The following is a 461,373-nucleotide window of genomic DNA, read 5'->3' as shown; positions in this document are numbered from 1 at the left end:
GGGACAGCGTGTGCTTGATCATTGACACCCAGTGCGTCGGGACTTTCTCGGTGCCCGTGGTGGACGGTCCGGCAGCACCTGCGCTGTCCGACACCGTGTTCCCATAGAAGCGTGGCGCCACCTGAGTTTCCAGGAGTTCGTACAGCGCCGCCGCCTCGATGTCGTCCCGCTCTTCGGGGGACGCGTCGTTGTTGGCGGTGGGGATCGCCCAGCCGTTCTCGCCGTCGTACATTTCATCCCACCAGCCGTCCATCACCGAAAGGTTCAGCGAACCGTTGATGGCGGCCTTCATGCCCGATGTACCGCACGCCTCCAGGGGGCGGAGCGGGTTGTTGAGCCACACGTCGCAGCCCGGGAACAGCGTCCTTGCCATCGCGATGTCGTAGTTCGGCAGGAAAGCGATGCGGTGGCGGACCTCGGGGTCGTCGGTGAAGCGGACCAGATCCTGGATCATCTTCTTCCCGGCGTCATCTGCCGGGTGGGACTTTCCGGCGATCACCAGTTGGATCGGGTGCTCCGGATGCAGCAGCAGCGCCTTGAGCCGGTCCGGCTCGCGAAGCATCAGCGTCAGGCGCTTGTAGGTGGGGACGCGCCGGGCGAAGCCGATGGTCAGCACGTCGGAGTCCAGGACACTGTCGGTCCAGCCCAGCTCGGCGTCGGCGGCGCCGCGCTTCTTCCACGCAGCCCGGAGCCGGCGGCGTACGTCCTCCACCAGGGCCGTGCGCATTTCACGGCGCAGCGCCCACACATCAGCATCGCTGACGTTGTAGGCAAGGTCCCAGCGGCCCAGGGCTTCGGCCTCGGTGCCGAACTGTTCCCGCGCGAGCCGGGAAATGCGGCCGTCGACCCAGGTGGGCACGTGGACGCCGTTGGTAACGGACGTGATGGGCACCTCGGAGTGGTCGAACCCCGGCCACAGGGCCGAGAACATCCCGCGGGATACCTCGCCATGGAGCTTGGCGACGCCGTTGGCCCGCTGTGCCAGCCGGAGCCCCATCACCGCCATGTTAAAGACTGACGGATTGCCGTCGGCGTAGTTTTCCCGGCCCAGCTCCAGGATCCGGTCCACGGGTACCGCGGGCGCCAGCCCGGCCTGGAAGAAGTGGTGGATCTGGGAAATCTCGAAACGGTCGATGCCGGCCGGAACGGGAGTGTGGGTGGTGAAGACGGTGGACGCCCGGCCGGCGGCGAGGGCTTCGTCGAAGCTGAGGGCGGCGTCGCCGGCCATCAGTTCCTGGATGCGCTCAACCCCCAGGAAGCCGGCATGGCCCTCATTGGTGTGGAACACCTCGGGCGCCGCGGTTCCGGTCAGCTGCTGGTACGCGCGCAGCGCCTTGACTCCGCCCATGCCCAGCAGGAGCTCCTGCTGGAGCCGGTGGTCTCCGCCGCCGCCGTAGAGGCGGTCGGTGATGCCGCGGGCGGCGTCGTCGTTACCGGGAACGTTGGAGTCCAGCAGCAAGAGGGGAACGCGTCCGACGTCGGCACGCCAGATGTGTGCCAGCAGCCGGCGCCCGTTGGGGAGCGGGAGTGAGATCTGCAGGGGGCGGCCGTTGCCGTCGGCGGACGGCTCGCGAAGCAGGGTGAGGGGGAGGCCGTCAGGGTCGAGCACCGGGTACGTTTCCTGCTGCCAGGCGTCGCGGGAGAGTGACTGCTTGAAGTAGCCGGCCTGGTACAGCAGGCCAACCCCGATCAGGGGCACACCCAGGTCCGAGGCGGCCTTGAGGTGGTCGCCGGCCAGGATACCCAGGCCGCCGGAGTACTGCGGCAGGACTTCGGTGATGCCAAATTCGGGGGAGAAGTACGCGATGGCGGCCGGGGCATCCTCGCCCAGGCCCTGGTACCAGCGGGGTTGCTCAAGGTACCGGTCAAGGTCCTCGGCTGCGGCGCGGACCTGGTCTACGACCGACTGGTCGGCGGCGAGGCGCTGGAACTCTTCGCGGCTGACCCGGCCCAGGAAACTGATGGGATCCTGGTCGGATTCCTCCCAGATGCGGGGGTTCAGGCCAGCGAAAAGTTCACGGGTGGGCCGGTGCCAGGACCAGCGCAGGTTGGTGGCCAACCGGGCCAGCGGCCTGATGGGTTCCGGGAGGACTGTTCTGACGGTAAATCTGCGGATTGCCTTCACCTGCGCCACACTAACCGACAACATCAACGTCTGGAACCGCTTTGGCTTTCTTTTAGGTAAATGACAGTTGGCGTGGCGGATAAGTCGAATCGCCGCGACAAAAAGCAGCGCAGGCTTAGCAATCTGGGCCATTTCTCGCTAACGTCGAGCCTGTGACGACTAACTCAGTAACCCCTGCCGCCTTAAAGAAAAAGCCGAAAGGCAAAATCACCGATGGGCTAAGATTTGGCCGTTTTCCGATCACCGCCGTGCAGCCTGTGGTGGAGGGTGGAAAGTATCCTGCCAAGGCCTTGCCGGGGGAGGGAATTGTGGTGGGCGCCACCGCTTTCCGGGAGGGGCATGACCAGCTGGGTGTCAGCGCGGTCCTCCTGGATCCCCGCGGGAAGGAACGCCAGCGCGTCAGGCTGGCGCCGCCGAAGGGGGAACGCGGCCTCGGTACCGACCGCTGGGAGGGCATCCTCACGCCGTCGGCCGTTGGAAATTGGACCTTTTTCATCGAGGCCTGGCACGACCGCTACGGAACCTGGCACCACAACGCCGAGGTGAAGGTGGCGGCAGGCATCGACGTCGAACTGATGCTCGCCGAAGGCTCTGCGCTGCTCTCAGACGCGGCCGACGACTCCTCCCGCAACGCATCGGACCGGCGCACCCTCCGCATGGCGTCTTCCATTCTGGGCAACGGGTCACTCACCGATGAGGAGCGTCTGGCAGCCGGCTTCGGCGCGGACGTCGCCGCTGTGGCGGACCGCCAGCCGATTCGCGAACTGATCACCGTTTCCGAGCAGTTCCCGCTGCTGGTGGAGCGCGATCTCGCAGGCCGCGGAGCCTGGTACGAATTCTTCCCCCGATCCGAAGGCGCCGTCAGGGACGCCACCACCGGAGCGTGGACGTCCGGGAATTTCCGGACCGCGGCGAAGCGGCTGGACGCGGTGGCGGAAATGGGCTTCGACGTTCTCTATATGCCGCCGATCCACCCCATCGGTATCCAGCACCGCAAGGGCCCCAACAACACCCTGATTGCCGGCCCGCATGATCCCGGCTCGCCCTGGGCCATCGGCGCCAAGGAGGGCGGCCACGACGCCATCCACCCGGAACTGGGCACGTTCGAGGACTTCGACGCCTTTGTTGCCCGCGCCAACGAACTGGGCCTGGAAGTCGCCCTGGACCTGGCGCTGCAGGCCGCGCCGGACCATCCCTGGGTGCAGTCCAACCCGGAATGGTTCACTACCCGGGTTGACGGGAGCATCGCGTACGCGGAAAACCCGCCCAAGAAATACCAGGACATTTTCCCGCTCAATTTCGACAATGATCCGGAAGGGCTTGCGAAGGAAATCCTGCGGGTCGTGTTGCTGTGGGTCAGCCATGGCGTGAAGATCTTCCGGGTGGATAATCCGCACACCAAACCGGTGTGGTTCTGGGAATGGCTCATTGGCCAGGTCAACAAAAAGACCCCTGGCGTCGTGTTCCTCGCGGAAGCGTTCACGCGCCCTGCCATGATGCACGCCCTGGGCCGGGCGGGCTTCCAGCAGTCCTACACCTACTTCACGTGGCGGAACACCAAAAAGGAACTCGAAACCTACTTCACGGAGGTCAGCCACGAGTCGCCGGCCTACTTCCGGCCCAACTTCTTTGTCAACACGCCGGACATCCTCACGGAATACCTGCAGTTCGGCGGTCCGGCGGCGTTCAAGATCCGTGCGGCGTTGGCCGCCACCGCCAGCCCCCTGTGGGGCGTTTATGCCGGCTACGAACTGTATGAGCATGTTGCCCGCCCCGGCGCGGAAGAGTACATCGACAACGAGAAATTCGAATACAAAGCCCGTGGCTGGGACGCTGCTGCTGCCTCAGGCCGGACCCTGGCGCCGTACCTGACCAGGCTCAACGCGATCAGGCACAACCACCCGGCGCTGCTGGACCTGCAGAATCTCACGGTCCACCACAGCACCGACGACGCCACGGTGGTGTACTCCAAGCACAAGACCCTGCCGGACGGCACCAAGGACACCATCATTGTGGTGGTCAACGTTGACCCGCACGGCATCAGGGAGAGCACCATTTCGCTGGATCTGGCTGCGCTGGAACTGGACCCCGAGGATCTGTCGCCCAACGGCGGGTTCCGGGTGGATGACCTCATTTCCGGCGAATCCTGGGAATGGGGCGAATACAACTACGTCCGCCTGGACGCGCACGTTGAACCCGCCCACATCCTGAGCGTGAGGAGATTGCATCAGTGAGCTTTAACCCGCAGAGTTCCAGCCAGCATTTCACTCCCAAGAGCACGTTTGAGCTGAACGCCCCTGGCCTGGCCCACGATCCGCTCTGGTATCGGAAAGCTGTGTTCTATGAGGTGCTGGTGCGGGCCTTCGCGGATGCGAACGGCGACGGTTCGGGCGACTTTTCCGGCCTGATCGACCGGCTGGACTACCTGCAGTGGCTTGGTGTGGACTGCCTGTGGCTGCCGCCGTTCTTCCAGTCGCCGCTGCGTGACGGCGGCTATGACATTTCGGACTACAACTCCGTCCTGGATGAGTTCGGCACCATCAGCGACTTCAAGCGGCTGGTGGCCGAGTCCCATGCCCGCGGCGTCCGGGTCATCATTGACCTGCCGCTGAACCACACCTCGGACCAGCACCCCTGGTTCCAGGAATCGCGCAAGGACCCGGACGGCCCCTTCGGCGACTTTTATGTGTGGAGTGATACGGACGAGAAGTACCAGGACGCCCGCATCATCTTCGTGGACACGGAGGAGTCCAACTGGACCTTCGACCCCATTCGCCGGCAGTTCTTCTGGCACCGCTTCTTCAGCCACCAGCCTGACCTGAACTTTGAGAACCCCAAGGTCATCGAAGCGCTCTTTGACGTGGTCCGTTTCTGGCTGGACCAGGGCATCGATGGTTTCCGGGCGGACGCCATCCCGTACCTCTTCGAGGAGGAGGGGACCAACTGCGAAAACCTGCCGGCCACCCATGACTTCCTGCGCAAGCTGCGGGCCATGGTGGATGAAGGCTACCCGGGCCGCGTCATCATCGCCGAGGCCAACCAGCCGCCCAACGAGGTGGTGGAGTACTTCGGAACAGCGGAAGAGCCCGAATGCCACATGGCCTTCCACTTCCCCATCATGCCGCGCCTTTACTACGCCCTGCGGGACCAGAAGGCCGCTCCGATCATCGAGACCATGCATGACACCCCGGAGATCCCCGAAGGGGCGCAGTGGGGAACGTTCCTGCGCAACCACGATGAACTGACGCTGGAGATGGTCACGGCCGACGAGCGTGCGGCAATGCTGGGCTGGTACGCGCCGGACCCCCGGATGCGCGCCAACATCGGGATCCGGCGCCGGCTTGCACCGTTGCTGGATAACTCGCGGGCCGAGATCGAACTGATCAATGCCCTGCTGCTGTCGCTGCCTGGTAGCCCGTTCCTGTACTACGGGGACGAGATCGGCATGGGGGACAACATCTGGCTCGATGACCGCGATGCTGTGCGCACCCCCATGCAGTGGAACCCGGACCGGAACGCAGGATTCTCCAACGCTGATCCCGGCAAGCTCTACCTGCCGGTCATCCAGTCGCTGGTGTACAGCTACGGCATGGCCAATGTGGAAGCCGAGGCCGCCCACTCCGGTTCCCTGCTCCGCTGGACCCGGCAGATCCTCAGCGTCCGCAAGAACCACCCTGCCTTCGGGCTGGGCGCGTTCAAACATGTCGAAGCCGACCACGACGCCGTGGTGGCGTATCTCCGGGAACTTTCGGAGGACAACACTGCGGGGCTGCCCGGCGAAACCATTCTGTGCGCCTTTAACCTTTCGCAGCACCCCGTCGCGGCAAAACTGCGAATTCCCCAGTTTGCCGGCCGCGGGCTGCGCGATGTGTTCGGGGGTCAGCCGTTCCCCGGGATCGACGACGACGGATCACTGACGCTGACCCTGGGAAGCCATGATTTCTTCTGGCTGCGGGTCCGCTCGGCGACGTCCAATCCAGCCTCCCCGTACACGCAGGCACTGCCCATCCTGTCCATCGAGAACTGACATGGCCCAGCCCACCCTCACAGCCCCACTAAGCGCTGTCCTTCGCGAATGGCTTCCGCGCCAGCGGTGGTTCCCCGTGAAGACAGCCGATTTTTCGCTGGAACAGGCAGGCAGCCTAAGCCTTGAAGATGCCGCCGGGCAGGCCCGGCTGGAGATCTTCCTGCTGGCTGTTTCCTCCCGGACGGCCGACGGCGGACTCCGCACTGACGTGGTCCAGGTCCCGCTGAGTTACCGGGCAAGTCCGCTTGCCGGAGCGGAGCGGGCCCTGGTGGGCCAGGCTCCCGGGGCCGGCATGGCCTGGATCTACGACGCCGTGCACGATCCTTCCTTTGTGTCCTCCTGGCTGGAGCTGATCCGGTCCGAAGCGGGCTCGAGCACGGGTTCGGCAACGGGCCACCGCACCCGGTCGGAGCACCGCCTGCCTACTGCCCACGGAATGGTCAAAGTCCTGTCCGGCGAACAGTCCAACAGCTCTGTCATTGTTGACGACGGCGAGTCCGCGGCGATCGTGAAATTCTTCCGCGTCCTCTCCGAAGGGATCAACCCTGAGGTCGAGGTAGGGGCGGCACTGACGGCCCAGGGCACCTTCGAGGTTCCGGCCACGCTGGGGTGGGTCCGCGGGGAATGGAAAGCGCCGGCGTCATCGGGGCTCCCGGCACAGGAGCCATCGCAGGGCGAGCTTGCCGTAGCCCACGAATTCCTCGCCGGCGGCCGCGATGCCTGGCGCCTTGCCGTGGATGCCGCGCGCACCGGTGCCGATTTCACCGCCGAGGCGCATGCCCTGGGCGCGGCCACAGCCACAGTCCACCGGCGGCTGGCCGAAGCACTCGGCACAGCGGTTGAACCGGCCCCGGGTCAGCTCATTGCGCCCGTCGTAGCCCAGCGGGTCCGGCAGGCATGGGCGGAAGCCAGTGCCGCCGTCGGGCCTTACGACGACGCGCTAGGGGCTCTGCTTGGCGAGCTCGACGGCGTGCCCGCAGGGCCGCTGCAGCGGATCCACGGCGATCTCCACCTCGGCCAGATCCTGCAGGTCCCCGGCCACGGCGGCCAGCCCGGCCGGTGGGCCATCCTTGATTTTGAAGGTGAGCCACTGCGGCCCATCGCCGAACGCAACTTCCCCGATGTTCCGCTCCGGGACGTGGTGGGAATGCTGCGTTCCTTCGACTACGCGGCAGGCGCGGCAGAACGCGAATATCAGGGTGCCCGCGTTCCGGCATCCTGGGTCGATGATTGCGCGGACGCGTTCCTTGCCGGGTATGCCGCAGTCACACCCGGCACCATCGACCGGACTTCACCGCTCTTTGTGGCATTGTGGCTGGACAAGGCCCTTTATGAAGTCGTGTATGAATTGCGGAACAGACCTGACTGGCTGGCCATTCCAACGAATGCGTCCAGGCGGCTCCTCAGCGTTAAAGGCTCCGGCGATCAGGCCGGAGCAGCATCGGAAGGTATGAAAATGACAGGCTCAGCACGTACAGACCGGCCCCGGGTGCCTCTTCACGTGGACTCGGACACGTTGGCCCGCGTGGCGAACGGCGAACACCACGCGCCGCACTCAGTGCTCGGCGCCCACCTGGACGACCACGGCCATGTGACGGTCCGGACGCTTAAGCACCTCGCGGAGGCAGTGAGCGTGGTGACTGCCGTGGGTTCACAGCCCATGACCCACGAAAACAATGGGGTATGGGTGGCAGTCCTCGAACCGCTGCAGGCCGGCCACGTCCCCGACTACCGGCTGGAAGTCACCTACGCCGGTGCCGCGCCCCTGACGGTGGATGAGCCGTACCGATACCTGCCCACCGTAGGTGAAGTGGACCTGCACCTGATCGGCGAGGGCCGGCACGAGAAACTCTGGGAAGTCCTGGGCGCGCACGTCCAGCACTACAAGTCCTCGCTCGGTGATGTTGACGGCGTCTCCTTTGCCGTCTGGGCACCGAACGCGCAGGCGGTCCGCGTCAAGGGCGATTTCAATGCCTGGGACGGCCGCGAAAATTCGCTCCGCTCGCTGGGGTCATCAGGCGTGTGGGAAGTCTTCCTTCCCGGCGTTTTAGCAGGGGCGTGCTACAAATTCGAGATCAAGTCCAAGAGCGGGCACTGGGTCGAAAAGGCGGACCCCCTGGCGTTCGGCACCGAAGTCCCGCCGCTGACGGCGTCCCGCGTAGTGGAACCGTCCTACGTCTTCAAGGACGCCGAATGGATGGCGGCACGCGCCCAGCGTGACCCGCACAATTCGCCGATGAGCGCCTACGAAGTCCACCTGGGATCCTGGCGCCTTGGCCTGGGCTACCGCGAGCTCGCCAAGGAGCTGGTGGAGTACGTCAAATGGCTCGGCTTCACGCACGTTGAGTTCATGCCTGTGGCCGAACATCCCTTCGGCGGCTCCTGGGGCTACCAGGTGACGTCCTACTTTGCGCCGACGTCCCGCTTCGGCCATCCGGACGAATTCCGGTTCCTGGTGGATTCCCTGCACCAGGCCGGGATCGGCGTGCTACTGGACTGGGTTCCGGCGCACTTCCCCAAGGATGCCTGGGCACTGGCCCAGTTCGACGGCGAACCCCTTTACGAGCACGCCGACCCGAACCTGGGCGAGCACCCCGACTGGGGAACGCTGATCTTCGACTTTGGCCGCACCGAGGTGCGGAACTTCCTGGTGTCCAACGCGCTGTACTGGCTTGATGAGTTCCACATCGACGGACTCCGCGTTGATGCCGTGGCCTCGATGCTGTACCTGGACTATTCGCGTGAAGACGGGCAGTGGTCGCCCAACCGCTTTGGCGGACGCGAGAACCTGGAGGCAATTTCCTTCCTCCAGGAAGTCAACGCCACCGTTTACAAGACCCACCCCGGCGCGGTGATGATCGCCGAAGAGTCCACGGCTTTCCCCGGTGTCACCGCCCCCACAAGCCACGGCGGCCTCGGCTTCGGGCTCAAGTGGAACATGGGCTGGATGCACGACTCCCTCAAGTACGCCTCCGAGGACCCCGTCAACCGGAAGTGGCACCACGGTACATTGACGTTCTCCATGGTCTACGCGTTCACCGAGAACTTCCTGCTCCCCATCAGCCACGACGAAGTAGTGCACGGCAAGGGCTCCATGCTCCGGAAGATGCCGGGGGACCGCTGGCAGCAGCTGGCCAACCTGCGCGCCTTCTTTGCCTACCAGTGGGCGCACCCGGGCAAGCAGCTCATTTTTATGGGCACCGAATTCGGCCAGGAGGCTGAATGGTCCGAGCAGCACGGACTGGACTGGTACCTGGCCGACATTCCGGCGCACCGCGGATTACAGCTCCTCACCAAGGACCTCAACGAGCTCTACAGCTCGACGCCGGCCCTCTACGCGCGGGACAACGAGCCCGGTGGCTTCCAGTGGATCAACGGTGGGGACGCCGACCGCAATGTCCTGACGTTTGTCCGCTGGGACAAGGACGGCAATCCGTTGGTGTGCGCCGTCAACTTCTCCGGCGGGCCGCATGTGGGCTATGTCCTCGGCGTTCCCGCTGCCGGGGCCTGGACCGAAGTGCTCAACACTGACGCTGCGGCCTATGGCGGTTCAGGTGTTTTGAATGGCGGCGAGCTGATTGCCCTGGACGAAGGGCTTGATGGCCAGCCGGCATCGTTGACCGTGACGCTGCCGCCCCTGGGTGCGGCGTACTTCAAGCCCGTTCCCTTGGCGGCCAGCGGACCGAAAAGTGTGAACCCGCTCTCTTAAGTGCGCGGCGAAAAGCCCGGAATTCCTTGAGATTCCGGGCTTTTTGCTGCCCTCAGGGTGGGGGTGCAGGGGGCTGTTCGGGGCTTGGTTGGCCATCCCGGCAAAGTGGTGGTAGAGTTTATTTCCGCGCTGCTCCACGGAGTCAGACCGAAAAAACCGACACGAAAGCCTCAGGCTGAGAACGTCGCGGACGCCGGTTTGACAAGAGTGAGACCAGCGGGTAAGTTTGAAAAGTTGCTCCGGAGCGATCCACGGCCGATTGTATGGTTGTGGTGGTGCCGGGTGTGTCTGTTGTTTGAGAACTCAATAGTGTGCCAAGTTTGTTGATACCAATTTATTGTATTGAATTGGTTGAATTGACTGGATTATGCCACCCCGTGGTGTGGTCTGGTTTTTACAGCTGGTTTCAAATTTTGTGCAGCCATTTTATCCTGTTATTTCCGGGGTTGGTGGTTGTGTCTGTTTTACTTCAACGGAGAGTTTGATCCTGGCTCAGGATGAACGCTGGCGGCGTGCTTAACACATGCAAGTCGAACGATGAACCTCACTTGTGGGGGATTAGTGGCGAACGGGTGAGTAACACGTGAGTAACCTGCCCTTAACTCTGGGATAAGCCTGGGAAACTGGGTCTAATACCGGATATGACTCCTCATCGCATGGTGGGGGGTGGAAAGCTTTATTGTGGTTTTGGATGGACTCGCGGCCTATCAGCTTGTTGGTGAGGTAATGGCTCACCAAGGCGACGACGGGTAGCCGGCCTGAGAGGGTGACCGGCCACACTGGGACTGAGACACGGCCCAGACTCCTACGGGAGGCAGCAGTGGGGAATATTGCACAATGGGCGAAAGCCTGATGCAGCGACGCCGCGTGAGGGATGACGGCCTTCGGGTTGTAAACCTCTTTCAGTAGGGAAGAAGCGAAAGTGACGGTACCTGCAGAAGAAGCGCCGGCTAACTACGTGCCAGCAGCCGCGGTAATACGTAGGGCGCAAGCGTTATCCGGAATTATTGGGCGTAAAGAGCTCGTAGGCGGTTTGTCGCGTCTGCCGTGAAAGTCCGGGGCTCAACTCCGGATCTGCGGTGGGTACGGGCAGACTAGAGTGATGTAGGGGAGACTGGAATTCCTGGTGTAGCGGTGAAATGCGCAGATATCAGGAGGAACACCGATGGCGAAGGCAGGTCTCTGGGCATTAACTGACGCTGAGGAGCGAAAGCATGGGGAGCGAACAGGATTAGATACCCTGGTAGTCCATGCCGTAAACGTTGGGCACTAGGTGTGGGGGACATTCCACGTTTTCCGCGCCGTAGCTAACGCATTAAGTGCCCCGCCTGGGGAGTACGGCCGCAAGGCTAAAACTCAAAGGAATTGACGGGGGCCCGCACAAGCGGCGGAGCATGCGGATTAATTCGATGCAACGCGAAGAACCTTACCAAGGCTTGACATGAACCGGAAATACCTGGAAACAGGTGCCCCGCTTGCGGTCGGTTTACAGGTGGTGCATGGTTGTCGTCAGCTCGTGTCGTGAGATGTTGGGTTAAGTCCCGCAACGAGCGCAACCCTCGTTCTATGTTGCCAGCGCGTTATGGCGGGGACTCATAGGAGACTGCCGGGGTCAACTCGGAGGAAGGTGGGGACGACGTCAAATCATCATGCCCCTTATGTCTTGGGCTTCACGCATGCTACAATGGCCGGTACAAAGGGTTGCGATACTGTGAGGTGGAGCTAATCCCAAAAAGCCGGTCTCAGTTCGGATTGGGGTCTGCAACTCGACCCCATGAAGTCGGAGTCGCTAGTAATCGCAGATCAGCAACGCTGCGGTGAATACGTTCCCGGGCCTTGTACACACCGCCCGTCAAGTCACGAAAGTTGGTAACACCCGAAGCCGGTGGCCTAACCCCTTGTGGGAGGGAGCTGTCGAAGGTGGGACTGGCGATTGGGACTAAGTCGTAACAAGGTAGCCGTACCGGAAGGTGCGGCTGGATCACCTCCTTTCTAAGGAGCACCTACAGATTGTTCATGCCATGTATGTGGTGTGGGGGTTTGTCAGGAGTATATGCCCGTTGCGCAGACGTTTGTTCTGCGGCGGGTGCTCAAGGGTGGAATATCAACGAATAGCGGCCGCTTGTTTCTTTCCTTGCCCAGTACGGATTCCCTCTTGGGGGTGTCCTGGAACGGTGTGGGTTGGGGGTGGGTGGTTTAGTGTTTGGCACACTGTTGGGTCCTGAGGCAACAGGGCCGGGGGATGGGGTTGCAGCTTACGGGTTGCGGTGTCGTCTGTCGGGTTTGTTTGTTTCTGGTTTCCTGGCTGCATCGATCACACGGTTGACCCTTTTGGGGTTGTGTGTGGGGTGTGTGGTACGGGGTTGTTGTTTGAGAACTACATAGTGGACGCGAGCATCTTTTATAAGAAGCAATTTCCAAGAATTATGAACCTGGATCTGTCCGCACTCTTTTGGGGTGTGGGTGGTTTTCATGGTTCTCTCGAAAATTAGCGTTTTTGATCTTTTGTGGTCAAGTTTTTAAGAGCACACGGTGGATGCCTTGGCATTAGGAGCCGAAGAAGGACGTAGGAATCTGCGATAAGCCTGGGGGAGTCGATAACCGGACTGTGATCCCAGGGTGTCCGAATGGGGAAACCCCGCCAGGGGCGCGAGCTGCCTGGTGACCCGCATCTGAACACATAGGGTGCGTGGAGGGAACGCGGGGAAGTGAAACATCTCAGTACCCGCAGGAAGAGAAAACAATAGTGATTCCGTCAGTAGTGGCGAGCGAACGCGGATCAGGCTAAACCGTTCCATGTGTGATAGCCGGCGGGCGTTGCATGGTCGGGGTTGTGGGACTTTCCATACCAGTTCTGCCGGACTGGTGAGGTGTGATGTGCAGGCATAGGTGAACGGTCTTGAAAGGCCGGCCAGAGAGGGTGTGAGCCCCGTAACCGAAATGTTTTGTGCCGCCTGGAGAGTATCCCAAGTAGCACGGGGCCCGAGAAATCCCGTGTGAATCTGTCAGGACCACCTGATAAGCCTAAATACTCCCTAATGACCGATAGCGGACCAGTACCGTGAGGGAAAGGTGAAAAGTACCCCGGGAGGGGAGTGAAACAGTACCTGAAACCGTGTGCTTACAATCCGTCGGAGCAACCTTGTAGTTGTGACGGCGTGCCTTTTGAAGAATGAGCCTGCGAGTTAGTGTTACGTCGCGAGGTTAACCCGTGTGGGGAAGCCGTAGCGAAAGCGAGTCTGAATAGGGCGTTGCAGTGGCGTGATCTAGACCCGAAGCGAAGTGATCTACCCATGGCCAGGTTGAAGCGACGGTAAGACGTCGTGGAGGACCGAACCCACTTCAGTTGAAAATGGAGGGGATGAGCTGTGGGTAGGGGTGAAAGGCCAATCAAACTTCGTGATAGCTGGTTCTCCCCGAAATGCATTTAGGTGCAGCGTTGCGTGTTTCTTGCTGGAGGTAGAGCTACTGGATGGCTAATGGGCCCTACAAGGTTACTGACGTCAGCCAAACTCCGAATGCCGGTAAGTGAGAGCGCAGCAGTGAGACTGTGGGGGATAAGCTTCATAGTCGAGAGGGAAACAGCCCAGACCACCAACTAAGGCCCCTAAGCGTGTGCTAAGTGGGAAAGGATGTGGAGTTGCGAAGACAACCAGGAGGTTGGCTTAGAAGCAGCCATCCTTAAAAGAGTGCGTAATAGCTCACTGGTCAAGTGATTCCGCGCCGACAATGTAGCGGGGCTCAAGTACACCGCCGAAGTTGTGGATTTCAGATATTAGCTAAGCCGCCCCTTGTGGGTTGGTTCAGGCGTCTGGAGTGGTAGGGGAGCGTCGTGTGGGCAGTGAAGTCGCGGTGTAAACCAGCGGTGGAGCCTACACGAGTGAGAATGCAGGCATGAGTAGCGAAAGACGGGTGAGAAACCCGTCCGCCGAATGATCAAGGGTTCCAGGGTCAAGCTAATCTGCCCTGGGTAAGTCGGGACCTAAGGCGAGGCCGACAGGCGTAGTCGATGGACAACGGGTTGATATTCCCGTACCGGCGAAAAACCGTCCATGTTGAACAGGGGATACTAACCGCCCGATACCTGCCCGCCCACCCTTCGGGGTGATGTGGGTTTTGGTGGAGCGCGGGACCTGATCCTGGGAGGCAAGCGTATTAACAGGTGTGACGCAGGAAGGTAGCCAAGCCGGGCGATGGTTGTCCCGGTCTAAGGATGTAGGGCGAACGGTAGGCAAATCCGCCGTTCATGATGCCTGAGATCTGATGGGACCCCCTCACGGGGGGATTTGGTGATCCTATGCTGCCGAGAAAAGCATCGACGCGAGGTTTTAGCCGCCCGTACCCCAAACCGACACAGGTGATCAGGTAGAGAATACTAAGGCGATCGAGAGAATTATGGTTAAGGAACTCGGCAAAATGCCCCCGTAACTTCGGGAGAAGGGGGGCCCCAACCTTGAACACCACTTGCTGGTGGGAGGGGATCGGGGCCGCAGAGACCAGGGGGAAGCGACTGTTTACTAAAAACACAGGTCCGTGCGAAGTCGCAAGACGATGTATACGGACTGACTCCTGCCCGGTGCTGGAAGGTTAAGAGGACCGGTTAGCCTTACGGCGAAGCTGAGAATTCAAGCCCCAGTAAACGGCGGTGGTAACTATAACCATCCTAAGGTAGCGAAATTCCTTGTCGGGTAAGTTCCGACCTGCACGAATGGAGTAACGACTTCCCCGCTGTCTCAACCATAAACTCGGCGAAATTGCAGTACGAGTAAAGATGCTCGTTACGCGCAGCAGGACGGAAAGACCCCGAGACCTTTACTATAGTTTGGTATTGGTGTTCGGAGTGGCTTGTGTAGGATAGGTGGGAGACGTTGAAGCCCGGACGCCAGTTCGGGTGGAGTCATCGTTGAAATACCACTCTGGTCACTTTGGACATCTAACTTCGGCCCGTAATCCGGGTCAGGGACAGTGCCTGATGGGTAGTTTAACTGGGGCGGTTGCCTCCTAAAAAGTAACGGAGGCGCCCAAAGGTTCCCTCAGCCTGGTTGGCAATCAGGTGTCGAGTGTAAGTGCACAAGGGAGCTTGACTGTGAGAGAGACATCTCGAGCAGGGACGAAAGTCGGGACTAGTGATCCGGCGGTACATTGTGGAATGGCCGTCGCTCAACGGATAAAAGGTACCTCGGGGATAACAGGCTGATCTTGCCCAAGAGTCCATATCGACGGCATGGTTTGGCACCTCGATGTCGGCTCGTCGCATCCTGGGGCTGGAGTAGGTCCCAAGGGTTGGGCTGTTCGCCCATTAAAGCGGTACGCGAGCTGGGTTTAGAACGTCGTGAGACAGTTCGGTCCCTATCCGCTGCGCGCGCAGGAAATTTGAGAAGGGCTGTCCTTAGTACGAGAGGACCGGGACGGACGAACCTCTGGTGTGTCAGTTGTACTGCCAAGTGCACCGCTGATTAGCTACGTTCGGATGGGATAACCGCTGAAAGCATCTAAGCGGGAAGCTCGCTTCGAGATGAGATTTCCATACACCTTGTGTGTGAGAGGCCCCCAGCCAGACCACTGGGTTGATAGGCCGGATGTGGAAGCGAGGACTAACGACTCGTGAAGCTGACCGGTACTAATAGGCCGATAACTTACACCACACACCACTGCGTGAACGGATTTCAAAAGACGTTCACACCAAGCACTGGTAAAAAGATAACAAGACTGCTTGCGTCCACTATGTGGTTCCCAAACAACAAACCCGACACGGGCACGTTGCAGGGAACAAAAAACACAACACAATAACAACACCACACCTGCAACCAAAAGTTGCAGAAAGCATGTTGTAACCAGATTTCCCACACACCCCCTTTCGGGTGTGACGGGTCGAAGGGTTACGGCGGTCATAGCGTGGGGGAAACGCCCGGTCCCATTCCGAACCCGGAAGCTAAGACCCACAGCGCCGATGGTACTGCACCCGGGAGGGTGTGGGAGAGTAGGTCACCGCCGGAACATCATTAAAACGGTCGAGAGCCCCCCAACCACCAGGTTGGGGGGCTCTCCCACTTTAACCACCCACACCAAAACACCCCAGCCCGGCACACACTCTCACTTAATCCAGCGAAAACCCGGCACCCACCAGCCCGGGACGCTCCCTCACTTAATGCAGTGAATTTGGACACCCCCACCCACCACCCGCAGCAGCCTGCGCACTGCACGATCCAGCACGCGAAGTGGCAGAGCATCCGCCGGAAACCCGCAGAAACTGCGAGAGCGTCCGCCGGAAACCTGCAGAAAGTGAGAGAGCGTCGACTGTGGCGGATGCTGGAGCCGCGTAGAGTTGGCGTCCATGGAGAACCTTTTCAGCCACGCGGACGACGCCCTCCCCGCTTCAGTTGAGCCCGCAGAGAACCTTGAACCTGTCATCTGCACTGTCACAGTGCCGGGGCCGGTGGCGCAGGCGTTCGCAGGCTTCACGGATCACACGCACTTGTGGTGGCCACTGGATTCACACGGTGTGTACGGCGCAGGATCTTACGTTGAGTTTGAAGAGAACCTCATCGTGGAGACAGCTGACGACGGCAGGACCGCCGTCTGGGGTTCCATAGATGACTGGCAGCCGCCGCTTTCCTTCCACGCGTCCTGGCATCCCGGGACCACCGCTATCTGGTCCACCGAGCTGCGAGTCGCGTTCAGGGCCGTGGAATCCGGGACCGAGCTGCGCCTGGTCCACAACGGCTGGGAAGGTGCGGAGGATCCTGCCGCAGCCCGCGCCGACTATGCTGCCGGCTGGCCGAAGGTGCTGGACCGTTTCGTGAGGTTCATGGGCGGGGAAGCTTAGGCCTGACGGCCGGCCCTGAATAGCAGCTTGGGACGGACCCAGCTCAGAATGGACTGAGGGGCACGGTCAGGCCGCCGGGACGGCCGTGCTGTTCCGGACGAGGAACTCCGTAGGATACTCCCGGTCGGTGGCCGCTGCTGACGGTGGCGTGCCCTTGTCAGGCCGCTTCGCGCCGGCGTCGAGCGTTTCCAACAGCATGCGGGCCGCCAGGGCGCCCTGGCCGCGCGCATCCTGGTTGATGGTGGTCAGCCCAAAGACCTCGCCCAGTTCGTGCCCGTCCATGCCGATCACGGAGAGATCCTGCGGCACCCGCAGGCCGAAATCGCGCGCGGCCAGGATGGCGCCGATGGCCATCTCATCGGAAGCGGCAAAAACAGCAGTGGGTCTCCCGGCCGCGGAGGCCAGGAGTTTGCGGGCACTCGCGTAGGCGCCTTGGATGGTGAAGTCCGCTGACACTACCCATTCGGGGCGGACAGTATGCCCCGCAGCCTGCATTGCCGCCTCAAAGCCGGCGCGGCGTATCCCTGGGAGTTTGAAGTCCTGGTTCAGTTCGGCATCGCCGGTGATGTGTGCGATCCGGGTGTGGCCCAGCCCGAGGAGGTGCTCGGTTGCTGTCCTGGCGAGGCGGGCGTCATCAATCCTGAGTGTGGACGCACCGGCCAGGGCACCGCCGATGCCGACGATCGGGCGGTGGATTGCCAGGAGCTGTTTGATTTCTGACTCGCTCAGGACCAGCGCCACAGCGATGACCGCATCCAGCCGCTTGCGGAGCAGGAAGTCGTTCAGGACGCTGTGGCGGCGTTCCGGCCGGTCGCCCACGTTGTACAGGGTGAGATCGTAGCCGGCGTCGAGCAAGGTGCCGGACACGCCCTCCACCACGGACGAGAAGTACCAGCGGTGGATGGACGGGACCACCAGCCCCACGTTGTGGTTACGGCCTGAAGCCAGGCTGGACGCGTGGTAGGACGGGACGAAGCCCAGTTCGTCGGCTGCCGCCTTTGCCAGCTGCCGGCTCTTGGCCGACACGTTCGCCTTGCCGCTGAGCGCCCGCGACACAGTGGCGATCGACAGCCCGGCGCGGTCGGCAACGTCCTTGATGCCCGCAAGTCCCACTATGCCGCGTCGCCTCCGCCAACCCGCAGCCACGCGGTTTCTCCGGATGCCAGGAAGCGGGTTGCGTCCGAGCCAGAGTCAGAGCCGGCGCTGCGGACGAGGACACTGCCTGCCGGCATCTCCAGCGGTTCATGGTTGAGGTTCATGAGCACCAGCGTATCGCCGTTCAGGTACGCCAGGGACGAACCGCTGCACCAGTCCTCGGCCCAAGCCAGTGACCCGCGGCCCAAACCCAGTTCGCGGCGCAGCGCCAGCATGTTCCGGTACAGGGAAAGATGCGACGACGGCGATGCGGCCTGTGCGTCCCGTGCCAGGTCTGCGAAGCTCGCCGGCAAGGGAAGCCAGGGATCCTGGCCGGAGCCAAAGCCCAGGTGCCGTTCTGTGCTGCGCCACGGGAGGGGAACCCGGCAGCCGTCGCGGCCCAGCCGGGCCCCTCCGGTGCGCGCGAACGTGGGATCCTGCCGCAGGTGCTCCGGAATATCGACGCCGTCCGGCAGCCCAAGCTCCTCACCCTGGTACAGGTAGGCGGCGCCGGGCAGTCCCAGCATAAACAGGGAGGCGGCGGCTGCACGCCGACGGCCCAGGGCTGCGTCCGGCTGCGGATCGGCCGCACCGATGCCGTCGCCATCGCGCGGACCGGGCCCGTTGTAACCAAAGCGGCTGGAATGCCGGACCACGTCGTGGTTGGACAGTACCCATGTACTGGGGGCTCCTACTGCATCCAAGGCGGTCAGCGAGTCCGTGATAACACTGCGCAGCCGGTAAACGTCCAGCCCGGCCTGCAGGTAGGGGAAGTTGAAGGCTTGGTGCATTTCATCGGACCGGACCCAGTCGGCGAGGCGGGGGAGCGGGTCCACGTTGGCTTCAGCGCACAGAATGCGGTCCGGCCCGTACCCGTCCAGGATCAGGCGCCAGGCCCGGAAGATATCGTGCAGGGCGGGCTGGCCGAACATCGGTGCCTCGTGGCCGGGGAAGCCGTCCGAGCTGCCGCCGTCGGCACGGCCGCCCCAGGCAGGCAGTCCCGGGGCTTTGACCAAAGCGTGGGCGACGTCCACCCGGAAGCCGGAGACCCCGCGGTCCAGCCAGAAACGGAGCACCCGCTCAAATTCGGCGTGCACGGCCGGGTTGTCCCAGTTGAAGTCCGGCTGGGAGGAGTCAAACAGGTGCAAGTACCACTGGTCCGGTTGGCCGTCAGGACCGGTGACCCGGGTCCAGGCCGGACCGCCGAAGTGGGACTGCCAGTTGTTGGGCGGTTCGTGGCCGTCAGGCCCCGCCCCGTCCCGAAAGATGAACATGTCGCGCTCCGGGCTCCCTGCTGGGGAGGCGAGGGCTGCCTGGAAAGCCGCGTGCTGGTCCGAGCAGTGGTTGGGAACCAGGTCCACGATGACCCGCATCCCCAGACGGTTGGCCTCGGCAATCATGACGTCGAAGTCACCCAGGGTGCCGAAGATCGGATCCACGTCGCAGTAATCGCTGACGTCATAGCCGGCGTCGCGCTGCGGGGATTTGTAGAAGGGGGACAGCCAGACGGCGTCCACATCCAGCTCGGCCAGTTGCGGCAGTTCCGCCGTAATCCCAGCGAGATCACCGATGCCGTCGCCGTTGAGGTCCCGGAAGGACCGCGGGTACACCTGGTAGATGACGGCCGAGCGCCACCAGCCGGGGGCGTTGTCGGCATCGTGGATAAGGGACAGCCGGCCCATCAGTGGGGCGGTGGCGGTAAACGCTGTATCTACAGACATGGAGGACAGCTTAGACCCTAACCGACGAGAAACTGCAAACGTTTCCACCACAAAATTAGTATGCCCACTGATAAGTATGTTGCTGAGAATCCGCCCTTATTGGAAGCGTTTACAGCCGGTAGCGGGAGGCAAGCCGCTGGGGACCACGGCCCTAGACTGGGGGGAGAATGGCAACAACGACAAGGAACGGGAGGCTGCGTGGGCAGCTTGGTTGAAGAGCTGGCGGGCGCCCTCGGGTCAGGGCAGGTCAGTACCGAAGCGGAACTGCTCGCGAGATATGCAGTGGACCAGGCTCCTGTCCTGGATTTCCAGCTCCCCGAAGCGGTGGTCTTTGCCAGGTCAGTTGCGGACGTACAGGCCGTAGTGAGGCTCTGTGCCGCACATAACGTCGCCGTGGTGGCCCGCGGAGCGGGAACGGGCGTTTCCGGAGGGGCGCACGCGAGCAGGAACTGCGTAGTCCTGTCCCTGGAACGGATGAACCGCATTCTTGACCTCAACCCGGACGACGAGACCGCCGTCGTCGAACCCGGCGTGGTCAACGCCGCCCTCAACGAGGCCGCCGCAGAGCACGGCCTGATGTACGCGCCGGATCCGGCGAGCTTCCGTTCCTCGACGATCGGCGGCAACGTTGCCACGAATGCCGGGGGACTGCGCTGCGCCAAGTACGGCGTCACCCGCGACTCGGTATTGGCGTTGGATGTCGTCCTGGCCGACGGGTCCCTCATCCACACCGGCCACCAGACATTCAAAGGCGTTGCGGGCTACGACCTGACGGGACTGTTTGTGGGCTCTGAGGGCACTCTGGGGATCGTGGTGGGGGCGACCGTCCGGCTGAAGTACCTGCCCCGTGACGTGCACACCATCGCCGCGTTCTACGCGGACTTCAGGCAGGCCGCTGCCGGCGTCCTGGCGGTGGGCCGGGCCCGCGTGCAGCCGGCCATCATGGAACTGCTCGACGGCGGGACGCTGGCCCAGCTGGACGACCTCCACGGCTCCGACCTGAGCTCCCGTGGCCGTTCGCTGCTCCTGATTCAGACCGACGGGTTCGGGGCAGCGGCGGAGGCCGACGTCGTGCGTTCCGTTCTCGCGGCCGGCGGGGCAACGGTGAGCACGGAATCCACGGCGGAAGCCGAGCAGCTCGTGGAACTCCGCCGGAACAGCCGGGGCGTGGAAGTGGATGACGAATACCGTGTGGGCGAGGACGTGGCCGTGCCGCGCTCACGGCTGGTGGATTACGTGGCGGCGCTGGAAGACCTCGCGGCAACGCACGGCGTGAGCCTGAAGGTGGTGGCGCACGCGGGAGATGGCAACCTGCACCCTACGTTCTGGATCGACCGCCAGGACAGCGCCGTGGACGCTGACGCCATGGCCCGGCTGAACCTTGCCCTGGACGCCTCCATCGAGGCTGCGCTGGAAATGGGCGGCACCATCACCGGCGAGCACGGGATCGGGCAGTACAAGCTGCGCTGGCTGGGCCTGGAGCAGGCGGAACCCGTCAGGGAGCTCCAGCGCAGGATCAAGGAACTCTTTGACCCGGCCGGCATCCTGAACCCGGGCAAGGCCATCTAGAGGCCGCCACCTGCTACCTAGTTGGGGTGTGTTAACACAGTTGTGCTGCCACCGCTGCCGGCCCATGGTCCGCGTCAGTCGTCGACGTCAGGGTACTCTTCGATGGATTCGTCGGCGCCATAGCGGGAGGACTCCTCGGTTTCCACTTCGAGGATCTTCAGCATCCCCGTGTCCGGGTTCAGCATGATGGCGGCTTCGTCCCGGCGGTGCCGCAGGACGGAATCGATGTAGGACTGCACAGCCTCCGCGAGTGGTATGTGGCGGGCCTGGTCCTCGGACATATACCAGCGGTGCTCCAGCACCTCGTGGACTGCCTCCGCCGGCTCAAGTTTGCGGGACAGATCGCGGGGGATTGAGCGCACTATCGGCTCGAAGACCTGACTGACCCAGAGGTGGGCGCTGTATTCCTCGTCCATCTCCGGGTTGTTGTCCGCCCGGAAGGAGTCCATGTCATTGAGCAGGCGCCGGGCCTGGTTTTCCTGGGCGTCCAGTCCGGTCAGGCGCAGCAGCCGGCGCATGTGGTGGCCGGCGTCCACCACCTTGGGCTGGAGCTGGATGGTGGAGCCGTTCTGGGTGGTCTTGATGGCGTACTCTTCGACGTCGAAACCCAGTTCGTTGAGGCGGCGGATGCGGGCGCCCACGCGCCACCGTTCGCCGAGTTCGAAGGATTCCTTCTCGGTCAGCTCCGCCCACAGGCGCCGGTAGCTCTCCATGATGAGTTCGCTGGTTGCCACTGGGTCCACCTTCTCCTCGATCAGGCCGCCGTCCAGGAGGTCCATCAGCTCGCCGGCGATGTTGACCCGGGCAATCTCGAGATCATACTCGCGCTGGCCGGTGGAAAGATCGGGATAAAGCTCGCCGGTTTCGGCGTCCACCAGATAAGCCGCGAACGCGCCCGCGTCACGGCGGAACAGCGTATTGGAGAGTGAGACGTCGCCCCAGTAGAAGCCGATGAGGTGCAGCCGGACCATCAGCAGCGCCTGGGCATCGATGAGCCTGGTCAGGGTGTCCTTGCGCAGCATCTGCGAGAACAGGGCACGGTACGGCATGGAGAACTTCAGGTGGCGGGTGACCAGTACGGGGTTCAGTGGCCGCCCGTCCGGGGTGGTCCGGCCGGTGATGACTGCTACCGGGACAACGCACGGGACGTCCAGGCGGGCCAGCTTGCGGAGCATGTGGTACTCGTGGCGGGCCACGTGTTCGGACGTTTCCTTGATGGCGATGACGGAGCCGCCCAGGTGCGCGAACCGCACGATGTGCCGCGAGATGCCGCGGGGGAGCGCTGCCAGGTTCTCGGCTGGCCAATCCTCCAGGGCGATGTGCCAGGGCAGGTCCAGGAGTTCGGGATCCGCGGATGCCGCGGTGATGTTCAGCGAGCTGGAAACGGCAAGGACCTTGTCATCCTTGGCGCTCGCTGCCTCGAACCGCGGCAGTTTGCCGACCTGCGCGTAGTCCGTGGGCTCGTCGTGCCACTGTGCGCTGTTTTCATCGGTCATGGGTCAATTCTTTCGTACAGAGGGGCGGCTGGGGGCAAACTGCCCAAAACGAACGACGGCGGCCCTCCCGCTTGGGGGAGGGCCGCCGTCGTTTAGTGGATCTCGACAGGCTCGATCACCGGGGGCGGTCGATTGCCTGGATCAGGTCAAGCGCCCAGGCGCAGACCGGTCTTGGTGTCGAACAGGTGCACGTGACCCGACTGCGGACGGACGAAGATGGTGTCGCCCTTCAGCGGGGGGCGACGGCCGTCGACGCGTGCCACGATGTCGTGGTCCTTGCCGTCCAGCGTGGTGTGGCCGTAGACGTAGGCGTCGGCACCGAGTTCTTCAACGACGTCGACCTCGACCTGGAGACCTTCACCCTGTGCGGCCTGCTCGAGGTCCTCGGGGCGGCTGCCCAAGGTGACGGTGCTGCCGTGGGCCTCTTCGAGGATGTTGCGCGGTACGGGGTAAACCGTTCCGCCGAACTGGACGCCGCCGTCGACCACGGGCAGTTCGAGCAGGTTCATGGCGGGGGAGCCGATGAAGCCAGCAACAAAGACGTTCTTGGGCTTGTCGTAGAGGTTGCGCGGGGTGTCGACCTGCATCAGCAGGCCGTCCTTCAGCACAGCCACGCGGTCACCCATGGTCATGGCCTCGACCTGGTCGTGGGTGACGTAGACGGTGGTGACGCCGAGGCGACGGGTCAGGGATGCGATCTGCGTACGGGTCTGGACACGGAGCTTGGCGTCCAAGTTGGAAAGCGGCTCATCCATGAGGAACACCTGCGGGTTACGCACGATGGCGCGGCCCATGGCAACACGCTGGCGCTGGCCACCGGAAAGTGCCTTCGGCTTGCGGTCCAGGTACGGCTCGAGGTCAAGAAGCTTGGCGGCTTCACGGACACGCTCGGCGCGCTCTTCCTTGGAGACGCCGGCGATCTTCAGCGCGAAGCCCATGTTGTCTGCAACCGTCATGTGCGGGTACAGCGCGTAGTTCTGGAAAACCATCGCGATGTCGCGGTCCTTCGGCGGAACATCGGTGACATCGCGGTCGCCAATAAGAATCCGGCCGGCGTTGACGTCCTCAAGGCCTGCGAGCATGCGCAGGGAGGTGGACTTACCGCAACCGGAGGGTCCTACGAGGACCAGAAATTCGCCATCGGCGATTTCGATGTTGAGCTTGTCAACAGCGGGCTTCTCTGTGCCCGGGTACAGACGCGTAGCGTTATCAAAAGTAACTGTAGCCACAGTTATCAATCCCTTCACCGGCAGGTACGTGCCGGACGATCCGTTGTGAATGGTTCATGTAATTCAGTTATCCACGGCATTGCAGCCGTGTACTCCCCGGCCGAAGCCGAGGAGTATCACGTGACGCCGCACGGTTCCTGTGCGCCACATCACAACCAAGAGTATGTCAGACGATTGGCGAATTGCTGCAAATGTTACGGAGGTCACATGTGAGGTTGGACATGTCGCCGATGTTCAGTCAGTGCCGGGCTCTTCTTCGGCCACCACCAGGCTCCGTTCCTGCAGGAGCGCTTCGAGCAGTTCTGCCACGTGGGCCGGGGCTTCCACCCGGAACTCGGCCTGGGTGAAGTCCAGGCCCACCTTGACGCCCACATCGCCGGATTCCAGGCGCGCCAGGGCGTCCTCGTCCGTGACGTCGTCGCCGGCGAAGAGGACCGCAGTGGCCCCGGTGATCTGGCGCAGGAACGTCAGGCCCTCGCCCTTGGAGGCGTTGACTACCGATGTTTCCAGGACGCGTTTGCCGTTCTTCAGGAAAACGCCCTTGCGGTCCTGGAGAACGGAACGGGCCGCAGCCACCGCGTCCTCGGCAACATCGTCCGTGGCCAGCCGGGTATGCAGGACTACGCCTGCGGGCTTGTCTTCGAGGAGCGTGCCCGGTGCCTGCTCAACGATTTCTTCGAGGACACCGCGGACTTCGGCCAGCAGCAGGCGCTGAGCTTCATCGAGTGTCAGCTCCGCGGAGCCGGGGCCCAGCCACGCCTCGGCGCCATGGCTGCCGATCAGCAGCGTGTCCACCGGGGGCGAGGCGACCGCGCGCAGGCTGGCGAGGGCCCTGCCTGAGAGGAGTGCCGTCGTCGTGCGTGGAAGGGCGGCGAGCCCGGCGAAAGCGGCGGCCGAGCGCGGAAGGGGACGGGCGTCGTCGGCACGGTCGACAATCGGGGAGATGGTGCCGTCGAAGTCCAGCGCCACGAGCAGGTGTTCCGTCTGGGCGATGCGCCGGGCGGCCTGCCGGAGTTCGGGGGACAAGGCCAGCGGGCCTTTGGCGGGGCGGGCGTCAGGAGTCATCGCGCACAACTTTCTCATTCAGGGCGGCCAGGAAGTCAGCTGACCAGTGGTCGACGTCGTGCTCCAGGATCTGCTTCCGCATGGACCGCATGCGGCGCGCGGCGTCTTTGGGAGGCAGATCGACGGCCCGCATGATGGTGTCCTTGAGGCCGTCGATGTCGTGCGGGTTCATCAGCAGCGCCTGCTTGAGCTGGTCTGCGGCGCCGGCGAACTCGCTGAGGACCAGGGCGCCGTCGTTGTCCTTGCGGGCGGTGACGTATTCCTTGGCCACGAGGTTCATGCCGTCCCGCAGTGCGGTCACCAGCATGACGTCGGCGGCGAGGTAGAGCGCCACCATCTCTTCCACGGGGTAGCTGTGGTGCAGGTAGCGGACGGCGGTGTTCTGGATGGTGTCGTAGGTGCCGTTGATGTGGCCGACGGTGCCTTCGATTTCCTCGCGCAGCAGGCGGTACTGCTCGACCCGTTCACGGCTGGGGCTGGCAACCTGGATCAGCGTTGCGTCGCCGACCGTCAGCTTGCCTTCGTTCAGGAGTTCCTCAAAAGCCTTGAGCCGGTGCCGGATGCCCTTGGTGTAATCGAGCCGGTCCACGCCCAGGAGGATGGTCTTGGGGTTGCCGAGGTCCTGGCGGATCTGGCGTGCACGCTCGATGATCTCAGGGTTGTGGGCCAGTTCGCTGATCTGGGCCACGTCGATGGAGATGGGGAAGGCCTGGGCCCTGGCGATGTGCGTGATCTCGCCGTACTTACCCTTCACGTGCACCTGCTGCTGCTTGACGCTGGCGCCCAAGAAGCGGCGGGCGGAGCGCATGAAGTTACCGGCGTCGCTGGGGCGCTGGAAGCCCACCAGGTCTGCGCCCATCAGGCCATCGATGATGGCCTGCCGCCACGGCAGCTGCGCGAAGATTTCCGGCGGGGGGAAGGGGATGTGGTTGAAGAACCCGATCCGCAGGTCCGGCCGCGCTTGGCGCAGCAGCCGCGGCACCAGCTGCAGCTGGTAGTCCTGGACCCACACCGTGGCGCCCTGGCCGGCATGGCGTACGACGGCGTCGGCGAACCTTTGGTTGACCCTGCGGTAGGCGTCCCACCAGGTTCTGTGGAACTCCGGCGGGGCGATGACGTCGTGGTAGAGGGGCCACAGGGTGGCGTTGGAGAAACCCTCGTAGTAGAGCTCAACGTCGTCGTTGCTCAGCTGGACGGGCACGAGGTCCATGCCGCCGTGGCTGAAAGGCTCGACGGTTTCGTCAGGGGCGCCGTGCCAACCCACCCACGCGCCGTCGGTCTTGGTCATCATGGGTGCGAGGGCAGTCACCAGGCCGCCGGGGGAGCGGCGCCAGCCGGAGCCGTCGTCGCCGCTCTCACCTGGCGCGCAGCGGTCAACGGGCAGCCTGTTGGAGACAACCATGAAATCGTACGTGGCGGCCGTGCTGTGGCTGCTCGCGGCGGCGCCGGTTGCAGGTACAGCTGTTGGTTTTTCTTGGACGGGTGTTTGCATTGCGGCCCCCTGGGGTTGCTTGTGCCTTTAAGCCACCTTAATAGGATGGAATCTTCGCGGCTATTCGTCCGTTGGTTATTCGGGCTGAATACTTGAAAGCGCAAGCTCTCAGGTTTGTCCCCTAAAATGGTGGAGTCGCCACAGAGTGGTCCCCCTATGTCGATCGACCCAAGGAACACATGAGCCCCGCAAATGAAATACGTAAGTCCAAGGCTGAGCGAACCTCGGAGGCGCGCGAGAAGGCACGCCTGATCCGTGAGGCGCAGCTGACGAAGGACAAGCGCAACAAGCTGCTGATCGGCTGGGGCATTGTGGTGGCCGTGGTGGCCATCCTTGTGGTGGTGGGGCTGGTGGTGACCACAACGATGCGGCAGAACGCCCCGATCGCTGACCAGGGGCCGGCGCCGGCCAACGGCAACGTCAACGGTGGCATCACCTTGCTGGCCAATACCGACGTCGCGAAGCTGGAAGCAGCCACCGTTGACGCAGCCTCCGTGGGGGAGCCCCCGAAAACCGCGCCGGCTGAAGTAGTTGCCCCCGGTGCCGAAGCTGAGGCCGGAAAGCCGGTCAAGGTGGTCCTGTACGTTGACTTCATCTGCCCGGTTTGCAAGAACTTCGAGGCACAGTACAACGAGCAGTTGACGGCGCTCCGCAACGAGGGCAAGATCTCGGTGGAATACCGGGCGCTCGGGTTCCTGGACAACCGGTCCTCCACGAACTACTCCTCCCGTGCAGCCAACGCCGCCGCGTGTGTTGTGAATGGGTCTCCGGAGAAGTACGCGGAGTTTGTGGACTCGCTGTTCGCCAACCAGCCTGCCGAAGGTACTGCCGGTCTTTCCGACGACAGGCTCAAGACCATGGCCACGGACATCGGCGCCAAGAACATTGACACCTGCATCGACGAGAAGACCTACCGTCCGTACGTGAAGTTCACAACCAAGCAGGCCGCGGCGATCGGCGTCACCGGCACGCCTACGGTGTTTGTGGACGGCCAGCAGTGGGGCAAGGGTGCCAGTGCGCAGACCCCGTTCCCTGACTTCCTACAGGCAGCGATCACCGCGAAGGGCTAAAGTCCTTCCACTCAGAGGACCTGCTTCCGGATCGATTCCGGAAGCAGGTCCTTTGTTTTGGCTCCGGTTCGCCCTTGCCGGCGTTTTTACGAGCGGGCGGACTTGGGCTAACCTTATCTAGCGCCTTGCGGCGCACGCCCCTCGGGGGCGCGCCTCCTTAGCTCAGTTGGCCAGAGCACCGCTCTTGTAAAGCGGGGGTCGTCGGTTCGAATCCGACAGGAGGCTCAAGCTTGTGGCTTTGACCTGCGGTTTTACTCTGGGGCCCATGACGCGCAGGACCAGATCCTGTAGAGGAATCTGGAACGTTTACTCGGTTCCAACCCGTCCGCTGGGTTAGAAAAGGGTCCTGACCTGCGGCTTAAATGCGAATGCCGCTCACGCAGAGCGGGCGGAAAAATTAACATGTAAGGGGCGGATCTTCGGTTGGAATCCTCTGGCGGGTCAAATCGGGCGCTGACCTGCAGGATTACTACCGTTGGCGGCCCGGAAGAGGCCAGATCCGCTCAGTACTCACCTCTTACTCACCCTAATCAGCGTCGACGGCGCAGCTGAAGGCATCATCCATGTGCTATCCATAGGCCTCACGACACCACCCCTACGGGTGGGGGCGTGAACCCAAACAATTCCGCGCGAACTTGGCACCTAAGTAGGTCGGATCCGCTGCAATTTTCGCGCCCCTAGTTTTGGTGCCGACTTTTCGACACCGATAGCCAGCCATATGTCGCCCTGCAGATGCGGGGGGTGGCGAAGCGGCTGCGCTTGGGTTCGTCGATGAATATGTCGCGCTACCGCTGAGGGCCGCCGGTAGTGTCAGGCTGGGATCTATGAGCTGCTCCAACCTTTGTCAGGAAAAGATGAAGTCGACGCTGTTCTGACGGCGTTGATGTGATCTGCCTGACGTCAGATTGAGTTGTACCGCAGCAAGGCGGCCCTTGACGGGAACCGTTATGAGTAGCCAATACGATCAAAAGCAGGGGTGACTTAGTCCCCTCTGCTTTATGGCACCGCCGCGTCGCAATCAGCGACGGGAGCCTACCCGCCCTTGAGTCGCAGTGACATCAGCGCTGATGAAAAAACGCGTTGCATAGATTTCCGCCTGCTCGGTGACCCAGCGGTCTCGCACGACGATGATCCAAAAACCCATGGCTAGGAGGTCAAGGACTGCGATGCTGCCTCCAATCAGCAACGCCCCTTTCGCGGCCATTAGATAAAGGTTCGCAAGTCCTGCCACGGCGAGAATCACTAGCGCGATCGCTTTGAGAGCACGGGTGTTCCGGCGAAAGCCGTACGATACGTTCTCCGAATTAAGTCGTTCAATGTCGACGCCGCCCTCGCGCATCAGAGCAATGGCAGCGTACACCGCGTGTTCATAACGCTCGTCCGCAGCGTTTGGCTTTGAGCGTTCCTCCGATTTCGTTGGAAGGGTATGCCCGCTGACCATCTCGACATGCCGCCGACGTTGTTTTCGAAGCTGTTGATGCGTCCCATTAGCGAAACGCAAAGCTTGCGTGGTCGGAAATCCGCCCCAGCCCTCAATTAGCCGTTCCTGGGTCCTTCGTCCTAGCGGGCGGACACACTCCGCCAAAGCAATCGTCAGTCCGAAGGAGACAGCAAGTGATACTCCTGTACCAACCCAAACAAAACTTGGAACCCAATAAGCCGAGAGGATAACCGCGGGGATGATTGCGATCCCGGCGGGACCCCATAGCGCCTTTCGGGCATAGGGATCCCAGCCGGAAAACACATTCTTGCTCATTAGGCATCGTCTTCGACAAGAGGGCTAAGCACGGTCGCGGAAGACCAGCCAGACCTGGCGGGAGCGTTGTGGCTGTGGCCGATGATTTTTCCTTCAGTCACATACACCCGCCCGCCACGCCGTCCGAACGCATTGGTCACGCGGGGGGAAGGATGCTTTTCAGAGAGGCGTGCACTTGAGATGAATATTGTGGGCGCTCCGAACCCTTGTTCTTTTGGTCCGAGCAGGCGATCCAGCACGGTCGGACCCACGTTGTGATGGCTGCCATGATGAGGGGCTTGAATGAATGAAAGAGGTGACGCGCCTAGGGCACCGTAAGTGTTCTCGTAGGCATCAGCGGCGTTGTTAAGTCCGCGAATGCCGGCGTCGCCGGTAAGAAGGTGGCGCCTGCCGTCGACGTCAAGGAGCGTGATTACGGACGCCTGGTTTCGAGGAGACGTGTCGTCAGTGTCGGTCAGCGTCTCGACCGGAAACAGTGCAAGAGCCCGCTCCAACGTCTTCTTGAGCGTAGCGAGTGGACCGGCTGACGCAAACAATGAGCTAAAAGAGGCGTTACCTTCTGCATAATGTGAAAGTTCTTCATTCAAACTTTCGCGGTACAAGTCCACGGTGGGGCCAAGGATCTGGAGGGCACCACCGCCCCGGGTGATTCCCTCGAACGGCTCGGTGATAGTGACCCCGGACTTCTTGGCTTTGAGGTACAGTTCTGCGATCTTCTCGTAGTTGCTCAACTCACCGGCGTTGCTGGTATGCAGCCATGGCAGATGCATCAGCAGTTCACCCACCGTGCAGCGATCGAGCAGGGTGATCAGGCCATTAATGTGGTCAGCATCGGGGTGGGTGGACACTACGTAATCAATGTGCGTCGTGTTGTAGTGCTGTTCGATGTGGTTGGCCAGGCTATCGCCGATGTCGGTGAACCCCGCATCGAAGACCACAACAACGGGAGTAGAACTGCCGGGAGGGGTGAACCTGGCGGCAATCGCATCACCGCTGCGTGTAGAGGATTCGTCCGGGTTCTCGACAGGAAGGAAATCAATCTCGATCAAAAATAGCTCCAGAATTAGGTGGGCGAAGACGCCATCGCATGTTGGGAAAGGCGCCGCTCCGGACAGGAACCCGGGTTTATTTCAGCGGTGGGAGGCCGTAGAGTCTGGAACGTCCTGCGAAGACATCGGACCCCGGCCCTCCGAAGCGTTTCCCCGAAACGTTTTGAGCCCGGGGTCTTCTTCATGTACCAGCGCCCGCTTTTGAGCAGCACTGGAAGCCTTAACCTCAGGATGGATGGCCCTGAGGCTTTTGTGCCTAACTTCTAGCACGTCTAAAACACTACATGTAGTGCAGACGCCTCTGCGGACCCCAAGATGATGTATTACAACTTTGTCATTTTATGCATTCTTAATCCACAGGCGGGAGCCTTCAAAATGTCCGGAATTCCGGCATTTTGGTGGCGGGAATCCACATCCTGTGGAGTACTTAGGCTCATTTAACGGTCAGCGTGTCGTCAGCGTGACGGCGTGTTGAATATGCATCGAAAGAGTTATTACTTGAAGATTCAAGCCATTTACTTTGCGTAAGGTCCATCCATTATCGGCGTTTCAAAATGCCGAAAAATGCGGGGGATAAGGGCTGGAGGCGGCCGTTTTGGCGGCCGGCGGTGTGATGACCGGAGGCCGGGCGGAACATCAAGTGCGGAACAAGGCTGGTGCACAATGCCCAGGGCAAGCCCGCGAACGGCCCGGCGCAGACCGGGTTTGGCCAGACCAGCCATTTGACCAGACCAAAAACCCCGCCAACCAAAACGGTTAGCGGGGTCCTCTTGGCTGGCTGGGTTACGGCTTGCCAGCGCCGTTCATAGTGGGATCAAGAGGAACGTATGACCGGCCCAAGTTGACGGGTCGGCGGAACGGTCTTGCCGCGCCCGGCGGTACGTTCCTCACCTGCGCCCTCAGCTGCGCGCACCGGTGAGTGCATGGTTGCTCTTGAGGTCTGCGGCTTCTTCGATGTCCTGCAGGGTCATCTTGGCGGTTTCCCCGGCGGTGGAGGCGGCGATGGCAGCGATGACGCAGGCAATGAGCGTCATGGCCGCGACCGGGACCCAACCACTTATGCCCGGCCCGGCGATGGCGGCGGCGATGCTGGGGGCGAAACCGGCGATGGCGAATCCGATCTGGGTGCCGATGGCCATGCCGGAGAGGCGGACTCGGGTGGGGAACATTTCGGAGTAGAAGGCCGGGAAGATGCCGTTCTGGGCTTGGTAGACGATGCCGGACATCAGGATTGCGACGATGAAGATCAGGAAGTAGTTCCCGCCGGAGAGCACGGCGAGGTAGAGGAACATCAGCATGCCGCTGCCCAGGACACCGAAGATGTAGACGGGCTTGCGGCCGAAGCGGTCGGCGAGCATGGCCCAGAGCGGGATGGAGGCCAGGGCTACGAGGTTGGTGGCGACGCCGACCCACAGCATCGTTGACCTGTCCAGATGTACGGTGTTTACCGCGAAGGACAGGGCGTAAACACCGAAGATGGTGCTGACGGTGGATACCAGGGCCGAGAGGGCGACCCGAAGGACGCTGAAGGGCGTAAACGTCATGCAGGCCTTCGCCGCTTCCAATCCCGACGTGGACGCCATCTACAGCGCCTGCGGACCGCCCGTCCTGGGAGCCATCGAAGCTCGCAAAAAGTCTGATCCGTTCAAGCCGGGCCTGCTGCTCGTGGGATTCGACGCCCTCCCGGACGAGGCCAATGCCATCCTGGCTGGCACAGAAACAGCAAGCATCGCCCAGTTCCCGAAAAAATGGGCACCACCGCGGTGACCACGGCCGCCGCAGCCGCGCGCGGAGACAAGTTTGAGCCCCGGATCGATACCGGCACTGAAGTCGTCACCAAAGACACTGCCCAGAAATTCACGACCTTTCAGTAAATCCGGAAACGGAGCACGCACAGTGCCGGGCACTCGATGTGAGCGGCCCGGCACTGCGTGTCAGCAGGCGGCATCCGGAGCAAGTCGCAGAGCTGTAGCCAAGATTAGGGTTTTTCAGTTTGACGTTGACTCCGCCGCACACATTTCCTGCCGGCGGCGCTGGGGATTTGGTGCGTTCCGAAGCCACCCGACCATCGCCGTCTCCGCCATTGGCGCCCGGTTCCACGGGATATCAAGCATCCACAGTACACTCAACCAGGTCAGACTCGCAGAGCAGTAGGACGGCAGCCCGCGAGGGCTATGGTCCGCGGCGGCAGGATACTTCATCCACGAACCCACGACCCCACGACCCCACGACTTCGATAGCATCACCACGTGGATCGCGGAGACTACCACGTAGCGCTCGTAGTTTCCCGGCGTATGTGTGGCCGGTAGCAGCAAATAGGCCCGGCAAACCTTGAACCATGCCCGATGAGGATGCAGTTCATTACTGGAACCGGTTCCCTTGCGGCCTCGAGCGTACGTCAGCGAGTACCAGCTGCTTCGCACAAGAGTGCTCTCCGCGCTGAACCTCTGATCCATTCGCTCGTGGGACGTCCGTTGAAGGATCGGCTAACGGACTGCCGGGGGCGACATATATCGCTGCTAAAACGCCGCCATTTATCGCTGTCATTCACACCTGACGGTGCTTCAGCGGCTGCCAGACGGCAGGTTTGGGTGTAGTTCAACTGGAGTCTAAGGGAGCGTAGCAACAGCTGAGGCTGGGATGCGAGTGCCTCCAATGCGTAGAAACATCGCGTCCAAAATGGCAGGACGGACGGGCTCATGTGTGATTCGATGAGTCCTTCCAGTTTTCGAGTGCCCAGACGTCGGCCCAACTGGGCTGAAGGGCCGACGGGGGAGTGGTGACCGCACCTGCTCGTACTACTCGTCGAGGCGGGAAGTCAGGACTCGTGGGCGAGGTCCGGGTTGCGTTCGGATAGGGTGCGCCATTCGCCCTTACGGGCTAGGATCCTTTGCCAGATCTCGTCGGTCTCGTCAATCCCCAAGGGGTCTATCGCGTCTTCATATGGTAGAGCGGCATGGATTTGCCGCTCCAGCTCGTCGAGACTGTACTCCAGGATGGCGCGGCCGTATTCCGTGCTTGCCTCGGCGGCGTCTTCCCCTTGGGCGAATCGGCCCAGCGGGCTTGTGTCGATGTCTCCTACGCGGGTGAGGTCCACGAGATCGGGCCTGATGAAGAGTAGCTGGGAGATCTCGTACCGGCCGGCGTGGTCTCCGTCGAAGGCGCCCCTGGCGAGCTCCGGATCGCTGACGGTCACTATTCGGATCGGTCGGACCTGCATGACCTCTTCGGCGACGATGCGCAGGTCCGCCTGGTTGCCGTGGTGTCCAGTGAGGATGACGGCGACTCGGAAGCCGGCGTTGACGAATGCCCGGAGCTGGAGGAGGAGCATGCGGAGCAGGACGTCGGGTGGGACGCTGCCGAGATTCGGATTGGTTTCGCCGATGACTTCCTTTAGCCATGGTCGGTGGTACCCGGTCTCGTGAATCTGGTAGCCCTGGGTGGGGGCTACGATCCCTCCCAAGCGACTGGCTGCTTGTTCGCACAGCCATACCGCTTTAAATGTGTCGAGGCCGAAAGCCGCAACATGGCCGTGCGGTTCGCACAGGCCAAGGGGTAGGTACACAATGGGTGTCTGCTCCTGGCGTGCCCTGAATTCGCGGGGAAGCAGCTCTTCCCAGCGGACTTTTTTGGAATCCACCTCGTGACCCGGCATGACCTCCGCCGCTACTCGGCAGCTCTCCATCAGGACGTGCCCTTCGGGGAAACCCGGGAACGGTCAATCGTTTGAAGCAACTGGCCAACCAACCAGTGCAGCTCCCAGCCAGCGACACGATATAACTGCCGCTATCGGCCGATTCACGGAGTTTGGCCAAAGACACAGGTTCCTGGTCATCGTCTTACTGACTCCCTCCCAGCAAACCCTAAGGTTCAGCTAGGCATAATGAAACGAAGCTTCGGTCAACCGCTATTTGACCGAAGCTTCGCCAAATTGCGATGCGTACGTCCACAAACCTGTGGACGATGCACTCCCTGCCGCTAGTTCCAGCGAGAGAACGGCCCCGCCACCCAGCTCCTTCCGGGCGTCAGCTTGTCACGGGGAAGTGGTGCCGACACCCGCACTCGTCGAGGCGGGAAGTCAAACCTCGCCGGCGAGATCCGGGTTGCGTTCTGCCTCTTTGGCCGGGATCGCCGTCAACTTACCCGTCTCTGCTTGCTTTTCGGTGTCAGATTCCGGCAGGCGGTATTGCGGCCATGGCCGTTACTTCAACTTTCATGCCCGTTCGGGCCAAGGAGGAGACTTCGACTGCGCATCGGGATGGATATGGTCGCGGGAAGAACTCTTCGTAGACTTCGTTGAAGCCGGTTCTTTCGGACATGTCGGTCAGATAAATGGTCAGTTGGAGCACATTCGAAAGGCTGGTTCCTGCCCGGGCCAATGCCGTTTGAAGGTTCTCCAGGACCTGGCGGGACTGCTCACGGATGTCGCCGAGCTCAACTGAACCGTCTGGTTTGCGTGGGATCTGGGTGCTGACGGCGATGGAGTTGAAAATGGTGACGGCGGAGGCCAGGCTCGTGGCGGGGTCGTGGCTTGCGGGGAGGTGGTTCACGGCTGTTGTGGTCATTGGGTTCTTTCTGGGACGTAGTACTTTTCTGGATGGGCTGCTGCCGCGTGCTGCTTGGTGGATGGCAGGGCTGCCGGCAGGCGTGGCCCCGCTGGACGCTGCCCGGATGCCGTTGACGTCGGGGTGTCGGCCACAGCCGGGACAAGCAAGTGGCCTACTACACGCCGGGGTATTGGGCCTTCGTTTCCGTCCGTTGCCCGGGAGTTATTGGTCCCCGGGTGTTCGTGCGGCTGTAACGGGATGGTTTGTGGTCGTCGCGGCTCGGAAACGTGAAGGGCGGAAGGGAGTTAAAGTCTGGACAACGTCTCCTGAGATCTCTGCGGCCGCAAATCTGGCCAGCAACGGAGCAAGCGTTACAGCGCTGTGTGTTGCGATCACATACAAAGACTCGTTGGAATCCGTGAATCCTGCGATGGTGAGGCCGTCTTTGGTCAGCGGGCGGTATCCAACGTTTACCCGGTCCACGGAGATCGGGAAGCCGGTATTGAAAGTGCTCGAAAGGCGCCGCTCAAACTCCTTCGCTATGGTGCTTCGGGGCGGGTACTGCCGGGCGATGTCGGCCTGCGCGTCGAGGGGCAGGGATTGCAGCATGAGACGTCCGTGTCCGTCCGGGCGAAAGCCCAGATCGCTCGTCGTTACCACCGAACGCAGGGACACGGCGGTTGGCTCGGTAACGGCCAGGAAGCCGACATTTGCTGACCCGGGTGTGTGATCGTCATGCATCGGGATGTTGATGCCGCAGCCCTGCGTCACTTCCTGTGTCCACCGGCCTACGGCAATGACGGCCCGGTCGAATGATTTGCTGGGTCCGTGGCGGTGGTGCACCGTCACGCCGGAAGGGCTGGTTTCAATGTTGAGGACTTCGCTGAGAATGAACCTTCCGCCGTTGCGCCGTCCTGTGTCGAGGCACTCGGCGATGAAGGCTGGAATATTGCAGTAGCCTTCCTGCGGGAAGAATGCATTGAACCCCCGGATAGTAGCGGGTGCGAGCTCCGGCAGCGCCAACTGAGCGGCCTCAGGGGTAAGGACTTCGACGTCGTAACCCCAGTCAGCCAGTCGTTGGACTTTGTTTTGAAGACGTTCAATGTGTTTTTGTTCGGTGGCCAGTTCGTAATAGCCGGTCTGGTGGAAGGCGCGGCTTCCATTGTGCTGCCTCTCAATGTGTTCACGAAGCGCTGCCCTGTTGAGTTCAAAGTAGGGTTTCGGGGTCTTGTTGTTCGAGTTGATCCAGGCGAAAGAGACGGCTGACGATCCGGATCCTGGTGCTCCTTTGTCGTAGATGGTTACGTCGTTACCTGCCTCTGAAAGGCTCGCGAAAACGGCTGACCCGATAACTCCGGCGCCTACGACGGCAACGCGTTGTTTCACAGTTTGGTTCTCCTAGTCGGAGTCGGCTACGGCGGCGCCGGTCCGGCGGAGGCGTCCCGAGGCGATGAGCGAGATAATGGCGAGGGCGAAGAATGCGATGAAGATCGGTCGTTCCATGAAGAATGTTGCAGACATCGCCATCGACTGCCGGAGCGCCAGCTCGAGCATGGGACCAAGAATGAATCCCATGACCAGCGGGGCGACCGGCAGGTTCCACTTGGCCATGCCCCAGCCGATGAGTCCGAAGGCGATGCATACCCAGACGTCGAGGAAGCTGTTACGTGTCAGGTATGCGCCCAGGATGCAGAAGCTGGCGATAATCGGGGCCAGAATGGCGTAAGGGACACGGGCCAACCGGACCCATACGCCTACCATGGGCAGGTTCAGGATGATCAGGATGACGTTGGCTACGAGGAAGCTGGCTATGATCGTGGCCGTTAGTGGTGCTTGGGTGGTGAACATTTGCGGGCCGGGAACGACGCCATAGACAAGCAGCGCGGCGAGGATGAGGGCCATGGTGGGCCCGGTCGGGATGCCCAGGCTGAATAGTGGGACGAATCCGGCCATGGCTGCGGCGTTGTTGGAGGCCTCGGGTCCTGCCACCCCTTCGATGGCGCCGTTACCGAATTCCTTGCCACCTTTTCGCTCGGAGCGACGGCGCTCGGAAGCATAGCTGAGGAATGCGGTAACCGAAGGCAACATGCCCGGCAGCAGACCCAGCGAGAAGCCGCTGGCGGTCCCTCGAACGCCTGCCATTGTGCCCCGTGAGAATTCGGACCGGCTGGGAATAAGGCTGCCAATTTTTCCGGATTCCATGCTCGGGGCTGGCCGGGTAAGGGTAAGGATGACTTCTGCCAGGCCAAAGAGTCCCATCATGACGGGAACGATATCGAGTCCCTGCAGCAGTTCCGAGGAGCCGAATGTCAGCCTTTCCGTTCCGCTGGACTGGTCCAGCCCGACTGAAGCCAGGATCATACCGAGTGCCCCCATGGCCAGGGCTTTGCTGACTTTGGCGCCGGAAACGCCGATGATAGCGGTCAAGGCGAACGCGATCAGACCCAGGCGTTCCGGGGGGCCGAACTCCAGGGCTAAGCCGGCCAGTGATGGGCCGATGATCATTATTCCGATGGTGCCGGCGATCCCGGCGATGAAGGAGGTGATGGCGGCCATGGAAAGGGCTGCCCCGGCTTTGCCCTTTAGCTTGAGTTTGTACCCTTCCATGGCTGCCGGCACCGACGAGACCTCGCCGGGGATGTTGAGCAGAATGGCGCTGGTGGATCCGCCATACATTGCCCCGTAGTAGATCGAGGCGAGGACGATGATCCCGGTCGCCGGGTCCAGGTAGGTCGTGAGTGGGAAGAGGATGGCGACGGCCGAGACCGGCCCCAGCCCTGGAAGCATTCCGACCATTGTTCCGATGAGGCAGCCCAGGAATGCCAAAAGTAGTGTCATGGGTTGCAGTACGGCTAAGAAGCCGGTGCCTAATACGTTGATGTCCATGTTGTGTTGTTCCTCTGCTAAATCCCGAATATTCCCTGTGGAAGAACAACACCCAGTGCTGAGAATCCGAAGGCAGTTCCGGCGCCGATGACTGCGCCAAGCAGCACGGAGCTGAGGACCTTCCTGCGGCCCACAAGGATCATGAAGGCGATGAGAAAGAGTCCGTTGCTGATGGCGAAACCGATCCAGGGAAGCGCGAGGGCCCACACGATGATGAGCGCTACGGCAATCAGGACCTGCTTCATGTATCCGGCTCGTTGTTCCTCAGCCTGAGGATCGGTATGCGAAACGAGCGGCATCTCGCCGCCGGCCAAGGGGAAAGGTCCTTCGGGAAGGACCTCGGCCCGAGGATCGGTCTGCGAAATGGGCACCATCTCTTCGCCGGCCAGGGGGGAAGGTCCCTGGGGAGGGCGACGGGTACGCGCCAGCGGGCTGCCGATGATGATGAAGAGGGCAAAACAGAGGCCTATGGCAAGGATGAAGAATCCGGATTGGTTGTCCTGCCCGCTCGTGACGATTCGCAGACCGTCAGCGATGGTCAGGAGGGCAATAGCCAGCAGGACGATGGGAACGCCCAGTTGACGGATAAGTCTTGCGACAGTTCCCCCTGATTCAGTTTCCAGATGGATTTTCATCTCAGCCAAGTTCAGCTGCTAGTGCTTTGAAGGTTTCCGCCTCAGCCTTGACGTCATTGGCGAATTCCTCGCCGGTGGCGATGTCGACGGTCATGGCCACGCCGTCGGCCTTCTTCTTGAAGTCCTCATTTTCAGAGATCTTCGTCAGGCTGGCTGCGAGTTTTTCGGCGACGGTGTCCGGCAGTTTGGGTGCGCCTGAAACGCCAACCCAGTAGAGGATGTTTACATCGGGCTGGCCCAGTTCAGTGGTGGTTTTGACGTCGGGCAGTTTTGTTTCGCGGACTTTGCCGGTGGATGCCAGCACATTCAGGTCCCCTGAGCTGTGCAGGGAGAAGGCGGCGCTTGCACCTCCGACGGCGATGTCCACGTCGTTTGCGGCTGCGGCTATCATTCCCTCGCCGGAGCTGCGGAACGGGACGCGCTGGATGGCGCTGACGTCAACTTCATTGGCGACCAGCAGTTGCAGGAGTGCGAAGTCGCTGGTGCTGCTGCCGCCAAGCCAGGCAACCTTGAAACCTCCGGGATTGGCCTTGGCCTTGGTCATCAGTTCGTCGAGAGTCTTGGAGGGGGAATCCTTGCCCACTGCATAGACGTGCGATCCGCTGAGGATTCGTGCCACGAACTTCCTGTCCTCCCATTTGTAGGGCAGGTTGGGCGCGAGGGCCTGCAGCGAGCTGGATCCAGCGCCGTCGGCCAGCAGGGTATACCCGTCAGGGGCTGCCCGGTTGACGGAGTCGACGGCGGTGACTTGGTTTGCCCCCGGTTTGTTGACCACATTGACGGGTACGCCGAGGTCATCGGAAGCGGCCTCTGAAATGACCCGGGCTGCAATGTCCGTGGCTCCGCCGGCGTTGAATGGAACCACCATTTCAATGGCCTTTGTGGGGTAATTTGCCGCTGTGTTGGCCGGGGCGCAGGCCGTAGCGAGCATCGCGAGCGGGATAAGAGCTAAAGCGAGAGTTCTGACCTTCATTTGAATCACCTGTTCTGTTGGCGTGTCCGCCATGGGGGGTGTGAAGCTTGTTGCCTGATTCGGTGGTGAGCCGCCGAAAATTAGGCGTCAGTGTCCATAGTCTTTTTCGGCCGCCTCCGCTGATATCCGGTGTTCGCGGATATCTGTATCGATTTTTCCGCGATCTCTGTTCTGCGGGAGGCCGAAGCCGCCGGAACCAGGGCTTTCAATGCGGAGTATGTCGTCGCGGTACAGTTTGATGCCCGAGACGCGGCCGCTGCTTAGGATTTCTTCCTGAGGAGTTCCGGGGCGAAGGATGAACCTGCCCGGGGTGCCGTCGAGTCCGCCTTCGAATCCGCGCGGGGGGTAGGTTTGCCGGTCCGCGTGGGCGGAGAACTCGGCTTCGTCGCCCATGATGCGGATATCGCGTCGGACGCCCAGCCCTCCGCGGAACTCGCCGGCACCACCTGAATCGGGAATCAGTTCGTAGCTCTCCACCATCAGGGGGTATTCGAGTTCAAGTGCTTCAATCGGCAGATTCGATGAGTTGGTGACGTGCACCTGGACTGCGTCCATTCCGTCTTTGTTCGGACGGGCCCCAAATCCGCCCGCAACGACCTCCGGATAGACGAAAAAGTCCTCTTTACCGCCGGAGAAGGTAACGAACGTTATGGAACTGTGTGAGCCGGCCGGTATGCGTGTGGGGATTGCTTGCGCCAAGGCGCCCATGATGACGTCCGCGACCCGTTGGCAGGCATCTGTGCGTGCTGCGACCGGGGCCGGGGCCTTGGGATTCAGTAGCGATCCCAAGGGTGCCAGGATCTTAATGGAGTCGAAGAAGCCACCGTTGGCCGGAATGTCGGGATCCAGCGCCGCTTTCAGGGAGTAATAGACTGTCGCCTCAAGCGCTGACCGAACGACGTTGACGGCCACTTTCGCCTCCCGGCCGGTGCCCTCGAAATCCAGTTCAATGTTATCGCCGGCCACTCTTACGGTCACTGCCACGGGAATCGGGTCTTCCCCGGCGACGTCGCTGTCGAGCCAGTCGCTGTATGAGTAATTGCCGTCAGGCAATGCAGCGACGGCGGCGGCCAGCCGTCGTTTGCCATATTCGAGCAGTTCCTCCTGGGCTGATTCCATCGTTTCAGTGCCGTATTTATCGTGAAGTTCCACCAGACGCGTCGCACCGATCCCGACGGCGGAAGATTGCGCCAACAGGTCACCACGTCGTTCTTCAGGAAGTCTGGAATTGAGGGTCACGAAGGCAAGGATGTCTTCGTTGACGCCTAGAGCATCCGTGAAACGGACCAAGGGGATGCGCAGGCCCTCCTGGAAAATGCTCGTGGAGTCTCCCGAGTTGCTGCCCGCGACGTGCCCACCGACATCTGAATGGTGTGCGATGTTGGCGCTGAATCCGATCAGTTCTCCTTCGCGGAAAACCGGGGCCACCATCGTGATGTCCGGAAGGTGGGTTCCCCCGCCGGAGTAGGGGTCGTTGGTGATGTAGACGTCCCCAGGTTTCAGCGAGTCGAAGCCGCGGGCCCGCTGCAGTTCGTCGACGGCGCCCTTCATCGAACCCATGTGGATGGGAATGTGTTCAGCCTGGGCCACGAGCCGGCCGTTCTTGTTGAAGACAGCCGTCGAGCAGTCGGAACGTTCTTTGATGTTGGTGGAGTAACTGGCCTGCTTCAGCACGGAGCCGACCTCGTCCGCTATGGAGAGCAATGCATTGCCGATGACCTGGACGGTAACAGAGTCAACCTTGTTGGTAATTTTCATGCCGGTTCCACCTCGATGAGCAGGTTTCCAAAGCGGTCCACTTCGACAGTTGCTGTCGGTGGAATGACGGTTGTTGTATCGGGTTGTTCGATGATGGCGGGGCCGTTGAAACGGTTGCCGGCCTGCAGCGCAGCGCGGTCCATCACGGGGGTGCTGACGGGGCCCGAGTCCGCGCCGAAGTCGACGTCGCGGTAGTCGATCACTGCCGCGGTCGCGACCGTTTCCGCGCCTGCGGAGATCGTGGGCAAGGGATATTTGCGCACATGTCCGTGCGCCACCACACGGACGTTGACGATCTGGGGCACGCTGTCCGGGTGACAGAACCCGTAGGCTCGCTGATGTGCCTCGTGGAAGTCCGCAATGGTCTCCGCCAGGGTTTCGTTGTCCATGTGCAAAGCAGGCAGCCTTACGGCCAGTTCGAAGTTCTGGCGTGGATAGCGGACGTCAGCAGTGGCATAGACCTCCTGTGATATCGCAATGGCAGCTTCCTCTTCAAGCCACCGGTGCGCGTGATCCACAAGCTGGGCAAGGTGCTGGTTCAGCACTTCAAGGTTCTCCTGGCTCGCGGCGGCCAGGAAGGACTTGGCCATCTCTGTTTTGACGTCGCTCACCAGTAGGCCGAGCGCGCACAGTGTCCCGGGGAATGGGGGGATAAGAACTTTCCGCATGCCTACTTCGGCAGCAACCTCGACGGCGTGCAGAGGTCCGGCGCCGCCGTACGCCACGAGGGTGAACTCCCGAGGGTCTTCACCGGCGTCGATGGAAACCTTGCGTACCGCACGTCCCATGTTGGAGTTTGCCAGGCGGTGTACACCGCGGGCAGCTTCGAGAACACCCATGTCGAGCTCTTTGCTGAGGCGTTCCAACGAGGCCTGCGCCGCTTCGGAATCGATCGGCATTTTGCCGCCCAAAGCATACTTAGGATTCTGGCGGCGACGCACCACGTTGGCGTCCGTCGTTGTCGGAAGCTGCCCTCCGTGGCCGTAAGCGGCGGGGCCGGGGTATGAGCCGGCACTTTCCGGGCCGACCTTGAGCCCGCCTGCGGCATCGACGGACGCAATGCTTCCACCGCCGGCACCAACGGTGTGAACATTCACCGACGGTATGCGCACGGGGTATCCGGCCACCTCCCTTTCACTCGCTGTGGAGGCACTGCCACCCCGGATGAGGCAGACATCGGTACTGGTGCCACCCATGTCGAATGTGATCAGCTGCTCCACACCGGCAGCCTGGGCCGTATAGATCGCCGCGATGACTCCGGCGCTGGGGCCGGACAGAAGCGTGGTCACAGGCTTCTCCGCCACACCCCGGGGGGAAGTGAGCCCCCCATTTGACTGGATGACTTTCAGACCCACCTGCACTCCGGCTGCACGGGTGCGGTCCTCCAGCCGGGTGACGTAGAGGTTCATTTCCGGTCCGACAAAGGAGTTGATGACCGTTGTGGAGAACCGCTCATACTCCCGGAATTCGGGTGCTACTGCACTGGACCGGGAAATGTACAGGTTCGGGATCTCGCTGCGGAGCGCTTCTTCCAGAGCTTCTTCATGCTGGGAGTTCCGGTAGGAGTGCAGCAGGCAGATCGCCACGGCCTGGACGTCGAGTGCCTTGACCTGCTTGACGACTCTCGCGACCTCGGCTTCGGTCAGTGGAACTCGGGCGCTGCCGTCCGAGTACAGACGCTCATCAACTTCCACGGTGAGACTGTTCGGCACGAGGGTCCGCGGCTTGTCGGCAAAGAGATCATAGAGGGAGGGCCGTTTTTGACGGGCGATCTCCAGTACGTTGGCGAAGCCTTTGGTCGTCAGGAGAGCGGTCTTGGCACCGCGCAGTTCCAGTAGCGCGTTGGTGGCTGCGGTCGTGCCGTGCCCCAGGTAGCTGACGTCTGCCGGAGACTTTCCGATTCCTTCCAGAACGCCGAGAATCCCCTCGGTCACCGCCTTGGACTGATCCTCTACCGTCGTCGGAAGCTTCAGTACATGAAAAGTCTCTGCCTCCGTGTCCAGGGCCGTGACATCCGTAAATGTTCCTCCAACATCAACACCAATGCGAATCATTCGCTGTTCCTTTCGAGAAGATCTTCTATGTCGTCTATTTGCCTGTTGAAGGCCATGTGTGAAATATCAATGGTTGTCCGCTGGAATCTCACGTGTTCGGCTACTGCTTCCCCGATGGCCGGCGCTATCTTGAACCCGTGGCCGGAGAACCCGGAAAGTACCGTGAGATTGTCGTTGCCGGGAACATCTCCAAAGAACGGATGATTGTCGGGGCTGTAGCCGTCGAGGTATCCCTGGGCGCGAACCCTGTCCGGGTCCAATCCCTGGACCAGCCCGATGATTTGATCCCGTACGAAAGCGGAATATTCCTCGTCGATCGTGCCGTCGAACGCGTCCGGGTCAGATACGGCAGTTTTGTCAATATGCAGATTGCATTTGATTTCGGATCCGTCCAGAGTCGGAAAGAACGAAAAGTTGCCATCCGATCCGCTTCTGCGGATCCCTACCGGAAACCGTCCGGGCACAAAAAGGGCAGGGTCTTGGGTGCCAAACCAATGGAGGACTGAGCGCCGGATTTCAAACCGGCCGGACCTGCCCGGTAGCAGCTTCTTGGACCAGACACCTGCCGCTACGACCGCGCGCCTGGCCCGGATAGTGCCATTCGTTGTAGCGATCGCTACTCCGGTGGCGTCGGCATCGATGTCGAGGACCTCTGTCTGCTCCAGTACAGTAGCCCCGTGATTCTTCGCTGCCCCGACGGCAGCCTCGACGGCTTGCTGCGGGATCAGGAGGCCTCCGGCAGGGTCGAAGATCCCCACTTCCCCCTCATGGAGGCGATGCTGCGGATAGATGCTGGCCATCTCAGAGATACTGAGGACACGATGATCTAGGTTGAATCGCTCGATGCTTTTGAAGACTTGAGCTAGATCAGGATGCTCGGGCCGGCCGATGGTGAGCGCCCCACAAGGATGGAAGATAGGCGTTGGGGAACGAGAGTTCAGCTCGAGCCAGAGCTCACGGCTGCGAAGCAGAAGCGGAACATACTCCGGCCCTTCCTTATAGGCAAGACGGAAAATTCTTGATTCGCCGCCCGCGCCGCCGCGGTCGTGCCCGACACGGAATTGTTCAACCCCGACCGCGTCGACGCCCGCCTTGGCCAACTGCCAGAGGGCCATGCTTCCCATGGTTCCGAGACCGATCACTGCAACGTCGTACTGTTTCCGGTTCAATACCATTACTACCCGATTCGTTGTAACCTGTGTTAGTAATCACAGTAGTACGCACTACAAGATAGGTCAATAGTGAAATGACTATTTCAGCAGAGTTGATGGGCGCAAGTCTCCAGGAGCGGGTGGCGGCGCTGGGGAGTGGCTTGTCGCCAGCGGAAGGAAGGCTGGCGGTGTGGATGCTCCGGAACCAGGACGACGTAGTCGTGTCGTCAGCTTCTGAGCTGGCTGCACTGGCAAAGTCCAGTGATGCCACGGTGGTGAGGACAGCAAAATCGCTGGGGTACACGGGGTTTCCGGAACTAAAGAAGTCCCTAATCGGATCACTTTCTCGTCGGCGGAACCTGGCTGAGGTACTTGACGACAGAATGGCCAACTATCAGTCGACGGATAAAGGGCTGGGAAAGGCCCTGGATGACACCATTTCGCTGGCGGAACAGCTCAGGGAAGGCATCTCCCTCGAGGACTGGTCGCAAACTGTAGATTTCCTGAACTCGGCCTCCCGTGTTTTCAACTTCGGGCTTGGACCTGCAAGCTCCATTGCCGAGTACATAACCCTGTCCCTGTGCCGCATAGGAATGGATGCACGTACCATCTCCATGAGCGGGTTCCGGCTGGCCGATGACCTCATCACCTTTCGAGAGGGCGATGTCCTGCTGATCCTCGCGCCAATTCGGCTGTTCCGGGAAATTGACGTCGCAATCGACTGCGCCCGAGCGGCCGGCGCCAAAGTCATCGTTGTCACGGAAGCCTTAAGGGTTACCTTGGCCGACCGGGTCGATGCGATCCTGACGACACCACAAACGACAACCAGCTCCGCCAGCGAACTCGCTGCCGGACTGATACTCGGGCACGCCCTGGTCCTGGCAATTGCCGCCGATAATCGGGAGAGGTCGCTACAGAGCCTAAGCAGGCTAAATCAGCTGCGGACTCAAGTGACAGGCACTGAATTGGATATTCATCCACATTCGGACTAGGCCAGCAGGTCCAGGGCGTAGAAGATGACCTGTTCTGAGGACCTAAGTTTTGGGAGAAAAGGGCCAAGTTTGATGCCCCGCACAGCCCCTTTTTGCCAGGCACTCCCCAGCCAAATCCGTTCGCCGATAATGCACCTTTCGTCAGGTAGAAGCGAATCGCCCTGTTCGGGGGACGTCGTAGCGAAATGGCCGCCTCTGTCCCGTGTCCTGTCTCGTCCAAGTTGAGGCAGTCTCACTACAGGTGATGCATTGGTGGTTTTGTCTCACACGACCGGCCTTCTTGCCGAGTCCTGGTGCGAACGCGACAATCTGATGTCGTTGTCCGGCGCCTGGCTGTTCATCGTGATCGGCATCCTGTTCGTTGCCGGCGACCGTGTTCGGGTTCCTCGGCACTGACGCGTTCCTCACCATCAAATCCGCCGACAAGGATTCGGCGTGGATCCGGGAGCAGTGCTCGGCTCGCGGTCATGGAGTTGTAGCCCCCGACGGACTGGAACTACCGCTTATGCGCGAGGCCCGGGTCGATCGGCGCAGGGACAGCATGCTGACATGCCCCATGCCAAGCGCGCCATCAGGCGCTCCTGGACGAACAATCAGCGGGAGATTGCTTCTTCTTCGCTGTGCGCGACGAAACGAATCGGTTGGTCGGGCGGGTCAATCTGGTCGATGTCAGGCATGGTTCCGACTCACTCGGGTACCGCGTAGCGTGGGAAGCGGCCGGCATTTCCGGCGCCGGATGCAGGGCTTTTCCTACCCCAAATTTTCTGTGAAGGGTAGCCATTGCTGGCGTCGAAAGGTGAGAACATCCCCAGGTCCGCCTTAACGATCACTTTCCGCGTGTCACTTCCGCTGGTCACTTTCCGCTGGTCACAGCGCGGGTGATGGCCGCCACCAGTTCATTGCTTCCGGGCGTATCGGCCGCGCCACTAGCGGTGTCGGTAAGGATGGAGAGGACCAATGGTTCGCCGGCGGGGTTCCTGACAACTCCGACGTCGTTGACGGTCCCGAACAGGCCGGCGCCAGTCTTGTCCGCAGAGGTCCATCCGTCCGGCAGGCCCGCCCACATCCGCTGGCCGGAGGTGCCATTGGCCAGCATCCAACCCGTCATCTGTGCCTGCACTAACGGGCTGAGGGCGTCGCCCAGCAGCAGCTTCCGGTACCCGTGCGCGAGGGCCCGCGGCGTGGACGTGTCCCGCGGATCGCCGCGCTCGGCGTTGTTGAGTTCGGGCTCCCACCGGTCCAGCCGGGATTCGGTGTCGCCAAGAGATCTGGCGTAAGTGCCGATCGCTGCCGGACCGCCCAGTTCCCTCAGCAGTTGGTTGCCCGCGCTGTTATCGCTGTGCGTCAGCGCCACCTTGCAGAACCATTTCAGCGGCAGCGTGCTCCCGGCGAAGTCGGCGCATTCCAGTGAATTCACCACCACGTCGGCAGGATCGATGCGGATGCCCCGGCTGAGGTCCGCGAGACCCTCGGACGCGCGTTGAAGCACGGCTGCCGCGGCGTAGACCTTGAATGTTGAGCACATGGCAAACCGTTCGTCGGCCCTGTGCCCGAACTTCGCGCCCGTGGGTCCGTCGACCGCAAACAGCCCCACTCTCGCCGAGAATTCACGCTCCAACACCTCCATCCGCCGCGTCAGCCAATTCCTCCGCTGCAGGAGCACGCTTGCCGGACCGTGGGAGCTTGCTGCCACCGGTGGCCCCGCGAGGGCAATGGTTCCGGCTACGGGCACCGCCACCGCTCCGGACAGCAGCGTCCGCCGCGAAAGGTTTGATTGACGTTCGGCCATGGCTGCTCCCCAGTTAGTTTGGCTCTGTTCCCCCGCCGTCACGCACGGCGTCTTGCAACTCGCCGCTGGCGCGTTGACGGCGTGCGCGCGATGTCCAGTCAACCGATGCCGCGATATTTTGTCAATCACTTTTACAGAGCTGTCATCCGGAGGTGGCTGAGATTCGGCAGCCACCTTTGCGGCGGCAATCCAGGACGCGCGCGATGCACGGTTTAGGTCTAATGCCAGGCCGGATTCGACGATTTGGGTCACCGGTAGTGAGACAAGTTGGGCAAGTTCATCTCACTACAGGTGACCCAACTCGCGAGATTCCGGGCTTTTCGTGGGTCAACTTAAATGAGACAGGACAGCCTCTGTGACCGCGGAACGGGCGGCATGGGACAGGGGCGGTCTGGCTCCTGAAAGAGTCTGCCTTCGGTCATGCGCTTGGCGCGAACATCTGTCAATGAAGGACAAGAGGGTCACAATCTCTGATTGAGAGGAGGACTTTTCGCAAAGGGCAGGGGACGCCGCTACAGCCGCCAGCAATTGCAACCGACTCACCTTTTACTCACCCCAATCAACGACAAAGGACAAGTATTCATCAGTCGTCGTGGATCGCAGAAACCTCTAGATTTCGGGCAAAGCGCCACCGTCCCGGCTTGCAGACAGGCGTCAAGGTCTAAAGCGGGGGTCGTCGGTTCGAATCCGACAGGAGGCTCCGATTGTGGCACTGCCCGCAGGATCAGGTTTGAGGGCGCGTATCCAGCGGTGCGCTGCCGCCGACCGATACTACCCGGAACTCGACGTCGAGCCCGTGTATGAAGCCCAGGTGGTGGACGCCGGCGATATCGCCTGCACGCCCTACGACATCACCCGGGCTGTACGCGAAATCGAGGAGCAGGCGCGGCCCCTGATCAGCGAGGACAAGAGACTCATCGCCATTGGTGGGGACCACACCATCGCCCTGCCTATGCTGCGGGCGCTGAACCAAGTCCACGGGCCGGTTGCCCTGCTCCACTTCGATGCTCACCTGCAGGGCCTTCGAGGAAGGGCTGCTTATAGAGGACAAGTCCATGCACGTGGGTATCCGCGGGCCGGTCTATGACCGTGACGATTTTCTGCGCGACCACGAGTTCGGGTTCCAGATCATCAGGTGTTCGGACTTGGACGTCATTGGTGTCCCCGCCGCAATCCAGAGGGTTAAGGAGCGTCTGGGCGATACGCCCGTCTACGTTTCCATCGACATTGATGTCCTGGACCCGTCCTACGCTCCGGGCACCGGAACGCCGGAGATGGGCGGCCTGCACTCCCGTGAGCTGCTTGCCCTCTTGAGGGGCCTCAACGGTATCAACATCGTGGGGGCTGATGTCGTCGAGGTAGCCCCCGCGTACGACCACGCAGACATCACCACTCTCGCGGCCGCAACCTTGGTCTTTGACCTTCTCGGGCTGATGGTGAACCGCTCCAAAGGAGCGACCATCAGAGGCGCCGACGCGCTGGAAGCCGCGGCGGTTTAGGCGCCATGCTCTTGCTGGCCCGCGGACCCCGTGGGCCAGCAAGGGCGCCGGAACGGCCCCTCGAATACAAGCCCGCGAGCGGCTTCGTTGCCATTGCCGGATGTTGGCTGGAAGGTGGGTACAACCGACCGTTGCCACTTGCCGGGGGGAGGCCTAGACTCGGGCCACAACCCCCATCGGGGAGAACTCCAGAACCCTTCACTCATCCCCTGTTCTGGGCGTGCGGATAGGTTCGTGTTCTGGGCACAGCAGAACAGGAATCGGCCATGACTAAGTATCTTTTCCAAGCAAATTATGTGGGCCAGGGCATCAAAGGCCTGATGCAGGAGGGTGGGTCCAAGCGTCGGGACGCGGTTGTAAAGGCCTTGGAGTCGGTTGGGGGATCACTGGAATGCATCTACTACGCGTTCGGCGAGACGGATGTCCTGGGGGTCTTCGACGTTCCCGATCAGCCGAGTGCTGTTGCCCTTTCCCTGATGATCAATTCGACCGGCGCCGTGGACCTTCATCTCACGCCGCTCATGACACCCGAGGATATTGACGCAGCTGTGGGCAAGACACCTGCCTACCGGGCCCCCGGTCAGTAACGGCTTCGGCTGGGCTGCCTCGTGCAGCGCCAGTCGAACCTTCGGTCACCAGAAGGGACGGCCGGCAGGACCCACCAGAGAGCCGCGAGTTCCTTTCAAAGATTTCGAAAAAATCCGGTCTGGTTTCGGCGTCCCACCCTTAGGATCAGGAAAGTGCCGGTAGGCACCACCTGACCGGCGGATTTCCAACCGCCTTGCCGATTGCGGGGGACCGATCGCCATGCTCCGAACTTTGAAATCTATCGCGGCAGTGGTTGGCCTGGGTCTGGCTTTGGGACTGATGCCGGCCCAGGCCGCCCAGGCAGCGCCTGCCACAGGCCGGATCTCCCTCAGCCCGGCCACCGGACCGGCAGGATCCGCCGTCACAGTCAGCGGAACGGGGTTCAAGGCCTCCACCACGGGGACGGTGATCGCCGGTGCCACGACTTTTCCCTTCAAAACGGCGGCCTCGGGTGCCTTCAGCACCTCGATCAGCATCCCTTCCGCAGCCACGGGATCGTTGACCATCACGGCCAAGACCTCGTCCATCCAGGCCTCGTCCGTGTTCACAGTGACCGCGCCGGCCCCGACGCTCCCTCCGGTCAGCACCGCCGCGCTTCGCTTCGGGGTCGCCACGGCCGGCGGCTCCCTGGCCGGCGGCGAACTCGATGAAGTGGCGCTACTGGCCGGCGAAAGCCCGTCCACGATTCTGTTCTACAAGGACTTCCTCCAGGCGCCCCCCATCGCCGAGATGGACTCCGTCCGGGCACGCGGCGCCGTCCCGCTCATAACCTGGGAACCTTGGGCCTGGGGCGGCGGAATGGAACAGCCCGCCTACTCCCTGGACCGAATTGCCGCCGGCGACTTTGACGCCCACATCACGCAGTGGGGCCAGACACTTGCGGCCTGGGGCCAGCCGGTCCAGCTCAGATTCGCCCACGAGATGAACGGCAACTGGTACCCGTGGGCCGAAGGCGTCAACGGCAACCAGCCCGGCGACTATGTAGAAGCCTGGCGCCATGTTCACGACATCGTTGCTGCCACCGGAGCCAGCAATGTGTCCTGGGTTTGGAGCCCGAATGTTCCCTACTACGGTTCCACCGATCTCGCCGGCCTCTTTCCCGGCGCCGGGTACGTGGATGTTGTAGCCCTCGACGGGTACAACTGGGGCACTTCAGCCTCCTGGAGCGGCTGGATATCGCCGCAGGATCTCTTCGCTCCGGGGATAGCCCAGTTGCGTACTCTGGCACCCGGAGTTCCCATCCTGATCAGCGAGACGGCTTCCAGCGAAGCAGGGGGTAACAAGGCTGCCTGGAACACTGAGCTCGTGTCGTATCTGGCGGCCCAGCCTGATGTTATGGGCTTCGTGTGGTTCCACCTCCAGAAAGAAACCGACTGGCGGATCAACAGCAGCGGCACCTCCGCCTCAGCATTCAAGTCCGCATTGCAGGCGCGCCGGACTCCCTGACACGGTCTTCAGGGACGCGCCTTGTTGTCCCGGCGGACCAGCCCCAGCAGGGCAACACCAATGAGCATCACGCCAAGCGCGGTCAGCAGGGCAGCCATGGCGTCCAGGCCCGTGTAGGCCAGTCCGGTAGCGCCCAGAGCGGCTCCGGAAGCGGGTAGGGCGGCGTTCATTCCGTACATTTGTTAGTTGATTTCCTCTGCTGTGTATTGCGCTTCCCAGCGGTCTATCCGCCGCCGGGTGATCTTTGCCGTCAGGACAGCGCACCAGGAGGCCAGAAACCAACCGGACCGCAGCCACATGAACAATTCCTGCGGGAAAAACGTGGCTGCCATCAGGACGTCCTTCCAGTCGCGGTGCGGAATCCGCAGGGCCCGTTTGATGTCCAGGGCCACGAACAGGATTGGCACCAGCCACCAGAACAGGACGACGCGAAACACTCCCAACGAGAGTGAGAGGGCAATGACGCCGATCCACAGCAGCTTCAGGAACACACCCAGCAGACCCATGGCCTGCTGACCCCAGTCCCGCAGGGTCAGCCGGTTGATTCCAAGGTCCAGCAGGTCTTCCACGGTGCCGACCTGCCATTTCATCCGCTGGCCCCACAGCGCTTTGAGTGTCTTCATCGAGTCGGTGTAGGCGCGGACATCGGGGGAGACCTGGCAGATAAAGCCCAGTTCCCGGATGCGGTACGTCAGTTCGAAGTCCTCGACCTGTGACGTGTAGACCCACGGCCCTTCCCGGTCGTCCCGGGCCGCGATCTGACGGAGGACGGCGTTATTGATGGCGCAGCCGGTTCCTGCCAGAACGCTGGTCCGGCCCCTCCTCAGGGCGGTATCGGTCCACGTGGCGAACTCAGCCTTCTGCAGCCTGCTCAGAAATCCGGGGTCCTGCATTGTAAATTTCGACGACGAGCCACCGAGGAGCGCGCCCGTTTCCGCGCTGAATTCCCGGGACCAGGCTTCGACGGCGTTCGGGGGCAGGACCGTATCCGCGTCGAGGCAGATGACCACGTCGGCGTCGGATGCGTACTTCGCCCAGGCCCGGTTCAGGGCTTCGGATTTGCGGTGTTGCAATCGGGGAAGCTCCATGGTGGTCACCGGGTACTTCCGCGCTTCCCAGGCCGTTGAATCGGTGCAGCCGTTGGGGATGACCACGATGAGGTCCGCGGGACGGGACTGGAGCATCAGGCCATCGAGGGTTGCCCCGATCGAGCCGGCCTCGTTGTAAGCGGGCACCAGCACGACTATGTGCAGGCCCACCGAAGCTGCGGTAGCCACGGCGGCCTCCTCGGTGGGTTTTGCAGGCCCCAGCGGCCTGCGAATCCATCCTGACGGCGCCTTCTCAGATTTCGCCCCCGGATGCCCTCAAGATTGCATCAATTACCCCGTCTGCAGACGGCGAAGCAACGAAAACTGTCTGGTTGGCCACACTGTTGCCCAAGTAGCGGCATAATGACCTAAACTGCTTCACTGAGGTGCCTGAAATGGTGCCGTGCAGCGACGAAAGTGAACATGCCATGGCTACCGATTACGACGCTCCACGCAAGACTGACGACGAGGCCTCTGCCGAGTCGCTGGAGGCGCTGCAGGCCTCCCGCAGCGGCAGCGCCCAGACCGCAGTCATCGACGTCGACGAAACCGACACCGCCGAAGGCATCGACCTTCCCGGAGCCGATCTCTCCGGCGAAGAACTGACCGTCATTGTGGTTCCCGAACAGTCCGATGAGTTCACCTGCTCATCCTGCTTCCTGGTCCGGCACCGGTCCCAGGTTGCACGCGAAAAGAACGGCCTGAAGTACTGCATCGAGTGCGAAGGCTGAACGGCCGACGGCGGCAGTCCGGTGAGGTGCGCCGGCGTCGTTATTATGCATAACGGCAGGGTGCAGAAACGGTGTTAATAGCGTTTCGATGGCCCCGCAAAGTGCTTCAGAATTACGCCCGCGTGACCGGAACCAAGGCCGACTAACGGTTCCGTGCCGAAGCGGCAACAACCCTTTTGAGTGGCCTTGGAGACTCCTACGCTTGAGCTACCTAATCACTCGAAGGGTGGCCCACAATGAAAAAGATTCATACGTGGCTGACAGTCATTTTGATGGCTGTTGGATTGGGTTTCCTGGCTCCGGGGCCCGCCTCGGCAACCACATCGTATTGCGGGCTCGTATGGGGATCGCTGGCTGAATCAGACCCGGCCATGAGCACCGCATCCGTCACCAACGTCCGGACAGGGCAGCACTACTGCTTTGACCGGATGGTGGTTGATCTCAACGGCCCTGTTGCCGGCTACACCGTCCGGTACGTACCCATGGCGGTACAGGACGGTTCAGGTTTTGGCATCCCGCTGCGGGGTGGCGCGTTCCTCCAAGTCACTGTGAACGCACCGTCCCACGACAGCAACTACAAGGAGACGTACAAGCCGGCGAGCAAGGCCGAACTTACTAACGTTTCGGGATACCAGACCTTCCGGCAGCTGGCCTACGCAGGCAGCTTTGAGGGCTACACCAGCATCGGCCTGGGCGTTCGTGCCCGGCTCCCGTTCCGGGTGTTCACCCTGGACGGTCCCGGATCCGGATCGCGCATGGTGGTGGATGTAGCGCACTTCTGGTGACGGCGGTTCGATGTTGTACCGCAGTTGAGACAAGATCAGGAAAACCAAAGAACGGCGCCCTGCTCCGGAGACTTTCCGGGCAGGGCGCCGTGCTGTGTGCTGTGGGTAGGGCAACTACTCGGGCACCACCAGTGCGGGGGTGTCCCGGCGGATGGTCTCGCCGCGGAAGAACCCCGGGCGGAGGCGTGCCATGATCACCATGAGCACAGCCCCGAGCGCCAGGATCCCGATGCCTAGGACAAACACCAGCCCAACCCCGAAGACCTCCGAACCGCTGCCGAACTCCGGCGCCCAGCTGTCGATGGCTGTCTGCAGGAAAACCACAAACAATCCGACGCCGCCCGCTACCGGGCAGAGCAGCCGCAGCATGAAGTTGCGGACGCTGCTGAACACGCTGTTCCGGAAGTACCAGGCGCAGGCGATGGCGGTCAGGCCGTAGTAGAAGCAGATCATCAGGCCGAGGGCCAGAATGGTGTCGTTCAGGACGTTTTCGCTGATCACATGCATCACCGCGTAGAACCCAGCGGACAGGATGCCCGCCGCCACTGTTGCGAAGCCCGGCGTCGAGAAGCGCTTGCTGATGTGGCTGAACGGCGCAGGCAGCGCACCGTAGTGGGCCATGGCCAGCAGGCTGCGCGACGGCGACGTGAACGTGGACTGCAGGGACGCGGCCGAACTGGACAGCACCGCGAGCGACATCAGGATGGCGAACGGCCCCATGATCGGCGAGGCCAGCGCCGTGAAGAGGTTCTCGTGGTTCTCAGTGTTGTTCAGGCCAATCCCGGTATCGCCGACGCCGGCGAACATCATGGTGGCGATGCTCACCAACAGGTAGATCCCCAGGACAACGACGGCGGTGAGCGTGCCGGCGAGGCCCGCGGTCTTTTTGCCGTTGGCGGTTTCCTCGTTCACCGTCAGGCACACGTCCCAGCCCCAGTAGACAAAGATCGACAGCGAGATGCCGGCAGCGATCTGCCCGAACGTCTCGATCCTGGTGACGTCGAACCACTCCCAGCTGAAGGGGATGGCCGTTTCCGACGTGGACCAGTTCGCGAACGCCATGCCCACAAAAAGTCCCAGGACCAGCAGCTGGAATCCGACGAGTCCGTACTGGACCAGCTTGGTGGTGTGCAGGCCGCGGTAGCTCACCCACACGGCGAGGGCCACGAACACGAAGCACGTCAGGACGTTCAACGGCTTATTGGCCGCGAGGTCCGCGAGTTCAGGTGCACCCGTCAGCTGTGACAGGAAGAGATAGAAGAAGTCGACGGCCACGCCTGCCAGGTTGGACAGGACGATGATGTTGGCGGCGAGCAGTCCCCAGCCGCCCATCCAGCCCACCCAGGGGCCAAACGCTTTGGTGACCCAGGTGAACGTGGTGCCGCTGTCCGGGGAATCGGCGTTGAGTTCCCGGTAGGCGAGTGACACCAGGATCATGGGGATGAACCCGATCAGGAAAATGACGGGCAACTGGAGCCCCGCCTCATTAACGGTGGGGCCCAGGGCGCTGGTCAGCGTGTAGGCCGGTGCGATGGTGGAAATGCCGAGAACGACGACGGCGAGGAGGCCCAGCTGCCCGCCCTTCAGTCCTTTTGCGGTGATGCCGTGCGCCGAGCCGGCCGGGTCGGTCCCGGATGGCTGGCTTGCGGGGGTGCTCGTGCGGGTGGTTTGAGTCATTGTCCAGCTCTTTCTACGAGGCAGCAGGCTGCTGTTGGGTGATGCAGTGGATGCCGCCGCCGCGGGCGAAGAGCTCACGGGCGTCAATGCCGACCACACGCCGGCCGGGGTAGGCCTCCGCCAGGATCTGCAGCGCCTTGTCATCGTTCGGGTCCCCGAAGGTACAGGCGATGACGCCGCCGTTGACCACGACGTGGTTGATGTAGCTGTAGTCGACAAAGCCTTCGTCATCCCAGAGCACTTCAGGGGCGGGGACTTCGATGATGGACCACTCCCGTCCGGCCGCGTCCCTCGTGGTGCGCAGGTGCTCGATGATGTCGCGGCTTACCTGGAAGTCCGGGTGGCGGGGGTCCTGCTGGGAATGCACCAGCAGTGTGCCGGGGGAGGGGATGGCGGCCACGATGTCCACATGACCGCGCGTCCCGAACCGTTCCGAGTCGCGGGCCAGTCCGCGCGGGAGCCAGACCACCTGCGTGGCGCCGATGGTCCGGGCGAGCTCGGCTTCGACGTCGGCCCGGCTGAGTCCCGGGTTGCGGCCCGGATCCAGCTGCACGGTTTCGGTCACGAGCACGGTTCCCTGGCCGTCCACCTGGATGCCGCCTCCTTCGTTGACCAGCGCGGACACGATGTGCGTGGCGCCGGATCGGCCCGAGACTTCGCCGGCGATCAGCGCGTCCTTGTCCCAGCGCGCCCAGTCCTGGGCGCCCCAGCCGTTGAAGATCCAGTCGACGGCGCCGAGGCTCCCGTCCTGGTCCAGCACAAACGTGGGGCCGATGTCCCGCATCCACGCATCGTTGAGCGGGGCGGCAAGTACCTCGACGTTCCGGTTCAGATAGCGGGCGGCGATACCGACGTCGTCGGGGTCCACCACCACGGTGACCGGCTCAAATTCGACGGCGGCGTTGGCCACCGCTGCCCAGGTGGACCGGGCAGCGTGGGCATCTTCCTCCGTGTCGCCCAGCGTGTAGCCGCCGGTGGGAAAGGCCATCCACAGCCGCTCCTGCGGAGCGGTTTCGGCGGGCATGCGCCACGTGCTCATGCGGTCACTTCCTGACCGGTGATTGAGCCTGGGGCCACGACCGCAGGGTTCCCTGACCGAGCTTGCGAGGTTAGGGGGCGGGTGGGGAGCGAAATCCCCGACTCTTCGCCGCCGAGCGGCTGGTCACGGCGTACGGGTTCCGTAAGCCGGCCGTAGGTATCGGGGCGGCGCGTGGACAGGAAGGGGAAGAGCGTCAGCCAGTCCCGCCGCTGGTCCAGGTCGAGGTCTGCCACCAGCACTGCGGAGGCGTCACGCGGGGCCTGCACGAGGACGCGGCCGTAGGGGTCGGAGATGAAGGAGGAGCCGTAGAAGTTCAGCGTTCCTTCACTGCCCCAGCGGTTGGGGGCGATCATAAACAGGCCGTTGGCGATGCCGTTGCCCACAATGACCTGCTGCCACAGCGGCTGGGTGTCGAAGTCCGGGTGGTCCGGTTCGGAACCGATGGCGGTGGGGTAGACCAGGATCTCGGCGCCGCCGAGGGAGTAGAGCCGGGCCACCTCTGGGAACCATTCGTCCCAGCAGGTGGGCATGCCCAGCCGGGCGCCGCCCAGTTCTGCCGGCGCGTGGACCTCGTAGGCGTCCGCGGCCGCCGGCCCCTGGCGGAAGAACTTGTCTTCGTAGTAGCCGGCGGTGACCGGGATGTGGAGCTTGTGCGTGCGGGCGAGCAGTTCGCCCTCGGACGACACCAGGATGGCGGTGTTCAGCCCCAGGCCGTCGTCGCTGCCGTCCGGGTTCGGTGCCTGCTGGTAGAGCGAGGCATGGACAGCCACGCCGTGGCGGCGGGCCGACTCGGCAGCAAACCGGAAGGTGGGTCCGGTGAGCAGGTCCTCAGCGATGTCCGCCGGCCGGGGCCGCGCCGCTCCAGGGCGCGTGGTGTCATTTTCGGGGCAGGTGTCTGCAGGGTAGCGGGAAAGCGTGAGTTCGGGCAGGAACACCACCGACGCGCCGAGCCGGGCGGCGCGGCCGATTCCTTCATCGAGTTCCGCCTGCAGGACGGCGGTGTCTGCGTGCCAGCGGTGCTGCACAACGCCCACCCGAAGGGCAGGGCGGACGGACGGCGTTGTCCGGGCCAGGGACATGGGTGAGTCGAGGCAGGAAATTTCAATCATGTGCTTACTTCCAGTGAGACGACCGTCACTAAATGAATGACGTTCATTTAGTATGGAGGGTGCACGGCTTTCGCGCAATGGTTTAAATGAATCCCATTCTTTTGTCTCGCTCCGTGAGATTAGTAAGCTCACTGAGAAATTTGCTTCCGGCCTGCCGCGATCGATCCCGCGGCTGATAGCGTCGGGACTACTGGACCAATCGAGGAGGATTCATGAAAGCTTCACCGACCCTGACCAATAACCTGCAGGCCGTACTTGCGGACCTGATTGAGCTGCACATCCAGGGCAAGCAGGCCCACTGGAACATTGTGGGGACCAACTTCCGGGACCTTCACCTGCAGCTGGACGAAATCGTGGATGCCGCCCGGCAGTTCGCGGACGATATGGCCGAGCGGATGCGCGCCCTGCATGCCCTGCCGGACGGCCGCAGTGCCACCGTGGCCAAGTCCACCAGCCTCGCGCAGTTCCCCGAAGGCCTCATTAACACAAAGGACGCCATCGAGCGGATCGTTGCCGCGCTTGAGGCTGCCGTGGGCACCATGCGCAAGGTCCATGACGAAGTGGACGACGAGGATCCCACCACCGCGGACCTGCTCCACGAATTCATCGCCAAGCTGGAGCAGTACGCGTGGATGGTGAACGCCGAGACCATGAAGGCCTCCGCCAGCGTCACCGCCCCTGACGCCAAGTAAGAGCCGGCCCCTAATGAGGCCACAAGCGCCCGGCGCCGGAATGACTTCCCGCGCCGGGCGCTTTTGTGCGCTCGCCGGCTTGCCGGAGACGAGCGCCTAGTCCGCCGTCGGAACTTTCCGGAGTACGACGGCGGCGAGGGCTGCCGCGCTCGCCATCAGTACCAGCGCGATTGCCGCAGTGGTGTGGACGCCCGAATCAAACGCCAGGCGTGCTGCGCCGCGGAGCGCTTCGGCCAGCGGAGCAGGCAGGCCGGCGGCCAGCTCCACGGCGCCCGCCAGAGTTTCACCCGCCTGGTGTACTGCAGTGCCCGACGCCGTTTCCTCCACCCCGGCCGGAAGCCGGAGATTGCGCTGGTAGGAAGCGGTCAGGATGGAGCCCAGCACCGCCGTCCCCAGCAGGGACCCCACCTCATAGCCCGTTTCGGAGATGGCGGCCGCCGCTCCTGACTTCTCCACTGGAACGGAGCCCAGGATGAGGTCATTGGAAATGGTTTCCGCTGTGCCCACGCCCAGGGCGAGGATCAGCAGCGCGGCCAGCAGGAGGGCCGGGCCGGAGCCGTGGTCACCGAAGACCACGATTCCGTAGCCGGTGGCGCTCAGGGCCAGGCCACCCGCCACCACAAAGCCCGGACGCACCTTCCGGACCATCGGCACCACTGCCAGCCCGGCCAGCACTGTGGCCACCAGGGCCGGGATCATGGCAATTCCGGCGGCCGACGGCGTCATTCCGTCCAGGAGCTGCAGGTGCTGGGCGAGGAACAAGATGAAGCCGTTGAAGGAGAACAGGGCCAGCACGTTTGCCGTGATGGCAGTGCTGAAGACCCGGTTGCCGAACAGGGACATGTCCAGCAGGGGGCTGGCCAGCCGCTGCTGGCGGCGGACAAAGACGACGCCCATGGCCAGGCCAAAGGCAATAAGACCCACGGGAGCGGCCCCGAAACCATCGGTCGCCAGCTCCTTGATGCCATACACAACGGGCACCATTACCAGCAGGGACAGGACGATGCTGGGCACGTCCACCCGGCCGGGGCGCGGATCTTTTGATTCCGGGATGAACGCAGGGCCGAACGCCAGCAGGGGCAGCATGATGGGCACGGCGACCAGCAGGATGGCGCCCCACCAGAACTGCTCCAGCAGCCACCCGCCGAAGATGGGACCCAGGGCGGCGCCGCCGGAGAAGCCGGCAGCCCAGATGGCAACGGCCAGCCGACGCCGGTTTGGGTCCGGAAAAATGTTGCGGATCAGGGACAGGGTTGAGGGCATCAACATGGCCCCGAAGAACCCCAGCATGGCCCGTCCCGCTATCAGCCACTCCGCGCTGGGAGCAAAGGCTGTTGCTGCTGATACCGCGGCGAAGCCAACACTGCCGGTCAGCAGCAGCCGGCGGCGCCCGATCCGGTCGCCCAGGCTGCCCATGGCGACCAGCAATCCGGCAAGCACCAGGGGATAGGCGTCCACAATCCACAGCAGCTGGACTCCGGTTGTCTCCAGGCTGCTCGCGATGGCCGGAAGCGCGAACGTCAACGCAGTGTTGTCCACCGCAACCAGGAGCACCGGAAACATCAGCAGGGCCAGCGCGTGCCAATCGCGCCAGGGCGCCTTGGCGGGCCCCGACGGCCTGAAATCGGCAGCCGTGGTGGATGTGCTTCGGGTGTTCTGGTTGGACTGTGCGGACAATGTCATGTTCTTAACTATACCGTCCAGACGGTACAGTTAAGAAACGCGACCCGGAGCGTGCATGATTGAAGCCATGGCCAGAAATCCCGTCGCACGCGACGCAGTCCTCGACGCTTTTGAAGAACTCCTGATCGACGTGGGGGAGCGGGCTGCCACTTTGGATGCGGTGGCCAAGCGGGCAGGTGTGTCCAAGGGCGGGTTGCTCTATCACTTCCCCAACAAGGAAGCGCTGATCGCTGCGGTGCTGGAGCGGCTGGACCGGCTGGCCGTCGAGGACCTCGCGCTGATGGCCGAAGCAGCCGAAGGTGCGGCGGCCTACTTCATCCGTTCCTCGCTCTGGTCCGACTCGCCCATGGACCGATCCTTCGTGGCCGCCACGCGCCTGGCTGAAGTGGCCCATGAAGAGGCCCGGCGCCGTTTTGCCGCCATCCAGCAGCAATGGTTGGACCTGATCGCGGCCGATGTCGGCACGGCCATGGCGAAAGCCGTGCTGTATATGGGGGACGGGCTGTATTTCAACGCCATGTGGGAAAGCGGCACCACCGGGGACGGCAGGGGCAGGCATGGAGACATTGAGGAGCTCCTCGCTGCCGTGGAGCGGCTGCGGGACTGAACCCCGCCGACCTCATCCCGAGGAATCATGTCAAGATGCGCGCGTGGCCGTCTTCGTGGAATCATTCGGAAGTGCGCGCGTGGCGGGCTTGGGTTTGGCGGCTTGTTTGCTGGTCGTGAGCGTCAGTAGCTCGGCGGTGAGTGCCTGGATCTGGCGTTGAATGGCTGCCGGGTTCAGGGGCTGGTTTTCTCGGCCGAGTCGGGTTTTGTCCGTTTTGCGGACCGTGCCCTTGTCGGCCAGAACTCGCTGGTATGGCGTGGCAGGTAGGTCGTACTTCTTCGTGGTCTTCGCGCCGTTGCGCTCCTTGAAGACGAGTTTTTGCTGGGGGCCGAAGTGGTTGGTCAGCAGCCGCTGCAGCTCCCAGATCCGGTTCAGCAGATCCAGTTCGCCGGGGGTGTCGTACCGGTGGTAACCCACGGTCTGACGGACGATGTGCCAGTTCTTCTGCTCCACGTGGGCGCCGTCGTTCTTGTTCCCTGACCGGGACCGGGTGAAGGTCAGTTTCTCCTGCTCGCACCAGCGAAAAAGCCCCCAGTTGATGAACTCGGACCCGTTGTCCGAATCGATGCCCAGGACGGGAAAGGGGAACTTCGCGGTCGCCTCTTTGATCGCGGCGAACACCCACTTCTGCGCCTTGTTCCGCACCGATACGGTCTCCGTCCAGCCCGTCGCGATGTCAGTGATATCCAGGGTGAAACAGAACTCGCCCTGGGAATTGCCGCCCTCGTGACCGACCAGGTCGATCTCCACGAAACCGGGTCTAGCATCATCCCATTCGGCCCAGGTCCGCATCGGGATGGAGTCCTTCAGCAGCGTTCCCGGCTTTGTATGGGACCGGCCCCGCGGATCCAGTTTGGCCCGGTCCGCCTTGAGCCGGCGGTCAATGGTCGCCGGCGCTATCCGCAACAGCAGCGCCGCCGTCCCGTCCTCGATCTGAAGCTCCTCGAACCGGCGCAGACGCGGAACCAGATCAGGCAGGGCCGCCGCCAGCAGCCGCCCGCACGGCGTGCCCTGCACCGCCCAACAGAACCGCAGGGCGTCGATCACAGAGCTGTCATAGACCAGCGGCCTCGGCGGGCGGGGACGGACAACCCTGATCCTCAGGACCAGACCCAGCGCCTTGCGAGCATGACTGCGGTGCCAGCCCGTCACCGCGCAGATCTGATCCAGGATCTCGCCCTTCCTGGCCTTGGAAGCACGGCGGTATTCCGTGGCCAGAACCTTCGTGACAGCCCTGCGTTCGCTCATCGTCAGCTCCATAGCAGCAGCCCTACCCCCGCCAGCGAACCGGCAGCCGCAGACACCCCGCTACGCGCGCATTACCAAATGATTCTTCGATACCCACTACGCGCGCATCTTCTACGAGTCAACGCGCTCATTTGCCCGGTGGCCCGGGGCGTAGGAGAATTGGACCGCGTGGCGACCATCTGCGGCCGCCACAAAATCTGAATATGCCTTTGATCTGCGGCGGGAGAGTTCTGTTAGTAGGTACAACAGGCGCCGTAGGAGCAAATCCTCCCCAGGAATCTCTCAGGCCCACGTACCGCCGCGGCCAGGCAACTCTGGAAAGTGGCAGGCCGTCCGCCTGAAGCGTCCCGGATCACTCCGGAATGTCGGGACCGCTGTGCCCACCGACGGTGCAAGCGCAGCCTAGCGGAAGCAGGCTGCGCGGAAACTCTCAGGTCCCAGACAGAGCGGGGAGGAACCCGAGTCGATGTGGCGCACCCTGCGCCGCCTTAGTAATGGAGTTCCTTGTGAGTGTTAATTCGGCCTCGGCCACTTTCGTTGACCGGCATATTGGCGCCCGCCGCCAGGCCGATATCGACTCCATGCTCAAGGCCGTCGGCTACGGCACTGTGGACGCGCTGGTGGATACTGCCGTCCCCAACGGCATCCGGCAGGATGTGGCACTCCGCCTCAAGGACGCCCTGAGTGAGGTTGAGGTCCTTGCCGAGCTGCGGAAGCTCGCGGCCAAGAACAAGACTGCTGTGCAGATGATCGGCCAGGGCTACTACGACACCGTCACCCCGGCCGTGATCCGCCGGAACATCCTCGAAGCCCCGGCCTGGTACACCGCGTACACCCCGTACCAGCCCGAGATCTCCCAGGGCCGGCTGGAGGCGTTGCTGAACTTCCAGACCATGGTCCAGGACCTGGTGGGCCTGCCGATCGCGAACGCGTCGCTGCTGGATGAAGCCACCGCCGTGGCCGAGGCTGTGCTGATGATGCGCCGCGCGAACAAGAACAAGGCCGCGCACGACGGTAAGACCGTCCTGGATGCTGACTGCCTGCCGCAGACCATCGCCATCGTCAAGGGCCGCGCCGAAGCCCTCGGCTTCGAGGTGGAGGTCGCTGACCTTTCCCAGGGCCTGCCCGACGGCGTTATCAACGGCGTCGTCCTGCAGCAGCCGGGCGTCTCCGGCCGGGTCTTCAACCACGCCGCAGTGATCGCGGCCGCCAAGGAGCGCGGCGCCCTGGTCACGGTCGCTGCCGACCTGTTGGCGCTGACGCTGATCACCCCGCCGGGGGAGCAGGGCGCGGACATCGCCGTCGGCTCCACCCAGCGTTTCGGTGTGCCGTTGTTCTTCGGCGGCCCGCACGCGGCGTACATGGCTGTGGCGAAGGGCCTGGAGCGGTCCATGCCGGGCCGCCTGGTCGGGGTGTCCAAGGACGACGCCGGTGTCCCCGCGTACCGTCTGGCGCTGCAGACCCGTGAGCAGCACATCCGCCGTGAGAAGGCCACGTCCAACATCTGCACCGCGCAGGCACTGCTGGCCATCGTCTCTTCCTTCTACGCCGTGTACCACGGCCCGGACGGCCTCAAGGCGATCGCCGAGACCACCCACAGCCACGCTGCTACCATCGCCGCGTCCTTGAAGGCGGCCGGCCTGGACGTTCTGCACACGAGCTTCTTTGATACCGTCACTGTTTCCGTGCCGGGCAAGGCTGCGGCCATTATTGCCGCAGCGGAGGCCAAGGGCATCAACCTGCGCCACATCGACGGCGACACCGTCGGCGTTTCCGCCGATGAAACCACCACCCAGGCCATCGTTGCCGGTGTTCTGGAAGCCTTCGGTGCTGCGGCGGTGGACGCGGCCGCCGGCACTGACACTGAGTTCGCGCTGGATGCCGCCGTCGAGCGTTCCTCCGGTTACCTGCAGCACCCGGTGTTCAACACGCACCGTTCCGAAACGCAGCTGCTGCGCTACATCCGCCGGCTGAGTGACCGCGACCTCGCCCTGGACCGCACGATGATCCCGCTGGGTTCGTGCACGATGAAGCTGAACGCCACCGCGGAGATGGAAGCCATTTCCTGGCCGGAGTTCGCCTCGATCCACCCGTTCGCCCCGGATTCCCAGACCGTGGGCTGGCGCGAACTCATCACCGATCTCGAAGACCAGCTGACCGAGATCACGGGCTACGACCAGGTCTCGCTCCAGCCGAACGCCGGGTCCCAGGGCGAGCTCGCGGGCCTGCTGGCCATCCGCGGCTACCACCTCTCCCGCGGCGATGACCAGCGCACGGTCTGCCTGATCCCGGCCTCGGCGCACGGCACCAACGCCGCCTCCGCTGTCCTGGCGGGCATGAAGGTTGTCGTTGTGGCAACGGCGCCTGACGGCAGCATCGACCACGATGACCTGAATGCCAAGATCGAGGCGAACAAGGACGTCCTTTCGGCGATCATGATCACCTACCCCTCCACACATGGTGTGTACGACGCCGACGTCCGCGAGGTGTGCGATTCCGTGCACTCCGCCGGTGGCCAGGTTTATGTGGACGGCGCCAACCTCAACGCGCTTGTGGGTCTCGCGCAGCCGGGCAAGTTCGGCGGCGACGTCTCGCACCTGAACCTGCACAAGACCTTCTGCATCCCGCACGGCGGCGGCGGCCCCGGCGTTGGCCCGGTCGCAGCGAAGGCGCACCTGGCACCGTTTATGCCGGGTAACGCGGCTACCTGGACCGAAGGCAATGACGTCCCGATCTCCGCCTCACGGTTCGGTTCCGCCGGTGTCCTGCCGATCTCCTGGGCCTACGTGAAGCTGATGGGCGCCGAGGGCCTGACCGAAGCCACGAAGTCGGCGCTGCTCGCGGCCAACTACGTCGCGGCCCGCCTGAACGAGTACTTCCCGGTCCTCTACACCGGTGAAGGCGGACTCGTGGCGCACGAATGCATCCTGGACCTCCGCGGGCTGACGGCGAAGACCGGCGTCACCGCAGAGGACGTTGCCAAGCGCCTCATCGACTACGGCTTCCACGCCCCCACCCTCGCGTTCCCGGTTGCGGGCACACTCATGGTGGAGCCCACCGAGTCCGAGGACCTGGTGGAGATCGACCGGTTCATCGACGCGATGATCACCATCCGCAAGGAAATCGACCAGGTGGCCAACGGCGACTTCAGCGTGGAGAACAGCCCGCTGCGCCACGCACCCCACACCGCGTCCGCCGTCGTATCTTCCGACTGGACCCGTCAGTACCCGCGTGAGCAGGCCGCCTTCCCGGTCCACCACCTCAAGCAGGACAAGTACTTCCCGCCCGTCGGCCGCATCGACGGCGCAGCCGGGGACCGCAACCTGATCTGCTCCTGCCCGCCGCTGTCTGAGTTCGAGGACTAGAGTCCGGGCCCGGTAGACCGGAGTTTTCACGCGTGCTGCTCGTACCTCGCTCTGACGCACGCTTTCGAAAACCCCGGCCAGCCGGCCCCTCGGGGGTTGAGACTGTCGCGGTCGGTGGTTGAGCTAGTCGAAACCCCTCGGGGGTCAGCGGTATCCGGCAGCATGCGTCAGAGCGACGAAGGAGCAGCATGCAGAGGATATCGGGGACCCCCGAACCACGAACGAGCAGCATGCAGAGGATGCCGGGGACCTGCCGCCCCAACCGGAGGCTTTAGACTTGTGGCTACATGTCCGCACGTAACTACGAGTACAGAACCGCGCACAAACCCCTGAGATTGGACACGGCCCCCTTGCGAGAATTCACCGCCCGCTTTGCCACAGCGGAGGAAATTGAGAACTGGGACAAGCACGTCACGGCCAACCCGAACGGCGGCAACATGCTGCAGTCCGCCGCCTACGCGTCCGTGAAGAACGGCAGCGGCTGGACCGCCCGCTTCCTGGTCCTGGAGTCTGCCGGGACCGCCAGCTATAACCTGGTGCTGGAGAAGAAATTCCCGGTGCTGGGCCGCCTGTGGTACCTGATCAAAGGTCCTGACCTGGGTGCCGTCGAGGACCTGAAGCCGGTCTTGGACGCGTGCGCTGCATTCGCCCGGAGCCGGAAGCTGAATGTCTTCACCATCAAGATTGAACCTGACGTTGTGTCCACCCCGGAAGCCCGGGCACAGTTCGCCGCCGCCGGCCTGGTGAAGGCCCCGAACATCCAGTCCAATGACTCCACGGCGCTCCTGGACATCGCGGCACCGGAGAACCAAGTGTTCCGGTCCATCTCCTCCCGCGCCCGCAACGCGATCCGCCGGGCAGAACGCGAAGGCTGCGCCGTGGTGCAGCAGGAGCCAGGCCCGGAAACGTATCGGGCGCTGTATGACCTGATGGCCGACACGGTGAACGCCAAGGGTTCCATGCCGTTGCGCAGCCTCGAGTACTACACGCGGTTCTGGGACGAATTCTGCACCCGCGGCCAGGGCAGCTTCTTCTTCGTTTATGAGGACGGCAAACCCAGTGTGGGCGCCTTTGTGATCAACTACGGATCCAAGGCAACCTACAAGGACGGCGGCTCCACCCAGAACAGGAAGCAGTACGGCGATTCGCACCTGGTCCAGTGGCAGGCCATCCGAAGAATGCAGGAACTCGGCTGCATCGAGTACGACTTCTGCGGCACGCCGCCCTCTGGCCTGATCAAGGACAAGTCCCACCACCTGTACGGCATGGGCATGTTCAAAACGAGCTTTACCAAGACGGTGACGGACTTCGTCGGCTGCTACGACTACGTGCTGTCGCCCGTCAGGCACACGCTGTGGGTCAAGGCCGCGGAACGGGTCTTCCGCCGGCTTGAAACCGCACGCACCGGCCAGCAGTTCTACTGACCGCCCACCAGCCACTCTCACCATCCACACCACGAAGGCCAGCGCCTGCCCCAGTCGGCAGCCCAGCCATAGATGAGGTTATTTCTGTGAATCCAACCAAGGCCGGAGCCGGACTCGAGCTCAGCGTCCTCAGCGATGCCGAGTTTGAGTCCTTCTCCCTCAAGCATCCGCAAAACAACTTCATCCAGTCCGCCGACTTCACCCGTTTCCAGCGTGCCCGCGGCCAGTCAGTGGAACTGTTCGGTGTCAGGCGCGACGGCGACCTGGTCGCTGCCGGGAAACTGAACTTCACCACCAACCGCTGGGGCTACAAGGTGTGCGAGTGCGCCAAGGGCCCCCTCCTGGACTACACGGACGCCGCACTGGTGCGTGACGTCGTCGGACTCCTTAAGGAACGCGCCGCGGAACGCAAGGCTGCCGAACTCCGGATTTCTCCGAACCTGACGTACATCGCCCGCGATGCCGACGGCGCCGAACACCCCGAGATCGTGGACAACAGGCCGCTCGTGGCGGAACTGGCTGGACTGGGTCTTGAGCACCAGGGCTCCGACATGAACTTCGCCAACGTCAACTGGATGTTCATCAAGCAGCTCGGCGGCGTCACGGACGCCGAGGAGCTCATCATGGGTACCAGCTACCGGACACGGAAGGCCATCCGGAAGGCTGAAAAGAACGGTGTGTTCCTGGAGCAGGCCACGTTGGAGACCCTTGACGAGTTCTATGACGCGCTGAGCACAGCCGGGGACGAGAAGGGCTTCTTCTACCGCGAACGCGAATACTACGACCAGCTCCTGCGGACCACCTCGGCCGAGTTCACCAAACTTATGATGGCCAAGATCGACATCCCCGCGTACCGGAAGTCCATCACCGAACGCCTGGAAGCGGAAGCCGCGTCCGCAGCCGAACTCCGCCGTGAAGTCGAAGAGACCGGCAGCAAAAAGAAAGCCAACCGGCTCAAAGTTGTCCAGGACCTCGTGGACAGCTACGAGCGCAGCCTCAAGGACATCGAGCGGTTCCCGGATTCGGTGGGTGTGGCTACAGTGGCCGCCATCCACTTCGTCTGCTTCGGCGACGAGGTGGTCTGCGTTATCGGCGGCACCAAGCAGGACTACATCTACTTCAACGGCGCCACGTCCCTGTACTGGGGAATGATGCTGCACGGGCTGGACAAGGGCTACTCGCGCTACAACTTCTACGGCACCTTCGGCATCCAGGGACAGGACGAAGAAGGCCACGGCGGCTACGAGTTCAAGAAGGGCTTCGGCGGCGACGTGGTCCAGCTGCTGGGTGACTTCGTGATGCCCGTGCGGCCGGTAGCCTTCCAGGCCAACCGCCTGGTCCGCGCGGCCATCGTGGCGGCCCGCACCCTGCTGGGCAAACTGCCACTGAAGCGCCAGGCCTAACACCAAACCACGAACTGCCAGAAAGGGAGGAGCACCAAGGTGAACGATCGACCTGAAAACCCAAGGCGCAGGCCTCCCACCGACGGTCTGCCCAAAACAGAGCCGCTCACCCCCTCCCAGCTCCGCCAGGATGCCGCGGCCAAGCGGATGCTGCGGCGCCTGGTGCGGGGGGAGAACCCGCCGACGGCGCCACTGAGCATTGTGGACAGGCTCGCCGGAAGCCCCTACGCCAACCCCATGATCCAGGTGGGAGGCGTGGACACCTCCGCACGCAAGACCCTGGACTTTTCCCTGCACCTGGCCGAGACCATGTTCCGGTACGGGGCAGGCGCCTTGGAAGTGGAGACGAGCATTATTGCCGTCACCGCGGCGCTGGGGCTGAAAAACATCGAAGTGGACATCACCAACCAGTCGGTGGCCATTAACTATGCCCCCAAGGACCAGACGCCCATCTCGCTGCTTCGGGTTGTGCGGTCCTGGACCAACAACTATGCCGGGCTGGCCAAAGTACACCGGCTGGTGACGGACATCGTGGCCGGGGGAGTGGGCCGCGATGAAGCCATCCGCCGGCTGGACGAGGCCATCACCAGCCCCAAACCGTTCCCGCGCTGGATGGTCACCATAGCGTTCGGCGTGTTCGCCGCAGTTTTTGTGGGTGTGCTCGGCGGCGGGCCGGTGTCCTCGGGCATTGCCTTCGTGGCCAACATCGGTGTCAGCCTGCTTGCCCGCCAGCTGGGCCGGTGGCGGGTTCCGGACTTCTTTACGACGGCGGCGTGCTCCTTCGGCGTTACGCTCACCGCGCTGCTGTTGTGGCGCTTTGACCTCACCAATGCACCGGCGATTGTGGTGGTGGGAGGCATCCTCCTGCTCCTGCCCACGGGACGCCTCGTCTCCTCTGTCCAGGACGCCATCAACGGCTTCCCCGTGACCGCCGCGGGCCGGTTCCTGTCCACGTTGCTGACCTTCGGCGCGATTGTGGCCGGGATCGCGGTGGCCTTTGTGATGGGCGCGATGACCGGAATGCAGCCCATTAGTGTCACCCAAACGTTCCCGCCTGCATATGACCTCTGGGTCCTGGTGATCTTTATCGCCGTCGCAGTGATGGCCATCGGCATAACGGAGCAGACTTCGTGGGAGCTGCTGCTGCCTACCGCGGGCGTGGGCGTGGTGGGCTATTTTGTGCTGCTTGGTGCCGCGACCCTCGGCGTCGGTGACCGGTTCTCCCCGGCGCTGGCCGCCGTTGTGATTGGCCTGCTGGCGCGGGTGGTGGCTCTGAAAATGGGCGCTCCCCAGCTGGTGGTGGCCGTCCCGGCGGCCCTGATCCTGCTGCCCGGGCTGACGATCTTCCGCTCGATGTATGTCCTGACCATCGAGGAGTCCGAAATCCTCCTCGGCGCTGGCGGCATGCTCAACGCAGGCGCTATAGTCCTGGGCACAGCGGCCGGCATTGTCCTCGGCGACACCCTCGCCCGGCCGCTGACACGCAGCCTGGCCAGCAACGAACGCCGCCGCGCCCGCCGCCGCTAGGTACAGCTCAGATCTTCCCTGCTTAGATCTTCCCCACGGGCAGTTTCTTCTCGGCCTGGAAGTCGTCCTCCACCCGGCCCTGGGCCCAGTAGCCGGACAGTGAAACCTGGCTCCGTTCCAGGCCGCGCTGGACGTAAAACACGTCCCGCAGGCTCTTCATGTAGCCGCGCTCGCCATGGGCAAAAACGTCAACGCGGCCCGTGGGCCATTTGGCGTCGGCCACCGCTGAAACGAGGAGGTCCCCGGCGCCTGCCGGCGCGCCGTGGCGGCGTAGCCAGGTCACCTTAACGCCCGCCGGGGACGCGAGGGGCTGGATGTCTGCGTCGCTGTCCACCTCGATATACGCCAGGCCGGTCGCTTCTGCCGGCAACGATTCGATGGCGGCGGCGATCGCAGGAAGTGCGGCTTCATCGCCGGCAAAGAGGTACCAGTCAGCGTCAGGCGCCGGGTTGTAGGCACCGCCCGGGCCGGTGAAGGTGAAGGCGTCGCCGGGCTTGGCGGCAGCCGCCCAAGGGCCGGCCAGCCCTTCGTCACCGTGGATCACAAAGTCGATGGCGAGTTCCTTGGCCTCGGTGTCCACCCAGCGGACCGTGTAGGTGCGGGTGAAGGGCCACTGCTCGCGGGGCATGGATTCGCGGATGGTCCACAGGTCCAGGGGCTGGGCATAGTCAACGCCGGGCTGCGGAAAAACGATTTTGATGTAGCGGTCCACGAAGGTGTTGTTCACGTAGGCGGCAAAACCTTCGCCGCCGGCCACGATCCTGACCATGTGGGGCGAGAGTTCTTCGCGTCGAATGACCGTGAGATCGATCTGCGGACGTGTTTTTTTCGTGGCATTGGTGGTGGCCGGAAGAGTGCTCATAAGGCAAGCCTAAGCTAAGGGACCGGAGGGAGTTCCCAGGTTACGCCAGGGCATCCCTGGTCCTGCAGCAGTTGGTTGATGGTGCTGAAGGGCCGGGAGCCGAAGAATCCGCGCGACGCCGACAACGGGCTGGGGTGGGCGCTGGACACGACCGCCGCGCCGGGCAGGAGGGGCCGGACGCTCTCCGCGTCCTTGCCCCACAGCACCGCCACCAGCGGCGACGGCCCGCCGTCGGAAGTGCGCCGGCTGGCCACCGCGGTGACTGCCGCCGTCGTGATGGCCTCCCAGCCTTTGCCCCGGTGGGAGCCGGCTGCCCCGGCGCGGACGCTCATGACCCGGTTAAGCAGCAGGACCCCCTGGCTGGCCCAGGCGGACAGGTCGCCGTGGACGCGCGCCGGAAGGCCGAGGTCGGACTCCAGCTCACGGTAGATATTCGCCAGGCTCCGCGGGATGGGGCGGGTCCGCCCGTCAACGGCAAAGGACAGGCCGATCGCGTGGCCCGGCGTGGGGTAGGGGTCCTGGCCCACTACCAGGACCTTCACGCCAGCCAGCGGCTGCCGGAAGGCGCGCAGAACGTTCGACGGCGCTGGCAGCACCCGGTGCCCCGCGGCAACTTCGGCGGCCAGGAAGCCCAGGACGCCGCGCAGCTCACTCTCTACTGGGCCCAGCGCCTCCGCCCAGTCGGCAGCCATCAGCTCACTGAGCGGCAAGGCGGCCATCTCGGCAAAGCCAACGGCCTCCGCCGGGTCCGCCGTCAGTTCGAACAGCGCGTCAGATTCAAACACGCTCCCATTCTCGCAGGGTTGCCGGACGCTGCGGCCGGGGCGCAAATGACAACCGTGTTATTCACGCCGTAACATGGGGAGGAGATTTTGTAACTTAACCGGTGATTCAGCGAGACCAGCGAAGGGGTGTGCCGTGGCGGAACCTGCTCGGGAACATATGCCGGAGCCGGAGGAGCGCGGTTCTTTGCTGGCTGACTTTACCCTCCGCGACTCCCCATTGAGCGAGCGCGACCAGCAGATGCTGGCACTGGAGCGGCAGTGGTGGAAGTACGCGGGGGCCAAGGAACAGGCCATCAGGGAGCTTTTCGATCTGTCCGCGACCCACTACTACCAGCTGCTCAACGCCCTCATCGACACCGAGGCTGCACTGGCCCACGACCCCATGCTGGTCAAGAGATTGCGTAGACTACGTACGTCGCGTCACCGGGCACGCACTGCACGACGCCTGGGTTCCGACGCCTGACCACGCTCGTGCTGAGCCATCAGCAGCAATCAACAAGGACGTCTCCCCACCATGACCAAATACGCTCGGGATGAATTCGACAAGGTTCCGGAGTCCGCCTCGCGGCAGGGCGTCCACCGTGCGGCCTCGGCGCCTGCCCGGCGGAAGCTGTGGCCCATCCTTGCTGTGGGGATTGTGGCATTGGCCATCGGAGTGGTGTCCTTCCTGATCCTCCCCAAGCTCGGGTTCACCCAGGCCGGCAGTGAAGCCTCCACCAGCCTGGAATCAACCGCTGCCCCCGAGGCAAGCGCGGCACCGTCAGCCACCGCTGAAGCCTCCACGGACCCGGAGCCCTCTAAGAGCCCCGACGCCGAGCCCAGCGCTTCGCCCAGCAACATTCCCTCCGCGGTTGTGCTGGACAAGACCCAGGGCGTGGCCATCTACAACGCCGCCGGGAAGGCCGGGCTCGCCGGACGCATCAGCTCGATGGTCCAGGCCGATGGCTGGACGCTGGGTCAGGTGGGGAACTGGGGCGGCGCTCCGCAGCAGACATCCGCAATCTTCTATTCAGGACCGGCGCAGAAAGCCAACGCCGAAGCAGTCTCCGAACTCCTGAACATCCCTACCCTGGTGGAGAGCCAGGACTTCCAGGTGCCGTTGGTTGTTGTCCTGGGGCCGGGCTACCAGTAGCGTCTCGCCGTCACGCCTGAATAACTTTTGGGCACCGGAGCGGCCGTGTGGTTCGGCCCGCCGGATGGCTTGTCGCTAGAGTGATTTCAGGCTTCGGTCCGTAACAAGCGGCACACTTCCGACGGGGACCGACGGCACGACGGAAAAGAGTGGACATCATGGCATTGGGAACGGTTAAGTGGTTCAACGCCGAAAAGGGCTACGGCTTTATTACGGTGGACGGCTCCGCGGACGATGTCTTTGTGCACTGGTCGGCCATTGAGGGCGAAGGTTACCGCGCCCTGGATGAGGGACAGCGCGTCGAGCTTGAAGTCGGCGAAGGCGAGAAAGGCCCGCAGGCAGAAAACGTCCGGCCCGCGCAGTGATCTCCCGCAGCTTGCGTTCAACAATCGTCCGCACAACCACAGGGGCGGCCCTCCTGCTGGCCCTGGCCGGCTGTGCCGGAGCTGGCGGCAACGCCCGCGTTGACTCCGCTGAAGCATCCGGTGACGGCACGCTGCGGATCGGGCTGATCCAGGACAGCACAGGGGAGCAGGCCTTCCTCAACGACTCGCAGCTCGCCGCGGCCCAACTGGCAATCAAGGAAATCAATGCGGCCGGCGGCCACAAGGGCAGGCCTGTAGATCTGGTGGTAGGCGCCGGTGATGGCGCCGACGCCCAGGCCAGGAATCTGGCCTCAGCCAAGGTTGATGCGGTGATCGGCCCCACGGATTCGAGTCACGCCGCCGCCGCCATCGACGTCCTCTCGGCCGCGCGCGTCCCGCTCGTCTCGCCGGCCAACTCCGCTGCCGGGCTGTCCCGCTACAAGAGCGGCGGCTATTACTTCAGGACGGCCGCGGCGGACGTTGCCCAGGCCTCGGTGCTGGTGAAGCTGGCCAAGGACGGCGGCGCCAAGAGCCTTGCCGTGGTCCACCAGGACAGTGCCTACGGCAAGGACGTTTCGGCCGCGGTGACCGGTGCCGCCAAGAACGCCGGCCTGGAAACTGTCTCAACGACCGCCTTCAAGCCCGGCGACGCCGGTAACGCCGCAGCTGCTGCCAAGGCCGCCACTCCTGACGCTGTAGTGCTGATCGCCAGGGACGACGCCCAGGGCGCCATCGCAGAGCTCAATAACGCGGGACTTTCGGGCAAGAGCATCATCCTGAGCGACGGTGCCTTCGCCCAGTACGGTTCGGGACTTGGATCCAAGGCGCTCGAAGGCGCCCGTGCAGTGGTGCCGGGCCTGTTGCCGTCTGCGGACTTCCAGGCCCGTCTTGTGTCGGTCAACCCTGCCCTGAAAGACCTTTCGTTCGCCGCAGAGACCTACGACGCCGTGAACCTGGCGGTCCTGGCGGCAGCGAAGGCTGACGACGATGCCGGCCGCTCCATCGCCGCCAACCTGATCGCCGTCTCCGGCGGGACAGCAGGCGGGCAGCCCGCCGCGCAGGCCTCGGGCCCGGCCACCAAGCCGTGCCTGTCCTACACCGACTGCCTCGCGGTCCTGAAGACCGGGGCAGGCATTAATTACGACGGCGAATCGGGGCCGGTTGCCTTCGACGCCAACGGTGACATCACCACGGCCAACTACATGGTGTTCACCTACGGCGCAGACAACAGGGCAGTGCTCAGCGGCCGTGAGGCGGCAGGACGGGCCGCAGGCTGATCGCCGGTGGCGAACGGGCCGCCCTGACAGGGCGATTTGCGGGACCTTTCGCTTGCACTCTCACCTAGGGAGTGCTAATTATTGAGTTAGCACTCCTACGTACCGACTGCTAAAGCAACGTCCGGTTTGTCCGGCTTCGGGGCTTGGCGGCGGTCGTGGAGCGAGAGAAATACCTAGCTGGAGTGAGATCCCCAGCCGCGGCATACAGAGGCCGCCGGTGAAGGATCGTCCGTCGCGGGCACTGCAGTGAGGTTCATTCTTAACGACTGTCCCGAAAGGACTACTGCCGTTATGGCCAAGATCATTGCATTTGATGAAGAGGCACGCCGCGGTCTTGAGCGGGGCCTGAACATCCTCGCCGACGCCGTCAAGGTCACCCTCGGCCCGCGTGGACGCAACGTCGTCCTCGAAAAGAAGTGGGGCGCCCCCACGATCACCAACGATGGTGTTTCCATCGCCAAGGAGATCGAGCTGGACGACCCTTACGAAAAGATCGGCGCCGAGCTGGTCAAGGAAGTTGCCAAGAAGACGGACGACGTCGCTGGCGACGGCACCACCACGGCTACCGTGCTGGCGCAGGCCCTGGTCAAGGAAGGCCTGCGCAACGTCGCGGCCGGCGCTGACCCGCTGTCCCTCAAGCGTGGTATCGAGAAGGCTGTAGCGGCCGTCACGGTTGAGCTGCTGGCCTCCGCCAAGGAAATCGAAACCAAGGAAGAGATTGCGGCTACTGCCTCCATCTCCGCCGGTGACGATGAAATTGGCGCCCTGATCGCTGAAGCCCTGGACAAGGTGGGCAAAGAAGGCGTCATCACCGTCGAGGAGTCCAACACTTTCGGCCTGGAGCTCGAGCTCACCGAAGGCATGCGCTTCGACAAGGGTTACATCTCCGCTTACTTCGTTACCGATACCGAGCGCCAGGAAACGGTCCTTGAGGACCCGTACATCCTGATCGTCAACTCCAAGATCTCCAACGTCAAGGAACTGGTTGCTGTCCTGGAAAAGGTCATGCAGTCCAACAAGCCGCTGCTGATCATTGCCGAGGACATCGAGGGCGAGGCCCTGGCCACCCTGATCGTCAACAAGATCCGTGGCACCTTCAAGTCCGTAGCCGTCAAGGCTCCGGGCTTCGGCGACCGGCGCAAGGCCCAGCTGGCCGACATCGCTGTACTCACCGGTGGCCAGGTCATCGCCGAGGAAGTCGGACTCAAGCTGGAGACCGCCGGACTGGAACTCCTGGGACGCGCCCGCAAGGTTGTTGTCACCAAGGACGAGACCACCATCGTTGAAGGTGCCGGCGACGCCGACCAGATCGCTGGCCGCGTTTCCCAGATCCGTGCCGAGATCGAAAACTCTGATTCGGACTACGACCGCGAGAAGCTGCAGGAACGCCTGGCCAAGCTGGCCGGCGGCGTTGCAGTCATCAAGGCCGGTGCCGCAACCGAGGTTGAGCTCAAGGAACGCAAGCACCGCATTGAGGACGCTGTCCGCAACGCGAAGGCTGCTGTTGAAGAAGGCATCGTCGCCGGTGGCGGCGTTGCGCTGATCCAGGCCGGCGCCAAGGCGTTCGCGAACCTGAACCTGACCGGTGACGAAGCAACGGGTGCGAACATCGTCCGCGTTGCCATCGACGCCCCGCTGAAGCAGATCGCCTTCAACGCCGGCCTCGAGCCTGGCGTTGTTGTCGACAAGGTCCGCGGCCTGCCTGCAGGCCACGGCCTGAACGCAGCAACCGGCGAGTACGTCGACCTGCTGGCTGCCGGCATCAACGACCCCGTCAAGGTAACCCGCTCTGCCCTGCAGAACGCGGCTTCCATTGCCGGTCTGTTCCTCACCACTGAGGCCGTTGTGGCCGACAAGCCGGAGAAGAACGCTCCGGCCATGGGTGGCGGCGACGACATGGGCGGCATGGGCGGCTTCTAGTCCCCAGCGCCCGGACTACGTTCCGCGCAAACCATAATGCGGCCCCCTCCACTGGAGGGGGCCGCATTTGTTTGTCGCTACTTGCGGGCCGTGGCCAGCATCCCTTCGACTTCCTTCTTGAACGCGTCGGCGGCCGCCTGCGGAGTCATCCGGTCGTACAGGACTTCGTCAGTGAACCGCTTGATGACGTTCTGGACGCTGCCGGCACCCACCGGCGGGACGGGAGGCGCATCGGCAATGTCCGGCGCAATGTCCTTCAGGAAGGCCACCACAGTGGTGTCTGCGGGCTTGAGGGCCGGTGTGATGCCCTCGACGATCTCAGAGTTGCTGGGGACTCCGCGGTCTGTCATAAGGATGGCGCCTGCCGCGGGGCTGTTGGCCAGGTAATTGATAAAGGTTGCAGCTGCTTCCGGGTGCTTGGACCGTGAGGACGCGGACCAGAACATGGTGGGCTTGTAGTACATGCCGTTGTCCGCAGACTTCCCGTCGGTGCTGGGGGCGCGGAGCATCTTGATGCTGCTGCCCGTGGTGGTTTCCAGCGATCCCAGCTGGTTAGTCCACCACCAGGCCATGCCTACCCGGTTGGTGCCGAACAGGCTCTCCTCAAGGCCTGCGCCGGAGTCCTCGGTGGCCACCGTGGCCGGCGGGCTTGCCTGGGAATCGCGCTGTTCCTTCAGCCGTTCCCAGAACGAAGCGGCCGTAGCGGTGTCGAAGTCCAGTTTTCCGTCCTGGGAGTAGAGGTTCTCGCCGTGCTGCCGAAGCCAGAGGATGAGGTCCGCCTCGTTGCTGCCATAGGCTGCGCCGTAGCTCATCCCGTCACCGGCCGCGCTGAGTTTCGCGGCGGTGTCCATAAAGTCGTCCCACGTCCAGGTGGTGTCGTCGGGGACAGGCACGCTTGCTGCCTCAAAGACTTTCGTGTTTGCCATGATGACGTAAGCGTTCTTCCCGGTGCTCAACCCGTACTGTGCGTTGTCGTATTGGCCGGACGCCAGTGATTCCTTGTCCAGCTTGGAGGTGTCGATCCCGCTCTGTTTGGCCAGGTCCAGCAGCGCCCCGCGGCCACCGTACTCGGCGATGTATTTCTGGTCCATCTGGATGACATCCGGTGCGTCATTGGCAGCGGTGGTGGTGGCCAGTTTGTCCCAGTAGCTGGCCCATTCGCCCGGCTCGGATTCGATCTTGATGTTGGGATGTTCCGCCTCGAACGCGTCGATGACTCTCTCCGTTTGCGCGTTGAGGTACTCATTGCCCCACCAGGCGAACCGCAGCGTCACTGCGTCATTTTCGCTGGAGCCTGCGGGGGCGCCGCAGCCAGTGGCAAGCAGTGAGACAGCGACGGCGACTGCGCCGAATTGGAACTTCCTGCGGCTGATGGCCCGAATCTTCATTGATGTGCCTTCCTCAAAAGGGTGGAGGTCCACCCCGGAGCGTGTCCCGTGACGGCGTAGGTGCCGGTGGGGAAGCTTCGACTGAGAAAGCGCTTTCCCGGTCAGGATTCCGATTCTGCCGCGCTTCGACTTCGGCGTCAAGGCTTTTCGGTAAGCGGTTTCCCAAGGGCTGGCTGAACCGGTTGTCGGCGCTGTCTGGCAGGATGGTTAAGTGACAATTACTGCAGCGGCCGACGGTTCGGCTTTAGGAAATCCCGGCCCGGCCGGTTGGGCCTGGTATGTGAACGACGACTGCTGGCGTGCCGGGGGATGGCCGCACGGCACCAACAACCAGGGCGAGCTGATGGCCGTCCTGGATCTGTTCCGTGCCACCGCCCACGTCCCGGAGGAGGACCTGAGGGTCCTGTGCGACAGCCAGTACGTGATCAACTCCATCACAAAGTGGATGCCGGGCTGGAAACGCAAGGGGTGGCGGAAGGCCGACGGCAAACCCGTCCTGAACGTGGAGCTGCTCAAGGAACTTGACCGGGAAATCGCCGGCCGGAAATACACCTTCGAATGGGTCAAGGGCCACGCCGGCCACGACCTCAATGAGGCAGCCGATGTCCGCGCGCGTGCAGCGGCCACCGCGTACCAGCAGGGTGTGGCAGCCCGTTCAGGCCCGGGCTTCGCGGGAGCCCCGGCAGCGGTTGGCCCAGCAGTTGATAGCCGGGTTGCCGTCAGCTCTGGGGCAGTCACCGCACTGACCAGCCCCGACGCCGCCACTCCTGCCAGCCTTCAGGCCGCCACCACAGCCGGCGGTGCTGGCTCCGACGGTCAGGGCTCGTACGGCCAGGACCTCTTCAACCAAAGCCCCTACGACGAGCCGGACCTCTTCAGCGAGCTGGAGAGCGACTCCTTCATCCCGTCGGAGTCCGCCGGGGCCGAGATGAGCCCCGAAGCGATCGTCGAGGCCCTCGAACGCGAGTTGTCGGGCCCCGACATCCGTGGCGACATCGGCCGCACCGGCGTCCTCCTGCACCCTGATTTTATGGAGATCGGAACCTCGGGCAGGGTATGGACCCGTGACGCCACGATGATGGCACTGGAAGAGGAACCAGGGCAGCACACTGAACTGGAGTTCCTGGGTGCGGACCGCATCGGCACCAGCGCGATCCTGCTGACGTGCCGAAGCTACTCGCGCTCAGGCACGGCTCTCCATAGCTCACTGTGGGTCTTGGACGGCAACAGATGGCGGCTCCGATTCCGCCAGGGGACGCCGGAGGCGTAGAAGCCATTTCGGCTGCGGACTCAGCTGAAGCGCTGGGTGTTGCCCTGCTCGGCCTGGGCGTAGGTGGACGCTGCTGATGCCAGGGCCATGTTGATGGATGCCAGCGATGCCTCCACCTTGCCCTGGGTGAGTGTCCACTCGGTCACCAGGGCCTGGAAGTTGTTGGCAGCCGAGCCCCGCCAGGTGGACTGCAGTTCGTCCAGGCCGCGCTTCATGGTCTGGACGTCCGAGCTGATCCGATCCACGGTTGCTTTGACGTTGGCCGACTTGAGCTGAAGGAGTTCGGTGTCCACGGAAATGATGCTCATGGCTTGCTGCCTCTCGAAGTAGTGGGACAGCATCTGCTGCCCGCCCGGCTGCTCCGGGCCACTACAGCGAGCCTACGGACGGGCACTGCCCGCACGCCACGCTCCATGGCTATATGTGGATAACCTTGCCATCTCCGTGGCCTCCGTCCACAGGATCGCCATCCTGCGTGGCCGTTGCGCCCGGGTGGGCTTCCCCCACGTGGTCATCGCCGGCGTGAGCCTCGTCGGTGGCGTCGTCCCGGACCGGCAGGCTGACCACCAGCGTGGCCCCGCCGCCGTCGGTCTTTTCCACCCTGACGGACCCGCCGTGCGATCCCACGATGGCCGCGACAATCGCGAGCCCCAGGCCGCTGCCGCCGGTCTCACGCGTCCGGGACGTGTCCGCGCGGTAGAAACGCTCGAACACCTTGGACGCGTCCTCTTCTGAGATGCCAGGGCCGTGGTCCCGGACCTCGATCACCGCGAACGGCTGCCCGCCGTCGGAGGTCCGGACCCCGACGGCTAGTTCGATCGGGCTGCCGTCCGGGGTGTAGCGCAGGGCATTCCCCACGAGGTTCCCCACCACCTGCCGCAGTTTTGCTTCGTCACCGAGCACCGGCGCGGGGGCGGCCGGATCGTCACCAAGGCCGGTCAGGGAGATGGGGCGCGAGCGGTCGCTTGCCTGCGTGTCCACCACCGCATCGTGGGCAATCAGCTGCAGGTCCACGGGCTTTTGCTGGAGCGGGCGCTGTTCGTCCAGGCGCGCCAGCAGGAGGAGGTCCTCCACCATAGAGCCCATCCGTTTGGCTTCGCTTTCGATCCGCCCCATGGCCGTGGCCACGTCCTCGTCGGTGGCCAGCGCGCCATGGCGGTAGAGCTCGGAGAAACCCCGGATGGTCACGAGCGGGGTACGCAGTTCGTGGGAGGCGTCGGCGGCGAACCGGCGCATTCTGCCTTCGGAGGCTGTCCGGGCGGCGAAGGCCGTCTCGATATGCGCCAGCATGGCGTTCAGCGAGCTCCCGAGCCGCCCCACTTCAGTGCCGGGATTTTCGACGTCCACACGCCTGGAAAGGTCGCCCGCGGCGATGGCGGCTGCGGTCTTTTCCACCTTGGCCAGCGGACGGAATGACCGGGACACGGTCCAGCTGGCGATCAGGGAGGCCAGCAGCAGGGTGAGCAGGCCGACGCCGGTGACCACCAGGGTGGCGTGCTTGAGGACATCATCCACGCTTTGCAGCGGCAAGCCGATGACAACGACGGCGGGACGGCCGATATAGAGCACGGTCACCGCGACCACCCGCCAGTTCTGGCCGTCGGTGCCCCTGACCTGGTACGGGCGGGTTCCCCGGTTCTGGGCGTCCTCAACGGAGATGGTTGCGATGTCGGGGTGGTCATCCGGATCGCCGCCCAACAGCTGGGGGTCCTCACCAGGGGTGTACAGGATCAGCGAGTAGTCAGTGGGGACCATCGGGTTGGTGGGTGCCTGCAGCTGGGTGAACGAGCGCTGCTTGCTGGCGAGGTCGACGGCGGCGTACAGCTTGTCATCCACCTGCGCCTGGAGGTAGCTGTGCAGCAGCGTGAGGGTGCCGGCGCCGGTTGAGGTCAGCGCAACAATCAGCAGTGCCATGATCATGGCCACCAGCTGGGACCTCAACGAGGCCGATTTCCACCGCTGCAGCAAGGTCAGCGCTTCTCTGCCGTCCGGAGCACGTAGCCGACTCCGCGTTTGGTCTGGATCAGTGCCGGTGCGTCCGGATCAATGTCCACCTTGCGCCGGAGGTAGGAGATGTAGGACTCCACGATCGAGGCGTCGCCGTTGAAGTTGTACTCCCAGACGTGGTCAAGGATCTGGGATTTCGACAGCACCCGGTTGGGGTTCAGCATGAGGTACCGGAGGAGCTTGAATTCCGTGGGGGACAGTTCGATCACGGTGCCGCCGCGGCGCACTTCGTGGGCGTCGTCGTCGAGCTCCAGGTCGTCCACCCGGATCACGGCGTCGTCGTCGAGCAGGGGCTGCGTGCGGCGCAGGACGGCACGGATGCGGGCCACTACCTCGTCCAGGCTGAACGGCTTGGTGACGTAGTCATCCCCGCCTACTGTGAGGCCGGTGACCTTGTCCTCCGTGTCGTCCTTCGCCGTGAGGAACAGGACCGGAAAGTGCTTACCCGAAGCCCGCAGCTTGCGGGTGACGGTGAAGCCATCCATGTCCGGCAGCATCACGTCCAGCACCGCCAGATCGGGCGCGTGGAGCTCGGCGGCGGCCAGCGCGTCACGGCCGTTGGCGGCAGAGACCACCTCGAAGCCTGCGAAGCGGAGCGAGGTGGACAGCAGCTCGCGGATGTTGGGTTCGTCATCAACAACTAGCAGCTTGGCTTCTGGGCCGGTCTTCTTCATGCTCCCATCATGCTCCCAGAAACTGTGAGTTTTCTGGATGGATGGTGGGTGTTCCATGGGGAGCCCGCCGTGGCATGGCCATCCCCATCGCCGGACAGGAACACCGGGTGGCCGTTAGACGGCGCCGACATCCTTGGCGTCCATGATCCGGTAGGCATAGCCCTGCTCTGCCAGGAAGCGCTGCCGCTTGGCCGCGAAATCCTGGTCCAGGGTGTCCCGGGCCACCAGCGAGTAGAAGCGGGCCGCCCGGCCGTCCTTCTTGGGGCGGAGCAACCGGCCCAGCCGCTGGGCTTCCTCCTGCCGCGACCCAAAGGAACCGGAGACCTGGATGGCCACCGAGGCCTCGGGCAGGTCGATGGAGAAGTTGGCCACTTTGGAAACCACCAGCGTGTTCACGTCGCCGGCCCGGAATGCAGCGAAGAGCTTCTGCCGTTCCTTGACGGACGTATCGCCCTTGATGACGGGAGCCTGCAGGCGCTCGCCGATCTCGTCCAGCTGGTCAATGTATTGCCCGATCACCAGCAGCTGCTCGCCCTGGTGCCGGGCCACCAGCTGTTCCACGATCAGGGTCTTGGACTCGGACGTAGCGCACAGCCGGTACTTGTCCGCGTCCTCGGCCATGGCATAGGCCACACGTTCGTCCCGGGGCAGGTCAATGCGGACCTCCACACAGTCCGCGGGGGCGATGTAGCCCTGGGCTTCGATGTCCTTCCAGGGCGCGTCGTACCGTTTGGGCCCGATGAGGCTGAAGACCTCGCCTTCGCGGCCGTCCTCGCGGACCAGGGTGGCGGTGAGGCCCAGCCGGCGGCGGGCCTGCAGGTCCGCGGTCATCCGGAAGATCGGCGCCGGCAGGAGGTGCACTTCGTCATAGATGATCAGGCCCCAGTCGTGGCCGTCCACGAGCTCCAGGTGCGGGTACAGGCCGCCGCGTTTGGTGGTGAGGACCTGGTACGTGGCGATGGTGACCGGGCGGACCTCTTTGACCGCGCCCGAGTACTCGCCGATTTCGTCCTCCGTCAGGGACGTCCGCTTGAGCAGCTCGTCCTTCCACTGCCGGGCTGCCACCGTGTTGGTGACCAGGATGAGCGTTGTGGTGGAGCTCGTGGCCATGGCCGCGGCACCCACCAGCGTCTTCCCGGCTCCGCAGGGCAGCACCACCACGCCGCTGCCGCCGGCCCAGAAATTCTCGGTGGCGAGCTGCTGGTACGGGCGGAGCTTCCAGCCGTCCTCGTTCAGGGCGATCAGGTGGGGTGTGCCGTCCACGTAGCCGGCCAGGTCCTCCGCCGGCCAACCGATTTTCAGGAGCAGCTGCTTGAGCTGGCCGCGCTGCGAGGAATGGACCACAATGGTTTCGCCGTCGATCCGCGGCCCCAGCAGGGGCTGGATCTTTTTGGCCCGGATGACCTCCTCCAACACCGGGTAGTCGTCCGTGCGCATCACCAGGCCGTGCTGCGGGTCCTTCTCCAGCCGCAGCCGCCCGTACCGCGACATGGTCTCTTCGACGTCGATCAGCAGCGAATGCGGCACGGGGAACCGCGAGTATTTGAGCAGCGTGTCCAGGACCTTCTCCGCGTCCAGGCCGGCGGCGCGTGCGTTCCACAGGCCCAGGGGCGTCAGGCGGTAGCTGTGCATGTGCTCCGGGGCGCGTTCGAGCTCGGCGAAGGGGGCGATGGCGTGGCGCGCCTCGGTGGCCAGTTCGTGGTCCACTTCCAGCAGGATGGTTTTGTCACTTTGGACGATCAGCGGGCCGTCGTTCACGCGGGGCAGTCCTTCACTGGCGCAGTTCTTCTGCGGCCTCAATGTCGATAATGCGGTGGATGGAGAGCACGCGCTCGGTTTCCTTGGCAGGATCAAAGACCCTGACGCGTCCGCCGTTTACGGAGAGGGGAACAACTGTCTCCAGGCAGGAATTCCCCTGGCTGTCCACCACGTTCATGCTCACGCGCTGCTTGAGCCGGATAGCCCGTTGCAGCGTCTCCAGCCCAAGCTGGGTCGCAGCTTCGCCGGAGCCAGCCACGGGGCCTGCGTGGTTTCCGGAGGCCTCAGCCCGCCTGTTCCGCAGGACGGCCAGCTGCGCGGCGACGTCGTCCTCGGCGGGTGCGGTCCGCGGCGCCGTGTAGATGGGGCGGGCGCCGCCGGGAACATTGTTAGTGCGGCGGAGCCGGACCACTCCGGGCTCGGCCTGGTCCACCGACGGCGAGAGGCCCAGTCCGCGCAGGACCTGGGCTGTTTCCCGCGGCGGAGCGGTGGAGATCAGTACCGTCGGCGCAATCCGGGCCAGCCCCAGGCCGGCCGCTTTGGACTCCGCCGCCAGCTCCAGCACCGTTGCCTCATCATCGCTTTGGATAAAGCTGGCGGCCGTTCCCACCCGGAGCCGGCCGTGCCGGGACGCCGTGTCCTCCACCAGGTATTCCAAGGGCTGGGGCACGGCCGTGGCCGAATGCTCACGCAGGAACTCCAGCAGGCTCGAGGCGTCATGCCCGGCGTCCAGCGCCCGCCGGACCGAGTTAGCGGAGAACCGGTAGATAGTGGCGGGCCCGTGCCCCTCGGCGTCGGCCATCACCAGTAGCTTTTCGGCCAGCTCCGGAGCCAGGTAGCCCGGGGCAACTGCGGTCAGGTCCGCCTGAAGCAGGACGTGGTTCAGTGCCGCAGGCAGATGCTCGCCCAGGATGCCCAAGGCTTCGTCCGGGTTGTCTTCGGCAATGGCGCTGCCCAGCTGGCTCAACGCACCGGAGCCGATCAGTCCGAGCAGCTCCGCTTCCGCGAGCACACCCCTGATCAGGGAACTGAACCGGCGGGCCATCCGCGGCTGCGTCCATTCAGCCCGCTGGAGGACGGCCGCAGCATCCAGGACCGGTGCCGTGCCGTCCGCAGCGGCAGCCTCCTGGGTGAGTTCCTCCAGGATTTCCAGGATCCGCTTCCTGACCACGGGGGCGTCCGGCCGCTGCGCCTCTGCCGAAAGGGCATTAACGGTGTTCCCGGCCAGGGCGCGGTGCGCGGCGGGAACGCCGCCGGGGCCGTTAGCGGGCTGACCCACCAGTGAAGGCACACGCTCGCTCGCGAGCCAGGCATTGACCAGCCACAGCCACTGCTCCTGGCGGGGGAGGGCCAGCCACTCCAGCTGCGGGGGCTGCACCCACGAGGACGAGTCCACATCAAGGCGCAACAGGCCGGCGAGGGCGCTGACCTCCAGCAGCAGGCCCGCCCGGTGCTGGTCGATGCGAAGCGTCTCGGCCAGCCGCTTCATTTCCCGGACACCGACGCCGCCACTGCGCAGCGTGGCCAGCGGCTGTTCGCGGACGGCGTGGAGGAGGTCACCCACCAGCCGAAGGGTTTCGGCGATGGCGCCCAGCGCCGCGTTCCGGCGAAGCGCAGCGGTGGTGCTGCCCAGCTCCGGAACCGGCGGGGACAGGGAGAAGTCATTGATGATGGCGCCGCCACGCAGCGACAATCCCACGCTATGCGGCAATTCCACGTGCGCGGCGTCCAGGGGGACCAGCAGGCCCCGGGCCAGGAGCCAGTCAACGGGCCCGACGTCGGCGCCCTGGTTCGAGACCGACGCCTTCCGTTGCGCCTGGGGGACGGCACCCATGGCCCAGTTGCGGAATTTGGCGAGCAACGCCGTCGTGCGTTCCGGGGCTCCGGCCAAAGCCTCGCCGAGTGCCTCGGGCGAGGATGTCCAATGCTGCAGCGCGAGGGCTGCCTCCATGGGGGTGGTGGCGTTCTGGATGGAGACGCCGCTGCGGTGCAGCTCGGCAACGAGCTGGACTGCCCGCTGGGCAAACGCGGGCTGGAGCCTGACCAGCTCGGTGTAGCTGCGCCCCAGCCCCGCAGGATAGATTCCCACCACGTCCTTGAGGCTTCCCACCGGCAGGTAGTAGCGCTGGCGGTGGCCCGAAACCGGCGTTCCATGCGGCGGCTCTGCCCGGTGCACCAGAGCCAGTTCCTGGAGCGAGGCCAGGATGCGTTCCAGCGCCGCCACCGTGGACCCTGCAATGAGTTTCCGGACGCCCGCCGCCGAGGCGCTGTGTTCGGTGTCCGTGTTGGTACACAGATGCAGCGTTTCCAGCACCTGCATCTGTGGCCTGTTAAGCCGCTCGAGCGCGCGCTGGACGCTGACCCGCGCGCTTGCCCGCGCGGCCAGGGCGGAAAAGTCAGGAACGGCGGGGGACATAAGGTCCGGCCGCGCTGCAAAGAGCGCCCGCAACGAGTCATCGCTGCGTGCTTCCAGTTCTTTGCTGAGCGCGCGAATAAGGGACATCAGTCCAACGTTACCGCCCGCCGGACTTTCCTGCCCGGCGCCGGCCCGCCACGCTGTCCAGCACCAGGAAAAGCATCAGCAGGAACGCCACAGGCAACCCGTACAGGGCAGTGGCAGTGACCCAGGCCGGAGCAGCGGAGCCTGCGAAGGCCAGTGCCATGACGGCTCCCACCGCCACGAGGGAAAGCATGGCAACAACCGCTGCGCAGATCATCAGTGGGCGCCGGTATCGCGAGGGTGTCATGCAGGCAACGCTAACAGCCGGGCGGCCGGTGGTGGCGCCACAGGCGGCCGTGAGCGGCGGGCACACAGCCGCAGGCAGGCGGCAGGACGAAGGGTGCATGAAAGCAGGATTCCGGCCCCCGGCAGGATAACCTTGAAGAACAGACCAACACGGTCCGTCGCTGTCATACCCTGAACCCGCACATCAGTGCGGATGCGGTGACTGCCGGCCGTGTCAGAAGACGTCAGAACGAAGAAGGTTGATTACGTGCCTACCGGCAAGGTCAAGTGGTATGACAAGGAAAAAGGTTTCGGATTCCTCGCAGGCGAGGACGGCCAGGAAGTCTTCCTGCCCAAATCATCGCTGCCCGAAGGCATCACGGAGCTGAAGGCCGGCACCCGGGTTGAGTTCGGCGTTGCCGACGGCCGCAAGGGTGCACAGGCCCTGGGCCTGCGCGTCCTGGACAAGACGCCGTCCATCGCCAAGGCCAAGCGGCCCAGCGCCCGGGACCTCGCACCGCTGGTCCAGGACCTGGTCAGCGTGCTGGACAACCTCTCCGGAACCCTGTCCGCGGGCAAGTACCCGGAAGGCAACAAGGGCAAGGCCATCGCGGCTGCCCTGCGTAAGGTTGCCGACGAGCTGGACGTTTAGGTCTTGGCCATGAACGCGGAAGCTGAACAGCCGAACACCACAACAGCGGAGAAAGCGGGCGCCAAAGCCGAGGCCAAGCGCCGCGCCGGCGTGCCCGTGTGGCGTACCGGAAAGCCGGATGCCTTCCTCGCCACTGCCGTTGGCGAGGCGCGAACCGCCCTCGAAGGCATCACGGCGGCGTCGGACATCGGTGCGCACCTGGCTGCCAAAAGTGAGGGCGACCGCCTGGTCACCCACCTCTTCGAATCAAGAATGGCCGGCTACCACGGCTGGCAGTGGTACGCGGTCCTGACCAGGAACTCCCGCTCCAAGGTGGTCACGGTCAGCGAGCTTGGCCTCCTGCCGTCGGAGGACTCCACCCTCTCCCCGGAGTGGGTGCCGTGGGCCGAGCGCGTCCGCCCCGAGGACGCACAGGCGGCAGAGGAAGAGGAGCCACGCGCTGCGGAGGCTTCCGCTTCGAAGCCGGACACTTCGCAGGCCGAGGCTGACACTTCCGGGTCCGAAGACCGGGACGAAGAATCCGAAGAATCCGAAGACGACGACCCCGCCGGCGAGGCTGACTAAGCAGTTGCCAATGCGCAGGGTTGAGAACCAAGAAGGCCGGCACTGATGTCCACCTTCAAATCCCTGCACATCCTCAACTACCGGATCTGGTTCCTCGGCGCGCTGGTTTCCAACATCGGAACCTGGATGCAGCGGACGGCCCAGGACTGGCTGGTGTTTGACCACCTCACCGATCACGACGCCGGGGCCATGGGCATCACCATGGCGCTGCAGCTGGGGCCGCAGCTCTTCCTGGCGCCGGTCGCCGGCCTCGTGGCGGACCGGTACAGCCGCCGGCAGCTGCTCATCATCACCCAGTCAATGATGGCCCTCCTGAGCACCGGCCTGGGCATCCTCGTGGTACTCGGCGCCGGCCAGCTGTGGCACGTCTACAGCTTCGCCCTGCTGCTGGGCATGGTCTCCGCCCTCGATGCCCCGGTGCGGCAGACCTTTGTTTCTGAACTGGTGCGGGACGACTACCTGCCCAACGCCGTGGCCCTGAACAGCGCCTCGTTCAATGTCGCCCGGATGATCGGGCCCGCCGTGGCCGGCGTCCTCACCGTAGCGGTAGGTCCCGGCTGGGTGTTCCTGATCAACACCTTCACGTTCCTGGCCATGCTCCTGAGCCTGTGGAAGATCCCCGCCGCGTCACTGCGCCAGCTTCCCCGGGCGGCTCCGGGCAAGGGCCGGATCCGGGAGGGGCTGCGCTATGTGCGGTTCCGGCCGGACATTGTGGTGGTCCTGGTGGCCGTGTTCATCGTGGGAACACTCGGCCTTAACTTCGTGCTGTTCATCGCCGCGATGGTGGGCACGGAATTCGGGCTGGACGCCAGCGCGTTCGGGCTCATGAATTCCATCATGGCCATCGGTTCCGTGGCAGGCGCGCTGCTCTCCGCCGGCCGCGGCAAGCCCCGCTTGCGGATGATCTTCGGCGCGGCGGCTGCCTTTGGGGTGACCTCGGGACTGGCCGCTCTTGCCCCGGACTACTTCTGGTTCGGCGTGGCGCTGGTGCCGGTGGGCCTGTTCGCAATCACCATGATGACCAGTGCCAACGGCTACGTCCAGACCACCACCGATCCCGTGATGCGGGGCAGGGTCATGGCCCTGTACATGGCCATCTTTATGGGCGGCACACCCATCGGCGCCCCGTTGGTGGGATGGGTGGCCAACGTCGCCGGCCCCCGGTGGTCGCTTTCCGTTGCGGCCGCCTCCGGGATCATCGCCGCCGTGATCGGAATGATCTGGATCATCCGCGCTCAGCGGCTCCGGCTCACCTTCAACCGGCGCGCCCGCGGCCTGCGCTACTTCGGCGTCGTCTCCCACCTGGGCGTCCAGCAACAGGGGGACAACACAAACGGCGCCGCCCGGGACGAAAACCCGGACGACGCCGTCGGACGCTGACAACTGGCCTCACCACAAAAACAGCGCGAACGGACACTTGGGGCCCGGTTCCTGGGCCCCAAGTGTCCGTTCGGGCGGGTGCGCTACTTGCGCAGCTCGCCCACCACGTAGTCGATGCTTGCCAGCAGCGCGGAGACGTCAGCTGGCTCGATGGCAACAAACGTGGCGATCCGGAGCTGGTTGCGGCCCAGCTTGCGGTACGGCTCGGTGTCCACGATCCCGTTGGCGCGGAGCACCTTGGCGATCGCGGCGGCGTCGATCGAGTCGTCGAAGTCGATGGTGGCGATGACGTTGGAACGGTCCTCCGCCTTGGCCACGAACGGGGTGGCGTACTCGGAGGCCTCGGCCCAGGAGTAGATCCGGCCGGCGGAGTCAGCGGTGCGGGCGGACGCGAAGTCCAGGCCGCCGTTGGCGTTCAGCCACTGCACCTGCGCGTCGAGGGTCACCAGGGTGGAGAGCGACGGCGTGTTGTACGTCTGGTTCAGCTTGGAGTTGTCGATGGCGGTCTGGAGGTCCAGGAAATCGGGGATCCAGCGACCACTGGCCTTGACCCGGGCGGCGCGTTCCAGCGCGGCGGGGGAGAAGAGACCCAGCCACAGGCCGCCGTCGGAGGCGAAGTTCTTCTGCGGGGCGAAGTAGTAGACATCGGCCTCGGAGACGTCCACGTCCAGGCCGCCGGCTGCGGAAGTGGCGTCCACCAGGACCAGGGAACCGGCGTCGGCGCCCGCGACGCGCTTGACCGGAGCCGCGACACCCGTGGAGGTTTCGTTCTGCGGCCAGGCGTAGACATCCACGCCAGCCTCGGCGGCCGATACCGGACGGGTGCCGGGCTCGGACTTGATGATGGAGGAGGCGTCCAGGAACGGGGCCTTGTTGGTGGCTGAGGCGAATTTGGAGCCGAACTCGCCGAAGGACAGGTGCTGGGCCTTCTTTTCCACCAGGCCGAAGCTGGCGACGTCCCAGAAAGCGGTGGAGCCGCCGACGCCGAGGACCACTTCGTAGCCTTCGGGGGCGCGGAAGAACTGGCTGAGGCCTTCACGGACGGAGCCCACGAGGTTCTTGACCGGAGCCTGGCGGTGGGAGGTGCCCAGTATGGTCTTGGACGCCGCTGAGAGCGCTTCGAGCTGCTCCGGCCTGACCTTGGAGGGTCCTGCGCCGAACCGTCCATCCTTTGGCAGGAGGTCGGCGGGAATAGTGATGCTGGTTTCGCTCACGGGGGCTCCAATTTCGGCATGGACGTGGCTCACGTCCGGGCGGTGGGGTGGCCGGTAGTCGGCGGTGACTGCATAAGGACCTCCTTTATTCTGCCTGAACCCTCGATTGGGCGGGGAACCGGGGCCGTCATAGTCCGGCCAATGAGACTGTTTGTCCCCGCCCGGGCATTATCCAGACAAATTCAAAATAGGCTAAGCTTTTTAGCGGACCTCGCCGCTGAGCGGGACGCGATACGGTGGGACAACGCAAGGTACTGCGCTCGAGGAGCTGAGCTGGATGACGGATCTGATCGATACTACGGAGATGTATCTTCGGACCATTTTGGAGCTTGAAGAAGAGAACATCGTTGCTCTTCGCGCACGCATCGCCGAACGGCTGCGGCATTCCGGACCCACGGTGTCCCAAACCATCGGCCGGATGGAACGCGACGGACTGGTCGTAGTCTCCGGAGACCGCCATCTGGAGCTCACGGAAGCCGGGCGGAAACGCGCTACGGAAGTGATGCGCAAGCACAGGCTCGCGGAACGGCTCCTGGCGGATGTGATTGGCCTGGACTGGGCCTATGTCCACGATGAAGCGTGCCGCTGGGAGCATGTGATGAGCGAACGCGTAGAGCAGCGCATCTACGAACTGCTCAACCACCCCACCGAGTCTCCGTACGGCAACCCCATCCCCGGGCTGGCCGCCCTGGGCGGGCCGGCGCCCGCGCTCCCAGACGCCGGTGTGATTAATCTCCTTGATGCGATGCAGGGCTACGGGCCGGCGTCGAACGTGACAGTCAGCCGGCTGGCTGAGCCCATCCAGGTGGAACCTGAGCTGCTGGTCCAGCTGGATGAAGGCGGGATCAGGCCCGGTGCCACGGTGTCCCTGGAGCGCGTAGGGGAGTACATTTCCGTGCGCGTGCCGGGAATCGAAGGGGCGCTCGAGTTGCCCCCGGAAGTGGCATCCCACGTCTTCGTTTCCGTCAGCTGACGGGAAGACGGTCCGCCGCGTGGGGCCGCGCGTGGGGTCGTGCCATAGCGCAGCGGCGCAACGTTCCGCAAAGATAACGGAATTGTTACTGTCCAAGTTAATCACCTATAGTTGAAACTCAGCGTCGATACAAAAGCGTTACCTGATCCGGAGCCGAGCTCTGCCAGCGGATCAGGTGCATCAGTCACCAACTGGCAGAGGCGGGGGAACCACAACCGGCAGTCGTAAGACTGCCTTGGGGTTAAGTCCGTCAGCAGCAAGCCTCTTCCAGCGAAGGATCCTCACGGGATATCTCTGCGCCAAGTGCTTGTCACGGCGGACCGGGTCTTTGAACTCTCTGACCCGAATCCGACAGCTAACTTCGCAGGCTACCCAGAGAGGAACATTCTTGACCACGCAATACTCGAGGGGCCGCCGTCGCGCGGTGGGTCCCGCCTCGGCGCCCAGAGTGGCCGAGGATTTCAGCGCGGAGAGGCCCCGCGACCCACAGCGGGAAGCCCGCCGCCGCCGGGGACCCTTCCGGCAGATGACGGATTTCGCCGCCGCCAGTGGCCTCGGCCAGAAGGCCGGCATCGCCTTGGCAGCAACAGGCCTGGCTCTCACCGTGACGGTTCCTGTGACCGGCCCCGTGATGGCCACTCCGGCACCCGGCCAGGCTGCGTCGGCCGTTTCCGCTGCTCCGCAGCCCGAAGTTACCGCCGAAGCCGCCGCCCAAATTGATTTCAGCCGCTCGTCCGTGGTGACCCAGGGTGATCCCGACGGCAAACTGAAGCAGCTCCTGAGTGCCCAGTCCGCGGGATCCATTACCCGCGCTGCCTCTGCCGGAAGCCTCGGCTCGCCGCTCGCCCAGCTGGCTACGGCCTCACCCTTCGGATTCCGAGTCAGCCCGATTACCGGCGGCTCCGGCGACTTCCACCGTGGCCAGGACTTCGTGGCACAGTGCGGAACCTCTGTCCTGGCTGCTGCCAGCGGTACCGTCACCTTCGTTGGCTGGCACCAGTACGGCGGCGGCAACCGCGTGGTGGTGGATCACGGCAATGGCCTTGAAACCACTTACAACCACCTCTCCTCCGCCAGCGTCAAGGTAGGCCAGACAGTCAGCCGCGGCGACGTTGTTGCCCTCAGCGGCACCACGGGCGCGTCCACGGGCTGCCACCTCCACTTCGAGGTCCAGGTCAATGGCGAAGTCGTTGACCCCACCGGCTGGCTCTGACCCAAATGATGGCCAACTCTCGAATCGCAGCGACGTGCCGTGACCTGAATGTGACATTGGCTCGGAACTCCTGTAACGTCTAAAGCGCGTCAACTTTTCCGAAGTTGACGTTCTTGAGTGGATTGCCTAGCTCTGCCACCGCTCAAGGTCCGTTCGCATGACATCGTCTGGCAGGGGCGGGGGAACCAATTTTGGTCTTCGATTCTGAAGGCCTTGGGGTTAAGTCGCAAAGCTTCCACTGTGAAGCAGCGCGGCCGGGTGACTCCCATCCGAATCCGACAGCTCACCTCGCAGGCATTGGGAGAGGCTACCTTCGTGTCTTCACGCCATACTTCTGCGCGTCACCGCGCACAACCGGTCCGCACTAACCCCTTGGGCTCCGTGTCCAAGGCCGTCAGTGCCAATGCCGGGACCGTAGGTCGCCAGGCTGCTGTTATCGCAGCTGCATCAGGTCTGATCCTGAGCATGGGGCTTCCGGCCAACGCCGCGGATTCCACCGCCGGCGTTTCCGCCTCTACCGAGTCCGGTTCCGCGCAGACGGCACTTGCCGTAACTGCCGCGCCCACGGCTACCGTTTCCTTCGAACGCCCCGTCATCAAGACGACGCCGGCGCCGAAGGTTGAGACGGTCCGTGCGCAGTCCACGGCCTCCGAAACCGGGGCTCAGCGTGCTGCCGCAACCGAGGCCGCGGCCTCCAAGCTCGCTGACACTGTCTCCTCCGCTGCCGCTTCGGGTCTGGCAGCACTTGCTTACACCGGTATCGGTCACCCCTACCTCTGGGGCGGCACCACTCCCAACGGCTGGGACTGCTCCGGCTTCACCCAGTGGGTCTACGCCCAGGCCGGCATCAGCATTCCCCGCACCAATGCCTGGACGGCCATGCGGCCCACCGCCACACCGGTCCCCGGTGACCTGGTCATGCAGAATGGCGGCGCCCACGTTGGCATTTACGTCGGCAACGGCATGATGATCAGCGCACTGAACCCGTCGCAGGGCACGCTGCTCCACTCGGTGGCATCCACGGGCGGCGGATCCTTCTTCACGCTGGCCCCGTAGTTCCTGCAATCCAGTAGTTCCCGCAGCCCCGTGCTGCCGGAGCCGTTCTTCGCTGGAACCTTTTCGCTAAATCCCCGTTCGGGGCGTGCCGGCGTACCCCCAAGATGCCGGCGCGTCCAAAGCCCTCAGGCTGCCCACGCGGTCCTGAGGAAAACGAAAGAGAGAAAATTAATGACTACACGTGCAACTGTTGCACGGCACCGCGCCGAGGTCGCCAAGACCAACTCGCTGGCTGTCATTGCCAAGGCTGTCGGCGACAACGCCGGCGGCATGGGCCGTCAGGCTGCGGTTATCGCTGCTGCTTCCGGCCTTGTCCTGACCAGTGGTATCGCTGCGAACGCGGCTGACACCGGCGTCCAGCGTGAAGCTGCGTCCGCTTCGAACCTTGAGGCTGAGGTTTCCGCCCCGGCCATCATTTCGGCTGCTTCCACCATTGCCATCTCCTACGAGAAGCCCGCAGTGACCACCACGCCGGCTCCCGTTGAGGCTCCCGCGCCTGTTGTTGAAGCTCCGGCTCCGGCCAAGGCCGCGGCCACCCTCACGGTAGCGTCGGCAACTCCGGCCGCTCCGAAGGCGCCGGTCTCCGCCAGCGGCAAGGGCCAGGCCATCCTGTCGGCAGCCTATGCACAGCTCGGCGTCAGCCAGGACTGCACCATGCTGGTCACCAACGCCCTGGCCGCCGTGGGCATCAACTACCACGGCTGGCCCGCGGGGTACCTGTCCCTGGGTCAGACCGTCAGTGCCGCCGAGGCCCAGCCCGGCGACCTGATCTATTACGCCGACGGCGGCGCGGGCATGGCCCACATTGCCGTATACGCCGGCAACGGCCAGGCAGTGCACGGCGGCTACAACGGCAACCAGACCGTTGTTTTCAGCGCCAACGTTGGCTCGGGACCGGTCTTCATCCGCGTGTCCTAGCAGCTGATTCAGCCTTCAAGGGACCCCCGCCACACGGCGGGGGTCCTTTGCTGTCTGCTGCCTGCTGCCCTGCTCCGGTGAGGTGCACGAATCCGACACGTGACGGCGGCCGCTTCTGCGATTAGCTGATCCCGGGATTCTTTGTTTACTCTTGTGGTGTCGATCCATAGCCCGGACATGCCGGGGGCAGCCGGCCCTCGTGCCCCTGACGGGTGCGGCCACAAAGAGGTACGTGCATGCGCACTCTCGTTCTGAATGCTGGATATGAACCGCTGGCGGTAGTCACCTTCCGCCGGGCGCTGGTGCTTGTGCTCACGGGCAAGGCCAGTGTCATTGCCGAGGGCGATGATCCTGTGGTGGGACCGCAGGAGATCCTGGGCCGACCGTCCGTGATTCTCCTGAACCGCTACATCCGCCCCAGATACAACCAGGGCACCGCAGTCAGCCGCCGCGGAGTCCTGCGGCGGGACGGCCACCGCTGCGCGTATTGCGGCAAAGGTGCCCACACCATCGACCATGTGCAGCCCAAATCACGTGGCGGCGCCGACTCCTGGGAGAACCTGGTGGCCGCGTGCCTCCGGTGCAACAACACCAAGGGTGACCACACGCCGGCTGAAATGGGCTGGAAGCTGAGGTTTGATCCGGAACCGCCGCATGGCACTATCTGGCAGATCAAAGAACTTGAGAAGCCCACTCCGGCCTGGGATCCGTTCCTGCTGCCCGAACGGGCCGCCTGAGCGGGCCGCCTTGTTCCGGTCCGCACGGTAGTTCCAGCCCGGCGCAGTATTCCAGCCCGCGCGGTTAAGCTGGGAGGGTGGACGCTGACCCCCTCGACTTCGATGCCGTCATCCTCGCCGGCGGCCGTTCGTCGCGGCTCGGTGGCGTGCCCAAGCAGAGTCTGACGTACGACGGCGACTCCCTGTTGCGCCGCTCCGCCGCCGCTGCGAGGGGAGCCCGGGCCGCCGTCGTGGTTGGTCCGGACACCGGGGAGGTGCCGGCCGGCGAAATCCCTGCCGGATTTCTCCGCTGCCGCGAAGAACCCCCCTTTAGCGGACCGGGGGCCGCCATCGCGGCCGGGCTCGCGGCCCTGGCCGCTGCGGGTGGCAGCCGCCCCGGGCTGACGCTGGTGCTGGCCTGCGACATGCCCAACGTAGGGCAGGCGGTGGCGGTGCTGAAGGCTACTTTGCGTGCGCGAGGACCCTCCGCCGGAGCGCCCGCGGGCTTGGGACCGGACGGCGTGGTGGCCGTCTCGGAGGATGGCCGCCGTCAGCCGTTGGTCGGTTTTTATAGCACGGCCGCGCTACAACGTTCCGTGGCGGAACTGGAAAGCACAGGACGCTTAATCAACGGTTCGGTGAGGGCACTCCTTGCTAGTCTGGACGTGCAGCTTGTCGCCGTTCCGGCCGGCTCCACGGCAGACGTGGACACCTGGGACGATGCCGCCGCACTTGGAGTGGCCGGTCCGGATCCCATAACCGGGCTCCGGGGCAACACTGCCGCAGACGATTTGGGAGGCAGAGCGTGAAGAGCCAGGAAGAGACGCTGGAAGAATGGTGCAGGTCCTTGCTCCAGGCGTATGAACTGGAGGACGTCCAGATCGACGTCAACACAATCCTGTCGCTGGCCGGCGTGGCAGCCCACTCAGTGGTCCGCCCCGCCGCCCCGCTCACCACCTTTATTGCCGGCTTCGCCGCCGGCCTGGCTGCCGGAGCAGGGCAGGCCACCAACGCCGCCGCCATGACCGCTGCCATGGACCGTGCCCGCACCCTGGCTGCTGACTATGACTCGGAATCCGCCGGGACCCCCGTCGAATGACTCCCGTTCAGTGACCGCCGCCCCCGGCGACGTATCCGAAAATCCCGAGCAGCAGACAGCCCCGGCAAAGCACCTTGCCCACACCTGGGACGAGGCGCGCAAGGCCGCCTTTGACATCGCCACGCCGATTCCGCCGGGCCGGGTTCCCCTTAACCAGGCGCTGGGCAGGGTCCTGGCCGAAGACATCACCGCTTTGCACGACATGCCGCACTACGCGTCGTCTGCGATGGACGGATGGGCCGTCAACGGCAGCGGTCCGTGGATCGTTGCGGAAGCCGGCCAGCGGCTGGCACCCCACCAGGGCAGCCCCATTGTCACCGGCGGACTGATCCCGCAAGGCGCCAAAGCGGTCCTGCGCAGCGAAAGTGCCGTGCTTGGAACGGACGACGACGGCCTGCCGCTCCTGATGACCGGCGGCACCGCCCGCCCCGGCGAACCCGGGAACGGCCAGCACATCCGCAGCGCCGGCGAGGAAGCGGCAGCGGGGGAGGTGCTGGTCAAGGCCGGTGTAACGCTGAACCCGGCCCATCTGGCGGTAGCGGCGCTTGCCGGGCACGATGACCTGCTCGTCCAGGGAAAGCCCGTCGTCAAACTACTGCTGACCGGCTCCGAAGTTGTGTCCCAGGGGCTGCCGGTTCCGGGACAGGTCCGGGACACCTTCGGTCCGCAGCTCGCGGCCGTTGTGGAAATGCTCGGCGGTATTAACGGCGGCCAGGAGCGGATCGGCGATTCCTACGCTGAGTGGCTGGACGGCTTGGCCGACCTCCCGCCTGAGGTGCCGGACCCCTCCGCGCTGCCTGCCGACGTCGTGATCACCACCGGCGGTACTGGCGTCTCGGACACCGACCACCTCCGCCGGGCTGTGGCGGAACTGGGCGGGCGGCTGGTTATCGACGGCATCGCCATGCGCCCCGGCCATCCGGCTGTCCTGGCCGAGCTCCCCGACGGTCGCTTTGTCCTGGGGCTCCCCGGAAACCCGCTGGCCGCCATGATGGCACTGTCCACGGTGGGCGAACCGCTGCTGGCGGCGCTGGGCCACGGCACCATGCCGCCGGTGCAGGAGGTCCCGTGCGGGACCACCATCGAGCCTGAGCCGGGCCGGACCAGGCTGATGCCCTTCCGGCTTCTGTACGGGATGGCTTCACCGGCCAAGCACACTGGTCCCGGGATGATGCGCGGACTGGCGTCGGCGCACGGTGTGATGGTTGTTCCGCCGCATGGCGTGCAGCTGGGCGAACCAGTCCCGGCGTTCGCTTTGCCGTGGGGGCCGCCGGTGCCCGCGCCCGCGCAGCCGGGTACCAAGCCCAAGGGCCGGCCCGCCGCTAAGCCGGCCACCCGGGCAGCTGGCAAGGACGCTGCGAAGCCCGCCGGTCCGGTGGACTGGAGTGCCCTGCTGGGGTAGGCGCCGTGCTGCGGAACCACGTACGCCACAGCCCGGCCAGTGGTGCAATGATGGACCTATGAACAGCGCCAGCCGGCAGGTCCGGAACGTCCACGGGGCCCTTCAAGACAGTCTGGCGGTTCGCTGATGGGGCGCGTGACGCAGCGCCGCAAGGTGCACAAGTATGTTTTGGATGGCTCGCCCAATGCCCTTGAGTTCCCGGTCCGCCACCGCGAGGACGTCCTCGCCGTCGAAGAGCCGCTGGAAATCCGGATCGGTGCACTGTCATTCTCGGTGACCATGCGGACGCCCGGGGACGACTTTGACCTGGTGGCCGGCTTCCTGGTGTCCGAGGGGATCATCTGGGCTCCGGAGCAGCTGGTGTCGTTGCGGTTCTGCGCCGGCGAGGACGAAGACGGCGTCCAGACGTTCAATGTGGTGGAAGCCCAGCTGCGGCCCGACGTCGAACTCCCTGCCAAGGGTCGGAACGTCTTCACGTCCAGCTCCTGCGGTATCTGCGGCACGGACTCGATCGAGGCAGTGCGCAAGTCCTCCCATTTCAGCCCGGCGGCGGATCCATTGACCGTGCCCGCCCACGTGCTGGCATCCCTGCCCGGGCGGCTCCGCGAAGCGCAGGACGTTTTTGACGTCACCGGCGGAGTGCACGCCGCGGGCCTCTTCCGTATAACGGACGACGGCGGCGTGCAGCTTTTGTGCCTGCGCGAGGATGTGGGGCGCCACAACGCCGTGGACAAGGTAGTGGGCTGGGCCCTGCGGGAGCGGTTGCTTCCGCTAACCGGGCTGGTCCTGCAGGTCTCGGGCCGCGCATCGTTTGAACTCGTCCAGAAGGCAGCGTTGGCGGGCATTCCCGTACTGGCGGCGGTGAGTGCGCCCTCGAGCCTTGCTGTGGAACTGGCGGAGGCCAGCGGCATGACCCTGGCAGGATTCAGCCGGGGCACCAGCCTGAATATTTACGCCGGACAGGGCAGGATTACGCTGCCCGCCGCGGAGGTTCCCGCGCCGGTTCCTGAGCCGGTTCCCGGGGAGGACGCGGCCGAGTTAAGCGCGAACGCGCCGGGATAAAACGGCGCCAGCACCTTCGGCGAACATTTCCGGTGACGCTTGGCTATTGAGCTACCAGCCGGTAGATTTTATCCATCGATTGGACGCGTTTGGTCCGGATTCGAGTACTCCAGTTCAAGCACCTAAGAGGGTTTACATTGCATGACGACCGCCGGATCACCGAAGTCCGCCTGGACCGGTTTGTCCGCGAGCGGATCATTCCCGCTGTTTACGCCCGCACTGTTCCGCTGAACCTGAGCAGCTGGGATGCGCCCGGCGAGCCTGTGTCAGTGATGGAAGCCCTGCGGAATCACTTCACGCCGCAGGAACACGGTGCTGCCTGGGGCCAGCCGTGGGGCACCAAGTGGCTGCGCCTGCAGGGCGACGTCCCGGAGGCCTGGGGCACGGGGCCGGACACCGCGGTGGAAATCGTGGTGGACCTTGGCTTCATCAACGAAGCCCCCGGATTCCAGTGCGAGGGAATCGCCTGGCGCCCGGACGGCACTATCATCAAGGCCATTTCGCCCCGCAACCAGTACATTCCCCTGAAGCTCCTGGGCAGCGGCATATCCGTTGACTTCTATGTTGAAGCGGCCGCCAACCCGGACATGGCGCAGGGCTGGACCTTCGCCGCCACACCCTACGGGGACAAGGAAACGGCAGGCACGGCGCCGCAGTACCGGCTGGGCAGGATCGCCATCGCCGAACTCAACCAGACTGTCTGGGAACTCCAGCAGGACATCTGGACCCTCGCCGGGCTGATGCACGAGCTCCCCCCGGAGCAGCCGCGGCGCCATGAGATCCTCCGCGCGCTGGAGCGCATGATGGACCAGATGGATCCCGACGACGTCCCGGGCACCGCCGCAGCCGGGCGGGCAACCCTGGCCGAGGCCCTGTCCAGGCCCGCCTACGCTTCCGCCCACCAGCTGGTGGCTACGGGCCACGCCCACATCGATTCCGCCTGGCTCTGGCCGGTGCGCGAGACCATCCGCAAATGTGCCCGGACGTTCTCCAACGTGGTGGCGCTGATGGATGAGGATCCGGGCTTTGTGTTCTCCTGCTCCTCAGCCCAGCAGCTGGCCTGGATGAAGGAGTTCTACCCCGAGCTTTTCGGCCGGATCCGGGAGAAGGTCAAGGCCGGGCAGTTCGTTCCGGTGGGCGGCATGTGGGTCGAGTCGGACACGAACATGCCCGGCGGCGAGGCGATGGCCCGGCAGTTCATTGAGGGCAAGAACTTCTTCCTCGACGAGTTCGGCGTCGAATGCCGCGAAGCCTGGCTCCCGGATTCCTTCGGCTACTCCGCGGCCCTGCCGCAGATCGTCAAGGCGGCGGGCAGCCGCTGGTTCCTCACGCAGAAGATCTCGTGGAACCAGGTCAACCGCATGCCGCACCATACCTTCAACTGGGAGGGCATCGACGGAACCCGGCTGTTCACGCACTTCCCGCCCGTTGACACTTACAACGCCGAGCTCAGCGGACGCGAACTGGCGCACGCCGAGCGGAACTTCCGCGACCACGGGCGCGGGAACACCTCGCTCGTGCCGTTCGGCTACGGCGACGGCGGGGGAGGGCCTACACGGGAAATGCTGGCTGCCGCCAGCCGCACCGCCGACCTCGAAGGCTCGCCCAAGGTCAGGGTGGGCTCGGCGGAGAGTTTCTTCGCGCAGGCGGAGCGCGAGTATTCCTCCCTGCCGGTCTGGGTGGGCGAGATGTACCTGGAACTCCACCGCGGCACCTACACCAGCCAGGCCCAGACCAAACGCGGCAACCGGCGCAGCGAACACCTGCTCCGCGAGGCCGAACTCTGGTGTGCCACCGCTGCTGTCCGCGGCGCCGGTTCCTTCGAGTACCCGGCAGCAGAGCTGAAGCGGCTCTGGCGGCTGGTGCTGCTGCAGCAGTTCCACGACATCCTGCCCGGCAGCTCCATCGCCTGGGTCCACCAGGACGCGGAACGAAACTACGCCGCCATCAGCGTCAGCCTCGAAACCCTCATTGGGCAGGCAGCGGCCGTGCTCCTCGGCGAGGGGTCGCGGACGTTCCTGCTCAACGCCGCACCGCACACGCGCAACGGCGTTCCTGCCTTGGCTGCCGCAGAGCTTTCGCCGACCGGCCAGCCGGTTCAGGCAACCGCTCTGGATGGCGGTTACGTGCTGGACAACGGCATCATCCGGGCTGTCCTGGATGCCGATGGCCTGATTGCCTCCCTCACCGACTACGCCACGGGACGGGAAGCCATCGCTCCCGGAGCCCGCGGCAACCTGCTGGAACTGCACCGGGACACGCCCAACGAGTGGGACGCGTGGGACATCGATGAGTTCTACCGCCGCAACGTCACCGCCCTCACGGCGGCGCAGGCCATCCGGGTGGAGCACGCCGGAACCAGTGCCGTTGTGGTGGTGGAGCGGGTCGCCGGCACGTCACCGCTCACCCAGCGGATCACGCTGGATGCCGGAAGCGGCTCCCTCACCATCACCACCACCGTTGAGTGGCAGGAGAGCGAGAAACTGCTCAAGCTGGGCTTTCCGCTGGACGTCAGGGCGGACCGCTCCGCCTCGGAGACCCAGTTCGGCCATGTCTTCCGCCCCACGCATGTCAACACCTCGTGGGAGGCCGCCAAGTTCGAGATCTGCGCGCACCGCTGGATCCACGTGGCCGAGCCCGGCTACGGCGTCGCGATTTCCAACGGCGCCACTTACGGGCACGATGTCACCAGGAGCGTGCGCGATTCCGACGGCGGGACCACCACCTCGGTGCGTCTCTCCCTGTTGCGGGCACCCAAGTTCCCGGACCCGACGGCGGACCGGGGCCACCAGGAACTGACCGTTACCATCCGCCCCGGAGCCGGGATCGCCGACGCCGTGGAGGAGGGGTACCGCACCAACCTTGCACCCCGGCTGGTGAAGGGCGCCCGCGGCGTGGAGCCGCTGTTCTTCGTGGACAACCCGGCCCTGGTCATCGAGGCGGTCAAGCTTGCCGAAGACGGATCGGGCGATGTTGTGGTCCGCCTTTATGAGTCCCTGGGGCAGCGGTCCGCCGGTGTGCTCACGGCCAACTTCCCGGTCACGGCCATCCTGGCCACGGACCTGCTGGAGCGCGCAACCGACGCGCCGGGCGTCAACACTGCCGCAGCAGAGCAGTCGGTGGAGCTTTCGCTGCGCCCGTTCCAGCTGGTGACCCTGAGGTTCGCGCGCTAGGTGCGGCATGGATGCCAGCTGTCCGGTCAGCACGCGGGTGGGTCAGCACGCGGGCGGGGCCGAAATGGGACCTGGCCGTTAAATGGCTGAGTGGGGGCGGTCCCCAACGGCCCGCCACCACTCATCCCCCCAAAGAATGCAAAGACTCAACGGGCCCAGCGTCCAGGAATCTATCCCCGTTCGCGAACACCGGCACCCAACTTCACACATTCATGATTGTGCCATGTCTAATGATTTTGTGAAAGTCTGAAGGCTACTTTGCAGTAGAAGTCTTTTGTCTCGGCTCATTCTGCCCGGACCGCAGCTTGGCTACCCAGATCAGCGCCAGGCCGATGACAAAACATAGGACGGCTGTGTAGTTGATGACAAACTCCACTGAATTCAACGCCGGTGGGAGCGCCGGGAACAACAGGCTCGCGCCAATGGCAACCGCTCCGAGGGCAAGCAGGAATGCCGCTACCCGGACCAAGAGCGGAAAAGTGCTCCGGCAGGCCCGCACCATGGCAGGCAGCAGGACCAGCGAAACGTACGCAGGGTAGGCGCGGCCTGCGGCACCGTAGTACTCAGCCAGCAGTCCGTGCCGGGCGTCCTTGGCTGACACCGAGCCCATGCCCGCGGAGGACCCCGCCGTGTCCATCATCAGGAACACAACCACCACCATCAGCGAGGTCAGGCCCAGCACAGCCATTCCGATCCGTCCGGCTAGCAGCCGGTAGGCGTCGTCGGCCCCAAAGCCCCGGGTGACGCGGATGCCCACGAAGAAAATAGCGGCGAAGATGACAAAGCGGAGCAGGAGGTTGGCCACATTAACACCGCCGAGCGCCTGGTCGATGGCAAGGTACGGTGCCTGGATGCTGAGCAGGATGGCGAGCGTCATCAGCGCAAAGATGTAGAAGAGTGTCCGGTTCCTCCCCCTCACGGCACTGGGAACCCTCGCGACGGCCACCAGGCCGCAGACAGTCAGCGTGGACCACTGGAGGATTTCGATCATCCCAGGTTCTCCCAGATCTTTTCGGTTTTCTCGTGGTCATGTTCCTGCCGGCGGAGGGCCCTGCCGAGAGTCTGCAGCCGGTCACCGGCCAAGGTGGTCAGCTCGCCGTCGGACAGGCTGTCCAGGGCGGCCTGCCGGGCTCCGGGAGGCCAGCCGGCCTCCGCCTCCGTGACCAGCCCGGTGGCCACGAGGCCGCTGGCCGGGGCGACGCCGGCGGCAAGGGAGGTGGCAACCGCCAGCTCCGGAGCCAGCCGGTTTGCGCTCAGTTGTGCCGAATAGTTCTGCGGAGCGATTCCGGTGGCGGCGGAGACCCGGTGCCGCAGCTCGCCGTCGTCGATGGCCTCCACCCAGTTCTTGACCGAGGTGGCGTGCGGGGCCGGCTCCAACACGGACGAACCGGCCGGCGCGGCAGCCGCCGGCACGCCGCCTGGGTCCGCGGCGGAACGGGCCAAAACTGCCCGCAGGAGGTCCGGGGTGGAGATCTGGCTGACCAGTTCGGACCTGCTGGGCGGGCGCGTGTCCGTGAGCTGGCTGTAGGCGTCGAACGCCGCCAGCGCCGAAACGGGATTGACGTTGTACGCCCGGCTGATGCTCACCACCGTAGTCTCTGCCACCTTGCCCCGGACAAGCTGCTGGGCAAGGGTGGTCCGCTTGATGCCGGAGACGCGGCAGATATCGGACGTGCTCGTGTTGGGGGCGATGCCGTGCAGCCAGCGCTGGAACGCTTTGGCAGGAATTGGCATATCGGCTCTCTGCTGAACGGATGATTGCCTTTTGATTTTAGCCTGACCTTTCGGAGGCAGTTTGGTGCGGCGTGCTGAGTCGACTATGCTTGATGGTCGAGCCCGTTGGTCCGTACACCCCCCAAGTCCGGACCGGCGGGCTCTTTAGTGCCCCGGCACTTTTCGGGGCGGCACATTGCGGATTCACCGCAGTTTCGGGCCGATTCAGGCGGGCTCCTCCGGCCGGGCGGCGGCGAGAGGATGGACCAACCTATGACTGCAACCCTTGTTGCCAAAGATCTTTCCGGCGGCCACGACCACCGGACGCTGTTCGACAAACTTTCCCTCACGGTGGCCCCCGGCGACGTGGTAGGTGTGGTGGGCGCCAACGGCGCCGGCAAGTCCACCCTGCTGCGCCTCCTGGCCGGTGTGGACCAGCCCCAAGGCGGCAGCGTCAGCCTCGCCCCCTCCGATGCCTTTGTAGGTTGGCTGCCTCAGGAACACGAGCGCGTGGCCGGGGAGACTGTGGCCGGCTACATCGCCCGCCGGACCGGCTGCGCCCAAGCCACCATGGAGATGGAGTCCACCGCCGAGGCGTTGGGCTCCGGCGCACCGGGCGCCGATGACGCCTACTCGCTGGCCTTTGACCGCTGGATGGCTTCAGGCGCGGCAGACCTCGACGAACGCATCCCGCCCGTTCTTGCCGACCTCGGGCTGGACACCGGCGCGGACGCCCCTATGACCGGGCTCTCCGGCGGCCAGGCCGCCCGCGTGGCCCTCGCGGCGCTCCTGCTCAGCCGGTTCGACGTTGTGCTGCTGGACGAGCCCACCAACGACCTTGACCTGGCCGGCCTGGCCAAACTGGAAGCGTTTGTGCAGGGACTGCGCGGCGGTGTGGTGCTGGTGTCCCATGACCGCGAGTTCCTGGCCCGCTGCGTGACCACCATCGTGGAACTGGATCTGGCGCAGAATTCCGTGGCGGTCTACGACGGCGGCTATGAGGCCTTCCTGGAGGAGCGCGCGGTGGCGCGGCGCCACGCGAGGGAAAAGTTCGAGGAGTTCGCGTCCACCAAGGCAGACCTGGTCTCCCGTGCCCGGACCCAGCGCGAGTGGAGCTCCCAGGGCGTGCGGAACGCCATGAAGAAAAGCCCGGACAATGACAAGATCCGCCGGGCCGCCAGCACCGAGTCATCGGAAAAGCAGGCCCAGAAGGTCCGGCAGATGGAATCCCGGATTGCCCGGCTGGACGTGGTGGAGGAGCCGCGGAAGGAATGGCAGCTGCAGTTCACCATTGGCCAGGCGCCCCGGTCCAGTGCGGTGGTGGCCACCTTGCGTGACGCCGTCGTGAAGCAGGGAAGCTTCACGCTGGGCCCGGTGAACCTGCAGCTCAACGCGGGGGAGCGGATCGGCATCACCGGCCCCAACGGAGCCGGCAAGTCGACGCTGCTGCGCCTGCTCCTGGGCGTACAGGCGCCCGACGCCGGCAACGCCGCCATGGGCGCCTCGGTGGCCATCGGCGAAATTGACCAGGCCCGCGGACTGCTGGCCGGCCACCTCAACCTTGCCGACGCCGTCGAAGCCGTCCTCACGGACCTGACGGCCGCGGAGGTCCGCACGCTGCTGGCCAAGTTCGGGCTGAAGGCGGACCACACCACCCGCCCCGTTGATTCCCTGTCGCCGGGCGAACGCACCCGCGCCGCGCTGGCGCTGCTGCAGGCCCGCGGGGTGAATCTGCTGGTCCTGGACGAACCCACCAACCACCTGGACCTGCCCGCCATCGAGCAGCTGGAAGAGGCGCTGGGAAGTTATGAGGGCGCTTTGCTGTTAGTAACCCATGACAGGAGGCTGCTCGAGAACGTGCGGCTGGATGTCCGGTGGAATGTGGACAACGGAACGGTAACTGAACTGATGGCAGACGCAACGGAGCAACAGCGATGAGCATGGATGGCGTCGCCTGGCACTCCCTGTACAACATCTCCCGGGCCAAGAACGGCTCCCAGCCCTTCTCCAAGGCCACCCTGAAACGGGTCCTGGGCTTCGCCCGCCCGCACCGGACAAAGCTGATCGCGTTTGTGGCGCTGTCCATTGTGATGGCGTTCCTGGCCGTGGCCACGCCCGTGCTGGCCGGCCAGGTGGTTGATGCCATCGTGGCCAAGGCGGGTACAGACGAAGTGATCCGGCTGGCGCTGCTGATCGCCGTGGTGGCCGTTGCCGAAGCCGGCCTGGGACTGGTGAGCCGCTGGCTTTCGTCCAACATCGGCGAAGGCGTGATCGTGGACCTGCGCACCAGGGTCTTTGACCATGTGCAGAAGATGCCCATCGCGTTCTTCACCCGCACCCGCACCGGCGCACTGGTCAGCCGCCTGAACAACGACGTCATCGGCGCGCAGTCCGCCTTCGCCGGCACGCTGTCCGGCGTGGTCAGCAACGTGGTGGCACTGATCCTGACGCTGATCGTGATGCTCGGGACGTCCTGGCAGGTCACCGTGCTCGCCATGATCCTGCTGCCGATCTTCCTGATCCCTGCCCGCCGGATGGGCTCCAAGCTTGCGGACCTGCGCCGTGAGGCGGCAAACCACAACGCGGCCATGGGCACCCAGATGACCGAGCGCTTCTCCGCTCCGGGCGCCACGCTCGTCAAGCTCTTCGGCCGCCCGGACGAGGAATCCCGCGAGTTCGCTGTCCGGGCCGGCCGCGTCCGGGACATCGGCGTCCGAACGGCCATGCTGCAGTTCACCTTCGTCACCGCGCTGACGCTGGTGTCCGCACTCGCCTTGGCCCTGGTCTACGGCCTGGGCGGCTGGCTGGCCATTGGCGGGCAGCTCGCCGCGGGTGACGTGGTGGTGCTGGCACTGCTGCTGACCCGCCTTTACGCCCCGCTCACCGCCCTGTCCAATGCCCGCGTGGAAATCATGAGTGCCCTGGTCAGCTTCGAGCGGGTTTTCGAGATCCTGGACCTCAAGCCCCTGATCCAGCAGAAGCCCGACGCCGTGGCCATCCCGCCGGGAAACGTTTCGGTGGAGTTTGACGACGTTCGCTTCGCCTACCCCTCGGCGGACAAGGTCTCGCTGGCCTCGCTCGAGGAAGTGTCCACGCTGGACACCCGCGGCGGCGAAGAGGTGCTGCATGGCATCAGTTTCCGGGTGGAACCCGGGCAGACCGTCGCCCTGGTGGGTTCCTCCGGTGCCGGAAAGTCCACCATCGCGCAGCTGCTTTCCCGGCTGTACGACGTCGATTCCGGCGCCGTGCGGCTCGGCGGCACCCTACCCGGCTCGGGGCTGGACGTCCGGGACGCCACCTTCGATTCCCTGCGGGACACACTGGGGATGGTCACCCAGGACGGACACCTCTTCCACGAATCCATCGCTTCCAACCTCCGGCTTGCCCGGCCGGACGCCACCGAAGAGGACATGTGGGACGCCATCCGGCAGGCCCGCCTGGAAACCATGATCCGGTCCCTGCCAGACGGCCTGGACACTGTAGTGGGGGAGCGCGGTTACCGGCTCTCAGGCGGTGAACGCCAGCGCCTCACCATCGCCCGGCTGCTGATTTCCCAGCCCCGGGTGGTCATCCTCGACGAGGCCACCGCCGCCCTCGACTCCACGAACGAAGCCGCCGTGCAGGCGGCCCTGGGCGCCGCGCTCGAGGGGCGCACCGCCGTCGTGATTGCCCACCGGCTGTCCACCATCCGTGCCGCCGACGTCATCCTGGTGGTGGAGGACGGGCGGATCGTGGAGCGCGGGAACCACACGGAACTGCTGGCCGCCGACGGCCGGTACGCCGAGCTCTACCAGACGCAGTTCGCCGAGGCCTCGGCCGTAGCAGCGGAAGCCGTTCCGGAGTACTAGACCCACCCCTCAGCGGCGCAGCGCGGCCAGTTCCGGCAGGATGTGGTCCGTCAGCAGCGGGGCGAGGTCCGCGGGCGGCGGCGCGCCGCGGTCCAGCGCAGCCAGGTCCAGCCAGCGGATTTCGGCGATTTCAGCTGACGGGTGCGCCGTCCAGGTTCCCGGTGCCGTAAACACGGTGGCTTCAATGTCCGTGGCCGCCTCGTTGGCGGCGTCGGCGATCCAGACGCCCATCAGCTCCAGCTCGCGCGGATCCACCACGATCCCCACTTCCTCCTGAAGTTCCCGCGCAGCGGCGTGGACGGCGGTTTCACCGGCTTCTGGCTTGCCGCCGGGGTGCATAAACATGCTGGTGCCGCGCTTGCGGAAGGTCAGGAGCCGGCCGGCGTCGTCGAAGACACAGACGGCGGAGACAACAATGCGGGCTTTCACGGTACCGAGCCTAGCCTGTTCAGACCAGCCGCTTCAGACCTGACGCTTCAGGGCGGACGTCAGCAGCAGGTCCTTGCGCGGGCCGGTCACATCCCACGTGTAACTGAACGTGTCAGGGCCTTCGTAGTTGTAGGCCACGCGGTACGTATCGGGATCGCACCAGTGCCGGTCCTGGCTGGCCTCCGGCGTGAAACTCATCCGGTGGAAGGGCCGCCCGTCGGCAAAAAATACGTCCAGGGCGTCGGGCCGGTCAGCGGGTTTCAGGACGTATTCACGCGAGGCAGGGCCGGTAAAGGTGGGCCAGCGCATGGTGCCTTCTTCACGGAAGGCCAGGCCGCCGTCGTCCGTAGGGGAAAAACGTACGACGCCGGCAAAGGTTCCGTGGGTGCCCGTTGACCGGTCCAGCAGCTGCCGTTCAACGGCCCAGCTTCCCTGAATGGAGAGGTTCCTGGCCGGCGAGGGGCCGAGCAGGTAGGCGCGGAGGTCAAACTCCGGTGACGGAAGATTCAAGTGCCCTCGATTGGAATCGAACCAACGACACCGGCTTTAGGAGAGCCGTGCTCTATCCACTGAGCTACGAGGGCGCATGTCCGCTGGTCCGGCAGGGCCGGTCCGTCCGGACACGGATACAAGCATACAAGGTGGGAGGCCGTACTACGCTCTTGGCATGAGATCAGCCCCGACATCCGCTCCCGCCGTGGCCTACCTCCCGGACACCGCCTCCACTCGCCAGTACATCGGCGCCTGGTCCGTGCTGAGTGTCCTGCAGTATTTTGTGGCGGAAACGGCCGTGATCGGGGCGTGGGCGGGTCCGCTGCCCTATGACCGCCGGACCGGCTACATCAGCGACCTGGGCGCCGTTAATTGCGGGATCTACGACGGGCGGGACGTGTGTTCGCCGCTACATTGGCTGATGAACGCCTCGTTTGTGGTCCAGGGGCTGGGGATGCTGCTCGGTGCGCTGCTGCTGGGATCGGGGCTGCTGTGTGTCGCCGCCAGGGCAGGGGCCCGGGTCCAGCCTGGGCGCCGGAAGCCTTGGCTGGCTGCGGTCTGCGTTCGGATCCTGACCGGCGCCGCCGGTGCCGGGACCATGGTGGTTGGCCTGGTGCCGGAGGATGCCGGCTCGGCCTTCCACTTCATCGGCGCGGTGGTGTATTTCCTCGCCGGCGCGGCGGCCCTCGTGGTGCTGGGCATCCTGTGGCTGCGGCAGACGCCCCTGGGTTGGCTCGTCCTGGTCTGCGGGCTGGTGTCGCTCGCTGCGCTGGCGACCGGCGGTCTCACGGGGATGGACGTTCCGGAACCGGGCACCCTGGAACGGCTGATGGGCTACCCCGTCACTGTGGGTGTGGCTGCCTCAGGTCTGGTGATCGCACAGCGGGTCCACCGGCACCGGAAGGAAGTACGCTCGGTCGCGTCTGCGGGTAGCCGCTGACCTCCCGCCGGTTGGCTAATTGACGAAGAATTCGCGGAAGTTGCTCAGCGATTTCCCCCCGGAGTAGCCGAGTGCGTCGGCCCCGGCGGACACGGCGTCGTCCGGTGAGAAGATGCTGATGGCGAAGGAGCCTGACTCAAGGTCTTCGGTTTTCTCCAGCATCGGCGGGAGGGCCTCGCCGAGCACCTCCGCGAGGGCGGCCTCGTCATTGCTGGTCCCCACCAACTTCACGTTGATGAAGTTTCCGGACGTGTTCATGTTGACGTTGACCTGGGCCGATTCAACTCCAGGAACCGACATCGCGGCGTCCTGCATATCCTTTTTCAGGCGGTCAGCCGGCGAAGCGCCTGACACGACGCAGGCTGAGAGGCCAAGGACGGCCATCGCCAAGGTGAGCGCTCCGGCAACGGTTTTGAGTCGGTGCATTGTTACTGCTTTCGGGAGATGTTAGACACTGTCGAGGTGACTTGGCTGGCGTCCGAGGTCAGGAACCTTTGGGTTGATTGCTGTTGACTGTACTGGGCAATCGGTCCTCCGGCCTCCTGCTGGCTGACTGAATCCACGTAACGGTTGGCGTGGTGATACTCGATCCCGGCAAACCCCGGGTCGACGTCAGGGTTGGGCAGGGTGACGATCGTGGCGCCGTTGTCGTGGCTGGCGGAGATGGTGCCGTCCGGCCACGCGGTCGCGTCTCCCAGGTCCACCTGCGGAACGGGGTCGCCATCGTGCTGCAGTGCCAGGACATCGATGGACGGCGGGATGGGCGTGGAATCCACGGGTGAACCGAACGTGACCACATTGGTGACATTGAAGCGGTCTGTGAAACCGCTGTCCGAAGCCAGGGCCGCGGCGATCATTCCACCTTGGGAGTGCCCGGAGAGCATCACCGGTGCGCCTTCGGGAATGCCTGCCTGTTCCATGGCCAGCCGAACGGCCTCCGCGGCGGTGGACAGGTTGCCGCCGGCCAGCTCAAGGTTGCCCGTCAGGTCCGTTGGATTTGCGGCTCCGTCCGGCTCCCACCGGGTGGTGCCCGGAATGCTGATGATATACGCGGGCGGCTGGCCTGGCTTCTCAACTGTGGTGATCCGGACGCCTGTATCGGGCGTACCGGGCATGCCGGGGTCGCTGTAGGCCGCGTCTGTGGTTGACAGGATGGCGCTGACGGTGGCCGGGACCGGCGTCTGCGTCCGTCCGTTGTCGTCTGTGTCCTCCGGGTTACCCACTCCGACGGGAATGGGATCCCCTGCGACGGGCCGGCCGTCGTCGAACAGGTGCGGGTTGGAAAAGCCCAGGGTGAAAGTGGCCTGTCTGAGGTTCTCCAAGGAAGCTGCCAGCATCACGCTGTTGGAGACAAGCTCTGTGATGGATGGCGGTTCGCCCGACGTCAGCCATCGCCAGCCCATCTCCGCGACGTTGCCGGCTTGGCTGAAGACATTTCCCTGCGCATCCATGATGTTCCTGATGGGAAGCGGAGCGATGTCCTGGACGTAGTGCCACGTGTTGCTGACTGTGTCCCCGACAGCCTCCGTAACTTCTCCGGCGGTGTCCCACAGGTCCTCTGTGGCGTCGGCTACGGAGTCCATTAGCTGGTCAAAGATTGAGGGACCGCCGGTAGTTTGGGGTGCCGCGCTTGCCTCCAAGCGGCGGCTGGCCGCCACTTGTTCCTCAACATTCTGTTTGACGGCCTTGGAAGCGGCCGCGAGTGCATGGGCAGTCCCGATCAGCTGCCGCCGGTGTCCAATCCACTCATCCGTGAACCGCTTTCCGTCGTCACCATTCCAGGGCGCACCGGTGATCAGCGGAGTCAGGCTGCCGCTCAGGGCCAGCAGTCGGTCACTGGTGCGGGCAAACTCTTCGCTGAGGCGCCGCCCGCTCTCCACGTCCATTCCGTACAGGGCCATGGTCACGCCGCCTTTTCCGCAGCGCTGGCAAGGTACTCGCGGGCTCCGAGCACACGCCACGCAAACTCGCGGCTGAGGTCAGCAATGGAATAGCTACGCTCCGCCAGAGCCCAGGCGTCTCTACTGAGATGTCCCGAGTGATGTCCCTGGTCCGCAGCGGGCACCGCAGCGGACACCTCAAGATGGAACGCATGGGTGGCGACAGGACCGGTTTCCTCGATGACGGTATCCGGTGCCGCCAGCCGTTCCGCGGCCGCGGGCAAATGGCGCCGGATGGCAGCCCAGGCATCTTCCTCGCGGAAGAAGGAAACTTCGACCGCGTTGCGGACTTCCGTCACGGCCACACCGTCCACACCGTGCCGGATCCTGCGGTAATAGGTGATTCCAACGCCCCGCCCGCCGGCGAGTCCTATCTCGGTGTGGACGGACAGCTCCTGTGTTTGGACCACCGCCGCGGCCTTCACGGGAGCAGACGCCGCAATCCACACTGCGAGCACCCACTGCCGGGTGATGGCGCCCTGCCCGTCGACAATTCCTGCCCGGCGCAGCTCGGCTTCCATGGCCTGGGGGTCTTCAGCATCCAGTTGGCGGCTGGCCTCGGCCTGGGCCGACTCCCGGTACGCGGAAAGGTCGCCATCCGCCTCGTTCGCCAGTACTTCCGCCGCCTTGTGGACAGTTGACGCCCAGGCCAGTCCGCTGATCTCAAAGATATTGAGAGCAGGATCCGTCCGTGATTCCCCCATGGATTCCCCCGATGTTTAAGATCCCCGGCATCGGATGCCGGCACTGGACACACTATCGGGGTGTCCGGCAGGAACGGTATGGGGAGAACTCTCCGGAGGTACGGGCGGGAACCTACTGCTGGCGCGGCCGTTTGCCCAGGAACACTGCTGCTGCCCCGGCCAGCAGGCTGAGGACGAACAGCACCCACCCGGCAACGGTGAGCCCGGACGCCAAGGCGACTTGGCCGGCGTCGGCCGTTTCCGATCCCAGCGCGGCATCGACGGCGACATTGCCCCACAACCGGACCACCACAAACAGCAGCGGCACCGCCCAGAGGGCCCAGCGGAGCGTCTTCCTGGCGACGTTGGTTCCGATCAGGAGCAGCCACGTGAAGCCGAAGATCAGCGGGAGCAGTGTGCCGGCAGTCTTGTGGACGTAGTTGAGCTGGCCGCGGGCGTCGTCGTCCATGGCGGCGTTCAATTGGCCAACATAGCCGGCGTCAAAACCGCCCACCAGGGAATCCGGCATGGCCAGGCCGCCGGAGAGCTGGGTGAGCTGCTGGAGCGTGAGCAGGTGGACGTACCAGAACAGGAAAAGGCTGACCACGACTCCCGCGATGAGGATCAGGTTGGTGTTGCTCTGGGCCTTCTGCGGCGAACGTCTGGTGGAGGGGTTGATGACCGGCGGGAGGCTGTGCTGCGGAACAGCCGCCTTGGAGCCGTGCTTCTTGATCCGCTGCGCTGGGGTTTTGGCCATGGCACCATTATCCCGCCACCTAAACTGGGTCCATGACCACTGGCCGGCACAGCGCCCTTGAACTTGACCCCGCCCTGGACGACTATCAGCTGGCCTCCGCGCTGGTGCGCGAAGCCGGGCAACTGGCGCTCCTGATGCGCATGGCCGGGCTGCAGTCCCAGCAGAAAACCTCCATCTCCGACGTGGTGACCGCTGCGGACCACGCTGCGGAAGCCTACGTGCTGGGGCAGCTGCAGCGCTGCCGGCCGGAGGACGGCATCCTGGGGGAGGAAGGCGCTTCGGTGGCCGGCACCAGCGGCCGTACCTGGGTGATCGACCCCGTGGATGGCACCTATAACTTCCTGCACGGATCCACGTACTGGTGCTCGGCCCTCGCACTGAAGGACTCGTCCGATGTGCTGCTCGGCGCGATATTCCAGCCCGAGGAGGACAAACTCTGGCTCGGCGGCACGGCCCACACGGCCACGCTGAATGGAGAGGTGATGACCGCCTACCGGGACGCGGGGGCCGGCCAGGACGGCACCGCGCGCAATGCGACCGCGCTCGCCGAACTCGGCGCAGCCACCTACATCCACCCCACCTGGCTGATGGATCCGCTCTGCGCCATGCCGTGGCATGCTGCCGCCACTTCCGCCGCGGCGCTGCGGATGTTCGGCTCCGGGTCCTGCGACCTGGGCCGGGTGGCCGATGGCCAGCTGGGATGCTGGTTCCAGCACAGCTGCCCGGAATGGGACTGGCTGCCCGGCAAGGCAATCGTCCGGGCCGCCGGCGGTGCCACGGACACGGTCCGGATCAACGGCCTGGACTGGTTTATGGCGGGAGGCACGACGGCGGTACGGGAGCTGCGTGCCGCCCTCGAGTCGGGCTCCGTGGCCTGAGTCCGGGCCGCTTTTGCGCGTTTCCGAGGTTGGGCTCACGGTGTTATCCACAGGGTTGGACCTGACTGTCAGCCCCACCGCCTAGACTTGTAGGCACCATGGATATGTTGTTTGACCCGTACTCTGACGGACCGTTCAAGGCCGCCACGCCAGCCTCCGCCCGCACCAGGTCGCGCCCGGAAGGCCTCGCCGCGGCCGCCGAATTCGGTGGCGGCGGGCCTGGCAGCGGGTCCGAACACGCAGCAGAACAGGGCGCCCAGCGCACGGGCGGCTGGGCCAACCAGCAGCCCTCTCATGACGGCAACGGCGAGCCGGCCCACCACCGGCCCAACGCCGAGGAACTCCTGCAGGGGCTTAACCCGCAGCAGGAGGAGGCCGTCAAGCACGCTGGCGGCGCCCTGCTTATTGTGGCCGGCGCCGGCTCGGGAAAGACCCGCGTCCTCAGTAACCGGATCGCGTACCTCATTGCCACCCACCGCGCGCATCACGGTGAGATCCTGGCCATCACGTTCACCAACAAGGCCGCCGCCGAGATGCGGGAGCGTATCGCTGCGCTGGTGGGTGGACGCGCCAAGATCATGTGGATCTCCACGTTCCACTCGTCCTGCGTGCGTATCCTGCGCCAGGAGGCCGCCAACGTCGGCCGGAAGTCGAACTTCTCCATCTACGACTCCGCGGACTCGCTGCGGCTGGTCATCCAGGTCTCCAAGAGTCTGGACCTGGATCCCAAGAAGTTCGCGCCCAAGGCCATCCAGCACAAGATCTCCGCGCTCAAGAACGAGCTCATCGATGCCGATTCCTTCTCGTCCTCCGCGAACCACAACGATCCCTTCGAGTCCGCCGTGGCTGACGTGTTCAAGGGCTACACTCAGCGGCTGCGCCAGGCCAACGCCATGGACTTCGATGACCTCATCGCCGAGACCGTCTACATGTTCCGCGCCTTCCCGGCGCTCGCCGATTCCTACCGGCGGCGGTTCCGGCACGTCCTCGTGGACGAGTACCAGGACACCAACCACGCCCAGTACGCCCTGGTCCGCGAGATAGTGGGTGAGGGCCCCGGTGCGTCCGAGCTCACCGTCGTGGGCGACTCCGACCAATCCATCTACGCCTTCCGCGGCGCCGACATCCGCAACATCGTGGAGTTCGAAAAGGACTACCCGGACGCCCGCACCATCAAACTGGAGCAGAACTACCGCTCCACGCAGAACATCCTCAGCGCGGCCAACTCCGTGATCTCACGCAACCCCAACCGCCCCGACAAGCGGCTGTGGACCGCCGAGGGCGAGGGCCACAAGATCATCGGCTATGTGGGCGAGAACGAGCACGCCGAGGCCCAGTTCATTGCCAAGGAGATTGACCGGCTCCAGGACGAGGACAACCTCCGCCCCGGTGATGTTGCCATTTTCTACCGCACCAACGCGCAGTCCCGTTCCATTGAGGATGTGCTGGTCCGGGTAGGCCTGCCGTACAAGGTGGTGGGCGGCACCCGCTTCTACGACCGCAAGGAAATCAAGGACGCCCTCGCGTACCTCCGCGTTCTGGTGAACCCGGACGACGACGTCAACCTGCGCCGGGTGCTCAACGAACCCAAGCGCGGCATTGGTGACCGCGCCGAAGGTGCCGTGGCCGCACTGGCCGAGCGCGAACGGATGTCGTTCATGGCCGCCGCCCGGCGGGCTGAAGAAGCTCCCGGCATGGCCACCCGTTCCGTCAACGCCGTCCTCGGGTTTGTGAAACTGCTGGACGATCTCGCAGAGGTTGCCTCCGGTTCGGGTGCCGCCGCTGCGCTGGAGGCTGTCCTGGAACAGACCGGCTACCTTGCCGGGCTGCGTTCCAGCACTGATCCACAGGATGAGTCCCGCGTGGAGAACCTGGCGGAACTCGTCGCCGTCGTACGTGAATACGAACAGGAGAACCCGGAAGGTTCCCTGGGTGCGTTCCTGGAACAGGTGTCGCTGGTGGCAGACGCGGACCAGATCCCGGACGCCCCCGGCGCGGACATCGACGCCGCCGTGGCCGAAGCCAAACGCCTGGGCGTGGTCACGCTGATGACCCTCCACACCGCCAAGGGGCTCGAATTCCCGGTGGTGTTCCTGACCGGCATGGAACACGGGCTGTTCCCGCACCAGCGCTCGGCCACGGACCCCAAGGAACTCGCCGAGGAACGCCGGCTGGCCTACGTGGGCCTGACCCGCGCGCGCAAGCGCCTCTACGTCACCCGGTCAGAAGTCCGCAGCATGTGGGGCCAAAGCCAGTACAACCCGGCCAGCCAGTTCCTCGAGGAAATTCCCGCCGAGCTGCTGGACTGGAAACGCGAAGGCACCAGCCGGCAGTCCGGCGGCTGGGGGAGCAGCAGCGCGTCGATCGGTTCCAGCCGTTACGGCGGATCCTTCTGGGGCGCCGGCACGTCCCGCGGCGCGGCCGCCGATACCTCGGCGGGCTTCAACGCGGACGTTCCCGCGGCCATCGCCAAGAACCGGGTCCAGCCGCAGAAGGAGATTGTGGCCGTCAGTGTGGGCGACAAGGTCAACCACACCAGCTTCGGCAACGGCACGGTGCTGGCGCTGGAAGGCGCGGGGGACAAGACGGTGGCCAAGGTGAAGTTCAGCGTCGGCGAGAAGCGACTGCTGCTCCGCTACGCGCCACTTACGAAGCTCGACGCCTGACCACGCTTGCCCTTGTCCGGGCACCCCGGCTGGCTTACAGTTCAGGAACGCGCGGTACCCGGGAAACATCCGGTAGCCGGGGAACGGTGAAGCGCATGCCACTTGAGCACAGCAGAACTTGAGCACAGCAGATTCGGGGGCACCACTGTGAAGATCCTGTTCGCCAGCCAGGCCATTGACGGCCATTTCAACCCCATGACGGGCGTGGCGATGCGGCTCAAGGACCGCGGCCACGAGGTGGCCTGGTACACGGGTCCGGTCTATGCGGACAGGCTCGGCGGCATGGGAATCCAGCACTTCCCCTTCCGCAGGGCCATCGAGCACCGCGCGGACAACCTCAATGAGCTCTATCCGGAGCGGGCCAAGCTCAAGGGCCCACGGGCCATCGGCTTCGACGGCGAGAAGATTTTCGCCAGCAACGTCAGCCACTTCTTCGAGGACATCCGCGAGGTGGCGCAGCAGAATCCCTTCGACGTTCTTGTGGCGGACAGTTCCATGTTCATTCACCGGCTCGTCTCCCACTTGATGGGCAAGCCGGTGGTGAATTTTGTTGCGATCCCCAACATGGAAAGCGACCCGCAGGTGCCGCCGCTTTTCTTCGGGTTCCGGCCGCCCCGCAATCCTGTGGAGAAGGCGGTCCAAGGCTTGGCAGGCCTGCTGTCCGACAAGGTCATCCTTCGGCCGGCCAGTCAAAGCTACCGCCGGCAGCATGCCGCCTACGGCCAGGCTGTTCCGCGGGAAGGCAGGCTGACGGACGAACCCTATCGGTGCTCGGACGCCATCATCCAGACCGGCCCGGAATCCCTCGATTTCCCGCGGCGCCGAGTCAACCCCAAAGTGCACTACGTCGGTGCGCTCCTGCCATACCGGTCGCCAGGCCCGGCCGCCCCCGGTTTCTCCGGGTCCGACGGGGACGGCGGGTTTCCCCGGTCCTATCCCGCAACACTCGTTGTCACCCAGGGAACTGTGGACAACCTGGACCAGGACAAACTCATCGTTCCGTCGCTTGAGGCGGTCAAGGATATGGATGCGTTGGTCATCGTGGCAACCGGCGGGCACGGCACCGAAGAGTTGAAAGCCCGGTACGCGCAACCCAACGTGGTGGTCCGGGACTACGTGGACTTCGCGGAGGTCTTTGACTTCACGGATGTCTTCATCACCAACGGTGGATTTGGCGGTGTGCAGCTGAGCCTGTCCAAGGGGGTTCCCTTGGTGGTTTCGGGGATCAACGAGGGCAAAAGTGATGTTAACGCCCGGGTGGAAAATGCCGGCGTCGGCATTAACCTCAGGACGGAGTCACCCAAGTCCGCCGACATAGCCGCTGCAGTTCGAAAGGTCCTGGAGGATCCCGGCTGGAAATCCCGCGCCCGGACGATGCAGGAGCAGTTCGACCGTGAGGATCCCGCCGAAGCTGCTGCCGCCGTCGTCGAGGCCGCCGGGACGCGCCCGACGGCCTGAGACCGTTGCCGGGGCATAATGGAGGCCATGCGACGGACTGTATTGGGGATCCTGGCCGCCTTCTTCCTGCTGGCAGGCACTGCGTGCAGCATCACCACCGAGGACCCGGGCTATGTGGCTCCGCCGCCGCTGCCGGCCATGGAACAACTGGAACAGGCAGCGCTGGCCGACCCCGCCGCGTTCAAGGCCAGCGGGGATGTCCTGTCCTTCATCACGGAGGACCGGAACATTGTGTGCTCCCTGACATCGGCCCGTGGGGAACACCTCAACCTCCCGTATGAGTCGAACAGCTTCAGTGATGCGGCCAACAACAAGCTCGCCACCGTCCCGGTGGCGCATTGCGAGCTTGCCGGTTACCCCAAGCCTGCCGCGGGCGACATCAAGGACGACTGCGCCGGCACCGGCCTGGGCTATCTGGGCGGAGCGGCGCTGCTCAGCCCGGACAAGGCAACGTATGGGGAGTGCCGTTCCGGCGTCACACAAATGGAGGCAGCCTACGGACCCAAAGGAAATAAAAGCGGCCCGCTGACCGAACTGGCGGTCCTCGCCGAGGGCCAGAACCTGGAACGGAACGGGCTGCGCTGTTCGGCCCATAACGGCGGCGTGGCGTGCGGAAACGTCTCGGCCGGCGTCGGATTCTTTGTGGCCCGGGACCGCTACGAACTTATTTCCAAGGCAGCTGCAACTGCCTCCCCGGCACCCGCGGAGGCCTCAAAAACCCCGTAATCTAGGCGTTTTTCTACGCTCCATAGAATAGTGTCGTTACTCACATAAGCGGTAGTGTGGAACGGGCCGGTCCTCTGAGAGGGCTAGAGTTCCGAATGGAGCATTGCGCTGTGGGGCCCGTTTCCGGACTGGTCGCAGGTGCAGGCAATCCGCAGCCCGGTCATCGTCTTCGGCGGTGCCCGACTGTACAGAAACTACTTCGACGTAGAAGGACACTAAACCGTGGACCTGTTTGAATACCAGGCGCGCGATATGTTCGAGGCGCACGGTGTACCCGTGCTTGCCGGCATCGTGGCGTACACCCCAGAAGAAGCAAAGGCAGCTGCCGAGAAAATCGGCGGCGTAACTGTCGTTAAGGCCCAGGTTAAGGCCGGTGGCCGCGGTAAGGCTGGCGGCGTCAAGGTTGCCAAAACCGCCGATGAGGCGTTTGAGCACTCCACCAACATCCTGGGCATGGACATCAAGGGCCACACCGTCAACAAGGTGATGATTGCCCAGGGTGCCGACATTGCTGAGGAGTACTACTTCTCCGTGCTGCTGGACCGGGCCAACCGCAACTACCTGGCCATGTGCTCGGTAGAAGGCGGCATGGAAATCGAACAGCTCGCCGTCGAACGCCCTGAGGCGCTCGCCAAGATCGCCATCGACCCCGCTGTGGGCATCGACCAGGCCAAGGCTGACGAAATCGTTGCAGCTGCAGGCTTCGATGAGGAACTGCGCGGCAAAGTCGCCGCCGTGATCCTCAAGCTCTGGGACGTCTTCAAGAAGGAAGACGCCACCCTCGTTGAGGTCAATCCGCTGGTCAAGACCGGCGCGGGCGACATCGTGGCACTGGACGGCAAGGTCTCGCTCGACGAGAACGCCGACTTCCGCCACGCCAAGCACGCCCTCCTTGAAGACAAGGACGCTGCAGATCCGCTCGAGGCCAAGGCCAAGGCGCAGGACCTGAACTACGTCAAGCTGGACGGTGAAGTGGGCATCATCGGCAACGGTGCAGGCCTGGTCATGTCCACCCTGGACGTTGTTGCCTACGCCGGTGAAAACCACGGCAACGTCAAGCCCGCCAACTTCCTGGACATCGGCGGTGGAGCTTCCGCCGAGGTCATGGCCGCCGGCCTCGACGTCATCCTGGGTGACCCGCAGGTCAAGTCCGTGTTCGTGAACGTCTTCGGTGGCATCACCGCGTGTGACGCCGTCGCCAAGGGCATCGTTGGTGCGCTGGCCGAGCTGGGCCACTCCGCGAACAAGCCGCTGGTAGTCCGCCTCGACGGCAACAACGTTGAGGAAGGCCGCCGCATCCTGGCCGAGGCCAACCACCCGCTGGTTACCCTGGCCGCCACCATGGACGAGGGCGCCGACAAGGCCGCCGAGCTCGCCAACGCAGCTAAGTAAGGGACGCACCATGTCTATCTATCTGAACAAGGACTCCAAGGTCATCGTCCAGGGCATCACCGGCGGCGAAGGCACCAAGCACACCGCCCTGATGCTGAAGGCCGGCACCAACATTGTTGGTGGCGTCAACGCCCGTAAGGCCGGCACCACGGTCCTGCACGGCGACACCGAGATCACCGTTTTTGGCACCGTCAAGGAAGCCATGGCCGAAACCGGCGCCGACGTCTCAATCGTCTTCGTCCCGCCGGCATTCACCAAGAACGCCGTGGTTGAGGCCATCGAGGCAGGCATCGGCCTGGTCGTTGTCATCACCGAAGGCGTGCCGGTCCAGGATTCCGCCGAGTTCTGGGCACTGGCCCAGTCCACGGTTGACGCCGACGGCAAGCAGGTCACCCGCATCATCGGCCCGAACTGCCCCGGCATCATCACGCCGGGCGAAGCGCTGGTTGGCATCACGCCGGCCAACATCACGGGCAAGGGCCCCATCGGCCTGGTTTCCAAGTCCGGAACCCTGACCTACCAGATGATGTACGAGCTGCGCGACCTCGGCTTCTCCACCGCCATCGGCATCGGCGGCGACCCCGTCATCGGCACCACGCACATCGACGCCCTGGCCGCGTTCGAGGCTGACCCCGAGACCAAGGCGATCGTGATGATCGGCGAAATCGGTGGCGACGCTGAAGAGCGTGCTGCCGACTACATCAAGGCACACGTCACCAAGCCGGTTGTTGGCTACGTTGCCGGCTTCACCGCTCCCGAAGGCAAGACCATGGGCCACGCCGGCGCCATCGTCTCCGGTTCCGCCGGAACCGCTCAGGCCAAGAAGGAAGCCCTCGAGGCTGCAGGCGTGAAGGTCGGCAAGACGCCGTCCGAGACCGCCAAGCTGCTGCGCGAAGTGTTCGCAACGCTCTAGTAGTTCTGTAAGAGCAACGCGGGGTCACTCCCTGCCCGTTCCAGAGGTTGGATCGGGCACGGAGTGACCCCGCGTTCTTGGTTAAGTAGCTGCCCGCCCCCGGCAGTGGCCCAGAGCTTGTACCGCCGGGTTCACGGGCCGTTCACTGCGGATATTCCTGGCTGCTATGAGACGCGCCTAGCGTCTTTCGGGTGAACATACATCAACGGAGACGCACCGGCCTGGTCGCAGCAGCGCTGCTGGCCGCCGTCCTGCTGCCCTTGCCCGCTGCCCACGCATCCGCCCCACAAGTTTCTCCTGGCACAGTGTTGCCCGCAGCTGAACCGGAGCCCGCCTACAGCCAGGACTTTTCCGGCCCGGGGCTCCCCGAGGGATTCACCGCCGTGGACGGCGCGTGGAAGGTGGAAAACGGGCGCCTGTATGGAACCAGCACATCGTCCAGCCAGCTCTCACGGGTGACCTTCGGCCCCCACCTGCCCAACTACCGGTTCGAAGCGACCGTCCGGTTTGAAAACGTCCTCAACGCGGCCCGCTGGTCTGCCCTCGCCCTGGACATGAGGCCCGACGGCGGTGTCCCGTTCTGGATTGCGACCATGCGCTCCGGCACCAAGGCAACAAACGGCCTGGAGTTTGCCGAACGGACGGCCGCTAACGGCTGGAACGTGACCGAGACTGGCTCCGCGCCGTCGGACGCAGGAACCGGAAACGATGTGCGGGTGGCGGTCGAGGTTCGCGGCAGGAACGCCGTCTGGTACTTCAACGGTCAGGAAATGATGGAGACCAACCGACTGATCAGAACGGACAACGGCATTCTTGGCCTGGTGGCCAACGGAGCCACCGTCTCATATGACGATATTAAGGTCACCGAACTTCCCGCCACGGAATCCCTCCTGGTCAAGCCAGGGCAGCAGCCCGCCGTGATCGCCCACCGCGGCCTCTCCTCGGTCATTCCGGAGAATACGCTGCAGGCGCTCCTCTCCGGCGGCCGGGCTGGCGCCGACTGGATCGAAATGGACGTCAACACGTCCAAAGACGGGGTGCCGGTAGTCATCCACGACAACACGGTTGACCGCGTCACTGCCGGAACGGGCGACGTCTCCACCCTCACCGCCGACTACATCGCCGGACTTGAGGCAGGCTCCTGGTTTGCACCCGCCTACGCCGGGGCCAAGGTGCCCACCTTGGCGGAATTCCTGGACCAGACTGACACCGAAGGAACGGGCCTGCTCCTGGAGGTGAAGGGCCCGGAGACGCGCGAGGAAGTGCAGCGGACCGTCGAGATGCTGAAGGAACGGGGCATGCTGAACCAGACCATCCTGCAGAGCTTTGACACAAACGTTCTGCAGTACGCACGCGACTACGAACCTTCGCTGCGGCTGGGACTGCTCCGCGGCGCCTTGGACACGGACGTTGCGGCGGCGGCCAAGCAGTTCGGAGCCGTGACTTACAACCCCAGCTGGTCCGCGCTTGCTGCCCGTCCGGCGGCTATCAAGGAACTCCACGATGCGGGCATCGCCGTGATGCCTTACACCGTGGACAATCCCCGGCAGTGGAAGGACATGACCGACGCCGGCGTTGACGGCATCATCACCAACCGGGCCGGGGCCCTGGTGGGCTTCCAAAGCGCTATTGGCACAGCACCCACACCGGCCGCGCCCACCGTACGCTTCGCCGGGAACCTGGACGGCGGCGTGCTTGGCCGCGCGGACACTGTGGCTCCCGCCGTCGAAACCTCGAATGCGGACCACGTGTCCATCCAGCTGGACGGCCAGCCCATTGCTGAGGGCGACCAGAAAAGGGTCACCAGCCTGGCCCTGGGGGAGCACACCCTGACTGCCAAGGCCACGGGCCCCGGCGGCGAGGCCACGGCATCCCTGACGTTCACCGTGCAGGCGAGCAAGGCCGGGCTGTATACACTGCTGGTCACTGACGGCGTCGACAGTAACGTGCGGGACCACTTGATGAAGAACGTGGACCGTGATCGCTGGCAGGATGTGGCCGCCTATGCCAGCGCCTCCGCCGGCAAGGGTTTGCCGCCGGAGCTGGCAGCCATCATTGCGGGGGACGCCGCAGCCCTTTAGCCAAGGCGGTTTTGTGAGCTGTCCGACGACGGACGGTCACCTTCCCCGGGAAGGTGACCGTCCGTCGTCGTACTTGTAGCCACCCCCTGGATGGGCTGTGGCTAGGCGTTCGCGTGGAGCCGGGGGAGTGCGTCCACCAGCGCGGCCAGCTCGGGAATCTCCTGGGCCTCCGCCAGCGCGCGCTCCAGCGTGGCGTCATGGACGGGCCGGGTTTCCTCCAGCAGTGCGATGCCGCTGGGCGTGAGCTCGGTGTAGATGCCGCGGCGGTCGTCCGCGCAGAGGATGCGGGTCAGCAGGGCGCGGTCCTCAAGCCTGTTGACCAGGCGGGTGGTGGCGCTGGCGCTGAGCGCGGTGGCGCGGGCGAGCTGCTGCATGCGCATGTGCCAGCCGTCCTGCCGGCTGAGCGCGTCCAGCACGGTGTACTCCACCACTGAAAGCTGTGATTCGGCCTGGAGGGAGCGTTCCAGCTCCCCCTCGATCAGGCCGTGCAGCGCCGCGAGCGTGCGCCAACCCTGTGCCCGGACCTCCACGGCGTCGTCCTTGATGCCCATCTGTCTTTCCTCTCGCGGGTGCTCCGGACGCCTGGCGGCGTGAGGCGGAGCACAATCGATAATAGTTGCTTGCGCGGTGTATCTGCTTGTGCAACAATAAATAACGCGTCTGCAACTACTAGCTTACGCGTCCTATCTCATTCCGTACAGTTTTCAAAGGAGCATCCCCATGCCCATTGGCCTGATAGCCCTCGCCCTCGGCGGGTTCGGCATCGGACTCACCGAGTTCGTGATCATGGGCCTGCTGCCCGAGGTTGCCGCCGACTTCCAGGTCAGCGAGGCCACGGCAGGCTGGCTGATCTCCGGCTACGCCCTCGCCGTCGTGGTCGGCGCATTGGTGCTGACGGCGGCGGTGACCCGCTTCGAACGCAAGCCCGTCCTCGCCGTCCTGCTGGTGCTGTTCATCGCCGGCAACCTGGTCTCCGCCATCGCTCCCGATTACGGGATGATGATGGTCGGCCGGATCATCGCCGCCCTGGCGCACGGTGCCTTCTTCGGGATCGGAGCCGTGGTGGCCGCGGACATGGTTGCCCCCACCAAAAAGGCCGGCGCCATCGCCATCATGTTCACCGGGCTCACCGCAGCCAACGTCCTGGGCGTGCCGTTCGGCACCATGCTGGGGCAGGCCGCAGGCTGGCGCTCGACGTTCTGGGCCATCACCGTTATCGGAGTCATCGCCCTGGCGGGAATCCTGGCGCTCGTTCCGAAGACCGGCCATGGCGACACCACGCCCGGAACCCTGCGCAGCGAACTGCGCGCCTTCCGCTCCGGCCAGGTGTGGCTCTCCATCCTGGTCACCATCCTCGGCTACGGCGGGATGTTCGGCGCCTTCACCTACATCGCCTTCACGCTCACCGAGGTCTCCGGCTTCGCGGCCTCCACCGTCCCGTGGCTGCTGATCGTCTTCGGTGTAGGCCTCTTTATCGGCAACACCATCGGCGGCAAGGCGGCGGATCGCAACGTGGACCGCACGCTCGTTGTGGTGCTCTCCGTGCTGGTGGTGGTGCTCGTCGGCTTTGCCCTGACCGCCGGCAACCAGGTGCTCACCGTTGCCTCCATCGTCCTGATGGGCGGCTTCGGCTTCGCCACCGTGCCGGGACTGCAGATGCGCGTGATGAAGTACGCCTCCAGCGCCCCGACCCTCGCCTCCGGCGCCAACATCGGTGCCTTCAACGTGGGCAACGCCCTCGGCGCCTGGCTCGGGGGAGTGACCATCACCGCCGGACTCGGCTACACCTCGCCCATCTGGGCCGGCGCCGGCATCACCCTGCTGGGGCTCGTGGTGATGATCATCGCCGCCGCCGGAGCCAAGCGGGCCGTCCGGCAGGCATCCGCCGACGCCGACGGACGAGTGGCCGCCGAACCCGTAGCCGTCCTTCACTAGCCTTCAATACCCACTTCAACCCGCAACAGGAGAAGCCATGACTTCCACCCCCATCACCACGTCCATCCCCGAGATCACCCTCAACAACGGCGTGCGGATGCCGCAGCTGGGGTTCGGCGTCTTCCAGGTGTCCGACGGCGACACCACCGCCGCGGTCAGCCACGCCCTTGCAGCCGGCTACCGGAGCATCGACACCGCCGCCATCTACGGCAATGAGGCGGGTACCGGACGTGCCATCGCCGAGTCCGGCATCGACCGCGAAGAGCTGTTCATTACGTCCAAACTGTGGGTGGCCGACCTCGGCTACGACGCCACGCTGGCCGCGTTCGATGCCAGCCTGGACAAGCTGGGACTGGACTACCTGGACCTCTACCTCATCCACTGGCCGGCGCCGGCAACCGGCTTGTACCTCGAGTCCTGGCGGGCGCTGGAGCACCTGCTGGCCAGCGGAAAGGCCAGGGCCATCGGCGTCTCCAACTTCCTCCCCGAGCACCTGCAGAAGGTCATCGATCTGGGCGGCACGGTCCCGGCCATCAATCAGATTGAACTGCACCCGGCCCTGCAGCAGCGGGACATTGCAGACTTCAATGCCGCACACGGGATCGCCACGGAGGCTTGGAGCCCGCTCGCGCAGGGTGCCGTGCTGGCGGATCCGGCCGTGGTGGACATCGCGGCACGGCATGGTGTGAGTCCCGCGCAGGCCATTCTGCGCTGGCACCTGCAGCGGGGCCGGATCATCATCCCCAAGTCCGTCACCCCGCAGCGGATCCGGGAGAACCTGGACGTGTTCGGCCTCGACCTGACGGCCGACGAACTCTCTGTCATCGACGGCCTGGAGCGCGACGGCCGCACCGGTCCGCACCCGGCGGAGTTCAACGGCTAGGAAAGTCCACGCTCGGGTCTCGACAGGCTCGACCACCGGCGCAGCGACGGGTCTCGACGGGCTCGACCACCAGTACGACGGCGGCCGGTTACCTTCTCCGGGAAAGGTAACCGGCCGCCGTCGTACTTGTTTAAGGCTGTTCTAGACCTTGGCGCCGCTGAGCAGTTCGTCGAGCCGCTCGTAGCCCTCGGACATGCCGCCCTCCATGCCGGACTGCGCCATGCCGTCGCGGGCCTCCTGGGTGGGGTAGACGGAGTGGCCCCGGACGCGGGACCGGCCGTCGCCGAGATCCTCGAAGGTGAGGAACTCGATGCTGACCACGTCGGGGTAGCCGCCGAATTCGAAGGTCTGGATGGCGAATTCGTTCTCGCGGACGGTGTGATAGACGCCGCTGAATTCGTAGGCGACGCCGTCTGGCCCGGTGTGCAGGTAGCTGTAGCTGCCGCCGGTCCGGAAATCGAAGTGGTTGATTTCCATCTTCATGCCACGCGGGCCGAGCCACTGGACGATGAGGTCCGGGTCCTTGTGCGCGCGGAAGACGTCCGCCACCGGGAAGTCGAATTCGCGGTCGTAGTCGATGAAGGGGAGTCCTTCAGGAATGGTGAGGTTCAGTGGATTGCTCATGATGATTCCTTTAGGTGGTTGCCGCCGTTCGCGGCATTGGATCTGAGCACGGCGTCCAGGCTGCGGAACTGCTCTTCGCGGACCAGCCGGTACTGGTCGATCCACGCTGTGAGAGCCTCCAGCCGTGCGGGATTCAGGTGGACGGGCCGGCGCTGGGCATCCCTGCTGCGGGTGACGAGCCCTGCCTGCTCGAGGACCTGGATGTGCTTCGAGACCGCCTGTTTGGTGATCGCGAAGGGTTCCGCCAATTCGTTAACTGTGGCCTGCCCGCGGCTGAGCCGGGCAATGATCCGCCGCCGGACGGGGTCGGCCAGGGCCATAAAGGCCGAGTCCAGGGTGCCGTCGTCGGGGTTCATCGTGGTGCAGTCCTTTCTGGATCATTAATCAACTAAATCATTGATCAACTATATGGTTGTTTAACCATACCCCCGGCCTCGCCGGGGCGGAAGGGCTACCTGGGATTTTCCTTGCCGATCCTCTCGGAAGTTTGTTAGTATGTCAGGACAAACTTCAGGGAGATGAAAAATGCCGCTGGTACGAATCGATGTTAATCAAGGGCGCAGCGCCGAACAGTTGCAGCGCTTGAGCCGGGGCATCCATGATGCCATCCTCGCAGAGTATGCCATCCCGGAGCGCGACTACTTCCACGTTCTCACGGAGCACCCGCAGGGCCAGATTTTCGCCCAGGATGCAGGGCTCGGCTTCGAGCGCACCCCCGATGTGGTGATGATCCAGATCTTTACCCAGGGCGGCCGGAGCCAGGCGGCCAAGCAATCCCTCTTTGCGGCGATCGCCGACCGGCTGGCGGAACTTGATATTGCCGGTGAGGACGTGTTTATCGGATATGTCGAGAATGCGGCCGGTGACTGGTCGTTCGGCTTCGGGCGGGCGCAGTATGTCACGGGCGAGCTGGCGGTCCCCCGGAAGTAATCGGGAGGGCGTCAATTTGGCGTCTAATGCAGGTTGTAAATATGTCAGTACAAACCTTTGACAGGACAATGATTCTAGGGCAAGGTAGTGGTTGTGGCCCCGCTCACGGGGGCCCGGCCAGGAACCCGAGCTCTAGCTCTTGCCGTACAGGGTATGGAGCTCAAACCAGAAAGGTCCGCGATTACCGTGACCCACGAACTGCTCACGATCGGGCGCATCAGTGTTGATATCTACCCGAACGACATCGGGGTGGATCTGGAGGATGTCACGTCCTTCGGAAAGTACCTCGGAGGTTCCCCATCCAATGTGGCCGTGGCCGCGGCGCGGCATGGCCGCAATGCAGGCGTGATCACGCGCACCGGCGACGACGCCTTCGGGAAATACCTCCACCGTGAACTGCGCAAGTTCAACGTGGACGATACATTCGTTACGCCGGTGAAGGAATGGCCCACCGCGGTGACGTTCTGCGCCATCATGCCGCCGGATGATTTTCCGCTCTACTTCTATGGGCGTTTCCCCACGGCGCCTGACCTGCAGATCAAGGCCGCGGAGCTGGACCTGGTAGCCATCCGCGAGGCCGGGATCTTCTGGTCGACGGTGACTGGTTTGTGCCAGGAGCCCAGCCGCGAGGCTCACCTGGCCGCCCATGCTGCCCGTCCCCGGACCGGTCTCAAGGAAGGCCAGTACACCATCCTGGACCTGGACTACCGGCCCATGTTCTGGGCTTCCGAAGAGGAAGCCCGGGCCGAGGTTGCAAAGATCCTGCCGCACGTCACGGTGGCTATCGGCAACGACAAGGAATGCGCCGTCGCCGTGGGCGAAGGAACCCCTGACGAACAGGCCGACCGGCTGCTGGCCGCCGGCGTCGAGATCGCCGTCGTCAAGCTTGGGCCGGAAGGCGTGATGGCAAAGACCCGCACCGAACGCGTTGTCTCCGCGCCGGTCCCGGTGGAAACCCTCAACGGCCTCGGTGCCGGCGACTCGTTTGGTGGAGCCTTCTGCCACGGACTGCTGTCCGGCTGGCCGCTGGCCCAGGTCCTCGATTACGCCAACGCCGCCGGCGCCATTGTGGCCTCCCGTCTTTCCTGCGCCGACGCCATGCCCACGCCGGAGGAAGTCACCTCGCTGCTGGCCGAACGCGGCCGCCTGGTACCCGCCCTGGCCGGTGCCGCCGCCTCACGCCCGTCCCACACCACAGTTTCCGAAGGAGCAGCGTCTTGAGCGCCAACGATGATCCCCGCCGCTACCAGCACCTGAGCGCCCTCCGGCTCGAAGACCCCGATGCCGTTGCCCGCGCGGCAACCACGCGTCGCCGCCACCCGGGGTTGAAGTATGGTGTGCAGAACTTCATCGTTGCCGCCGACCACCCGGCCCGCGGAGCCCTCTCCGTGGGAAACGATCCGGTGGCCATGGCGGACCGCCGCGATTTGTTGGACCGCTTGCAGATCGCCTTGGCAAATCCCGCCGTGGACGGTGTCCTGGCGTCCCCGGACATTATGGATGACCTGCTCCTGCTGGGGGCCCTGGAAGGCAAGCTGGTCTTCGGCTCGATGAACCGCGGTGGCCTGGCCGGGCTCGTCAACGAAATCGATGACCGTTTCACCGGCCATACGGCTGCAGCCCTGGAAGCCCTGGGCGCCGACGGCGGGAAGATGCTGACCCGCATCTGCCTCGGCGACCCGGACACCGCCTCCGCACTGGAAGCCACGGCTCGGGCCGTCGACTCCCTCGCCGCACGCAAGCTGATCGCCATGGTGGAACCGTTCCTCTCGGTCTGGCAGAACGGCAAGGTCCGCAACGACCTCAGCCCGGACGGGGTCATCAAGTCCATCGCGATCGCCCAGGGCCTGGGCTCCACGAGCGCCTACACCTGGATGAAGCTGCCCGTGGTGGCCGAGATGGAACGCGTCATGGCGGCCACCACGCTGCCCACCGTGCTCCTCGGCGGGGACCCGGAAGGCACCCAGGACGAGGTCTTCGCCAGCTGGCAGGCGGCCCTGGCCCTGCCCGGCGTCCAGGGCCTCACCGTGGGGCGGACGTTGCTGTACCCGGCCGACGGCGATGTGGCCGGGGCCGTCGCCACCGCCGCCTCGCTGCTCAAGACGCCGGTGCTGCAGTCATCAGCGAAAGTATCGGAGTAACGTCTCAATGAGTACAGGAACAGCAACACGCAGAATGACAGTCGCGCAGGCCGTCGTCGAGTACCTTTCCAAGCAGTACACGGTGGACCGCATCGGCACCGAGGACTACCGGGAGCGGCTGATTCCGGGGACGTTCGGCATCTTCGGGCACGGGAACGTTGCCGGCGTCGGACAGGCCCTGAAGCAGTACCAGGCCGCGGACCCGTCCATCATGCCGTACTACCAGGGCCGCAACGAGCAGGCCCAGGTGCACCAGGCCGTGGGCTACGCCCGGCACACACGCCGCCGCCAGACGTTTGCCATCAGCACCTCCATCGGTCCGGGATCCTCGAACCTCCTCACCGGAGCCGCATTGGCCACCACCAACCGGCTGCCCGTGCTGCTGCTGCCCAGCGACACCTTTGCCACCCGCGCCGCGGACCCGGTCCTGCAGCAGCTCGAGCAGCCCTACGCCTACGACATCACCGTCAACGACGCGTTCCGGCCGCTGTCCAAGTTCTTTGACCGGGTCTCCCGCCCGGAGCAGCTGTTCTCGGCGTTCCACCACGGCCTGCGCGTCCTGACGGATCCGGCCGAGACCGGTGCCGTCACCATCTCGCTGCCGCAGGATGTCCAGGCCGAGGCCTTCGACGTGCCTGAGGAGTTCCTGGCCGAACGCGAGTGGCGCATCCGCCGCCCCGAGGCCGACGACGAGGACATCCGCCGCGCCGCCGAGGCCATCCGTGCCGCGAAGCGCCCGCTGATCATCGCCGGTGGCGGTGTCCTGTACGCCTACGCCAACGAGGAACTCGCAGCATTTGCTGAGTTGACGGGCATCCCGGTGGGCAACACCCAGGCCGGAGTCGGCGTCCTGCCGTGGGACCACAAGTTCTCGCTCGGTGCGATCGGCTCCACAGGGACGACGGCGGCGAACGCCATCGCTGCCGAGGCGGACGTGATCATCGGCATCGGTACCCGCTATGAGGACTTCACCACCGCCTCGCGGACCGCGTTCCAGAACCCGGACGTGCGGTTCATCAACATCAACGTCGCCCCCATCGACGCGTACAAGCACGGCACCTCCCTGCCGATCGTCGCCGATGCCCGCAAGGCCCTGGTCAAGCTGAACCAGGCCATGGGCGGCTACCGTATCGGCGCGGATCTCGAAGCGACGATCGCCGCTGAGAAGAAGCGCTGGGACGCCACCGTCGACGAAGCCTTCGACACCCGCTTCACCCCGCTGCCGGCCCAGAACGAGATCATCGGCGCCACGTCCCGGGCCATGGACGCGGCCGACGTCGTCATCTGCGCCGCGGGTTCCCTGCCCGGGGACCTGCACAAGATGTGGCGCGTCCGGGACCCCTTCGGCTACCACGTGGAATACGCGTACTCCTGCATGGGCTACGAAATCCCCGGCGGGCTAGGCGTCAAGCGTGCAGCGCTGGCAGAGGCCGCGCGCGGCGGGGCGCAGCGCGACGTTGTGGTCATGGTGGGGGACGGTTCCTACCTGATGATGCACACCGAACTGGTGACCGCCGTCGCCGAACGGATCAAGCTGATTGTGGTCCTGATCCAGAACCACGGCTACGCCTCCATTGGATCCCTGTCCGAGATGCTGGGTTCGCAGCGGTTCGGCACCCAGTACCGGGCGCTGAACGAGGAGCAGCACAGCTTCGACGAAGGCGAGACCCTGCCGGTGGACTTGGCCCTGAACGCCGAAAGCCTCGGCGTGAAGGTGATCCGGATCGAACCGGGGGAGAAGGTCATCGCCGAACTCGAGCAGGCCATCCGGGACGCCAAGGCCGCGCCTGAACGCAGCGGGCCCATCCTGATCCACGTCGAATCCGATCCGCTGCTGGACGCGCCCAGCTCCGAGTCCTGGTGGGACGTTCCCGTCTCCCAGGTCTCGGACCTCGACTCCACGCAGCAGGCCTTCAAGACCTATACCGACCACAAGAACCGCCAGCGCAAACTGCTCGGTTAGACCCCCACAGACCAAAGGAAGTCCAACACCATGTCAACGACGACCGTCACCACCACCATCAACCACTTCATCAACGGGGCAGAGACCGCCGGCGTTGGCACCCGCACCCAGCCGGTCTACAACCCGGCCACGGGCGCCGTCTCCGGCGAGCTGCGGTTGGCCAACCGGGCGGACCTCGATGCCACTGTTGCCGCTGCCCGTGCCGCCGCCGACAGCTGGGGTGACATCTCCCTGGCCAAGCGCACCGCCGTCTTGTTCAAGTTCCGCGAGCTCGTCGCGTCCCATGTTGGCGAGCTCGCCGAGCTGATCACCGCCGAACACGGCAAGGTCCTCTCCGACGCCAAGGGCGAGATCGGCCGCGGCCTGGAGGTCATCGAGTTCGCCTGCGGCATCCCGCAACTGCTCAAGGGCGACTACTCCGACCAGGTCTCCACCGGCATCGACGTCTTCTCGTTCCGCGAGCCCCTGGGCGTCGTCGCCGGCATCACCCCGTTCAACTTCCCGGTCATGGTGCCGCTGTGGATGGCGCCGATGGCCATCGCCACCGGCAATGCCTTCATCCTCAAGCCCTCCGAGCGGGACCCCTCCGCGTCGATGCTGCTGGCCAAGCTGTGGAAGCAGGCAGGCCTGCCCGACGGCGTGTTCCAGGTCCTGCACGGCGACAAGGAAACCGTGGAGGGGCTCCTGACCCACCCGGACGTGGACGGCATCTCCTTCGTGGGTTCCACCCCGATCGCCCAGTACGTCCACGAGACCGCCATCAAGCACGGCAAGCGCGTTCAGGCCCTGGGCGGCGCGAAGAACCACGCCATCGTGATGCCTGACGCCGACCTCGACAACGCAGCTGACCACCTCGCCGCCGCCGCCTTCGGTTCCGCCGGGGAACGCTGCATGGCCATCTCCGTCGCCGTCGCCGTCGGTGACGCCGCAGACCTGATCGTGAAAAAGGTCGAGGAGCGCGCGCTCGCCGTCAAGGTCAACAACGGCACCGCTCCCGACGCCGAAATGGGCCCGGTCATCACCCCGGCCTCCAAGGAACGCATCGTCCGGATCGTCACCGAAGCCGAAGCCGCGGGAGCGGCGATGGTGGTGGACGGCCGCGACCTGGTGGTCCCCGGCCACGAGGAAGGCTTCTGGGTCGGCCCCACCGTCCTGGACCACGTCAAGACCGAAATGACCGCCTACACGGAGGAAATCTTCGGACCGGTCCTCGTCGTGGTCCGGGTGGAGGACCTGGACGCAGGCATCGCCCTGATCAACGCCAACCCCTACGGCAACGGCACCGCCATCTTCACCTCCTCCGGCGCCAACGCCCGCAAATTCCAGCGCTCCGTCACCGTCGGCATGATCGGCATCAACGTGCCCCTGCCCGTACCGGTCGCCTACCACTCCTTCGGCGGCTGGAAAGCCTCACTCTTCGGCGACAAGCACATCTACGGCCCCGAAGGCGTCTCCTTCTACACCCGCGGCAAAGTCATCACGTCACGCTGGCCTGAAGCCAGCCACGCCTCCGGCGCCTCCTACAACTTTCCCTCCCACGCCGACGACAGCCACCAAGTCCGGCACGATGGAATCGCGGAGGGACTCCCTGACGAGCTGGCCGTAGGAGAGGACGCCGTCCCTGGACGGGCCGACGATGCTTCCGAAGGGCGCGGACGGCGGGACTGACCCACGCCCGACCCTACCGGCCCGACAACACAGAAAAGACAACGCTGTCATGACAGACAAAGAGAACAAACTCATCATCGGCACCGCGCCGGACTCCTGGGGCGTCTGGTTCGCCGACGACCCCAAGCAGACCCCGTGGGAACGGTTCCTCGACGAAGTGGCCGAATCCGGCTACAAGTGGATCGAACTGGGCCCCTACGGCTACCTGCCGAACGATCCCACGCGGCTGGCCGAGGAGCTCAAGGCCCGCGATCTGAAGGTCACCGCAGGGACGGTCTTCACGGCATTCCACCGCGGCGCCAAGCAATACGACGAAGCCTGGGAGCCGGCCCGCAAGGTGGCCGAACTGACGGCAGCCATGGGCGGCGAGCACATTGTGGTCATTCCCGCCATGTGGCGCGACGATGTCACCGGTGAGGCAGTGGAGAGCGGCGAGCTCTCACAGGAACAGTGGGCTGACCTCTTCGCCGGCCACAACCGCATGGGCAAAGTCCTGCTGGAGGACTTCGGCCTGAAGCAGCAGTTCCACTCACACGCCGATTCGCACGTTGGCGCGCAGCAGGACATCGAGACCCTGCTGGCCTCAACGGACCCCGAATACCTGAATCTGTGCCTGGACACCGGCCACGCCGAGTACTGCGGAGCGTCCAGCCTTGAGCTGATCAAGAACTACCCGGACCGCATCGGCTACCTGCACCTGAAGCAGATCAACCCGGACATCCTGAAGAAGGTCAACGACGAAAACATGACTTGGGCAGCCGCAAACCTGGCCGGCGTTATGACAGAGCCGCCGAACGGTCTCCCGGACCTGCGCGCCGTCATCGAGGCGGTGGAGGGGCTCAACCGGCCGATCTTCGGCATCGTCGAACAGGACATGTACCCGGTGTCCTTCGACGTGCCGATGCCCATCGCCAAGCGAACCCGCAACTACCTGCTGTCCTGCGGCTCCCGCACCACTGTCAGCTGACCCCCGATACCTAGCACCCGATACTAAGGACAGAACAATGACTGACATTCTCCGCGTTGCCGTCATCGGCGCAGGCCGCATGGGTGCGGACCACATCAAGCGCCTCAGCACGCGCATCCACGGCGCCGAAGTGGCCGCCGTCGTCGACGTTGACCTCTCCCGTGCCCAGGCCGCCATCGAAGGCATCGACGGTGCCGTGGCGCTTGCCAGCGCCGACGAGGCGCTCAACAACGGGGACGTCAACGCCGTGCTGATTGCCACGCCGGGCTTCCTCCACGAGGAAATCCTGTACAAGGCGCTCGAGAAGGGTTTCCCGATCCTCTGCGAAAAGCCGCTCACCCCTGACGCCGAAAGTGCGTGGAAAGTTGTCCAGGCCGAAACGGCGCTGGGACACAAGCGCATCCAGGTGGGCTTTATGCGCCGCTTCGACGCCGAATACGCCGCCCTGAGCTCAGTCATCCGCGACGGCGAGCTGGGGGAGCTGCTGATGCTCCACCACCAGCACCGCAACCCCACTACGCCCACCGGCTTCACCAACGAGATGCTCATCAACGACTCCGTGGTGCACGAGTTCGACGCCATCCGTTTCTTCACCGGCGAAGAAATCACCAGTGTCCAGGTCCGCTTGGGCAAGGCCACGAAGAACGCACCGGCTGGCCAGCACGATCCGCAGCACGTACTGCTCGAAACCGAATCCGGCGTCCTGGCCGACGTCGAGATCTACGTCAACGCCAAGTTCGGCTACCAAGTCGCCACGCAGGCATCCTTCGAAGAAGGCATCGTGAGCATCGGGGGTGATAAGGGCCCGTACACCCGCAGCGCCGGGCGTTGGGGCGGCAACGTCACCCCAGGTTTCGAAGAACGTTTCGGCGCAGCCTACGATGTCGAAATCCAGTCCTGGGTGGACGCTGCGCTCCGCGGCGAAATCGGCGGACCCACCGCCTGGGATGGCTACGCCACCGCAGCCTGCTGCGAGGCAGGCGTCGAGGCCCAGAAGTCGGGCGAAAAGGTCAAGGTCCAGCTGAACGCCAAGCCGGACCTCTACACCTAACAGCCCATCCGGCTCCCGTAGTTTTTGTCCAGATAATGCGGCTTTGAGACCGTTCTCGGCGCATTATCTGGACAAAAACTCTAGATCAATGACTTATTCACAAAGGAGTGACCATGAAAATCGCCCTGGACCCCACCCCGTTCCACCACAGCCACAGCCTGCTGGAATTTCCGCGCGTGGCCGCCGATCTCGGTTACAAGTACCTGCAGCTGACTCCGCATGCGGACATGATCCCGTTTTACAACCACCCCAAAGCCGACGATGAGCTTGTGGCCCAGATGAACAAGGCCTGCAAGGATGCCGGCGTCGAAATCGCGTCGGTGCTTCCCGTGCTGCGCTGGTCGGGTCCGGACGAGGATGCCCGCGAGGCAGCGGTCCGCTACTGGAAGCGCGCCATCCAAATTGCCGTGGACCTTGGCGTCAGCACCATGAACACCGAATTCAGCGGCCGCCCCGAAAAGGCCGAAGAATCCGAGCGCGCCTTCTACCGCTCCATGGAAGAGCTGCTGCCGATCATCGAGCGTGAAGGCCTGGATGTCCTGATCGACCCCCACCCGGACGACTTCGTCGAAGACGGCCTGGCCGCCATCCGCGTCATCCGTGGCATCAACTCGCCCAACATCGGCATGGTCTACGTTGCCTCGCACTCGTTCCACATGGGCAACAAGCCCCTTGAAATCATGCGGGCAGCGGGGGACAAGCTGCGCCTGGTCCACGTCTCGGACACCATGGACCACCACGCCTCCCACGGCCTGCGCTACATCACGAATCCGCCCGGAAACGCCGTGCGGGTGCACCAGCACCTGAAGATCGGCGACGGCGACGTGAACTGGGACGAGTTCTTCGGCGGGCTCAAGGAAATCGGCTTCCTGGACAAGGACAACACCGTCATGGTGTCCAGTGTCTTCGCCGAAGACGACAACGCCGAGGACGTGTCCCGCTACCAGCTGGAGACAATGCGCAACTACGTCGCTCAGGCCAAGTAGTGGTGGGGAAGACGGACCAAAGCAACGGAACCATGACGAATCCCGGCACAGTCCAATCCGACGCGCCCGGCACCACCAAGCCGAACAACCCGGCCAAACCGGCAAATCCGAAGAAGTTCATGCGGAAGGTGGCGCTCTTCTCCACGTTCGGCGGGCTCCTGTTCGGCTACGACACCGGCGTCATCAACGGCGCCTTGCCGTTTATGCAGCGGGACCTCGGACTGACGCCGCTCACCGAAGGGCTGGTCACGTCCACGCTCCTGTTCGGCGCGGCCTTCGGCGCCATCAGCGCAGGCCGGCTCTCGGACCGCTTCGGCCGGCGTAAGACCATCATGGGACTGGCCCTGATCTTCGTCATGGCCACCATCGCCTGCACCGTCTCGCCGAACACGGAGATGCTCATCGCGGCCCGGACATTCCTGGGCCTGGCCGTGGGCGGCGCCTCCGTGATTGTCCCCGTGTACCTCGCGGAAATGTCCCCGGCGGCCCAACGCGGCCGCATCGTCACCCAAAACGAGCTGATGATCGTCACCGGCCAGTTCCTGGCCTTCACCTTCAATGCAGTACTCGGCAACGCTTTCCCCGAAGAAACGCACGTGTGGCGCTGGATGCTGGTTATCGCCACGCTCCCGGCCGTGGTCCTGTGGTTCGGCATGCTGGTCCTGCCGGAGAGCCCGCGCTGGCTGGCGTCGGCCGGCCGCTTCGGGGCCGTCCTTGAGGTGCTGCGCTCCACCCGCGCCGCCGGCGACGTCTCCGCGGAGTTCGACGAGGTGCGGCAGGCAGCCCGGGAGGATTACCAGGCCAGGATGGGCACGTTCAAGGATCTCACCGTTCCGTGGATCCGCAGGATCTTCGTGGTGGGCCTGGGCATGGCGATCATCAACCAGATCAGCGGCGTCAACGCCATCATGTACTACGGGACGTCCATCCTTTCCTCGTCCGGATTCGGCGACCAGGGCGCCTTGATCGCCAACGTCCTCAACGGCGTCACGTCGGTGGCGGCCGTCGTCGTTGGCATGTATCTGATGACGCGGGTGCCCCGCAAGCCCATGCTGATCGTGGGACTGTGCGGCACGGCGTCGTCCCTGACGGCCATCGCGCTCGTCTCCATGCTCCTGCCGGAGAGCACGTTGCGCGGCTACCTAGTGCTGCTGTTCATGGTGACATTCCTGGCTTCCATGCAGGGCTGCATCGGCACTGTCACCTGGCTCACCATGTCCGAGATCTTCCCCATGCACGTCCGCGGCATCGCGATGGGCATCTGCGTCTTTGTGCTTTGGATGATCAACTTCCTGATCGGGTTCTTCTTCCCGCAGATGGTCTCGTGGATCGGGGTTTCGGCGACGTTCTTCATCTTCGTGGCACTGCAGCTGTGTGCCATTGTCTGGGTCAAGCGCGTCGTTCCGGAGACCAAGGATAAATCCCTGGAGGAGCTCGAGCACCTGTTCAAGCAGCGCTCAGGCGTGTCTGTCTAAGGTGACGCCGCACCCCAAGGTGACACAAAAACGCCCGACGCCGGCCGGCGTCGGGCGTTCTTGCGTCCAGCGAGTGCGGGGCCATGGACGCTCCCTCACTTCCTGCAGGAAAATCCGGAGAGGCCCTCTCTCACCAGGTGAGAGAGGGATCCGGGAAAACGCGCAGGAAGTGAGAGAGGGTGCTAGAGCGCGATCACCGCGTTCTCCAGCGCACTGCGGCGGGCCGCATCCAGCACCTCCAGCGTCCGGATTCCTTCCGTCGCCGGTACGGGTTCAGGGCCGTCGCCGCGGACCGCGCGGGCGAACCCTGTATAGAAGCCGGCATAGTTCCCCTGTGCCGAGGCAATGGCCTCGCGGCCGTCCTTTGTGGCCAGGGTGCCCCAGTTTTCGTCCGCGTCGATGCCCCACGTTGCCGGTTCCTCAACCGGACGGCGGCCCGACATCAGGGCGTTGGCCTGAACGTCGGCGCCGGAGGCGATGTAGCTGCCCCTGCTGCCGTAGGCCCGCAGCTCCCTCGTGGTGGAATGGTTGAGTTTGCTGGCGGACACCGTGGAGACGGTTCCCGACGAATGCGTCATGGTGACAACAAAGCCGCAGTCCGTCCGTTCGCCGAAACGGTCCGTCCAGTCCAGGGTCGCGTGCACGTGGCTCGCCGGTCCGAGCAGCCACAGCATCTGGTCAACCAGGTGGCTGCCCAGGTCCCGCAGGAGTCCACCGCTGGCACCGAGCTCAAGGCTGTCGGCGTTGTCCTGGTCCATGGTCGAATGCACCCGCCACGTCTCGCCCAGTTCCCCTGAGGCCAGCACGTTGGCGAACGTAAGGATATCCGCGTCGCGGCGCCGGTTGTGGTAGACGTTCAGGACAACGCCGGCCCGGGAGGCGGCCTCGGCGAGTTCACGCGCAGCCTCCGCATTCGGGGCGAAGGGTTTGTCGGCCACAACGTGCACGCCCGCTGTGATGGCTTCCATAACCAGGTCACGGCGCGTGTGGGGCGGCGTGGTGATGGTCACCGCGTCCACGCCGGCGTCGAGCAGCTCGGCCAGACTCCCATAAACAGGCAGGCCCGGGAAGTCCGCTTCCGCCTGCGCCCGTTTCGCTTCCGAACGGGCCACAATGCCCACCAGCTCGACTCCCTCGGCCGCTTCAATGAACGGGGCATGGAAGTACCTGCCGCCTGCTCCGTATCCGACAATGCCAATACGCATGTTCGTTTCCTTCTCTTTTAGGGATGGCCTGCCTCCGGTCACAGCAAGGGGGCGACGCATATGCGCCGCCCCCTTGCTGTTCACAGGCCTTTGCCTGACGAATTGGTTGGCTAAGCCGTCAGGTTCAGCGAAGACCTGAGCGCGGCGTCAGCATCCCGCAGCACCTTGGCCGCCACCTGCAGGCCCTCGATCCGGCCCAGTGAGACGTCCTCGTGCTCGATGTTGACCAGCATCTCCGGGTCTACCTCGTGCAGGGCCCGGAGGAACTCTGTCCAATAGGCGGTGTTATGCCCGCGGCCCAGAGCCACGAAGTCCCAGGCAGAGTTCTTGGGCCACTCGTTGGCCCACTCGTCGCCGCCGAGGTTGGTGCGGTTTTCCTCCGGCGCGAGCCGGCGGAAGCTGTTGTCCAGCACGCCGTACAGCGCAGCGTTTTCGGTGTTAACACGGACATCTTTCGCCGCCGCCTGAAAGACGAGCGGTCCGAGTTCGCGCACAACGGCAACCGGGTCCATCTGCTGCCAGAACAGGTGGGAGGCATCCAGTTCGACGCCGACATGCGTTGCGTTGGTCAGCTCGATCAGCTTGTGGACGTCGGCGGTGTTGAAGACGAGGTTCTGCGGGTGCAGTTCGAGAGCCACCTTGACGCCGTGGTCAGCGGCCAGGCGGTCGGTTTCCTTCCAAAACGCTGCGGCCACGCCCCACTGGTAGTCCAAGACGTCCAATGCTGCCGAGTTCCAGGCGTTGACCACCCAGTTGACGGTGGTGGCTCCGGGCTCTCCGCCGGGCAGGCCGGACATCGTAACTACCCGGTCCTGGCCGAGGCGGCTGGCCAGACGGATGGAGCGACGAATATCTTCGGCGTGCTTCTCGCCGATCTCACGGTTGGGGTGCAGCGGGTTGCCGTTGCAGTTGAGTCCTGCGATGGAAACTCCGGTGCCCTCGAAAAGGGCCAGGTAGTCGTCGCGGGCGGCGTCGCTTTCCAGGATCTGGTCCATGGTGGGGACGTGCACGGCGGGGAGAAAGCCGCCAGTGTTGATCTCGATACCGGTGAGGCCAAGCTCGGCAATGACCTTCAGTGCTTCGGGAAGTGGCCGGTCATGCAGGACTGCGTTGTAGACACCGAGCCTCATAGCGTGATCTTCTTTCCGTTGTTGAGGGCGGATTCGGCCACTGCGCCGAGCAGTTCCATGTTGCGCACGCCTTCGTCGAACGTGGCGCAGCGGGGGAGGGACTCTTCTTCGCTGAAACCGGCGACCTCTTCGAGGAACGCGCGGGCCTGGTAGCCGAAGGCGTCGTTCTGGCCGAAGCCGACTTCGGGGGCGTCCATGGCAAGACCCCCGGCGATGTAGGGGTGCCCCGGGCCGAGGATGACCTGGCGGTAACCGTTCTCGTTGCCGGAACCGTCGTTGAGGAACAGCTGGATCTCGGCCGGGCGGCGCTGGTCAAATTTGGCGGCACCGTTCTCGCAGAACACCTCGAACTGCAGGCTGTTGGCGTGCCCGGCCGCAACCCGGGAGACCTCAAAACTGCCGGCGCCGGTTCCGAACTCCGCGTTGAAGGCTGCGTAGTCGTCGTTCTCGACGGCTTCGAAGGTGTCGCTGACGGCAGCATGGTCGTGGCCCATAACGGCCGCGAGCGGCAGGGGCCGCTTATCGATCACGGTGCTGAGGCTGCCGCCGGTGATCGACTTGATGTCGCCACAGAGGAACTCGGAAATGTACGTCAGGTGGCTTCCAACATCGGCGAGCGCACCGGAGCCGGGGCCGCCCTTGTAGCGCCAGCTCATGGGAGCGGAGGGGCTGAAGCCGTAATCGGTCCAGTAGCGGCCGCTGAAGTGCAGGACATTACCGAGGACGCCGTTGCGGATCAGGTCCCGGATGTAGGCGATGCCGGGGGTGCGGCGGAACGTGAAGCCAATACGGGCGATCGTTCCGCCGGCCTCGGCCGCGCGGGCTGCCTCGGCCATGGCGCGGGCGTCTGCCAGGGAGTCGCTCAGCGGCTTTTCGCACAGCACGTGCTTGCCGGCCGCGAGCAGGCCCTCCACCACTTCGCGGTGGAGCGAGTTGGCGATGACCACGCTGACGACGTCGATGTCATCGGCTTCGGCGATTGCCTGCCACGACGTGTCGTTGCGTTCGTATCCGAAACGGCGGGCGGCCAACGAGCCGAATTCGGCGTTGACGTCGCCGATCGAGACCAGGCGCACCGGGGGAAGTACCGGGCTGTAGAGGGCAGACGCGGTGCGGTATGCAGCAGCGTGGGCCTTGCCGGCCATGCCTGCACCGATGACGGCGACGCCTAGGCTTTCAGCCATTGATTTCTCCTTTGAAATTCAGCCGCGGCGGGAAGGTCCAACGGCATTTTGTAGCGCTACAATTTAGTGCACTGGATCTGAGCGTATCCATGTATGTATGTCCTGTCAATCACCTGGCGGATATCCTCAAGGGCAGACACGAAAGGCACCTCCGATGACGTTGCACAGCCCCAAGGCACGACGCCCGACGATCTATGACGTGGCGAAGCAGGCGGGCGTCTCGCCGTCGCTGGTTTCACTCGTACTGCAGAATCCCGCGAGGGTGAGCGACAAGCGCCGCGAAGCCGTCCAGGCGGCCATCTCGGACCTCGGGTACCGCCCCAGCCGCGCCGCCACTACGCTTGCCAGCAGTCGCACGAAGAGCATTGGGCTGGTGATTGACGACTACCGGAACCTGTGGTTCGTCGATCTGCTGCGGGGGATGGAGTCTGCGCTGACGGAACATGGCTACCAGGTCATGCTGGCTGATTCCCGGCCCGGGGAGAACCGCATCCAGGAAGCTGCCGACGGTTTGCTTGCCATGCACGTTGACGGGCTGGTGATAGCGGCGGAGCCAAGCGCGTCAATGTTGGCTGGGGCGGGGGTTCCGACGGTCGTGGCTGGGTGGCGCGATGGTGTGCCGGCCGGCGCTGATCTGATTACCAACGACGACGACGGTGGCGGCGGCATGGCGGCCAGCCACCTTCTGGGGCTCGGCCACATCCGGATAGGCCACCTTTCCGGATCCGGCGGTGCCGCTGCGCACCGGCGCGCGGGCTTCCTCAGCCGGCTCCGGGAGTCCGGCGCCGAACTTCGGATTGCGGGGGAGTCGGGCGGCACGTCCGAGGAGGATGGCTACGCCTCGACGTGCTGGCTGCTGGACCACTATCCGGACACCACTGCCATCTTCGCCGCCAATGACACCATGGCCTTGGGTGCCTTGGGTGCCATCAAGGCGCGCGGGCTTGCGGTCCCGGCGGACATCTCCGTGATCGGATACGACAATTCAACCCTGGCAAAGTCGCGGTATCTGGAGCTGACCTCAGTAGACAACCGAAGCGATCTGGTGGGCGTGGATGTGGCCAAGGCGCTGCTTGCACGCATTCGCGACGCCGCGGTTGGCCCGCAACGCAAGCTGATTGAGCCGGCCCTGGTTGTTCGCGGGACCACGGCGCGGCCGGCATTTTAGGGCGGCCGCAGTAGGCTCCCTTACGTAAAAACATCCTAATGTCAGGACAAACTATTGACATTCGTGAGTTGAATCACCATGATCGAGGTAGACAGTGCTCCGGCGGTTGCAGAGTGGCAGCCCGGACCCTGAGATCAAAGGAGATTAACGTGGCTAATTTTTCTTGGCGCAAGGCGGCTCTCGTGGCGGCAGTTGTTCCCATGATGGCACTCAGCGCCTGCTCCAGCACGGGCGGGAAGCCGGTTGAGGGCGGCGGCGCCGCCGGCGGCGGTCAGGTGGCCACCACAGACCGCATGAAGGTGGCTCTCATCACCCACGCCGCGGCAGGCGACACCTTCTGGGACATAGTCCGCAAGGGTGCCGAGGAGGCCTCAGCGAAAGACAACGTGGAACTGCTCTACACCAGTGACCCGGAGGCCGGACGCCAGGCCCAGCTCGTCCAGCAGGCCATCGATCAGAAAGTCGACGGCATCGCCGTTACCCTCGCAACCCCGGAGGCCCTGAAGGACGTCCTGAAGAAGGCCACCGATGCCGGCATTCCGGTGGTCAGCCTCAACGCCGGCGAGTCCGTGTCGGCGCAGCTCGGCGCATTTACGCACTTCGGCTCGAATGAGCAGCTTGCCGGCCAGGCGGTGGGCACCAAGCTCGCCGAACAGGGCTTCAAGCACCCGGTCTGCGTCATTCAGCAGCAGGGCCACGTTGGCCTTGAAGCACGGTGCGCAGGCGTCAAGGCCAAGGTTCCGGGTGCGGAGATTCTCTACGTCGACGGCAAGGACATGACCGGCGTCCAGTCCACCGCCACCGCGAAGCTCCAGGCAGCCAAGGATGCAGACGTCATCATTGGCCTCGGCGCACCGATCACCCTCACGCTGCTCAAGTCCGTCGCGGACGCCGGCAGCTCTGCGAAGGTTGCCAGCTTCGACCTGAACGCAGAGCTCGCCCAGAAGATCGTGGATGGTGACGTGATCTTCACCGTGGACCAGCAGCCGTGGGCCCAGGGCTACATGTCGGTCGACTCGCTGTGGCAGGCCAAGCGTGGCGGCTTCAAGCTTGGCGGCGGCCAGCCGGTCTTGACCGGTCCCACCATCGTTGACCAGTCCAACGCTTCCGACGTTCTCAAATTCGCCCAGCAGGGCGTCCGCTAGATCCGGGACTCAGGCCGTGCGGCGGGCAACCGCCGCACGGCCTGACCAACAAGGAGTTCTTCCTATGGCAAAAACAGCAACCCTGCCCCCGGCACCGGCTTCAGCAGCCGGGCCACGTGGCGATGAGAGAATTGGGCGGCGGAACCCGCTCCAGACGCTCCTGGGCCGTCCCGAAGTCGGCGCGCTCGTAGGAGCGGTGGTCCTGTTCGTCTTCTTCGCGTTGGTTTCCCCGACGTTTACCCAGCCCAATGCCTTGGCGACCATTCTGTACGGCAGTTCCACGATCGGCATCATGGCGGTGGGGGTTTCCTTGCTGATGATCGGCGGGGAGTTCGATCTTTCCACCGGTGTCGCGGTGATCTCATCGGCACTGACGGCGTCGATGTTCAGCTGGTACTTCAGCACGAATATCTGGGTCGGGGTTCTCCTGGCCCTGGTGGTCTCCGTGGGCATCGGTTATATCAATGGCTGGATTTTGATGAAGACCAAGCTGCCCAGCTTTATCGTCACCCTGGCCACGTTCCTTATGCTGACCGGCCTGAACCTGGGCCTGACCCGGCTGATCGGCGGCTCCGTGTCGTCGCCGTCGATCTCCAGCATGGACGGCTTCGCCTCCGCCCGCGCGGTGTTCGCGTCCTCGGTCTCCATTGGCGGCATCGATGTCAAGATCACGGTGTTCATCTGGATCGCGCTGGTCGCCGTGGCCACCTGGGTGCTGATGCGGACCCGGGTGGGGAACTGGATCTTCGCCGTCGGCGGGGACGAGAATGCGGCCCGCGCCGTGGGTGTGCCGGTCAAGGCCACGAAGATCGGATTGTTCATGGGCGTGGGCTTCTGCGGCTGGATCCTGGGCATGCACAACCTCTTCGCTTTCGATACGGTGCAGTCCGGTGAGGGTGTGGGCAACGAGTTCCTGTACATCATCGCCGCGGTGATCGGCGGGTGCCTCCTGACCGGCGGCTATGGTTCGGCGGTGGGCGGCGCGATCGGCGCGTTCATCTTCGGCATGGCCAACAAGGGCATCGTCTATGCCCAGTGGAACCCCGACTGGTTCAAGTTCTTCCTGGGCCTGATGCTGCTGCTGGCCACCATCATCAACCTCATCGTCAAGCGCCGCGCGGAACTCAAGTAAAGGGGCCGGAGAAATGAACGCCAAAGAGATCGACCAACAGACCCTGCTCAAGGATGAAAAAGATCCCCTCACCCACACCCCCGTCCACTTGCTCTCCCTCGACGGAGTAGGCAAGCACTACGGCAACATCATCGCCCTCTCCGATGTGACCATGGCCGTGGACAACGGCCGTGTCACCTGCGTACTGGGCGATAACGGTGCGGGCAAGTCCACCCTGATCAAGATCATCGCCGGACTGCACCAGCACGACGCCGGGGTGCTGAACATCATGGGCGAGGAACGGAAGTTTGGTTCGCCCCGTGACGCCCTTGACGTGGGCATCGCCACCGTCTACCAGGACCTCGCGGTGGTGCCCCTGATGCCCATCTGGCGGAACTTCTTCCTCGGTTCGGAGCTGACCAGCGGTTTCGGCCCGTTCAAAAGCATGGACGTCGAGAAGATGAAGGCCATCACGCTCAAGGAACTTGCCGAGATGGGCATCGACCTCCGCGACGTGGAACAGCCCATCGGCCAGCTGTCCGGCGGTGAGCGCCAGTGTGTCGCGATCGCCCGCGCCGTGTACTTCGGCGCAAAGGTCCTGATCCTGGACGAACCGACGGCGGCGCTGGGCGTCAAGCAGTCCGGCGTCGTGCTCCGCTACATCCTGCAGGCTCGCGACCGGGGACTCGGCGTCATCTTCATCACGCACAACCCGCACCACGCCTTCCCTGTCGGGGACCGGTTCCTCCTGCTCAAGCGCGGCAAGTCGATCGGCTACTACGACAAGAAGGACATCACCCTGGACGAGCTCACCGCCCAGATGGCCGGCGGTGCGGAACTGGCGGAACTCGCCCACGAGCTCGAGCAGCTCGGCGGACACGGCGACGTGGTCAAGGAAGTGCAGGCAGAGGTCGCTGACGTTACTCACAACCGAGAGACGTCAACGGAAAGCAGCCCCCGGCACGTGTAACAGGACCGAGGCGGGGCCCGCCGGAAAACCGGACGGGCCCCGCCCGCCGTGCCACGGCGCGAAGGTCACGGCAAAGATAGCGAAAAGTAGACGGGAAGACAACATGCCGATCCGGGTAGGCGTCATTGGCGCCGGAATCATGGGCGCCGACCACATCAGGAACCTCGCCACCACCATCGGCGGTGCCGAGGTCACTTTTGTGGCAGACCTCGACGCCGGCCGTGCCGCGGCCGCTGCGCCTCCGGCCGCCCGCATCACCACCGATCCCTCCGAGCTGATCAACTCCAGCGAGGTGGACGCCGTCGTGGTTTCCTCCCACGACTCCACGCACGCCGGGCTGGTGCTGGAATGCTTTGAGGCGATGACCCCGGTGCTGTGCGAGAAGCCGCTGGCCCCCACGCTGCTGGAAAGCCTCGAGGTGGTAGCGGCGGACGCCGACATCGTGGCTGCCACCGGGGCTTCGCTGCTGTCGCTGGGCTTCATGCGGCGCTTCGACCCCGGCTACATGGCCCTGCGCCAGTCTGTGCAGGACCGCACCCAGGGCGAACCGCTCGTGGTCCACTGCACCAGCCGGAACGCCGGTGCGGGCACGGGCACCACGTCCGAATCGGCCATCACCAATTCGGCCATCCACGAGCTGGACATCATTCCCTGGCTGTTGGACTCGCCCATAACGGAAGTGTCATGGCAGGCCGGGCGGAGCTCACGCCATGCCGAGGGCGGGTTGCAGGACCCGGCCTTTATGATGCTCCGAACCGCCGACGGCACGCTGACCACACTGGAGCTGTTCCTTAACGCCCAATATGGCTATACCACCAGCTGTGAGGTTGTCTCGGAACTCGGCACCACCGGTCTGAAGGAATCCGCACTGCTGGGCGTCCAGCAGGCGGGCCTCAGCCGGACGGGAATCCCCGCGGACTGGCGCCCGCGCTTTGCCGACGCGTACCGCCTGCAGCTGCAGGCCTGGATCTCAGCCCTGGCCAAGGGAGAACAGCCGCCCCTGGCCGGGGCGCAGGACGGCCTCAATGCCTCGCTCGTGGCCCAGGCCATGATCCAGTCCCTGCACGGCGACGGCGCCTACACGAAAGTGAGCTACTCGTGAGCAACTCTGCCCTGCCGGTCTCCCGCGTGCCCGGTTCGCGGGATGCCCCCGTGCTGCGCTGGGGGATCATGGGACCCGGCTGGATCGCCGAACGCTTCACCGAATCCGTCCAGGCGCACACGGACCAGGTGATCGCTGCCGTCGCGTCCCGTTCGCCCAGCCGGTCCAAGGCATTCGCGGACGCTTTCGGCGTGCCCGCGGCCTACGGCAGCTACGAGGAGCTGGCCGCCGCCCCGGACATCGACATCGTCTACGTCTGCACGCCACACAACTTCCACCACCAGGCCGCCGTGCTCGCCCTCGACGCCGGCAAACACGTTCTGGTCGAGAAGCCGATCGGCCTCAACGCGGCGCAGGCCCAGGACATCGCCAAACGGGCCGAAGCCGCCGGGGTGTTCGCCGCCGAGGCCATGTGGACTTTCTTCCTGCCCAAGTTCGACGTGATCCGGCAGATCCTCGACGCCGGGACCTTGGGCACCGTCACCACGGTTTTTGCCGAATACGGCGAACACTTCGAACGCGGCCACAGGATCTTCGATCCCGCACTGGCCGGCGGCCCGCTGCTGGACCTCGGCACGTACCCGTTGGCCCTGGTCACCGAGGTCCTGGGCCTGCCGGAAGAGTTGCATGCCATCGGCCAGCCCCACGAATCCGGGGTCAACGCCCAGCTGTCCGCGATCATGCAGTTCGCCGGCGGCGCGCAGGCCGTGGTGAACACCCACCTGCACAACTTCACGCCCACTTCGGCCACGATCGTCGGTTCGAGGGCCACGCTGACTTTCGACGGTCCCTTCAACATGCCCGGTGGCTTCGAGGTCCGCTTCCCGGACGGGGCCCGGCTGCGCCATGAGGAACCGCCCGGCGGCCACTTCGAGGGACTGCACTACGAAGCGGCGGCCGTGGCCCGTGCCGTGGCCGCCGGGCAGACACAGGCCGGCCAGCGGACGCTGGCAGCATCCATCCGCACCTTGGACGTGGCCGACGAGATCCGCCGCCAGCTGGGAGTGGTGTTCCCAGACGAAGAGACGTTGGCGGACAAGGACGCTGCACGGCTCTGATTCATTTTTGTTTTGACAATCGAAAGGACTGGCCAATGGCCTACATCGAACAGCACTCCGCAGGACTCTCCGCACCCGTGAAGGTCGGGCTCATCGGCTCCGGCTGGATGGGGGCGTTCCATGCCGAAAGCATCGCCCGCCGCGTCCCGGGCGCCGTCCTTGCGGCCATCGCCGACCCCAATGTGGAATCCGCCCAGGCCCTGGCCCAATCGCTGGGCACGGCAAAGGTCACGGCCGACGCCGCGGATATCCTGGCCGATCCGGAGATCGACGCCGTGGTGATCGCGAGCCCGGCCCGTTTCCACTCCGCCCTGATCACCCAGGCTGCCGCAGCGGGGAAGCACGTCTTCTGCGAGAAGCCCGCGGGCCAAGGGCTCGACGAACTCGACGCCGCACTGGCCGCCGTTGAAAAAGCCGGGGTGCATTTCCAGATCGGCTTCAACCGGCGCTACGCGGACGACTTCCAGGCCGCCAAGAAAGACCTTGCGGCCGGCATCGCCGGGCAGCCGCAGCTCCTGCGCTCGCTGACCCGCGATCCGGGCAACGGCAGCATCCCGAACGCGGCCAGGGTCCCCGCGTGGACGGTCTTCCTGGAAACCTTGATTCACGATTTCGACACCCTGAACTGGTTCAATGAAGGCGCCGAGCCGGTGGAGGTCTATGCCGTGGCCGACGCCCTCGTGGAACCGAAACTCCGCGATCAGGGCTTCCTGGACACCGCGGTGGTGACCATCCGCTACAGCAACGGCGCCATCGCCGTGGCGGAAGCAAACTTCAGTGCTCTCTATGGCTACGACATCCGCGGCGAGGTCTTCGGTTCCAAGGGCATGGTCCAGGCCGGCCGGGCCACCGAGACGGCGGCCCGGCGTTATACGGCGGAAGGACTGTCCGCGGACACGCCGCGCCTCAACGTGGAACTCTTCCGGCAGGCTTACACGGACGAACTCGCCGATTTCGCCGCCACGGTTCGTGCACAGCGGGACGGCACCCCGCCGCCGTCGGGCGCATTCACCCTCACCCCCGGCGCCGCAGACGCCCGCCGCGCGCTGGCCATGGCGCTGGCGTGCATCGAATCGGTCAAACAGGGCGGTCCGGTGGCTGTGGCTGCTGCCCCGGTGGCGCTCCGCGACGACGCCCGGGCCGGCGTCTGATGCGGCTGGCCGTTTGTGCGGAAATGGTCTTCACGGACCTGCCGTTTGTGGAACGGGTGCAGCGGCTACACGACGCCGGATTCGACGTCGAGATGTGGGATTCGCGGACCAAGGACATTCCGGCCCTCAAGGCAACCGGCGCGGCGTTCTCCTCCATGACCGGGTACACCTCCGGAAGCCTCGTGGACCCCGACACGGCCGACGACGTGGTGCGGACGGCCGAGTCTCTGATTCCCACAGCCCTGGAGCTCGGCGTGAGCCGCATGGTGGTGCACCCAGCGGAGCTCATCGATGGCCAGGCGGCCCGCCCCCTCTACCGGTCCACCGGCCGCATGTGGAGCACCGGCGCGCGGACCCTGGAACGGCTCGGCAACTTGGGGGAGAAGTATGGGGTGACGTTCTGCCTGGAAAACCTCAACACGGTCCTGGACCACCCCGGCATCCCGCTCGCCCGCGCCAAGGACACCCTGGCGTTGGTGGAAGCAGCCGGGCACCCCAACGTGAAGCTCATGCTGGACCTGTACCACGCACAACTGGGCGAGGGGAACCTCATCGAGCTCGTGCGGACCGCGCTGCCGCACATCGGCGAAGTCCAGGTTGCCGACGTACCGGGCCGCTGCGAACCCGGAACCGGGGAGATCAACTACCGGGCCGTGGCCAAGGCGCTCGCGGACGCAGGCTACGAGGGGACGGTGGGTATGGAAGCCTGGGCCAGCGGTGACGACGAGGAAGCCCTTGCGGCCTTCCGGGCGGCGTTCACGGTGCAGGACGCCAGCGTCCAGATCGCCTCGACATAGGCGTGCCGTTCAGGGGTGAGGGGCGGCGGTGCTGCCCCTCACTTCCAGCGTCGGCACCAACAGTTCGTCTGGGGGCAGCGTGCTGCCCGGCTCCAGTCGTGCGATCAGGAGTTCGGCCGCCCGCTGCCCGGCGGCAAAACTGGCCGTGTCCACTGAAGTCAGGCTGATCCGGCGCAACCGCGCCAGCGGGGTATTGTCGTAGCCGGCCACCGAAAGATCGGCAGGTACGGCGAGCCCGCATTCCTCGGCGGCCGAGAGGACCCCCAGCGCCGCCATGTCGTTGACAGCGAACACCGCTGTGGGCCGGTCGACAACTGACAGCAGCTCGAGTGCGGCACGGTGGCCGCCCTCTTCGCTCAGGTCTCCCGGCACGGTCCGGATGAACTCCGCCAGGCCGGCGGCCCTCATCTCCGCTTCATACCCCCGACGGCGGGCAATCCCGACGGCGGTGGCGGGTGCCCCTACATGGGCGATGCGGCGGTGCCCCAGCGCGATCAGATGAGCCACCGCGAGGCGGGCCCCGGCGTCGTCGTCGTTGGTCACGACGGTGACGTTGGCACCTGGGCCGCTGGGCGCCCCCAGCGCGATGGTTGGCACCTGCAAGGCTGCTGCCGTCAAACCGGGGCTCTCCGGCATGGTCCCCACCAGCACCAGGGCCTCGATGTTCATCTCCAGCAGTTTCTTCAGCAGGGATTCGCCGCTGCGGCTGTCCAGGCGGAAGTCGCCCATCAGCATTTGCAGGCCGAGCTCGTTGAGGGTGCTGTTGAGCCCTTCCACCGCGCTGACGAACCAGGGGTTCCGCATGTCGTTGAGTACCACGCCCACGGTGCGGCTCCGCGATTCGCCGAGGGCCCGGGCAGCCGCGTTCGGACGGTAGCCGAGTTCCAGCACGGCATGTTCGACGGCGGTGCGCTTGGCCGCGCTGACGTAGCCCGTGCCGCGCAGCACGAGGGACACCACCGACTTGGAAACACCCGCGGCGGCGGCCACGTCCAGGATGGTGGCGGCGCGTTTCCGTTCGGGGGCAGTCACAGTGACCTCCTGTTTGTTAATACAAAGTCTTGACTCGGCATGCGGATTCACCTACTCTAGCAAGACAATGTTGGAACGTTCCCACATTGTTGTCTGCCCGGGATTCCGGGCCCGGTACTGCTTGCGAAGGAACACTATGAAGGACGTCATTCTCGGTCTGGTCGGAGTGGGACGCATAGGCGTCATGCACGCCAACAACATCTCCGCGCTCAATGGAGTCCTCAATCCGCAAGGCATCAACGTCAGGCTTCTGCTCACCGACGTCGCCGAGGACCACGCCAAGGGCGTTGCTGCCGGCCTCGGTGCCGGCTTCCTGCCTTCGGTGGAGGACCTCATCGCCGCCGGCGTGGACGGACTCGTCATCGCAACGGGGACCGGAACCCACCCCGAACTGATTCGCGTGGGCGTGGACGCCGGAATCCCGGTCTTCTGCGAAAAGCCGGTGGCCATGAACGTGGCGGACGCCCTGCCGGTGCTGGACTACATCCGCGACAACAACGGTGTGGTGCAGATCGGCCACCAGCGCCGCTTTGACCACGGCTATCTTGAGGCCAAGCGTGCCTACCAAGCGGGCGAGCTGGGTTGGATCCACTCCCTGCGCGCCGTCACCTGTGACATGGCGCCGCCGCCCGTGGAGTTCCTCGCCAGTTCCGGCGGACTGTTCCGCGACTGCTCCGTCCACGACTTCGACATCCTCCGTTGGCTGACCGGCCGCGAGATCGTGGAGGTCTACGCAAAGGGCTCCAACAATGGCGATCCGGCCATCGGCGCCGTGGGCGACGTGGACACGGCGCTGGCACTGGTCACGTTCGACGACGGCACAGTGGGTACCGTGTCAGCCACCCGCTACAACGGGGCCGGCCACGACGTCCGCCTGGAAATCCAGGGCTCCAGCCGTTCGCTGATGGTTGGGCTCGATGAGCAGACGGCCATGGCGTCGGCTGAAGCCGGGATCGCCTTTCCCTCCGGGCAATCCCACAGGACCTTTGCCGAACGCTTCGACCAGGCGTACCGATCGGAAATGGCTGCGTTTGTGGAGCTGATCCTGGGCCGCCGGGAGAATCCCTGCACCCCGGAGGACGCCGTGGCCGCTTCCCGCGTGGCTGACGCCGCCCAGGAATCACTGGCCACCGGCGTCCCGGTCAAAGTGGCCATCAGCGTAGCCAGGTGAGCGTACCGCTGCAATGAAAAATGCCCCTCCGGAATCCGTTCCGGCGGGGCATTTTCTTGATCTCTAGCGCTTGATCTCTAAGCGCCGAACGGCAGCCGGGGATCGATGTCCTGGCCGTCCCAGCTTTGGCGGACCCAGCCGTGGTGCGGGTCGTCGCTGATGAGCCATTCGCGGACGGGGCCGGGGCCGGCCATCACGTTCAGGTAATACAGGTCGTAGCCCGGGGCCGCCATGGCGGGGCCGTGCCAACCGTAGGGGACCAGCACAACGTCGCCCGTGCGGACCTCGGCCGCCACGTCGATGGGACGTTCATCCGAGGCGTAGACGCGCTGGTAGCCGATGGCGTCGGCGTCGGCGGGTGCGCCGGAGCCCGCAGCCACCTGCGTCTCGAAGTAATAGATCTCCTCGAGGTTCGTTTCGCCGTCCTTTTCCTCATCGTGCTTGTGCGGAGGGTAGGAGGACCAGTTCCCGGCGGGGGTGAGGACTTCACACACGATGAAACGGTCAGCCTCGAGGGCCGCAGGCGTGCCGAAGTTATGGACCTGGCGGGAGCAGTTGCCGGCCCCGCGCAGTTCCACGGGTGTCTCCGCCGCCGTGACCAGGCGCGTGGGATAGGAGGCCTTTGCCGGTGCGGTGGCGACCGCCACCCGTCCGCCGTCGGACGAGCTGATGGTGACGGTCCGGCCCGTGCCCGAGTACAGCACGTCGCTGGGGCCGTGGAACACGGACGCCCGGCCCGCCAGGACATAGTCTTCACCGTCGACGGAGACGGTGAAGGAGCCGTTGAGGGGAACCACAATCCGCTCCTCGTCCGCTGCCGGGAGAACGACGTCGGCCCCTGCAGTTAAGGTGGCCACCTTCAGGCCCGTATGGGCCCAGCCGTCCACGGCCAGGGTTGAATCGGAGGTTCCGAGCGAGATGTCCCAGCCGCCGTCGGCGGCGCTGCCCAGGGGATAGACCCAGTTAGTCATTGATGTATTCCTTGCGTTATCGCTGTACGAGTGTCATTTCAAAGCTGTACGAATCCGCCCGGTACACATGGTGTCCGGTTTCCACGCGGCGGCCAGCGTCGTCCGTTGCGGTGCGCTCCATGGTGACCAGGGCGGAGTTGACCTCGGCCTCCAGCAGGCGCGCCTGGTAGTCGTTGGCGATCATCGCGCCGATCCGTTGCGAGGCCAGGCGGAAGTTGACTCCGCCGCGGCGGAGAATGGCGTAGAGGCCCTCAGAGGCCAGCATGGCTTCGTCCATGGTGGCGATGTCGTCCCGGACCCAGTTCTCCATCAGGGCAAGGGGCTTGCCGCCCACTTTGCGCAGGCGGGTGAAGTGGTACACCTTGGAGCCGGCCGGCAGTTCGAGGGTGGCGAGCGTCGCAGCGTCGGCCTCCATGTGGGAGAAGGTCAGCACCTGGGTGGTGGGCTTCTTGCCGTTGTTGGAGAGGTCATCAAACAGGCTGGAGAGCTCCAGGGGGCGGCGGACCTGGCTGGAGACCACCTGAGTACCCACGCCGCGCTTGCGGACCAGCAGCCCCGAGCGGACCAGTTCGTCCATGGCTTTGCGCATGGTGGGCCGGGAGAGGTTCAGCTGGGCCGCGAGATCGATTTCGTTCTCCAGCCGGCTGCCGGGTTCCAGGATTCCGCTGTGGATGGCGGCCTCGATGCCCTGTACCACCTGGTGGTACAGGGGTACGGGCGAGGAGCGGTCGATGATGAGACCAAGTTGATTCGCCACTGGATATTCCTCGTTCCATGCCGGAAGCTGGTGCCCGCCCGAGGCCCGGGAGGGAATCCATGTCCTACTATGTTCGCTTGATAGGACATACTGCCTTTGTTGATAATATCAGCCGAACTTTGGCGGTCAAGGCTACGGCCATGCTGTGGCGCCACGCGTCCCGTGCGGAACCGGACCGCCGCGGCCGCACTGGCCGGCTCGCTGCCAATGGTGCCCGTGGTCCTAGGCTGGGGGGATGAACAACCGATACCTCGTGTCCCGCGAACGCTTCATCGCTGCCCCGCCCGAAGTGATCTTTGAAGTCCTGGCCACTCCGGCGCTGCACAGTGCGATTGACTGTTCCGGCACCGTGAAGGGCGCCCAGCCGCGCGGCCCGGAACGGCTGAGCCTCGGAGCCCGCTTTGGCATGGAAATGAACATGGCCGTGGACTACAGAATCCTGAACACGGTCTCCGAATTCGAGGAAGGCAGGCGCATGGCCTGGCGCCATTTCTACGGCCACATCTGGCGCTATATCCTGGAACCGGCCACCGGCGCCGACGGTACTGCCGGCACGCGCGTGACCGAACAATGGGACGCCACTGCGGTCCGTGGGAAGTTTTTCCTTCGGCTGGCAGGTTACCTGCGCCGCCACCCCGTCAGCATCGAAAAGACACTAACCAATCTTGAGGCCTACCTTGCGGCCTCCGGTCGGCGCGAGGCCGGCAATACAGGGATTTCCTGAGACGCCGTTTCTTTCCTGAGACGCCGCTTCAACGGGCGGTGAGGCTGGCGGGCGTCCCGGTCCGTACGGCGGCTTCTGTAATGTGGATGGCACCCGGAGTACGGGCTAAGACTAAAGGTGGGAAGCACGATGGGCCGCAGGACACTTGTTGACGACCTTGTCGACGGCCTGCTCGAAGACATCCTGGACGGCAAACTGCAGCCCCACGCAGCCTTACCGCCCGAAGCCGACATCGCCAAAGCCTACGACGTCAGCCGCCTCACTGTGCGCGAGGCACTCAAGGCCCTGCGGGCACAGAACATCCTCTACGTTAAAGCCGGCCGCGGGACCTTCGTCAACCCGACCGACAACTGGACCGGTCTGGATGCGATCTTCAAGGCCGCTTCGCACGACAATGGGGCGGAGCAGGTCGCAGTGGGGTTGATCGAGATGCGGCGCATGGTGGAAACCGGGGCCGCTGCGCTCGCGGCCAAACGCCATACACCCGAGCATGCCCAGCAGATGCGCGAGTGCATTGCGGACATGAAGCGCTTCCATGATTCCGGCGACCTCGATGCCTTCGTGGCGGCAGACATCGCCTTCCACGACGCAGTGTTGAAGGCTTCCGGCAATCCATTTGTCCGGGCGCTGTTCGCGCAGCTGGGTCAGCTCCTTTACGTAAAACGGCGTGAAACGTCCGCCGTCGAAGAGATCCAACTGCACGCCATTGACTACCACCAAAAGGTCATGGAAAGCATCCTCAGCGGCGAGGCCGAGCTGGCCCGCCGCACCATGGACGAGCATATGGACCAGACATACCGGGACTACGAACGCTACGTGCACCACGCGGCATCCTGACGTCGCAGCCCGCACCAAACAGGTCTTGACGTAATCCGCATCACTAACCTAAGCTTTTTCTCAGTTGGTCGATCAGATGTCTGACATCTGACTGAAATCGCATCGGATCCCGTCCCCATTGGACAGGGCCCTCCAAGATATCCGCACAGATTCCCGCCACCACCGCCGGTGCCGGACTCCGTTAGACAGAAGGTCGAAGATGACTTCACTCTCCTTAAAATCCGCAGGGCTCGGCGAGCTCGGCGAGCGTACGCTCCGCAAGGTCCGCCGCCGCGTTATGCCACTGATCGTCCTGCTCTATTTCGTTGCCTACCTTGACCGCAACAACGTGGGCTTCGCCAAGCTCACCATGAGCGAGGACATCGGCCTGAATGCCGCAGCTTACGGGCTCGGCGCCGGCATCTTCTTCCTCGGCTACGCGCTCCTCGAGGTGCCCAGCAACGCAGGTATGTACCGGTTCGGCGCACGCAAGTGGCTGGCCCGGATCCTTATTACGTGGGGCATCTTCGCCACGGCCATGTGCTTGGTGAACGGTGAAACGACCTACTACATCATCCGGTTCCTGCTGGGGGCGGCAGAGGCTGGATTCTTCCCGGCCATCCTTTTCTACCTGACGCTGTGGTTCCCTGCCGCTCAACGCGTCACGGTACTGGGCATCTTCATCCTCGCCCAGCCCATCTCCAACGCCCTGGGCGCCCCGGTCTCCGGACTGCTGCTCCAGATGGACGGCATCATGGGTCTTCATGGATGGCAGTGGCTGTACATCATCGAAGGTATCCCGGCCATCATCCTGGGCTTACTCACCCCCATCCTCATGACCGACCGCCCGCGGGATGCCAAGTGGCTCAACCCGGACGAGCGCGAATGGCTTGCCACCACCATGGACAAAGAGTTGGCCGTCAAGTCCAGTTCCGGCAGCCACAACTTCCTGTCCGGCCTCAAGGACAAGCGGACCCTGACCTACTCGGCCCTGTACTTCGGCCTGGTCTGCGGCATCTACGGACTGGGTCTCTGGATGCCCACCATCGTCGCCGCCTTGGGCAAGTTCTCCACCGCCCAGGTCGGGTTCATCGTCCTCATTCCCTACTCCGTGGCCGCAGTCTTTGTGTTCTTCTGGAGCAAGCGTGCGGACAAGACCGGAAAGCGGGCCTGGCACAGTGCGGTCAGCATGGTCCTTGCCGGCATGGGCCTCCTGGCTGCAGGCTACCTGCTCCCGGTCAACCCCGTACTGGCCCTCATTGCCCTGACCGCCGCGGCCATGGGTATCTACGGCGCCATCGCGCCGTTCCTGTCCATGCCGTCCGCGGCGCTCACCGGGGCAGCCGCCGCTTCCGGCCTCGCCCTGATCAACTCACTGGGTAACCTGGGCGGCTTCGTTGCCCCGTACGCCGTCGGACTCCTGAACGACTCCACGGGCAACAACCAAAGCGGCCTGCTGTTCCTGTCCTTCTGCCTCTGCGTCACGGCGGTCGCCACCTACCTTTACGCACGCAAGCGCCCCGAAGGCGATGCCGCGCTGGACCCTTCAGTTGCCGCGACTGCCGCTGTGACCCCTGATTCCACGCACCCCGCCAAAATCTCCTGATCTCGAAATAACTGAAGGAAAACCTCATGACTACCAGCAACTTCCCCTCCGAACGCACAGTTGTCCTGACCGGCGCCGCGTCGGCCCGCGGCATCGGCCGCGCCGCCGCTGACCGGATGGCCAGCGAGGGATGGTCAATCGCCATCCTCGACATCAATGCGGAGGACGCCAAGGCCGCTGCCGCGGAGATCGGCTCCAACCGTGCGGTCAAGGCCATTGGCGTTGGAGCCGACGTGTCCGACGAGGCGTCCGTTGACCGGGCCATCACCGAGATCGAAGACGCTCTTCCCCCGATTGTTGCGCTCGCCAACCTCGCCGGGATCAGCTCCCCGACGACGTTCATGGAAACCACCGTGGCGGAGTGGGACAACGTCTTCGCCATCAACATGCGCGGTACGTTCATCGTTTCCCAGCGGGTCCTCAAGGGCATGATCGAGCGCAAGCTCGGGCGGATCGTGAGCATCTCGTCCATCTCCGCCCAGCGAGGCGGCGGAACGTTCTCGAAGGTTGCCTACAGCGCTACCAAAGCCGGAATCCTCGGGTTTACCCGCGCCCTGGCCCGGGAAGTCGGCGAGTTCGGCATCACGGTCAATGCGATTGCCCCCGGCCCGATCGACACCGACATCATGGGTGGAACCCTCACCGATGAGCGCAAAGCGCAGCTGTCCGAGGGCATCATGATGGGCCGCGTGGGCACCCGCGAGGAAGTGGCAGCCTTGATCGCCTTCTTGCTGGGCCAGGACTCGGGCTACATCACCGCCGCCACCTACGACATCAACGGCGGCCTCCAGGTTTCCTGACCGGGAACCGGACCAGGCATGGGCACCCCTCCGGAATTCCGGCGGGGGTGCCCTCGTGCCAGTGCAGTGCAGTGCAGTGCCGTGTCGGAGCCTCGGCCGAAGTCTAGGCTGGCACTATGAACCCCTCCGGCGGTCTGGTCCCCAGCCCGCGGACCCTTGAGGTTGAGAGCCTGGACGCCTTCGACCGGCTGGTCGCCGCCGGCGCGGTGGCCATGCACGGCTGGCACGCCCAGTCCCTGGACCTGCGCGGCCGCAAGGCAGCGCTTGAGGCGCTGGACGTGGAGGGTGCCATTTTCCTGGGCTGCACTTTCGACCAGGGCGTTGAAGACGGGCTTCGCCGCCGCGGCGCACTGATCTTCCCCAGGCTGCAGGGTGTGCCGTTCGATCCCTACCGGGCCCGGCTCTATACACCGCAGGAACTGTACGCCGGCCTGGAAAACTCACCCTATGAGGAGCTGCCTGACGCCCTGGTGTACCAGTGGAGCATCCGCCCGGGGCAACGCAACCGGCTGGACGCCACCCTGGCCTCGGCGCTGCATGACCACGCCATCGGCGACGCCCTGGACGAGTTTACTCACTCGGACCCCTACGCCGGCCGCACCACCGTGGGCGTGATGGGCGGGCATGCGGCCCTGCGCGGCACCCCGGACTTCGCTCAGGCAGCCGAGCTGGGCAGGCTCCTGGCGCAGAGCGGGCGGATCGTGGCAACCGGCGGCGGCCCGGGTGCCATGGAAGCGGCAAACCTCGGCGCGTATCTGAGCCAAGTTCCGCACGCCGAGTTCACGGCGGCGCTCGCCGGCCTTGGAGCCGTCCCTGGCTTCCGCCCCTCGGTGTCCGCGTGGGCACGCGAGGCGGCCGCCGTCGTCGAGCGCCATCCGGGCGGAACGCCGTCCCTAGGGATCCCCACCTGGTTCTACGGGCATGAGCCGCCGAACTACTTTGCCACGCACATCGCCAAGTACTTCGCCAACGCCATCCGGGAGGCGATCCTGCTGGAACTGTGCGACGGCGGCATCATCTTCCTGCCGGGAGCGGCCGGTACCGTGCAGGAAATTTTCCAGGACGCGTGCGAGAACTACTACAGCGCCCGCGAAGCCGTGACGCCGATGGTGCTGGTGGGACGGCAGCACTGGGAGCACGAGTATCCCGCGTGGCCCATGCTCCAGCGACTCGCTGCCGGACGGGCCATGGAGGACCGGATCTTCCTGGTGGACAGTGTGGACCAGGCGCTCGCGGTGCTGGGCGGCTAGCACTTTCCAAGCCGGCGGCCCGTCGCCCGTGCTCGGCGGTTAACCCACCACGGTGCCGAAGGCCAGCCCCAGTACGTAGGTCACGGCGGCGGCGCCCAGGCCGATGCCCAGCTGGCGCAGCCCGCGCGTCAGCGGCGACGTTCCGGACAGCAGGCCCACGATTCCGCCGGTGGCCAGCAGCGCCAGCCCCACCAGCACTGCTGCCACCACCAGTGCGGTCACCCCGGTCAGGCCGAACAGGAACGGCAGGATGGGGACCACGGCGCCGGACGCGAAAAAGCAGAAGCTGGACAGCGCCGCCCCCCACGCGGTGCCCACAGCCTCGTGCTGGTCCTCCGCCTCCGGCAGCTCGGGCTGGAGCGACAGGCTGGGATCGCAGTCGCAGCTCAGCAGCCCCATGCGTTCGGCCACACGGTGTTCGGCCGCTTCGTGGGACATCCCGCGCGCCAGGTAAACGAGCATCAGTTCGTTGTGTTCGATGTCCAGTTTCGGGGCGGCCGCGAGGGTGATCTGGGTGGGACGCGTGGCTGCCAGGAGCTCGCGCTGGGACCGCACGGAGACAAACTCGCCCGCGGCCATGGACATGGCGCCGGCGAGGAGCCCTGCCACACCGCTGAGCAGCACCACCCCGCTCGCCACTCCGGAAGCGGCCATGCCCACAACGAGTGAGAGGTTGCTGACCAGGCCATCATTGGCGCCAAAAACGGCGGCACGGAACGTCCCGGCGAGCCGGTTGCGGCCACGGGTTGCCAGGCCTCGGACCACTTCCTCATGGATCTGTTCGTCCGCTGCCATGGCATCCGTGGCGTTGGGATCCAAGGCGTAGGGGGAGCGGCCTTCAGCGCGCTGGGCGAGGGCCAGGACGAAAACGGAGCCGAAGTGGCGGGCCAGGAAGCCCAGGAACTGGCTGCGAAGGGACGCCGGCCGGGACTTTTGGGCGTGGTCGCCGAGGAGCCGCAGCCAGTGGGCCTCGTGCCGCCCCTCGGCTTCGGCGAGGGCCAGCAGGATGGCACGTTCTTCGCCGTCGCGGTTTTGGGCGAGATCGCGGTAGACGGCGGCCTCTGCCCGTTCGTCCGCCAGGTACTGGCGCCACCGGCGGATGTCGGCCGGGGTGGGCTGCGGCGAGGATGGGGTGGAATCCGCCGGCCGGGCTTGGCTGGGATTGGGGTGCTGAGACACGCAAGGCTCCTGTGCTGGATGGGCATGGTTCGGCCCCATTGCACCGCCCAGCTTACCGCGGAATTCCGCGGATTTTCGGCTGGCTGCCCTCACTGCGGAGTTTAGGTTTCCCTCAAAATTCGGCGGTCTGCCGCGTGTGCCGGGACGGGTTGCGCCGGCTCTTGACCGGGCCCAACGGCGGTGCTGTGATGAAGGAGTGGTGACCGCCCGTGCCCACCGGCGGCGCCCATCGACAGAGCACGTCAGGCGAACAAACGGAGGTCGAATCATGAGCACCACCGGACAGCACCCGGACATGCCGCACCTGGAATCTGTTGAATCGGATCCCGCTTACGACTACGCCGGGGACGTCCCCATCAGCGTGGACGACTGGGACGCCGAGGACGAATTCCTGGACGCCGAAAAGGTGGTGGTACCCACGCCCCCGGTGGCAGTCGACGCCGAGGAGCGCGTGGTTCCACTCGATGAGGACGAGTTCCGCGGAACCGAATAGAACGAACGACGGCGGCGCTCCGGTTCGCGGGGAAGCGAAGGGGAGTGCCGCCGTCGTACTTAACTCAGTGAAGCTGCGGGCTCAGTGGCCGCCGGTGATCGAGCCTGTCGAGATTAGCGGGTCGGGTGGCTGGCGACCGGGTGGGCCTCCATGGGCAGCTCTTCGGCGACCGCTCCCGCGACCCGCTTCTCCCAGGCCTCGCGGACCTCGGGGTCCGTGGGAGGCGTGAGCAGCGAGATCACGATGTACGAAACCAGCGAGGCGCCGAGGCCCCAGTAGATAGGTTCGTTGGCGTAGACGCCGTCAACGCTGGGGATGACTCCGACGGCGTACATGATCAACAGTGCCAGGGTCAGGACCGAGCCAACGGCCATGGACCAGGCGGCTGCGATACCGGTGCCGCGCTTCCAGACCAGGCCGCCGAGGATGGCCACCAGCAGGCCGCCCACCAGGATGTCGTAGGCGATGGTCAGTGCCACAACCACGTCCTGTGCCGCCATGGAGATCAGCACGGCCACGATGCCCAGGCCCAGGACCCAGTAGCGGTTGGCCTTGACGTCGTGCTCGGGGTTTTCGGTGTCGTCGGTGTTGATCGTCTTGCCGAACCAGCTGGCCACGAACGGCACCACGTCGGCGCGGGCCACCGTGGCGGCTGCGATGAGGGCGCCGGAGGCGGTGGACATCATGGCGGCGACTGCGGCGGCCATGACCAGGCCACCGATGCCGATCGGCAGGATCTGGGTGGCGACCTCGGCGTAGACAACGTCCTTGCCGAGGTTGGCGACGTCGATGTCGGGCAGGGCCACGCGGGCGGCCAGGCCGATCAGGGCACCGGCGACACCGTACAGGATGCAGTAGACGCCGGCCGTTGCGCCGCCCCAGCGGGCCACGGTGGGGGTCTTGGCGGTAAAGACGCGCTGCCAGATGTCCTGGCCGATCAGGAGGCCCAGGGTGTAGACCACGAAGTACGTGATGATCGTCTGCATCCCGATGCCATCAAGCTGGAAGAAGCTGGCGTCAACGCGGCTGCGGATGCCGTCGAAGCCGCCGGCGGCGTTGAGCGTGAACGGCAGCATCAGGGCGAAGATGCCCACGGTTTTGATGATGAACTGCACCTGGTCGGCCAGGGTGATGGACCACATGCCGCCGATGGTGGAGTAGACCAGGACGATGGCGCCGCCGACTGCGATGGCGAGCCAGCGCTCCCAGTCGAACAGGACGACAAAGATGGTGGCGTAGGCGCCGGTGGAGGTGGCGCAGAGCATCAGGGTGTAGGCCAGCATCACGATGCCGGAGGTCTGGGTGGCGCGCTGGCCGTAGCGCAGGCTGAGCATCTGGGAGACCGTGTAGATCTTCAGCCGCTGGATGGTGCCGGCGAAGAGCAGGCTCAGGAGGAGCACACCCGCGCCGATGGCGACCACCAGCCACATGCCGGAGATGCCGAACTTGTAGCCCAGGCCGACGCCGCCGACGGTGGAGGCACCGCCCAGGACGACGGCGGCCATAGTGCCGGTGTAGAGCAGCGGGCCGAGGCGGCGGCCGGCCACCAGGAAGTCGCTGTTGTTCTTGGTGCGGGACTTGCCCCACCAGCCGAAGGCCAGCATGGCGATGAGGTACACCACCACGATGGCGATGTTGACGAAGTTAGCGTCCATTTGGGGCTCCTTGGAGCTGATCTGCAGCTTGGCTGGTATCCCGGCGGCGCTGCTGGGGAAGCCGGTTTTCCGCTGCTCTTGTGGAATTGGGAGGAAGAGTTCCTCAAATATTGCCTCACAGGCAACACTTGTTGCCAAGAAGCGTATGCTGTGACCGACGCAACAGTCAAGGTCGGCCGTACTATCTGTTGTTCGCCGCGGCGTCCGCCACGTCACACGGGCCGGCTGGCCATAGGATTGCTCCAGAGATGGGGCCGCACCGCCGGCCACGAAAGGTCCGCACATGAAGGCACTGCCAGTTGAGCCGAGCAACGTTCCCGTTGCCATCGGTTCCCGAATCCGTGCCGCCCGGCAGTCGCAGCGGCTGACCATCGAGCAGGTTGCCGACGCCACCGGCCTGACCAAGGGCTTCCTCAGCCGCGTGGAACGTGACCTTACGTCGCCGTCGGTGGCGTCCCTGGTGACCCTGTGCCAGGTCCTGTCCATCTCCATTGGCGACCTGTTTGTGGCCCCGGAAACCCACCTGACCAAGCGGGACGAAGGCCCACGGATCTCCCTGGGCGGCGAAGGCATCGTGGAGAGGCTGCTGACTGCCCGTTCCGAACGGCGCATCCAGATCATCCAGGCCGTCATCGAGCCGCATGGCCGCGGCGAAGCTGAGCTCTACGCCGTGGACTGCGACGTGGATGTGCTCCATGTGATCAAGGGGCGCATCCGGCTGATTCTGACCAACGAGGAATACGAGCTCAGCACCGGCGACACCGTGACCTTCCCGGGCCGCGAACCGCATACGTGGGTCAATCCCACCGACGAGGCCGTGGAAGTTCTCTGGGTCCTGGTCCCCGCCGCCAGCCGGTAGGTTGCTGCTCCCCGCTCGCTAGCGTTGCTGCGTTCCTTCCCGGTTTGTGGCTCGGGGGCGATCGGCGAGACCTTGGCCAGGAGAGTTTTGTAAACAACTGATGCGCATAAGAAAACTTCAGGCTATGATGGCTGTCACACCCGCCGATCAATCCTCGAAGGAGAGGCTCATCTTGAAAGAGCTGCGCATCGAAGCCAACGGCAACCTTGGCCCCATCGATTCATCCCGTATCCCGCGCTATGCCGGCGCTGCAACCTACGCCCGCCTGCCGCGCCTGGACCAGGTGGCCAAGGCTGACGTGACGGTGGTGGGAGTGCCCTTCGACTCGGGTGTTTCGTACCGCCCGGGTGCCCGTTTCGGCTCCAACCACATCCGCGAGGCCAGCCGCTTGCTCCGCCCGTACAACCCCGCCTGGGACGTCAGCCCGTTCGAAAACATCCAGGTGGCTGACGCCGGCGACATGGCGGTCAACCCGTTCAACATCAACGAAGCCATCGAAACCATCCAGCAGAACGCCCTGGACCTCACCGCGGCCGGCAGCAAGCTGGTGACGCTCGGCGGGGACCACACCATCGCCCTGCCGCTCCTCCGTGCGGCCGCTGAGCGCGCCGGCGAGCCTGTAGCCATGCTGCACTTCGATGCGCACCTGGACACCTGGGACACCTACTTCGGCGCGGAGTACACGCACGGCACCCCGTTCCGCCGGGCCGTTGAGGAAGGCATCCTGGACACGGAAGCGATCAGCCACATCGGCACGCGCGGCCCGCTCTACGGCAAAAAGGATCTCGACGACGACCACCGCTTCGGGTTCGGCATCGTCACCTCCGCGGACGTCTACTACCAGGGCGTCCTCGAAACCGTGGCCAAGGTCCGCGACCGGATCGGCAACCGCCCGCTCTACATCTCCGTGGACATCGACGTCCTGGACCCCGCACACGCGCCGGGCACGGGAACACCCGAAGCCGGCGGCATCACCAGCCGCGAACTCCTGGAGATCATCCGCGGCTTCCGCGGCATGAACCTGGTGGGCGCCGACGTCGTCGAGGTTGCGCCCGCCTACGACCACGCCGAAATCACCGGCGTGGCCGCCAGCCATGTGGCCTATGAACTGATCACCCTGATGGCGGACAATGCTGTTGAAGGTGACCGGTTCGGGACGGCCAACGGCTACGCCGCCCAAGCTCTCGGCCAAGAAGCCCGCCAACCTGCCGGTTTCGCCGCCGGAACCAAGGAGTAGCCACTATGATTGATTTCGATCCGGGCACAGCAGCCCCTACCAAGGGGACCAGTCAGCGCAACGGCGGGGACCTCGTCGTCGAAACCCTTGAAGCGCTCGGCGCCAAGACCGTCTTCGGCATCCCGGGCCAGCACGCGCTGGGCCTGTTTGACGCCATGGGCCGCGGCAATCTGCACTTCGTGTCTTCCCGCGTGGAGAACAACAGTGCCTTCGCCGCGGACGGGTACTCCCGCGCCACCGGCGAAGTGGGCGTGCTGTTCCTGTCCACCGGTCCCGGCGCGCTGACCTCCCTGGCCGGCCTGCAGGAGGCCTACGCCACGGGTGTGCCCATGGTGGTGGTGGCCAGCCAGATCCCGCTTGAGGGACTGGGCGCCCGCCGCAAGGGCATGCTCCACCAGCTCGATGACCAGAAGGCCTCGGCCGCGAACGTTACCAAGAGCCAGCGCCTGATCCAGCACGCGTCCGGTATTCCGTCGGCCATCCAGGATGCCTGGACCGAAGCCATCTCCTCGCCGCAGGGCCCGGTCTGGCTGGAAATCCCGCAGAACGTGCTGCTGGATCCCATCATGGTGCCCCCGGTGGAGGACGCACTCGCCGAAGCAGCGGACAACCCGCCGCGCGTGGAGTTGGTCCGGGAAGCGGTGAAATGGCTGTCGACGGCGGAACGTCCCGCCATCATCGCCGGTGGCGGTACCCGGCGGGGCCGGGCCGAAAAGTCGTTGCTCTCCATTGCCGAAAAGCTGCGGGCGCCGGTCATCTGCACGCCTGGCGGCAACGGCGCCTTCCCCTGGACCCATGAGCTCTCGCTGCAGTCCTGGATCGAGGACCGGCATATGACGGACCTCCTGGAAGATGCCGACGTCCTGATTGTCATTGGCTCCTCCCTCGGTGAAGTCACGTCCAACTACTTCACGTTCGCTCCGCGCGGCCGCATCATCCAGATCGACGCCGAACCGCGCGTCCTCGAATCGAACAGCCCCGGCCTGGGCATCCGTGCCGACGCCGGCCAGGCCCTCGCCGCCCTCGACGAGGCCCTGATTGCGCCCGTCGACACCACCCGCAGCTGGCACGGGACCACCCCCGAGGACCTGGTCAAGGAATCCCTCGCCAAGGTCAAGGCAAGGCTCGAATCCCAGGACCTGGGCAAAGAGCTGAAATTCATGTCCGACATCCGCGAAGCCGTCCCCGCGGACATGCAGACCTTCTGGGACATGACCATTTCCGCGTACTGGGGCTGGAGCTGCTGGGATGCCCGGCAGGGCCAGTTCCACTCCGCCCAGGGTGCCGGCGGCCTGGGCTACGGCTTCCCGGCAGCCATCGGCGGCGCCGTCGGGCTGGAAACGGTCGGCAAGCCCAGCCGGGTCCTCGCCGTGTCCGGTGACGGTTCCTCCATGTACTCCATTTCCGAACTCGCCACCGCCAAGCAGCACAACATCCCTGTCACCTGGCTGATCGTGGACGACGGCGGCTACGGCATCCTGCGTGAATACATGGTGGGCGCGTTCGGCAAGGCCACGGCCACCGAGCTCGCCCGGCCCGACTTCGTCAAGCTCGCCGAAGCCTTCGGTGTGCCGGCCACACGAGTGGCCCCCGAGGACGTCGCGGACGCGCTCAAGGCGGGCTTCGCGGCGGACGGACCAAACGTCGTCGTCGTCGAAACGCTCCTCAAGATGTTCGGCCCCACCCACCTGGACGACTGAACACCCAGCACCAAAGCACCCGCTCCACCATAGCGCGAGAGGACACTTTAGGCCCCATTCCAAAGGGCCCCAAGTGTCCTTTCGCGCTTTTGTTGTAAGGGTGTGCCGCCGCGCCCAGCTCTTTAGTTTCCCAAAGCAACCATTTATGTATATAGTTGCCTTAGGCAAACAAAAGAGGAGAGCCCAACCATGGCAGTCGCCCCGGACACCGCAGCGGACCTTGTCTACCGCATCTTCGACCTCCAACGGGTGGTCCGATGCGTCGCCGCGGCGAGCTTCCGCGGACAGGACACCGGGGTTGCGCTGCAGGGCGTGCTCAGGTTCGTGGGGGAGGGGGAATCCCGCGCCACCCAGCTGGCGGAGCGGCTCGGTGTCAGCGCCCCCGTCCTCAGTCGCCACATCGCGGACCTTGAGGAGCAGGGTTACGTCATCCGGCGGCAGGATCCCGACGACGGCCGCGCCCAGTTGGTTGCCCTGTCGCCGGCGGGCGCGGACAAGCTCCGGAAGATCGAAGAGCACCGAACGGCCACGCTGCAGGAGTACCTCAGCGATTGGAGCCAGGAGGATGCCGAAGACACGGCACGGATCCTGACGAAACTCTCGGAGTCCCTCAAGCATTCAGCCCGGGCACATGCACTCCCGGCACATTCAACCGCGGCATCAGCCACCGCATCCCAGAACCTCCAGGAGCACTGATATGTCGAGCCAACCCGCCGCACCGCCCTTGGCGATGACCCACCGCCAGATAATGGAGGCCCTGACCGGGCTCCTCGCGGCGTTCTTCACCGCCATCCTCAGCAGCACCATCGTGGCCAGCGCGTTGCCCACCATCATGTCCGATCTGCATGGCACGCAGACCGACTTCGCTTGGGTGATCACGGCCGCCCTGCTGGCCAACGCGGTCACCACCTCCATCTGGGGCAAGCTGTCCGACCTCTTCAACAAGAAGCTGCTGGTCCAGCTGAGCATTGTCATCTTTGTGGCCGGCTCCGTTATGGCCGGACTCTCCGAGACCATCCCGCTGCTGCTCACCGCCCGCGTTATCCAGGGCGTGGCCATGGGCGGGCTCACCGCGCTGGCGCAGGCCATCATCGGCAGCATGATCCCGCCGCGGGACCGCGGCAAATACTCCGGCTACATGGGCGCCGTGATGGCGGTAGGGACTGCCGGCGGCCCGCTGCTCGGCGGATTCATCGTGGACAGCCCGCTGGGCTGGCGCTGGACCTTCTTCGTCTGCGTGCCGCTCGCCGTCGTCGCGCTTATCCTGCTCCAGATCACCCTGAAAATCGAGCACATCAAACGCCACGTCAAGATCGACTGGCTTGGCTCCATCCTGCTGACCACCGGCGTCAGCCTGCTCCTGATCTGGGTCTCCTTCGCCGGCAACCCCGCCTACTACGACTGGGTTTCCTGGCAGTCGGCCGCCATGGTGGGCGGCGGCGTGGTGCTGCTGGCCCTGCTGGTGCTGGTGGAGTCCAAGGTTGAGCAGCCCATCATCCCGCTGAAGATCATCTCTGAACGCACCACCGCTTTGGCCATCATCGCTTCAGTGGCGGTGGGCATCGCGATGTTCGGTTCAACCACGTTCCTGGGCCAGTACTTCCAGGTGGCCCGCGGCGCCACGCCTACCGAAGCCGGACTCCTGACGCTGCCGATGATCGCCGGCAACCTGACCGGTTCGGTCGTTTCCGGTCTGCTCATCAGCCGCACCGGCAAGTGGAAGGGCTACCTGATCGGCGGGTCCATCCTGCTGATCGGCGGCCTCGGCCTGGCCGGCACCATGGACCACACCACCGAACTGTGGCAGGCCGGGATCTTCACGGCCATCCTCGGCGTGGGCCTCGGCATGCTGATGCAGAACCTGGTCCTGGTGGTGCAGAACACGGTCCGGGCGTCCGATATCGGAACCGCCAGCTCATCTGTGGCATTCTTCCGGTCGGTGGGCGGCGCGATCGGTGTGTCCGTGCTCGGCGCCGTCCTCAGCAGCCGGGTCAGCGAACTCGCCACGCAAGGCCTGGCCGCGGCCGGTATCCCTGTGGCGGGCGGGTCGGCCGGAGCCAGCATGGACCTCGTTGACATGCCCGCACCGGTCCGCGAGATCATGCGCGCCGCTTACGGCGACGCCACCGCCGAGGTCTTCCTGATCTCCGCCGGCGTTGCGGTGGTAGCCCTGATCTCGGTCCTGTTCATCAAGGAGCGCCCGCTGTCGCGCACCGTTGACATCCAGCCGGAGACCGAACCAGGGGCGGGGACCGGCGCCGAGGCAAGCTCCAACGCTGAAAGCACGACGCCGGAACTCGCCTCCGCCGGTCGCTAACCGGAGCGCGAACGGACACTTGAGGTCCCACAGATCCGGGGCCGAAAGTGTCCGTTCGCGCAGGTGGGTGGTGGAGGAACGTGTGGGGGAGTACGCCGATCGGATGATATTTACCGTAGATGTTTCGCCCGGGCAACGGATTTCGTAGAGTGGGTAGGCTGAGAAATGTCAGCCCCGTCTGTTACTACTTATCCTCATCATTTCGCGCTCTCTTCCTAAGGATTCACGGGCATGCTCCTCACCCTCATACGGCGCTACTCCAAACCGTACATGCCATACATCGTGGCCGTCGTTGTGTTCCAATTGGCGTCCACCATCGCAGCGCTCTACCTTCCGAGCCTCAACGCCCAGATCATCGACGAAGGCGTTTCCCGTGGGGATACGGATTTCATTTGGCGGACCGGGTCCGTGATGCTGCTGGTGGCCATTGTCCAGGTGGGCACCGCCATCGCCGGCGTCTACTACGGCTCCAAAACGGCCATGGCCGTGGGCCGCGATCTGCGCCGCGGGGTGTTCCGCAAGGTCACCAGTTTCTCCGCCAAGGACGTGAACACGTTCGGCGCCCCCACCCTCATCACCCGCGGCACCAACGACGTCCAGCAGGTCCAGATGCTCGTGCTGATGGGACTGAACTTCATGGTGGCCACCCCCATCATGTGCATCGGCGGCATCATCATGGCGCTGCGCGAGGACATCAGCCTGTCGTGGCTGGTCTGGGTCTCCGTGCCCGTGCTGATCGTGGTGGTGGGCTACCTGGTGGTCCGGCTCATGCCCCTTTTCCGGTCCATGCAGAAGAAGATCGACCGCATCAACGCGGTCCTTCGCGAGCAGATCATTGGCATCCGGGTCGTCCGCGCATTTGTCCGCGAACCCTATGAAACCGAGCGTTTCGGCGTTGCCAACAAGGACCTGACCGACGTCTCCCTGAAAATCGGGGCCCTGTTTGTCCTGATGTTCCCGGCCATCGGCATGATCCTGCACCTGTCCACGGCCGCGGTGCTGTGGTTCGGCGGTCAGCGCGTGGATTCGGGCGAAATGCAGGTGGGCGCCCTGACCGCCTTCCTGCAGTACCTGCTCCAGATCCTGATCGCCGTCATGATGGGCACGTTTATGGCCATGATGATCCCGCGCGCCTCCGTCTGCGCGGACCGCATCGGTGAAGTGCTCGACGTCGAACCCTCCATCCACGATCCCGAACGTCCTGAGACGCCCGCCACGCTGGCCGGGGTAGTGGAATACCGGAACGTCACCTTTGCCTACCCCGGTGCCGAGACGCCGGTGCTGAGCAACATCAGCTTCACCGCCAAGCCGGGCGAGACCGTTGCCATCATCGGTTCCACCGGTGCAGGCAAGACCTCGCTGCTGGCCCTGCTGCCGCGCCTGTACGACATCGCCGAGGGCGAAGTCCTCCTGGACGGCGTCTCCGTCAGCAACCTGGACCGCGCCGAGATCACCAAGCGCGTGGCCCTGGTCCCGCAGCGGCCGTACCTCTTCTCGGGCACCATCGAGCACAACCTGCGCTTCGGCAAGACCGAGGCCACGGACCAGGAACTCTGGGACGCGCTGCAGATCGCCCAGGGCGAGGGCTTTGTCCGCGAGAAGAAGAACGGACTGAACGCCCGCATCGCGCAGGGCGGCACCAACGTCTCCGGCGGCCAGCGGCAGCGGCTCTGCATCGCCCGGGCGTTGATCACCAAACCCAAGGTCTACCTCTTTGACGATTCGTTCTCGGCGCTGGACGTCGCAACCGATGCCAGGCTCCGCGCCGCGCTGAAACAGACCACCGCCGACGCCACGGTCATCATCGTGGCCCAACGGATCTCCACCATCACCGATGCAGACCAGATCCTGGTCCTGGACAACGGCCGGATCGTGGACCGCGGAACGCATGAGGAGCTCCTGGAAACCTCACCCACCTACCAGGAAATTGTTGAATCCCAGCTGAGCGTGGAGGAAATGGCATGAGAGCCGCCAAGAAGGTCTCGACAGGCTCGACCACCGTGACCAGTTCGACCACCGTGACCAGTTCGACCACCGCAACGAACCCGGATTCCGTAACTCCGGAAGACCTCCTGGAGGACGAGGATTTCTTCGAGGAGGAGTACAAGCCCTCGGAGGCCGACGGCGACATGTTCGGCGGCATGCCCGCCAAGAAGGCCGAGCATTTCTGGCCCTCGGCGAAGCGCCTGCTGGGGCTCCTGAAGCCTGAGGCTGTGGGCATTTACGCCGTGGTGGCCCTGGTGGTGGTCTCGGTGGTCCTGAACGTCATCGCCCCCAAAATCCTGGGCCAGGCCATGGACGTCATCTTCGGCGGCGTGGTTGGCAAGCAACTGCCCGCGGGTGCCAGCAAGGACGAGTTCGTGGAAGGGCTGCGCCAGCAGGGGCAGGACAACTTCGCTGACATGGTGTCGCGGATGGAGCTGGTTCCCGGCACCGGGATCAATTTCCAGAAACTCTCAGTCCTGATCGCCATCGTGCTGCTGATGTACTTTGTGGCCAACATCTTCCTGTGGCTGCAGGGCTACGTGCTGAACCGCATCGTGATGAAGGTGATCCGCCGGCTCCGGGACGACACCGAAAAGAAGCTGAACCGGCTCCCGCTGAACTACTTCGACACCCGCCAGCGCGGCGACGTCCTCTCCCGGGTGACGAACGACGTCGACAACGTCCAGCAGGCGCTGCAGCAGGCGTTCGCACAGCTGATCAGCTCGCTGCTGACAGTGATCGGCATCGTCATCATGATGTTCATCGTCTCCTGGCAGCTCGCTCTCATCGCCCTCGTTGCGCTGCCGCTGTCCGGTGTGGCTGCCGGCCTGATCGGCTCGCGCAGCCAGAAGCTCTTCGCCGCCCAATGGAAGAACACGGGTGAGCTGAACGGCCAGATCGAGGAATCCTTCTCCGGGCACGATCTTGTGCGGGTCTTCGGCCGTGACGCTGACATGCTGGAACGCTTCGAAGAGCGGAACGAGGCCCTCTACAAGGCCAGCTTCGGAGCCCAGTTCGTCTCCGGCATGATCTTCCCGGTCATGCAGTTCGTTTCTTACCTCAGCTATGTAGGCATCGCCGTCGTGGGTGGCCTCCGGGTGGCCTCGGGCTCGATGTCCCTGGGCGACGCCACGGCGTTCATCCAGTACTCGCGAGAGTTCACGCAGCCGCTGGGCCAGATGGCCGGCATGGCCAACATGCTGCAGTCCGGCGTCGCGTCCTCGGAGCGGGTCTTTGAATTCCTCGACGCCGATGAGCAGGACTCCGAGACCGCCACCGAGCACCTGCCGGCCAAGACCGACGGGCATGTGGAGTTCAAGGACGTCACGTTCAGCTACACCGAGGACAGGCCGCTGATCGAAAACCTGTCCTTCACGGCGGAACCGGGGCACACCGTGGCAATTGTTGGTCCCACCGGGGCCGGCAAAACCACCCTGGTGAACCTCGTGATGCGCTTCTACGAGCTCAATTCGGGGTCCATCACCCTGGACGGCGTGGATGTCACGCACCTGAGCCGGTCCGAGCTGCGGTCCAAGGTGGGCATGGTGCTCCAGGACGCGTGGCTGTTTGGCGGGTCCATTTACGACAACATTCGGTATGGCAACCTGGACGCCACCGAGGAGCAGGTCATGGCGGCCGCCAAGGCCACCTTCGTGGACCGCTTTGTGCGCGCCCTGCCGGAGGGCTACGACACCGTGATCGATGAAGAAGGCAACAACGTCAGCGCCGGTGAAAAGCAGCTCATCACCATCGCCCGCGCATTTGTGGCCAACCCGTCGCTGCTCATCCTGGACGAGGCCACCAGCTCCGTGGATACACGCACCGAGCTGCTGGTCCAGAAGGCCATGGCGGCGCTGCGGACGGACCGCACCAGCTTTGTGATCGCGCACCGGCTCTCCACCATCCGGGACGCCGACACCATCCTGGTGATGGAGAACGGCAAGATCGTGGAGCAGGGCAACCACAAGACGCTGCTGGCGGCTGAGGGTGCCTACTACCGGCTGTACATGTCCCAGTTCGCCGGCTCTGACGTTGAAGAATCCGTTGTGGACGATTCGACGGCGGTCCACAGCTGAGCGCGCTGGGAACCGGAGCTGCCCGGCGCATCAAGGTCCTGGTCCCGATGCGCTGGGGCGACATGGACGCCTATGGGCACATCAACAACGTCCAGATTGTCAGGATGCTCGAGGAGGCCCGTATCGCAGCGTTCGGGCCTCCGCGGGGTGCCGGCCTGCCCGGCATCGAACCGGAAGTGTCGCTCTTCAATGACGTTCCGGAGGGAACTCTGGCGCTCGTGGTGGACCACAAGATCCGCTACGTCAGGACGTTGGAATACCGCAATGTCCCGGCAATGGTCCAGGTGTGGATCGGCGCGGTGAAGGGCGCCAGTTTCGACATCCACTACGTGGTGCAGGACCCGGTCACGCGGGAGGAGTGCGTCCGGGCCAGCAGCCATCTGGCCTTTGTGGATGAGGCTTCCGGCCGCGTCCTGCGCCTGACGCCGGAGCAGAAGGAGCGGCTGGCGCCGTTCACCGTTTGAGCCGTTCACCGTTTGAGCCGTTCACGTTATGAACCGTTCACGTTTTGAACCGTACGGCGCCGTGCGTGCACACCCGTTGCGCAGGCACGGCGCACACCGGAAACTGGAAATACCCACTAAGGAGCGTTGACCATGGCCAAGAAAAACAAAAAGACCTGGAAAGAGATGTCACCGGCGGCACGGGCGGGATTCGTGGTCATCGGGATAGGGCAGGTGGCGCTGATGCTGGCCGCCCAGCGTGACATCTCCAAGCGTCCGGCGGCGCAAATCAACGGGCCAAAGGCGGCCTGGCGAGTGGCCGCCCTGATCAATTTCATCGGGCCGATGGGCTACTTCATTCTGGGGCGCAAGCGGCCCGGAGCCGGACTCGGGGCAGTTGAGTAGCAGGCCTCGGATCTGCACACCGTCAGGGTCTTCGGAGCAGGCATCCAGTTTGAGCCTGTAAATTTGAACCCATGACCCCAAATCCCAAGACTGCCATGCACCGCGCCCTCGGTGTCTCAAAGGAGATCGAGGACGCGGCCTGGTTTGTGCTGGGACCGGGCCTGCAGGGCAAGCCGTCGGCCCTGGACGGGAAGACCCTGACCTGGACAGCGGAGGCCGCGGCAGAGCTGCTGGAGCGCCTGGACCGGGGAGCCGCGGACGCCAAGGCGCCCATGATGACCAACCTCCGGCAGAACCTCGAGGACGCCTCCCGGGAGGCCAAGCAGCTGGCCGTGGAGCTGCTCTTCCTGCAGTCACTGCCCCTGGCGCACGAGGTCAAGTCGCTGAAGGTCAAGCGCGCCCGGGTGGCGGAGGCCGCGTCCTGGTTGGAGACAGCGCTGGAGCCGCCGCTGGAGCTGCCCGAGGAACTCTACAAGGGCATGACGGACCACGGCGTGATCAGGGACCGCACCGCCGAATTCAACTGGACCATCTGGGACCACCTGAAGTGGCTCTGCCGGTTTGTGCAGCATGTGGACCAGCAGATTCCCGCGGCCATCACCAAGGCGCTGAAGGACCCGCTGAAGTTCCACGAGCTCGCCGCGGGCACCCCGGCGGACCAGCCCGCCATCCGCCGCAGCATCGAGTACCTGGCCTGGCCCAGCTACTTCGAGCCGGTAGTGGCGGACGTGGAGCGGCAGGAAATCCGCGACGCCTTCGCCTCGCTGGTGGGCGGGGCCAAGGGCGATTCCGACGAGGAAATCACCGCGGACATTAACCGCATCCGCCTGCACCTGGATGAACAGGCGGGCCAGCGCATCGACTGGTACGCCCGCCAGCTGGTCAGCCAATGGCGCAAAGTGGGGGACCCCGGCCGACGCGCGTGGTTGCTGCGTACCCACAGCGACAACGCTGACCTCCTCACCGCATGGCAGGACGAGGAGAAGGTGACGCTCGACGTCGAACATCTCCGCCACCTGGACCCCGGCGTGACCGCGGGGCTGGTGCAGCACGCCGTGGACGAGGACTACAAGCATCTCGGCTACGTCGAGCGGGAGGACACCAAAACGGCGGTGTTTGCTTTCCTCACGGTCATGAAGCCGGGCGACCTGGTTCTGTTCCAGCACGCCGGCACCGTGCGGCTGGGCGTGGTGCTGGGCGAGCCCGAGCACAACGACGACAACCGCCGCCTGCGGCGCAAAGTGCGCTGGCTGGACGACGACGGCCACGCCGCCGCGGACCTGCCCCGTCACGTCCAGCGCCAGCTGGCCACCTCGGGGATCGTTGTTGACGTGACCAGGGTGGTGCAGGCGCTCCAGGCGCTAGTGCCGGCCGAGGCGGAACCGGAGGACGACGACGCCGACGCGCCTGCCGCCGTCGTGCCCCCTGTGCAGGAGGGCTTCCGCCCGCTGAGCCGCGACTTCGCGGATTCGCTGCACATGGACCTGGAGCCGCTGCAGGAGATCGCGGAACTGCTGGAGGAGAACCGCCAGCTGGTCCTGTACGGGCCGCCCGGAACGGGCAAGACGTACCTGGCCAAGCATCTCGCGGCGGAGCTGGCCCAGGACAGCACGGACGAGCGGGTGAAGCTGGTGCAGTTCCACCCGTCGTACGCGTATGAGGACTTTTTCGAGGGCTACCGGCCGGACAAGACCGACGAGGGCCAGGTGTCCTTCAAGCTTGTGGCGGGGCCGCTGCGCCGGCTGGCCGAGGAAGCCGCCAAGCCCGGGAACGAAAAGAAGCCCTATTTCCTGATCATTGACGAGATGAACCGCGCCAACCTGGCCAAGGTGTTCGGCGAGCTGTACTTCCTGCTGGAGTACCGCGATGACCGGATCTACCTGCAGTACAGCCCCAACGAGCCGTTTACGCTGCCGGACAACCTGTACATCATCGGCACCATGAACACCGCGGACCGGTCCATCGCCATGATGGATGCCGCCATCCGACGCCGGTTCGCGTTCATCGAGCTGCACCCGCAGACGGAGCCGGTGAAGGGGTCGCTGCTGCGGTTCCTGCAGGTGCGGGACCTGGACACCACACCGGCGCTGCTGCTCGATGCGCTGAACGCCGCCATCGACGAGTGGGACCGGGACCTGATGATCGGCCCGTCGTACTTCATGAAGACGGCCGCCCAGACGCCGGGCGGGCTTCGCCGGATCTGGAAATACGAGCTGATGCCGCTGCTGGAGGAGCACTACCACGGTCAGCTGACCCGGGCGCAGCTGGAGGAGCGGTTCGGGCTGGAGCAGCTGCTGGGACGCCTTGTTACCAGCTAAGCCAACCCACACTCCGGCCCACGGCGGCGCGCTGGGCGGCGGCGCGCTGGGCGGCGGCGCGCTGGGCGGCGGCGCGGCCCACGGCGGAGCAGCCCAGCGCGGCCGTGCACCGGCCGCGCGCCATCTGGTCCTCGACGAGCTGTCCAAAGGCACCGTGGAACGCCTGGATGCCGCCAGCGCGGCCTTCGTGAACGCCAGCGGACTGGCCAAGGCGTCGCCGATGGGCATGGGCTTGTACCGGATCGAGCCCGCGGGCAAGGTGGGGTCGGTCCGCACGGCCACGCTACAGCTGGATGTGCGCCCCAAGGACCGGCTGGGGCTGAGCCGGCTCCTGTTCCTCCTCAGCTATGCCGGTAACCAGGGCTTCCGGGCCGATTCCGTGGCGGCTGCCGAGGACCGCGAACTCTGGAGCGCGCTGGCCGAATCCCTCGCCCAAATGGCGGAGCGCGCGCTTGGACGAGGAGTCTTGCAGGGCTACCTCACCGTTGACGAGTCCCTCCGCACGGTCAAGGGCCGCATCCGGATTTCCGACCAGATCTCGCGGCGCCCCGGCATGCTGGTGCCGCTGGAAGTGTCTTACGACGAATTCACTGAGGACATCGCCGAAAACCGGATCCTGCGGGCCGCGCTGGAGCGGATGGGACAGGTTCCACGCGTCCGGCCTGAGGTGCTGAGCCGCCTGCGTCAGCTGAAGGGAAAGCTCGACGCCGTCACCCGCCTTCCAGCCGGCGCGCCCCTGCCGCCGTGGACCCCCAGCAGGATGAACGTCCGCTACCAGTCAGTGCTGCGCCTCGCTGAGCTGGTCCTGCGGAATGCCTCCGCGGAGGCGGGGGAGGGGAAGCAGCAGACTGCGTCGTTTGTGGTGGACATGGCCCAGGTGTTCGAGGATTTTGTGGGCACGGCGCTCCGCGAGGCGATGGCTGCGTATCCGGGGGAGATGCGGCTGAAGTACAACGCTCTCCTCAGCGAGGCTGTCCACGATTCCGACAGGCTGTCCGTGCGTCCGGATGCGGTGCACCTGCTGGGCGGACGCCCCGTGGTGGCCTACAACGCGAAGTACAAGGCCGCCGCTGACCTTGGCGCGTCCCTGACCGCCGACCACTACCAAATGCTTGCCCACTGCACCGCCCTGGGTGTGCCCACCGCCTGGCTCGTGTATGCAGGGGCGGGCGAGATGAAACTGCGGCGGATCCTTAACACTGACATCGACATTGTTGAGTTTCCGCTGGATCTGTCGCTGCCGCCGTCGGACATCCTGGCAGCTGTGGCGGACCTGGCGCGGCAGTCCTGGGGCGAAGTGGTCCGGACTGCCCGCGCGGGAGGCTAAACCGGCACCCGGAACGTGAAGGTGGTGCCCTGGCCCAGTTTGCTTTCCACCTGGATGGTTCCGCCGTGGGCCTCCACGATTGCCTTGCTGATGGGCAGGCCCAGGCCCACGCCGGGAATAGATGTCCGGCGGACGTTGCTGGTCCGGAAGAACTTGGCGAACACGTGGGCCTGGTCGTCGGCGCTCATGCCCATGCCGGTATCGCTGACGCGGCAGGCGACGTGGCCGCCGTCGTGCTCCAACGACACCAGGACGTTGCCGCCGTCGGGCGAGTATTTGATCGCGTTGGAGACCAGATTGTCCAGCACCTGGGAGATGCGGGGGCCGTCCACATGGGCCTCCAGCCTTGCTGGTATCACGGCTTTCAGCGCCACGCGGGAGGCGTCAGCCCGGGGCATCGCGGCGGACACGCTGGCCCGCACAAGTTCAGCGACGTCCACGGCGTGGGGGGTCACGATCAGTTGCCCGTTCCTGGTGGCGAGGAGGTCGGACACCAAGGTGAGGAGCCGTTCTGAATTGCGCCTGATGATGTTCAACGGTTCCAGTTGATCGTTGCCGGGATCGTCCTCCAGGAGGAGTTCCACGTAGCCCAGGATGGAGGTCAGGGGAGTCCTGAATTCGTGGGACACGCTGGAGACGAAATCATCCTTGGCGGCCAGGGCGTCCACCAGGTCTGTCACATCACTGAACACGATCACCGAGCCGGCGAACGTCCCGTCCGGGTCCTTCATGGCCCGGGCGCTGGTGGTGATGGCCCGCTGCTTCTTGCCTTCGCCCAGCCAGACTAGGTAGTCGGTGAATGTTTCGCCGAGGACAGCCCTCCGCACGGGGCGCTCCGCCACCGGGACCGGGGTGGTACGGTCTGCGGCGAAGACCAGCAGCTGGGACTCGTTCGGATCGTCGATGTCCTTCGGGCGGGCCAGTTCGTGGTTGGCGCGCTGCTTACGGTTCATCAGGATGTCGTGTCCGTCGGCATCGACGGCGAGGACGCCCAGGTGCACAGTTTCAAGAACGGAGTTGAGCAAGGCTTCCTGCTGCCTTGTGCTGAGCAGGCTGGCTTGGAGTTGCTTGTCCTTCTGTTCCAGAACCCGCTGCTGACGTCTCAGGCTGAGCGTCAGCATGGTGACAGATACTCCGATTCCCAGCATCATGACGGGGACGAGTAGGGATTTGGCCAAGCTGGGGCCCGATACATCCCCGCGAATCAGCAGCGGAACCCAGATGATGGCCAAGGGCCCGAAGAACGATAACCACAGGGAGGCCCGCGGATAATAGCCTGAGGCGCACAGCCAGATGACGGGGAAAACCGCCAGCAGGCTGATGCCGGTCAGGCCCTCTTGCCCGCCCTCCCTGCCCAGGGCGATGGAGACAAAGTCCAGGAGCGGAATAACCAGGAAGCTGGTGTGGGGCACGCGATCCCACGGCACGAAGTAACACAGAGCTATGATGGCCAGCTGGGAAACGAGGAAGGCCACGAAGAGTGGGTTGTCCATCGTCCCCGGGAAAAACGCCCACATCAGCAATGCCGTCAGGATGGTGGTGACGAACAGCGGCGTCTGGCTGAGGACAACCCTGTCCGTCAGCCGGTATTCATGGAAGGGCCGCCGGAAAAACTTGAAGCGACCCGTGGCCCCCGTTACGGGTTCACTCATGAACGGCGGCCGGAAGTGGGAGTATAGGGGAATGCATACCAGCAGGATATCGGCAGCGGGCTATACTTCTCACGTTGTCAAGCTGGCGGAGGGGGCTGGTATGAGTGAAGCGCGAGTGGGTCTGGTCATCGAGGATGATCAGGATATCCGCGAGTTGGTACGCACGGTTCTGACTCAGGCGGGGTTTGCCGTCACTGTCGCGGGCAGCGGATCCGAAGGGGTTAAGGCTGCGAGAATCTTGAATCCCGACGTTATAACGCTTGATTTGGGGCTGCCGGATATCGACGGGTTCGAGGTCTCCCGCCAGATCCGCGAGTTTTCAGATGCTTACATCGTGATGCTCACGGCACGGGCTGAAGAACTGGATACTTTGATTGGTCTCGAGTCCGGTGCAGACGACTACCTCACCAAGCCCTTCCGCCCCCGCGAACTCCGCGCGCGGATAGCGGCGATGATGCGCCGGCCGCGGTCGGTTCCGGACGCGGGGGAGAGCGCTCCCGTTTCTGATCGCCCGGCGGACGCCGTTAGTGACAGCGGAAACGGTCATTACAGCCACAACGGACTGGAGCTGAGTTACGCCTCACGGTCGGTCAGCGTGGACGGCCAGGAGCTCAACCTGACCCGGACCGAGTTCGAACTCCTGTATGCCCTGCTCGAGGCGGGACGGACTGTCCGGACCAAATCGGATTTGGTGCGTCGGCTCCGGGACGAGGATTACGACGTCGGAAGTTACATCAGCGAGGCGGACGAACGTTCCGTGGAGGTGCACATGGGCAACCTCCGGAAGAAACTCGGTGATTCACCGCAGCAACCGCGCTGGCTGCAGACGGTCCGCGGCGTGGGCTACCGGTTGGCGCCTGGCGGGCGCTGAGCCTGGAGCCTGTGCAGGGTCTGGCGGCTGCACTGGTTGATCGGCCGGAGGTAGTTGACGGCAAGCTGCGGCAGTGCAACGGAAGGTTCCGCACTCGGTGACTCTTCCCGGATTGAACGTTCAAGGTCCATGGCCAGGCCCGCCAGCCGTTCCGCGCCCACCATCTGGCTCGATGTCTTGAGGCTAAGGATCGCGTCCACGGCCCCATCCAGGTCGCCGGTGGTCAAGGCCAGCCGCAGCTTGCCGATCCGGAACGGCAGGCAGTCGATGAAGTTCCCGACGAAGACGCTGCAATAGCCCTCGTCCTCGTCGAGTTCGACCCGCAGCCGGTCAAGTACGGAGGGATCTACTAAGGGGCGCCCTGCGTCATCGGGTGGTGCCATTTCCGTCCCTTCCGCTCGCGCCTGCCGCCCCCATAGCGGGATATGACTTGGTTTTGTGTCCACTTTCAGAGTAAATCTGTTACTTGGGGATGCAGCCGTTCGGGAAAAGGACTGCGGGATTCCTGAGGAGACTGCGGGTTCTTCATAGGAGTTCATCTTTGCGGGCGCCGATCAATTCGGGAGGCGGCAAAGGCTCAAGTTTGACTCAAGTTCCGGCTGGCGTTTCTTGCCTGCCGCCGGCTTGCCGGGCTATTTGCTGGCGCCGAGGAACTCCACCAGGTGGGCTTCGAGGGCGGAGCCGTCCTTCAACTCGCACTCCCACACGGTGAGCACCTTCCAGCCGGCGGCCATTAACTGTTGGCGCTGGTCGGCGTCGCGGTCTTTGGTGCGAGTGCGCTTGGCCTCCCAAAAGGCGGCATTCGCCTTGGGCGCGTGCTGGCCTACCCGGCAGTCGTGGAAGTGCCAGAAGCAGCCGTTGATGAAGATGACCTTTCGCCGGCCGGCGAATACCAGGTCCGGGCGGCCGGGCAGGCGGCTTTTGCCGGCGGTGCCGTGCAAGCGGTAGCGGTAGCCTTTGGCATGGAGGAGGCGGCGCACCAGCAGTTCCGGCTTGGTGTTCTTGCCCCTGATGCGGGACATGTTCCAGCTGCGCTGCTCGGGAGTGAGCCTATCCGCCATGATTCCAGCCTACGGGCTCCTAGATTTCGTGCTCCGGCTGGTCGCCCAGCTCGAAATGGCGGCCGCTGACGGACGTGGGCACGATCTCCACGTAGAAATCCTTCAGCGTCGGCACCCAAGATTTCAGGCCGAGCCCTTCGACGACGGCGAGCTCGGCTGAGTTGGTCAGGACGCGCGCCGTTCCCCGCAGCACCACGGACCAGGCTTCGTCCGAGAGGATGCCGTCCGTTTCAAGCAGCACCCTGGAGTTGATGGTGAGCTGCGCCAGCTTGTTGCCCGGTGCGGTGCGGAGGTAGATTTTCCGGTCCGAGGTGAGGTAGTTGACGGGGAATATATCCGGTTCGCCGGCAACGGAAACCACCAGCCGGCCGTGGCGGGTAGCTTCCAGGAGTTTCCAGGACTGCTCGTCGTCGAGTTCCAGAACGGGGTTGCCATCTGCGTGCGTAAACATCATGCAGCCTATTCTTCTACGTTCGGTAGAAGAATTCTAGGGGTTGCGCGTGGGAATCCGGTTCGCAAGGGGCTGGGAGGGCGATTGTCCGTGTGACTTTTTATTGGTCCTTCGCGGTGGTAGAACCGAGGGCGGGTGGCTGTGGATAACTTTCATCGCTCAAATGTGCCCTGGGCTACCCTTAAGGTCATTGTTCGGAGCGAGGCGTCTTGAAACTATCGGGGGATTAGCTGCCCATGACATCGCACATCACTTCCATGTCCAGGCGTATGCGCATGCGCCTTGTTGCTGCTGTTGCCGCGTCTGTTTTGCTTTTGACCGGCTGCAACTCGGGTGGCGATCCTGGGGGCACCTCGTCCGCGTCTCCGACTTCGACGGCAAGCCCAAGCGCAACGCCAACCCCGACGCCGACTCCCGCCTACGTGCCCGCTTCGGCTAGCGGCCGTGCTCAGAACGTCCCGGTGCCGGTGCTTCCGGAGGTCGCGAAGACGGAGACGAAGGAGGGAGCCATCGCGTTCGCCCGCTACTGGTTCGAGGTCCTTAGCTATTCCTATGAGACGGGGGAGCTTTCACTTCATGAAAGCCTGACACCTCAAACATGCGCGCCATGCCAAAAGTCTGCGGAGGCGATAAGAGCTTGGCATTCCGAAGGCAGGTGGCTGGTCGGAGGGCAGATCAGCACCCCCGCGGTAAATACAACGTTCTCACGAGATGAAGCTGGGAAATACAAGGTATCCGTCCAAGTGCATCAGATTCCATTGTCATACGTCCGCGCAGATGGGACGGTTGCGCATACGGACCCACAAGGTGCGGATCAAGGCAACTTGCTGATTATTTCGTACAGCTCCGATTCGTGGCGGCTGGACGAAGTCGGAAGCATCGTTGGATAACAGTGTCTACCCGTCGACCGCTTCGATATCGCGGGATGTTACTTGCCGCGGGGCTGCTCGTTACGCTCTTTCTATCACCGGCTCCTGGTGCCGGTAGTGACGATCCAGAATTTGATGGCGCTTGGACACCGGACTCAGCCGGAGTCGGAGGTTATGTGTGGGACGCCGAGGCCAACGACTTTGTTCAGCAAGCACCCGGGGCCCCAATTTTGGATCCCAACAACTACAAGTACGAACTCCAGTGCCACCTTGGCGGGGGCGACTTCGATTCTGTGTGCTTACGTGATCAGGTTGAGTGCACGAACGGGCCGGACGGCGAAGACGGGATCCCGGTCATCTGGTATTCCATGCCGAGAGGCGTTCCTGGAGCCGTCTGGGCAATTCATTCGGGGCCAACTTGTCTCTACGATGCTCGGCCCGAGGACCTCCTGCCGCAAATTGCCGCCCAGATCCAACAGCAGTTCGAGAGCCTTCCGATCAACGCCGGAGCCGTGGTCGCCCAGCCCAGCCCCAACACGCTTCGTGGTGCTGAGACAAACTTCTACGCAGACGCGTCCGAGCAACAGTTTGACGTGACGATGCTGGGGCAGCAGGTGCATGTTGTCGCGACGCCGGTTCAGTACACCTGGAATTACGGCGACGGAACTGTCTTCGGCCCACAACCTTCCATGGGCGGGCCGCTGCCGCAGGATCGCTGGGGTGAGAAGACCCGAACGAGTCACGTCTACGCAAACACAGGCGATTTCCAGGTTGTCCTCACTACGTCCTTCCAAGGCACGTATTCCGTGAACAACGGACCGCCGCTGCCTATACCGGGCCAAGGCCAGTTCAGCGCACCACCGCAGACCATCAGCGTCTGGCGGTCCATCACCCGGAACTACGCCGACGACTGCAACCAGAACCCGCAGGGACAAGGTTGCCCCGGCGTGGCATCGTCTCGGTAGGAAGTATCAGGCGACGCGCATATGACGGCAGGCAACGCCTGGAACCAGCCGAGCCACCCCCGCAAAGAGTGATCCCCGCCTCCATCGGAATACTTGCACGCGCCGCGCAGTTGGGCACAGCAGTACCAATTCACCTCGAAAGGAACTGCGCATGCTGTTTTCCCCCTTGACTCTTGGCGAGCTTGAACTGCCCAACCGCCTGGTAATGGCGCCCCTGACCCGTCTCCGCTCAGGCGAGGACGGTGTTCCGGGTCCCTTGGTTGTGGAGCACTACCGGCAGCGCGCGTCCCTGGGACTTATCGTCAGCGAAGGCATCTATCCGAGCCCCGCTGGACGCTCCTACCCGGGTCAGCCCGGTCTCGTCACCGCGGAGCAGATTGCCGCCTGGAAGAAGGTCACCGACGCGGTGCACGCTGAAGGCGGCCGGATCTTCGCCCAGATCATGCACGGCGGACGGGTTTCCCATGCGGACATCACCGGCGGCCATACCATCGTTGGTCCGAGCGCCGTCGCCATCGAGGGCGAGGTCCGCACCCCGTCCGGCAAGCAGCCGTATCCCGTCCCGCACGCGCTGACCATCGGCGAACTGCCCGTCGTCATGCAGGAAATCGTCACCGGCTCGATCAACGCCATTGAAGCGGGATTCGACGGCGTGGAGCTACACTCGGCCAACGGCTACCTTCTCCACGAATTCCTTGCCCCGAACTCCAATGTCCGCGACGACAGCTACGGCGGCTCGCCGGAGAACCGGGCCCGCTTTGTGATCGAAACGGTCAACGCCGCGGTGGCCGCGGTGGGTTCGAGCCGCGTGGGCATCCGCATCTCGCCGGAGCATAGCGTCCAGGGCATCGCCGAAACGGATGCGGCCGATGTCCGCGCCACCTACGAGGTGCTGGTGGACAGCATTGCGCCGCTCAACCTCGCCTACGTCAGCATCCTGCACCACGAGCCCACGAGTGAGCTGGTCCAGGATCTCCGGGCGCGCTTCAACGGCACGTTCCTGGTCAACTCCGGCTTCGGCACCATGACCACACGGGAAGAAGCAACCGCCTTGGTGGCCGACGGCCATGCAGACGCTGTGGTGGTGGGGCGTCCCGCCATTGCCAACCCGGATCTCGCGCGTCGCTGGAAGGAAAGCCTTCCACTGAACGAACCGGACCCGTCTACCTTTTATGCGGACGGCTCCGTAGGCTACACGGATTACCCCGCGTATTCGGCTTAGCGGTCCATGCTGGCCCTGGCCAGAGATTAACGACGACGGCGGCACCCCGGCTTGGGTGCCGCCGTCGTTGGCTGCTCGGTGTGCTGTCCCGGCAGCGCGTGCCAATTAGCCATCCGACGGCTTTTTTGGCTCATCTTCAAAGTTGGGCCGCCCAGGTTCCGAGGAGCTGAGCGGTTAGACCAGAATACTCCAGTGAATGGATTATTGCTAGGGAAATAGCTAAAGGTATGCTTCCCGGCCCGTTCCTTCGCGCATCACCAGCTTGTCGTCCTCGATGGACACGAGCAGGCTTTTGGGCTTTCCGCTGACTTTGGTAATGGCTTTCAGGCCGCGGTTGGTGACTTCCACTCCCACCTGCGCCCCTTTCGCGGGCAGCTCCACGGACGTTTCGTAGGCTTCTCCCAGCAGCGGGTTGGTGGACACGCCCATATCGCGGCGGACCTCCTTGCCGTTGACCATGACGGTGATGTTGGCCTCGTCGAATCCTTCCTGAAAGACGATGAGCAGTTCACGCATGGTGGCCCTCTTCCTCGAAGTGATTGCCTGTGACGGCATATCAACTACAGCACTTCACGGCCCGGAGCGGAATACCCCGGCCGGCTGCCCGGCCGGGCGCCGCTGGAGACCACAAGGCCCGTAGGGCAAAATGTTCAGGTGACCCAACTCCCGCACGTCCCGTCCGCCCCCACGTCTGCCCCAACTCCGGACAGCGCCATCCACGCCCAGATCGCCGCCGAGCTTGGCGTGAAGACCTGGCAGGTCAAGGCTGCAGTGGACCTGCTCGACGGCGGGTCCACCGTTCCGTTCATCGCCCGGTATCGCAAGGAAGCCACCGGGACGCTGGATGACACCCAGCTGCGCGAGCTCGACGAGCGCCTGCGCTACCTCCGCGAACTTGAGGACCGCCGTCGTACTATCCTCGAAGCGATTGCCGCGCAGGGGCAGCTGACCCCCGAGCTGCAGGCAGCGATCCTCGCCGCGGATACCAAGTCCCGGCTGGAGGACATTTACCTTCCGTTCAAGTCCAAGCGCCGCACCAAGGCCCAGATCGCCCGGGAAGCCGGGTTGGAGCCGCTCGCCGATGTGCTGCTGAAGCGGCCCGACCTGGATCCGGAACGCGAGGCTGCCAAGTACCTGAACGCCGAACACTCCATTGATGACGCGGTCGCGGCGCTCGCCGGCGCCCGTTCGATCCTCGTCGAGCGGGTTGCGCAGGATCCGGACCTCGCCGCAACCCTGCGTGAGCGGCTGTGGACGCAGGGGCGGATGGTGTCGCGGGTGAAGAAGGGCAAGGAGTCCGACGGGCAGAAGTTCGCCGATTACTTTGAGTTCGCCCAGGCGCCCACCGGGATGCCCTCGCACCGTGTGCTTGCGCTGTTGCGCGGTGAGAAGGACGGTGTCCTGGAGCTGGATCTCGCCGAGGCGGATCCGAACGACGACGACGCCTTGGCCGCCGCTCGTGCCCGTTACGAATCCGCTGTGGCCAGGTGTCTCGGGGTCGCCGACCGCGGCCGTCCCGCCGACGCGTGGCTGATCCAGACCGCTCAGCTTGCCTGGCGTTCGCGGGTGCTGGCCCGGCTGACAGCCGATCTCCGGGGTCGGCTGTTCACCGACGCCGAGGACGAGGCTGTCCGCGTGTTCGCCGCCAACCTGCGCGACGTGCTCCTGGCCGCACCTGCCGGAAACCGCGCCACTCTTGGCCTGGACCCGGGACTGCGGACAGGCGTGAAAGTTGCCGTCGTGGACGGCACGGGCAAGGTGGTTGCCACCGACACCGTGTACCCGCACGCGCCGGCCCGGAAATGGGACGAGGCCCTCGCCACCTTGGTCGGGCTCGCCAGGAAACACAACGTCGAGCTGGTGGCCATCGGCAACGGAACAGCGTCCCGGGAGACGGACAAGCTTGCCGCGGAACTGATCAAGCTGCTGCCGGCCGCGGAGAAGAAACCGCAGAAACTGGTGGTTTCCGAGGCCGGGGCGTCGGTGTATTCCGCGTCGGCGCTGGCCTCGGCGGAGCTGCCGGGCATGGATGTGTCCCTGCGTGGAGCCGTTTCCATTGCGCGGCGGCTGCAGGACCCGCTGGCGGAATTGGTGAAGATCGATCCCAAGTCCATCGGCGTGGGGCAGTACCAGCACGACGTCACGGCGTCGAAGCTGGACCGCAGCCTGGACGCGGTGGTCGAGGACTGCGTGAACGCGGTGGGCGTTGACGTGAACACTGCGTCGCCCGCGCTGCTGAGCCGGGTGGCCGGCGTCGGGCCTTTACTGAGCGAGAACATTGTGGCGTACCGGAACGAACACGGGCCGTTTGCCAAGCGCAGCGAGCTCAAGAAGGTGCCCCGCCTGGGTGCGAAGGCGTTTGAGCAGTGCGCCGGCTTCCTGCGGATCACCGGCGGAGCAGAGCCGCTGGACGCCTCGAGCGTGCACCCCGAGGCGTATCCGATTGCCCGGAAAATCCTGGTGGCCGCGGGCTCGGCGCCGGCGTCCTCACTTGATCCGCGCGCTTTCGTCGACGGCACCTTTGGTTTGCCCACGGTCCAGGACATCCTGGCGGAACTGGACAAACCAGGACGCGATCCCCGACCCGCTTTTGCCGCGGCAACCTTCTCCGAAGGCATCGAGAAGATCTCCGACCTCAAGCCCGGCATGGTGCTCGAGGGGACCGTCACCAATGTGGCCGCGTTCGGCGCATTTGTGGACGTTGGAGTGCACCAGGACGGACTGGTTCACGTGTCTGCGCTGGCCAACCGCTTTGTCTCCGATCCCCGCGAGGTGGTGAAGTCCGGGCAGGTTGTGCGCGTGAAGGTGCTGGAAGCCGATCCGGAGCGGAAGCGGATTTCGCTCACACTGAGGCTCGACGACGAACCGTCGCCTTCCGGTGGGCGGGCGACAGGCGGGCGTTCGGAAGGTCAGCGTTCGGAGGGTACTCGTTCGGCGGCTGGGCGTTCGGAAGGACGCCGTCCGGAAAGCGGTCGTACAGCTGGGGGACGCCCTGCAGGGGGCCGTCCGGCAGATGCGCGGCGAGACTCGAGTGGGCAGCCTGGATCCGGGGCGCCCAGCTCGGAGGACAAGAACGCATCGACTTCGAAGCCTGCTCCGAAGTCTTCTGGCCGCCGGCCGCCGGCCTCGAATCCGGCACCGGCAAACACCGCTATGGCCGAGGCACTCCGTAAGGCTGGCCTCGGCAAATAGCCACGAGCTGCGGCAGCTTTCCCGCATTGCGAGGTCACGATCCAGCTGAAGGTGTTCGGACAGGACCGGATCCGGGCACGGTTGGGTCAGAATGTTCGGCCAACGTCAGAAGTTAGTCTGACCAGGATTTGGGCCAGGTCGGTGGTTCCCAGTCGGGGTGTTCGCTTTGGTAGTGGCGGCCGGTGGGTGAGATCCAGCCGGGTGGTTCGTTCTTTGTGGCGGTGGTGGGTTTCCATGCTGTGGTGTGTCTTAGTCTGTGGTGTTTGTGGCAGGGCTGGCCGAGATTTGAGATCCCGGTGGATCCTCCGTGGGCCCAGGCGAGGATGTGGTCGGCTTCGTTGTCGAGGGAGTGGTTGCTGCAGCCGGGGAACGGGCATTTCCCGTCGCGAAGCCGCAGCCATTGGCGCTGGGCTTTCGTCACCCGGTAGCTTTTTCGCCCGATCTCCAAGGGTGCTCCGTCGCGGGGGTCGATCAGGACCCGGTGGAAGGACTCCGCACCGTCGGCAATCAGACTGCGGGCAATGGACGGCGGGATCGGGCCGTACCCATCGAGCATGGCCGATTCATCCGTGAGGCCGAGCAGCGACATCACCGGGACCGTGATCAACACCTGCGCCCGCGGCGAGGGAACACCGCCACCCACTGCCATGCCCGTTGCGCCGGCACCGCCGGCACCGCCGGCTTCGCCGGTACCGCCCGTTTCGCCCTTACCGCCGGACATTGCCGGCATGCCACCGGTCCCGCCGCCGGTGATGTTGTTGCTCAGGAGCCAGGTCGCGGCGATGTCTGCGCGGATCTGGCTGAGGGTCCGGCCCTCATGAGGTCCTTGGAGCGCTCTCGCGGCTGTGGTGGTGCGGTCCCAGATCCCTGCCGCCTGATCGGCGGGGAGGTACGCGGAGAGCCAGGCCATGCCGTCGCGGTCCGGGGCATACTCCACCCGTCGATCGGCTGCGCTCTTGATGTGGCGTTTTTCGATGCTGACCGGGTGATGGCGCTCCCGCCAGGTCCGGGCCTTGTGCCGGAACCGCCCGGGGATGAGCTCACCTGCCGGGCAACTCCTCGCCGGGTTCGGCGCGGTGGGGTCCAGGAAATGCGCTTCGAGGGCTTGGGCGCCGGCAGGGTCCAGGTTCACGGTTTCGTCGACCATGATCCGGGCGTGCTGCCAGGAAATCGTCCCGGCCTGCAGCGCGGAGAACGTCAGCGGCAGGGCGGTGGTCAATGCGTGGGCTTCGGCGAGCAGAGCGCCGGCACTGCGTTCGCTGACCGTCAGGGCACAGGCGACTTCAGCGACAACGGCCATCTCCTGCCCGGTGTGGTCCTCGGGCGACGTTGCAGGGCCCGCCAAGGCCTCGGCAGCGGCGGTGTAGCCGGTAGCCAGCCAGGCCTTCAGGGCGGCACTTTTCGCGTCCAGTCGTGAGATCTCGGCCAGCCCGTCCAGGAAATCATCCGCCACCCGGCGCAGCGGATCAGCACCACCGGATCCCGAGGACTCGGTCCCGCCCCGGAGCACCACTGCCAGCTCAGCGAAGGACACCGAAAGGGCCTCCGCCGTCGCCACAGCTGCTCTGCTATCCATACCCAAATCATCCCGCGAGGGTATGACAATAACGGCGAAGCTGAATGCCTATGTGCATAACTCCGCGAAGCAACGATCAGGCCCATCGCGCGGGGGCGTCGGTGGCGGAGGGGCCTCAACTGTCCCTTGGCACGGAGTGGGGCCGAAGTGTCCCTTCGCGCGGGGTTTTCGGTGCGGTGGGGGCCGAAGGATCCGTTCGCGCGGAGTCGTGGGCGCGGCAATATCGGGCCTCAAGTGTCCGTTCGCGCCCGGGGGTTACGGGTGGCGGACTCCGGTGCGGGCCAGAACTGCCCGGTAACCTTCCCGGAACGTCGGGTAGGTGAACTCAAGCCCGGTCCCGCGGAGCAAAGCGTTGCTGCAGCGTTTATTGCCGCCGCGGGCCTCGCCTGCTGGTCCGATGGGCGGTGCCGGATAGCCCATTTCCAAGGCCAGGAAGCGCAGCACATCCCCAAGTTCAGCGGGAGAGTTGTCCACACCGACATATACCGGCGCAGGCATAGCTTCCATGGTGGCCAACTGGACGATCGCCGCAGCGGCGTCGTCCCGGTGGATCCGGTTGGTAAAGCGTGGTTCGTCGGGAACCACGGCATTCCCGCTGCGGATCTGGTCAATCAGCCGAGTGCGGCCCGGACCGTAGATCCCGCCAAGCCGCAGCACAACAGGCGAGGTACCAGTGCCGCGCAGCCGCGAAACCAGGAGTTCCTCCGCCTCGAGGAGGATATATCCCGAGAAACCGCTAGGAACCGCCGTCGTACTCTCATCGACCCAGCCACCGCCGGCGTCCCCGTAGACAGCGGTGGAGGACACAAAAAGCACCCGCCGCGGCGTCACGCCGTCGCGCTCCAGGGCGTCCAGGACATGCGTCAGACCGTCCACGTACGCGGCACGGTAGGCCGCTTCCGTGGGTGAGTCGGCCGCAACCGCCACGACGACGGCGGTGGTGTCCGCCGGGACACCGGGCAGGTCCGTGGAGCCCAGGTCCGCCGCCACACCTTCGATCGCAGAGGGCAGTTTTTCGGGCGAACGCCGCCAGCCCACCACCCGGTGTCCGGCCGCGGCGAAGCGCAGGCCCGCTTCGGTGCCCAGATCGCCGCAGCCGGCCAAGAGAATCGTCATGGTGAAAGTCTGCCATTCTTGCCGTCGTGACTCGCATTCGCGGCCTGATCAGGGCGCTGGAAGGGTGGAAACTACCGCTGGCGCGGGAACCGGGACTCTCTGCGGCTGGGGCGAAAGTTGTGAGAGCACGCTGGAGAGCACGCCGAGGGCGAAAATGATCAGTGCCAGCCGGAAGAGCACCCCCAGGCAGCTCGTCCTTTTCCTGCGTGCAGGCTTTGGTCGAACGCTAACCGGAGGGCGTATGGTGCGCGGGTCATCGGAGGGGTCGCGTGCAGTCCGCCAGCGTGCCAAGGATGTGGCAGGGCCTGCAGCATGCATGAAATCCGAAGGTCCAGTCGGAACACTTCCAGTGGTTAGAAGCGGTGGACTTGAGGGTCCGGCAAGCACGTTGGTCAGGAATTGGTGAATGGCTTCAACAGTGTTCGCATCAAGCACGGCCGGCACAGCACCTACGGCGCGGCATACGGTGTCGATGCCCTGGACCCGCGCACCGCTGGCGGTGGTGCCCTGCAGATCGGGTTGTCCAACCATGCACAGCCACGCTTGAACGTAGCGGCGGTGCCGCGGTTCCAGGAGGGCTGCCACAGCTGAGCACTGCTCTACCACCCCGGAGACTTCTCGCTCACGGGAGTAACCGTTTTGCCGCAGGACGCCGTTCCGGAGATGGATGTCGCCGGACCAGTTCTTCGCATCGATCACAATGACGCCGCCCGGGCCCACTAAGACATGGTCCAAATTGGCTTTGGGCCGCCCTGGCCAATGCACGTCGTGAAGGGCCATCCAGCCCTGGGCCTCAAGCGTTTCCAATATTGAGGCAACCCGGGCTTCACCCGCGGCACCCGCGGCCCACGCCCGTTCAGCCCGTTCTGCGTAGTCGAGCTGGCGCCTCAGTTTGGCCGCTCGTTCCGCCGCAATCCGCGCCTGCTCAGCAGCGCCGTCGCCTGCCCCCATTTTCGCCCCCAAGCTGTTGGTGCTTGCTGCCAGCACTCAACGATCACTGTAAGGGAAAAGTTGCCCGGGCGTGCAGGTGTTTAGGCGTCCTCAGTGGCGCGGGACCCCGGCCTGGCGACTCAGGGAGCGGGAACCGGGAAGAACACCCGGGGGTCCTGCAGGAGCGCGGGGTAATCGAACGCGGACCGGTCGATCACCTCGGTGACGGTAAACGTGCGGCCGAACCGGCCGTCGTCGAGCGTGATGGGGCGGCCCAGCACCTGCCCAACGGCGAACTTGTTGCCGTCCTCAAACGAAACCGCGACGGTCGTCTTGCCGGGGAGGGTGGCGAATGCCTCCTCCTGCGCCAGGCGCTTCCGGGTGGGCTTCTTCACGAGCTGCTTGGGCGGCAGCTTGCGCGGCTGCTTGGACGGGCGGCGGGAGCCGTCGTCAACGTAAACGGGGGAGTAGCCGTCCTCAGGGGCGGAGGGCGCAACAGCGCCGCCGCGGCGGATCGGCGGCAGCGCCACGGTATCCAGCGTCTGCGGATCGATTTCGGCGTGCGGGTCGCGGAGGATCCAGAGGACATCGCCCTCGGGTTCTGCCGGATAGAACTCGTGCTTGGGCTCAGGCCAAATGAAGTCCAGGTCCAGGTCGGCGTCCGGGAACACCGTCTTGTAGAACTTCGGCTCCTTGCGGAGCAGCTTGGCGCGGTGGCTCAGGTGGAAATCAGGATTTCCGAGCCACTCCGGCAGCGGGATCTTGGCCGCGTAGTCCGGGTGTGCTGCCTGGGGCGCGAACTCGGTGATGTTGGCGCGCGTGTTGTCTTCATGGCCGCGGTTGGTCCATTCGTCCACCATCGCCAGACCGTACATGGTAAGCGCCGGAACGTGGCCCATCCACATGCGGACGGCGGGATGGTCCAGCCAGCCGTACTCGGGAATCACCAGAGCCCGGAGGGTCTGCAGCGCCTCGACACGCTGCTTGCCAAGCCTGGCGGTGTCCAGTGCTGCGGCGCTCTGCCGGAAATCGGGATACGGAAGGAAGGTTTGCATCCCTTCAGTCTGACGGCATGCGGCGGATGTGCCAATTGCAGTGCCCGGCGCCACACGCACGGGATCCCTGGCAGCGCCCCTGAGCGCGAAGGAGCAGCGGAATAGTTCACATAGTGGACCGATACATACAGCGGATGCCGCTAACCACTAAGATCACCGAAACGCCCCACCGTCCCGGAAGCCCCCTCATGACAATTTCACCTGAAGTGACCGCCGGTTCAGAGCAGCTGTTTGTGCCCAAGTTTGGGCAGATGCTTGATCCGGAGGCCAACGGCATCCTGGTCCTTGATGAATTTACCCTTGACCCGGCCGCGGCGCGCCACGAGCAGCACGGCTTTCGTGCGGCCATCGCCTCAGTGGCCCTGACCCTTCGCCGGATCGTCGCGCTGCGGATCGTGATTGCGCTCGTGGCGATCGGCAACCTGCCCCTGTTCCTGATGTCCAGCGGCTGGTGGATCTACGCTGTCTCCCTCGCGTTGGTGATCGGTGTGCACCTCGCCGTCTCCTGGCTCAACAAGCACGAGCCCAAAGTGCGCCAGCGCCAGATGCTGGAACTGCACCTGCACCGCGAGAAGAGCGCCAACTACCGCAAGGTCCGCGACGCCGTGAAGTACATGATCGACACCCCCAGCCGCATGAATGAGCACCTCTACCTTGAACTGCTGGCGGCCAAGCGTGTGGCGCTGAACCTCGCCCACGGCACGGTGGCCCTGCTGGACACCAGCGACGACGCCGCGTGGAAGGTCCGTATCATCCGCGAGATTCCGGCCGTGGCCAAGGCAGCAGCCTAAGCACGAAGGATCGCGGACGGCAGGAAGATCAGGTCCCTGCCGGCCATTCAGAACACAACAACGGACGACGCCGGAGCTCCCCAGCGAGGAGGGGCTCCGGCGTCGTTGTTTCCCGGGGTTGTTGCTGCCGGGCTTTTGTTGTTTCCGTGGGCCGTCGTTCTTGGGGAAAGGGGCGGTTCCCGCGGAAAGTGTTGAAGCTTAGGCGGGAAGCTGGAGGACCTGCCCGGAAAACACGAGGTCCGGGTTGGCAATGGTGTCCAGGTTGGCGTCCGCCAGGCTCTGCCAGCCGCCCTCCACGCCAAGCTTGTCGGCGACGGTGCTCAGGGTGTCGCCGGGCTCAAGCGTGTAGGTCTCGCCACTCAGTTCCACGGGCGCGGCGTGCTGCGGAGCCGTCACGGCATCCGTCGCGGCCGGCACGGCTGGTGCCTGCTCCACAGGCGCCTGGACTGGCACGCTCTCCACAGGCACCTGGACCGGCGCACTCTGGACTGGCGCGCTCTGGGGAGTCACCGCCGTCGTACCCCCTCCGCCGCTCAGGCCAAGCTCCGCGGCGCAGGACGGCCACGCTCCCCAGCCCTGCGATGCCTGGACCTGTTCGGCCACGGCGATCTGCTGCTCGCGGCTGGCGTCGGCTGCGGAACCGGTGCCGCCGTAGGCAGCCCACGTGCTGGCGCTGAACTGCAGGCCGCCCGAGTAGCCGTTGCCGGTATTTGTGGCCCAGTTTCCGCCGCTTTCACACTGCGCCAGTGAATCCCAGGTTGCGCCGTCGGTGGCCGCGTTGGCCGCGGTGACGGAGAGTGCAAGGCCGGCCGCGGAAATGGCAGCGACGGCTACTCCACGGCGTGCGGCAGTACGAATGGTGGTGTTGTTCATGGTGTGATGCTCCTGAAGGCCACCAGCGCTCGGTCCGTCCCCGGAGGTTATTGCGCCACTGCCCGCCCCTGACGATATAGAGGTCAATTTTCGGTGTCTGCCGGCCGGGCAGTTCTGGTGGAGGCAGCACCGGGCATTCATGTCGCCCGAAGAACGGGCTTGCATTTCACGCTAGGACATCAGGAGGCCGTTATCAAACCGAGATCATTTCTGGTGGTCAGCTGGTGATGTCCTGATGGAAGTGGGTCTGCTGAGAGGGCGAGGACCGGCTTGCAGGCATATCCTGACCGGATGAATATCTTTGCGGACGGAACCGCGGTGCCCGAAACTGAAGCTGCCGCCACTGAAACTGTTTCTGCCGCGGCAGAAACAGAAACAGCAACAGACCTGCAGGAAGAAGCGGCGCAGCTCGTGCCGTTGGCGGAACTGCACCTGCACATTGAGGGCACACTGCAGCCGGAGCTGATCCTCGAACTGGCCGAACGCAACGGCATCACCCTCCCGTACTCCGGCCTGGAGGAGCTCCGGGGACTATACGAGTTCACGGACCTGCAGTCCTTCCTGGACCTGTACTACGCCAACATGGCGGTGCTGCAGACCGAGCAGGACTTCGCCGACATGACCCGCGCCTACCTCGCCCGCGCCGCCGCCGCGGGAGTCCGGCACGCGGAGATCATGATGGACCCACAGGCCCACCTGTCCCGCGGCGTCAGCCTGGAAACCTGCGTCAAAGGCGTGGCGTCGGCGCTGGCCACCTCCCAGGAGGACTTCGGCATGTCCACCCTGCTGATTGCCGCATTCCTGCGGGACCAGTCCGAGGAATCCGCGCTGGAGGTCCTGGACGGACTGCTGGCCATGAATGCCCCCATCGCGGCCATCGGCCTGGATTCGGCCGAGGTGGGCAACCCGCCGGCCAAGTTTGAGCGGCTGTTCGCCAAAGCCCGCGAAGCGGGCCTGCGGCTGACCGCGCACGCAGGCGAGGAGGGGCCGCCGTCGTACATTATCGAAGCGCTGGACATCCTGGGAGTGGAACGGATTGACCACGGCATCCGCTGCATGGAGGACCCGGACCTGGTGGAGCGGCTGGTGGCGGACCGGATTCCGCTGACAGTCTGCCCGCTGTCAAACGTCCGGCTGCGTACCGTGGACACCCTGGCGGACCATCCCTTGCCGGCCATGCTCGCCGCCGGGCTCAACGTCTCCGTGAACTCGGATGATCCGGCCTACTTCGGTGGGTACGTGGACGACAACTTTTCCCAGCTAAAGGCCGTATTTGACCTTTCGGACTTTGACAGGGCACGGCTCGCGGCCAATTCCATCCATTCGTCGTTCGCCTCCGAGGAGCGCAAGGCCGAGCTCCTGGACGAGCTGAACCGGGGGTAGCTCCGGTCCGCCGGGCTCGCTACACTGGTGCGCGAGCGCGTCCGGGAAGAGCTCGGCGATACCCGGGATTTCCGCTTCAGGGTTGAGTAAACAGCCCCCTAGCCGAGACTCCTGCCTCACTTCTGCTGTAATCCGCGTCATAGTCGGTCACGACACGCAGAGTTAACCATTTCAAGTCGCGCGATTTAACAGGGTCTTGGCAGTATGCCTAGTGACAGATCGCATTACGCAAGGGGAATCATGGCCAAGTCCATCGCAGATAACACCGACCTCCGACTCAAGACCGTGCTGCACGTCCTGACGGAAGGCGTCTGGTCCGGCGGTTCACTCAATGCCGGCGAGGTTCTGGCGGAAGCCACCTCGCGCGTGCCGTTCAGTGATCACGAGGCTACGCTGCTCAGCGGCGGCATTCCGCGCGGGCACAAGACGCTCACGTCCGCCACGGCGAAGCTGGTCAAGGCCGGCTGGCTGGTCAAGGGCCGTTCCGGCTGGACCATCACCGATGACGGCATGCGCGCCACGGTCGCGTTCCCCGATGCGGATTCCTTCGCCACAGCGCTCGACGCCGGCACTCCGGTTCCTGCCGACGTCGCCATTCCGCCGGCACCGGCACCGGCAGCGGCAGTCAAGGTTGCTCCCGCTAAGAAGGCCCCGGCGAAGCGGACTCCCGCTAAGAAGGCCGCCGACGCCGTCGGGAAGGCCGCGAAGGCCATCGAAGACGCCATTGAGGACGCCGTGGAGCCCGTGGTCAAGGCCGTCCGCTCGCGCAAGGCAGCCCCCAAAACTGCGGCTAAGGCTGCGACCAAGGCAACGGCAGAAGCGCCCGCTGTGGAGACTTTCCCGCAGCCCGAGGCCGTTGCGGTAGCCGGCGACTTCAACACCATCCTGGGCGCGCCGGAAAACTGGGCCCCGCAGTACGACGAGGCCCAGCTGACGCTCGATGCCCTGGACCAGCTGTGGAAGATCAGCGCCGACCTGCCCGCCGGCTCTTACACCTTCAAGATCGCCCTGAACCGCTCGTGGGACGAGAACTATGGCGCGTTCGGCACGTTCGATGGCCCCAACCACGAACTGCACCACGACGGCGGCACTGTCACCATCCGCTACGACCACCGCACGCGGGACATCACCATCAACTGACCGGGCCCGCCCAGCCCGACGAGTTTTCGTCCAGTTAACGGCATCTGGGGGCGGATTTAGGGTCAGTATCTGGACAAAAACTCCGGAGTGAAGCAGTGTGGAAACCGGTCGTCCTGGCCGGTTTCCACAGCACTGTTTCCCACAAAGGAGATGCAAAAGTGACCCTACCTTCAGGCCTTACCTCGGGCGTCTGGACCCTGGACATGTCGCACAGCGAGATTGGCTTCACTGTCCGGCACGCGGGCATCAGCAAGGTCCGCGGACGTTTCACGGACGCCTCGGCCAAAGCCCGCGTTGGCTCATCCCTCGCCGACGCTTCGCTTCACGCCACGGTCAAAACGGCCAGCTTCGATTCCGGCGACGCCAACCGCGACGGGCATGTGAAGGGGGCGGACTTCTTCGATGTGGAGGAGTACCCCGAGATGACGTTCCGGGCCACCTCGGTGGAGGGCGACGGCGAGGATTACACGCTCACGGGCGATCTCACCATCCGCGGAATCACCAAGCCGGTGGAGCTGGAGGTCGAGTTCACCGGGGTGGCAGTGGACCCCTTTGGTGCCACCCGCGCAGGATTCTCCGCGGAGTGCGAGATTAGCCGCAAGGAGTTCGGCCTGACCTGGAACGCCGCACTGGAAGCCGGCGGCCTGCTGGTCAGCGACAAGGTCAAGATCAACGTCGAAGCGGCGCTGGTCAAGCAGTCCTGACGGCCATGAGGTTTTCCGGGCGCCGGCGTGACTCCAGTCGGGATATCCCTGGCCACGATAGCGGCGATATCCGGGTCTCCGCCCGTGTCTTTGGCGTGGTGCAGGGGGTCGGATTCCGTTTCTGGACAATGGGCAAGGCCGACGAACTGGCGCTCAAGGGCGTGGTGAGAAACCTCGACGACGGCTCGGTGTCCATCGAGGCCGAAGGGCCGGAGCAGCAGGTCCAAAAGCTCCTGGACTGGCTGAGGTCGGAGAACGCGCCCGGCCGGGTGGAACGGGTGGAGGAGTCCATCTCCGCGGCCGACGGATCGTTCCGGGACTTTCGGGCCCGCTGAGAGGCCCCCTGACAGGCTCCCCGCCAGCCCCGCGCGGGAGGGGCCTATGTGGACGTTTCGGCGCCGTCTGGAGGCTATGGGGACGTTGCTTCGGCCAAAGTGGCTTGGCGTTCCTTCGGCCCCGGCGGATAGGCGTGCCGCCGTCCGGCAAGGATCAGCACAAACGCGACGACGGCGGGGACTGCGGCGGCGATCGGGATCAGGAGCGGCCCCGCAAGGGTGAGGGCGGCGGCGCCGAACATCGCGCCGATCATGATCCCGATCTGGATGGTCAGTACCGTCAGGCCGTTGGCGGCGTCCCTGTACTCGCCGCCGGCCCGGAGGATGGCGGACTGGTTGTAGATCCCCATCGCGCCGATGCCTGTGCCCCAGACCAACATCAGGACCAGCGTGACCGGCAGCGCCAAGGCCGGCAGGACGCTTCCCACCAGCGGGAGCAAGGACACGGACACTACAACGCCGGCGACGGTGATCAGGAGCCAGCGCCGCGGACGGGAATCCACGGTGATGCCAGCGATCCAGATGCCCACCAACCCGGCAACACCGAGAACACTGATAGACAGCGGGATGCTGAAGTCGGGCAGCCGGACCTCGCGCAAGAACGGCGCAATGTAGGTGAACAAGGCGAAATGGGCCATGAGCATCAGCGGCCAGCCAACGGCGACAGTCTTCACTCCCGGCTGGCCGATCGCCTTGCGGATGGATGGGTGCGGAGCATCGGGGATGCGCCGCACCGGGGGAAGCAGCCACACGGCAAGGAGCGCCAGCACCACCCCGGAGGCGGCCAGGACCAGGAACGCCGCGCGCCAGCCGACGATGTTGCCCAGGGCGGTGCCCACCGGGGCGCCGATGGCCAGTCCCAGGCTGTTGCCGCTGAACACGATGGCCAGTGCCTTGCCCACTTTGTGGGCGGGGACGATCCGCGCCACAAACGGGGCCATGGCGGACCACAGCAGGCCGTGCGCGATGCCGCCCACCACGCGTGAACCCATGGCCGCGCCGAAATCGGAGACGATGGCCACCAAGGCGTTACTGGCCGCGAAGAACAGGATCAACGCGATGAGCAAGTAGTGGCGCGGGACCCGCGACAGTAGCAGCGATAAAGGGATCACGGTGACCACGATGATGGCCGCGTAACCGGCCGTCAGGTAGCCGGCGGTCGCCTCGGAGACCCGGAAGTCGGCGCTGATCTGGGGCAGCAGGCCGGAGGGCAGGAGTTCGGTGGTGATGGCGGTGAAGCCGATGGCGGCAAGGACTATCAGGGCGCCGACAGGCAACCTGTTGCTCTGGGAGGTCACCCCACGAACTTACCTTGATTCAGCGGTGAGAACACGGTTTCTCAGGGTGTTGCGCGGCTGTGACTACCAGGGCTGAGAAGACCCGCGCTGAGGCCGATGAAGGCGCCAAGTTCCTCCAGCACCGCCGGTTTGGCCGGCATGTAATTCGTGAGCTCGGGGGAGCGGATGATCACGGCCCGCCACTGGCCCCGTGACACAGCCACGTTGATCCGGTTCCGGTTCAACAGGAATTCGGCCCCGCGCGGAGCCTCGGCAACTGCGGAGCAGGCCATGGACACCAGGACCACCGGCGCCTCCTGGCCCTGGAACTTGTCCACCGTGCCCACCCGGACATCCGGCAGCCCGGCGTCGTGCAGGGCCTGCCGGATCAGCTGGACCTGGGCGTTGTAAGCGGCCACCACCAGGATGTCTTCCGGGTTCAGGGGCCTGGCCGGCTTGTCGTCGCCGGGAAGCCATTTCAGCCCGATGTGCCGCTGGGCCTGACGGACCACCTCGGTAGCTTCCTCTGCGGAGGACTTGGTGTTCCCGCTGTGGTCCACAAAGACTGTTTCCACCCCGGCCGGCAGTTCCGCGAGGCTGCGGAGGGATGCCGCAGGCGCAGCTTCGAGTTTTCCGTCGTAGCTGAGGACGGACACGGCCCGGCACAGGTCCGGGTGCATGCGCCAACTGTCCGCCAGGAAGTAGCCCAGTTCGCCGGGGAGGGTGGCGTGCCCGGCAGCGAGCCAGCCCAGGGCGGACTCGTCCACGGGCTCCGGGTGCGAGCCCTGCGTGACCTGTGGCAGCTGCTGCGGGTCACCGAGGAGCAGGAGCCGCTTGGCCGCGCGGGCCACGGCCAGGGTGTTGGCCAGAGAGAACTGGCCGGCCTCGTCAATGACCAGCAAGTCCAGGCACCCGGCGGGGACGGACCTGCCCGTCATGGTCCAGGCGGTGCCGCCCACCAGGCAGCCGCCGGGGGAGGCGAGCAGCGCGGCGACGTCGTCGTCGGACGTGCGGTGCCACAGCACGGGGTGCGGGGCGGCCAGCTTCTTCGCCACCCGCGCCGGATCCACACCGGCGGTTTCGATCGCGGTGCACAGCATGTTCTCCACCACTGCGTGGGACTGCCCCACCACACCGATCTTCCAGCCCTGCTCCACCAGCCGGGCAATGACATGCGAGCCGACGTAGGTTTTGCCCGTCCCGGGAGGGCCCTGCACGGCAACGTACGAATGATCAAGGTCCAGCAGCGTGGCGGTGATCGCCGTGACGTAGTCCGCTGCACCGGTGACGTCCTTGCCGACGGCGGCGGGACCCGGCATCGAATGGAAGCGCGGCGGCACCTTGCGCAGGATGTCGACGCCGGGGTGTTCCGGAAGGACGGGGACCGAGGCGCCGACACTCTGGGCCAGCTCGGCCAGGGCGGCTTCGATGCTGGCGGTGCGGATCGGCTGGTCCTCGGTGAGCGCCACCGGAATATGCGGATAGGCGGGGACCTTGCCTGTTTCCCGCTCCTCGATGGTGATCATGGTCTGGCCGGCAACCCGCGGGTGGTCCTCCACAGCGGTTACCAGCGTGCCAAAGGTGAACCCGCGGCCCGTGGTGGTTCCCAGCGGATCGTCCAGGCCGTCAGGGACAGGGGAGTCGTAGAGCCGGCACCAGGTGCTCCCGGGTTTGAACTCCGACCCTTCGCTCATGACTCCGGCCAGCCTCAGCGTGCGGGTGCGCATCCGGGCCGTGGGCTTTGCGACCTCCCAGTCCGTGAGTATTTCCGCGGTATCCACCACAAACACGTTGCGGTGCTCGGACCAGTGGTCGATCTCGGACTCGGTGCGGTCGAAGTGTTCCCACCAGAACTGCTTGCGCTCGCGGCGGTGGTACCCGGTGGCGGCGGCCACCATGGCGATGGCCCGTTCGTCGTTGGTCCACGGCCGGTTGTCCGGGAGGCCGGCCAGGTAGGCCTGCAGGCGGCGCTCCTCCGGTGTTGGTTCGGGTTCCGGAATTGGTGGCGGGGCAACAGCTGCGGCCGACGACGGCGCCGGCCGCCCGCCGTCGTCGGCTGTTCCGTGCCGGTCCGCTGTCCCTCGCAGACCCAGCAGCCAGTCGCGCAGGCGGAGGGTGGAGAGGCAGTCGTACTCGTTGTAGTCGGAGATGGAGGCCAGGATGTGGGCGGCCGCGGCGGCGTCGCCGTCGTCCCGGGCGGCGCAGTAACCGGCATACGCCACCACGGAGGCTCCGGCGTCCTTGACGTCCCCGGAGCGGAGGTTGCTGCCCATGTACAGGGGCTCAAGCTTCTTGATGGAGTAGGAGGGCTCGGAGATCCGCAGCGAATGCCGGGCGGTGGCGTAGAGGTCCACGAGGAGGCCGTCGCGGAGCCAGTTGTCCACGATGTCCTCGCCGGCGAGGTGCGTGACGGACAGGTTCCGCAGCGCCGATTTTTCGTAGGCGGCGTAGTGGTAGACATGCATGTCCGGGTACCTGGCGCGGCGCTCTTCCACGTAGGCGAGGAAGTCCAGGAAGGCCTGCCGCTCCTCGTTGCGCGAATGCGCCCAGAAGGGCCGGAACACGGGCTTGTCGGCGGCGTGGGCGTCAGCAGCGTCACCGTCAAACACTGGCGCCTCGATGACGCCGAACAGGTACTCCAGCCCCCACTTGCTGGTGGCGGGGTCCTGCCAGAGGGGATCGCCCTCGAAGTCGAAGAAGATGTCGCCGGGACTTGGTTTCGGAATCTCTGCCAGGGCGTTCTCCGGCAGCACCTTGAACGTGACGGTGTGCTCCTCGCCGTCCCTGGCGAAGGTGCGGGAACCGTCCGGAACGTCCCGGCCCAGCTGCATCCTGGCCTGGTCGCGGAGCCGGGCCACCGAGCCGGTGGCCTTGCTGAGCGGGAGATCCGCCAGTGCGTCGATGGTGGTGATGTGATCGGCGACGAGTTTCTTCCGCCGGAGGGTGGTCATGCCGCCCACCATCAGGAGGTCGCGGTGGGACTGGACCTGCTCGGCGCAGTAGTTGCACCGCCCGCAGAACGCGACGCCGGGCTGTTGCCACTGCACCGCCGAACCGGCCTCGTGGTGGGCGGCGGTCAGGGCGCGGAAGCGGTCGCGGCGCTCGCGGAAGACCGGCAGCAGGTCCGGCAGGGAGTGGTGGCTGCGGACGTAATCGCCGTCCACCACGGCGCCCAGCACCAGCGTGACCCGGGGCGACGGGTCCAGGCCCATGCCGATGAGCTGATCGCCGTAGGCGGCGAGCTGCAGGAGCGCACCCACCTTGGCGTGCCGTGCCAGCTTGGTGTCCCACACCTCGTAGCGTCCAGGATTGCCGGTGCCGGCAGCCTCGTTGACGATGAAGTCGGCGTAGCCCAGGAATTCGCCGTCGAAAAAAGTTGCCTGGAAGACGACATCGGCCCCGGCGCGGAGCGCGAGTTCCGTTTCAGCGTGCTTGGCCAGCAGCTCGCCGCGCGTGTTCTCCCCGCGCTCGATCGAGTACACCCCGGCCCCGCGGCTGGCGTCCCAAGCGCCGTACTGCGCGATCAGGCCGGCCAGGACCTTGGCCTCGTGCTTGTCACCGAGCGCCCCGGCACGGCGCTGCATTTCGTCGTCGGGAAACTGCGCCTTGGGGGACCGGCCCAGTTTCTCGTCCAGGATGCGGAGCGTGCGGTACTCACATTCGCTGGCGGCCACCAGATCGCTGGCGGAAAACACCAGGTCCTGCGGCGCGCTGGGGCGGGGATCAGCGAGGCGCGGATCAACAGTACCGGGATCAGCGCTGGCTGGATCGAGCAGAAACACGGGGCCTCCCCATTGACTTGCCTGGCCGGAGGACTATTCCCCTGACGCTGGTTTGAATCTAGCAAGAGGGGCTGACAATAAAGCCCCGGCTACTCCTGCGCTGCCCGGACCTGGGCTTCGTCGTGCTCGGTGTGGGCTTTGCGGAGGAGGTCCATAAATTCGGTTTCGTTACGGATGAGCCGTTTGTACTTCTCCGGCAGGCTGCGGATCTGGTCTTCCTCCCGGACCATCCGGGCGAAGAGTTTGTCCCGCTCGGCCATGTCCGTTTCGTAGTTGAGGTCCAGGTATTCGGTGGCGTGCCGTTTGGCGCCGGACACCGCGTTCTTGGCCTTGCCCTTGGTGCTGAAGATCGAGGCCAGGATGGTGACCGCCAGGACGCCCAGGATCACGGTCAGGGAAACGCCGGTGCTGACCTCCACCACGTTGACGTGCTCGCCGTCGTTGATGAACGGCAGGGTGTTCTCGTGCAGGGCATGCAGCACGAGCTTCACGCCGATGAAGCCGAGGATGGCCGCGAGCCCGTAGGAGAGGAAGATCAGCCGGTCCAGGAGCCCGTCGATCAGGAAGAAGAGTTGGCGCAGGCCCATCAGCGAGAATGCCGTGGCCGTAAAGACGATGAAGACATTCTGAGTGAGGCCGAAGATGGCGGGGATCGAGTCCAGCGCAAACAGGATGTCGGTGCCGCCGATGGCCAACATCACCAGGAGCATCGGGGTGAGGACGCGCTTGCCGTTCTCCTGGGTGAAGAGTTTGTCGCCGTCGTAATGGGCCGACGCCGGGAGGTACTTTTTGGCGAGCCTGACCACCAAGCCTTCCGCGTCGTCGTCGTGATTATCCGGCTTGAGCAGGTTCCCTGCGGTGATCAGCAGGATCAGGCCGAAGATATAGAACACCCACGCGAAACTGTTGATCAGGGCGGCGCCAAGGAAAATGAAGCCCGTCCGGGCGATCAGCGCGAAGACGATGCCGAAGAGCAGCACCTTCTGCTGGTCCGCACGGGGGACCTTGAAGCTGGCCATGATGATCAGGAACACAAAGAGGTTGTCCACGGACAGGGCCTTCTCCGTGATGTACCCGGCGAAGTACTCGGTGCCCATGGTGGTGCCACCGAACAACAGCACGCCCAGGCCAAAGAGGAGGGCGATCCCCACATAGATGGAGGACCAGATGGCCGATTCCTTGAGCGTGGGCGTGTGTGCCTTGCGGACATGGAAGAAGAAATCGAAAGCCAGCAGGCCCACAATTCCCGCGATGGTCAGGGTCCAGACAAAGGGAGGGACGTCCATCAGTCCACCCTACCTAGGCGTTTGCCGTTAGTCCTGCTTGACTTGGATGACCCCCTCTATAAGGGTGGACTGGGACCGTCACACCGAGCTGAAAACCGGTGCGCTGCCGGTGCGAGCTTGAACCAAGGAGAGTGCAACGTGGCACGCAAGAACCCGCACGTGGAAGAGGCCAACGAGGCTGACATCGAGGTCAGCGGCCACCCCAAGACGTGGGCCGCCGGCGTCCCGGGCGTCTACCACTCGTTGGAGCCGGCCGTGCAGCACATGGGCCTGGTCAGGACCGGGAAAACCCTGCTTGCCCTGAACCAGAAGGACGGTTTCGACTGCATGAGCTGCGCGTGGCCGGACCCGGGGCACCGCAAGACGTTCGAGTTCTGCGAAAACGGCGCCAAGGCTGTCACCTGGGAGGCCACTCCGGTGGTGATCGGCTCCGAATTCTGGGCCGAGAACCCGGTCAGTGACCTGCGGCAGCGGTCCGAGTACTGGCTGGGGATGCAGGGGCGCCTCACCGAGCCTGTCCACAAGCCAGCGGGGGAGGACCACTACCGGCCGGTCAGCTGGGAGCAGGCGTTCACCATCGTCGCCGACAAGCTCAAGGGGCTGCCGAGCCCGGACCAGACCGCCTTCTACACCAGCGGCCGGACCTCCAACGAGGCCGCGTTCCTCTACCAGCTGTTTGTCCGGGCCTACGGGACCAACAACCTGCCGGACTGCTCCAACATGTGCCACGAGTCCTCTGGCTGGGCCATGGGCCAGACCATCGGCATCGGCAAGGCCACCATCTCCTACGATGACTTCGCCAAGGCGGACCTGATCATCGTGATGGGCCAGAACCCGGGCACCAACCACCCGCGGATGCTGACCGCCCTGGAGGAAGCAAAGGAGGCGGGAGCCAGCATTGTGGCCGTGAATCCGCTGCCGGAAGCGGGCCTGATGCGCTACAAGAACCCGCAGAAGGTCAAGGGGATCATTGGCCGCGGCACGGAGATCGCCGACCAGTTCCTGCAGGTACGCATCGGCGGGGACATGGCCCTGCTCCAGGCCGTCTCCAAGCGGGTCCTGGACGCGGAAGCTGCGCATCCGGGCACGGTGCTGGACCACGCGTTCCTCGCCGAACACTGCCAGGGTCTGGAGGAGCTTCGCGAGCACCTTTCCCAGCTGGACGAGGCTGCCGTGCTGGCGGCCACCGGCCTGCGGACCGAGGATATCGACGAGCTCGCGGACCGTTATCTCAGGGCGGAGAAGGTGATCATCACCTGGGCCATGGGCATCACCCAGCACAAGAAGGGCGTGGCCACCATCAAGGAGATCATCAACCTCCTGCTGCTCCGGGGCAACATCGGCAAGCCCGGCGCCGGAGCCTCTCCCATCCGCGGTCACAGCAACGTCCAGGGCGACCGCACCATGGGCATCTGGGAGCAGATGCCGCCGGCATTCTTGGACGCCCTCGGCAAGGAATTCAGCTTCGAACCGCCGCGCGAACACGGCGTCGACTCCGTCGAAACCATCAGGCAAATGCGCGACGGCGGCATCAAGGTTTTCGTGGCCATGGGCGGCAACTTCGTGGGAGCCATTTCGGACACCCACGCGGCGTTCGCGGCGATGGAGAACACCGAGCTCTCGGTCCAGATTTCCACCAAACTCAACCGCTCGCACGCGGTCACCGGCGCCGAGGCGCTGATCTTGCCCACGATGGGCCGCACGGAGATTGACATGCAGGAAACGGGTCCGCAGTTTGTATCCGTGGAGGACACGGTCTGCGCCGTGCATGCCTCACACGGAACCGTGAAACCGGTGGCGCCGGGCCTGCTGTCCGAAGTGGCAATCGTCAGCAGGCTGGCCCAAAAAGTGGTGGGTGACTCCGTGCAGGCGGACTGGGCCGGGTTCGAGAAGAACTACGACCTCATCCGGGACCACATCTCGCACGTGGTCAGCGGCTGCGAGGACTACAACCGGAAGATCCGGCAGGACGGCGGTTTTGTGCTCCCGAACGGGCCCCGGGATTCCCGGACGTTCACCACCCCGACGGGCAAGGCCATGCTCACCGTTAACGAGCTCGAACATATGGAGCGGCCGGCCGGAACGCTGATCCTGCAGAGCATGCGCTCGCACGACCAGTTCAACACCACCATCTACGGCAACAACGACCGCTACCGGGGCATCAAGAAGGGCCGCGAAGTGGTGTTTGTCAGCCCCGGGGACCTCGCCGAACTGGGACTCAGCGACGGGCAGCACGTGGATATCCACGGCGTGTACCAGGACAACGTGGAGCGGGTGCTGCGGAACTTCCGGGTGGTCTCCTACCCCACGGCGGCCGGCTGCGCGGCAGCCTACTACCCTGAAGCCAACGTGCTGGTGCCGCTGGACAGCGTGGCCGAGGGCAGCCAGACGCCGGCGTCGAAGGAAGTGATCGTCCGGCTGGAGCCCGTAGCCGTTGATTGAGCGTGTCTAGACCCGCTACTGGCCGGTGTCCGCCCACCCCTCAGCCGCCGGGCCGCCGTCGTGCCCGTCCTCGCACAGCCGGAAGGCGACGTCGGCCGCCTGGGTGACTGCCGCCGTCGACTTTTCCTTGGATCCGGCGCTGCCGTTGCCGGCGGCGAGCCCTGCGGCGTAACCCACCAGGAACGTGGTGACCGGTGCAGCCGCATGGATCACCGAGCCGGCAGACTTCCTGGCCAGATCAAGGAGGAGTTCCTGATCCACCTCCAGGTCCAGGATCTGCAGTGCCTGCGCCAGTCGCTGGGTCCACTGGTCCAGGACCTGGGCTTCGTTCTCGTCAACAGTCATGTTCGCTCCTAGGTTGCCGGTTCGCTGCTGGTGGGCGGCAGGGGGAGTCCTTGCCCATTGCCCACGACACTACAAGGCCTGGGCGGCTGCGTCACCGGGCTGCGGCAGCGTCCTTGACACTCCGTTTTGCCCTGAGGAATATCGAAGGTGCCGGGCAGCTGGCGGTCTCTTGGGAGTTCAGTTGCTGACTGGCCCCGTGAAGGGACGTGGGATGCAGGCAGCCGTTCATGGTTTCAGCTCCTCCGGCCTTGCGGTCGCCGTGGCAGCGGCCGCGCTGGTGGCCTCGCTCGCAGGCTGCACCAGCGCCCCGGATCCGCCAGATCAGCAGTCCCCGACCGTTCAATCCACGACGGCGGCGGCCGCCACTGCCCCGGCGCCGCGGGCTTTTGTGGGAGTGCTGGAAAAGTACAGTGCGGACATGCGCGCAGGGGGAGCGACGGCCGTCATCATCCAGTTGAAGTCAAGGCTGGGCGAATGGTCCTCGGCCGAAGGCGTCCGCAGCCTTGAAACCCAGGAACCCGTGCAGCTGACGGACCAGACCCATATCGGCGACATCACCACCACCATGGTGGCGGTGTCCGTCATGAAGCTGGTGGAGGAGGGAAAAGTCCAGCTGGATGACCCCATCCAGAAGTACCTGCCGGACTTCGAGAACATCATCAAGCCGCCTGGACCCATCACCATACGCAGCCTCCTCAGCCACCGGTCCGGGATGCCCGACTATTGGGTATCGCCCATCCACATAGGTGACGGGCCCTTCACCCATGAACAACGTGTGTCGTTCGTTGCGGGCATGCCCTGGACCGGCGGATCGGGCAGCCTGTACAGCTACTCCGCCACGAATTATTCGGCGTTAGCCCTCCTCGTCGAGAAGCTGCGGGGCAAGGACATCGGAGCGGTCATTCACGACGACAACGTGGTGCCCTTGGCGCTGCAGGACACCGTGATGACGGGGGAGGAACCGGACCCGCAGCGGATGCTCCACGGCTACACCCGGACGGAAACCGGCGAGCTGGAGGACAAGGCTCTAGATCCATTCCACAACGGTTCCCCCGACACCGGGATGATTTCCACCGTCCCGGAACTCAACACCTATTTCGCCGCCCTGCAGAAAGGGACGCTGCTGACGCTCCAAAGCGTGCAGGAGATGCATCACCCAAAGTACGAAACGTTCGGCCTTGGCCTCGTCAGGCAGTACGACGAGTGCTCCAACAATGACTATTTCGGCCATGTCGGCGTGGTGCGGGGATACGCGGCCCTCGCGCTGATCAGCTCAGACGGGTCCCGGCAGGTGGCCATGGCGGTGGCCCGTGAACCCGTCCCGGACCCCGTTGGTTTCGAAGACTGGCGGTCGCTCGAGATGGCCGAAGCAGCGGTTAACGCGCTCAACCTGGCCTGTTAGCGGGAGATGAAATAAGGGTGGGGGTCTCGAGGTTAGGCTGTACGAGAAGCCGAACCGAGGAGATCCCGTGAACGATGTCACCATCCGCCACAACCCGGAGCGGCAGCGCTTCGAAGTGCTGACCGGCGGGAATGTCATTGGTAAAGCCGTATACAAGGAGTACGACGGCGGCGGCTCGCCGCAGCGGATTTTCTACCACACGGTGATCAATGAGGAATACGGCGGCCAGGGACTTGCAGGCAAGCTCGCCAAGGTGGCGCTCAATGAAACGATTGACGAGGGTCGCGCCATCGTCCCGGTCTGCCCCTTCATCAAGAAGTACGTCCGCAAGCACCCGGATTACGCGGCGGCCGCGGTGGCCATCACGCCGGCGCACCTGGAGTTCCTGAACACCGCCTTGGCCCCGCGGGCCCGGGCGTAGCGGTCAGTTTTCCGGCTGTGCTTAGCCGAGCCGGGCGTTGACCGCGGAAGCAGAGAAAACTTGGTTCACCAACAGGGAGGACATCCCGCGGATTCCTGCGTCCTCGCCCAGGGCTGCAAGCCGGACGTCAAGGTGACGCGTGGCCCGGGGGAGGGACATGGGATACAGCGTTTCGCGAATGCCGCCGATGAGCGACGACGAGGCAAGGTCTCCGGCGATGAGCAGGACTGCCGGATTAAGCAGGCACACGACGGTGGCCATCACTTCGCCGAGCCGACGGCCCGCTTCGTGTGTCAGCCGCATCGTGTCGACGTTTCCCGCCAGCAGTTGCTGGCGCACATCCCGCCCCGAGGAAGCCTCGATGCCGAGGCCTGCGAGTTCGCGTGCGATGGCGCCTCCACTGGCTCCCGCGGCGAGGCAGCCGAAGGAGCCGCATTGGCACTGCAGCTCAGCGAAAGCAGGGTGGCGGACGTGGCCGATGTCGCCCGCGCCGCCGTCGACGCCCTGGTAGATCCGCCCGTCGATGACCAGCCCGGTGCCGATGCCGGTGGAAACCTTCACCAGGCACAGCGAAGTGGTGCCGGCGAACCCGGCACTGTATTCGCCCACAGCCATCGCGTCCGCGTCGTTCTCCACCAGGACAGGAACCGGGAACGCGTCCTGGATGAACTCCACTATCGGGTAGGCGTCCCAGCCGGGCATGATGGGCGGTTGGCTGGGCCGGAGCGTGTGCGGATCCACCGGGCCGGGGATGGAGACACCCACCCCCGAGACCTTCGACGCCGGCGTCTTGGACCCCTTAAGGAGTCTGTATCCCGCTTCGATGATGCCGTGCAGGACTTTCTCCGGACCGTCGTCGACCGCAATATCCAGGTGCTCATCGGCCACGATGGCCCCGCTGAGGTCGGTGAGGGCGACGCGGGTGGAGGTTGTTTCAACCGACGCTGAAATCGTGCAGGAGTGCTGGAGGTTGAAGGCCAGGTCAGTGGGGCGGCGTCCGCCGGATGGCCTGGCAGTGCCGGCCTCGCGGATCAGTTCGGCCTTCAGGAGCGCATCCACGCGCTGTGCCACCGTCATGCGGGACATGCCTGTTTCTTCCTGGAGGTCCCCGCGCGTCCGGGCCTTACCCGACCGGATTAGCTGAAGGACGTCCCCTGGTCCCACGTACATCTGCGGCTCCTACGGTTGAAAGGCACTTTGGCAATCCTAGGTGCTCCTGAGGTGGAGGAGGCATAACCTGCTTGCGCCCGTGTCGATTGACTCTGCAGCTAATGCTAGACAGCTAGACAACATTTGGATAGCCTTTAGGCACAAGTCCCGGCTTTGTGACTGCGCTCACAGCCGGGAAGTCTTTCAGCACCTGTTTGCTGGCCCGGCCGAAGCGGTCCGGGCCAGACGGAAACGGGGGCCCAGCGTGCGAATCCGCGGCACCGGTTCCGGGGCCGCCGAAGACAGGAGCATCGAAGTGATGAGAACCAGAGGACGCTCACAAGTGGCCGTGATTGCGGCAGCGTCGCTGACCATGGCAATGCTGGCAAGCTGCACACCCAACGAAGGTTCGAATGGCGGCCCAACCACTGGCGGCACGCAGGCGATCACCGTCTGGACCGCGGACACCCTGCCGGATCGCGTCGCCAAAACGGAGGAGATCATCGCCAAGTTCACCGCCGCCACGGGCGTTCAGGTTGACCTGGTGGGCGTGCCGGAGGACCAGTTCAACCAGGTCCTGACCTCATCCGCTGCGGCCGGGGATCTCCCGGATGTCATCGGCTCCATTTCACTTGCGCAGGTCCGCACGCTCGCCGCCAACGACCTGGTGGACCCCGCAGGCAACAAGGCGGTCATCGAGAGCCTGGGTGCAAGCACATTCTCCGAGCGGGCCCTCGAGCTGACGCGGGACGGCGACCAGCAGCTGTCGGTCCCCGACTCCTCCTGGCAGCAGCTCCTTTACTATCGGAAAGACCTCTTCGACAAGGCCGGCATTGCGGCACCGAAGACCTATGACGACATCAAGGCAGCGGCGCAAAAGCTGGACACCCCGCAGCTCGCAGGCCTTGCGGCAGCCAATAAGCCTGGCGAGGCGTTTACCCAGCAGACGTTCGAACATATTGCGCAGGGCAACGGCTGTGAAATGGTCAATGACCAGGGGGACATCACTTTTGACAGCCCCGAGTGTGTGGGTGCCCTTGAGTTCTACCGCGACATGCTGACCCAGTACTCGGTTCCGGGCGCCCAGGATGTGGACACGGTCCGCGCTTCCTACTTCGCAGGCCAGGCAGCCATGGCTATATGGTCCACCTTCATTCTGGACGAGATGGCCGGCCTGCGTGACAACGCCAAGCCCACGTGCCCGGAGTGCGTTGCCGATCCTGCCTTCCTCGCCAAGAACACGGGCGTCGTGACAGGTATCCAGGGACCCGACGGCGGGCAGCCAGCCCAGTTTGGCGAGATTGTGTCCTGGACAGTCATGAAGGACTCTGCCTCGGATTCCGCGAAGAAGTTCGTGGAGTACTTCATGACCGACGGCTATGTTGACTGGCTGTCCATCGCCCCCGAAGGCAGGCTTCCGGTCCGTGCGGGAACGGCGGACAATCCGACTGAATACTCGGACAAGTGGAAGACCATGCCCGCCGGTGTGGACCGGAAAGAACCTCTGGGTAACTTCTACTCCGAGGACGTGCTCTCCATCCTTGAGCAGGGTCCGGATGACCTGAAGCGCTGGGGCATCACCCAGGGCCAGGGCGACCTGGTGGGCGCAGCCTTGGGCGAACTGCCCATCGCCAAGGCCGTCAGCGACGTCACGTCCGGCGGAGTCGATCCTGCAACCGCAGCCAAGCAGGCCGCGGAATCCCTGCGCTCCATTCAGGGTTCGCTGAAGTGAGTTCTGTCAAAAAGGACGTTCCTGCCGGGCCGGCGGCATCAGCCGCCGGCCCGCGGGGGCGCCGCAAGCTTTCACCGATGGCCAGGGAGGAGCAGCGGGCCGGACTCACACTGCTTTCGCCCACGCTGATTCTGGTCCTGGTCATGGTGGTTCTGCCGATCCTCTGGACCCTGGTGCTGGCGTTCCAGCGCGTGCGGATCCTGAATATCCGTACCGCCGGCATCTTCGGCCCGTATACGGTGGCCAACTTCGAAAGCGTGTTCTCGAGCAGCTTCTTCACGTCGCTCGGCACAACGCTGGCCTACTCCATCTTCGGCACCGCTGGGGCGATCATCCTGGGGCTGATCGCGGCGCTGGCCCTCCGGAAGCCGTTCAAGGGCAGGACCCTGATCCGCGCGTCCATGCTGATCCCTTACGTATCACCCATCGTGGCCGTGACATTTACCTGGACCACCATGCTGGATCCGCAGTTCGGCCTCATCAACTATTGGGGAAAGCGGCTGTTGGGCTGGGAGGAGTCCATTCCCTTCCTCAGCGAGCGGGCCAGGGAAGTCTCCTTCCTCGGCCTGAACTTTGAAATCCCCACCGCGCTGATTGCCGTTATCGTTTTTGAAATGTGGCGGTCCTTCCCGTTCGCCTTCCTGTTCCTCACGGCCCGGATCAACGCTATTCCGGACAGCCTGGAGGAAGCCGCCAGGGTGGACGGGGCAACCCCCATCCAACGCTTTGTCCACATCATCCTTCCGCAACTGCTGCCCACCATCGCCATGCTGTCCGTCCTGCGGTTCATCTGGACGTTCAACAGCTTTGATGACATCTACCTGCTCACCGGCGGTGGCGGCGGTACCGAAGTGGTGGCCGTGACCGTGTTCAACTTCCTGACCGCGCGTGGCGATATTGGTGCCGCGTCTGCCCAGGCGCTGGTGCTGGCCGTAATCCTCGGCCTGATGGTGGGAATCTACATCAAATTCTTCGGCAAGAAAGAGGAGGTCTCCTGATGGCTGTCCCCGTCGAAACGAGACGCCCGGCCTCCCCGTCCCGGCCCCCGGAGGGTTCGCGCTGGACGCGGGACGTGATCGAGACCAAGGTCTTCGGTGTGCTCCGCTGGGTAGTGATCGTGGGCCTGGTGCTGGTGACGCTGTTCCCGTTCTACTACATGTTTATCCTCTCCATCAGGCCCCTTGACTCGCTGCTGCGCGATCCCGGCTCGCTGGCCATTCCGTTCGGCGAACTGGATTGGAGTTCCTACCGCAACATCATGACTCCGCAGGAGGGCGGCGGCCAAGGCTTCCTGAGGTTCATGGGCAACAGTGCCATGGTGGCGCTGGGAACGGTGCTGATTTCGCTGCTGGTGGCCATTCCAGGCTCCTACGCCATCAGCCGGCTGAACTTCTTCGGCCGCCGCCAGATCAGTGCGCTGTTCCTGGCCGTGTACCTGTTCCCCAGCATCCTGCTGGCCATCCCGCTGTTCACCTTCTTCACGCGGCTCGGCCTGCGCGGCCAGTTGGTGGCGCTGCTCATCGTGTACGTGGCCCAGGTCATCCCGGTCACCATCTACATGCTGCGCAATTATTTCGACACCATTCCCACCAGCCTGGAGGAAGCCGCGGCCCTGGACGGCTGCAGCAGGCTCGGCGTGCTGCGCCGTATCAGCCTGCCGCTGGCCATGCCGGCTATTATTTCCAACGGCCTGTTCGTGTTCATGATCGCGTGGAACGAGTTCCTCTTCGCCCTGCTGTTCCTGGTGAACACCCGTTCCAACTGGACCGTCTCGCTGGGCCTGTCCCAGCTGGCCGGCAGCATTGAAGTGCCCACCACGGTGCTGATGGCCGGTTCGGTGATCCTCACGCTGCCCATCATCATCATCTTCTTCGCTGCTGAGCGGCTCCTCACCGAGGGCCTCACTGCCGGCGCGGAGAAAGGCTGATGGCGGCGATTCGGCCGCAAGGCCGGGCACTCCGACTACTGCACGGCGTCTGCGAACTCCCGCCGCAGGGCAGGCCAGCATTCGGGGTGGTCCATCCACTCGGTGGTGTAGTCCAGGCTGCCGGCCGCTGAGTAGACGCTGAGCGTGGTTCTGGCCTGGGGCAGCCGAACGGAGCCGGACAGGCACGCCTGGCCGGTGGCGCCGTCACTGTGGAATGTGGTCAGGGTGACATAGTCCTTGCTGCCTTCGGCGCGAACTGCCTGGATCGGTCCGGCAGCGAGTTCCAGGAGGTCCAGCAGGTGCGGGCCCAGGACGTACAGCACGCCCAACTCCTCGCGCCAGCCTTCGGTGGCTTTGCGGCCAATTGGCCGGCGCCCACCAGCCTCACTTTCACAGCCGGATAGCGGGCAGGGGATTGCCTCGTGGAGGCGTCGGAAACCATGTGATGAAGATACTGCAGATTCTGCCTAACGTCTATACACAAGTAGGCTAGTTGTTATGCTAATGTCGTTTGCATCACAGTCCTAGCCACCTCACCTACCTAAGGATCGATCCGAAGTGTCCCGCTTCCTCCGCATGGCCGCGCCGCGCAGCGTCGCCGTGATCGACCAGCCTTCCGTTCCGCTCGAAGCCGGTCAGGCGCGGGTGCGGACCATCTATTCCGGTATTTCTGCGGGCACCGAGCTCACTGCCTACCGCGGCACCAACCCCTACCTGACATCCATCTGGGATCCCGACGCCCGGTTGTTCCAGCCCGGGCAGGAGGCGCTTGGCTATCCGCTGGACGGCTGGGGATATTCCGAAGTGGGCGAAGTGGAGGAGCTGGCACCGCAGGCAGGACAGGCGGTGGACACCGTTGATGCCGATCCTCCCGTGCAGGTGGGCGACATGGTCTGGGGGATCTGGGGCCACCGGGACGAGGGCGTTCTCGCGGCAGAATCACTGCGGGGCCACGTGCTGCCGGAAGGGATGGATCCCCTCGCCGGCGCCTTCGTGCGGGTTGGCGCAATCGCCCTGAGTGCCGTGCTGGCCGCGGACCTGGGCCCCGGCTCCACCGTGGCCATCTTTGGCCAGGGCGTCATCGGACTGCTTGCCACCCGCTTCGCAGTGCTTAACGGGGCAAAAGTGATCGCCGTGGACGGAATCCAGGCCCGCCGCCGGCGTGCCCTCGAATGGGGTGCCCTGCATGCCCTCGGCCCCGCCCCGGAACTGGCAGGGGACATCCGGCGCATCACCGGCGGTGCCGGCGTGGATGTGGCGATCGAGCTCAGCGGAAACTACCGTGCACTGCACGAGGCCACCCGGGCGGTAGGTGCCGACGGCACCGTCATCGCCGCCGGCTTCTATCAGGGCGAAGCCGCCGGCGTCCGGTTCGGTGAGGAGTTCCACCACAACCGGGTTCAGCTCCTCGCTTCCCAGATCGGCTCCGTTCCTAACCGGCTCCGCTCCCGCTGGACCGTGCCCCGGCTGCAGCAGACCGTGGTGGACCACCTCGCCGACGGCCGGGTGAACGCGCCGGCCCTGGTAACCCACACCTTTTCCCTGGCGAATTCCGCCAAAGCCTACGAACTCCTGGACACGGACCCGGAGTCCGCCCTCCAGGTGGTATTGGAGTTCCCATGACCCTCATCACCGTCCAGGAGCAGCACCTGCCCGGTACCAGCCTGGAAGAGAAATTCGACCAAGCGCTTTCCTGGGGCTTCGGCGGCATTGAACTGCGGTCCGCCGGCGGGCTGCAGTTCCAGGCGCGCCTGCCGGAACTGCGCCGGGCCCGGGATGCCGGCGTGGTCATGCCTACCGCATGCGTGGAGATGCCCCACTTTGTCGGAGCCTTCGACGACGAACTGCGGAAGGACGCCGTCGTCCAGCTCAAATCGCAGCTGAGCGTTATGGCCGAGATCGGCGGCCGGGGCGTCATGACGCCGGCCTCCTACGGAATGTTCTCCAAGCGCCTTCCTCCATTCATCCCGTCGCGCACCGAGGAAGAGGACACCGCCGTGCTGGTGGAATCATTCACGGAGCTTGGCGAGCATGCGGCCGCCGAAGGGGTGGAGATCTATCTTGAACCCCTGAACCGCTATGAGGACCACATGATCAACACCCTGGCCGACGGCGTGCGGCTGCTGACGCTTGTGGGCCTGGACGCCGTACGCCTGGCTCCGGACACCTATCACATGAACATTGAGGAAAGCGACCCTGCAGCGGCCCTCCAGGACGCCGCCGGATACATCGGCCACATTCAGGCAAGCGATTCCAACCGCCTCGAACCCGGTGCCGGGCACATCGACTGGGCCCTCTTTGGTGCGACGCTGAAATCCATCGGCTACCAGGGCACAGTGGCCCTGGAATCCCGGTTGTCCGGACCGGCGGAGGAAGTCCTTCCCCGGGTGCCCTCCCTGTTGGGGCGATACCTGTGACGGCCGTTTCGGGGACCAGCGACGGCGGGTCATCAGTAATGGCCGAGCTGATCGCCGCGCGTTCCACGGCGGTGCTGGAGGCCAACTGGCGCACGACCCACACGGTTCCGGCCGCCGGCCTCTATCCCCACCAGTGGAGCTGGGATTCGTCCTTCATTGCCGTGGGCCTCAGCCGGATCTCACCCCGCCGCGCGGGCCAGGAGATGGATGCACTCTTCGCCGGCCAGTGGGATGACGGCCGGCTGCCGCAGATCATCTTCGATCCGCACCGGGACGAGGACTACGCCCCGGGGGCATCGTTCTGGCAGTCCCGCCTCATTCCCGGCTCCCCGAAGCAGGTGGAGACAGCAGGCTTGGTCCAGCCGCCAAACCATGCGTGGGCTGTCTGGAAAATCCACCAGGCCGACCCCGCCGAATCCCGCCGCCGCTCCTTCCTGGAGCGGAACTACTCCAAGCTGGTCCGCTGGCACGAATACCTGTCCGGCCGCCGCGACCGCGGCGGGTCCGGCTTGGCCTGCATCGTGCACCCCTGGGAGTCCGGCACGGACAATTCGCCGCTGTGGGACACGGTGATGAAGCGGATCCCGGCTGACAGCAAAACCGAATTGAACCGGCCCGACCTGCAGCACGCCGACGCCGGCGAGCGGCCCAGCCAGAAGGAGTACGGCAAATACTTCTGGATGGCTGAGCGCTACCGGGACCACGGCTGCGACGACGCCGATGCGGACTACCCGTTCCTGATGGAGGATCCGCTGTTCAACACGCTGCTGGCGGTGTCGGAGCTGGCCCTGGCGGACATCGCCGCCGAGCTGGGCCTGCCCGGCGAGGCCCACGGGGACCGGGCGCAACAGATCACCGAAGCGCTGGAGGCCCTGTACGTGCCGGAGCTGGGCTGCTACTCAGCCCGCGACGTCACCGATGGAACAGTGGTCAAGAAGGCGACCATCAACGGCCTGATCCCGCTCCTGCTGCCCGGACAGGTCCACACCGACGCCCTGCTGGAGACCCTGAACGGACCCCGCTTTATGGACGGGCGCGCCCTGTTGGTGCCCAGCTACGACGCCACGGCCGTGGACCACAATCCGGCCCTGTACTGGCGCGGCCCGGCCTGGTTCAACATGTCCTGGATGGTCGCGGAGGCGCTGGACAGGCTTGGCCACACCGACCAGGCGGCCTTCCTTCGGGGCAATATCGGCAGGCTCGCAGCGGAGCACAACTTCCCCGAGTATGTAGACCCCTGGACCGGAGCCGCGCACGGGACCCGCAGATTCAGCTGGACCGCCGCGCTGGCCCTGGAAACCACCTATCATCGGAGCACGCCATGACCGCTGTTGCACCCCCGTCCGCCGTCTCGGTCCTCGTGGCCCACGGCGCCATGATGCGCGGCGCTGCCGACGGAAGCGTGGGCCGGGCAGACGCACCCGCGCAGGGAACCGAAGGCCTCTACATTGCCGATACGCGCCTGCTGTCCCGTTGGATCCTGGAGATCAACGACTCCACCTTCTGGGATGTGGGCAGCGTCCGTGAACCGGGCCGCCGCGAGACCGCCCTCAGTCCGGCGGCACGGCGGAACCAGACGCACGACCTCTTCGTCCTCCGGACCCAGGAGCTGGACGCCGGAGGCCTTACCGACACCCTGCGAATCCGCAACCTTGGCCGGGAGCCAATCACGGCCCGGCTGGTCCTGCGGGCCGGCACAGACTTCGCGGACCAGTTCACCGTCCGCACCGACGGCCGGATCTTCGATCTCAGCGCCGCCGCCAGCAGCATGGACGTCCACGACGAGGGCTCGCTGGCTTTCGATTACAGCCACACTTTCCGTGGCCGGACCTTCGAGGCCGGCGTCCGCCTGGCCGCGAGCATCCCGCCAACGGTCCGCAGGGAGCCTGCCGACGGGCGCTTCGTCGGCGCCGCCCTGTCCTGGGATCTGGCGCTGGCAGTGGGGGAGACGCAGGCCCTGACTGTTTCTGCGGTCGCCAGTGGCGGGCAGGCACGCCCGACGGTTCCGGCCGCCGTCGTACGTTCCGGCGAGGGGCTGACAGCCTTGGCGCGCCAGAGCCTGAAAGACCTTGATTCGCTGCTGATGCCCTGCCCCGTCAAGCCCGAACTGACCATCCCCGCGGCCGGGCTGCCCTGGTTCCTCACGCTCTTCGGCCGGGATTCCTTATTGGCGTCGATGCTCACGCGTGAAGAATGCCCGCAGCTGCTGGGCGATGTGCTCCGCGCGTTGGCTGCAACGCAGGGAACAGCGGATGATCCGGCGCGCGTGGAGCAGCCGGGGAAGATTGTCCACGAGGTGCGCGTGAGCGAGCTGGCCCAGTTGGGTGCTGTTCCCTACGGCCGCTACTACGGCACGGTGGACTCCACACCGCTGTTCCTGATGGCGATGGGGCAAGTGGAGGATCCCGCGCTGCTCCGCGACCTGGAGAAGCCCGCCCGGGCCGCCGTCGAGTGGATCCTCGGCGACGGCGGCCTGAAGGACACCGGGTTTGTCCGCTCCACCCCGGACCCCGCGGGCCTGCTCCACCAGGGCTGGAAGGACTCGTTCGACGCCGTGGCCGGAGCCGACGGCCGCGAACCGGTAGGCGCCATCGCCCTTGCCGAAGTGCAGGGTTACACCTGGCGCGGCCTCCGGGAATGCGCCCGCCTCGCAGCCGAGCAATGGGATGACCAGGCCTGGGCAGGCACCCTTCGCGGGCTCGCCGACGAGCTGAAGCTCCGCTTCCGGGACGCGTTCTGGATGGAGAACCAGAACTTTCCCGCCCTGGCCGTGGACGGTGAAGGCCAGCAGGTTGACGCGCTGGCCTCCAATGCCGGCCATCTGCTGTGGGCGGGGATCCTCGATGCGGACGACGCCCGTGCGGTCGCTTCCCGGTTGCTCCGGGACGATTTCTTCACCGGGTGGGGGATCCGGACCCTCGCCGAAGGCCAGCACTTTTACCACCCGATGTCCTATCACAACGGCTCCGTCTGGCCGCATGACACCATGCTGGCCGCGGAGGGAATGGCAGCCTACGGGCTGACCGACCAGGCACGGACCGTGGCAGAGGGGATCCGGGAGGCGGCCGCGCACTTCGGCAACAGCCTGCCGGAACTGTTCGGCGGGTTCTCGCGGGCGGATTTCCCTGTGCCGGTTACGTACCATCACGCAGGTTCGCCGCAGGCCTGGGCTGCGGCCGCGGGCCTGGCCGCTGTCCGCCTTACCAGTAGCTCCGAGCGGGCGGACTAGGAAAAGCGCACGGGTTGCGATGCCGCCGCCGGGCTTATCGTGGAGGTATGGACTCGCCAAAGGTGCAGCTGTACTTGGATATCACCGCTAAAGGCCTGTGCCTGCTGGGCGTCGCGCTGATGATCTTCGGCCAGGGTGGATGGTTCTACGTGGGCGTCGCCACCGTGGTCCTGGGCGTGCTGTTCATCGGCGCCTCGCTGGTGGCCACCCGCAACCTGCGGCACAGGGGATGGGATGGGAGGAACCGGCCAACAGCCGGATAGCCCGTCCCACCCCCTAGCCCGCCAGTCCCGCCGGAGCCGCACGGAGCGGCAACCTAGTCCTGGCCGACGCTAACGTCCCTGGGCCTGGGCCGGGTCCAGTGGCTGGGGAACGATCGGCTGGTCGTTGGCCGTCAGGTCGATGCCCATGTCCTTGGCGAAGACCAGCCGGGTGTCCTTGTAGATTCCGGGGTGGTTCTCATCCAGCTCAAAGACCCGGGCGCCGCGCAGGCGGTTCCGTTCAGCGCCGGGGAGCCCATAGGCGCCGAATCCGGTTCCGGGGGCGTAGCCGAGCTGCACCCCGTAGTAGTTGCCCACGTAGGTGTTCACGTGGTCGTGGCCCACAAAGTAGCCGAGCACATCCCCGCGCTCCAGGAAGGCGTTGAATAGGCCGGAGTTGATGGGACCGGGGCACTCGTCCTCGTTCCGTTCGCCGACGATGTTGTGCTTCGTGAGGGCCCGGGTGTGATCGGCGTCCGTCCGCGAGTCTAGGCTGGCGAACCACATGTTGCGGTGCTCGTGGAGCGCGATGTGGCCCCACATGAGGGAGGGGACCTTCTTGCCGTACTTCTGCTCGGTGGCCATGGACAGGTTGCGGTACCAGGTGACCTGGTCCATGCGTACCCAGTCCCAGTCGGGGTAGCCTTCGAAGTCCTGTCCATTGATGGCGTCCGGTGCATATCGGCCGGTGTCGATGAGCCACAGGCCGAAGGCCGGCTCCCTGGACTTGGCCGACTGCACGAGCAGCATTGAGTTCGACGTCCCGGTGAGCCCCGGCGTGGAGTCGCCGTTCATGTTGAATTCGTAGGTCTGCAGGAACTGCAGCATTTTGGCCTCGGTCATGCCCGTCCGTGCCACGGAATCCTCGTCGTGGTTGCCGAACGTGACGGCCCACGGGATCTGCCGGCGCTCCATGGGCTGGACCACGTGGTTGAGTGCCTGCTTGACCTCCAGCTCAGAGTCGCAGCCGCCATTGATCACATCGCCGTTGATCACCACGAAGTCCGGCTTCTCCGCGTCCAGGGTCTTGTCCATGAGCTCGATCGTGCGGCGGTCCGTTTGCTCGTCGTCCTGGGTGTCGTTGAACTGGATCACTTTGAAGCCGCCGTCTGGGCGGAAGGCAAGTGCGGGCTTGGGTGCCTTCGCCCCCGGTGCCGCGTAGCTTCCGGCTGCCGCAGCCACTGTCAGTCCCAGCGCGCCAAGGGTTCCGGCGGCGGCCAGCGCGGCCCGCCGGCTGAGGGTGGGCTGGTGGATTCCGGTGGTCATCGATGCCTCTTTCACTGATGCGGCCGTACCTCCGGCCGTCGATCCTGCGACAGTACGCAAGACAGGTATCGGGTTCCGGAACACTTGGTGAACGCCACATGCGGGACTCGCTGAATATCGGCTCCCTCCACCTATGATTGCGGCATGTCAACTTACGAAGTCACTCGCAGCGCCCTTATTCCTGCCCCCGCGGAAGACGTGTTTCCGCTGGTCAACAGCTTCCTGGAGTGGACTAAATGGTCGCCCTGGGAGAACGTGGACCCGGAACTTAACCGCTCGTATTCGGGCAGTGACGCCGGTGTGGGGGCCAAGTATGCGTGGAGTGGCAACCGCAAAGCAGGCAGCGGAAACATGGAAATTGTCGAGTCCGACTTTCCCCGGAGTATCAAGGTCCGGCTTGAGTTCACAAAGCCGTTCAAGGCTGTGAATCCCACCACGTTTACGTTTACTCCGGCCGACGGCGGAACCCAGGTCACGTGGCGGATGACCGGCGAGAACAAGGGGCTCGCGAAGATTTTCGCCATGATCGTGAACATGGACAAGATGGTCGGCGGCGACTTCGAGCGCGGGCTGGCTGCGCTCTCGGCCGCCGCGACGGCCAACAAGGCCTGACTCGGCGCTGCTGACGCCGGCGCTTGCCCGGCGTCAGCCGTTGAGGATCTGTTCCCGAAGTATGTCGGCGTGCCCGCAGTGCTGGGCGAACTCCCGCAGCACGTGCAGGTATACCCAGTGCAGGGGTAGCGGGCCGCGGCGGTTGCCGCGGAGCACGTCGTCGAGACTTAACAACGACGTCGCCTGGCGCGATGCCTCGCAGGCCTCCCGGTGGGCCTGCCGGACGCTGGCGATGGTGTCCTGGTCCGTGAGGATGAACGACTCGTCGGGTGTTGCCGGAATGCCGATCTTGGTGCGCGACCGGCACGTGATGGCCTCGTCGAACCAGACTTTCTCCACGAACGCCGCGTGCTTCACCAAGCCCAGCAGAGTGGTGCGGGATGCCACCAGCGGCCGGCGCGCCTGCTCCTCGGTGAGGCCGTCCAGGCAGGCGCTGAGCATGTTCCGGTGGTCATCGATGAAGGCCTCGAACTGGGCGCGCGCGGGCTGGTGGATGACGTTCTCGGCGAACGCGGCTGAAGGAGCAGACATCCCCGAAGTATTGCAGGCAGGGGTCGCGGCGTAATACGCGGCACGCTGGGGAAGGCCCGACGTCGGCCGCTCACCCATGGTGATCACTCCGCCGCGCGCCTATGGTGAAGTTATGTCTGATTCCTTTTCGTCCTTCGTGGACACCTTCAAAAACATCGGCGTCAACAAGGCTTATGGCCCGGCCGTCCAGGTGGGCGGGGAAGAAATCATCCCGGTCGCCCTGGTGTCCTTCGGGTTCGGGGGAGGCGGCGAAGCCGGCGACGGTGCCTCCGGCGGGGGTGGCGGCGGGTTGGTGCTGCCGCTGGGTGTGTACCGGACCGTCGGCGGCCGCGCGGCGTTCCGTCCCAACACCGTGGTCACCCTGCTGTGCCTGGTCCCGGTGATCCTGGCTGCCGGCGCCGCTGGGGCCCGGGCTATCCGCGCCGCGCGGTCCTAGCGGGAGAAAGCCCCTGCGCTCGACTGCCCGTCGGGTAGTTGAGCGCAGGGGCTCTCCTGTTGGTTGGGCCCGGCAACTAGTGGTGTGTCTCAGTTTTGTTTGATGGTTTCGAGGGCGACGCGGCCGCGGGCTACTTTTTTGAGGATTGAGTCTGCGGTCGCGGTCCAGACCAGGGGTTTGGGTTCGGTGTTGTGGGCGGCGAGATACTCTTCGATCTTGTGGATCAGGTCCGGTACGGAATGGAACGCTCCGCGGCGCAGGGCCTTGTCTGTGAGTTCCCGGAACCAGCGCTCGACGAGGTTGAGCCACGAGGACGAGGTGGGGGTGAAATGCAGCTGGAAGCGGGGATTATTCGCCAGCCAGGCTTTCACGTCGGGGTGCTTGTGGGTGGCGTAGTTGTCCAGGATCAGGTGGACATCCAGGCCCTGCGGGACTTCTTTGTTGATGGTCTTGAGGAACACCAGGAATTCTTCGTGCCGGTGTTTGGGCAGGCATGAGCCGATGACTTTTCCGGTGGCCACGTCCAGGGCAGCGAACAAGGTGGTGGTGCCGTTGCGTTTGTAGTCATGGGTCATCGTTTCCGCCCGGCCTTTCTTCATCGGCAGGGACGGCTGGGTGCGGTCCAGGGCCTGGATGGACGATTTCTCGTCCATGCACAGCACGATCGCTTTCTCCGGCGGGTTCAGGTACAGGCCGACGACATCAATGAGTTTTTCTTCAAACCGCGGATCGTTGGAGAGCTTGAACGTATCCACCAGGTGCGGCTTCAAGCCCCTGGCCGCCCAGATCCGCTGCACCTGCGCCGGAGACACCCCCACCTTCGCCGCCATCGTCCGCACCGACCAGTGCGTCTGCCCTTCGGGCCTGGAATTGCGCGTCAGATCAACGATCTCGTCAATCTTTGACTGCGGAATGACCGGCTTGCGGCCCCGCCCGGCACGCACCTCTCCCAGGTGGGACAGGCCGTCCTCGGCGAACCGGGCCCGCCAGGACCTCACCGTCCCCGGGCTCGTCCCGGCGACCTTCGCGATCGATTCATTGGCCAACCCCTCCGCGGCCATCAACAAAACCTGCGCCCGCTGAACCTCGCGATGGGACGCCGTCTGCGATTTCGAAAGGACCTCCAATGCTGCACGTTGTCCATCAGAAACCACCAATGCAGGAGCCGGATTCGTCATACCCCCAGTTTAACAGAACACCCGCAAACTATTTTGGAGACATACCACTAGGCTTTCCGGCTGGCCCGGTGACGGAGGTGTTGGATGGCGCTAACGGCGAGGGCTGCGGCGAGGACCAGATACAGGGTTATGGTGATGGGGCTGTCCACCAGGATGCCCAGGTTCCCCTCGGAGACGGCCAGCGCGCGGCGCAGTTCGGTCTCCGCCATCGGCCCCAGAATCACGGCGATCAACACTGGTGCCAGCGGGATGTTGTAGCGGCGCATCAGGAATCCGGTGAGTCCGATCGCGGTCAGCAGCCAGAGGTCTAGCACCGCGGAGCTCACTGCGTAGACACCGAGCATCGAGAAGACGGTGATGCCGGCGTAGAGGTAATGCTTGGGGATGCTCAACAGCCTGGCCCAGACGGACGCGAACGGAATGTTGATCATCACCAGGATCACCAGGCCGATGAACAGCGAGGCCAGCAGCGCCCAGACCAGGTCGCCGCTTCGTTCGAAGAGCAGGGGGCCGGGCTGCATGCCGTACTGCTGGAAGGCCGCGAGCATGATGGCCGCGGTGGCCGACGTCGGAAGTCCCAATGCGAGCAGGGCACCCATGGCAGTGCCGGCCGTGGCGTTGGCTGCGGCTTCGGGAGCTGCCAGGCCGCGGATGGAACCGGTGGTGCCGAACTCGGGATCGTTCCGGCGCTTGGCCAGCTGCTTCTCGGTGCCGTAGGCCAGGAAGGTGGGTACTTCAGCGCCGCCGGCGGGGATCAGCCCGAACGGGGCGCCGAACGCGGTGCCGCGGAGCCAGGCGGGCAATGCCTTCTTGAAATCAGCGAGCGTAAGCCGTGCCCGGCCCTTGGTTTCGATTTGCGTGGCAACGGGGTCGCGGTGGATGCGGGAGGCGATGTGGAACACCTCGCCGAGGGCCAGCAGCCCCACCGTGATGACGATGACAGAGATCCCGTCGAAGAGCTGGGGCATGCCCAGGGTGAACCGGGCCGTGCCGCTTGGACCGTCGATTCCCACGAGGGCGAGGGCCAGCCCGATCCCCAGGGCCGCGATGCCGCGGATAACTGATTCAGAGACGACGGCGGAAATGGCCAGGAACGCGAACACTGCCAGGGCGAAGTACTCGGCCGGGCCGAAGACGGTGGCCATTTTGACCAAGGTCGGCGCGAAGAACACTACCAGGGTTGTGGCGATCAGGCCGCCGATGAAGGCGCCGATGGCGCAAGTGGCCAAGGCCTTGGCGGCGTGACCGTTCTTTGCCATCCGGTGACCCTCGAACGTGGACGCGATGGCGGACGAGTGGCCCGGGGTGTTGAGCAGGATTCCGGACGTGGAGTCACCGAAAAGGCCGCCGAAATAGATGCCGGCGAACATGATGAACGCTGCCGTCGGCTCCAGTGAAAACGTCACAGGCAGCAGCAGCGCCACCGCCATGGCGGAGCCAAGCCCGGGAAGGACGCCGACGGCGGTGCCCAGGATTGCGCCGATCAGCACCCACAGGAGGTTGATGGGGGTCAGGGCGCTGGCGAAGCCGCCCATCAGGAGTTCGAGCTGTTCCATTAGAAAATCCCTCCCACGATGCCGGAGGGCAGGCTGAGGCCCAGCCCGGCGCCAAAGGCCAGTTGAGTAATTGAGGAAAAGAGCAGGCCAACGCCGATGTCGAAGACATGGCGGCGGCTGCCGAGGGCGTAGGCAACAACCCAGAACAGCATTGCGGCGCTGATGATCCAGCCCAGTGGGTTGAGCAGCAGGACAAACGCCACGACGCCGGCCAGCAGCAGGCCAACCGTCCGCCAGTCCGAGTAGGTCTTCCAGGTTTTGGCCGGCGCCAGGGATGCTGCTTCTTCGCAGGCCTCATCCTCGTCCTTCCCCAGATGGCCAAGGTCGTGCAGCATATCCGCGGAGAACTGCCCGCTCCCGGGATGGATGGCATTGTCCGGGACCTTCGGTGAACGAATGATCTGGACCGCCAGGAGGGTGGCCACCAAGTACAGGACTATGCACACCAGAATGGGGAAGAATTGCGGTCCGGGAGCTGACTTGCCCTGCACATTCATGGTCGCAGTGCCCACGGTGAGGAAGATGGCCACTGCGTACAGCACGGCGACCACAACGAATTCACTGCGGCCGGTCCCGAAGCCTGCTTTTGGTTGGCTTTGCGGTTCCGTAGCGGATCCTGTTTCTTGCTGGTGCTGGGTGATGCTCATAGGCCGAGGTCCTTTACGATTTCTTGGGCCGTTGCAACTTCGTTGTTGATGAACTGTTCGAATTCTTCGCCGGTTGAGAAGGTGTCCGTCCAGTTGTTGCGCTTCAGGGCTTCCTGCCAGTGGGCGCTGCTGCGCATCTCGGTGACGATCGCGATAAATTCCGCTTTCACTTCGTCCGTTGTGCCGGGCGCGGCCACAAACCCACGCCAGTTGGACATGGATGCGTCCACGCCCTGTTCCTTGAAGGTGGGAACGTCAACGCCGTCGAGCCGCTCCTCGGAAGAGATGGCCAGCGCCCGCAGGGTTCCCGCTTCGATTTGGTCGCTGACCTCGTTGTAGCCGGACATGCCGGCGGACGTGGTGTGGGACAGGAGGGAGGTCAGGGCCTCCCCGCCTCCGGAGTACGCAATGTAGTTCACATCTTTGGGATCCACGCCTACGGTTTTGGCTACCATCGCGCTAAGCAGGTGGTCAATGGAGCCGAGGGAGCCGCCACCGATCGAGGTTCCACCAGGATCCTTCGTCCAAGCGGCCAGGAAATCACCGAGGGTTTTGAACTCGGAATCGGCCGGGACCACCAGTGCCGCATAGTCATCGGCCAGCCGGGCGATGGGAACAACGTCAGCCATTGACTCCGGATTGTCGCCGAGTTCGATGGCCCCCACCATCACTCCACCGGTCGCCAGAAGGGCGTCTTCGCGCCCCGGAGTCTGAACGAACTGGCTCAGGCCGATTGTCCCGCCGGCCCCGGGTACGTTGACTACCTGGGCGTTATTGACGACGCCGCCGCTCTTGAGCGCCTGCTGTCCTTCGCGGGCAAATCCGTCCCAACCGCCGCCCGGGGCCGCGGGAGCGATCAGAGTGAGTTTGTTCCTGGCCGTGCTCGTTCCACCGGCGGTGCCGGCATTCACGAACGCAAGCGCGGCGATGACGGCCACAACCAGGCCGAACACAGCATTGCGTAGGGGATTTTTCATGGTTCTCGTTCCGTAACGACGTTGTTGGGCGGGGCGAAAGTACTAGGGTCCACATCGGATACCGTTGTACACAATGAAATACAGTTATACCTGTGATGGCAGTCACCGGCAAGTTTTCGAGACGTAGAAACCATTTGCGCCGGTTGCATACCTTTGTATACAGTTGGATTCACTAATCCTAGTGAGAGGACAGTCAATGTCTATCGGTAATGGAGCCGGACCCCGGAGTGCGGACAGTGTTGACGTAATTGTGGTGGGCGGCGGAAATGCTGGTTTCACTGCTGCGCATGCCGCGGCGGAACGTGGGCGGCGCGTTGTGCTGCTGGAAAAGGGTGAGAAGGAGATGGCCGGGGGTAACAGCTTTTATACCGCTGGCGCCACCCGGATCGTTCACAACGGGCTGGATGACCTGCAGGGCCTCGTGGAACCGGATGAGCGTCACAGCTGCACCGTGGTTCCTCCCTACAGCGCTGAGGAATATGCATCGGACCTGGAAAAGGTCACTGAGGGCCGGAATGATCCCGCGCTGACGGAGGTTCTCATCGCCGAGAGCCAGTCCACCTTGCGATGGCTCAATGGCCTGGGCCTGAAGTATCGCCTGATGTACGAGCGTCAGGCGTATGAGCGCGCGGATGGATCCTACCTCTTCTGGGGCGGACTGCATGTGGGGAACGTGGGTGGCGGCGAAGGCCTGATCGAGGACCATACCCGGGTTGCTGCCGAACTGGGCATCGATGTCCGCTACGGCCACGCGGCGCAAAGCCTCATCGTGGAAAACGGGCGAGTTGCCGGCGTCGTCGTCAATACTGCGGAAGGCGAGCTGCCTCTCAGGGCGGAATCCGTGATCCTCACCGCGGGCGGCTTTGAGTCCGACCCCCAGTGGCGCCGGGAGCACCTGGGCGAGGGCTGGGAAAACGCCAAGGTCCGGGGGACTCCGTACAACACCGGCGACATGATCGCCGCGGCTCTGGAGATCGGGGCCACCAAGGGCGGGGACTGGGGCACCTGCCACAGCGTTCAGTGGGATGCCTTCACAGCCACTAACGAGAGCAACCGTGAACTCACCAATCGGCTGACCCGGCAGAGCTACCCGCTGGGCATTATCGTGAACACGGATGGCAAGCGTTTCCTCGACGAGGGCGCGGACTTCAGGAACTACACCTACGCCAAATACGGCAAGGAAATCCTCAAGCAGCCCGGATCTGTGGCTTACCAGATCTTCGACGCAACCCTGCGCCCGATGCTGCGCAGCGAGGAATACGACATGCCCGGCATCTCGGTGGAGGTCGCGGACACGATCGAAGACCTGGCCGCCAAGATCGGCCTGGACCCGGAGAATCTGGCCAAGATCGTGACGGACTTCAACAACTCGATCGATCGGTCCATCCCGTTCGATCCCACCGTCAAGGACGGCCGGATGGCGGCCACGGAACCGGTCAAGAGCAACTGGGCCGCCCCCATCGAAACGGGACCGTTCTACGCCTACGGCGTGACGTGCGGCATCACGTTCACATTCGGCGGCATCAAGTCCGATACCCACGGCCGCGTCCTGAACGCTGACGGCAAGCACATCGAAGGGCTGTTTGTGGCAGGTGAAATGCTCGGCGGACTGTTCAGTGTCAACTACCCGGGCGGCACCGGCCTTGCAGCAGGGTGCGTCTTCGGCCGGCGGGCAGGCGTTCTGGCGTAAAGTTCCTTTCGAACAAGCACCAATCACTCCCAGGCATCAAGGACCACTCAAGTGACGGAAACAGCAACCCCACGCATTGACGGAGAGAGCATCTTCCAGACCCTGCGCAGCGAAATCCTGTCCGGAGTGCACCAGCCTGGCACCGCTATTCGAGAGACGTCACTTGCTACGCGTTTCGGCGTCTCCCGGACACCCGTCCGGGAGGCGCTGTCCCGCCTGCAGCAGGAAGGGCTCCTTGAGCGCGTCGCCCGGGGCCTGCAGGTTCCTCAGGTTGACCCACAACAGGTCATCCAGATCTATGACATGCGCATCCTCCTTGAGGAAGAGGCAGCGCGTCAGGCGGCCCGGGCCAGGCAGTTTCCGGACCTGATGCGGCTTGAGGCTTTGCTCCAGCGGGACCGTGAACTCCAGGACCCGGATGACCACACCCGAATCACCACCAACCTTGAGTTCCACGCCGCCGTCTGGAACTGCGCCCACAACCCTGTCCTGAGGGACCTGCTGGACCGGCTGTCAACTCACCTCATCCACGCGCCCCGGTCCACCCTCTCTACGGGGAACCGCTGGTCGGAATCGCTGGATGAGCATGAAGCTTTGCTCCATGCCATCGAGCAGCAGGACAGCGATGCCGCCGGAAAAATAGCCCGGAGCCACATGGAAACGGCGCGGACTCTTCGTCTTCAGCTGCTCCGGGAGACGGCGCTGCAGCAACCGCTGAGCAACAGCGGGAGCCGCCGCTAAGGCACTAGCCGGATGCGCGCCGGTTGCGAGCCTGGCGCGCCAGCCGGATGAACCCGTAGACGAACCCGGCCTCGATCAGCACCATCAGCCCGAGCAGCAGCCACTGCCCCTGCGCGGTGAAGACCACCGCGCCGGTGAGGACCAGCATGGTTCCCAGCGCCAGCGCGTACACGGCGAAGCCGAGGGCCACTTTGGCGCTGCGCACACCCGTCCGGAAGCCAAAGCCCACCGGTTCGCCGCCGGGATAGCCGGCCACACGGTCCGGGACTGCGGGCTTGAGCCTGTCGAATTCCGCCCAGGGATCCGGGTCCTGATTGCTCATGCTTTCATTATCCCGCGGTTCCCGGCCCGCTTACGGCCGACGGATTCTGCTCAATCATTCGACGGCGGCATGCGGGCCTCCCCGGAAATCCAGCCCGCCCGGCAGGGTGGAAGTTGATGATTGAGCAGAATCCGACGCGAGGCCCACGGCCCGGCGTTGCTCTTGCTTGATACGTTAGTGACCGCTAACGTATCTCTAGTGCCTGATCTTCTCGAAACTGCCGCGGAACCGAACAGGCGCCGCCTGCTCCAACTGCTGGCCCGGGGCGAGCAGTCCGTCACTGAACTGGCGGCCAACTTTGCCGTCAGCCGGTCCGCGATCTCCCAGCACCTGCTGGTGCTGGCCGACGTCGGACTGGTGCGTGCCAGGAAGGACGGACGCAACCGGTACTACAGTCTCGACTCCGGAGGAATGAGGAGTCTCAGGGAATCCCTGGACATTTTCTGGACCGACGAACTGGATTCACTGGTGGCCGAGGCCACCGCCCTGCAGCATCCACATCTCGAGGAGAACCCTGATGACCATTGACAAATCCGTCTTCATTCCGGTCGACCCGGACACTGCTTTCGCCCTGATCACCCGGCCCGAACGGCTGCGGCGCTGGCAGACCGTCGCCGCGCGCGTGGACCTCCGCGTGGGTGGAGAGTACCGCTGGACCATCACGCCGGGGCACTCCGCGGCGGGCACATTCACGGAAATCGAACCCGGCAAGCGCGTCGTCTTCACCTGGGATTGGGAAGGTTCCACGGCCCCTGCCGCCGATGCCTCCACAGTCACCATCACCCTGGACAGCGTCGACGGCGGGACCAACGTCCGCCTGGTCCACGAGGGCCTAAGCCCGGAAGCCGCGGCCGGCCACACCGAGGGGTGGAACCACTACTTCGAGCGCCTGGTCACGCTGGCCACAACGGACGACGCCGGCGCGGACGATTGGGCGGCGGCTCCGGATCCGCTCAACGAGCTCATCAGCGCCGAGGCCACTCTCGCGATCGTCCAGCGTGTCCTGCGGACGCTGACACATGGTGACGCGGACAAGCCGACACCGTGCGAGGACTTCACCGTGAGGGAGCTCGTGGAACACCTGGTGGGCTCCATTACGGGAATCGCGAAGGCCTTGGGCGTCGCCGTCGTCGATCAGCCGGATGCTGCGCCGGAAGTCCGCATCGCGGACGCCGCCCAGCCCACGCTGGAAGCGTTCCAGGCCCGCGGCCTGGAGGGGACCGTCGACATGGGCTTCGCGGAACTGCTGGCCTCCATGGTGGCCAACATCCTGAACCTGGAATTCCTGGTCCACGCCTGGGACTTCGCAACGGCCACCGGCCAGGACCTGGACGTTTCGCCGGTGCTGTCCGACTACGTCCTGGGCCTGGCCCACAACACCATCAGCCCGCAGATGCGCGGAAAGAGCTTCGCCGACGAAACCCTGGTGGAAGAGTCCGCGGTAAGTATGGACCGGCTGGTGGCGTTCACCGGCCGCCAGGTCATGGCCGACTGATCGCCGGGGGAGAGCCGTGGCGCACGCAGAAAACGAAACCACCATCAGCCGCTCGCCGGAGGACGTCTACGCCTACCTGGCCGACGGCAACTGAACAACCAGGCATGGCGCTCGGGGATTCAGGCCATCGCCCTGAAAACCGGTGCCGCCGGAGCCTTGGGTGCTAGCCTTCCAGGTGGTGGCGGGCCCCGCCCGGCCCACCGGGGAGTACCGACTCAGCGAAGTTCCCGGCGGGACGATGGTCAGGTTCACCCTGGACCTGCAGCCCAAAGGGCTCATGAAGCTCGTGGGCCCGGTGATCGCCCGCACCATGGAGGCCGAAGTGGCGCAGCTGGCGAAGCTCAAAACGGTCCTCGAAGCCGCGTAGGCGACGGGGAGCGCGTTCAGGTTTGGTGGCTAAACCACCGGGTTGGGGACCAAAAGTGATAGGTCAACCGGGGTGAGCGGCTCGTAGATAACGGGTTCCTGGTGGGTAACCACGACGGCGTCGCTCACCACGTCAGCCAGCCGGCCGTGGCGCGCGTAGGCCTGCCGCTGCAGCCTGGCGCCGGTTCCGTTGGCGAAGATCCGGTGCAGGGATTCCTCGACGTAGGCTGCGTCGCCCGCCTCGACCAAGGCGTCGCGGACATGGTCATGGAGCGCGGCGATGACATTGCGCGCGGATTCCGGCTTGTGGGTCAGCGGGTGCAGCAGCTCGCCCTGGATTCCCCACCGGCTGGCCAGCCAGGCCCCCTGGCGCAGGATGATGGCCGGAACCATGTCCGGTGCCTGCCCGGATTTCCATTCCCGGGCAGCTGTCTCCACCAGGCCCCGCACCAGCGCGGCGATCAGGACGGTGTCGCGGGGATCGAGGCAAACGTCGGACACCCGGATCTCCACGGTGGGGTGGCGGGCGGAGAGGCGGGCGTCAAAATCAGGGTTGTTGACTACGCCCGTGGCAGCCAGGTCCGCCACGCGCTGGTGGTAGGCCTGCGCCGAGCCGAAGATTTCCGTCGGCCCGGCCGAGGACCAGCGATTCCAGGCCTGGGTGCGGAAGCTCGCGTAGCCACTGTCAGCGCCGTCCCAGAACGGGGAATTGGAGCTCAACGCCATCAGCGGCGGCAGCCAGGACCTGATGCGGTCCAGGATTGCGACGCCTTCCTCATCGGAATCGACGGAGACATGGATGTGGCATCCGCAGGTCAGCTGCTCACGGGCCACCACGGCGAACTTTTCCAGCAGCGCGTCATAGCGAGGGTTGCTGGTGGAATGGGGTGTCACTGCCAGCGGGGACGTGGCAAGCGCGGCGATCCTGGCGCCGACTTTTCGGGCGAGTGAGTCCGCGTAGGCGCGGCCGGACAGGATCTCGGCGGAGAGTCCGCTCAGGGTGCTGTGCGGGTGGGTGATCACTTCGAGCTGTTCCTGGTGAAGCTCGACGGCGAGCATCGGGTGCGTGGAAAGGTCCGCCGGTTCGCCCGGGTCCTGGAGGCGCAGCAGGTCTGCTGCCAGAGGCAGGGGACTGCCGCTGGAGGGATCAACGATCAGGAATTCTTCTTCAACACCAAAAGTACGCACTAGCTAAGTGTGCGCCAACAAAAGCAGCTCCAAATGCCACAGTTGTTCCCGGCAACCGTGGAGGCTTCCGGGAGGGCCGCCTGAAGCGGTTGAAATCCCCTATATCCGCGGAGGCCCTTTCAGTTCCATAATGGCCACATAGGCTTCGGGGACCCTCGCGCCGATGATGGCTGGCGCGGCGCAGGAGAGTCCCAGGTGGCCGCTCCGGCACTTGGCGCAACGGGCGGCCACGCGGCACCGGACAACGGGGTTCCGGATCCGCCACCGGGGGAGAGCATCGCCACCAACGCGAAAGCAAGGCACAAAGGAAATCATCATGCTCAAGGATCGAACCATCATGGCTGTTCTCGCTGCGAAGGACATCAACAGGGCGAAGGATTTCTATCGGGACAAGCTGGGCCTGGAACCGTCCGAGTCCATGGAGGACGACAGCCTGTTGTACAGCGGCGGCAACGGAACGGGTTTCCTGATTTACCAGACAGAGAATGCCGGGACGGCCAAGAACACCCAGATGGGCTGGGAAACGGACAACCTCGAAGCCGAAATGGAGGAACTGCGGGGCCGCGGGGTCGTCTTTGAAGACTACGATTTCCCCGGCCTGAAGACGGAGAACGGCGTTGCTGATAACGACTGGGGGAGGTCCGCCTGGTTCCTAGACAGCGAGGGCAACATCCTCAACATCTCCCAGCGCAAGTAACCAGCCGCAGGGCTGATGGCGCACAAAGGGGCCGCACTTGCCGCGAAGGCAGGTGCGGCCCCTCGCGCGCCACGCCCAGCCAAGCACCTCTCCGTCTTCCCGTTTTCCCCGGCGGTGATTGACGCCGTCGCCGGCCGGCTTGAAGGGTACTCCCTGTCCAAAGGGACCATCCGGTTCACGGCGGCGCATCCCCTCCCCGACGACGTGCTGGAGGACATCGTCCGGCTGCGCCGTGCCGAGATCCTCAAGTAGGGCCGGCGCCGATCAGTGTTTGGACAATTCCGGAAGCAGCCCGAGCTGTCCCAGGAAGTCCATCTGGTCAAAGTAGAAGTGGTGCGAGGTGATCAGGCCGCCCTCGACCCTGGCGATGTCGCAGCTTCTGACTCTGACGTGTTTGCCGGTGGCTGGCAGCGTTTGGCCGGAAGGCAGGCTCAACGGCCCGGTGTTCGTTCCGGTGACGAAACCCTCATCGATAGCCACATTCCCGGCCTCATGTTTATCGGCGTACTCATACGTGACGTCCGGCAGCGCTTCCCAGAAATGGACGAAGTAGTTGGTGATTCCCTCCCGCCCGGTGAGCTCGCCTTCATCAGGGGTGAAGGCCACGGCGTCCTCGGTGTAGCACCCCGCTAGTGTCTCTTTGTCTTTTGCTGACATGGCCGTGGTTAAGCGGTCCATGACGTCGCGTGCCTGTCCCATTTCGACCTCCATGTGTTGAAGGCGGCCGCACGAAAGCGCGGGCCGCTTCGTGGTTTGGCCCTGCATGCGCAGGCGCCAATTTAAGTACACGTCCGCTGTAGAGGAGTGTCAACGAACGGGGATACCCTCTGTGAATATCGCCGACGAAGAGGAATCCATGGACACAATTGAGGCAGTTCTCCATGACGGCTCAACCATCCCTGTCGCCCTTCACGGCGACGGCCCCGCCGTCCTCCTGCCGGTCAGTCTGGCGCCCCACGCCGCGGCGGAGGCGGAGACGCTGCGCCAGTGGGGCGGGGACCCGGATCTGGGACCAAACCTCATCAACGGGCTGTCACCAACCAACCGGGTCATTGCTGCCGACTACGAAGCGCACCGCATGGCCCACCCGGCGCCGCAGACGCTCAGCCCGGGGAACATCGCGAAGGATCTGCTGGCAATCGCCGACGCCGCCGGCGTCGACCGTTTTGCCTACTACGGTTACTCCTGGCTGGCGCTGTGCGGCCTGCAGCTGGCACTCCGCACCGACCGTCTGCGGGCGCTCGCCATGGGCGGGTTCCCGCCGCTCGAGGGCCCGTACCGAAGCATGCTGGCGGTCACCCGCGCCGCGCATGCCATGTCCGTGCAGGCGGCAGGCGAACCGGCAGGCCCGGTCGGCCCTGTCCCGGAACCTGAGCCGGGCGACTGGGATTCGGTGTCGGTCCAGACCACCGAGGCGCAGACGCAGCAGTTCGTCACCCTGTATGAAGAGCTGCAGGGCTTTGACGATTCGGCCGCAGCGCTCCCGGGGGACCTGGCCAAACTCGCGTTCGCCGGCGCCGAGGACCAGATCGACTACAAACCGGTTTGGGGCGGCGTGCGGGTATCCATCGGGGAGCCTCTGGCGAGGCATCAGGTCACCCTGACCAAGGCCGGGTGGGACGTTCGTGTCCTGCCGGGCCTGGATCATCTGGGCGCGATGCACAGCTCGGTGGCGCTGCCCATCCTGGCCGGCTGGCTGCAGAAGACCGGCTGGGTGAAGTAGCTAGGCTGGGGCCATGGACTTTCTCATCAGGCAGGCCACTCCCGAGGACGCTGAAGCCGTGGTGCACATGCACACCCTGGCCCACGAGGAGACCTACGGGGACCGGCTGTCAGCGGAGTTCTTCCGCACCCGGAGGGCCAGCATTCCCGAACGGGTGGAACGCCGTCGACCATTCCTCGCCGGGAGCGACCCGCGGATCATTGCCGTGGACGCCAACCATGAAGTGGTGGGTCTCGCCGACTCGGGTCCCGCACGGGATGAGGACGGCCCGGAGGCGCTGGAACTGTATTCGCTGTACACACTCCGGCGGACGCACGGCAGCGGGGTGGGGGCCGCGTTGCTGAGCGCGGCCATCGGTGAGAGCCCGGCGTATCTCTGGGTGCTGGAGAACAATCCCCGGGCGCAGGCCTTCTACGTCAAACACGGCTTTCGCCCTGACGGCACGCGCGGCCAGCTGCCACCCGAGTGGGAAGAGCTGCCCGAAATCCGCATGGTCCGTTCGGAGAGGGCCCGGTCATGATCATGCGGACAGGGTCTCGGCCGGACAAACGGACCTTGCCGCGGTGGGCGAGGATCGCCGTCGTCGTTTATCTGGCGGTGACGGTTGCCGCTGTCGGAGCTTCGCTCGTCACCGGTTCCTTCGAAACGGGTCTGGATGCCGTGTTCCGGGAGCGGCTGGGGCTGGCCGTGGTGGTTCTGACGCTGCCCGTTTCGGCGGCGTATTTCGCCGTGGTCTTCCTCCTTGACACGTCGGGTCCGCCGCCGCAGGGTGGGTTGAGGCCGACGGCGGTTCTCTTCTATCTGGGTTTCCTCGCCCTTGCGGTGGTCAACGCAGCCCTGTTCCGGTGGACGATCCTGCGCATCCGTAAGCCGGTGCCGGCCGTCGGCACGCCTGGCGCTCTGCCTCAGGATCTGGGAGTGAGCATTCACGGGGTCACTCGGTATGTCCGGCATCTTCGGTGGACGGTACCTCTGGCAGTTTTGCTGAGCCTTCCGCAGTGGTTCGTGGCGGGTTTTGCCTGGTGCGGGATCAGCGGCTGCAGCGGCGGAGGTTTCGGGGTGTACACCGGGGCCGAATGGCTGGCGGTCACCATGACCGTTGTGAACGGGTTCATTTTCGCGGTGGCCGTGTTCGCAGTCCGCTGGCTGTATCCCACAGGGAGGCGCGCCCTCATTGCCTTGGCGGCCGGAGCGCTGTTCGGGCTTTTGGGTGCTGCGGTGACGCACGGCTGAGCGACGCCGTCGGCGCTGTTCATAACAACGTACGACGACGACGCTCCCCGACCCCGGATCCCTCACCCGGATCCGGGGTGCCACCGCCCACTAGGCGGGCTACCGGGCCGCGCCGGATTCCGGCCGGACGGTCCGGGCTGAAGGGGCCTGATCCGTGACTGTAACGACGGGCCGGTGCGGGATCGACGACGCGAGGGCCAGCACAACAACGAAGGACGTCGCCAAAACGGCAACCCAGGCGCCGCGCGGTTCGGTGAGGGCGAGCGCAGGGCCCGCGATTCCGGGGCCGGTGAGCGCGAGCGCTGCGAGGAGTGCTCCGCTGGTGAGGCCGGCGACCAGCCTGCTCCACAGCGGGCCCCGACGCGAGAGGGCGTAGCCCCCGCCGAGCGCCATCAGGGCGACGGCGATCGCTCCTCCGCCGAGACCTTGGGTCAGGAGGGCGGCAACCGCACCGGGCATCAGCATCGGGGCGACGGCAAATGCGAGTGGGGCAAGGGCGAGCCAGCGCCATCCGCGCCGGCCGCCGGTGCGCCGGAGTGCTTCCGCCCAGCCCAGCAGGCCGCCCGCAATGGCTCCCGGCAGGAGGATCGCGCCGAACGTCCCCCACCAGTCGAAGGTGGATGCCGGCCCCGCGAGTTCCACCATGTAAGCCCGGAAACCCGCGGCCCAGGCAATCCCGCATGTCGCGCCAACCGCTGTGAGAGCCGTGCTTGGTGTGGCAAAGAAATGCGTGTTCACGGGGTCCTCATTATTTGCGTCATTACGGTGCCGGATTGGGCAAGGAAGAGCGTTGGCCCCGGCCTTCCGGCCCGGGCTCCGGGTTTTTCCGCGCGGTGCCCTCGGCGTGCCTCATCAGGGCCCAGCCCAGGGCCGCAAAGAGAAGCATCCAGCCGGCTATGGCGAATCTGGCGCCGGTGAATGACAGTGCGAGGGCCGGGAGCATGGGCACAAAGACCCACACGCCCAGTGCGAGCGGAATCCAGCGCCGCCAGCCTTGCCAGACTCTGGCCCGCAGAACCGCGATGCCCTCCACCACCAGTGCGGCACCGAGCAGCAGGCTGAAGACGCCATATGATGCGCCGAGGAGACCTACGAGTGGTGAGTCCTTGGTGTCGTTGGCGGCCAAAATGGCCGCTAGTTCCGTCACTGCGAACCCGAGCATGGAGGCGACGGCAACGGGATGTCCGATGCGTGCAAGAGTGCTTTGGCCCAGAACTCCGGTCCACCCCAGGGCAAGAAGGCCGAGTAGGAGGCCCACATGCTGCAGGGAGAACCACACCTGAATGGCGGAGAAGGCCGTGACGTTAAGCGGGTAACTCCATTGATTTTCAGGTACGGCGGGCTGGACGAAGGCTAAAAGGAGACCCGAGGCTGCACCCAAAACCCCGGCCCAAAAGCAGAGCATGCCAGCGGCTCGGATAGTGATGAAGGAGTGCGGGTTCTGCGTTTTCATGACACATTCCTTGTCCATGAATTTAACTGAAGTAACGCTCTAGTGAGATACTCTAAATATGGACCCGGAGACACCACCCGTCAAGAGCATCCGCAGGAAGAAGGCGGACGCCACAAGGCGCAAGATCATTCAGGCGGCGCACCAGGAATTTATTGCCCGCGGGTTCCATGGCGCCACCATGGCGGGCATCGCAGCCCGTGCTGGAGTGGCCTCGCAGACCGTGTACTTCGTGTTCCATACAAAGCCCGAACTGATCAGTGCCGTCATTGATGCCGCGGTCCTGGGTGAAGAGGATCCCCGCCCGCCGCAGGCCCAGCCTTGGTGGGCGTCAATGACGGCGGAGCCCGGCGCGGTGGAGGCTCTGCGGATCTTCATTCGTGGCGCCGGTGAGGTTTTTGCCCGCGCCGCAGCCATCTCCGAAGTACTCCGCGCGGCCGCCCTCACCGACGATGAAGTGCGCAGGACCCACCAGTACCATGAGAACCTCCGGCGGGACGGGTTCGGCCAGGTCTTGGGGATGCTGGCGGCTAAGGGGCCGCTCCGGGATGACCGGTCATTCGACGAGCTGACCGACGCGTTCATCACCGTTTATGGCGACAGCACCTACAACCTGCTCGCCACGGAGCGTGGCTGGAGCCACGACCAGATCATGGCATGGCTGTGCGATGTCCTTCCCGGGATGCTCCTGGCCAGCCCGGCCCCGGCTGGAAAATGATTCGATGACGGATGAACGGCCCTCGGCAACGCAGGCAATCGTGGGTACGGTGGCGTCATGCAAAAAATATCGATTGAGGCTTTGGCCCGCCAGCAGATCGCTGCCGCTGTTGCGGCGCCCAGCGGGCGGGCAGCCGATACAGCGTTCGGCGGGCATGAGAAGAGACTGCGCCAGACTGTTATGGCATTCCGTGCCGGCACGCAGCTCAGCGAGCACCAGAACCCGGGCGAGGCCACGGTCTACGTGCTGAAGGGATCGGTCTGGCTGCGGGCTGGCGGGGAGTCGTGGCAGGGCAAGGCCGGGGATCTCCTGATCGTGCCGGACGGGCTGCACAGCCTGGAAGCGGAAGAGGACTCGGCGGTGCTGTTCACGGTGGTCAAGACCGACCGGTAGCGCGGGGCTGGTTAACTGGCAGGGAAGTCGAGAGAAGGAGCAACCATGTCCGGTTTGCCCGCATCACCGAAACTACGGGTGAGTCTGCCCAGCCAGAACCTGGTGGACGCGCTCGAGCCGTCCGCCGGCGTCGAACTCTTCCTGTGGGACCTGACCGGCCCGGCGCCGGCGGACCAGTTCGACATTGTGGTGCCGCCCTACATGGGCGGGGTAGGGGCGCTGGCTGCGTTGGACTCCGTGGATGTCCGCCTGGTGCAGAGCCAGCTGATCGGGTACGACGGCGTCGCGGCGGTTCTGCCCGCGGGGTGCCTTTTCGCCAACGCGGCCGGAGTGCATGAGACGTCGACGGCGGAACTTGCGTTGGGCATGATCATCGCCAGCCAGCGGGGGATCCCGGACTTTGTGCGGCATGCGGCGACGGGGACCTGGGACCACCGCGAGCGCCCCAGCCTGGCCGACAGGCGGGTACTCCTGGTGGGTTATGGGGGAGTGGGGAAGGCGATTGAGGCCCGGCTGCTGCCGTTCGAGACCGAGGTGACCCGGCTGGCCAGCCGCGGCCGCGACGATGAGCGCGGCCGGATCCACGGGATTGATTCCCTGTATGAGCAGCTGCCGCTGCACGACATTGTGGTGGTCAGCGTTCCGCTGAGCGAGCAGACCCGGCACCTGGTTGACGCCCGGTTCCTGGCGGCTATGCCGGACGGCGCACTGCTGGTGAACGTGGCCCGCGGGCCGGTGGCGGATACCGAGGCCCTGCTGCACGAGACGTCGTCCGGCAGGCTCCGGGCCGCCCTGGACGTGACGGACCCGGAACCGCTGCCGCGCGATCATCCGCTGTGGACCGTGCCCGGAGTCCTGATCACCCCGCACGTGGGCGGAGCGAGCTCGGCCATGCTGCCGCGGGTGGCGCGGCTGATCCGGAAGCAGATCGGGTTGCTGCAGGCCGGGCGAGAACCGGTGAACGTGGTGCTGGGCGGGGCCGCCGGGCGGTAGCTGGGGCCGGCGCATTCCGGGGGCGAGCCGTGTCTTTGGCCTTTTCTCCAACGAATTGCGCCTAGCATGACGCTGGTAGGCGCATCCACTATCTCCGAGTTGAAGGCCAGAGGCCCGGAAGCTATCCGTGACTTACGGAATGCGGTCCGATTGACGGGTGCCATGCCGCCCCACTGAATTCCTCACTGATTTCGCAATCCCGAGGAATCGCACAATCTTCGCGGTGCCGGACCTTCATCTTCAAAACACCTAAGGATCCAATGCGCAACCGCTATCTAATCCCTGCCCTGACCGCTGCAACAGCACTTATGCTGTCGGGTTGTGTGGACAACAGCGCCCCGGCGGCGGCGGATAAAGCGTCTTCTTCCGCGGACACCGCAGTCCAGAAGAATGAGGAACTTGCGGCTTTGCTGCCGGAGAAAATGAAATCCGCGGGCGTCCTGAATGTGGGCATGGCCAACAATTACCCGCCCAACGAATTCAAGGATGGCAACGGCGCCCCTGCAGGCTGGTCGGTGGACCTCACCAATGCGTTGGGTGCCTCGCTCGGGCTGAAGGTCAACTTTGATATCGGCACGTTCGACAACATTCTCCCGTCCGTCAAGGCGGGCAAGGACGACATGGGCATGTCGTCGTTCACCGACACGCTGGAACGCGAAAAGCAGGTGGATTTCGTGAACTATTACTCGGCGGGCATCCAGTGGGCGGCGCCGAAGGGCAAGACCGTGGACCCGGACAACGCCTGCGGACTCAAGGTTGCCGTCCAGGCCACCACGTATGAGGACACCCACGAGGTGCCGGCCAAGTCCAAGGCGTGCACGGATGCGGGCAAACCCGCCATTGAAATCTTCAAGTACGACGCGCAGGACCAGGCGACCAACGCGCTGGTGGTGGGCCAGGTGGACGCGATGAGCGCCGATTCGCCGGTGACCCTGTACGCAATCTCGCAGACGAAGGAGAAGCTGCAGACCGCCGGGGATGCCTTTGAAGTGGCGCCCTACGGGATTCCGGTGGACAAGGGGAGCGCATTCACTCCGGTGCTGCAGAAGGCACTGCAGGCACTGATCGACGACGGAACCTACAACAGGATCCTGTCCAAGTGGGGCGTGGAAAGCGGCGGCGTGAAGACGGCGGCGCTCAACGTGGCGTCGTCGGCCAAGTAACCAGCCGTGACTCTTCCCAAACACGCCGCCGTGGCGCGGCCCAACCCCGCAACCGGCGGAACTGACGCGCAGGGGGACGCCATTGTGGCGGTTCCCCTGCGCCACCCCTGGCGGATCTCGATCGCCGTCGTCCTCGTGTTCCTGCTGGCGCTGTTCGTCGTGGATGCCTCGCAGCGGCCCGACTACGGCTGGGCGGAGGTGGGCAAGTACCTCTTTGACCGCCGGATCAGCCAGGCGGCCTGGGTGACCCTGACGCTCACCATCTACGCCATGATCGGCGCCATCGTCCTGGGGCTGCTCCTGGCCATCATGCGGCTCTCGCCGAATCCGGTGGTCAAGAGCATCGCCTGGCTGTATCTGTGGATCTTCCGCGGGACCCCGGTCTACGTCCAGCTGGTGTTCTGGGGCATCGTGGCGCTCATCTACCCGGTGTTCACCATCGGGATACCGTTCATGACGCCGTGGATCACCATTCCCAACGACGTGTTCACCAACCTCTACATCACGGCGGTGATCGGACTGGCGCTGAATGAGGCCGCCTACATGTCCGAGATTGTCCGCGCCGGACTGCTGTCCGTGGATGAGGGCCAGGAGGAGGCGTCGACGGCGCTCGCCATGTCGTGGGGCCAGACCATGCGTTACGTGGTGGTTCCGCAGGCCATGAAGATCATCATTCCGCCCACCGGCAATGAGGTGATCTCCATGCTCAAAACCACCTCCCTCGTGGCGGCCATTCCCCTCAGCATCGACCTCTACGGCGTGTCCCGCGGCATCTCCGCCGTGACGTTCACCCCGGTTCCGCTGCTCATCGTGGCATCGATCTGGTACCTCCTGTTCACGTCTGTCCTGATGGTGGGGCAGCACTTCATCGAGAAGCGCTTCTCCCGCGGAACGGGACGACGGCAGGCGGGACCGGCGTCGGAAAGTGATCCTGGGGCGGCGGCAGTGACTGCTGCGCCAATGGGCAATGATTTGGGAGGCAAGGGATGAGCGCTACTCCGATGGTGACCGCGGACCGGATCTCCAAGAGCTTCGGTTCCAACAACGTGCTGCGCAGCATCAGCCTGGAAGTCCAGGCCGGCGAGGTGCTGTGCATCGTGGGGCCCAGCGGCTCCGGCAAGTCCACGTTCCTCCGCTGTATCAACCACCTTGAAAAGATCGACGCCGGCCGCCTCTTCGTGGAGGGGCAGCTGGTGGGTTACCGGCAAAAGGGCGACAAGCTCCATGAGCTCAAGCCCAAGGAAGCAGCGCTCCAGCGCCGCGACATCGGCATGGTGTTCCAGCGCTTTAATCTCTTTCCGCACATGACCGCGCTGGAAAACATTATCCAGGCGCCGATGCGGGTCAAACGCATTCCGAAGGCCAAAGCCACCCTGCGCGCCAGGGAGCTGATGGAGCGCGTCGGGCTCGGGGACAAGGCGGATCACTACCCGGCGCACCTGTCCGGCGGGCAGCAGCAGCGAGTGGCCATCGCCCGGGCGCTGGCCATGGATCCGAAGCTGATGCTCTTCGACGAACCGACCAGTGCCCTGGACCCGGAGCTGGTGGGTGAGGTGCTGGACGTTATGAAGGAACTGGCCACGAGCGGCATGACCATGATCGTGGTGACCCACGAGATGGGCTTTGCCCGCGAAGTGGCGGACTCCATCGCCTTTATGGACGGCGGCGTGGTGGTCGAGTCGGGCCCGCCGCGCGAGCTGCTGGGCAATCCCCAGCAGGACCGGACCAAGGCGTTCCTCTCAAAGGTGCTGTGAAGGCTGGACCTCAGGGAAGGTAATCCGGAGCCGCTTCGAGCTCGAAGTATTGCTCCAGTGTGGCCATTTGCCTGGTTTGCATGTCCAGGGCGAGCGCCTTTCCCACATAGCGCAGGTGCCATGGCTCGTAGGTGTATCCGGTGATGTCCTCGGCCCCGGCCGGATAGCGGATGATGAATCCGTGCTCCGGGCCGTGTTCGGCCGCCCACTGGCCCGCCGGCGTACTTGCGAAGCAGGCTTGCAGGGCGCAGGTTCCGCTGGCGTTGCCGATGTCCATTGCCAGGCCGGTCTGGTGTTCGCTGTGTCCGGGCCTGGCGGCAAGGGTATCGGCCGTCGTCTGTCCGTACTGGCGCACATAGCTGTCATAGAGGCTGGCCTGCTGGCTGAACGAACGGTAGCCGCTGATCGGCATGATGTTCACTCCGTCCGCCTTGGCGGCTTTGGCAAGCTGCTTGTAGGCGTCCGCGGCCTCAGCCCGCAGCCGTTCGCCTTGGACCCTGACCAGTGTCGCCGGCACATATGAGGCCGGGTTCAGTGCCCGGTGCTTGTTGACCACCACCTGCTGGCTGGAGGCGGAATCGATGTCGTAGTTCGTCGCGGCGACTGCCGGCACCGACGGCGCGATCAGGCCGAGCGAGAGCACCAGCCCCGCCACGGCACCTGTCATCCTGCTGATTCTTCTAAACACTGTGGCCTCCAAGAAGTGTACGGGACAGATGCGGGAACTTTAGCGGTCTGCGGGGGCTTAGTCGAGGTCAATTCGGAACCACTGCATGCCCGCACCGGTCCGGCTGGCGGCCTGAATTCCGCCAGGCCAGACGGCCCCCGGCAGGGGAGCAAATAGGGGGTTCGGGCTATGGACCCTTCGGGCCGGCATGCCTAGACTGGCCGGACCCCCAACGCCAGGAAAACATCCAGCTGCTCAAGCCACGGGCAGGCCCCCTGCACGCGAGGGTCCATCACAACACTCATGATTCATGGCGGCCCCACCGGGCTTCGCCGTTCTGACCAGAGGAGAGCACTGATGACTGGGAACAAAGCCGTTGCCTACAAAGAACCGGGCAAGGTCGAACTGATCGACATCGACTATCCAAGCTTCGAACTCCAAGACGGCCCGGGCGTGAATCCGGCGAACGTGGGGCGCACAGTACCCCACGGGGTCATCCTGAAAACCGTGGCCACCAACATCTGCGGTTCGGACCAGCACATGGTCCGCGGGCGCACCACGGCGCCGCCCAACCTGGTGCTGGGGCACGAGATCACCGGCGAGGTGGTGGAGGTTGGTCCCGGCGTCGAGTTCATCAAAGTGGGGGACATCTGTTCGGTGCCCTTCAACATCGCCTGCGGCCGCTGCCGGAACTGCAAGGAACGCAAGACCGGCATCTGCCTGAACGTTAATCCGGACCGCCCCGGCAGCGCCTACGGTTATGTGGATATGGGCGGCTGGGTGGGCGGCCAGGCCAACTATGTGCTGGTCCCGTACGCAGACTGGAACCTGCTGAAGTTTCCGGACAAGGACCAGGCCCTGGAAAAGATCATGGACCTGACCATGCTGTCGGACATTTTCCCCACCGGCTTCCACGGCGCCGTGACGGCCGGGGTGGGCGTCGGCTCCACAGTGTATGTGGCCGGCGCCGGGCCTGTTGGCCTCGCAGCGGCCACCAGCGCGCACTTGCTGGGTGCCGCCGTCGTGATCGTGGGGGACTTGAACGCCGACCGGCTGGCGCAGGCGCGCAGCTTTGGGTGCGAAACGATTGACCTCGCGGAGGGTGGCCCCGCGGAGCAGATCGAGCAGATCCTGGGCGTCCCGGAAGTGGACTGCGGCGTGGACGCGGTGGGCTTCGAAGCGCGCGGCCACGGCCATGACGCCAAGGAGGCACCTGCCACGGTGCTGAACTCGCTGATGGAAGTCACCGCGGCCGGCGGTGCGCTGGGCATTCCCGGGCTGTACGTCACCGGCGATCCGGGAGGCGTAGACGAAGCTGCCAAGAAGGGTGCGCTGAGCCTGAGCCTGGGCACCGGCTGGGCCAAGTCGCTCAGCTTCACCACCGGACAATGCCCGGTGATGAAGTACAACCGGCAACTGATGATGGCCATCCTGCATGACAAGGTGAGCATCGCCAAGAACGTGAACGCGAAGGCGATCACCCTGGAGGATGCGCCCAGGGGCTATGCCGAGTTCGACGCCGGAGCGGCCACCAAGTACGTCCTCAACCCGAACGGATACCTCAGCTGAGCCCCTCACCTGGCCGGCGGCCGCCGTCGGGAATTACGACGGCGGTCCACGGCTGGGGAGCTCCGCCCCGGTGGGCGTGGTGACCGTGGTGATGGGCGGCGCCTATCTGGTGTGGCTCCTCCTGCCCGAATCCCGGCGGCGCCGCTGAGCTGTTGCTTGGCTAGGCGAGGGAGGCGAGGAACTCCGTCGTATCTTCCGCCACCCGTTCCGGACACTCCCACAGCACCAGGTGCGCCACGTCGGGATAGACCTTCAGCACGGAGCCGGGGATCCGGGCTGCCAGGATATCCTGGTCGCTGCGCGGCAGCAGGTTGTCCTGGCCGCCCCACAGGATCAGCGTGGGGGCGTGGATGGTTCCCGCATCCGTGGGTGGGGTTGCTTCGGTCAGGCCGGCCAGGATGCCCTTCCAGGCGTGGGCCGGCATCCTGAGGCCGTCGCGCACGCGGTCCTCAAGGAACCACTGCGGAACGTCATGCAGCAGGGTAAACCAGGACAGGGAATCCCGGACCCAGCCCTCGTCGAGGGGGTCCGTCAGGCGGTCCACCTCGTCGGCGAAGGGCGCCCGTCCGTGGAGGCTCAGGGGACAGCCCACCAGCACCAGCGCGGCAACCTTGTCCGGATGGGCAATTGCCAGCTGCTGCCCGACGTAACCGCCGCTGGAGGAGCCGACGACGGCGGCACTCGGCACGTCGAGGGCCTCCAGGACCGCAGCGGCATCCTCAGCCTGCTCCGCCAGGGAGTAGCCACCCTCCGGTTTGTCCGCCTCGCCCTGCCCGCGCAGGTCCGGGGTGTAGACCCTGAAGCCGGTCAGCAAGGGTATCAGACGGTCAAAGCTGCCGCTTGATTCGCCCCACGCGTGCAGCAGCAGCACCGGTTTCGCATCGGCGTCGCCGTGGATGCCGCACGGCACCGTGATGCCCGTGCGGAGCCTGAGATACCGGACTTCGGAGTCCATAGGATCAGGCTACGCCGGGTGCCGCTCTCGGTAGAGTTTCGCGTATGGGTACCCCGGCGAGGGTTCGTTACGCGCGCGTCGAGGACGCTGCCGAGATGGCGCGCGTGAATGTGCGGTCGTGGCGCGAGACGTACCGCGGCGTGATGGCGGACCGCGTCCTCGACGACCCGGGGTTGCCTGCCGCCCGGGAACGGTTCTGGACTGCGATGCTCAGCGATGAGCGCTACCGTGCGAACCGCGTGGCAGTGGCCGAGCGTGACGGCGACGTGATCGGGATCGCGATGGCGGGGCCCTCGCAGAGCTCCGGGTCGCAGTGGGGTACTCATCTCTACGTGTTGTACGTCGTGGCGGCTGAGCACGGAACGGGTACCGGGGCCGCCCTCCTGGACACCGTCGTCGGACCTGACGAGTCGGCAGCGCTCTGGGTGGCCGATCCGAATCCTCGGGCGCAGGCCTTCTATCGCAAGCACGGGTTCGTGGCGGACGGGACCGTGAATGTGGAGGAGGGCGTGCGCGAGATCCGCATGGTGCGGATCTCCTCGGGGCGTGGCTCGCGTTCGTAATCGCGCAGATATGCCGGCTGCGTTCAACCGGTCAGACGGTATTGATCCAGTAGCGTCGTTTGCCGTTGCGCGTATCCTCGCAGACGCCGCCGTTCTTTTCGATGGTAGCCCGAGAACCGGCGTTGTTCTCATCGCAGGTGAGAAGAACCCGGGGGATTCCCAGGTCCCGGGCCATCGGCAGGGCGTCGGCCAAAGCGGCAGCGGCGTGGCCGCGACGCCTGGCAGAAGGCCGCACGCTGTAGCCGATATGCCCGCCCTCGTTGAGGAGGAAATCGTTCAGCTCGTGCCTGATGGCCAGAGAGCCAAGGAACGTGCCACCCTCCACAATCCACAAGTACGTGCAGGGCACATGCTCCGGCTTGCGCGGGCTCTCCGGCAGGGCATCGTTGACGAGGGCATCGACAAAGCGGCGGAACGTCTGGGCATCCTTGAGTTCTTCCAAGGACCAGTCCGCCGGGCCCGCGCCGTCCCGGTTGGCGCCGTCAAATTCCGTGGATCCCTCCAGCCAGGAGGCGTGATAGCGGACGTCCGGAGCGATAAGAACAGGCATCTCACGAGCGTAGTCGAAGGGTCCGCCTGGGTGGACGGCAAATCCTCAGCCGTTCTTGTTTTTGCCTTTTCCCTCGGCGCCTTTTGCCTGTTCCGGTGCAGGGGCTGGTGCCGGTACAGGTACCGGCACGACGGGCGCAGTGTTTTCCTGGGCGGCCTGCGCGGCGGCTTCCGCGTCGGCCTTGGTCTTCTCCGCTTCTGCCGCGGCGGCCACTGCTTCAGCTGCTTTCGCTGCCGCTGCGGCGGCGTCTACGGCGGCATTGAGGTCGGCCCTGACGGCGGTGATGCTGGTCATGATGCTCCGGCGGCGTTCCTCGGAAACCTGGCCGCTGCCGGCAGCAGTCGCCACGTCCGCTTCCAGGCTGTCCAAGGTCTTGAGCGCGGCCGTGTGATCGTTTGCGGCCGCTGCCTGGCTCACGCCGAGCACGAGTTCCTGGAGTTGGTGGGCAGTTTCGCGCTGCATGGCGGTATCGGCCAGGCCGCAGCCAGCGAGCGCGGCGGCCAGCGCCAGGGCGGCGGCAAGGCCAGCTCCCCGTGCTCCGCTGCGTTGGCCCGTGAAATGGAAGCGGGTCATGGTTCCACACTCTTCTGAAGTTCCTGAAGGTGGTCACCCAGCGTGCCGCTCACCGCAGGGTAAGGCACGACGTCGGAGGTGGACTCTGGCGCCTGGCCCGCTGTCAGTGCCGCGGTCCCGGCCGCCAGTGTGAGAACGACCGGGACGGCCACTGCCCAGAGCCGCACTTTGCGCCTCGCACGGACTGGCCTCTGTCGGCGCGCACCAGGAGGGCTGCTGGGCTGATCGGCACCAGGCGCCGGCCGTGACTGGGCGGCGTTGGCGGAATCCTCACCGTTGGGGCCTTCGTTGGTCGGCCTGGCCGGCAGATTAAGGGAGGGTGACTCTGCTGTGACGGACGGCGTCCTGAACGGCATGGCCGGCAGCACACGCGTGGTTTCCGGTGCAAGTTCGCCGGGAGTGGATGTTGGCGAGACAAGGGCCTGCCGCAGCGCCGTCTCGATGTCCGCAGCTGTCGGGCGTTCCAGCGGCTCGATTGCCGTCATCGAGCGGATCAGGTCGGCCCACTCGGCAGGGAGATCCGCGGGAATTTTGGGCGCGCGGTGCAGCCTGGCCACGGCAGATTCCACAGCGCTGCCGGGGTACTCCATTGTCTGCTTGATGCATTCGAGCAGGACCAGCCCCAGCGAATAGATGTCTGTGGCAGGGGTGAGCGGGGAGCCCATGGCCTGTTCGGGGCTGAGGTACGCCGCGGTGCCCACCATTGCCCCCGTAACGGTCAGGCGTGTTGCGTCGGCGATTCGTGCTATGCCGAAGTCTGCGAGCTTGGCCCGCAGTGGCTCCCCGGGTCGGGTCTGCACCAAGAGGATATTGCCCGGCTTGATATCGCGGTGGAGGATGCCGAGGCCGTGGACATAGGCCAGTGCGTCAGCGATGCCGGCTCCTATGACGGCGAGCTCGTCCAGGGGGACTTTACTGTGCCTGATCCGGCTGCGCAGATCCTGTCCCTCGACCAGTTCCATCGTCAGGAACGGCCGGGGCTCATCCGGGATACGTACGTCGACGCCGACATCGAACAATGTCACGAGGCTGGGATGGTTCAGCGTCGCCAGCAGCGTGATTTCAGCTTCCTGGCGTTTCAACGCGTCTGCAGCGGGGGCCTGGGGTGCGAAGAGCTTCAAGGCCACGTCCCGACCCAGATTCTTATCCCTTGCACGGTAGACGGACGACATGCCGCCGCGGCCGATCACCTCGCCCAGCCGGTAACGTCCGCCAACCACGTCAATTCTGATGGAGCTCGGCGATTCCGCCACCATACCCGTTCCTTCCGGCGCTGCGGCAATGTATGTATCAAAATCATAAGGCAACTTACTATATTGGCCACTCCGGGTGAGGCCAGCCATCACCGGATGGCCGTCGAAATCAGGAACCGGCGATGTGGTGCACCGCCAAGGAACCGGCTAAGGGCGCCCACATCGCCCCATGACTCACGGGCATATACTGAGTTTCCAGAACCGCGACTCCGGTGGGAGGGAGCCCGGCGTGGCACCTGCTGCAGGAGGCTCCTCATGTCTATCCAGGCCCAGCATTCGCTTCGCGCAGGCGTCGTGGCGATCGCGCCAGCGATCCTGCTCGCCGCTCTCAGTTACCACCCGTACCTGCCCGGCCTACCGCCGAACATTGATGCGTTGGTTGCGGAGGTCACCGCCGACCCAACGCGCTGGGGGGTTGTGCACTTGGCGTCGGGAGTCGCTTCAGCAGGCCTGGCCGTGGCATTCCTCGCGATCAGAAGTCACCTGCATGGTCTAGGCGAAGACCGCTGGAGCGCCGCCGCGCTGCCCTTCGTCGTCATCGGCAGCACGCTGTACGCGATGCTGCCAGCAATGGAATTCGCACCGCTCGCCGCGAGTGAAACGGGCGGAGACGTCGGGGCGACTCAAAATGCCCTGCTCCGATGGTTCATCCCGCTGCTGATCGCCGCGGCGGTCACATTTGCTGTCGGGATGGTCGGCTTTGCCATCAGCGTCTCGCGTAGCGGACTGCTGAGCCCTTGGCTTACCTGGGTCGTCGTCGTGGCGCTGCTCGTCATGGCCCTGTCGCGTGTTGTCCCGCTGTCCGCCGTCCAGTTCTACGTCCACGGTGTCGCCGCTCTCGTGGCCATGCTGCCCGTGGCGTACAGCATGTGGAAGCATCCGACAGCATCCGTCCCTGACACCCAGCGTGCCGTGTAGTCAACCTGACAGGCACCGACGTGCGCTGGCCTTGACTCTCGCTCGGACTTTCTCGGATTTCTTGGAGAAGGCCGTCCACCAGCGGGCCAAAATGGCCCGGAACCAGGCCCCAGCGGACGAGTTCATCCAACGGCTCAACGCACAGCCGTGACGGGCCTGCGCCGGTAGCTCTTCCCTGGCGGGTTGGCCGGACGTACGCTATGGATCGGAGAGCCGGGAAGCCTGGTCGGCCCGCGGGAGGCTGTGCCCGCGGAACGCCATGGCAGCCGCCTCGGTCGTTATCGCTGGACCGAGGAAACGGAACTCACCATGACATCAGCAACGGAACCGGTCATTGACGCCACCCTGCTCGTGAAGACTTTCGGCAGGACCCGGGCACTGGACAACCTTGATCTGCGCGTTGGTCCGGGCGAGGTCCACGGGTTTCTTGGTCCCAACGGCGCGGGCAAATCTACAACCCTCCGGGTGCTGCTCGGGCTGATCCGGCCGACATCGGGAACCGCGCGTGTGTTCGGGCTGGATCCCTGGCGGGACCCGGTCGGGGTCCACCGGGACGTTGCCTACATTCCCGGGGACGTGAGCCTTTGGCCGAACCTCTCCGGCGGGGAAGTCATTGACCTGCTCACCGGACTGCGCGGCGGATCCGATGAGCGGCTGCGCCGGGAACTTATCGACGAGTTCGAATTCGACCCGCGGCGCAAGGCCCGTACGTATTCCAAGGGAAACCGGCAGAAGGTGGCACTGATCGCGGCGTTCGCCCGCCCGGCCCGCCTCTATCTGCTCGATGAGCCCAGCGCCGGCCTGGACCCGGTGATGGATTCGGTGTTCCGCCGGCAGGTCCGGCGCGTCAGCGCGGACGGCGCCACAGTTCTGCTCTCCAGCCATATCCTCAGCGAAGTCGAGCAGCTCTGTGGCCGGGTGACGATTATCCGCTCCGGCCGGGCCGTGGAATCGGGGACACTGGCTGAGTTGCGGCATCTGAAACTCACCCATTTCAGGCTCGAGGGCGCTGACGCTGCACTGCTGGCAGCCCTGCCCGGCGTACAGGGGGTTCTGACCGACGGGGACGTGGTCGAGTTTGATGTGGACCCAGCGGACCTTGCCCCGGTTTTGCAAGCGGTCGCCGCGTCCGGGATCAGCGGACTGATCGTCTCGCCGCCGTCGTTGGAGTCCCTGTTCCTGAGCCACTACAGCGATTCCAATGGGCAGGTGCGCTGATGTCTGGAGTCATGACTCTGCTGTTGATTCAGGCGCGCAGGGACCGGATCGTGCTGCCAGCATGGATTCTGGGCATCGCTTTTCTGGGGTCTGCCATCGCAGGGGCGGTCGCCACGGAATTCGCAGACGAGTCCGAGCGGGCTGCGATCATCGGAATGTCCGCGGTGAGTCCGGCGTTCCGGTTCATCCGCGGACTGCCCGACGGCACCAGTATCGGAGCGTTGGTGTTCTTCCAGGGCTATGCCTTCACCGCCGTGCTCGCAGGATTAATGAGCACGTTTCTGGTCATCCGGCATACCCGCGCCGATGAAGAGCTCGGACGGGCAGAGCTGATCGGGTCCGTACCGGTCCGGCGCGCCGCGTCTTTGACGGCAACCCTGATCCTTGGCGGGGCGGCGAACCTTGTGCTGGCTCTGTGCGCGGCGGCCGGGTTCGCCGCCGCCGGGTTGCCAGGACCCGGGGCCCTCACCGCAGGGGCCGCCGTCGGCGTCGTCGGGGCGTTCTTCGTGGCCGCCGCCGCGGTCATGGCGCAGGTCATGCCCTCAGGGCGGGCCGCCAACGGAGCAGCAGCCGGTCTGGTCGGTGCAGCGTATTTCCTTCGCGGCATCGGCGACGCGTTCGGCACACCGGGCGCCGATCCGGCCCATGTCACCAGCGGGTGGGTTTCGCTTCTTTCGCCCATCGGATGGGGGCAGCGTTCCCGGCCTTTCACGGCCGCCGATCCCGCACCGCTGCTGGTGCTGGCCGCGGCCGCAGCCGTCCTGGCCGGTGCGGTCATGGTACTCAGGAGCCGCAGGGATCTGGGTGCCAGCCTCCTGCCCGAACGCGCGGGCCGGGAACGCGCCGGGGCCGGGGGTGCTTCGTTCCTTGGCCTTGCCTGGCGCCAGCAGCTGCCCACACTGTTCGGCTGGTCCGTCGCCGCAGCCCTCCTGGGAGGCATCGCTGGGGGCCTCGGGCCCGCGGTCAGTGACGTGATTGGCGGCAATGACTCCCTGCGGCAGCTGATCAACCGGCTCGTCCCGGGCGCCCGGGCTGGGATGATCGATGTCTTCACCGCAGCCTTGCTGGGCATCGCCGGTGTCCTCGCCGCGGCCGCCGGCATCCAGGCGGTGCTGCGGCTCCGTGCAGAAGAGGCCGAGGGCCGGGCCGAACTTCTCCTTGCCGTACCCAGAACCAAGGCCCGGTGGCTTGGCGCGAACCTGGTCCTCGCCGCCTCCTCGACAGTAGTCGTGGCCGTCGTCGCCGGGACCGCAGCCACCATCGGTCTTGCCCTGGCCGGGGCGGAAAACGGCCCGCCAGGCCTGCTGGTCGGCGCCGCTTTGGCGCACGTCCCGGCCGCCGTCGTCTTCGTCGCGGCAACCGCGGTCTTCCTGGCAGCGGCACCCAGAGTGAGTATTCCACTGGGTTGGGGCATGCTGGCCGCCGGCCTGGTCCTGGGCCAGTTCGGTGAACTTCTGCGCCTGCCTGCCTGGCTGCAGGACGCGAGCCCCTTCCGTCACTCCGCGGCGATGCCAGTCGAAGACTTCAACCCCGCGCCTGCCCTGACCATGACCGTCATCGCCCTCGCCGGGGCAGGGATCGCTGCCTACCTGCTCCGGCGCCGTGACCTCACCGCGTGATGCCGACCCGTGATGCCGACCGCAGAGGCGGCACCGGCCGCGTGCCTTCCTGGCGCACGCTTTTCAATAGTTGACGGGTGCCCGCCGTCGCACCAATCCCTGCCGGGCCTTGGGTGCTCCGGCGCAGCTACCCCAACGCCTAAGGTGAAGCATGGACTTTGCGGACGTTGTGGTGACGGTCATCGGTGCGGGACTGATTCTGCTGATGGCCGCAGATGTCTTTCACACGCTCCTCTATCCTCACGGCACGGGACCCGTGTGCAGGCTGATCATGCGTGCACTGTGGCTCCTGTCCCGACGATTCGTCGGCCGGGCCTCCACTGTCGCGGCACCCGCAGCCATGGCGGCGGTGATCGGCGCCTGGGCGTCCTTGTCCATCATGGGATGGGCACTGGTGTATTTGCCGCATTTGCCGGACGGGTTCGTCTACGCAGAGGGCGTCCCCCATGGAGGGGACCTTGCCGAGGCCATGTATATCTCGATGGTCAGCCTCTCCACGGTCGGCTTCGGTGAGATAGTTCCGGCGGCGCCATTACTTCGGTTCGTCGTCGCTGCGCAGGCCGTCACAGGCTTCGGGTTGCTTACGGCCACGGTCTCCTGGATTCTGCAGACGTACCCCGCCCTCAGCCGGCGCCGCGCCCTTGCCCACGAGCTGAACCTGTTCAGGCAGGCTGCCGGGCCGCAAGGCATGTCGACGTTGGAACACGGACATGCCGCTGCCTTGCTCGAATCATTCGCCAGAAGTGTAGCCACGGTCAGCATGGACCTGCTGGCGTTCAACGAAACGTACTACTTCCACGAAGCACAGCAGAGAGGATCACTGCCGGCCACCGTCGCCTATGCGCACCAACTGGCCTCAGAAGCGCAGGCAGGCACGAACATCGACCTGCAATTCGCCGGACGGATGATGCACGCGGCCTTGGATGACCTGGCCGAGGTCCTGCGCGGAAAATTCGGACACACCGGCCAAACTTCCTCAGAAGTGTTCCAAAGCTACGAAAGTCATCACCGGCACCGCCGGAACTAAGGAAGTGCCGCCCGCGATGCCCGTTGAAGAGTTCTCTTGCCGCTAAATAGCGAGCCCGCCGCGCAAGCAATGCCCCGGCGCTTTGCAGTCTTTCGTGAAAACAGATTCATGATTTCCCGAAATTTCGTCGGATGCCAGATCGTTCCGGCGAACCGCACGGTGCCGCGCGGTCTCTGCGAATCCTCCCCGAGGGACAAACTCTGCACGATGGGCTGAACTCCCCATTCAGACAGTGCCTCATCGGGAACCCGAGGTAGCGCGGAACTTTTTTCGCGTAATCACGGTGGGACCGTCCAAAGAGCTCGGCCAGCATGGCCTCTTCGCCGAGGACAAAGCGGTGTTCCACAAGCAATTCGGCCGGCAGCGTCGCGAGGACCCAGGATGAACCGGCCAAGGTTCCCGCGCCCAGTTGGATGAGCCGCCAGCCGACATACATCGGATGGCGGGTGATTGCATACGGCCGGTGATGACCAGCTCCACCGGCCGCTCCAGCGCGAAGGGGCCCGCCGAGCGGCGTCGCCGTTCAGCCAGCGCCCAAAGATTCAGGCCGACGCCGGCGAGCGGCAGTGCCGCCCCCGCTATCCGTTGGAGGGAGCGGGAACCGGGAAGCGGCATTGGACGGACCCGGTCAAGGAGGAGATCCAGGGCCAGCGCGGCCACGATAGGCAGCGGCAGCGGGAGGTTGTCGTAAACCTCCTTCAACCGCCTGGCTGGCGAGCTTGCAGAGCGGGCCGTCACAGTACGTCCGATGGCTTGCGGGCGTCAAAGAGGGAGGCGAGGAACGCCGTCGTATCTTCTGCCACCCGTTCCGGGCACTCCCACAGCACCAGGTGCGCCACATCGGGATAGACCTTCAGCACGGAGCCGGGGATCCGGGCTGCCAGGATCTCCTGGTCGCCGCGCGGCAGCAAGCCGTCCTGGCCGCCCCACAGGATCAGCGTGGGCACCTGGATGGTTCCCGATTCGGTGGGCGGCGTGGCCTCGCACAGGCCATTCAGAATGGCTTTCCAGGCGTGGGCCGGCATCCTGAGACCGTCGCGCACGCGGTCCTCGAGGAACCACTGCGGAACGTCGTGCAGCAGGGTAAACCAGGTCAGGGAATCCCGGACCCAGTTCTCGTCGATGGGGTCCGTCAGGCGGTCCACTTCGTCGGCGAAGGGTGCCCGCCCGTGGAGGCTCAAGGGACAGCCCAACAGCACCAGCGCCGCGACCCGTTCCGGGTGGGCAACGGCGAGCTGCTGGGCGACGTAGCCGCCGCTGGAGGAGCCGACGACGGCGGCGCTCGGCACGTTGAGGGCCTCCAGGATTGCGGCGGCGTCCTCAGCCTGTTCCGCCAGGGAATAGCCGCCCGCCGGTTTGTCCGCCTCGCCTTGCCCGCGGAGGTCCGGCGCGTAGATCCTGAAGCCGGTCAGCAGGGGTATCAGGCGGTCAAAGCTGCCGCGGGATTCGCCCCACGCGTGTAGCAGCAGCACCGGTTTCGCGCCGGCGTCGCCCTGGATGAGGCACGGCACCGAGATGCCCGTGCGGAGCGTGAGGTGGAGGACTTCGGAGTCCATGGATTCAGGCTACGCCGCGGGCGGCTCTCGGTAGAGTTTCGCTATGGATACCCCGGTGAGGGTTCGTTACGCGTGTCGAGGACGCTGCCGAGATGGCGAGCGTGAATGTGCGGGCGTGGCATATGCGAACGCAGCAACGGCACCCAGCGCGGCACGCTTGATCTTTCTGGCGGGGGCGTGTCCGTTGAATAAAGATGGAACGACCGCAGGCGTCGGAGACTACGCTGCACAGGCTGCAAAGGCGATCGAGAACATGCACTTTGCCTTGGAAGCGGCCGGGGCCAGCATTGAGGATGTGATCTCCACACGCGTCCTCGTGGCGTCGACTGAGCGGGCCGACCTGGTGTTGGCGTGGGACGTGGTTCGGGCAGCCTTCGGTGACCACGATGTGCCGAGCACGCTGATGGGAGTCACGGTGCTTGGCTATGAAGACCAGTTGGTGGAGATCGAAGCTATCGCCGCCGTCATCGATTAGGCTATCGCGACACGTGCGGGCCGGCGAAGGAACAGGGCTGTCAGCAGTGCTGCTACCAGGCAGAGGGCGGCGTTGATTCCAATTGCCGGCAGTACCGCGTGCAGTACCTGTTCCGGGGCGCCGCCGTAGGCGTACTGGAGCAGGGATGCGGCGATGATGGTGCTCATCACGGGGATTCCCATGGTGATGCCGATTTGCTGGCTCATGGTCGTCAGTCCGGTGGCGAGGCCCTGCTCTGAGTCGGGGAGCCCGGTGGTGGCGGTGACCATGAACCCTACGATCGCGGCGAGGTTCGCGACGCCGCCGATCAACGTGGCGATCAGCACGATAATCAGTGAAGTCTGGCTGGTGTTGATGAAGATCAGGGATCCGGTGGCGGCGGCCTGGACGGTGAGGCCGGCGATGATGGTGTTCTTGTTGCCAACTTTGCCGATGAGTTTCGGGGCGATGATCCCGCCGGCAACAGTGCCAATGCCGAGGACTGCGAAGGCCAGTCCTGCCCCGAGCGGTGTGTAGCCGAGGACCTGCTGGAGGTAGAGGGTCAGGACGAACACCAGGGAGGTTTCGGTGGCGAACGCCAGGATCCCGGCGATGTTGCCCCAAGCGATGTTGTTCCGCCGCAGGATGGTCACGGGCACGAGAGCGTGCGCGGTGTTCTTTTCAATGAAGAAGAACACGACGAACAGGACCACGCCTGCTGCCAGCGGTCCCCAGGCCTGCGGTTCGGCCCAGCCTTTTTCGCCGGCGGTGGTCAGGCCGAAGACGAGCAGCAGCAGGGCGAGGGTGACAGTGACGGCACCCGGAACATCGAGCTTTGTGCGGGTACCACGGGCGGATTCCGTCAGGAGTTTCGGGGCGAGGATGAGGACGAAGATGGCGATGGGGATGTTGATGAAGAATGCCCACCGCCATGACAGCAGATCGGTCAGCAGCCCGCCGAGGACCGCGCCGACGGTGAACCCGGCCGCCATCAGGGACCCGTTCAAGCCCAGGGCTCTGTCCCGCAGCGGCCCTTCTGGGAAGGACGTGGTGAGCAGCGACAGTGCGGCCGGGGTGACGGCCGCCGTGGCAAGGCCCTGGGCGACGCGGGCGGCGAGCAGCACACCGGGGTCGGTGGCGAGACCGCCGACGAGCGAGCCGATCCCAAGCAGCGCCATTCCGGCGATGAAGAGCCGTTTGCGGCCGAACAGGTCAGCGACACGGCCGAAGAACAGAGTGAACCCGGCCGCGCAGAGCGCGAAGGACGTCGCGATCCATTGCAGATGTTCCAGGGAGAACCCGACGTCGGCGCCGATCCGGGGCAGCGCGACGTTCAGGATGGAGAAGTCCACGGCGAGGGTGAAACTGGCCGTCAGCAGCAGCACCATGATCAGCCTCTGCCTCCCTGTCATCCGGGCAGAAGCTTCTTGAATCGGCGGTGCGGGCGGCGGTGCGAGCTGGGGGAGGGGGGTCGTGTCGTTTGCTGTCATCGCGGAACTGTCCAATCACTGGGTGCATGGGCGGGTATTCCTCTCCACCCTGCCGACACAGGTCAGGAACAGCCACGCCGTGTTGTGGGTAGCACTGGCAGTGCTACCCACGTTTGGGAATGTTCGTGAATACTCACACGTATGAACCAACCAGCAGTGATGGGCGATTTCCTCCGCAAACGACGGGCCGCCCTGAGCCCGGCCGACGTCGGGCTGATGGATTACGGCACCCGCCGCGTTCCTGGGCTGCGGCGTGAGGAAGTTGCCATGCTGGCCGGGATGAGCGTGACCTACTACGCCAGGCTGGAACAGGGCCAACACGTCAACGCCTCCGACGCGGTCATCAACTCCCTCGCCAAGGCCCTGGCCCTGACCGAGGTCGAAAGAAAACACCTCTCAGACATCTCCGGCATTAAACGTCGTAATCCCAAGTCCACTAGGAACCGGCCCGACCACGTGCGGCCAGGGACGAAACGCCTGGTCGATTCCATGTGCAGTGTTCCGTCTGTGGTGCTGGGCAAACGCACCGAAGTCCTGGCCTGGAACCGGGCCGGGCACTGGCTGGTCGCTTCGCACCTGGACTTCGACGCCCCGGACACACCGTCCCAGCGTCCGAACATGACCCGGATGCTGTTCCTGGATGAGGCCACGCGAAGCGTCTACCCCCACTGGCGCTCCGAGGCTGGCCGCGCCGTCGCGTCCCTGCGCCTGCTCTCCGGACGGTTCGCCGACGACTCCGAACTCGCCGCACTCGTAGGGGAACTGACCCTCAAAAGCCCCGAGTTCGCCACCATGTGGGCAGAACACCCCGTCGAGAACTGCATGTCAGGGAACAAGATACTGAACCATCCCCAGCTTGGGGCCCTGGAGCTCGGGTTCGAGGTCCTGACCATGCCCGACGATTCCGGCCACCGCATCCTCACCTACACCGCAGAAGCAGGCAGCGAAGCCGCTGCCGCACTCATGCGACTGCAACAGTCGAAAGGTTCCCGCACGCTGTGACTCCTGCATACTCGTGGCTTGTGGAGAGTCAGGGGATCTCCCGCACCTCCAGCAAGGGCGGGACCGCTGGTGGAGGGCCTTCGCGCCGGGCAGTTTCACTTGAACATTCCGGGCAGCACGTGTCGACGGCGGTGGTGACGCTTTGCGGTTCCGCAGCTACGCCCTGGCCGGCATGATTGACCACGCAACACACGTCTCCGCGCCAGGCATTGGTGCCTTCCCGGACGGCGATGGCGGCGATGACCAGTGCGGCCCCGGCGTCGGCCCACCACCAGCCCAGAGTGCTGTTCAGGACCAGCCCCACCAGCAGGACCGCTGAGAGATACGTACACAGAAGCGTCTGCTTTGAGTCGGCCACCGCGGTCCGTGAGCCCAGCTCGCGCCCCGCGCGGCGCTGCAGCCAGGACAAGACGGGCATGATGGCCAGGCTCAGGGCAGCGATAACGATCCCCGGCGTTGAGTGCTGTGCTTCCCCGCCGCCCGTGAGGGCCCGGACGGCGTCGACGGTGACGAACGCGGCGAGGGCGAAGAAGGACACCGCGATGATCCGCAGGGTCAGATGCTCCCGGCGTTCCGGGTCCTTGGCGGAGAACTGCCAGGACAGCGCCAGGGCGGAGGCCACCTCGATGACTGAATCCAGCCCGAACCCGATCAACGCCGAGGAGTCCGCGATACCGCCAGCCCACAGAGCGACGACCGCTTCAATAAGGTTGTACGTGATCGTCGCCGCGGCGAACAGCCGGATCCGCCGAGTCAGGACCGCACGGCGCTCCGGCGCCAGCGGGTCCAGTAGCGCCGTCATGCCAGGCACGTTCCGTCCGGCGCGCAGCAGGCCGGATCCACGGCGAGGACCACGCCGATCAGATCCCTGACCGCGTGGCCCAACCGGGCATCCGCCAGCTCGTACCGGCTTCGCCGCCCGTCAGGAACAGCGACCACCAGGCCGCAGCCGCGCAGGCACGTCAGGTGGTTGGACATGCTCTGCCGCGAAACTTCCAAAGTGTCGGCAAGATCGGACGGGTAGGCCGGCGCGTCCGCAAGGGCCAGCAGAATCCGGGCCCGCGTTGGGTCCGAGACTGCGTAACCGAACCGTGCCAGTACCGGTGCATGAGCGAGCGTTTCCATACGAATAAAGTACATCCAAGGATGTATTCACGCAATTGTGTACTGAGCCGGTTCCTACTCACTCAGCCCGTTTAGTGGACCACGGGGTAGCGCACGTGGGTGACGAGGGCGGTGCCGCTCACTTCAGTCGGCTTGAGCCGAAGGTTCGCGACGCCGTCGAGCAGCCGTTCGCCCGCCCCAGGATGATGGGCTCGAAAGCTGTCGCCGGATTCGCCCCACGCGTGCAGCAGCACCGGTTTCGCGGCTCTGTCGCCGTGGATGAGGCACGGCACCGTGACGCCGGTGCGGAGCGTGAGGTGGCGGATTTCGGAGTCCAGAGATTCAGCGTTCGCCGCGGGCTGTAGGGAAAGACGGAGTTGAGTGTGCCCGCGTCGAGCAGCAGAGTGGTTTCTGTCCCGTTGGCCTGGGCCAGAGCATCCGCGCCTTGATCTGCTTCTTGATCTGATTCTTGACCGGTGTGGGCGCCGGGGCATGTTTAACTCGCCCGGACCGCCTCAAATTGGCGCGAACGACTTCGCTACGGACTATGCGTCAAGTACCAGTCACGTGTTGAAACCCGCGTGATTACGGGATATTTAGCCGTAAGAGCCGCCCGAATGCCGTCTAAGAAACAGTGCCAGTCAAGTTCCCATCAAGTAAAACTTTCCACGCTGCGTGACTCCTTCAGCGCCAAGTTATTCCTCTGACCCTTGGAGCCCGACCGCAGCCCAAGCGGGCACATAACGCCGTAGTTTCGGCGCAGCTTCTGCATCGAACGGTGCAATGACTCCAGTCGCCACGGCTTCTCTGATAAGACGCGACGCTTGGGCACTGTTCTGTGGGGCGATACCGAATCGCTCCCTGACGGAGGTGTTTGTCGTGTGCTGGCGAGTCACATGGCGGAGGCATGCGTGGAGATAGACCGCCCGGACTCGGTCCTCCTTGTCCATCTTCGTTAGAGGACGATGGGCGAACAAAACTACACGGGTGTGGTTCTCAGTCACTTCAACCAGCGGTGCAGGCAACTGGTGGTACTCAGTTTGGAATACAATCTTGTCCCATCCGCTTCCGCGCTCTTCGCAGATTCCCGTCCTGCGCATGACGGAGGCAAGTGCCTCGTTCCGGGATTGGGGAGGCGTATCCACAAACCTTGCCGGGTCCATCAGGGGAACGCCCGGGCTGGTGAACTCAATTCGATCGTCGAATATCTCAAACATGGGTCCAGATCCGCCTACAGTGAAGTCTTGGTGGATCAGAGCATTGGCCAAAATTTCCCGAATTGCGAGGGAGGGAACATTGGGACGTCCTTGCGAATCGCCCTTCCAACGATCTCATTCGCGGGGAGAAGTGCTTCTATGTACCCGACGAGCCCATCGAAGCCGTTTGCATAACCTCGGGTGCCCACCTGCTCTTTGAGCGTGTCGATTCGGCCCGCGCCTCGGTACTGAATAACCCGGGCCGCTTTTCTCGCCAAGTTCTGAAAATCCGACAGATTTTTAGCGAAAAGCAGCGCACCGAGATTGGAGATGTTCCATCCTCCAGAGCCTGACAGTTCGATGAATTTCTCAGAGGAGAGGGCATTCAGGATTTCATTCGGAGTGCCCGGCAGCGGCTGATCCATCAGATCGAAGTAGGCGGGGTAGTCCAACATTCGCAGGACATCCTCACCCCGGACATTTTCGAGAGCGATGAGTCGCTCGAACGGGGTCCGATCAAAAAGCCGCCAGAGTTCGCGCTCCTTTTGGGGGAACTCTTTGAGCTTTTTCTTGTAGGTCCCGATCCTAATGAATTCAGTGTCTTGGAACCGAACAGGGTGACCGTATGCGCGCTCAATTCGAAGTACTACAACATCTTGCTCCTGCACGCTGACATTGAAGAACTCAAAATTTATTTTTGGAGACACCATTCTGAGCAACCAGTTTTCGATCTCCTCGTTGCCGATTTTCGCCTGTCCGGGTTTGAAGGAAGTGCCCACTATGGCGTGGTCGCTGTCCCTTATACCCCAAACCAGGTAGCCATAGACCTGACCTGCCATCGCCGCGGCATTTGAGAGCGCCGAAATGTACTCGCCGATCAGCTGTGGGTCTTCGTTGTTCTCCTTGAACTCCACCCATTCGGTCTCGTCAGGCAACGAAGCGAGTTCGATGACGAGATCGGAAATGTTTTTTTGCGGGACGGAGACGTTCACTGCGGATCCTTTGCGAGTGGGCTTTCACTACCCCTATGATTCCCCATTTCGCTGGTCATCTATGGATGTGCCGTCCGAGGCTGCATCGAACGATCGGACCGCCCGCCCGCTCCGCCGGCACCGTAACGTCCGACGATTGAGCGTCAGCCCGTTTTAGTGGATCACCCGGTAGCGCACATGCGTGACGAGGCCGGTACCGCTGACTTCCGTGGGCTCCAGCGTGAGGTTCGCGACGCCGTCGAGCAGCCGTTCGCCCGACCCCAGGATGATGGGCGCGGTGTGGAGCCGCAGCTCGTCGATCAGCCCCGCCGAGAGGAATTGCTGGACGGTCTGCGCTCCGCCGGCAATGGCCACGTCCTTGCTGCCGGCGGCCTCCCGCGCCCGGGCCAGCGCCGATTCGATCCCGTCGGTCACGAAGTTGAACGTGGTGCCGCCCTGCATCTGCAGGGGCCTGCGTGGCTGATGGGTGAGAACGAAAACCGGTGCGTGATAGGGCGGCTCCTCACCCCACCATCCCCGCCAGTCCTCATCCCACGCCCCGGGACCTGCGAACATGTTCCGTCCCATGATGTAGGCGCCGGCTTCGAGGATGCCTTCGATCGCGGCCGCGTTGGCCTCGGGTTCCTCAAACATCCACCGGTGCAGGAGTTCGCCGTTCTCGCCCAGCGGCTCCGCAGGGCTTTGGTTCGGGCCGGCGACGAAGCCGTCGAGGGAGATGGTCAGATCGCACGTGACTCGGCTCATGCGCCCCATCATGCCACCGGGTCATGGCCCTTGAGTAGGGCTCGGCTGCTCGATGGCGACGGTGCCGGCGTCGCCATCCACGCGGATCTGCTGGCCGCTGGTGAGCCGCTGGGTGGCCACTCCGGTGCCGAGCACGGCCGGGATGCCGTACTCCCGGGCCACGATGGAGCTGTGGCTCAACGGGCCGCCGACGTCGGTCACCACGGCGGAGGCCATCGCGAACAGCGAGGTCCAGGCCGGAGTGGTGATGCGGGCGACGAGCACCTCTCCCGGCTCCATCAGGGCGAAATCCTGAGGCCCCCTGAGAACGCGGGCCGGAGCGGTGACCCGCCCCGCGCTCGCGCCGGTGCCCTTGATGATGTCGCCGAGTTGGTGCTGCGAGCCCGCGGGCATCATGGACCCGAAGGCCTTTTCCATCCACCGGCTCTCCGGGAGCAGTTGCGGGGCAGCGGCCTTCACCTGGCCCCGCCACAGCATCCTGCGTTCCTCAACCGCGGCGGCGCGGACGGGCCGGTCGGCTCCGGTAATGGCCACGGCCGCTGGTGCTCCCGGCGCGGCCAGGCCGAACTCGACGGCGCTGCGCAGCTCCTGGTGCCGCAGCCAGAACACGTCGGCGGGCTCGACGATGACAGCGGAGTCCACCAGCCGCCGTCCTAGTTCCAGCAGCATCCGCCGCAGCAGCGGCCACGCGAGGCCGACGTCGGCCAGCGCATCCTCGCGGATCGGCGCGGTGTTCTGTGCCCACCGGAGCAAACGGAGGAACGCGGCCCGGCGGCGCGGCCCGAGCCGGGTGAAGATCCGGCTGGTGGCGATCTCCCTGCGGTCGGACGACAGCCGCTGCCGCTCATGGGGGTCAGCGCCATGCCCCCGCAGGTAGAACTTCACCGCGTCCAGCAACGCTGACGGATCGTCGGCCGGCACCGGGCTGGCGAAGTCCAGGTTGTACACTGCATGGCCGAACCGGCCGAGGTGGTCCTGGAAGCGGGGACGCCACAACTGCCACAACGACTCACTGAACCCGGCAGGTGGGAACCCCCTGCGCTGGGACTCGGCCAACGCCGTCGTCGGTTCATTCAGGATCGCAGAAGCGAGCCCGGGGACACTGCGGGCCCAGGCCGCGAGATCGTACAGCGACTTCTCCGCCCGGATGGGTTCGCTGTCGTAGCCGAGAATGAACGTCAGGGCGGGGGGATCCCCCTCGCGCCGGACGAACTTGTCGTAATACGCACTGAAGGAGATTTCGCTGGTGGCGGCGAGCGGAATGACTGACTGCACGGCTGTGTAGTACACGGTACCGGCGTCCAGCAGCGCCTGAACACCGTCCAGCAGTTCCGCACCGGAGAGCTCCGCGGCGGGCTTCGCCTGCCAGTCTTTGATCGCGTGTTCGTAGCGGGGATGCGAAAATTCGCGCCAGCCGGCCACGCCCATGTGCGCCTTGCCGCGGGCCAGTGCGCGTACCGCCGTCAGCGCCTTGCCCATCACCCGCCACATTCCCGAGGTGCGGTAGTAGTAATACGCGTAGCCGTTGATGGTGGGCAGTCCCACGTCGTCCTCGCGGATGACGTTCGTGCCCACGGCCTCGTTCATCAAGGCTCGCAGCGACCTGGACACCGAGCCGTCAATAAGGTCGGCAAACAGCGGCGAGAGCGGGTCGGGCAGCTGTTCCACGATGCTCGCGCGGAAGTAGAGACCCTTCGGATAGGGCACGGGCCAGGTATCCGGGGTGTCGGCCGCCGGTTCGGGGAGCGCGGTGATGGGCCTGGATTGCAGGATGAAAAACTCGCCCCCGGCCCGCGCCCACTCGATGTCCTGCGGTGCCCCGAAATGATCCGCACTCCGCGTTCCGTAGCAGGCGAGCTCGGCTGCGGCACGGTCGTCCAGTACGGGCGCACGACGGCGGGCTGCCGCCACCGGCTGCTCCCGCGTGCCGTGCTCGGCGTAGACGGTCATAACCGCCTTGTCTGCGGTCTGGCGCGACAGCACGGCGCCCGTCCCGGCGTCGACAACGACGTCATCCGGAGTGACCGTCCCGCTGACCACGGACTCGCCCAGGCCCCACGCGGCACTGATGGCGATCTGGTCGCGGCGCCCGTTGGCCGGATTGGCGGTGAACATGACCCCGGCGGCCTCGGCCTCGACCATCCGCTGGACCACCACCGCGAGGCGCACCGAGTCCGGTCCGATGCCTCCGCGGGCCCGGTAGGCCATGGCCCGCGCCGTCCACAGGGAAGCCCAGCAATCGATCACCGCCGCGGACAGTGCCTCGGCCCCGCTGACGTTCAGGTAGGTTTCCTGTTGCCCGGCGAAGCTGGCTGCGGCGAGGTCCTCGGCCGTGGCGGAGGAACGCACCGCAACGGCTGTTTCCCCGCCGTCGTCGAGACGCGCGTCACTGAGGCGCCCGTAGGCGGCGCCGAGTTCTGCTGCGATGGCGGCCGGCATGGTGCCGACCGCGAACAGAGTTTGGATCCGCTCCGAGCCGTCCGCGTAGTCCTGTGGCGTGGCCTGCGGCGACAGAGTGGCCAGTTCTTGGATGCGTGCCTCAAGTTGGTTGGTTTCTACAAAGTGCGAATAGGCTGCGGTGTTCAGCACAAACCCCGGAGGGACCGGCAGCCCGGCCTGGATGAGGCCGCCCAGTCCCACGGCCTTGCCGCCGGCCATGGCGATGTCGGCTGCTCCCACATCGCCCAAACTGTTGACGTAGGTCATGACCGCGCGTCCTTACTGCCCGGTTATGGGGCGCCTGCAGCGAACTTGATTCTCCACATACTGGCACTGCCGCAGACAAGAGGCCATAGCTCACGCGTGTCTTAGGATTCACTCCCGCCGTGGCGCACATAAGCTCGATACATGGGCAAAAACCAGCACAGCGAGTTGGAAGGGCAGACCTCCATCAACGAGCTGCTCGACAAGCCCATCGGCGACACCCACATCCAGCTGGTGCTGCCCATCCATGTCCAGCTCCGGCCAGGGGAGTTCCGCCGCGTGTCCTGACGGTTTCGGTGGTTGAGCTAAACCACGGGACCTTAATGGCGGACCTTCCTGACTCTCAGACCGCGCCGTCTCGACGGAGTTCCAGTGTTCTGGTCCGCGATCCGGCGGAGGCGACGCCAGCGGATGCCGTTACGAAGGTGAGCCTGGTCAGTGGGATGCGCCGGATGCACCGGCCTCGATCGACTCCTACGGTGCCGAGTCCGGAGGATAACCACTAGCGTCACGCCCAGCCAGGCAAACGCTGCCCCGATGACGAGGAAAACCGCCGGGATCGTGTCCATGGTTAAGTTTAGATCCCAACCCGTAAGCGCACTTACTGAACCTTAGGCACCTGGCCAGCGGCCGCCGTCGGGAATTACGACGACGGCGCACGGCTTGGGAGCGCCGCTCGCGTGGGTGCTTGGGCGCGCCGGTAGATGAAGTATTCGGCCACCGCCAGGCTGAGGACCCAGGATGCCCCAATCAGCAACGCCCGGGTCAGTTCGTCCACCGGTCCCACCAGGAGAATCCACGGAATGGTCACCACAACAATGGTTCCCTGGGCAATGCCGATGGCGTACGCCCGGGACATCCACTCACTGTGCCGGACGTAGTTCCGGCGCCGCACCGCGATGAATCCCAGGACAATGAACGCCACCATGGCAGACCCGAAGACCAGCCGTAGGACGAGCAGGAGCGGCCCGTCCAGGGGCGGGAGGTCATAGAAGACTGCCATCCACAAACCGGACAGGGCGGCAAGCAGGCCGGTGGGGGCAAGAATGCGTCCGGCAATGCGGTGCCAGCTGGCCTTGCCGCGCTTGCCCCGGCGGAGCGAGGGAACGAACTGAAACGCCCCAAGCACCAGGTAAACCGTGACAGTGGGAATGTGGATCAGCACGGGTACCGGCGAGTCGAAGAACCGCGCGTTGTCCGGCGTTACCTGACCTCCCGTCAGGTCGGTCAGGCGCACGGCCCCGGCGATGATCGGGACGAGGCTGAGGAAGATCAGGGCGGCGGGTACAAGCCACCGGATCCGGGGGTTTTGACGGGAGCGGGGAATGGTTGCAGTTTTCATGAGTTTTGCTCCCTGGTCTGTGCGCTCGCGCGCTCGCCCGGGGTTGGGTCAGTCCAGGAACCCCCAGCCTTATGCGCAAATCGAAGTTTCCGAGAGTTGGCGGCCGGAATAACGGTGCCCAACAGCACCCTATTCGCACGGCGTAGATTTTCAGCTAATGCGTCAGAAATGATCTCGTACGGCAGTGCTCCGATCAAGATCAGCTCAAGACTCAATCAACGTTGTGCGAGGTTCGTCGAAGTTTCGGTTTCCCCAGCTCCCCAAGAAATAGGCTCGGCATTTACGTGAAGTTTCAAGGAATGGGTCAGGCTAAGCACCCGGCCGTATTGGGGAAAAGAATGTCGAACTATCAGACCCTTTTCGGGTCAGCACCATCTGCTCCTGCGCCCGGACCTAATCCGCCCCGAAGGCCACGCGCTTCGACGTTCGTCGTCGGCGGCATCACAGCCCTCTTCATGATTATTGGTGCCTTCAGCGGCGGGTTCGGGGGCGCCCTGGTTGTCCTGGCCATCTCGGCGGCCATCACTGGCCTGTATGTCATGGCGACTGGACGCCGTTCCTGGGCGTGGCTCCCGGCGAAGCGGAAGGCAGGGGCCATCGCACTCGCCCTCTCCTTCGCTCTCTTCGTCGCCGGTGCAGTCGCGTTGCCACGGACCAACGCGGAGGATCTTCAGGCAGCCTCCTCGGACTGGAATGCCTCGACGGGAACCGCCACAGCGAGCGCATCTGCAAAAGCCACGCCGACGCCGTCGTCCGTTCCAACTGCGCAGGCGACGGGCGCCCCGCTCGATCCTGAGACTTCAAGCCTCGTTGCGAACGACGTCACGGCTCCGAAGACGCAGCCCGCCTTTGCCACGAAGGCGATCGACCTGCTGGCAACTCTTCCCATCAAGGGCCGGGCGCCGAAGACGGGCTATGACCGTGCCCTGTTCGGGCAGGCCTGGGCAGACGTAGACCGTAACGGCTGCGACACGCGGAATGACACCCTCAAACGCGACCTTACGGGGATCACCTACACCAACAGCGTCCCCTGCAAGGTGCAGTCCGGCACTCTGGCGGACCCCTACACAGGTACTACCATCAGTTTCCTGCGGGGGAGTGCCACCAGCAGCGCCGTCCAGATCGACCATGTTGTTGCCCTCAGCGACGCCTGGCAGAAGGGCGCGCAGCAGCTGACCACGGAGCAGCGGACAGCCTTCGCGAATGACTCTCTGAACCTCCAGTCGACGGACGGTCCCACCAATATGAAAAAGGGCGACGGCGACGCCGCCACGTGGTTGCCGCCGAACAAAGGCTTCCGGTGCGAATACGTGGCCCGGCAGATTTCGGTGAAGGCAACGTACAGCCTTTGGGTCACCCAGGCGGAGCACGACGCGATGGCCAGGATCCTGGCCGACTGCTCCGGCCAGCTCGCACCAACAAACGAGAAGGCACCAGTCGCCGCGGCGCCCGCGCCGGCACCTGCACCGGCTGTGGCAGCTGCTCCGGTTGCTCCCGCGCCTGTTGTGCCGGCGCCTGCTCCTGCAGCGCCAGCCGTCGCTTACTACGCCAACTGCTCGGCGGCCAAGGCCGCTGGCGCCGCACCGATCTATGCCGGCCAGGCGGGTTACCGGGCCGGGCTCGATCGCGATTCCGACGGCGTGGCGTGCGAGAGCTAGCCGCGTCCAAATCACTCCACCAATTTAGAAAATTTTCCAAGGGGGAAAAATGATAAATAGTCCAATTCCTGCGGCCAGCCCTAAGCGCCGTTGGAAGCCGTCTGTGCTTTTCTGGATTGTCGCGGCAGTGCTGCTGCTGGTGGTTATTCCTTTCGCTGTGGCGGGCGGAGTGGGGATGGCGTTGTTCATCCTTGGCCTGGTTGCCATGCTCACCGGGCTCTATACGCTGCTGTTCAAGCGTCGGTCGTGGATTGGGCTACCGCACCGGAACTCGGGTGGCGTTCTGGCCGTTTCGGGATTCGTTGCACTGATTCTGAGCTTTGGGCTGATTGGTGCTACCGCACCGCGAGTGGATAGCGACAAAGCGACTCTGGTCGGTCCCGTGCAACAGTCAGAAACTGCTAAGGCGACAGCCACACCGACCCCAACACCGACTGCCACGAACCCTGCAAATTCGAAGTGCACCACTGCTGCTGCGACTCAGAAATACAACAGCCAGACGTTGATCTGCACCATGGGCAGCGACCAGCGGCTGGTCTGGATGACAGAGCCCGACTCACAGCGCGTGCTCGCCGAGAAAGCTGCTGCAGACAAGGCTTCCGACGAGAAAGCCGCTGCTGAGAAGGCCGCCGCCGAGCAGGCAGCTGCTGAAAGAGCAGCAGCCGAAAAGGCTGCAGCTGACAAGGCTGCATCGGAGCAGGCCGCTGCTAAGGCTGAAGCTGGGACGGTCAGTCAGCGGAACGCTCTCCGGGCCGCCGCGGATTACCTCGATTACACGGCCTTCTCGCGCACCGGTCTGATTTCGCAACTGGAGTACGAGGAGTACTCGACCGAGGATGCGACTTGGGCTGTGGACCGCGTGAAGGTCGACTGGAACGTTCAAGCAGTCAAATCCGCCAAGGACTACCTCGACTACACGGCCTTCTCGCGCGCTGGGCTAATAGACCAACTGATTTACGAAGGCTTCACCCCGGAGCAGGCCGAATACGGAGTGAGCCAGACGGGTCTCTAGATGCACTAACCCGGTTGGTTGGTGACGCGATTGACTGGTGAGATCACCATGGGCGCAGGGTGCGCCCGTGGTGATCTGGCCAGCAGTTACCGGCTGAAGGGTTTGCCCGGGAATTCCCGACGGCGGCGGGCAGCATGAGTTTGAGCTCCAGACCGTGTGGTTAGTTCCGCGACGGAGTGTGCCAACGGTCCGCCCGGTAAAGAGGCAGCCGCCGAAGAAGGTGCCGCCAAGGCGTGGCAGCCGTGGGCGCGTCCGTCACCGGACCCTGCGGCCTCCCCGGCGGCGTAACGACACGGTATGTGGGAGCCGTCCTTCGCGAGGGCAAAGCAACCGTCTTTGTGTTGAGGGGATCCGGCCTGGCTGAATCTGGCAGTGAGGCTTGGCAGGGCAAGCCGGAGGACCTCCTGATCGTGCCAGCCGGGGGTGCACAGCCTAGAAGCTGAAGAGGACTCCGCGGTGCTGTTCACGCTGATCAAAACGGACCGCTTACGGAGAAGGCTCTGCTGCAGCTTCGAGAAGCTGCAGCAGGGCGTTCACGGGACGCTCGATGTGAGCGTGGACTGCGCCTTAGGCTGCTAGTTCCCCAACATGGACCCGTTGGCACGACGTAATGAAGCTGCCGATATTCTCTGCGACGTTACGGCGGATGCTTTTCATCGTGCTCAGAGGTTCCATCCTTTAGTGCGACTTACTATTTGGTGACGTGGACAACGACTCCCTTGGAAGTCGATTGCTCGCTTCCGGCATTATCAACACCTGTGACCGTCCAGTTGCTGAGCAAAAGAACGGTCTTGCCGGTATCAGAGTTGTAGATGACTTTTTCGAACCCCAGCGCCGACAGCTCGTCATCGAGTGCCTCTGCGTTCATGCCCGCTACGTTGACAGGAATGACCGCGGTAGCGGGAATCGCTAGAGCAGCCGCTGGAGCGACAACTTCGGCTGGGGCTGCTGTAACGGTGGCGGTAGCAGTCTGCGTAACGGTGTGGGTAACGGAGGGCGCTCCCTGGGGAGATCCCGACGCGCAACCGGCCAAGGCCATGCAGAGAAACGTGCTGGCAGCCAGCGTTGTTTTCGTTTTCAAAATTTAACTTCCCCCTGAGAACTTTGCGTATTCGAACAGACCTCATTCTTTGCCATCCGAGAAGTTAGTCGGCTCAATTATGCAAATCCTCGGCAAACATTGCGCATACCTTGATCAGCAATTCTGGTATTGACGAGAACTCAACCTTCCAGTTAGCTGGAGTCCAGCCCGGGAGACCGCCCGGCCGGCAAAACATATGGGGGCACCATGGCAGCGGATCAGCTTCGTGACGACATCCAGCAGGCAAAGGATAAAGCGGGGATTACTTGGGGGAGCAACAGAGAGTTCCGAAAGCTCGAATCCCATCTTTGGGAGGGTGAGAGAGTTGAACAGATTTTGACCGGCCAATACGCTGGAGGTCTAGGTATCCTGGTGCTATCGGACCGCCGGATTTTTTTCCTCAAAGATGGCGTCCTGAAGCAGGTCTCTGAAGATTTTCCTTTTTCTAATATCTCCTCCATGCAGTGGAACTCCGGCCTTGCCTTGGGTTCTGTAACCGTTTTTGTGTCGGGCAATAAAGCGGAAATCACGAACGTCGCCAAGCAGCTGGGTAAGGCTTTTGTCGATGCTGCAAGGGACCGGATCGCGCCTGCTGCCCCACGGGCTTCTGAAAGCCAAGTCGCAGCACACCCAGTGGTTCAGGAAACTGAAGACGTTTACGCAAACCTTGCAAAAATAGGACAACTGCGAGACGCTGGCGTCCTCACGCCGGAAGAGTTTGAAACGAAAAAAGCCGAACTCTTGGCCCGTATCTGAAAGCACCGTCCCGATACGTTGGAATATTCAAACCGGCTCCCGCCCAGGAAAGCGGGAGCCGGTTGCGCAGTAGGTTCGGCTAGCGGCACCTGGCCAGGGATCTTCCACTTCGACGCACCTCCCTGGCTTCATTTGGGCTCACTTAAAGTGAACACTTGGTTCAATCTGGGTCCGCAAGATTGGCTTGTCGGCCCGCAGCCGCGCGAGCAGCCACACCGTCCGTGGAATCGGCCAAAGGATGGCCAGCGCAAGGACCGGCACCAGAAAAATGCCGACGTCGGGAAACTGGCGGATGATCACAAACAGGTGGGTGTCGAACCGGGCGGGGGCGTAGCTGAGGCACAGCCACAGTGCGAAGCCGTCGAGCACGAGAGCCGCAACTCCCCACGCCAAGGCAACCCCGCGGTTCCGCGTAGGGACACGCCGCCGGAGCAGGAACCGCAGCGCCAGCCCCAGGCTCACCAGCTCCGCCAGCAGCAGTGCCAGTGAGACCGCCCAGCTGTAGCGCTGCAGCCAGTCCTCGAAGACAACCGCCGGCACGGGGGAGTGCCCGTGGAGGATCCGCAGGACGTTGGTGTCGATGGCCTTGAGCCGTGACGGGGCAGCGGTGTCATTGCCGTTGATGACCAGGGCGACGCCAAGGCCGGACTCCGGAATCATGGCCAGGTAGGTGTGGCTGTTGCCCCACTCGCCCTGGTGTTCCAGGAGGAGCGGCAGGTCCGCCTCCGGGACAGGGGGTGCCGCGGGATCGGCGGACTCCACCAGGGGACGGGTGAACCAGCCCATGGCATACCCCTTGGAGCCGTCCACCTGCACACCCGGCTCGAACATCGCCGTCACGCTCTCGGGCTGGAGGATCCGGGCATCGCCGAACCGTCCGCCGTCGAGCAGTGCGATCAGCTGGTGGCCGAGGTCCTCGGCCGAGGCGTACAGGGTGGACGACGGCATGCCGGTGGTGGGTGAGGGCACGTCGGTCTGGCGCCAGAACGAGCCGAACCACAGCGAGTAGCCGGCGGCCGCACTGTCCGCGCGCGCGGCAGCCTGCGTGGGATGGCTGTGGGTCATCTCCAGAGGCCCGAAGACGTGCTGATCCAGGTACTCCCCGAAAGGCTGGCCGGAGACTGTCTGCACCAGGAGGCCCAGGATGTTGAAGTTGGCGCTGGCGTAGTGGAAAGCCTCGCCCGGTTCGCCGGCCAGGGGAGAGCCTGACAGGGCGCGGACCCCTTCTTCGAGAGCCTCCGGGCCCTGCGCGTCGGAGGCTTCGAAGGCCGTGTCCTTCGACGCCATACCGCTGGCCTGGTGGAGCAGGTGGCGGACCGTGATGGCTTGCGAGCGGCTGTCGTCCAGGGTGAACCAAGGCAGGTAGGTCTGCACCGGCTCATCCAGCCGCAGCCGGCCGGCCTCCACCTGCTGCATCACGGCGATGGCTGTGAGGGACTTGCTGGTGGAGGCCAGCAGCACCGGCGTCTGGGCGGTCATCGGGCGCCCGGAGTCGTCGGCGCGGCCGAATGCGGCGGAGTGCACCTGAACGCCGTCCCGGACGACGGCGATGGCGGCGCCCGGAATCCCGAGGGTGTCCAGTTGCTCCCGGAGGAATGTGTCCAGCGCGTCGTAGGTCTGCTCGGGGCTCGCGGGTCCTGTGGCCGGCGGGCCGGCAGGGGCCGGTGCCGGTGTGGTGGCGCCGCCGAGGATCCCCACAGTCAGCAAGCACAACAGGAGACAGCGCGCTGACCAGGAAATAGCTCGCATGCCCGCACCTGCACTTCGGCTCACCGTCCCTTCACGGTATGGCCTGGCCGGGTGGAAAACAATGCATCCATGCCTTGGCGTGGGGGAGTACGACGGCGTCGCCCGGGGTTGGGCGCCGACGGTCGCCTCACGCGCCCGCTTGCGGGCGGCGGGTGGCACCCATGGCACACCTGTATCCTGACAATGCAGGTTGAGTGGCTCCAGCGGCCATCAAGCAAGCTCGGTTCGCGGCCGGATGACGGTCCGGAATCTTGGGCCGTCGCCTTCCACGTCGTGGAATCACCGCCGCAATCGTCAGTCGCCGATCGGCCCCCCGGACTCTTGGAATGGATCTAAATCACTACTGACACACCAGCTCCCGTGGGAATCCCGACGTCGGCCCTCCAGCCCTCGCGCACAGCTGCGGTGGATGATCCCGCCGTCGTGACGTGGGTCGAGGCGGGTGTCAGCATGACCGCGCGCTGGCGTTCGGCGAACGGCAGGCCGGCGCCGACGCGCGTCGAAGTGGTCACCGACTCCCTCACGGCCGATGAGGCGAACCGGATGGCGTCACAGGGGATCGCGATGCTGTGGCACGGTGACTTCCACAACGCGCGGCAGATCCTCAACGCCATGGACCGGCGGGTAGGCGCCGGAAAGAAGATCGCAGGAACTCCGGCCGAAAAGTTCTACCGGCATCGCCAGTCCCGCTCGCACCGCGCACGCATTCTCGGCCTGCTGCTGATTCCTCTTGATCCGGGCCCGGTGGTGCCGCTGCGCCGCGCACCGGATATCCGGGAGGCCGCCGCTGAAGCGTACGGCGATATCGGCGAATCTTCCGTTGTGTCCCTGCATGAGCTTGTCGGGGCAATTGGCGCCCACGAGTGGCGACGGAATGGCGTCTACGTCGATGCCCTGCAGGGCCGCATCCACCCGCAGTATGGCACCTTCTTCCCCACCCGGAGTGAGTATGTGGATCTCGTGGCCGCCGCGCCGCTGCCCTCTGACACGCTGGCGTTCGACGTCGGAACCGGCACCGGGGTGCTCGCTGCCGTCCTCGCGCGCCGTGGCGTCCACCGCGTGGTGGCGACGGACAATGAACCGCGTGCCATCGCTTGCGCCGGCGAGAATTTCCGGAACCTCGGTGTCCAGGACAATGCTGAGGCCGTCCTGACCGACATGTTCCCGCCCGGACGGGCACCGCTCATTGTGTGCAACCCGCCCTGGATTCCGGCCACGCCGCATTCCACCCTGGACAGTGCCGTCTACGACCCCGGGAGCAGGATGCTGTTCCGCTTCCTGAACGAACTCTCCGACCATCTGGAGCCGGGCGGTGAGGGCTGGCTTGTCCTCTCCGACCTGGCCGAGCACCTGGGCCTGCGGTCGCGTGACGATCTGCTGGCCGCCATCAACGCGGCTGGGCTGAAGGTGGTGGAACGGCTCGACACCAAGCCAACGCATCCGAAGGCATCGGACCGCGATGATCCTCTGTTCGAGGCGCGCACGGCCGAGGTCACGTCCCTGTGGCGGCTTGTTCCCCGGTAGGCACAAGCCTCTGAACGGCCCGCTTCTGAACGGGTTTCTCACCGAATTTGATTGCTGAGCCCGGGCGGCGGTGCAAAAATGATCGGAGCACCACAATTGAGCCGACATGACCCATTGGGACAGGGCTGAACCCAGCGTTCATTCCCCACGATCGGACCTTCGACTCTTCTCGACAGCCCGACACGATTGCCGGACACCTGGGCTTCGCCATCGCGGTGAGTCCAGCGCCAAGAACGGCGCCATCCGTCGGTGGCGTGTGACCTCCATTGGAGGAACCAAAGTGCGGGTATGCCAGCTTATGCGCCACTTCAATCTGGAGGCGGGGCGGCCATGACCCAGCAACCTCTCAAGAAACGCCGTCTCCGCGTTTCAGACGTCAATGTTGTTAACCACCGGACCCTCAGGAAAGCGCTCGGCGGGACCATCGTCGGCAACACGATGGAATGGTACGACGTCGGTGTGTTCGGTTATCTGATCACCACGATGGGCCCGGTGTTCCTGCCGGAAGCAGATAAAGCCGTGCAGAACCTCTTCCTGCTGGGAACCTTCGGGGCAACGTTTATCGCCCGCCCGCTGGGTGGCGTCTTTTTCGGCTGGCTTGGCGACAAGATCGGCCGCCAGAAGGTCCTGGCGATGACCTTGATGCTCATGGCCGCGGCGACCTTCGTCGTCGGCCTCCTCCCGGGGTACTCGGTGCTGGGTATCTGGGCTGCCGTGCTGCTGGTGATCACGAAGCTGGTGCAGGGCTTTTCCACCGGTGGCGAGTACGCAGGCGCCACGACGTTCGTCAGTGAACACTCCCCGGACCACCGCCGCGGCTTCTTCGCCAGCTTCCTGGACATGGGCAGCTATCTGGGCTTTGCCATTGGTGCCGGTCTGGTGTCCGGTCTCCAGCTAACCCTGGGCCAGGCCGAGATGGAGGCCTGGGGCTGGCGCATTCCGTTCCTGATCGCCGGGCCCCTCGGCATTATCGCGATCTACTTCCGGATGAAAATTGAGGAATCGCCCGCGTTCCAGGCAACCCTCGAGGCAGAGGCCGAAGTCGCCAGGCATCCCGAAACCGGTGAGGTGCTCGGCCCCATGGGCCCGGTGGGAATCTTCAAGGCCTACTGGCAGCGGATAGTGCTGGCCATGATCCTCGTGGCCGCTGCCAATACGGTGGGCTACGCCCTGACGTCCTACATGCCCACGTACCTGACCACCAACAAGGGGTACGACGAGATCAACGGGACGCTCCTGACCATCCCGGTCCTGGTGGCCATGTCCCTGTGCATCCCGCTGACCGGTCATCTCTCGGACCGGATCGGCCGGCGCCCCGTGCTGTGGATCGGTGCCATCAGCACGGTGGTGCTGTCGCTCCCCGCGTTCCTTCTGATCGATATCGGAACCGTCCCGGCCACGCTCACCGGCCTTGCCCTGGTCGCCTTCCCCGTCACGTTCTACGTTGCCAATCTGGCCTCGGCGCTGCCGGCATTGTTCCCCACGGCCCACCGCTACGGGGCCATGGGCATCGCCTACAACTTCGCCGTGGCGATTTTCGGCGGCACCACCCCGTTCATTGTTGCGAGCCTGATCCAGGTGACGGGCAACGATATGATGCCCGCGTACTACCTCATGGCCACCTCGGCAATCGCTGCGGTCACCATCTACTTCCTGCCGGAATCCGCCCGGAGGCACCTGCCAGGGTCAATGCCCAGCGTGGATTCGGACAAAGCTGCCCGCGAACTGGTGGCAACCCAGGACGATAACCCCATGCTGGACATGGACACGCTGCCCTTCGGCGCCAGCTATGAGGCCGCTAAGGCGGCACACGCGGGACCTGAAAAGTAGCGCGGGGGAGTACGACGGCGGCGCCCCGGGTTTGGCGCCGACGGTCGCCTTTAGGTGTACATGAGGGAGCCCGGGGTGGTGAGCTTTTCGCCGGTTTCCAGCCAGGTCTTCAGGCCGGAGAGGATCATCGGCCAGCCGCCGTAGAGCTGGTCGTTGGCGCCTTCGCGGAGCTGGTCGTGGGTGACGGTGAGGTGGCAGGAGTCGCCCACCGGTTCGATTTCCCAGGTGATGCGTGAGGTGCCTTCGGCCTTGACGTCCTCGCCCCACAGGGCGCGCATTGTCTGGACCAGGCGGCGCGGGGGATCGACTTCAATGTTTTCACCCTCGCCCAGGAGCGCTCCGTCCGCCTTCGGGTTGCCCATTTCGAAGCGGCTGCCCGTGGTCCAATCCGATTTGATGCTGTTGCCGAACTGGTATTTGCTGCGGATATCGCTGTCCGTAATGGCTTCCCAGAGCCGCTCCGGGGTGGTCTTGATGTAGATTTCGAAGATCTTTTCCATGGGACTTTCCAATCTGGTTTTGAGGTCGCTGAGGGCAGCGGCCCATGGTTGTGCATACTTGCTGACCCAGCGGTCGTGGATCAGGCGGATGGGCACCGGATTGAGGAAATGGAGTTTCTCGCGGCCCCGACGGCGGGTGACCACCAGGCCGGCTTCCTCCAGCAGCTTGAGGTGCTTCATGACCCCGTATCGGGTCATCTCGAAGCGGGCCTCGAGCGCATGCAGGGTCTGCCCGTCCTCCCGGAAGAGCTCATCGAGCAGGTCCCGGCGGGTGGGGTCGGCGAGGGCCTTGAATACGGCGTCCACGGTTAAAGAATAGGTGACCATTTGGTCACATGTCAACGGGTTTTTGGATGCCGTTCCCTTGAAGACCTGACGCGGGAAATGCGTTTCAGTGGGCGCGCTCAGGTGGGACGATGAATCTGTGGATCCCTTCTTCGATTTTGTCGCCCACTACTGGTGGCTTGTCTTTCCGCTGAGCGCAGTGATGGGCGGGTGGGCCAGGCAGTGGTCCAAAGCGAGCGAACGCCGCCACCGCCGCCGGGTGGAGCTCTACAAGCTCAAGAACCAGGCGGTGCAGGCCGAACAGGCCAGCCAGGCTGCTGTCCTCTCGCTGGTGGCAGCGCACGACGCCGTGAACCGGCGGTGGCTGGACTACGAGCTTGACGTGGGAAAACTCATCGACTTCCCGGTCATGACGGATGTGCGCGAACCCCTCACGGTCGCCTTCCTCCGGGCCAAGCGGGAGGCCGACGGGTTGCGGCCGGCCAAACCGGAAGAGATTTCGACGGCGGCCCGGCTGGCGGAATACCGGGCGGCCGTGCACAGCTTCGAGCTGGCGTTCGACGTTGCAGAGCGGGAAGCCAAGCGGATCAAGGACAGCAACTTCACCGGGCCCGAACGCCAGCGGCTGGCGACGGCCAGGAAGCTGCTCAACCTCGCCTTAGACAATGCCGCCACACCGGCGGAGCGGCAGACGGCGTACAGGCGCGCCCGGCGGGAGCTGGACGGACTGATCGTCCTGCCCGAGGCGACGCTGGCCGCCCTGGAGGAGAAGATTGCCGGCGAGCTCGACTCGCCGCACGCCCCCGAGTAGGTTCGTGACCCAAGGCAACGATGCACCAGACTTAGGGGCGTGACGAACAAACCCCGTCCCGGCCTCGCGATCGCCGCGCTCAGCCTCGGCACCTCCCTGAACCCGCTGAACTCGTCCATGATCGCCGTCGCGCTGGTGGTCCTCCGGGAGGATTTCGCGCTCGACGTCGCCACCGTCACCTGGGTGATCACCTCGTTCTACCTCGCGTCCGCGGCCGGACAGCCGCTGATGGGCAGGCTCGCGGACCGCTTCGGGCCGCGCCGCCTGTTCACGTTCGGGATGGCCCTGGTGGCGGTGACGTGCGCGCTGGCTCCGTTTGCGCCCAACTTCGCGCTGGTCTGCGTGGCCCGCGCGCTCATGGCCGTGGGGACGGCGACGGCCTACCCGTCCGCCGTCGTGATGGTCACCGAACTGAGCCGGCTGGCGAAGCTGCCGGCCACCCGCCCGCTGGGCCGGATCCAGATGGCGAACACGTCGGCGGCCGCGGTGGGACCCGTCGTCGGCGGTTTGTTGGTGAGCCTGCTGGGCTGGCAGGCGCTGTTCGCCGTCAACGTGCCGCTCGCGCTGCTGGCGCTGATTGTGGTGCACCGGGCGGCGCCGGCCGATGCCGGACGCGAAACCGGGAAGCTCTCCACCCTGATCCGCGACTCCGACATCCCCGGCATCCTGGCCTTCGTCGCCTCGCTGATGCTCGCGATGATGGCGCTGCTGAACGTGATGCCGGGATACCGCTGGTGGCTCCTGGGCGCGGCGACCTTCATTGCCGCGGTGTTTGCGTGGCGGGAGCTGCGCTTCCGTCCGCCGTTCCTTGATCTGCGGCTGCTCGGCCGGAACCGGCCGCTGCTGCTGGTGTATCTGGTGTTCGTCGTCTTCAGCGGCGTCTACTACTTTGCGTTCTTCGGCCTGCCGCAGCTGCTGCAGGAGGCGGGACATTACGACGCCGGATTGGTGGGCCTGCTGATGTTTCCCCTGGCGGCGATGTCCGTGCTGGTCACACCGGTGACGGTACGGCTGATTGAGCGGTTCGGCGTGCGTTCGGTGATGATCGCCGGTGCGCTGATCCTACTAGTCGCCTCGGGCGGGCTGGGGGCGTTGACGTTGTCCCTCTGGCCGCCCTTGGTGTTTGTGCTGACCGCGTTGATGGGTGTGCCGTACGGAGTGGTGAGCACGGCGTCGAACCAGGGCCTCTACGTGTCCGCCCGGCCGGAGGAGAGGGGAGTGGCAGCCGGTATTTTCCAGACCTGCCGCTACCTTGGCGCCATCACGGCGACGGTGCTGATCGGTGTGCTGTACGGGCCAGGCGTGAACCAAGCGAACTGGGGGCTGATGGTCCTGGTGATGCTCGGGCTGGGCGCAGTGGTGCTGGGGTTGGCGGTGGCGTGGAAGCGGAAGGGCGGGTAGGACTCGTGAGATGTGCTCGGCGTCCACGCCTGTGTCCGTGACAATGCGGCTTTCAGCTTCCGGCCGCCTGCTTCCTCGAGTAGCCCGGAATTACCGTTGCGACGCCTGCCTGAGAGCGCCGGAGATGGGGGGCGCCTTCTCGCCGCGTTCCTCCTTAAGCGTGCGCAGGCGGGGTTGTCGGTCCTGTCAGGCTGCGTCGAGTGTGGTCTGAAGCAGCCGGTCGAAGCTTGCGGTGCCATAATCGGGTGCAGTAGCAGCGACAATAACCTTTGTTGTCCGTATCCTGTCGTCCGTTCGGGCTATCGCTGCTATGCGCTCGGCACCTGGTCCGTCGCTGACGACGCGCAAATTTAGACCTGATACGCCGTTGACCGGCAACGGAATATCCCGGTCGGAACCCCGCAGAGCCACCAGATCTTTCACGGACAGCCTTGCATCCGCGTTGTCGGTGAGCTCAACAACGGCGTCATTCACCTCTGCCATGAGGTCGCTCATAAACGCCTGTTGGGGCGAAAGCTTTCCCGTTGACCAGATCATCGCTATGACTAAGCCGATGAATGCAAGAACGATTACCACTGTCCCGAAAACTCCGAGGTTGCAGAGGATGACGAAGGCTATGATGCCAGCCCACAGCCGCTTCCCTCGGAATTTGGCAAAGACGTTCACGGGTTTGGGCACGCTACTGCCATCCCACTGCACAGAAGTGAAACTTCTGATGACGATCTTCTCCGACTGCGTTTGTGTCACCGTCATTTCCCTTTCAGTTCCAGCAGCGCTTCGGCCAGGATCATAGCCCTACGGGCCTCGTTGAGGTCATCTCGAAGGCCCGGATCGGATGATGCCGCGTTCGCTCCTTGGGGTGTCCCGGCAACACCTGCGACGGCCTCGTTGAGCTTCTCGCGATCGCGCATTGTCATCCGGGACGAAAGGAGATTGAGCTTGCTTCTGTCCAGATCGAGAAGCGACTTGTTGATTTCATCAACATGGCTGCTAACAGCTGATTTTTTCTCGTCGATGCGCTGGCTGCGGAGCAGGAACATTGATTCCATCCTGAGGGCAACGTCATGGAGCTCGCGCAGCGAGTTTGCCGTGTCCATCGAAATGGCATCTTTCGCAACTAACTTGCTGAGCTTGATGCGTCGTTCTTCCCAGAGGCTGAGACCGAGCACATTCTGCTTGAACAGCAAAGTGACTATTTCAAGTGTCCGGTTCAGTGAGTCATGACGTGCCTGTAGCTTTTTCGAAGCGGCGGTCAACTGCTCGACGAACTGTGCATAGTTGTCCGTGAGCTCCGGCCCTTGCTTGGTCCTTTTCACGAGGCTGCGGTCTCCTTTCCGTACATCCAGAGCACGATGTCCATGACACGAATGTCGGAAATCGGATCGGAAATTCCAGAGAGCCTTCGAATTTCTTGAAGCCGGTAAGTGAGGCCTGTGCCGTCAGTTAAGGCCGTATGCCACTTCTTCCACTGACCCACGGAGTTCTTGGGCAGCCCCATTAGCGGACCCACGATTGAATCGTAGATTGGGATTAGCTGGGGGCGCTTTCGGGCCATGATCTTACTGGCCTTAGTTTCGCCAATACCCCATCGTCCGGTTGTCGTCGCCCTGAGCACGTGCCATAGGCACATTCCGGGGCTCCCTGTGCCAAGGTACTTGTCGAACTCGTCAGGGGTCAGATCCGCCAGGTCGACGTTATATGGCAGGTGCTTGAGGTTCTTTGAAATCTCCGGAGCATGCGTTTCAAGTATGCCGACTGCGGCCCGGGCTGGAATCTTGACCGACAGGAATGAGACTGCGACAAGATCATCGGCGACCACTCGGTTGGCCACGCCCGCCGCGTCCCCACCACCGGCCCAGCTGTCGAAGCGGCTGCCGGTTCTCGGCATCTCTGATGCGAAAAGGTCGTTGTAGTAAGCGCCCAGCAGTTTGGCTGCGGCATCGATATGGTCTTCATCCAAAATGTTCGGAATTGTCATTCGTCCCCCAATAGTTGCGCTTGACGTCGAGCCGGCGTCCTGGCGCGTCGCCGAGAGTACCAAGTCGCCAAGGCACTTCACGGTGGGTACGCTGGGGACGAGCGGCCACTACTTTGTTACGTGAACTACTACTGCCTTGTCGACAGCCTGCTCTGCCCCGGCGTTGTCTATCCCTGTAACCGTCCAGTTGCTGAGCAACAGCACGGTCTTGCCAGTATCAGCGTTGTAGACGACTTTCTTGAAGCCCAGAGCGGATAGATCGTCGTCGAGCGCCTCTGCATTCATTCCGGCAACGTTGCCAGGAATAATCGCAGTCGTTGGAGCCGCTGGAGCCGGAGCCGGGGCCGCCACTACGACGGGTGCAACAGGCTCGGCTGTGACTGTGGCGGTTGCCGTCACAGTTGCTGGAGCCGTCTGTGTAACGGTGTGCGTTACGGCCGGAACTGATTGCGGCGATCCCGCGGCACAGCTCGAAAGGGCCAGACACAAGAGTGCGCCGCTGGCCAGAGTTGTTGTGAGCTTCAAACTATTTCCCCCTTGATGAATTCAGTTCGGCAAGGTTGGATGCGTCATCCAGCCTGCCTGATGACCCAATTCTTCACGGGGATATGGTGCGCACAAGTACGTTCTCCGATTGCTCGGTGAAAGTTGCGGAGACCTTGAGCAGCCCTTGATCTAAATCTGCGAGACGGCTATCTATTCCCGCAGCACCCAGGCAGCGTTGTCCGGCTGCAGCCAGCCGGCCGTTTCCAGGGGCACAGCACTGGCCAGCACGGTCCCGGCGGGCAGCCGCACCGGCTCGGTTCCCATCGCCACGGCAACCAGGAACTTGGGGCTGCGCTCGCAGACCAGCAGGTTCCCGTCCTCCACACGCCAGCTGCCGCCGTCGTCCGCAGTGAACACGCCCTGCTCCCACAGCTGGCGGCGGAGTCCGACGGCGGCGGTCACCAGCGCCAGCGTGGAACCCGGGGCCTGCTGCTGGGTTTCGATGGCGTGCTGGCCCCAGCCGGCAGGTTGCGGCAGCCACGGGGCCGCCGCCGAAGAACCCAGCGAGAATCCATGGTGCAACGAAGGAGCCGCGGTCCACGGCAGCGGGACGCGGGCCCCGTCGCGGGTGATGCCGCCGCGGGCCCACATGGGATCCACGCGGGCGTCCACCGGGACATCCACTTCGGGCAGCCCGAGCTCCTGGCCCTGGTAGATGTAGGCGGCGCCGGGCAGGCCGAGCAGGGCCAGCAGGGCGGCCCGCGCGCGCCGGGTGCCCACGGCCCCGCCGCCGAACCGCGTCACGGAGCGGACAATGTCGTGGTTCTCCAGCGCCCAGCTGGGCGCCGCGCCGTGGGCCTGGCGCGCGGCCTCCAGCTCCGTCCCCACTGAAGCCCACGCCGCAGGATCCCAACCGAGCTTCACGAAGGCGAACGCGAACGCCTGGTGCATCTCGTCGGCACGGGTGTAGCGGGCGGCGCGGGCCGGTTCCAGGTTGACCTCGCCCACCAGCAGGCGGTGCGGCTGGTACTTCTCGGCGAGGGTGCGCCAGCGCCGGTACACCTCGTGGACGTCCTCCTGGTCCGAGACCAGCGGGTTGGACCGCAGGCCGTCCACCACAGCAGTGGCGGAGGGCGCATCCGGCAAACCGTCCGCCTTGAAGAGGGCATGCGCCACGTCGATCCGGAGGCCATCCACGCCCTTATCGAACCAGAAGCGGAGCACGCCTTCGAAGTATTCGCCCACGGCCGGGTTCCGCCAGTTCCAGTCCGGCTGCCCGGGGGAGAACAGATGCAGGTACCACTGGGTGTCCGTGTCGGATTCCGGGTTGGCGCGGGACCAGGCCCGGCCGCCGAAGACGCTCTGCCAGTTGTTCGGGGGTAAATCGCTGAGGGAGTCAGGGCCGGAGCTGCGGCCTTCGACGAAGTGGAACAGCTCCCGTTCCGGCGAGCCTGGCCCGGCAGCGAGGGCCTGCTGGAACAGCGGGTGGGCAGAGGAGCAGTGGTTGGGGACAACGTCGAGCAGGATCCGCAGGCCAAGCGAGTGGGCGAGCTCCAGGAGGGCGTCGAACTCCTCCATGGTGCCGAACAGCGGGTCCACGCCGCAGTAGTCGCTGACGTCGTAGCCCTGGTCCACCTGCGGGGAGGGCTGGAACGGGGTCATCCAGATCCCGTCCACGCCCAGCGACGCGATGTAGGGCAGCCGGGCCGCCAGCCCGGCGAGGTCGCCCACGCCGTCGCCGTCGCTGTCCGCGAAGGAGCGCGGATACACCTGGTAAATCACGGCTGAGTCCCACCACTGGCCGGTGACTGTGCTCGTGGCGGGGGTGCCGCCGTCGTGCGTCATTTGCCGGCACCTGCGGTGAGGCCTTCCACGATGCGGCGCTGGAAGACCAGCACCATGATCACCAGCGGGACCGTAACGATCACGCCGGCGGCCATCTGCTCACCGAACGGTGCCTGGAATTCGGTGGCTCCGGTGAACTTGGAGATGGCCACGGTGGCGGTCTGGACGGCGGGGTTGTTGATCATGGACAGCGCGATGATGAACTCGTTCCAGCTGTGGATGAAGGTCAGGATAGCGGTAGTGAACACGCCCGGTGCGGCCAGCGGCAGGAGGACCCTGCGGAACGCCTGCCACTTGGTGCAGCCGTCGATCATGGCGGCCTCTTCGAGGTCGAACGGCAGCTGTTTCATGAACGTGGTCAGGTTCCAGACCGCCAGCGGGATCGCAAAGGACAGGTTCGGCACGATCATCGCCTGGTAGGTGTTGATCCAGCCGATGTCTGTGAAGAGACGCAGCAGCGGAACCACCACTGAGATGCCGGGGAACATCGACGTGGCAATGATGACGCCGAGGATCACGGACTTGAACCGGAAGTTCAGCCGGGAGATGGCGTAGGCCGCGAAGACGCCGAGGACCAGGGCGAACACCGTGGTGGTCCCGGCGACGATCAGGGAGTTGAGCAGCGCCTGGCCGAACATGGTGGAGCCATCGAACACCTTGAGGTAGTTCTCGAGGGAGAACGGCGCGGGCAGCAGGGTGTTGTCGAAGATGTCAGCGGTGCGGCGGAGGCTGGAGACGATCATCCAGTAGAACGGCGCCAGGCAGTAGGCGAAGATCAGCGCCAGGCCCACGTAAACGGAGTAGGAGCGCCAGGTGCGCTTCTGCTTGGGGCGGAGCGGGGCTGCGGCAGCAGTCCCAGCTACGCCGGAATCGGCGGCAGCGTTGCGGAGGTCTGAGATGGTCATCGGGTGGCCTCGGCCTTCTGGGTGCGGGTTGCCTTGATGCGGGACTTCTTGGAGATGCGCTTCAGTTCCTTGGCGCCGGTGACGTCCGCGCCGAGCACCTTCACGAACACGATGGCGACGACGGCGACGTAGAGGAAGAGCATGACGGCGAATGCGGAGGCGGAGCCGTAGCGGAGCTGGTTGGATTCGTCCCAGGCGAGCATGGAGAGGGTTTCCACGGATTCCTTGCCCGGTCCGATCAACACGAACGGCAGGTCGAACATGCGGAGCGCGTCGAGCATGCGGAACAGCACGGCCACCAGGAGTGTGGGCTTGACCAGCGGGAGGGTGATGGAGCCGAGCTGGCGCCACCAGCCGGCGCCGTCGATCTTGGCGGCTTCGTAGACCTCGCCGGGGATGATCTGCATCCCGGCGAGGACCAGGAGGCCGATGAACGGAGCGGTCTTCCAGACTTCGGCGATGATGACTGCGAGCTTGGAGGCGTTGCCTTCGGCGGTCCACAGGATTTCGCTGCCGAGCAGGTTGTTGGCGATGCCGTCGGACTGGAAGATCCAACGCCACAGCAGGCCGGAGACGGCGGTGGGCACAGCCCAGGGGACCAGGATGCTGGCGCGCAGGAAGGACCGGCCGCGGAAGGCGCGGTTCATGGCCAGTGCCAGGCATAGGCCCAGGACAGTTTCGAGGAACACCGTGGTGACCGTGAAGAAGGTGGTGTTGGCGAAGGCGTTCAGGAAGCGCCGGCCGGATTCGCCCACGAAGAGGTCGGCGTAGTTGGCCAGCCCCACGAAGGACTCCACTTCGGAGACGAAGCCGTCCGCGTCCAAGCCGGTCTCGGCGCGGAACAGGGACTGGTGCACCGCGGAGAGCAGCGGGTACACGATGACCAGGGCCAGCACCAGGATGGTGGGGGAGAGCAGCATCGCGGCCATGCGGCCTTCGCCGGGGGAGCGGTTGCCGCGTTTGCGCGGCGTGGCTGGCTGGGGCGTGCCGGTCTGCGGGCCGGCGGACGGGGCGGTAGTAGTGGTCATGGCGCGGCTACTTGGTCAGCTCGGTGAGCTTGGCCTGCATGTCGTTCAGGGCCGTGTCCGTGTCCTTGGCGCCGGTGATGGCCGCGTAGGCCTCTTCCTGGATCGCCTTGGTGGTGGCGCCGTACTGGACCACCTTGGGGCGAGGCTGGGCGTTGTTCAGCGAGGTCAGCAGCGTGGGGAAGAACGGGCGCTTGGCCACGACAGCGGGATCCTCGAACAGCGAGGCGTAGACCGGGGCGCGGGAGCTGAGCGCGAGGCGCTTCTGCGCCTGCTCCTCGCTGGTGAAGAACTTGACGAACTCCAGTGCCGTGGCCTTGTTCGGGGTGAACGGTGAGATGGCGAGGCTGCGGCCGCCGAGAGTGGAGACGCCGGGTCCGTCGGTGCCGGGGATGGAGGTTATGTCGAACTTGCCGGCCACCTTGCTGGAGCCGTCCGTGGCGCTCAGGGAGGCGTGCAGGAACGGCCAGTTGCGCATGAAGACGAGCTTGCCATCCTGGAATGCGCGGCGGCCCTGCTCCTCGAGATAGGTGATGGCGTCGGAGGGGAACATTCCGTCCTTGAAGCCGTTCACCAGAAGGTTCAGGCCGGCCTTGGCTTCGGCGGTGCTGACGGTGGGCTTGCCCTCGGCGTCCACCACGGTGCCGCCGGCGGAGGCGACGGCCTCGGCAAAGTTGACCGTAAGGGCCTCGTTCTTGTCGAACTGGCCGGTGTAGCAGGACATCCCGGCGGCTTCGGGGAGGGCAAGGATCTTCTCGCAGGCTGCCTTCATCTCGTCCCAGGTCTTGGGCGGGGCGGCGATGCCGGCGGCCGTGAGCAGGTCCTGGCGGAAGTAGAAGAGCGCGCCGTCGGTGTAGTACGGGGCGCCCACCAGGGAGTCCCGGTACGTCGCGGCGTTGACCGTGGCGGGAATCATCGTGTCCGTGGGGATGGCGTCATCGGGCAGCGGCAGGATCCACTTGTTCGCGGCGAACTCGGAGGTCCAGACGACGTCCAGGTTCAGCACGCTGAAGGTGTCCAACTTGATCTGGGCGTTCTGGATAAGCTGCTGGCGCTGCTGGTCCGCGGAGTCCGGCAGTTCGATGAAGGTGACTTTTTCGTTCGGGTGGGCGGCGTTCCACTCTTCGATGGTCTTGTTCGCGGCGCCGGAGGCATCGCGGTTGGAGACGTAGTTGATGGGGCCCTTGCCTTCGAAGGACGCGGCGGCCTTGGGGCTGCTGCCCGCGTCCGTGGCGGTTCCGCCGCAGCCGGTGAGGGCGACGGCGGCGACGGTCAGGGTTGCGGTGGTGGCGAGAAGGGTCTGCCAGGTGCGGCGGCGCTGCCTCATGTGTTGCTCCTTGGGTTGGGGTAATTGCCTGTTTAGGTGGCTGGTTTTGGGCGCAGGGGAGTACGACGACGGCGGCGCGCGGAAGTGCCGGCTGTCGCCTTAAGCGGGGATTCGGTGAGTTGGGGTTAGGTCTGTTGGGTGGGCGGCGGCGGGGCGGTGGAGCCGCGTTCGATGAGTTTGTGGGGCATGATCCGCGGCCCGAGGTCGCGGGAGCGGAGGAGTTTCTTGACGGCCATCCGGCCCATTTCCTCCAGCGGCTGGGCCATGGTGCTCAGGGGCGGGTGGACGTGCAGGGCGGTGGAGGTGTTGTCGAAGCCGAGGACGGAGACGTCTTCCGGGACGCGGCGGCCGCGCTTTTGCAGTTCGTTCACCACGGCGGCGGCCATCTCGTCGCTGACGGCGAAGATGGCGGTGAGGCCGGGGTCCTGCTGCAGCAGGTGGTCCAGGCCGGGGGCGCCGCTTTCGTAGAAGAAGTTGCCCGTGGCGGTGACGGGTTCACACTTTGCCTCGGCCATGGCCTTGAGGTATCCGCGCTGCCGGGGTTGGGCAACGAAGATGGAGTCGGGGTCGCCGGTGAGCAGCCCGATGCGGCGGTGGCCGAGTTTGAGCAGGTGACGGGTGGCGTCATAGGCTGCTTTTTCGTCGTCGATGGCCACACTGGGTGAGCCCGACTTGTCGCTGATGGCCACGGAGATGACCGGGACGGTGGGTCCCAGCAGCTGCCGGATCTCGGGCTTGATTACGGCCGAGACCAGGATGACGCCGGCTGCCCGGTAGGTGCGCAGGGTCCGCAGGTAGCTGGCGATGTAGGCGGATTTGGCGCCGGTGCGGCCCAGCATGACGGCGTAGCCGCGCTCCTGGGCCTCCTCCTCCACGCCCTGCATCACCTGGGAGGCGAGTGCGTCGGACACCATGGGTGCGAGCAGTCCGATGACCGAGGTCTGCCGGGTCTTAAGGCCACGTGCCAGGGAATCGGTTTCGTAGCTGAGCTTCCGGACCGCGTCCTCCACGCGCTCGCGGGTCTCTTCCGAATAGCCCACAAGGCCGTTGACCACCCGGGAGACGGTGGCGGGGGATACGCCCGCGTGCACGGCGACGTCCCTGATGGTTACCACTGGTTCTCCTTGGCTGTACTGCGGTCTGGGGGCAGGTACGCAAACGGTTTACGTAAACGGTTACGTGACTTGCCTCATCAACAGTAAGGGGGGAGGTGCCGGAGGCGTGACTGTTTCGGAAACAACGCCTTACTGCCAGTTCGCGGCGCCCGGTCCGTCGAACAACCTGGTTCGCGAGGCCTTGAGTTGGGGTGCAGACCCGACGTTGCCCGCTGAACTGTTACCGACGTTCTCATTGCGGCCGCGGAGGCGAAGGTTCCGGCCCCGAGGCGTTGGGACATTTGCCGGCCCTTGTCGCGGAGCAGACACGCGCTGGGACGCCCACGTCCTGGACATCACGGGACAGGCCGAGCGAGCAGTAGCCTGAGCTGGACGGGCCAGCTCAATACCATCCGGGCTCGCGGCAGAAACTGCCACCCTGCTGCGCTGAGAGTTGAGCTTCCGGTCGGCCCGCGTTCCACCAACTAAGAACCCCGCAATGGTCTTGCCCTGTACGAATCCAAGGAAGATACGATCCAGATACGGCGAAAGATAAGACTCCTACGATGGCAAGGAGGCATGAATGCCAAGCGGTTATGGCAGTATGCAACAGCGCACTCGACCTAGGTGGGCTTTGAAACCGAAGCCTCGTAAAAAGCGGTCTTGGCGGGAACAGGATCCTCCCTGGTGGGTGCAAGACATACTCATTGCCTTCTTACTTGGTGTCATCCTGCTCGTCGGCCAGTCGTGGCTTGACGATCAGAGGTCGGATCGCGAGCTAAAAGCTGCCACGACCACGGCAGACGAAGCGGACAGGCGAGAGAATCTCCGCTTCGTAAGGGAACGATCGACAACGCAGGCGGCGGAGAGACCCTTTCACTCATTGGACTTGGCCGATCAAAACTTGTCAGGCCTTCTTATGAGTGGAGCTGACCTTGCAAATGCGAACCTCTCCTCTGCCAGGCTCGATGGTACAGACCTCACCAACGCCTTGCTTGTGGAAGCCGATCTTGGAAGGGCGAACCTACGTAACGCTATCCTCAAGAATGCCAACCTGACACGCGCAAACCTTACTGGTGCAAGGTTTGAAGGCGTCAACCTCGCTGGAGCTGACCTTAGCTCCGCAACCGGCTTGTCGGACGCCTATCTGTCCAGTTTCGGGGCGCAAGCAAAGCTGAATCTGACCGGGGTGAAACTCATAGGGGTCTCACTGGACAGAACAAACTTTACTTTTACGGACCTGACCAATGCAGACCTTACAAACGCGAGGCTTTTCCACGCCTTCCTCATTGGCACCAATTTCAGAGGGGCGACGCTTACGAACGCATTTCTCGGCGGGGCTGACATCTCAGGAGCTGACTTCAGAGACGCGGACCTCAGCGGCGCACACATCGGATCAGTAAAATATATCGGGGGATTTTGTTATAACTCCGCGACTGTCTGGCCTGCCGGCTTTTCACCACCCGCTAGCCGTTGCCCGTGATCTGCTGCACCCGCAACTAAGGGGAGATGTGCCGGAGGCGTGACGGTTTTCGAAACAACGCCCTTAGGGCGGGCTGACCGGCGAAAGAAAGAAATCTGGCTATGGGCCGGTGAGCTAATAGGTTTTCAAATGGACGACCAGTCCGCGGCGCCCGGTCCGTCGAACAGCGCGCTGGTGCTGCTCTGGGGCACCACGACGTGGACGGCGTTGCGCTGGACGGTGAAGTCAGTGGGCGTGGCGGTCGCAATCTCGCCGTCGAGATTCACCGGCAGCGGCTGGTCGGTGACCAGCCGGACACGTCTGGTGGTCAGGTGGTACACCCGATCGTGTTTGATGAAGCTTCCGTCCTTGAGCAACCGCGCGATACTCACATGCTCCCGGAGTGGCCCCGCCAGGATGGCGTAGATGTCCAGGGTGTGGTCGTCGATCCCTGCCGTGGGGGAGACCGTGTTGCCGCCGCCGTAATGCCGGCCATTGCCGACGGCTACCTGAAGGAGGCTGTCGAGCTCAATCGGCTCGTGGTCCCCGTCGGGGAACTCGAGACGGGCCCGGAACGCCTTGTGCCTGGCATAAGCCGTCAGCGTGGCGATGCTGTACGCCAATGGCCCGATGTATCGCTTCAGGCGGGGGCTGAGAGCTTCGGTAACTGCCACGGACAAGCCCGCGGACGCGACGTTGAGGAATGGCTCACCGTTGGCCCGGCCGAGGTCGATGTCCACTACTTTCCCGTCTGCGATGGTGGCGCAGGCCTCGGCAAGGTTGTTGGGTATCTCCAGTGTGCGGGCGAAGTCGTTGGCGGTGCCCAGGGGAAGAACGCCGAGCACAACGTCGGTGCCGGCAACCCGACCGGCGGCGTAGGACACTGTCCCGTCGCCGCCACCAACTACGACCAGGTCGTGCCCGTCCGCAAGCACCCGATCAAGCGTCCCGGCCAGGTCTGCCCCCGACAGCACGTGGTGCACGGCAGAGATGGGCACGCCTGCCTTTCGCATCGTGTCCACGGCAAGTTCGGGTGCCGCCCCTCGGCGTGATCCGGCGTTGATCACAACGGCGGCAGAGCGTGCGTCCCGGGCAGCTTTCATGTGGGCCATGTTAGGCGCCGGACCTGTGAATGCCCCTAGCCCGCCACCGCAGCCTTCGCCCTCGCCGCCTTCGAGGCCTGCATCCACTCCCTCAGTCACGGGGCCAGGACGGTCGACGTGATCCGGCAGTCTTGTCCGGTCTTTCGGTGCAGCGGGAAGAGCACGGCGTCGCCTGTTGATCAGCTCGCCCGCTCCAGCACGCTGGCTCCGCCGCCTGCTGGCCGCGCCGGAGTGGTTCAGGTTGGCAGGCCGGCCCTGATCTGGATGAGGGTGAGCTCCAACAGAGGCGTAGGGACGTTGAGGCTGCGGGCTCTGCCGGCAAGGTCGCCGAGGATGTGCTCGGCCTCCGATGGGAGCCCTGCGCTGAGGTCCCGGTACAGGGAGGAAGTGAAGGCCGATCCCGGTTCAGTCAGGATACCGACCGCCTGTGCATGACCGGCGTCGGAAACGGGATGTCCTGCCGCCGCCGCCACCGCTTCGGTTTCACTGATGGCCTCCAGGATCCTGGACCGCCCGCCGGCGTCGATGATCCGTCCAACCGGCGCCCGGAACAGGCAGTTGACGATTCCTGCGGCCGCGATGAATACCCATTTCTCCCACAGGGCGCCGGCTACGTCGTCCACTACCGAGAAGTCGACGCCGGGCACGTCCAGAGCTTCGGAAACATCCGTAGGGACAGGGTTTCCGCTCAGCCCGCCCACCATGAGGGAAGTGAGGGGCATCTGCTGGCGGACCACATCGCCGTCGAGAGTGGCGACGATCCGGGCCAGGCCGCCGAGCACCTGGCCCGGGTACAACTGCTCAAGCCGGTCCACATGGGCCATGCCGTTGAGGATGGGAATGATGCTCGTTCCAGGCCCGACGAAAGCGCCAATCTCGCCGAGTACGCCCTCGAACGCGGTGGCTTTGACCGTGACGAGGATCAGATCGAAGGCCTCTGACCCGTCCGGGGCGGTGATGGTTTTTACCGGGTGCGTCCGGTCAGCGGTGGGGGAAATGAAGCGTAACCCGTCCCGGCGGAGGGCCTCTTGCTTGCGCGGCCGCACCAGATACGTGACATCCCGTCCCGCTTCCTGCAGGAGCGTTCCGAACGCCCCGCCTGTGGCTCCGGCTCCGACGACGAGTATCCGCATGGATTCATGCTACGTCAGGCAGGCAGAACCATACGTGGGGCCTCTACCCCGCCACCGCCGCCTTCGCCTCCTGCTTGGCCTGCATCCATTCGCTCAGTCACGGGGCCCGGACGCTGGCGGTGATGCGGCAGTCGGCCACGAAGGTTCCCTTGGCGCCGGCGTCGATCCAGTCCGTGAGCGCGGCAAGGTCCGACAGTGAGCGGATGATCGCCGACTCGGCACCGAGCGCGCGGGCGATTCCGCTGAAGTCCACTTCGGGGATCAGCATGGGCTTTTCGGTCAGGCCCGGGGAAGTAGCCGAACCGGGGCACTTTGACACGGACACGCCGCGGATTGAGCCGTTTCGGGGCCGTGTCAGCATCAATGTGCCCCACCACGGCGCCCTGACGAGTCGCGAGGAGGACCTATTTCGCCTCCGTTATCGACGGAAGGTCCTCCTCGTTCCGCGCACCCCCTGGACGTCGCCGGGCTGAGGGGACAGGAGTTGATGCCGGGGTATGACCTGGGCTCAGCACGGTCCAAAGTTTCCAGAGGCATCCGCCGGATGATCGGTGGACTGGCCGCCCGTCAGCAGGTCCTTTGCGCGGTAGTGGAGAATGCGCGCAGCGGGCCGCACGGACTATGGCTGGCACGGGTCTTGCGTAGTCCCTTGCCAGCCATCCAGCTGAGCTACTTGGACCAGGTGCTTCCCGAGCAAGAGGCATGAGCGCCAGTGCCGTTGCCCGTGTTCTTACCTGCGCTCTTGCCATCGATCAGAATCTCGCACGTGACTGCGGCGGACGCATCGCTGTAGCTTCCGGTGACTGACAGGCTCGTAAAACCGAATTCCGTAGAGGTGATGGACTTCTTCCACTCTGACGTGACGTCTTCAGTTGATGTCCCGCCGGGGGTCCAGTACGAGATGCTGGCCGGACCGGTGGTGGTTACGATGTACTCCACCGTGTGCTCGGCATTGATGCTGTTGTCAATTGCCTTTGCTGCGGCACTCACTCCGGCCGTCACCATTGCGGCGACAATAACGCTGACGATGCCGAGGATGACTCCCGTTATTGCCATGCCCTTCTTCCGATTCTTCAGGAAGAGAGCGATGACGCCGAGGATGACGGCAATGGGGCCTAGGATAAAGGCGATCATGCCCACGATCGGGATCATACTGAACACTGCTGCGACGATGCCCACTACAAGAGACGCAACACCGAGGCCGTTTTTGCGCTTCTCCTCGACAAGTCGCACGAGCTGAACTCGTTCTTCAGGCGTTGCCCAAGGTGCCGGACCATTTTTGATATCAGACATAATTTTCCCCATTTTCTTGTTTCTGACGGACCCTGCTGATGGATACTTTCGTTCTGCAGAAGCTTGCGGACTTTGTGCCTCCGCAGGAAGACGCAAGGGATTTCTTTAGCGCCTAGGCATGCGTTTGAGGCGTGAAAAGCAGTACCTTCCGTGATCCATGCGTCTTCGGTCCACAACTCTTGAGCTGCATTTGCTCTACAACGCAACTTGGTGTTGGCGCTAAGCACCGTTTCGTAATCAACAATGGGGAACTGCTTAAGCGTGCGGCGCTGACCAAAGTTGGTGTGAGCTTCAAACTGATTTCCCCCTTGATGAAATCCATGTCAGCTAAGTCGGACGCAATATCCAGAATGCTGATGACCCAATTCTTCACGGGGAAAAGGCGGGCACAAGGCGTTCTCCGATTGCTCGGTGAATTTTGCGTAGTCCTTGAGCAGCCCTTGATCAAATCTGCGAGAGGGCTATCTATTCGCGTAGTACCCAGGCGGTGTTGTTCGGCTGCAGCCAGCCGCCTTCGCCCAGCGGCGCCGCGCTGAGAAGCCCCGATCCGACCGGAAGCTTTACGGGTTCAGTGCCCATCGCGACGGCGACGAAGAAACCGTGATTGTGTATGACTGGTGCATCTCGTCGGCGCGGGTGTAGCGGGCGGTGCGGGCCGGTTGCCGGAGGAGAAGAGGTGCAGGATCAATCAGTGTCCGTGTCAGAACCCCGGGGCGGCGCGGGACGATGCCCGGCCGCCGAATATGCTCTGGCAGTTGTACAGCGGCAGGTCGATGGGGGAGCCCGGGCCTGAGCTGCAGCCTTCGACGAAGTGGAACATCTCCCGTTCCGGCTATCCCTGGTGGACCTGTGAATTCGTCTAGGCCGCCGGCGCCATTCTTGGGAGCCCCGCTACGGGGCTAACCGCCAATCTCGTTGTCGGGGTGGTTGTCCTCAAGCCACTTGGTAATCCGCTGTCCCCGTTTCGCGATGAACTCCAGCGTGGCCTCCCGATACGTCACGTACTCCTCCGTTGTGGCCGGTGTTCCGCGTCGCTTGAAGTTGTCGAACGGCAGGAAGAACCGAACCTCGTCGTAGTCGGCAGTGACGAGGTCTTGCAGGTGGAAGAAGTCCACGAACTCCTTGAACCCGTCGAAGAGCGCGAAGAAGTCCGCGTAGGCGTTGAGGACACCGGCGAGGGGGCTCTCGGGCTCTCCTGCGTAGTGACGCCGGATGCACTCCAGGGTGAGGTCCATGCGGTCAGCGATCAGCGACCTGATTCCTCGTGCCTGGTTGATGGTGGGTCGGTCCGCCGTCCTGACGGGCCAGATCATTGCACTGCCGATGGTGTACGGCGGGTTGAGGTAGCGGGCCCGCTGCTCCTCGTTCAGCCCGGCAATGGCGTCGGCCAGAGGCCTCGGGCGCAGCCACTTGGTGTAGGAGTTCGTGATGGCGTCGCTGCCGTACCAATGCCTCCCCCCGGAGGTGTCGGTGAAGATGAGGTAGCCGTCCCCACGATTCGGCGGCACGGTCTGCGCGAAAAGGACACCGGAGTTCAGCTTCTTGGTCCACAGCAACTGATGGAGAGACCGGAGCTTCGGACTGTCCCTGTCCGGGTCGGGATTGTTCCTCGCCGGGCTGTCGGTCTTGTAGTCGAAGGACGTACTGCAGACCAGCATCTCGGGGGTGTTCGGCGGCCGCCCCCCGACTTCGTCGAGCACTGCCGTTGCCCCCGCCAGACCATGTTCACTCATCTTTTCCCCCATCATTCTGTGCAGCCAATGCCGTGATGCTAGTTCTTCATAGGAATGAAAGATTCGTTCCTGAGGCAATCTTGCGCTGATCTTTCGCCCGCCCCGCTCTGATCAGCCGCCTGGCGTATGACGTGAGCCTTCGCACCTTATTTTGAGTAGCTCACATTAAGCCGTAAAATTAGGTACAGGCCACCGTAGCCCTTGAGTACCGCACCGGTGAACATACCCGGGCCAGCGGGGCAAGCGATATAACGCGCAACCGCCCTCCTGCTTGAGCGGCACAAGAACCTGTATGGCACTCATCCCGAAACCCCAAGGAGAACCCATGACTTTCCTGACCGAACGCCCCGAAACCTCCTCATCCATCACCGAAACCACCCTTCAGGCCGCTTCCGCTAGCGCTGTCCCTGACACCGCAGTGCGCGGCGGCAGCTACGTGACTCTCCCCGCCGGCAGCGTCTCCGTCGGCGTCGAGGGCAGCTATGTCACCGTCGCTGGCGCCCGAAACCTGCGCCCCGTCACCCGTGGCAGCTATGTCACAGTAGACGGCACACCCGTTGTTGCCGCCAGCGTCATCGAGGGCAGCTACGTAACGCTTCCGACGGCGGCCTAGGGTCCAGCGCCCTTCGGCGGATAGCACCACCTCGCGGGCATAAAAGGAGGCCGACGGCGACACTGGGTGTCGTTGTCGGCCTCCTTTTCGTGCATCCGGGCAGCTACCCCGCCACCGCCGCCTTTGCAGCCTGCGAGGCCTGCATCCACTCGCTCAGCCACGGCGCCCGGACGCTCGACGTGATCCGGCAGTCGGCCACGAAGGTTCCCTTCGCACCGGCGTCGATCCATTCCTCGAGCGCGGCTAGGTCCGCCAGTGAGCGGATGATCGCCGACTCGGCACCGAGCGCGCGGGCGATGCCGCTGAAGTCCACCTCGGGGATCAGCATCGGCTTTTCGGTCAGGCCCTGGGAGCCGTACTGGTGGATTTCGGCTCCGTAGGCGGCATCGTTGTAGATCACGACGACGGCGCTGCTCGCCGCACCAATGAGCGATTCGAGGTCGGACAGGCCCATCAGGAAACCGCCGTCGCCGGAGGCCAGCACCAGGGTGCGGCCGTCCTCCACGGCGCGGGCTGCCCCGACGGCGCTGGCAAGGCCCAGCCCGATGGCCTGGTAGGCGGTCCCCACCATGACCAGGTCCTGCGGCCTCGGGATGCGCCAGTACATGGGCGCCCAGCCGACGAAGTGCCCTCCGTCCTGGACCACCGTGCGGCGCTCCGGCAGGACGGCATCCAGTGCCGTGGCCAGGGAGCGCGGGTCCAGCCGGCCGTCCGGGGTCTCGTCGGAGCCTGGGTGGTGGGCCGGTCCTTCGGCCAGGCGCTTGCGGGCTTCCCCGCGCCAGGCTTCTGCGCGGCTGGCGTCCGGAGAGGCCGGGCCATCCAGCATCCTCAGGATGCGTCCCGCGGCAGACTTCACGTCCGCGCTGACGAACATGTCCACCCGGGGGTGCGTCGGCTGCAGGGCGGTGTCGATCTGGATGACGGTGCTGTCCGGGCCGAGCAGGTGCCCGAACCGCATGGTGAAGGGGCTCAGGCTCGCCCCGGCCACGAGGACTACATCGGCCTCACCCATGAGCCCGGCCGCGGTGTCCGTGCCGAAACCGCCGGCGACGCCCAGGTACCCCTCGCCTTTGAGGAGGTTGAGCGCCAGGGCGGTTCCGGCGGTCAGTGCGCCGAGGCGGTCGGCGAGCTCGCGGAGCTCCGGGCCGGCTCCGGCGAGATGCGCACCGCGGCCGGCGATGATCAGCGGGCGCTTCGCCCCGGCGAGCAGGCGGGCTGTCTGCCCAAGGCCGCCGTCGACGTCGTCCGTCACCGCCGCTGCCAGCGGCGCCGGAAGTTCCTCGTCCCCGGCCTCGAGCGCCGCGAGGTCGTAGGGGATGGCAATCACGACGGCGGTGCGCTTGGTGAGTGCGTATTCCACCGCCTGCTGCGTGATGGCACCCGCGGCGTCGCGGGTGACGGTGAAGGTGGCCGCGCCGAGTGCCGCGGCGATTGCAGTCTGATCCACGTCCTGGGGCCGGGCGCCGCTGCTCGGAGCGTCCCCGGTGACCAGTACAACGGGGATTTGCGCCTGGACCGCCTCGGCGAGGGCAGTGAGGGCGTTGGTGTAGCCGGGGCCGTAGGTGGTGGTGCCCGCTGCGAGGCGACCTGAGGTCCGGTAGTAGGCGTCGGCCGCGGCGATGGCGGCGCCTTCGTGGCGGACGGGGGAGAAACGGAGGCCCAGCTGTTCCGCGGCGTCCAGGAAGTAGACGTTTCCGTTGCCCATCACACCGAAGACATCGCTGATGTAGCTGCTGAGAACCTGTGCCACGCGGCCGGAGACAGTGAGAGTAGTCATGCAGGAATCTTGTGGGCTGGTTCACAGATAGGCAAGACACATCAATACGGCTGGGATTCTTGGCAGCAGAAGACAGTCGCCACTGAAAATATGCACACGTGTGGCGTGCTTCACCTGCGTTTACTCCGAGGGGCGGGATTCCTGCTCCGTCAGCGGCTCAGGAGGCCGTCGTAGCGGGGCGGCATGAGTTCAACCACGGAGATGGCTGTGCTGGTGCGCTGGATTCCGTCGATGGCCAGGACGTGGTTGGTGATGCGGTAGAGATCGGCCGTACTCCGGGCCACGACCTTGGCCATGAGGTCCGCGTTTCCGGTGGTGGCGTGCACCTCGATGACCTCCGGGATGGCCGCGAGGCCCTCTTCTACCGAGCCCGCCGGGTCTGGCTGAGGGCCAGGGAGAGGAAGGCCATCAGGTCATAGCCCAATGCGGCGGGATCCAGCCTGCGGCTGAAGGGGCGGAGGGCGCCGCTGCGCTCGAGCCGTGCCAGCCGGGCGTGGACGGTGTTCCGTGCGACGCCGAGTGGCCGGGAGCGACTGTCAGCAGTGACCTGACCGAAGGAAGATCGACGTCAACTCCTTGATATTGTCTGTAGGCAAATACGTCACCGGGCGTTGGAGAGCACTTCGAGGGCCTGCAGATCGAAGGGAGACTGCTAGTAAAGGGCTTCGTCTACGCCAGAACTGCATTATTCGGACTCCTCAGGCGCTGGCCTTGATTCGTCATCGAAGAGCTGAAGAACCTGAGGGGCATACCAGAACTTTGTGCCGCCCCGACCGAAGGATCCCAAAGTGCTGAGCCAATGGCGACGTTCCAAAGACCTGAGCAGGTTCAATGCTCCCTGGTTCGATACGTTCAGCTGCAGTTGAACTTGGGCGGCAGTAACCACTGGGTTCTCAAAAAGCATGTCTACGACCTCTGGAGCGCGGCTGCGGACACCAGATAGGTCGGCGCGGTACTTTTCCCTGAGTTCCAAAAGGTGAAGTGCTCGGGCGAGCCCATCTTCGGCCTGAACATGCACAGCCGTGAGGAAGAACTGCAGCCATTCCTGGATCTCACCCTTTTCGCGAACATTTTGCAATCGGTCGTAGTACTCTGTGCGGTTTGCAGCGAAATAGGCGCTGACGTACAAAAGGGGAGCCGACAGCGCGCGCTCCTCCTCTAATAGGAGTTGAATCAGCATCCGGCCGACACGACCGTTGCCATCGCGGAATGGATGAATTGTCAAAAACTGATAATGAAGCAGGGCGATGCGTATCAGCAATGGCAGTCGTGGCGGCCTCGCGTGCCAGGTCTCCCAGTCGTCCAAATTCTCAATCATTGCCGGTCCGATCGGCGGAACGAATCGAGCAGTTTCTGGGCCCTTTGTGGGTGAACCGAGCCAAACAGGAGTGGTTCGCCATTGCCCGGGAGACATGTCTGAGTGGTTCCCCACAAGGATGGCATGAACGCGCTGAATAAGGGAGAGGTCGACTTTTTGATCTCGCACATATTGAAGGCCTTCATCGAGCGCTTGCCTATAGGCCTCTATCGCGCGGACGTCCTGGACGTAGGCTCTGGGGTTTCCTGCCTCGGATTCATACACGTCCGTAAGGGTCGCTTGGGTGCCTTCGATTCGCGAGCTTGCTACGGCTTCGCGTGCCGCGTACGGCCTGCTGATGAGTTCGGGATTGCGAAGCAGGCGCGCCACACCGTCGAGCCGCCCAACCGCCCCGTCCGCTTTCGACAGTGCCATCTGTGTTTCATCGCTTAGTTCTACGTCCTTTGGCAACGGGGAGGGCAAGAACCAGTTGAAGCCGTTGCTTGCATCCTTCTGCACGCTTCCGAACGCGGAAGTCTCAAAGTTCGAAGCTTTCATGCTTCTAACTTACAACACAAATGGGTGCTATATTGAATGTAGATGGATTTGTGACCTTGAATGTTGGATCTTAGGAGGCAGTTCGGTGGGGAAGACCGCTGTGATCGTGGACAGTCGAAACGTGCTTGGGCAGGTTTCGGCTGTGATGGGGCAGCGGCGTCGGCCCACTGTAGACGGCGTCCGCGCAAGCCTTGCCATGGTCGGCTTCGACGTGTCCCACGTCCACGTCGGGCTGGCGCTGGCGCGCGACAAGGACATAAGTACTCTCGCCGCTCAGCACGCTTCGAACGATAAATACAAAGAGTCTATCGAGTCTGACCTGGACGCCGAAGTCCTCCTCGGAGAACTACACGTGAAGAACAATAGCGACGGGACAACCCGCGTCGAGGAGAAAATCGTCGACGGCGCATGCAACGTGTGCATCACCAAGTACGTCGACGCCATCCTGCATGGAAGATCTGACGTTGAATCAGTAGTCGTCCTCAGCAAAGACATCGACCTCAGCCCCTCTATCGACTACGGACTGCAGGTCGGGGTGCCCGTATATGTCGCAGCCACCGATGTAGTTCAGCGCCGGCCTCACCCGCATCTCCTTCTCACGCCCCTGTTGCTGGAGGTCATGGCAGGCCTCAGTCCGGCCGCGAGCGGGCACGCGCTCCGCGAACTCGCTGCCATGGCGTTGACCGAACAGGTAGCTATGGACTGGACGCCGCGGCCAGGAAGAGACTCCGGGATGTACACCCACCCGACCGGGCTTGAAGGAATTGCCAAAAGCAGCCTCAAGTCTGCTCTCTCCGGAGATCCCGTTACACTCTACGCCGTCGACGTCGACTTCGCCGTTGCGAGTCATGCCGGATTCCCGGTTCTCGTCCTCGATTCAAAGCCGGCTGCCCATCCACCTGTCGAGAAACTCACCGTTGTAGGCCGGTCCAGCCTTCTCACTGTAACGCTGAAAGACGAAGACAATTCAGTTATGTCGTCGTCGTTCCCGGCCGGAGGTGTAGTGCCCGGCGACACCCTGGTGCGACACCTTACGACGGGAAGGTTGATCGGCAGGCTGGGGGCGGTGATGTCCCATCGGGCTTTTGACCCTGATGTGATTCACATCATACGGGTTGCTACGGCCTTGCCTAAAGGCGGCCATCTGGGAACCGATGCTTCAAACAGACGCGGTCTCATCCTCGGAACGGGTGACCATAAGCCTGGTGCACGATTCGCGGCCGTCCAAATTGACGCGAAGTCCAAGGGGCCTGTGTGGGTCGCCCTGGGTTCGCCCCTACCTCCCAGAGCTTAAAGCAGAAGAGGCGACTTGCGTCGCCTCTTCAGTTAAAGCGGGCCCATACGTCCCGCACTGAGTATGTAACGATACTAGGCGCGCGCTGCTGTTCGAGTCAATTCGAGTCTACAAGTGGTGCCGTTCAGATTCAGGTGCAGCAAAGGCGCGGCCATGTAGATGCCGGATCGAGCGCGTGAATGTTCGGTCCGTCCTCGCTGGCTTCCAAAACACTTCCCCACAGAACTGACGAGTGAGGATCATTCGCCGGAAGGGGAGTGGACGGTGCAAACACTACGAGAGCAGGACTCTCCCAAAGAATCTCAGGACTTGGCGTTCAGCGCAGTGTTGGTCACCCATACCGTCGTTGCACCTCAAGTTCGCGAGGTTCGCTCGGTACCTCGAAGGCTCCGTCGACTGGGAAAGGGGTCTTTCTTCGCAATCATTTATTACGGTCCGTAGAATGCTTGAGGCGGCCAGGACGTCCTCGACGCAACCGTCCTTAGAAGCCGAAGGCGTCGACGAGCTACGTCCAATCTGTGGCTTTGCTGTCTGGTCACGTCGCCTCCGCTCCTGGCTCCGAGCTTGCCATCCCCCACTGCTGGATGATGTCTCTCTGGTGACGACTGTGCCGTTCGCGCTGCAGTACACCGTCCGGGTACTCCTGCGGGTGCCGTCCTTGCTGTAGGGCAGCACCCCCTTCCCTGATTCGGGTACTGGACGGCTGAGGTCAGATGATGCGTCTGGTTTCTTAGATCGCGGATCTCTTCCGATGCAATTCCCACGAGGTCTCCGTAGACCGTTGTTGTCTGCTCCCACGCTGCCTCCAAAGTGGCGCGCGAGCCGCGGAGTCTGTGACAAGCAGTCGACGGGAGCCTGGACGCGAATCTGGTCCGAGTCGTCGTCTACGAATGTCAGGAAGGTGCCGAGAGCCTTAACGTGAGGATCACTTCTGATTTGTTCTGCATCGTGCACCGGGCATGCAGCGACACCGGCGGCGTCGAATTTTGAAAAGACAGCAATTCGCAGGAGAAAATCCTGTGCCCATTTGTAAGCCTCCATTTAGTTGCGCTGCGGGGATTCCTGCTCCGACAGCCGGCTCAGGAGGCCGTCGTAGCGGGGCGGCATAAGTTCCAGCACGGAAATGGCCGTGCTGGTCCGTTGGATCCCCTCGATTTCCAGGATCTGGTTGGTGATGCGGTAGAGATCGGCCGTGCTGCGGGCCACCACCTTGGCCATGAGGTCCGCGTCCCCGGTGGTGGCGTGCACCTCGATGACCTCCGGAATCGCGGCGAGCCCGTCTTCCACCGCACCCGTCCGGGTCTGGCTGATGGACAGCGAGAGGAAAGCCATCAGGTCATAACCAAGCGCGGCGGGATCCAGTCTCCGGCTGAAGGAGCGGAGGGCGCCGCTGCGCTCGAGCCGTGCCAGCCGGGCATGGACCGTGTTCCGTGCGACGCCGAGCGTCCGCGAGAGTGCCAGGGCGCTGGCTTCGGGATCCTTGTCGAGGGCCAGGATGATCCTGCCGTCGAGGGAATCCACGGTGCGGGGGTGCGGGATGGTCATATTTTCACCACAGACAGTAGAAGTTGAGCAGAAGTCCCAATGGGTTGAGCGTATCTTGCATTGTGCGCCGGGTCACAACATGATCGTTCCTCATGACCCGTGATCAGCTCCTGACCGCACCGGACACCGCGCTCCCCACCCTCCGTGGCGCGGTGGCCGGACTTCCGCCCTACGTCCCGGGCCGGCGCAGCGCCGGGACGGACATGGCAGCCCTCGCCAGCAACGAAAGCCACTACGAACCGCTGCCCGCGGCCGCCGCTGCGGTGGCCGCAGCGGCCGGTACCATGAACCGCTACCCGGACAGCGCCGCCGTCGAACTCCGTGAACGGATTGCCCGCCACCTCGGCGTCACGGCCGCGGAGGTCGCGGCGGGACCCGGCAGCGTCGGTGTCCTCCAGCAGATCATTACCGGCCTTTGCGATGCCGGGGATGAAGTGATCTTCGCGTGGCGCTCGTTCGAGGCCTACCCCATCCTGGTCGAACTGGCAGGCGCCCTGCCGGTCCGCATCCCGCTGGACGACCGTGAGGGCCACGACCTCGATGCCATGGCCGCGGCCGTCACTGCCCGCACGAAGGTGATCCTGCTCTGCACCCCCAACAATCCGACCGGCGTGCCGATCAGCCATGAACGGATCGAGGCGTTCCTGCAATCCGTCCGCTCCGACATCCTCGTGGTGATCGACGAGGCCTATGTGGAATACGCCGAAGCGGGCAGCGGCCCCGATTCCCTGGCCCTCTACCGCCAGTACCCGAACGTCTGCATCCTGCGCACCTTCTCGAAGGCCTACGGACTCGCCGGCCTGCGCGTGGGATACGCCGTGGCGGCGCCGGCCATCGCTGAGGGACTGCGCCGGACCGCGCTTCCCTTCTCCGTGAGCGCGCTGGCCCAGAAGGCGGCCGTCGCGTCGCTGGACGCCGGGGAGGAGATTGAAGCGCGGGTGGCCGCCGTCAGGCAGGAACGCGCACGGATGGCCGCGCAGCTGGAAGCCCAGGGCTGGAAACTGCAGGCGAGCCAGGGCAACTTCCTGTGGATCCGTGCGGATGACGATCTCTGCGCGAGGCTGGTGGACGCGTTTGACCGCGCAGGCATCCTGGTCCGGGCGTACCAGGGGGACGGTGTGCGGATCACCGTCGCCAGCCCCGCCTCCAACGATCGTGTGCTCCGGCTTCTGGAATCCCACTCAGCCTGAAAAACGACTGACCTGAAAACCCAATCCGTTCCGCCTACAACCAGAGGACTCCCCATGGAACAACAGACAATGACGTCTGGCCGCGCACTGGGCGCCGCACTCAAACCCCGCCAGCTCACGATGATGGGGCTCGGAAGCGCCATCGGCGCGGGCCTCTTCATCGGCTCCGGAGCCGGCATCCAGGCTGCCGGCCCGGCCGTGCTGATCTCCTACCTCGTGGCCGGCACGCTCATCATCCTGGTGATGTGGGCCCTCGGCGAGATGGCCGCCGCCAACCCGGACAGCGGCGCCTTCTCCGTCTATACCGCCAAGGCCTACGGGCCGGTGGCCGGTGCCACGGTGGGCTGGCTCTGGTGGCTGCAGCTCGTGGTGGTCATCGCCGCGGAAGCGCTCGGTGCGGCGGGCCTGCTGTCCACCATCTTCCCGGCCCTGCCGGTGTGGCTGATGGCCTTCGTGTTCATCGTGGTGCTCACCGCTGTGAACCTCACCAGCGTGAAGAACTTCGGCGAGTTCGAGTTCTGGTTCGCCCTGCTCAAGGTGGCGGCAATCGTCGGGTTCCTCCTGGTGGGCGCTGCCCTGCTCTTTGGCTGGCTGCCGGGCGTTCAGTCGCCGGGCCTGGCCAACTTCACCGGAGACGGATTCGCGCCCGATGGCTTCGCCGGGATCGCGACGGCGCTCTTCGTGGTGGCGTTCGCGTTCGGCGGCACCGAGATCGTGTCCGTGGCGGCAGCTGAGACCGCGGAGCCTGCCCGCAGCGTGCGGACAGCGGTCCGGACGGTGCTGTGGCGCATCCTGGTCTTCTACATCGGTGCGATCTTCGTTATCGCGGCAGTGGTTCCCGTGGGTTCGGCCGGGCTGAAGAGCCCGTTCGCCGCAGTGCTGGAAGCCGCCGGCATGCCCGGCGCAGCCACAGCCATCACCCTGGTGGCCGTGGCGGCGCTGCTCTCCGCCCTCAACGCCAACCTGTACGGCGCCTCCCGGATGGCGTACTCCCTCGCCGACCGGGGTGAAGCACCACGCCTGCTTGCCTCAGTGTCCAAGGCGCGTGTGCCGGTTGTCGCAGTCCTGGCCAGCGTCGCTTTCGGCGTTGTCACGGTTGTGCTGGAGCTGGCGTTCCCGGAGAAGGTCCTTCCCGTCCTGCTCAACATCGTGGGCTCGACGTGCCTGCTGGTGTGGACATCCGCGCTCCTCGCCCAGCTCGCGCTGCGTCTCCGCGCCAACCGCGAGGGTACGGAGCTTCCCCTGCGGATGCCCGGCTTCCCGTGGCTCACGTGCTTTGGCCTGCTCATCCTCGCGGCGATCTTCACGGTGGGCTTCATCGGCGAGGATTCCCGTCCCCAGCTCCTGAGCACTTTCGCGCTCGTGGCGCTGCTGGCGGTGGCAAACTGGCTCCACCACCGTTCCGGGAAGGTTGCGGGCCGGGTTGAAGCGGCGGAGGGTGACAAGCAGCCGGTTCTCATCGACTGAATCAGGTGCTTTGAACCCATTCGTGGGTTCGGTGTCCCTCGGAGGGCGCGTCCGGTCTGGCCGGGCGCGCCCCTAGCTCCGGGTCTGCGTGTTCAGGTCATCGTGCTGGACGAGCGAGCGTGCAGCACGATGACCCATACGTTCAGAAGGAAGTCATCCAGCTAGCCTACTAATCGGCCGTGGCAGAGCCTTCCATTGATAACAGTCCTGAGGTACTAGACGGTGACGTTGAACTGTCGTCCGCAGTGTCCGCACTTCATAAGGCCACCCGTGAGACGAGTGAAGGGCCCGAGTTTGCGCCCGCACCCGGGACAAGGAACGTAGATCAGCCCATTGACGCGTCGTGTTGCCATGTTTCATCCTTCCGGAACGTGCCGCGTGTGCGCCGATGTCGCTCGATGAGCGCTGTTTAACGGTGTACTGAGAACGATGAGTTAGCTTTCAAGCCGGTCCCACGTCCCGTACCGCTCGGCTTCCCCGACGGATGCGGGGTCGTGCTACGTTCCGCTTTCACTCTACGAACGGGGTGTGACAATAACATGCTGCGCACCAGCTGTGCCTGTGGCTTTGCTCGCTGGATGATTGGAGGGCTTGATCGATTTGCGTCATGCCTGCTGGTATAGAGACACCCTTGCCTGTGGGGCGTCTAATGCAAGCGGTGTTTGAAACCACTTTGTTCCAAATTCATGCCATGCAAGACGGCCATCTGTTTCCAAGTTCATGCCATGCAAGACGGCCTGAGAGCCGCAGGAATTTGAGCTACCTACAAATCACTTAATGCCCCCCACCAAACATTGAAATCCAGCGCCGATGCAGAATGCCGACGTGCTACCGGGATACCTGCGAAGGGCCTCGACCGGGGCGCCCCGGCTATGTGCGGCTGATGACAATGACGAAAACCTCAGACACTTGGCATTTTTCTGAACCGCGGAAGTATACAAGGTTGGCGCTCAAGCCGCGCAACTAAACCGGACCGATTGCGCGGTGTCTTCTTTGCCTGGAGCCTCCACTGCCTCGCCTCAGCGGTGGGACTGTCGCCACACCCGGCCACTCACTGCCGAGCCGGTGGAAAGTCCACAGTGGCGCACCGCATAACCTCTTCTCAGCGTTCCTGACCGAAGGCCATTGTCTTAGCCTCAGCCTAGGAAAAGTCAGTCAAGTTTCGTCGCTTGTTCTCTCGATTCCACAGGTCTGCGGATCCGGGATCGACCGGGTTCTATCTCTCCCCGATCTCGCAGTTTGGCGATGTAGTCTCCGACTGTACTTGTGTGCACCCCCACTCGTGCGGCTATCTGGGACCGAGTCCACCGTTGCTCGTAAAGCGTCTTGGTTAACGCCATTCGTTCCGTAATCGTGTCTCCCTTTGAGGTTGTTGGTATCGCGCGAAGGGCCGAAGTGCGGCGTTCGGTCTCCTCCGCGGGATCGACCTTTCTCAAACGTCGTGCTCCTAAAGCGTTGCGTTGCATCTCAGCCGCTGCGGCACTGGTGTGCCGCTGTTCTGGGGTCAAGCCGTCGCGGTTCAGCGGCGGCTTCAGCGACGCGCGCAGAGACTTCTCGGTGCTTTCCACGAGTGAGGCCGAAACGACTACAAAGGACATGGATAAGTTATTGTTCATCCAGCCTGTTAACTGCATCTCGTGTTCCCGGACTAGACCAGGATGCGCTGAATTCCCTCGCCACTCGGCCTGCAAACCCATTAGCGACGCAAGCGCCCTCCGGAGAGTTGACTGGGATGTAGGGAGTTTATGATGCTTGGCGCGAGTGCGGAGAGACGTCGCTCGTCCGAAATAAATCAGGTCACCCTGCCGAATGGGAGTCAGTGTAGGAGGCCAATTGAAATCCTTTGGGAGATCGCCCTGGAGAAACCACCTATACACACCTGACAACGGTGGCGTGGCGACCCAGGCCTTTTCACAAGATTCGATGTCCGTCCATTCATGACCTCCGGGTGATGCTTCCATCGTCAAATGTTAGCCAAAGCTGCAAGAGATTCTGAAAGATGGGGCGTCGGCGTTGTCGGACTTACCTAGCGGCGCCGTGTTCCTGGCCGGCCCGGTGGTGGCGCAGTTCGCCTCCCGCCTCGCCGCGCAGGCCAGCGCGTCACGGTTGCTGTACGCGATGGGCCGCGACTCGGTCCTGCCCAAGGCGGTCTTCGGCAGGCTCAGCGAGAAGTTCCACACCCCGGTGGCGAACCTGGTGATCACCGGCATCGTGGGCCTCATCGCGATCTTCCTGGACGTGGCCACCTCGACGTCGTTCATCAACTTTGGTGCCTTCACTGCCTTCACGCTGGTGAACGCCTCGGTGGTGTTCCACTATGTGCGCCAGCGCCGGGCCGGGCACCAGCTGAACCCGGTGTCCTACGTGATGGTCCCGGTGATCGGCGCCGTCATCTGCGCCTACCTGCTCTCCCAGCTGGACAGTAACGCCATTACGCTGGGAGTGTGCTGGGTGTGGTGGTCCTGGCCCTGATCACCCGGGGCTTCAAGGCTGCTCCGCCGGAGATGACGGCCACTGAGAAGGCGACGGTCGAGGCGGCCGCCTGAACCTGACAGTTTGTTTTGTGACCGCCGGGCCGAGGGAAGGAACAGCCGTGAGGATAGCGCTGGGGGCAGTTGGAGTCGGGCACCGACATCCGGGCGAACCTCGCCGCGATCGACCGTTTCGCCGCCGAGGCCACCCTAGACGGCGCCGGGCTGGTCGCCTTTCCGGAGTACGCCACGTACTCCCGCCATGAACCCGCCAGCCAGGTTCCCGCGGTAACCCGGGTGATCGAATCTGAACTTTGTTGTCATGCTGCCATCAGACTGGCGTTGAGCAAATCTCTGTGACTGTGGGACGACCCCCTAGCGCCTCTGTTTATCGCCATGACAGAGAGAAGGTCATCCCGCGCGCGACACCTTGTGGCTTCGGTTTCTTCAATGTCAGCCGCCTGGACAGAGGGGCAGATGACTACCGCCACCGGGTGATCATGGGCAAAGCGCTGCACCCATACGTCCTAGGGCGCCGTGTCAGGCCAGAGAAGCGCATCAAGCGTTTCGTGCATCAGGTTGCGCGCATCTAGGCCGCCAGGTCGGTTCTTCGTGCCGTAGATCCTGACGCCAGGAAGCTTCATCTCATCCGTAATCAGGAGGCCTTCCACGAGATGCACTATCTTGTGTTCCTTCACGTCAGGAGCTTCTGGGTCACCCAGCGATACTTCGTATCGGCGCCGAATCTTCTCCGTGACCTCGTCGTACCGGGCATTGACCTCCGAATGTGACATCGGGATTGGGCGCTCAGGGTTCACGGTGGTGATCTCTACTTGCTCGAGAACTTCCCTTTTGTCACGGAGTCTTGCCATCGCGGCAGGGTCAGCGAGCAAGAAAAGCGACTCAGTCTTAAAGCCATCCGATAATGTCTTCGAGCTGAGCGCTGAGATACTGCCAGGGTTGGTTTAGGTCGAGGGTTCGCGCGCCTATTCGATTGCCTTGGATTACGACGTCAAGGTCGGGCTGCTCTACGGCATCGGTACGCGCGTATAGAAGCATTCCGCTGACGGACCCGTCGCGCAGGGTGTCCTCGTTCTTCACATATGAAAACACTTGGTACAGATTCGTCGAATGGACGGTCGCCTTGCCCCATGTTCCGGTCTGCATCGAATGGCTGTAGTACTTCGCGTCGATGATGAGAGTGCGCCCGCGGTTGCGGAGCGTGACGTCGGTACGCATCAAGGGCAGTTGCAAGTTTGGGCTCCGCGGCTCATCGAGGTCCCAATCAACGGTTGGCGCGCCGGAGGAGACCTCGGGATGGTGGACCCGGTAGTACTCACGCAGGAACCGTTCGTACAGAGCGCTCATCGCATCATCCGAAACCCACGATGTGAGCTTCGAGGTTCCGGAGTCCTGGGTGGGGAGGAGTCCGCGGACGATCAGCTCGCAGACGCCGAGGAGCAGCCGGTAAGTGGCGTTGGCGCGGTGGTATGTGAGCATGTGCCACCGGATCGACGTCGGTGCCACCAGCGTCACGGCGTCCAAGTATGGCAGGAGCCGCCGCAGAGCGTCTTTGCGCGCCATGGCGACGTCGCTGTGGCGGATGAGGAGCACAATGACCGACTTCAGTGCCCGGTTATGGGGCGTGTCTGGTTCGTACTCGTCAAACTCGCACACTAGCCGCCCACGGGTGTTTGAGCGGGTGGCAATAGTGCGAGTCACGTCGATCCGGCCGCGGACGGTGGCAATTTCGTCGCTGCGGTGAAGGTAATCTCGATGAAGACCGCGCTTGACCTGCGCGCCGACGCCACGTACAAGGATCTCCGCTAGCAGGTCATGAATGTGATCGAATGGCTCGGCGGCAATCCTGTCATTGCCATCGCTGCGGATCGCTCGGAATGCATACGTCATCATGACGTACACGTTGCGAATCATGATCGAGCGGTCGTTCATGCGACGGCACTCCGGAGCTTGCCCGCCCACTCCTCGGCCTTGGTGGGCTCGTCGAACCAGTACTCGTCGAGCAGTGGAATGAGTTCGTCCTCGACGACGGAGTAGAGCCAGGCGTCGTCGGCGTCGCTGCCCGCAGGAAGTGTGAGGTAGCTGTGCCCGATCGCAAATCCCTGGCCGAGTGCTGGGTCGTTGGTTATGGCCCTGTTGAGGTCGACGACGGCGGTGATGAGGCGGTCGAGGGTGGGGCTGCCGGCCTCTTGCTGCCACCGGGTGAATCCGTCCGAGCCGAACCCGGGGGACATCTCGAAAAACCCGAAACGACGGCGCAGCGCGTAGTCGAGCACGGCCAGGCTTCGATCTGCGGTATTCATCATCCCGATGATGTGGACGTTCGCCGGTACAGAGAAGGTCTCGTTCTTGTAGACCAGGCGCAGTTCTTGTCCGCGCTTGTCGGCCTCGATGAGCATGAGCAGCTCGCCGAAGATCTTGGAGATGTTGCCGCGGTTGATTTCGTCGACGATGAAGAAGTAGGGCCGGTCATCGTCGTCGGCGCGGGCTTCCTCGCAAAACCGGTAAAACGCTCCCTCGGCGAGCGTAAATCCGCCTGTCTCGGTGGGCCGGTAGCCCATCATGAAATCTTCGTAGGAATAGCTCTGATGAAACTGAACTGTCTGGATCCGGCTCGGGTCCTTCACTCCTAGCATCGAGTAGGCCAGGCGTTTGGCCGCGAAGGTCTTGCCGACACCCGGCGGACCAGCGAGGATGACGTTCTTCTTTCGCAACAGCAAGGAGCGCAGCCGGTCGTAGCCGGTATCGGATAGATAGACCTCGTTGAGAAACGCGGCCCTGTCGTAGGACGGGAGTGGCGTCGCCGGGAGGGGTGGCCCCGGCTCAACATCGCCGGTGACAAGAGCCTCAAGTTTCTCGACGTAGTCGCGGTACGTCGTGATGTCGGTGAGCGTTTTTGTTGCAGCGTCCCCGGGGTGCTCCCAGGACCCCGTGTGGGTCCACTTCACCGAACGGACGTGGCGGAACGAGGCGCGGTCCGGTTCGAACCGTCCGCCGGAGGTGACCTCGCCGCGACCGACGATCTCACGGCGGCCGCGTTTGGCGTAGACGATGTCGCCCAAGGCGATCTCGTTCTGGAACTGCCACACCGCCAGGACGGCGTTCCTCATTGAACCGCCACTCTCCTCGACGTCGAGGGCCTGACGGATCGCCTCCCGGTTCGGGTACGAAGCCAGGTTGTCCAGCTTATCCCAGCCGATCGCCATGATGTCGCTGGCCGAGAACTCCGGCCACTCCGAGGCTTGCGCTCCGGGAGAGTAGAGCCAGTAGTGGCGCGGACGAGGTTCGGCCAACGCGGCGATTTCGGCGGCAGCAGGGTCGTTTTCGCCGGCGGAGGAGTCCCAAAGCTCTACAACACCCGGGGTCCAAAAGTGGAACTGTCGCTCGACCGAGCGGGCCAGAGCGGTGCGGATGGCCAATAGGTCACGGTCGATCGACGCTGGGTCGCTGCCTGTCACTCCACCGATTTGATCGGCAAGTCCGTCGCGGATCCTTTGCTTCATTCCCGCGGATGAGATTGGTTCGAAGACGTCGGGACGGGCGAGGAACTGCAGCGCGTTCCGGATGTCGGAACGGTCGTTGCCGGAGGAAAGCATGGCTTGTTGGAGCTTCCACGGATCGGCCCGGGCGACCTCCCGTTCGTCCTCGGGCAGACCGTTCCAATAGCGTACGAAGGAAGCTATCCAGATGACGTGCCGCCACATCGCGCTGTTGTACCAGGGGCCAGGTTCGAAGCCAGCGGTCCCGGTTGGGCGGCCCAGCCACTTCGACACGTGTTCGGGAACCGTCACAGGTGAGTCGAGGTGGGATAGAACCCTATCGACATGAGCTCGACGAGTCTCGGGTAGAGCGGAGCGCAGCGGATGCTCGCGCAGGAAGACGATCTCGGCCGCTAGAAGAACGACCTCGTGCGGCGCACCCTGAAGTTGCTGATCGAGTTTGTCCCACTGTCGCTGGTCCGATCCGACAATCAGATTGTCCGCGATCCTGGCCCGAAGCTCCCCGGCTGCCTCGGCCGTCCAGATCGTGGCGTTCGGGTCAATCACGGACCGACCATCTCCGAGCATGTGAGTGATCACCTCACCGGCCTCACGCGCTATCGCCAGGTCAGGGGCCGTGTGGGATGAGGCAACAGCCGCATCCTGATCGTTCTCGAACTGTTCGTTAGTCACTGTCTGCAGTCTCCTCGTCGGCTGAGTCCTTGTCGGGTGATCCTCTCGGGCAGAGCGTACACGCCCCCACAACGGCTTCTGCCAGCTTCGCAAGCAACAAGGGGGTCCGCTGCAGCTCGCTGATCAACCACTGAACCCGGTGGACAGTAGAATCGCGTTGTATTTTTGTGCTCGACGGCGACGAGGGTGACTACTCCGATCTGCGGCCGTCGCAGCGCCGATGCTCAGGATGATGACCCATGGCCGCGAGTCCGCATGCTCATTGCCTGATGGGCGGCATCTTGGTGGCCGTGTCTTGCGTGACCCAGCTGATCTACTCCGGCGAGGTGTTCAAGATTTGGCGTCAGCCGCCAGCTCCATCGCTTTGCCGGAGGCAGCTGTTCGGTGCCTTGTTCCAGGCCGGCCTGGTGGTGTACTTCGACTCTGGCCTTGCTACACAGGCCAGCGCGCCCCGCCTGATGTATGCGATGGGCCGCGACTTCGTCCTGCCCCAGGCCGTCTTCGGCGGGCTCAGCGAGAAGTTCCACACGCCGGTGGTGAACCTGGGGATCACGGACATCATTGGAGCTGATCGGAGATCTTCCTGTACGTGGCCATGTCGTCGTTGTTCATCAACTTCGCCACCGTCACGTTGGCAAGAAGCACGCCATGCTTCAACCCAAGATCAGCTTCCACTGCCCCAACGGATCCACCGACACGCTCCTGCCCGACGCTCTTCTGAGTCCACGCTGTCGCGTCGAAGCCCCCCGGCGCGACGGAGGAGGGGGTCTTCGACATAAGGTCCACGATCAATGGTCTTTGACAGGCCAGTTGCCCTCGGACTTCAGCCGTTTCTCCATGTCCCGAACGTAAAAGGAGGCCTCGCGCACTTCGCCGTTGGGCGCCCTGTTACCGTCCGGCCCCGGGGATCTCTTTTCGTCGAGTTTCAGGAGTCTTTCCCTGTACTCCTCAACACTGGTCCGGCCGTCATATGAGTGCCATATGGCCGTGGCAATGTTGGCCTCTGGAAGTTCGTCTCCATCTTTGCCGCCAGAGCCGAGTCCGTGGGATGCCCCGTTCCATCTGTATTCCCCGCCTTCGTGAAATTCGGGAAAAGAGGATTCCTCGGCCTTGCTCGATGTCTGGTCCTTGGGCCCGCCTTGATATCTAAATATTTTCATTCGGTAAAAGTAGTTCACAACTACGTGCGCAACTGGTCCAACACACCGATTTTCACTGGCAGGCTTTAACCGCTATGCGTGCTTGCTGAAGTTCGAAATGACTCACGTACATGTGTCTTTCGCATTAGTTGAGGCATTCAATGAGACCCTGTTGGTATTTTCACCTCTTGGCTCTTACCCTGGCGCAGTGACTAACTTCATTGGGGGATCGGCACCGAAGCAGCTGCCCGAGGGCTTGTACGAACTTCTAAATACAGATGTGCTAGGCGACCGCTTGCAAGCGACGGAACTGCAGCCTATCTTCCAGGGCATAGATGACGAAGACACTCCGGACATCCTCTCCCGTCACGTTGCTGAGGCCGTCCGCAGGGCCCTGTCCGTTGCCCATCCAGCGGATAGGGTCGGCCTAGCCAACCGCCTTCTCCAAACGCTGCAGAACAGCGACCGCATAGTAGCTGGCCCGACACAACTCCAGTCCCTCCACCGCCCGGACACCCTAAAGCGCCGCCAACTCCGGCGTCCCACCACCAAGCTCAGTGACTCAGCGCTGCTGACAAACAGCAAGGATGAACCGAATCTCGCCGCGGAGCTCCGGGCCGAGATCGAGTCCGCCGACACTGTGGATCTGCTCTGTGCCTTCGTCCGGTGGACGGGCCTTCGCCTGCTCGAGCCCGCCCTGGAGCAGCTCAAGGAGAGGGGCGCCCGCCTGAGAGTCCTGACCACCACCTACATGGGCGCCACGGAACGCCGCGCCATCGACGAGCTCGTCAACCGCTATGGCGCCGAAGTGAAGATCAACTATGAAACCCAAGCCACCCGGCTGCACGCCAAAGCTTGGCTATTCCGCCGGAACTCCGGCTTCGACACGGCCTACGTCGGGAGCTCCAACCTAAGCCAGGCTGCGCTGCTGGATGGCCTGGAATGGAACGTCAGGCTCAGCTCAGTTGGCACGCCCACTCTCTTGCAGAAGTTCGAGGTCACCTTCGACAGCTACTGGGAGCAGCGGGCGTTCCAGAGCTACGATCCGGAACGCGACGGCGAAAAGCTGGACGCAGCATTAGAGCGCAACGGCGGCAGGCGCACCGCAGCGCCGGACGCACCCACCGGGCTCGAAGTCCAGCCGTACCTCCACCAGGAGGAGATGCTTGAAGAGCTGGAAGCCGAGCGGCTCAAAGGTTTTAACCACAACCTCCTGGTCGCCGCCACGGGCACGGGGAAGACAGTCATTGCTGCCCTGGACTACAGGCGCCTCTGTGAGTCGGCCGGCCGCGATCTGAAACTGCTCTTCGTCGCCCACCGACAGGAAATTCTTAAACAAGCCATGCGTACGTACCGTGACGTCATGCAGGACGGCGCCTTCGGTGAACTCTACGTGGGGGAGCACAGGCCGAAAGAGTGGAAGCATATCTTCGCCTCCGTCCAGTCGCTGTCCGCGCTAGGCATCGACCAGCTGGAACCGGACTTCTTCGACGTCGTCGTCATAGATGAATTCCACCACGCCATGGCGCCCACCTATCGACGCATGCTGGATCACCTGAAGCCGCAGCAACTTCTGGGACTCACCGCGACGCCGGAACGCGGCGATGGAGTCGACGTCGCCAAGCAGTTCTTCGACGGGCGCACCGCCAGTGAGCTCAGGCTTTGGGACGCCCTGGACGCGGACCTCCTGGTGCCGTTCCACTACTTCGGCGTCTCGGACGACGTCGACCTGAGCCAGCTGGAATGGAAGCGCGGCAACTACGACACCGTTCAGCTGAACAACGTCTACACCGGTAACGACGCCCGAGCCGCCAAGGTGATCCGCGAACTCCGCGACAAAGTCACCAGCACGGACCAGATGCGGGCCATCGGCTTCTGCGTCTCGGTCCAGCACGCCCATTACATGGCAGAGGTGTTCAACCGTGCCGGCATTGCCTCCGTCGCCGTCGATGGCAGCACCAACGACGCCGACCGCGCAGCAGCGCTGGAGCGCCTCCGCCGGCGGGAGATCAACTGCATCTTCGCCGTCGACCTCTTCAACGAAGGCTTGGACCTGCCGCAGGTGGACACCATCCTGCTGCTCCGGCCCACGCAGAGCGCCACAATCTTCCTCCAGCAGCTTGGGCGGGGGCTGCGCCGTCACGAGGGCAAGGCCGTCCTGACGGTCATGGACTTCATCGGCCAGCAACGGCGAGAGTTCCGCTTTGATCTGCGGTACCGCGCGCTCACAGGCTACGGGCGCAAGGAGCTGGAGAAGGCCGTCGAGGACGAATTCCCTTACCTGCCGTCGGGCTCGCAGATCGTGCTGGACCGGGTGGCGCAGAAAGTGGTGCTGGACAACATCAAGGCACAGCTGTGGTTCAATCGGGCGCAGCTGGTCCGGGATATTGCTTCGTATGCGGAGACCGAGCTGGCGGCATATCTTGAGCAGTCCGGAAATGATATGAAGACGATTTACCGTTCGACCAAGGATTCGTGGACTGGCTACCTCCGCCAGGCTGGCCTGATCGAGGGATTCTCACCTCTGGAGTCGGTCGTCAGCGGGACGATCCAGGACCTGACTTATGCCGACGAAAGGAATCTCCTCGGCCGGATGGCTGCGCTGATTCATGTGGACGATCCGGAACGTGCCGAAGTGTACGCCATGCTCGTACACCGGGAAGCGCCCCGATATGCAGATCTCAGGCCGCGCGAGCAGACGTTTGTGCGGATGCTGTTTTTCACTATGTGGCCAAACGGGGGCGGTTTTCAGACTTACGACGCCGGCCTGGACTTTCTGCGCGGATATCAGTTCATCTGCAACGAGGTCCGCCAGTTAGCGAAGTTCGGAGCGGCCGCGACCAAACACGCGGCCAAAGGCCTGGGCGTCGGGCTGCAGCACATTCCGCTAATGACACACGCCACATACGGCCGCTATGAGGTCTTGGCGGCACTTGGTGCAAAGTCGCTCGAGACCTCTTCGGCTCGAAAGCGAATAAGTACGGGCGGCGTTGATTGGTGCCCAGCCACGGCCACGGATGCGTTCTTCGTGACACTGAACAAGAACGAGAAGAAGCATTCCGCCACCACCATGTACAAGGATTATGCGATCAGTCCGGAGCTGTTTCACTGGGAGTCGCAGAACACGACTTCGCCCAACAGCCCAACCGGGAAGCGGTATTTGGACCGCATGGGGCATGGCTCACACATCCTGCTCTTCACGCGGGATACGTCAGAAGATGAGACCGGCCTGCCCGTTCCGTATAAGTGCCTTGGCCAGGCGGATTACGTGCAGCACTCAGGGGAAAAGCCGATCGCCATCACCTGGAAACTGCACCGGCCAATGCCCGCAGACGTGTATGCGACGGCTGCTGCGGTGGCACAGTGAACACGACGCCTAACGACTGCCCCATCTTTCAAAGCAGGCGGTGCGACGTTCTCGGCGACGACGTCCGTGGACCTCAACCCGTGTTGTAGGTTAAGCCAAAAGATCAGATAGTCAGAAGGGGGAAGCATGGCAAAGGTGGTCCGGCCGAAGGGTAACAAGGGGCAATGTAAGGTCTGCCGCAAGATGTTGGCCCAGGTATCTCCCGGCGGAATGGCGACGAAGCACACTGATCGAAGGGGAGCTTTTTGCGACGGGGTTGGGAAACCAGTTATGGCTGTCGGGATATTGGAGTCGAAAAGCAACCGGACACGTCGCGAATCCGCCTCTGTTCGTACAAAAGGCAAGACCACAGGTCAGATAAAGTCATACGGACGAGCCATAGGCGTATTTCCGAAGGAACGGCCGCCCGTTTTGCCGAGCAGGAAAGCACACGATAATGCGGAGCTGCCGACCACCAGGATTATGCCCCAAAGCGGCGCGTATCTACTCAGCGACTCACCTCGCGAGGATCTCGAAACGGACATGGCATGGCGTCGTGTACGGCTCGGAACGTCGCAAGGCACCGGCCGGCGTCGTTGACGCTTCGCGCCACGGGATGAACCCCTGTTTCGGGACACCGAACTACCGACTAACCTGACCTCGTCCTATATGATCGGGCCTATGCCGCAAACAACCGAGTCACGTCCCATTGGCTGAGCCTTGGTCCTCGGTGGATGACGTTGCGGAGCACCTCGGCGTCAGCAAAGACACTGTTTATGCCTGGCTTTCCAGACGCGAGATGCCAGCTCACCGCGTCGGAAGGCTGTGGAAGTTCAAGCTCAGTGACGTTGATGCTTGGGTCATTGCCGGCGCGGCGGCCGAAGGCGGACCGTCGGATTGAGCACAGTGGAACGCTACAAACTCTCTTTCACAACGGGCGGACTCCTAGCTAACGAGTGCCGCGTCATCGCTGCAGAGTATCTGCGTATGGGTGACTGGCAAGAGGCCAGAGCTTCCGTGAGAGCGAACAACCTCATCCAAAAGCGCACGGCTTCCGCCGTCTTACGGATCAGCCGAGAGGCGATGGACCGTGCCAGTATGCTGAACGACTCGGAACTGGAGATCGTGGTCAGCGGCAACGCTCCCGAGCGCCAGCAGCTTGTTTGGCTGGCGATCTGCCTCCAGTACAGTTTTGTAGCCGAGTTCGCCGAAGAAGTAGTCAGGGAACGGTACCTGTCTATGAGCAGTCAGCTTGGACCTGATGCTCTTGACACTTTTTTCGTCAAGAAGTCGTTCTGGCATGGTGAACTCGAGGAACTGCGACCATCGACGAAGCACAAACTTCGCCAGAATTTGTTCCGGATGCTCCGAGAAGCGCACATACTGTCCGAGGTAGGCCTTATCCTTCCTCAAGTGATAGGAGAACGGGTCGCGGAAGCATTACGCAGACGCGGACCCGGATCGTTTTTGGTCTATCCCGTCACAGACTTCGAGATTGAAAGTTTGATGCATGCATAAGAAGGTCTCAGATTTGCCCCTCGCGAAACGCGAGGAACACCTGCTCAAGGCGCTCACAAGCCGCCGCTTCCTTGATAACAAGGTGCCCGGAAACGAAGTCCCTTTCTTTATTTGCCCCTTCGCGCCTGCTGAGGCCCTTGCAATGGAGCAAGTCCAGAAACGGCTCCAGAACCGTCTGAAAGTCGAGGGCATCGAGGTTCTCGAGATCAATCTCTACGACCTCACTGTGGAGATTCTCCGAGAACGAGAACTGTGGGACAGCGTTCTGGAGGCGGAGCCCCAGCACTCCAAGGATGAGTTCAGAGAACTGTTTCAGCAGATCTTCGATCCTGCACAGGAACTGGCGCCTCGAGTGAGGGAAAAGCTAGCGGCTCCGCACGACATCTTCTTCCTCACGGGGATTGGCGAGGTCTTCCCGTACATACGGTCCCATACGGTGCTGAATAATCTTCTGAGCATTTCCAAAGATAAGCCAATGCTTATGTTTTTCCCGGGCGAGTATCGCCAGTCAGCTTCTCAGGGGTCCTCGCTGGTCCTCTTCGGGCAGCTCACGGATGACCAGTATTACCGCGCGTTCAACATCTTCGATTACCACGTCAACTAGGGGGAACCATGATGCTACATGACATCTTTGCGAAGGATATTTCGCGAACGATTGAGGGCGTTGTCAAAGCCGACGACGAGTCCCAGATCGACACCGAAGTGAGTGAGTACGTTCTCACAAACGAGGCCAGCCAGCGCATGGAATCCCTTCTGGATGCCTATATCAACTATGCCGGCGCAAACGGCGCCTGGGTTTCCGGGTTCTTCGGATCCGGAAAGTCACACATGCTCAAGATGCTGGCACACTTACTGGGCGACGTCGACGGGCAGGAGGTTTCGCGGGACCAAGTAGTCGACAGTTTCATCGAAAAGACTGACGGCAACGCTATTCTTCGTGCGGCCATCGAAAAGTCCCGGCAAATCCCGGCCAAGAGCATCCTCTTCAACATCGACCAGAAGGCGACTTTACAGAGCAAGGACCAGCCGGACGCCCTGCTCAGCGTTTTCGTCAAAGTCTTCAATGAGTCCTGCGGGTTCTACGGACAGCTGGGCCACGTCGCGAAGTTCGAGCGGGACCTCGTCAAGGAGGAGCTCTTTGAGAGCTTCAAGGCCGCCTACAAGGAAATCTCCTCCAAGACGTGGGATGAGGGGCGCACTCTTGGCATTCTCCAGGAGGGCAACATCGCCAAGGCGTATGCGCGCGTGACAGGCCACGACGAGACAGCCCCCACTCAGATACTTTCCAAGTATCGGGCCGAGTACAGCATCTCAATCGAAGACTTTGCCAACGACGTCAAGGAATGGCTGGACGGCCAAGATGGCAACTACCACCTCAACTTCTTCGTCGATGAAGTTGGACAGTTCATTGCAGACAACACGAAGCTCATGCTGAATCTCCAGACCGTCGCAGAGACCCTCGCCACCAGATGCAATGGGCGCGCGTGGGTGTTGGTCACGTCCCAAGAGGACGTCGACGCGGTTATTGGCGACCGTACTAGCAAGCAGGGAAACGACTTCTCCAAAATCCAGGCGCGCTTCAAGAATCGCGTCAAGCTGACAAGCGCGGATGTGGAAGAAGTCATCCAGAAGCGCCTGCTAGACAAGACTGCCAGTGGATCAATCCAGCTGGGCGGTATCTACGCAGCAGAAGCCAACAACTTCAAAACACTTTTCGATTTTGCCGACGGATCACGTAAGTACCGTATCTTCCAGGACGAAGAACATTTCACGTCCAGCTACCCGTTCATTACGTACCAGTACACATTGTTCCAGGACGCTCTCAAGGGGCTCTCTGCCCACAACGCTTTCGAGGGAAACAACCTAGCCGTCGGTGCTCGTTCGATGCTCGGGGTTTTCCAGGACGTCATCCAGCAGCTGCAAGACACCCCTGTCGGCGAGCTCGCGACATTTGACCGCATGTTCGAGGGAATTCGACATTCCCTGAAATCACAGCTCCAGGGCGCCATCATTACCGCTGAGGATCACGTCAGCCAGCAGAATAAGTTCGCGGTCCAGGTGCTTAAAGCGCTCTTCCTGGTGAAGTACGTACCGGACTTCAAAGCCACGCCGCGAAATCTCACCATCCTCATGTACAGCCGCTTCGGCCTGAACATGGTCGACTTTTCCAACAAGGTGAAGGACGCGCTGAACCTCCTGGAGCAGCAAACATACATCCAGCTCAATGGCTCCACATATGAGTACCTGACAAGCGACGAGAAAGACATCGAGCAGGAGATCAAGTCGGTTGAACTTGACTCAACCAAGTTCGGGTCAGAGTTCGCAGGCTTCCTGACCGGTGACATCTTGAAGTCAGCCAAGGTGCGCTATGTGTCAAACGGCCAAGACTTCCCGTTCGGTGTTCGTCTTGACGACGGCCCGTATGGTCAGCAGAAGGAGCTAACTCTTCATTTCATCAGCCCAGAGTATGAGTACGCTGATTCGCTCGAGACCTTAAAAGCACACAGCTCTGGCAAGGATGAGCTCCGCGTAGTTATCGCCAACGACGGCCGCCTCATGGCAGATCTACGGCTGTATCTCAGGACTGAGAAGTACCTCAAACTGAAAAGCTCCAGCCAGCAATCCGACGCTGTGCGGCATATTTTGGAAGTCAAAGGGCGGCAGTTAGCAGAGCGGAGGAAGGAAGTGGTCGGTCGCCTTCGGAGTCTGATTGCAAAGGCGACCCTGGTAGCCAACGCCTCGGAGATCGCAGTTACCTCAGAGGACCCGGCAGTGAGGATTGACCTGGCATTCCAGGATCTCATTGCCCGAACTTACCCGATGCTGTCGATGCTGGGCAGCACGAAGTTCACTGACGACCAGATGCAGAAGAATCTTAAGGTCCTGGACGGCGCGCTCGAAAGCGATACTGCACAAATGCTCTCGGCAGGGGAACAGGAGATCCTGAATTGGGTCACTCTGCAGAATGCCCAGGCTGCCAAAGTAACTGTGAAGACAGTTGATGAACACTTCGTGCAGAAGCCTTACGGATGGTCGACCATTGCCATTCAGGTGCAGCTCGCAAGGTTGATAGGCCTTGGCAAAGTTGCCGTGAGCCGTGACGGCGTGAAGTTGGCACGCACGGAGGCCGGATCAGATCTGAAGAACACGGCCCGCTTTCCTGTCCTGGTTCTGACTGTTCCAGTTGCCTACCGGTCGGCGGATGTCCGCGCGCTGGCCGACTTCTACAAGGATTTCTTCCTCGAGCCACAGCCGACCGCCGACTCCTTGGAACTGGCCGCCGCCACCAAAGCCCGTTTGCAGTCCCTGCACGACAAACTCAAGTCGGATCAGGCAATGTTTCACTATCCGTTCATGGGCTCCCTTTCGGCCGCTGTTGAGTCGCTGGCCAAGGTGTGCGGTCACGCGGACGATTGGTACCTCACGTCATTCCGGGCCCACATGGATGAGCTGCAAGACGTCAAGTCAGATCTCGTTGACCCCATCGAAAGCTTCCTCAACGGACAGCAGAGGAAGATATACGACGACGGCGCCACGTTACTGAGGGGCGAGCAGGCAAATTTGGCGCAGATTGAGTCTGAGCTGCCCGGGATCATCGAGGGACTTCTAGATGATCCGATGATTTTCCGCGGTGGAAAGATACCCGCGCTAAACACGCAGCTCCAGCAGCTTCGCGTTGCGCTGGAAGTGGCCGTCGATGCAGCGCGCACGGCTGCCCAGGACGCTGTCGGAAAGGCGGCGTCGGCCGTCACTGCCAGTGACCATTTCCGGAAGGCGACAGATGAAGCGCAGGCCGCCGTGCTCAAACGCATTCAGAGCTTTAAAAGCGGGATAGCGACGGAGAAGCAGGTCGTTACGTTGAAGGGTAAAGCGAGCGCATTCCATGACGAAGTCAAGCCCGGGTTGTTCCAGATCTTGGCCCAAAGTCCTAAACAGCCGACCACTGAACCGCCGAGCGATCCGAACGGTGATCCGGAGCCCAAGAAGGTCGTCAAAATAGTGCCCTTTGGTTCACTTGAACTGGATTCGGATATCCAGCTCATCGAGACTGCCGACGACGTTGAGGACTTCGTGGATGCAATTCGCCGTGCTCTGAACGCCGAAATCTCTAGTGGAACCAAGGTGACTCCCTGATGGATTTGTCGTTGTTGCGTGGGTTTGCTGCTGGTGTTCGGGTTGAGTTGGTGGGTGTTGTTGCGGCGCGGTTGGCTGGGGTGTTGTTGCCTGGGTCGGTGGAGCGGGTGGAGTTTCCTGAGGCGGTGCGGCGTCTTGAGGGTGTGATTGCCCGGTCTGGCCGTGATGTGGTGGTGGATCAGGTGGCGTATACGTGGTTTAACCGTTTGGTGGCGTTGCGGTTTATGGACGTGAATGGTTATACGGGTGTGGGTGTGGTGTCTCCTGGTGGAGGTGCTGTGGCGGGGCAGCCGGAGGTGTTGGCGGATGCGAAGGCCGGCCATGTTGATGCCGGGGTGGTGGGGGAGAAGGTCCGGGACCGGGTGATTGGTCTGTTGTCGGGTTCTGTGGTGTCCCGTGATGGTCAGGGGGAGGCGTTTAAGCTTCTGCTGGCGGCGTATTGCAATCATTGGGCGGGTCCGATGCCGTTTATGTTTGAGCGGTCGGGGGATTTCACCGAGCTCCTGGTGCCCGATGATCTGCTCTCGGACCGGTCGATTGTGGCCCGGATCGTGCGGACGCTGACGCCGGAGGTCTGCTCGGATGTTGAGGTGATCGGGTGGCTGTACCAGTTCTATATTGCCGCGCGGAAGGATGAGGTCTTCGCCGGGTTCAAGAAGAACAAGAAGGCCACCGCGAAGGAGATCCCGGCCGCCACTCAGTTGTTTACGCCGCACTGGATTGTGAAGTATCTGGTGGAGAACTCTCTGGGCCGGTTGTGGCTGCTGAACAACCCACACTCGGAACTGGCCTCCCGGATGGAGTACTACATTGCGCCGGTGGAGCCTGAGACGGACTTCCTCAAGATCAGCGGTCCGGAGGAGTTGAAGGTCCTGGATCCGGCGTGCGGGTCCGGGCATATGCTCACGTATGCGTTTGATCTGTTGTTCCTGATGTATGAGGAGGCAGGTTACGCGCCCTCGGACATTCCGGGCCTGATTCTGAAGCAGAATTTGTTTGGTGCGGAGATTGATCCGCGGGCGGGTGCTTTGGCGGCGTTCGCATTGGTGATGAAGGCCCGTGCCCAGCAGAAGTCTTTCCTGAGCCCGGGGAAGGGCACGGAGCCGAATATTTGTGTGTTGCAGCCGGTCCGTTTCTCCGCGGATGAGCTGGAGACTTTGGTGACCCGGGGCGGGGACAAATCTGCGGAGACCGCGTTTTGGCAGGCGTTTGAGGATGCTGACACGTTCGGGTCGTTGATCCGCCCGAACCACGACCTCATCGCCCCGCTCACTGCGATTGTGGAGTCGCTGGGCGCGGCGGAGACTTTGTTCGGTGGGGATGTTCTGGACCGGGTCCGGACCGTGATCCGGCAGTCGGAGTATCTCTCGACCCGGTATCACGTGGTGGTCGCCAACCCGCCCTACATGGGCAATCGAAATATGAATTCGAAACTCTCCGATTTCGCTCTATCTGGCTATGAGGAATCCAAAGCCGACCTCTTCGCCATGTTCATCGAACGGGGTTTCGACTTTGTGAGTCCTTCCGGCTACTGCTCGATGGTGACAATGCAGAGCTGGATGTTCATCTCTTCCTATACCGGACTGCGGGAGAAGTTGTTGCGTGAACGGCATATCGAGTGCATGGTCCACATGGGGAACATGGTGATGGGCATTGCATTCGGAACCGCCGCGACAGTGTGGAGAGCCTCAGGAGCAGGTTCCCGAGCTGCCCAGTATGACTTCATTGAAGCCAAGGATCTAGAGGGCTCGAATCCCAGAGAGTTCCCAGTTGTTGGAGCCCGGCATGCCAGAATCCCGGCGAAGGCGTTCAGCGTTCTTCCCGGGACGCCAATTGCATACTGGTTAGAGGATTCAGAGTTCAGCCTATTTAAATTTGCTCGACAACTGGGCAGCGTAGCGCAGCCGCGCAAGGGCATGGACACAGGCCGTAACGAGCAATTCCTGCGGTTCTGGTTTGAAATCTCTTACGCGAAGCTGAGACTGGAACGGCGTGATACTGCACGCAAATGGGTTCCCTACAACAAGGGCGGAGCGCTAAGACGGTGGTACGGAAACCGTGAGTACGTTATCAACTGGGAAAATAGTGGTCACGAAATTAAAGCGCGATTAAGCCTGCCGGCGCAGAAGCCAACAATAAGGAATGAGAAGGACTTCTTTAGAGAGGGCTTTACGTATTCAACCGTTACGTCCTCATCCTTTTCCGCTCGCTGGACTCCGGATAACTCCATCTTTGATAACGGTGGATGTACCGTGTTTTCCGATGTGGGGCTGGGGGCGATTGGCGCTTTTCTTAATAGTAGTTTGGCCAAGCGCTATTTTGAGTTTCTCGCGCCAACTTTAAATTTTCAGCCGGGTGACATTTCCCGGTTGCCCATTGCCGAAGGACTCTTTGAGGTTCCTCTCGAATCGAGTCGCTGTGTGGCCATTGCCAAAGAGGACTGGGATACGTATGAGTCGTCATGGGATTTCGGCCGCAATCCACTGGTCATGTCCGGGGCTTCCGGTTCTCTACGTCAAGCATCCGAGATAACGCGACGCACACAATTGGATCGTGTATCAGAGCTGGCCCAGCTCGAACAACGAAATGACGCGATTCTGGGTTCGTTGTATGTTTCGGACAGCTCCTCCGCACCGGCGCCGCGCTCCCGGCCCGTGACGCTTTTTGCCAATCCTGAGTATCGATTTGGCGTTTCGAAGGATGACTCCTCGTACAAAAGGATGCAAAGTGCTGCCGACGCTGTAGATCTCGTATCCTATGCGGTGGGTTGTATGTTTGGACGTTACAGTCTCGATGTCCCGGGGCTGGTACTTGCCGACCAAGGTGACACCCTTGCACAGTATTTGGCGAAGGTGCCGTCGCCGTCGTTCATGCCCGATGAGGACAACGTGCTGCCTGTCCTGTCGGACGGCTGGTTTGGGGATGACATTGCCGAGCGGTTCCGGGCGTTCTTGAAGGTGTCCTTCGGGGACGAGCATTTCGAGGAGAACCTGCGGTTCATCGAGGATGCTCTAGGGAAGGATATCCGGAAGTATTTTGTGCAGGACTTCTACAAGGACCACGTCCAACGGTATAAGAAGCGTCCGATCTACTGGATGTTCTCCTCACCGAAGGGCTCGTTCAATGCCCTGATCTACATGCACCGGTACCGGCCCGACACGGTGAGCGTGGTGCTGAACGATTACCTGCATGAGTACCAGGCGAAGTTGCGGGCGCGACGGGCAAACCTGGATCAGGTAACGGTGTCGACTTTGTCGACGGTGAAGGAACAGACAGCTGCACGTAAGGAATCAGAGCAGATCGGCAAGACGCTGCTGGAGCTGGAGGAGTGGGAGCAGAGCGTGCTGTACCCACTGGCAACCGAGCAGGTTGCTATAGACCTAGACGATGGGGTCAAGGCCAACTACCCCAAATTCGGGACGGCACTGAAGAAGATTGTCGGGTTGGAAGCCAATGAGTGAGATTCATGAGCACCTGAGTGCGGCACTGAAGAAATCGCGCATTGTCGTATGGAACGATCCGGCTGGAGAGTTTCAAACGGACTTCGACACATTTGTTGAAGATGGCGTTGAAAAACGCGAGATCAAGAACGACGAGTTCGCGCGGAAGTTTGAAGCTCTTCGTGGAAATCCCGTGCCGCGCTATGTTCTGTATCGGACAGGTGCCGTGAAAGAAGGGATCGACAACTGGCTGTTCGACGTCGAACTTTTCTACGCAAAGTTCAGCGCCAACAAAGTTGACCTTGCCGCGGATGTCAGCGGTCTGCCGCCAGAGCTTAAATACTTGGTTCCTCAACATTCAGATTTCTTCGCCGACGACGCAAAACGGCTAAGCCTGAAGGCGATGCTCGCCCCAACGGATTCTGCGATCGATGTCAAAGCGAAGATGTTGGCGGTCTGTTGCGATGCTTCGGACCATCGGTTAGACGAGATCGTAGGGGTTCTGCTCGAGGCCTCCGCGAAGAACAAACATGCACCGATCAAGAAGATCAAGGACTGCGGCTTGACGGAGTTTTTGTTCCAGGGACTGCAGACGATCTACGGGTACAAGTCGGTTGAACCGAGTCTTGAGGACTTCGCGCTTTGGCTCTTCAAATCCACCTTGAACGGATTCGAACCGGAAGCGGGGCACCAGGCAAGGAACGCGCGGTTGTTCTTCAGCGCATGGAGCCACGATATTCGGCACTCCGAAGCGTTCACCGAACTGTCGGAGGGCGCTTCGAATACTCTCCAAGTTGAGAAGACGATCGACGGCACTGTATACACTGAATTGCTCGAAAACCTGGCTTTCGAAGTAGTGGACCAGAAGATCCTCTCAGTGACGTCCCGCTTAGCGGCCGACAAGGCCTTGACGAGCAAAGAGTTCGCGAACGTCTTGCGGCACCGACGTCGGTCACTGTGGTGGTCCGAGTACCAGGACGTCTATCTCGCTGTCGAAGCCGGCGTCGCTCTTCTTGAGGAGGTCGACGCATTCCAGGTCCAAATCAACTCTTTCGACGACGGTCTGACAAAGTACTCACAGACGTGGTGGCGGATCGACAGCCTCTATAGACGCTTCATCTACCGAGTGCGTAAGACCGAATTCGGCAAGCCGCTGGAGAAGCTCCGCGACATCGTCGAAAGTCACTACTCAAACAAGTTCCTGATTCCGCTGAACGACTCGTGGCAAGTGCGAGTGGATGCTCTGGAAGAGTGGCGGTCAGCGGTTGTTCCATCACAACGGGACTTCTTCGCGAAGTATGTACTGCCGCAGCTGGCCAAGAAGACCAAGGTCTGCGTCATCATTTCTGATGCCATGCGTTATGAGATTGCCGAGGAGCTCGGCTCCCGTATCCGCCAAGAAAACGGCTACGACGCCGTTCTCGAAGCGCAGTTGGGCGTTCTTCCAAGCTACACACAGCTAGGAATGGCATCCCTACTTCCGCACGCAAAGCTTGAGCAGCAGGCCGGCAATAATGCTCTGGTCCTACTGGACGGCGCACCATCCGGTGGCACTGAGAATCGGTCTAAGATCCTGTCACACGTCGCCGGCAAAGCCATCAAGTCGACGTCGTTCGTTGACCTGACTCGCGACCAGCAAAGGGAGCTTTTCAGGGACAACCAGGTGGTCTACATATACCACGACACTATTGACCACACCGGCGATAAATTGACTACAGAGACCTCGGCATTCCAAGCAGCGGAGCAGGCTTTGGTTGATCTTGTTTCGTTGGTCAAGAAGACGGCGGGCGCCAACGTCAGCAATATGCTGATCACGGCTGATCACGGGTTCATCTATCAGGACAAGGCCATCGACGCCAGCGACTTTCTGTCTGAGACCCCGCACGGCGATGAGTTCTATTTTGAGAATCGAAGATTTGTCCTTGGACGCAATCTGAAGGCTTTGCACGGCCTTCGGACGTTTACTTCGGCTCAGCTGGGTCTCGAGGGTGACATCGAAATCCAAATCCCCAAATCCATCAAGCGCCTGAAGCGTCAAGGGGCAGGTGCCCGCTTCGTGCACGGCGGCGCGTCGCTGCAGGAAGTTGTTGTACCCGTACTCCGGGTGAACAAGAAAAAGGCAGGAGACGTCTCTCTCGTCGACGTCGAAATCATGCAGGAGAAGGACTCGATCACAACCAACCAGGTAGTGGTCAATTTGTTCCAAAAGGAACCCGTTAGCGACAAAGTCCAGGCCCGGCAACTGAAGGTGGGCCTGTACTTCGGTGACCGGCTCATCTCCAATGAGGTGATCCATGATTTCGATTTGGCTAGCTTCGACAAACGCGAGCGGATGGTGTCTCTGCAGCTCGTTCTAAGTAAGGACGCCGACGACCTCATGAAGGAGAACGTCGAGCTCCGGCTCATGGCGAAGGCCCCTAAAACCACATACTGGGGAGTGTATGCATCGAAAACACTTAAGCTCAGCCGCTCCTTCACCAGCGACTTTGATTTCTAGGGGATAAGTAATGGATTTGTCGTTGTTGCGTGGGTTTGCTGCGGATGGGTTTGAGTTAGTGGGTGTTGTTGGTGCTCGGTTGGCTGGGGTGTTGCTGCCTGGGTCGGCACTGTACAAGGGGTTGACGGGGATCTGATGGACGTTGAGGCGGGCCTGGCGACAGACCGGGCAAAGGGGAATAGCGTGGAATCGCTCGACCAAAAGATAAACGGAGTCTTTGCTGGCTCTGTGGTGCGGAAAGACCTCGTCAAGACTGTCAAGGGCAACGCCATTGTCCCCTCGTATGTTTTGGAGTATCTGCTCGGCCAGTACTGCGCCACGGATGACGAGGCAACGATCCAGGGTGGTATCGGATCTGTGCGAAGGATCCTCGCCGACCACTACGTGCACCGCAACGAATCCGAGCTCGTGCGCTCGACTATCCGCGAACGCGGGCGCCACAAAGTGATTGACAAGATCAGCGTCACGCTCAACGACAAAGACGATGTCTATGAAGCCAGTTTCTCGAACCTCAAGCTGAGCAAGGTGCTTGTCGATGCGGGGACGGTAAAGCAACACCCCAAACTGCTGGTCAGCGGGGTATGGTGCTTGGCTGACGTTGAGTACGAGCACTCGCCTGACAAGGGCCAAAGCCCGTGGATACTGGCGTCCCTCAAACCAATTCAGCTCTCCAGTTTTGACCTGGACGCGTATTTGTCGAATCGGGCTGAGTTCACCACTAGCGACTGGATTGACTTGCTCATCCAGTCGATCGGCTTCAATCCGGAGATGTTCGACCGCCGCGCCAAACTCATCCAGCTGATTCGGCTCATTCCCTACTGCGAACGTAACTTCAACCTGGTGGAGTTGGGCCCAAAAGGCACCGGCAAATCCCATATCTATTCGGAGTTCTCGCCGCACGGGATGCTGATCTCCGGTGGTGAAATCACGGTCCCGAAGCTCTTCGTGAACAACGCCAACGGGCGGCTGGGACTCGTCGGCTACTGGGACGCCGTGGCATTCGATGAGTTTGCAGGCAAGACGAAGAAGTCGGACAAAGCACTCGTCGACATCATGAAGAACTACATGGCGAACAAGACGTTCTCCCGGGGCGTGGAGACACTCGGTGCGGAGGCCTCGATGGTCTTCGTGGGCAACACCCAGCACACGGTTCCCCATATGCTGAAGCACTCGGACCTCTTCGACGAGCTGCCTCCGTCGTACCACGACGCTGCCTTCCTCGACCGGTTGCACCACTACATTCCGGGTTGGGAAGTCGACATCATCCGGGGCGAGATGTTCTCCGACGGATATGGGTTTGTGGTCGATTACATCGCCGAGATCTTGAAATCGCAGCGGGTCCATGACTACTCCGACCGCTACACGGAGTTTTTCAGCCTCTCGACGGATATTTCTACCCGCGACCGCGACGGGATTCATAAGACCTTCTCGGGGCTTATGAAAATCTTGTACCCCCACGGTGTTGCAAGCGTAGACGAAATCGAAGAAATACTGCGCCTGGCAATTGAGGGCAGGAAGCGAATCAAGGACCAGATCCTACGAATCGACAAAACGATGTCGGCCGTGAAGTTCGGCTACGAGACACTCGACGGCGAGTGGCGGGGCGTCGCGACGGCCGAGGAACTTCAGTACCCCAGTATCTACAACCGGATGGGCGGCGTGCCCGTGTCTGATGGTGGCAATACTCAGCAAGGCGCCCTTGGGACAGACAACGGCGGAAGCCCGTCGACTTCCCTTACCCCATCTGAGCAGGAAGCTGTGTCGGGTGGCTCGCGGCCGTCGTCGCAACCGTTGGGGCAGACCCTAACGTTCCAAAACGGCGAAACTGGCGCGAGCTACGAGAGGATATTCGGCCCCTATCTGGACGGCGCGACGAGCGTCATCTTGGAAGATCCGTACCTCCGTACCCCGCACCAAATGCGCAACCTCGTCGACTTTATCGCCACTTGGGCGCGGCGGATCCAACCAGGCGATGAAGTAAAGCTCTTCGTAAAGACAGTGCAGGATGACGACCCCGGCTATGCCCAGAGACAGCTCGGAGATCTCGTGCAGATCAAGGGATCGGTCGAGGCCGCTGGGATAAAGATGGACGTGCAGCTTCTGGAGCCGGCGGAGCTACACGACCGTTGGGTCAGGACTGACACGGGATGGGACATTTCGCTCGGGCGCGGGCTGGACATGTTCGAGAGGTCGGAGAAGCTGCTTTATCTCGGGCAGAGTTTGCAAGAGTTCCGCAAGGTCAAATCGTTCAATGTGATTTATCAACGATCGTCTCAGCAGGCAGCGGCTACTTAGCTTGTGTGTCGGCGCGTCGCAGGCTTGCCTCCACTTTACATCTCTCTCGTGTGGCTATGTTTACACCAATGCCTCATGAACATGGCGTCCGATCTCAAAGGCCGGACTTCTGAAGTCGAAAGAGAATGTCCTTGGAAATACAGCCGGAGAAGCAAAACCTTGACCAGACATTTTCAAATACGGTCTATCACATCGACTTTTATCAGCGAAGCTACAAATGGGACGAAGAGCCCGTCCAGCGACTCTTCGATGACATCTTGTACGAGTTCGAGGAGTCTTGGAAGAAGAACCCAGATCTCGATCCAAACCGGGCGAACATCGACGCCAATTATCCTTGGTACTACCTCAATACCTACGTCACCAATACTGTGGAGGGCCGCGTCTTTGTTGTGGATGGTCAGCAGAGGCTGACCACGCTAACGCTGACGCTCATCAAGTTGGCCCATATGGCGCAAAACTTCAATTCTCCGACGGGCCCTTGGCTGGAGAGTCGGATTGCGGGCTACTCGGGCATGGAGCGGTCGTTCTGGATGAACCACGAAGGACACATCGACGTCCTCAGGGCGCTACTCCAAGGAGACGATCCCTCGACCATAGATGTCGCATCCGGGGTCACGGCAGAGAATCTCGTCGCCAACTTCCAGACCATCAGTCATATTCTCGATGCCAAGATTCAGGGCCAGCGCAAGTTCGAGGTGTTTGTTCATTACTTTCTATACCGCCTCGTCTTGATCAACTTGTCTGTAGACACGACGCACGTCCCAATGGTGTTCGAGGTAATCAATGACCGCGGGGTCCGCCTCAAACCCCATGAGATTCTTAAGGGCAAGCTCCTTGGACAGATCGACAAACGCGAGCTCGCAGCAGGGAGATACAACGAGCTGTGGGATGAACAGGTTGAGCGGCTCAACCGCTTCGGACCTGACACTATTGACAGCTTCTTCCGGTCTTGGCTCAAGGCAAAGTTTGCCGCCAGCAGAGGTTTGGGCGTGCGCTTTGACGGAGACTATCACCGCGAGATCTTCAAGAGGGACCTGAATGACCTCTTGAATTTGGACCATAACGCCCTCGCCGTTAAAAAGTTTATAGCGGGCGAGTTTCAGTACTTCTCGTCGCTTTATAACAAGGTCTTAGCCTTCGCTGGCGAAGAGACCTCGCGGTTCCCGGCCGTCTTCTTCAACGGCAGGCTTACAGATATGAACACGCAGATGCAGCTGATCATGTCCGCCTGCGTAGTGAATGATCCTGAGGAAGACGAGAAGATCGCCTTGGTGTCTGAGGGGCTCGATAGGGCCTTCTCTCTGTTGCGGCTGCAGGGCCAGTACGACTCCAACGAGTTCGTGGGGCGAATCTACGAGATGAGTGCAGTCATCAGGGAGCAGCCTGCAGACAAGATTCGGGACCTCTTAGATCAGCAGCTTCTCGCAGAGCTTGAAGAGCGCAGGAAGACAGGTGCGACTGAGCTGTTCAGCTACCAGCTCTTCCGCCCCATGACAGTGGATAGGCTAACCAGCCGCTTCGCACGCTACTTCTTTGGAAGGGTGGAGCGCTACATGGCGCAGGGCATGGGGCGGGAAATGAAGCATTCTATATACGACCTCGTCGCGAGGACGGGAACCCGCAACGGTTTTCATATCGAGCACGTGCTGTCTTATAACGACGTAAATTTAGGGCACTTCGACGGGAATGAAGAGCTTTTCGAGGTCGAAAGGAATCGGTTGGGAGCCGTCCTTCTGCTCCGGGGGCGCGACAACATTTCCAGCAGTAACGAGCCTTATGACGAAAAGCTAAGATCTTACGCGAATACGCTCTATTGGAATGAGACTCTTCGCGAGGACACGTACAAGAGCAAGTTGGATTTCCTCGATTTCACCCGCCGTGAAAGTCTTAATTTCCGTCCACTCGAGACTTTCGGGCTGGACGAGGTCGAAGCACGGCACCGGTTGCTCTTCGAAGTTAGTAAGAGGATCTGGGATGTGGTCTAGAATCGGGACTCGACCGTGGACTTAGATTTCGTTGCAGGCCTGAGCAGCCAGGCCTGGGCCAACTTACTCCAGGCCGTAGCTGTCCTCGTTACGCTCGTCGGCGTCGGTGTAGCGCTCGTCAACGGCGGTAAGGATCGGAAATCCGCCATGAGGCTCGCGGCCTCAGATAGGTATGCCACCGATGAACGAGCCGCGGACGACAGGCGCGCCGCGGATAGCCGGGCAGAGGCCGATAGACGGCACGCTCGAGAGCAGTTACAGCAGCAACTCCTCGTTCAACAAGCTTTGCGCTTGATGCAGCTAGTTCATGAGGGGAGACCAGATAACCCCAGCCTCCAAACGGCCTGGCAAGTCGAAATTTACAGCCTCCTTAACGTAATTGGTGAACGGGAGCTGCCACTAATGTGGCACAGGTTCATGGTCCAAGGCGCCCCGTCTACGGGCGATGATGCATCCAAACGCGAGGTGGCTGACTTCGTCCAACAACTCGGACGGGAAATGAACTGCCGCTCGTGCTACCACAATCATTAGCAGTTTCGCCCCAATCGAAGGAAGGGACTAACTGTCGATTGACATGCACACGGGGCGCGCACGGGGGTCGTGGCGGAGTCCATACCGGAAGCCGTCGGTGGGCGCTCTGTAGTGTTTTGGTTTCCAAGGTAGCTGCGATCCTCGTTTAGAGAAATCAGATTCGGGGTCCAGACCACGGTGGAGCCGATACTGTTGCCGTGGAGGTGGTCGAGGTGCAGACCAATTCGTAACTGACCAGGGAGGCGGGATGCGTTAGTCCACCTGACGTCGTTTGCCCAATTGCGGTCGACGTCTCCGGCGAGGACCACGGCGTCGCGGACGTTGGCGTCCACGAAGCCCTGGATGATGCGGCGGCGGAAGGAGGCGCATCCGTCCCAGCTGTCCACTGAAACGTCGTCGATCTCGGACGCGCCACTCCGTTCTTTTCGGCGATGAAGACCTGCCGGCCCGGGATGGTCCGCGCTGAGTGGAGTTCTTGGATCCGTCCAGTAACCGCTTCTCCTGCTTTGGCGCCGGCGAAGGGGCGATCGCCAACGCGGCGTTCGGTGACGTTTTTCTTCCAGCCGTCTTTGGCGACGACGAGGCGCAACCCCAATGCGGACGGCCGTCGACGTTTTGGCTCGGAGCGCCGCTCAAGATTGTCGGTGCCTTCCTTTATCCTTCAAACTGACTACTTGGGCCCGCCGTTTCCGAGGTTGGGGGATATCACAGGGCACACTACTCTGAGCTGAGTTGATGGTCGGCAATCGCCGAAGATGGGGGAACACAATGAGGCATTCCAACCGTGAGTACGTCGGCCGTGCTCTGGACACCTTGACGGCCAGTCTGGGCTCATATATTGAGTCCGTCTTGGTACCACTGGCGCCGGGCGTGGCCTGGCCAAAGATTCTGGAGCACAAGGATGCCAACGCGGGTAGAACTGCGAATAATTACTCAGCCCAGGATTTGAGCGTCCAGCTCCGGACGATGACAGAGGCTTTGGGATCGCTCGGTTATCCATTCAATCTCGCCCACGACGCGCGCAGCTACACATCCGAGCTCCGCCAGACCCGTAATCTCTGGGCCCATAACGAGGACTTCGATGATGCAGACACGTATCGCGCGCTGGATACCGCTGGGCGGCTAGCCAAGCACTTGGAACTAACTGGGGCGGCTCAAGACCTTGGCGCTCTCCTCGACGAATTCAAGACGCGTGGAGAAGTCGTCGTAGTCCTCGAAGCCCCAGAGGCGAACGTTGGAAGCGAAGTAGATCAGCCCATCGGCCAACCCGACGCAGACAACCACAAGCTCCTGCAGCATGCCGTCAGCGTCGAGATCACGGCGGCGGAGTCTCTGAGCTACGCCATGGTGCACAACGGCTTCAAGTTCGTGCGGCAGATCAGGATCACCAACCCGGGTGTTGAGATCCGCGGTGCCGTCGTCCGCGTCGAGGTTCATTCCAGCGCGGGCAAGATTTCAGAAGACTTCCAGCAGTACGTCGATCTTGCTGCGGGCCAGGCGATGGTCCTGGACGATGTCGATGTGCACGTGTCTGCCACGACCATGTATGAGCTCAACGACAAGCAGCCAGGGCGCGTCCTGGTAACGATCGAGTCAGCAGTCGCCGGAGCGCAGGCCGCCGAAATCGGCAGGGCCGAAGTGAGTCTGCAGCTCCTCCCTGCCCAGCTCTGGATCGCAGGCAAAGGACTCGTCTCCTACGAATTCCTGGCAGCTTTCGTCCAGCCACACCATCCTGCCATTGCTGAGCTTGTCTCCGAAGCAGCCGATGCCCTGGGAAAAGCCACAGGCCGGAGCAGCTTGGACGGCTACACAGAAGGTGCAGAGCGCGTGGACGAAATCGTCTTCGCTCTGGCCCAGGCAGCGAGCAACCGCGATATCCGATACAGCATGCCACCCACAAGCTGGGGCGTGGAGGGCCAACAGGTCCGTACACCGGCCCAGGTTCTTGAGGGACGCTTGGGTACTTGCCTCGACACCACTGTGGTGATGGCGGCAGCGCTGGAGTTCTGCGGAATCGCGCCGCTCTTGTGGCTGGTGGACGGTCACGCGTTCCTCGGATACTGGCGCGAAGAAATGACTCTGCCGACGGCCGCGTCGGAGGACGCCCTCGAACTCGTGAGTCTCGTCCAACGAGGCTTCATTGGCTTGGCCGAGACCACCCTGCTCACCGGAAGTCAGCCGATCACACCGGCCTCATTGAGGAGCGGCCCCGAATCCGAGTACATCGAAACGGGTCATGAGAAGATCCAAGCCGTCACCGATGTCCGGCGGGCGCGGTCGGACGGCATCTACCCACTGCCGGCTCGGACAAACAACGAGACCGGATCGCCCGTAGTCACCAACTACGTCCCGGAAGCCAAAGCGGCACCAGTAGCACCCGAAAAACACGGCCGGGGAGCGGCGCCCGGCCGGTCGACGTCGAGCATTCCGCCCCGGGTAACCCAGTGGAAGAACGCACTCCTGGATCTCAGCCTCCGCAACCGGCTGATCAACTTCACGGACACAGCCCGATTCCCGCTCGCAGTTCCCAGCTCGTGGATGGGCCGGTTTGAGGATCTCGTAAACAACGGCACTCCCATCAGCCTTCTTCCGTCAAACCAGCTGAGCGCCATTCACCAGGAACGGGGTATCCGGTTCGGCAGGGATCTCCCTCAGGACGAGCTGATAAGCCTTCTGAGTTCGAAGAAGGCCGTGTTTGCCGAGGTGACTGAGGACGCCTACAACGCCAAGATGCGGGGCCTGGCGTACAAAGCCAAAACCCAGCTGGAGGAGACCGGCGCCAACAACCTTTACCTGGCCTTGGGAAGCCTTCTCTGGGAACTCGATGGCCGCACCCTGCGCTCGCCGCTGGTGCTGGTACCCGTGAACCTGACCTCGGCCGGCAGGCAGGGCCTCTATCGGGTCACCCTTGACGAGACGGGTCAGTCAACGCCGAATTACTGCCTGCTGGAGAAGCTGTCCCAAGCGCATGGGCTCAAGGTTCCCGGGCTGGCCGAACCGGCAGAAGACGGCTCCGGTATTGACCTCGACGCCGCTTTCCACGCCGTCAGGGAAGCCGTCTCCGCCAAGGGCCTCGCTTTCCGGGTGGAGAACACGGCTGACCTGTCCATGCTGCAGTTCGCAAAGTTCCGGCTCTGGAAAGACCTGGACGAGAGCTGGGACGAGTTCGGGAAGAACCGCCTCGTGGACCACCTCATCAGCAGCCCTACCGAGCTCTTCCAGGATCCCGTGAAAGCAGCTGAGGAGCCTGACCTCGACGCGCTCGCCGCGACATGCCCGATTCCCGCGGACTCATCCCAGCTGCAGGCCGTCGCCTCCGCCGTCGCCGGCCAGACGTTCGTGCTCGAAGGACCTCCTGGGACAGGCAAGTCCCAGACCATCACCAACCTGCTGACGCGGGCCATCGTCGAAGGCAAACGGGTCCTCTTCGTTGCAGAAAAACGGGCCGCCCTGGATGTCGTCCAGAAGCGCCTCGAAGAGGTGGGCATGGGTCCCTTCTCCCTTGACTTGCATGACAAGGGAAGCAAACCGGCCATGGTACGCGCCCAGATCAAGCATGCGTTGGAACTTAGCCTCAGTTCGGATCAGCAGCGGCTAGATACTGCCTCCACCGATCTTGCTGCTGCACGCAGGGGACTCGTTCGCTACGCAAGCCACCTCCATGAGGAAAACGGCGCCCAACTGTCGCTGTACAGCGCCCGTACCAAGGCACTGACATTCGATCCAACCGACCCGGTGCTCCCGCTGAGTACGGAGTTCACCTCCACCGCTACTGACACGGTCCTCGAACCGGTTCGTGCGCTGCTCCGTGAGCTACCTGAATTCACCGACCGCGCTCGGCCAGCGAAGAACCATCCGTGGCGCTTCATCGTGACTGCACCCGATGAAGTTGAGACCCTACGGATTACGGGCGCGGGGCGCCGTATTGATGCAGCCCTCGATGCCGTCCGCTCAGTTGATGAACTTCCTGCAGTTGTGGCGTCGGCGACGTCCTCCGCCGAGCTTCGCGTTCTTGCTGCCCTGCTTGAAGACCGCAGCGTCCCGGTGGGAACCCTAGACGACGTTAGGTCCGGTCAGTGGTCAGCGGGGGCGCAGCACCTTGAAAACTTGGTGGCAGCGTTCGCCGCTGTGAATCATCCAGGATTGGACAAAGTTCGGCCGGAAGCCATGGACTTGCCGCTTCCGGAGATTCTCGGACACGCGGAGCAGGCGGCGGCCAGCGGCTTCTTCGGGCGCAAGAAGAGGCTGCTTGCGGTGGCCGCCGAGCTCGACGCCGTCATGCACCCGGGTGCCGAGATCCGGCCCAAGGACCTTGTACCGCTGCTGCGGAATCTCGCAAATACTCAGCATCAGATCCGTGGTCTCCAAACCGAGGCTCATGGCATCCCTGGTGTGGCTGTCCCGGAGGGCTGGAACCCTCTGACTGAGCCTGCCAAGGAGGCTCTCAACCGCAGGCTCGGCTGGCTGCGGTGGGCGGCGCAGGCTGTCCAGCCAAGCGCCGGCAATGAGGCTCCCTTTCAGGCCCGACTGCGTGCGTTCCTCGAAACCGGCCGACCCGTGCATGAAAACGTGATCGCGTGGCTGTACGAGCTGGCCGCTTCGTGGGATGCCCTTACGGAGATTCCTGCCGTTGACGCCGCTGAGCTGCACCGGTGGACAGGAACCACTCCATTCTTGGAAGTCTGGGCCAGTACTCGTGCCGCCCGTGCCCTCGATGCCACAGGATCCCGCAGCCTGGAGCGTTGGCTTGAGCTGCTGCGCCACGTGGAGCCGCTGCGCTCCAGGGGCCTCCCGGACGTCCGGTCGTCGATACTAGATGGCGAACTCGAAGCCGACGATGCGGCAACGGCCTTTGAGCGCGGACTCGCCGAGAGCTCTCTCGAAGAACGGAAGCTGGCAACCGGACTGCAGGATTTCGACGCCAGTTCCCACGAGCGCACTATCGACCGCTTCACGACCCGAGCCACGCTGGTACGGGACCTCCTGAAGCGCAACCTGGCAGCCGGCGTCGTAAATTCCCGGCGCGTCTCCTCGTCCTCGACCTCAGGCCGCATGGGGGAGCTGCAGCGCCAGTTGACCAGGCAACGCGGTGGCCTCACCGTCCGCAAGCTGATGGAGAGCTATGCCGACCTGATCACACAGATCATGCCTTGCACGCTCGTGAGCCCTGATTCGGTGGCGCGGTTCTTCCCGGCCCGATCGGATCTCTTCGACATCGTGGTGTTTGACGAGGCCTCACAGATCCGTGTGGCAGATGCTGTGGGTGCCATGGGGCGCGGCGCGTCAGTGGTAGTGGTCGGCGACAGCAAGCAGATGCCGCCTACGTCGTTTGCTGAATCGTCCAGCGATTCCTTGGACGATGTGGAGAGCGAGATCACCGCCGTCGAGGACATGGAGTCGATTCTCTCGGAGTGTGTCGAGGCGCGGGTGCCCCGGCAGTGGCTTTCCTGGCACTATCGCAGCCAGGATGAATCCCTGATCGCGTTCAGTAATCAGCAGTACTACGACAGCAAGCTCTCCTCATTCCCTGGCCCGTCGCATGGGGCTCCCAACCCGGGCCTCCATGGTCACGGCGTGAACTTCGTGCGGGTCAACGGCCAGTTCCATCGCTCGGGTCCCTCCAAAGTGCTTCGGACTAACCCTGTGGAGGCGGCCGCCGTCGTGAAGGAGGTCCGCAAGCACTTCAACGGCGCCAGTGACTCGCCGTCGGTTGGCGTAGTCACGTTCAACTTGCAGCAGCGGGCGTTGATTGAGGGCCTGCTCCGAGATACCGACGACGCACGAATTATTAAAGCCCTCGATGACGACCCCGAAGGACTGTTCGTCAAAAACCTGGAAAACGTCCAAGGTGACGAACGCGACGTCATCCTCTTCTCGACGGGCTTCAGCAAGAACGACAAAGGCTACCTGCCGCTGAACTTTGGACCGCTGAACCGGGCCGGGGGAGAGCGGCGGCTCAACGTTGCCGTGACACGTGCACGCCGGCAGGTGATTGTGTTCTCCAGCTTCAGCCCTTCCGAGCTGCGGGCCGAGGAAACTAGTTCAGTGGGCATCAAGCACCTACGCTCCTATCTTGATCTGGCCGAGCAGGGGACGGGCGCTTTGCCCTATGACGGACGCCGGAGCCCTGCGGTGGACCTTCACCGGGAAGAGATCGCGGACGCACTAAGGGACCGCGGCTTTGTGGTTGCCACTGACGTGGGATTGTCCGACTTCAAGGTGGACATCAGTCTGGCCACGCAGGACGCGCCTGGCAGCCCACTGATGGCTGTGCTTCTAGACAGCCCTGCGTGGGCCGCACGGCGAACGGCCGGAGACCGGGATGGCCTGCCCGGCGATGTCCTGACCCGTATGATGCGCTGGCCGGCTGTTGAGCGGGTTTGGCTGCCGGCGTGGATCAGCGACAAGGACGCGGTGCTGGACAAGCTGGAGGTTGCGTTCACGAAGGCAGCCGAGTCCTCCTCCAGCAACGCATTCGAACTTGAATCTGATAGGGACGAAGCACTTACGGCTGAAGAGGTTCCGGATGTCCCGGTTCCGTCGCAGTCTGAAAGAGCTCTGCAGGACTACATTGCCGCTAGCGGTGGACTGCTTCTGAAGGCGCACGAGGGGCACCGGAAGCCGGATGATATCGCTGCGGAACTTACGCGTGCAGGCTACAAGCCCTGGGTCGTATTGAACTTCGGAACGATAGACGTGTTGGACAATTTGAAGTCTCGAAGGTCGGTCGCAGCCGTCCGCGAAGCCATGCAGTCAATTGTCGAGGCCGAGGGGCCGATCCATGTTGAACGTCTCGCGAAGCTGACATGCGCCGCGTTCAATCTCAACAAGGTGAACGCGCAGCGGATGAACTCGGTACTGCAACTGCTTGACCGGAGCGCGCATCAACGGGACGCAGACGGGTTCGTCTGGGACGCGACAATCGACAGAACTGCGTGGGAAGAATTCCGGCCCAATGGGCCTGACATGGCTCGCAAGCCCGAGCACATAAGCGTTGTTGAGATCCGCAATGCCATGGTCGAAATTGTCCGGCTCTCCGGCGGCATCTCCGTCGACGAACTCCACCGTGACACGATCCGCGGCTTCGGAGGCAAGCGGCTGACGGCGGGCGTCACTGCTCGGCTGAACGAAGGCCTGCAGTATGGAGTGGACACAGAACGCCTTGAATTGCGTGGCGAGTTGGTGCACCTTGCTGGGTAGCTCAAGCGAGCCGCATTGGCTTTCTCATTTCGGACGAAAGTAGAGGCCGATGGGCTGGCGGGCATCAGGCGTTGCAATTGCTTGGGTTGCCTTCTGTATTGCCTTTGAGCAACCTCTGCTAGCCGTTGCCTTGGCATGTTTGGCCGGTTGGCTCTTCGGACGCGGACGGGAACAGGCGATGCCTGCGCCCCAAAAAGATGCTACCGATGCCAGTACGCCCTACGGATTGACGCCGTATAGATCAGCGAGAAGTAGCCATACGCCTCATACGCTTGTTGCTTTTTCCCTCGGGGAATATTGACGACGAAAGTGGCTGTCCTCGGCACGGCAAAAAATACACCACTGACGAAGTTCGCAAGATCGAAGATCTTTACACCGGTGGCCTCAGGCTCCGCTCCATTGCAAATGAGGTTGAGCGAACGCAGCTAGGAGTTGGGTGGAAACTATTGAACCTCCATGTGCCGAGCGTTCCAGCGAACCTGCGCGGGAACGTCCGCTCTGACCTTTCTAGCTAATTTTGTGCAGGCGTGGCCGGTGCTGGGAGGATCCGACACGCCTACACGCTGCCATGTGAGCGCAACGGTTCAATTCAGGGGCCAGAATTGCGTGACGCACTCACGCGCGGCCGTTACGGCTCAACGAGGCATCCGTCAAATGTGCTGGTCGCTGGGATACCCTGTTGAGACGTCAGCCGGTTGTCTAAAATCTGGCAACCTAGCTAGACACTGAACCCACTTGGGAGGACTTGCCATGCCCGAAGCTCCGATTGACGCTGTCCACGTCGATGCCGCCGTCGACGACGCCAATGATACCGACCGGGAGGTTGTCGAGGATGAGCGAGCCGAGCTGCGGGAGTTCGTTACGGGGCTGAGCCCGGACGACATCAAGTCGGGCGGATGGTTCACCAAGCTCATCGCTCAGGCCTTGAGCTCCTACACCGACAAGGTCACATGGCAGTACTTCCAGGAGCGGTATGTGGGTGTACCCGCGGACGCCATCGTCGATCAGCGGATCAAGATGGCGGCCCGGTACGCCGCGCTCGAAGGTGGGCTTTCCGCTGGCGCCTACTCGGCGGCCATCTTCGCCACCATTGGGAGCCTTGGCGGCGCCAGCCCCCTTACTGTCCCGGCCGCAGTCGTGACCGTCATGGTGGATGTCGCGTTTATCACCCAGCTCCAGATCCGCCTAGCCTACGACGTCGCTGTCCTCTATCGGGTCCCGCTTGACCTGTCCGATCCCGAAGACATGTGGAAGCTCATCCGGGTGGCCTTCACGATCAAGAGCGGGGAAGTCGTGAGTGGGGGCGTAGTCAAGATGGTCCCGGCCATCATGCGGCCCCTGATCAAGCGCTTCTATTCGAAAGGCGTCCTGGCCGCCGCGAAGGGGCTTCCCTTCGTCGGAAAATTCCTCTTGCAACGAAACGTCATCAAGATCGGCATCCCATTCGTCGGGATTCCGCTCGCGGTGTTGGTGAACCGCTACACCACGCTGCTCGCGGGACGGCACGCGCAGGACGTCTTCCGGAACGAGGCGCGGGTGATCGAACTCGCCCAAAATCTGAGCAAGGAGAGTCAGCACCCGGAGTTGATGCTTTGGGTCGCGTGGCTCGTCATTATGGCGGACGGCAAGATCGCCGACGAAGAGGCTCTGTTGATCCGTCACCTAGTGAGGCTGGTCCGGGATCAGCATCAGGTGGTCGATGAGCAGCTCGCCCACCTCGTCGATATCGACCCCGCCGAGGTATGGCGGCGGATGGACGCCGAGTCAGGTGACTTGAGCGATATCCTCGGCGTGGCCAAGCGCGTGGCCGCTGTGGATGGCACCGTCAACTCGCTCGAGAAAGCAGTCATCTCCGAGGTTCGAGATCGGGTCACGCGAGTCTGACACTGTCTTGCGGGCGCGGGAGGTTCGGGATTGAACGTTAGGGCTCAAGCCGCCATGCCTGCTGTGCCGAACGACGAGTAGCTCGTCACTGCTCGTCGTGTCGTTCGATGTCCACCCGAAGCTCGAGAAAAGGGCCGCGGACTTGGTACACGGATGCGCCAGCCCAGTCGAGCGCTCCCGCTACACTAAAGCTGAATTAGCGCACCTGGCACCCGCCGGACACGCAAACCAACTGGAACGGAACCCAAACCGTTTCAAGGCAAAGGGGTCCGATGTCCGAACCTAAATCACTCAAGTCCGTCGCGCTCATTGCGTCCTTGGTGGCGGTGGTACTGACCGCTTTCCTAGTAGCCACCATGCTCGGATACGGCCCACTTTCGAACAAAAGCGAGCGGAGCCAGACCGTGCTTCTGAAGTCGGTCAAGGAGGTGAGCCAGCTCCACAGTGCGATCGGTACCTTTGAGCTGGTTGTCGACACCGGAGACGACGATGCGGGTATGCCCGACTTTATTTCCGGGCGCCGGGCTCTGTTCGTCGCTGCCGGTACGGTCAATGCTCATGTCGATCTCGCAGGTTTGGCTGAGGAGGATCTGAAGTTGTCTGCGGACGGCAAATCGGTGAAGGTGCGGCTCCCCGAGGTGCAGCTCGACAAGCCCAACATCGATCTCGACAAGTTTCGTGTGTACAGCCAGGATCGTGGCTTGGTTGACCGGATTGTAGATGTGTTCGAGGCACCGCAGCAGGTGGAACTCTTAAGGCTGAGCGAAACCAAAATGGCTGCCGCTGCGGAGGAGTCCGAGTTACGTGAGCGAGCTGCGGAGAATGCCAAGGCCACCCTCACCGGCTTGTTCGGTTCGCTCGGATACGGGGTCACCTTTGAGGACGAGACATCTGGCTAAGTTGTGCCGTTGGGTCGTTTGAGATCCAAACCTCGCAGGGCGTAACTAATCGCCACCGGGGGCAGGCTCGATTATGGCTGACTCAACCACCGACTCCGGCGGGACGCCCGGAACGACAGATAGCGCGGATCCCCACGACCCACGAGCCGTCCAAGCGCATCGGCTGCCTCAATATCCGCGGCACCCATATCCGTGGTCAGCCACCGGATGAGGAGCCTGGCGTCGCCACTGGACCGCACGGCCGATCCGAGGGCCAGGTCCAATTGGTCCCGGAGCAGCTGAACGGCCAGAGCGCCCGAACGGCTGAGCAGGGGAGCCCGGTAGGCCTCCAGAGCGTCAGCCACTCGCCCCTCGCGCAGCAGCCCCAGCACTCTCCCCGAATCCGAACGTCCAGTCAGGCCGGCGACGAACCGGTAGGGGTTCGACTCCACGGTGTCGCCCAGCATCGACCGGACCCGGAACATCTCGGTGCGGATGGCCGCCGTGGTACCCGCATCACCGTACAGTTCGTAGGCGAGCTCGTCGGCGGTCCAGCCCTGCGCACGTGAATCCAGCAGCGCCAGGATTTCCGCCCGGCGCAGCGTCAGCGGCACCCGGCTGCCGTCCCGGAACACCGCGGCAGGTTTGTCCCCGAGCAGCTCCAGCGACTCAACCGCCGCAACCGGCTGGCGGTCGGCCTGCCGGGACGCGCGAACGGGAGACAAGGCACCTAAGGGCGTCCCGCCGTCGGGCGTTCCCAACAGCGCCTCGGCGACCCTCACCGCGCACCGCACCATCCGCAGGGTGTCCGCGCTGAGGGTGTCGAGCGGTCCGGAGACGTCGAGCACGCCCAGCAGCCGGCCCGTGGCCGGGTCGGTGATGGGCGCCGCCGTGCAGGCCCAGTCATGGTGGGTGCGGACCAGGTGCTCGGCGGAAAACAGCTGCACCGGCCGGTCGGTGACCAGCGCCTCGCTGATGGCGTTCGTTCCGATCCCGGCCTCGGACCAGTCGGCCCCTTCGGAGAACTCCAGCCGATCCGCCCGCCTCAGGACCTCCGGGCTGCCCACCCGCCACAGGATCTCGCCACGGGCGTCGGTCAGCACCAGCAGGTGCCGGCCGGAAGTGGAATCGTCGGCCAGCAGGTCGTTCAGCGCGGGCATGACCTGCTGCAGCCGGTGCTCCTGCCGCAACTCCAGGACGTCGGCGGCGTCGTGCAGGTGCCGGGGGCTGTGCTGGTCCGGACTGATGCCCAGGGCCATGGAGCGGCGCCATGAATCCGCCAGGTCGTTGGGGATCTCCGGGCGCGGGACGCCGGAGATGACCAGTTCGTGGGCGCGACGCAGGGCGCGCGAGTACTTCACCGGGTCCGAAAACCGCAGGCCGTAGTCCAAAATAGTGTCCTCCTCACCGGCGGCGTCCTTGCCGGCAGTGCCCGTGTAACGCGGTTGAAACCCCCACTGCGTTCCAATAGTGATGCAGCTCACGCCCGTCCCAGCCTATCGCAGGGGATTCCGGCGGGACGGGGCCGCCGGGACCACCAGAGACACGGACCATACGACACAAGGGAGTGGACATGACCGAAACACCCACCGCAGCCGCGCAGGCCTGGCTGACGGAGCTGGATACCGCCCTGCAGCGGCGCGACGTGGACGCCGCACTGGAGCTTTTCGAGGACGAGAGCTACTGGCGCGACTTCGTGGCGTTCACCTGGAACCTGAAAACGCTGGAAGGCAAGGCGGACATCCGGCAGATGCTCGAGGCCACGCTGGACCACGTGCAGCCCGCCAACTGGACCCTGGCCGAGGACGCCACCGGCGACGCTGGCACCACGGAAGCCTGGATCACGTTCGAAACCGCCGCCGCCCGCGGCTACGGCCACCTCCGGCTCCGGAACGGCAAATGCTGGACACTGCTCACCACCATGCAGGAGCTGAAGGGCTTCGAGGAGAAGAAGGGGACCCGCCGCGAGAAGAGCGTGGCGCACGAGATCATCAAGGGCCGGCGCTCCTGGCTGGAACAGAAGGAGGAGCGCGAGGCGCGGCTCGGCTACGAGGAGCAGCCCTACACGGTGATCATTGGCGGCGGGCAGGGCGGCATCGGCCTCGCGGCCCGGCTGCGGCGCCTGGGCGTCCCCACCCTCGTCATTGAAAAGAACGAGAAGCCGGGCGACTCCTGGCGGAACCGCTACAAGTCCCTGCACCTGCACGACCCCGTCTGGTACGACCACATGCCCTACCTCAAGTTCCCCGACGACTGGCCGGTCTTCGCCGCCAAGGACAAGATCGGCGACTGGCTGGAGCACTACACCCGGATCATGGAGCTGAACTACTGGGGCGGCACCGAGTGCCTCGGCGCCGAGTACGACGACGGCACCCAGGAATGGGTGGTCAACGTCGTTCGTGATGGGTCGCCTGTGACCCTGCGCCCCAAGCAGCTGGTGTTCGCCCTGGGCGTCTCGGGCTACCCGAACATTGCCGCGTTCGACGGCGCCGGGTCCTTCCTGGGGGAGCAGCGGCATTCCTCGCAGCACCCGGGCGGCGGGGACTGGACCGGGAAGAAGGCCGTGGTGATCGGCTCCAACAACTCCGCGCACGATATCTGCGCGGACCTGTGGGAGCACGGCGCCGACGTCACTATGGTGCAGCGGTCCTCCACCCACATCGCCCGGAGCGAGTCGCTGATGGACCTGGCGCTGGGTGACCTGTACTCGGAGAAGGCTTTGGTGGCCGGGGTGACCACGGAGAAGGCCGACCTGCTGTTCGCATCGCTGCCGCTGCGGATCCTGCCCGGGGCGCAGGTGCCGGTGTACCAGGAGATGGCTGCCCGGGATGCCGAGTTCTACTCCCAGCTGGAGGCCGCCGGGTTCGACCTGGACTTCGGCGTGGACGGGTCCGGATTGTTCGTGAAGTACCTGCGGCGCGGCTCCGGCTACTACATCGACGTCGGCGCATCCCAGTTGATCATCGACGGCCGGGTGCAGCTTCGCTCGGGGGAGGTTTCCAAGATCACCGGCAACGCCGTGGTCCTGAACGACGGCAGCGAGCTGGAGGCGGACCTGATTGTGTACGCCACCGGCTACGGCTCCATGAACGGCTGGCTGGCGGACCTGGTCTCGCCCGAGGTGGCCGACCGCGTGGGGAAGTGCTGGGGCTACGGCTCCGACACCCCGAAGGACCCGGGCCCCTGGGAAGGGGAGCTGCGCAACATGTGGAAGCCCACCAACGTGCCCAACCTCTGGATCCACGGCGGCAACCTGCACCAGAGCCGGCACTACTCCTCGTACCTGGCCCTGCAGCTCAAGGCCCGGATGGAAGGGCTGGACACGCCGGTGTACGAACTGCAGCCGACGCACCACACCCGCTGACGCCCGGTGGTTGAGCCTGTCGAAACCCGACGGGCCCAACCACGGCAGGCCGCCGTCGACCCCTCCAACGCTCTATCTATTAATGTGGGTTTTCCCTCGGACGCTCTCGCACTTCCCGCACCTTTCCCGAAATGCTCTATCACTCTTGGGGCGGCAAGATGGCTAGCCCGTTTGCTCGGCTGGACCATTGCCCCTGGAGACGCTTGCCAATCGAAACAGTTTTCGTCATGGATGCTCCGAGGTGTGTCTCGTAACTAGCGGTGGATGCAGCGATTTAGCCAGAGGGTTGTGAGGCATAGTTACGAGAATCTCTGGCCGTGCACGAACGCGTTCCATCCATGAAAAAAGAAAGCGAGGGCCGTCACGGTTGTTCAATCAGTGAGACGTCTCAAATCACAAGGGTTACGAGACGTAGGCTACCGCCAGATCTCTCGGGCTAGTTAGACCCGGGCGGTGAAAAGCTGCCTCAAATCTGGCGTTTCCTCAACACTGCTTCAGGGCGCTCCTGTCATTTCGGGGGATTGCATGAGTCGAAACTGATCTCCATACAACTCTTCATTGTCACGGGTTCTGTGCCGGAGGAGACTTGAGGCGACGGCATCCCGTCTCGGGCCGCCCGCGGGGCCACCCGGCTGCGGGGCCTCACAGTACCCTGTAGCGGCTTGGTGGTTCGATGAGCTCCATGACACCCCTCGAAAAGGCCGCTCAGCGGTCGCGCCATCTCCTGCCCTTGGTGGCTATCGCACTGATTGGATGTCTCGGCGGGTGCGAGTATGAGCCCGACGACGTCTCCTTCCCGTCCGCCTCCTTCCCGTCCGCCCGCTTTCCGACTACGGAGGCTGACACGATCGCACCGTTCCCGGAGCGCGGCGTCCTCGACGCCGGCACCTACCTCGTGACCCGCTACCCGGGGCCGTTTGAGATCACCGTCCCAGACGGCTGGGTGACGTACGACGGTTCGGGCCTGGGCAAGGACGACCCGGATCTCCCGGATGAATGGGATATCGCCGTGACTTTTTGGCCCGCCACCCATGTCCCGACGGACGCCTGCGCCTGGAGGGGCGCGCTCGTCCAGGTCGATCCGACGGCTGAGGCGTTCGTCGATGCGATGACGGCGCAGGCGTCAACGGTAAGCACCCCTCCCGTCAAGGTCGTGGTGGGCGACTACTCCGGCTTCGAGTTCGACCACGCCGTCGAGAGCGACGTCGACATCACCGACTGCGACGGCGGCAAGTTATGCATCAACTCGGATTTGGCGCAGGGCTGCGACGGACGCGAGTACCGAAATGTGGGCTGGCGCGAAACCTACCGAGCGGTCGACCTGAACGGCGAGCGCGCCGTGATCGTGCTGGGCCAACCCCACGAATCGATCAATCCGGAGCTGACGAGAGAGGCACGCGCCATCTTCGACTCGATCGTGTTCAGGTCCCACAAGGACCAGCTGATGCGATAAGCGATCCCGCCCGCGGGCGCCGACTCCTTCTCTGAACCCACCTGGGTGTCTCATAGCCTCAGTGTCTCGAAACGCTACGGTTTCGAGGCACCTAGGGTGTCGCAGATAAGGCGCCGACGCGGGCAGGTTCACCGGGCGGGTCATCCGGACGCCAGGACGATGAAGACAGCGCGGCGCACCGATCAGGAGACCCGCAGACCGATAGCCGACCCCCTCACGGGCGGCAGCGAGCCTAAGAGCCCGACACCCAGTGATCAGGATCCAACCACCGCAACGCGGCACTGTCACCCTGACACTGATTCGAGCCTATGGGGCGTCTCGAAGGCACAGCCGCGGTCACTCGCGGCATGCCGGGGCGTAGGGCCGAGCCCCCAAGAGCTCACCCCACTCCTGTTCGGTCAGTATTCTTCCCGCGATCCGACACGCGCGTTCCTCCCACGCCGTCGGCTCGGCGACGACCACCTGCGTAGTTCCGTCGGACTGTTCGAGCGCGACGGTGCGCTCATCGAGCTCGGCGGGTGCATGGTCCCGTAGGTGCAGGTCGGTGCGAAAGGCCGCCGACCAGTCCCCGAAGTCCGACGTCATGATCGCGCCGTCTGCTCCGGCGGTCACCAGCTTGCCGGTCGGTCGAAACTCGACCGCGGTGACCGCTCCGTCATGATCCCGGAGCGTCTCCGCGATGTCGCCGGTCTCGGTGCTCGCCACTACGACGTCGTTGCCGGCGGCGATGGCAAGCTGAGGGCCGTCGGGGCTGAAGTCGGCCACCGTTGGAAAGGACGACAGCGGGACGGTGATGGGTGCTGCTTGCCCGGAGGAGTCGACGATACGCACCGCGCGCGAGCCATCTCGGACCGCGATCCGGCGGCCATCCGGACTGACGGCGAGAATCCCGTTGCCGGGGATCCGATGGAGCTCCTCGCCCGATGCCGTGTCAAGTACGACGGTCGGTCCGAAGCCACTGACGTACATCCGCAAGCCGTCCGGCGAGAACTTCACCGCACTGTACTGCCAGCCCGGCCCGGGCGGGGGGCCGGGATCGGAACTGATCACGCCCAGATCCAGGAGTATCGGGCCGGTCGGGTCCCCCGCGCCGCCTCGCCAGAGGGCGATGCTCACGGACGACTCAGACTGCTGTGTGACCGCGAGCGCTGCGAACAGGGATCCGTCGGCGGAGTATTCGACGTCTATCGCGGACCCGCCCATCCCCTCGTAGGTCGACAGGCCGGAGCGTCCCTGCTCTGCGAGATCGAGCGTTCCCGTCCGCCGGCCATAACATTGGGCGTCGGTACAGGGGTCGGATGTCTCGCTGAACGCTACGGCGCCGGAGACGGGGTCGACGGCCGATGTCACCACTTTCTTGAAGAACGGCGCGTACTCGCCGAGCTGCGATCGGTCGTCCAGATCGAACAGGCGCACGTCGTGGTCGCTGTCGATCACCGATGCCCGGGTCCCGTCCTCCGCAAGGGACATGCTCACCGCGGCGACTCCGTCTTCCGGGATCCGGATCACGCTCGTCAGACGGGGTGCGCGCGAGATGACGCGCACGAGGTTGACACGAGTGTCGGAATCGTCCCAGGTGTGGATGGCCTCCACAGCGAGTAGCAGCGCACGGTCGAAGTTCGGCTCCTCCAGCGCCAGCCCAGCGACCCGCCGGGCCTCTGCGACCGTCGCGCGCTCCCCGGCGAGGTTCGCCTGGAAACCGGCAACGAGGCTCGCCGTCACCGCAAAGATCGCGAGCGCGGCCGCGCCCACGGACACCCAGGAGAGTCGCCGCACCATGCGGCGCTCCTTGCGAAGCTGGTTCTGCGCGGCAGCGAGTCCTGCGGTCTCATTCGCCGCGGAGGCATCGAGGAAGTCTCGTTCGACCGCCGTGAGTGCGGGAACGACCGCATCCCGCCAGTGCTGGGCCGCCGTCAGTCGGCCCCCGCGATAGAGCTCGCTCTCGGGTCGTCCCATCGCATCCCAGGCGGCCGCCGCGGAACCAAGGTGTCGCATGATCCGCTGACCCTCGACATCATCGGCGAGCCATTCCTTCAAGCGTGGCCACTCCCGTGCGAGCGCTTCGTGCGAGAGCTGCACCGACGCCTCATCGGTCGTGAGCAGTCGTGCGTCTACCAGCCGATCAACGATTTTGGCATGGGCGGCGTCGATGGCGATCCGAGTGCGCTCGACCCGACGAGATATAACCGCACCGTCCGCGGATGCTTCGACGAGGCGGAGAAGGATGTCGCGCAGCATCCGCGCGCCCTCCGCCGTGAGCGTCGCGAAGACCTCTTCCGCGGTCTTCGCGACAGCACCGTCGATCTCACCGGACGCCCGATACCCGTCGACCGTCATGACGCGACCCTCACGGCGTGACCACACCTGACGCAGGGCGTGCGACAGCAGCGGAAGGGTTCTTCCATCAGCGTCGCGGAGGAGTATCTCGACGAGGCCCGGCTCGAGGATGAGCCCGGACTGCTCGGCGGGCTTCTCGATCATCGCTCGGAGTCCGTCAGGGCCGAGAGCGGTGAGCATGAGCATGTGCGACTGGATGATTTCGGCGAACCCTGGGTGATCCGCCAGGTCTCCGAGGCGGTCGGCGCGGATCGCGACGACGAGCATGCCGCGGAAGACCATTCGCGACAGAGCGTCGAAGAACTCCCGGATCTCGGCGGGGTCGTCCGCCGCGAACGCCTGCTCGCATTGATCGACGATGAGCAGCGACTCTCCCGCCGGAAGATCGACATCACGAAGGGAATCGATCGGATGCTCGCCGGGCGTCACGATGGCGACCTCGATGCCGCGCGCGAGGAACCGGGCACCGATTCCCGCCCGAACGAAGGAGGACTTGCCGACACCCGATGAGCCCGCGACGAGCAGCACGCCGTGCGCCTCGAGCGCCTGGACCGCCCCGGACAGCTCATGCTCGCGACCGAAGTACCGCTCGGCGTCCGCCACACCCGCGGGGGGCAGGCCGAAGTACGGACACTCCGGGCTCGCGGCTCGGAACACCTGGTCGGACAGGAGCGATGGATCCTGCCTGAGGATTGCCTGCTCCAGCTCGGCGAGCTCCGTGCACGGATCCAGTCCGAGCTCCGCGGCGAGCAGCCCCCGCGCCCTGCGCACTGTGGCGAGCGCGTCCGCTTGCCGGCCCTGGCGGTACTGCGCCACGCTCAGCACGACCCAGCGCCGCTCGCGCAGTGGCGCCTCGGCGACGCGGGCGCGCGCCGATGCGGCGACCTCCTGAACCTCACCTGCGTGGAGCCGTGCGTCAAGAAGCAGCTCCTCGGCCCCGAGACGCATCTCCTCGAGGCGACCGGACGCGATCTGAGCCGGCTCCCAGTCGGGGAGGTCAACGTAGGGTTCGCCCCGCCAGAGCGCGAGCGCCTCCGAGAACGTGTGCGCGGCACGGTCGGGCTCACCCAACTCCAGCTGCTGCGTACCCCGCTCAACGAGTCTTTCGAACCGTTCCGCGTCGACCTCGACGTGCTCCGAGACCAGTCGGTACCCGTGCGGGGTGGTCTCGATTCGGGCCGGCGCGATGAGCCGGCGCAACCGCATGACGCACCCTTGGATGACCTTCGACCACGACGCCGGAAGGTCCTCCCCCCAGAGCGCGGCGGCGAGAGATTCCCCCGAGAGGGGTGCACCCAGGCGGACCGTAAGCGCACTCATCACCGCACGATCGCGCGGCGCCAGCGGAATCCTACCGTCGTCGAGTGTCAGCGCTCCCAGAACGCGAACATCCATAGGGCCACTGTGCGCCCGGCTCCCGCATCCGTCAAGACGGCTGGTACCGGGCCGATACCGGGCCGACGGGAGCCGGTACCGTGCTGATACCGGCGCGTACTTGACTGATAGAGCAGCCACCGTGCTGCAGGGATCGAAGGAAAGGACGTGACATGTGGAATTCAATCCGGCGCTCCCGCGCCGCTCAGACGACACGCTCGCGGCGGGTGGGTGTTGTCGTCGCTTTACTGGCGTGCTTCGGTCTCGCCGCGTGCACCGCGACCGAACCGCCGTCCCCCGCATCGACCGCGGAGGCTAACACGATCGCACCGTTCCCGGAGAGCGGCGTCATCGACGCCGGCACCTACCTCGTGACCGGCTACCCGGTGCCGTTCGAGATCACCGTCCCAGAGGGCTGGGAGACCTTCGACGGCGCGGGCCTGGGCAAGGACGACCCGGATCTGCCGGATTCATGGAATGTCACCGTGCTTTTTTGGCCCGCCACCCATGTCCCGACAGACGCATGCGCCTGGAGCGGCGCGCTCGTCCAGGTCGATCCGACGGCTGAGGCGTTCGTCGATGCCATGACGGCGCAGGCGTCAACGGTAAGCACCACTCCCGTCAAGGTCGTGGCGGGCGACTACTCCGGCTTCGAGTTCGACCACGCCGTCGCGAGCGACGTCGACATCACCGACTGCGACGGCGGCAAGTTCTGCGTCTACTCGGATTCGGCGCAGGACTGCAATAGCGCACGCGTGTACGCAAGGGAAGGCGAGCGCGAAACCTACCGAGTGGTCGACCTGAACGGCGAGCGCGCCGTGATCGCGGTGGGCCAATCCGACGAATCGATCAATCCGGAGCTGACGAGAGAGGCACGCGCCATCTTCGACTCAATCGTGTTCAGGTCCGACAAGTGACCAGCTGATGCGATAGGCGATCCCGCCCGCGGGCGCCGACTCCTGCTCTGAACCCACCTGGGTGTCTCATAGCCTCGGTGTCTCGAAACGCTAGGGATATGAGACGTCTCAACGACTGAAGGACGGCAACTATGCAGTATGAATGAGGACATGACCAGCAGCTCTCAAGAGACACCAATGAAGGTATCCGTCTTTCCTGGGATGAATTTCTGGTGGGCTATCCAGTCGGACAACTTCCCGGATGTCTTTCCCGACGGGACGCTGTGGGCACCGCTGCGAGGCAGTTCCGGACAACGGGTTGCCTCCTGGGACGCGTTGCACAACGTCCGACCAGGGGACCTTGTCCTGCATTATTCCCGTCCCGCGATCCGCGGCATCAGCCGGGTGGCCACGCTGCCGGCGCCAGGATTTCCACCGCCCCGCGGATACAAAGAGCCTGCGGACACGGAGGGGACACTGGTCCTCACGGACCCTCTATATGAAGTCCATATCCCTTGGAAAGATGTCCTCGACATTTTGCCCGCGGGACAAGGCCCTCTGACCGCATTAGGCACGTTGAACAGGGGCTACTTCTATAACTTGGACAGCGAAGGTGCTCTGAAGTTGCTGCAGCAGGCAGGGCAGGAGATCACCGATGACCCTGGTGAGGGTCGGCACGAGGCCGTGTATGGCGATCAATACTTTGGTGGTCCGAGCGACAGATGGGCATCAGGGGCAGTCCGGACAGAACAGCGTTTTCTGCGGAACCAGCAGCTGCAGCTTAGGGGCAGTTCCTGCTCGCTTTGCGGACATTCCTTCCCGGAAGAGCTCCTGGTCGCCGCCCACATCAAGCCCCGCTCGGCCTGCTCTGAGAAGGAGCGCATGGACACCCGCAACGTCTCTATGCTCGCGTGCCTCTTCGGCTGTGATGCGCTGTTTGAGCTTGGCTACGTCGTCGTCGCTGAGTCTGGCGTCATCGAAGCAGGCAAACCCGGGCCCGGGCAGGTTGGAGACCGGATCGAGGGCTTCGTGGGCCGCAAATGCCGGGCTCATGACGAGCGATCGCGCGGCTATTTCGCATGGCACCGGCAGGCCCATTCCGGCAAGCTGATCAAGCAGTCGCAAAGGACTCCCGACCTGCCGCAGCATCCATCACCGTCGTAGGGAGTTCCGCACAGAACGTCCCGTGCCACGTCCCAGCTCTCTCTGGCGTCGCAAACGTTCCTCCTCAGACCAGTTCGTCCCTTGCCAGGCCGAGGTAGCGGTAAAGGGTGGTACGGCTGGCCCCGACGATCTTCCCAATATCGGCCGGCGTGAGTCCCCGAGCCTTCAGGTCTCGGGGCGCGCTTGACCCTCGCGTGGGCGGCTGTGACTTCCCTGCCCCGTCCTTCCGCCGGTGTTCGGCGGCCGCGGAATCCGCCTCAATGCATGGGAGTGCTTGCACCTCGGTGAGTGTCGGCTCGCATCCCTACGGACGGGTGACCGGAGCCGGCCACGTCGCCCCGCTTCTTGTGGCCCCCGGTGAGGTCACCGAGCGCGTCCTGGCGTTCTGGGCGGAACAGCACAGATGAGAGCGGCGTTGGGTTCTTAACTCGGAAGGGCGACGGCGGCGGCAGGCACCTGGGGGCGTGTCGCCGTCGTCAGCTGGAAAGCGTTGCCCCGTTCCTGCCGGCGGCGGTACGCTCTTCGTCCCGGCCGTGCCCCTGGAAGGATCAATCATGAAAGTCCTGGCTGCAGTCTCGCTGATAGAGATGATCCTCCAGCTCATCGGAGCGCGGAAAGCCATCCGGGACGGGATCCCTTACGACGCGCCCATTGGCCGGGGCAAGCCCGAAGACGTGGCGCGCGACATGTGGGGCATGGGCAGCGGGCTGTCAGCGCCGTGGCACACGCTAGCCGCCCACGCGGCAGGGACCGCTTTACTGATATAGCTTCAGGGCTTGCGCTGTCCGTTGCCATGGCACTGCTGGGGCTCGGACGGAAGCGGCGGTAGCCGGTCGCACCCTTCGGCCTTCGCGCCACCCCGGAGTTTTCACAGGTCATGTGGACAAATTTCGGTGCCCGCCAGCCCAGGAATTCCTTGTCCGTATGCGGGGTCGTCCTCGCTTCCGGCCCAGACGATACCGCCTCCAGGGCAGGGCATCACCTCGAACGCAAGGCCCTCATGGTGGGCCCGCAGGTGGCGCCCGTCATCCTCAACCACTTCCCAGCCCGCCTCCGGCAGCGCTGAACGATAGTGCTGCAACACATCGACGTCTTCTGAGATCGCAAACCCGCGGCTACAGCCGCCCACACCACTCATGCCGCCACCGCTGTAAAGGCCAATGTGTTCGATGGAATCGAACGCCCGCTGGGACTCGCGGTCTGCACTGGCCATGGGCTCATCCATACCCTCGATCACGCACTGGGGAGAGGAGTCGTACTTGCCGATCTTCTGCCCCAGGGCCAAGGGGGTGACGGCGAGCATCACGAGCAGCATGAGGACCGGGATGGCCACGGCCGTCAGTCGCATCCACAGTCGTGGCGAGAGGACCAAACCGACCACGGCAACCACCGCGACCGGACCGAGCGCCATTCCGGAAGGACCTGCCGTCAACCCCCAGGCGAGTCCTTCGAACGCGGTATCGGCAACACGGCCGTACACCGCCATGAAACCGCTGTGGACCAGCACAGCCAGCAGTGCCAGTACTGCCTCGACGGCGAGCAGTACCACAACAGAGACAGCTCGGCCGGTCATGGGCATGGCTCATTGTAGGTTCCGCCTGACGAGGTGTCCACGGGAGCCGATCGTGGCTTAGAAGCCGAACAGTTGGGCTGCCAGCGAGTATATTCCCCACAACCCAGCCGCTAACAGGATGCCCAGGTAGGCCAAGACCAGCCTCGTATCGCGGAGGTAGCACTTCGACTTCGTCAGGCCCCTCCGCCGTGCTTTCCAATAGCCTGCGAATCCGACTGCGGCGAACACGGCCAGTGCCACCGGACCGGCTGCCCAGCCGAGCAGGGCAACGGTCGCGAAGATGCAGAGCCGCAGCGGATCGAAGGCCGGAGGGGACTGCGGATCCGTTTCAGGGTCAGGACTGTGTCCGTGCCGGCCTGCGTGCTTGGAGCGCACCAGCTGCGAGGGCAACGGCCCGGCTGCGATGCGACGTGCGTCAGAAGCGGAACTCATGATTCCTCCCTATCGCTGACTCAGACCTGGCGGACTGGGAGAAGCTCCCGGCCTGTTGCTGTGCTCATTCGTTGCCTGGCCAGGGCCGGCCACGCCTGCACGGCACAGAACGGAGCACACTGGTGATCGCCGGCGTCGCTCTTTGTGCCCACGTGGACGCAGCATTGTGTGAGCCGTTCCTCGATCATGGTGGAGATGTCCATGAAGGGTTTGACCATGATGCGGGTGATCCGTTCGGCGAGCAGTCGACGCAGCCGCTGTTGCTGCCCTGGAAGCTTGCCGGCAGCCAGTGTGGTGAGTGTGCCGATGCCGAGGTCGCACTGGGTGCAGATGTTCTTCCAAAGATCCATGGTCCGCGGGTGGGACAGCGATGACTGCTCGCTTAGCAGGTCCAGCAGGGATGACTTCATGAGGCTTCGCAGCTCAAGCGGGATCGCGCTGTCGGCGATGCGGTTGGCGATGCTGTCAGGATTGAGTTCCAGCCAGGCGAGCAGCTGGTCGTGCCCGATGAGGGCTGTCAGCGAACGCCAGACCCCTGAGTCGTCCTTCAGCATGTAGCCCACGGACGCGCAGTGCGGATGTGAGCACGGGAGTGCTGTCAGGTCGTGCCATGAGACCACCCCTCCGGTTTGCTCGGCGAGCCGTTCCAGCACGCCTGTGTGGGTGAGCCTGTCCGTGGGGTCGATGCCGTGGCCGCGTCCGGAACCGAACACCGGCTGAAGCGCAACCCCACCCACGAACGGGGTTTCCAAAGCCCTCATGACGACGGCGCCTACCTCACCGTCGTTGACGCCGAGTGTCGCTGTCATCGTCAGGGTGGTGAAAACCCCTGCCTCGGACAGGCGCACGATGGCCATGTCCTTGAACCGGGTCAGGTCTCCGCCTCGGTGGTGGATGGATGCTTCTTTGGACGGGCCGTCGTATTGGAGGTAAACCTCCACGCGGTCCCGGTGCCTGGCCAGCAGTGCGAGCAGTTCGTCGTCGGTGGCCATGAGCATGCCGTTGCTGTTCACCATGATCCGGACGATCGGCCGAGCAACGAGCTCATCCAGGAGTTCGGCCAGCTGGGGATAAAGTGTCGGCTCGCCGCCGGAGAGCATCAGCACGTCCAGCCGCCCGTTTTCGCGGGCAAGCCGGGTGTCGATATTCTCAAGTACCTCGCTGAGCGGCGCCACTCCCTGCAGCTGGGGGCCGGAGGCGGTGAAGCAGGTGGGGCAGCGCAGGTTGCAGTGCTCGATGATGTCCTGCAGGAGGATGCACGTGTGCTGGGTCTGCATGGCGGGCAGCCCGTAGGCGTAGGCCTCCGGTATCTGGCGGTAATTGCCGGCCTGGTCCGGGATGTGTTGCTTGGTCGGCGCCTGCCACTTCTCCAGGTAGCGCAGGATTTCCGGTGACTCGTCGTACAAGGTGCTGACGAGGCCGTGGTCCGGGCAGCCGCGTTCAAGCCAGACCCGGTCATCGCGGACCAGCAGTACGCCGGAGAGGCGCCGCACCTGCGCGAGCGGGGGGTTTGTCTCGTGGCAGCGGGGACAGAAGGCTGTGACATACCGGTGGATGCGGTCACCACGGAGCGGCTGGCCGGGGCCGGGCAGCGCCTGCCGGGAAGAGTACGGTGACGGATTCATCTCAGGCTCCCATCTGCGCGAGGGCTCCGACGCAGACCCCACCGCCGAGCAGGGTGAAGATCCCCAGACCAATCAGCAGCCCCGCACCCCACCGGGATGTGGGCGGCCAGACCGCCAATATAATCGCTATCGCCAGATAGCCGGCGATGGGAACGAAGGCGGACGGCCCGGTCAGGAAACGCATGTTGTACGGTCCACCGAAAACTATCGGTACCCCGAGATAGAGGGCATAAAGGGCAGTAGTCCCCAACAGGATTCCGAACCCCATGGGGCCGAGCGCTGGTTCTGGGGGCTCCTCCTCTTCTTTTTGGGGCGGTGGGTTGTCCTTGCTCATGCCACTCTTCCTTCCAACTTCGGGCGGAGTGGTTTCCCGAAGACCGGCAGCATCCGCCAGGACAGCAGGGGGAGAATCATGAGGAGGAACCATTGGGGCCGGCTCATCCCCAGCCAGAGCACCTCGTTGCCGCGGACGAATTCGACTCCGAACCGGAACAAGGCGTAGGAAGTCACGTAGCAGATGAAGAGGTCGCCAGGACCAGGCAGGCGGTCCCGATAACGCCACATGAGCGCGAATGCTGCAACATGGAACACGATTTCATAGGCAAAGGACGGATGGAGCCCTACACCGGGAAGTCCGCCCAACATCGCAGCCTGCCCGTGCGTGAGCGATATCCCCCACGCACCGCCAGTCGGGGTGCCGGGCAGTTCCGTGAGAAGACAGCCCACCCGCCCGATGACCAGCGCCAAGGCGACCGCGGGCGCAAGCAAATCCCCGGTGGACTCGCGGTAACCTGTCAGCCGTTTACCCAAATGAACGCCGAACCACGCGCCCACAAGGCCCGCGAGGATGCTGCGGTCGCCGTTGCCCCACCAGTCCGCCAAGGAGACCTGCCGGGAAACATCCCACGTGAGGACCCTTGAACCGATCGCCCCGAAGGCGACAGCGAAACCGGCAATGGGCCACAACCGTGGGTCGGACAGGCCGCGCCGGCGCTTTTCATAGGCGTAGAACAGCAAGGCTGCGAGGATTCCCAGCCCTAACAGGCCGGCGTGCACCAGCCCGTCTCCCGCGAAGGGAAGCCCGATCATGAGCAGAGTGTAGCAGTGACAATTCCTGCCCCTCCGGTCCATGATCTGGACGTTCGCGGGAACTTGGGAGGCTACGTCGTGACGGTTGTCGTGGCTGTTCTCCGCGGCGAAGCGGAGGGCGATCGGATCGAACCGCAATAGTTGGGTGAGAGGTTGAGCCGAAGAGCGAGGCTTGATGCGGAAGGGGAAACCGTGATCGCAGTTCTGAACCAAGTCCTCGGTTACATCGAGGAGCACCTCACCGAGGAGATCGACGTCGCTGGCGTGACAAGCGGCCTCGGCACGACGGAGTATCACGTCCGCCGGATGTTCTCGTCACTGGCCGGCATGCCGTTGTCCGAGTACATCCGGCGGCGGCGCATGACCGTCGCCGCGGCCGAAGTCATTGGAGGCCGCGACCTGTTGGGGACTGCGGTGAGATTCGGTTATGGCTCCACCGAAGCATTCAACCGGGCCTTCCGGGCGGTGCATGGCGTCAGCCCCGCCGATGTGCGCCGGGACGGTGGCCCCCTTCGGACACAACCACAGCTCAGGTTCCGCCTGACGATCGAAGGAAACACCACCATGGATACCCGCATCGCCGATCGACCGGCCTTACGGCTCGTCGGCCACACGGCTCGCGTTCCGCTCATTCACCACGGCCCCAACCCGCACATCCAGGCGCATATCGCGTCGCTGCCCGAAACGGAGCACCTTCGCCTTAAAAAGCTGAGCAACACCGAACCGGCCGGACTGCTTCAGGTGAGCGCCGACGTCGACCCCGACTACACCGAGGGCAGCGAGCTGACCTACCTCCACGGCGTCGCCGTCAGCGAAGGAACGCCGGTGCCCGAGGACCTCGATGCAATCGAGGTCCCGGCCGGCACCTGGGCGGTGTTCCGCACCACCGGACCCTACGGCGAGCCTATCCCAGTCGCACCGGGCATTCCGCGGCAGATGTTTAACTGTCGTGCCGGCTGGAGTCCAGGGCGTCGAACTTCTCCTGCCATAGTGTTAGCTCGAGGTCCACAGACTGCCGATGGGACGCGGTCCATTTGGGCCAGATGTCGGCTGCGGCGTGGGCTGCGGATGCGGGCTTGATCTTGGCCGCGGGCCGGTTGGAGACCCGGGGAGCGTTTCTCTTGGGACCAGCAGCGGTTGTCGGCCGCGCGTTCGGCTGGCTTTTCGGCCCAGCGAGCCGGGGCTTCAGGTCCATCAACCACAGTATGAGGTTGGACAGCAACCAGAAGGTTCCTGCAAGGACCAGGGCGACGAGCAGGAAGGCAATCCAAAGCAGGAGCCCGAATGCGGAGATGACCACCACCATGGTCCATTTTACGGCTAAAGGGGAGCTGCGGCAGATAGCCGCTGCCCCCTATCCGGCCCGTGATCAGACCGCCCCCGTTGGCTACAGTGTCTCGGGAATCGGGCGTCCCGGAAAGAGCGTCGAGTACTGTTTCCGGTACATCCTGCGCCCGACAAGTCGGTAGGCAAGCCGGACCGGCGCCGGGATCTCCTTGAACAGTTCCTTCCGGTCTGCGGGCGGATTCGTGGCCAGGACCATCCCGAGGTAGCCCACCAGGAACTTGTTGCTGACCTGGCTGCTCCCGTGCTCCGCGGCTTCCTTCAGTTCCTTCTGGGTTATCACCCTGTCCACGGCGGGCATCACCTCGGTGACCTCCCGGCGCAGGTGCACGTTGAGGACAGACGACAGGTCTTCGTAGAGGCCGGCGAGTTCCTCGCCGGCCTCTACGTCTGCCGTTTCCATCCAGCGCAGACGGACCGGCTCGATGGCTTCGAGCCGTTGTGTTACCTGCCGGTGCTGCCCGAGCATCTGCTCAACGTGCAACGCGCATCCCGGGGCCCGTTCCGCCAGTTGCGGATACATGAGCTGGTCTTCACCCTCATGGTGGATGTGGAGCAACTTGTCGAAGTTCCCCAGCACTTCCCCAACGTAGGCGGCGCGGGCGGTGTCCCCGGCCCCGGCAGAACGCACGAGGCCGGGCGCCTCGCCGTATGCCCAGAGGAACACGCGGTGGATGCGCCGCATGGCCGCCGTCCCGGTGCACAGGACGGGCCCCGGTGGCACAGGGGCCGCGGTCTCGCCAGGATTCATGGTGAAGAAGTCGGTCATTGGATTGCCCCTAACGCTCGTTATCCGGCACCAAGACCTCTCCCCGGCAGCATCGTATCGTTTGCCCTTCACGTCGCACAATGGCGGGACGGGCCCGGTGGCGCGTCCCGCCGTCGGCCGCCCCCTATCTTGCGGAAGGCACTATCTCGCCGGGGGAATGAGGCGCAAAATGGCTGGATGAAAAAGTCAGTGGTAGCTGGTCTTGCAGCAATGGTCATGGCGTTTGGCGGAATCACCCTGGCGGCCCCGGGCGCCGCCGCAGCGGAGCCGTCCCAGATTACGGGGCAGATCCTGGTCAAGTTCCGCGACACCGGCGCGGCCGAGGGTGTGCTGCGCGGGCACGGTCTCACTGAGGGCCCCGGAATCGGCAGCACCGGCGCCCACCTGATCAGGGTTCCCGAGGGCAAGGAACTGAAGCTCATCGAGGCGCTCAGCCGGAACCCCGCCGTTGAGTACGCCGAGCCGGACGAGGTGGTTACTCCTGCTACGGATGACCAGTATTTCCAGCGCCAGTACGCACTGCACAATGTTGGCCAGTCCTTCACGAACACCGCCGGCACGCTGACCATCGCCGCGGGGAAGCCGGACGCCGATGTGGACGCCGTGGAAGCGTGGAGCACCACGCCGGGGACTGACATCAAAGTTGCCGTGCTCGACTCAGGCGTGGCAAACGACAACCCCGACATCAACACGAAAGTTGTTGCGCGGGCCAACTTCACCAACGGGGAAACCGGGGACGACAACTACGGCCACGGCACCCACGTGGCCGGCATCGTCGCCGCCAGCCACGACACCGTGGGGGTGGCCGGGACGTGCCCGGGGTGCACCATTCTGGACGGAAAAGTGCTGAACGACAGCGGGATCGGATCCAGCTCAAGCCTTGCGAACGGCATCAACTGGGCGGTCAGCAATGGCGCGAAGGTGATCAACATGAGCCTTGGAGTGCGGGCGTCACGCACCCTCGAAACTGCTGTCAACAACGCATGGGCCCGGGGCGTGGTGCTCGTCGCCGCGGCAGGCAACGGCGGTAACCAGACCAAGATCTACCCGGGCGCATACCCCAACGTCATCGCCGTGGCCGCTACCGACAACTTTGACGCCAAAGCATCGTTCTCCACCTACGGCGCCAGCTGGGTGGACATCGCAGCACCCGGAGTCAACGTCTACTCGACGTTCCCCAACCACAAGTTCGTCCTTGAGGGGCAGTACAACCGGTCACGGGGGTACGACGTCGGCAACGGCACCTCGATGTCCTCACCGGTCGTCGCTGCCACTGCCGCCCTTGTGTGGAGCAGGAACACTGGCGCTACCAGTGCGGTGGTCCGGGACAAGGTCGAATTGACGGCGGATGCTATTTCTGGCACCGGAACGTACTGGAAATATGGCCGCGTGAACGCTGACAAGGCCGTCCGGTAGTCATTGTTCGGGGGTCGCGTACCGCGTCTTGCGGAAGCGCTAGGGCCGGCTCACCCGGGCCGGCCGCATCATGGAGTTGGTTGAGGCTCAGCTCCGAGGGGAAGCGCCAGGGTCTGCGGTGACTGCCTCGAGCAGACGGTCGAAGCTTTCCACTCCGTAATCGGGCGGCGTGGCTGCCAGCACGACGTATGTGGTGGTGATCGGTTTCATGATGGGTTTTGCATGCTTCGAGGGCTTCGGTGAAGTATTCCGAATGACTTTGAGCTCCAGACCAGCTACCCCGTTCACAGACAGCGGCCTGGTTTTGCCAGTGACGAGCAGCAAGCGCAAATCGTCGGCCCCGAGTTGGGCAGCGCTGTCGACGGAGAGTTCGTGGAGTACTTCGTTCACAGACGCGGTCACCCCCTGGAGAAATGCCCGCTCTCGAGAACTCCTGGCGAGGATGCTCAGTGCCGTGAAAGTGGTTGCAAACGTAGCCACGAACAACACCAAGGCGGACACGTCTCTCAGGCCAGGAATCAGGAGCATCAGGAGGAAGCACAGGGCGAGTCCCACAACCGATAACTTGCCGAATAAAGCACCCGCTCCATCGTCTGGCCTCCCAGTCCACTCCTTGTCAGTGAAACTGCAGACGACCCGGTGCTTAGTTTGTGGGTTCTTCATGATCAGTTCCCTTTCACCTCCAGCAGGGCCTCGGCAAGAATAATGGCCTCCCGGGCCTCACGGAGGCTGTCACGAAGGCCGGGGTCGGGGACGCCGAAGCTGAGATTGTCGGCGGAGACCGACAGGTCCGCGGCGATTTTGCTGAGATTCTCCCGCTCCTGGGCGATCCTTCTCGATGACGCTAATTTGACCGTGCTCTTGTCCAGTTCAACAAGCGCCGCGTTGATGTGGTCCCGGCGCGCCCGGATCCCGCTGCACACCTGCTGGAGCCGCTGCGCGCGATTGGTGAACATCTGCTCCATCTTCAGGGCAACCTCATGGAGTTCGCTGAGGCTCCGGTAGGTCCGGGCCTGCTGCTTTGCGGCTTGGAGGTTGAGGAGCTGACGGACTCGAGTGCGTCGCTGACCCCAAAACTCGACGCCTGCGTTGTTCTGGTCTAAGAGGAGTCCGGCGGCGTCCAGGGCCGCGCTCAGGGCATCCCGACGGGGAGTGAGCTTGGCGGCCGCTGATTTCAACCGGCCGATGAACTCGCCATAGTTGTCGAGCGGTACCGCAACCGCGTCGTCCCTGCCGGCCAACTGAACGGAGGGGCTGGACAGGGGTTCATTTGCGGGCGTTGGAGATCCCTCCGCTGCTCCGATCCTGGGCGGGTTGGCAGGCATCCGCGGCGGGTCAGGTCGCGGGTCGCGACCGGACTCAGGTGCGCTGTTGCTCATGAGTAGCCATCCCATTCATGATCAATCACGGAGTAGGAGCGTGATGCGCGCGCCTACTTGTGAATAGTCATTCTAAAGCTCGAGGCTGCCGTTGTCTCCGGCAGGGGATTGACAGCCCAACCGCCGGGTTTCGACGGACTCAAGGACGCAGCCGCGACTGTCGTCAGGACCGTTGTACTTTTGATTAGAGCAGACGCGTTACATGTAACATTGACCTATGAGCGTACGGGATCGCGTTGCACGCCACAGGCTCGCCATGCGCGAGCGTGGCTTCCGACAGATTCAAATGTGGGTGCCGGACGCACGCACGGAGGAATTCAAGCGTGAAGCGCGCCGGCAAGCCATGGCAGTTGCCGCCGCAGACCGCGCCGGTGACGACCAGGATTTCGTTGAGCAAATTTCGGAAGACTGGCCGGAGTGAATCGAGGCGAGCTGTGGACGGTCTCAGGCGGAACAGATGCGCAAAAACCAAGGCCAGCACTGATCATCCAGGATGACCTTTTTGCGGCGTCAAAGTCGATCACCCTCCTGCCCTTGACGTCGCAACTGACGGACGCCCCACTGCTGAGGCTGACGGTTGAACCCGGCCAACTCACTGGCCTGGAGCGCGTAAGTCAGATCATGGTGGACAAGCTGACCACGGTGCGTCGCGCCAACGTTGGCCAGCGAATGGGGCGAGTGGATGCCAAGACCATGGTCGCAGTCGAGCAGTCGTTGGCCGTCTTTCTTGGTCTGGGACGCTGACTCACACACCTGGTGTTGTAGGTTCAATGGCTAGGTCTCGGCGGGGACGACGCCCTGACGGCACTCCTCGATTCGGCCGAATACTTCGTCCAACCCGGCGGGAGGTCGCCGACGTCGTGCGGTGGTTTCGACGGGCTCAACCACCTACCAGCCCCGGCACGCCGTCCTGGATCGCGAAGGAGGCCTTCGTCGATACGGGGGATCCCGGCGTCGTGACGTAGTCCAGGACCCGGAATTCGGCGGTCATCGCCTCTTTCGTAATGCGGGTGTTCACGTAGCCGCGGTTGTCGTTGTAGAACTTCGGGTGCGGGTTCCAGGCCATCACGGGATCCCCCGTTGAGCCGGTGCCGTTGCCGGTGGTGGTGATGGACGTGCACACCAGTTCCGGACGTTAGCGTCCACCCAGCCCTGGGTGAGGCGGCGGCGTGAGGAAGCGTAGCCGTCCCACCCGTCCATGGAGAAGTCGTCGATCCCCGGTAGCCGTTCCTGTCCTTCTCGGCGAAGAAGACCTGCTGGCCCAGCAGGTCCCAGCGCTGGGTGGACTTCCTGAAGCCTTCCAGCAGCCACTTCTCCTGCTCGGCGCCGGTAACGGTGCGGTCCTCGGCGAGGTGCTCTTAGGCAAAATGTTCGTGCCGGACCATAATGTTCGACAGTCAGTCCGCTGAGGTCTAATATCTGGAGCCTCGCCGTTATCATTTGTATGGCACACGGTAGTGCAGCTTCTATTAATGCTCGGTAATCACTTATGGCTGCTCCTGCGGTAAGAGGCATCCTTCGTACGAAAGAACAGTGCAGATGTCCACACCGCCGTATTTCCTTAAAGCCGCGACGTCCGTATTCCTTGCCTCAATGGTTCTATCTCTGGCCCCTGCTGTTGCTCATGCTGATTTTGCAACTGATCCGCCATCTGCCACTGTTCCTTCTCCTTCGCCCTCTGCTCCACCCGCAGGAGAGCAAAGGTACATCGTGAAATATGGCAATGATGTGAATGCAGAAGCGGAGTCCACGTCCCTGCGGCAACAGGGGATTGAAGTTAAGGCGACTCTTTCCCATGCAATGAAAGCTTCGGTAGTTGTAGCGACACCGAAGGAAATGGAGTCCCTGAAAAGATCAGAAGACGTGGCCTCAGTTGAACTTGACACTCCCGTTTCAATCTCTGGTGCCACGTCTATTTGGGGGCTTGACCGGGTAGATCAGCGATCAGGGCGAGATGGGCAGTACAGCATCGGCGATGAAGGTGCAGGCGTGAACATCTATGTTGTTGACACTGGGCTGCACGTTTCCCATACGGAATTTTCCGGGAGGATTCCTGCTGTCTGGTGGGGAGTTCATGATGGCAATGGAATCAATGACTGTAATGGTCATGGGACGCACGTCGCTGCAACCGCCGCCGGAACAACATACGGCGTTGCCAAGAAAGTCAGCATCATCCCCATCCGGGCGCTTGAGTGTGATGGAAGCGGCTGGGCGTCAACAATCATGGCAGGCATTGACTGGTCAGTTCAGCACCACGTGGCCGGTCAGCCAGCAGTACTAAACCTCAGTATTGGCGGTTTCACCAATTCTTCATTTGACGAAGCCGTTCAAAGTGCTGTTAACGACGGGATGACGGTAGTCGCATCAGCAGGCAACGCTGGCGCTGATGCCTGTGCTACTTCTCCTGCTCGAGTTCGGTCTGCCATTACCGTTGCAGCTACGGATATTAACGATGCTCAGGCGTCATGGTCCAACTACGGCTCTTGCGTTGATATTCAAGCGCCGGGAATATCTATCAGGTCTGCTTGGAGCAACGCTGCTACCGGCTACAACACTATGGACGGTACTTCAATGGCCGCTCCACACGTTTCCGGTGCGGCTGCAATCCTGCTTTCCCGTGACCCTTCGTTATCCCCGGCACAGGTTCACCAGTCGATGACCAACAACGCGGTGACGGGTGTCATCAGTGCCAATAAGGGCGCAACCCCTAACAGGTTGCTATTTATCCCCGCGCCTAATCCACCTGCTCCCTCCTGCTCCAATCTCCAGCCTGGTGATTCATGGGCGGGGGTAGGTACGCATTGCGGGTTGCAGGGATCAGCAGCTTCTACCCCGTCTACCGCTGAAGCTCCCCCCGTAACCGCTGATGAAGCTCCCGCTCCCCTTGCTACGACCAATGCCGCCCCGGCACCTGCTGCAACTGCCCCAGCTCCAGGGCCCGCGCAACCCGCTCCCGCGCAACCGGCTCCCGAACCTGCTGATGCTCCCTCCCAGCAGGCTGCAGCAGCATCGCCCCTAAATAACCCTGCCGCTGCGAATGCGACGCAGGCAGTGGCAATTGCTGAACCTGGAGCGATCTCACCTGAGCCGGTGGTGGACGAAGCCACTCAACGACCCGAAACCACGTCTTCGGAAACACCGGCAACAGTGGCAGCGAACTCCAACCCTGCCCCATTACCAAGTGGCGGTGCCACCATTGTCCCTGTAGCGGATACATTCGATGACGCTGCGGCGGATACCGTGACCGCTGCAGCGAACAACTCATTCTGGGTAATCACGATCGGACTGGTCCTTGGTGGCGTGGCTGCTGCATATGCAATCAGGAGGCTGAATCACCGACGGCGGCTGACAGTATGACCTCACCTTCTGTTTGATTTGTAACGGTCAGACACGGAACGGCTGAGGTCTCGTTTCTGCAGGAAGTTATGCACCGGTTCACTTTCATGCAGTGGGCTGTTGGCGGCGGGTGCGGCGTTCCCTGCCCTCACGGTGTCGAGGAACTTCTGTTTCAGGTCTCGTGCCCGTGGAAAGCAGGACGCTGGCCGCACCTGCCCTCTCGGGTTCGAGCGGCACCGGGCTAAGCAGCACCGCGGCATGCGTCCCAAGAGCCAAGCACCCGGTCCATCCAAGCGCAGGGGTGGGCAGGCTGGCCGCCCCTGCATCCGCACGATCGAACCGCGCGATTCGAGGATCAGAAGCGCGACGCCGTCCCGGATCCGGAGGGATTGCGTCCGAGCGGGACTCCGCTCGTGTCCGTCGCGATGCCCAATTGCCCGCTCGTTGTCCCCTGGTAGGTGGGGGTGCCGGCGGGGACGCCGGTGGCCCGGGTGCCGCTCTTGAGGGCTCCGAGGGTGATCGTGAGGGTCTTGCCGTCCGCGCTCAGCGAGACGGAGGACCGTGGGAGGGTGCTGGTGCCCTTGAAGGTGAGGTTTCCGCCGGTGCTGGTGGTGTAGTGGGCGCCGAGGTTGACGGTGCCGAAGTTGTTGGTCGTGCAACCCGTCGAGAGGGTCAGGGTGTCGTTGGGGGCGGAGGTGTTGCGGCTGATCAGCACGCTGACGCTGTTGCTACTCTGGGTCCACGGCCCCGTGGTGCTCGTCCAGGTGTTGCAGAACGAGCTCGGGCTCATCGGCTCGTTGAACGCGACCACGACCTTGTCGTTGGTGTCCGCTTTGCCGGCGGTTCCGCCGTTCTGGAGCGTGACGGACACGACCCTCGGGCCGATGCGGCTCGTCGCCGTCGTCACAGTGCTGATGTTGCCGTAGGTGTCGGTGGCTTGGGCCGAGAACGTGACCGGTCCCGAGTTGAGGGTGCTTAGGTTCATCATCGCGGACCAGTTTCCCGAGCCGTTCGCGGTTGCCGTGGCCGTTAGGCTATGATTCCCCGAATCGGTGGCCGTGAGCGCCACGGCTGCCCCCGGATCGGAGGTCCCCGCGAATGGCACGGCCGTCACTGTGTCGCCCGTGATCTGGGACGGCACGCTCGTGAACTGCGGTGCCGTTGCGGTCGTCTTCTTCGTTCCGGTCTGCGCTGCGGACGCGCCGGTGTTGCCGGACGTGTCCGTCGCGGTGGCCGTGTATGTGAGCTGACCGTCGCTCAGACTCGTCAGGTTCAGTGCTGTCATGGACCAATTCCCGGTTCCGTCCGCGGTCGCGGTCGCTGTGACGGTGTGAACGGCGTTGGCGTCCGTGACGTTGAGCGTGACGGTCGTGCCGGCCTCGGCGCTGCCGCTGACCGTCACGGACGTGGCGGTCGCGGCGGTGACCGTGGCGGGGGCTGTCAGTGTCGGCGCGGCGGGGGGCGCGGTGTCCTTGGGGACCGTTGCCGTCGTCGCCGGGCTGACGTTGCCCGCTGTATCGGTCGCGGTTGCGGTCAGGGTCACGGTGCCGTCGTTGAGGCTCGAGAGGTTGAGTGTCGGAAGGGACCAGGCTCCGGTCGAGCTGGCCGTGGCCGGTCCGCTCACGGTATGGCCCGCGCTGTCGGACGCTGTGACGCTCATGGTGTCCGCGTCCCCGGCGGTGCCGGAGACGGGCACGGCATCGACGTTGGCAACGTTGACGACGGAGGGTGCGTCTAACGTAGGCGCGGCGGGGGGCGCGGTGTCCTTGGGGACCGTTGCCGTCGTCGCCGGGCTGACGTTGCCCGCGGTATCGGTTGCGGTGGCGGTTGCGGTCAGGGTCACGGTGCCGTCGTTGAGGCTCGAGAGGTTGAGTGTCGGAAGGGACCAGGCTCCCGTCGAGCTGGCCGTGGCCGTTCCGCTCACAGTATGGCCCGCGCTGTCGGACGCTGTGACACTCACGGTGCCCGCGTCCCCGGCGGTGCCGGAGACGGGCACGGCATCGACGTTGGCAACGTTGACGACGGAGGGTGCGTCCAACGTGGGCGCGGCGGGGGGCACGGTGTCCTTGGGGACCATTGCCGTCGTCGCCGGGCTGACGTTGCCCGCCGTATCGGTCGCGGTGGCGGTCAGGGTCACGGTGCCGTCGTTGAGGCTCGAGAGGTTCAGTGCCAGAAGGGACCAATACCCGGTTCCGTCCGCGGTCGCGGTCGCGGTGAGGGTGTGAACGGCATCGGTGTCGGTGACGTTGAGCGAGACGGTCGCGCCGGCCTCGGCGGTGCCGGAGACGGGCACGGCATCGACGTTGGCCACGTTGACGACGGAGGGTGCGTCCAGCGTGGGCGCGGCGGGGGGCACGGTGTCCTTGGGGACCGTTGCCGTCGTCGCCGGGCTGACGTTGCCCGCCGTATCGGTCGCGGTTGCGGTCAGGGTCACGGTGCCGTCGTTGAGGCTCGTCAGGTTGAGTGTCGGAAGGGACCAGGCTCCGGTCGAGCTGGCCGTGGCCGTTCCGCTCACGGCATTGCCCGCGCCGTCGGACGCTGTGACACTCACGGTGTCCGCGGGCCTGGCCCTGGCGGTGCCGGAGACGGGCACGGCATCGACGTTGGCCACGTTGACGACGGAGGGTGCGTCCAACGTGGGCGCAACGGGGGGTGGTGCCGGGCTGACCGTGATGGTCGAGGTGGTTGAACTTGAGCCGGTGCCGTTGGTGGCGGTCAGGGTCGCGGTGTAGGTTCCGGCGGCGGTGTAGGTGTGGGCCGGGTTCTGCGCGGTGGACGTGTCGCCGTCGCCGAAGGCCCAGGACCACGACGTCGGCGAGTCGGTGGAGGTATCGGTGAAGGCCACGTCCAGGGGCGCGGTGCCGGAAGTGGGGGTGGCCGTGAAGGAGGCAACGGGCGCCCTATCGTAAAAGTGCCAGTACCGGCTGGTGGCGTTCACATCGGCGAGCACCAGCAGACCGCTGTTGGCCGTGCCCCGCGCCGCGCTGTTGAGGTTCTGCTTCGTTGACGTCACGTTGTGGACATACTGGTCGGCGTCCACGATACGAGCCGTCTTCGTCGCGGTGGTGAAGTTGATGTTGTCCAGCGGCGAGGACTTCTCGTAGATCGCACCCCCCGAGTTAGAGCAGACACCAGCGTTCGTCGTGCCATTCGGCTTCGGATAGGTGGCGAAGGTTCGCAGTCTCTGCGTGCTCTCATCAATTAGGACGATCACCCGGTTCGGGCACTCCGACACAGTCGCGATCGTGTGCGCTGACCACGTCGTGCCATTCAATGCCAACAGCTGGATCAGCGGCTGGGGCGCCGCCGTGAACGACGTCTTGACAGCGGCGAAAACCCGACCGCCCGAGGAGTCCAGCCACTTCAAATTCATGTGGTCGTCACCGCTGGCCGGCCCCGACACCGCCGCCACAGGTGCGCTCCAGTCGGTGTTCGACGCTCCATCGACGTGGTCGCTCCAGTACATGCCGTCCGTGGCGTCACCGACCTCCCGGCTCCACATCAGACCCATCTTGCCGGGTCCGAATGCGATCACGGCCGAGGTGTCGTCGACAGACACGTTGCTCAACGACGCAGGATGCGGGAACGGCGTGCCCCATGTTGTGCCGTCCGTGCCGGTGACGTTCAGATAGATCTTGTTTCCCTGCTGCCACGTGGCCCACACCCGACCCGTCGAGTCCTTATCGATGGTCAGGGTCTCAACCTTGTAGTTGTTGATATTTGTAGAGGACAGCAGCGAGTAAGTCTTTGTACTCGAGTTGTAGCTGTAACTTCGCATTGTCGTCGGAAAGTTCGGCTCGGCCGGCAGGTTGTCGGCGACGAACCGATAGCTCACCACGTACAACGTCGTCCCGTCCCACAACACGTCATGATGGGTGCTCGCCCGCTTGTCCGTCACCACGCCCGTATTGACCCACGAACTCGTCGCGGCATTGAACCGGAAGATATGAAAATCCGAGCTGGCAGTGTCCCACAGGTTCCCCCACCAGAGCCCGTCGTTGAACCACAGCGAACTCGTCGCCCGCTTCGTACCTGTCGGCGTCCCCGTCCCCGAATGCGACGGACCCTCAAACCCAACATCACCCTCAGCAGCCGACGCCGCAACCGGCACCACCAGAACACCACCCAGCGCAAGCAGCAGGGCTGTCAGCAGTGCATGGAGCCGCAGACTCCGCGACCCGCGTAGACGAAGACCAGCCGATGCATCGTCCAGCAACGTTGCTCCCCGGAGTTGAACGTCGATCCCCAGGGCGAATGCCGTGATGAACGCGAGCAGGGTCTTTCTCATGGTCTCTTCCCGGCGGATAGTGGATTCTTCGGTTGCCGCCGCTGTCACCGGCGACGGGCATCAGGTTCCATGAAATTCTTCTCCCTTCGATTTTTGTCAGGCGTCGCGGCAGGCGTCTGGTCAGTGTATGCCCGGGTCAGGAGGCCAACCAGCGTGGTGAGGGGCTGCCGTGTACTCGTATTTCTCGCAGGCACTACCCGTCTTTCAGCCCGGACTACGCGGCTTTTACTACGGTGCGGAACGCGTACCTGCGTCCGTGCCCGACCCCGACGTCGGAACGAAGTTCCAGTCGAAAGACCCGTCGTCTCGGAGTGTCATCCGAAGGAACCCGTGGGTATCGCTGAACCGCTTCACGATGTACGACGGACTACTAGTGAAGGAGCGGAGATCGATACCTCCCGTGGAAACCTGGAACGCTGTCATCCCGTCACTGACGCACTGGTCAGCGTTGTTCACCGGACATGACCGTTCGTAGTTGTGCTGTGATCCTGACAGGGTCAGACGGACCCGGTGCTTCCACATCACGTCGATCCACGGCTTGTGGTCAGCGGCCCGCTCATGTTCGTTCGTGTTCGACGTGAAGTAAGGTTCGTGGTATGCGACTGCCAGGTGCTTACCCGCCGCCTTAGCAGCAGCGAGGTCGTTGTCGAGCCACGTCGTCAACGCCCGAGCCTGCGTGGGGTTGTACCGCCAGTGCGCGGACGACAGGAACGCGAAGTGCCAGTTCCCGAAGTCCTTCGAGTACGGTTCCCCGTTCCCGATGAACCCACGCTGCTGGTTGATCGCAGCCTTTTCCGGAGACCCCGGGCATTGGCCATTCATGAAGTTGTCGAGGTCTTCGTTGTGGCCGGGTTGCCAGTCGTGGTTGGGGGCGGACACCCAGTACAACTTGGGCATCGTGCCACCCCACAACGGCGTCCAGTAGTTCACGTAGTCATCGCAGTACGCCGTGTCGTACTGGAAGTCCCCGAGCCCTAGGAACGCGTCAATGTCGTTGTTCTGCACGAGCCGCGTGATCGCCGCACCGTTCCGACCGGGCGGGCTATCAGGCGCATAGTTCTTGACGCCGTTCATGTCACCGACAGCAGCGATCCGAACATCGGTCGCTGCGGGGGACTGAGTAGACGGGGACTGCTGGTCAGGCGGCTCCGGAGCGCTGGTGCAACCCGCGGCAGAGACCGCCAGAAGGGCTGCGGCGGTTGCGGCCACACTCCGGAAGGATCTGAAACGAGTGAGCGCTGACTTCATCCGATAACCCTCAGATGTGTCGGTACCCGAGGTACTCGGTGACCTCGAGGACGGAGCCGGGCGGAGGAGGCGCGTCCGGGCTCCACGTCCTGCTGGAGATGCCTCCGGTGATAAAGGTGCCCAGATGGTCTCCGTCCAGAAGGAGCGCGCCGTCCGGTGCCAGCACCCGGAGGCCGGTGATGTCCTCACCCCTGCTGCTGACGACGAACGACCCGTCATCCGCGGTGATCTGCAGTTCGTGACCGGCGAGTTCCGGGGTGCTGACGGGGCCGGGTTGGAACGGCACGCGGCTGGTGCGGAGGATGTTCTCTGCGAGCACCCGGAAATCGACAACGAGCGAGGTGAGGCTGCCGTCGGCGGTCAAACCCCAGTAGCACGGGTAGGTCCCGTCACCGTACCCGCTCGAGACCATGACCGCATCAGCCACCTCGCCGGCGAGGCCGAACATTGTGCCCGGTGTTTCCATGAGCCGTTCCACGTGCTCTTGAAACATCGCCTCGACGCGCTGGGCCTGACACTTGACCAGCGATCCGACGTCGAGGATGGCGACGTTTCCGGCGTCGACCCCTACCCCGTGCGTGCCGTCGGTGAACTCGGCGGGGTGCCAGCTGACCGCCGGCGCCTCGGAGAGCAGCAGCCGTACTGCGACCGTCATTTCCGCCGCCGTGGCGACTTCGACGGCATACGTCCCCGGCATGATCCGCCGCGCCAAGGGGACGAAGTGCGCGTCAACCGAACCCAAGTCCAAGACCGTGAGCACCCCGGAGGCGCAAGTGAGCTTGCCGAGGTGAAGGACCTCGAGCGGCGCCGGTTCGCCGAACGGTGCGACCACCCGGCCCGCCGTAAACAATCCCGGTATGTCGAGCTCCAGCTGCGCTGGTAGGTCGGGCAGGGTGGCATCGGGTGTTGCACTCTGCAAGAGTGCCTCGGCCCGGGCCGGATCGATCAACGGTGTGCCGGGCGGGTCGAGGAAGGTCGAGAGATGGGAGATCCGCCAGCCGTCATCGCCTCGCAGCAGCTGGTACTCGTAGTAGAAGGTGGTGTTCCCCGCCGTTTGGATGACCGAGCGGACCGTCGCCGTGTCCTCGTCGACCTCGACGTCGGTGATCTGCTCGGCGGACGGGTGGTGCGCGGGACTGGAAGACAGTGCACCTTCCTGGCCGGTGCGGACTCCCGGGGTGCAATGGGTCGCGACCAGGTCCGCCAACTCGTCGGCCCAGGCTTGGAACACCGCAGGGTCGAAAGCGAACATGCCCGGCGACTTGCCTGACCGCTGCCACCTCGAGTGGAAATCGGCCACGAAGGCCTCGATTCTGCCGCGAACCTCGTCCTGAGTCATGCGGCACATCCTACCGCCCCACGGTGGCCCCTCTTCCTAAGCCGGACGAGCGTGCCGTGGGTCCGCCGTCGTCGTTCATGGGGCAGTGCCCTGTCCATACGGAGTGTTCGTACAGGGGTTCAGGTTCACGACGGACTGCACTACCTTTCTCCTATGGCCATGGGCAAGCAAGGGTGCTCTGACCCCGTACAGGAATTTCTACTCAGAAGGAGTGGGATAGGTCATGAATCAACGATCCAAAATATTCTTTGCTCTCGTCGTCCTGTTGCTTGTTGTTGGCGGGGCGGCACTTTTTGTCTTCGACAACACAAAAAGGAGCAGGGCCGCGGAGTACGATCCGCAGATCAACCCGGCCGATTTCACCACCAAAATTACCAATCAATATTTCGCCCTCCCCGTCGGCAAAAAAATGACCTACGAAACGACCGAGCAAGGACGCGTCACCGAGAGGATTGAAATCGAAATCCTGCAGGAGACCAAGACCATAGAGGGCGTTGAGACGGTCATCTACCTGGACAAGGAATACAAGAACGGGCAGCTCGTAGAGGAAACCCGGGATTACCTGGCACAACACAAGAACGGTGACGTGTGGTACTTCGGCGAGGACGTGAACAACTATTGGAACGGGATGTTGCTGGACCACTCCGGCAGCTTTCTCCACGGAAAAGACGGCGCAAAAGCCGGCATCTGGATGAAGGCCGAGCAGCGCACCGGCGATTCCTATAGGCAGGAATTTTATGTTGGTCATGCAGAAGACATGCGGGACACCGTCGCTACCGGCGAAACCGTCTCCACGAAAACCCGCACCTACACCGGCTGCATCAAGGTTTATGACTGGACGCCGCTTGAAAAGAATTCCCGGGAGCATAAATATCACTGCCCCGAGGTCGGTGCGCTGGTCCTGACCGAGGACCTGCAGACCGGAAGACGGTCAGAACTCGTGAATGTTGTCCAGCCCTAGCCTTCCAACGGCACGGTGGAACGTCCGCCCGGTGTGCCCCGGCCGGACGTTCCAGTTGTGGGGCCTACCCCTGTGCCTGCAGTCCCGGGACTCCGTCCTGGATGGCGAAGGAAGCCTTCGTGCTGACGGGGGATCCCGGCGTCGTGACGTGGTCCAGGACCCGGAAGTCGGCGATGAGGGCGTCCTTGGTGATCTTGGTGTTCACGTAGCCGCGGTTGTCGTTGTAGAACTTCAGGTGCGGGTTCCAGGCCATTACGGGATCCACCGTTGAGCCGGTGCCGTTGCCGGTGGACGTGATGGACGTGCACACCAGTTCCGAGCCGACTACGGGGGAGGCCGGGTCCTTGTAGTCCACCTTGAGGTCGTTGGCCCAGTTGCGGTGGACGTCGCCGGTGAGGACCACGGCGTTGCGGACGTTGGCGTCCACCCAGCCTTGGGTGATGCGTCGGCGGGAGGCGGCGTAGCCGTCCCACCCGTCCATGGAGACGTCGTCGATATCCGGGGCCTTGTTGCGGTCCTTTTCGGCGAAGAATACCTGCTGGCCCAGGATGTCCCAGCGCTGGGTGGAGTTCTTGAAGCCGTCCAACAGCCATTTCTCCTGTTCGGCGCCGGTGATGGTGCGGACCTCTGCGAGGCGTTCGGTGACGTTCTTCTTCCAGCCGTCGCCGGCGAGCTGGTCGTCGCGGTACTGCCGGGTATCCATCATGTGGAAGTTGGCCAGCTGGCCCCACTGGATGGTGCGGTAGATCTTCATGTCGAACCCGGCCGGCACGGATGAGGCCCGCAGCGGCATGTTCTCGTAGTACGCCTGGAACGCGGCGGTCCGGCGCTGCCGGAAACGCTCGGTGGTGTCGTTGAGCTGGCTGGCGTCCTTGTTCTCGGGGACCTCGTCCGCCCAGTTGTTGTCCACCTCGTGGTCATCCCACACAACCAGCCACGGCGCGATCGCGTGCGCGGCCTGCAGGTCGGCGTCGGACTTGTACTGCGCGTGCCGCTGCCGGTAGCCCTGCAGAGTGGAAGTCTCGGGGCCCTGGTGGTCGCGCGGGTTGCCGCCGCCGATCACGTAGCTGTCCTTCTTGTACTCGTAGATGTAGTCGCCCAGGTGCAGCACCAGGTCCGGGTGGTCCTGGGCCAGCCGCGAGTAGGCGGTGAAGTAGCCGTGCTCGAACTGCGAGCAGCTGGCGAACGCCATGGCCAGCGCCGCCGGCGTCTCGTGCGGCGCCGGGCTGGTGAGGGTGCGGCCCACCACGCTGACGTGCCGGCCGGTGCGGAACCGGTAGAAGTATTCGCGACCCGGGCGGAGGCCCTTGAGTTCGACGTGCACCGAGTGCGCGGTTTCGATCCGGGCATGCTCGACGCCGCGGGCTACTACGGTGCGCATGCCGGCGTCCTCAGCCACTTCCCACGCCACCGCGACGTTGCGGGAGGGCATGCCGCCCAGGCCGTCCTCGGCGATGGGGTCCAGTGCCAGCCGGGTCCAGATCACAAAGCCGTCCGGCCACGGCTCGCCGGAGGCGATACCCAGCAGGAACGGATCGGTGCGGAGACCGGCGTCGTCCGCTGTTGAAACGGCGACGGCGGCACCCGGCCAGGCGGCGACGAGCCCGGCCCCGAGGCCGGCGGAAAGGAGGGATCTGCGTGAAATGTTGTCCATGGGTTCGACCGTACGGAGGCCTGTTGGACATGTTGTGAGAGCGGCGTGAATGAGCGGTTAACTGCGTGACAAGACCTGTCGATTTGGAGCAGTTTCTACTTGCTGGAGTTCAGCGCGTCGAACTGCTCCTGCCAAAGGGCCAACTCCTCATCGACGTATCGCCTGTGGGCAGGAGTCCATTTGGGCCAGATGTCGGACGAGGCTGGGGCTGGTGCGGGCCGCGGTGCCCGGTCTCGAACCGGGGGTGCTGCCCGGGTCGGAGCCGGGTCCGGGACGGGGCGTTGGACCCGGGGTGGGTCCGGTCTGGCGCTGGTGACTTTCTTCTGACTGGTCAGCGGCTTCAGGCCGGTAATCCAGAACGCCAGACTGGACAGCGCCCAGAGAATGCTGGCCAGGACCAGCCCGACAAGAAGGAAGGCAATCCAGAGCAGGAGTCCGATGGCTGGGAAGACCAACATGGTCCATTTTAGCTACTTAACCCTCGTTTGGATCAGGTTCCTCAGTGATACTTGACGTTGATTGCTAACCGCGCATGGCCTGCCCCGTTGCCTCTCGAGCGCTAAGTTCAGAGCCTTCGATGCAGGCTGGGATCTCGTACCAGATCAGCAGCCCAGGGGCGCGTCCCGCGGTGGAACTCCATACCGTCGGGCAGCCCCTCGATGGTCGCGTCGGAACCGGAGATGTCGATGGTGATCCGGCCGCCGGCCATGGGCGCGTTGGTGATGTGCAGGTCACCATACGATTCCGGAAGCACTGGATCCATCCACAGGCCGCCGAGGGCAACGTCGGCGTAGTAGCCCATCAGGCTTCTTATCAGCATGATCGGGGTGGTGGCCGCCCAGGCCTGCGGCGAACAGGCCGTCGGGTAGGGGACGGGTTCCTCGAAGTGCTCGCGGCTGAAGCCGCAGAAGAGCTCTGGCAGCCGTCCTTCCGAGTACTCGGCCGCCTCCAGCAGGGCTGTGGAGATCCGCTGCGCCTGCTCCACGAAGCCGTAGCGCAGGAGGCCTGTCGCGATGATCGCGTTGTCGTGGGGCCAGACCGATCCGTTGTGGTAGCTGGCGGGGTTGTAGGCGCCCATGTCGCTGGCCAGTGTCCGCACTCCCCAGCCGCTGAACATTTCCGGGGACATCAGCCGCTCCGCTACCAGCGGCGCCTTGTCCTCATCGATGATTCCGAACAACAGGCAATGCCCCATGTTCGAAGTGCATGCATCGACCGGCCGCTTCCTGCCATCCAGTGCGATGGCGTAGTAGCCCCGCTCGGGCAGCCAGAACTGTTCGTTGAATTGCCTCTTCAGCCGCGCCGCGCGTTCCCGGTACTCGGCGGCCAGGTCCGCGTCGCCGGCGTCGTAGGCCATCCAGGAACGGCCCAGATACGCGCCGTAGAGATAGCCCTGCACTTCGCACAGTGCGATGGGCGGTTCGGCCAGGCTGCCGTCGGCGAAGTTGATGCCGTCCCAGGAATCCTTCCAGCCCTGGTTGATCAGCCCGCGGTCGTTGAGGCGCTTATATTCGACGAAGCCGTCGCCGTCTTTGTCGCCGTAGTCCCGGATCCAGTCCAGCGCCCGATCCGCGTGGGGGAGCAGGGCGGCGATGGTATCCGCGGCGAAGCCCCAGCGGCTGACTTCACCGAGCAGGGCCACGAACAGTGGGGTGGCGTCGACGCTGCCGAAGTACGCGGACTTTCCACCCAGGGCCAGCCCGGTGGAGACGCCCAGCCGGACCTCGTGCAGGATCTTGCCTGGCTCCTCCTCGCTCATGGTGTCCACGACGCGGCCCTGGCGATCAGCAAGTGTCTGGATGGTGCCCAAGGCCAGGGAGGGGTCCACCGGAAGCGCCATCAGCGACGCCCACAGCGAGTCGCGTCCGAACAGGGTCATGAACCATGGGGCGCCGGCGGCCACCACGATCCGGTCCGGGTGGTCGGGATCTTCAATCCGAAGTGCGCCCAGGTCGTCGTAGCTGCGCCGCAGGGTCCTTTCGATGGAGCGGTTGCCCATCTGCAGCACCGGAATCTTCGCCACCCACTCCCGGCGGCGGCGGTCGCTCGGAGACACTTCGCCACCGGCCGGACGAACAAACGGTTCCACTGACCCGGCGCCGTCGACGGTGGGCATTACGCTCACCCGGGTGCTCCATTCTCCATGCGGGGGAACAGCTATCCGGTACGTCAGAGCCTCCGCTGCGACGTCGGCACCGCTGGCCGACACGACAACGCCCTTCCGGACGTCCTGCCAAGCGGCCCGGATGGTCAACGAATCGCGATCCGATTCGCGGAACTGGTCCCAGCGCCGGTGGATACGGGCTTCCTTCACCTCGAAAAGGTCCGCGAAATCTGCCTCGATCCTGAGGGAAACCACGCACTCGGCTGCGTCCGCTGAGTAGTTCCGGACCGTGATCTTCTCAAGGATTCCGGCACCCACTTCGCGAAGCCGCTCCACGATCAGCGGGCTGTCGGCGTACCCGTCGGAGCGGGGAACGCGGCCGGCAAACAGCGCCCGGTACGGCTCCTTCGTCTTCGCAGCAAGCGGCTCCAAGGGCTGGCCGTTGACGGTCAGATTCCAGCGGGACAGGATGCGGGTGTCCTCGTAGAAAACCCCGTGCGGGTGCTCCGGATGGATGTCCCCGTTCGCCAAGGAGATACAGAAGGATGAGCCCTCCACCAGCGTGACCGTTCCGGCACCAAGTGGGCCGGCAGCAGTGTCGGCATTCCATCCAGTCATCCCGGCTCCTTCAGCGGATTGACTTCAACGGCTTGACCCCAGTGGGTGGGCGCCGGTGCAGACACGTCAACCTCAGCACCGCCTTGGTCTGTCGCATTCGACGCTACGCTCAGCAGCTCCCGGATACCAGTAGGCAGTTGACTCCAGAGAGCCGCGACCGGTTGATGGTCATGAACGAGCGAGGTCAGCACCTGTTGTGGTGGGCAGCTTCCGTACACTTTCATATTTCAAGGCTGATCGCGACCGGCTCGCTGACGCTGAAACAAGCAGAAGCGTAGCCTAGTGGCCTATTTCAGACAATGCGGGGGTTGTCGGACAGAAGCGTTGAAATTCCCAGAGTTGGCCATTGTGAGAAATAACTCAATAGCCTAAGCTTCTTTCTATCGCGGATCCCCTCGCAATGCCTCATGGAAGGCTGCGTGCCCGGGATTCACGAGCATTACAAACTTCGCATCGGCTCTCGCACGCCTACTACCGACGGCGTGCTCTAGAAAGGCACACATCATGGCAACTGCCAACGAGGCGTCAAAGACGACCGACCTCCGAGCTAAGCCCTCAGCTTCGTCCCAGCTGACCGTCCAGGAATTACTTAATCAAGCCCCCTTGGGTAACAGGCGGCGCGTGATTATCCTTCTCGGGTTCCTGACGATGACCCTCGAGGGAGTTGAAATCGGCATTTGGGGATTTATCTACCCCCAAATAATCACCCAGTGGGGTACCTCGCTGGCAACAGTTACAACCTTGGTCACACTAGGAGTTGTCGGGCTTACAGTCGGTTCGATGGTGGCTGGTCCGCTATCTGACCAGATTGGCCGAAGGCTCCCGATCATAGTCGGCACGGCCGGGTTCGGACTCGCCACTTTAGGGGGCGCGCTTTCTCAAAACGACCTGACCTTAGGAATCTTCCGGGTAGTGGCCTGCCTGTTCCTAGGGGCTGTTATGCCCCTGGTCATCACTCTGGTGGCCGAGTTCGCGCCTGAAAAACGGAAGGCGGCCATTGTGGCCATCACGTTCACCGGCTTCCCTTTAGGGACAGTAATCACCGGCTTCTTGGCATCAACCATTATTCCGACTCTGGGCTGGCAGTGGCTGCTGGGGACCGGAACAGTCCTCGCATTGATACTGCTGCCCGCCCTGGTGTGGGGCCTGCCGGAATCTACTGTCTTCATGATCCGACGGGGAGGGCGGACAGAAAACGTGACAAAGGTTCTGAGTGCCATCATTCCCGGTTTCGACGTGAACACGGTGGATCTAACAGGGGCGCCCCCCACTGGCGGCAAGAAGCCGGTTGGAGGCGTCAGGGCGGTGCTTTCAAAGAAACTTGTCGTCGTATCGCTGTTGATCTGGCTTTGCTACTTCATCTGCGCCGCAGTCGTATACATGTTCCTGAACTACCTGCCGCTCATCGTCAAGCAACTCAACATCGACGCCGCGGGTACAGGCAATGTCGTGTCGATGTTCGGCCTCGGCGGTGTCGTCGGAGCTTTGGCCATCGGTTTTGCCATGGAGAAGTTGGGCAGATATGTATCCATCGGTGCGGCCTTCACACTGGCCGCGGGAGCGGCATGGATCCTGGCATCAGTCAGCCTGACCTTGCCCCTGCTGCTGGTTCTAGGCTTCACCATCGGAGTTGTGCTGGTGGGAGCCAACAGTGGCATGAACGCACTGAGCACATCGGTTTTCCCCACCGAGGCCCGGGCAACCGGCGTGTCCTGGATGCACAGTTTCGGCAAGGCCGGTTCCATCGTTAGCGGTTTGCTGGGTGGCGTGATGCTGGGTGCAGGATGGGACGTGGCTCAGATCTTCTTCGCCTTGGCGATTCCGCTCTTGGCTGGAGCTGCGGCCGTCGGTGCAGTCAAGGCTATTACCACAAGGCGTTCGCGCGCAGGCTCATAGCGCGGCCTACGTTCTCCGACCCGATACCGTCGGCCGAATAGCGGTCCATCCACTGTAGACGTTCGTACGGTCACCCGTGCGGGAGCGATGCATAGTCCAGTCCGAGCCACCTTGCCGACGTTCAGGAGCAAGGTGGCTCGGCTGTTGGCTGAGGCAGCAGGAGGAGTCATGTCCCGCAAGCGCAAGACCATGGACGGGTCCCAGCGGACATACAAACGCCCACTAAAATCGCCGGTGAACCGTCTGAGGAACCGTTCTACAACTGAAGTCCGGGTGAAGCCGTGAACGCGCAACCTTGGGTAGGTCCGGGTGCGAATCAGCGCCCCGCCAGCAGCACCGGGAGCGAAACCGCAACTTCACGCTAGCCGGCGGTGCAGATGGCACGAGGGGGAACCTGGACTGTGGACTTAACGAAAGAGAGCCGGCGGCAGGCCGGCTTTGAGGTGGTAGCGGTCTTTGAACCGCAGGCTTTCCTACTCGATGCCTCGGGACAGGGATGTTCCGGATGCGCTGGACGACGGCACGGTACTTGAAGTTGCTCGGGGGCGGCGGGGCCCACTCGGCAGGCTCTTTCTGCAACCATTTCCCACAACCCAAGCCCCCGCCGTCGAACATTGCATTAGGCGCTTACGCGCCTGACATTGCTGTGGGGCGGCCGTGTCGCAGAGTCAGCGCCGTCTACGTGCGCGAAAGACGTGTACAAGCGTCCGCATCCCGATACCAAGAACAAAAGCCGTCGCTAGGCCTAAGAGGACCCAAGAGATGACTTCCGAGCCGGCAACGCCGAGGGTGCCGAACCATCTGATGCCGTAGCTCGCCGACGTTGACACCGGGAATGTGAATATCCAGAACGTCAGCGCAAACTGCAGTCTGCTGTACTGGGGAATCAAAAGTACCTGCATCAGAATCATCATGAAGAGGATTCCCGTGAGGCCCAACTGGATGATTCCGGAACCGTCCGGGCGGATGACTATCCACGCGACGCAGGCCGTGGCCGGAGCGGCCATGTATCCGGCCAAGACAGGCTTCAAGTCGTCCGGCATTTCAATTCCTGCCATGAAACGGACTGTCACCACAGTCCCGATCATCAGCCAGAAAAAACCAGCGGTTCCCCACGCTGCGATCGCCGCTTGGGGCCAGCCCATGGTGGAGAATCCGATGCTGGCGATAAAGGGACCCGCAGCAACGGGAAGCAGGTAGCCAGGGTGAACCCATTCCAAAGTCACTCCGCCGGTCAGCCAATGGACGAGAAGTCTGGCTCCGAGGAGCGTAAGGGCGACGATGAAGAACAGGCACAGCGCGGACCAGAACGCCTTGTTGTATTCGGTGTAGTGACTGCTCAGGAGGATGCCCACCAAGGGAATGAAGGACGCCGACGGGCCAGTTCCGGGGTGTCTCAGTTCCTTGTCGAAGTGTCCGTTGAACTTGGACCGGAAACTTTTCGCCAGGTACCAGGCAAGCAGGACGGACCAGACAGCGGCACTGATCCCATAGAAGACTTCCGCAGGCCACGCGGGGGCCTGAAGTGTCAGACGGGCCGCCTGCCAGGCACCCCCCAACCCGGTGATGCCTAGCGGAATGGCAAACAGGTTGAAGGGGTGCGTCGGAGGCTTTGGCGAAGGTTCAGTGAGGAGATCGGGATGGACACCTGCTTCCGAGGCCGGCGCGGCGGGCTCCATCGTGGACGCCGGGTGACTGGTCAACTGAGCAGTTTCAGGGCCGCACCCCACAACGCGCCGGGGTTTATCCGATCAGGATGAAGCGCAAGCATTGCCGAGAAGAACTCCTCCGGCGTTGGTTCCTCGGCCAGGAGCTTTGATGCATCCAAAAGGTACCCGCGGGTCTCTTGGATCTGTCCGGGCAGGTCCGGTGATGCGGGTTTCTTGTGTCCCGCCACCACAAACTTTGGCTCGAGGCTCTCCGCGATATCAAGCGCCCGCAGCCAGGATTCGATGCCCCCATCCTGCGACTCCGTCAGGTAGGGGTGTACCCCGTTGTACACGGCATCCCCAGCTACCAGGAGCCCAACGGATGGAACGAACAGCATGGTGGTGTTGTCAGTATCGGTATGGCCCACTTCAACAATCTGCAGTTCATGACCCTCAAGTTCAAACGACCCACTCTCGACTGCCTGGGTCACTGTGGTTGTGGGCGGAATCTGGTCCGGGAAAATCGAGTCCCAAAAAGAGGCGCGGAACCCGGGGGAGCCGTGCATCGCCATCTCCTGAAGCGTGCCCGGGGTTGCCAGTACTGTGACGCCCGGAAACCGCTCCGCAAGGGGACCTGCGCCGAACCAGTGGTCGCCGTGGCCGTGGGTGATGTAGATGTGGCTGAGGGTCTTCCCCGATGTTTCGATCCAGTCCCCGACCCTCCTTGTCTGTTCCACCGTCATGGGCGGGTCAACCAGCACCGCCTTCTCCTGTCCGGAGATCAGCGTGGAGGACAGCGGGGACCAGATGCGCGGGTCCCCGTTCGGGAGTGTTCCTCTTCCTGTTTGAGGCAAGGTGCCGGAGACGAAGACGTCGTAAACGAGCTCGGCTGTGGGTGCCATAGTATGTGTCACTTTCCCTGAAGTTGGTGGGGGCTTAGAGATGCTGCAAAAACCAGCTGAGGGCGGCGGAACTTGAGTCTTCAAAGTTCTCGACGTACGGCTCGAAGTGGCCCCCCGGAAGCATCACCAGGGATTTGGGCTCCTGGGCCTGTTCGTAGGCTTCGAGGGCCAGGTCCGTGCCGGTCAGTTCATCGTCAGCGGCCACGATGAAGAGCAGCGGCTTCGGCGATACCCTTGATGCCCAGACCCCGGGTTCGTAGAGGCGGGCTGCCCGGGTGGACTGCAAGGTGACGGTGTTGTCCCAGCCGTATTCTTCCGGGCCGGGTTGCGTGTAGAAGCGGACGGCGGAGGGTAGCCGGTATGCGGCAGGCTGGCTTGGATCACTGCTCACCACTGCGATCATCCTGGGTGCTTTACCGGCGGCCTGGTCCCTTTCGTCGTCGATGAAGGACTGTTCCAGCGCCGTCCTGGCGTCGCCTACCGCGCGCCTGGATCCGGCGACATGGCCGTTGATGGCGGGCACCTGGGAGACTACTGCTTTGAGCCGCTGTTCCGTGGCTCCCAGAACCAGGGCGTGCCCTCCGGAGTAGCTTGAGCCCCACAGGCCTATGCGGGAGGCGTCTACTTCCGGCCTGCCCTCAAGATAGGTCACTGCCCGGCGCCAATCCTTGATCTGCTGCCAGGGATTGATGTCGTGGCGGAGTTCCCCCTCGCTGGCGCCGAAATTCCGGTGGTCATGGACCAGAACCACAAATCCGTTGTCGGCAAAGCGGGAGGCATACGCAGCGAGTCCGTGGGCGCTTGTGCCCGCATAGCCGTGGGCCATGGTGATGGCGGGATGAGGCCCCGGCCCACCCGGGAGGTAGAGCCAAGCACGAAGCTTGATGCCACCCTCGGCCATGAATTCAACATCCAGTCGTTCTGCCATGAGTCTCTCTTTTCTCTCCGGTGTTCGCGGCCGGGTAGGTGTGAAACCGCGGGAGCCACGCCGCGCGCCGCGGGGAATCTTGTGATGAATCAGTTGCGTGGTGGCTGAAGGGCCTGAGTCCTGGCTTCCAGCGGGAAGACCAAGCCCTTGCGATGCAAGATATGAAATAAGCGTACATGGTTAGACTATGTCTTGCAACGATTTTTTAGCGTATGCTCCTCACATGGCCGCGGGCCGGCCCCCCTCCCAAATTTCCCCCACCCACGCGCAATGAAAGGCAGATCGATGGCAAGCAGCTTCATCTACGACGGGATCCGAACCCCCTTCGGAAAATTCGGGAAGTCGATGGCGGGCATCCGTCCGGACGACTTGGCCTCCCATGTCATCCGCGAAGTGGTAGACAGGCAGCCAGGGCTGGAAACTCAAAGGATCGATGACGTGATTCTGGGCAACACCAACGGTGCGGGAGAAGACAACCGCAATGTGGCGCGCATGGCTGCCCTGCTCGCCGGGCTTCCGACGTCGGTGCCTGGCGTCACGGTCAATCGGCTGTGCGGTTCCGGCCTCGAGGCTGCCATCCAGGCCAGCCGAGCGGTGGAAATCGGAGATGCCGATCTGGTTGTCGCCGGCGGCGTCGAATCCATGAGCAGGGCGCCCTGGATCCTCGCAAAACCCGAGCGGGCCTATCCCGCCGGCCCTGAAACCCTCCACAGTTCAACGCTGGGTTGGCGGATGGTCAACCCCAAGATGAACCAGGCCTGGACCATCTCCAACGGCGAAACGGCGGAAAACCTCGCCGACAAGTTCGACATTTCGAGGGTGGAGCAAGATCAGTTCGCCGTTCGCAGCCACCGGCTGGCCGCGAAGGCCTGGTCCGAGGGCATCTACGACGACGAGGTGGTGCCCCATCCGGATTCACAACTCCTCACCGACGAGGGTGTCCGGCCCACCACCTCGGGGGAGGCCTTGGCCGGCCTGGCTCCGGCATTCCGTGACGGCGGCTCAGTCACTGCAGGCAATTCATCTCCGCTCAATGACGGGGCAGCAGCCATGCTTATCGGCCGTGAGGGCGCCCTGGAAACGGAACCCCTGGCACGCATCGTTTCACGCGGGGTGGCCGGCAATGATCCAGACATCTTCGGCATTGCGCCCGTGGAGGCCGCCAACCAGGCCCTGGCCCGGGCAGGGAAGACCTGGGCCGACGTCGATGTTGTGGAGCTCAATGAAGCCTTCGCGGCCCAAAGCCTGGCATGCCTGCGGCTGTGGCCTGACCTGGATCCGGAGAAGGTGAACATTCACGGTGGCGCGCTGGCCGTGGGACACCCGCTGGGCGCGTCCGGCTCCCGCGTCCTGATCCACCTGGCACGGGAACTGAAGCGCCGCGGGGGAGGGGTTGGAGTTGCCGCCATCTGCATCGGGGTGGGGCAAGGCCTCGCTGTTGTGCTGGAGCGCTAGTTGCGGTCCCTGATCCGGGGCGTGACCGCCATCCTGAGGCATTTTCGAATTCTGGATCAATGCTCTTGAATGACATAGGTAAACTAGGTACGCTTACTTCAGTTGCTGATTCTACAAAGCTCTAACACTTCCTCCACCGCAGGCCGCGCCGATGCAGCCTCAGGTCGCGTTTCCTCTTGGGAACGCCAACACACACACTGACAGGGAAAGATACAGGCCCTCCATGATCATCAATAGCGCGGACCTCGACGCCACAGACTCCTACAAACTCCTCATCGGGAGCATCATTCCCCGGGCCATCGCTTGGGTGAGCACGATCTCCGAAGAGGGTGTGGCCAATCTTGCGCCCATCTCCTTCTTCACGGCTGTGGGACGGAAGCCGCCCATGGTGTCCATCTCGCTGCAGCCACGCTCAGACGGCACGACACTCAAGGACACGTTCGTCAACATTCGCGAAACGGGCAACTTCGTGGTCAACGTGGCCACGCTTCCACAGGCTCACGCCCTGCACTCCTCAGCCTTCGAATTCCCCTCGGGAATCGACGAGTTTGAGGCGGTTGGGCTTGAAAAAGAGGCTTCACAGGCCGTGACAGCACCCAGGATCAAAGACGCGCCGATCGCGATGGAATGCATCGTCAACCGCATCATCCCAGTGGGAGACATGAACGATCACGTCGTCTGGGGCGAAGTGGTCCGCTTCCACGTCAAGGACGAGTTGTACCTGGAACGGGGGCGGATTGACACTGCGGCGGTCACGGCTGTGGGCCGGCTGGCGGCTGAATACACCTTGGTTGAAAACGTGTTCACCACACCCCTTGAGGACGAGCTCCTCAAGTCCAAGCACAAGCAGCGCATGGCACGGCTGGACGGTCAGCCGGATGACTGGTCGCCAATTAATACAGCAGCCTGGTCGGCGTCCGGATCGACCCTCACCAAGGAGCAGTAAGTGACTACCGTAATTGAGCAGTTGCAGGAGCAGGATCCCTCCCTGACAACCACTGGCAGCGGCGATGTGGCCGTGCTTTTCATCCACGGTTTCCTGGACGATCAGACTGTCTGGGACGACGTCGTCTCCGAACTCGCCACCGCGGACGCCCAGTTGCTGAGGCTGGACCTGGCAGGGATGGGGGACCGGAGCGGGGATGAGGGCCCCTACAGTCTGCAGCGGTATGCCGACGACGTCGCTCGCGTCGTGGCTGGGCTGGACAAGCCCGTAGTACTCGTCGCGCAAAGCATGGGAACGCTCGTAGCCGAGCTCGTGGGTGTCCGCCACCCGGACAAGGTGCTGGGCGCAGTATTCGTTACCCCCGTTCCCTTGGCAGGGACGCACCTTCCCGAGGAAGCTGTCAGCTCCTTCCGGCAGCTCGGTGGCAACGTAGAAGCACAGCGCGGGGTTCGGATGTACCTGGGCGGCGGGCTGAACGAATTCGGGCTGGACAAGCTCACCTATATAGGCAGCCGCATCCGCCCGGAAGTGGTGACCCACCTCGTCGACTGCTGGAACGAGGGGATCCCGGACGCCCCTGAGAAGAGTGAATTTAGCTCACCTGTACTAATAATCCGCGGTGAAGCCGACGCTTTCGCCACCGCCGAACTGGTATCTTCAGCGGTCGCCCCACGATTCCAGTACGTCCAGGAGGAAGTACTCAGCGGGGCGGGCCACTGGCCCCACGTCCAGCAGCCCCAGAACGTGGCCGGACTCATCGGCCGGTTCCTCCAAGAAATTTCTGAAGCATCTGCCGCTGCACCCGGCGGAGCCGACGCTCAAGGCTGGATCAACGCCTTTGCCAGCAAGTCCGCGGACGACTTTGGCGAGGCCTTCCACCGCGACGTTGTCCTTGAGGCTTCCGTCATCCGGTCTCCGATCACCGGCCGGGAGAACGTCAAAACGGTGATGAGCGCAGCCAGCTCCATTTACGAATCATTGGAGTTCACGCAGCAAACCATTAATGGTCCGCGCACCTATCTTGAGTGGCAGGCGACGGCCTTCGGCGGTCTCAAACTCTACGGAATCACCATCCTCACCAAGGACGAGAACGGTCAGATAGTCTCAGCCGCCATCCACCACCGACCGCTTGACGCGGCACTCCGCTTCTCGGCTGAACTCGGTAAGCGGATCGGAAAGGCCGTGGGTGAATCCCGATTCTACTCCGCCGACTGAATCCTGCGGCACTCAGCCTGTTCGCCACTACTCCCTCAACGAAAGGGCCTAAGCCAATGACCCACCTCACGTTCACTGTCCAGGATCAGATGGCCACCATCGTCCTGGACAATCCGCCCCAGAACCGAATCGACCTTCAGATGGCGGATGAGCTTTCCGAAGCTATAACCGCCATCGGTAGCAGTGACGCCCGTGTGGTCATCATTCGGTCTGAAGGCGCGGACTTCAGCTTCGGAGGTGACATCATGACGTGGCCGGGCGCCGAAACGCGGGAACTGCGTGCCTTGTTTGAGCGCTACATGTCAGTCTTCAACCAGCTCGAATTGCTGCCCATGCCGGTCATTGCCGAAGTTCAAGGTCTTTGCTTTGGAGGTGGATTTGAACTCGCTCTCCGTGCAGACCTCATCTTTGCCGCAGAGTCAGCGGAGTTCGGGCATCCGGAGCAAACTCTTGGCATCGTTACTCTCCTGGGCGGAATCTATCGGGTGGCAGAGAGGGCAGGCAAGGCGCGGGCAGCAGAATGGGCGATGACCTCGGAGAAAGTACCGGCGTCTGAAATGAGCCGGGCCGGAGTAGTGAACCGCGTCGTTTCCGACGACAAGCTCCGGGAGGAAGTTTTGGCTTTTGCGCAGCGAATCGCCACCGGCGCCACACGGGCATACGCTGCGCATAAGGCGCTCCTGAGGACCTGGTCGCTGGGCGGCGTCGCTGCGGCAGACCAAGCCATGTTTGATATCGCCATGCCCTTGTTTGACCGCGAAGACACCCAGGCGGGGCTGAACTCGGCAGTGGAAGCCCTGAAAGCGGGAAGGCCACGCCCTGTGTTGGAATTTCAAGGTCGCTGATCGCACTTAACATAGTGGATGGCCAAGTGCCCTAGAAGTCGGCGAAAGAGGATGCAGTGAGCGACTGGAACGCGACGCAGCGCTATGACATGGAAAGTGCTCCTGGGGGGCTCGGTTTTGTGCATGACCTGCTCAACACGAAATCCGCCGGAAAGCCGCGAAGGTCCGATTTATTGCTTGACCTTGGGCTCGCCCAAGCCTGGGTGGACGCGGGGCTGAAACAGTGGGCACTGGCAACCGGCAGGCGCTATGTCGAAGTCAGACTTACGGAACGCGACCTGGAACATCTGCGGTACTTTCGTGACGAACTTGCAGGCACGCTAAACGCCGAAGGGGACCCTGACGCCGTCGTCGGTTCCGACGTCGACGCCCTGCCCACAGTCTGGACAGCCGCCACGTCCTTGAAGCTCAAATCCAATGGAATGCTCCAGGCAGAACCGCAGGGAGCGGGCGCCGGGCACATCGAGTCCCTGGCCATGACAGAGATTTTCCAGGCCCAACTCGCGGGAACCTGGCACCGGCTCAAACTATGCCGCAGCGAAAAATGCAGGGTTGCGTTCTTTGATCGTTCACGCAACAACAGCGGCGTTTGGCATGACGTGAAAATCTGCGGCAACCCGGCAAATCTTCGAGCGCACCGGGCGCGAAAACATGAATCAAAGCTCGTGAATTGACTCCCGTCCCTGTTCCTGGGTGAACAGGTTGGCAAGGGGGAGGTCTTTTCGCTGACGGGCTATCAATCCCATCAAAGGACCTCAATGCAAGCCTTACCTCCAGACAATTCTGACCGAATCGCAGAGTACGCACATTCCGACAGGTTGGTCACCGCCGAATGGCTTGTGCAGCACATGGCCGACCGCAGGCTGGTCATCGTGGAATCTGACGAGGATCCGCTGCTGTATGAAGTGGGCCATATACCGTCGGCAGTGAAAATTGATTGGCATACGGACCTGAACAACCAGGTGATGCGCGACTATTTGACGGGGCAGGAATTTGCCAATCTGATGACGTCCCGCGGTATTTCACGGGACAGCACCGTTGTCATTTATGGTGACAGGCACAACTGGTGGGCTGCCTATACGCTCTGGGTGTTCAGTCTCTTTGGCCATCCTGACGTCCGCTTGCTCGACGGCGGACGTGAAACCTGGATCTCCGAAGGGCGTCCTCTGGAGACAGCGCCGCCGCCCGCCAGGAGCGCAACGCCGTATCCGGTGGTCACGCGCGACGACGCCTCCATCCGGGCGTTTAAGAGTGACGTCCAGGAACATATCGGCCTACCGCTGATAGACATCCGCAGCCCTGAGGAATACACGGGTGAGCGCACGTCAATTCCCGATTACCCCCAGGAGGGTGTCCTCCGCGGCGGGCATATCCCCGGGGCGCGCAATGTCCCGTGGGCGCGGGCTGTTTCCGACGATGGGACTTTCCGGCCGCGGCGGGAACTCGAGGAGATCTACTTCCACGAAGTAGGCCTTCGAGCCGACGATGAAGTCATCACCTACTGCCGCATCGGCGAGCGTTCAAGCCACTCGTGGTTTGCCTTGACTTTCCTGCTGGGCATGGACAGGGTGAGGAACTACGACGGCTCTTGGACCGAATGGGGCAACGCAGTGCAGGCTCCCATAGCGGTAGGAAGTTCAGGCTCCGGTTCCACCGCGAATGTCGCTGCCGTCTCTCCATAGCCATGGATGCCGCAGGCGCGGTTTCGGTGCTCAACCAAACCGGGGTTCCGACAGGCCCTACCCCTTTACCTGCAGCCCAGCTACTCCGTCCTGGATCGCGAAGGAGGTCTTCGTGCTGACGTGGGATCCCGGCGTCGTGACGTAGTCCAGGATCCGGAAGTCTGCGGTGAGCGCGTCCTTGGTGATCTTCGTGGCGTTGATACCCGTGGCAGGATGCTACGCCCGACCCTGCACCTCCGCTACCTCAACCGCCATCCCCGCATCCCGGAACTTTTCACCTCAGCCGGGTCGGCGCCGTCGTCCGTTAGCAGGGTCCCGGGCAGCGCGAGCCGCGCGTCCCGAGGGCCGCGTCACCGCGGGCGTCTACAGCGCCTGCTGCTCTGCTAGTTCGGCGAGTTGCCTCGTGACGGTACCCCACCCGTCGTAGAAGCCCATCTCTTTATGCATGTTCCGGTCTGCGTTGTTGCGATGCATCACGTTGGCGACGTATTCGGTACCTTCCGGGTGGTCCTTCAGTGTGATGATCGCGGTCATGAATGGATCTTCAGCCGGTCGCCAGCCGCCGACCAGGGAATTCGTGAAGACGATTCGCTCGAGTTCATCGATTGCGAGAAAGCAGCCACTGATGTGCGGCATGAACTCGCCGCCGTTCTCGCTGATCTGGGTGAGGAATGATCCACCGGGCCGGAGGTCCATTTCCAGGACCTTGCAGGCGGCAGGCGCAGGCACCCACCATTGCTCGAAGCTCGCTTTGTCCGTCCAGGCCCCCCAAACGACGGAGCGGGGCGCGCTGATGATTCGCGAAATTGTCAGATCGAGATCCGGGTGTGTGGCTGAGTTCATTGTTCCTGTTCCTTTTCATGGGTGGTGGTGACGAAGTGCTCAAGCCGGTCAGTGCGGCCTTCCCAGATGTCGCGTTGTTCGGACAGCCAGGCTTCGACCACGGCGAACGATTTCTTTTCGATGACGCAAGTGCGCACCCGGCCCTCCTTGCGCGTCTGGATCCAGCCGCTCTCCTCCAGAAGGTGGATGTGCTTCATGAAGGAGGGCAACGTTATATCGAAAGGCTTTGCCAACTCGCTGATGCTTGCAGGGCCCTCACCCAGCCGCCCCAGCACGGCACGGCGGGTGGGGTCGGCCAGCGCCTGGAAGACGCTATTCAGCTGCGGATACTTAGCCATATGGCAAAGTAACACGGGAGGAACACTAAGTGCAATGGCTAAGTGATGCAAGGAATGTGTCGGGCTCGATCTCGGCAGCCCACGCGGCATTCCTTTCCTGGCGGCAGGCTTTCCTTGGCTTCCCCTACATCGGCCGCGGGAAGGTCTGGCTCATGGGCCAACCGGTGGTTTCGACAGGCTCAACCACCGCGGGTTTCGGCAGGCTCAACCACCGACGGCGGCCACCTCAACGTCGACCCCTGCGTCCCGGAACTTCTGCACCTGACCCGGGTCGGCGCCGTCGTCCGTTACCAGCGTCCAGGGGAGCGCGAGCCGCGCCCACGCGTGGAAGGGCCGCAGGCCGAGCTTGGAGGAGTCCGCCAGGACATACACAAGATTGCCGCGTCGGGCCATGAGTTCCTTGAGGCGGGTCTGGGAGTGGTCGGCCTCGCAGATGCCGTCCTCGGCGGTGACGGCGTCGGCGCCGAGGAACACGCGGTCAAAGCTCATCCGCTCCAGGGCTGCCTCGGCCAGCGGACCCACGAAGCTCTGGCTCAGGCTCCGCAGCCGGCCGCCCAGGCAGTCCACCTCGATGCCCTGGGACTCGGCCAGTTCCTGCATGGTGTTGATGCCCGGCGTGGTCACGGATAACCGATCAAAAGCGCGCAGCTCGTGGGCGAGGGCACCCACGGTGGAGCCGGCGTCGAGCAGGATGTTTTCCCCGGGCCGGATCACGGACGCCGCCCAGCGGGCGATGGCGTGCTTCTGCTCAAAGGCCTCGCCGGTGCGCTGTCGAAGCGACGCTTCCGGGTGGGCGCCCAGGGCCATGGCGCCGCCGTAGGTGCGGGCCAGCCGGCCCTGCCCGTTCAGGAGCGCCAGGTCGCGGCGGATGGTGGAGGCCGTGACCTCGAACCGGGCGGACAGTTCCTCCACGGAGGCCAGGCCGGTGGTGACGGCGAGGTGGTAGATCTCCTCGCGCCTGGCATTTGCCGACAGCATTCCCGGTTTCCTTCCCGTGGGCGTGGTTACCATGCTAGTTCCGGCCCCGGCCGTACCGGGTTTCGACAGGCTCAACCACCGACCACGGCGGGCCGGGTGGCCATCTCCGCCGCCTGGTGCAGGGCCTCCACCATGCTGCGCGAATCGGCGATCGCCTTGCCGGCAATGTCAAAGGCGGTGCCGTGGTCCACGGAGGTGCGGATGACAGGCAGGCCCACGGTGATGTTCACGCCGGCCTCGATGCCCAGCACCTTCACGGGGCCGTGCCCCTGGTCGTGGTACATGGCCACCACCAGGTCGTAATCGCCCCGGCCGGCCAGGAAGAAGAGCGTGTCCGCGGGCAGCGGGCCGGTGACGTCGATCCCGGCGGCCTGCGCGGCCTTCACTCCCGGCTCGATCTTCTCGGCTTCCTCGCCCTGGCCGAACAGCCCGTTCTCGCCGGCGTGCGGGTTGATGGCGCAGACGCCGATCTTCGGGTTCGGGATGCCGGCGCGGATCAGGGCCTCGTGGCCGCGGCGGATGGTGCGTTCCACCAGGTCCGGGTTGATCTTGCGGATGGCGTCCATCAGCCCGATGTGCGTGGTCACGTGGATGACGCGGATCTTGGGCGTCGAGAGCATCATGGACACTTCCTCGGTCCCGGTCAGCTGCGCCAGCAGTTCGGTGTGCCCGGGGAAGATGTGCCCGGCGGCGTGCAGGGCCTCCTTGTTCAGCGGCGCGGTGCAGATGGCCTGCACCTTCCCGGCCATGGCCAGCTCGCTGGCCACCCGGATGTATTCATAGGCAGCGTGCCCGGCCACGGGGGAGAGCTGGCCCCAGGGCAGGTCCTCCGGCAGCAGCGCCATGTCGATCACGTTCACCCGGCCCGGCATGAACACCGCGTCCTCCACCGAGGCGATGGTCCGGATATCTGCCTCGATGCCCAGGATGTCCGCGGCCTGGCGGAGGCGCAGCGCGTCCCCGATCACCACGGGCCGGCACTCGGCGTTGCTCTGCGGGTCCAGGACCGCGGCCACCACCACCTCGGGTCCAACACCGGCGCCGTCGCCCATGGTGACGGCGATATGGGGGAGGGCGGCCTGCTCGGTCTTGTTTGCTGCTGCGGTGGTCATTTCTGCTCCAGGTCTTTCGGAAGTCTTGCTGGGAAGGGTGTTGGCGGGCGCGTCTGCGGACTGGCCGCGGCGCTCCCGGATTTCGTTGTAAAGCTGTACAAGGGCGAGGTCATCGCCGAAGCTGCCGGGCTTGGTGCCCACCAGCGTTCCGTCATCGGCGCGGCTGAGCACAGCGCCGTGCTGCACGGCCGCGAGCGGCACCAGCCGCTGGAGGCCGACGGCGTCCAGGACTTCGCGGGCCGTCTCGCCGCCGGTGAGGATCAGGTCCGCGCCCGATTCCGTTGCTGCCTGTGCGGCGAAGCGGGAGAGCGCCTGGACAATGCGCGCGGCGTTTGACGGGTCCACTTTTGCGGCGGCAACCGTGATAGCCACGCAGGTTCCGGCTGCCAAGGACCGCCAAACCTGGGCCAGTTCGGCGGCATAAGCACCGGCTGTGTCTGCGGAGTCCGGGTTGAGCCGGACCACGGTGAAGCCGCGGTCCTCCAATTGAGCCAGCTGCTTCTGCGCAGTCCCGGAGGCGGAGCCGACGACGGCGAGAACGGGTCTGGCGGTGAGCTTCCGTTCCGCACTGGTCGCGTCAGCTCTTGCCGCCGCCTGCGCATTTCGCGCAAGTTGTGCGGCCAGCCGCTTCGCGAGCGTGTCCGCTGCTCCGCCGGTGCCCACCAGCACCACGCGCCTGCCACCGGCGCTGAAGCCAAGCTCCAGCAGGGCGTCCACTACGATCTGCAGGTCCGGGACCGTTTCGCCGTCAACCACCACCAGCGTTGGTTCGGTGGATTCCAGCTTTCCGGCCAGCTTCGCGGCGAGTGATCCGGACCGAAGCTCGGCCAGGTCCACGGTCTGCACCGAGGCAGCCTTGTCCGGGCTGAGAAGGGAAAGGATGTCAGCGGGCGGCGCGGAAATCTCGGCCTGCCACAGCTCGGTCTGCCCCAGGGGGACCCCGGCAGCGAACGGCTTTCCGTCCCGGACCGAACGTTCCAGCTGGGGGAGTGCCCCGGCAATGACCGCGTGATAGCCCAGGCCTGTCAGCGCGGCAACCTCGGCGCGGATGTTGCCGCGCCACAGGGAATCGGTCTTTTTGAAGGACACCTGAGCCTCCGAAGCGGCGGAACTTGAGAAAGCCTCGGTCGCCAGCGCTTCGGCGGCGGCTTCGGGAAGGCCGCGGGAGTGTGTATCGACTACTACAACGTCGGTGACGTTCCCCGGCGAGGAGGCGCCGCCGTCGGGCGTTCCCAGCAAGACCTGCGTAGAGAGCCCGTGCTCCACAAAGCAGTAGCCAACCTCGGCGGCGCCGGAGAAATCGTCGGCCTGCACAAACACGTGAGCCACGTTGTTCCTCTCCATGGGTACGTCATTGGCTGTGACCCCGCCGGAAGCGGGATGCTTACATCATGACACGGTTGCACGAATTGCGCTAAGCGACTTGCGCGTTACGCGCAAAGATGCCAGAGTGATGGGGAACACGGCCGGAGATCAGCGATAGCGTCATGGTCCGATCTACCAAGCACAGCAACCTCGAGGAATCAACGCATGAGCAAGCAGCCCGAAGGCACCCAGGTGGACGGCCTGAGACTCCCCATCTCCCGGCTGGTACTGGGAACCATGACGTTCGGCGACACCGTTGACGAGGCCACCGCGGGGCGGATGGTGGAGGAGGCGCTCGACGCCGGCATCACCACCATCGACACCGCAAACGCCTATGTGGGGGGAGCCACGGAGGAAATGCTGTCCCGCCTCCTGAAGGAACGGCGCGGCGAGGTCATCCTCGCGTCCAAGGCCGGCATGCCGCACCCGGACCACGGAGCGAACTCACCCCTGTCCCCGGCCGGGCTGCGCAGCAGTGTGGAGGGCAGCCTCCGCCGGCTCGGCGTGGACAGCATCGACCTGTTCTACCTGCACCAGCCGGACCGGGCCACGCCCCTGCACCAGACCCTGTCCACGGTGGCGGAGCTGGTTGCCGAGGGGAAGATCGGCGCCCTGGGTGTGTCCAACTTCGCCGCCTGGCAGATCGCCGACGTCATCCACGTGGCGCGCGAAGTGGGGGCGCCGCGGCCCGTCGTCGCGCAGCAGCTGTACAACCTGGTGGCGCGCCGGGTTGAGGAGGAGTACCTCGAATTCGCGGCCACGCACAATGTCCACACCATGGTTTACAACCCCCTGGGCGGCGGCCTGCTCACCGGCAAGCACAGCTTCGAGGCCAAGCCCACCGAGGGCCGCTACGGCGACTCCAAACTTGCCGCCATGTACACCCAGCGCTACTGGGACCGGCAGCTGTTCGACGCCATTAACGAACTTTCCCTTGTTGCGAAGGAGCTTGGCATCACGCTTGCCGAGCTGTCGCTGCGGTGGCTGGCCTACCGCGACGGCGTGGGCTCCATGCTGCTGGGCGGTTCCAAGGTGGAACAGCTCCAGGCCAACATCGCCGCGGTGGCCAACGGGCCGCTCCCGGCCGACGTCGTGGAGGCGTGCGACGCCGTTGGAGCCGGACTCCGCGGCCCGATGCCCGCCTACAACCGCTGACGCATTCTGGGATATCTTCCTGCATTACCTATCCCGATCCGCTTTTCCGAACACCCGACCTGAAGGTAAAAGATTCCGTATGACATCCGAACTGGCCCTCGAATTCGCCCGCAAGATCCGCGCCCGGGAACAGGCGGTGGGCTACTGGGCAGTGCTGGACGCGCCCGTGGCCACCGAACGCATCGGCCGGCTCGGCTACGACTACGTGGCACTCGACGCGCAGCACGGTCTGCTCGGCTACTCGGGTGTGCTCAACGGTCTGATGGCCATCGACGCCGGGCACACCGCCGTCGGCATGGTCCGGGTGGAGGACAACAACCTGACCGCGATCGGAAAGGCCCTGGACGCCGGTGCCGTGGGCGTCATCGTTCCGCTGGTCAATACGGCAGCTGATGCGGCCGCCGCCGTTGCCGCAGCCAAGTACCCGCCCATGGGCGGACGCTCCTACGGACCCATGCGCTCCGCCCTGCGGATCGGGCCGGTGCCGGCCGAAGCCAACGCCACCACGCTGGTGTTCGCCATGATCGAAACACCGGACGGTCTGGCCAACGTCAAGGAAATCTGCGCTACCCCGGGCCTGGACGGCATCTATGTGGGCCCGTCAGACCTGGCCATCGCCGTGGGCGGGGCATTCCCCGGGGACCCCGCGATCGAAACCGAATTCAACGCCGCGCTGAAGACCATCGCCGAGGCCGCAGCCTCCGCCGGCATCGCCGCGGGCATCCACACACCCGCGGGGGACGTGGCCGCACTTCGGCTCAGCCAGGGCTACACGTTCACCACCATCGCCTCGGACCTCACCCACCTGGAACAGATCGCCAAGGCCCATCTCGCCGCCGCCACCAGCGCCGTCAACACTAAGGGCTGACCCGAAACTTTCTGACCCGCGTCAGGCATGACACTTTCCGTCGAACACGCATCGATGGATCCACACACTTCGCACCGATGACGTGCGTCCGCTTCACCTCATTTTTCCCCTGTTTATCCCAACCCATATTTCGATCTGCGGCGGCCGTTTGGTCCCATATCAAGGAGTCCCATGTCAGCGACGACAGTAACCGTTACGCCCCCGGGCGTGCCCGACCCCTATGTGCTCCGTAAAGAAGACGCCCTGGAGCCGCCAACAACCTTCCGTGGGCGGTTCCGCTACCTCGGTCCCGGGATGCTGTTGTCCGCCGCGGTTGTCGGATCCGGTGAGCTCATCACCACAACCGCCCTCGGTGCCCAGGCTGGCTTTGTCCTCCTCTGGCTGGTGATTATCAGCGCCGCAGTGAAGGTATGGGTGCAACTGGAGCTCGCCCGCTGGTCCATTCTTTCCGGCAAGACCGCCCTCGAAGGCTACGCGCAGGTGGGGCCAAAAATCGGCCGCATCAGCTGGATCAACGTTCTGTGGATCGGCATGGACATCGCCAAGATGCTCCAGCGCGGAGGGATCATCGGCGGGGCGGTGACTGCCTGTTCGCTACTCCTTCCGATCGTGGACAAGCCGCTGAGCTTCCCGTCGCTCCTCATTTGGACTGTCATCATCCTGATCGTGACTGTCGGCGTGGTGTACCTGAACCGCTACAGCCTCATTGAACGCATCGCTGTCATCGCCATCGCGTTCACCACGCTGGCCACCGTCGCACTCGCCGTGGGCCTGCCCTTCACGGAGTTCTCCTACGGCCCCGTGGACCTTGCGACCGGGCTCGCCTTCGCCATCCCGGTGGGCACGATCGGCATCGCCGTCGCCATGTTCGGACTGACGGGCGTCGGGGCCGACGAGATGACGACCTACACGTATTGGTGCCTGGAGAAGGGGTACGCGCGCTGGATCGGTCCGGATGATGGCAGCGAGGCGCGGGCCAAGCGCGCTGAGGGATGGCTGAAAGTCCTGAAGCTCGATGTCCTGCTGAGCTGGGTTGTGTGTACTGCATGCACTCTGGCCTTCTACATCATCGGCGCCGCAGTGCTGCACCCCCAGGGGCTGGTGCCCAAGGGCATGGAGATGATCAGCACTCTCTCGAAGGTCTGGAGCAGCGTGCTCGGCGACTGGGGCGGAGTCTTCTTCCTGATTGCCGCGGCAGTCATCCTTGCCAAGACCTTCCTCGCATCCTGCGCAAGCGTCCCACGGCTGTGGGCCAACACGCTGGGACTGCTGGGAGTCATCGACTGGCGCAACCCTGAACAGCGTCAGCGCACCATCCGCGCCCTGGTCCTCATCCTCCCGCCGATCTGGGCGGTCTCGTTCCTCTTCATCCAGTCCCCGCTGCTCATGGTCCAAATCGGCGGGATCGCCAGCGGAATCTTCCTTGTCGCCGTCGTCTTCGCTACCTGGCACCTGCGCCGCGAGGTCCCGGAGCGCTTCCGCGGGGGCATGCTCAACACAGGCATGCTGGTACTTTCGAGCCTCGCCATCACTGCGCTGGGCATCTACACGATCACGCAGGTGTTCGGAGTGAAAATTGGTTAAGAACAGCCTGAGGGGACAGACGATGACGGACCTGGAAGACGGGCCCGGCCTTGCACTGGGTGACGTTCTCATCACCACGCCGAGCTTCGGACAACACTCGGAGGAGCCCTGGGACGAACTGCGCCGGCACGGACTGCAGGCGCGGCGTGCGTCCGGTCAGCACCCTTTGAGCACGGCGGACCTGGCCCAACAGGTCGGCTCTTGCGACGCGCTCTTGGTGGGTCTTGACATTGTGGATGCGCAGGTCATGGATGCCGCGCCGCGGCTCCGGGTGATCGCCAAGCACGGTGTGGGCACAGACAACATCGATCTGGAAGCAGCCCGCAAGAGAGGTATCACGGTGGTCAACGCGCCGGGTGGCAACTCGGACGCCGTGGCGGACCTCACGCTCGGACTTCTGCTGGCCCTTGCGCGCCAGATTGTGCCGGCACATGCGAGCGTAATGGCTGGCCGATGGGACCGATTCTTCGGCCCGCAGCTGTCCGGGCGGACCATGGGCGTTGTGGGGTTTGGCCGCATTGGGCAGGCCGTCGCGCGGCGGGCCCAAGGGTTCGGGCCAAGGCTCCTCGCTCACGACCCGTTTGTGCCGGCTGAGGTGATGCACGCCGCAGGAGTAACACCTGCCTCGCTCGACGAGATCTTCCTGCTGTGCGACGTGATCACTCTGCACCTGCCCAGCGCCCCCAATGGCACCCCGATTGTCTCCGGGGACGTTCTGCAACGACTGAAGCCGGGAACGCTTCTGGTCAACGCGGCACGCGGCGACCTCGTCGATGGCCCTGCGATCGCCGAGGCGCTCAGCTCAGGAGCGCTCGGGGGATACGCGGCGGACGCCTTCACGCCGGAGCCCCCGCCCGCGGATCATCCGCTGCTGAAAGCCCCCCGCACGCTGTTTACGCCGCATATCGGAGCATTCACCGACATGTCGAACGCCGCGATGGGGACGACAGTAGTGGGCGACATCGCGCGCGTGTTGAACGGTGATGCTGCGGTCAACGCAGTCGTCTAGACAGGCTCGACCACCGGTGATTCCCCGCCGTGGACCTCGTACCGGGCCTTGCCGCCGAGCTTGGCCCGGTACATGGCCGAATCGGCCTGCCGCAGCAGCTCCGTCACGTCCGCGGTGTCCGCGGTGCGCTGCGCGACCCCCATGCTCAGTGACACCCGCAACGAGCGGTCACCAATCACGAACGGCTCGCTAAGAGCCTCATAGATCCGCTCGGCGACGGGCCCCGTTGCCGGAGTGCCGTCGTCGTTATCCAAAACCACGACGGCGAACTCGTCGCCTCCCAGCCGGGCCACCAAGTCGTGGCTGCGGACGCTGGCCCGCAGCCGCTCGGCCAGCTGGGCCAGCAGCGCGTCGCCGCCCTCATGGCCCAAGGAATCGTTGACGTCCTTGAAATCGTCGATGTCGATGAACAGCAGGCCCTCGTGCCGCGTCCGGCGGTCGCTGTCCGGCTCGAAGGACGCCAGCAGACGCTCGGCCAGGGCCGCACGGTTGGCGAGCCCGGTGAGGTCATCGTGCGTGGCACGGTGCGTCAGGGCTTTATGGCTGTCCTGCAGCGATGCGGCCATCCCGTTGAACGCCACGGCCACCTCGCCCAGCTCGTCGCGCCGGGCCACGTCCAGGCGGTGGCTGTAGTCGCCGGATTGCAGCTTCAGGACGCCCCGTCGGAGGCTGTTGACGGGCCACATCAGGTCCTTGACCACCCGGCGGCGGAAGTACAGGGTGGCGCCGATGGCCACCACGAACAGCCCGATCCGGCCAACCACCAGGAGGCCTTCGAGCTCGCGCGTGTCCACGAGCCCCCTGTTCAGCGCCTGGAGGGAGGACTGCTGGATGGCGGCCAGCTGCGTCCGGACGGACGAGCTGGCAGCGGCGAAGGCAGGGGCGTTAGCCGCACTGTTTCCCGTGAGCTCCAGAACGTTGGAACTCCAGAGGCCACCGTTCTCCAGGCCGGCCTGCCAGTCCTGCTGTGCCGCGGACAGGGCATCGGGCCGGCCTTCGTCCGCAGCCTCGGCTGCGGCGGCCGCCCGGAAGAGCTCCTCAATTTCCTTTTGTTCCAGGACAAATGCCTCCCGGTTCACGGGTGCCGCCGCGAGCAACTGGTGTCCCAGCTGCTCATGCGTCTCAAGGGCGGCCGTCAGCTCCGCGACACTGCCGTACTCGGCCTGGAGCCGGGCGGTGGCAGCTTCCATCTCGTTCACCACAAACCGGACTCCGACGACAGTGACCGCCGCGCCGATGAACAGGGCCAGCAGCATCAGCGTGAATGCCCCGGACCATTCACGCTGCAGGCTAAAGGAGCGCGGCGTGGTGGACGGAGTGTCCTTCACGCTTCCGGCCCGTTGGCAGAACGGAGGTACGCCCTGGCTGTTGCAACCTTCATGTGAAGCCTCAGGTTATCGCCTCCGGTTGGGATAAATCCGTGGCGGGTGTACCGGCCCACCAAGCCAGGATTGTCGGCCTCGACCACGATGATCTGGCCACCACCGAGCTCCGCGGCATCCATGATTGTCTCCAGTGCCACCCGCAGAAGCTGCCAGCCCCACTGGTTGACCTTGTCGCCGCGCAGGGAACTATCGAGGGCCAACTTGGCCAAGAGCCACCCTGGGCCATTGCGCAGTTCTTTTCGCTGGAGCGGTTTCGGCATGCCGTCGCGGACTACCAAGGTGGGGCAGATCGCGAAGTATCCGACCACCCGCTCGTCCGTTTCAGGGCTGCCCTCCAGAAGAAGGTAGACCATGCTCGAACCGGCCTCCACGGCTTGCACCGAGTGGTCCGTCAGCCACTCGTTGTAGGCGGCTTCGCCGCAGTCAAAGGCCCCCAGGTCATACCCGGGGGCCAGTTTCGTGGTGTGAAAAGTCGGTTTGTTCATGGGCCGATAAGCCGCGGCAGGTGGGCGAGTGCGGCGAGTTCTGCGGATTCGTCCGGAGCGTTCAGCGATGCCATCATGGCGTCGAAGACCTCGGGTGCCATGAGAGTGATGTCCGAACGCAAGATGACTTTTTGTGCGGCCTGCCGGGCGGCCTCGGTGACGAACGCCGACTTGGACACGTGCAGAAGGTCGGCAGCCTCCGTGATTAACTCATCCGTGGTCTCATCCGTGCGCAATTCCAAGCGCCGTGTTTTAGTGCTTGCCATCGTCTGTACCTCCGTCAGTCAAGGTACGGCATTTGTACGGTTGCGGCTAGGGCTCGAAGTGTGTGCGGGAAGGCCCTCCGGGGAGCGTGGCGAGGATGTCGTCGGCCAGTTTGCGGATTTTGATGTTCCGGTGGCTGGATGCCTTGGAAAGAATCGTAAACATCCGGCTCCGACGCCAAGCTGCCGCCCTCGCCGGCGCCAGTCAAAGCGCTCAGGCCCGCCGGTCAGTCCGGGGAGGGGCTGGCAGTTGGTGCCGCGTGCGGGATCTGAGCTGCAGGATCCGTGCAGCGCCGGCAACAGCGACGAGCACGCCGCCTCCCACAGCAGCTATAAACAGCGCGACACCGGATGCGATGGTGCCTTCGAGGCCGATGAACCGTACCGTCATGTCGTCCTGGTTCTGGACGATGAAGATGATCAGAAGGATCAGCAGGATCAGTGCCGCCACCGTCGCTGCCCAGGCCATTCCAGCCCGCGTAACGGCGATGCGACTGCGGGTGCCGGCGTTCTCCGGCGGGATGCCGCTAGCACCTTGGCCGGGATCAGGGCTGGGGGCCGGTTCTGTACTCATGGTCTTCCCTCGGTTGAAGGACGTTACTTTTCCTGCTGCCCGCGCGTTCGTATGGCCTGGCAGGGGATTCAGTTCGGTGCGGGATTGTAATGGCATCTCCCGTGATTGTGACCGGTCTGGAGACTCCAGATTACTTCCGTGTTCTTGGAAAGGACAGGCCACCGGGAGTTTCGCCAGGCTCGGATTCGACGGAGGCCGAACAGGACATCATCGAGGTGGTCAATGAGTTCCTGCCGGCCGATGTCCCGTTGGTTAGGCCCGGTGAAGGCCTTGATGAAGAAACTGACGGCCAGCGGGGCGTTCTGAGCGCGGAGCAGGGACCACCCCGCGTGGTTCTCACGCAGTGCGTTAATGGCGTAGAAATCCATGGCGTCCTCGGTGCGGGGGCTGTTATTCCTAAGCTACACGGGGACGGTGACAATTTCCGTCGAGGCCGGCGGTTCCGGATTCGGCAGGGCTCAACCACCGGGGGAGAGGACGTTCAGGCCGGCCTCGACGGCGGCAGCCAGGAGCTCGGCGTCATACGCCACCATGACGTCGGACTGCAGCCGGATGGCTGCCGCCAGATGAATGGCGTCGGCGCTCCGGAGCTTGCCGGGCAGGGCTGCCGCGTACATAAGGTCCGAACGGGCAAGATCGACCAGGTTGATGGCGCCGAGGACCGTATTGACGGGCTCGCCGGGAAATCCGCGACGATGGGCCGCGCAATGAAGTTCCGTATAGAGGAGCATCGAAGCCACCAGCTGGTGGCCCTGGGCTGCCGCGGTTGAGAGGTAATGGGCGGCCGCGGATGATGCTGGCTCTTCGACCACAAGCTTGAGGACAGCCGACGTGTCCAGATAGATGATCACCGGTCCCCGCGGAGGTCAGCCAGGATCTCAGCAGTGCCTGCTTCGGACGGGACGCGCGGCAGCGTCTGGAAATCGACCGGCCCCTTGGCGGCTGGGCGGACCTGGCCCGCCAGCAACAACCGCTCAAAGGGTGACGCCGACGGTGGGATCAATGTAGCGGCTATTTCGCCGTTGTTCGTGACGTCGATCGTTTCGCCGTTCTTAACGCGCTCCAGGATTTTGCTGCTCTGGTTGCGCAGTTCCCGGTGTGGGATTGTCGTCATGGTTACCTCCGTAGCAAGCGTAGCAATCTGTGCGCCCGAACGAATAGGGTCAACCACCGCGGGTTTCGAGAGGCTCGGTTTCGACAGGCGCAGCCACCGTGCCGGCTTCCGCCTGCTCCCAGTGCCGCCGGAGCAATTCAGCCAGCCGCTCGGGCTCGATCCGGTGTGGCGGGTCGAAGTGGTGGCGCTTGGGGAACACTTCCAGGTGGAAGTCCGGGAAGAAGACCCTCGACAGTCGGCTGGCAATATCGCCGTAGTCATGGGGATTGCTCAGGCCGCCCAAGGCGAAGTAGACGGGCTGGCGAAAGGCAGCCAAACGCGCCCTCTCCAGGTCATAGTCTTTGAAGGTCCGCAGGAACGCCCTGATACCCGCCGGCCGGTTGGCCATCCACGGCGGCGGGGGATCCGGCGGTGGCGGAAGGACGACGTTGGGCTTAACTCCCAGCCTCATGAAGGCGGACATGAACTGTTCCGGCGGGAGTGTTTCCAGCTGCTCGTACTTCTTCCGGAGCTCCGTGTACGCAGGGCTCCAGTCCCAGTTCCCGGCCCAGGCAGGTTCCAGCAGCGCCAGGCTCAGCAGCCTGCCCGGGTGCTTGGCAGCGAACGCCAGCGCCGCCGCGCCGCCACCTGAATAGCCCGTTAAGTGGAACGTCTCCCATCCCCGGGTATCGGCTTCGCGCAGCACGCCGTCGATCTCTGTGTCCAGGCTCCAGTCCGCCGGCGGCCCATCTTCCGCGTAGAGCTCGAGATCCTTGGCGATTGCCTGGACATCCGGCCCGAGGGCTGCGATGAGTCCGCCGAAGGCGGCCTGGGCGGGGAGTACAGCGCCCGGTAGAAGAATGGCCCGAATTGGTCCCATGGGAGAACGGTACGCCTGGGTTTCGACAGGCTCAACCACCGGATCGTGGAGGCTCAGCCACCCGTCTCGTTGGCCGGTGGTAAATGGTTCCGAAAATCTCCTGTAGTGTTGATCCTGTTGTTGTGTTTATGCGGTTGGTAGTTCAGGCAGTACGCGCGGTCGAAAGTCCGCGTCTTTCTGAAGTAGCGGTTTTGAACACCCCACACCGGAGGACCCGAAAGTCGGGACTTTTCCTCCACCTTCACGAAGGACAAAAATAATGGCTACTGGTACCGTCAAATGGTTTAACGCTGAAAAGGGCTTCGGCTTCATTTCCCCCGATGACTCCTCACAGGACGTTTTCGCTCACTACTCCGCGATCGCCTCTTCCGGCTTCCGCTCACTCGAAGAGAACCAGAAGGTTTCCTTCGAAACCGAGCAGGGCCCCAAGGGTCCCCAGGCCGTCAACATCCAGGCACTCTAATTCTTTAGAGATTCTGGGGCCTTAGGGTTTCATTTTCAAAGCAGGGCCGGTCATTAGACCGGCCCTGCTTTTGTTAACCCGGATGTGCTTCAAAGCGCCCGACTGGCAACTTGCGAGAAACCCCTTCAAGATAGTCAGTGGGCAAGCAGGGGGGTGATCGAGTCCATCCCGCTGCACAGAGAGGCCCGCACTTCGTGCCAATACCAAAACGTCAACTCAGTCCGCTCATCCGCAAGTACGTCAACGGCAGCCGCCCCGCCCACGCAGAGACCAGAGGCCTCGGCGAGCTCAAGCCGGTGGAGCCCGCCGCCCGCCGGGAGGGGGTGCCCGTACTGGGCGATGACCAGGTCTATGTGATGAAATACGGGACGGTCTATCACACGGCGTGGTGTCCGGTGGTGGCCGACAGCTGGGACCACGCCCCCAGAAGACTGCTTGTGACCCTATTGGCCGCTGTGGGGGAGCGAACCCGGTGCGCGGAATGCAACCGGCACGCGAAGGCAGCCAGGGCGTCAGCTGCGCAGGAATACCACCAGCAAGCCCGGCCCACCCCCGAACCCCCACCGCCTGACGCCGTGGTCCCGCTGAAAGTCATTGGGCTGGCCCATGGGATACTCTTCCTGGCCGCAGGGCACGAGTATAGGGAACGTTTTAAGGAAACCGCCGTGGAGCCGGCTACCCCGCTGTGGGTGGACGGGCGGCGCGACGGCATCGTGGTGCGGCTGGACTCCGCCAGCGACGAACCACTCGTGCTTGTCCAGTTGGACCCCCGCGCCACGTTCCGGAACGGCCCGTACCAGGTGCGCCTGCGTCATCCGCTGCGGCGGTCGGCCACCAAACCCTATGCGGTTGAGTCAGTTGAGTCAGTTGGGTCCGTTGAGCCTGCACCATGACGGATCCCCGGCCGCACTCTGGCAGATTGCCTCCATGCAACTTTCCGTTCCCGCCTTCGACCTGCAGATCAGCATTACGGACACCGAACCGTTGATCTGGCGAAGGCTGCAGGTCCCCCTGACGCTGACGGTTCCCGAGTTCCACCTCGCGGTCCAGGCCGCCTTCGGCTGGGAAAACAGCCACCTCTACGCCGTCCGCTGCGTGGACCGCGCCGGAAAGCCGCGGGAGATTGTGGGTCCCCAGGACCTCACGGAAGATCTGGACGCAGAGCCGGCCTCCGGCGTCGTCCTTTCCGAACTGCTGGATGCCCAAAAGCCGGGAAGCGCGCTGGAATACGAGTACGACTTTGGCGATAGCTGGACGCATCACGTGGAGGTGCTTGGTTCGGCGGACCTTCCGGCCGGGGAACTGCTGTGCGTGGATGGCGCCACCCGCGGACCCGTGGAGGACTCCGGCGGGCCCCACGGTTACCAGCGACTGCTGCAGATCGTGGCGGACCCGGAGCATCCGGAACACGCGGATGCGACGTCCTGGATCTTCGGCGTGACGGGCGAGTACGGCAGCCACTTCGCCCCCGCAACGTTCGACCGTCAGGCCGCCAACCGCAAAACTCCGGCTGCTCAGCCTCCAATGGTGGCCGCAGCCACTCGCCGACGCGGAGCGTGACGCCGTGCTGCTGCCGGTCCGCTGGCTGTTGGAAAACGCCGCTCCGGACGGCCTGGAACTCACCAAGGACGGCTACCTGAAGCCCGCCATGGTCAAGCGCGCCATGGACGAGCTCGGCTGGAGCGATCCCATCATGGGCAAGGGAAACCGCGAGACGCACGCACGGCTGGTGCTCACACCGCGCGGCAAACGCTGCCTGGAACGGCCCGCGGAGCTGTGGGACTACCTCGTGGATGCCGTCGGCCGTCAGGAACACGACGCGGTCCGCCTGGTCACCCGCGTCCACATGGACTGGCACCTCAGTGGCATCGCGCCGACGTGGAACCGCGAGATGGAGGCGATCCGCGGCGCCATGCTGGCCGCCGGGTTTGTCCGGCGTGAAGTTCCTGCTGGCGGTCCAGGCTGTGGGCCGCTCGGTTTAGGTTTCTACAGGCTCAATCCCCGGTCACTCGTCCGGGTTCGGATTGCGTACGTCCTTTTCGCCGATATCCGCAGCACCCAGAGCGGCCGCGGCAGGGCTGTGGGAGGTGTCGTGCGCGCGGACGCTGAGCTCGGGGTGGTGGAGGTCCAGGGCGGGACGTTCCGAACGGATCCGGGGCAGGGACATGAAGTTGTGGCGCGGCGGCGGGCAGGACGTTGCCCACTCGAGCGAGGCTCCGAAGCCCCACGGGTCATCCACCTCAACGCGCTCCGTGCTGCGCGCCGTGATGTAAACATTCCAGAAGAACGCAATTGTCGAGGCGCCGAGAAGGAATGACGAGATGGTGGAGAACTGGTTCATCCAGGCGAAGTTGTCCTCCACCAGATAGTCCGCGTAGCGGCGGGGCATGCCCTTGACACCCAGCCAGTGCTGGATCAGGAAGGTCCCATGGAAGCCCAGGAACAGCATCCAGAAGTGGATCTTTCCGAGGCGCTCGTTGAGCATCTTGCCGGTGAACTTAGGCCACCAGAAGTAGAAGCCTGCGAACATCGCGAACACCACGGTGCCGAACACCACGTAGTGGAAGTGCGCCACCACGAAGTAGGAATCGGAGACGTGGAAGTCCAGCGGCGGTGAAGCCAGGATGATGCCAGTCAGGCCGCCGAAGAGGAAAGTGATGAGGAAGCCGAGGGCCCACAGCATGGGAGTCTCGAACGTCAGGGAGCCGCGCCACATGGTGCCGATCCAGTTGAAGAACTTCACGCCGGTCGGCACCGCGATCAGCATGGTCATGAAGGCGAAGAACGGCAGCAGCACCGAACCGGTCACGTACATGTGGTGCGCCCACACGGTCATGGACAGGGCTGCGATGGCGATGGTGGCGTAGACAAGACCCTTGTAGCCGAAGATCGGTTTGCGGCTGAAGACCGGGAAGATCTCGGACACAATGCCGAAGAACGGCAGCGCAATGATGTAGACCTCGGGGTGGCCGAAGAACCAGAACAGGTGCTGCCAGAGAATAGCGCCGCCGTTCTCCGGGTCATAGATGTGGGCACCGAACTTGCGGTCCGCCCCCAGTGCGAACAGGGCCGCGGCCAGCGGCGGGAATGCCATGATCACCATGATGGCCGTGACCAGTGTGTTCCAGGTGAAGATGGGCATCCGCCACATGGTCAGGCCCGGGGCGCGCATGCAGATGATGGTGGTGATGAAGTTGACCGCACCCAGGATGGTGCCGAATCCGGACAGCGCCAGGCCGAAGACCCAGAGGTCACCGCCGATGCCAGGGGTGAAGGTGGTGTTGTTCAATGGCGCGTAGGCGAACCAGCCGAATGCCGCAGCGCCCTGCGGGGTGATGAAGCCGGACACGGCGATGGTGGAGCCGAAGAGGAAGAACCAGAAGGCCAGGGCGTTCAGCCGCGGGAACGCGACGTCGGGAGCGCCGATCTGCAGCGGCATGATGACATTGCCGAAGCCGGCGAACAGCGGGGTGGCGAACATCAGCAGCATCATGGTGCCGTGCATCGTGAAAAGCTGGTTGTACTGTTCCTTGGTCTGCAGGACCTGCATGCCGGGTTCGAAGAGTTCGGCCCGGATCAGCAGGGCCATAACTCCGGCCATCAGGAAGAACACAAACGAGGCGATCAGGTACATGTACCCGATGACTTTGTGGTCGGTGGAGGTGAGCCAGCCGACCACCATGGAGCCTTTGCGCCGCGGCACTACAGGGGGAGCAGCGGTTGAGGCAGTCCCTATTCGTGAATGTCCGGTGATGGCCATTTTTCACCTCACAGATTTGTCTTCACGGCATGTTTGGACCCTTTGCATGAGCCCCTACTTGCAGGCTACTCACTAACGAGGCGTCCCGAAAGAGTCAGTGCAGGCCCATCGCGTTCCGGACCTCGTCCAGGATGTGGTGGACGGCGGTCTCCGCGCCAACCGCGTCCCCCCGGGCCACTGCCGCCGCAGCATCCTCGTGGGCCTGCAACGCTTCGGGCCGCGGTTTGAAGGGCATCAGTCCCTGCTTGGTCCGGCTGGTGAGCACCTCGGCCACCATGCCTTCCAACGCTGTGAACATCTCGTTGCCGCAGCTTTCGAGCAGCAGGCAGTGGAACTCGATGTCGACGGCCAGGAACGCCTCGAGTTCGCCCGCTTCGCCCAGCCGCCGCAGCTCCGCAGCCAGGAAAACCAGCCTGGCCCGTTCCGCGGCGCTCGCCCGGCGGGCAGCACCGGCAGCCGCAATGGGCTCGACGGCGATGCGCAGCTCCGTGAGGCTGCTGTACTGGATATCGCGCCGGACAGAGCCCAGGCGCCAACGCACCAGCTTGGGATCGAAGACATTCCACAACCTGCGCTCCTGGACCACGATGCCCACCCGCCGGCGCGAATACACCAGGTTCATGGACTCCAGGACCTTCATGCTGTCCCGCGCAACGGTGCGGGAGATGCCGTACTCCTGCTGGAGGCCCTCAAGGGTCAGCCGGCTGCCCGGAGGGAGGCTCCCGGACGCGATGGCAGAGCCAACCGCCTCGAGAACGCGTTCATGCATAGCGGGGGAGGAGGCCCCGCCGTCGTGCGCGTTATCCGCGTCCGGTGCTGGTGTCGCCGTCGACATCTTTCCTGCTTTCGTCTGCGCCTGCGCCCTCCAATCGTACCCACAAAGGTTCCAAAGGTATGATTTATGACACCAAAAGATAGTATCTGTGGTGCTGATTGGTGATACCTTATTTCCCAGCGCAGTTCCCTGTGAGACGCGCTAATAGCTTTCTTCACTTAGCCAACGGCGTCTTCGGAGGTAAAACATGCAGTATCCAGCCACGCACGTGGTGGTGATGGGCGTTGCCGGTTCCGGCAAGTCCACCATTGCGGCAGCGCTTTCCCAGCAGCTTGGCTGGGCCTGTGCCGAAGCGGACGAGTTCCACCCCCTGTCCAACATCGACAAGATGAGCCAGGGCATTCCCCTGCAGGACGAGGACCGCTGGCCCTGGCTGCGGGAAATCCAGGCCTGGATGACCGCAAATGCGGCGGCCGGGGAGAGCACCGTGCTCACCTGCTCCGCGCTCAAGCAGAGCTACCGTCAGTTGCTCTCCGACGCGCAGGGCCGGGTCCTGTTCATGCACCTCGACGGCGGGGCCGACCTGATCGGCCAGCGCATGCAGGGCCGCGAAGGCCACTTCATGCCGCCCACGCTCCTGCCCAGCCAGCTGGCCACCCTGGAGCCGCTGACCGGCAACGAACTTGCCGCCGGCAGCCTCCGCCTGGACATCTCCAACTCCCCGGAGGAGATCGTGGCCGCCGTGCTGGCTGGCCTCACGCTTCCCGCTCAGTCGGAGCTCAGCGCCTGCTGAGCCGGGCTGCTGAGCCCGCCCAATTTTCCCCCAATATTTCATTAGTTCTGTTTCAAAGGAGAACCATGGTCATCGAAGGATGGACCCAAACGCTGGGCGCAGGCCCCCTGCTGCTCATCGCCGCGGCATCGATCGTCGTGCTGCTGTTCCTGATCATCAAGCTGCGGATGCACGCACTCGTCGCCCTGATCGTGATCAGCCTCGCCACGGCATTCGCCACAGGAATCCCCGCCAACCAGGTGGTTCCTGTGCTGATCAACGGGTTCGGCACCACCCTGGGCACCGTGGCGCTCCTCGTGGGACTGGGCGCCATGCTCGGCCGCATTGTTGAGACCAGCGGTGGCGCCAAGGTGCTGGCCGACTACCTGATCGGTGTGTTCGGCGAAAAGCGTGCACCGTTCGCGCTGGGCCTGGCCTCGCTGATCTTCGGCTTCCCCATCTTCTTCGACGCCGGCCTCGTGGTTATGCTGCCCGTGGTCTTCGCGGTGGCCCACCGCCTGGGCGGGGGAGTGCTGCGCTACGGCCTGCCCGCCGCCGGCGCGTTCTCCGTGATGCACATCTTCCTGCCGCCGCACCCGGGTCCGGTCTCCGCCGCTGCCTTCTTTGATGCCAACATCGGGCTGGTCCTGATCGCCGGCCTCATCACCGCCATCCCCACCTGGTATGTCACCGCCTACCTCTTCGGACTGTGGACCGGCAAGAAGCTGGTCCTCCCGGTGCCGGAAATCCTGGGCCACGCCAGCGCCGAAGCCGAATCCCACCCGCCGCGCTTCCGCACCATCATCGGCCTGCTGCTCCTGCCGCTCGTCCTGATCTTCATCAACACCGGCCTGAACACCCTTGCGTCCTCCGGCGTGCTCTCCGAAGAGGTCAAAAGCGAGCAGTGGTTCCAGGTCCTGCGCACCATCGGCGAAACCCCGGTGGCCCTGCTGATCGCCGTCCTGGTGGCCGTGTTTGTCCTGGGCGCCCGCCGCGGCAAGGACGCTGGCGCCATCGAGAAGCTGCTCGAATCCTCGCTGGGCCCGGTCTGCTCGGTCATCCTGATCACCGGCGCCGGCGGCATGTTCGGCGGCGTCCTCCGGGCTTCCGGCATTGGCGACGCGCTGGCCGATGTCCTGGGCAACCTGGGCATCCCGCTGATCCTGGCCGGCTTCCTGATCGCCGCCATCCTGCGCATCGCCCAGGGTTCCGCCACGGTGGCCCTGACCACCACTGCGGGCCTGATCGCCCCTGCCGTAGCCACCGCCGGTCTGACCGGCATGCAGATCGCAGCCCTGGTTATCGCCGTCGCAGCAGGCTCCGTGGTGGTCTCCCACGTCAACGACTCCGGCTTCTGGCTGGTGGGCCGCTTCTTCGGCATGGACGTCAAGACCACCCTGCGGACCTGGACCGTCATGGAAACCCTCATCGGCGTGATGGGCTTCGCCATCGCCGCGGTCCTCTTCCTGCTCGCCGGCGTGGCGGGTTAGCGCTCTGACTCCAGCCACGGCTGACTGAAGTACGACGGCGGGGTGTCCAGGGAAATTCTGGCCGCCCCGCCGTCGTCGTACTCCTGGTCCGCCGCTACTTGCGGGGTTTGGCTGCCTTGGGCGCTTTCGGCGGGAGCCCCGCGACGTACTCGAAGGCCTTCTCCACCCAGGCGCTTGCTCGCGCGTCGTCGCCGTCGCCTTCGGCGTTCCACACCTCCGGCAGCCCGGTGTAGCCGCCCATGGGCCGCTCCGCCGGGCCGAACGGGACGGTCCGCTCGGTGCTTTCGAGCACCTGCCGGTCTGCGTCGGAGAGCTTCACGCCGATGGTTGAGCCGAAGAGTCCGGCGAACATGTTGCCGTTCACGAAGGCGCCCAGGTTGCCGAACATCGGCTTGACCACCACCTCGGGGTTGTCCGGCACTACTGAGCGGAAGCGCTCCTTGGCTTCGTCGGACGCTTTGGCCATCTCCATGTCGCTCTCTCCCAGGGTTGCGGTGTGATTCCTTGTGCAGCTTATGCCCGCCGGTGCGCCGGGGACAGAATTGCCGTACCGATAGGCTGGCAGGAGTCCGCACTCACCTCCCAGGTTCCACCCAACCGAAGGACACCCCTTGACCCAACGCACCATCGTGATCACCGGCGCCAGCGACGGCATCGGCGCGGCAGCCGCGCGGACGCTGACCCAGTCAGGCGACCGGGTGGTCCTCGTCGGCCGTTCCGAGGAGAAGACGCAGGCCATCGCGAAGGAACTCAACGCCGACTACTTCGTCAGCGACTTCGCCGAGCTGGACCAGGTCCGCACGCTCGCCGCGCAGCTGAGGGACGACTACGACCGGATCGACGTCCTGGCCAACAACGCCGGCGGCATCATGGGCAAGCACCAGCTCACGGTGGACGGCAACGAGTCCACCTTCCAGATCAACCACCTGGCGCCGTTCCTGCTCACCACGGAACTGATGGACGTCCTCACCGCCAGCAACGCCAAGGTCATCAACACCGCCAGCGCGGCCAACGGCTTCGGCAAAATGGACCTTTTCGACCTCGCGTCGGAGCACACCTACTCCACCAACCGCGCCTACGGCACCGCCAAACTCGCCAACATCCTCTTCACGTCCGAGCTGCACCGCCGCTTCGGCGAGCAGGGAATCACGACGGCGGCGTTCCACCCGGGCGTGGTCCGCACCAACTTCGCGGCAGAGTCCACCAGCCCCATGCGGCACGCCTACAAGACGCTCCTCAACCGCTTTATGCTCACCCCGGACCAGGGCGCCGACACCCTGCTCTGGCTCAGCAACGGCACCCCCGGCACCGACTGGATCTCCGGTGCCTACTACGCCAAGCGCGCCCTGGCCAAGGCCAACGCCCAGGCGTACGACGCCGAGCTGGCGCAGGGTTTGTGGGAGGCCAGCGAGGCACTCGTCGCGCGCTGATCTTCCAACCGGGGGCAGGTCACCGAAGGTAACAAGTGTGCAATATGAACAAGTTTGCATGATTTTAGCGAGCGTAATTCGGTGATTGTGCTAATTTCTCTCTGTTGACGTGCAGATCTTCGGTACCCGGGACGGGACAGGGGAGTGCGCCCGGCTGCCGCACACCTGCTGACCACCCCTCCTGGAGACGCCCGTGGAAACCCCCTCACCCCTGACGCTCGACGCGACGCCCGCCGGGCACGCGCCGGTCCAGCCCGGACTCCGGAGATCCATGGGCACCAGGCACCTGGTGATGATCGCCATGGGCGGCGTCATCGGATCCGGCCTGTTCCTCAGCTCGGGCTACACCATTTCCCAGGCCGGTCCGCTGGGCGCTGTGCTCGCCTACCTGGTGGGCGCGTTTGTGGTGTACCTGGTGATGGCATGCCTGGGTGAGCTGGCCATCGCTTATCCGGTGTCCGGCGCCTTCCACATCTACGCCGCCCGCTCCATCGGGCCCGCCACCGGATTCGCCACCGCCTGGCTGTACTGGCTTTGCTGGGCGGTGGCCATCGGCTCCGAATTCACCGCGTCCGGGCTGCTTATGCAGCGCTGGTTCCCGGACGTTGACGTGTGGATCTGGTGCCTGATTTTCGCTGCCGTGCTGTTTGGCTTCAACGCGGTGTCCGCCAGGTTCTTCGGCGAATCCGAATTCTGGTTCGCCATCATCAAGGTGGGCGCCATTATCGGCCTGATCGTCCTCGGCGGCGCCGCACTGTTCGGCTTCCGTCCGCTCAGCGACGGCGGCAGCCACCCCTTCCTCTTCGAGAACTTCAACACGGCCGGCGGGCTGTTCCCCAACGGCTTCACCGGCGTCCTGGTCACCGTCCTCGCCGTCTTCTACGCCTTCTCCGGGTCCGAGCTGATCGGCGTGGCAGCAGGCGAAACCAAGGACCCCGCCACCAGCATCCCCAAAGCCATGCGCACCACAGTGATCCGGCTGCTGATCTTCTTCGTCGGCGCCATCGCCGTCATCGCAGCCACCATCCCCTACAACGAAGTGGGCCTGGACGAGAGCCCTTTCGTCACTGTCTTCTCCGCCATCGGGATCCCGTTCGCAGCCGACATCATGAACTTCGTCATCATCACAGCCCTTCTCTCCGCCGGAAACAGCGGTCTCTTCTCCTGCGCCAGGATGCTCTACTCCCTGGCCGACGAAGGCCACGCGCCCCAGGCCTTCCGGCGCCTCACCCGACGCGGCATCCCGCTGATCGCCCTGTCTGTGAGCATGGTGGGCGGCATCGCGTCCCTCATCAGCAGCGTGGTGGCCCCCGAAACGGTCTACCTGGTGCTCGTGTCCGTGGCCGGATTCGCCGTGGTGGGCGTATGGATGTCCATCACCGCCTCGCACTTCTTCCACCGGCGCGCCTTCGTGCGGAACGGCGGAGACGTTGGCGCCCTTGCCTACAAGGCCCCGCTATTCCCGCTGGTGCCCATCCTGGCGTTCACACTGTGCGTCATCTCGCTCGTGGGCATCGCCCTGGACCCCAACCAGGTGGCCGCCCTCTACTTCGGCATCCCGTTCGTGGCCGCCTGCTACGTCTACTTCTACTTCCGGCACGGCCGGAAACGTCCGACGGCGGCAGTCCAGTAACCAGCCCCAAGTCACCTGCGTCACCGACCCCGGGCCCCGTGGAAGAATAGGGCGAGCACCGGCAGTGAGGGGTAACAAGCGTGGATTCGTCCGCTGACGCGTCATCGTTGGCGCAAGGGCTCCGGATTGTCCGGCTGGTGGTTGACCGGGAGAAACGCGGGCGGCAGCTGCTGGGCGTTTCCCAGCTTGCGGCGGAGCTGGACATGGACCAGGGCCGCGTGTCGCGGCTGGCGCAGGAACTGTGCGATCTGGGTTTGCTGGAGCGGGTGGACCGAGGACCCTTCCGGACCGGGCCGCGGTTCTTCAGCCTTGCCGCCTCGCTCAACACCGGCTGGGTGCGTGAAGCCAAGCCCGAACTCGAGTCATTGGTTTCCGCCCTGGGGCTGCGGGCGCGGCTCTCCGTCCGGGACGGGTTCCGGGCGATCCTGGTGCGCGCCTCCAGTAACGACGCCGCCCTGGGCAGCTTCGTTGCGCCGGGCATGGTGACGCCGGTATGGTGCACCGGCGCCGGCAGGGCTTTGCTCTGGGACCATGACCTGCCTGCCCTGGACCAGCTGCTGCGCGAGGTGAACTTCATCGGCGTGGGCGGCCCTGGCGCGGCGCACTCCGTCGGTGAAGTCTGGAAGCTGATGGCCCGCGACCTGCCACGCGGCTACATCACCTCCGACGAGGAATTTGAGCATGACATCGTGGAGCTGGCCGTCGCGGTCCGTGACGGGGGCGGCAACATCCTGGCCGCACTCAGCGTGCTGGGACGGCGGAACGAATTCGGCCATGACGCTGCGGGCATTGCCACTGTTCTGCGCGGCGCCGCGGACCACCTCGGCTCCCTCGCCGCCGACCGCTAGCTGGTCGCCAGAGTGTCCTTACACGAGGAGCCCCGGCCCCTTCTATTTGCGAGTGCGGGTGCGGGACAATGTTCCTACAGCGCCCTCGTAAGGTTGGTGCTGGCAAATGCCTGAAAGGTCCTTTAGGGAAGGGTGTGGATAAGTATGTCCGAAGAAAACAAGGCCTTGGCGCGTCGTTCTTGGGAGGCCCCGGATAACCTGGACATCATCGACGAGGTGTACGCCCCCGATCTCGTCTGGCACGACCCCGGTCAAGAGATCCACGGCACGGAGGAAGCCAAGCAGTTTATCGCCACGTACAAATCCGCTTTCCCCGACATGAGCGCAACCGTTGAGGACGAGATAGCCGAAGGGGATAAGGTCGTCACCCGCTGGACGCTACGCGGCAGCCACCAGGGAGAGATAGAGGAGTTTGGCCCTCCCACTGGGAGGCAAGTAGAGATCAAAGGCATTTCCATCAGCCGCATCGAAGGAGGCAAGATAGTCGAGGAGTGGAATAGCTACGATAATCTGGGCGTGATGCAGCAACTTGGGCTCGTCCCTGAAAAGTAGCACGCCGACAGTTGGCTGCTTACTGGCCGGGGTCCTTACCCAGACTCTCTGTGGGGGCTTTGGCTCTGGCTATCCGATTTCTCTAGTGAGTTGTTCTAGGTCACACCCTTAGACCCGCGACCCCTCCACACGCTCAGGAGCGGCAACATCCAGATCCGCTAGCCTTTGCCCGGGCTGGTAGCCAAGCCTGGTCTCGAGCCATCGTCCCTGCTCCACCAGGGCCGCCACGCAGCCGGTCCGGCGCGGCTCCAGGCGGGCCTTGGTGCCTACGATCTGCAGCGCCGCCGCCACATCGCCCTTGAAATCCCGGACGGGGACGGCCAGCGAATAGAGCCCTGGCTCCGCTTCCTCATCCACCACTGAGTAACCCCGCACCCGCGCCGCAGCCAGCCGCACCAGGAAGTCGTCGACGTCGGACGGGGTATTGGGGCCGTGCCGCACAAAGTCGACGCCTGCGAACACCGTCCGCACCTCGGCTTCCGGCGACTCCCACAGCACAGCCTGGCCGGCGTCGCTGCAGTACGCGGGGTAGGGCCTGCCCAGCCATGAGCCCACCAGGTTGCTGCTGGCCGGAACGCTTTCGCCGATGGTTAAGGTGCTCGCGCCGTGCAGCACGCCCAGGAAGCACCCCTCATCGGTGTCGCGAGCCAGCCGCTCCAGCGCCACGGCGCCGTCTGTGTGCAGCCTCCGCCCCGTCAGCTGCTGCGCGTCGGTCAGGATGGACCAGTCCAAAGTGTAGGTGCGCTCGAGGGTCCGGCCGAGGAATCCCTCCTGCTCACCGCTGCGGAGATTCCGCGAGACCTGGCTGCGGTCCTTGCCCAGGTCGGCGGCGATCCCGGCTGCGGTGCCACCCGGAAGTCCGGCCTCATGCCGTGCGCCCAGGGCCAGGATGGCCATCATGCCACGGCCCATGCTGGAGATTTTCGACATAGGCCAGAGTCTAGTGGAGCTGCCGGGAGCCAGCCCGGTAACAGTTCGCCATGCTCGTTACCAGCATGTCCAGTTGCTTATGATGAACAGAATGCCCTTCACGCCACCGACCCCGGGAGCTCACGCCATGCCCCGCAACACCGCGCTGTCCCAACTGCTTGCTGCCGGAGCGCATCTCACGGCCGACGGCGCCCTCGCTACCGAACTTGAAGCGCGCGGCTGCAGCCTGGATGATCCGCTGTGGTCGGCCAAGGTCCTGCTGGAGCAGCCGCAGCTGATCCGTGACGTGCACCGCGACTACTTCGAAGCCGGCGCCAACGTGGCTACCACCGCCAGCTACCAGGCCACACCGCTGGGGTTCTCCCAGCGTGGGCTATCTGAGGACGCTGCACTGGACCTGGTCAGGCTCTCAGTCCGCCTGGCCGATGACGCCCGGCGCGGACACCTCGCCCGGCACCCACAAGCAGGTTCGCTGCTGATCGCCGGATCAGTCGGCCCGTACGGCGCCTACCTCGCGGACGGCTCGGAGTACCGCGGGGACTACGTCCTGGACACCGAGGCCTTCAAGGATTTCCACCGGCCCCGCATCGCGGCCCTGGTGGATGCCGGAGCCGACTTCCTGGCCTGCGAGACGCTGCCGTCCCTTGCCGAAGCAGAGGCGCTGCTGGCACTGACCGGGGAGTTCGACGTCGAATCCTGGTTCTCGTTCTCGCTGCGGGACGGTGCGCACATCAGCGACGGCACTCCGTTGGCTGCGGTAGCGGAGCTCTGCGGGTCCGAGCCGCGCGTGGTGGCCGTGGGCGTGAACTGCGTGCCGCTGAACCTGGTCCCGGCCGCCCTTGCAGCCCTCGGCAAGGCGGGCTCCAAACCGCTGGTCACGTATCCAAACTCCGGCGAAAGCTACGACGCCGCCACCAAAACCTGGGCACCCGCATCAGGCAATGCCGCTGAAGCGGTCAAAGCCCACCCCGCAGGCCTTGCAGCCGGAGCCAGTGCCTGGCGGGAGCTCGGTGCCCGCATCGTGGGAGGCTGCTGCCGCACCACGCCCCGGGACATTGCCGCACTGGCTGCAGGCCGGCCTGCCGAGCCGCCACGGGACCCTGAGTGAGCTGCCGTCCTAGGATGAGTCACTTTCTTCCCGGGTTGGATACCCGAGGTGGCGCTTGATATCTTCGAGCTCACTTTTGAGCTCCTCAACCTGGAGTTTGTACTTGAGGAATTCGGCTTTACGGCGTTGTGCGTCCGCATAGCTGACAATTAGGGCGGCCAGCCCCAACGGCAGGGCGAGAGCTAACGCCCAGCCTGCTGCCACGAAGAATTCCATTGCCACGGGAAGAGCAGCCCGGAAGTCAACAAAGTGGTTGACGCTGTCAGCCACTCCGTGAATGACGTCGTCGAGGGAGCCCATAAAACGTCCGATAACGGGGGTCTCCGTGAGTGGGGGAGCGCTGATGCGGTCCTCGGCTTTGCTGCCCCAGCGGGGATCGCCAACATGATTCAGAACGTAGATACCTGCCCCGGCGCTTGTACCCATAAAAACGATCACGGAACCGAGTGCAGCCAAATGGAGCCGGCGTTGGCGCCAGAAGGCCAGCAGCAGCCCGGTGGCGATGGCAAAGATCCAGGTAAGGGCCTTGAACCAGTCAAGGCTTACGCCGCTCACTACGTCCACAGTTACCGCGATTCTTTAGAACTTCCCAGTGCAGGCTAAACCGTAACCCATTCCGCTGCCCACGGGACGATGACCCGAAAGCTGAACTGCAGCTGGACAAGGCGAAGGGTCCACCCCTTCCTCAGAGATGCACCCTTCGCCTGTGCTCGGTCAGTCCTTCTTGAAGGCGTCCTTAACCTTCTCGCCGGCCTGTTTCAGATCGCCCTTTGCCTGGTCGGTCTGACCTTCCCTCCGCAGGCTTTCGTCGCCCGTCGCCTTGCCGGCAGCTTCCTTGCCCTTGCCGCCCGCCTTCTCAGCAGCGTTCTCGATCTTGTCGCCCAGTCCCATGGTGTTTCCTCCTCTGGTTGGCAGTTGTCCTATCCGGACAGTCATATCATAAGCATGCTTACAATTATCATTCCAGCCCAGACGAGCTACGTGAATTATCGCCACCCTGTCTGCCCAGTCGGGCAGGCCGGCCGCCGGGGTCAAAGTCCGTGCCGTAGTCGCCTACGAACGTTCCGGCCGTGCCCGCTCGACGTCAGCGGCGCTGTCCGACTCACCCCGCGCGCTGAGGCCAGCGACCACGCCGTCGATATCGGCGTCGGGCCGGTTCTGGCTGAGTTTGGTCTTCGCCTCGATCCTGGTGATCAGCAGTTCGATGCCCACGATGCCGCGAAGCTGGCCGGAGATGTAACGCTCCGGCGCATCGTCCACGCTCCACGGGTGGTCAAAGCCCGCCTCGTGGACGCCGGTGAGCCGCCTGACCTGGCCGGCAACCCAGGCCGGGTCGTCGTGGATGACGAGACGGCCGTAAACGTGCACCGTGGAGTAGTTCCACGTGGGCACCACGCGTCCGTGCTCGGCCTTCGACGCATACCAGGATGGCGATATGTAGGCGTCCGCGCCCTGGACGATCATCAGGGATTCCCCGATGGCTGGCTCGGACCACTGGGTGTTGTTCCGGGCCACGTGTGCCAGCAGTGCTCCGTGTTCGCCGATGGAGGGGTCGTAGGCGAAGGGCAGCAGGGTGGCGAGCAGGCCCTGCGAGGTCTTGGTGACCAGGTTGGCTGCGGCCGGCCGGGTGAGGAGGTGGCTGATGGAGTCGGGGCTGGCTGCGAAATGGGCTGGGGTGTACATGGGTCTAATCCTTTGCTGGCTGGAGGGTTCTTGTGGCGTGGAGGATGGCTGGTTGAGCGGGGGTTGGCCTGACCCGGACGCGGACGGCGGCGCCGGCGCAGAGGATAACGGCAACGCCGCCGATGATGGTGGCCCACGTCAGGGTTTCGCCGAGCAGGAGGCCCGCCCAGCAGATGCTCAGCACCGGCTGGATGAGCTGGATCTGGCTGACCTGGGCCATGGGGCCGATGGCCAGGCCGCGGTACCAGGCGAAGAAGCCCAGGAACATGCTGACGACGCCGAGGTACGCAAAGGCCATCCACTGGACCGGTGTGCCCGACGGCGGCTGCTGCGCCACGGACACCGCCACCAGGAACACCATCAGCGGCGACGCCAACACCAGCGCCCACGACACGGTCTGCCAGGCGCCCAGCTCGCGGGCCAGCAGTCCACCCTCCGCATAGCCGATGGCCGCGGCCACCACCGCGCCGAGGAGCAGCAGATTCGCCGAGTGCAGCTGCCCGAATCCGCCGGACTGCATGGAGGCGAAGGCGATGGCGGCCAGCGCTCCCACGCCGGTGATGAGCCAGAATGCCAGGCGTGGACGCTCGCGCCCCCGAAGGACTGCAGCCACTGCCGTCGCGGCGGGCAACAGGGCGATCACCACGGCACCGTGACTGGCCGGCGTGGTGGAGAGCGCAAAGGAGGTCAGCAGGGGAAACCCGACGACGATGCCGCCGGCCACTACCGCGAGGCGGACCCACTGCGTGCCGCGGGGGAGCCGCTGCCGGGTGAGGGCGAGCGCGAAGGCGGCGAGGACGGCGGCTACCACCGCACGGCCTGAGCCGATAAGCAGCGGGGACAGGGACTCGACGGCCACCTTCGTGAAAGGAACCGTGAAGGAGAAGGCCGCTACTCCCGCGAGACCCCACCAGAGTCCGATGGGCTGGCGGGACGGTATCACTAGCGGCAAAAGCGCAGTAGCGCTACTATTGTCTCTCATGAATAACGATAGCAGTTCCAGGATTGTGGCGCACCTGAAGAAATGGATTTCTTCGGCCGCGCCCGGTGCCAAGCTGCCGTCCACGCGCTCGCTGGTGGCCGAGTACCAGGCCAGTCCCGTCACGGTGCAGAAGGCCCTGCAGACGCTCACGGCACTGGGACTGATCGAGAGCCGGCCCGGCGTCGGGACCTTCGTGCGCGCCGTCCGGAGCGCCCGTCCCTCCGATTACGGCTGGCAGACGGCGGCCCTCCGTTCCCCGCTGGCGCCGCCGCCCCCGGCTTCCAGCACCATGCGCAACGTGGCCAACGATGCCATTTCCTTCCACTCCGGCTACCCGGACCGCGAACTCCTGCCCGAGCGGCTGGTGCGGGCCGCTATTGCCCGGGCAGCCCGCGGTGACGCTGCCCTTTTCCGTCCGCCCGCGGCCGGAATGCCCGAACTGCAGTCGTGGTTCGCTCATGAACTCGGTGCCTCCACACCGGCCGGGACCACCCCGCCGAACCCGAGCGACGTCGTCGTACTCCCCGGAAGCCAAAGCGGGCTGAGCTCCATCTTCAGCGCGCTCGCCGGCCGCGGACAGCCGCTGCTGATGGAATCGCCGTCCTACTGGGGCGCCATCCTGGCCGCAGCGCAGGCCGGCGTGCGCGTTGTCCCGGTGCCCAGCGGACCGGACGGCCCGGACCCGGCGGAGCTTGCCCGCGCCTTTGAGGAGTCCGGCGCGCGGCTGTTCTACGCGCAGCCCAACTACGCCAACCCCACGGGCGCGCAGTGGTCTGCCGAACGGCGTGAACAGGTCCTGGACGTGGTCCGCGCGAAGGGGGCGTTCCTTGTGGAGGACGACTGGGCGCACGACTTCGGCATCACCTCCAACCCCGTGCCCGTCGCCTCGCGCGACGACTCCGGCCACGTGGTCTACCTGCGCTCGCTGACCAAGAGCGTGTCACCGTCGATCCGCGTCGCCGCGGTCATCGCCCGCGGCCCGGCGCGGGAGCGCATCCTGGCGGACCGGGCGGCCGAATCGATGTACGTCAGCGGGCTGCTCCAGGCGGCAGCGCTCGACGTCGTCACGCAGCCGGGCTGGCAGACTCACCTGCGCAGCCTCCGCCACCAGCTTGAGTCCCGCCGTGACCTGCTGGTCACCAGCCTCCGCCAGCACGCCCCGCAGGCTCATATCGAGCAGGTGCCCAAGGGCGGCCTGAACCTGTGGGCGCGGCTGCCCGACGGGACCGACCTTGAACGGCTGACCCGCGACTGTGAAGCCGCCGGGGTGATCATCGCCGGGGGAAACGAGTGGTTCCCGGCCGAACCGGCGGGGCCGTTCATCCGGCTCAACTACTCGGGGACGAATCCGGGCGCCTTTCCCGAGGGCGCCCGGATTATTGGCCAGTGCATAGAGCGGAACGGGGCCTGACGGGAGTGGCGGTGCCTATTCGCCCAGCAGCGCATAGGTGCTGACGACGTTGCCCTTCGTGGTCCGGTACTGGTCCTTCAGGCCGAGCCGCGTCACGGGGTCGCCGTCCTGGAACAGCTTCCGGCCGCTGCCGGCGACCACAGGGTGGGTGATCAGGGTCAGCTCATCCAGCAGCCCGGCGAACAGCAATTGGCGCACCACGGAAATGCTGCCGGTGACGGCGATCTCGCCGCCGTCGCGCTCTTTCAGGCCCGCCACGAATTCCTCCAGCGGTCCCTCGATCAGGTGGGAGTTCTGCCACTCGAGCGGTTCCGTCAGCGTCCGGGAGGCCACAAACTTCTCCACCGGGTTGATGAATCCGGCGAAGTCCTCGTCCACCGATGCGGTGGGCCAGTACCCAGCCCATTCCTGGTAGCTCACCCGGCCAAGCACCACGGTGTCCACGCTTTCCATCATGCGCGTGAGTCCCTTGCCGAGGTCGTCGTCGAAGCTGTCGAACTGCCAGAGAAACGGGTCCGAGACCACGCCGTCAACGGAGTGGAACAGGCCGGACGTGACTTTGCGCATGGGGACCTCCAAGGTCAGGGGCAGTTGGCATCCACGGTATTGGCTGTGCCCTCAGCAGGGAAGCCCCGGCCGGTGGTTGAGCTTGTCGAAACCTGGATCTCGACGGGCTCGATCACAGCTCTCGACCGGGCCGCAGTTAGGTTCGTCACCACCGCCTGCGTGTTGCGCGAATCCGCGGGCCTGCAGCCGCATACTGGTGTTCATGCGGCCTCTCACCGCACCCCGGCCAGGCAGGAGGAAAATGCATGGAAACCCTGAAGAAGATCGTACGCAACCAGTACTTCCCCGCGGCCGCGGTGCTGACGGCGGTGTTGCTTTTCTGGATCATCGCCATGTTCGGCGGGCTCTCCCTGCTGAACAACAACCAGCCCCCCATGGCCACCCTGACGTGGATGCTGTTCGTCTATGCCGCAGCTGTGCTGACGCCGCTGGCAGGCATCCTGGCCGGTGTGGACCTGGTCCGCCGCTGGCGCCGCAACCGCATGTACGCGTTGGTTGAGCTGGAACGGGACGGGACCGCCGAGTACGAGGCCGCGCAGGAAGAAACGCTGCAGGACGCAGAACCAGCGGACGAGCAGGTTCAGGAGCCCGCAACGCAGGCTCAGGCCACCGCACAGGCACAGGCACAGGCGCAGCACGCCGAGCCCGAAGCCCCAAAGCAGTCCGCACTGAAACAGCCCGCACAGCACCGCCCGGTAACCCAGCAGCAGCCCGTGAAGCGCTATCCGGTGCAGCAGCAGCAGCCTGCTCCGCAGCAGACCGTGAAGAAGCAGCCGGATCAGACCAAGCAGCGCAAAAAAGCCGCGTAGCCACCGGCCAATACAGGCCAGGGCTAAACGCTACAGCGCCAGCTCCACTCGGTTCCGGCCGGCCGCCTTCGCGGCGTAGAGGGCGGCGTCGGCTTCACCCAGGAGCGTGTCGGCGTCGGCACGGTGCTCGGAAGTGAACGCGGAAATCCCGGCGCTCAGCGTCAGCTGCCCCAGCGGATCCCCGGAGTGGACAATCTGCAGCCCGCGGACGGTATTCAGCGCCCTCTCCATAAATGCCTTGGCGCTCAGCTGCGACTGGTTCGGCAGGACCAGCAGGAATTCCTCGCCGCCGTACCGGTACACGCCGTCGCTCTTGCGCGCCGCACTCACCAGCGCCCCCGCCACGGCACGCAGCGCGAGATCGCCCGCCTGGTGCCCGTAGATGTCGTTGTAGCTCTTAAAGTTGTCCACATCGCACATGGCCACGCAATACCCCTCCGTGTACCGCTGGCTGCGCGCATGCATCTGCTCAAGGTCCTCGGAGAGCTTGAGCCGGTTGTGCAGGCCGGTGAGCGGATCGGTCCGCGCCTGCTGCGAGAGCACCTTCCGGTAGTGAGCCAGGTCCGCGTGAAGCGTGGTCACCCGCAGCGCCACCAGCAGCCGTGCATGCAGGACAAACGGATCCAGCGGCTTGGTGACGTAGTCGTCCGCCCCGGCCGCGAGCCCGGCGAGCACATCGTCCCGGGACCCCTGCGACGTCAGCAGCACGATGTACGTGTACAAGTCCGCCCCGCGCGCCCGGATGGCCCGGCACAGCGCCAGCCCATCCATCCCCGGCATCATCCAGTCCGTGACCACAACATCGGGTTGGTGTTCCAGGTACAGTGCCCACGCCTCGTCACCGTCCGCCGCCGTCAGGCAGTCATGCCCGTAGAGTTCGACGGCGGCGCGGGCCACCAGGAGCGAGCCCGGATCGTCATCCGCCACCAGGACTTTCACTGTGCCACCTCCAGCGCTAGATCAAGTTCAAAGTCCACACGCACAAGCTCCGCTTCCAGCCGGCTGACCAGCTGCCGGCCGCCGTCGTGCTTTCCGCTGCGTCCCATGTCCTCCAGCTCGCCGCACAGGCTTGCGACGGCGGTAGCTCCGATGTTGGCGGCGGCACCCTTCAGGGCGTGCGCGGCCTGAGCCAGAGCGGGGCCGCCGCCGTTGCGCACGGCTTCGCGCAGCGCCGCGAGCCGCGCGGGAACGTCTTTCCGGAACGCCTCCGTCGTCGCGGGCAGCAGGCCTAGGCCGTCCTCGGGGCCGAGGCCGCGCAGCATGGCCAGCCGGTCCGCATCCAGCACCGGCGGACGTCCACCGGTGACGGCCAGCAGCTGTGGGGCCTCGGCCGACTGGCGTGCCTCCAGCTCCTGCGGCGCCTGTTCGGGGACCCAACGGGCCAGGGCGGCTTCAAGCTCGGCGGCGTCCACCGGCTTGGAGAGGTAATCGTCCATACCGGCGGCGAGGCAGCGTTCCCGGTCCCCGTCCAGGGCGCCGGCGGTCATGGCGATGATGGGAAGATGGCCGGCCCCGCCGTCGCGCTGCCGGATGACGCGCGTGGCCTCGAACCCGTCCATCACCGGCATGTGGCAGTCCATCAGGACGGCGGCGTACCGGGTGCTGGCGGTGGCGGCTACGGCCTCGGCACCGTCGGCAACCATGTCTACCGCGTAGCCGAACTTGATCACCGTGGCGCGGGCCACCAACTGGTTCACCTCGTTGTCCTCCACTACCAGGATGCGGCCCCGTGATGCGCCCCCGAGGGACGACGCATCGGACGAATCAGCCGACGGCTCCGGGGAGGACTCGGGGGACGAACCGGACGACTCAGCCGACGGCTCAGCGTCGGAAGGCCGGCCGGACCCAAGAGCCGCAGGGGCATGGTGTTCACTCGTGGACATCAGCCGGATCAGGCGGTTGTAGAACTCGGAGCTGCGGACCGGTTTCATAAGCCATTCGCGGACTCCGGCGTCGGCGATCTCGGCGGCGTTGACCTGCATGGTGGACGTGAGCATGATCAGCTCGATGTCCGCCAGAGCGGCATCGGCCTTGAGTTCGCGGGCCAGCTCCAGGCCATCGGTATCAGGCATGCAGAGGTCCAGCACGGCCAGATGGAAAGGCACTCCGGCTGCTGCGGCTTCGTGGGCGCGGGCCAGCGCGGCGCGGGCATCCGGCACGGCCTCCGGCTGCATCTTCCAGCCGCGCAACTGGGATTCCAGCACCAGGCGGTTGGTGGCGTTGTCGTCCACCACCAGGACGCGCAGTCCGGCGAGGAAACCGGCGGCCGGCACGGGATCCGTGGACGGCGGGGCAACGGGCACGGGGACGCGGAACCAGAACGTGCTGCCCTCGCCCAGAGAGCTGTCCAGCCCGATCTCGCCGTCCATGGCCTCAGTGAGCCGGCTGCAAATGGCCAAGCCCAGGCCGGTGCCGCCGTAGCGCCTGGTGGTGGAAGCATCAGCCTGGGAGAAGGATTCGAACAGCCGTGCGTGGTGCGAAGGGTCGATGCCGATGCCGGTATCGCGGACTTCGAAGCAGACCATGGCGGCGGCGCCGGGTTTCGCGTCCGGCGTCTCCGTCGTCACGCGGATGGACACCTCCCCGTCCGCTGTGAACTTCACGGCGTTGGAGGCCAGGTTGAGCAGGATTTGGCGGATCCGGCCGGAATCACCGTGCAGCCGGGCTGGAACGTCCGGCTCGCAGTAGGCGATCAGCTCAAGGTTCTTGGCCTGCGCGGGCTCGGTCAGCAGGCCCGCCACTTCCTCCACAAGGACGCGGGGATCGAACGCCCGCACATCCAGGTCAACCTTGCCGGCTTCCAGCTTGGAGAAGTCCAGGATGTCGTTGATCAGGGACAGCAGCGCCTCGCCGGCGCCCTTGACGCCCTGGGCGTACTGCTTCTGCGTCTGGTCCAGCGGCGTCTCCAGCAGCAGTGCGGTCAGCCCCACCACGCCGTTCATGGGGGTGCGGATTTCATGGCTCATCGTGGCCAGGAATTCGGACTTGAGCCGGCTGGATTCCAGCGCCGTTTCCCTGGCCGCCTTCAGCTCCAGTTCGGCGGCCCGGCGCAGCGTGATGTCCCTGGTGATAACGGCGATCCCGCGGATTGTCGCTCCTTCACGGATGGGGGAAATGGTCAAGGACACGGGGATGATGGCGCCGTCCTTGCGCAGGTGCTCGGTTTCGAAACTCATGGCCCCGCCGCCGTCGCGGAGCTGCTCGAAAACCTCGTCGTCGCCGTCCGTGCTGCCCGGCGGCAGGAGGAAACGCGCGTCACGGCCAATCGCTTCCGCGGCCGTGTAGCCGTACTGATGCTGCGCCCCAGGGTTCCAGCTGGTGATGATGCCCTCCGGCGTGGTGCTCAGGATGGCATCCGTGGAGGAGTTGACGATCGCGCCGAGTCCTTCGAGTTCAGCCGTCCTGGCAGCCACTTCCTTCTCCAGCCCGGTGGTCAGGGTGAGGTTCTCGATGATGATCAGGACCTGGCGGACCAGGATGCAGGCAACAGTTGTTCTGGCCACCACCAGCAGGAAGGCGCTCATTTCGCTGACGTGCGGGGCCGCAACCATGATCACGGCCACCAGGATCGGAATGTAGGGCAGCAGCTCAAGTGCCAGTGCATAGGCCTTGCGGTCCGGCCGCGGTTTCTCCGCGTAAGGGAGCAGCGGTGCCAGCGCAATCAGGAGGAAGGCGCCGATCCAGCCCAGGGCGAGCGGCGATCCGGTGACGCCCGTGACGCCGTCGAACGTCAGCCGCACATAAATGCTGTCCGTGACGGTCAGGACCAGCAGGCCGCCGCCGAAACACAGCCACGGCAGGCGCTCACCGGGCTGCCGCCGCATCCCGAGGACCACCACCAAGGACGTCATGACCACGTCCACCACCGGGTAGCCCATGCTGGTGAGCCGGGTCAGGAGGTCGCCTTCCGAGCTGAAGGCCGGGCCCAGCGCCGTATGCCAGCTGACCACCAGGAGTGAACCGGCAATCACAGCGGCGTCCAGGGCTGTCCGGACCAGCCCCACCCGGGTTGTGCCGCCTGGCCGCTTGAAGCTGAAAAGGGCGATGGCGGCCGGCACCGAATAGGCCAGGAACAGGGCATCCGCCAGGGAGGGGAACGGGTACACATGGTTATTGGCGAGGCCGAAGTAGGTCCAGGCCGCCATGCCGGCCGCCCAGACGAAGGCGGCCACCGACATCAGGGTCCAGGCCCGGGCGTTCACCCCGCCGCGCCACGCGGCGTGGGCGCAGCTGCGACCTGCCAGCACGGCCGCCCCGAGGATGGCGAAGTCACCCGCCACCAGGGCCGTGGGGGTGCCGCTGTTGGCGGCAAAATACAGTCCAAGAACGCCCAGCACCACAGCACCAAGCGCGATCAGCCAACCCAGCCTGGCCGTGCTCGTGCTGATGGCGGGACGCTGCTCCAGGAGACCATTCTGAGACACGCGGATCCCTCCCCATCGGTGCGCCCGTCACCCGTAAAAGCTGAGACCCGGGCCCGCCCGAGACCTGGGCGAAGACGCAACCTTATGATATCCCTCACATCTCAAGAAGGACCGTACTTCGCGTCCACATGTACTACTTGCCGGCCCGCGCGCTGCAGCAGGCTGGCCGCCACCCCGGAGCGGTATCCGGTGGCGCAGTGCACCCACACCGTGCCCGCCGGAACCTCGGCCATCCGCCCCAGCAGCTCATGCAGCGGGACGTTCACCGCCCCGGCGACGTGGCCGGCGTCGTACTCATCCGTCCGGCGGACATCGAGCACCACGTCCCCGGCACTTCGCCCGTGCAGCATTTCGGCCCAGCCCACACGCGGATAATGCACGACGGCGGTGCCCGGCGCGAGTGCCGACGGGTCCGTTCCGAGGGCGGCATCGGGGGAGTCGATGCCGATCCGGGACAGGTCCCGGATGGCCTTTTCGATGTCCTCTTCTGATCCCACCAGCGTCATTTTTTGGTTCCACGGCAGGACCCAGCCCAGGTAGGCGGTGAAACTGGAGCCGCGGCCGTACTCGAAACTCACCGAGCCCTGCAGGTGGCGGCTGGCGAAGGCCACCCGGTGGCGCAGGTCCACCACCCATTCGCCGTCCGCGAGCCGGCGGCTGAGCTCCGCCGGATCCACGGATTCCGGCACAGTGAGGTCCGCCGGCCCCGGGCCCTGCCGGTTCGCCGGGGCCATGTGCGCGTAGTAGGACGGGTAGGCGGTCAGGTTGTTGATGAGCTCCCGCACAAAGTGGTCCTCATCGGCGTCCGTAAACGCGTGGTTGGATTCCTGCTGTTCGGCGACGGTGGACGATCGGGCGCTCGACGCCGGCCCGGACGAACAGAACGAGCCGAATCCATGCGTGGGGTACAGGGCTGCGTCCGGCTGGGCCTCGGCGGCCAGGCGGCGGACCGAGGAGTACTGGGCGCGGGTGAGGTCTTCGGTGTCCTCGTCACTGACCAGATCAGTCCGGCCCACCGACCCGTAGAGCAGGCTGCCGCCGGAGAACACCGCCTGGTCCTCGCCATCGCTGACCACGTAGCTGAGATGGTGGTGGGTGTGGCCGGGCGTGGCCACGGCCTTCACGGTGAGCCGGCCTACCTGGACCGTGCCGCCGTCGGCCATTGGCGTGCGATCAAACGCGACGTCGTCGTTTGCGCTGACGAGGTACTCGGCACCGTGCGCGCGGGCGAGGATGAGCCCGCCGGTGAGGTAGTCGTTGTGCAGGTGGGTTTCGGCAACGTGGGTGATCCGGACGTCCGCTTCCGCGGCCGCGGCTTCCACCCGGTCCGTGTCCCGCTGCGGATCGATGACCAGGGCCACCTCGCCGTCGTGGACCAGGTAGCTGCGGTCCCCGAGCGGCCGCGTTTCGATGACAACGACGTCCATGGAACCCATTGTCCTCGCGTTCCTGCCGCTGGCTTAGTCAGCGCAGGCGCCCTTACCTATCCTTCAATGCCTGGATGGCGCTGTCTGCCCTTTTCAGGGCCCGCTTGAGCCTGGCGCCAGGCTCAGGGTGGGAGAAAAAGTACCCCTGCAGGAAATCGCAGTCCCGTGCTGTCAGGAAGTCCGCCTGAACCGCCGTCTCGATGCCCTCGGCGGTGACCGTCAGGCCCAGGCTGTGCGCCATGTTGATCATGGAACTGAGGATGGGGAGGCGTTCGGTTCCGGTGCGCACCATGGACACAAAGGTTTTATCGATCTTCACTGTGTCCACCGGCAGTTCTTGCAGGCGGCCCAGCGACGAGTATCCGGTGCCGAAGTCATCCAGCGCCACACGTACTCCGGCCTCACGGAGACTGGCGAGCTGCTTGATCAGGCTGTGGTCGGCGTCGAAAAATACACTCTCGGTGACCTCCAGGACCAGCTGGTACGCCCCCACCCCGCTGGCCTCGGCGAAACGGAGGACGTTGCCGGCAAAGTCAGGTTCCTGTAGCTGGACTCCGGAAACGTTCACCGCCAGCGAGCGTGACGGGTCTTCGTTCAGCCACGGCGCGAGCTGGGCGAGGCCTAAAGTCATGACGGCGGCACCGATCTCGCTGATCAGGCCGCTGCGCTCCGCAATGGGAATGAAGACCGACGGCTGGATGCGCTCGCCATCGCGGTCCCACCGCGCAAGCGCCTCGAACTGGACTACCTGGCCCATCCGTGGGGAGACAAGGGGCTGGTAGTCCACGGAGATTTCCCCCAGCGGAATGGCGAGCTGCAGGCCGGCCTCCATGTCCGTGCGCTGCACCAGCTCGGTCATCATGTCCGGATGGAACCGACAGTACCGGTTCTTGCCCGCTGTCTTGGCCGCATACATTGCGATGTCCGCCTGGCGCAGCAACTCCGACGCTCCGATGGCGGCATTTCCCATGGAGGCAAGTCCCAGGCTCAGGCTGGGGCGCAGCATGGTGCCGTCAATCCACACCGGAACATGCAGGCAGCGGACAATACAGGCCGCGATGGTTTCGACGTCCGGGCAGGCGGTAAGCAGAACGACAAACTCGTCGCCTCCCAGCCTGGCCACCACGTCCGCGGTGGGGACACAGCCTGTGAGCCTGCGCGCCACTTCCACGAGCATGTCGTCGCCAGCCTGGTGGCCCATAATGTCGTTGACCTCCTTGAAATCGTCCAGGTCGACCAGCAGGACATCCACGGTCTTGAACCGCGGCTCGCGGAGGGCTGCCACCAGTGCGTCTTTGAAGACCGCCCGGTTGGCCAGTCCGGTCAGCGGATCCTGGAACGCAAGTGCTCGCAGCTGTTCGGCCTGCGCGGCCAGGTCAGTCACGGCCTGCTCGGCCAGCGCCTGCGCCTGCCTGCGCGGAGTGACATCCCGGAAGCTCCACACCCGGCCCGCGATCCTCTCACCAACCCGTTGGGGCCGCGAGTACCTTTCAAAGGTCCTGCCATCCTTGAAGTCCAGCACGTCGTGGCTTTCTGCCGCCGGGTTCGCCACAACCTCGGCGATCCTTGCCATGAAGGCCTCCGGGTTGGCAACCTGGGAGATGATCAGCCGCATGATGGGCACTTCGGTGTCACCGTCCAGGAGTTCCGGCGGGATGCCCCACATCTTCAGGAACTGGTCATTGAACCCGGCAACACTGCCGTCGGAGCTGATCACCAGGATGCCGTCCGCGGTGGATTCGAGCGTGGCCGTCAGCAGTGACATGGCCTCGAGGAGGTCAGCGTCAGCTCCCTTGCGGTGTTCCGTGCTCCGGACCGAAACCAGCAAAACCTGCGAGCCGCCGTCGTCCAGCAGTGAGCCTGCCACCTCGGCGGAGAACTCTGTGCCGTCCCGGTGCAGTCCGTACACTTCACGCGGCGGCAGCGGTTTATCGGGCTGCGCTTGCAGGTGCTCCTGAAGCAGCCGCGTTTCGCTCCGGAACCCCTCCGACAGGAGCAGCCAGTGGTCGCTGCCGATCAGCTCAGCGCGTGTGTAGCCGAACAGCTTGCTGGCTGCCGCGTTGGCCATTTTGATGGTGCCGTCCGCGTTGACCGCCATCAGCGCATCCGGGCTGGCATCAAGCAGCACGCCGAACTTCGACGCGCCCAGATCCTTGTCCTGCCGCCTGGAACGCCCCATGCGCTACCACCCCCACGCACATCATAAAGTGCATGTTGTGATCGCGGTGCGAAAACGCGTGACTTTCGCGCGGCGCTTGGGAATGGAGGCCCGGGAATTCGCGTTCGCGTGGTCCGTAGCGGTGAAAACTGGCTAAGAGTTACGCATTCCCGTCAGGCCGGCCCCGGCCCCGGAAACTTGGCCGGCCCCGGAAACGACGCTGACAGCGGCTCCGGCGTTGGTCCCCAGCCCGCGGACCACCCAGCCCTCCGCCTGCCAGGCAGCAGCATCGAGGACGTTCCTGGCGTCCAGGATCACCCGCCGCCGCACCAAAGCGCCCGCAGCGGCAGGGCTCAGGCGCCGGTATTCGTCCCACTCAGTAAGGAGGAGCACCAGTTCGGCACCCTCCAAAGCCCGCGTTGCGGAGGCTTCGAACCGCAGCTGCGGATACCGCAGCCACGCGTGGTTTACGGCTTTCGGATCCGTCACCGTCACGTGCGCGCCGGCCGCCGCCAGCCGGGCCGCCACGTCCAGGGCCGGGGAGTCGCGGATGTCATCGGTCTCGGGCTTGAAGGAGGCTCCGAGGATGGTGATGGCGCGTCCGGAGAGCGCGCCGCCGCACAGTTCCGCGGCCAGGGACACTGTCCGGGTCCGCTGGCGGAGATTGATGGCGTCCACCACGCCCATCCAGTCGTTCACAGGGTCCACGCCCAGCGCGGCGGCCTGGCTGCGGAGGCTGCGGATGTCCTTGGGCAGGCACCCGCCGCCGAAGCCCAGCCCGGCATGCATGTAGCGGTTCCCGATCCTCGGGTCCATGCCCATGGCCTCGCTGAGTTCGGCCACGTCCGCGCCGGACGCGTCGCACAGTTCGGAGATGGCGTTGATGAAGCTGACCTTGGTGGCCAGGTACGCGTTCGCGGCCGACTTGATCAGTTCAGCCGTGGCAAAGTTGCACACCAGGCGCGGAATGCCGGCGTTCAGCAGCGGCTCATAAACGGCATCCAGCGCAGCCGTCACGGCACGCGGCGCCCCGGTCTTGGGGTTGAAGGCCGCGGCGCGTCCGCCCGCCACACCGTAGACCAGCCGGTCCGGCACCAGCGAGTCCTTCACTGCTGTGCCCTGCCGCAGGAACTCCGGGTTCCAGCCGAGCTGCACGTCGGGCCGCCCCGCGAGGACGCCCTGGAGCATGTCCACCGTGCCCACGGGCACCGTTGATTTACCGACGACGACGGCGCCCCTCGCCAGGTGCGGGAGTAGCGCCTCGGTGGCGGAAACGAGGAAGGTGAGGTCGGCGCCGTCGGACGTCTTGGACTGCGGCGTCCCGACGCACAGGAAGTGGACCTGGGCGCTGGCGGCAGCGGCGACGTCGGTGGAGAACGTGAGGCGGCCGGTGCTGCGTCCGTCGCGGAGCAGTTCGTCCAGACCGGGTTCGAAGAAGGGGGCATGGCCGCGGCCCAGCTGGTCCACTTTGGTGGCGTCCACGTCGATGCCCACCACGGTGTGGCCCATGGACGCGAGCGTGGCGGCGTGCACGGCGCCGAGGTAGCCGCAGCCGATCACCGATATTTTCACAGGGACGCTCCACTTTTGGTTTGGGCAGGCTCAACCACCGGGCGGCGGCTCTTGGTTTCGACGGTTTCAGCCAACGGTTCTCCGGCGATTACTGATTGGTACTGACGCACCAGCTCGGCGCTGAGCACCGGCCACGTCCGCGCCTGGACCGAGGCGTGCGCTGTCGTGGCGAACGCGCGGCGCTTGGCGTCGTCGCCCATCAGGTCCATCACCCGGGCCCGGAAACCGGCCAGGTCGCCGGGCTGGTACAGCCAGCCTGTACGGGAGTTTTCCACCAGGTCCAGGGGCCCGCCGCGGCCCGTGGCCACCACCGGCACCCCCGATGCCATGGCCTCCTGGATGGTCTGGCAGAACGTCTCGAACTCGCCGGGATGGACAAAAAGGTCGAAGGACGCCACCGCCTTCGCCAGCTCCTCACCGCCGAGGAACCCGGTGAACACGGCGCCCGGCAGGGCTTCCTGCAGGGCGGACTTTTGGGGTCCGTCGCCCACAATCACCAGCTTGGTGTTCGGGACGTTGGCGAGCGCGGCGAGGTCCTCCACCTGCTTTTCGATGGCCAGCCGGCCGACGTAGCCGATGATGCGCTCACCGCCGGGGGCAACCGTTGCCCGCCACCCGGCGTCGCGCTTTTCCGGCGAAAACCGCGCGGTATCCACACCGCGCCGCCACATGCCCACGCGCGGAATCCCGCGGCCGCGCAACTGGTTCAGCGCGAAGGTGGACGGCACCAGCGTCCGGGTGGCCAGCAAGTGGATATTCTCCACCCGGTTCCACGCCCAGTTCTCCAGGAACGGCACACCATAGCGTGCGGCGTAGCTGGGAACCTCGGTCTGGTAGATGGCTATGGTGGGGATCCCCAACTGATGCGCGGCCTGCACTGCCCGCCACCCGAGGATAAACGGCGATGCGAGGTGGACAACGTCGGGTGCGTAGTCGGCAAGGATTCGCTTGACCCGGTACACACCGCCCATCGCCACTCGCACGTTGGTGTAGCCAGCCAGCGGAACTGCGGGAACCCGGTGCACCGTCGCGCCGTGAACCACCTCGGCCGGTCCCACGAACTCGGAGACGGCATAGGTAGAAGGGGCGATGACCAGGACGTCGTGGCCCTGGTCCTCCAGGTGTTCAAGCACCCTCAGGATGGAGTGGGTCACTCCGTTCATCAGCGGCAGGAACGACTCGGCAACAATTGCGATCCTCACCCCTCCACGGTGGGCGCGGCGCCTGTCGGGGCGGGGTCACCCGGGTTGAGTCGAGGGAAAGGTTGGGTTAACAGATCAGCGGTGGGGTCAGCCGCCTTCGCCGTGCCGCAGCACGTCCGGGAGTTCGTCCACATAGACCGTTTGCGGCGGCTCGAAATAGATGACCAGCACCTCGTCGCCGACCGCGAAGATGCTCGTCTTGTCGAAGGGGTGGGCGTGGAACGCGTTGGTGCCGCCCAGATAGGGCAGCATGACCTCGCCGAGGGTTCCGGGGCCAATGCGCCCGGTCACGCGGCCGATCTTGCCGGTAAGGCTCCGGTCAACGTTCTTATGCATCGGGGGCTTTCGCGGGGCGCTTGCCTTCCCGGCTGTTCTTCAGTGCCGAGGACAAGGCAGGAAGGTAGTCGCCCACCTGGGCCAGGATGCCGCCCAGCATCTTGTTCACGCCCTCGCCGCCGTTCAGCACGGTCATCTGGCCCACGTGGGAGAAAGGCTCGGCCGCTGCGGCGATGATGGCCGGCATGTTTTCGGCCAGCTGCTGCGAAATGACGGCGTCCTGGTTGGTCCCGAGTGCTTCGGCCCGCGCCTTGATGCCGTCGGCCTCGGCCAGCGCCTTGGCCTTGATGGCGGAGGCGGCGGCCTCACCGCGGGCCCTGGTGGCAGCGGCTTCGGCCTCGCCGGTGACCTTCGTGGCTCCGGCCGCGGCCGACGCGGCAGTGGCGTTCGCCTGGGCCTGCAGCTCCGTCCGGCGGGCGTTGGCCTGGGCCTCAAGTTCCGTGCGGCGGGCCAGCGCCTCGGCGGCGCTGATGTCTGCCGCCTTCTGGCCCTCCGCGTCTGTGCGCTTGGCGTACGCCTTGGCGTCGGCGGGCTTCCGGACCGTGGTCTGGAGCTTCTGCTCCTCCCGGTCCGCCTCAAGCTTGGCCACTTCCGTTTCCTGGACGACGACGTGCTGCCGCGCCGTCGCATCCGCCAGCGGTCCCGCCTGGGCGGCCTCGGCTTTGGCCCGCTCGGCGTTCGCCTGCGCCACCGACTGCCGGATGGCCGAAACGCTCTGCGCGTCCGCGATCATGGCAGCCGCCTCGGCCTCCTTCTCGGCGGCCTCACGGTTCCGCGTGGCCTCCGCGATCCGGGCCTCCATTTTGACCTGGGCGATGTGGGGCTTGGCGATGTTCTGGATGTACCCCGTGGGGTCCTGCAGGTCCTTGATCTGCAGCGAATCCACCACCAGCCCCAGCTTCTCCATTTCCACTCCGCTGGCGCTGCGGACCTGGGACCCCATCTTGTCCCGTTCGCGGATGATCTCTTCAACGGTCATGCTTCCGATGATGGACCGCAGGTGGCCCTCAAAGACGTTGTAGACCTGGCTTTCCATTTTGGGCTGCTGGCCCAGGAAACGCCTGGCCGCATTTGCGATAAACGGCGGGGCGTCACCAATTTTGTAAATTACCACGCCTTCCACAATCACCTGGATGCCCTGCCAGGTCACGCAGGAAACCTTAAGCTCCGTTTCATTCAGCGTCAGGGAAAGCGTGCGGACGGTCTGCAGGCCCGGAAATACCAGGGCGCCCTTTCCAGTGACAATCTTGAAGTCCATTCCGGCCCGGGTTTCCAGGGTTCCGCGGGTCAGGCCGGAGATGATCAGGGCCTCATTGGGCTCCGCCACTTTCCACATCAGTTTGATGGCCCCCCAAACAAAGCCGACCACCAGCATTGCCCCGATAATCGCGGCAAGAAGCGGGAAGAATGCTGACAGATCCGGCATGACGAGGTCCTTTCGCGCGTGCGGAACAGGCCTCCCAGGAAAGCCCCAATAATGGCAGCTGCTCAGTCCCTGCCGGTATTGTGTGTCTCCAATTCCGGCCAGCCGGCCAGCTGTTGTAGACAGTCTGGTTGGCGCCCGCCCAAGAGTCCAGAGCGCGGGCTGTTTGATTATTTGCCGAGGATCTCGCGGGCAACGCGCTGGGCCTCAATCTCCTCAGGGGCAACGGTGGTTCCGCGGAGGTATCCGGCGGTGGCCATGATTTGCCGCAGCTCGGCTTGGGTGCGCGGCGTGGTCACCCCGTGGTGGGCCATGGCATGGCAATTGGCGCAGAGCGGAACCAGGTCCGTGAGCGGATCCAGCTGGTAGCCGCCGCCGAGTTGGGCCGCGGGCACCACATGGTGGACGTCGATGAAGTCCTTGCCGAGCTCCCCGTACGCCAGTTCGAAGGAGAACCCGCAAGCCGCGCAGCTGCTGCCGCGGTGCGCGATGCACGCCCGCCGGGCCTCGGGGTCACGCTCGTAGCGGTTGGCGGTGACACGGACGACGGCGGTCTCGGGGTACGTGCCGGGCACAGGTTGGGTGGGGTCTGGTCCTTGCGCCGGCCCGTGAGTGGCCCAGAGCGCCCGGACCGCGGCTTCGTCGCCGGACTCCAGCGCCATGCCCTCGGTTTCGGCGCTGTCCCACACGACGCCGGGCACCGCTGCGTCGAGGACCGCGGCAGGCACGTGGTCGCCCAGCGGCAGGAGCGCATCGAACGCCACCTGCACGGTGAACTCAGGCTGGCCCGACGACGTGGCCGCCTGATCCGGGTGCCCGGGCTGCCCCGACAGGACAACGCCATGGCCGATCAGGCCGGGGCCGTGCGCTCCCAGCAGGAGCAGCCACACGCCGGTGCCGGGGGCAACGCTCCGGCCCACGCTCCAGGGCTCCAGGTGCAGCCCTGTCACGGCGACCTGTTCAGTAACAGCCGCGTAGTTCCACCGGTTCCAGCCGGCCGGGTCCCAGCCCAGGATGATGTCGCTCATGGGGCCATTGTTGCAGGCCCCATGGCCAGTGCCGCCTTTGGCGCGAACGGACACTTGGGGCCCTGATTTCCAAGCGCGAACTTGCAGCTATTACCCTCAAAACCGAGTTTTGAGGGGATTACCTGCCGGTTCGCGCCGGAGGGTGGGCCGCAAGTGTCCGTTCGCGCTTGATCAGCGGGATGCGGTTCAGGTGAAGAAGTCCAGCGCGGACCTGCCCTGCTCGCGGAACGTGTTTGTGGAGGAGTCCTTCACGCCGCCGAACGGCACGTTCACGGCGTTCGACGGCGGTGCGCACCACCGCCTGGTTCTGCTCAAATTGCTGCCTGCTAGCGGTCAACGATTCATAAATAAAGTGAAAAGTTTTCTACAGGAGTGCGGTTCGGGCGGGTGGGCGGCCGTCCAGCCGCCCACCGCACCTTGTGCTAGCCGAGCTTTCCCATCGGGTCGGGCCAGTTGCCCACTGTCGAGATGACATGGGCGCGGTTGATCACAGCACTGTTGATGGACATGACGGGTTTTCTCCTTGACTGAACGTGGTGTCCGCGCGCCGGTGGTGCGCGGTGGTCATGGTCTGCCGCGAAAAGGGCAGAGATGACCTGTTCAGTCGGGTGAGGACCCTGGATCGAAGGAAGGACCGGCCGGCAGCGTCACGGCGCCGGACAGGTGTGGTCCACTGGTGGCTGTGGGGAGGAATGGCCAGGACCCGCCAAGGTCAGCCGCCCCCTCGGACCCTCCGGCTGACCCGGAATTGGCCGTCCCGGCGCCATTGGCCAGGGCCGGAGGAATTCGCAGCGCAGGGTTTTGCGGCCTGTTTTTGGGGCCGGAAGCGCTTGCCGTTGCCTCCGGGGTGGAGGCCAAGCCTGAGCGGTCCTGGGCCGGGCCGAAGACGAGCCTCGGGGCGTTGGTCGCCGCCAGGCCCACCGGCCCGGCCGGTGCCGGGCTAACGCCCGCATTGCTGCCCTCCGCAACCGCGCTCGACGCCGGGAGGCTGGGTGCCGCCGTTGGCACCGGGCCGGGTGCCGGCGTCGTAAGCGGTGGCTGGCCAGGCAGCGGCCGTATGCCAGGAACGGGCAGCAGATCGGAAAGCCCGGGCACCAGGGCAGTGGCAGTATCAACAGTGCCGGTGACCGCCGGCAGCGCGGGGGCAGCCAACATGTTTGCGGCGGCCGCAGCCGAATCCGCGAGGGACGTTGCGGTTGCCAGTGCAGTTCCGCTTGAGCTCACCACGGCGGGAGGCACCGGAACAGGACGGGGTTTCGCAAGAACGGACGAAACGGGCTTCAGAAGGCCTCCGGCATCCGGGACGGGGCTTGAAGCGGTGGCTGTTCCCGCTCCCCACACGAGCCACGCCAAAGCGGTCAGGAGGGCCAACAACACAGGCCGGGACGCGGAGCGGCAACGAGCCCGCAGTATCGCCCCCATCCGATTCCCCCCTCGCCGATGGGCATTAGCGGCCGATGGGCATTAGCGTACGCTCGGCCCCAGCCGCCGTCCAGCATTAGTTTTCGTCGCCGTCGCGCACAAAGAAGCCGGTGCAGCTGGTCGCGGAACGCGGCAACTGCACCGGCGAGTAGGACGAAAATTCAGAACTTATTGATCATTTCTCATTCGCGGCTCCTGTTTCCCGGTTTGTCATTTCCGGGCTATTTCCTCTCGCCGGACATGTTCCTGGAGAACAGCCAGCCAGCAGCTATCATCGCTACGCCCAGCACCAGGTGGGTCCAGTTGTCAGCCATGTTGAACGACAGGAAGTTGGCCGCCGAGTCAACGCCGACACTGAGCCCGAAAATGCTGAGGATGATGTACAGCGCGCCTGCTCCGATGAGGAAGTTCCGTGCGCCATGTTCGGTCCGGGACATCGCCCAGCCCGTTGCGCCGATGGCCAGCTGCACAATATTGAGCAGCATGGACACCTGGAACAGCCCAAGGAACATTGCATGGGAATCAGGTCCCAGGAACATCAATTCGCTGTACTGGGTGGTGACGCCGGGGATAAAGCCCAGGGCACCCACCACCAACAACAGGATACCTACTCCCATGCCCGCATTTTGGACGTCTGCGCGCCCAAAATGAACGTGTGCATGTGGGGATGCGGTAGTCATTTTTTCTGCCTCCAACCACTGATTGCGGACATTCCAATTTTACGGCGGACCCGCGGAAAAAGCGCCGAATCAGGCCCGGATGGGGACATCTGCCCAGCGACATGAGCGACCCGGATGAGGCGCCCCGACAGTCTGAACGCCCGACGACGGCGCCATCACCAGCGGCGGCCGTCCCGCCGTCGTCGTCCGGTTCTTCGCCTGCCACGGGCCTCGCCGGCCGCGGACTACGAACTCTGGTGAGGCGCGTCTCGCAGGGGGAATGAGCCTGTCGAAACCCGGTCCGGAGGCCCGGCCGTGACACCATGGGACACGATGAAACTGCGCGCTGATCAGACCGGAGACCGAGGCCTTCCCATGCCCTTGTGGTTGCAGGGAGGCCTCGAAACGGCGCAGGCTGCCATCATCTCCGCGCTCCTGGCGGTGGTGCCCATTGTGGCCGTGTGGGCCACCGCGGGTTTCCAGAACGCCGCCTTTGATGCCCTGGCCCGCCTCGCCGGCCAAGGCTGGCTGCTGATTCACGGGGTGCCGCTGCAGCTCGCCGTCGTGTCTGGTGAGGCTGGTGCGGCCGGCAGTCCAGGCTCCGGCCTGCTGACCCTGGTGCCCCTCGGCCTGACCCTGATCCCGTTCCTGCTCGCCTGGCGTGCGGGGCGGCGCCTGGCCCGGGCTTCCTATACGGACCAACTGTGGCAGGCGCTGCTCGGGTCCTGGGTGGTCTACTCGGCGTTCGGCGCTGCCACCGGCTTTGTGTGCCGCACCGCCGACGTCGTCATTAACATCTGGTTCGCGATGCTGATCCCGCTGATCCCGTTCGCCCTCGGCATGGTGATTGGCGCCCGCCGCGAGGCAGGCTCGTGGAGCCGGTTGATCGGCGTCGATGCGGTCGACTGGATCTCGCGCACCAGCCAGCATTCCCGCTGGGCCGGCTCCTATTTGGGCTCCGCGGCGAAGGCGGGATTTGTGGCGCTGTCTGCTTCATTGGCGCTCGCCGGTGTGCTCCTGGCCGTGGACCTTTTTATCCACTGGAACCTGGTGATTGCTGTCTATGAAGCGCTCGACGCCGGCGCGGTAGGGGGTGCCGCTCTCACCATCGCGCAGCTTGGGTATCTGCCCAACCTTGTGGTTTTTGCGCTGGCTTGGGTCTCGGGCTCGGGCTTCGCTATGGGCGTGGGCTCGCAGGTGGGGCCGCTGGGCACCGCCACCGGGCCGCTGCCGTCCATCCCCGTCTTCGCCGCTATCCCGTCAGGCCCGCTGGACTACGGGTTCGTGGCGCTGGTGCTGCCCGTTCTGGCGGGGATCCTGGCCGGATGGTGGTTCCTGCGCGAAGGCGAAAACCACTTTGACGAGTGGCTCTCCATCAAGATTGACGCGCGCTGGTTCACGGCCACGGTGTCCACCCTTGCCCTCGGCGCGCTGGTCGGGGTTGTGTCCGGGCTGCTGGCCGCGGGCCTGGCCTGGCTGGCCCGTGGCTCCGCCGGCCTCGGGCGCCTCACCGCCATCGGACCCGACCCCTTGTGGATGGGACTCTGGATTGCCGCCGAGGTGGGCATCGGCGTCGTGATCGGTTACGCAGCCGGACCGTGGCTGGAACGCCAGCAGCACGTGGATGAGGAAGCGGAACTGGCCCGCTGACTTTCGTGGCGACTGCTGGCGTGGCTGCTAGTGGTGTGGCTGCTACCGGAGACCCGGCAGCGAGCTTTCCAGCTGGACCCGGCAATTGGAGAGCGCCTGGTCGGTGAGGGCCTCGCGTGAGCAAGTCTGGAAGTCCTGGACCTGGCGGAAAAACAGCGCCGTGGCCAGGATGACCAGCAGCATGATCAGCGATACCACCAGCCCCGAGACGGTGCCGAACAGGACCAGCTTGGACTCCTTCAGCCGAGCCGACCGAACCAGCAGAAGGATACCCAGCACAAAGCTCGCCGCGGTCAGGATGCCGGTGAGCCAGAGGTAGCTGACGTCGAGCTGGTAGACGAAGAAGGCGCCCAGCACGGTGACAATGAAGATCCGGAACAGGTTGCGGGTTTTGGTGAGCGAGTCCTTGGCGGCGTCGCTGAGCGGCTGTTTGGTCCGTTGCTGGCCAGCCGGTTCCGGGGTGTTGTTCATGTTTTCCAGCCTACGCGAGCGTGCCCATAAGCTAGACCCATGCGCATCGTAGTCCTCGTTTCCGGTACCGGGTCCAATCTCCAGTCAGTCATCGACGCCGTCAAGGCTGGGGAGCTGGACGTGGAAATCGCCGCGGTAGGTGCCGATCGGGAGGGGACTTACGGCGTCGAACGCTCCTCGGAAGCCGGGCTGGAGACGTTTGTGGTCAACTTCAACTCCTTCCCCACCCGCGACGAATGGGATGCCGCACTGACCGCCCGCGTGGCGTCCTACGCCCCGGACGTCGTGGTCTCCTCCGGCTTTATGCGTATCGTCAGCGCCGACTTTATCGCAGCCTTCCACGGCAAGTACCTCAACACCCACCCGGCCCTGCTGCCTGCGTTCCCCGGCGCCCACGGCGTCCGCGATGCCATGGCCTACGGCGTGAAGGTCACCGGCTGCACGGTGCACTGGGCCGACGCCGGGGTGGACACCGGGCCCATCATCGCCCAGGAAGCCGTCACGATTGAACCGGGCGACACCGAGGAATCCCTGCACGAACGCATCAAAGTGGTGGAGCGCCGCCTCCTGGTCAACACCCTGGCAGCCCTCGCCGCCGTCTGATTTTCGGGTGACGCCGGGGGCTACTCGAGGCGGCGCTGCTTGGTTTCGGGGGAGAAGAACGCCATCCACAGGACGGCCACCAGCACCAGCCCGCCGGCCAGGGCGAAGGACGTGGCCAGGCCGAGCTCGGGCCAGAAGTAGTTCGCAAATATCAGGGGCCCAAAACCAGCCCCCAGCCGCGAAAATGTTGACGCCCAGCCGAAACCCGTGCCGCGGAGCTCGGTGGGGTAAAGCTCTGACACATAGGCGTAGAGCACCGGAATCGCTATCTGCACCACAAAGCCGAATACCAGCAGCCAGAAAACGGCTGCCGTGGGGATGTCCACCACAATCGCCACGATCACCAGGGTCAGCGCGGACAGCGGGCCGGTGATGGCCAGGATCCATTTGCGGCCCACACGCTCCACCAGCAGCGCGGCCACAACAACACCCAAGAGCCCAACCGCGGCCATGGACGCCGTGGTCACAAACGCCTTGTACTCGGCGAAGCCCGCGCCGATCAGGATCCGCGGCATCCACGTCAGGGACAGGTAGTAGACCAGCAGGATGCTGAAAAACAGGGCCCAGGCCGTGGCCGTGATCTTCCAGTTGAACTGCCACACCAGCCGCAGCTGGTGCCAGGCGCTGCCGGCGGAGAGCCGCGGAACTTCCTGCGCGTCGGGCAGGCTGTAGGCACGGGGTTCGGCGCCCGTTGCCGCCACGAGGTCGTCGATGACCTTGGCAGCTTCCTCGCGGCGGCCCTTGCGGATGAGGAACAGCGGCGACTCCGGAACGCTGCGCCGGACCCAGAACACCAGGAGCGCAGGCAGCACCATCACCAGCATGGTCAGCCGCCAGTCGCCGAACACCGCCACGAGGCCGGCGGACACAAAACCGGCAAGGGCCGCGCCCACCGGCCACCAGCCGTCCATCGCGGTGAGGACCTTCCCGCGCTGCTTGCGTGGTGTGAACTCACCCACCAGCGCGTAGTCCACCGGAATGCAGCCGCCCAGACCGAAGCCGGCCATAAAGCGGAACACGCAGAACCAGATGAAGTCGGGGGAGAAGGCGCCCAGGACCGTGAAGAGCGAGAAGATCAGCAGCGTGGCCGTAAACGCCTTCTTCCGCCCGATCGTGTCGGCGATGGTGCCCCACACAAACGCGCCCAGGGCCATGCCGATCAGGTTGGACGTACCCACCCAGGCCACTTCGCCGGGAGCCAGGGCCCAGTGCGTCGAGAGCAGCGGGATGAGGATGCCGTTAAGCGTCACGTCCCAGGCATCGAACATGAAGCCGAGGCCGCCGATCACGAAGATCCTGCCCTGGACTTTCCAACGCCAGGGCAGTTCCTGGACCACCTGTTCGCCGCTGGGCACAGTGGTGTAAGTATTCATCGCAGCCTCCTGTGAAAACTCTAACCGTGCCCACTGACGTTCACACTGCCGCCGGCAAGCGGGGCAAACCGCACAACACGATAAACTGGGCCCATCCCCACCAACCGCGGCACTGTTCCGCGAGATCAGACGGAGACTTTTTGTGAGCGTCACGCAGCCTGACCGTGTATCCATCGACCGTGTTCCCATCCGCCGGGCGCTGATCTCGGTCTACGACAAGACCGGGCTGGAGGATCTCGCCAAGGGCCTGCACGCAGCCGGCGTGAAGATCGTCTCCACCGGTTCCACGGCCAAGAAGATCGCCGCGGCCGGTATCCCGGTCCAGGAAGTCGAAGAAGTCACCGGGTCTCCGGAAATGCTGGACGGCCGCGTCAAGACGCTGCACCCGCGCGTCCACGGCGGCATCCTGGCGGACCGCCGCGTCCCTGCGCACATGGAAACCCTCGCCGGCATGGAAATTGAAACCTTCGACCTGGTGGTGGTGAACCTCTACCCGTTCGTTGAGACCGTGAAGTCCGGCGCCGCGCAGGACGATGTCGTTGAGCAGATCGACATCGGCGGCCCCGCCATGGTCCGTTCGGCAGCGAAGAACCACGCCGCCGTCGCCATTGTTGTTGACCCCGCGTTCTACGGCTCCGTGGTTACCGCCGCCGCTGAGGGCGGCTTTGACCTGAAGACCCGACGGCGGCTGGCCGCCAAGGCGTTCGCCCACACCGCGTCCTACGACAACGCCGTGGCCACCTGGACTGCCAGCCAGTTCCTGGATGAAGACGGCGACGGCGTCATCGACTGGCCTGCCTACGCCGGCCTGTCGCTGGAGCGCTCCGAGGTTCTCCGCTACGGCGAAAACCCGCACCAGCAGGCTGCGCTCTACGTAGACAAGGCAGCCCCGGCCGGCATCGCGCAGGCCGACCAGCTGCACGGCAAGGCCATGAGCTACAACAACTTTGTCGACGCCGACGCCGCCCTCCGCGCCGCGTTCGACTTCGCCGAGCCCGCCGTCGCCATCATCAAGCACGCCAACCCGTGCGGTGTCGCCGTTGGTTCCGCCTCGGCCGCCGACCCGATCGCCGACGCCCACGCCAAGGCCCACGCCTGCGACCCCGTCTCCGCGTTCGGCGGCGTCATCGCTGCCAACCGGACGGTCACCGCGGCCATGGCGCAGACCGTTGCCGGCATCTTCACCGAGGTTGTCATCGCCCCGGACTTCGAGCTGGCAGCCGTGGAGATCCTCGCCAAGAAGAAGAACATCCGCCTGCTCGCACTGCCCGAGGGCTACGGCCGCTACCCGGCCGAAATGCGCCAGGTTTCCGGCGGTGTCCTGGTACAGATGAGCGACAAGGTGGACGCCGACGGCGACAACCCCGCCAACTGGACCCTCGCCGCCGGCGAAGCCGCCGACGAAAAGACGCTCGCGGATCTCGCCTTCGCCTGGACTGCCTGCCGTGCCGCCAAATCCAACGCCATCCTGATCGCCGATCACGGCGCAGCCGTGGGCATCGGCATGGGCCAGGTCAACCGGCTGGACTCCTGCCGCCTTGCCGTCGAGCGCGCCAACACGCTGGGCGTTTCGGTGGAGTCCGACGGCGAAGGTGCTGGCGGTGCGTCAAACGCCGACGCGACTGGCGCACCCGAGCGCTCCCGCGGCGCCGTTGCAGCCTCCGACGCGTTCTTCCCGTTCGCTGACGGCCTGCAGATCCTGATCGACGCCGGCGTCCGCGCCGTGGTCCAGCCCGGCGGTTCCGTCCGGGATGAGGAAGTCGTTGCCGCGGCCAACGCGGCCGGCATCACCATGTACTTCACGGGTGCCCGCCACTTCTTCCACTAATCCCCACCGGCTCCCTAAGGTCGGTCAGGGAACCCTGCCGGCGTGGGCCCAGGGTTAAACGTCGACGGCGCCTGTCCCCAACTGAGGGGACAGGCGCCGTCGGGCCTTAACGGGCAGCTAGGAAGGACGTGGTGCCGGGTCCGCGCCCCGCTGCATGAGGCGCGGCCCCCCTTCCGGAAGCCGAAGCTCCCGGGGCTTTGCAGCGGCCATTCGCTGTTTGGTCCAGTACTCGAGGATCTCCTCGCGGGGCTGGCCCGATTTGATGTGGCTGACGGATCCGTTCCCGGATGCCTCGTCAGGCGAGGTTTTCCTAGGCTGCTGCGGCACTGTCGTAGGTCGCTTTGATGACGCTGCCCCAGTACGGGCCGTACATCACGGGTTTCGGGCTGTAGCCGTAACTGTTGATGGAGTTCTGGAAGCCGTCGGAGCCGCTGCCGATGAACCACGGGCCGCCTGAAGAGCCGCCCGTCATGTCGCACGGGATGCCCTGGGTATTGAACTGCGAGTTGTTAGTGTCTTTGGTGGCCGTGCCGGTGCAGCTCCAGAGCCGTTCGCCGCTGAAGGGCTTGGCGGCGGGGTAGCCGTAGGCGGTGTACTGCAGGCCGCGGTCTTCATTGAATGCCACGCCTGAGCCGCCGACGACATCCTCCAGCAGTGCGCCGTCTTGCCTCGGGTCCATCACGGCAAAGCCGGTGTCGTAGGTGATGTCCCCACCCGTGCTCCACTGGGTGGGCGTGAAGTACTCGTCGGCGGTCCACGCACCGTAGGGCGCCACCCCGTCCTTGTACTTAGGGACAAAAACGAACTTGGTGGCGAACGTGCCGGGACCCTCGTTGAGGCAGTGTCCGGCCGTGGCAACGGTGCTCTTGTTCGACGCCGACACGACGTTTCCGGAGCAGACGTAATTTTGGCCGCCGAGGGTGAAGAACACCTTGCCGATGTGGGCTACAGGGCTTGCAGGCTGAGAGAGTGAGGGCTTGCCCGTGGTGCCCGCCACCTTGGTTTTAGGTCCCTTCAGCACGCTCGCCGCGCTGGAAGAGTTGCCGCGCTCCAGCGCCTTGCTTGCGAGGACATCGCCGGGAATCGCCGCGCGCATGCGGTCTGATGTCCAGTAGTCTGCCGCGCCGGTGCTGTCCGCCGTTGCGCGGGCAACCGAAGGTACTGCGTTATCGTCCGACGCCGATGGGGCAGCGTTGGCGCCCCCGGCGCCAACCAGCGCGATTATGGCAGCTGCCGAAAGGCTCAGGAAGCTGGCGGCCAGGGAGCTGGTTCGCGTCATTGTTGTCCTGTCTAAAACGGGTGTGAGGGGGTCCGGGACGGCCCGCCGCGTGACTCCTCGAACCTATCGACGTATGACAAATTTGTACATAGTAGTGACGCCTCGGGTATGGTCCCGGGCAGGCGTTCATGATCGCTCGCTGGTGCGCCGCTCTGGCAAAAACGGCCGCCGAAGTGTACTTTTCTCTATACAGTTACACGTCCGATCTGGGCTCCGGACTCTCAGCGAATTGGGGTCTCATCGTGTTTGCTTTCTGGAAGTCCGCCAAAAGGTCCGCCGTTAATGGCAGGCACGTAACAGCCGACGGCTGGGGCCAAACTGCTGCCCCGGCTGTTGAGGCCTACGCCGCAGCCGTGCAATTGCGGGACGTCGATCCCGTCCATTCGTTCACGGCGACGGAGGAGCTGCGCCGTCAGGACCCCAAATACGTGCAGCTCTGGCCCAGTGACATACCCCACAAGCGGCGCTGACCGGGTCCTCACCTGCGCCGGTGGCTCCCGGCGGTAAAGCGCGACGGCGGCTGGCGGCCCGGGGTGCGCACCGCCGTCGGGCGTTTTCCCATGCCCCAATCCGCTGTAATGCAGGGCCGTCCGGCCGCCCCGGTACGGTTCAAAGCCGTGTCCTCAGGTAAGTTAGGGGGTGGTGAAATAGAACAAAATTTCCAAAAAATCAGCCGACCTCCAGGGAGACGCCCGCGCATGTCCAAGATTATCTATACCCACACCGACGAAGCGCCGATGCTGGCTACTTATTCGTTCTTGCCGATCATCGAGGCGTTTGCTTCGACCGCAGGTGTGGAGGTGGAGACCCGTGACATTTCGCTCGCAGGCCGCATCATCTCCGTGTTCGGTTACTACCTCACCCCGGAACAGCAGATCGGCGATGCCCTTGCTGAACTGGGTGAGCTGGCAAAGACGCCGGACGCCAACATCATCAAACTGCCCAACATCAGCGCTTCCATCCCGCAGCTGAAGGCCGCCGTCGCCGAGCTCCAGGGCCAGGGCTACAACCTGCCGGATTACCCGGACAACCCCTCCTCGGACGAGGAAACGGCCGTCCGCTCCCGCTACGACAAGATCAAGGGCTCCGCTGTGAACCCGGTCCTGCGCGAGGGAAACTCGGACCGCCGTGCACCGCTGTCCGTCAAGAACTACGCCCGCCAGAACCCGCACTCCATGGGTGCCTGGTCCGCGGATTCCAAGACCAACGTTGCGCACATGACGGCTGACGACTTCCGCGCGAACGAGAAGTCCGTGGTCATCGAGTCCGACGGCACCATCGCCCTCCAGCTGGTCCGCGAAGACGGCTCGGTCAAGGTCCTGAAGAAGGCCTTCCCGGTGCTGGCCGGCGAGGTCATCGACGGCACTGTTATGCGCGCCGCGGCGCTGGACGAGTTCCTGGCAGCCCAGGTAGTCCGCGCCAAGGAAGAGGGCGTCCTGTTCTCAGCGCACCTGAAGGCCACCATGATGAAGGTCTCGGACCCCATCATCTTCGGCCACGTGGTGAAGGCCTACTTCTCCGAACTGTTCGAGACCTATGGCAAGCAGCTCACCGCCGCCGGGCTGAGCCCCAACAACGGCCTTGCTGCCATCCTGAGCGGCCTCGAGGAGCTTCCGGAGGACGTCCGTGCAGGCGTGAAGGCGCTCATCCAGAAGGGCCTCGACGACGGCCCGGCCCTGGCCATGGTGGACTCTGACAAGGGCATCACCAGCCTCAACGTGCCCTCCGACATCATCGTGGACGCTTCCATGCCCGCCATGATCCGCACCTCCGGCCACATGTGGGGCCCGGACGGCCAGGAAGCCGACACCCTGGCGGTCCTCCCGGACAGCTCCTACGCCGGCATCTACCAGGTTGTTCTGGACGACTGCCGCGCCCACGGCGCCTTTGACCCCACCACCATGGGCACCGTCCCGAACGTAGGCCTGATGGCCCAGGCCGCCGAGGAATACGGCAGCCACGACAAGACGTTCGAGATCCAGGAAGCCGGCACCGTGCAGATCGTGGACGGTTCCGGCGCTGTGCTGATCGAACACGAGGTCGCCCCGGGTGACATCTGGCGCGCCTGCCAGACCAAGGATGCCCCCATCCGCGACTGGGTCAAGCTGGCCGTCACCCGCGCCCGCGCCTCCAAGACGCCCGCAGTGTTCTGGCTGGACGAGACCCGCGCGCACGACACCAACCTCATCGCCAAGGTCAACGAATACCTCAAGGACCACGACACCGAGGGCCTGCAGATCGAGATCATGTCCCCGGTGAAGGCGACTGCCTTCACCCTGGAGCGCATCCGCAAGGGCGAGGACACCATCTCCGTCTCCGGCAACGTGCTCCGCGACTACCTCACGGACCTGTTCCCCATCCTGGAACTGGGCACCAGCGCCAAGATGCTGTCGGTTGTTCCGCTGATGAACGGTGGTGGCCTCTTCGAGACCGGCGCCGGCGGATCTGCTCCCAAGCACGTCCAGCAGCTGCTCAAGGAAAACCACCTGCGATGGGACAGCCTGGGTGAATTCCTGGCTCTGGCCGTCAGCTTCGAGCACCTGGCCACCACCACGAACAACGCCCGCGCGCAGGTCCTGGCAGACACCCTGGACAAGGCGACGGGAACTTTCCTGCTGGAAAACAAGTCCCCGAGCCGCCGCGCGGGCGAGCTGGACAACCGTGGCAGCCACTACTTCCTCGCCCGCTACTGGGCTGAGGAACTGGCCAAGCAGACCGAGGACGCGGAGCTGGCGGCATCGTTCGCGGCTGTGGCCAAGGAGCTTTCCTCCAACGAGGACACCATCGTCGGCGAACTTGCCGCGGTCCAGGGCTCAGCGGTGGACGTCGGCGGTTACTACCGGCCGGACGAGGCCAAGGCCTCGGCCGTGATGCGTCCGTCCGCCACGCTGAACAGGGTCATTGCGACCCTGAACTGATATGTAGGTGTTCCTTGTCAAGAGGGCAAGGGTGAGCGGTCCAAGGCTGGTTTGTCTTGGACCGCTCTTTTGTGTCCGTTCCCTGCTTGGTCCGGTTGGCTGGCGCGTCGTGATCGACGGGGGGCGCTGTCAGACTGATATGCGCGGGTTGGTTACCGCAGGACGAGGTGTTCGGCTGGAGGGGTGCCGCTGGTCTAGGAATGTCGGGCGTCACCGGCGTTTGCCGGTTGTCCATAGTTCAGTCGCGGGTCTCCTCCACGCTGCCGAGCGGTCCGGGTCGGGCCGGGAACGGCGCACGTCTATTCATTCGTCCATGGCTGTTCCTGTTGTACCGGGGCGGCGAGGGACCAGCACCAGCCGGCCAGTTCGCGGGCGACGGCGACGTTGGCGATGACCCGGCGTTTGTGCCGGGCTTCGAACTGCTCCCACTTGTGGTGGAGTCGGTGGTTGCCTTGGTGGCCGCGGACCCGGGACGCTTCGTCGGCTGCGTCCCAGCGGGAGCGCATGTCACGGCTGGCATTGGTGTAGGGGCGGCGGTGGTGCCAGGCGGCCTCGACCAGCAGACGGCGGGCGTGGGTGTTCCCGGTCTTGGTGATGGCCCCCTGGGACCGGGAGGCGCCCGAGGAGTGCTCCGAGGGGACCAGGCCCAGGTATGCACCGATGGTGCTGCCCGTGAAGCGGGTCCAGTCGCCGATTTCCACCGCCAGGCCGAACGCGGTCAGCACCGAGATTCCGCGCAGACACATCAGGGAGTGGACCACCGGGGCATACCGGTCAGTTGCCGCCAGAGAGGTTATCTTCGCGTCCAGCCGGTTTTTGCGGTCCAGCGTCAACTGATATGTAGGTGTTCCTTGTCAAGAGGGCAAGGGTGAGCGGTCCAAGGCTGGTTTGTCTTGGACCGCTCTTTTGTGTCCGTTCCCTGCTTGGTCCGGTTGGCTGGCGCGTCGTGATCGACGGGGGGCGCTGTCAGACTGATATGCGCGGGTTGGTTACCGCAGGACGAGGTGTTCGGCTGGAGGGGTGCCGCTGGTCTAGGAATGTCGGGCGTCACCGGCGTTTGCCGGTTGTCCATAGTTCAGTCGCGGGTCTCCTCCACGCTGCCGAGCGGTCCGGGTCGGGCCGGGAACGGCGCACGTCTATTCATTCGTCCATGGCTGTTCCTGTTGTACCGGGGCGGCGAGGGACCAGCACCAGCCGGCCAGTTCGCGGGCGACGGCGACGTTGGCGATGACCCGGCGTTTGTGCCGGGCTTCGAACTGCTCCCACTTGTGGTGGAGTCGGTGGTTGCCTTGGTGGCCGCGGACCCGGGACGCTTCGTCGGCTGCGTCCCAGCGGGAGCGCATGTCACGGCTGGCATTGGTGTAGGGGCGGCGGTGGTGCCAGGCGGCCTCGACCAGCAGACGGCGGGCGTGGGTGTTCCCGGTCTTGGTGATGGCCCCCTGGGACCGGGAGGCGCCCGAGGAGTGCTCCGAGGGGACCAGGCCCAGGTATGCACCGATGGTGCTGCCCGTGAAGCGGGTCCAGTCGCCGATTTCCACCGCCAGGCCGAACGCGGTCAGCACCGAGATTCCGCGCAGACACATCAGGGAGTGGACCACCGGGGCATACCGGTCAGTTGCCGCCAGAGAGGTTATCTTCGCGTCCAGCCGGTTTTTGCGGTCCAGCGTCAACTCCGCTGTCTCGAGCCCGGCTTCGTAGGCGGCCTGCAGTGCAGGGTCGTCAAAGTGTTGCCGGTGCAGCCAGGTGTGGTGGGCGTCGGTCCAGGCATGGCCGCCGGAGTAGACCAGGCCGTGGCGCAGCAGGAGCTTTGAGACGCGGTGCCTGGCCCGCATGAGATCCGCGCGGACGTCCTCGCGGGCACGGACCAGATCACGGGCAGCCTCATCCGCGCGGCCCGGAACCCGTACCGGAGATATCTGCCCGAGCAGGGCCAACCGAGCCAGATGCTCGGCATCGCGGGCATCAGTCTTAACCCGGTCTCCGGAGGGCCTTTGCAGCTTGGACGGTGCGGCGACCAAGCACTCGATACCGGCGGCAGCCAGGAGCCTGGCCAACCCGAATCCCGTCGGGCCTGCCTCATAGACAACCAGGACCGGGCCTGGCAATCCTGACACCCACTCGGCTACCCCGGCATCGCTGGCCGCCAGGCTCTGGCGCAGGATCTCGCCTGTCTCGCGGTCGATCGCGCAGCCCTTCACACTGCGGGCATGGACATCCAAACCGACGTAAGTACGCTTATTCATGGCTGGAACCTCCAGACGTTCAAATGTGGCTCTACCAGTCCACACCCCGCACCTTCGTGCGGAAAGACGGACCGGCAACCCACGAAACTCTTTGAACCCGAGGTTCCAGTCCTATCTCACGGCCAGCCCACCACAGTCATATCTCTAATAGGTAGTGACCAGCCCGAGGTTGGTTGGCAGACTGCTTTCCGGGACCGCCGGGCGTGACTCCCTTCATATCTGACCCGCCATGCGGTGTCTTATAGACGACCTGTCCGCCCGGAGGGCCCGGGAGCAGCCGGCCCACTCCGATGGCTTGATAGAAGGCTGTCCGCTTCGCCACGGTGGTGCTGCGTGACTCGTTAGAGATTTGCCTCAGGGTGATCCCTCCCGGCTGGTTCCGACCGGACCTCTTCGGACAGGAGCAAACAAATGACCATAGTCGCAGAGCAGTACGCACACGTCGTCGGCGTGGACACACATGCCAGGACCCACACATTCTCAATGCTCGCCGCCTCCACGGGCGCGGTGATCGGGACCAGCACGTTTCCCACCACCGGGGCAGGCATGAGCCGGGCAGTGGAATGGATACGGCGCCGCACCCCCACCGGGAACGTCCTGGTCGCGGTTGAGGGGACGAGCTCCTACGGGGCAAGGCTGACGCGTCTGCTCGAGGTGGAGCGCTTCGCTGTCTGCGAGGCCAGGCCGCCCCGGCGGCAATCCCGCCGCGCCCATGGCAAATCCGACGCGATCGACGCCGTCGCCGCGGCCCGAACCGTCCTGGGATCGGCCACGACCGAACTCGTCAGCCCCAGGGCCGAGGGTCTCAGGGAAGCACTTCGAATCCTTCTGGCCGCCCGGCGCTCGATGGACACCCAGCGGACCGGTGCGCGCAACGCTCTGACCGCCCTGCTGCGAACCCTCGATCTGGGAATCGACGCACGCTCCCCGCTGACCGCTGCCCAGGTCAGGACGGTCCAGGGCTGGCGGGCAAGACAGGGCGACGGAGCTGCCGCCGCCGTCGCACGGGCAGAGGCACGTCGCCTCGCCTCCGCCGTCATCACCCTCGGCGCGGAGCTGGAGGACAACCAGCGGGCCCTTGCCGAACGTGTCCAGCTCATGGCCCCGGGAATCCTGGACATCTCAGGGGTAGGCCCGGTGACCGCGGCGATCATCCTCGCCGCCTACTCGCACCACGGCCGGGTCCGCTCGGAAGCGGCCTTCGCAGCCCTCGCCGGCGCCAGCCCCGTCCCGGCGTCCTCGGGCAACACGAACAGGCACCGGCTCAACCGCTACGGTGACCGGCAACTAAACCGCGCACTGGACGTCGTCGCCAGGACCCGAAGCCTCACAGACCCCGCCACCCGCGCCTACATCGGGCGGCGCACCGCGGAAGGAAAGAGCCCACGGGAAATCCGCCGCTGCCTCAAACGCTTCATCGCAAGACAGATCTTCCGCCAACTCCAGACACTCATGGCTTGACTCGCCACCATAGAAGGGTCGTCTAAGCGGCACCGAACCTTAGAAGGCGGCGCCCCCGGGAAACCGGGGCGTCGCCTTTTTCGTCTAGTCGACTTCGTCTAGTCGACGGGACCGAATGAAGCACAGGTGGGTTAATACGTGATGTGCCGTCCGTCTGCCCGTCAGTCGTCGTCCTTGCCTTTGCCTCTACCTCCCTTGTCGCCTGTGGGTGCGGGAGCTACGGGCGCGGTGACCGCTTTCTGGGCCGCATCGGCGTCTGCCTGCTTTTGCGCAGCGGCCGCGTCCTCTGCGGCCTTCGCTGCTGCGGCGTCGGCTACGGCCTTGGCCGCCGTCAGGTCTGCCCGGACGGCAGTGGCGGCCGTCGTGATGCTGCGCCGGCGTTCCTCGGAAACCTGCCCGGTTCCCGCAGCGGACGCCAGGTCGGCCTCGAGGCTATCCAAAGCTGCCAATCCGGCAGCGGGGTCATTATTCGCGGAGGCCTGGGTGACGCCGAGGACTCGTTCCTGGAGTTGGCGGGCGGCATCACGTTGCAAGCCGGTCTCAGCCGGACCGCACGCTGCCAGTGAACCGGCGAGCAGAAATGCTGCTGCAGCTGTCAGGCATTTGGCAGTGGCCGAACGCCCGCGGTGCTTCGGTGCAGGGCTCATGGTTCCACGCTCTCCTGAAGTTCCTTGAGGTGGTCGCCCAAGGTGCCGGTGACGGCGGGGTAAGGAACGACGTCGGGCGTTGGCTGAGGTGCCAGGCTCAAGGTCAGCGCCGCCGCGGCTGCTCCAGCGGCGAGCACGCCCAGTGCGGTGACCGTCCAGAACCGCCTTCCGGTGTGGCGGAGACGAGACAAGTCCGGGACCCAGCCCCGCGCGTCAGGACCGCGGGTGATGTCCAGCTGGCCCTTGCTGGACCGGACTACAGGCAGATCTGATTCCGCGGTGATGGCGATGGACGGCGGCCTGAACGGCATGGCCGGGAGTACGCGGGTTGTCTCCGGTGCGAGCTCGCCCGGTGCGGACACGGGTGACACCAGGGCCTGACGCAGAACGGATTCAACATCGGACGCGACGGGACGTTCCAGCGGTTCGATGGCAGTCATTGAACGGATCAGATCAGCCCACTCCGCCGGAAGGTCAGCGGGGATCTCGGGTGCCCGGTGCAACCTGGCCACTGCGGATTCCACGGCGCTGCCCGGGAACTCAACGGTTTGCTTGACGCATTCCAGCAGTACCAGACCCAGCGAGTAGATATCAGTGGCGGGCGACAGGGGGGAACCCATTGCCTGCTCCGGACTGAGATATGCGGCCGTCCCCACCATGGTTCCCGTGGCGGTCAGCCGGGCTGAATCAGCCATCCTGGCGATGCCAAAATCCGTGAGTTTGGGTCGTAAAGGTTCGCCCGGACGGATCTGCACCAGCAGGATGTTCCCGGGCTTGATGTCGCGGTGGATGATGCCCAGGCTGTGCACGTAGGCCAGCGCGTCAGCTACGCCTGCCCCGATGACTGCAAGCTCGTCCAAGGGAACTGCACTGTGCCTGATCCGGCTGCGCAGGTCCTGGCCCTCGACGAGCTCCATTGTCAGGAACGGCCGAGGTTCGTCCAGGACACGGGTATCGATGCCTGCATCGAACAGCGTGACCAGGCTGGGATGGTTGAGCGTTGCCAGCAGTTGGATTTCGGCTTCCTGGCGCCTGAGCTCATTGGCATCCGGTGCCTGCGGGGCAAAGAGCTTCAGGGCGACATCCCTGCCCAGGTTTTCGTCCCGGGCGCGGTAGACGGATGACATGCCGCCGCGGCCGATTATGTCCGCCAGCCTATAGCGTCCGCCGAGCATTTCATTCTTAATGGAGCTAGGCGAATCCGCCACCATGACCAGTTCCTCCCGGTGCGCTGCGGCACTATTCGTCCTCAATAATACCGGCCGGTAGCGCATCCCTAAAGCCGTCTGCCGGCACGCCGGCGGCCCGGCTGAGAAGTGATTGGGACGTTTTCAGCCGGACCTCCGGTCACAAGGGACAAGTGCTGGTAGTTGAGCTCTCCGGTGGCCACCTCCTATTCGGAAAAAGCTGGCTCTGCCGCGAACGGCGGAGCCTGCGCGTTGACGGTCTTAGGCGTCGCAGTCCGCTGAGTGCGGAGTCCGCTAGGCCTTCCGGCGCCGCTTGAGCATCAGCAGTCCGGCAAGCAGCAGGATGACGGCGAGAGGGATCAGTGAAGCATCCACGCCCGTCTTGGCCAGGGTGGCGGTGCCGCCCTGAGCTGAGGTGTTGCCCATGGTGTTTGCTGCGGAAGATACCGAGCCGGAGGTCGTGCCGGCGGGAACAACAGTGATACCGGTCGTGCCAGCTCCCGTGGTGCCGGTAGTTCCGGTTCCCGGATCGGTGGTGCCGGTAGTTCCGGTTCCCGGATCGGTGGTGCCGGTAGTTCCGGTTCCCGGATCGGTGGTGCCGTTAGTTCCGGTTCCCGGATCGGTGGTGCCAGTAGTTCCGGTACCTGGATCCGTGGTGTCCGTGTCACCCGTCGTGCCGGTTCCCGGGTCCGTTGTGTCCGTACCGGGCATTTCCGTACCTGGGGTTCCACAGCCATCGGTGCCGCCCCCGACGATGACGCATGCATCAATAGCAACATTCGCGCCGTCAAGAACGCCGGACGTGCCCAGGCCGAGGTTGACGTCGGCTACGGCGGCGACGTCGGCGGTGGTGCCACTGTCGTTTGTAACGCCGAGGATGTTGTTTCCGAGGCCGAGGGTGATGTCGGCTGCTGCCGCGACGTCGGCGGTGGTTCCGCTGCCGTTGGTGCCGTTGCCCAGCCCGATTGCGACGTCGGCTGCAATGTCGGCGGTGGTGCCGGTTGCGGTGTCGTTGCCCAGGCCGATTGCGACGTCGGCTGCTGCGGCGACGTCGGCGGTGGTTCCGCTTCCGTCGGTGCCGGTCACGGTGCCGCTGCCCAGGCCGATCGCGAGGTCGGCCGCAACGTCGGCGGTGGTTCCGCTGCCGTTGGTGCCGTTGCCCAGGCCGATTGCGACGTCGGCTGCTGCGGCGACGTCGGCGGTGGTTCCGCTCCCGTCGGTGCCGTTGCCCAGCCCGATTGCGACGTCGGCTGCAACGTCGGCGGTGGTTCCGCTTCCGTCGGTGCCGGTCACGGTGCCGCTGCCCAGGCCGATCGCGAGGTCGGCCGCAACGTCGGCGGTGGTTCCGTTGCCGGTGGTGCCGTCGAGGACGTTGTTTCCGAGGCCGAGGTTGATGTCGGCTGCTGCGGCAACGTCAGCGGTGGTTCCGCTTCCGTCGGTGCCGCCGAGCCCGAGGTTGACGTCGACCACAGCGGCGACGTCAGCAGTGTCCGACTGCGTTGAGCCACCCAGCAGGCCCAACGACGTCGTATCTGCGGACGTCGCCGCTGAGACCAGTGCGGAGGCCGTGAGGTCCGGTCCGCTGGTTGTGTCCGCGGCGCTTGCCGCGGTGGCGCCGAAGGCCAGTAGCCCGCCGGCAAAGAGGGTGCTGAGCAGCCCCCTGCGAAGGTTGCAATTCATGATGATGTCTCCTGAGAAGTTGATGTGTGGCGCTGTTCAGCGCCTCGAGGCCGTGTCCTGCCCATGAAAAGGGCAGAAGGGCTCAACTAGTCAGGTGAGGAACCGGGGTCGAATGACACCGGTGAAGGGGCATGCTCAGGTGATCCGCTGATGGGGAAGGCTCCCCAAAGCGGCAGGTTGAAACCGAACTCGTCCAGCCAGGCAGCAGAGCCTGAGGCGCCGGAGGGCGGAGCGCCGCTGCCGGCCCCCGAAGCAGGTCCTGCCGGGGCCGGAGCCGGTGGCGTGGAAGGGTCGGTGGTCCAGGGGCTTTCTGCCGGGACTGCGTGCATTTCTGTGCCGGGCGGAACGGGCAGCGACGACATTCCCGTGACGGCAAGCAAGTTGTCGGAAGTGCCGGGGGAGTTTGTGGTGACATCAGCAGCGACGTGCCCTGAAGCGCGGGCGTCCGTGACGGTCGAGATCGCGCCGGCAGTCTCTTCAAGCGGCAGCAGCCCGGGCAGTGTGACCGGTGCGGACGGAACGGTCGCATCTACCAGATCCACTACGGGGTTCAGAACAGGCTCAAGAACCGGTGCGGCATCGGTGAGCGGAGGGGCGACTGTCTCAACCAGGTCATCTGCAGCGGTATCCACCACTGCGGCAAGCGGGACAGCTGCGGCCGTGACGGTCTCCGCCGGAACCACGCTCTTCACCACAGGGACGGCGGCGATCAGTTGATCAGCCGTGCCTGCCACCCGGCCTACTACGGGCTGCAGGAGTCCGTTGGGAGAAGGAGCCGGGGACGCGGCCTCAAGAATGGGAGAGACAGCACCGGACAACGGCGCAGTCAGGGACGAAACCGATGAAGAGAGGCCACCCAGAAGGGATCCTGAATCTCTCGAAGAGTCTGCTGTTGCGGCTGAAGCGGAAAGTGTCAGCCAAGTGGCAGTCACTGCACCTGCGAGGAGAAGCGGCCGGAGCGCACGCCACGGCGAACGGAATTTAGCCATGCGTACCACCCCCAGCATCGTTGAGACCTACGATTTCATCAGCGTAAGACTCTCGCGTGCAGGAAGTCTAGCGAAACGGAAAATAAATCCAGCAAACTTACTAATTTGTCACCCGCCCATCGATAACCGAAAGATGACTGTCAAGCCTGTATACAAAAAAGTCATAGGCCAAAACGATCAGTGGGCATCATTCGGGTAGCTGACGCCCAGCTGCCCGCGCACTCCGTCAAAGAGCCGCATGGTTTTGATGGAATCCTCCAGCGGCATGACCGGGCTCTCGGTCAGACCCTGTTGGATGCACCGGGTCACCTCGCGCAGTTCATACGTATAGCCGATGCCGACGACGTCGAACGCCTCCGTACGCAGGCCCTCCCGTCCGACGCCGATCACCAACTCCCGCGGATTGTTGATGGAACCGACACTCTGGAGGTAGCCCAGGCTTCCGGCCACGGTGGCAGTCCGCGGACCGTACGCCAGGAGCGAGGACGTCAGCTGGGCCTGGGCACCATGGTTATAGCCGAGCGTCAGCGCATTCTGGGCGTCCACGCCGTCGTCATTAATGAAGCCGGTGGCACTGACGGTCTGCGGGAACCCCAGCGTTCCTACTGCCCACAGCAGGGGGTAGACCGAAATGTCCAGGAGGGCGCCGCCACCGTCCTGCCTGGCCCACAACCTGGACGTAGGGGAATAGGGCGCGGGAAAGCCAAGGTCAGCGGTCACCCAGTGCACGTCCCCGAGCTCCCCGGACGCGGCAATCTCGAACGCCCGCTGCATGCCCGGGAGGAAGCGGGACCACACGGCCTCCATGAGGAAGAGCTTCCGCTCCCGGGCAAGCGCGACGAGCTCGCTCGCTTCCCTGCCGTTGATGGTGAACGCCTTTTCGCACAGCACGTGCTTGCCCGCATTGAGCGCAGCGAGCACAATCTGGTGGTGCTGGGCGTGCGGCGTAGCGACGTAGACAACGTCCACCGAGCCATCGGCGAGCAGCCGCTGGTAGCCGGGCACGCCGTCGTCGTCCCCGTAGGCCTTGGCGAAACCGTAATCGGCCGCGAAACTCTCCGCAGTGCCCTGTGAGCGGGAACTGACGGCATAGAGCTCGGCGTCTGGGAGCAGTGCCAGGTCCTGCGACACTGACCGCGCGATCCCGCCGGTGGCTATGACGCCCCACCGCAGGCGTTTTCCGGTGGCAGACCGGGGATCCGGATCGGACTGGGTGGACAGCCACGGAGTGGCAATGGGCGCGCTCATGCTGCCCATCCTCTCATTCAGACCAGTGCGGGCGTCAGACCAAGGCGCGCGCCGGTTCTTCCGTCAGCCTGCCCTGCTGGAGCCTGAAGCGGCGGTCCGTCTTGTTGGCCAACGCCTTGTCGTGGGTGACCACGAGGATGGTGGTGTTGTGGTCACGGCTGAGCGAGCTGAGCAGTTCGATGATGTGATCGCCCGTCTGCTCATCCAGGTTGCCGGTGGGCTCGTCCGCGAGGATCAGCTTGGGTTCGTTGGCCAGCGCCCGGGCGATCGCCACGCGCTGCTGCTCGCCACCGGACAGCCGGTTGATGCGCCGCACCTGTTTCTCCGGGTCCAGCTGCACCTGCTCCAGAAGGTCCGTTGCCCGCTGCCGACGCTCCGTCCTGTGCACGCCCGCGAACTCCATGGGCAGCATGACGTTGTCCATCGCCGAAAGATTCGGGATCAGGTTGAACTGCTGGAAAACGAACCCGATATCCCGGCGCCGGTACTCGGTCAGCTTGCCGTCCGGCATCCCGGCCAGGCTCACGCCGTTGACGACGACGTCTCCGCTGGTCGGTTTGTCCAGCGCACCCAGGAGGGACAACAGGGTGCTCTTGCCACTGCCGCTTTTGCCGACGATGGACGCCAGCGTGCCCTGCTCCAGAACAAAACTGACGTCGTTGACCGGCTTGATGGTGCGGTCACCGGAGTTGAAAGTGCGGACCAGGTTCTTGACTTCAATCATGGCTATTCTCCTCGCAGGACTTCGATGGGACGGATGCGCGCCGTGAGCAGCGCCGGGACCAGCGCGCCGATGATGGCCACGCCGAACACCGCTGCGATGCCGGCGGCGATGACCCCGGGGGAGGCGCTGGCGGTGACTGACGTCAGCAGCTGGGAAGCGCCGCCAAGGGGGTTCCCGGAGGGAAGGCCAGCGCCGCCGGGGAAGCCAGCACCGCCGCCCGGCATTCCGGCGCCGCCGGCAGCGCCGGCCATGGCGGCCCCGCGACCGGTGGTGGTGGCCGCCGTCGTGGTGGTGTTGGTGCTGATCAGCGCGGAAGCGATGCCGCCGCTGGCAAAGGAGGCGACGGCGGCGCCCACCGCGCTGCCCATGGCCACGAGCACCAGCGCCTCCAGCACGAACTGCAGGCCGATGGTGCGGTTGGGTGCTCCGATCGCCTTCAGGACACCGATTTCCCGGCGGCGCTCGCGGACCAGCATGACCATGATCAGCAGGATGATCAGCCCGGCGGTGCCCAAGGCTGCTACGAAGGCGATGAACGAGATGTTCTTGACGCTGCCGAGCGAGCTGACGGCGGACTCCAGGTTCTGCCCTTGCGTGACGTCGGCTTTGTCGGTGCCGAGGGCGGACTCAAGGGCGGTCTTGGCGGCCTCGAGATTTTCCATGCTGTCCACCGTGACAATCATCGAGGACAGCTCGCCCGGCAGTTCCGCGACGGTCTGCGCCGTGGGCAGGGTCAGGTACAGGGCGTTGTTGCCGAACGTGGTGCCTGAATCGAAGAGGCCGGCCACAGTGAACGTCTGGTCGTTAATGGTGAACGTGGAACCGATGGTCAGGTTGTTCTTCTCGGCCAGAGTGGTTCCCAGTAGGGCGTTGGCGGATTCAGCCGTGTAGTCGCCGAGCCCGGTGCCTTGGGTGATGGTCAGGGCCTTGCCGGTGGTGTCCACTTCGCCGCCGATTCCGGTTGCGGTGATGGGGAGCGAGCGCACGGGCTGCGCGGTGGTGGTTCCCGTGGTGCCGTTCGCGGCCTGGTTCCGGCCGCCCAGCGTGCCGGCGTCGACGGCAGCGGTGAGGCTGGTGGTCAGCGTTGTGGCGTTCTGACCGGCGGGACCGCCCTGGCCGCCGCCGGGGCCAGCTTGGGTGCCGGCCGCCGTCTGCGCCGCGGCTTCGGCGGCGTTCCGCAGCCGGAGTGAGCTGGTGCCGACGACGGAGGTTACGTTGGGGACGGCAGCTGCGGTGGCTGCCTGCTCGGCGGTCAGCGGTTCGCCGCCGCCTTCGAAGCCCTGGCCGCCGGCCGGGTTGACGGTCAGGACGGTCCCGACGGACGCGTTCAGCTCCTGGACTTTGGCTCCGACGGCCTGGTTGGCCACCAGCATGGCCAGTGCAAGTCCGATCGCGACGGCCAGGACTGCCACCACCGCGGCTGTTCGGACCTTGTTTCTGAAGGCATTGCCAACACTCCGGGCAAGGACGCTCACTGTACTCCTAGGATCTGGGGCCGGCGGAAGGCCAGCATCTGCTCCTACCCTCGCGGCCGGGCCTGTGCAGGAAGACGGCCCAAGCTGTGTTTGGGCTGTGAAAAGGCGGCGGGCAGTGAGAGAGCGTTAGTGAAAAGCGTGCATTAAGTGAGAGAGCGTTGGGACGCGGAATGCCCCGGCTCCCTGTGGGGGAGCCGGGGCATTCTGTGTAAACCGGTGGTGACCGGCGGACCGCGTTACTTAGACCGCGTTACTTGGTCAGCGGGCCCAGTACCGGATCGTCCACGTAGGCCGTCTTCACGTTGGCGGCGGTCACGATGACCGGCGGCAGCAGGAAGGCGGGTACGGTCTTCACCGTGTTGTTGTAGGACTTGTCGTCGTTGACCTCAGGCGTCTTGCCTGCCTGGAGATCCTTGACCATCACGATCGCGTGCTCAACGAGCTTGCGGGTGTCCTTGTTGATGGTGGAGTACTGCTCGCCGGCAAGGATGGACTTGACCGATTCCTCCTCGGAGTCCTGGCCAGTGATGACGGGAAGCGGCTTGCCGGCGGCCTTGACGGAGGTGATGACTGCCCGGGCAAGCGTGTCGTTCGGCGAAAGGACACCGTCCAGCGACGCCGTGCCGTAGGAACCGGTCAAGAGGGTATCCATCCGGCGCTGGGCGTTCTCAGCCTTCCAATCCTGCGTGACGGCCTTTTCAAACGTCGTCTGGCCGGAGAGCACCTTCAGCGTGCCGTCGTCGATCTTCGGCTTGAGGACCTTCATGGCGCCGTCGAAGAACACCTTCGCGTTGGCATCATCCGGTGAGCCTGCCAGCAGTTCAATGTTGTACGGGCCGGAAGGCTTCTTGGCCTTCATGCCGTCCAGGAGGGCCTGGCCCTGGAGCTCGCCCACCTTGAAGTTGTCGTAGGCCACGTAGTAGTCCACGTTTGCCGTGTTCAGCAGGAGCCGGTCGTAGGCGATGATGGTGGCGCCTGCGTCCTTGGCCTGCTGGAGCTGGGTCCCCAGCTGGGAGCCGTCGAGGGCACCCACGATGATCACTTTGGCGCCCTTGGCGATCATGGCGCTGATCTGGTTCTGCTGCTCAGCCACACCGTTGTTGGCGAACTGGACGGTCGGCTTGAATCCGGCACTGTTGAGTCCGTCGTTGAACAGCTTCTCTGCCAGCACCCAGTTTTCGCTGGTCTTCTTGGGAAGCGCGACGCCGATGGCGGAGTCCTGTGCAAAGCCGCTGGCTCCACCGGTGGTGCTGGAGGTGCCGGGTTCGGCCCGTCCGCAGGCCGTCAGCGCCAGTGCTGCGATTGCAGCTATCGCTGCTGCCTTTCCTGCTTTACCAATCATTCGCATTTCTTGGTCCACTTTCTTTTTTGGGGTGTTGGTTCCGGAACCTGAATCGCTCAGGCTTCCCTGGAAATGACTTCTTTGGTGGAGGTGGTTTCATCCGGCTGCAGCGGTGTGCCTGGCCCGCCGGACGGACGGTTGAAGTTCTTCATCATCAGCCCGATGATCGATGCCCGGCCCTGCGACTTGTTGTAGACGTCGATGGCAACGGCCACCAGCAGCACCAGGCCCTTGATCATGGACTGCCAGTCGGCGCCGACGCTGAGGAGCTGCAGGCCGTTGTTCAGCACAGCCATGACCAGGCCTCCGACGATGGATCCGATGACGGTACCCACGCCGCCCGTCACGGCAGCGCCGCCGATGAAGACAGCAGCGATGGCGTCCAGCTCCCAGCCGGTACCGTCAGACGGTCCTGCAGAGGTTGAGCGGGCCACGAAGATCATTCCAGCGAGCCCGGCGATGATGGACATGTTCATCATGACCAGGAAGTTGATCTTCTTTGACTTCACACCGGACAGCTCGGCGGCGTGGCGGTTGCCGCCCACTGCGTAAACGTGGCGTCCCACCACCGTCTTGGAAGAGACGAAGCCGTAGATCAGAACCATCACGGCGAGGATCAGGCCTGGAATCGGGAAGGACGTGCCCGGGCGGCCGGTGGCAAACAGGTAGGTGGCGTAGAGAATCCCGCCGCAGATCAGGACAAGCCTGAGGACACTGACCCAGGTTTCCGAAACCTCCGCTCCGAGCGCCTTGGCCGTGCGGCGGCGCCGGACTTCGCTGTAGACAACGAACGCAACGGCGGCGAGTCCGAGGAGCAGCGTGAGGTTGTTGAATCCGGTGTTCGGTCCTATTTCGGGGAGGTAGCCGGCGCCGATGTACTGGAACTCCCGGGGGACCGGAATAGAGTTGGACTGGCCAACGAACTGTTGCGCCCCGCGGAAGATCAGCATGCCCGCCAGGGTCACGATGAACGCCGGAATGCCGACGTACGCCGTCCACCAGCCGTGCCATGCTCCGATCAAGGCACCCAGGCCCAGGCCGAGCAGGATCGCCAGGAACCAGGGGATGTCCCAGTCCCGCATGGCGATGGCCACCACCATGCCCACGAACGCCGCCACGGAGCCCACCGACAGGTCAATGTGTCCGGCGATGATGACCAGCACCATGCCGATGGCGAGAATGAGGATGTAGGAGTTGCCGTTGAAGAGGTTGATGACATTGCCCGGGGTGAGCGTGATGCCGCCTGTGAGCCACTGGAAGAGAACTATCAGAGCCACCAAGGCAAAGATCATGCCGAACTGGCGGGTGTCGCCACCGAAGAGTTTCTTGAGCGCGTTCATTGTTTTTCAGTCCTTGTATCTGGAAGGTTCTGGAAGGCTGCAGTGGATCAGGCGGTTTTTCGGGCAGAGGTCATCAGCTTCATCAGGCTTTCCTGGCTGGCTTCCTCCTTATCGAGAACCCCGGTGATGGCGCCCTCGAAGATCGTGTAGATGCGGTCCGAGAGCCCCAGCAGTTCAGGGAGCTCGGAAGAAATCACAACGACTCCCTTTCCTTGGTTGGCGAGCTGCTGGATGATGCCGTAAATCTCGTACTTGGCGCCGACGTCGATACCGCGGGTGGGTTCGTCCAGGATCAGCAGTTCAGGATCGGTGAACATCCATTTGGCCAGGACCACCTTCTGCTGGTTGCCGCCGGAGAGCTTGGCAACCCCCTCCTGAACCGAGGGGGCCTTGGTCCGCAGGGACTTCCGGTACTGCTCCGCGACCGCGAACTCCTTGTTGGTGTCCACCACGCTGCGCTTGCTGATCTTCTCGAGGTTGGCCGAGACCGTGGTGGTCTTGATGTCGTCGAGGAGGTTCAGTCCCAACGACTTCCGGTCCTCCGTTACGTAGCCGAGGCCGGCGTCGATGGCCTGGTGGACACTCTTGAGTGTCACTTCCTTGCCGTCCACGTAGACGTGGCCTGAGACGAAGTGGCCGTAGGACCGGCCGAAGACGGAACGGGCCAGTTCGGTACGCCCGGCACCCATCAGTCCGGCGAATCCCACAATCTCCCCGCGCCGCACAAAGAAGTTCGAGTTCTTGCAGACCATCCGGTCCTGGATCTGCGGGTGGGCCACGTTCCAGTTCTTGACCTCGAAGAACACGTCGCCGATCTTGGGGGTGTGGTCGGGGAAACGGGACTCCAGGGCCCGGCCCACCATGCCCTTGATGATGCGGTCCTCGTCGACGCCGTCGGCCTTGACATCGAGGGTTTCGATCGATTTGCCGTCCCGGATGATCGTGATGGAATCGGCGATCTGTTCGATCTCGTTGAGCTTGTGGGAAATGATGATCGACGTGATGCCTTTGCCCTTGAGGCCCAGCATCAGGTCCAGGAGGTGCTGGGAATCGGATTCGTTCAGCGCTGCGGTTGGCTCGTCCAGAATGAGGATCTTGACCGACTTGTTCAGCGCCTTGGCGATCTCCACCAGCTGCTGCTTGCCGACGCCGATCTCCTTGATGGGGGTGTCGGGGTTTTCCCTGAGTCCCACCCGGGCCAGCAGCTCCGTGGACCGCTGCCGGGCCTCCGCCCAGTTGATGACGCCGCGTTTGGTCGGTTCGTTGCCCAGGAAGATGTTCTCCATGATGGACAGTTCCGGGATCAGGGCCAGCTCCTGGTGGATGATCACAATGCCGGCGTGCTCGCTGGCGCGGATGTCCTTGAACTGCTGGACCTCGGCCTGGTACACGATGTCGCCGTCGTAGCTGCCGTACGGGTAAACGCCCGAAAGCACCTTCATCAGCGTGGACTTGCCAGCGCCGTTTTCGCCGCAGATTGCGTGGATCTCGCCGGCCTTGACCCGGAGGCTTACTTCCGCCAAAGCCTTGACGCCGGGAAATTCCTTGGTAATTGAGCGCATCTCCAGGATGACCGGGTCAGTGTGCGTGGTGTGGGACGTCATTTGTCCTTACGCCTCCAATGCATGACTTCTTTGTCCGCCCAGCAAAGCGCAGGGTCGTCTGATGAAAAAGTAAACTGGATCACACGGGTTGTCGTCAAGTCTTGAACGCAATTACCGGGATAACGAAACGGCTACGCACGCCGGATCCCGGCATGCTGGAACACCAGTGCGGCCGCTCCCAAAGCCTCTGCGCGGTCCCCAAGTGAGGACATCGTCAGTGTGGTGGTCTCGCCGATCACCGGCACTGCATGCCGGATAAGCCCCCGCCGAATGGGATCGAGC

392 protein-coding genes, 2 tRNA genes, 3 rRNA genes, 6 pseudogenes and 4 riboswitches (2 of these 407 only partly in view) are annotated in these 461,373 nt (G+C 64.2%); of the genes and pseudogenes, 207 read left to right on the top strand and 196 right to left on the bottom strand.

Annotated elements, in window-relative coordinates:
• Positions 1 to 2,125, bottom strand: partial view of an alpha-glucan family phosphorylase gene (gene glgP, locus AU252_RS06535; RefSeq protein ID WP_205630646.1) — the 5' portion only. The gene continues 494 nt to the left of window position 1, outside the view; 2,125 of the gene's 2,619 nt are visible here — the first part of the coding sequence; its start codon is at positions 2,123 to 2,125; its stop codon lies off the left edge, out of view.
• Between the two features lie 152 nt (positions 2,126 to 2,277).
• Here glgP and AU252_RS06530 point away from each other — a divergent pair, with 152 nt between their 5' ends.
• The 7 genes from AU252_RS06530 (at position 2,278) to AU252_RS06500 (ending at position 16,687) form a co-directional block, all read left to right on the top strand.
• Positions 2,278 to 4,359 (top strand): alpha-1,4-glucan--maltose-1-phosphate maltosyltransferase, encoded by a 2,082-nt coding sequence (locus tag AU252_RS06530; RefSeq protein ID WP_058930029.1) that lies wholly within the window; start codon positions 2,278 to 2,280, stop codon positions 4,357 to 4,359.
• The gene (gene treS, locus AU252_RS06525; protein WP_058930028.1) at positions 4,356 to 6,152 is read left to right on the top strand and encodes a maltose alpha-D-glucosyltransferase; all 1,797 of its coding nucleotides are present in this window, start codon (positions 4,356 to 4,358) and stop codon (positions 6,150 to 6,152) included. Before AU252_RS06530 ends, treS begins: the two co-directional genes overlap by 4 nt.
• A gap of 1 nt (position 6,153) precedes the next feature.
• On the top strand, positions 6,154 to 9,861 hold the full coding sequence (locus AU252_RS06520; protein WP_058930027.1) for a 1,4-alpha-glucan branching enzyme: 3,708 nt from the start codon (positions 6,154 to 6,156) through the stop codon (positions 9,859 to 9,861).
• A gap of 469 nt (positions 9,862 to 10,330) precedes the next feature.
• Positions 10,331 to 11,853: ribosomal RNA gene (locus AU252_RS06515) — 16S ribosomal RNA — on the top strand.
• Positions 11,854 to 12,370: 517 nt separating this feature from the next.
• Positions 12,371 to 15,506 (top strand): 23S ribosomal RNA (locus AU252_RS06510).
• A 235-nt stretch (positions 15,507 to 15,741) separates the two neighbouring features.
• A 5S ribosomal RNA gene (gene rrf / locus AU252_RS06505) occupies positions 15,742 to 15,858 on the top strand.
• Together the 16S, 23S and 5S rRNA genes form the textbook arrangement of a ribosomal RNA operon.
• Positions 15,859 to 16,195: 337 nt before the next feature.
• Complete coding sequence (locus AU252_RS06500) at positions 16,196 to 16,687, top strand: SRPBCC domain-containing protein (protein WP_058930026.1); 492 nt, start codon at positions 16,196 to 16,198, stop codon at positions 16,685 to 16,687.
• Between the two features lie 66 nt (positions 16,688 to 16,753).
• Here AU252_RS06500 and AU252_RS06495 read toward each other — a convergent pair whose 3' ends face one another.
• Positions 16,754 to 17,800 (bottom strand): LacI family DNA-binding transcriptional regulator, encoded by a 1,047-nt coding sequence (locus AU252_RS06495; protein WP_058930025.1) that lies wholly within the window; start codon positions 17,798 to 17,800, stop codon positions 16,754 to 16,756.
• Positions 17,800 to 19,542 (bottom strand): glycoside hydrolase family 13 protein, encoded by a 1,743-nt coding sequence (locus AU252_RS06490; protein ID WP_058930024.1) that lies wholly within the window; start codon positions 19,540 to 19,542, stop codon positions 17,800 to 17,802. The genes AU252_RS06495 and AU252_RS06490 overlap by 1 nt, the downstream gene beginning before the upstream one ends.
• A gap of 198 nt (positions 19,543 to 19,740) precedes the next feature.
• On the opposite strand from AU252_RS06490, the gene AU252_RS06485 reads away from it, so the two are divergent.
• On the top strand, positions 19,741 to 21,111 hold the full coding sequence (locus AU252_RS06485; RefSeq protein ID WP_058930023.1) for an FAD-binding oxidoreductase: 1,371 nt from the start codon (positions 19,741 to 19,743) through the stop codon (positions 21,109 to 21,111).
• 74 nt (positions 21,112 to 21,185) lie between these two features.
• Here AU252_RS06485 and AU252_RS06480 read toward each other — a convergent pair whose 3' ends face one another.
• The 4 genes from AU252_RS06480 to AU252_RS06465 all read right to left on the bottom strand — a co-directional run bounded on the left by AU252_RS06480 (position 21,186) and on the right by AU252_RS06465 (position 26,393).
• The gene (locus AU252_RS06480) at positions 21,186 to 22,607 is read right to left on the bottom strand and encodes a DUF4032 domain-containing protein (protein ID WP_058930022.1); all 1,422 of its coding nucleotides are present in this window, start codon (positions 22,605 to 22,607) and stop codon (positions 21,186 to 21,188) included.
• Between the two features lie 146 nt (positions 22,608 to 22,753).
• Entirely contained in the window at positions 22,754 to 23,836 is a 1,083-nt protein-coding gene (locus AU252_RS06475; protein ID WP_058930021.1) for an ABC transporter ATP-binding protein, read from the bottom strand.
• A 234-nt stretch (positions 23,837 to 24,070) separates the two neighbouring features.
• Positions 24,071 to 24,901, bottom strand: coding sequence for a trehalose-phosphatase (otsB, locus tag AU252_RS06470; RefSeq protein ID WP_058930020.1), 831 nt, complete (start codon positions 24,899 to 24,901; stop codon positions 24,071 to 24,073).
• A complete protein-coding gene (locus tag AU252_RS06465; protein WP_058930019.1) occupies positions 24,891 to 26,393 on the bottom strand; it encodes an alpha,alpha-trehalose-phosphate synthase (UDP-forming) in 1,503 nt (500 codons plus the stop codon). The genes otsB and AU252_RS06465 overlap by 11 nt, the downstream gene beginning before the upstream one ends.
• Before the next feature lie 179 nt (positions 26,394 to 26,572).
• Here AU252_RS06465 and AU252_RS06460 point away from each other — a divergent pair, with 179 nt between their 5' ends.
• Both AU252_RS06460 and AU252_RS06455 read left to right on the top strand, forming a co-directional pair.
• Positions 26,573 to 27,463: a DsbA family protein gene (locus AU252_RS06460; RefSeq protein ID WP_058930018.1), complete on the top strand. Its 891-nt coding sequence runs from the start codon at positions 26,573 to 26,575 to the stop codon at positions 27,461 to 27,463.
• 151 nt (positions 27,464 to 27,614) lie between these two features.
• Positions 27,615 to 27,688: transfer RNA gene (locus AU252_RS06455), tRNA-Thr, on the top strand.
• 793 nt (positions 27,689 to 28,481) lie between these two features.
• On the opposite strand, the gene AU252_RS23800 is transcribed toward AU252_RS06455, so the two are convergent.
• The 3 genes from AU252_RS23800 to AU252_RS06440 all read right to left on the bottom strand — a co-directional run bounded on the left by AU252_RS23800 (position 28,482) and on the right by AU252_RS06440 (position 31,812).
• A complete protein-coding gene (locus AU252_RS23800) occupies positions 28,482 to 29,219 on the bottom strand; it encodes a hypothetical protein (RefSeq protein WP_157768947.1) in 738 nt (245 codons plus the stop codon).
• The gene (locus AU252_RS06445) at positions 29,219 to 30,268 is read right to left on the bottom strand and encodes a ComEC/Rec2 family competence protein (protein ID WP_058930016.1); all 1,050 of its coding nucleotides are present in this window, start codon (positions 30,266 to 30,268) and stop codon (positions 29,219 to 29,221) included. Before AU252_RS06445 ends, AU252_RS23800 begins: the two co-directional genes overlap by 1 nt.
• A gap of 899 nt (positions 30,269 to 31,167) precedes the next feature.
• Positions 31,168 to 31,812 carry an MFS transporter gene (locus AU252_RS06440; RefSeq protein WP_058930015.1) on the bottom strand — a complete coding sequence of 215 codons (645 nt, stop codon included), beginning with the start codon at positions 31,810 to 31,812 and terminating at the stop codon, positions 31,168 to 31,170.
• Here AU252_RS06440 and AU252_RS06435 point away from each other — a divergent pair.
• The gene (locus AU252_RS06435) at positions 31,811 to 32,035 is read left to right on the top strand and encodes a sugar ABC transporter substrate-binding protein (RefSeq protein ID WP_058930014.1); all 225 of its coding nucleotides are present in this window, start codon (positions 31,811 to 31,813) and stop codon (positions 32,033 to 32,035) included. The genes AU252_RS06440 and AU252_RS06435 overlap by 2 nt on opposite strands.
• Positions 32,036 to 33,086: 1,051 nt before the next feature.
• Here AU252_RS06435 and AU252_RS06430 read toward each other — a convergent pair.
• The 9 genes from AU252_RS06430 to solA form a co-directional block, all read right to left on the bottom strand.
• On the bottom strand, positions 33,087 to 33,953 hold the full coding sequence (locus AU252_RS06430) for a creatininase family protein (protein WP_058930013.1): 867 nt from the start codon (positions 33,951 to 33,953) through the stop codon (positions 33,087 to 33,089).
• A gap of 481 nt (positions 33,954 to 34,434) precedes the next feature.
• Positions 34,435 to 34,833 carry a RidA family protein gene (locus AU252_RS06425; protein WP_058930012.1) on the bottom strand — a complete coding sequence of 133 codons (399 nt, stop codon included), beginning with the start codon at positions 34,831 to 34,833 and terminating at the stop codon, positions 34,435 to 34,437.
• 204 nt (positions 34,834 to 35,037) lie between these two features.
• Positions 35,038 to 36,201: an NAD(P)/FAD-dependent oxidoreductase gene (locus AU252_RS06420; protein WP_058930011.1), complete on the bottom strand. Its 1,164-nt coding sequence runs from the start codon at positions 36,199 to 36,201 to the stop codon at positions 35,038 to 35,040.
• 12 nt (positions 36,202 to 36,213) lie between these two features.
• Positions 36,214 to 37,653, bottom strand: coding sequence for a tripartite tricarboxylate transporter permease (locus AU252_RS06415; RefSeq protein WP_205630645.1), 1,440 nt, complete (start codon positions 37,651 to 37,653; stop codon positions 36,214 to 36,216).
• A 65-nt stretch (positions 37,654 to 37,718) separates the two neighbouring features.
• Entirely contained in the window at positions 37,719 to 38,336 is a 618-nt protein-coding gene (locus AU252_RS06410; protein WP_058930009.1) for a tripartite tricarboxylate transporter TctB family protein, read from the bottom strand.
• A 1-nt stretch (position 38,337) separates the two neighbouring features.
• Positions 38,338 to 39,309, bottom strand: a complete 972-nt coding sequence (locus AU252_RS06405) for a tripartite tricarboxylate transporter substrate binding protein (RefSeq protein ID WP_157768946.1) — start codon at positions 39,307 to 39,309, stop codon at positions 38,338 to 38,340.
• Positions 39,310 to 39,396: 87 nt separating this feature from the next.
• The gene (locus tag AU252_RS06400; RefSeq protein ID WP_058930007.1) at positions 39,397 to 41,067 is read right to left on the bottom strand and encodes a hydantoinase B/oxoprolinase family protein; all 1,671 of its coding nucleotides are present in this window, start codon (positions 41,065 to 41,067) and stop codon (positions 39,397 to 39,399) included.
• Positions 41,064 to 43,121 carry a hydantoinase/oxoprolinase family protein gene (locus AU252_RS06395; RefSeq protein WP_058930006.1) on the bottom strand — a complete coding sequence of 686 codons (2,058 nt, stop codon included), beginning with the start codon at positions 43,119 to 43,121 and terminating at the stop codon, positions 41,064 to 41,066. The genes AU252_RS06400 and AU252_RS06395 overlap by 4 nt, the downstream gene beginning before the upstream one ends.
• On the bottom strand, positions 43,118 to 44,296 hold the full coding sequence (gene solA / locus AU252_RS06390; RefSeq protein ID WP_058930005.1) for an N-methyl-L-tryptophan oxidase: 1,179 nt from the start codon (positions 44,294 to 44,296) through the stop codon (positions 43,118 to 43,120). The genes AU252_RS06395 and solA overlap by 4 nt, the downstream gene beginning before the upstream one ends.
• Positions 44,297 to 44,367: 71 nt before the next feature.
• On the opposite strand from solA, the gene AU252_RS06385 reads away from it, so the two are divergent.
• Positions 44,368 to 45,264 carry a MurR/RpiR family transcriptional regulator gene (locus AU252_RS06385; RefSeq protein WP_083510293.1) on the top strand — a complete coding sequence of 299 codons (897 nt, stop codon included), beginning with the start codon at positions 44,368 to 44,370 and terminating at the stop codon, positions 45,262 to 45,264.
• A gap of 258 nt (positions 45,265 to 45,522) precedes the next feature.
• Positions 45,523 to 45,660, top strand: a complete 138-nt coding sequence (locus AU252_RS23795) for a hypothetical protein (protein WP_157768945.1) — start codon at positions 45,523 to 45,525, stop codon at positions 45,658 to 45,660.
• A gap of 457 nt (positions 45,661 to 46,117) precedes the next feature.
• Here the strand turns inward: AU252_RS23795 and bla are convergent, their stop codons facing one another.
• Positions 46,118 to 47,053 carry a class A beta-lactamase gene (gene bla / locus AU252_RS06380; RefSeq protein WP_058930003.1) on the bottom strand — a complete coding sequence of 312 codons (936 nt, stop codon included), beginning with the start codon at positions 47,051 to 47,053 and terminating at the stop codon, positions 46,118 to 46,120.
• Positions 47,054 to 47,759: 706 nt separating this feature from the next.
• On the opposite strand from bla, the pseudogene AU252_RS06375 reads away from it, so the two are divergent.
• The 3 genes and pseudogenes from AU252_RS06375 to AU252_RS06365 all read left to right on the top strand — a co-directional run bounded on the left by AU252_RS06375 (position 47,760) and on the right by AU252_RS06365 (position 50,586).
• Positions 47,760 to 48,552 (top strand): annotated as a pseudogene (locus tag AU252_RS06375) (arginase family protein).
• Positions 48,553 to 48,818: 266 nt separating this feature from the next.
• Positions 48,819 to 49,139 carry a GYD domain-containing protein gene (locus tag AU252_RS06370; RefSeq protein WP_058930002.1) on the top strand — a complete coding sequence of 107 codons (321 nt, stop codon included), beginning with the start codon at positions 48,819 to 48,821 and terminating at the stop codon, positions 49,137 to 49,139.
• A 220-nt stretch (positions 49,140 to 49,359) separates the two neighbouring features.
• On the top strand, positions 49,360 to 50,586 hold the full coding sequence (locus AU252_RS06365) for a glycosyl hydrolase (RefSeq protein ID WP_058930001.1): 1,227 nt from the start codon (positions 49,360 to 49,362) through the stop codon (positions 50,584 to 50,586).
• A gap of 8 nt (positions 50,587 to 50,594) precedes the next feature.
• On the opposite strand, the gene AU252_RS23790 is transcribed toward AU252_RS06365, so the two are convergent.
• Both AU252_RS23790 and AU252_RS06360 read right to left on the bottom strand, forming a co-directional pair.
• A complete protein-coding gene (locus AU252_RS23790; RefSeq protein WP_157768944.1) occupies positions 50,595 to 50,765 on the bottom strand; it encodes an LPXTG cell wall anchor domain-containing protein in 171 nt (56 codons plus the stop codon).
• Positions 50,766 to 50,768: 3 nt separating this feature from the next.
• Positions 50,769 to 51,863: a glycosyltransferase family 2 protein gene (locus AU252_RS06360; RefSeq protein ID WP_058930000.1), complete on the bottom strand. Its 1,095-nt coding sequence runs from the start codon at positions 51,861 to 51,863 to the stop codon at positions 50,769 to 50,771.
• 239 nt (positions 51,864 to 52,102) lie between these two features.
• On the opposite strand from AU252_RS06360, the gene AU252_RS06355 reads away from it, so the two are divergent.
• Entirely contained in the window at positions 52,103 to 52,405 is a 303-nt protein-coding gene (locus AU252_RS06355) for a DUF4193 domain-containing protein (protein WP_056347301.1), read from the top strand.
• 236 nt (positions 52,406 to 52,641) lie between these two features.
• The gene (locus tag AU252_RS06350; protein ID WP_058929999.1) at positions 52,642 to 53,190 is read left to right on the top strand and encodes an AMIN-like domain-containing (lipo)protein; all 549 of its coding nucleotides are present in this window, start codon (positions 52,642 to 52,644) and stop codon (positions 53,188 to 53,190) included.
• A gap of 114 nt (positions 53,191 to 53,304) precedes the next feature.
• On the opposite strand, the gene AU252_RS06345 is transcribed toward AU252_RS06350, so the two are convergent.
• Genes AU252_RS06345 through AU252_RS06335 form a run of 3 tightly spaced genes read right to left on the bottom strand, consistent with a single transcriptional unit; the run spans position 53,305 to position 57,015 of the window.
• A complete protein-coding gene (locus AU252_RS06345; RefSeq protein WP_058929998.1) occupies positions 53,305 to 54,867 on the bottom strand; it encodes an APC family permease in 1,563 nt (520 codons plus the stop codon).
• 13 nt (positions 54,868 to 54,880) lie between these two features.
• Positions 54,881 to 55,906 (bottom strand): agmatine deiminase family protein, encoded by a 1,026-nt coding sequence (locus AU252_RS06340; RefSeq protein ID WP_058929997.1) that lies wholly within the window; start codon positions 55,904 to 55,906, stop codon positions 54,881 to 54,883.
• On the bottom strand, positions 55,903 to 57,015 hold the full coding sequence (locus AU252_RS06335; protein ID WP_083510291.1) for a nitrilase-related carbon-nitrogen hydrolase: 1,113 nt from the start codon (positions 57,013 to 57,015) through the stop codon (positions 55,903 to 55,905). The genes AU252_RS06340 and AU252_RS06335 overlap by 4 nt, the downstream gene beginning before the upstream one ends.
• Before the next feature lie 212 nt (positions 57,016 to 57,227).
• On the opposite strand from AU252_RS06335, the gene AU252_RS06330 reads away from it, so the two are divergent.
• A complete protein-coding gene (locus tag AU252_RS06330; RefSeq protein WP_058929996.1) occupies positions 57,228 to 57,707 on the top strand; it encodes a Dps family protein in 480 nt (159 codons plus the stop codon).
• Between the two features lie 96 nt (positions 57,708 to 57,803).
• On the opposite strand, the gene AU252_RS06325 is transcribed toward AU252_RS06330, so the two are convergent.
• A complete protein-coding gene (locus tag AU252_RS06325) occupies positions 57,804 to 59,390 on the bottom strand; it encodes an MFS transporter (protein WP_058929995.1) in 1,587 nt (528 codons plus the stop codon).
• 67 nt (positions 59,391 to 59,457) lie between these two features.
• Between AU252_RS06325 and AU252_RS06320 the strand changes: the two genes are divergently transcribed.
• Entirely contained in the window at positions 59,458 to 59,997 is a 540-nt protein-coding gene (locus AU252_RS06320) for a TetR/AcrR family transcriptional regulator (protein ID WP_058932788.1), read from the top strand.
• A gap of 30 nt (positions 59,998 to 60,027) precedes the next feature.
• Here AU252_RS06320 and AU252_RS06315 read toward each other — a convergent pair whose 3' ends face one another.
• Positions 60,028 to 61,245 carry an integrase catalytic domain-containing protein gene (locus AU252_RS06315; RefSeq protein WP_058929994.1) on the bottom strand — a complete coding sequence of 406 codons (1,218 nt, stop codon included), beginning with the start codon at positions 61,243 to 61,245 and terminating at the stop codon, positions 60,028 to 60,030.
• A 210-nt stretch (positions 61,246 to 61,455) separates the two neighbouring features.
• Positions 61,456 to 61,553: riboswitch (glycine riboswitch) on the top strand.
• 1 nt (position 61,554) lies between these two features.
• A riboswitch (glycine riboswitch) is annotated at positions 61,555 to 61,700 on the top strand.
• A 39-nt stretch (positions 61,701 to 61,739) separates the two neighbouring features.
• Here AU252_RS06315 and gcvP point away from each other — a divergent pair.
• The 4 genes from gcvP to AU252_RS06295 all read left to right on the top strand — a co-directional run bounded on the left by gcvP (position 61,740) and on the right by AU252_RS06295 (position 68,964).
• A complete protein-coding gene (gcvP, locus tag AU252_RS06310) occupies positions 61,740 to 64,610 on the top strand; it encodes an aminomethyl-transferring glycine dehydrogenase (protein ID WP_430929470.1) in 2,871 nt (956 codons plus the stop codon).
• A gap of 287 nt (positions 64,611 to 64,897) precedes the next feature.
• The gene (locus AU252_RS06305) at positions 64,898 to 66,034 is read left to right on the top strand and encodes a peptidoglycan bridge formation glycyltransferase FemA/FemB family protein (RefSeq protein ID WP_083510290.1); all 1,137 of its coding nucleotides are present in this window, start codon (positions 64,898 to 64,900) and stop codon (positions 66,032 to 66,034) included.
• Between the two features lie 86 nt (positions 66,035 to 66,120).
• Entirely contained in the window at positions 66,121 to 67,437 is a 1,317-nt protein-coding gene (locus AU252_RS06300) for a peptidoglycan bridge formation glycyltransferase FemA/FemB family protein (protein WP_058929991.1), read from the top strand.
• A 39-nt stretch (positions 67,438 to 67,476) separates the two neighbouring features.
• Positions 67,477 to 68,964: a threonine/serine ThrE exporter family protein gene (locus AU252_RS06295; RefSeq protein WP_058929990.1), complete on the top strand. Its 1,488-nt coding sequence runs from the start codon at positions 67,477 to 67,479 to the stop codon at positions 68,962 to 68,964.
• A gap of 22 nt (positions 68,965 to 68,986) precedes the next feature.
• Here AU252_RS06295 and AU252_RS06290 read toward each other — a convergent pair whose 3' ends face one another.
• Positions 68,987 to 69,826 (bottom strand): siderophore-interacting protein, encoded by an 840-nt coding sequence (locus AU252_RS06290; RefSeq protein WP_058929989.1) that lies wholly within the window; start codon positions 69,824 to 69,826, stop codon positions 68,987 to 68,989.
• 14 nt (positions 69,827 to 69,840) lie between these two features.
• Positions 69,841 to 70,611 carry a uracil-DNA glycosylase gene (locus tag AU252_RS06285; RefSeq protein ID WP_058929988.1) on the bottom strand — a complete coding sequence of 257 codons (771 nt, stop codon included), beginning with the start codon at positions 70,609 to 70,611 and terminating at the stop codon, positions 69,841 to 69,843.
• A 133-nt stretch (positions 70,612 to 70,744) separates the two neighbouring features.
• On the opposite strand from AU252_RS06285, the gene AU252_RS06280 reads away from it, so the two are divergent.
• From AU252_RS06280 to groL, 5 genes are all read left to right on the top strand, one after another.
• Positions 70,745 to 71,074 (top strand): DUF3263 domain-containing protein, encoded by a 330-nt coding sequence (locus tag AU252_RS06280; protein ID WP_058929987.1) that lies wholly within the window; start codon positions 70,745 to 70,747, stop codon positions 71,072 to 71,074.
• A 51-nt stretch (positions 71,075 to 71,125) separates the two neighbouring features.
• Positions 71,126 to 71,743, top strand: a complete 618-nt coding sequence (locus AU252_RS06275; protein ID WP_058929986.1) for a LytR C-terminal domain-containing protein — start codon at positions 71,126 to 71,128, stop codon at positions 71,741 to 71,743.
• A gap of 158 nt (positions 71,744 to 71,901) precedes the next feature.
• Complete coding sequence (locus tag AU252_RS06270; RefSeq protein ID WP_157768943.1) at positions 71,902 to 72,108, top strand: cold-shock protein; 207 nt, start codon at positions 71,902 to 71,904, stop codon at positions 72,106 to 72,108.
• A gap of 11 nt (positions 72,109 to 72,119) precedes the next feature.
• Positions 72,120 to 73,385: an ABC transporter substrate-binding protein gene (locus tag AU252_RS06265; RefSeq protein WP_240484335.1), complete on the top strand. Its 1,266-nt coding sequence runs from the start codon at positions 72,120 to 72,122 to the stop codon at positions 73,383 to 73,385.
• Between the two features lie 291 nt (positions 73,386 to 73,676).
• Positions 73,677 to 75,305: a chaperonin GroEL gene (gene groL, locus AU252_RS06260; protein ID WP_058929984.1), complete on the top strand. Its 1,629-nt coding sequence runs from the start codon at positions 73,677 to 73,679 to the stop codon at positions 75,303 to 75,305.
• A 77-nt stretch (positions 75,306 to 75,382) separates the two neighbouring features.
• On the opposite strand, the gene AU252_RS06255 is transcribed toward groL, so the two are convergent.
• Positions 75,383 to 76,693, bottom strand: coding sequence for an ABC transporter substrate-binding protein (locus AU252_RS06255; RefSeq protein ID WP_058929983.1), 1,311 nt, complete (start codon positions 76,691 to 76,693; stop codon positions 75,383 to 75,385).
• A 211-nt stretch (positions 76,694 to 76,904) separates the two neighbouring features.
• Between AU252_RS06255 and AU252_RS06250 the strand changes: the two genes are divergently transcribed.
• Positions 76,905 to 77,963, top strand: coding sequence for a ribonuclease HI family protein (locus AU252_RS06250; protein WP_058929982.1), 1,059 nt, complete (start codon positions 76,905 to 76,907; stop codon positions 77,961 to 77,963).
• 20 nt (positions 77,964 to 77,983) lie between these two features.
• Here the strand turns inward: AU252_RS06250 and AU252_RS06245 are convergent, their stop codons facing one another.
• From AU252_RS06245 to AU252_RS06220, 6 genes are all read right to left on the bottom strand, one after another.
• Positions 77,984 to 78,271: a WXG100 family type VII secretion target gene (locus AU252_RS06245; RefSeq protein WP_058932786.1), complete on the bottom strand. Its 288-nt coding sequence runs from the start codon at positions 78,269 to 78,271 to the stop codon at positions 77,984 to 77,986.
• A gap of 109 nt (positions 78,272 to 78,380) precedes the next feature.
• Positions 78,381 to 79,931, bottom strand: a complete 1,551-nt coding sequence (locus AU252_RS06240; RefSeq protein ID WP_205630644.1) for a sensor histidine kinase — start codon at positions 79,929 to 79,931, stop codon at positions 78,381 to 78,383.
• A 2-nt stretch (positions 79,932 to 79,933) separates the two neighbouring features.
• Entirely contained in the window at positions 79,934 to 80,644 is a 711-nt protein-coding gene (locus AU252_RS06235) for a response regulator transcription factor (protein ID WP_058929981.1), read from the bottom strand.
• A gap of 114 nt (positions 80,645 to 80,758) precedes the next feature.
• Complete coding sequence (locus AU252_RS06230) at positions 80,759 to 82,402, bottom strand: DNA repair helicase XPB (RefSeq protein WP_058929980.1); 1,644 nt, start codon at positions 82,400 to 82,402, stop codon at positions 80,759 to 80,761.
• Positions 82,403 to 82,415: 13 nt separating this feature from the next.
• On the bottom strand, positions 82,416 to 84,905 hold the full coding sequence (locus tag AU252_RS06225) for a helicase-associated domain-containing protein (RefSeq protein WP_058929979.1): 2,490 nt from the start codon (positions 84,903 to 84,905) through the stop codon (positions 82,416 to 82,418).
• 10 nt (positions 84,906 to 84,915) lie between these two features.
• A complete protein-coding gene (locus tag AU252_RS06220; protein WP_058932785.1) occupies positions 84,916 to 85,149 on the bottom strand; it encodes a hypothetical protein in 234 nt (77 codons plus the stop codon).
• A 246-nt stretch (positions 85,150 to 85,395) separates the two neighbouring features.
• On the opposite strand from AU252_RS06220, the gene AU252_RS06215 reads away from it, so the two are divergent.
• The 3 genes from AU252_RS06215 to AU252_RS06205 are packed head-to-tail and all read left to right on the top strand — an operon-like array spanning position 85,396 to position 87,723.
• Positions 85,396 to 85,779 (top strand): cold-shock protein, encoded by a 384-nt coding sequence (locus tag AU252_RS06215; protein ID WP_056347308.1) that lies wholly within the window; start codon positions 85,396 to 85,398, stop codon positions 85,777 to 85,779.
• Between the two features lie 9 nt (positions 85,780 to 85,788).
• The gene (locus AU252_RS06210; protein WP_058929978.1) at positions 85,789 to 86,343 is read left to right on the top strand and encodes a DUF3027 domain-containing protein; all 555 of its coding nucleotides are present in this window, start codon (positions 85,789 to 85,791) and stop codon (positions 86,341 to 86,343) included.
• Positions 86,344 to 86,388: 45 nt separating this feature from the next.
• Positions 86,389 to 87,723 carry an MFS transporter gene (locus tag AU252_RS06205; RefSeq protein ID WP_058929977.1) on the top strand — a complete coding sequence of 445 codons (1,335 nt, stop codon included), beginning with the start codon at positions 86,389 to 86,391 and terminating at the stop codon, positions 87,721 to 87,723.
• An 83-nt stretch (positions 87,724 to 87,806) separates the two neighbouring features.
• Here the strand turns inward: AU252_RS06205 and serC are convergent, their stop codons facing one another.
• Positions 87,807 to 88,937: a phosphoserine transaminase gene (serC, locus tag AU252_RS06200; RefSeq protein ID WP_058929976.1), complete on the bottom strand. Its 1,131-nt coding sequence runs from the start codon at positions 88,935 to 88,937 to the stop codon at positions 87,807 to 87,809.
• A gap of 277 nt (positions 88,938 to 89,214) precedes the next feature.
• Here serC and AU252_RS06195 point away from each other — a divergent pair, with 277 nt between their 5' ends.
• From AU252_RS06195 to AU252_RS06150, 10 genes are all read left to right on the top strand, one after another.
• Positions 89,215 to 89,910 (top strand): metal-dependent transcriptional regulator, encoded by a 696-nt coding sequence (locus AU252_RS06195; protein WP_058929975.1) that lies wholly within the window; start codon positions 89,215 to 89,217, stop codon positions 89,908 to 89,910.
• Between the two features lie 166 nt (positions 89,911 to 90,076).
• A riboswitch (cyclic di-AMP (ydaO/yuaA leader) is annotated at positions 90,077 to 90,295 on the top strand.
• A gap of 3 nt (positions 90,296 to 90,298) precedes the next feature.
• Entirely contained in the window at positions 90,299 to 91,123 is an 825-nt protein-coding gene (locus tag AU252_RS06190; RefSeq protein WP_058929974.1) for a M23 family metallopeptidase, read from the top strand.
• Between the two features lie 148 nt (positions 91,124 to 91,271).
• Positions 91,272 to 91,434, top strand: a riboswitch (cyclic di-AMP (ydaO/yuaA leader).
• Positions 91,435 to 91,504: 70 nt separating this feature from the next.
• Complete coding sequence (locus AU252_RS06185; RefSeq protein ID WP_058932784.1) at positions 91,505 to 92,179, top strand: C40 family peptidase; 675 nt, start codon at positions 91,505 to 91,507, stop codon at positions 92,177 to 92,179.
• Positions 92,180 to 92,350: 171 nt separating this feature from the next.
• Positions 92,351 to 93,097: an NlpC/P60 family protein gene (locus AU252_RS06180; RefSeq protein WP_058929973.1), complete on the top strand. Its 747-nt coding sequence runs from the start codon at positions 92,351 to 92,353 to the stop codon at positions 93,095 to 93,097.
• A gap of 236 nt (positions 93,098 to 93,333) precedes the next feature.
• Positions 93,334 to 93,834: an HNH endonuclease gene (locus AU252_RS06175; protein ID WP_058929972.1), complete on the top strand. Its 501-nt coding sequence runs from the start codon at positions 93,334 to 93,336 to the stop codon at positions 93,832 to 93,834.
• A gap of 77 nt (positions 93,835 to 93,911) precedes the next feature.
• Positions 93,912 to 94,622, top strand: a complete 711-nt coding sequence (gene mobA / locus AU252_RS06170) for a molybdenum cofactor guanylyltransferase (RefSeq protein WP_058929971.1) — start codon at positions 93,912 to 93,914, stop codon at positions 94,620 to 94,622.
• Positions 94,619 to 94,912 carry a DUF6457 domain-containing protein gene (locus AU252_RS24115; protein WP_058929970.1) on the top strand — a complete coding sequence of 98 codons (294 nt, stop codon included), beginning with the start codon at positions 94,619 to 94,621 and terminating at the stop codon, positions 94,910 to 94,912. Before mobA ends, AU252_RS24115 begins: the two co-directional genes overlap by 4 nt.
• Complete coding sequence (locus AU252_RS06160; RefSeq protein WP_083510288.1) at positions 94,878 to 96,314, top strand: molybdopterin molybdotransferase MoeA; 1,437 nt, start codon at positions 94,878 to 94,880, stop codon at positions 96,312 to 96,314. The genes AU252_RS24115 and AU252_RS06160 overlap by 35 nt, the downstream gene beginning before the upstream one ends.
• Positions 96,315 to 96,440: 126 nt before the next feature.
• Positions 96,441 to 97,376, top strand: coding sequence for a formate dehydrogenase accessory sulfurtransferase FdhD (gene fdhD, locus AU252_RS06155; protein WP_058929968.1), 936 nt, complete (start codon positions 96,441 to 96,443; stop codon positions 97,374 to 97,376).
• Between the two features lie 137 nt (positions 97,377 to 97,513).
• Positions 97,514 to 100,549 (top strand): alpha-mannosidase, encoded by a 3,036-nt coding sequence (locus AU252_RS06150; RefSeq protein ID WP_058929967.1) that lies wholly within the window; start codon positions 97,514 to 97,516, stop codon positions 100,547 to 100,549.
• Between the two features lie 253 nt (positions 100,550 to 100,802).
• On the opposite strand, the gene AU252_RS06145 is transcribed toward AU252_RS06150, so the two are convergent.
• A complete protein-coding gene (locus AU252_RS06145) occupies positions 100,803 to 101,540 on the bottom strand; it encodes a hypothetical protein (RefSeq protein ID WP_058929966.1) in 738 nt (245 codons plus the stop codon).
• Positions 101,537 to 102,283 (bottom strand): hypothetical protein, encoded by a 747-nt coding sequence (locus AU252_RS06140; RefSeq protein WP_058929965.1) that lies wholly within the window; start codon positions 102,281 to 102,283, stop codon positions 101,537 to 101,539. The genes AU252_RS06145 and AU252_RS06140 overlap by 4 nt, the downstream gene beginning before the upstream one ends.
• Before the next feature lie 252 nt (positions 102,284 to 102,535).
• On the opposite strand from AU252_RS06140, the gene abc-f reads away from it, so the two are divergent.
• Positions 102,536 to 104,200: a ribosomal protection-like ABC-F family protein gene (gene abc-f / locus AU252_RS06135; RefSeq protein WP_058929964.1), complete on the top strand. Its 1,665-nt coding sequence runs from the start codon at positions 102,536 to 102,538 to the stop codon at positions 104,198 to 104,200.
• A complete protein-coding gene (locus tag AU252_RS06130; RefSeq protein ID WP_058929963.1) occupies positions 104,197 to 106,110 on the top strand; it encodes an ABC transporter ATP-binding protein in 1,914 nt (637 codons plus the stop codon). Before abc-f ends, AU252_RS06130 begins: the two co-directional genes overlap by 4 nt.
• Positions 106,111 to 106,119: 9 nt before the next feature.
• Here AU252_RS06130 and AU252_RS06125 read toward each other — a convergent pair whose 3' ends face one another.
• The 3 genes from AU252_RS06125 to AU252_RS06115 all read right to left on the bottom strand — a co-directional run bounded on the left by AU252_RS06125 (position 106,120) and on the right by AU252_RS06115 (position 107,123).
• On the bottom strand, positions 106,120 to 106,539 hold the full coding sequence (locus AU252_RS06125; protein WP_058929962.1) for an NUDIX hydrolase: 420 nt from the start codon (positions 106,537 to 106,539) through the stop codon (positions 106,120 to 106,122).
• Positions 106,540 to 106,572: 33 nt separating this feature from the next.
• A complete protein-coding gene (locus AU252_RS06120; RefSeq protein ID WP_205630643.1) occupies positions 106,573 to 107,049 on the bottom strand; it encodes a DUF6314 family protein in 477 nt (158 codons plus the stop codon).
• 1 nt (position 107,050) lies between these two features.
• A tRNA-Arg gene (locus tag AU252_RS06115) sits at positions 107,051 to 107,123 on the bottom strand.
• Between the two features lie 83 nt (positions 107,124 to 107,206).
• On the opposite strand from AU252_RS06115, the gene AU252_RS06110 reads away from it, so the two are divergent.
• On the top strand, positions 107,207 to 107,971 hold the full coding sequence (locus tag AU252_RS06110; protein ID WP_058929961.1) for a DUF998 domain-containing protein: 765 nt from the start codon (positions 107,207 to 107,209) through the stop codon (positions 107,969 to 107,971).
• 15 nt (positions 107,972 to 107,986) lie between these two features.
• Here the strand turns inward: AU252_RS06110 and AU252_RS06105 are convergent, their stop codons facing one another.
• From AU252_RS06105 to AU252_RS06090, 4 genes are all read right to left on the bottom strand, one after another.
• A complete protein-coding gene (locus AU252_RS06105; RefSeq protein ID WP_058929960.1) occupies positions 107,987 to 108,397 on the bottom strand; it encodes a hypothetical protein in 411 nt (136 codons plus the stop codon).
• A gap of 2 nt (positions 108,398 to 108,399) precedes the next feature.
• Entirely contained in the window at positions 108,400 to 109,872 is a 1,473-nt protein-coding gene (locus tag AU252_RS06100; RefSeq protein ID WP_157768942.1) for a hypothetical protein, read from the bottom strand.
• Between the two features lie 2 nt (positions 109,873 to 109,874).
• Positions 109,875 to 110,615, bottom strand: a complete 741-nt coding sequence (locus tag AU252_RS06095; RefSeq protein ID WP_058929958.1) for a hypothetical protein — start codon at positions 110,613 to 110,615, stop codon at positions 109,875 to 109,877.
• A gap of 112 nt (positions 110,616 to 110,727) precedes the next feature.
• On the bottom strand, positions 110,728 to 111,351 hold the full coding sequence (locus AU252_RS06090) for a hypothetical protein (RefSeq protein ID WP_058929957.1): 624 nt from the start codon (positions 111,349 to 111,351) through the stop codon (positions 110,728 to 110,730).
• Between the two features lie 32 nt (positions 111,352 to 111,383).
• On the opposite strand from AU252_RS06090, the gene AU252_RS06085 reads away from it, so the two are divergent.
• From AU252_RS06085 to AU252_RS06055, 7 genes are all read left to right on the top strand, one after another.
• Positions 111,384 to 112,229, top strand: a complete 846-nt coding sequence (locus tag AU252_RS06085) for an inositol monophosphatase family protein (protein WP_058929956.1) — start codon at positions 111,384 to 111,386, stop codon at positions 112,227 to 112,229.
• A 104-nt stretch (positions 112,230 to 112,333) separates the two neighbouring features.
• Positions 112,334 to 114,895: a DNA helicase PcrA gene (gene pcrA, locus AU252_RS06080; RefSeq protein WP_430929481.1), complete on the top strand. Its 2,562-nt coding sequence runs from the start codon at positions 112,334 to 112,336 to the stop codon at positions 114,893 to 114,895.
• Between the two features lie 102 nt (positions 114,896 to 114,997).
• Entirely contained in the window at positions 114,998 to 116,353 is a 1,356-nt protein-coding gene (locus AU252_RS06075) for a glycosyltransferase (RefSeq protein ID WP_058929954.1), read from the top strand.
• 18 nt (positions 116,354 to 116,371) lie between these two features.
• Positions 116,372 to 117,079 (top strand): hypothetical protein, encoded by a 708-nt coding sequence (locus AU252_RS06070; protein ID WP_058929953.1) that lies wholly within the window; start codon positions 116,372 to 116,374, stop codon positions 117,077 to 117,079.
• A gap of 222 nt (positions 117,080 to 117,301) precedes the next feature.
• Positions 117,302 to 118,471: an ADP-forming succinate--CoA ligase subunit beta gene (gene sucC / locus AU252_RS06065; protein WP_058929952.1), complete on the top strand. Its 1,170-nt coding sequence runs from the start codon at positions 117,302 to 117,304 to the stop codon at positions 118,469 to 118,471.
• A 10-nt stretch (positions 118,472 to 118,481) separates the two neighbouring features.
• Positions 118,482 to 119,384, top strand: coding sequence for a succinate--CoA ligase subunit alpha (sucD, locus tag AU252_RS06060; protein ID WP_058929951.1), 903 nt, complete (start codon positions 118,482 to 118,484; stop codon positions 119,382 to 119,384).
• Between the two features lie 191 nt (positions 119,385 to 119,575).
• On the top strand, positions 119,576 to 121,465 hold the full coding sequence (locus AU252_RS06055) for a glycerophosphodiester phosphodiesterase family protein (protein ID WP_205630642.1): 1,890 nt from the start codon (positions 119,576 to 119,578) through the stop codon (positions 121,463 to 121,465).
• Between the two features lie 101 nt (positions 121,466 to 121,566).
• Here AU252_RS06055 and AU252_RS06050 read toward each other — a convergent pair whose 3' ends face one another.
• Entirely contained in the window at positions 121,567 to 122,016 is a 450-nt protein-coding gene (locus AU252_RS06050; RefSeq protein WP_058929949.1) for a MarR family winged helix-turn-helix transcriptional regulator, read from the bottom strand.
• A gap of 169 nt (positions 122,017 to 122,185) precedes the next feature.
• Here AU252_RS06050 and AU252_RS06045 point away from each other — a divergent pair, with 169 nt between their 5' ends.
• Positions 122,186 to 123,400: an MFS transporter gene (locus AU252_RS06045; protein WP_058929948.1), complete on the top strand. Its 1,215-nt coding sequence runs from the start codon at positions 122,186 to 122,188 to the stop codon at positions 123,398 to 123,400.
• Between the two features lie 37 nt (positions 123,401 to 123,437).
• Positions 123,438 to 124,283, top strand: coding sequence for an aldo/keto reductase (locus AU252_RS06040; protein WP_083510287.1), 846 nt, complete (start codon positions 123,438 to 123,440; stop codon positions 124,281 to 124,283).
• Positions 124,284 to 124,424: 141 nt separating this feature from the next.
• On the opposite strand, the gene AU252_RS06035 is transcribed toward AU252_RS06040, so the two are convergent.
• Both AU252_RS06035 and AU252_RS06030 read right to left on the bottom strand, forming a co-directional pair.
• Entirely contained in the window at positions 124,425 to 124,907 is a 483-nt protein-coding gene (locus AU252_RS06035) for an SRPBCC family protein (RefSeq protein WP_058929947.1), read from the bottom strand.
• Entirely contained in the window at positions 124,904 to 125,263 is a 360-nt protein-coding gene (locus AU252_RS06030) for an ArsR/SmtB family transcription factor (RefSeq protein ID WP_058929946.1), read from the bottom strand. The genes AU252_RS06035 and AU252_RS06030 overlap by 4 nt, the downstream gene beginning before the upstream one ends.
• A gap of 169 nt (positions 125,264 to 125,432) precedes the next feature.
• Between AU252_RS06030 and AU252_RS06025 the strand changes: the two genes are divergently transcribed.
• From AU252_RS06025 to AU252_RS05985, 9 genes and pseudogenes are all read left to right on the top strand, one after another.
• Positions 125,433 to 125,837 carry a tautomerase family protein gene (locus AU252_RS06025; RefSeq protein WP_058929945.1) on the top strand — a complete coding sequence of 135 codons (405 nt, stop codon included), beginning with the start codon at positions 125,433 to 125,435 and terminating at the stop codon, positions 125,835 to 125,837.
• A gap of 186 nt (positions 125,838 to 126,023) precedes the next feature.
• On the top strand, positions 126,024 to 127,058 hold the full coding sequence (gene iolC, locus AU252_RS06020; RefSeq protein WP_058932781.1) for a 5-dehydro-2-deoxygluconokinase: 1,035 nt from the start codon (positions 126,024 to 126,026) through the stop codon (positions 127,056 to 127,058).
• The gene (locus AU252_RS06015) at positions 127,055 to 127,978 is read left to right on the top strand and encodes a Cgl0159 family (beta/alpha)8-fold protein (RefSeq protein ID WP_058929944.1); all 924 of its coding nucleotides are present in this window, start codon (positions 127,055 to 127,057) and stop codon (positions 127,976 to 127,978) included. Before iolC ends, AU252_RS06015 begins: the two co-directional genes overlap by 4 nt.
• Before the next feature lie 34 nt (positions 127,979 to 128,012).
• Entirely contained in the window at positions 128,013 to 129,941 is a 1,929-nt protein-coding gene (gene iolD, locus AU252_RS06010; RefSeq protein ID WP_058929943.1) for a 3D-(3,5/4)-trihydroxycyclohexane-1,2-dione acylhydrolase (decyclizing), read from the top strand.
• Between the two features lie 30 nt (positions 129,942 to 129,971).
• Positions 129,972 to 131,480 (top strand): annotated as a pseudogene (locus AU252_RS06005) (CoA-acylating methylmalonate-semialdehyde dehydrogenase); the annotation flags it as partial.
• 178 nt (positions 131,481 to 131,658) lie between these two features.
• Entirely contained in the window at positions 131,659 to 132,576 is a 918-nt protein-coding gene (locus AU252_RS06000) for a sugar phosphate isomerase/epimerase family protein (protein ID WP_058929942.1), read from the top strand.
• A 37-nt stretch (positions 132,577 to 132,613) separates the two neighbouring features.
• A complete protein-coding gene (locus AU252_RS05995; RefSeq protein ID WP_058929941.1) occupies positions 132,614 to 133,627 on the top strand; it encodes a Gfo/Idh/MocA family protein in 1,014 nt (337 codons plus the stop codon).
• A 113-nt stretch (positions 133,628 to 133,740) separates the two neighbouring features.
• A complete protein-coding gene (locus AU252_RS05990; RefSeq protein WP_058929940.1) occupies positions 133,741 to 134,613 on the top strand; it encodes a sugar phosphate isomerase/epimerase family protein in 873 nt (290 codons plus the stop codon).
• A gap of 32 nt (positions 134,614 to 134,645) precedes the next feature.
• The gene (locus tag AU252_RS05985; RefSeq protein ID WP_058932780.1) at positions 134,646 to 136,088 is read left to right on the top strand and encodes a sugar porter family MFS transporter; all 1,443 of its coding nucleotides are present in this window, start codon (positions 134,646 to 134,648) and stop codon (positions 136,086 to 136,088) included.
• A gap of 182 nt (positions 136,089 to 136,270) precedes the next feature.
• On the opposite strand, the gene AU252_RS05980 is transcribed toward AU252_RS05985, so the two are convergent.
• From AU252_RS05980 to AU252_RS05970, 3 genes are all read right to left on the bottom strand, one after another.
• Complete coding sequence (locus tag AU252_RS05980) at positions 136,271 to 137,293, bottom strand: Gfo/Idh/MocA family oxidoreductase (RefSeq protein WP_058929939.1); 1,023 nt, start codon at positions 137,291 to 137,293, stop codon at positions 136,271 to 136,273.
• 110 nt (positions 137,294 to 137,403) lie between these two features.
• Entirely contained in the window at positions 137,404 to 138,423 is a 1,020-nt protein-coding gene (locus AU252_RS05975) for a sugar phosphate isomerase/epimerase family protein (protein WP_058929938.1), read from the bottom strand.
• On the bottom strand, positions 138,420 to 139,607 hold the full coding sequence (locus AU252_RS05970) for a Gfo/Idh/MocA family protein (protein WP_058929937.1): 1,188 nt from the start codon (positions 139,605 to 139,607) through the stop codon (positions 138,420 to 138,422). Before AU252_RS05970 ends, AU252_RS05975 begins: the two co-directional genes overlap by 4 nt.
• A 154-nt stretch (positions 139,608 to 139,761) precedes the next feature.
• On the opposite strand from AU252_RS05970, the gene AU252_RS05965 reads away from it, so the two are divergent.
• The 8 genes from AU252_RS05965 (at position 139,762) to AU252_RS05930 (ending at position 148,109) form a co-directional block, all read left to right on the top strand.
• Entirely contained in the window at positions 139,762 to 140,775 is a 1,014-nt protein-coding gene (locus tag AU252_RS05965) for a LacI family DNA-binding transcriptional regulator (protein ID WP_058929936.1), read from the top strand.
• 149 nt (positions 140,776 to 140,924) lie between these two features.
• The gene (locus AU252_RS05960; RefSeq protein ID WP_205630641.1) at positions 140,925 to 141,920 is read left to right on the top strand and encodes a substrate-binding domain-containing protein; all 996 of its coding nucleotides are present in this window, start codon (positions 140,925 to 140,927) and stop codon (positions 141,918 to 141,920) included.
• 64 nt (positions 141,921 to 141,984) lie between these two features.
• Positions 141,985 to 143,052, top strand: coding sequence for an ABC transporter permease (locus AU252_RS05955; RefSeq protein ID WP_058929934.1), 1,068 nt, complete (start codon positions 141,985 to 141,987; stop codon positions 143,050 to 143,052).
• Between the two features lie 13 nt (positions 143,053 to 143,065).
• Positions 143,066 to 144,001: an ATP-binding cassette domain-containing protein gene (locus AU252_RS05950; RefSeq protein ID WP_058929933.1), complete on the top strand. Its 936-nt coding sequence runs from the start codon at positions 143,066 to 143,068 to the stop codon at positions 143,999 to 144,001.
• Positions 144,002 to 144,104: 103 nt separating this feature from the next.
• Positions 144,105 to 145,103 carry a Gfo/Idh/MocA family oxidoreductase gene (locus tag AU252_RS05945; protein ID WP_058929932.1) on the top strand — a complete coding sequence of 333 codons (999 nt, stop codon included), beginning with the start codon at positions 144,105 to 144,107 and terminating at the stop codon, positions 145,101 to 145,103.
• Positions 145,100 to 146,161: a Gfo/Idh/MocA family protein gene (locus AU252_RS05940; protein ID WP_058929931.1), complete on the top strand. Its 1,062-nt coding sequence runs from the start codon at positions 145,100 to 145,102 to the stop codon at positions 146,159 to 146,161. Before AU252_RS05945 ends, AU252_RS05940 begins: the two co-directional genes overlap by 4 nt.
• 35 nt (positions 146,162 to 146,196) lie before the next feature.
• A complete protein-coding gene (locus AU252_RS05935; protein ID WP_058929930.1) occupies positions 146,197 to 147,312 on the top strand; it encodes a Gfo/Idh/MocA family oxidoreductase in 1,116 nt (371 codons plus the stop codon).
• Positions 147,312 to 148,109, top strand: a complete 798-nt coding sequence (locus AU252_RS05930) for a TIM barrel protein (RefSeq protein ID WP_058929929.1) — start codon at positions 147,312 to 147,314, stop codon at positions 148,107 to 148,109. Before AU252_RS05935 ends, AU252_RS05930 begins: the two co-directional genes overlap by 1 nt.
• Positions 148,110 to 148,118: 9 nt before the next feature.
• Here the strand turns inward: AU252_RS05930 and AU252_RS05925 are convergent, their stop codons facing one another.
• Positions 148,119 to 149,141, bottom strand: a complete 1,023-nt coding sequence (locus tag AU252_RS05925) for a LacI family DNA-binding transcriptional regulator (RefSeq protein WP_058929928.1) — start codon at positions 149,139 to 149,141, stop codon at positions 148,119 to 148,121.
• A 136-nt stretch (positions 149,142 to 149,277) separates the two neighbouring features.
• Between AU252_RS05925 and AU252_RS05920 the strand changes: the two genes are divergently transcribed.
• Entirely contained in the window at positions 149,278 to 150,312 is a 1,035-nt protein-coding gene (locus AU252_RS05920; RefSeq protein ID WP_058929927.1) for a Gfo/Idh/MocA family oxidoreductase, read from the top strand.
• 77 nt (positions 150,313 to 150,389) lie between these two features.
• Here AU252_RS05920 and iolB read toward each other — a convergent pair whose 3' ends face one another.
• Positions 150,390 to 151,283, bottom strand: a complete 894-nt coding sequence (iolB, locus tag AU252_RS05915; protein WP_058929926.1) for a 5-deoxy-glucuronate isomerase — start codon at positions 151,281 to 151,283, stop codon at positions 150,390 to 150,392.
• Between the two features lie 16 nt (positions 151,284 to 151,299).
• Positions 151,300 to 152,040, bottom strand: a complete 741-nt coding sequence (locus AU252_RS05910; protein ID WP_058929925.1) for a GntR family transcriptional regulator — start codon at positions 152,038 to 152,040, stop codon at positions 151,300 to 151,302.
• A gap of 235 nt (positions 152,041 to 152,275) precedes the next feature.
• On the opposite strand from AU252_RS05910, the gene AU252_RS05905 reads away from it, so the two are divergent.
• The 5 genes from AU252_RS05905 (at position 152,276) to AU252_RS05885 (ending at position 157,236) form a co-directional block, all read left to right on the top strand.
• The gene (locus AU252_RS05905; protein ID WP_058929924.1) at positions 152,276 to 152,764 is read left to right on the top strand and encodes an SRPBCC family protein; all 489 of its coding nucleotides are present in this window, start codon (positions 152,276 to 152,278) and stop codon (positions 152,762 to 152,764) included.
• A gap of 129 nt (positions 152,765 to 152,893) precedes the next feature.
• The gene (locus AU252_RS05900; RefSeq protein ID WP_058929923.1) at positions 152,894 to 153,601 is read left to right on the top strand and encodes a FadR/GntR family transcriptional regulator; all 708 of its coding nucleotides are present in this window, start codon (positions 152,894 to 152,896) and stop codon (positions 153,599 to 153,601) included.
• Positions 153,602 to 153,800: 199 nt separating this feature from the next.
• Positions 153,801 to 155,186, top strand: coding sequence for an MFS transporter (locus AU252_RS05895; RefSeq protein ID WP_058929922.1), 1,386 nt, complete (start codon positions 153,801 to 153,803; stop codon positions 155,184 to 155,186).
• A 26-nt stretch (positions 155,187 to 155,212) separates the two neighbouring features.
• A complete protein-coding gene (locus tag AU252_RS05890) occupies positions 155,213 to 155,986 on the top strand; it encodes an SDR family NAD(P)-dependent oxidoreductase (RefSeq protein WP_058929921.1) in 774 nt (257 codons plus the stop codon).
• A gap of 116 nt (positions 155,987 to 156,102) precedes the next feature.
• Complete coding sequence (locus AU252_RS05885) at positions 156,103 to 157,236, top strand: LOG family protein (RefSeq protein WP_058929920.1); 1,134 nt, start codon at positions 156,103 to 156,105, stop codon at positions 157,234 to 157,236.
• Positions 157,237 to 157,275: 39 nt separating this feature from the next.
• Here the strand turns inward: AU252_RS05885 and AU252_RS05880 are convergent, their stop codons facing one another.
• A complete protein-coding gene (locus AU252_RS05880) occupies positions 157,276 to 158,454 on the bottom strand; it encodes a VIT1/CCC1 transporter family protein (protein WP_430929480.1) in 1,179 nt (392 codons plus the stop codon).
• 229 nt (positions 158,455 to 158,683) lie between these two features.
• Between AU252_RS05880 and AU252_RS05875 the strand changes: the two genes are divergently transcribed.
• Positions 158,684 to 158,908: a hypothetical protein gene (locus tag AU252_RS05875; protein WP_058929918.1), complete on the top strand. Its 225-nt coding sequence runs from the start codon at positions 158,684 to 158,686 to the stop codon at positions 158,906 to 158,908.
• A gap of 113 nt (positions 158,909 to 159,021) precedes the next feature.
• Here AU252_RS05875 and AU252_RS05870 read toward each other — a convergent pair whose 3' ends face one another.
• Positions 159,022 to 160,563, bottom strand: coding sequence for a sodium:solute symporter (locus tag AU252_RS05870; RefSeq protein WP_058929917.1), 1,542 nt, complete (start codon positions 160,561 to 160,563; stop codon positions 159,022 to 159,024).
• 283 nt (positions 160,564 to 160,846) lie between these two features.
• Between AU252_RS05870 and AU252_RS05865 the strand changes: the two genes are divergently transcribed.
• From AU252_RS05865 to AU252_RS05815, 11 genes are all read left to right on the top strand, one after another.
• Entirely contained in the window at positions 160,847 to 161,422 is a 576-nt protein-coding gene (locus AU252_RS05865; protein WP_058929916.1) for a helix-turn-helix domain-containing protein, read from the top strand.
• Between the two features lie 172 nt (positions 161,423 to 161,594).
• Positions 161,595 to 162,659, top strand: a complete 1,065-nt coding sequence (gene speB, locus AU252_RS05860; protein WP_058932779.1) for an agmatinase — start codon at positions 161,595 to 161,597, stop codon at positions 162,657 to 162,659.
• Between the two features lie 5 nt (positions 162,660 to 162,664).
• Positions 162,665 to 164,359, top strand: coding sequence for a thiamine pyrophosphate-binding protein (locus tag AU252_RS05855; protein WP_058929915.1), 1,695 nt, complete (start codon positions 162,665 to 162,667; stop codon positions 164,357 to 164,359).
• Between the two features lie 189 nt (positions 164,360 to 164,548).
• Positions 164,549 to 165,055, top strand: coding sequence for a MarR family winged helix-turn-helix transcriptional regulator (locus AU252_RS05850; RefSeq protein WP_058929914.1), 507 nt, complete (start codon positions 164,549 to 164,551; stop codon positions 165,053 to 165,055).
• A 1-nt stretch (position 165,056) separates the two neighbouring features.
• The gene (locus AU252_RS05845; protein ID WP_240484334.1) at positions 165,057 to 166,676 is read left to right on the top strand and encodes an MFS transporter; all 1,620 of its coding nucleotides are present in this window, start codon (positions 165,057 to 165,059) and stop codon (positions 166,674 to 166,676) included.
• A gap of 231 nt (positions 166,677 to 166,907) precedes the next feature.
• A complete protein-coding gene (locus tag AU252_RS05840) occupies positions 166,908 to 168,641 on the top strand; it encodes an ABC transporter ATP-binding protein (RefSeq protein WP_058929912.1) in 1,734 nt (577 codons plus the stop codon).
• Between the two features lie 164 nt (positions 168,642 to 168,805).
• Positions 168,806 to 170,737, top strand: coding sequence for an ABC transporter ATP-binding protein (locus tag AU252_RS05835; protein ID WP_167349857.1), 1,932 nt, complete (start codon positions 168,806 to 168,808; stop codon positions 170,735 to 170,737).
• A 47-nt stretch (positions 170,738 to 170,784) separates the two neighbouring features.
• Positions 170,785 to 171,201 (top strand): acyl-CoA thioesterase, encoded by a 417-nt coding sequence (locus tag AU252_RS05830; RefSeq protein WP_058929911.1) that lies wholly within the window; start codon positions 170,785 to 170,787, stop codon positions 171,199 to 171,201.
• Between the two features lie 132 nt (positions 171,202 to 171,333).
• Positions 171,334 to 171,585: a PLDc N-terminal domain-containing protein gene (locus tag AU252_RS05825; RefSeq protein ID WP_058929910.1), complete on the top strand. Its 252-nt coding sequence runs from the start codon at positions 171,334 to 171,336 to the stop codon at positions 171,583 to 171,585.
• Positions 171,586 to 171,656: 71 nt separating this feature from the next.
• Entirely contained in the window at positions 171,657 to 173,903 is a 2,247-nt protein-coding gene (locus AU252_RS05820) for an McrB family protein (RefSeq protein ID WP_058929909.1), read from the top strand.
• A gap of 124 nt (positions 173,904 to 174,027) precedes the next feature.
• Positions 174,028 to 175,230: a 5-methylcytosine restriction system specificity protein McrC gene (locus AU252_RS05815; RefSeq protein ID WP_058932777.1), complete on the top strand. Its 1,203-nt coding sequence runs from the start codon at positions 174,028 to 174,030 to the stop codon at positions 175,228 to 175,230.
• On the opposite strand, the gene AU252_RS05810 is transcribed toward AU252_RS05815, so the two are convergent.
• Positions 175,227 to 176,882 (bottom strand): sensor histidine kinase, encoded by a 1,656-nt coding sequence (locus AU252_RS05810; protein ID WP_058929908.1) that lies wholly within the window; start codon positions 176,880 to 176,882, stop codon positions 175,227 to 175,229. The two genes, AU252_RS05815 and AU252_RS05810, sit on opposite strands and share 4 nt — an antisense overlap.
• A 100-nt stretch (positions 176,883 to 176,982) precedes the next feature.
• Between AU252_RS05810 and AU252_RS05805 the strand changes: the two genes are divergently transcribed.
• Positions 176,983 to 177,753 carry a response regulator transcription factor gene (locus AU252_RS05805; RefSeq protein WP_205630640.1) on the top strand — a complete coding sequence of 257 codons (771 nt, stop codon included), beginning with the start codon at positions 176,983 to 176,985 and terminating at the stop codon, positions 177,751 to 177,753.
• On the opposite strand, the gene AU252_RS05800 is transcribed toward AU252_RS05805, so the two are convergent.
• From AU252_RS05800 to AU252_RS05790, 3 genes are all read right to left on the bottom strand, one after another.
• Complete coding sequence (locus tag AU252_RS05800) at positions 177,726 to 178,136, bottom strand: Hpt domain-containing protein (protein ID WP_058929907.1); 411 nt, start codon at positions 178,134 to 178,136, stop codon at positions 177,726 to 177,728. The genes AU252_RS05805 and AU252_RS05800 overlap by 28 nt on opposite strands.
• A gap of 249 nt (positions 178,137 to 178,385) precedes the next feature.
• A complete protein-coding gene (locus AU252_RS05795) occupies positions 178,386 to 178,814 on the bottom strand; it encodes a very short patch repair endonuclease (protein ID WP_058929906.1) in 429 nt (142 codons plus the stop codon).
• Positions 178,815 to 178,833: 19 nt separating this feature from the next.
• The gene (locus AU252_RS05790; RefSeq protein ID WP_058929905.1) at positions 178,834 to 179,268 is read right to left on the bottom strand and encodes a pyridoxamine 5'-phosphate oxidase family protein; all 435 of its coding nucleotides are present in this window, start codon (positions 179,266 to 179,268) and stop codon (positions 178,834 to 178,836) included.
• Between the two features lie 233 nt (positions 179,269 to 179,501).
• On the opposite strand from AU252_RS05790, the gene AU252_RS24980 reads away from it, so the two are divergent.
• The 3 genes from AU252_RS24980 (at position 179,502) to AU252_RS05780 (ending at position 182,321) form a co-directional block, all read left to right on the top strand.
• Entirely contained in the window at positions 179,502 to 180,155 is a 654-nt protein-coding gene (locus AU252_RS24980) for a DUF6318 family protein (protein WP_430929469.1), read from the top strand.
• A 155-nt stretch (positions 180,156 to 180,310) separates the two neighbouring features.
• Entirely contained in the window at positions 180,311 to 181,099 is a 789-nt protein-coding gene (locus AU252_RS24470) for a PKD domain-containing protein (protein WP_240484333.1), read from the top strand.
• 151 nt (positions 181,100 to 181,250) lie between these two features.
• On the top strand, positions 181,251 to 182,321 hold the full coding sequence (locus tag AU252_RS05780; protein ID WP_058929904.1) for an alkene reductase: 1,071 nt from the start codon (positions 181,251 to 181,253) through the stop codon (positions 182,319 to 182,321).
• A gap of 219 nt (positions 182,322 to 182,540) precedes the next feature.
• Here the strand turns inward: AU252_RS05780 and AU252_RS05775 are convergent, their stop codons facing one another.
• The gene (locus tag AU252_RS05775; protein WP_056346782.1) at positions 182,541 to 182,837 is read right to left on the bottom strand and encodes a hypothetical protein; all 297 of its coding nucleotides are present in this window, start codon (positions 182,835 to 182,837) and stop codon (positions 182,541 to 182,543) included.
• Between the two features lie 138 nt (positions 182,838 to 182,975).
• Between AU252_RS05775 and AU252_RS05770 the strand changes: the two genes are divergently transcribed.
• Positions 182,976 to 185,513: a Tex family protein gene (locus AU252_RS05770; protein ID WP_058929903.1), complete on the top strand. Its 2,538-nt coding sequence runs from the start codon at positions 182,976 to 182,978 to the stop codon at positions 185,511 to 185,513.
• A 112-nt stretch (positions 185,514 to 185,625) separates the two neighbouring features.
• On the opposite strand, the gene AU252_RS05765 is transcribed toward AU252_RS05770, so the two are convergent.
• Together AU252_RS05765 and AU252_RS05760 are read right to left on the bottom strand one after the other, a co-directional pair.
• Positions 185,626 to 187,089, bottom strand: a complete 1,464-nt coding sequence (locus AU252_RS05765) for an HNH endonuclease signature motif containing protein (RefSeq protein WP_083510286.1) — start codon at positions 187,087 to 187,089, stop codon at positions 185,626 to 185,628.
• Positions 187,090 to 187,344: 255 nt separating this feature from the next.
• Positions 187,345 to 188,205 carry an NAD-dependent epimerase/dehydratase family protein gene (locus AU252_RS05760; protein ID WP_058929901.1) on the bottom strand — a complete coding sequence of 287 codons (861 nt, stop codon included), beginning with the start codon at positions 188,203 to 188,205 and terminating at the stop codon, positions 187,345 to 187,347.
• Positions 188,206 to 188,607: 402 nt separating this feature from the next.
• On the opposite strand from AU252_RS05760, the gene AU252_RS24465 reads away from it, so the two are divergent.
• Positions 188,608 to 188,796 carry a hypothetical protein gene (locus tag AU252_RS24465; protein WP_058929900.1) on the top strand — a complete coding sequence of 63 codons (189 nt, stop codon included), beginning with the start codon at positions 188,608 to 188,610 and terminating at the stop codon, positions 188,794 to 188,796.
• Positions 188,797 to 188,811: 15 nt separating this feature from the next.
• On the opposite strand, the pseudogene AU252_RS24460 reads toward AU252_RS24465, so the two are convergent.
• Together AU252_RS24460 and AU252_RS05750 are read right to left on the bottom strand one after the other, a co-directional pair.
• Positions 188,812 to 189,156: pseudogene (locus AU252_RS24460) on the bottom strand (nuclease-related domain-containing protein); the annotation flags it as partial.
• Between the two features lie 119 nt (positions 189,157 to 189,275).
• Positions 189,276 to 190,190, bottom strand: coding sequence for an MSMEG_6728 family protein (locus AU252_RS05750; protein WP_058929899.1), 915 nt, complete (start codon positions 190,188 to 190,190; stop codon positions 189,276 to 189,278).
• Between the two features lie 188 nt (positions 190,191 to 190,378).
• Here AU252_RS05750 and AU252_RS05745 point away from each other — a divergent pair, with 188 nt between their 5' ends.
• Entirely contained in the window at positions 190,379 to 190,981 is a 603-nt protein-coding gene (locus tag AU252_RS05745) for a hypothetical protein (RefSeq protein ID WP_058929898.1), read from the top strand.
• A gap of 198 nt (positions 190,982 to 191,179) precedes the next feature.
• On the opposite strand, the gene AU252_RS05740 is transcribed toward AU252_RS05745, so the two are convergent.
• Positions 191,180 to 191,854 carry a transglycosylase family protein gene (locus tag AU252_RS05740; RefSeq protein WP_058929897.1) on the bottom strand — a complete coding sequence of 225 codons (675 nt, stop codon included), beginning with the start codon at positions 191,852 to 191,854 and terminating at the stop codon, positions 191,180 to 191,182.
• 291 nt (positions 191,855 to 192,145) lie between these two features.
• Here AU252_RS05740 and AU252_RS05735 point away from each other — a divergent pair, with 291 nt between their 5' ends.
• The 4 genes from AU252_RS05735 (at position 192,146) to AU252_RS05720 (ending at position 195,416) form a co-directional block, all read left to right on the top strand.
• Positions 192,146 to 193,237: an adenosine deaminase gene (locus AU252_RS05735; RefSeq protein WP_083510284.1), complete on the top strand. Its 1,092-nt coding sequence runs from the start codon at positions 192,146 to 192,148 to the stop codon at positions 193,235 to 193,237.
• A 240-nt stretch (positions 193,238 to 193,477) separates the two neighbouring features.
• Positions 193,478 to 194,377, top strand: coding sequence for a hypothetical protein (locus AU252_RS05730; RefSeq protein WP_058929896.1), 900 nt, complete (start codon positions 193,478 to 193,480; stop codon positions 194,375 to 194,377).
• A gap of 158 nt (positions 194,378 to 194,535) precedes the next feature.
• Complete coding sequence (locus AU252_RS05725) at positions 194,536 to 195,081, top strand: YceI family protein (protein WP_058932773.1); 546 nt, start codon at positions 194,536 to 194,538, stop codon at positions 195,079 to 195,081.
• Positions 195,082 to 195,086: 5 nt separating this feature from the next.
• Positions 195,087 to 195,416 carry an acylphosphatase gene (locus tag AU252_RS05720; RefSeq protein ID WP_083510283.1) on the top strand — a complete coding sequence of 110 codons (330 nt, stop codon included), beginning with the start codon at positions 195,087 to 195,089 and terminating at the stop codon, positions 195,414 to 195,416.
• A 74-nt stretch (positions 195,417 to 195,490) separates the two neighbouring features.
• On the opposite strand, the gene AU252_RS05715 is transcribed toward AU252_RS05720, so the two are convergent.
• The 3 genes from AU252_RS05715 to AU252_RS05705 all read right to left on the bottom strand — a co-directional run bounded on the left by AU252_RS05715 (position 195,491) and on the right by AU252_RS05705 (position 201,761).
• Positions 195,491 to 196,714 carry an MFS transporter gene (locus tag AU252_RS05715; RefSeq protein WP_058929895.1) on the bottom strand — a complete coding sequence of 408 codons (1,224 nt, stop codon included), beginning with the start codon at positions 196,712 to 196,714 and terminating at the stop codon, positions 195,491 to 195,493.
• A gap of 41 nt (positions 196,715 to 196,755) precedes the next feature.
• Positions 196,756 to 200,475 carry a TM0106 family RecB-like putative nuclease gene (locus AU252_RS05710; RefSeq protein WP_430929468.1) on the bottom strand — a complete coding sequence of 1,240 codons (3,720 nt, stop codon included), beginning with the start codon at positions 200,473 to 200,475 and terminating at the stop codon, positions 196,756 to 196,758.
• An 89-nt stretch (positions 200,476 to 200,564) separates the two neighbouring features.
• Positions 200,565 to 201,761, bottom strand: coding sequence for a TerC family protein (locus AU252_RS05705; protein ID WP_058929894.1), 1,197 nt, complete (start codon positions 201,759 to 201,761; stop codon positions 200,565 to 200,567).
• Between the two features lie 138 nt (positions 201,762 to 201,899).
• On the opposite strand from AU252_RS05705, the gene AU252_RS05700 reads away from it, so the two are divergent.
• Positions 201,900 to 204,203, top strand: coding sequence for an FdhF/YdeP family oxidoreductase (locus AU252_RS05700; RefSeq protein WP_058929893.1), 2,304 nt, complete (start codon positions 201,900 to 201,902; stop codon positions 204,201 to 204,203).
• Between the two features lie 15 nt (positions 204,204 to 204,218).
• On the opposite strand, the gene AU252_RS05695 is transcribed toward AU252_RS05700, so the two are convergent.
• Entirely contained in the window at positions 204,219 to 204,548 is a 330-nt protein-coding gene (locus tag AU252_RS05695; protein ID WP_058929892.1) for a DUF6457 domain-containing protein, read from the bottom strand.
• Positions 204,549 to 204,759: 211 nt separating this feature from the next.
• Here AU252_RS05695 and AU252_RS05690 point away from each other — a divergent pair, with 211 nt between their 5' ends.
• Positions 204,760 to 205,950 (top strand): serine hydrolase domain-containing protein, encoded by a 1,191-nt coding sequence (locus AU252_RS05690; protein WP_058929891.1) that lies wholly within the window; start codon positions 204,760 to 204,762, stop codon positions 205,948 to 205,950.
• A gap of 67 nt (positions 205,951 to 206,017) precedes the next feature.
• Positions 206,018 to 206,371: a GNAT family N-acetyltransferase gene (locus AU252_RS05685; RefSeq protein WP_058929890.1), complete on the top strand. Its 354-nt coding sequence runs from the start codon at positions 206,018 to 206,020 to the stop codon at positions 206,369 to 206,371.
• A 21-nt stretch (positions 206,372 to 206,392) separates the two neighbouring features.
• On the opposite strand, the gene AU252_RS05680 is transcribed toward AU252_RS05685, so the two are convergent.
• Positions 206,393 to 207,541 (bottom strand): ROK family transcriptional regulator, encoded by a 1,149-nt coding sequence (locus AU252_RS05680; protein WP_058929889.1) that lies wholly within the window; start codon positions 207,539 to 207,541, stop codon positions 206,393 to 206,395.
• Positions 207,542 to 207,863: 322 nt separating this feature from the next.
• Here AU252_RS05680 and AU252_RS05675 point away from each other — a divergent pair, with 322 nt between their 5' ends.
• The 3 genes from AU252_RS05675 to AU252_RS05665 are packed head-to-tail and all read left to right on the top strand — an operon-like array spanning position 207,864 to position 211,179.
• A complete protein-coding gene (locus AU252_RS05675) occupies positions 207,864 to 209,252 on the top strand; it encodes an ABC transporter substrate-binding protein (RefSeq protein ID WP_240484332.1) in 1,389 nt (462 codons plus the stop codon).
• On the top strand, positions 209,249 to 210,250 hold the full coding sequence (locus tag AU252_RS05670) for a carbohydrate ABC transporter permease (RefSeq protein WP_058929888.1): 1,002 nt from the start codon (positions 209,249 to 209,251) through the stop codon (positions 210,248 to 210,250). Before AU252_RS05675 ends, AU252_RS05670 begins: the two co-directional genes overlap by 4 nt.
• Positions 210,250 to 211,179, top strand: coding sequence for a carbohydrate ABC transporter permease (locus AU252_RS05665; protein WP_099093372.1), 930 nt, complete (start codon positions 210,250 to 210,252; stop codon positions 211,177 to 211,179). The genes AU252_RS05670 and AU252_RS05665 overlap by 1 nt, the downstream gene beginning before the upstream one ends.
• Before the next feature lie 35 nt (positions 211,180 to 211,214).
• Here the strand turns inward: AU252_RS05665 and AU252_RS05660 are convergent, their stop codons facing one another.
• Positions 211,215 to 211,502, bottom strand: coding sequence for a hypothetical protein (locus AU252_RS05660; RefSeq protein ID WP_058929887.1), 288 nt, complete (start codon positions 211,500 to 211,502; stop codon positions 211,215 to 211,217).
• A gap of 235 nt (positions 211,503 to 211,737) precedes the next feature.
• Here AU252_RS05660 and AU252_RS05655 point away from each other — a divergent pair, with 235 nt between their 5' ends.
• From AU252_RS05655 to AU252_RS05635, 5 genes are read left to right on the top strand one after another with little or no spacing between them, the layout of a single operon-like run.
• Positions 211,738 to 212,802 carry a zinc-dependent alcohol dehydrogenase gene (locus AU252_RS05655; RefSeq protein ID WP_058929886.1) on the top strand — a complete coding sequence of 355 codons (1,065 nt, stop codon included), beginning with the start codon at positions 211,738 to 211,740 and terminating at the stop codon, positions 212,800 to 212,802.
• A complete protein-coding gene (locus AU252_RS05650) occupies positions 212,799 to 213,596 on the top strand; it encodes a sugar phosphate isomerase/epimerase family protein (protein ID WP_058929885.1) in 798 nt (265 codons plus the stop codon). The genes AU252_RS05655 and AU252_RS05650 overlap by 4 nt, the downstream gene beginning before the upstream one ends.
• Positions 213,593 to 214,921, top strand: coding sequence for an MGH1-like glycoside hydrolase domain-containing protein (locus tag AU252_RS05645; protein ID WP_157768941.1), 1,329 nt, complete (start codon positions 213,593 to 213,595; stop codon positions 214,919 to 214,921). Before AU252_RS05650 ends, AU252_RS05645 begins: the two co-directional genes overlap by 4 nt.
• The gene (locus AU252_RS05640) at positions 214,918 to 216,825 is read left to right on the top strand and encodes a glycogen debranching N-terminal domain-containing protein (protein WP_058929883.1); all 1,908 of its coding nucleotides are present in this window, start codon (positions 214,918 to 214,920) and stop codon (positions 216,823 to 216,825) included. The genes AU252_RS05645 and AU252_RS05640 overlap by 4 nt, the downstream gene beginning before the upstream one ends.
• Positions 216,826 to 216,872: 47 nt before the next feature.
• Positions 216,873 to 217,088, top strand: coding sequence for a hypothetical protein (locus tag AU252_RS05635; RefSeq protein WP_058929882.1), 216 nt, complete (start codon positions 216,873 to 216,875; stop codon positions 217,086 to 217,088).
• A 69-nt stretch (positions 217,089 to 217,157) separates the two neighbouring features.
• Here AU252_RS05635 and AU252_RS05630 read toward each other — a convergent pair whose 3' ends face one another.
• On the bottom strand, positions 217,158 to 218,351 hold the full coding sequence (locus AU252_RS05630; RefSeq protein ID WP_058929881.1) for a metallophosphoesterase family protein: 1,194 nt from the start codon (positions 218,349 to 218,351) through the stop codon (positions 217,158 to 217,160).
• Between the two features lie 144 nt (positions 218,352 to 218,495).
• On the opposite strand from AU252_RS05630, the gene AU252_RS05625 reads away from it, so the two are divergent.
• A complete protein-coding gene (locus AU252_RS05625) occupies positions 218,496 to 218,963 on the top strand; it encodes an SRPBCC family protein (protein WP_058929880.1) in 468 nt (155 codons plus the stop codon).
• A 33-nt stretch (positions 218,964 to 218,996) separates the two neighbouring features.
• On the opposite strand, the gene AU252_RS05620 is transcribed toward AU252_RS05625, so the two are convergent.
• The gene (locus tag AU252_RS05620) at positions 218,997 to 219,494 is read right to left on the bottom strand and encodes a DinB family protein (RefSeq protein ID WP_058932768.1); all 498 of its coding nucleotides are present in this window, start codon (positions 219,492 to 219,494) and stop codon (positions 218,997 to 218,999) included.
• Positions 219,495 to 219,606: 112 nt separating this feature from the next.
• On the opposite strand from AU252_RS05620, the gene AU252_RS05615 reads away from it, so the two are divergent.
• On the top strand, positions 219,607 to 219,930 hold the full coding sequence (locus AU252_RS05615; RefSeq protein WP_058929879.1) for a hypothetical protein: 324 nt from the start codon (positions 219,607 to 219,609) through the stop codon (positions 219,928 to 219,930).
• A gap of 89 nt (positions 219,931 to 220,019) precedes the next feature.
• On the opposite strand, the gene AU252_RS05610 is transcribed toward AU252_RS05615, so the two are convergent.
• The 4 genes from AU252_RS05610 to AU252_RS05595 are packed head-to-tail and all read right to left on the bottom strand — an operon-like array spanning position 220,020 to position 224,288.
• A complete protein-coding gene (locus AU252_RS05610) occupies positions 220,020 to 221,108 on the bottom strand; it encodes an IS630 family transposase (RefSeq protein WP_058929059.1) in 1,089 nt (362 codons plus the stop codon).
• 47 nt (positions 221,109 to 221,155) lie between these two features.
• Positions 221,156 to 222,664 carry a tripartite tricarboxylate transporter permease gene (locus AU252_RS05605; protein ID WP_058929878.1) on the bottom strand — a complete coding sequence of 503 codons (1,509 nt, stop codon included), beginning with the start codon at positions 222,662 to 222,664 and terminating at the stop codon, positions 221,156 to 221,158.
• Complete coding sequence (locus tag AU252_RS05600) at positions 222,664 to 223,311, bottom strand: tripartite tricarboxylate transporter TctB family protein (protein WP_058929877.1); 648 nt, start codon at positions 223,309 to 223,311, stop codon at positions 222,664 to 222,666. The genes AU252_RS05605 and AU252_RS05600 overlap by 1 nt, the downstream gene beginning before the upstream one ends.
• On the bottom strand, positions 223,308 to 224,288 hold the full coding sequence (locus AU252_RS05595) for a Bug family tripartite tricarboxylate transporter substrate binding protein (protein WP_058929876.1): 981 nt from the start codon (positions 224,286 to 224,288) through the stop codon (positions 223,308 to 223,310). The genes AU252_RS05600 and AU252_RS05595 overlap by 4 nt, the downstream gene beginning before the upstream one ends.
• A 196-nt stretch (positions 224,289 to 224,484) precedes the next feature.
• On the opposite strand from AU252_RS05595, the gene tcuA reads away from it, so the two are divergent.
• Positions 224,485 to 225,978: an FAD-dependent tricarballylate dehydrogenase TcuA gene (gene tcuA / locus AU252_RS05590; protein WP_058929875.1), complete on the top strand. Its 1,494-nt coding sequence runs from the start codon at positions 224,485 to 224,487 to the stop codon at positions 225,976 to 225,978.
• 51 nt (positions 225,979 to 226,029) lie between these two features.
• Entirely contained in the window at positions 226,030 to 226,719 is a 690-nt protein-coding gene (locus AU252_RS05585; RefSeq protein WP_058929874.1) for a GntR family transcriptional regulator, read from the top strand.
• Positions 226,720 to 226,723: 4 nt separating this feature from the next.
• Here the strand turns inward: AU252_RS05585 and AU252_RS05580 are convergent, their stop codons facing one another.
• On the bottom strand, positions 226,724 to 227,041 hold the full coding sequence (locus AU252_RS05580) for a hypothetical protein (protein ID WP_058929873.1): 318 nt from the start codon (positions 227,039 to 227,041) through the stop codon (positions 226,724 to 226,726).
• 198 nt (positions 227,042 to 227,239) lie between these two features.
• On the opposite strand from AU252_RS05580, the gene AU252_RS05575 reads away from it, so the two are divergent.
• From AU252_RS05575 to AU252_RS24455, 3 genes are all read left to right on the top strand, one after another.
• Positions 227,240 to 227,569 (top strand): ArsR/SmtB family transcription factor, encoded by a 330-nt coding sequence (locus tag AU252_RS05575; RefSeq protein ID WP_058929872.1) that lies wholly within the window; start codon positions 227,240 to 227,242, stop codon positions 227,567 to 227,569.
• Positions 227,559 to 228,536: a TIGR03086 family metal-binding protein gene (locus AU252_RS05570; protein WP_058929871.1), complete on the top strand. Its 978-nt coding sequence runs from the start codon at positions 227,559 to 227,561 to the stop codon at positions 228,534 to 228,536. The genes AU252_RS05575 and AU252_RS05570 overlap by 11 nt, the downstream gene beginning before the upstream one ends.
• A gap of 160 nt (positions 228,537 to 228,696) precedes the next feature.
• The gene (locus AU252_RS24455) at positions 228,697 to 228,903 is read left to right on the top strand and encodes a hypothetical protein (RefSeq protein WP_058929870.1); all 207 of its coding nucleotides are present in this window, start codon (positions 228,697 to 228,699) and stop codon (positions 228,901 to 228,903) included.
• Between the two features lie 29 nt (positions 228,904 to 228,932).
• On the opposite strand, the gene AU252_RS05560 is transcribed toward AU252_RS24455, so the two are convergent.
• Positions 228,933 to 230,090, bottom strand: a complete 1,158-nt coding sequence (locus tag AU252_RS05560; RefSeq protein WP_083510281.1) for a glutamate--cysteine ligase — start codon at positions 230,088 to 230,090, stop codon at positions 228,933 to 228,935.
• 316 nt (positions 230,091 to 230,406) lie between these two features.
• Here AU252_RS05560 and AU252_RS05555 point away from each other — a divergent pair, with 316 nt between their 5' ends.
• Both AU252_RS05555 and AU252_RS05550 read left to right on the top strand, forming a co-directional pair.
• Positions 230,407 to 230,787, top strand: coding sequence for a VOC family protein (locus AU252_RS05555; RefSeq protein ID WP_058929869.1), 381 nt, complete (start codon positions 230,407 to 230,409; stop codon positions 230,785 to 230,787).
• Between the two features lie 15 nt (positions 230,788 to 230,802).
• On the top strand, positions 230,803 to 231,039 hold the full coding sequence (locus AU252_RS05550; RefSeq protein ID WP_058929868.1) for a hypothetical protein: 237 nt from the start codon (positions 230,803 to 230,805) through the stop codon (positions 231,037 to 231,039).
• 12 nt (positions 231,040 to 231,051) lie between these two features.
• Here the strand turns inward: AU252_RS05550 and AU252_RS05545 are convergent, their stop codons facing one another.
• Positions 231,052 to 231,486 carry a nuclear transport factor 2 family protein gene (locus AU252_RS05545; RefSeq protein WP_058929867.1) on the bottom strand — a complete coding sequence of 145 codons (435 nt, stop codon included), beginning with the start codon at positions 231,484 to 231,486 and terminating at the stop codon, positions 231,052 to 231,054.
• A gap of 157 nt (positions 231,487 to 231,643) precedes the next feature.
• On the opposite strand from AU252_RS05545, the gene AU252_RS05540 reads away from it, so the two are divergent.
• The 3 genes from AU252_RS05540 to AU252_RS05530 are packed head-to-tail and all read left to right on the top strand — an operon-like array spanning position 231,644 to position 233,743.
• Positions 231,644 to 232,510, top strand: coding sequence for an alpha/beta fold hydrolase (locus AU252_RS05540; RefSeq protein WP_058932767.1), 867 nt, complete (start codon positions 231,644 to 231,646; stop codon positions 232,508 to 232,510).
• Between the two features lie 13 nt (positions 232,511 to 232,523).
• A complete protein-coding gene (locus AU252_RS05535; protein WP_058929866.1) occupies positions 232,524 to 233,030 on the top strand; it encodes a GNAT family N-acetyltransferase in 507 nt (168 codons plus the stop codon).
• Positions 233,027 to 233,743 (top strand): hypothetical protein, encoded by a 717-nt coding sequence (locus AU252_RS05530; protein ID WP_058929865.1) that lies wholly within the window; start codon positions 233,027 to 233,029, stop codon positions 233,741 to 233,743. Before AU252_RS05535 ends, AU252_RS05530 begins: the two co-directional genes overlap by 4 nt.
• 99 nt (positions 233,744 to 233,842) lie before the next feature.
• On the opposite strand, the gene AU252_RS05525 is transcribed toward AU252_RS05530, so the two are convergent.
• Together AU252_RS05525 and AU252_RS05520 are read right to left on the bottom strand one after the other, a co-directional pair.
• Positions 233,843 to 234,481, bottom strand: a complete 639-nt coding sequence (locus tag AU252_RS05525) for a hypothetical protein (protein ID WP_058929864.1) — start codon at positions 234,479 to 234,481, stop codon at positions 233,843 to 233,845.
• A gap of 22 nt (positions 234,482 to 234,503) precedes the next feature.
• Positions 234,504 to 235,196 (bottom strand): hypothetical protein, encoded by a 693-nt coding sequence (locus tag AU252_RS05520; RefSeq protein ID WP_058929863.1) that lies wholly within the window; start codon positions 235,194 to 235,196, stop codon positions 234,504 to 234,506.
• 58 nt (positions 235,197 to 235,254) lie between these two features.
• Between AU252_RS05520 and AU252_RS05515 the strand changes: the two genes are divergently transcribed.
• From AU252_RS05515 to AU252_RS05490, 6 genes are all read left to right on the top strand, one after another.
• Complete coding sequence (locus tag AU252_RS05515; RefSeq protein WP_058929862.1) at positions 235,255 to 235,911, top strand: TetR/AcrR family transcriptional regulator; 657 nt, start codon at positions 235,255 to 235,257, stop codon at positions 235,909 to 235,911.
• 57 nt (positions 235,912 to 235,968) lie between these two features.
• Complete coding sequence (locus AU252_RS05510) at positions 235,969 to 236,304, top strand: cupin domain-containing protein (protein WP_058929861.1); 336 nt, start codon at positions 235,969 to 235,971, stop codon at positions 236,302 to 236,304.
• Positions 236,305 to 236,349: 45 nt separating this feature from the next.
• The gene (locus tag AU252_RS05505) at positions 236,350 to 237,297 is read left to right on the top strand and encodes a 2-hydroxyacid dehydrogenase (protein WP_058929860.1); all 948 of its coding nucleotides are present in this window, start codon (positions 236,350 to 236,352) and stop codon (positions 237,295 to 237,297) included.
• Between the two features lie 260 nt (positions 237,298 to 237,557).
• Positions 237,558 to 238,460 carry an ABC transporter substrate-binding protein gene (locus tag AU252_RS05500; RefSeq protein ID WP_058929859.1) on the top strand — a complete coding sequence of 301 codons (903 nt, stop codon included), beginning with the start codon at positions 237,558 to 237,560 and terminating at the stop codon, positions 238,458 to 238,460.
• 6 nt (positions 238,461 to 238,466) lie between these two features.
• Positions 238,467 to 239,450, top strand: a complete 984-nt coding sequence (locus AU252_RS05495; RefSeq protein ID WP_058929858.1) for an amino acid ABC transporter permease — start codon at positions 238,467 to 238,469, stop codon at positions 239,448 to 239,450.
• A complete protein-coding gene (locus tag AU252_RS05490; RefSeq protein WP_058929857.1) occupies positions 239,447 to 240,214 on the top strand; it encodes an amino acid ABC transporter ATP-binding protein in 768 nt (255 codons plus the stop codon). Before AU252_RS05495 ends, AU252_RS05490 begins: the two co-directional genes overlap by 4 nt.
• A 10-nt stretch (positions 240,215 to 240,224) precedes the next feature.
• On the opposite strand, the gene AU252_RS05485 is transcribed toward AU252_RS05490, so the two are convergent.
• Positions 240,225 to 240,881, bottom strand: a complete 657-nt coding sequence (locus tag AU252_RS05485; protein ID WP_058929856.1) for a M15 family metallopeptidase — start codon at positions 240,879 to 240,881, stop codon at positions 240,225 to 240,227.
• A gap of 357 nt (positions 240,882 to 241,238) precedes the next feature.
• On the opposite strand from AU252_RS05485, the gene fdhA reads away from it, so the two are divergent.
• On the top strand, positions 241,239 to 242,450 hold the full coding sequence (gene fdhA, locus AU252_RS05480; RefSeq protein WP_058929855.1) for a formaldehyde dehydrogenase, glutathione-independent: 1,212 nt from the start codon (positions 241,239 to 241,241) through the stop codon (positions 242,448 to 242,450).
• Positions 242,451 to 242,610: 160 nt separating this feature from the next.
• Here the strand turns inward: fdhA and AU252_RS05475 are convergent, their stop codons facing one another.
• Complete coding sequence (locus tag AU252_RS05475) at positions 242,611 to 243,405, bottom strand: alpha/beta fold hydrolase (protein WP_058929854.1); 795 nt, start codon at positions 243,403 to 243,405, stop codon at positions 242,611 to 242,613.
• Positions 243,406 to 243,500: 95 nt separating this feature from the next.
• Between AU252_RS05475 and AU252_RS05470 the strand changes: the two genes are divergently transcribed.
• Entirely contained in the window at positions 243,501 to 243,968 is a 468-nt protein-coding gene (locus AU252_RS05470) for a GNAT family N-acetyltransferase (RefSeq protein WP_083510552.1), read from the top strand.
• Between the two features lie 31 nt (positions 243,969 to 243,999).
• On the opposite strand, the gene AU252_RS05465 is transcribed toward AU252_RS05470, so the two are convergent.
• From AU252_RS05465 to AU252_RS05455, 3 genes are read right to left on the bottom strand one after another with little or no spacing between them, the layout of a single operon-like run.
• Positions 244,000 to 244,518, bottom strand: coding sequence for a GNAT family N-acetyltransferase (locus AU252_RS05465; RefSeq protein ID WP_058929852.1), 519 nt, complete (start codon positions 244,516 to 244,518; stop codon positions 244,000 to 244,002).
• Positions 244,519 to 244,563: 45 nt separating this feature from the next.
• The gene (locus tag AU252_RS05460) at positions 244,564 to 245,091 is read right to left on the bottom strand and encodes a hypothetical protein (protein WP_058929851.1); all 528 of its coding nucleotides are present in this window, start codon (positions 245,089 to 245,091) and stop codon (positions 244,564 to 244,566) included.
• A complete protein-coding gene (locus AU252_RS05455; protein WP_058929850.1) occupies positions 245,088 to 246,347 on the bottom strand; it encodes a serine/threonine-protein kinase in 1,260 nt (419 codons plus the stop codon). The genes AU252_RS05460 and AU252_RS05455 overlap by 4 nt, the downstream gene beginning before the upstream one ends.
• 252 nt (positions 246,348 to 246,599) lie before the next feature.
• Between AU252_RS05455 and AU252_RS05450 the strand changes: the two genes are divergently transcribed.
• From AU252_RS05450 to AU252_RS05435, 4 genes are all read left to right on the top strand, one after another.
• A complete protein-coding gene (locus AU252_RS05450) occupies positions 246,600 to 247,262 on the top strand; it encodes a hypothetical protein (protein WP_058929849.1) in 663 nt (220 codons plus the stop codon).
• A 309-nt stretch (positions 247,263 to 247,571) separates the two neighbouring features.
• Complete coding sequence (locus tag AU252_RS05445) at positions 247,572 to 248,480, top strand: ABC transporter ATP-binding protein (protein ID WP_058929848.1); 909 nt, start codon at positions 247,572 to 247,574, stop codon at positions 248,478 to 248,480.
• Between the two features lie 11 nt (positions 248,481 to 248,491).
• Positions 248,492 to 250,099 carry an ABC transporter permease gene (locus AU252_RS05440; protein ID WP_240484331.1) on the top strand — a complete coding sequence of 536 codons (1,608 nt, stop codon included), beginning with the start codon at positions 248,492 to 248,494 and terminating at the stop codon, positions 250,097 to 250,099.
• A 151-nt stretch (positions 250,100 to 250,250) separates the two neighbouring features.
• Positions 250,251 to 251,126: a potassium channel family protein gene (locus tag AU252_RS05435; RefSeq protein ID WP_058929846.1), complete on the top strand. Its 876-nt coding sequence runs from the start codon at positions 250,251 to 250,253 to the stop codon at positions 251,124 to 251,126.
• A gap of 734 nt (positions 251,127 to 251,860) precedes the next feature.
• Here AU252_RS05435 and AU252_RS05430 read toward each other — a convergent pair.
• Positions 251,861 to 252,682 carry an alpha/beta fold hydrolase gene (locus tag AU252_RS05430; RefSeq protein ID WP_058929845.1) on the bottom strand — a complete coding sequence of 274 codons (822 nt, stop codon included), beginning with the start codon at positions 252,680 to 252,682 and terminating at the stop codon, positions 251,861 to 251,863.
• Positions 252,683 to 252,725: 43 nt separating this feature from the next.
• Here AU252_RS05430 and AU252_RS05425 point away from each other — a divergent pair, with 43 nt between their 5' ends.
• Positions 252,726 to 253,157: a RidA family protein gene (locus tag AU252_RS05425; protein WP_083510280.1), complete on the top strand. Its 432-nt coding sequence runs from the start codon at positions 252,726 to 252,728 to the stop codon at positions 253,155 to 253,157.
• Here the strand turns inward: AU252_RS05425 and AU252_RS05420 are convergent.
• A complete protein-coding gene (locus tag AU252_RS05420) occupies positions 253,154 to 254,548 on the bottom strand; it encodes an MFS transporter (RefSeq protein ID WP_058929843.1) in 1,395 nt (464 codons plus the stop codon). The two genes, AU252_RS05425 and AU252_RS05420, sit on opposite strands and share 4 nt — an antisense overlap.
• Before the next feature lie 219 nt (positions 254,549 to 254,767).
• Between AU252_RS05420 and AU252_RS05415 the strand changes: the two genes are divergently transcribed.
• A complete protein-coding gene (locus AU252_RS05415; protein ID WP_058929842.1) occupies positions 254,768 to 255,628 on the top strand; it encodes a helix-turn-helix transcriptional regulator in 861 nt (286 codons plus the stop codon).
• Between the two features lie 28 nt (positions 255,629 to 255,656).
• Here AU252_RS05415 and AU252_RS05410 read toward each other — a convergent pair whose 3' ends face one another.
• Entirely contained in the window at positions 255,657 to 256,430 is a 774-nt protein-coding gene (locus AU252_RS05410; RefSeq protein ID WP_240484329.1) for a cation diffusion facilitator family transporter, read from the bottom strand.
• Positions 256,427 to 256,753 carry an ArsR/SmtB family transcription factor gene (locus tag AU252_RS05405; protein ID WP_058929841.1) on the bottom strand — a complete coding sequence of 109 codons (327 nt, stop codon included), beginning with the start codon at positions 256,751 to 256,753 and terminating at the stop codon, positions 256,427 to 256,429. The genes AU252_RS05410 and AU252_RS05405 overlap by 4 nt, the downstream gene beginning before the upstream one ends.
• A gap of 74 nt (positions 256,754 to 256,827) precedes the next feature.
• Here AU252_RS05405 and AU252_RS05400 point away from each other — a divergent pair, with 74 nt between their 5' ends.
• Complete coding sequence (locus AU252_RS05400) at positions 256,828 to 257,097, top strand: hypothetical protein (protein WP_058929840.1); 270 nt, start codon at positions 256,828 to 256,830, stop codon at positions 257,095 to 257,097.
• A gap of 330 nt (positions 257,098 to 257,427) precedes the next feature.
• On the opposite strand, the gene AU252_RS24975 is transcribed toward AU252_RS05400, so the two are convergent.
• The 4 genes from AU252_RS24975 to AU252_RS05385 form a co-directional block, all read right to left on the bottom strand.
• Positions 257,428 to 257,949 carry an ATP-binding protein gene (locus tag AU252_RS24975; RefSeq protein WP_205630639.1) on the bottom strand — a complete coding sequence of 174 codons (522 nt, stop codon included), beginning with the start codon at positions 257,947 to 257,949 and terminating at the stop codon, positions 257,428 to 257,430.
• Between the two features lie 35 nt (positions 257,950 to 257,984).
• Positions 257,985 to 258,920 (bottom strand): AlbA family DNA-binding domain-containing protein, encoded by a 936-nt coding sequence (locus AU252_RS24270; protein WP_205630638.1) that lies wholly within the window; start codon positions 258,918 to 258,920, stop codon positions 257,985 to 257,987.
• Positions 258,921 to 259,073: 153 nt separating this feature from the next.
• Positions 259,074 to 259,664 carry a dihydrofolate reductase family protein gene (locus AU252_RS05390; RefSeq protein WP_058929839.1) on the bottom strand — a complete coding sequence of 197 codons (591 nt, stop codon included), beginning with the start codon at positions 259,662 to 259,664 and terminating at the stop codon, positions 259,074 to 259,076.
• Between the two features lie 21 nt (positions 259,665 to 259,685).
• Positions 259,686 to 262,370, bottom strand: a complete 2,685-nt coding sequence (locus tag AU252_RS05385; RefSeq protein ID WP_058929838.1) for a PEP/pyruvate-binding domain-containing protein — start codon at positions 262,368 to 262,370, stop codon at positions 259,686 to 259,688.
• A 141-nt stretch (positions 262,371 to 262,511) separates the two neighbouring features.
• Between AU252_RS05385 and AU252_RS23780 the strand changes: the two genes are divergently transcribed.
• A complete protein-coding gene (locus tag AU252_RS23780) occupies positions 262,512 to 262,655 on the top strand; it encodes a hypothetical protein (RefSeq protein ID WP_156380336.1) in 144 nt (47 codons plus the stop codon).
• 355 nt (positions 262,656 to 263,010) lie between these two features.
• Here the strand turns inward: AU252_RS23780 and AU252_RS05380 are convergent, their stop codons facing one another.
• Positions 263,011 to 263,709: a DUF2306 domain-containing protein gene (locus AU252_RS05380; RefSeq protein WP_058929837.1), complete on the bottom strand. Its 699-nt coding sequence runs from the start codon at positions 263,707 to 263,709 to the stop codon at positions 263,011 to 263,013.
• 455 nt (positions 263,710 to 264,164) lie between these two features.
• Here AU252_RS05380 and AU252_RS05375 point away from each other — a divergent pair, with 455 nt between their 5' ends.
• Together AU252_RS05375 and AU252_RS23080 are read left to right on the top strand one after the other, a co-directional pair.
• Positions 264,165 to 265,367, top strand: coding sequence for a GmrSD restriction endonuclease domain-containing protein (locus tag AU252_RS05375; RefSeq protein WP_240484328.1), 1,203 nt, complete (start codon positions 264,165 to 264,167; stop codon positions 265,365 to 265,367).
• A 103-nt stretch (positions 265,368 to 265,470) separates the two neighbouring features.
• On the top strand, positions 265,471 to 266,379 hold the full coding sequence (locus tag AU252_RS23080) for an Ltp family lipoprotein (RefSeq protein ID WP_240484327.1): 909 nt from the start codon (positions 265,471 to 265,473) through the stop codon (positions 266,377 to 266,379).
• A gap of 691 nt (positions 266,380 to 267,070) precedes the next feature.
• Here AU252_RS23080 and AU252_RS24110 read toward each other — a convergent pair.
• Positions 267,071 to 267,247: a hypothetical protein gene (locus tag AU252_RS24110; protein ID WP_167349819.1), complete on the bottom strand. Its 177-nt coding sequence runs from the start codon at positions 267,245 to 267,247 to the stop codon at positions 267,071 to 267,073.
• A 420-nt stretch (positions 267,248 to 267,667) separates the two neighbouring features.
• Between AU252_RS24110 and AU252_RS05365 the strand changes: the two genes are divergently transcribed.
• Positions 267,668 to 268,216 (top strand): PH domain-containing protein, encoded by a 549-nt coding sequence (locus tag AU252_RS05365; protein WP_058929835.1) that lies wholly within the window; start codon positions 267,668 to 267,670, stop codon positions 268,214 to 268,216.
• 138 nt (positions 268,217 to 268,354) lie between these two features.
• Here the strand turns inward: AU252_RS05365 and AU252_RS05360 are convergent, their stop codons facing one another.
• Positions 268,355 to 269,965, bottom strand: a complete 1,611-nt coding sequence (locus AU252_RS05360) for a serine hydrolase domain-containing protein (protein ID WP_058929834.1) — start codon at positions 269,963 to 269,965, stop codon at positions 268,355 to 268,357.
• A gap of 450 nt (positions 269,966 to 270,415) precedes the next feature.
• Between AU252_RS05360 and AU252_RS05355 the strand changes: the two genes are divergently transcribed.
• Together AU252_RS05355 and AU252_RS05350 are read left to right on the top strand one after the other, a co-directional pair.
• Complete coding sequence (locus AU252_RS05355) at positions 270,416 to 271,489, top strand: N5-glutamine methyltransferase family protein (protein WP_058932766.1); 1,074 nt, start codon at positions 270,416 to 270,418, stop codon at positions 271,487 to 271,489.
• A 330-nt stretch (positions 271,490 to 271,819) separates the two neighbouring features.
• Positions 271,820 to 273,319: an MFS transporter gene (locus AU252_RS05350; protein WP_083510278.1), complete on the top strand. Its 1,500-nt coding sequence runs from the start codon at positions 271,820 to 271,822 to the stop codon at positions 273,317 to 273,319.
• A 50-nt stretch (positions 273,320 to 273,369) separates the two neighbouring features.
• On the opposite strand, the gene AU252_RS05345 is transcribed toward AU252_RS05350, so the two are convergent.
• Positions 273,370 to 274,125: an ArsR/SmtB family transcription factor gene (locus tag AU252_RS05345; RefSeq protein WP_058932765.1), complete on the bottom strand. Its 756-nt coding sequence runs from the start codon at positions 274,123 to 274,125 to the stop codon at positions 273,370 to 273,372.
• 118 nt (positions 274,126 to 274,243) lie between these two features.
• Between AU252_RS05345 and AU252_RS05340 the strand changes: the two genes are divergently transcribed.
• Entirely contained in the window at positions 274,244 to 274,915 is a 672-nt protein-coding gene (locus AU252_RS05340) for a hypothetical protein (RefSeq protein ID WP_058932764.1), read from the top strand.
• Between the two features lie 39 nt (positions 274,916 to 274,954).
• A complete protein-coding gene (locus tag AU252_RS05335; RefSeq protein ID WP_058929832.1) occupies positions 274,955 to 276,316 on the top strand; it encodes an MFS transporter in 1,362 nt (453 codons plus the stop codon).
• A 186-nt stretch (positions 276,317 to 276,502) separates the two neighbouring features.
• Here the strand turns inward: AU252_RS05335 and AU252_RS05330 are convergent, their stop codons facing one another.
• The 9 genes from AU252_RS05330 to AU252_RS05295 all read right to left on the bottom strand — a co-directional run bounded on the left by AU252_RS05330 (position 276,503) and on the right by AU252_RS05295 (position 284,997).
• Positions 276,503 to 277,063 (bottom strand): hypothetical protein, encoded by a 561-nt coding sequence (locus AU252_RS05330; protein ID WP_157768938.1) that lies wholly within the window; start codon positions 277,061 to 277,063, stop codon positions 276,503 to 276,505.
• A gap of 2 nt (positions 277,064 to 277,065) precedes the next feature.
• On the bottom strand, positions 277,066 to 277,632 hold the full coding sequence (locus tag AU252_RS05325) for a hypothetical protein (RefSeq protein ID WP_058929830.1): 567 nt from the start codon (positions 277,630 to 277,632) through the stop codon (positions 277,066 to 277,068).
• Positions 277,629 to 278,294: a DUF6308 family protein gene (locus AU252_RS05320; protein WP_058929829.1), complete on the bottom strand. Its 666-nt coding sequence runs from the start codon at positions 278,292 to 278,294 to the stop codon at positions 277,629 to 277,631. Before AU252_RS05320 ends, AU252_RS05325 begins: the two co-directional genes overlap by 4 nt.
• 108 nt (positions 278,295 to 278,402) lie before the next feature.
• Positions 278,403 to 278,579, bottom strand: coding sequence for a hypothetical protein (locus AU252_RS24105; RefSeq protein ID WP_167349818.1), 177 nt, complete (start codon positions 278,577 to 278,579; stop codon positions 278,403 to 278,405).
• A 411-nt stretch (positions 278,580 to 278,990) separates the two neighbouring features.
• Positions 278,991 to 280,625, bottom strand: coding sequence for an alpha-amylase family glycosyl hydrolase (locus tag AU252_RS05315; protein WP_058929828.1), 1,635 nt, complete (start codon positions 280,623 to 280,625; stop codon positions 278,991 to 278,993).
• On the bottom strand, positions 280,622 to 281,530 hold the full coding sequence (locus AU252_RS05310; RefSeq protein WP_058929827.1) for a carbohydrate ABC transporter permease: 909 nt from the start codon (positions 281,528 to 281,530) through the stop codon (positions 280,622 to 280,624). The genes AU252_RS05315 and AU252_RS05310 overlap by 4 nt, the downstream gene beginning before the upstream one ends.
• Positions 281,527 to 282,558 (bottom strand): carbohydrate ABC transporter permease, encoded by a 1,032-nt coding sequence (locus AU252_RS05305; RefSeq protein ID WP_240484325.1) that lies wholly within the window; start codon positions 282,556 to 282,558, stop codon positions 281,527 to 281,529. Before AU252_RS05305 ends, AU252_RS05310 begins: the two co-directional genes overlap by 4 nt.
• A 7-nt stretch (positions 282,559 to 282,565) precedes the next feature.
• The gene (locus AU252_RS05300) at positions 282,566 to 283,882 is read right to left on the bottom strand and encodes an ABC transporter substrate-binding protein (RefSeq protein WP_058929826.1); all 1,317 of its coding nucleotides are present in this window, start codon (positions 283,880 to 283,882) and stop codon (positions 282,566 to 282,568) included.
• Positions 283,883 to 284,007: 125 nt separating this feature from the next.
• Positions 284,008 to 284,997 carry a LacI family DNA-binding transcriptional regulator gene (locus AU252_RS05295; RefSeq protein WP_058929825.1) on the bottom strand — a complete coding sequence of 330 codons (990 nt, stop codon included), beginning with the start codon at positions 284,995 to 284,997 and terminating at the stop codon, positions 284,008 to 284,010.
• 670 nt (positions 284,998 to 285,667) lie between these two features.
• On the opposite strand from AU252_RS05295, the gene AU252_RS05290 reads away from it, so the two are divergent.
• A complete protein-coding gene (locus AU252_RS05290; protein WP_058929824.1) occupies positions 285,668 to 286,459 on the top strand; it encodes a pentapeptide repeat-containing protein in 792 nt (263 codons plus the stop codon).
• Positions 286,460 to 286,584: 125 nt separating this feature from the next.
• Here the strand turns inward: AU252_RS05290 and AU252_RS05285 are convergent, their stop codons facing one another.
• From AU252_RS05285 to AU252_RS05270, 5 genes are all read right to left on the bottom strand, one after another.
• On the bottom strand, positions 286,585 to 287,541 hold the full coding sequence (locus AU252_RS05285; RefSeq protein ID WP_058932762.1) for a lipid kinase: 957 nt from the start codon (positions 287,539 to 287,541) through the stop codon (positions 286,585 to 286,587).
• 236 nt (positions 287,542 to 287,777) lie between these two features.
• Positions 287,778 to 288,674: a ketopantoate reductase family protein gene (locus tag AU252_RS05280; RefSeq protein ID WP_058929823.1), complete on the bottom strand. Its 897-nt coding sequence runs from the start codon at positions 288,672 to 288,674 to the stop codon at positions 287,778 to 287,780.
• Between the two features lie 97 nt (positions 288,675 to 288,771).
• Positions 288,772 to 288,999, bottom strand: a complete 228-nt coding sequence (locus tag AU252_RS23775) for a hypothetical protein (protein WP_240484324.1) — start codon at positions 288,997 to 288,999, stop codon at positions 288,772 to 288,774.
• Between the two features lie 344 nt (positions 289,000 to 289,343).
• A complete protein-coding gene (locus tag AU252_RS05275) occupies positions 289,344 to 289,979 on the bottom strand; it encodes a DUF4190 domain-containing protein (protein WP_167349817.1) in 636 nt (211 codons plus the stop codon).
• 887 nt (positions 289,980 to 290,866) lie between these two features.
• A complete protein-coding gene (locus AU252_RS05270; RefSeq protein ID WP_240484323.1) occupies positions 290,867 to 291,700 on the bottom strand; it encodes a DUF6994 family protein in 834 nt (277 codons plus the stop codon).
• 325 nt (positions 291,701 to 292,025) lie between these two features.
• On the opposite strand from AU252_RS05270, the gene AU252_RS05265 reads away from it, so the two are divergent.
• A complete protein-coding gene (locus AU252_RS05265) occupies positions 292,026 to 292,313 on the top strand; it encodes a hypothetical protein (RefSeq protein ID WP_058929820.1) in 288 nt (95 codons plus the stop codon).
• Between the two features lie 103 nt (positions 292,314 to 292,416).
• Here the strand turns inward: AU252_RS05265 and AU252_RS05260 are convergent, their stop codons facing one another.
• The 3 genes and pseudogenes from AU252_RS05260 to AU252_RS23070 all read right to left on the bottom strand — a co-directional run bounded on the left by AU252_RS05260 (position 292,417) and on the right by AU252_RS23070 (position 295,945).
• The gene (locus tag AU252_RS05260; protein WP_058929819.1) at positions 292,417 to 294,090 is read right to left on the bottom strand and encodes a thiamine pyrophosphate-binding protein; all 1,674 of its coding nucleotides are present in this window, start codon (positions 294,088 to 294,090) and stop codon (positions 292,417 to 292,419) included.
• A 120-nt stretch (positions 294,091 to 294,210) separates the two neighbouring features.
• Positions 294,211 to 294,625, bottom strand: a pseudogene (locus AU252_RS05255) (Lrp/AsnC family transcriptional regulator); the annotation flags it as partial.
• A gap of 150 nt (positions 294,626 to 294,775) precedes the next feature.
• Positions 294,776 to 295,945: a Fic family protein gene (locus tag AU252_RS23070; RefSeq protein WP_083510276.1), complete on the bottom strand. Its 1,170-nt coding sequence runs from the start codon at positions 295,943 to 295,945 to the stop codon at positions 294,776 to 294,778.
• An 85-nt stretch (positions 295,946 to 296,030) separates the two neighbouring features.
• On the opposite strand from AU252_RS23070, the gene AU252_RS05240 reads away from it, so the two are divergent.
• Positions 296,031 to 297,239 carry a hypothetical protein gene (locus AU252_RS05240; protein ID WP_058929816.1) on the top strand — a complete coding sequence of 403 codons (1,209 nt, stop codon included), beginning with the start codon at positions 296,031 to 296,033 and terminating at the stop codon, positions 297,237 to 297,239.
• 1,041 nt (positions 297,240 to 298,280) lie between these two features.
• Here AU252_RS05240 and AU252_RS05235 read toward each other — a convergent pair.
• Positions 298,281 to 298,784, bottom strand: a complete 504-nt coding sequence (locus tag AU252_RS05235) for an Lrp/AsnC family transcriptional regulator (protein ID WP_058929815.1) — start codon at positions 298,782 to 298,784, stop codon at positions 298,281 to 298,283.
• A gap of 92 nt (positions 298,785 to 298,876) precedes the next feature.
• Between AU252_RS05235 and hisC the strand changes: the two genes are divergently transcribed.
• Both hisC and AU252_RS05225 read left to right on the top strand, forming a co-directional pair.
• Entirely contained in the window at positions 298,877 to 299,974 is a 1,098-nt protein-coding gene (gene hisC, locus AU252_RS05230; RefSeq protein WP_058929814.1) for a histidinol-phosphate transaminase, read from the top strand.
• Between the two features lie 54 nt (positions 299,975 to 300,028).
• Positions 300,029 to 301,441, top strand: a complete 1,413-nt coding sequence (locus AU252_RS05225) for an amino acid permease (protein ID WP_058929813.1) — start codon at positions 300,029 to 300,031, stop codon at positions 301,439 to 301,441.
• Between the two features lie 1,151 nt (positions 301,442 to 302,592).
• Here AU252_RS05225 and AU252_RS24970 read toward each other — a convergent pair.
• Positions 302,593 to 303,402, bottom strand: a complete 810-nt coding sequence (locus AU252_RS24970) for a GIY-YIG nuclease family protein (protein WP_430929467.1) — start codon at positions 303,400 to 303,402, stop codon at positions 302,593 to 302,595.
• Between the two features lie 52 nt (positions 303,403 to 303,454).
• On the opposite strand from AU252_RS24970, the gene AU252_RS05220 reads away from it, so the two are divergent.
• Positions 303,455 to 303,913 carry an amino acid permease gene (locus AU252_RS05220; RefSeq protein WP_240484322.1) on the top strand — a complete coding sequence of 153 codons (459 nt, stop codon included), beginning with the start codon at positions 303,455 to 303,457 and terminating at the stop codon, positions 303,911 to 303,913.
• A 143-nt stretch (positions 303,914 to 304,056) separates the two neighbouring features.
• The gene (locus tag AU252_RS24445; RefSeq protein WP_058929812.1) at positions 304,057 to 304,272 is read left to right on the top strand and encodes a hypothetical protein; all 216 of its coding nucleotides are present in this window, start codon (positions 304,057 to 304,059) and stop codon (positions 304,270 to 304,272) included.
• Between the two features lie 167 nt (positions 304,273 to 304,439).
• On the opposite strand, the gene AU252_RS05210 is transcribed toward AU252_RS24445, so the two are convergent.
• The 5 genes from AU252_RS05210 to AU252_RS05185 all read right to left on the bottom strand — a co-directional run bounded on the left by AU252_RS05210 (position 304,440) and on the right by AU252_RS05185 (position 309,265).
• Entirely contained in the window at positions 304,440 to 304,784 is a 345-nt protein-coding gene (locus AU252_RS05210) for a hypothetical protein (protein ID WP_157768936.1), read from the bottom strand.
• A gap of 37 nt (positions 304,785 to 304,821) precedes the next feature.
• Positions 304,822 to 305,865: a 5-methylcytosine-specific restriction endonuclease system specificity protein McrC gene (gene mcrC / locus AU252_RS05205; protein WP_058929810.1), complete on the bottom strand. Its 1,044-nt coding sequence runs from the start codon at positions 305,863 to 305,865 to the stop codon at positions 304,822 to 304,824.
• Positions 305,862 to 308,105 (bottom strand): AAA family ATPase, encoded by a 2,244-nt coding sequence (locus AU252_RS23060; RefSeq protein WP_240484321.1) that lies wholly within the window; start codon positions 308,103 to 308,105, stop codon positions 305,862 to 305,864. Before AU252_RS23060 ends, mcrC begins: the two co-directional genes overlap by 4 nt.
• 558 nt (positions 308,106 to 308,663) lie before the next feature.
• A complete protein-coding gene (locus AU252_RS05190) occupies positions 308,664 to 308,882 on the bottom strand; it encodes a hypothetical protein (protein ID WP_157768935.1) in 219 nt (72 codons plus the stop codon).
• Positions 308,883 to 308,893: 11 nt separating this feature from the next.
• A complete protein-coding gene (locus tag AU252_RS05185) occupies positions 308,894 to 309,265 on the bottom strand; it encodes a hypothetical protein (RefSeq protein ID WP_157768934.1) in 372 nt (123 codons plus the stop codon).
• A gap of 223 nt (positions 309,266 to 309,488) precedes the next feature.
• Here AU252_RS05185 and AU252_RS05180 point away from each other — a divergent pair, with 223 nt between their 5' ends.
• The 9 genes from AU252_RS05180 (at position 309,489) to AU252_RS05140 (ending at position 328,459) form a co-directional block, all read left to right on the top strand.
• A complete protein-coding gene (locus tag AU252_RS05180; RefSeq protein ID WP_276203746.1) occupies positions 309,489 to 312,611 on the top strand; it encodes a DUF3427 domain-containing protein in 3,123 nt (1,040 codons plus the stop codon).
• A gap of 709 nt (positions 312,612 to 313,320) precedes the next feature.
• Positions 313,321 to 313,491: a helix-turn-helix domain-containing protein gene (locus tag AU252_RS05175; RefSeq protein ID WP_430929466.1), complete on the top strand. Its 171-nt coding sequence runs from the start codon at positions 313,321 to 313,323 to the stop codon at positions 313,489 to 313,491.
• A 5-nt stretch (positions 313,492 to 313,496) separates the two neighbouring features.
• On the top strand, positions 313,497 to 314,108 hold the full coding sequence (locus tag AU252_RS05170) for a DUF1819 family protein (protein ID WP_058929805.1): 612 nt from the start codon (positions 313,497 to 313,499) through the stop codon (positions 314,106 to 314,108).
• The gene (locus tag AU252_RS05165; protein ID WP_058929804.1) at positions 314,101 to 314,712 is read left to right on the top strand and encodes a DUF1788 domain-containing protein; all 612 of its coding nucleotides are present in this window, start codon (positions 314,101 to 314,103) and stop codon (positions 314,710 to 314,712) included. Before AU252_RS05170 ends, AU252_RS05165 begins: the two co-directional genes overlap by 8 nt.
• Positions 314,713 to 314,720: 8 nt before the next feature.
• Positions 314,721 to 318,242, top strand: a complete 3,522-nt coding sequence (gene brxC, locus AU252_RS05160; RefSeq protein WP_099093371.1) for a BREX system P-loop protein BrxC — start codon at positions 314,721 to 314,723, stop codon at positions 318,240 to 318,242.
• Positions 318,242 to 321,703 carry a BREX-1 system adenine-specific DNA-methyltransferase PglX gene (pglX, locus tag AU252_RS05155; RefSeq protein WP_058929802.1) on the top strand — a complete coding sequence of 1,154 codons (3,462 nt, stop codon included), beginning with the start codon at positions 318,242 to 318,244 and terminating at the stop codon, positions 321,701 to 321,703. Before brxC ends, pglX begins: the two co-directional genes overlap by 1 nt.
• Positions 321,696 to 324,179 (top strand): BREX-1 system phosphatase PglZ type A, encoded by a 2,484-nt coding sequence (gene pglZ, locus AU252_RS05150; RefSeq protein WP_058929801.1) that lies wholly within the window; start codon positions 321,696 to 321,698, stop codon positions 324,177 to 324,179. The genes pglX and pglZ overlap by 8 nt, the downstream gene beginning before the upstream one ends.
• Positions 324,180 to 324,362: 183 nt before the next feature.
• A complete protein-coding gene (brxL, locus tag AU252_RS05145) occupies positions 324,363 to 326,474 on the top strand; it encodes a BREX system Lon protease-like protein BrxL (RefSeq protein WP_167349815.1) in 2,112 nt (703 codons plus the stop codon).
• Positions 326,475 to 326,605: 131 nt separating this feature from the next.
• On the top strand, positions 326,606 to 328,459 hold the full coding sequence (locus tag AU252_RS05140; protein ID WP_058932759.1) for a DUF262 domain-containing protein: 1,854 nt from the start codon (positions 326,606 to 326,608) through the stop codon (positions 328,457 to 328,459).
• A 527-nt stretch (positions 328,460 to 328,986) separates the two neighbouring features.
• On the opposite strand, the gene AU252_RS23770 is transcribed toward AU252_RS05140, so the two are convergent.
• Complete coding sequence (locus AU252_RS23770) at positions 328,987 to 329,376, bottom strand: alkaline phosphatase D family protein (RefSeq protein WP_157768932.1); 390 nt, start codon at positions 329,374 to 329,376, stop codon at positions 328,987 to 328,989.
• Positions 329,377 to 329,456: 80 nt separating this feature from the next.
• Between AU252_RS23770 and AU252_RS05130 the strand changes: the two genes are divergently transcribed.
• From AU252_RS05130 to AU252_RS05115, 4 genes are all read left to right on the top strand, one after another.
• Entirely contained in the window at positions 329,457 to 329,660 is a 204-nt protein-coding gene (locus AU252_RS05130) for a hypothetical protein (protein ID WP_058929798.1), read from the top strand.
• Between the two features lie 65 nt (positions 329,661 to 329,725).
• A complete protein-coding gene (locus tag AU252_RS05125) occupies positions 329,726 to 336,190 on the top strand; it encodes a DUF4011 domain-containing protein (RefSeq protein WP_346425617.1) in 6,465 nt (2,154 codons plus the stop codon).
• 750 nt (positions 336,191 to 336,940) lie between these two features.
• Positions 336,941 to 338,074: a TerB family tellurite resistance protein gene (locus tag AU252_RS05120; protein WP_058929796.1), complete on the top strand. Its 1,134-nt coding sequence runs from the start codon at positions 336,941 to 336,943 to the stop codon at positions 338,072 to 338,074.
• Between the two features lie 272 nt (positions 338,075 to 338,346).
• Complete coding sequence (locus AU252_RS05115; RefSeq protein WP_058929795.1) at positions 338,347 to 338,973, top strand: DUF4230 domain-containing protein; 627 nt, start codon at positions 338,347 to 338,349, stop codon at positions 338,971 to 338,973.
• Positions 338,974 to 339,044: 71 nt separating this feature from the next.
• Here the strand turns inward: AU252_RS05115 and AU252_RS05110 are convergent, their stop codons facing one another.
• Positions 339,045 to 340,436, bottom strand: coding sequence for a GAF domain-containing protein (locus tag AU252_RS05110; RefSeq protein ID WP_346425616.1), 1,392 nt, complete (start codon positions 340,434 to 340,436; stop codon positions 339,045 to 339,047).
• Between the two features lie 89 nt (positions 340,437 to 340,525).
• Here AU252_RS05110 and AU252_RS05105 point away from each other — a divergent pair, with 89 nt between their 5' ends.
• Together AU252_RS05105 and AU252_RS05100 are read left to right on the top strand one after the other, a co-directional pair.
• Positions 340,526 to 342,316, top strand: coding sequence for an NAD(P)/FAD-dependent oxidoreductase (locus tag AU252_RS05105; RefSeq protein WP_058929794.1), 1,791 nt, complete (start codon positions 340,526 to 340,528; stop codon positions 342,314 to 342,316).
• Positions 342,317 to 342,989: 673 nt separating this feature from the next.
• The gene (locus AU252_RS05100) at positions 342,990 to 343,769 is read left to right on the top strand and encodes a hypothetical protein (protein ID WP_058929793.1); all 780 of its coding nucleotides are present in this window, start codon (positions 342,990 to 342,992) and stop codon (positions 343,767 to 343,769) included.
• 336 nt (positions 343,770 to 344,105) lie between these two features.
• On the opposite strand, the gene AU252_RS05095 is transcribed toward AU252_RS05100, so the two are convergent.
• A complete protein-coding gene (locus tag AU252_RS05095) occupies positions 344,106 to 347,501 on the bottom strand; it encodes a BTAD domain-containing putative transcriptional regulator (protein ID WP_058929792.1) in 3,396 nt (1,131 codons plus the stop codon).
• A 152-nt stretch (positions 347,502 to 347,653) separates the two neighbouring features.
• Here AU252_RS05095 and AU252_RS05090 point away from each other — a divergent pair, with 152 nt between their 5' ends.
• Positions 347,654 to 348,397: a hypothetical protein gene (locus tag AU252_RS05090; RefSeq protein WP_083510548.1), complete on the top strand. Its 744-nt coding sequence runs from the start codon at positions 347,654 to 347,656 to the stop codon at positions 348,395 to 348,397.
• Between the two features lie 138 nt (positions 348,398 to 348,535).
• Positions 348,536 to 349,540 (top strand): HNH endonuclease, encoded by a 1,005-nt coding sequence (locus AU252_RS05085; RefSeq protein WP_058929791.1) that lies wholly within the window; start codon positions 348,536 to 348,538, stop codon positions 349,538 to 349,540.
• Positions 349,541 to 349,604: 64 nt separating this feature from the next.
• Here AU252_RS05085 and AU252_RS23765 read toward each other — a convergent pair whose 3' ends face one another.
• A complete protein-coding gene (locus AU252_RS23765; RefSeq protein WP_083510269.1) occupies positions 349,605 to 349,820 on the bottom strand; it encodes a hypothetical protein in 216 nt (71 codons plus the stop codon).
• Between the two features lie 274 nt (positions 349,821 to 350,094).
• Between AU252_RS23765 and AU252_RS05080 the strand changes: the two genes are divergently transcribed.
• Entirely contained in the window at positions 350,095 to 350,307 is a 213-nt protein-coding gene (locus AU252_RS05080; RefSeq protein ID WP_058929790.1) for a hypothetical protein, read from the top strand.
• A 101-nt stretch (positions 350,308 to 350,408) separates the two neighbouring features.
• Here AU252_RS05080 and AU252_RS05075 read toward each other — a convergent pair whose 3' ends face one another.
• Genes AU252_RS05075 through AU252_RS05055 form a run of 5 tightly spaced genes read right to left on the bottom strand, consistent with a single transcriptional unit; the run spans position 350,409 to position 354,259 of the window.
• On the bottom strand, positions 350,409 to 351,113 hold the full coding sequence (locus AU252_RS05075; protein WP_058929789.1) for a hypothetical protein: 705 nt from the start codon (positions 351,111 to 351,113) through the stop codon (positions 350,409 to 350,411).
• 57 nt (positions 351,114 to 351,170) lie between these two features.
• Positions 351,171 to 351,545 carry a hypothetical protein gene (locus AU252_RS05070; RefSeq protein WP_099093370.1) on the bottom strand — a complete coding sequence of 125 codons (375 nt, stop codon included), beginning with the start codon at positions 351,543 to 351,545 and terminating at the stop codon, positions 351,171 to 351,173.
• 20 nt (positions 351,546 to 351,565) lie between these two features.
• The gene (locus AU252_RS05065) at positions 351,566 to 353,170 is read right to left on the bottom strand and encodes a radical SAM protein (RefSeq protein ID WP_058929788.1); all 1,605 of its coding nucleotides are present in this window, start codon (positions 353,168 to 353,170) and stop codon (positions 351,566 to 351,568) included.
• 1 nt (position 353,171) lies between these two features.
• Positions 353,172 to 353,504 carry a hypothetical protein gene (locus AU252_RS05060; protein WP_058929787.1) on the bottom strand — a complete coding sequence of 111 codons (333 nt, stop codon included), beginning with the start codon at positions 353,502 to 353,504 and terminating at the stop codon, positions 353,172 to 353,174.
• Entirely contained in the window at positions 353,501 to 354,259 is a 759-nt protein-coding gene (locus AU252_RS05055) for a prolipoprotein diacylglyceryl transferase (RefSeq protein WP_058932755.1), read from the bottom strand. Before AU252_RS05055 ends, AU252_RS05060 begins: the two co-directional genes overlap by 4 nt.
• Positions 354,260 to 354,451: 192 nt before the next feature.
• On the opposite strand from AU252_RS05055, the gene AU252_RS23045 reads away from it, so the two are divergent.
• Positions 354,452 to 355,339 carry an AraC family transcriptional regulator gene (locus AU252_RS23045; protein WP_083510268.1) on the top strand — a complete coding sequence of 296 codons (888 nt, stop codon included), beginning with the start codon at positions 354,452 to 354,454 and terminating at the stop codon, positions 355,337 to 355,339.
• A gap of 307 nt (positions 355,340 to 355,646) precedes the next feature.
• Here AU252_RS23045 and AU252_RS05040 read toward each other — a convergent pair whose 3' ends face one another.
• A complete protein-coding gene (locus tag AU252_RS05040; protein WP_058929784.1) occupies positions 355,647 to 356,372 on the bottom strand; it encodes a hemerythrin domain-containing protein in 726 nt (241 codons plus the stop codon).
• A gap of 177 nt (positions 356,373 to 356,549) precedes the next feature.
• Here AU252_RS05040 and AU252_RS05035 point away from each other — a divergent pair, with 177 nt between their 5' ends.
• The gene (locus tag AU252_RS05035) at positions 356,550 to 357,788 is read left to right on the top strand and encodes a S8 family serine peptidase (protein ID WP_058929783.1); all 1,239 of its coding nucleotides are present in this window, start codon (positions 356,550 to 356,552) and stop codon (positions 357,786 to 357,788) included.
• 87 nt (positions 357,789 to 357,875) lie between these two features.
• Here AU252_RS05035 and AU252_RS05030 read toward each other — a convergent pair whose 3' ends face one another.
• Entirely contained in the window at positions 357,876 to 358,451 is a 576-nt protein-coding gene (locus tag AU252_RS05030) for a hypothetical protein (protein WP_058929782.1), read from the bottom strand.
• Between the two features lie 2 nt (positions 358,452 to 358,453).
• Positions 358,454 to 359,167, bottom strand: coding sequence for a hypothetical protein (locus tag AU252_RS05025; RefSeq protein ID WP_157768931.1), 714 nt, complete (start codon positions 359,165 to 359,167; stop codon positions 358,454 to 358,456).
• Between the two features lie 217 nt (positions 359,168 to 359,384).
• Here AU252_RS05025 and AU252_RS05020 point away from each other — a divergent pair, with 217 nt between their 5' ends.
• Positions 359,385 to 359,588: an antitoxin MazE-like protein gene (locus AU252_RS05020; RefSeq protein ID WP_058929780.1), complete on the top strand. Its 204-nt coding sequence runs from the start codon at positions 359,385 to 359,387 to the stop codon at positions 359,586 to 359,588.
• On the top strand, positions 359,585 to 359,911 hold the full coding sequence (locus AU252_RS05015; RefSeq protein WP_058929779.1) for a type II toxin-antitoxin system PemK/MazF family toxin: 327 nt from the start codon (positions 359,585 to 359,587) through the stop codon (positions 359,909 to 359,911). Before AU252_RS05020 ends, AU252_RS05015 begins: the two co-directional genes overlap by 4 nt.
• A 136-nt stretch (positions 359,912 to 360,047) precedes the next feature.
• Here the strand turns inward: AU252_RS05015 and AU252_RS23565 are convergent.
• A pseudogene (locus tag AU252_RS23565) lies at positions 360,048 to 360,525 on the bottom strand (alkaline phosphatase D family protein); the annotation flags it as partial.
• A 181-nt stretch (positions 360,526 to 360,706) separates the two neighbouring features.
• On the opposite strand from AU252_RS23565, the gene AU252_RS23760 reads away from it, so the two are divergent.
• Positions 360,707 to 362,524, top strand: a complete 1,818-nt coding sequence (locus AU252_RS23760; protein ID WP_157768930.1) for a S8 family peptidase — start codon at positions 360,707 to 360,709, stop codon at positions 362,522 to 362,524.
• Between the two features lie 334 nt (positions 362,525 to 362,858).
• Here the strand turns inward: AU252_RS23760 and AU252_RS23755 are convergent, their stop codons facing one another.
• The 3 genes from AU252_RS23755 to AU252_RS04995 all read right to left on the bottom strand — a co-directional run bounded on the left by AU252_RS23755 (position 362,859) and on the right by AU252_RS04995 (position 369,378).
• Entirely contained in the window at positions 362,859 to 366,791 is a 3,933-nt protein-coding gene (locus AU252_RS23755; RefSeq protein ID WP_157768929.1) for an Ig-like domain-containing protein, read from the bottom strand.
• Between the two features lie 228 nt (positions 366,792 to 367,019).
• Entirely contained in the window at positions 367,020 to 368,000 is a 981-nt protein-coding gene (locus AU252_RS05000) for a hypothetical protein (RefSeq protein ID WP_240484320.1), read from the bottom strand.
• Between the two features lie 49 nt (positions 368,001 to 368,049).
• Positions 368,050 to 369,378 carry a DUF4241 domain-containing protein gene (locus AU252_RS04995; protein ID WP_058929775.1) on the bottom strand — a complete coding sequence of 443 codons (1,329 nt, stop codon included), beginning with the start codon at positions 369,376 to 369,378 and terminating at the stop codon, positions 368,050 to 368,052.
• A gap of 223 nt (positions 369,379 to 369,601) precedes the next feature.
• On the opposite strand from AU252_RS04995, the gene AU252_RS04990 reads away from it, so the two are divergent.
• Entirely contained in the window at positions 369,602 to 370,339 is a 738-nt protein-coding gene (locus AU252_RS04990; protein ID WP_058929774.1) for a hypothetical protein, read from the top strand.
• Positions 370,340 to 370,403: 64 nt separating this feature from the next.
• On the opposite strand, the gene AU252_RS04985 is transcribed toward AU252_RS04990, so the two are convergent.
• The 3 genes from AU252_RS04985 to AU252_RS04975 all read right to left on the bottom strand — a co-directional run bounded on the left by AU252_RS04985 (position 370,404) and on the right by AU252_RS04975 (position 374,715).
• Entirely contained in the window at positions 370,404 to 371,993 is a 1,590-nt protein-coding gene (locus tag AU252_RS04985) for an alkaline phosphatase D family protein (protein ID WP_058929773.1), read from the bottom strand.
• Positions 371,994 to 372,088: 95 nt separating this feature from the next.
• The gene (locus AU252_RS04980) at positions 372,089 to 372,451 is read right to left on the bottom strand and encodes a hypothetical protein (RefSeq protein ID WP_058929772.1); all 363 of its coding nucleotides are present in this window, start codon (positions 372,449 to 372,451) and stop codon (positions 372,089 to 372,091) included.
• Between the two features lie 107 nt (positions 372,452 to 372,558).
• The gene (locus tag AU252_RS04975) at positions 372,559 to 374,715 is read right to left on the bottom strand and encodes an amylo-alpha-1,6-glucosidase (RefSeq protein WP_058929771.1); all 2,157 of its coding nucleotides are present in this window, start codon (positions 374,713 to 374,715) and stop codon (positions 372,559 to 372,561) included.
• 504 nt (positions 374,716 to 375,219) lie between these two features.
• Between AU252_RS04975 and AU252_RS04970 the strand changes: the two genes are divergently transcribed.
• Entirely contained in the window at positions 375,220 to 376,611 is a 1,392-nt protein-coding gene (locus AU252_RS04970; protein ID WP_083510265.1) for an MFS transporter, read from the top strand.
• Between the two features lie 668 nt (positions 376,612 to 377,279).
• On the opposite strand, the gene AU252_RS04965 is transcribed toward AU252_RS04970, so the two are convergent.
• Genes AU252_RS04965 through AU252_RS04955 form a run of 3 tightly spaced genes read right to left on the bottom strand, consistent with a single transcriptional unit; the run spans position 377,280 to position 380,090 of the window.
• On the bottom strand, positions 377,280 to 378,290 hold the full coding sequence (locus AU252_RS04965; RefSeq protein WP_083510264.1) for a hypothetical protein: 1,011 nt from the start codon (positions 378,288 to 378,290) through the stop codon (positions 377,280 to 377,282).
• Positions 378,291 to 378,310: 20 nt separating this feature from the next.
• Positions 378,311 to 379,162, bottom strand: a complete 852-nt coding sequence (locus AU252_RS04960; protein WP_058929769.1) for an MBL fold metallo-hydrolase — start codon at positions 379,160 to 379,162, stop codon at positions 378,311 to 378,313.
• A gap of 34 nt (positions 379,163 to 379,196) precedes the next feature.
• The gene (locus AU252_RS04955; protein ID WP_058929768.1) at positions 379,197 to 380,090 is read right to left on the bottom strand and encodes an alpha/beta hydrolase; all 894 of its coding nucleotides are present in this window, start codon (positions 380,088 to 380,090) and stop codon (positions 379,197 to 379,199) included.
• A 285-nt stretch (positions 380,091 to 380,375) separates the two neighbouring features.
• Here AU252_RS04955 and AU252_RS04950 point away from each other — a divergent pair, with 285 nt between their 5' ends.
• The 6 genes from AU252_RS04950 to AU252_RS04925 all read left to right on the top strand — a co-directional run bounded on the left by AU252_RS04950 (position 380,376) and on the right by AU252_RS04925 (position 386,233).
• The gene (locus AU252_RS04950) at positions 380,376 to 381,545 is read left to right on the top strand and encodes a thiolase family protein (RefSeq protein WP_058929767.1); all 1,170 of its coding nucleotides are present in this window, start codon (positions 380,376 to 380,378) and stop codon (positions 381,543 to 381,545) included.
• A gap of 223 nt (positions 381,546 to 381,768) precedes the next feature.
• A complete protein-coding gene (locus AU252_RS04945) occupies positions 381,769 to 382,491 on the top strand; it encodes a flavin reductase family protein (RefSeq protein ID WP_058929766.1) in 723 nt (240 codons plus the stop codon).
• Positions 382,492 to 383,706, top strand: a complete 1,215-nt coding sequence (locus AU252_RS23025) for an alpha/beta fold hydrolase (protein WP_083510263.1) — start codon at positions 382,492 to 382,494, stop codon at positions 383,704 to 383,706.
• Between the two features lie 89 nt (positions 383,707 to 383,795).
• Complete coding sequence (locus AU252_RS04935) at positions 383,796 to 384,551, top strand: enoyl-CoA hydratase/isomerase family protein (RefSeq protein ID WP_205630637.1); 756 nt, start codon at positions 383,796 to 383,798, stop codon at positions 384,549 to 384,551.
• Positions 384,552 to 384,607: 56 nt separating this feature from the next.
• A complete protein-coding gene (locus AU252_RS04930) occupies positions 384,608 to 385,225 on the top strand; it encodes a CGNR zinc finger domain-containing protein (RefSeq protein ID WP_205630636.1) in 618 nt (205 codons plus the stop codon).
• 84 nt (positions 385,226 to 385,309) lie between these two features.
• On the top strand, positions 385,310 to 386,233 hold the full coding sequence (locus AU252_RS04925; RefSeq protein ID WP_058929764.1) for a sulfurtransferase: 924 nt from the start codon (positions 385,310 to 385,312) through the stop codon (positions 386,231 to 386,233).
• 363 nt (positions 386,234 to 386,596) lie between these two features.
• On the opposite strand, the gene AU252_RS04920 is transcribed toward AU252_RS04925, so the two are convergent.
• From AU252_RS04920 to pdxA, 4 genes are all read right to left on the bottom strand, one after another.
• Positions 386,597 to 387,076: an SRPBCC family protein gene (locus AU252_RS04920; RefSeq protein ID WP_058929763.1), complete on the bottom strand. Its 480-nt coding sequence runs from the start codon at positions 387,074 to 387,076 to the stop codon at positions 386,597 to 386,599.
• The gene (locus AU252_RS04915; RefSeq protein ID WP_058929762.1) at positions 387,073 to 387,414 is read right to left on the bottom strand and encodes an ArsR/SmtB family transcription factor; all 342 of its coding nucleotides are present in this window, start codon (positions 387,412 to 387,414) and stop codon (positions 387,073 to 387,075) included. The genes AU252_RS04920 and AU252_RS04915 overlap by 4 nt, the downstream gene beginning before the upstream one ends.
• A gap of 204 nt (positions 387,415 to 387,618) precedes the next feature.
• Positions 387,619 to 388,392, bottom strand: a complete 774-nt coding sequence (locus tag AU252_RS04910) for a DeoR/GlpR family DNA-binding transcription regulator (protein ID WP_058929761.1) — start codon at positions 388,390 to 388,392, stop codon at positions 387,619 to 387,621.
• Between the two features lie 71 nt (positions 388,393 to 388,463).
• A complete protein-coding gene (gene pdxA / locus AU252_RS04905; RefSeq protein ID WP_083510547.1) occupies positions 388,464 to 390,833 on the bottom strand; it encodes a 4-hydroxythreonine-4-phosphate dehydrogenase PdxA in 2,370 nt (789 codons plus the stop codon).
• Between the two features lie 201 nt (positions 390,834 to 391,034).
• On the opposite strand from pdxA, the gene AU252_RS04900 reads away from it, so the two are divergent.
• The 4 genes from AU252_RS04900 (at position 391,035) to AU252_RS04885 (ending at position 395,485) form a co-directional block, all read left to right on the top strand.
• Entirely contained in the window at positions 391,035 to 392,024 is a 990-nt protein-coding gene (locus AU252_RS04900) for an aldo/keto reductase (RefSeq protein ID WP_058929759.1), read from the top strand.
• Between the two features lie 79 nt (positions 392,025 to 392,103).
• Positions 392,104 to 392,892, top strand: coding sequence for an HpcH/HpaI aldolase family protein (locus tag AU252_RS04895; protein ID WP_058929758.1), 789 nt, complete (start codon positions 392,104 to 392,106; stop codon positions 392,890 to 392,892).
• 171 nt (positions 392,893 to 393,063) lie between these two features.
• On the top strand, positions 393,064 to 394,476 hold the full coding sequence (locus AU252_RS04890; RefSeq protein ID WP_058929757.1) for an Nramp family divalent metal transporter: 1,413 nt from the start codon (positions 393,064 to 393,066) through the stop codon (positions 394,474 to 394,476).
• A 22-nt stretch (positions 394,477 to 394,498) separates the two neighbouring features.
• Positions 394,499 to 395,485, top strand: coding sequence for a phosphoglycerate dehydrogenase (locus AU252_RS04885; protein ID WP_058929756.1), 987 nt, complete (start codon positions 394,499 to 394,501; stop codon positions 395,483 to 395,485).
• Here AU252_RS04885 and AU252_RS04880 read toward each other — a convergent pair.
• The 8 genes from AU252_RS04880 to AU252_RS04845 form a co-directional block, all read right to left on the bottom strand.
• A complete protein-coding gene (locus AU252_RS04880) occupies positions 395,482 to 396,813 on the bottom strand; it encodes a diguanylate cyclase domain-containing protein (RefSeq protein WP_058929755.1) in 1,332 nt (443 codons plus the stop codon). The genes AU252_RS04885 and AU252_RS04880 overlap by 4 nt on opposite strands.
• Positions 396,810 to 397,355, bottom strand: a complete 546-nt coding sequence (locus tag AU252_RS04875) for an N-acetyltransferase (RefSeq protein WP_058929754.1) — start codon at positions 397,353 to 397,355, stop codon at positions 396,810 to 396,812. The genes AU252_RS04880 and AU252_RS04875 overlap by 4 nt, the downstream gene beginning before the upstream one ends.
• Complete coding sequence (locus AU252_RS04870) at positions 397,352 to 397,621, bottom strand: DUF1778 domain-containing protein (RefSeq protein WP_083510262.1); 270 nt, start codon at positions 397,619 to 397,621, stop codon at positions 397,352 to 397,354. Before AU252_RS04870 ends, AU252_RS04875 begins: the two co-directional genes overlap by 4 nt.
• Positions 397,622 to 397,832: 211 nt before the next feature.
• Positions 397,833 to 398,192, bottom strand: coding sequence for a LapA family protein (locus AU252_RS04865; protein WP_346425614.1), 360 nt, complete (start codon positions 398,190 to 398,192; stop codon positions 397,833 to 397,835).
• A gap of 68 nt (positions 398,193 to 398,260) precedes the next feature.
• Complete coding sequence (locus AU252_RS24965; protein WP_058929752.1) at positions 398,261 to 398,560, bottom strand: DUF3375 family protein; 300 nt, start codon at positions 398,558 to 398,560, stop codon at positions 398,261 to 398,263.
• Between the two features lie 90 nt (positions 398,561 to 398,650).
• A complete protein-coding gene (locus AU252_RS04855) occupies positions 398,651 to 399,043 on the bottom strand; it encodes a type II toxin-antitoxin system VapC family toxin (RefSeq protein ID WP_058929751.1) in 393 nt (130 codons plus the stop codon).
• Positions 399,040 to 399,306 carry a type II toxin-antitoxin system Phd/YefM family antitoxin gene (locus AU252_RS04850; RefSeq protein ID WP_058929750.1) on the bottom strand — a complete coding sequence of 89 codons (267 nt, stop codon included), beginning with the start codon at positions 399,304 to 399,306 and terminating at the stop codon, positions 399,040 to 399,042. Before AU252_RS04850 ends, AU252_RS04855 begins: the two co-directional genes overlap by 4 nt.
• Positions 399,307 to 399,355: 49 nt before the next feature.
• Positions 399,356 to 400,165 carry an alpha/beta fold hydrolase gene (locus tag AU252_RS04845; RefSeq protein WP_058929749.1) on the bottom strand — a complete coding sequence of 270 codons (810 nt, stop codon included), beginning with the start codon at positions 400,163 to 400,165 and terminating at the stop codon, positions 399,356 to 399,358.
• A gap of 259 nt (positions 400,166 to 400,424) precedes the next feature.
• On the opposite strand from AU252_RS04845, the gene AU252_RS04840 reads away from it, so the two are divergent.
• The 3 genes from AU252_RS04840 (at position 400,425) to AU252_RS04825 (ending at position 402,188) form a co-directional block, all read left to right on the top strand.
• On the top strand, positions 400,425 to 400,628 hold the full coding sequence (locus tag AU252_RS04840) for a cold-shock protein (RefSeq protein WP_024365339.1): 204 nt from the start codon (positions 400,425 to 400,427) through the stop codon (positions 400,626 to 400,628).
• Between the two features lie 194 nt (positions 400,629 to 400,822).
• The gene (locus tag AU252_RS23750) at positions 400,823 to 401,521 is read left to right on the top strand and encodes a hypothetical protein (RefSeq protein ID WP_157768928.1); all 699 of its coding nucleotides are present in this window, start codon (positions 400,823 to 400,825) and stop codon (positions 401,519 to 401,521) included.
• 34 nt (positions 401,522 to 401,555) lie between these two features.
• Positions 401,556 to 402,188: a plasmid pRiA4b ORF-3 family protein gene (locus tag AU252_RS04825; protein WP_157768927.1), complete on the top strand. Its 633-nt coding sequence runs from the start codon at positions 401,556 to 401,558 to the stop codon at positions 402,186 to 402,188.
• Between the two features lie 445 nt (positions 402,189 to 402,633).
• Here the strand turns inward: AU252_RS04825 and ctaD are convergent, their stop codons facing one another.
• On the bottom strand, positions 402,634 to 404,388 hold the full coding sequence (gene ctaD, locus AU252_RS04820) for an aa3-type cytochrome oxidase subunit I (protein WP_058929745.1): 1,755 nt from the start codon (positions 404,386 to 404,388) through the stop codon (positions 402,634 to 402,636).
• Positions 404,389 to 404,482: 94 nt separating this feature from the next.
• On the bottom strand, positions 404,483 to 405,223 hold the full coding sequence (locus tag AU252_RS04815; protein WP_083510260.1) for a FadR/GntR family transcriptional regulator: 741 nt from the start codon (positions 405,221 to 405,223) through the stop codon (positions 404,483 to 404,485).
• A gap of 187 nt (positions 405,224 to 405,410) precedes the next feature.
• Between AU252_RS04815 and AU252_RS04810 the strand changes: the two genes are divergently transcribed.
• Together AU252_RS04810 and AU252_RS04805 are read left to right on the top strand one after the other, a co-directional pair.
• Positions 405,411 to 405,956: a gluconokinase gene (locus tag AU252_RS04810; protein WP_058929743.1), complete on the top strand. Its 546-nt coding sequence runs from the start codon at positions 405,411 to 405,413 to the stop codon at positions 405,954 to 405,956.
• 65 nt (positions 405,957 to 406,021) lie between these two features.
• Positions 406,022 to 407,425 (top strand): GntP family permease, encoded by a 1,404-nt coding sequence (locus tag AU252_RS04805; RefSeq protein WP_058929742.1) that lies wholly within the window; start codon positions 406,022 to 406,024, stop codon positions 407,423 to 407,425.
• 94 nt (positions 407,426 to 407,519) lie between these two features.
• Here AU252_RS04805 and AU252_RS04800 read toward each other — a convergent pair whose 3' ends face one another.
• Entirely contained in the window at positions 407,520 to 407,897 is a 378-nt protein-coding gene (locus tag AU252_RS04800; protein ID WP_058929741.1) for a TfoX/Sxy family protein, read from the bottom strand.
• 139 nt (positions 407,898 to 408,036) lie between these two features.
• Between AU252_RS04800 and AU252_RS04795 the strand changes: the two genes are divergently transcribed.
• The 4 genes from AU252_RS04795 to AU252_RS04780 all read left to right on the top strand — a co-directional run bounded on the left by AU252_RS04795 (position 408,037) and on the right by AU252_RS04780 (position 411,888).
• Positions 408,037 to 408,855, top strand: coding sequence for an SDR family NAD(P)-dependent oxidoreductase (locus tag AU252_RS04795; protein ID WP_058929740.1), 819 nt, complete (start codon positions 408,037 to 408,039; stop codon positions 408,853 to 408,855).
• A gap of 193 nt (positions 408,856 to 409,048) precedes the next feature.
• Positions 409,049 to 410,488 carry an amino acid permease gene (locus AU252_RS04790; RefSeq protein WP_058929739.1) on the top strand — a complete coding sequence of 480 codons (1,440 nt, stop codon included), beginning with the start codon at positions 409,049 to 409,051 and terminating at the stop codon, positions 410,486 to 410,488.
• A gap of 80 nt (positions 410,489 to 410,568) precedes the next feature.
• Positions 410,569 to 411,336 carry an IclR family transcriptional regulator gene (locus tag AU252_RS04785; protein ID WP_058929738.1) on the top strand — a complete coding sequence of 256 codons (768 nt, stop codon included), beginning with the start codon at positions 410,569 to 410,571 and terminating at the stop codon, positions 411,334 to 411,336.
• Positions 411,337 to 411,480: 144 nt separating this feature from the next.
• Positions 411,481 to 411,888 carry an ester cyclase gene (locus tag AU252_RS04780; RefSeq protein WP_058929737.1) on the top strand — a complete coding sequence of 136 codons (408 nt, stop codon included), beginning with the start codon at positions 411,481 to 411,483 and terminating at the stop codon, positions 411,886 to 411,888.
• A 108-nt stretch (positions 411,889 to 411,996) separates the two neighbouring features.
• On the opposite strand, the gene AU252_RS04775 is transcribed toward AU252_RS04780, so the two are convergent.
• The gene (locus AU252_RS04775; protein WP_058929736.1) at positions 411,997 to 412,818 is read right to left on the bottom strand and encodes an IclR family transcriptional regulator; all 822 of its coding nucleotides are present in this window, start codon (positions 412,816 to 412,818) and stop codon (positions 411,997 to 411,999) included.
• Positions 412,819 to 412,945: 127 nt separating this feature from the next.
• Between AU252_RS04775 and mmuM the strand changes: the two genes are divergently transcribed.
• Positions 412,946 to 413,926, top strand: a complete 981-nt coding sequence (mmuM, locus tag AU252_RS04770; RefSeq protein WP_058929735.1) for a homocysteine S-methyltransferase — start codon at positions 412,946 to 412,948, stop codon at positions 413,924 to 413,926.
• 9 nt (positions 413,927 to 413,935) lie between these two features.
• Here mmuM and AU252_RS04765 read toward each other — a convergent pair whose 3' ends face one another.
• From AU252_RS04765 to AU252_RS04750, 4 genes are all read right to left on the bottom strand, one after another.
• Positions 413,936 to 414,481 (bottom strand): hypothetical protein, encoded by a 546-nt coding sequence (locus AU252_RS04765; RefSeq protein WP_240484319.1) that lies wholly within the window; start codon positions 414,479 to 414,481, stop codon positions 413,936 to 413,938.
• A gap of 159 nt (positions 414,482 to 414,640) precedes the next feature.
• Complete coding sequence (locus tag AU252_RS04760; protein ID WP_058929733.1) at positions 414,641 to 414,817, bottom strand: CsbD family protein; 177 nt, start codon at positions 414,815 to 414,817, stop codon at positions 414,641 to 414,643.
• A gap of 162 nt (positions 414,818 to 414,979) precedes the next feature.
• On the bottom strand, positions 414,980 to 415,609 hold the full coding sequence (locus tag AU252_RS04755; protein WP_058929732.1) for an FMN-binding negative transcriptional regulator: 630 nt from the start codon (positions 415,607 to 415,609) through the stop codon (positions 414,980 to 414,982).
• A gap of 4 nt (positions 415,610 to 415,613) precedes the next feature.
• Positions 415,614 to 416,591, bottom strand: coding sequence for a DMT family transporter (locus AU252_RS04750; protein WP_058929731.1), 978 nt, complete (start codon positions 416,589 to 416,591; stop codon positions 415,614 to 415,616).
• Here AU252_RS04750 and AU252_RS04745 point away from each other — a divergent pair.
• Complete coding sequence (locus tag AU252_RS04745; RefSeq protein ID WP_058929730.1) at positions 416,590 to 418,002, top strand: PLP-dependent aminotransferase family protein; 1,413 nt, start codon at positions 416,590 to 416,592, stop codon at positions 418,000 to 418,002. The two genes, AU252_RS04750 and AU252_RS04745, sit on opposite strands and share 2 nt — an antisense overlap.
• 15 nt (positions 418,003 to 418,017) lie before the next feature.
• Here AU252_RS04745 and AU252_RS04740 read toward each other — a convergent pair whose 3' ends face one another.
• Entirely contained in the window at positions 418,018 to 418,569 is a 552-nt protein-coding gene (locus tag AU252_RS04740; RefSeq protein WP_058929729.1) for a dihydrofolate reductase family protein, read from the bottom strand.
• Positions 418,570 to 418,814: 245 nt separating this feature from the next.
• Here AU252_RS04740 and AU252_RS24440 point away from each other — a divergent pair, with 245 nt between their 5' ends.
• On the top strand, positions 418,815 to 419,378 hold the full coding sequence (locus AU252_RS24440) for an ABC transporter permease (protein WP_058929728.1): 564 nt from the start codon (positions 418,815 to 418,817) through the stop codon (positions 419,376 to 419,378).
• A gap of 30 nt (positions 419,379 to 419,408) precedes the next feature.
• Here AU252_RS24440 and AU252_RS04730 read toward each other — a convergent pair whose 3' ends face one another.
• The 12 genes from AU252_RS04730 to AU252_RS04680 all read right to left on the bottom strand — a co-directional run bounded on the left by AU252_RS04730 (position 419,409) and on the right by AU252_RS04680 (position 435,050).
• The gene (locus tag AU252_RS04730) at positions 419,409 to 420,317 is read right to left on the bottom strand and encodes a GGDEF domain-containing protein (protein WP_058929727.1); all 909 of its coding nucleotides are present in this window, start codon (positions 420,315 to 420,317) and stop codon (positions 419,409 to 419,411) included.
• On the bottom strand, positions 420,314 to 423,802 hold the full coding sequence (locus tag AU252_RS04725) for a response regulator (protein WP_240484318.1): 3,489 nt from the start codon (positions 423,800 to 423,802) through the stop codon (positions 420,314 to 420,316). Before AU252_RS04725 ends, AU252_RS04730 begins: the two co-directional genes overlap by 4 nt.
• Positions 423,803 to 423,903: 101 nt before the next feature.
• Positions 423,904 to 425,229 carry an MBL fold metallo-hydrolase gene (locus AU252_RS04720; RefSeq protein ID WP_058932750.1) on the bottom strand — a complete coding sequence of 442 codons (1,326 nt, stop codon included), beginning with the start codon at positions 425,227 to 425,229 and terminating at the stop codon, positions 423,904 to 423,906.
• A 52-nt stretch (positions 425,230 to 425,281) separates the two neighbouring features.
• Complete coding sequence (locus tag AU252_RS04715) at positions 425,282 to 427,408, bottom strand: putative bifunctional diguanylate cyclase/phosphodiesterase (RefSeq protein WP_058929725.1); 2,127 nt, start codon at positions 427,406 to 427,408, stop codon at positions 425,282 to 425,284.
• 132 nt (positions 427,409 to 427,540) lie between these two features.
• Positions 427,541 to 428,959 (bottom strand): UDP-glucose dehydrogenase family protein, encoded by a 1,419-nt coding sequence (locus AU252_RS04710; RefSeq protein WP_058929724.1) that lies wholly within the window; start codon positions 428,957 to 428,959, stop codon positions 427,541 to 427,543.
• Positions 428,956 to 430,161 (bottom strand): glycosyltransferase family 4 protein, encoded by a 1,206-nt coding sequence (locus AU252_RS04705; RefSeq protein WP_205630635.1) that lies wholly within the window; start codon positions 430,159 to 430,161, stop codon positions 428,956 to 428,958. Before AU252_RS04705 ends, AU252_RS04710 begins: the two co-directional genes overlap by 4 nt.
• Before the next feature lie 87 nt (positions 430,162 to 430,248).
• On the bottom strand, positions 430,249 to 430,497 hold the full coding sequence (locus AU252_RS04700; RefSeq protein WP_058929723.1) for a hypothetical protein: 249 nt from the start codon (positions 430,495 to 430,497) through the stop codon (positions 430,249 to 430,251).
• The gene (locus AU252_RS04695) at positions 430,490 to 431,923 is read right to left on the bottom strand and encodes a flotillin family protein (RefSeq protein ID WP_058929722.1); all 1,434 of its coding nucleotides are present in this window, start codon (positions 431,921 to 431,923) and stop codon (positions 430,490 to 430,492) included. Before AU252_RS04695 ends, AU252_RS04700 begins: the two co-directional genes overlap by 8 nt.
• A 167-nt stretch (positions 431,924 to 432,090) precedes the next feature.
• Complete coding sequence (locus AU252_RS04690; protein WP_058929721.1) at positions 432,091 to 432,948, bottom strand: HNH endonuclease; 858 nt, start codon at positions 432,946 to 432,948, stop codon at positions 432,091 to 432,093.
• 186 nt (positions 432,949 to 433,134) lie between these two features.
• Positions 433,135 to 433,263, bottom strand: a complete 129-nt coding sequence (locus AU252_RS24770; RefSeq protein WP_276203753.1) for a hypothetical protein — start codon at positions 433,261 to 433,263, stop codon at positions 433,135 to 433,137.
• 285 nt (positions 433,264 to 433,548) lie between these two features.
• Positions 433,549 to 434,175: a hypothetical protein gene (locus AU252_RS04685; protein WP_058929720.1), complete on the bottom strand. Its 627-nt coding sequence runs from the start codon at positions 434,173 to 434,175 to the stop codon at positions 433,549 to 433,551.
• A gap of 416 nt (positions 434,176 to 434,591) precedes the next feature.
• Positions 434,592 to 435,050 (bottom strand): DUF4383 domain-containing protein, encoded by a 459-nt coding sequence (locus tag AU252_RS04680; RefSeq protein ID WP_056347206.1) that lies wholly within the window; start codon positions 435,048 to 435,050, stop codon positions 434,592 to 434,594.
• 312 nt (positions 435,051 to 435,362) lie between these two features.
• On the opposite strand from AU252_RS04680, the gene AU252_RS04675 reads away from it, so the two are divergent.
• On the top strand, positions 435,363 to 436,679 hold the full coding sequence (locus AU252_RS04675; protein WP_058929719.1) for a cell division protein PerM: 1,317 nt from the start codon (positions 435,363 to 435,365) through the stop codon (positions 436,677 to 436,679).
• Between the two features lie 42 nt (positions 436,680 to 436,721).
• Here AU252_RS04675 and AU252_RS04670 read toward each other — a convergent pair whose 3' ends face one another.
• Positions 436,722 to 437,150: a hypothetical protein gene (locus tag AU252_RS04670; protein ID WP_058929718.1), complete on the bottom strand. Its 429-nt coding sequence runs from the start codon at positions 437,148 to 437,150 to the stop codon at positions 436,722 to 436,724.
• A gap of 39 nt (positions 437,151 to 437,189) precedes the next feature.
• Between AU252_RS04670 and purN the strand changes: the two genes are divergently transcribed.
• Positions 437,190 to 437,753, top strand: a complete 564-nt coding sequence (purN, locus tag AU252_RS04665; protein WP_058929717.1) for a phosphoribosylglycinamide formyltransferase — start codon at positions 437,190 to 437,192, stop codon at positions 437,751 to 437,753.
• A 20-nt stretch (positions 437,754 to 437,773) separates the two neighbouring features.
• Here purN and AU252_RS04660 read toward each other — a convergent pair whose 3' ends face one another.
• Positions 437,774 to 439,126 carry an MFS transporter gene (locus tag AU252_RS04660; RefSeq protein ID WP_058929716.1) on the bottom strand — a complete coding sequence of 451 codons (1,353 nt, stop codon included), beginning with the start codon at positions 439,124 to 439,126 and terminating at the stop codon, positions 437,774 to 437,776.
• Between the two features lie 142 nt (positions 439,127 to 439,268).
• Here AU252_RS04660 and purH point away from each other — a divergent pair, with 142 nt between their 5' ends.
• A complete protein-coding gene (purH, locus tag AU252_RS04655) occupies positions 439,269 to 440,954 on the top strand; it encodes a bifunctional phosphoribosylaminoimidazolecarboxamide formyltransferase/IMP cyclohydrolase (protein WP_058929715.1) in 1,686 nt (561 codons plus the stop codon).
• Positions 440,955 to 441,264: 310 nt separating this feature from the next.
• Here purH and AU252_RS04650 read toward each other — a convergent pair whose 3' ends face one another.
• On the bottom strand, positions 441,265 to 442,233 hold the full coding sequence (locus tag AU252_RS04650; protein ID WP_058929714.1) for a trypsin-like serine peptidase: 969 nt from the start codon (positions 442,231 to 442,233) through the stop codon (positions 441,265 to 441,267).
• A 128-nt stretch (positions 442,234 to 442,361) separates the two neighbouring features.
• Between AU252_RS04650 and AU252_RS04645 the strand changes: the two genes are divergently transcribed.
• On the top strand, positions 442,362 to 442,703 hold the full coding sequence (locus tag AU252_RS04645) for a hypothetical protein (RefSeq protein ID WP_058929713.1): 342 nt from the start codon (positions 442,362 to 442,364) through the stop codon (positions 442,701 to 442,703).
• 228 nt (positions 442,704 to 442,931) lie between these two features.
• Complete coding sequence (locus tag AU252_RS04640) at positions 442,932 to 445,151, top strand: NADP-dependent isocitrate dehydrogenase (RefSeq protein ID WP_058929712.1); 2,220 nt, start codon at positions 442,932 to 442,934, stop codon at positions 445,149 to 445,151.
• 299 nt (positions 445,152 to 445,450) lie between these two features.
• On the opposite strand, the pseudogene AU252_RS04635 reads toward AU252_RS04640, so the two are convergent.
• Positions 445,451 to 445,978, bottom strand: a pseudogene (locus AU252_RS04635) (transposase); the annotation flags it as partial.
• Positions 445,979 to 446,287: 309 nt separating this feature from the next.
• The gene (locus AU252_RS04630) at positions 446,288 to 447,394 is read right to left on the bottom strand and encodes an IS110 family transposase (RefSeq protein WP_058929711.1); all 1,107 of its coding nucleotides are present in this window, start codon (positions 447,392 to 447,394) and stop codon (positions 446,288 to 446,290) included.
• A gap of 411 nt (positions 447,395 to 447,805) precedes the next feature.
• Between AU252_RS04630 and AU252_RS04625 the strand changes: the two genes are divergently transcribed.
• Entirely contained in the window at positions 447,806 to 448,855 is a 1,050-nt protein-coding gene (locus tag AU252_RS04625) for an IS110 family transposase (RefSeq protein WP_058929710.1), read from the top strand.
• A gap of 161 nt (positions 448,856 to 449,016) precedes the next feature.
• On the opposite strand, the gene AU252_RS04620 is transcribed toward AU252_RS04625, so the two are convergent.
• The 11 genes from AU252_RS04620 to AU252_RS04570 all read right to left on the bottom strand — a co-directional run.
• On the bottom strand, positions 449,017 to 449,502 hold the full coding sequence (locus AU252_RS04620) for a hypothetical protein (RefSeq protein WP_058929709.1): 486 nt from the start codon (positions 449,500 to 449,502) through the stop codon (positions 449,017 to 449,019).
• Positions 449,499 to 450,713, bottom strand: coding sequence for a serine/threonine-protein kinase (locus AU252_RS04615; protein ID WP_058929708.1), 1,215 nt, complete (start codon positions 450,711 to 450,713; stop codon positions 449,499 to 449,501). The genes AU252_RS04620 and AU252_RS04615 overlap by 4 nt, the downstream gene beginning before the upstream one ends.
• Positions 450,714 to 450,983: 270 nt before the next feature.
• Positions 450,984 to 452,369 (bottom strand): LPXTG cell wall anchor domain-containing protein, encoded by a 1,386-nt coding sequence (locus tag AU252_RS04610; RefSeq protein ID WP_058929707.1) that lies wholly within the window; start codon positions 452,367 to 452,369, stop codon positions 450,984 to 450,986.
• 86 nt (positions 452,370 to 452,455) lie between these two features.
• Positions 452,456 to 453,103, bottom strand: a complete 648-nt coding sequence (locus tag AU252_RS04605) for a hypothetical protein (protein ID WP_058929706.1) — start codon at positions 453,101 to 453,103, stop codon at positions 452,456 to 452,458.
• Between the two features lie 432 nt (positions 453,104 to 453,535).
• Entirely contained in the window at positions 453,536 to 454,606 is a 1,071-nt protein-coding gene (locus AU252_RS04600) for a Gfo/Idh/MocA family protein (protein WP_058929705.1), read from the bottom strand.
• A 34-nt stretch (positions 454,607 to 454,640) separates the two neighbouring features.
• A complete protein-coding gene (locus tag AU252_RS04595; RefSeq protein WP_058929704.1) occupies positions 454,641 to 455,330 on the bottom strand; it encodes an ABC transporter ATP-binding protein in 690 nt (229 codons plus the stop codon).
• Positions 455,331 to 455,332: 2 nt separating this feature from the next.
• Positions 455,333 to 456,805: an ABC transporter permease gene (locus AU252_RS04590; protein ID WP_058929703.1), complete on the bottom strand. Its 1,473-nt coding sequence runs from the start codon at positions 456,803 to 456,805 to the stop codon at positions 455,333 to 455,335.
• Positions 456,806 to 457,055: 250 nt separating this feature from the next.
• Positions 457,056 to 458,153 (bottom strand): substrate-binding domain-containing protein, encoded by a 1,098-nt coding sequence (locus AU252_RS04585; RefSeq protein ID WP_058929702.1) that lies wholly within the window; start codon positions 458,151 to 458,153, stop codon positions 457,056 to 457,058.
• Between the two features lie 50 nt (positions 458,154 to 458,203).
• Positions 458,204 to 459,487, bottom strand: a complete 1,284-nt coding sequence (mmsB, locus tag AU252_RS04580; protein WP_058929701.1) for a multiple monosaccharide ABC transporter permease — start codon at positions 459,485 to 459,487, stop codon at positions 458,204 to 458,206.
• Positions 459,488 to 459,534: 47 nt separating this feature from the next.
• Positions 459,535 to 461,091 carry a multiple monosaccharide ABC transporter ATP-binding protein gene (gene mmsA, locus AU252_RS04575; RefSeq protein ID WP_058929700.1) on the bottom strand — a complete coding sequence of 519 codons (1,557 nt, stop codon included), beginning with the start codon at positions 461,089 to 461,091 and terminating at the stop codon, positions 459,535 to 459,537.
• Between the two features lie 131 nt (positions 461,092 to 461,222).
• Positions 461,223 to 461,373: the end of an ROK family transcriptional regulator gene (locus AU252_RS04570; RefSeq protein WP_058929699.1), read on the bottom strand. It continues 1,040 nt past the right edge of the window; only the last 151 of its 1,191 coding nucleotides appear in the window; the start codon falls outside the window, past its right edge; it ends in the stop codon at positions 461,223 to 461,225.

Origin of the sequence: Pseudarthrobacter sulfonivorans (assembly GCF_001484605.1) — a bacterium.
Lineage (GTDB): Bacteria > Actinomycetota > Actinomycetes > Actinomycetales > Micrococcaceae > Arthrobacter > Arthrobacter sulfonivorans_A.
The sequence above is the reverse complement of the archived record's forward strand: the minus strand, read 5'-3'. Positions and strand labels throughout refer to the sequence as shown.

Coding starts and splice junctions, on each gene's coding strand:
- AU252_RS06520 (WP_058930027.1), top strand. CDS start 6,154: ATGGCCCAGCCCACCCTCACAGCCCCACTAAGCGCTGTCCTTCGCGAA.
- AU252_RS06500 (WP_058930026.1), top strand. CDS start 16,196: ATGGAGAACCTTTTCAGCCACGCGGACGACGCCCTCCCCGCTTCAGTT.
- AU252_RS06490 (WP_058930024.1), bottom strand. CDS start 19,542: ATGTCTGTAGATACAGCGTTTACCGCCACCGCCCCACTGATGGGCCGG.
- AU252_RS06480 (WP_058930022.1), bottom strand. CDS start 22,607: ATGACCGATGAAAACAGCGCACAGTGGCACGACGAGCCCACGGACTAC.
- otsB (WP_058930020.1), bottom strand. CDS start 24,901: ATGACTCCTGACGCCCGCCCCGCCAAAGGCCCGCTGGCCTTGTCCCCC.
- AU252_RS06465 (WP_058930019.1), bottom strand. CDS start 26,393: ATGCAAACACCCGTCCAAGAAAAACCAACAGCTGTACCTGCAACCGGC.
- AU252_RS06460 (WP_058930018.1), top strand. CDS start 26,573: ATGAGCCCCGCAAATGAAATACGTAAGTCCAAGGCTGAGCGAACCTCG.
- AU252_RS23800 (WP_157768947.1), bottom strand. CDS start 29,219: ATGAGCAAGAATGTGTTTTCCGGCTGGGATCCCTATGCCCGAAAGGCG.
- AU252_RS06435 (WP_058930014.1), top strand. CDS start 31,811: ATGCAGGCCTTCGCCGCTTCCAATCCCGACGTGGACGCCATCTACAGC.
- AU252_RS06440 (WP_058930015.1), bottom strand. CDS start 31,812: ATGACGTTTACGCCCTTCAGCGTCCTTCGGGTCGCCCTCTCGGCCCTG.
- AU252_RS06430 (WP_058930013.1), bottom strand. CDS start 33,953: ATGGAGAGCTGCCGAGTAGCGGCGGAGGTCATGCCGGGTCACGAGGTG.
- AU252_RS06425 (WP_058930012.1), bottom strand. CDS start 34,833: ATGACCACAACAGCCGTGAACCACCTCCCCGCAAGCCACGACCCCGCC.
- AU252_RS06415 (WP_205630645.1), bottom strand. CDS start 37,653: ATGACACTACTTTTGGCATTCCTGGGCTGCCTCATCGGAACAATGGTC.
- AU252_RS06410 (WP_058930009.1), bottom strand. CDS start 38,336: ATGAAAATCCATCTGGAAACTGAATCAGGGGGAACTGTCGCAAGACTT.
- AU252_RS06405 (WP_157768946.1), bottom strand. CDS start 39,309: ATGAAGGTCAGAACTCTCGCTTTAGCTCTTATCCCGCTCGCGATGCTC.
- AU252_RS06400 (WP_058930007.1), bottom strand. CDS start 41,067: ATGAAAATTACCAACAAGGTTGACTCTGTTACCGTCCAGGTCATCGGC.
- AU252_RS06395 (WP_058930006.1), bottom strand. CDS start 43,121: ATGATTCGCATTGGTGTTGATGTTGGAGGAACATTTACGGATGTCACG.
- solA (WP_058930005.1), bottom strand. CDS start 44,296: ATGGTATTGAACCGGAAACAGTACGACGTTGCAGTGATCGGTCTCGGA.
- AU252_RS06385 (WP_083510293.1), top strand. CDS start 44,368: ATGACTATTTCAGCAGAGTTGATGGGCGCAAGTCTCCAGGAGCGGGTG.
- bla (WP_058930003.1), bottom strand. CDS start 47,053: ATGGCCGAACGTCAATCAAACCTTTCGCGGCGGACGCTGCTGTCCGGA.
- AU252_RS06370 (WP_058930002.1), top strand. CDS start 48,819: ATGACTAAGTATCTTTTCCAAGCAAATTATGTGGGCCAGGGCATCAAA.
- AU252_RS06365 (WP_058930001.1), top strand. CDS start 49,360: ATGCTCCGAACTTTGAAATCTATCGCGGCAGTGGTTGGCCTGGGTCTG.
- AU252_RS23790 (WP_157768944.1), bottom strand. CDS start 50,765: ATGTACGGAATGAACGCCGCCCTACCCGCTTCCGGAGCCGCTCTGGGC.
- AU252_RS06355 (WP_056347301.1), top strand. CDS start 52,103: ATGGCTACCGATTACGACGCTCCACGCAAGACTGACGACGAGGCCTCT.
- AU252_RS06350 (WP_058929999.1), top strand. CDS start 52,642: ATGAAAAAGATTCATACGTGGCTGACAGTCATTTTGATGGCTGTTGGA.
- AU252_RS06345 (WP_058929998.1), bottom strand. CDS start 54,867: ATGACTCAAACCACCCGCACGAGCACCCCCGCAAGCCAGCCATCCGGG.
- AU252_RS06340 (WP_058929997.1), bottom strand. CDS start 55,906: ATGAGCACGTGGCGCATGCCCGCCGAAACCGCTCCGCAGGAGCGGCTG.
- AU252_RS06335 (WP_083510291.1), bottom strand. CDS start 57,015: ATGATTGAAATTTCCTGCCTCGACTCACCCATGTCCCTGGCCCGGACA.
- AU252_RS06330 (WP_058929996.1), top strand. CDS start 57,228: ATGAAAGCTTCACCGACCCTGACCAATAACCTGCAGGCCGTACTTGCG.
- AU252_RS06325 (WP_058929995.1), bottom strand. CDS start 59,390: ATGACATTGTCCGCACAGTCCAACCAGAACACCCGAAGCACATCCACC.
- AU252_RS06320 (WP_058932788.1), top strand. CDS start 59,458: ATGGCCAGAAATCCCGTCGCACGCGACGCAGTCCTCGACGCTTTTGAA.
- AU252_RS06315 (WP_058929994.1), bottom strand. CDS start 61,245: ATGAGCGAACGCAGGGCTGTCACGAAGGTTCTGGCCACGGAATACCGC.
- gcvP (WP_430929470.1), top strand. CDS start 61,740: ATGGAGTTCCTTGTGAGTGTTAATTCGGCCTCGGCCACTTTCGTTGAC.
- AU252_RS06305 (WP_083510290.1), top strand. CDS start 64,898: ATGTCCGCACGTAACTACGAGTACAGAACCGCGCACAAACCCCTGAGA.
- AU252_RS06290 (WP_058929989.1), bottom strand. CDS start 69,826: ATGAGCACTCTTCCGGCCACCACCAATGCCACGAAAAAAACACGTCCG.
- AU252_RS06275 (WP_058929986.1), top strand. CDS start 71,126: ATGACCAAATACGCTCGGGATGAATTCGACAAGGTTCCGGAGTCCGCC.
- AU252_RS06270 (WP_157768943.1), top strand. CDS start 71,902: ATGGCATTGGGAACGGTTAAGTGGTTCAACGCCGAAAAGGGCTACGGC.
- groL (WP_058929984.1), top strand. CDS start 73,677: ATGGCCAAGATCATTGCATTTGATGAAGAGGCACGCCGCGGTCTTGAG.
- AU252_RS06255 (WP_058929983.1), bottom strand. CDS start 76,693: ATGAAGATTCGGGCCATCAGCCGCAGGAAGTTCCAATTCGGCGCAGTC.
- AU252_RS06245 (WP_058932786.1), bottom strand. CDS start 78,271: ATGAGCATCATTTCCGTGGACACCGAACTCCTTCAGCTCAAGTCGGCC.
- AU252_RS06235 (WP_058929981.1), bottom strand. CDS start 80,644: ATGAAGAAGACCGGCCCAGAAGCCAAGCTGCTAGTTGTTGATGACGAA.
- AU252_RS06225 (WP_058929979.1), bottom strand. CDS start 84,905: ATGTCCCTTATTCGCGCGCTCAGCAAAGAACTGGAAGCACGCAGCGAT.
- AU252_RS06220 (WP_058932785.1), bottom strand. CDS start 85,149: ATGACACCCTCGCGATACCGGCGCCCACTGATGATCTGCGCAGCGGTT.
- AU252_RS06210 (WP_058929978.1), top strand. CDS start 85,789: ATGAACGCGGAAGCTGAACAGCCGAACACCACAACAGCGGAGAAAGCG.
- AU252_RS06205 (WP_058929977.1), top strand. CDS start 86,389: ATGTCCACCTTCAAATCCCTGCACATCCTCAACTACCGGATCTGGTTC.
- AU252_RS06195 (WP_058929975.1), top strand. CDS start 89,215: ATGACGGATCTGATCGATACTACGGAGATGTATCTTCGGACCATTTTG.
- AU252_RS06180 (WP_058929973.1), top strand. CDS start 92,351: ATGACTACACGTGCAACTGTTGCACGGCACCGCGCCGAGGTCGCCAAG.
- AU252_RS06175 (WP_058929972.1), top strand. CDS start 93,334: ATGCGCACTCTCGTTCTGAATGCTGGATATGAACCGCTGGCGGTAGTC.
- AU252_RS06160 (WP_083510288.1), top strand. CDS start 94,878: ATGACTCGGAATCCGCCGGGACCCCCGTCGAATGACTCCCGTTCAGTG.
- fdhD (WP_058929968.1), top strand. CDS start 96,441: ATGGGGCGCGTGACGCAGCGCCGCAAGGTGCACAAGTATGTTTTGGAT.
- AU252_RS06145 (WP_058929966.1), bottom strand. CDS start 101,540: ATGATCGAAATCCTCCAGTGGTCCACGCTGACTGTCTGCGGCCTGGTG.
- AU252_RS06140 (WP_058929965.1), bottom strand. CDS start 102,283: ATGCCAATTCCTGCCAAAGCGTTCCAGCGCTGGCTGCACGGCATCGCC.
- abc-f (WP_058929964.1), top strand. CDS start 102,536: ATGACTGCAACCCTTGTTGCCAAAGATCTTTCCGGCGGCCACGACCAC.
- AU252_RS06130 (WP_058929963.1), top strand. CDS start 104,197: ATGAGCATGGATGGCGTCGCCTGGCACTCCCTGTACAACATCTCCCGG.
- AU252_RS06110 (WP_058929961.1), top strand. CDS start 107,207: ATGAGATCAGCCCCGACATCCGCTCCCGCCGTGGCCTACCTCCCGGAC.
- AU252_RS06105 (WP_058929960.1), bottom strand. CDS start 108,397: ATGCACCGACTCAAAACCGTTGCCGGAGCGCTCACCTTGGCGATGGCC.
- AU252_RS06100 (WP_157768942.1), bottom strand. CDS start 109,872: ATGGCCCTGTACGGAATGGACGTGGAGAGCGGGCGGCGCCTCAGCGAA.
- AU252_RS06095 (WP_058929958.1), bottom strand. CDS start 110,615: ATGGGGGAATCACGGACGGATCCTGCTCTCAATATCTTTGAGATCAGC.
- AU252_RS06090 (WP_058929957.1), bottom strand. CDS start 111,351: ATGGCCAAAACCCCAGCGCAGCGGATCAAGAAGCACGGCTCCAAGGCG.
- AU252_RS06085 (WP_058929956.1), top strand. CDS start 111,384: ATGACCACTGGCCGGCACAGCGCCCTTGAACTTGACCCCGCCCTGGAC.
- pcrA (WP_430929481.1), top strand. CDS start 112,334: ATGTTGTTTGACCCGTACTCTGACGGACCGTTCAAGGCCGCCACGCCA.
- AU252_RS06070 (WP_058929953.1), top strand. CDS start 116,372: ATGGAGGCCATGCGACGGACTGTATTGGGGATCCTGGCCGCCTTCTTC.
- sucD (WP_058929951.1), top strand. CDS start 118,482: ATGTCTATCTATCTGAACAAGGACTCCAAGGTCATCGTCCAGGGCATC.
- AU252_RS06050 (WP_058929949.1), bottom strand. CDS start 122,016: ATGGGCATCAAGGACGACGCCGTGGAGGTCCGGGCACAGGGTTGGCGC.
- AU252_RS06045 (WP_058929948.1), top strand. CDS start 122,186: ATGCCCATTGGCCTGATAGCCCTCGCCCTCGGCGGGTTCGGCATCGGA.
- AU252_RS06040 (WP_083510287.1), top strand. CDS start 123,438: ATGACTTCCACCCCCATCACCACGTCCATCCCCGAGATCACCCTCAAC.
- AU252_RS06035 (WP_058929947.1), bottom strand. CDS start 124,907: ATGAGCAATCCACTGAACCTCACCATTCCTGAAGGACTCCCCTTCATC.
- AU252_RS06030 (WP_058929946.1), bottom strand. CDS start 125,263: ATGAACCCCGACGACGGCACCCTGGACTCGGCCTTTATGGCCCTGGCC.
- AU252_RS06025 (WP_058929945.1), top strand. CDS start 125,433: ATGCCGCTGGTACGAATCGATGTTAATCAAGGGCGCAGCGCCGAACAG.
- iolD (WP_058929943.1), top strand. CDS start 128,013: ATGACAGTCGCGCAGGCCGTCGTCGAGTACCTTTCCAAGCAGTACACG.
- AU252_RS06000 (WP_058929942.1), top strand. CDS start 131,659: ATGACAGACAAAGAGAACAAACTCATCATCGGCACCGCGCCGGACTCC.
- AU252_RS05995 (WP_058929941.1), top strand. CDS start 132,614: ATGACTGACATTCTCCGCGTTGCCGTCATCGGCGCAGGCCGCATGGGT.
- AU252_RS05990 (WP_058929940.1), top strand. CDS start 133,741: ATGAAAATCGCCCTGGACCCCACCCCGTTCCACCACAGCCACAGCCTG.
- AU252_RS05985 (WP_058932780.1), top strand. CDS start 134,646: ATGACGAATCCCGGCACAGTCCAATCCGACGCGCCCGGCACCACCAAG.
- AU252_RS05980 (WP_058929939.1), bottom strand. CDS start 137,293: ATGCGTATTGGCATTGTCGGATACGGAGCAGGCGGCAGGTACTTCCAT.
- AU252_RS05975 (WP_058929938.1), bottom strand. CDS start 138,423: ATGAGGCTCGGTGTCTACAACGCAGTCCTGCATGACCGGCCACTTCCC.
- AU252_RS05970 (WP_058929937.1), bottom strand. CDS start 139,607: ATGGCTGAAAGCCTAGGCGTCGCCGTCATCGGTGCAGGCATGGCCGGC.
- AU252_RS05965 (WP_058929936.1), top strand. CDS start 139,762: ATGACGTTGCACAGCCCCAAGGCACGACGCCCGACGATCTATGACGTG.
- AU252_RS05955 (WP_058929934.1), top strand. CDS start 141,985: ATGGCAAAAACAGCAACCCTGCCCCCGGCACCGGCTTCAGCAGCCGGG.
- AU252_RS05950 (WP_058929933.1), top strand. CDS start 143,066: ATGAACGCCAAAGAGATCGACCAACAGACCCTGCTCAAGGATGAAAAA.
- AU252_RS05945 (WP_058929932.1), top strand. CDS start 144,105: ATGCCGATCCGGGTAGGCGTCATTGGCGCCGGAATCATGGGCGCCGAC.
- AU252_RS05935 (WP_058929930.1), top strand. CDS start 146,197: ATGGCCTACATCGAACAGCACTCCGCAGGACTCTCCGCACCCGTGAAG.
- AU252_RS05930 (WP_058929929.1), top strand. CDS start 147,312: ATGCGGCTGGCCGTTTGTGCGGAAATGGTCTTCACGGACCTGCCGTTT.
- AU252_RS05920 (WP_058929927.1), top strand. CDS start 149,278: ATGAAGGACGTCATTCTCGGTCTGGTCGGAGTGGGACGCATAGGCGTC.
- iolB (WP_058929926.1), bottom strand. CDS start 151,283: ATGACTAACTGGGTCTATCCCCTGGGCAGCGCCGCCGACGGCGGCTGG.
- AU252_RS05905 (WP_058929924.1), top strand. CDS start 152,276: ATGAACAACCGATACCTCGTGTCCCGCGAACGCTTCATCGCTGCCCCG.
- AU252_RS05900 (WP_058929923.1), top strand. CDS start 152,894: ATGGGCCGCAGGACACTTGTTGACGACCTTGTCGACGGCCTGCTCGAA.
- AU252_RS05895 (WP_058929922.1), top strand. CDS start 153,801: ATGACTTCACTCTCCTTAAAATCCGCAGGGCTCGGCGAGCTCGGCGAG.
- AU252_RS05890 (WP_058929921.1), top strand. CDS start 155,213: ATGACTACCAGCAACTTCCCCTCCGAACGCACAGTTGTCCTGACCGGC.
- AU252_RS05885 (WP_058929920.1), top strand. CDS start 156,103: ATGAACCCCTCCGGCGGTCTGGTCCCCAGCCCGCGGACCCTTGAGGTT.
- AU252_RS05880 (WP_430929480.1), bottom strand. CDS start 158,454: ATGGGGCCGAACCATGCCCATCCAGCACAGGAGCCTTGCGTGTCTCAG.
- AU252_RS05875 (WP_058929918.1), top strand. CDS start 158,684: ATGAGCACCACCGGACAGCACCCGGACATGCCGCACCTGGAATCTGTT.
- AU252_RS05870 (WP_058929917.1), bottom strand. CDS start 160,563: ATGGACGCTAACTTCGTCAACATCGCCATCGTGGTGGTGTACCTCATC.
- AU252_RS05865 (WP_058929916.1), top strand. CDS start 160,847: ATGAAGGCACTGCCAGTTGAGCCGAGCAACGTTCCCGTTGCCATCGGT.
- AU252_RS05855 (WP_058929915.1), top strand. CDS start 162,665: ATGATTGATTTCGATCCGGGCACAGCAGCCCCTACCAAGGGGACCAGT.
- AU252_RS05850 (WP_058929914.1), top strand. CDS start 164,549: ATGGCAGTCGCCCCGGACACCGCAGCGGACCTTGTCTACCGCATCTTC.
- AU252_RS05845 (WP_240484334.1), top strand. CDS start 165,057: ATGTCGAGCCAACCCGCCGCACCGCCCTTGGCGATGACCCACCGCCAG.
- AU252_RS05840 (WP_058929912.1), top strand. CDS start 166,908: ATGCTCCTCACCCTCATACGGCGCTACTCCAAACCGTACATGCCATAC.
- AU252_RS05835 (WP_167349857.1), top strand. CDS start 168,806: ATGTTCGGCGGCATGCCCGCCAAGAAGGCCGAGCATTTCTGGCCCTCG.
- AU252_RS05830 (WP_058929911.1), top strand. CDS start 170,785: ATGCGCTGGGGCGACATGGACGCCTATGGGCACATCAACAACGTCCAG.
- AU252_RS05825 (WP_058929910.1), top strand. CDS start 171,334: ATGGCCAAGAAAAACAAAAAGACCTGGAAAGAGATGTCACCGGCGGCA.
- AU252_RS05820 (WP_058929909.1), top strand. CDS start 171,657: ATGACCCCAAATCCCAAGACTGCCATGCACCGCGCCCTCGGTGTCTCA.
- AU252_RS05810 (WP_058929908.1), bottom strand. CDS start 176,882: ATGAGTGAACCCGTAACGGGGGCCACGGGTCGCTTCAAGTTTTTCCGG.
- AU252_RS05805 (WP_205630640.1), top strand. CDS start 176,983: ATGAGTGAAGCGCGAGTGGGTCTGGTCATCGAGGATGATCAGGATATC.
- AU252_RS05800 (WP_058929907.1), bottom strand. CDS start 178,136: ATGGCACCACCCGATGACGCAGGGCGCCCCTTAGTAGATCCCTCCGTA.
- AU252_RS05795 (WP_058929906.1), bottom strand. CDS start 178,814: ATGGCGGATAGGCTCACTCCCGAGCAGCGCAGCTGGAACATGTCCCGC.
- AU252_RS05790 (WP_058929905.1), bottom strand. CDS start 179,268: ATGATGTTTACGCACGCAGATGGCAACCCCGTTCTGGAACTCGACGAC.
- AU252_RS24980 (WP_430929469.1), top strand. CDS start 179,502: ATGACATCGCACATCACTTCCATGTCCAGGCGTATGCGCATGCGCCTT.
- AU252_RS05780 (WP_058929904.1), top strand. CDS start 181,251: ATGCTGTTTTCCCCCTTGACTCTTGGCGAGCTTGAACTGCCCAACCGC.
- AU252_RS05775 (WP_056346782.1), bottom strand. CDS start 182,837: ATGCGTGAACTGCTCATCGTCTTTCAGGAAGGATTCGACGAGGCCAAC.
- AU252_RS05765 (WP_083510286.1), bottom strand. CDS start 187,089: ATGGATAGCAGAGCAGCTGTGGCGACGGCGGAGGCCCTTTCGGTGTCC.
- AU252_RS05760 (WP_058929901.1), bottom strand. CDS start 188,205: ATGACGATTCTCTTGGCCGGCTGCGGCGATCTGGGCACCGAAGCGGGC.
- AU252_RS05750 (WP_058929899.1), bottom strand. CDS start 190,190: ATGCAAACCTTCCTTCCGTATCCCGATTTCCGGCAGAGCGCCGCAGCA.
- AU252_RS05745 (WP_058929898.1), top strand. CDS start 190,379: ATGACAATTTCACCTGAAGTGACCGCCGGTTCAGAGCAGCTGTTTGTG.
- AU252_RS05740 (WP_058929897.1), bottom strand. CDS start 191,854: ATGAACAACACCACCATTCGTACTGCCGCACGCCGTGGAGTAGCCGTC.
- AU252_RS05735 (WP_083510284.1), top strand. CDS start 192,146: ATGAATATCTTTGCGGACGGAACCGCGGTGCCCGAAACTGAAGCTGCC.
- AU252_RS05730 (WP_058929896.1), top strand. CDS start 193,478: ATGGCCAAGTCCATCGCAGATAACACCGACCTCCGACTCAAGACCGTG.
- AU252_RS05720 (WP_083510283.1), top strand. CDS start 195,087: ATGAGGTTTTCCGGGCGCCGGCGTGACTCCAGTCGGGATATCCCTGGC.
- AU252_RS05705 (WP_058929894.1), bottom strand. CDS start 201,761: ATGGACGTCCCTCCCTTTGTCTGGACCCTGACCATCGCGGGAATTGTG.
- AU252_RS05695 (WP_058929892.1), bottom strand. CDS start 204,548: ATGACTGTTGACGAGAACGAAGCCCAGGTCCTGGACCAGTGGACCCAG.
- AU252_RS05690 (WP_058929891.1), top strand. CDS start 204,760: ATGCAGGCAGCCGTTCATGGTTTCAGCTCCTCCGGCCTTGCGGTCGCC.
- AU252_RS05680 (WP_058929889.1), bottom strand. CDS start 207,541: ATGTACGTGGGACCAGGGGACGTCCTTCAGCTAATCCGGTCGGGTAAG.
- AU252_RS05665 (WP_099093372.1), top strand. CDS start 210,250: ATGGCTGTCCCCGTCGAAACGAGACGCCCGGCCTCCCCGTCCCGGCCC.
- AU252_RS05650 (WP_058929885.1), top strand. CDS start 212,799: ATGACCCTCATCACCGTCCAGGAGCAGCACCTGCCCGGTACCAGCCTG.
- AU252_RS05640 (WP_058929883.1), top strand. CDS start 214,918: ATGACCGCTGTTGCACCCCCGTCCGCCGTCTCGGTCCTCGTGGCCCAC.
- AU252_RS05635 (WP_058929882.1), top strand. CDS start 216,873: ATGGACTCGCCAAAGGTGCAGCTGTACTTGGATATCACCGCTAAAGGC.
- AU252_RS05630 (WP_058929881.1), bottom strand. CDS start 218,351: ATGACCACCGGAATCCACCAGCCCACCCTCAGCCGGCGGGCCGCGCTG.
- AU252_RS05625 (WP_058929880.1), top strand. CDS start 218,496: ATGTCAACTTACGAAGTCACTCGCAGCGCCCTTATTCCTGCCCCCGCG.
- AU252_RS05620 (WP_058932768.1), bottom strand. CDS start 219,494: ATGTCTGCTCCTTCAGCCGCGTTCGCCGAGAACGTCATCCACCAGCCC.
- AU252_RS05615 (WP_058929879.1), top strand. CDS start 219,607: ATGTCTGATTCCTTTTCGTCCTTCGTGGACACCTTCAAAAACATCGGC.
- AU252_RS05610 (WP_058929059.1), bottom strand. CDS start 221,108: ATGACGAATCCGGCTCCTGCATTGGTGGTTTCTGATGGACAACGTGCA.
- AU252_RS05605 (WP_058929878.1), bottom strand. CDS start 222,664: ATGGAACAGCTCGAACTCCTGATGGGCGGCTTCGCCAGCGCCCTGACC.
- AU252_RS05600 (WP_058929877.1), bottom strand. CDS start 223,311: ATGAGCATCACCCAGCACCAGCAAGAAACAGGATCCGCTACGGAACCG.
- AU252_RS05595 (WP_058929876.1), bottom strand. CDS start 224,288: ATGAAAAATCCCCTACGCAATGCTGTGTTCGGCCTGGTTGTGGCCGTC.
- tcuA (WP_058929875.1), top strand. CDS start 224,485: ATGTCTATCGGTAATGGAGCCGGACCCCGGAGTGCGGACAGTGTTGAC.
- AU252_RS05580 (WP_058929873.1), bottom strand. CDS start 227,041: ATGAGCAATCAGGACCCGGATCCCTGGGCGGAATTCGACAGGCTCAAG.
- AU252_RS05570 (WP_058929871.1), top strand. CDS start 227,559: ATGACCATTGACAAATCCGTCTTCATTCCGGTCGACCCGGACACTGCT.
- AU252_RS05555 (WP_058929869.1), top strand. CDS start 230,407: ATGCTCAAGGATCGAACCATCATGGCTGTTCTCGCTGCGAAGGACATC.
- AU252_RS05550 (WP_058929868.1), top strand. CDS start 230,803: ATGGCGCACAAAGGGGCCGCACTTGCCGCGAAGGCAGGTGCGGCCCCT.
- AU252_RS05545 (WP_058929867.1), bottom strand. CDS start 231,486: ATGGGACAGGCACGCGACGTCATGGACCGCTTAACCACGGCCATGTCA.
- AU252_RS05540 (WP_058932767.1), top strand. CDS start 231,644: ATGGACACAATTGAGGCAGTTCTCCATGACGGCTCAACCATCCCTGTC.
- AU252_RS05535 (WP_058929866.1), top strand. CDS start 232,524: ATGGACTTTCTCATCAGGCAGGCCACTCCCGAGGACGCTGAAGCCGTG.
- AU252_RS05530 (WP_058929865.1), top strand. CDS start 233,027: ATGATCATGCGGACAGGGTCTCGGCCGGACAAACGGACCTTGCCGCGG.
- AU252_RS05520 (WP_058929863.1), bottom strand. CDS start 235,196: ATGAAAACGCAGAACCCGCACTCCTTCATCACTATCCGAGCCGCTGGC.
- AU252_RS05515 (WP_058929862.1), top strand. CDS start 235,255: ATGGACCCGGAGACACCACCCGTCAAGAGCATCCGCAGGAAGAAGGCG.
- AU252_RS05510 (WP_058929861.1), top strand. CDS start 235,969: ATGCAAAAAATATCGATTGAGGCTTTGGCCCGCCAGCAGATCGCTGCC.
- AU252_RS05505 (WP_058929860.1), top strand. CDS start 236,350: ATGTCCGGTTTGCCCGCATCACCGAAACTACGGGTGAGTCTGCCCAGC.
- AU252_RS05500 (WP_058929859.1), top strand. CDS start 237,558: ATGCGCAACCGCTATCTAATCCCTGCCCTGACCGCTGCAACAGCACTT.
- AU252_RS05490 (WP_058929857.1), top strand. CDS start 239,447: ATGAGCGCTACTCCGATGGTGACCGCGGACCGGATCTCCAAGAGCTTC.
- AU252_RS05485 (WP_058929856.1), bottom strand. CDS start 240,881: ATGACAGGTGCCGTGGCGGGGCTGGTGCTCTCGCTCGGCCTGATCGCG.
- fdhA (WP_058929855.1), top strand. CDS start 241,239: ATGACTGGGAACAAAGCCGTTGCCTACAAAGAACCGGGCAAGGTCGAA.
- AU252_RS05475 (WP_058929854.1), bottom strand. CDS start 243,405: ATGGACTCCGAAGTCCGGTATCTCAGGCTCCGCACGGGCATCACGGTG.
- AU252_RS05470 (WP_083510552.1), top strand. CDS start 243,501: ATGGCGCGCGTGAATGTGCGGTCGTGGCGCGAGACGTACCGCGGCGTG.
- AU252_RS05465 (WP_058929852.1), bottom strand. CDS start 244,518: ATGCCTGTTCTTATCGCTCCGGACGTCCGCTATCACGCCTCCTGGCTG.
- AU252_RS05460 (WP_058929851.1), bottom strand. CDS start 245,091: ATGACCCGCTTCCATTTCACGGGCCAACGCAGCGGAGCACGGGGAGCT.
- AU252_RS05455 (WP_058929850.1), bottom strand. CDS start 246,347: ATGGTGGCGGAATCGCCGAGCTCCATCAGAATTGACGTGGTTGGCGGA.
- AU252_RS05450 (WP_058929849.1), top strand. CDS start 246,600: ATGTCTATCCAGGCCCAGCATTCGCTTCGCGCAGGCGTCGTGGCGATC.
- AU252_RS05445 (WP_058929848.1), top strand. CDS start 247,572: ATGACATCAGCAACGGAACCGGTCATTGACGCCACCCTGCTCGTGAAG.
- AU252_RS05440 (WP_240484331.1), top strand. CDS start 248,492: ATGACTCTGCTGTTGATTCAGGCGCGCAGGGACCGGATCGTGCTGCCA.
- AU252_RS05435 (WP_058929846.1), top strand. CDS start 250,251: ATGGACTTTGCGGACGTTGTGGTGACGGTCATCGGTGCGGGACTGATT.
- AU252_RS05430 (WP_058929845.1), bottom strand. CDS start 252,682: ATGGACTCCGAAGTCCTCCACCTCACGCTCCGCACGGGCATCTCGGTG.
- AU252_RS05425 (WP_083510280.1), top strand. CDS start 252,726: ATGGATACCCCGGTGAGGGTTCGTTACGCGTGTCGAGGACGCTGCCGA.
- AU252_RS05420 (WP_058929843.1), bottom strand. CDS start 254,548: ATGACAGGGAGGCAGAGGCTGATCATGGTGCTGCTGCTGACGGCCAGT.
- AU252_RS05415 (WP_058929842.1), top strand. CDS start 254,768: ATGAACCAACCAGCAGTGATGGGCGATTTCCTCCGCAAACGACGGGCC.
- AU252_RS05410 (WP_240484329.1), bottom strand. CDS start 256,430: ATGACGGCGCTACTGGACCCGCTGGCGCCGGAGCGCCGTGCGGTCCTG.
- AU252_RS05405 (WP_058929841.1), bottom strand. CDS start 256,753: ATGGAAACGCTCGCTCATGCACCGGTACTGGCACGGTTCGGTTACGCA.
- AU252_RS24975 (WP_205630639.1), bottom strand. CDS start 257,949: ATGTTTGAGATATTCGACGATCGAATTGAGTTCACCAGCCCGGGCGTT.
- AU252_RS05390 (WP_058929839.1), bottom strand. CDS start 259,664: ATGAGCCGAGTCACGTGCGATCTGACCATCTCCCTCGACGGCTTCGTC.
- AU252_RS05385 (WP_058929838.1), bottom strand. CDS start 262,370: ATGACCTACGTCAACAGTTTGGGCGATGTGGGAGCAGCCGACATCGCC.
- AU252_RS23780 (WP_156380336.1), top strand. CDS start 262,512: ATGGGCAAAAACCAGCACAGCGAGTTGGAAGGGCAGACCTCCATCAAC.
- AU252_RS05380 (WP_058929837.1), bottom strand. CDS start 263,709: ATGAAAACTGCAACCATTCCCCGCTCCCGTCAAAACCCCCGGATCCGG.
- AU252_RS05375 (WP_240484328.1), top strand. CDS start 264,165: ATGATTATTGGTGCCTTCAGCGGCGGGTTCGGGGGCGCCCTGGTTGTC.
- AU252_RS24110 (WP_167349819.1), bottom strand. CDS start 267,247: ATGAACGCAGAGGCACTCGATGACGAGCTGTCGGCGCTGGGGTTCGAA.
- AU252_RS05365 (WP_058929835.1), top strand. CDS start 267,668: ATGGCAGCGGATCAGCTTCGTGACGACATCCAGCAGGCAAAGGATAAA.
- AU252_RS05360 (WP_058929834.1), bottom strand. CDS start 269,965: ATGCGAGCTATTTCCTGGTCAGCGCGCTGTCTCCTGTTGTGCTTGCTG.
- AU252_RS05355 (WP_058932766.1), top strand. CDS start 270,416: ATGACCGCGCGCTGGCGTTCGGCGAACGGCAGGCCGGCGCCGACGCGC.
- AU252_RS05350 (WP_083510278.1), top strand. CDS start 271,820: ATGACCCAGCAACCTCTCAAGAAACGCCGTCTCCGCGTTTCAGACGTC.
- AU252_RS05320 (WP_058929829.1), bottom strand. CDS start 278,294: ATGACAATTCCGAACATTTTGGATGAAGACCATATCGATGCCGCAGCC.
- AU252_RS24105 (WP_167349818.1), bottom strand. CDS start 278,579: ATGAATGCAGAGGCGCTCGACGACGATCTATCCGCTCTGGGCTTCAAG.
- AU252_RS05315 (WP_058929828.1), bottom strand. CDS start 280,625: ATGACGCACGACGGCGGCACCCCCGCCACGAGCACAGTCACCGGCCAG.
- AU252_RS05310 (WP_058929827.1), bottom strand. CDS start 281,530: ATGACCATCTCAGACCTCCGCAACGCTGCCGCCGATTCCGGCGTAGCT.
- AU252_RS05305 (WP_240484325.1), bottom strand. CDS start 282,558: ATGACCACTACTACCGCCCCGTCCGCCGGCCCGCAGACCGGCACGCCC.
- AU252_RS05300 (WP_058929826.1), bottom strand. CDS start 283,882: ATGAGGCAGCGCCGCCGCACCTGGCAGACCCTTCTCGCCACCACCGCA.
- AU252_RS05285 (WP_058932762.1), bottom strand. CDS start 287,541: ATGAAAGCTGCCCGGGACGCACGCTCTGCCGCCGTTGTGATCAACGCC.
- AU252_RS05280 (WP_058929823.1), bottom strand. CDS start 288,674: ATGCGGATACTCGTCGTCGGAGCCGGAGCCACAGGCGGGGCGTTCGGA.
- AU252_RS05275 (WP_167349817.1), bottom strand. CDS start 289,979: ATGGGGAAAATTATGTCTGATATCAAAAATGGTCCGGCACCTTGGGCA.
- AU252_RS05270 (WP_240484323.1), bottom strand. CDS start 291,700: ATGAGTGAACATGGTCTGGCGGGGGCAACGGCAGTGCTCGACGAAGTC.
- AU252_RS05265 (WP_058929820.1), top strand. CDS start 292,026: ATGACTTTCCTGACCGAACGCCCCGAAACCTCCTCATCCATCACCGAA.
- AU252_RS05260 (WP_058929819.1), bottom strand. CDS start 294,090: ATGACTACTCTCACTGTCTCCGGCCGCGTGGCACAGGTTCTCAGCAGC.
- AU252_RS23070 (WP_083510276.1), bottom strand. CDS start 295,945: ATGAAAGCTTCGAACTTTGAGACTTCCGCGTTCGGAAGCGTGCAGAAG.
- AU252_RS05235 (WP_058929815.1), bottom strand. CDS start 298,784: ATGACCATCCCGCACCCCCGCACCGTGGATTCCCTCGACGGCAGGATC.
- hisC (WP_058929814.1), top strand. CDS start 298,877: ATGACCCGTGATCAGCTCCTGACCGCACCGGACACCGCGCTCCCCACC.
- AU252_RS05225 (WP_058929813.1), top strand. CDS start 300,029: ATGGAACAACAGACAATGACGTCTGGCCGCGCACTGGGCGCCGCACTC.
- AU252_RS24970 (WP_430929467.1), bottom strand. CDS start 303,402: ATGGAAGCATCACCCGGAGGTCATGAATGGACGGACATCGAATCTTGT.
- AU252_RS05210 (WP_157768936.1), bottom strand. CDS start 304,784: ATGGCAAGACTCCGTGACAAAAGGGAAGTTCTCGAGCAAGTAGAGATC.
- mcrC (WP_058929810.1), bottom strand. CDS start 305,865: ATGAACGACCGCTCGATCATGATTCGCAACGTGTACGTCATGATGACG.
- AU252_RS05190 (WP_157768935.1), bottom strand. CDS start 308,882: ATGTCGAAGACCCCCTCCTCCGTCGCGCCGGGGGGCTTCGACGCGACA.
- AU252_RS05185 (WP_157768934.1), bottom strand. CDS start 309,265: ATGAAAATATTTAGATATCAAGGCGGGCCCAAGGACCAGACATCGAGC.
- AU252_RS05165 (WP_058929804.1), top strand. CDS start 314,101: ATGCATAAGAAGGTCTCAGATTTGCCCCTCGCGAAACGCGAGGAACAC.
- brxC (WP_099093371.1), top strand. CDS start 314,721: ATGATGCTACATGACATCTTTGCGAAGGATATTTCGCGAACGATTGAG.
- pglX (WP_058929802.1), top strand. CDS start 318,242: ATGGATTTGTCGTTGTTGCGTGGGTTTGCTGCTGGTGTTCGGGTTGAG.
- pglZ (WP_058929801.1), top strand. CDS start 321,696: ATGAGTGAGATTCATGAGCACCTGAGTGCGGCACTGAAGAAATCGCGC.
- AU252_RS05125 (WP_346425617.1), top strand. CDS start 329,726: ATGGTCGGCAATCGCCGAAGATGGGGGAACACAATGAGGCATTCCAAC.
- AU252_RS05120 (WP_058929796.1), top strand. CDS start 336,941: ATGCCCGAAGCTCCGATTGACGCTGTCCACGTCGATGCCGCCGTCGAC.
- AU252_RS05115 (WP_058929795.1), top strand. CDS start 338,347: ATGTCCGAACCTAAATCACTCAAGTCCGTCGCGCTCATTGCGTCCTTG.
- AU252_RS05105 (WP_058929794.1), top strand. CDS start 340,526: ATGACCGAAACACCCACCGCAGCCGCGCAGGCCTGGCTGACGGAGCTG.
- AU252_RS05100 (WP_058929793.1), top strand. CDS start 342,990: ATGAGCTCCATGACACCCCTCGAAAAGGCCGCTCAGCGGTCGCGCCAT.
- AU252_RS05095 (WP_058929792.1), bottom strand. CDS start 347,501: ATGGATGTTCGCGTTCTGGGAGCGCTGACACTCGACGACGGTAGGATT.
- AU252_RS05090 (WP_083510548.1), top strand. CDS start 347,654: ATGTGGAATTCAATCCGGCGCTCCCGCGCCGCTCAGACGACACGCTCG.
- AU252_RS05085 (WP_058929791.1), top strand. CDS start 348,536: ATGAATGAGGACATGACCAGCAGCTCTCAAGAGACACCAATGAAGGTA.
- AU252_RS05080 (WP_058929790.1), top strand. CDS start 350,095: ATGAAAGTCCTGGCTGCAGTCTCGCTGATAGAGATGATCCTCCAGCTC.
- AU252_RS05075 (WP_058929789.1), bottom strand. CDS start 351,113: ATGACCGGCCGAGCTGTCTCTGTTGTGGTACTGCTCGCCGTCGAGGCA.
- AU252_RS05070 (WP_099093370.1), bottom strand. CDS start 351,545: ATGAGTTCCGCTTCTGACGCACGTCGCATCGCAGCCGGGCCGTTGCCC.
- AU252_RS05065 (WP_058929788.1), bottom strand. CDS start 353,170: ATGAATCCGTCACCGTACTCTTCCCGGCAGGCGCTGCCCGGCCCCGGC.
- AU252_RS05060 (WP_058929787.1), bottom strand. CDS start 353,504: ATGAGCAAGGACAACCCACCGCCCCAAAAAGAAGAGGAGGAGCCCCCA.
- AU252_RS05055 (WP_058932755.1), bottom strand. CDS start 354,259: ATGATCGGGCTTCCCTTCGCGGGAGACGGGCTGGTGCACGCCGGCCTG.
- AU252_RS05040 (WP_058929784.1), bottom strand. CDS start 356,372: ATGACCGACTTCTTCACCATGAATCCTGGCGAGACCGCGGCCCCTGTG.
- AU252_RS05035 (WP_058929783.1), top strand. CDS start 356,550: ATGAAAAAGTCAGTGGTAGCTGGTCTTGCAGCAATGGTCATGGCGTTT.
- AU252_RS05030 (WP_058929782.1), bottom strand. CDS start 358,451: ATGAAGAACCCACAAACTAAGCACCGGGTCGTCTGCAGTTTCACTGAC.
- AU252_RS05025 (WP_157768931.1), bottom strand. CDS start 359,167: ATGAGCAACAGCGCACCTGAGTCCGGTCGCGACCCGCGACCTGACCCG.
- AU252_RS05020 (WP_058929780.1), top strand. CDS start 359,385: ATGAGCGTACGGGATCGCGTTGCACGCCACAGGCTCGCCATGCGCGAG.
- AU252_RS23760 (WP_157768930.1), top strand. CDS start 360,707: ATGTCCACACCGCCGTATTTCCTTAAAGCCGCGACGTCCGTATTCCTT.
- AU252_RS23755 (WP_157768929.1), bottom strand. CDS start 366,791: ATGAGAAAGACCCTGCTCGCGTTCATCACGGCATTCGCCCTGGGGATC.
- AU252_RS04995 (WP_058929775.1), bottom strand. CDS start 369,378: ATGACTCAGGACGAGGTTCGCGGCAGAATCGAGGCCTTCGTGGCCGAT.
- AU252_RS04990 (WP_058929774.1), top strand. CDS start 369,602: ATGAATCAACGATCCAAAATATTCTTTGCTCTCGTCGTCCTGTTGCTT.
- AU252_RS04985 (WP_058929773.1), bottom strand. CDS start 371,993: ATGGACAACATTTCACGCAGATCCCTCCTTTCCGCCGGCCTCGGGGCC.
- AU252_RS04980 (WP_058929772.1), bottom strand. CDS start 372,451: ATGTTGGTCTTCCCAGCCATCGGACTCCTGCTCTGGATTGCCTTCCTT.
- AU252_RS04975 (WP_058929771.1), bottom strand. CDS start 374,715: ATGACTGGATGGAATGCCGACACTGCTGCCGGCCCACTTGGTGCCGGA.
- AU252_RS04970 (WP_083510265.1), top strand. CDS start 375,220: ATGGCAACTGCCAACGAGGCGTCAAAGACGACCGACCTCCGAGCTAAG.
- AU252_RS04965 (WP_083510264.1), bottom strand. CDS start 378,290: ATGGAGCCCGCCGCGCCGGCCTCGGAAGCAGGTGTCCATCCCGATCTC.
- AU252_RS04960 (WP_058929769.1), bottom strand. CDS start 379,162: ATGGCACCCACAGCCGAGCTCGTTTACGACGTCTTCGTCTCCGGCACC.
- AU252_RS04955 (WP_058929768.1), bottom strand. CDS start 380,090: ATGGCAGAACGACTGGATGTTGAATTCATGGCCGAGGGTGGCATCAAG.
- AU252_RS04950 (WP_058929767.1), top strand. CDS start 380,376: ATGGCAAGCAGCTTCATCTACGACGGGATCCGAACCCCCTTCGGAAAA.
- AU252_RS04945 (WP_058929766.1), top strand. CDS start 381,769: ATGATCATCAATAGCGCGGACCTCGACGCCACAGACTCCTACAAACTC.
- AU252_RS04935 (WP_205630637.1), top strand. CDS start 383,796: ATGGCCACCATCGTCCTGGACAATCCGCCCCAGAACCGAATCGACCTT.
- AU252_RS04925 (WP_058929764.1), top strand. CDS start 385,310: ATGCAAGCCTTACCTCCAGACAATTCTGACCGAATCGCAGAGTACGCA.
- AU252_RS04920 (WP_058929763.1), bottom strand. CDS start 387,076: ATGAACTCAGCCACACACCCGGATCTCGATCTGACAATTTCGCGAATC.
- AU252_RS04915 (WP_058929762.1), bottom strand. CDS start 387,414: ATGGCTAAGTATCCGCAGCTGAATAGCGTCTTCCAGGCGCTGGCCGAC.
- AU252_RS04910 (WP_058929761.1), bottom strand. CDS start 388,392: ATGCTGTCGGCAAATGCCAGGCGCGAGGAGATCTACCACCTCGCCGTC.
- AU252_RS04900 (WP_058929759.1), top strand. CDS start 391,035: ATGAGCAAGCAGCCCGAAGGCACCCAGGTGGACGGCCTGAGACTCCCC.
- AU252_RS04895 (WP_058929758.1), top strand. CDS start 392,104: ATGACATCCGAACTGGCCCTCGAATTCGCCCGCAAGATCCGCGCCCGG.
- AU252_RS04890 (WP_058929757.1), top strand. CDS start 393,064: ATGTCAGCGACGACAGTAACCGTTACGCCCCCGGGCGTGCCCGACCCC.
- AU252_RS04885 (WP_058929756.1), top strand. CDS start 394,499: ATGACGGACCTGGAAGACGGGCCCGGCCTTGCACTGGGTGACGTTCTC.
- AU252_RS04875 (WP_058929754.1), bottom strand. CDS start 397,355: ATGAACAAACCGACTTTTCACACCACGAAACTGGCCCCCGGGTATGAC.
- AU252_RS04870 (WP_083510262.1), bottom strand. CDS start 397,621: ATGGCAAGCACTAAAACACGGCGCTTGGAATTGCGCACGGATGAGACC.
- AU252_RS04865 (WP_346425614.1), bottom strand. CDS start 398,192: ATGAGTACAGAACCGGCCCCCAGCCCTGATCCCGGCCAAGGTGCTAGC.
- AU252_RS24965 (WP_058929752.1), bottom strand. CDS start 398,560: ATGGATTTCTACGCCATTAACGCACTGCGTGAGAACCACGCGGGGTGG.
- AU252_RS04850 (WP_058929750.1), bottom strand. CDS start 399,306: ATGACGACAATCCCACACCGGGAACTGCGCAACCAGAGCAGCAAAATC.
- AU252_RS04845 (WP_058929749.1), bottom strand. CDS start 400,165: ATGGGACCAATTCGGGCCATTCTTCTACCGGGCGCTGTACTCCCCGCC.
- AU252_RS04840 (WP_024365339.1), top strand. CDS start 400,425: ATGGCTACTGGTACCGTCAAATGGTTTAACGCTGAAAAGGGCTTCGGC.
- AU252_RS04825 (WP_157768927.1), top strand. CDS start 401,556: ATGCAACTTTCCGTTCCCGCCTTCGACCTGCAGATCAGCATTACGGAC.
- ctaD (WP_058929745.1), bottom strand. CDS start 404,388: ATGGCCATCACCGGACATTCACGAATAGGGACTGCCTCAACCGCTGCT.
- AU252_RS04815 (WP_083510260.1), bottom strand. CDS start 405,223: ATGTCGACGGCGACACCAGCACCGGACGCGGATAACGCGCACGACGGC.
- AU252_RS04810 (WP_058929743.1), top strand. CDS start 405,411: ATGCAGTATCCAGCCACGCACGTGGTGGTGATGGGCGTTGCCGGTTCC.
- AU252_RS04805 (WP_058929742.1), top strand. CDS start 406,022: ATGGTCATCGAAGGATGGACCCAAACGCTGGGCGCAGGCCCCCTGCTG.
- AU252_RS04800 (WP_058929741.1), bottom strand. CDS start 407,897: ATGGAGATGGCCAAAGCGTCCGACGAAGCCAAGGAGCGCTTCCGCTCA.
- AU252_RS04780 (WP_058929737.1), top strand. CDS start 411,481: ATGTCCGAAGAAAACAAGGCCTTGGCGCGTCGTTCTTGGGAGGCCCCG.
- AU252_RS04775 (WP_058929736.1), bottom strand. CDS start 412,818: ATGTCGAAAATCTCCAGCATGGGCCGTGGCATGATGGCCATCCTGGCC.
- mmuM (WP_058929735.1), top strand. CDS start 412,946: ATGCCCCGCAACACCGCGCTGTCCCAACTGCTTGCTGCCGGAGCGCAT.
- AU252_RS04760 (WP_058929733.1), bottom strand. CDS start 414,817: ATGGGACTGGGCGACAAGATCGAGAACGCTGCTGAGAAGGCGGGCGGC.
- AU252_RS04755 (WP_058929732.1), bottom strand. CDS start 415,609: ATGTACACCCCAGCCCATTTCGCAGCCAGCCCCGACTCCATCAGCCAC.
- AU252_RS04745 (WP_058929730.1), top strand. CDS start 416,590: ATGAATAACGATAGCAGTTCCAGGATTGTGGCGCACCTGAAGAAATGG.
- AU252_RS04750 (WP_058929731.1), bottom strand. CDS start 416,591: ATGAGAGACAATAGTAGCGCTACTGCGCTTTTGCCGCTAGTGATACCG.
- AU252_RS04740 (WP_058929729.1), bottom strand. CDS start 418,569: ATGCGCAAAGTCACGTCCGGCCTGTTCCACTCCGTTGACGGCGTGGTC.
- AU252_RS24440 (WP_058929728.1), top strand. CDS start 418,815: ATGGAAACCCTGAAGAAGATCGTACGCAACCAGTACTTCCCCGCGGCC.
- AU252_RS04720 (WP_058932750.1), bottom strand. CDS start 425,229: ATGGACGTCGTTGTCATCGAAACGCGGCCGCTCGGGGACCGCAGCTAC.
- AU252_RS04715 (WP_058929725.1), bottom strand. CDS start 427,408: ATGGGGCGTTCCAGGCGGCAGGACAAGGATCTGGGCGCGTCGAAGTTC.
- AU252_RS04700 (WP_058929723.1), bottom strand. CDS start 430,497: ATGCATAAGAACGTTGACCGGAGCCTTACCGGCAAGATCGGCCGCGTG.
- AU252_RS04695 (WP_058929722.1), bottom strand. CDS start 431,923: ATGCCGGATCTGTCAGCATTCTTCCCGCTTCTTGCCGCGATTATCGGG.
- AU252_RS04690 (WP_058929721.1), bottom strand. CDS start 432,948: ATGAGCGACATCATCCTGGGCTGGGACCCGGCCGGCTGGAACCGGTGG.
- AU252_RS04680 (WP_056347206.1), bottom strand. CDS start 435,050: ATGACTACCGCATCCCCACATGCACACGTTCATTTTGGGCGCGCAGAC.
- AU252_RS04675 (WP_058929719.1), top strand. CDS start 435,363: ATGAAACTGCGCGCTGATCAGACCGGAGACCGAGGCCTTCCCATGCCC.
- AU252_RS04670 (WP_058929718.1), bottom strand. CDS start 437,150: ATGAACAACACCCCGGAACCGGCTGGCCAGCAACGGACCAAACAGCCG.
- purN (WP_058929717.1), top strand. CDS start 437,190: ATGCGCATCGTAGTCCTCGTTTCCGGTACCGGGTCCAATCTCCAGTCA.
- AU252_RS04660 (WP_058929716.1), bottom strand. CDS start 439,126: ATGAATACTTACACCACTGTGCCCAGCGGCGAACAGGTGGTCCAGGAA.
- AU252_RS04650 (WP_058929714.1), bottom strand. CDS start 442,233: ATGACGCGAACCAGCTCCCTGGCCGCCAGCTTCCTGAGCCTTTCGGCA.
- AU252_RS04645 (WP_058929713.1), top strand. CDS start 442,362: ATGATCGCTCGCTGGTGCGCCGCTCTGGCAAAAACGGCCGCCGAAGTG.
- AU252_RS04640 (WP_058929712.1), top strand. CDS start 442,932: ATGTCCAAGATTATCTATACCCACACCGACGAAGCGCCGATGCTGGCT.
- AU252_RS04630 (WP_058929711.1), bottom strand. CDS start 447,394: ATGAATAAGCGTACTTACGTCGGTTTGGATGTCCATGCCCGCAGTGTG.
- AU252_RS04625 (WP_058929710.1), top strand. CDS start 447,806: ATGACCATAGTCGCAGAGCAGTACGCACACGTCGTCGGCGTGGACACA.
- AU252_RS04620 (WP_058929709.1), bottom strand. CDS start 449,502: ATGAGCCCTGCACCGAAGCACCGCGGGCGTTCGGCCACTGCCAAATGC.
- AU252_RS04615 (WP_058929708.1), bottom strand. CDS start 450,713: ATGGTGGCGGATTCGCCTAGCTCCATTAAGAATGAAATGCTCGGCGGA.
- AU252_RS04610 (WP_058929707.1), bottom strand. CDS start 452,369: ATGAATTGCAACCTTCGCAGGGGGCTGCTCAGCACCCTCTTTGCCGGC.
- AU252_RS04600 (WP_058929705.1), bottom strand. CDS start 454,606: ATGAGCGCGCCCATTGCCACTCCGTGGCTGTCCACCCAGTCCGATCCG.
- AU252_RS04595 (WP_058929704.1), bottom strand. CDS start 455,330: ATGATTGAAGTCAAGAACCTGGTCCGCACTTTCAACTCCGGTGACCGC.
- AU252_RS04585 (WP_058929702.1), bottom strand. CDS start 458,153: ATGCGAATGATTGGTAAAGCAGGAAAGGCAGCAGCGATAGCTGCAATC.
- mmsB (WP_058929701.1), bottom strand. CDS start 459,487: ATGAACGCGCTCAAGAAACTCTTCGGTGGCGACACCCGCCAGTTCGGC.
- mmsA (WP_058929700.1), bottom strand. CDS start 461,091: ATGACGTCCCACACCACGCACACTGACCCGGTCATCCTGGAGATGCGC.